The organism is Nitratireductor luteus (assembly GCF_026162365.1).
GTDB lineage: Bacteria > Pseudomonadota > Alphaproteobacteria > Rhizobiales > Rhizobiaceae > Chelativorans > Chelativorans luteus.
The window spans coordinates 111623-462882 of the sequence record NZ_JAOANW010000002.1 but is presented as its reverse complement, the minus strand read 5'-3'; the positions used below and the strand labels follow the sequence as shown (position 1 = coordinate 462882).

Annotated in this window: 336 protein-coding genes, 4 tRNA genes, 1 other RNA gene and 1 pseudogene (1 of these 342 cut by a window edge); 177 read left to right on the top strand and 165 right to left on the bottom strand. The window is 63.0% G+C overall.

Annotated features, from left to right (window positions below; genetic code table 11):
- On the top strand, nucleotides 1-499 hold a 499-nt coding region (locus N1058_RS04815), incomplete at its 5' end, for a lysozyme inhibitor LprI family protein (RefSeq protein WP_265516346.1).
- A gap of 63 nt (nucleotides 500-562) precedes the next feature.
- Here the strand turns inward: N1058_RS04815 and N1058_RS04810 are convergent.
- From N1058_RS04810 to N1058_RS04800, 3 genes are all read right to left on the bottom strand, one after another.
- Entirely contained in the window at nucleotides 563-1642 is a 1080-nt protein-coding gene (locus N1058_RS04810) for a 5-(carboxyamino)imidazole ribonucleotide synthase (RefSeq protein WP_265516345.1), read from the bottom strand.
- Nucleotides 1639-2136 carry a 5-(carboxyamino)imidazole ribonucleotide mutase gene (gene purE, locus N1058_RS04805; RefSeq protein ID WP_265516344.1) on the bottom strand — a complete coding sequence of 166 codons (498 nt, stop codon included), beginning with the start codon at nucleotides 2134-2136 and terminating at the stop codon, nucleotides 1639-1641. The genes N1058_RS04810 and purE overlap by 4 nt, the downstream gene beginning before the upstream one ends.
- 124 nt (nucleotides 2137-2260) lie before the next feature.
- Nucleotides 2261-2470, bottom strand: a complete 210-nt coding sequence (locus tag N1058_RS04800) for a YdcH family protein (protein WP_265516343.1) — start codon at nucleotides 2468-2470, stop codon at nucleotides 2261-2263.
- A 249-nt stretch (nucleotides 2471-2719) separates the two neighbouring features.
- Between N1058_RS04800 and N1058_RS04795 the strand changes: the two genes are divergently transcribed.
- Entirely contained in the window at nucleotides 2720-2899 is a 180-nt protein-coding gene (locus N1058_RS04795) for a YdcH family protein (RefSeq protein WP_265516342.1), read from the top strand.
- Nucleotides 2900-3247: 348 nt separating this feature from the next.
- Here N1058_RS04795 and N1058_RS04790 read toward each other — a convergent pair whose 3' ends face one another.
- Together N1058_RS04790 and N1058_RS04785 are read right to left on the bottom strand one after the other, a co-directional pair.
- Complete coding sequence (locus tag N1058_RS04790; RefSeq protein ID WP_265516341.1) at nucleotides 3248-4510, bottom strand: MFS transporter; 1263 nt, start codon at nucleotides 4508-4510, stop codon at nucleotides 3248-3250.
- Nucleotides 4511-4671: 161 nt separating this feature from the next.
- Nucleotides 4672-4866, bottom strand: coding sequence for a DUF1192 domain-containing protein (locus N1058_RS04785; RefSeq protein ID WP_338040615.1), 195 nt, complete (start codon nucleotides 4864-4866; stop codon nucleotides 4672-4674).
- A gap of 109 nt (nucleotides 4867-4975) precedes the next feature.
- On the opposite strand from N1058_RS04785, the gene N1058_RS04780 reads away from it, so the two are divergent.
- Nucleotides 4976-5983, top strand: a complete 1008-nt coding sequence (locus N1058_RS04780) for an NAD(P)H-quinone oxidoreductase (protein WP_265516339.1) — start codon at nucleotides 4976-4978, stop codon at nucleotides 5981-5983.
- A 73-nt stretch (nucleotides 5984-6056) separates the two neighbouring features.
- Here the strand turns inward: N1058_RS04780 and N1058_RS04775 are convergent, their stop codons facing one another.
- Nucleotides 6057-8258: an esterase-like activity of phytase family protein gene (locus N1058_RS04775; protein WP_265516338.1), complete on the bottom strand. Its 2202-nt coding sequence runs from the start codon at nucleotides 8256-8258 to the stop codon at nucleotides 6057-6059.
- Nucleotides 8259-8511: 253 nt separating this feature from the next.
- On the opposite strand from N1058_RS04775, the gene N1058_RS04770 reads away from it, so the two are divergent.
- Entirely contained in the window at nucleotides 8512-9222 is a 711-nt protein-coding gene (locus tag N1058_RS04770) for a DUF1013 domain-containing protein (protein WP_265516337.1), read from the top strand.
- Between the two features lies 1 nt (nucleotide 9223).
- Here the strand turns inward: N1058_RS04770 and N1058_RS04765 are convergent, their stop codons facing one another.
- Both N1058_RS04765 and N1058_RS04760 read right to left on the bottom strand, forming a co-directional pair.
- The gene (locus tag N1058_RS04765) at nucleotides 9224-9694 is read right to left on the bottom strand and encodes a thermonuclease family protein (protein WP_265516336.1); all 471 of its coding nucleotides are present in this window, start codon (nucleotides 9692-9694) and stop codon (nucleotides 9224-9226) included.
- Nucleotides 9695-9748: 54 nt separating this feature from the next.
- Nucleotides 9749-9961, bottom strand: a complete 213-nt coding sequence (locus N1058_RS04760) for a DUF1674 domain-containing protein (RefSeq protein ID WP_265516335.1) — start codon at nucleotides 9959-9961, stop codon at nucleotides 9749-9751.
- Between the two features lie 123 nt (nucleotides 9962-10084).
- On the opposite strand from N1058_RS04760, the gene htpX reads away from it, so the two are divergent.
- The 4 genes from htpX (at nucleotide 10085) to purH (ending at nucleotide 15954) form a co-directional block, all read left to right on the top strand.
- Complete coding sequence (htpX, locus tag N1058_RS04755) at nucleotides 10085-11059, top strand: zinc metalloprotease HtpX (protein ID WP_265516334.1); 975 nt, start codon at nucleotides 10085-10087, stop codon at nucleotides 11057-11059.
- A gap of 32 nt (nucleotides 11060-11091) precedes the next feature.
- A complete protein-coding gene (locus N1058_RS04750; RefSeq protein ID WP_265516333.1) occupies nucleotides 11092-12426 on the top strand; it encodes an RsmB/NOP family class I SAM-dependent RNA methyltransferase in 1335 nt (444 codons plus the stop codon).
- 86 nt (nucleotides 12427-12512) lie between these two features.
- Nucleotides 12513-14225 (top strand): heparinase II/III family protein, encoded by a 1713-nt coding sequence (locus tag N1058_RS04745; RefSeq protein ID WP_265516332.1) that lies wholly within the window; start codon nucleotides 12513-12515, stop codon nucleotides 14223-14225.
- 115 nt (nucleotides 14226-14340) lie between these two features.
- Nucleotides 14341-15954, top strand: coding sequence for a bifunctional phosphoribosylaminoimidazolecarboxamide formyltransferase/IMP cyclohydrolase (gene purH, locus N1058_RS04740; RefSeq protein WP_265516331.1), 1614 nt, complete (start codon nucleotides 14341-14343; stop codon nucleotides 15952-15954).
- A 155-nt stretch (nucleotides 15955-16109) separates the two neighbouring features.
- Here the strand turns inward: purH and N1058_RS04735 are convergent, their stop codons facing one another.
- Both N1058_RS04735 and N1058_RS04730 read right to left on the bottom strand, forming a co-directional pair.
- Nucleotides 16110-17495: an MFS transporter gene (locus N1058_RS04735; protein WP_265516330.1), complete on the bottom strand. Its 1386-nt coding sequence runs from the start codon at nucleotides 17493-17495 to the stop codon at nucleotides 16110-16112.
- Between the two features lie 270 nt (nucleotides 17496-17765).
- The gene (locus N1058_RS04730) at nucleotides 17766-22544 is read right to left on the bottom strand and encodes an NAD-glutamate dehydrogenase (RefSeq protein WP_265516329.1); all 4779 of its coding nucleotides are present in this window, start codon (nucleotides 22542-22544) and stop codon (nucleotides 17766-17768) included.
- A gap of 122 nt (nucleotides 22545-22666) precedes the next feature.
- On the opposite strand from N1058_RS04730, the gene N1058_RS04725 reads away from it, so the two are divergent.
- A complete protein-coding gene (locus tag N1058_RS04725) occupies nucleotides 22667-23230 on the top strand; it encodes a peroxidase-related enzyme (RefSeq protein ID WP_265516328.1) in 564 nt (187 codons plus the stop codon).
- 33 nt (nucleotides 23231-23263) lie between these two features.
- Here the strand turns inward: N1058_RS04725 and N1058_RS04720 are convergent, their stop codons facing one another.
- Nucleotides 23264-23878, bottom strand: coding sequence for a L,D-transpeptidase family protein (locus N1058_RS04720; protein ID WP_265516327.1), 615 nt, complete (start codon nucleotides 23876-23878; stop codon nucleotides 23264-23266).
- An 85-nt stretch (nucleotides 23879-23963) separates the two neighbouring features.
- Here N1058_RS04720 and N1058_RS04715 point away from each other — a divergent pair, with 85 nt between their 5' ends.
- Both N1058_RS04715 and N1058_RS04710 read left to right on the top strand, forming a co-directional pair.
- A complete protein-coding gene (locus tag N1058_RS04715) occupies nucleotides 23964-24647 on the top strand; it encodes a response regulator transcription factor (protein WP_265516326.1) in 684 nt (227 codons plus the stop codon).
- 53 nt (nucleotides 24648-24700) lie between these two features.
- On the top strand, nucleotides 24701-25156 hold the full coding sequence (locus N1058_RS04710; protein WP_265516325.1) for a Crp/Fnr family transcriptional regulator: 456 nt from the start codon (nucleotides 24701-24703) through the stop codon (nucleotides 25154-25156).
- 36 nt (nucleotides 25157-25192) lie between these two features.
- On the opposite strand, the gene xth is transcribed toward N1058_RS04710, so the two are convergent.
- From xth to tesB, 6 genes are all read right to left on the bottom strand, one after another.
- Nucleotides 25193-25999 carry an exodeoxyribonuclease III gene (xth, locus tag N1058_RS04705; RefSeq protein WP_265516324.1) on the bottom strand — a complete coding sequence of 269 codons (807 nt, stop codon included), beginning with the start codon at nucleotides 25997-25999 and terminating at the stop codon, nucleotides 25193-25195.
- 183 nt (nucleotides 26000-26182) lie between these two features.
- Nucleotides 26183-26818: an outer membrane lipoprotein carrier protein LolA gene (locus N1058_RS04700; RefSeq protein WP_420847939.1), complete on the bottom strand. Its 636-nt coding sequence runs from the start codon at nucleotides 26816-26818 to the stop codon at nucleotides 26183-26185.
- Nucleotides 26819-26918: 100 nt separating this feature from the next.
- Nucleotides 26919-29435 (bottom strand): DNA translocase FtsK, encoded by a 2517-nt coding sequence (locus N1058_RS04695; protein ID WP_265516323.1) that lies wholly within the window; start codon nucleotides 29433-29435, stop codon nucleotides 26919-26921.
- 242 nt (nucleotides 29436-29677) lie between these two features.
- On the bottom strand, nucleotides 29678-31018 hold the full coding sequence (locus tag N1058_RS04690; protein ID WP_265516322.1) for an ammonium transporter: 1341 nt from the start codon (nucleotides 31016-31018) through the stop codon (nucleotides 29678-29680).
- A gap of 29 nt (nucleotides 31019-31047) precedes the next feature.
- Nucleotides 31048-31386: a P-II family nitrogen regulator gene (locus tag N1058_RS04685; protein WP_265516321.1), complete on the bottom strand. Its 339-nt coding sequence runs from the start codon at nucleotides 31384-31386 to the stop codon at nucleotides 31048-31050.
- 220 nt (nucleotides 31387-31606) lie between these two features.
- Nucleotides 31607-32470 carry an acyl-CoA thioesterase II gene (gene tesB, locus N1058_RS04680; RefSeq protein ID WP_265516320.1) on the bottom strand — a complete coding sequence of 288 codons (864 nt, stop codon included), beginning with the start codon at nucleotides 32468-32470 and terminating at the stop codon, nucleotides 31607-31609.
- A gap of 94 nt (nucleotides 32471-32564) precedes the next feature.
- On the opposite strand from tesB, the gene N1058_RS04675 reads away from it, so the two are divergent.
- The 3 genes from N1058_RS04675 (at nucleotide 32565) to N1058_RS04665 (ending at nucleotide 35670) form a co-directional block, all read left to right on the top strand.
- A complete protein-coding gene (locus N1058_RS04675) occupies nucleotides 32565-33848 on the top strand; it encodes a ubiquinone biosynthesis hydroxylase (protein ID WP_265516319.1) in 1284 nt (427 codons plus the stop codon).
- A gap of 79 nt (nucleotides 33849-33927) precedes the next feature.
- On the top strand, nucleotides 33928-34365 hold the full coding sequence (locus N1058_RS04670) for an OsmC family protein (RefSeq protein ID WP_265516318.1): 438 nt from the start codon (nucleotides 33928-33930) through the stop codon (nucleotides 34363-34365).
- A gap of 180 nt (nucleotides 34366-34545) precedes the next feature.
- Nucleotides 34546-35670, top strand: a complete 1125-nt coding sequence (locus N1058_RS04665) for a Leu/Phe/Val dehydrogenase (RefSeq protein ID WP_265516317.1) — start codon at nucleotides 34546-34548, stop codon at nucleotides 35668-35670.
- A 260-nt stretch (nucleotides 35671-35930) separates the two neighbouring features.
- Here N1058_RS04665 and msrA read toward each other — a convergent pair whose 3' ends face one another.
- From msrA to N1058_RS04630, 7 genes are all read right to left on the bottom strand, one after another.
- Nucleotides 35931-36575, bottom strand: a complete 645-nt coding sequence (gene msrA / locus N1058_RS04660; RefSeq protein WP_265516316.1) for a peptide-methionine (S)-S-oxide reductase MsrA — start codon at nucleotides 36573-36575, stop codon at nucleotides 35931-35933.
- A gap of 103 nt (nucleotides 36576-36678) precedes the next feature.
- Entirely contained in the window at nucleotides 36679-37458 is a 780-nt protein-coding gene (locus N1058_RS04655) for a succinate dehydrogenase iron-sulfur subunit (protein ID WP_265516315.1), read from the bottom strand.
- A 12-nt stretch (nucleotides 37459-37470) separates the two neighbouring features.
- Complete coding sequence (gene sdhA, locus N1058_RS04650) at nucleotides 37471-39303, bottom strand: succinate dehydrogenase flavoprotein subunit (RefSeq protein WP_265516314.1); 1833 nt, start codon at nucleotides 39301-39303, stop codon at nucleotides 37471-37473.
- An 8-nt stretch (nucleotides 39304-39311) separates the two neighbouring features.
- Entirely contained in the window at nucleotides 39312-39695 is a 384-nt protein-coding gene (sdhD, locus tag N1058_RS04645; protein ID WP_265516313.1) for a succinate dehydrogenase, hydrophobic membrane anchor protein, read from the bottom strand.
- 1 nt (nucleotide 39696) lies between these two features.
- Nucleotides 39697-40104: a succinate dehydrogenase, cytochrome b556 subunit gene (sdhC, locus tag N1058_RS04640; RefSeq protein WP_265516312.1), complete on the bottom strand. Its 408-nt coding sequence runs from the start codon at nucleotides 40102-40104 to the stop codon at nucleotides 39697-39699.
- 145 nt (nucleotides 40105-40249) lie between these two features.
- Complete coding sequence (locus N1058_RS04635) at nucleotides 40250-40579, bottom strand: hypothetical protein (protein WP_265516311.1); 330 nt, start codon at nucleotides 40577-40579, stop codon at nucleotides 40250-40252.
- Between the two features lie 115 nt (nucleotides 40580-40694).
- On the bottom strand, nucleotides 40695-41156 hold the full coding sequence (locus N1058_RS04630) for a GNAT family N-acetyltransferase (protein WP_265516310.1): 462 nt from the start codon (nucleotides 41154-41156) through the stop codon (nucleotides 40695-40697).
- Nucleotides 41157-41378: 222 nt separating this feature from the next.
- On the opposite strand from N1058_RS04630, the gene N1058_RS04625 reads away from it, so the two are divergent.
- The 4 genes from N1058_RS04625 to N1058_RS04610 all read left to right on the top strand — a co-directional run bounded on the left by N1058_RS04625 (nucleotide 41379) and on the right by N1058_RS04610 (nucleotide 44310).
- Nucleotides 41379-41777 (top strand): hypothetical protein, encoded by a 399-nt coding sequence (locus N1058_RS04625; protein WP_265516309.1) that lies wholly within the window; start codon nucleotides 41379-41381, stop codon nucleotides 41775-41777.
- A 61-nt stretch (nucleotides 41778-41838) separates the two neighbouring features.
- Nucleotides 41839-43134, top strand: a complete 1296-nt coding sequence (locus N1058_RS04620) for a hypothetical protein (protein WP_265516308.1) — start codon at nucleotides 41839-41841, stop codon at nucleotides 43132-43134.
- Entirely contained in the window at nucleotides 43131-43952 is an 822-nt protein-coding gene (locus N1058_RS04615) for a COG3904 family protein (RefSeq protein WP_265516307.1), read from the top strand. The genes N1058_RS04620 and N1058_RS04615 overlap by 4 nt, the downstream gene beginning before the upstream one ends.
- Before the next feature lie 55 nt (nucleotides 43953-44007).
- Complete coding sequence (locus N1058_RS04610; RefSeq protein WP_265516306.1) at nucleotides 44008-44310, top strand: hypothetical protein; 303 nt, start codon at nucleotides 44008-44010, stop codon at nucleotides 44308-44310.
- A 13-nt stretch (nucleotides 44311-44323) separates the two neighbouring features.
- Here N1058_RS04610 and N1058_RS04605 read toward each other — a convergent pair whose 3' ends face one another.
- Both N1058_RS04605 and N1058_RS04600 read right to left on the bottom strand, forming a co-directional pair.
- Nucleotides 44324-44530 carry a helix-turn-helix domain-containing protein gene (locus N1058_RS04605; RefSeq protein ID WP_265516305.1) on the bottom strand — a complete coding sequence of 69 codons (207 nt, stop codon included), beginning with the start codon at nucleotides 44528-44530 and terminating at the stop codon, nucleotides 44324-44326.
- A 3-nt stretch (nucleotides 44531-44533) separates the two neighbouring features.
- Nucleotides 44534-45079: a DUF2975 domain-containing protein gene (locus N1058_RS04600; RefSeq protein WP_265516304.1), complete on the bottom strand. Its 546-nt coding sequence runs from the start codon at nucleotides 45077-45079 to the stop codon at nucleotides 44534-44536.
- An 82-nt stretch (nucleotides 45080-45161) separates the two neighbouring features.
- Here N1058_RS04600 and N1058_RS04595 point away from each other — a divergent pair, with 82 nt between their 5' ends.
- A complete protein-coding gene (locus tag N1058_RS04595; RefSeq protein ID WP_265516303.1) occupies nucleotides 45162-45773 on the top strand; it encodes a hypothetical protein in 612 nt (203 codons plus the stop codon).
- 12 nt (nucleotides 45774-45785) lie between these two features.
- Here the strand turns inward: N1058_RS04595 and leuC are convergent, their stop codons facing one another.
- From leuC to N1058_RS04560, 7 genes are all read right to left on the bottom strand, one after another.
- Complete coding sequence (gene leuC / locus N1058_RS04590; RefSeq protein WP_265516302.1) at nucleotides 45786-47201, bottom strand: 3-isopropylmalate dehydratase large subunit; 1416 nt, start codon at nucleotides 47199-47201, stop codon at nucleotides 45786-45788.
- A 327-nt stretch (nucleotides 47202-47528) separates the two neighbouring features.
- Nucleotides 47529-48047, bottom strand: a complete 519-nt coding sequence (rplS, locus tag N1058_RS04585) for a 50S ribosomal protein L19 (protein WP_265516301.1) — start codon at nucleotides 48045-48047, stop codon at nucleotides 47529-47531.
- Between the two features lie 185 nt (nucleotides 48048-48232).
- Nucleotides 48233-48670 (bottom strand): GFA family protein, encoded by a 438-nt coding sequence (locus N1058_RS04580; protein ID WP_265516300.1) that lies wholly within the window; start codon nucleotides 48668-48670, stop codon nucleotides 48233-48235.
- A 182-nt stretch (nucleotides 48671-48852) separates the two neighbouring features.
- A complete protein-coding gene (gene trmD / locus N1058_RS04575; protein ID WP_265516299.1) occupies nucleotides 48853-49563 on the bottom strand; it encodes a tRNA (guanosine(37)-N1)-methyltransferase TrmD in 711 nt (236 codons plus the stop codon).
- Nucleotides 49560-50162, bottom strand: a complete 603-nt coding sequence (gene rimM, locus N1058_RS04570; RefSeq protein WP_265516298.1) for a ribosome maturation factor RimM — start codon at nucleotides 50160-50162, stop codon at nucleotides 49560-49562. Before rimM ends, trmD begins: the two co-directional genes overlap by 4 nt.
- 28 nt (nucleotides 50163-50190) lie before the next feature.
- Nucleotides 50191-50568, bottom strand: coding sequence for a cell division protein ZapA (locus tag N1058_RS04565; RefSeq protein WP_265516297.1), 378 nt, complete (start codon nucleotides 50566-50568; stop codon nucleotides 50191-50193).
- A gap of 8 nt (nucleotides 50569-50576) precedes the next feature.
- Nucleotides 50577-50861, bottom strand: a complete 285-nt coding sequence (locus N1058_RS04560; RefSeq protein ID WP_265516296.1) for a DUF4164 domain-containing protein — start codon at nucleotides 50859-50861, stop codon at nucleotides 50577-50579.
- Between the two features lie 203 nt (nucleotides 50862-51064).
- On the opposite strand from N1058_RS04560, the gene tkt reads away from it, so the two are divergent.
- The 13 genes from tkt (at nucleotide 51065) to N1058_RS04495 (ending at nucleotide 67391) form a co-directional block, all read left to right on the top strand.
- Nucleotides 51065-53125: a transketolase gene (gene tkt / locus N1058_RS04555; protein ID WP_265516295.1), complete on the top strand. Its 2061-nt coding sequence runs from the start codon at nucleotides 51065-51067 to the stop codon at nucleotides 53123-53125.
- A 306-nt stretch (nucleotides 53126-53431) separates the two neighbouring features.
- On the top strand, nucleotides 53432-54439 hold the full coding sequence (gene gap, locus N1058_RS04550) for a type I glyceraldehyde-3-phosphate dehydrogenase (protein WP_265516294.1): 1008 nt from the start codon (nucleotides 53432-53434) through the stop codon (nucleotides 54437-54439).
- Nucleotides 54440-54561: 122 nt separating this feature from the next.
- Nucleotides 54562-56364, top strand: a complete 1803-nt coding sequence (locus N1058_RS04545; RefSeq protein WP_265516293.1) for a potassium/proton antiporter — start codon at nucleotides 54562-54564, stop codon at nucleotides 56362-56364.
- A gap of 105 nt (nucleotides 56365-56469) precedes the next feature.
- Nucleotides 56470-57666, top strand: a complete 1197-nt coding sequence (locus tag N1058_RS04540) for a phosphoglycerate kinase (RefSeq protein ID WP_265516292.1) — start codon at nucleotides 56470-56472, stop codon at nucleotides 57664-57666.
- A 205-nt stretch (nucleotides 57667-57871) separates the two neighbouring features.
- On the top strand, nucleotides 57872-58897 hold the full coding sequence (locus N1058_RS04535) for a class I fructose-bisphosphate aldolase (RefSeq protein ID WP_265516291.1): 1026 nt from the start codon (nucleotides 57872-57874) through the stop codon (nucleotides 58895-58897).
- A 204-nt stretch (nucleotides 58898-59101) separates the two neighbouring features.
- Nucleotides 59102-59851: an SGNH/GDSL hydrolase family protein gene (locus N1058_RS04530; RefSeq protein ID WP_265516290.1), complete on the top strand. Its 750-nt coding sequence runs from the start codon at nucleotides 59102-59104 to the stop codon at nucleotides 59849-59851.
- A 193-nt stretch (nucleotides 59852-60044) separates the two neighbouring features.
- Nucleotides 60045-61385: an MFS transporter gene (locus N1058_RS04525; RefSeq protein WP_265516289.1), complete on the top strand. Its 1341-nt coding sequence runs from the start codon at nucleotides 60045-60047 to the stop codon at nucleotides 61383-61385.
- Nucleotides 61386-61622: 237 nt separating this feature from the next.
- Complete coding sequence (gene rsfS / locus N1058_RS04520; protein WP_265516288.1) at nucleotides 61623-61997, top strand: ribosome silencing factor; 375 nt, start codon at nucleotides 61623-61625, stop codon at nucleotides 61995-61997.
- 167 nt (nucleotides 61998-62164) lie between these two features.
- Entirely contained in the window at nucleotides 62165-62644 is a 480-nt protein-coding gene (gene rlmH / locus N1058_RS04515; RefSeq protein ID WP_265516373.1) for a 23S rRNA (pseudouridine(1915)-N(3))-methyltransferase RlmH, read from the top strand.
- Between the two features lie 221 nt (nucleotides 62645-62865).
- Entirely contained in the window at nucleotides 62866-64170 is a 1305-nt protein-coding gene (locus N1058_RS04510) for a murein hydrolase activator EnvC family protein (protein WP_265516287.1), read from the top strand.
- Nucleotides 64160-65485, top strand: coding sequence for a S41 family peptidase (locus N1058_RS04505; protein ID WP_265516286.1), 1326 nt, complete (start codon nucleotides 64160-64162; stop codon nucleotides 65483-65485). Before N1058_RS04510 ends, N1058_RS04505 begins: the two co-directional genes overlap by 11 nt.
- Before the next feature lie 218 nt (nucleotides 65486-65703).
- Nucleotides 65704-66861, top strand: coding sequence for a divergent polysaccharide deacetylase family protein (locus N1058_RS04500; RefSeq protein WP_265516285.1), 1158 nt, complete (start codon nucleotides 65704-65706; stop codon nucleotides 66859-66861).
- Nucleotides 66862-66869: 8 nt separating this feature from the next.
- The gene (locus N1058_RS04495; RefSeq protein ID WP_265516284.1) at nucleotides 66870-67391 is read left to right on the top strand and encodes an RNA pyrophosphohydrolase; all 522 of its coding nucleotides are present in this window, start codon (nucleotides 66870-66872) and stop codon (nucleotides 67389-67391) included.
- A gap of 5 nt (nucleotides 67392-67396) precedes the next feature.
- Here N1058_RS04495 and N1058_RS04490 read toward each other — a convergent pair whose 3' ends face one another.
- The 7 genes from N1058_RS04490 to N1058_RS04460 all read right to left on the bottom strand — a co-directional run bounded on the left by N1058_RS04490 (nucleotide 67397) and on the right by N1058_RS04460 (nucleotide 73871).
- A complete protein-coding gene (locus N1058_RS04490) occupies nucleotides 67397-67906 on the bottom strand; it encodes a superoxide dismutase family protein (RefSeq protein ID WP_265516283.1) in 510 nt (169 codons plus the stop codon).
- Nucleotides 67907-68052: 146 nt separating this feature from the next.
- Nucleotides 68053-68460, bottom strand: coding sequence for a F0F1 ATP synthase subunit epsilon (locus tag N1058_RS04485; protein ID WP_265516282.1), 408 nt, complete (start codon nucleotides 68458-68460; stop codon nucleotides 68053-68055).
- A gap of 103 nt (nucleotides 68461-68563) precedes the next feature.
- Entirely contained in the window at nucleotides 68564-70078 is a 1515-nt protein-coding gene (gene atpD, locus N1058_RS04480; RefSeq protein WP_265516281.1) for a F0F1 ATP synthase subunit beta, read from the bottom strand.
- Nucleotides 70079-70160: 82 nt separating this feature from the next.
- Nucleotides 70161-71042 (bottom strand): F0F1 ATP synthase subunit gamma, encoded by an 882-nt coding sequence (locus N1058_RS04475; RefSeq protein WP_265516280.1) that lies wholly within the window; start codon nucleotides 71040-71042, stop codon nucleotides 70161-70163.
- A 12-nt stretch (nucleotides 71043-71054) separates the two neighbouring features.
- On the bottom strand, nucleotides 71055-72584 hold the full coding sequence (gene atpA, locus N1058_RS04470; RefSeq protein ID WP_265516279.1) for a F0F1 ATP synthase subunit alpha: 1530 nt from the start codon (nucleotides 72582-72584) through the stop codon (nucleotides 71055-71057).
- Nucleotides 72584-73144, bottom strand: coding sequence for a F0F1 ATP synthase subunit delta (locus tag N1058_RS04465; protein ID WP_265516278.1), 561 nt, complete (start codon nucleotides 73142-73144; stop codon nucleotides 72584-72586). The genes atpA and N1058_RS04465 overlap by 1 nt, the downstream gene beginning before the upstream one ends.
- Nucleotides 73145-73475: 331 nt before the next feature.
- Nucleotides 73476-73871 (bottom strand): AGROH133_08824 family phage infection protein, encoded by a 396-nt coding sequence (locus tag N1058_RS04460; protein WP_265516277.1) that lies wholly within the window; start codon nucleotides 73869-73871, stop codon nucleotides 73476-73478.
- Between the two features lie 506 nt (nucleotides 73872-74377).
- Here N1058_RS04460 and N1058_RS04455 point away from each other — a divergent pair.
- Entirely contained in the window at nucleotides 74378-74773 is a 396-nt protein-coding gene (locus N1058_RS04455; protein WP_265516276.1) for a hypothetical protein, read from the top strand.
- Between the two features lie 9 nt (nucleotides 74774-74782).
- Here the strand turns inward: N1058_RS04455 and N1058_RS04450 are convergent, their stop codons facing one another.
- Nucleotides 74783-76966, bottom strand: a complete 2184-nt coding sequence (locus N1058_RS04450; RefSeq protein ID WP_265516275.1) for a primosomal protein N' — start codon at nucleotides 76964-76966, stop codon at nucleotides 74783-74785.
- 94 nt (nucleotides 76967-77060) lie between these two features.
- Between N1058_RS04450 and fsa the strand changes: the two genes are divergently transcribed.
- Nucleotides 77061-77714 (top strand): fructose-6-phosphate aldolase, encoded by a 654-nt coding sequence (gene fsa, locus N1058_RS04445; protein ID WP_265516274.1) that lies wholly within the window; start codon nucleotides 77061-77063, stop codon nucleotides 77712-77714.
- A gap of 18 nt (nucleotides 77715-77732) precedes the next feature.
- Here fsa and N1058_RS04440 read toward each other — a convergent pair whose 3' ends face one another.
- From N1058_RS04440 to leuS, 3 genes are all read right to left on the bottom strand, one after another.
- The gene (locus tag N1058_RS04440) at nucleotides 77733-78674 is read right to left on the bottom strand and encodes a 1-acyl-sn-glycerol-3-phosphate acyltransferase (RefSeq protein WP_265516273.1); all 942 of its coding nucleotides are present in this window, start codon (nucleotides 78672-78674) and stop codon (nucleotides 77733-77735) included.
- A gap of 129 nt (nucleotides 78675-78803) precedes the next feature.
- The gene (locus N1058_RS04435; protein ID WP_265516272.1) at nucleotides 78804-79340 is read right to left on the bottom strand and encodes an LPS assembly lipoprotein LptE; all 537 of its coding nucleotides are present in this window, start codon (nucleotides 79338-79340) and stop codon (nucleotides 78804-78806) included.
- A 15-nt stretch (nucleotides 79341-79355) separates the two neighbouring features.
- Nucleotides 79356-81974, bottom strand: a complete 2619-nt coding sequence (leuS, locus tag N1058_RS04430) for a leucine--tRNA ligase (protein WP_265516271.1) — start codon at nucleotides 81972-81974, stop codon at nucleotides 79356-79358.
- 182 nt (nucleotides 81975-82156) lie between these two features.
- Between leuS and N1058_RS04425 the strand changes: the two genes are divergently transcribed.
- The gene (locus tag N1058_RS04425; protein ID WP_265516270.1) at nucleotides 82157-82819 is read left to right on the top strand and encodes a YggS family pyridoxal phosphate-dependent enzyme; all 663 of its coding nucleotides are present in this window, start codon (nucleotides 82157-82159) and stop codon (nucleotides 82817-82819) included.
- A gap of 23 nt (nucleotides 82820-82842) precedes the next feature.
- Here N1058_RS04425 and N1058_RS04420 read toward each other — a convergent pair whose 3' ends face one another.
- Nucleotides 82843-83115 (bottom strand): usg protein, encoded by a 273-nt coding sequence (locus tag N1058_RS04420; RefSeq protein WP_265516269.1) that lies wholly within the window; start codon nucleotides 83113-83115, stop codon nucleotides 82843-82845.
- Between the two features lie 319 nt (nucleotides 83116-83434).
- On the opposite strand from N1058_RS04420, the gene acs reads away from it, so the two are divergent.
- A complete protein-coding gene (gene acs, locus N1058_RS04415) occupies nucleotides 83435-85390 on the top strand; it encodes an acetate--CoA ligase (RefSeq protein ID WP_265516268.1) in 1956 nt (651 codons plus the stop codon).
- Nucleotides 85391-86069: 679 nt separating this feature from the next.
- On the opposite strand, the gene N1058_RS04405 is transcribed toward acs, so the two are convergent.
- The 4 genes from N1058_RS04405 to N1058_RS04390 form a co-directional block, all read right to left on the bottom strand.
- Nucleotides 86070-86777, bottom strand: coding sequence for a helix-turn-helix transcriptional regulator (locus N1058_RS04405; RefSeq protein ID WP_265516266.1), 708 nt, complete (start codon nucleotides 86775-86777; stop codon nucleotides 86070-86072).
- A gap of 12 nt (nucleotides 86778-86789) precedes the next feature.
- Nucleotides 86790-87158, bottom strand: a complete 369-nt coding sequence (locus N1058_RS04400; protein ID WP_265516265.1) for a VOC family protein — start codon at nucleotides 87156-87158, stop codon at nucleotides 86790-86792.
- A gap of 110 nt (nucleotides 87159-87268) precedes the next feature.
- Complete coding sequence (locus tag N1058_RS04395; RefSeq protein WP_265516264.1) at nucleotides 87269-87853, bottom strand: DJ-1/PfpI family protein; 585 nt, start codon at nucleotides 87851-87853, stop codon at nucleotides 87269-87271.
- 334 nt (nucleotides 87854-88187) lie between these two features.
- Nucleotides 88188-88991 (bottom strand): SDR family NAD(P)-dependent oxidoreductase, encoded by an 804-nt coding sequence (locus tag N1058_RS04390; protein ID WP_265516263.1) that lies wholly within the window; start codon nucleotides 88989-88991, stop codon nucleotides 88188-88190.
- A gap of 144 nt (nucleotides 88992-89135) precedes the next feature.
- Here N1058_RS04390 and N1058_RS04385 point away from each other — a divergent pair, with 144 nt between their 5' ends.
- Nucleotides 89136-89294 (top strand): hypothetical protein, encoded by a 159-nt coding sequence (locus N1058_RS04385; protein ID WP_265516262.1) that lies wholly within the window; start codon nucleotides 89136-89138, stop codon nucleotides 89292-89294.
- A gap of 43 nt (nucleotides 89295-89337) precedes the next feature.
- On the opposite strand, the gene N1058_RS04380 is transcribed toward N1058_RS04385, so the two are convergent.
- The 7 genes from N1058_RS04380 to N1058_RS04350 all read right to left on the bottom strand — a co-directional run bounded on the left by N1058_RS04380 (nucleotide 89338) and on the right by N1058_RS04350 (nucleotide 95399).
- Entirely contained in the window at nucleotides 89338-89919 is a 582-nt protein-coding gene (locus tag N1058_RS04380) for a nicotinate-nucleotide adenylyltransferase (protein WP_265516372.1), read from the bottom strand.
- A 59-nt stretch (nucleotides 89920-89978) separates the two neighbouring features.
- Nucleotides 89979-91265 (bottom strand): glutamate-5-semialdehyde dehydrogenase, encoded by a 1287-nt coding sequence (locus tag N1058_RS04375; RefSeq protein WP_265516261.1) that lies wholly within the window; start codon nucleotides 91263-91265, stop codon nucleotides 89979-89981.
- Nucleotides 91266-92420 carry a glutamate 5-kinase gene (gene proB / locus N1058_RS04370; protein ID WP_274709146.1) on the bottom strand — a complete coding sequence of 385 codons (1155 nt, stop codon included), beginning with the start codon at nucleotides 92418-92420 and terminating at the stop codon, nucleotides 91266-91268.
- Nucleotides 92421-92457: 37 nt separating this feature from the next.
- Nucleotides 92458-93495 carry a GTPase ObgE gene (obgE, locus tag N1058_RS04365; RefSeq protein WP_265516260.1) on the bottom strand — a complete coding sequence of 346 codons (1038 nt, stop codon included), beginning with the start codon at nucleotides 93493-93495 and terminating at the stop codon, nucleotides 92458-92460.
- Nucleotides 93496-93698: 203 nt separating this feature from the next.
- A complete protein-coding gene (locus N1058_RS04360) occupies nucleotides 93699-94286 on the bottom strand; it encodes a GNAT family N-acetyltransferase (protein ID WP_265516259.1) in 588 nt (195 codons plus the stop codon).
- Nucleotides 94287-94407: 121 nt separating this feature from the next.
- Entirely contained in the window at nucleotides 94408-94677 is a 270-nt protein-coding gene (gene rpmA / locus N1058_RS04355) for a 50S ribosomal protein L27 (RefSeq protein ID WP_265516258.1), read from the bottom strand.
- Between the two features lie 86 nt (nucleotides 94678-94763).
- A complete protein-coding gene (locus tag N1058_RS04350) occupies nucleotides 94764-95399 on the bottom strand; it encodes a 50S ribosomal protein L21 (RefSeq protein ID WP_265516370.1) in 636 nt (211 codons plus the stop codon).
- Between the two features lie 288 nt (nucleotides 95400-95687).
- On the opposite strand from N1058_RS04350, the gene N1058_RS04345 reads away from it, so the two are divergent.
- Both N1058_RS04345 and N1058_RS04340 read left to right on the top strand, forming a co-directional pair.
- Nucleotides 95688-95777 (top strand) — tRNA-Ser (locus tag N1058_RS04345).
- 142 nt (nucleotides 95778-95919) lie between these two features.
- Entirely contained in the window at nucleotides 95920-96342 is a 423-nt protein-coding gene (locus tag N1058_RS04340; protein WP_265516257.1) for a metallopeptidase family protein, read from the top strand.
- A 33-nt stretch (nucleotides 96343-96375) separates the two neighbouring features.
- Here the strand turns inward: N1058_RS04340 and N1058_RS04335 are convergent, their stop codons facing one another.
- From N1058_RS04335 to N1058_RS04325, 3 genes are all read right to left on the bottom strand, one after another.
- A complete protein-coding gene (locus N1058_RS04335; protein ID WP_265516256.1) occupies nucleotides 96376-96759 on the bottom strand; it encodes a DUF6693 family protein in 384 nt (127 codons plus the stop codon).
- Between the two features lie 77 nt (nucleotides 96760-96836).
- Nucleotides 96837-97043 (bottom strand): DUF1737 domain-containing protein, encoded by a 207-nt coding sequence (locus tag N1058_RS04330; protein ID WP_265516255.1) that lies wholly within the window; start codon nucleotides 97041-97043, stop codon nucleotides 96837-96839.
- Nucleotides 97040-97933, bottom strand: a complete 894-nt coding sequence (locus tag N1058_RS04325) for an HpcH/HpaI aldolase/citrate lyase family protein (protein ID WP_265516254.1) — start codon at nucleotides 97931-97933, stop codon at nucleotides 97040-97042. The genes N1058_RS04330 and N1058_RS04325 overlap by 4 nt, the downstream gene beginning before the upstream one ends.
- A 130-nt stretch (nucleotides 97934-98063) precedes the next feature.
- Between N1058_RS04325 and leuD the strand changes: the two genes are divergently transcribed.
- From leuD to leuB, 3 genes are all read left to right on the top strand, one after another.
- Entirely contained in the window at nucleotides 98064-98669 is a 606-nt protein-coding gene (gene leuD, locus N1058_RS04320) for a 3-isopropylmalate dehydratase small subunit (protein WP_265516253.1), read from the top strand.
- Between the two features lie 31 nt (nucleotides 98670-98700).
- Entirely contained in the window at nucleotides 98701-99084 is a 384-nt protein-coding gene (locus tag N1058_RS04315; RefSeq protein ID WP_265516252.1) for a RidA family protein, read from the top strand.
- A gap of 96 nt (nucleotides 99085-99180) precedes the next feature.
- On the top strand, nucleotides 99181-100305 hold the full coding sequence (gene leuB / locus N1058_RS04310) for a 3-isopropylmalate dehydrogenase (RefSeq protein ID WP_265516251.1): 1125 nt from the start codon (nucleotides 99181-99183) through the stop codon (nucleotides 100303-100305).
- 12 nt (nucleotides 100306-100317) lie between these two features.
- Here leuB and N1058_RS04305 read toward each other — a convergent pair whose 3' ends face one another.
- From N1058_RS04305 to N1058_RS04295, 3 genes are read right to left on the bottom strand one after another with little or no spacing between them, the layout of a single operon-like run.
- Nucleotides 100318-100464 (bottom strand): peptide ABC transporter permease, encoded by a 147-nt coding sequence (locus N1058_RS04305; RefSeq protein WP_265516250.1) that lies wholly within the window; start codon nucleotides 100462-100464, stop codon nucleotides 100318-100320.
- A gap of 51 nt (nucleotides 100465-100515) precedes the next feature.
- Nucleotides 100516-100992, bottom strand: a complete 477-nt coding sequence (locus tag N1058_RS04300) for a DUF2214 domain-containing protein (protein WP_265516249.1) — start codon at nucleotides 100990-100992, stop codon at nucleotides 100516-100518.
- A 12-nt stretch (nucleotides 100993-101004) separates the two neighbouring features.
- Nucleotides 101005-101406, bottom strand: a complete 402-nt coding sequence (locus N1058_RS04295; protein ID WP_265516248.1) for a DUF6152 family protein — start codon at nucleotides 101404-101406, stop codon at nucleotides 101005-101007.
- A 379-nt stretch (nucleotides 101407-101785) separates the two neighbouring features.
- Between N1058_RS04295 and N1058_RS04290 the strand changes: the two genes are divergently transcribed.
- Nucleotides 101786-102820, top strand: a complete 1035-nt coding sequence (locus N1058_RS04290; RefSeq protein WP_265516247.1) for an aspartate-semialdehyde dehydrogenase — start codon at nucleotides 101786-101788, stop codon at nucleotides 102818-102820.
- Between the two features lie 52 nt (nucleotides 102821-102872).
- Here the strand turns inward: N1058_RS04290 and pncA are convergent, their stop codons facing one another.
- Entirely contained in the window at nucleotides 102873-103478 is a 606-nt protein-coding gene (gene pncA / locus N1058_RS04285; protein ID WP_265516246.1) for a bifunctional nicotinamidase/pyrazinamidase, read from the bottom strand.
- A 212-nt stretch (nucleotides 103479-103690) separates the two neighbouring features.
- Here pncA and N1058_RS04280 point away from each other — a divergent pair, with 212 nt between their 5' ends.
- From N1058_RS04280 to N1058_RS04255, 6 genes are read left to right on the top strand one after another with little or no spacing between them, the layout of a single operon-like run.
- Nucleotides 103691-104548: an FAD binding domain-containing protein gene (locus N1058_RS04280; protein ID WP_265516245.1), complete on the top strand. Its 858-nt coding sequence runs from the start codon at nucleotides 103691-103693 to the stop codon at nucleotides 104546-104548.
- Nucleotides 104545-107292: a molybdopterin-dependent oxidoreductase gene (locus tag N1058_RS04275; RefSeq protein ID WP_265516244.1), complete on the top strand. Its 2748-nt coding sequence runs from the start codon at nucleotides 104545-104547 to the stop codon at nucleotides 107290-107292. The genes N1058_RS04280 and N1058_RS04275 overlap by 4 nt, the downstream gene beginning before the upstream one ends.
- A complete protein-coding gene (locus tag N1058_RS04270) occupies nucleotides 107289-108815 on the top strand; it encodes a 6-hydroxynicotinate reductase (protein WP_265516243.1) in 1527 nt (508 codons plus the stop codon). Before N1058_RS04275 ends, N1058_RS04270 begins: the two co-directional genes overlap by 4 nt.
- Nucleotides 108812-109726, top strand: a complete 915-nt coding sequence (locus tag N1058_RS04265; protein WP_265516242.1) for a UPF0280 family protein — start codon at nucleotides 108812-108814, stop codon at nucleotides 109724-109726. Before N1058_RS04270 ends, N1058_RS04265 begins: the two co-directional genes overlap by 4 nt.
- Nucleotides 109719-110303, top strand: a complete 585-nt coding sequence (locus N1058_RS04260; protein ID WP_265516241.1) for an amino acid synthesis family protein — start codon at nucleotides 109719-109721, stop codon at nucleotides 110301-110303. The genes N1058_RS04265 and N1058_RS04260 overlap by 8 nt, the downstream gene beginning before the upstream one ends.
- Complete coding sequence (locus N1058_RS04255; protein WP_265516240.1) at nucleotides 110300-110764, top strand: MarR family winged helix-turn-helix transcriptional regulator; 465 nt, start codon at nucleotides 110300-110302, stop codon at nucleotides 110762-110764. The genes N1058_RS04260 and N1058_RS04255 overlap by 4 nt, the downstream gene beginning before the upstream one ends.
- A 64-nt stretch (nucleotides 110765-110828) precedes the next feature.
- Here the strand turns inward: N1058_RS04255 and N1058_RS04250 are convergent, their stop codons facing one another.
- From N1058_RS04250 to N1058_RS04215, 8 genes are all read right to left on the bottom strand, one after another.
- Nucleotides 110829-111536, bottom strand: a complete 708-nt coding sequence (locus N1058_RS04250) for an ABC transporter ATP-binding protein (protein ID WP_265516239.1) — start codon at nucleotides 111534-111536, stop codon at nucleotides 110829-110831.
- The gene (locus N1058_RS04245) at nucleotides 111533-112270 is read right to left on the bottom strand and encodes an ABC transporter ATP-binding protein (protein ID WP_420847944.1); all 738 of its coding nucleotides are present in this window, start codon (nucleotides 112268-112270) and stop codon (nucleotides 111533-111535) included. The genes N1058_RS04250 and N1058_RS04245 overlap by 4 nt, the downstream gene beginning before the upstream one ends.
- Nucleotides 112267-113232, bottom strand: coding sequence for a branched-chain amino acid ABC transporter permease (locus N1058_RS04240; protein WP_265516237.1), 966 nt, complete (start codon nucleotides 113230-113232; stop codon nucleotides 112267-112269). The genes N1058_RS04245 and N1058_RS04240 overlap by 4 nt, the downstream gene beginning before the upstream one ends.
- Entirely contained in the window at nucleotides 113229-114110 is an 882-nt protein-coding gene (locus N1058_RS04235; RefSeq protein ID WP_265516236.1) for a branched-chain amino acid ABC transporter permease, read from the bottom strand. Before N1058_RS04235 ends, N1058_RS04240 begins: the two co-directional genes overlap by 4 nt.
- Before the next feature lie 322 nt (nucleotides 114111-114432).
- Entirely contained in the window at nucleotides 114433-115737 is a 1305-nt protein-coding gene (locus tag N1058_RS04230) for an ABC transporter substrate-binding protein (RefSeq protein ID WP_265516235.1), read from the bottom strand.
- Between the two features lie 150 nt (nucleotides 115738-115887).
- Nucleotides 115888-117309: a hypothetical protein gene (locus tag N1058_RS04225; RefSeq protein WP_265516234.1), complete on the bottom strand. Its 1422-nt coding sequence runs from the start codon at nucleotides 117307-117309 to the stop codon at nucleotides 115888-115890.
- Between the two features lie 182 nt (nucleotides 117310-117491).
- Nucleotides 117492-117731, bottom strand: coding sequence for a hypothetical protein (locus tag N1058_RS04220; RefSeq protein ID WP_265516233.1), 240 nt, complete (start codon nucleotides 117729-117731; stop codon nucleotides 117492-117494).
- A gap of 236 nt (nucleotides 117732-117967) precedes the next feature.
- Nucleotides 117968-118042: transfer RNA gene (locus N1058_RS04215), tRNA-Gly, on the bottom strand.
- A gap of 192 nt (nucleotides 118043-118234) precedes the next feature.
- Here N1058_RS04215 and N1058_RS04210 point away from each other — a divergent pair.
- The 5 genes from N1058_RS04210 to holA all read left to right on the top strand — a co-directional run bounded on the left by N1058_RS04210 (nucleotide 118235) and on the right by holA (nucleotide 122200).
- Nucleotides 118235-118732: a prolyl-tRNA synthetase associated domain-containing protein gene (locus tag N1058_RS04210; protein ID WP_265516232.1), complete on the top strand. Its 498-nt coding sequence runs from the start codon at nucleotides 118235-118237 to the stop codon at nucleotides 118730-118732.
- A gap of 72 nt (nucleotides 118733-118804) precedes the next feature.
- Entirely contained in the window at nucleotides 118805-119800 is a 996-nt protein-coding gene (gene trxA, locus N1058_RS04205) for a thioredoxin (protein WP_265516231.1), read from the top strand.
- 157 nt (nucleotides 119801-119957) lie between these two features.
- Nucleotides 119958-120641: an LON peptidase substrate-binding domain-containing protein gene (locus N1058_RS04200; protein ID WP_265516230.1), complete on the top strand. Its 684-nt coding sequence runs from the start codon at nucleotides 119958-119960 to the stop codon at nucleotides 120639-120641.
- A gap of 108 nt (nucleotides 120642-120749) precedes the next feature.
- Nucleotides 120750-120962, top strand: coding sequence for a Trm112 family protein (locus N1058_RS04195; RefSeq protein WP_265516229.1), 213 nt, complete (start codon nucleotides 120750-120752; stop codon nucleotides 120960-120962).
- A gap of 170 nt (nucleotides 120963-121132) precedes the next feature.
- The gene (gene holA / locus N1058_RS04190) at nucleotides 121133-122200 is read left to right on the top strand and encodes a DNA polymerase III subunit delta (RefSeq protein ID WP_265516228.1); all 1068 of its coding nucleotides are present in this window, start codon (nucleotides 121133-121135) and stop codon (nucleotides 122198-122200) included.
- A gap of 102 nt (nucleotides 122201-122302) precedes the next feature.
- On the opposite strand, the gene N1058_RS04185 is transcribed toward holA, so the two are convergent.
- From N1058_RS04185 to mnmE, 5 genes are all read right to left on the bottom strand, one after another.
- The gene (locus N1058_RS04185; protein WP_265516227.1) at nucleotides 122303-123172 is read right to left on the bottom strand and encodes a ParB/RepB/Spo0J family partition protein; all 870 of its coding nucleotides are present in this window, start codon (nucleotides 123170-123172) and stop codon (nucleotides 122303-122305) included.
- Nucleotides 123173-123197: 25 nt separating this feature from the next.
- On the bottom strand, nucleotides 123198-123989 hold the full coding sequence (locus N1058_RS04180) for a ParA family protein (RefSeq protein ID WP_265516226.1): 792 nt from the start codon (nucleotides 123987-123989) through the stop codon (nucleotides 123198-123200).
- A 51-nt stretch (nucleotides 123990-124040) separates the two neighbouring features.
- Entirely contained in the window at nucleotides 124041-124673 is a 633-nt protein-coding gene (gene rsmG, locus N1058_RS04175) for a 16S rRNA (guanine(527)-N(7))-methyltransferase RsmG (RefSeq protein ID WP_265516225.1), read from the bottom strand.
- Entirely contained in the window at nucleotides 124670-126541 is a 1872-nt protein-coding gene (mnmG, locus tag N1058_RS04170) for a tRNA uridine-5-carboxymethylaminomethyl(34) synthesis enzyme MnmG (RefSeq protein ID WP_265516224.1), read from the bottom strand. The genes rsmG and mnmG overlap by 4 nt, the downstream gene beginning before the upstream one ends.
- A gap of 189 nt (nucleotides 126542-126730) precedes the next feature.
- Nucleotides 126731-128059 (bottom strand): tRNA uridine-5-carboxymethylaminomethyl(34) synthesis GTPase MnmE, encoded by a 1329-nt coding sequence (mnmE, locus tag N1058_RS04165; RefSeq protein WP_265516223.1) that lies wholly within the window; start codon nucleotides 128057-128059, stop codon nucleotides 126731-126733.
- Nucleotides 128060-128075: 16 nt separating this feature from the next.
- Here mnmE and N1058_RS04160 point away from each other — a divergent pair, with 16 nt between their 5' ends.
- A complete protein-coding gene (locus tag N1058_RS04160; protein ID WP_265516222.1) occupies nucleotides 128076-130121 on the top strand; it encodes a thioredoxin domain-containing protein in 2046 nt (681 codons plus the stop codon).
- A gap of 27 nt (nucleotides 130122-130148) precedes the next feature.
- Here N1058_RS04160 and rho read toward each other — a convergent pair whose 3' ends face one another.
- From rho to hemE, 3 genes are all read right to left on the bottom strand, one after another.
- A complete protein-coding gene (gene rho, locus N1058_RS04155; protein WP_265516221.1) occupies nucleotides 130149-131414 on the bottom strand; it encodes a transcription termination factor Rho in 1266 nt (421 codons plus the stop codon).
- Between the two features lie 172 nt (nucleotides 131415-131586).
- The gene (gene hemJ, locus N1058_RS04150; RefSeq protein WP_265516220.1) at nucleotides 131587-132081 is read right to left on the bottom strand and encodes a protoporphyrinogen oxidase HemJ; all 495 of its coding nucleotides are present in this window, start codon (nucleotides 132079-132081) and stop codon (nucleotides 131587-131589) included.
- Between the two features lie 35 nt (nucleotides 132082-132116).
- Nucleotides 132117-133136 carry a uroporphyrinogen decarboxylase gene (gene hemE, locus N1058_RS04145; protein WP_265516369.1) on the bottom strand — a complete coding sequence of 340 codons (1020 nt, stop codon included), beginning with the start codon at nucleotides 133134-133136 and terminating at the stop codon, nucleotides 132117-132119.
- 406 nt (nucleotides 133137-133542) lie between these two features.
- On the opposite strand from hemE, the gene N1058_RS04140 reads away from it, so the two are divergent.
- The 5 genes from N1058_RS04140 (at nucleotide 133543) to dnaQ (ending at nucleotide 137190) form a co-directional block, all read left to right on the top strand.
- Complete coding sequence (locus N1058_RS04140) at nucleotides 133543-134385, top strand: pyruvate, water dikinase regulatory protein (RefSeq protein WP_265516219.1); 843 nt, start codon at nucleotides 133543-133545, stop codon at nucleotides 134383-134385.
- Nucleotides 134382-134981 (top strand): Maf-like protein, encoded by a 600-nt coding sequence (locus tag N1058_RS04135; protein ID WP_265516218.1) that lies wholly within the window; start codon nucleotides 134382-134384, stop codon nucleotides 134979-134981. The genes N1058_RS04140 and N1058_RS04135 overlap by 4 nt, the downstream gene beginning before the upstream one ends.
- Complete coding sequence (locus N1058_RS04130; protein ID WP_265516217.1) at nucleotides 134974-135816, top strand: shikimate dehydrogenase; 843 nt, start codon at nucleotides 134974-134976, stop codon at nucleotides 135814-135816. Before N1058_RS04135 ends, N1058_RS04130 begins: the two co-directional genes overlap by 8 nt.
- A complete protein-coding gene (coaE, locus tag N1058_RS04125; RefSeq protein WP_265516216.1) occupies nucleotides 135813-136397 on the top strand; it encodes a dephospho-CoA kinase in 585 nt (194 codons plus the stop codon). Before N1058_RS04130 ends, coaE begins: the two co-directional genes overlap by 4 nt.
- Nucleotides 136398-136458: 61 nt before the next feature.
- A complete protein-coding gene (dnaQ, locus tag N1058_RS04120) occupies nucleotides 136459-137190 on the top strand; it encodes a DNA polymerase III subunit epsilon (RefSeq protein WP_265516215.1) in 732 nt (243 codons plus the stop codon).
- A gap of 53 nt (nucleotides 137191-137243) precedes the next feature.
- On the opposite strand, the gene secB is transcribed toward dnaQ, so the two are convergent.
- Nucleotides 137244-137753 (bottom strand): protein-export chaperone SecB, encoded by a 510-nt coding sequence (gene secB, locus N1058_RS04115; RefSeq protein ID WP_265516214.1) that lies wholly within the window; start codon nucleotides 137751-137753, stop codon nucleotides 137244-137246.
- Nucleotides 137754-137859: 106 nt separating this feature from the next.
- Nucleotides 137860-138351: an FxsA family protein gene (locus N1058_RS04110; RefSeq protein WP_265516213.1), complete on the bottom strand. Its 492-nt coding sequence runs from the start codon at nucleotides 138349-138351 to the stop codon at nucleotides 137860-137862.
- Nucleotides 138352-138575: 224 nt separating this feature from the next.
- Here N1058_RS04110 and N1058_RS04105 point away from each other — a divergent pair, with 224 nt between their 5' ends.
- From N1058_RS04105 to N1058_RS04090, 4 genes are read left to right on the top strand one after another with little or no spacing between them, the layout of a single operon-like run.
- Nucleotides 138576-139277 (top strand): Tim44/TimA family putative adaptor protein, encoded by a 702-nt coding sequence (locus N1058_RS04105; RefSeq protein ID WP_265516212.1) that lies wholly within the window; start codon nucleotides 138576-138578, stop codon nucleotides 139275-139277.
- A 56-nt stretch (nucleotides 139278-139333) separates the two neighbouring features.
- Nucleotides 139334-140422: a murein transglycosylase A gene (gene mltA / locus N1058_RS04100; RefSeq protein WP_265516368.1), complete on the top strand. Its 1089-nt coding sequence runs from the start codon at nucleotides 139334-139336 to the stop codon at nucleotides 140420-140422.
- A complete protein-coding gene (locus N1058_RS04095) occupies nucleotides 140419-140970 on the top strand; it encodes a Smr/MutS family protein (protein ID WP_265516211.1) in 552 nt (183 codons plus the stop codon). Before mltA ends, N1058_RS04095 begins: the two co-directional genes overlap by 4 nt.
- Nucleotides 140967-141341 (top strand): helix-turn-helix domain-containing protein, encoded by a 375-nt coding sequence (locus N1058_RS04090; protein WP_265516210.1) that lies wholly within the window; start codon nucleotides 140967-140969, stop codon nucleotides 141339-141341. Before N1058_RS04095 ends, N1058_RS04090 begins: the two co-directional genes overlap by 4 nt.
- 6 nt (nucleotides 141342-141347) lie before the next feature.
- Here N1058_RS04090 and N1058_RS04085 read toward each other — a convergent pair whose 3' ends face one another.
- The 4 genes from N1058_RS04085 to hslV form a co-directional block, all read right to left on the bottom strand.
- Nucleotides 141348-142316, bottom strand: coding sequence for a DUF1402 family protein (locus N1058_RS04085; protein WP_265516209.1), 969 nt, complete (start codon nucleotides 142314-142316; stop codon nucleotides 141348-141350).
- A gap of 108 nt (nucleotides 142317-142424) precedes the next feature.
- Nucleotides 142425-143735, bottom strand: coding sequence for an ATP-dependent protease ATPase subunit HslU (hslU, locus tag N1058_RS04080; protein WP_265516208.1), 1311 nt, complete (start codon nucleotides 143733-143735; stop codon nucleotides 142425-142427).
- Nucleotides 143732-144274 carry a GNAT family N-acetyltransferase gene (locus N1058_RS04075; RefSeq protein WP_265516207.1) on the bottom strand — a complete coding sequence of 181 codons (543 nt, stop codon included), beginning with the start codon at nucleotides 144272-144274 and terminating at the stop codon, nucleotides 143732-143734. Before N1058_RS04075 ends, hslU begins: the two co-directional genes overlap by 4 nt.
- Nucleotides 144264-144812, bottom strand: a complete 549-nt coding sequence (gene hslV / locus N1058_RS04070; protein WP_265516206.1) for an ATP-dependent protease subunit HslV — start codon at nucleotides 144810-144812, stop codon at nucleotides 144264-144266. The genes N1058_RS04075 and hslV overlap by 11 nt, the downstream gene beginning before the upstream one ends.
- 186 nt (nucleotides 144813-144998) lie before the next feature.
- Here hslV and hisB point away from each other — a divergent pair, with 186 nt between their 5' ends.
- The 7 genes from hisB to coaA are packed head-to-tail and all read left to right on the top strand — an operon-like array spanning nucleotide 144999 to nucleotide 149632.
- Complete coding sequence (gene hisB, locus N1058_RS04065; protein ID WP_265516205.1) at nucleotides 144999-145607, top strand: imidazoleglycerol-phosphate dehydratase HisB; 609 nt, start codon at nucleotides 144999-145001, stop codon at nucleotides 145605-145607.
- 25 nt (nucleotides 145608-145632) lie between these two features.
- A complete protein-coding gene (locus N1058_RS04060) occupies nucleotides 145633-146136 on the top strand; it encodes a DUF2628 domain-containing protein (protein ID WP_265516204.1) in 504 nt (167 codons plus the stop codon).
- A gap of 2 nt (nucleotides 146137-146138) precedes the next feature.
- Nucleotides 146139-146789, top strand: coding sequence for an imidazole glycerol phosphate synthase subunit HisH (gene hisH, locus N1058_RS04055; protein ID WP_265516203.1), 651 nt, complete (start codon nucleotides 146139-146141; stop codon nucleotides 146787-146789).
- A complete protein-coding gene (gene hisA, locus N1058_RS04050; protein ID WP_265516202.1) occupies nucleotides 146786-147520 on the top strand; it encodes a 1-(5-phosphoribosyl)-5-[(5-phosphoribosylamino)methylideneamino]imidazole-4-carboxamide isomerase in 735 nt (244 codons plus the stop codon). The genes hisH and hisA overlap by 4 nt, the downstream gene beginning before the upstream one ends.
- Nucleotides 147517-148320 (top strand): imidazole glycerol phosphate synthase subunit HisF, encoded by an 804-nt coding sequence (gene hisF, locus N1058_RS04045; RefSeq protein ID WP_265516201.1) that lies wholly within the window; start codon nucleotides 147517-147519, stop codon nucleotides 148318-148320. Before hisA ends, hisF begins: the two co-directional genes overlap by 4 nt.
- Entirely contained in the window at nucleotides 148317-148640 is a 324-nt protein-coding gene (locus N1058_RS04040; RefSeq protein ID WP_265516200.1) for a phosphoribosyl-ATP diphosphatase, read from the top strand. The genes hisF and N1058_RS04040 overlap by 4 nt, the downstream gene beginning before the upstream one ends.
- Before the next feature lie 32 nt (nucleotides 148641-148672).
- Complete coding sequence (coaA, locus tag N1058_RS04035) at nucleotides 148673-149632, top strand: type I pantothenate kinase (RefSeq protein WP_265516199.1); 960 nt, start codon at nucleotides 148673-148675, stop codon at nucleotides 149630-149632.
- A gap of 99 nt (nucleotides 149633-149731) precedes the next feature.
- Here coaA and N1058_RS04030 read toward each other — a convergent pair whose 3' ends face one another.
- The 4 genes from N1058_RS04030 to N1058_RS04015 form a co-directional block, all read right to left on the bottom strand.
- Complete coding sequence (locus N1058_RS04030; RefSeq protein WP_265516198.1) at nucleotides 149732-150346, bottom strand: alpha-ketoglutarate-dependent dioxygenase AlkB family protein; 615 nt, start codon at nucleotides 150344-150346, stop codon at nucleotides 149732-149734.
- 111 nt (nucleotides 150347-150457) lie between these two features.
- On the bottom strand, nucleotides 150458-150910 hold the full coding sequence (gene lysM, locus N1058_RS04025; protein WP_265516197.1) for a peptidoglycan-binding protein LysM: 453 nt from the start codon (nucleotides 150908-150910) through the stop codon (nucleotides 150458-150460).
- Between the two features lie 99 nt (nucleotides 150911-151009).
- Nucleotides 151010-151444: an alternative ribosome rescue aminoacyl-tRNA hydrolase ArfB gene (arfB, locus tag N1058_RS04020; RefSeq protein ID WP_265516196.1), complete on the bottom strand. Its 435-nt coding sequence runs from the start codon at nucleotides 151442-151444 to the stop codon at nucleotides 151010-151012.
- A gap of 116 nt (nucleotides 151445-151560) precedes the next feature.
- Nucleotides 151561-153171: a phosphoenolpyruvate carboxykinase gene (locus N1058_RS04015; RefSeq protein ID WP_265516195.1), complete on the bottom strand. Its 1611-nt coding sequence runs from the start codon at nucleotides 153169-153171 to the stop codon at nucleotides 151561-151563.
- 330 nt (nucleotides 153172-153501) lie between these two features.
- Here N1058_RS04015 and N1058_RS04010 point away from each other — a divergent pair, with 330 nt between their 5' ends.
- The 12 genes from N1058_RS04010 (at nucleotide 153502) to trxA (N1058_RS03955) (ending at nucleotide 171230) form a co-directional block, all read left to right on the top strand.
- Complete coding sequence (locus N1058_RS04010; RefSeq protein ID WP_265516194.1) at nucleotides 153502-154203, top strand: response regulator transcription factor; 702 nt, start codon at nucleotides 153502-153504, stop codon at nucleotides 154201-154203.
- Between the two features lie 123 nt (nucleotides 154204-154326).
- On the top strand, nucleotides 154327-156105 hold the full coding sequence (locus N1058_RS04005; RefSeq protein WP_420847938.1) for a stimulus-sensing domain-containing protein: 1779 nt from the start codon (nucleotides 154327-154329) through the stop codon (nucleotides 156103-156105).
- A 7-nt stretch (nucleotides 156106-156112) separates the two neighbouring features.
- Nucleotides 156113-156559 (top strand): HPr kinase/phosphorylase, encoded by a 447-nt coding sequence (locus N1058_RS04000; RefSeq protein WP_265516193.1) that lies wholly within the window; start codon nucleotides 156113-156115, stop codon nucleotides 156557-156559.
- A 295-nt stretch (nucleotides 156560-156854) separates the two neighbouring features.
- Complete coding sequence (locus N1058_RS03995) at nucleotides 156855-157256, top strand: PTS sugar transporter subunit IIA (protein ID WP_265516192.1); 402 nt, start codon at nucleotides 156855-156857, stop codon at nucleotides 157254-157256.
- Nucleotides 157257-157258: 2 nt separating this feature from the next.
- Nucleotides 157259-157555: an HPr family phosphocarrier protein gene (locus N1058_RS03990; protein ID WP_265516191.1), complete on the top strand. Its 297-nt coding sequence runs from the start codon at nucleotides 157259-157261 to the stop codon at nucleotides 157553-157555.
- Between the two features lie 225 nt (nucleotides 157556-157780).
- Entirely contained in the window at nucleotides 157781-159178 is a 1398-nt protein-coding gene (gene ahcY / locus N1058_RS03985) for an adenosylhomocysteinase (protein WP_265516190.1), read from the top strand.
- Nucleotides 159179-159377: 199 nt separating this feature from the next.
- Nucleotides 159378-161909, top strand: a complete 2532-nt coding sequence (locus tag N1058_RS03980) for a sensor histidine kinase (protein WP_265516189.1) — start codon at nucleotides 159378-159380, stop codon at nucleotides 161907-161909.
- A gap of 7 nt (nucleotides 161910-161916) precedes the next feature.
- The gene (gene tsaE, locus N1058_RS03975) at nucleotides 161917-163419 is read left to right on the top strand and encodes a tRNA (adenosine(37)-N6)-threonylcarbamoyltransferase complex ATPase subunit type 1 TsaE (protein ID WP_265516188.1); all 1503 of its coding nucleotides are present in this window, start codon (nucleotides 161917-161919) and stop codon (nucleotides 163417-163419) included.
- Nucleotides 163416-164147 carry a nucleotidyltransferase family protein gene (locus N1058_RS03970; RefSeq protein WP_265516187.1) on the top strand — a complete coding sequence of 244 codons (732 nt, stop codon included), beginning with the start codon at nucleotides 163416-163418 and terminating at the stop codon, nucleotides 164145-164147. Before tsaE ends, N1058_RS03970 begins: the two co-directional genes overlap by 4 nt.
- On the top strand, nucleotides 164147-167284 hold the full coding sequence (gene addB / locus N1058_RS03965) for a double-strand break repair protein AddB (RefSeq protein WP_265516186.1): 3138 nt from the start codon (nucleotides 164147-164149) through the stop codon (nucleotides 167282-167284). The genes N1058_RS03970 and addB overlap by 1 nt, the downstream gene beginning before the upstream one ends.
- A complete protein-coding gene (gene addA, locus N1058_RS03960) occupies nucleotides 167281-170805 on the top strand; it encodes a double-strand break repair helicase AddA (RefSeq protein WP_265516185.1) in 3525 nt (1174 codons plus the stop codon). Before addB ends, addA begins: the two co-directional genes overlap by 4 nt.
- Before the next feature lie 101 nt (nucleotides 170806-170906).
- On the top strand, nucleotides 170907-171230 hold the full coding sequence (gene trxA, locus N1058_RS03955) for a thioredoxin (RefSeq protein ID WP_265516184.1): 324 nt from the start codon (nucleotides 170907-170909) through the stop codon (nucleotides 171228-171230).
- A gap of 57 nt (nucleotides 171231-171287) precedes the next feature.
- Here trxA (N1058_RS03955) and N1058_RS03950 read toward each other — a convergent pair whose 3' ends face one another.
- The 8 genes from N1058_RS03950 to N1058_RS03915 all read right to left on the bottom strand — a co-directional run bounded on the left by N1058_RS03950 (nucleotide 171288) and on the right by N1058_RS03915 (nucleotide 178700).
- Nucleotides 171288-172610 (bottom strand): bifunctional folylpolyglutamate synthase/dihydrofolate synthase, encoded by a 1323-nt coding sequence (locus N1058_RS03950; RefSeq protein WP_265516183.1) that lies wholly within the window; start codon nucleotides 172608-172610, stop codon nucleotides 171288-171290.
- A gap of 22 nt (nucleotides 172611-172632) precedes the next feature.
- Nucleotides 172633-173574, bottom strand: a complete 942-nt coding sequence (gene accD / locus N1058_RS03945; protein ID WP_265516182.1) for an acetyl-CoA carboxylase, carboxyltransferase subunit beta — start codon at nucleotides 173572-173574, stop codon at nucleotides 172633-172635.
- 35 nt (nucleotides 173575-173609) lie between these two features.
- On the bottom strand, nucleotides 173610-174500 hold the full coding sequence (gene trpA / locus N1058_RS03940; protein WP_265516181.1) for a tryptophan synthase subunit alpha: 891 nt from the start codon (nucleotides 174498-174500) through the stop codon (nucleotides 173610-173612).
- Between the two features lie 3 nt (nucleotides 174501-174503).
- The gene (trpB, locus tag N1058_RS03935; protein ID WP_265516180.1) at nucleotides 174504-175724 is read right to left on the bottom strand and encodes a tryptophan synthase subunit beta; all 1221 of its coding nucleotides are present in this window, start codon (nucleotides 175722-175724) and stop codon (nucleotides 174504-174506) included.
- Nucleotides 175725-175740: 16 nt separating this feature from the next.
- The gene (locus tag N1058_RS03930; RefSeq protein WP_265516179.1) at nucleotides 175741-176400 is read right to left on the bottom strand and encodes a phosphoribosylanthranilate isomerase; all 660 of its coding nucleotides are present in this window, start codon (nucleotides 176398-176400) and stop codon (nucleotides 175741-175743) included.
- 120 nt (nucleotides 176401-176520) lie between these two features.
- Entirely contained in the window at nucleotides 176521-177279 is a 759-nt protein-coding gene (locus N1058_RS03925) for a M48 family metallopeptidase (RefSeq protein WP_265516178.1), read from the bottom strand.
- Between the two features lie 92 nt (nucleotides 177280-177371).
- Nucleotides 177372-177791 (bottom strand): DUF2852 domain-containing protein, encoded by a 420-nt coding sequence (locus N1058_RS03920; RefSeq protein WP_265516177.1) that lies wholly within the window; start codon nucleotides 177789-177791, stop codon nucleotides 177372-177374.
- A 135-nt stretch (nucleotides 177792-177926) separates the two neighbouring features.
- A complete protein-coding gene (locus N1058_RS03915) occupies nucleotides 177927-178700 on the bottom strand; it encodes an alpha/beta hydrolase (protein ID WP_265516176.1) in 774 nt (257 codons plus the stop codon).
- A 201-nt stretch (nucleotides 178701-178901) separates the two neighbouring features.
- Between N1058_RS03915 and infC the strand changes: the two genes are divergently transcribed.
- From infC to N1058_RS03830, 17 genes are all read left to right on the top strand, one after another.
- The gene (gene infC / locus N1058_RS03910; RefSeq protein WP_265516366.1) at nucleotides 178902-179438 is read left to right on the top strand and encodes a translation initiation factor IF-3; all 537 of its coding nucleotides are present in this window, start codon (nucleotides 178902-178904) and stop codon (nucleotides 179436-179438) included.
- A gap of 244 nt (nucleotides 179439-179682) precedes the next feature.
- Complete coding sequence (gene rpmI / locus N1058_RS03905) at nucleotides 179683-179883, top strand: 50S ribosomal protein L35 (RefSeq protein WP_265516175.1); 201 nt, start codon at nucleotides 179683-179685, stop codon at nucleotides 179881-179883.
- A gap of 26 nt (nucleotides 179884-179909) precedes the next feature.
- Nucleotides 179910-180311 carry a 50S ribosomal protein L20 gene (gene rplT, locus N1058_RS03900; protein WP_265516174.1) on the top strand — a complete coding sequence of 134 codons (402 nt, stop codon included), beginning with the start codon at nucleotides 179910-179912 and terminating at the stop codon, nucleotides 180309-180311.
- A gap of 126 nt (nucleotides 180312-180437) precedes the next feature.
- Nucleotides 180438-181319 carry a BUD32 family EKC/KEOPS complex subunit gene (locus N1058_RS03895; RefSeq protein ID WP_265516173.1) on the top strand — a complete coding sequence of 294 codons (882 nt, stop codon included), beginning with the start codon at nucleotides 180438-180440 and terminating at the stop codon, nucleotides 181317-181319.
- A gap of 10 nt (nucleotides 181320-181329) precedes the next feature.
- Entirely contained in the window at nucleotides 181330-182415 is a 1086-nt protein-coding gene (gene pheS / locus N1058_RS03890; RefSeq protein WP_265516172.1) for a phenylalanine--tRNA ligase subunit alpha, read from the top strand.
- Between the two features lie 16 nt (nucleotides 182416-182431).
- On the top strand, nucleotides 182432-184837 hold the full coding sequence (pheT, locus tag N1058_RS03885) for a phenylalanine--tRNA ligase subunit beta (RefSeq protein ID WP_265516171.1): 2406 nt from the start codon (nucleotides 182432-182434) through the stop codon (nucleotides 184835-184837).
- 53 nt (nucleotides 184838-184890) lie between these two features.
- Nucleotides 184891-185457 carry a cytochrome b gene (locus N1058_RS03880; protein WP_265516170.1) on the top strand — a complete coding sequence of 189 codons (567 nt, stop codon included), beginning with the start codon at nucleotides 184891-184893 and terminating at the stop codon, nucleotides 185455-185457.
- 51 nt (nucleotides 185458-185508) lie between these two features.
- Nucleotides 185509-186087 (top strand): YceI family protein, encoded by a 579-nt coding sequence (locus tag N1058_RS03875; RefSeq protein WP_265516169.1) that lies wholly within the window; start codon nucleotides 185509-185511, stop codon nucleotides 186085-186087.
- A gap of 199 nt (nucleotides 186088-186286) precedes the next feature.
- Nucleotides 186287-187282 (top strand): Gfo/Idh/MocA family protein, encoded by a 996-nt coding sequence (locus N1058_RS03870; RefSeq protein WP_265516168.1) that lies wholly within the window; start codon nucleotides 186287-186289, stop codon nucleotides 187280-187282.
- Nucleotides 187283-187574: 292 nt separating this feature from the next.
- Nucleotides 187575-189491, top strand: a complete 1917-nt coding sequence (gene dnaK / locus N1058_RS03865) for a molecular chaperone DnaK (RefSeq protein WP_265516167.1) — start codon at nucleotides 187575-187577, stop codon at nucleotides 189489-189491.
- 249 nt (nucleotides 189492-189740) lie between these two features.
- Nucleotides 189741-190877 (top strand): molecular chaperone DnaJ, encoded by a 1137-nt coding sequence (gene dnaJ / locus N1058_RS03860; protein ID WP_265516166.1) that lies wholly within the window; start codon nucleotides 189741-189743, stop codon nucleotides 190875-190877.
- A 54-nt stretch (nucleotides 190878-190931) separates the two neighbouring features.
- Complete coding sequence (gene pmtA, locus N1058_RS03855) at nucleotides 190932-191537, top strand: phospholipid N-methyltransferase PmtA (protein WP_265516165.1); 606 nt, start codon at nucleotides 190932-190934, stop codon at nucleotides 191535-191537.
- 23 nt (nucleotides 191538-191560) lie between these two features.
- Nucleotides 191561-192154 (top strand): NADPH-dependent FMN reductase, encoded by a 594-nt coding sequence (locus N1058_RS03850; RefSeq protein ID WP_265516164.1) that lies wholly within the window; start codon nucleotides 191561-191563, stop codon nucleotides 192152-192154.
- A 16-nt stretch (nucleotides 192155-192170) separates the two neighbouring features.
- Complete coding sequence (gene pyrF / locus N1058_RS03845) at nucleotides 192171-192866, top strand: orotidine-5'-phosphate decarboxylase (RefSeq protein WP_420847937.1); 696 nt, start codon at nucleotides 192171-192173, stop codon at nucleotides 192864-192866.
- Nucleotides 192867-192898: 32 nt separating this feature from the next.
- On the top strand, nucleotides 192899-193192 hold the full coding sequence (locus N1058_RS03840; RefSeq protein ID WP_265516162.1) for a DUF1330 domain-containing protein: 294 nt from the start codon (nucleotides 192899-192901) through the stop codon (nucleotides 193190-193192).
- Nucleotides 193193-193317: 125 nt separating this feature from the next.
- The gene (locus N1058_RS03835; protein ID WP_265516161.1) at nucleotides 193318-194601 is read left to right on the top strand and encodes a polyhydroxyalkanoate depolymerase; all 1284 of its coding nucleotides are present in this window, start codon (nucleotides 193318-193320) and stop codon (nucleotides 194599-194601) included.
- A 169-nt stretch (nucleotides 194602-194770) separates the two neighbouring features.
- Nucleotides 194771-195382 carry a transglutaminase-like cysteine peptidase gene (locus N1058_RS03830; RefSeq protein ID WP_420847936.1) on the top strand — a complete coding sequence of 204 codons (612 nt, stop codon included), beginning with the start codon at nucleotides 194771-194773 and terminating at the stop codon, nucleotides 195380-195382.
- Nucleotides 195383-195534: 152 nt separating this feature from the next.
- Here the strand turns inward: N1058_RS03830 and N1058_RS03825 are convergent, their stop codons facing one another.
- Together N1058_RS03825 and gshB are read right to left on the bottom strand one after the other, a co-directional pair.
- On the bottom strand, nucleotides 195535-197067 hold the full coding sequence (locus N1058_RS03825) for a YifB family Mg chelatase-like AAA ATPase (RefSeq protein ID WP_265516160.1): 1533 nt from the start codon (nucleotides 197065-197067) through the stop codon (nucleotides 195535-195537).
- A gap of 206 nt (nucleotides 197068-197273) precedes the next feature.
- On the bottom strand, nucleotides 197274-198221 hold the full coding sequence (gene gshB, locus N1058_RS03820; protein ID WP_265516159.1) for a glutathione synthase: 948 nt from the start codon (nucleotides 198219-198221) through the stop codon (nucleotides 197274-197276).
- 186 nt (nucleotides 198222-198407) lie between these two features.
- On the opposite strand from gshB, the gene N1058_RS03815 reads away from it, so the two are divergent.
- The 3 genes from N1058_RS03815 (at nucleotide 198408) to N1058_RS03805 (ending at nucleotide 201568) form a co-directional block, all read left to right on the top strand.
- Nucleotides 198408-199742 carry a putative bifunctional diguanylate cyclase/phosphodiesterase gene (locus N1058_RS03815; RefSeq protein WP_265516158.1) on the top strand — a complete coding sequence of 445 codons (1335 nt, stop codon included), beginning with the start codon at nucleotides 198408-198410 and terminating at the stop codon, nucleotides 199740-199742.
- Between the two features lie 186 nt (nucleotides 199743-199928).
- Nucleotides 199929-200693 (top strand): SDR family NAD(P)-dependent oxidoreductase, encoded by a 765-nt coding sequence (locus N1058_RS03810; protein WP_265516157.1) that lies wholly within the window; start codon nucleotides 199929-199931, stop codon nucleotides 200691-200693.
- The gene (locus N1058_RS03805; RefSeq protein WP_265516156.1) at nucleotides 200690-201568 is read left to right on the top strand and encodes an SMP-30/gluconolactonase/LRE family protein; all 879 of its coding nucleotides are present in this window, start codon (nucleotides 200690-200692) and stop codon (nucleotides 201566-201568) included. Before N1058_RS03810 ends, N1058_RS03805 begins: the two co-directional genes overlap by 4 nt.
- Here the strand turns inward: N1058_RS03805 and N1058_RS03800 are convergent.
- From N1058_RS03800 to N1058_RS03750, 11 genes are all read right to left on the bottom strand, one after another.
- A complete protein-coding gene (locus tag N1058_RS03800) occupies nucleotides 201565-202323 on the bottom strand; it encodes a molybdopterin-synthase adenylyltransferase MoeB (RefSeq protein WP_265516155.1) in 759 nt (252 codons plus the stop codon). The genes N1058_RS03805 and N1058_RS03800 overlap by 4 nt on opposite strands.
- A gap of 83 nt (nucleotides 202324-202406) precedes the next feature.
- Entirely contained in the window at nucleotides 202407-203585 is a 1179-nt protein-coding gene (gene recF / locus N1058_RS03795) for a DNA replication/repair protein RecF (RefSeq protein WP_265516364.1), read from the bottom strand.
- Between the two features lie 11 nt (nucleotides 203586-203596).
- Nucleotides 203597-204715 carry a DNA polymerase III subunit beta gene (dnaN, locus tag N1058_RS03790; protein WP_265516154.1) on the bottom strand — a complete coding sequence of 373 codons (1119 nt, stop codon included), beginning with the start codon at nucleotides 204713-204715 and terminating at the stop codon, nucleotides 203597-203599.
- A 191-nt stretch (nucleotides 204716-204906) separates the two neighbouring features.
- Nucleotides 204907-206445 (bottom strand): chromosomal replication initiator protein DnaA, encoded by a 1539-nt coding sequence (gene dnaA / locus N1058_RS03785; RefSeq protein ID WP_265516153.1) that lies wholly within the window; start codon nucleotides 206443-206445, stop codon nucleotides 204907-204909.
- Nucleotides 206446-207260: 815 nt separating this feature from the next.
- Nucleotides 207261-207527, bottom strand: coding sequence for a 30S ribosomal protein S20 (gene rpsT, locus N1058_RS03780; RefSeq protein ID WP_265516152.1), 267 nt, complete (start codon nucleotides 207525-207527; stop codon nucleotides 207261-207263).
- A gap of 161 nt (nucleotides 207528-207688) precedes the next feature.
- Nucleotides 207689-208462, bottom strand: coding sequence for an enoyl-CoA hydratase (locus N1058_RS03775; RefSeq protein ID WP_265516151.1), 774 nt, complete (start codon nucleotides 208460-208462; stop codon nucleotides 207689-207691).
- A gap of 44 nt (nucleotides 208463-208506) precedes the next feature.
- Nucleotides 208507-209412: a bifunctional DNA-formamidopyrimidine glycosylase/DNA-(apurinic or apyrimidinic site) lyase gene (gene mutM / locus N1058_RS03770; RefSeq protein WP_265516150.1), complete on the bottom strand. Its 906-nt coding sequence runs from the start codon at nucleotides 209410-209412 to the stop codon at nucleotides 208507-208509.
- Nucleotides 209405-210640 (bottom strand): phosphopentomutase, encoded by a 1236-nt coding sequence (locus tag N1058_RS03765; protein ID WP_265516149.1) that lies wholly within the window; start codon nucleotides 210638-210640, stop codon nucleotides 209405-209407. The genes mutM and N1058_RS03765 overlap by 8 nt, the downstream gene beginning before the upstream one ends.
- A gap of 114 nt (nucleotides 210641-210754) precedes the next feature.
- On the bottom strand, nucleotides 210755-211408 hold the full coding sequence (locus tag N1058_RS03760; RefSeq protein WP_265516148.1) for a TadE/TadG family type IV pilus assembly protein: 654 nt from the start codon (nucleotides 211406-211408) through the stop codon (nucleotides 210755-210757).
- Nucleotides 211401-212090: a TadE/TadG family type IV pilus assembly protein gene (locus N1058_RS03755; RefSeq protein ID WP_265516147.1), complete on the bottom strand. Its 690-nt coding sequence runs from the start codon at nucleotides 212088-212090 to the stop codon at nucleotides 211401-211403. The genes N1058_RS03760 and N1058_RS03755 overlap by 8 nt, the downstream gene beginning before the upstream one ends.
- Nucleotides 212090-212515 carry a pilus assembly protein N-terminal domain-containing protein gene (locus N1058_RS03750; RefSeq protein WP_265516146.1) on the bottom strand — a complete coding sequence of 142 codons (426 nt, stop codon included), beginning with the start codon at nucleotides 212513-212515 and terminating at the stop codon, nucleotides 212090-212092. The genes N1058_RS03755 and N1058_RS03750 overlap by 1 nt, the downstream gene beginning before the upstream one ends.
- Before the next feature lie 285 nt (nucleotides 212516-212800).
- Here N1058_RS03750 and N1058_RS03745 point away from each other — a divergent pair, with 285 nt between their 5' ends.
- Nucleotides 212801-212980 carry a Flp family type IVb pilin gene (locus N1058_RS03745; RefSeq protein WP_265516145.1) on the top strand — a complete coding sequence of 60 codons (180 nt, stop codon included), beginning with the start codon at nucleotides 212801-212803 and terminating at the stop codon, nucleotides 212978-212980.
- Nucleotides 212981-213124: 144 nt separating this feature from the next.
- Nucleotides 213125-213646 (top strand): A24 family peptidase, encoded by a 522-nt coding sequence (locus N1058_RS03740; RefSeq protein WP_265516144.1) that lies wholly within the window; start codon nucleotides 213125-213127, stop codon nucleotides 213644-213646.
- 79 nt (nucleotides 213647-213725) lie between these two features.
- Here the strand turns inward: N1058_RS03740 and N1058_RS03735 are convergent, their stop codons facing one another.
- The 6 genes from N1058_RS03735 to ffs form a co-directional block, all read right to left on the bottom strand.
- Nucleotides 213726-213974 (bottom strand): Kazal-type serine protease inhibitor family protein, encoded by a 249-nt coding sequence (locus tag N1058_RS03735; protein ID WP_265516143.1) that lies wholly within the window; start codon nucleotides 213972-213974, stop codon nucleotides 213726-213728.
- A gap of 159 nt (nucleotides 213975-214133) precedes the next feature.
- The gene (locus N1058_RS03730; RefSeq protein WP_265516142.1) at nucleotides 214134-215357 is read right to left on the bottom strand and encodes a lytic murein transglycosylase; all 1224 of its coding nucleotides are present in this window, start codon (nucleotides 215355-215357) and stop codon (nucleotides 214134-214136) included.
- Between the two features lie 30 nt (nucleotides 215358-215387).
- Nucleotides 215388-215996: a recombination mediator RecR gene (gene recR, locus N1058_RS03725; RefSeq protein WP_265516141.1), complete on the bottom strand. Its 609-nt coding sequence runs from the start codon at nucleotides 215994-215996 to the stop codon at nucleotides 215388-215390.
- Nucleotides 215997-216113: 117 nt separating this feature from the next.
- Complete coding sequence (locus N1058_RS03720) at nucleotides 216114-216437, bottom strand: YbaB/EbfC family nucleoid-associated protein (RefSeq protein WP_265516140.1); 324 nt, start codon at nucleotides 216435-216437, stop codon at nucleotides 216114-216116.
- A gap of 37 nt (nucleotides 216438-216474) precedes the next feature.
- Nucleotides 216475-218304 (bottom strand): DNA polymerase III subunit gamma/tau, encoded by a 1830-nt coding sequence (locus tag N1058_RS03715; protein ID WP_265516139.1) that lies wholly within the window; start codon nucleotides 218302-218304, stop codon nucleotides 216475-216477.
- Between the two features lie 115 nt (nucleotides 218305-218419).
- Nucleotides 218420-218516: signal recognition particle sRNA small type (ffs, locus tag N1058_RS03710), an RNA gene on the bottom strand.
- Between the two features lie 114 nt (nucleotides 218517-218630).
- Here ffs and N1058_RS03705 point away from each other — a divergent pair.
- Nucleotides 218631-219050, top strand: a complete 420-nt coding sequence (locus N1058_RS03705; protein WP_265516138.1) for an HIT family protein — start codon at nucleotides 218631-218633, stop codon at nucleotides 219048-219050.
- Between the two features lie 35 nt (nucleotides 219051-219085).
- Nucleotides 219086-220027, top strand: coding sequence for an NAD(+) diphosphatase (nudC, locus tag N1058_RS03700; RefSeq protein WP_265516137.1), 942 nt, complete (start codon nucleotides 219086-219088; stop codon nucleotides 220025-220027).
- Between the two features lie 45 nt (nucleotides 220028-220072).
- On the opposite strand, the gene N1058_RS03695 is transcribed toward nudC, so the two are convergent.
- A complete protein-coding gene (locus N1058_RS03695) occupies nucleotides 220073-220945 on the bottom strand; it encodes a prephenate dehydratase (protein ID WP_265516136.1) in 873 nt (290 codons plus the stop codon).
- 4 nt (nucleotides 220946-220949) lie between these two features.
- Nucleotides 220950-221696: a 3-deoxy-manno-octulosonate cytidylyltransferase gene (locus tag N1058_RS03690; protein ID WP_265516135.1), complete on the bottom strand. Its 747-nt coding sequence runs from the start codon at nucleotides 221694-221696 to the stop codon at nucleotides 220950-220952.
- A gap of 187 nt (nucleotides 221697-221883) precedes the next feature.
- Between N1058_RS03690 and N1058_RS03685 the strand changes: the two genes are divergently transcribed.
- The 6 genes from N1058_RS03685 to N1058_RS03660 all read left to right on the top strand — a co-directional run bounded on the left by N1058_RS03685 (nucleotide 221884) and on the right by N1058_RS03660 (nucleotide 230603).
- A complete protein-coding gene (locus tag N1058_RS03685; protein WP_265516134.1) occupies nucleotides 221884-222612 on the top strand; it encodes a c-type cytochrome in 729 nt (242 codons plus the stop codon).
- Nucleotides 222613-222846: 234 nt separating this feature from the next.
- Nucleotides 222847-224751, top strand: a complete 1905-nt coding sequence (locus N1058_RS03680; RefSeq protein ID WP_265516133.1) for an extracellular solute-binding protein — start codon at nucleotides 222847-222849, stop codon at nucleotides 224749-224751.
- A 24-nt stretch (nucleotides 224752-224775) separates the two neighbouring features.
- Nucleotides 224776-226653 carry an extracellular solute-binding protein gene (locus N1058_RS03675; protein WP_265516132.1) on the top strand — a complete coding sequence of 626 codons (1878 nt, stop codon included), beginning with the start codon at nucleotides 224776-224778 and terminating at the stop codon, nucleotides 226651-226653.
- A 69-nt stretch (nucleotides 226654-226722) separates the two neighbouring features.
- Nucleotides 226723-227826 (top strand): microcin C ABC transporter permease YejB, encoded by a 1104-nt coding sequence (locus N1058_RS03670; RefSeq protein ID WP_265516131.1) that lies wholly within the window; start codon nucleotides 226723-226725, stop codon nucleotides 227824-227826.
- Nucleotides 227827-228978 carry an ABC transporter permease gene (locus N1058_RS03665; RefSeq protein WP_265516130.1) on the top strand — a complete coding sequence of 384 codons (1152 nt, stop codon included), beginning with the start codon at nucleotides 227827-227829 and terminating at the stop codon, nucleotides 228976-228978.
- Nucleotides 228975-230603, top strand: coding sequence for an ABC transporter ATP-binding protein (locus N1058_RS03660; RefSeq protein ID WP_265516129.1), 1629 nt, complete (start codon nucleotides 228975-228977; stop codon nucleotides 230601-230603). The genes N1058_RS03665 and N1058_RS03660 overlap by 4 nt, the downstream gene beginning before the upstream one ends.
- A 42-nt stretch (nucleotides 230604-230645) precedes the next feature.
- On the opposite strand, the gene N1058_RS03655 is transcribed toward N1058_RS03660, so the two are convergent.
- Nucleotides 230646-231806, bottom strand: coding sequence for an iron-containing alcohol dehydrogenase (locus tag N1058_RS03655; protein WP_265516363.1), 1161 nt, complete (start codon nucleotides 231804-231806; stop codon nucleotides 230646-230648).
- A 134-nt stretch (nucleotides 231807-231940) separates the two neighbouring features.
- On the opposite strand from N1058_RS03655, the gene N1058_RS03650 reads away from it, so the two are divergent.
- From N1058_RS03650 to deoA, 6 genes are read left to right on the top strand one after another with little or no spacing between them, the layout of a single operon-like run.
- Nucleotides 231941-233473 (top strand): ABC transporter ATP-binding protein, encoded by a 1533-nt coding sequence (locus tag N1058_RS03650; protein ID WP_265516128.1) that lies wholly within the window; start codon nucleotides 231941-231943, stop codon nucleotides 233471-233473.
- Nucleotides 233470-234609 carry an ABC transporter permease gene (locus N1058_RS03645; RefSeq protein WP_265516127.1) on the top strand — a complete coding sequence of 380 codons (1140 nt, stop codon included), beginning with the start codon at nucleotides 233470-233472 and terminating at the stop codon, nucleotides 234607-234609. The genes N1058_RS03650 and N1058_RS03645 overlap by 4 nt, the downstream gene beginning before the upstream one ends.
- A complete protein-coding gene (locus tag N1058_RS03640; RefSeq protein WP_265516126.1) occupies nucleotides 234609-235580 on the top strand; it encodes an ABC transporter permease in 972 nt (323 codons plus the stop codon). Before N1058_RS03645 ends, N1058_RS03640 begins: the two co-directional genes overlap by 1 nt.
- Nucleotides 235581-235582: 2 nt before the next feature.
- Nucleotides 235583-235978: a cytidine deaminase gene (locus tag N1058_RS03635; protein ID WP_265516125.1), complete on the top strand. Its 396-nt coding sequence runs from the start codon at nucleotides 235583-235585 to the stop codon at nucleotides 235976-235978.
- A complete protein-coding gene (locus N1058_RS03630) occupies nucleotides 235975-236781 on the top strand; it encodes a purine-nucleoside phosphorylase (RefSeq protein ID WP_265516124.1) in 807 nt (268 codons plus the stop codon). Before N1058_RS03635 ends, N1058_RS03630 begins: the two co-directional genes overlap by 4 nt.
- A gap of 5 nt (nucleotides 236782-236786) precedes the next feature.
- A complete protein-coding gene (gene deoA / locus N1058_RS03625; RefSeq protein ID WP_265516123.1) occupies nucleotides 236787-238112 on the top strand; it encodes a thymidine phosphorylase in 1326 nt (441 codons plus the stop codon).
- On the opposite strand, the gene gyrB is transcribed toward deoA, so the two are convergent.
- Nucleotides 238109-240556, bottom strand: a complete 2448-nt coding sequence (gyrB, locus tag N1058_RS03620) for a DNA topoisomerase (ATP-hydrolyzing) subunit B (protein ID WP_265516122.1) — start codon at nucleotides 240554-240556, stop codon at nucleotides 238109-238111. The two genes, deoA and gyrB, sit on opposite strands and share 4 nt — an antisense overlap.
- A 221-nt stretch (nucleotides 240557-240777) precedes the next feature.
- On the opposite strand from gyrB, the gene N1058_RS03615 reads away from it, so the two are divergent.
- On the top strand, nucleotides 240778-241749 hold the full coding sequence (locus N1058_RS03615) for a complex I NDUFA9 subunit family protein (RefSeq protein ID WP_265516121.1): 972 nt from the start codon (nucleotides 240778-240780) through the stop codon (nucleotides 241747-241749).
- Nucleotides 241750-241809: 60 nt separating this feature from the next.
- Nucleotides 241810-242577 (top strand): sulfite exporter TauE/SafE family protein, encoded by a 768-nt coding sequence (locus N1058_RS03610; RefSeq protein WP_265516120.1) that lies wholly within the window; start codon nucleotides 241810-241812, stop codon nucleotides 242575-242577.
- A 14-nt stretch (nucleotides 242578-242591) separates the two neighbouring features.
- Here the strand turns inward: N1058_RS03610 and N1058_RS03605 are convergent, their stop codons facing one another.
- Nucleotides 242592-243398 (bottom strand): undecaprenyl-diphosphate phosphatase, encoded by an 807-nt coding sequence (locus N1058_RS03605; protein WP_265516119.1) that lies wholly within the window; start codon nucleotides 243396-243398, stop codon nucleotides 242592-242594.
- 139 nt (nucleotides 243399-243537) lie between these two features.
- Here N1058_RS03605 and N1058_RS03600 point away from each other — a divergent pair, with 139 nt between their 5' ends.
- From N1058_RS03600 to N1058_RS03540, 13 genes are all read left to right on the top strand, one after another.
- A complete protein-coding gene (locus N1058_RS03600; protein ID WP_265516118.1) occupies nucleotides 243538-244230 on the top strand; it encodes a glutathione S-transferase family protein in 693 nt (230 codons plus the stop codon).
- A 2-nt stretch (nucleotides 244231-244232) separates the two neighbouring features.
- Nucleotides 244233-245378 (top strand): tRNA epoxyqueuosine(34) reductase QueG, encoded by a 1146-nt coding sequence (gene queG, locus N1058_RS03595; protein ID WP_265516117.1) that lies wholly within the window; start codon nucleotides 244233-244235, stop codon nucleotides 245376-245378.
- Nucleotides 245375-246244 (top strand): SDR family oxidoreductase, encoded by an 870-nt coding sequence (locus tag N1058_RS03590; RefSeq protein ID WP_265516116.1) that lies wholly within the window; start codon nucleotides 245375-245377, stop codon nucleotides 246242-246244. Before queG ends, N1058_RS03590 begins: the two co-directional genes overlap by 4 nt.
- A gap of 252 nt (nucleotides 246245-246496) precedes the next feature.
- Nucleotides 246497-246706, top strand: a complete 210-nt coding sequence (locus N1058_RS03585) for a cold-shock protein (RefSeq protein WP_265516115.1) — start codon at nucleotides 246497-246499, stop codon at nucleotides 246704-246706.
- Between the two features lie 311 nt (nucleotides 246707-247017).
- Entirely contained in the window at nucleotides 247018-247269 is a 252-nt protein-coding gene (locus N1058_RS03580) for a hypothetical protein (protein ID WP_265516114.1), read from the top strand.
- A 101-nt stretch (nucleotides 247270-247370) separates the two neighbouring features.
- Nucleotides 247371-248399, top strand: a complete 1029-nt coding sequence (gene mepA, locus N1058_RS03575) for a penicillin-insensitive murein endopeptidase (protein WP_420847935.1) — start codon at nucleotides 247371-247373, stop codon at nucleotides 248397-248399.
- Nucleotides 248400-248482: 83 nt separating this feature from the next.
- Nucleotides 248483-248887 carry a methylglyoxal synthase gene (locus N1058_RS03570; protein ID WP_265516113.1) on the top strand — a complete coding sequence of 135 codons (405 nt, stop codon included), beginning with the start codon at nucleotides 248483-248485 and terminating at the stop codon, nucleotides 248885-248887.
- 72 nt (nucleotides 248888-248959) lie between these two features.
- A complete protein-coding gene (locus N1058_RS03565) occupies nucleotides 248960-249988 on the top strand; it encodes a glucokinase (RefSeq protein WP_265516112.1) in 1029 nt (342 codons plus the stop codon).
- Between the two features lie 213 nt (nucleotides 249989-250201).
- A complete protein-coding gene (locus N1058_RS03560) occupies nucleotides 250202-252052 on the top strand; it encodes an ABC transporter ATP-binding protein (protein WP_265516111.1) in 1851 nt (616 codons plus the stop codon).
- A complete protein-coding gene (dapB, locus tag N1058_RS03555) occupies nucleotides 252049-252864 on the top strand; it encodes a 4-hydroxy-tetrahydrodipicolinate reductase (protein WP_265516110.1) in 816 nt (271 codons plus the stop codon). The genes N1058_RS03560 and dapB overlap by 4 nt, the downstream gene beginning before the upstream one ends.
- A 33-nt stretch (nucleotides 252865-252897) precedes the next feature.
- On the top strand, nucleotides 252898-253518 hold the full coding sequence (locus N1058_RS03550; RefSeq protein ID WP_265516109.1) for a 2,3-bisphosphoglycerate-dependent phosphoglycerate mutase: 621 nt from the start codon (nucleotides 252898-252900) through the stop codon (nucleotides 253516-253518).
- A 140-nt stretch (nucleotides 253519-253658) separates the two neighbouring features.
- A tRNA-Leu gene (locus tag N1058_RS03545) sits at nucleotides 253659-253743 on the top strand.
- 154 nt (nucleotides 253744-253897) lie between these two features.
- On the top strand, nucleotides 253898-254257 hold the full coding sequence (locus N1058_RS03540) for a septal ring lytic transglycosylase RlpA family protein (protein WP_265516108.1): 360 nt from the start codon (nucleotides 253898-253900) through the stop codon (nucleotides 254255-254257).
- Between the two features lie 29 nt (nucleotides 254258-254286).
- Here N1058_RS03540 and N1058_RS03535 read toward each other — a convergent pair whose 3' ends face one another.
- Complete coding sequence (locus tag N1058_RS03535) at nucleotides 254287-255288, bottom strand: AraC family transcriptional regulator (RefSeq protein WP_265516107.1); 1002 nt, start codon at nucleotides 255286-255288, stop codon at nucleotides 254287-254289.
- 122 nt (nucleotides 255289-255410) lie between these two features.
- Between N1058_RS03535 and N1058_RS03530 the strand changes: the two genes are divergently transcribed.
- Nucleotides 255411-256571 carry an MFS transporter gene (locus tag N1058_RS03530; RefSeq protein ID WP_265516106.1) on the top strand — a complete coding sequence of 387 codons (1161 nt, stop codon included), beginning with the start codon at nucleotides 255411-255413 and terminating at the stop codon, nucleotides 256569-256571.
- A 63-nt stretch (nucleotides 256572-256634) separates the two neighbouring features.
- Here N1058_RS03530 and N1058_RS03525 read toward each other — a convergent pair whose 3' ends face one another.
- Entirely contained in the window at nucleotides 256635-257636 is a 1002-nt protein-coding gene (locus N1058_RS03525; protein ID WP_265516105.1) for a 2-hydroxyacid dehydrogenase, read from the bottom strand.
- A 181-nt stretch (nucleotides 257637-257817) separates the two neighbouring features.
- Here N1058_RS03525 and N1058_RS03520 point away from each other — a divergent pair, with 181 nt between their 5' ends.
- Nucleotides 257818-258375 (top strand): SH3 domain-containing protein, encoded by a 558-nt coding sequence (locus N1058_RS03520; protein ID WP_265516104.1) that lies wholly within the window; start codon nucleotides 257818-257820, stop codon nucleotides 258373-258375.
- A 50-nt stretch (nucleotides 258376-258425) separates the two neighbouring features.
- Here the strand turns inward: N1058_RS03520 and irrA are convergent, their stop codons facing one another.
- The gene (gene irrA / locus N1058_RS03515) at nucleotides 258426-258836 is read right to left on the bottom strand and encodes an iron response transcriptional regulator IrrA (RefSeq protein ID WP_265516361.1); all 411 of its coding nucleotides are present in this window, start codon (nucleotides 258834-258836) and stop codon (nucleotides 258426-258428) included.
- Nucleotides 258837-259121: 285 nt separating this feature from the next.
- Here irrA and fabA point away from each other — a divergent pair, with 285 nt between their 5' ends.
- From fabA to fabI, 3 genes are read left to right on the top strand one after another with little or no spacing between them, the layout of a single operon-like run.
- Entirely contained in the window at nucleotides 259122-259634 is a 513-nt protein-coding gene (gene fabA / locus N1058_RS03510) for a 3-hydroxyacyl-[acyl-carrier-protein] dehydratase FabA (protein ID WP_265516103.1), read from the top strand.
- A 60-nt stretch (nucleotides 259635-259694) separates the two neighbouring features.
- Entirely contained in the window at nucleotides 259695-260915 is a 1221-nt protein-coding gene (fabB, locus tag N1058_RS03505; protein WP_265516102.1) for a beta-ketoacyl-ACP synthase I, read from the top strand.
- Nucleotides 260916-260925: 10 nt separating this feature from the next.
- Nucleotides 260926-261756, top strand: coding sequence for an enoyl-ACP reductase FabI (gene fabI, locus N1058_RS03500; RefSeq protein WP_265516101.1), 831 nt, complete (start codon nucleotides 260926-260928; stop codon nucleotides 261754-261756).
- Nucleotides 261757-261767: 11 nt separating this feature from the next.
- Here the strand turns inward: fabI and N1058_RS03495 are convergent, their stop codons facing one another.
- The 10 genes from N1058_RS03495 to rimP form a co-directional block, all read right to left on the bottom strand.
- Nucleotides 261768-262775: a class I SAM-dependent methyltransferase gene (locus N1058_RS03495; protein WP_265516100.1), complete on the bottom strand. Its 1008-nt coding sequence runs from the start codon at nucleotides 262773-262775 to the stop codon at nucleotides 261768-261770.
- A 103-nt stretch (nucleotides 262776-262878) separates the two neighbouring features.
- Nucleotides 262879-265026, bottom strand: coding sequence for a polyribonucleotide nucleotidyltransferase (gene pnp / locus N1058_RS03490; protein WP_265516099.1), 2148 nt, complete (start codon nucleotides 265024-265026; stop codon nucleotides 262879-262881).
- A gap of 278 nt (nucleotides 265027-265304) precedes the next feature.
- Nucleotides 265305-265574 (bottom strand): 30S ribosomal protein S15, encoded by a 270-nt coding sequence (rpsO, locus tag N1058_RS03485; RefSeq protein ID WP_265516098.1) that lies wholly within the window; start codon nucleotides 265572-265574, stop codon nucleotides 265305-265307.
- A 142-nt stretch (nucleotides 265575-265716) separates the two neighbouring features.
- A complete protein-coding gene (locus N1058_RS03480; RefSeq protein ID WP_265516097.1) occupies nucleotides 265717-267435 on the bottom strand; it encodes a sensor histidine kinase in 1719 nt (572 codons plus the stop codon).
- 86 nt (nucleotides 267436-267521) lie between these two features.
- Nucleotides 267522-268469 (bottom strand): tRNA pseudouridine(55) synthase TruB, encoded by a 948-nt coding sequence (gene truB, locus N1058_RS03475; RefSeq protein WP_265516096.1) that lies wholly within the window; start codon nucleotides 268467-268469, stop codon nucleotides 267522-267524.
- Nucleotides 268470-268514: 45 nt separating this feature from the next.
- Nucleotides 268515-268916 (bottom strand): 30S ribosome-binding factor RbfA, encoded by a 402-nt coding sequence (gene rbfA, locus N1058_RS03470; RefSeq protein ID WP_265516095.1) that lies wholly within the window; start codon nucleotides 268914-268916, stop codon nucleotides 268515-268517.
- A 210-nt stretch (nucleotides 268917-269126) separates the two neighbouring features.
- Complete coding sequence (gene infB / locus N1058_RS03465) at nucleotides 269127-271697, bottom strand: translation initiation factor IF-2 (RefSeq protein ID WP_265516094.1); 2571 nt, start codon at nucleotides 271695-271697, stop codon at nucleotides 269127-269129.
- Nucleotides 271694-272329 (bottom strand): RNA-binding protein, encoded by a 636-nt coding sequence (locus N1058_RS03460; RefSeq protein WP_265516093.1) that lies wholly within the window; start codon nucleotides 272327-272329, stop codon nucleotides 271694-271696. Before N1058_RS03460 ends, infB begins: the two co-directional genes overlap by 4 nt.
- A gap of 29 nt (nucleotides 272330-272358) precedes the next feature.
- Nucleotides 272359-273984: a transcription termination factor NusA gene (gene nusA / locus N1058_RS03455; RefSeq protein WP_265516092.1), complete on the bottom strand. Its 1626-nt coding sequence runs from the start codon at nucleotides 273982-273984 to the stop codon at nucleotides 272359-272361.
- 53 nt (nucleotides 273985-274037) lie between these two features.
- Entirely contained in the window at nucleotides 274038-274649 is a 612-nt protein-coding gene (rimP, locus tag N1058_RS03450) for a ribosome maturation factor RimP (RefSeq protein ID WP_420847934.1), read from the bottom strand.
- A gap of 283 nt (nucleotides 274650-274932) precedes the next feature.
- Here rimP and N1058_RS03445 point away from each other — a divergent pair, with 283 nt between their 5' ends.
- A complete protein-coding gene (locus tag N1058_RS03445; protein WP_265516090.1) occupies nucleotides 274933-275097 on the top strand; it encodes a hypothetical protein in 165 nt (54 codons plus the stop codon).
- Between the two features lie 70 nt (nucleotides 275098-275167).
- Here N1058_RS03445 and trmB read toward each other — a convergent pair whose 3' ends face one another.
- The 13 genes from trmB to N1058_RS03380 all read right to left on the bottom strand — a co-directional run bounded on the left by trmB (nucleotide 275168) and on the right by N1058_RS03380 (nucleotide 290188).
- Nucleotides 275168-275866: a tRNA (guanine(46)-N(7))-methyltransferase TrmB gene (trmB, locus tag N1058_RS03440; protein ID WP_265516089.1), complete on the bottom strand. Its 699-nt coding sequence runs from the start codon at nucleotides 275864-275866 to the stop codon at nucleotides 275168-275170.
- Nucleotides 275867-275888: 22 nt separating this feature from the next.
- Nucleotides 275889-277166 (bottom strand): methionine adenosyltransferase, encoded by a 1278-nt coding sequence (gene metK, locus N1058_RS03435; RefSeq protein WP_265516088.1) that lies wholly within the window; start codon nucleotides 277164-277166, stop codon nucleotides 275889-275891.
- A gap of 189 nt (nucleotides 277167-277355) precedes the next feature.
- Entirely contained in the window at nucleotides 277356-277781 is a 426-nt protein-coding gene (locus N1058_RS03430) for a helix-turn-helix domain-containing protein (RefSeq protein ID WP_265516087.1), read from the bottom strand.
- Between the two features lie 121 nt (nucleotides 277782-277902).
- Nucleotides 277903-279468 carry an apolipoprotein N-acyltransferase gene (gene lnt / locus N1058_RS03425; protein WP_265516086.1) on the bottom strand — a complete coding sequence of 522 codons (1566 nt, stop codon included), beginning with the start codon at nucleotides 279466-279468 and terminating at the stop codon, nucleotides 277903-277905.
- Between the two features lie 265 nt (nucleotides 279469-279733).
- Nucleotides 279734-280792: a hemolysin family protein gene (locus N1058_RS03420; protein WP_265516085.1), complete on the bottom strand. Its 1059-nt coding sequence runs from the start codon at nucleotides 280790-280792 to the stop codon at nucleotides 279734-279736.
- A gap of 27 nt (nucleotides 280793-280819) precedes the next feature.
- Nucleotides 280820-281308: an rRNA maturation RNase YbeY gene (gene ybeY / locus N1058_RS03415; RefSeq protein ID WP_265516084.1), complete on the bottom strand. Its 489-nt coding sequence runs from the start codon at nucleotides 281306-281308 to the stop codon at nucleotides 280820-280822.
- Complete coding sequence (locus tag N1058_RS03410) at nucleotides 281301-282296, bottom strand: PhoH family protein (RefSeq protein ID WP_265516360.1); 996 nt, start codon at nucleotides 282294-282296, stop codon at nucleotides 281301-281303. Before N1058_RS03410 ends, ybeY begins: the two co-directional genes overlap by 8 nt.
- 44 nt (nucleotides 282297-282340) lie before the next feature.
- A complete protein-coding gene (gene miaB / locus N1058_RS03405; RefSeq protein WP_420847943.1) occupies nucleotides 282341-283810 on the bottom strand; it encodes a tRNA (N6-isopentenyl adenosine(37)-C2)-methylthiotransferase MiaB in 1470 nt (489 codons plus the stop codon).
- Between the two features lie 79 nt (nucleotides 283811-283889).
- Nucleotides 283890-284684, bottom strand: a complete 795-nt coding sequence (gene olsA / locus N1058_RS03400) for a lyso-ornithine lipid O-acyltransferase (RefSeq protein ID WP_265516083.1) — start codon at nucleotides 284682-284684, stop codon at nucleotides 283890-283892.
- Entirely contained in the window at nucleotides 284685-285191 is a 507-nt protein-coding gene (gene rimI, locus N1058_RS03395) for a ribosomal protein S18-alanine N-acetyltransferase (protein ID WP_265516358.1), read from the bottom strand.
- Nucleotides 285191-285859 (bottom strand): tRNA (adenosine(37)-N6)-threonylcarbamoyltransferase complex dimerization subunit type 1 TsaB, encoded by a 669-nt coding sequence (tsaB, locus tag N1058_RS03390; RefSeq protein ID WP_265516082.1) that lies wholly within the window; start codon nucleotides 285857-285859, stop codon nucleotides 285191-285193. Before tsaB ends, rimI begins: the two co-directional genes overlap by 1 nt.
- 27 nt (nucleotides 285860-285886) lie before the next feature.
- On the bottom strand, nucleotides 285887-288061 hold the full coding sequence (locus tag N1058_RS03385; RefSeq protein ID WP_265516081.1) for a malate synthase G: 2175 nt from the start codon (nucleotides 288059-288061) through the stop codon (nucleotides 285887-285889).
- A 111-nt stretch (nucleotides 288062-288172) separates the two neighbouring features.
- Nucleotides 288173-290188 carry a hydantoinase/oxoprolinase family protein gene (locus tag N1058_RS03380; RefSeq protein WP_265516080.1) on the bottom strand — a complete coding sequence of 672 codons (2016 nt, stop codon included), beginning with the start codon at nucleotides 290186-290188 and terminating at the stop codon, nucleotides 288173-288175.
- A gap of 409 nt (nucleotides 290189-290597) precedes the next feature.
- On the opposite strand from N1058_RS03380, the gene N1058_RS03375 reads away from it, so the two are divergent.
- Both N1058_RS03375 and N1058_RS03370 read left to right on the top strand, forming a co-directional pair.
- Nucleotides 290598-290674, top strand: a tRNA-Arg gene (locus N1058_RS03375).
- A gap of 443 nt (nucleotides 290675-291117) precedes the next feature.
- Nucleotides 291118-291303, top strand: a pseudogene (locus N1058_RS03370) (transposase); the annotation flags it as partial.
- A 249-nt stretch (nucleotides 291304-291552) separates the two neighbouring features.
- Here N1058_RS03370 and N1058_RS03365 read toward each other — a convergent pair.
- Together N1058_RS03365 and N1058_RS03360 are read right to left on the bottom strand one after the other, a co-directional pair.
- Entirely contained in the window at nucleotides 291553-292038 is a 486-nt protein-coding gene (locus N1058_RS03365; protein ID WP_265516079.1) for a hypothetical protein, read from the bottom strand.
- 11 nt (nucleotides 292039-292049) lie between these two features.
- Nucleotides 292050-292883, bottom strand: a complete 834-nt coding sequence (locus N1058_RS03360; protein ID WP_265516078.1) for a helix-turn-helix transcriptional regulator — start codon at nucleotides 292881-292883, stop codon at nucleotides 292050-292052.
- Nucleotides 292884-293555: 672 nt separating this feature from the next.
- On the opposite strand from N1058_RS03360, the gene N1058_RS03355 reads away from it, so the two are divergent.
- The 4 genes from N1058_RS03355 to N1058_RS03340 all read left to right on the top strand — a co-directional run bounded on the left by N1058_RS03355 (nucleotide 293556) and on the right by N1058_RS03340 (nucleotide 301188).
- Nucleotides 293556-295343: a hypothetical protein gene (locus N1058_RS03355; protein WP_265516077.1), complete on the top strand. Its 1788-nt coding sequence runs from the start codon at nucleotides 293556-293558 to the stop codon at nucleotides 295341-295343.
- 112 nt (nucleotides 295344-295455) lie between these two features.
- Nucleotides 295456-297444: a hypothetical protein gene (locus tag N1058_RS03350; RefSeq protein WP_265516076.1), complete on the top strand. Its 1989-nt coding sequence runs from the start codon at nucleotides 295456-295458 to the stop codon at nucleotides 297442-297444.
- Nucleotides 297445-297603: 159 nt separating this feature from the next.
- Entirely contained in the window at nucleotides 297604-299838 is a 2235-nt protein-coding gene (locus N1058_RS03345; RefSeq protein ID WP_420847942.1) for a type I secretion system permease/ATPase, read from the top strand.
- A gap of 12 nt (nucleotides 299839-299850) precedes the next feature.
- Nucleotides 299851-301188, top strand: coding sequence for an HlyD family type I secretion periplasmic adaptor subunit (locus N1058_RS03340; protein ID WP_265516074.1), 1338 nt, complete (start codon nucleotides 299851-299853; stop codon nucleotides 301186-301188).
- Nucleotides 301189-301307: 119 nt separating this feature from the next.
- On the opposite strand, the gene N1058_RS03335 is transcribed toward N1058_RS03340, so the two are convergent.
- Together N1058_RS03335 and N1058_RS03330 are read right to left on the bottom strand one after the other, a co-directional pair.
- On the bottom strand, nucleotides 301308-301745 hold the full coding sequence (locus N1058_RS03335) for a hypothetical protein (protein ID WP_265516073.1): 438 nt from the start codon (nucleotides 301743-301745) through the stop codon (nucleotides 301308-301310).
- Nucleotides 301746-301961: 216 nt separating this feature from the next.
- Entirely contained in the window at nucleotides 301962-302747 is a 786-nt protein-coding gene (locus N1058_RS03330; RefSeq protein WP_338040610.1) for a tetratricopeptide repeat protein, read from the bottom strand.
- Between the two features lie 144 nt (nucleotides 302748-302891).
- Between N1058_RS03330 and N1058_RS03325 the strand changes: the two genes are divergently transcribed.
- The 3 genes from N1058_RS03325 to N1058_RS03315 all read left to right on the top strand — a co-directional run bounded on the left by N1058_RS03325 (nucleotide 302892) and on the right by N1058_RS03315 (nucleotide 305547).
- On the top strand, nucleotides 302892-304256 hold the full coding sequence (locus tag N1058_RS03325; protein WP_265516071.1) for a leucyl aminopeptidase family protein: 1365 nt from the start codon (nucleotides 302892-302894) through the stop codon (nucleotides 304254-304256).
- A gap of 80 nt (nucleotides 304257-304336) precedes the next feature.
- Nucleotides 304337-304687 carry a MarR family transcriptional regulator gene (locus N1058_RS03320; protein WP_265516357.1) on the top strand — a complete coding sequence of 117 codons (351 nt, stop codon included), beginning with the start codon at nucleotides 304337-304339 and terminating at the stop codon, nucleotides 304685-304687.
- Between the two features lie 11 nt (nucleotides 304688-304698).
- On the top strand, nucleotides 304699-305547 hold the full coding sequence (locus N1058_RS03315; protein ID WP_265516356.1) for a C40 family peptidase: 849 nt from the start codon (nucleotides 304699-304701) through the stop codon (nucleotides 305545-305547).
- Here N1058_RS03315 and N1058_RS03310 read toward each other — a convergent pair.
- From N1058_RS03310 to N1058_RS03260, 11 genes are all read right to left on the bottom strand, one after another.
- Entirely contained in the window at nucleotides 305544-306560 is a 1017-nt protein-coding gene (locus tag N1058_RS03310) for a DUF1513 domain-containing protein (RefSeq protein WP_265516070.1), read from the bottom strand. The two genes, N1058_RS03315 and N1058_RS03310, sit on opposite strands and share 4 nt — an antisense overlap.
- 67 nt (nucleotides 306561-306627) lie before the next feature.
- Nucleotides 306628-307704, bottom strand: coding sequence for an imelysin family protein (locus tag N1058_RS03305; RefSeq protein ID WP_265516069.1), 1077 nt, complete (start codon nucleotides 307702-307704; stop codon nucleotides 306628-306630).
- Nucleotides 307704-309209: a di-heme oxidoreductase family protein gene (locus tag N1058_RS03300; protein WP_265516068.1), complete on the bottom strand. Its 1506-nt coding sequence runs from the start codon at nucleotides 309207-309209 to the stop codon at nucleotides 307704-307706. The genes N1058_RS03305 and N1058_RS03300 overlap by 1 nt, the downstream gene beginning before the upstream one ends.
- Nucleotides 309210-309265: 56 nt before the next feature.
- Nucleotides 309266-310516 (bottom strand): imelysin family protein, encoded by a 1251-nt coding sequence (locus N1058_RS03295; RefSeq protein ID WP_265516067.1) that lies wholly within the window; start codon nucleotides 310514-310516, stop codon nucleotides 309266-309268.
- 149 nt (nucleotides 310517-310665) lie between these two features.
- Entirely contained in the window at nucleotides 310666-311886 is a 1221-nt protein-coding gene (locus N1058_RS03290; RefSeq protein WP_265516066.1) for a beta-ketoacyl-[acyl-carrier-protein] synthase family protein, read from the bottom strand.
- A gap of 2 nt (nucleotides 311887-311888) precedes the next feature.
- On the bottom strand, nucleotides 311889-312161 hold the full coding sequence (locus N1058_RS03285) for an acyl carrier protein (protein ID WP_265516065.1): 273 nt from the start codon (nucleotides 312159-312161) through the stop codon (nucleotides 311889-311891).
- 200 nt (nucleotides 312162-312361) lie between these two features.
- Nucleotides 312362-312856, bottom strand: coding sequence for a hypothetical protein (locus N1058_RS03280; protein WP_265516064.1), 495 nt, complete (start codon nucleotides 312854-312856; stop codon nucleotides 312362-312364).
- Between the two features lie 80 nt (nucleotides 312857-312936).
- Entirely contained in the window at nucleotides 312937-313557 is a 621-nt protein-coding gene (locus tag N1058_RS03275; RefSeq protein WP_265516063.1) for a nucleoside triphosphate hydrolase, read from the bottom strand.
- Nucleotides 313558-313568: 11 nt separating this feature from the next.
- Complete coding sequence (locus N1058_RS03270) at nucleotides 313569-314255, bottom strand: D-lyxose/D-mannose family sugar isomerase (protein WP_265516062.1); 687 nt, start codon at nucleotides 314253-314255, stop codon at nucleotides 313569-313571.
- Nucleotides 314256-314331: 76 nt separating this feature from the next.
- Entirely contained in the window at nucleotides 314332-314568 is a 237-nt protein-coding gene (locus N1058_RS03265; RefSeq protein WP_265516061.1) for an Lrp/AsnC ligand binding domain-containing protein, read from the bottom strand.
- A 37-nt stretch (nucleotides 314569-314605) separates the two neighbouring features.
- Nucleotides 314606-315445 (bottom strand): alpha/beta hydrolase, encoded by an 840-nt coding sequence (locus tag N1058_RS03260; RefSeq protein WP_265516060.1) that lies wholly within the window; start codon nucleotides 315443-315445, stop codon nucleotides 314606-314608.
- Between the two features lie 162 nt (nucleotides 315446-315607).
- On the opposite strand from N1058_RS03260, the gene N1058_RS03255 reads away from it, so the two are divergent.
- From N1058_RS03255 to polA, 17 genes are all read left to right on the top strand, one after another.
- The gene (locus tag N1058_RS03255) at nucleotides 315608-317899 is read left to right on the top strand and encodes a bifunctional salicylyl-CoA 5-hydroxylase/oxidoreductase (protein ID WP_265516059.1); all 2292 of its coding nucleotides are present in this window, start codon (nucleotides 315608-315610) and stop codon (nucleotides 317897-317899) included.
- The gene (locus tag N1058_RS03250; protein ID WP_265516058.1) at nucleotides 317899-318657 is read left to right on the top strand and encodes an SDR family NAD(P)-dependent oxidoreductase; all 759 of its coding nucleotides are present in this window, start codon (nucleotides 317899-317901) and stop codon (nucleotides 318655-318657) included. The genes N1058_RS03255 and N1058_RS03250 overlap by 1 nt, the downstream gene beginning before the upstream one ends.
- Nucleotides 318651-319121: a MarR family winged helix-turn-helix transcriptional regulator gene (locus tag N1058_RS03245; protein ID WP_265516057.1), complete on the top strand. Its 471-nt coding sequence runs from the start codon at nucleotides 318651-318653 to the stop codon at nucleotides 319119-319121. Before N1058_RS03250 ends, N1058_RS03245 begins: the two co-directional genes overlap by 7 nt.
- Nucleotides 319122-319123: 2 nt before the next feature.
- Nucleotides 319124-319936: an enoyl-CoA hydratase family protein gene (locus N1058_RS03240; protein WP_265516056.1), complete on the top strand. Its 813-nt coding sequence runs from the start codon at nucleotides 319124-319126 to the stop codon at nucleotides 319934-319936.
- A complete protein-coding gene (locus N1058_RS03235) occupies nucleotides 319936-321078 on the top strand; it encodes an acyl-CoA dehydrogenase family protein (RefSeq protein WP_265516055.1) in 1143 nt (380 codons plus the stop codon). The genes N1058_RS03240 and N1058_RS03235 overlap by 1 nt, the downstream gene beginning before the upstream one ends.
- A 12-nt stretch (nucleotides 321079-321090) precedes the next feature.
- Nucleotides 321091-322716, top strand: coding sequence for an AMP-binding protein (locus N1058_RS03230; RefSeq protein WP_265516054.1), 1626 nt, complete (start codon nucleotides 321091-321093; stop codon nucleotides 322714-322716).
- Nucleotides 322713-323912, top strand: a complete 1200-nt coding sequence (gene kynU / locus N1058_RS03225; RefSeq protein WP_265516053.1) for a kynureninase — start codon at nucleotides 322713-322715, stop codon at nucleotides 323910-323912. The genes N1058_RS03230 and kynU overlap by 4 nt, the downstream gene beginning before the upstream one ends.
- Nucleotides 323909-324742 carry a tryptophan 2,3-dioxygenase gene (gene kynA / locus N1058_RS03220; protein ID WP_265516052.1) on the top strand — a complete coding sequence of 278 codons (834 nt, stop codon included), beginning with the start codon at nucleotides 323909-323911 and terminating at the stop codon, nucleotides 324740-324742. Before kynU ends, kynA begins: the two co-directional genes overlap by 4 nt.
- Nucleotides 324743-324807: 65 nt before the next feature.
- The gene (locus N1058_RS03215) at nucleotides 324808-325953 is read left to right on the top strand and encodes an ABC transporter substrate-binding protein (protein WP_265516051.1); all 1146 of its coding nucleotides are present in this window, start codon (nucleotides 324808-324810) and stop codon (nucleotides 325951-325953) included.
- Nucleotides 325954-326153: 200 nt separating this feature from the next.
- Complete coding sequence (locus N1058_RS03210; RefSeq protein ID WP_265516050.1) at nucleotides 326154-327074, top strand: branched-chain amino acid ABC transporter permease; 921 nt, start codon at nucleotides 326154-326156, stop codon at nucleotides 327072-327074.
- Between the two features lie 8 nt (nucleotides 327075-327082).
- Nucleotides 327083-328054 carry a branched-chain amino acid ABC transporter permease gene (locus N1058_RS03205; RefSeq protein ID WP_265516049.1) on the top strand — a complete coding sequence of 324 codons (972 nt, stop codon included), beginning with the start codon at nucleotides 327083-327085 and terminating at the stop codon, nucleotides 328052-328054.
- A complete protein-coding gene (locus N1058_RS03200; RefSeq protein WP_265516048.1) occupies nucleotides 328047-328796 on the top strand; it encodes an ABC transporter ATP-binding protein in 750 nt (249 codons plus the stop codon). Before N1058_RS03205 ends, N1058_RS03200 begins: the two co-directional genes overlap by 8 nt.
- Nucleotides 328793-329479 carry an ABC transporter ATP-binding protein gene (locus N1058_RS03195; protein ID WP_265516047.1) on the top strand — a complete coding sequence of 229 codons (687 nt, stop codon included), beginning with the start codon at nucleotides 328793-328795 and terminating at the stop codon, nucleotides 329477-329479. The genes N1058_RS03200 and N1058_RS03195 overlap by 4 nt, the downstream gene beginning before the upstream one ends.
- A 40-nt stretch (nucleotides 329480-329519) precedes the next feature.
- A complete protein-coding gene (locus N1058_RS03190) occupies nucleotides 329520-329933 on the top strand; it encodes a RidA family protein (protein WP_265516046.1) in 414 nt (137 codons plus the stop codon).
- 102 nt (nucleotides 329934-330035) lie between these two features.
- Nucleotides 330036-330467 carry a Fur family transcriptional regulator gene (locus N1058_RS03185; RefSeq protein ID WP_265516045.1) on the top strand — a complete coding sequence of 144 codons (432 nt, stop codon included), beginning with the start codon at nucleotides 330036-330038 and terminating at the stop codon, nucleotides 330465-330467.
- Nucleotides 330468-330494: 27 nt separating this feature from the next.
- Nucleotides 330495-331913, top strand: a complete 1419-nt coding sequence (gene gndA / locus N1058_RS03180; protein WP_265516044.1) for an NADP-dependent phosphogluconate dehydrogenase — start codon at nucleotides 330495-330497, stop codon at nucleotides 331911-331913.
- 363 nt (nucleotides 331914-332276) lie between these two features.
- Nucleotides 332277-335225: a DNA polymerase I gene (gene polA, locus N1058_RS03175; protein ID WP_265516043.1), complete on the top strand. Its 2949-nt coding sequence runs from the start codon at nucleotides 332277-332279 to the stop codon at nucleotides 335223-335225.
- A 15-nt stretch (nucleotides 335226-335240) separates the two neighbouring features.
- Here polA and rpe read toward each other — a convergent pair whose 3' ends face one another.
- The 3 genes from rpe to N1058_RS03160 form a co-directional block, all read right to left on the bottom strand.
- Nucleotides 335241-335903, bottom strand: a complete 663-nt coding sequence (gene rpe, locus N1058_RS03170; protein WP_265516042.1) for a ribulose-phosphate 3-epimerase — start codon at nucleotides 335901-335903, stop codon at nucleotides 335241-335243.
- A gap of 93 nt (nucleotides 335904-335996) precedes the next feature.
- Nucleotides 335997-336686, bottom strand: a complete 690-nt coding sequence (locus N1058_RS03165) for a GntR family transcriptional regulator (protein ID WP_265516041.1) — start codon at nucleotides 336684-336686, stop codon at nucleotides 335997-335999.
- 2 nt (nucleotides 336687-336688) lie between these two features.
- A complete protein-coding gene (locus tag N1058_RS03160; RefSeq protein WP_265516040.1) occupies nucleotides 336689-338053 on the bottom strand; it encodes a formimidoylglutamate deiminase in 1365 nt (454 codons plus the stop codon).
- A gap of 76 nt (nucleotides 338054-338129) precedes the next feature.
- Here N1058_RS03160 and hutI point away from each other — a divergent pair, with 76 nt between their 5' ends.
- The 11 genes from hutI to phnE (N1058_RS03105) form a co-directional block, all read left to right on the top strand.
- Nucleotides 338130-339338 (top strand): imidazolonepropionase, encoded by a 1209-nt coding sequence (hutI, locus tag N1058_RS03155; protein ID WP_265516039.1) that lies wholly within the window; start codon nucleotides 338130-338132, stop codon nucleotides 339336-339338.
- Nucleotides 339335-340876, top strand: coding sequence for a histidine ammonia-lyase (hutH, locus tag N1058_RS03150; RefSeq protein WP_265516038.1), 1542 nt, complete (start codon nucleotides 339335-339337; stop codon nucleotides 340874-340876). Before hutI ends, hutH begins: the two co-directional genes overlap by 4 nt.
- Nucleotides 340877-340922: 46 nt before the next feature.
- Nucleotides 340923-341732 carry an N-formylglutamate deformylase gene (gene hutG / locus N1058_RS03145; protein ID WP_265516037.1) on the top strand — a complete coding sequence of 270 codons (810 nt, stop codon included), beginning with the start codon at nucleotides 340923-340925 and terminating at the stop codon, nucleotides 341730-341732.
- Nucleotides 341729-343402: a urocanate hydratase gene (gene hutU / locus N1058_RS03140; protein ID WP_265516036.1), complete on the top strand. Its 1674-nt coding sequence runs from the start codon at nucleotides 341729-341731 to the stop codon at nucleotides 343400-343402. Before hutG ends, hutU begins: the two co-directional genes overlap by 4 nt.
- Nucleotides 343403-343470: 68 nt before the next feature.
- Nucleotides 343471-344562, top strand: coding sequence for a TRAP transporter substrate-binding protein (locus tag N1058_RS03135; protein ID WP_265516035.1), 1092 nt, complete (start codon nucleotides 343471-343473; stop codon nucleotides 344560-344562).
- An 89-nt stretch (nucleotides 344563-344651) separates the two neighbouring features.
- Nucleotides 344652-345161, top strand: a complete 510-nt coding sequence (locus N1058_RS03130) for a TRAP transporter small permease subunit (RefSeq protein WP_265516034.1) — start codon at nucleotides 344652-344654, stop codon at nucleotides 345159-345161.
- Nucleotides 345158-346708 carry a TRAP transporter large permease gene (locus N1058_RS03125; RefSeq protein ID WP_265516033.1) on the top strand — a complete coding sequence of 517 codons (1551 nt, stop codon included), beginning with the start codon at nucleotides 345158-345160 and terminating at the stop codon, nucleotides 346706-346708. The genes N1058_RS03130 and N1058_RS03125 overlap by 4 nt, the downstream gene beginning before the upstream one ends.
- A 137-nt stretch (nucleotides 346709-346845) precedes the next feature.
- The gene (gene phnC, locus N1058_RS03120; protein ID WP_265516032.1) at nucleotides 346846-347679 is read left to right on the top strand and encodes a phosphonate ABC transporter ATP-binding protein; all 834 of its coding nucleotides are present in this window, start codon (nucleotides 346846-346848) and stop codon (nucleotides 347677-347679) included.
- A gap of 94 nt (nucleotides 347680-347773) precedes the next feature.
- A complete protein-coding gene (phnD, locus tag N1058_RS03115; RefSeq protein ID WP_265516031.1) occupies nucleotides 347774-348682 on the top strand; it encodes a phosphonate ABC transporter substrate-binding protein in 909 nt (302 codons plus the stop codon).
- Nucleotides 348683-348790: 108 nt separating this feature from the next.
- Nucleotides 348791-349759 carry a phosphonate ABC transporter, permease protein PhnE gene (gene phnE, locus N1058_RS03110; RefSeq protein WP_265516030.1) on the top strand — a complete coding sequence of 323 codons (969 nt, stop codon included), beginning with the start codon at nucleotides 348791-348793 and terminating at the stop codon, nucleotides 349757-349759.
- 1 nt (nucleotide 349760) lies between these two features.
- Nucleotides 349761-351260 carry the 5' portion of a phosphonate ABC transporter, permease protein PhnE gene (gene phnE, locus N1058_RS03105; protein WP_265516029.1) on the top strand. The gene runs 45 nt beyond the window's last position, so only the first 1500 of its 1545 coding nucleotides appear in the window; it begins with the start codon at nucleotides 349761-349763; its stop codon lies beyond the right edge, outside the window.

The window sequence follows — 351260 nt, the reverse complement described above, 5'->3', positions numbered from 1 at the left end:
CGACATAGGCTGCAAAACGCGATTCACTCGTTTCGATTCCATCCTGGCGATCCATAGCTCCCTCCATTTGAAGCGCGAATCGCCATTGTCGCAATCAATCGTTAACGAAACTTATGACACAGTAAGACTAGCTGCCCTTTTTATCGGGCACCCCGCCAGTGCCCAGGACTGTAACGAACCCACGACACAGGTCGAAATGAACCTGTGCGCCGGGAAACAGGCGGCGACGGCGGACGCGGAGCTGAATGCCGTCTACAAGGATGTCATGTCGCGCCTGGACGATCGGCCCGAGGCGAAAAAGGCACTGCGGGAAGCCCAACGCGCCTGGATCAGGTTCCGCGATGCCGAATGCGCGTTCCGCACCGTGGACAGCCGCACGGGCTCGATCTACCCGACCCTTCTTGCCAACTGTACGGCCGACATCACGCAGAGCCGCGCGGACGCACTGAAATCGCTGACCGAATGCGAGGAAGGCGACATTTCCTGCCCACTTCCCTGATGTATTCCATCCAGCGCGATTCCGCCCGCGGCCGGAAATCGGTTTGCCGAAAGAATTCCGGAATCAGCTGCGGATCAGGCGTGTGAAATGGCCCATCTTGCGGCCGGGCCGGCTCTCCGTCTTGCCGTAGAGATGCACGACGACGTCCTTTTCCGCCAAGAGCTGTGGCGCAGTATCCTGCTCATCGCCCAAAAGGTTTTGCATCACGCAGTCGGCCAGGCGGTCGGTGCCGCCGAGCGGCAGTCCGGCAACGGCCCGGATATGCTGTTCGAACTGCGAGCAGGCGCACGCGGCTTCGGTCCAGTGACCAGAATTGTGCACGCGCGGCGCCATCTCGTTTGCAACGATCGCGCCATTGCCAAGCACGAAAAACTCGACGGCGATGACACCGACATAGTGAAGCTCTTCCAGAATCTGAAAAGTGGCGTCGCGCGCGGCCCTGGCGGTGGCAGCGGGGATGCGGGCCGGCACCAGCGTTTGACGCAAAATGCCTTCATGATGCTCGTTCTCGGCCGCATCGTAGGCGACCACGGCACCGTCTCTCCCGCGTGCCGCGATGACGGAGATTTCGCGCTCGAACGGCACGAGACCCTCGAGGATCAGCGGCACTCCGCCCAATGCCGCATGAACGCCAGCGGCCTGTCGTGGGAGCGCGTTGCGAAAAACACGCTGTCCCTTCCCGTCATAGCCCAGGCGTCTTGTCTTGAGCACGCCGCTGCCGCCGAAGCGCGCGAGCCCTTGGGCCAGATTCTCGTCGCTATCCACAGAAACGAACGGGGCCGTGGATATCCCTGTGGAATTCAGAAATATCTTCTCTGTGAGCCTGTCCTGCGCCGCCTCCAGCGCTTCGGTCGGCGGGAAAAGCGAAGTCCGTTCGGCCACCGCTCGCGCCGCCACGACAGGCACATTCTCGAATTCGTAGGTGATCACGTCGCTCGCCTCGGCAAGCTGCTGCAGCGCCTTGCCGTCGTCGTAGGCCCCGACGATCTGGCTGTTTGCGACTTGCGCCGCCGGGCAATGAGGGTCCGGCTCCAGCACCACGATGCGGAAGCCCAGCCTTGCTGCGGCCATGGCCAGCATCCGGCCCAGCTGTCCGCCGCCGATGATGCCGACCGTTTGCCCCGGCGAAAGCGGCCGGCTCATGCTTCATCCACCGGTTTTTGGGCGACCTTTTCAGCTTGCTCGGCCCGCCAGGCATCCAGCCGCTTGGCCAGGTCCGCGTCACGCAGCGCCAGGACGGCGGCGGCAAGCAGCGCCGCGTTGACCGCTCCGGCCCGGCCGATTGCGAGGGTGCCGACCGGAATGCCCGCCGGCATCTGCACGATGGAAAGAAGCGAATCCTGCCCCGAAAGCGCGTGCGATTCGACCGGGACGCCGAATACCGGCAGCGGGGTCAGCGCCGCGGTCATGCCGGGCAGGTGGGCGGCCCCGCCGGCACCCGCGATGACGACCTGAAACCCCGCACCCTTCGCGCCCTTGGCGAAATCGTAGAGCCTGTCAGGTGTGCGGTGGGCGGAAACGATCAGCGCCTCATGGCCGATACCAAGCGCCTCGAGCGTTTCGGCCGCATGACGCATGGTCGCCCAATCCGACTGGCTGCCCATGATGATGGCGACGTCGGCGCGTTTGCTGTCCATGTCATGTCCCGCGAGATTTCAAGCCAGATTCAAGATGGCTCGTCAGATTCAAGATGGAATGAAGCTGCTCTATTCCAAGCGGCAACGCGCCGCAAGGCGGGCCCGATCCATTTTTAAAGGGTTCTCAGGCGATAATGTCGGGAATGATTCGGTCTTCCAGCTCTTGCAGACGGTCCTTGAGCGCGAGTTTTTTCTTCTTCATCCGCTGGATCCGCAAGGGGTCGCATCCGGTGGCTATCATCGCGTTGATGGCCGCGTCGAAGTCGGCATGATCCTGTTTCAGGCGCGCGAATTCAAGGCGGATATCCGCCTTATCCTGGTCCGATCTGTTCACGATCCGATGTCACTCCGCCGCATATGCACCATCTCCTGGATCGCTTCCGGCGGTTGCCGGAAGCCGACGGCAGCCAGCCCGTTTCGTCTCCCGCAACGGCGCCGCCTAATATCACATTTTGCACCCCGGCGAAATCCTACCACGGGCCATTCGACAAGCTGCCACAAGGATGGCACAGTGTCATCGTACCGTCACCAATAGGGCGGGTGGTGTTTCATACGGACCACGAGGAACCGAAGGGAGCATACCATGTCGCTTGAGTCCCATCTTGCCGAATTGCAGCGCAAACATGGCGATCTTGAACGTGAAATCGATGATGCATTGTTGCATCCGTCAACCGATGCTCTGCAGATCGCCCAGCTGAAAAGACGCAAGCTGGCCATCAAGGACGAGATAGAAAAGATACGGGTCGGCGCTACGCGACATTAGAGCGCCGGGCGTCCATTCGGACGCTGCGCAAGGACGCTCTAGCTCTTCGAGCCTACGCATCGTGCTTTCCGGAAATCGATTCCGATTTTCGGGCAGATGCTGTCGGGCACGATGGTTGTGCAGAGCCTCTCTTCCTTGGTCGTCCTGGAAGCCCAAAGGGCTGTCCGGGACCTGTTGGAAGAACGGCATAGAGCACGGCCCCAGTCCTTGCCCCAGCGCACTTCAGAACCGGCAGCCCCTTCTGCGGGGCCTGGATCGCCGTGCGGTGGCCGGGACGATGGAGCTACGGCACTTGCATTCCCGAAGGCTCGCATGGGCCTTCGGGAAGTAGTTGTGTGAAGTTGAGAATCAAGCAGGCGGCGACCCCGGCTCGTCCTCCGAATCGGCGCGCGGATCGAGCATGAGAGCCTGCGGCGTGACAGCCCTTTCGGCCGGCAGGACATTGAACGCCTCCCTCTTCTCGACCGGGACCGGAGCACGGCGGGAAACGCGCAGCATGGCATAGCCGGCCACGCCCAGATGAGCCGCCCCGGTGACCAGGAAAAGGCTTTCCGGCCGCAGCCCCTGCATGAGCACGCCGGCGAGAATGGGCCCGGCCATCGTGCCGAAACCGTAGAGCAGGAGAAGGCCGCTCGACACCTTCACGAAATCCGTGGACGCAGCGTGGTCGTTGGCATGGGCGACGGCCAGCGAATAGAGCGTATAGGCCATCAGGCCATAGACGGCTGTCATGGCGATGATGATCCAGCCCGATCGCGGCGCCATCAGAAAGATGGCGATGGCCACCAGCGCCGAGCCGAATGCCGCGCCCGCCATCACATAGCGCCTGTCGGTCCGGTCGGAAAGCCGCCCCGCCGGCATCTGGCCGATTGCGCCGGCCAGAACGGCAATGCTCATCATCACCGCGATCTGCACCGTCGTGATGCCGATTTCCGCGCCGTAGACGGCGCCGAGCGTGCCCCATGCTCCGTTGGCCACGCCGACGAGCACACAGGCGATCGCCGCCACCGGTGAGTTCTGATACAGCCCCTTGACGTCGAGGGACACCTCGGCGAGCGGCGCGGGCGTTACCGCCGACGAGATGGCCGTCGGAATGAGCGCCAGGCAGAACAGGATACCCGTAAGCATGAACAGCATAGCCGTCGAGACATCGGCCGAGGTGACGACGAGCTGTCCGGCCATCAGCGACGAATGGGTTACCATCATATAGAAGCCGAAGATCGTGCCGCGCGATTCATTGGTCGAGCGCTCGTTGAGCCAGCTCTCGATGACCATGAAGGCCCCGGCCATGGTGAAGCCGGTGAAAATGCGCAATATGATCCACCCGACCGAATCCACCCACATGCCGGACAAGAGGGCGACGATCGCAGCGGTCGCGGCAAAGGCGCTGAAGGCACGCACATGGCCCGCCCGGCGCACCAGGCGCGGCGCAAGGAAACAGCCGCCGATGAACCCGACGGCCCAGGCAGTGCCCAGAAGACCGAGAGAGGCTGTCGAGAACCCCTCGAATTGCCCCCGCAGCGGCAGCAGCAGGCTGTGCAGCCCGGAGCCCGCCAGCAGAAATGCCGTGCCCAGAAGCAGGGCAATGATGGAGCCGAAGGATGAAAGCATGAATGCCCCTCTTTAGATCGGGATAATTTTTCGGAGAACCGTCATCCCGATTAATCCCCTTGTTGGAGCATGATCTTTTCCAAAAACCTGTCCCCACTTTTCGGAATCATGCCTGACGTCGCATGCCGGCGCACCCGGCTCGTTCGACGGTCTTCGGCCTGTCAACCGCCCTTGAATACTGCCTCGGCCGCGGCCTTGGTCGAATCCTTGGCTGCTATCTCCTGTTCGATCCGCGCAATCTCCTTTTGCAGCAGGTCGATACTGCGCTTCAACTCCTCGACCGACAGCGTGGACAGGTCCTGGCCAAGCGTGAACTGGGGATTTCCCTTTACCGCGTCTTCGTCTTCAGTGCCCATAACCGACATCCGTTGCCACATACGATTCGCAGAATACATAAGATGGTATTCGGTGGGCAATTCAATGACCCGCCTGTGTTTCCTCCGGCAATATGAAAGGTTTGGGATCATGTCGCCACTCGATCTCCCAGGAATGATGACGGTAATTGCGATCACCGAGCCCGGCGGGCCGATGGTGTTGAAGCCGCAGATGCGTCCGCTGCCCAAACCGAAGGAAGGCGAAATTCTCATTCGCGTGCGCGCCGCCGGCGTCAACAGGCCGGACGTCGCCCAGCGCAAGGGAACATACCCGCCTCCGCCCGGCGCGTCCGACCTGCCGGGGCTGGAAGTAGCCGGCGAAGTGGTGGCCACCGGCGACGGCGTCATGCGCTGGCGCAAGGGCGACCATGTGACGGCGCTGACGCCCGGCGGCGGCTATGCCGAATACTGCACCGTGCATGGAACCAATGCGCTGGCCATTCCGCACGGCTTCACCTTCACCGAGGCAGCAGCCCTGCCTGAAACCTTCTTCACCGTCTGGCACAACGTGTTCCAGCGCGGCGGCTTGAAGCCCGGCGAAACGCTGCTGGTCCATGGCGGATCCTCCGGCATCGGCACCGCCGCGATCCAGCTCGGCACAGCGTTCGGCTCGACGGTGCTGGCGACCGCCGGCACCGAGGTCAAATGCGCCGCCTGCACGGATCTCGGCGCCGCGCGGGCCATCAACTATCGCGAGGAGGACTTCGTCGAGAGAGTGCAGGAGTTGACCGACGGGCGCGGGGCGGACGTCATTCTCGACATGGTCGGCGGCGATTATATCGACCGCAATTATGAGGCGGCGGCGATGGATGGGCGTATCGTCCAGATCGCATTTCTGAGCGGCATCAAGGCGACGGTCAATTTCTCGAAGCTGATGATGAAGCGCCTTACCCATACGGGTTCGACGCTCCGCCCCCGCTCGACCGCCTTCAAGGGACAGATCGCTACGGAGCTCGAAGCCCATGTCTGGCCCCTGCTCGCCGCCCGCAAGATTGCCCCGGTCATGGACATGATTTTCCCGCTCGCTGACGCTTGGCGGGCGCATGAACGCATGGAGGAAGGCGACCACATCGGAAAGATCGTGCTGGACGTGGCATAGCGTCATGAAAATGCCCCGGCGCAAGTCCGGGGCATCTCAAGAGCGTTCGGTCGCAGGCGCGGCGGCGACCCGTTCAGTTCATCGCCTTCAACTGCCCCAGATTGACGAAGATCGTCTCGCCGGAGGAATCGTCGATGCCGTCATTGTCCGTGACGAAGAAGGCGTTGCCCGCCGCGTCGATGGTGAACCCCTCGATCTTGTCGACCACGAAGCCGTTGGTGGCCCGGCGCATGTCCTCGATCAGATCGCGCTCCAGGGTCTTTTCCACCAGCGGCAGCTCGCCGCCCAGTGCAGCCGGCGCGAAGCCGTCAAGAGCTACGCTGTAGAGCTTCTTGATCCTGGCCGCAGAGCCGATCTGGTTGTCGCGCTCGACGATGTAGAGCTTGCCGTCATGGGCGGTGATCTCCGACAGGCCCACCCAGCCGGCCTCGCCCTTGTCGAGCGGATATCGCACGGCGGACCATTCGCCGCTCGCCGGCTTGTAGGCGACCAGCTTCACCTGGCCGGCGGGATCGTCCTTCCATTCGCGCTGCATCGCCATGACCAGCATCTGATCGTCGCCCTCGCCCACCAGCGTGACGCCTTCCATGCCGAAGCGGATCTCATGCGCGAGGAGTTCTGCGGGGAACGCGACTTCTTTCCGGATCTCACCCTTGCCATTGACGTAATAGAGCGCGTGCGGCGTGAGCCGGTCGCTGCGGCCTTCGGAGGCCAGCCAGAACCCGCCTTCGCCGTCGCTCACGATGCCTTCAAGGTCAAGCTTCTGCGCCGGAGCGCCGTCCCGCGTGACGAGGATACGGTCAGTGATCTCGGCCGGCTCCCCGGCCGCGTCTATCGTGAAAATCGCCGGCTGCGAACGGTAGAAGGAGTCGGAAACGGCGTAGAGCCTGCCGGCCTTTGAAGGATCGGCGGCAAGGCCCGATAACGCGCCCCAGCCAATCGGCGCGCCGTCCTTCATGACCGAGCGGATCGTCGGATAGGCGGCACGGTCCTCGCTGAGCTCGTAGACCATCACATGCGACCGCGCGCCGCCGTCTTCGACCAAATCCGCCTCATTGGCCGTCACCAGCAGGTTGCGGCCGGGGATCGCAACCAGCCCTTCCGGTCCGATGCCCGAGGGCAGAACCTGCACGAATTCCGGCGCATCGCCGGTATCGCGGTAGACCGCGATCAGCGAGGCACGTTCCAGCGCCACGAAGATATATTGCGTGTCGCCGAAGCGCTTGACCTCAAGCCCTTCCGGTTCGGCGCCCTTGGCGTCGGAGCGCTTGTCCGGATAGTGGCCGGCCATCGCCGCGCGGTGCTCAAGCTCCGCGCCCGAATCGAACAGCACTTCGCCCTGTTTCGAGAAAATCGTGAAGCCGCGCGAGCCGCCTTCGTAGTCGCCCTCATTGGCGGTCACGAGACGATCATTGTCGAGCCACTTCACCGCGTCCGGTTCACGCCGCAGATCGCTCGCCTGCTCGGTGAAGTCGAGCGCGCCATTGTCGGAAAGGTCGATCCCGGCGGCGGACGCCGAGCCCGCAGAGAAGTGGCTGACGACCTCGCCGCTTTCGGCCGAGACAATGGCGATATGGTTGTTTTCCTGGAGCGTGACGACGATCTCGCCCGCATCGTTGAAGTCCACGAACTCGGGCTCGGGATCTTCGCCGGCGATCTCGGCGATACCGGTCAGATCCACAGTTTTGACCGTATCGCAAACCGGCTCGCCGGCATCCAGCGCGAATACCTGCAGGTTCCCCGCCGGCAATTGCGGGATGACACCGTCGTTCAGATCCTCGTCGCGCTCGTTTTCGATGGCGACGGCCAGATATTGCCCGTCCCTGCTGACGGCCACGGAATCGGGCTGTCCGGCAAGCGTGCAGGAGGCGGTTCCGGCCCCGGTTTGGAGGTCGATGACCATGAGGTTACCGGAAGGCTCGGCATAGCTCGCCGATGTGTTGATCCCGGCAATGACCTTGCCGCGCGAAATAACCACGGAAGTGGGCTCGCCGTCGATCTTGAGGATGCCGCCGGCCTTCGGCGCGCGGACATCGGAAATATCGATGAACCCGACCGCACCCAGCGGACTGTCGGAGTAGGCCAGGAGGTTTCCGTCTTCGCTGACCGCGACGATCTCAGAAGATGTCTCGGTAGCGGCATCGATATCGGCCGGAAGGTTCATGGCCACCGGGAATGTCGCCACGCGGTTGAAGGCCATGTCGGCGAATGCCGGTATGGCCGTTGTGACCGAAAGCGCGGCAGCGAACGCGCCCGGAACCATATATCTTCTCATTATTGTCTCCCTCGCCTGAATGGAATGAGGCTTATTGGAGGATGACCGTTTCAGGCGCGTGACGGGTGGATGACGGTTCTGTAACGGAGCTGTGGACGGCGAACGGTCGCCTGCCGGCGCCAATAAAAGACAGTGTTCCAAGCGCATTGCGATCACGGGAAAATGCCGTTATATGTGCCCGTGATTTACCCAAATTGGTGGCTTTGACCACCGCCCGCCCCTGGGAGGCGGGCGAAGAAAAGGATTCTATGCCATGGCCAACGCACTACTCATGCCCAAGGCAACCGCCGTCTGGCTGGTGGACAATACCGCACTGACATTCGAGCAGATTGCCGATTTCTGCAGGCTGCACCCGCTGGAAGTAGGCGCCATCGCCGATGGTGACGCGGCACAGGGCATCAAGGGAATGGACCCCGTGATGACCGGTCAGCTCACCCGCGACGAAATCGCCAAGGGCGAGGCCAATCCGGAATACCGCCTGAAGCTTTCCGAGCCCAAGGTGCGCGTTCCCGAGTCCAAGCGCAAGGGCCCGCGCTACACGCCGCTCTCCAAGCGTCAGGACCGGCCCAACGCCATCCTCTGGCTGGTGCGCAACCACCCGGAACTGAAGGACGCACAGGTTTCGCGCCTCGTCGGCACGACCAAATCGACCATCGAGCAGATCCGCAACCGCACGCACTGGAACTCCGCCAACCTCGTGCCGATGGACCCGGTGACGCTTGGCCTGTGCTCGCAGATCGACCTCGATATGGAAGTCCATCGCGCCGCCCGTTACGCACCCCCGGCCGAAGCTGCGGGCGACACACTGCTGCCGGCGTCCGAGACCGAGGGCCTAGATGTCGGCGACAATGCCGCCGAACAGGCACCCGAGGACAAGGAGCTGGACGCCGACGCCGTGTTCGCGAAACTGTCCTCCCTGAAGGGTCGCAACGAAGAAGAAGAAGGCGACGACAACAAGGAATAGGCTACCTGCCATCCTCGTTCAGCGCGAGCGCTTCGCAGTTGCGTTCGCGCCTGCCGCCGTCATAAGCCTGCACAAGCCGCTGTCGCAGCAGGGTCTCGGCAATGTCGAGACCATCGGCTGTATGGGCGTCGGCCATCACCCGGCCGTAATACTTGCCGCCGCCGATATTGCTGATGGTAACGCCCTGCCGGCCGAGCAAGGTGGCGAGCGCCTCCCGTGCCGCGATCCCCGCCGCCTTTTCCGCCAGGCATCGGCTCCTGATCTCCGGCGCATCGATGCCGCGCAGGCGCACGCTGACCGTTATCTTTTGCCTCGGCCAGATCAGCGCTTCGGCGACGAATGTGTCGCCATCGAGGACACGCAGAACCTCCGCAGCCACCGGCCCGCCGACCACCGCATCGTTCGCATGCGCGAAACCGCCGGAGAAGGCAGGCACAGCGACCAACAGGACGAGTGTGAAGAATCGGAACATTAAAGGAAGATATTCCTATATCAATTCTTCCGCAACCCTGCCCCCGGGCCCTGATCAGAAGTCCGTGGCGATGCCCTTTACTTCCCAATCTCCATAGCGGGCCGGATCCGGCCCCTTGCGTCCGCCGATCTCACGTGGCGGCTCGTCCGCTTTCGCCGCCTGCCGCCGGGCTTCCGCCTCGGCCAACGCCCGGCGCGCCGCGGCGGGCAGGTCGCTCCGGCCATGCGCCGGTTTTTCCTGATCGTTCGATGTGGGTTTTGTGTTCAATTTGCCGCTCCGGGATAGATGAGGCCATTATTGAATATGCAATTCCGCCTTCCCATCATATAGCCCAGTAAAGTTCGTTCTGCGACCGCTCTGAGAACCTGACTCTGGCAGGGAAAGAAGACGATGAACATGATCCGCACGGCCATGCTTTTGGCCTTGATGACAGCGCTCTTCATGGGCGTGGGCTACATGCTCGGCGGTGCCGGCGGCATGATGATCGCATTTGTCATCGCTGCAGGCATGAACCTTTTCAGCTATTGGAACGCCGACAAGCTGGTGCTCCGCATGCACCACGCGGTCGAGGTGGATGAACGCAACGCGCCCGAATATTACGGCATCGTGCGCAGTCTCGCCGCCAATGCCGGGCTGCCCATGCCGCGTGTCTATCTTATCCAGAACCCCCAGCCAAACGCCTTCGCCACCGGGCGCAACCCGCAAAACGCGGCGGTCGCCGCGACGACCGGGCTTTTGGAGCGGCTTTCGCCGGAAGAGGTTGCCGGCGTGATGGCGCACGAACTGGCTCATGTGCAGAACCGTGACACGCTGACGATGACCATCACCGCCACGCTGGCCGGCGCGATCTCCATGCTCGGCAATTTCGCGCTGTTTTTCGGCGGCGGGCGCAGCAACAACAATCCCTTTGGCTTCATCGGCATCCTGGTCGCGATGATCGTGGCGCCCTTCGCCGCCATGCTGGTGCAGATGGCCATCAGCCGCACCCGCGAATATTCGGCGGACCGGCGCGGCGCCGAAATCTGCGGCAACCCGCTCTGGCTGGCCTCCGCGCTGAGCAAGATCGCCCGGAGCGCGAAACAGGTGGTCAACCCGGATGCGGAGCGCAATCCGGCGACGGCGCATATGTTCATCATCAACCCGCTGTCGGGGCGGAACATGGATGGTCTGTTCTCCACCCATCCGGACACCGGCAACCGCATCGCCGCCCTTGAGGCGATGGCGGCCGAGTTCTCTGCCGCGCCGGCAAGCCAACCTTCAGCGGATCAGGGGTCATGGGGCTCCCGGCCGGAGCGCAAGCCGCAATCGCCCGCACCCTGGGGCCGCGCAGGCGCGGACCGAGGACGTAAAGGCCCGTGGTCGTGAGGCCGAAGACCGGGTCCAAACCGGATAAGAGAATGCCGACGACGGATAACGACAAGCCGGGTCTGGCCGCCCGAAAGACGGCGGCCAGGCTCCTGTCGGCAGTGATCGATACCCGCACCTCGCTCGACGCCCTGACCGACAACGAACACGGCCACCCGCAATATCTGGCGCTGGAGCCGCGCGACCGTGCCCTGGTGCGAGCCATCCTGGTCAGCGCCCTGCGGCACCGCAACACCATCGCGAGCCTTATAGAAAGCCGGCTGGAGCGGCCGCTGCCCGCCAATGCCCACGCGCTGTCGCATGTCCTGCATGTCGGCGCGACGCAAATATTGTTTCTCGACGTGCCCGACAGCGCCGCCGTCGACCTGGCCGTCGCGCAGGCCAAGGACGATCCGCGCACCCGCCGGTTTTCCGCCCTGGTGAACGGGGTACTGCGCAATCTTGCCCGCCGCAAGGAAAGGTCGCTGCCGGCCGCCCTTGCCGCAACGCGCGACGCGCCGGAGTGGTTTGCCGGCCGGCTGGAAAGCGCCTACGGCGCCGAGCGAGCAGGCGCCATTCTGACCGCGCATCGGCTGGAAGCGCCGGTCGATTTCACCGTCAAATCCGATCCGGGAAAATGGGCCGGATTGTTCGGCGGCAGCGTGCTGCCCGGTGGCTCCGTGCGCCTCGACAAGCTGTCCGACGCGGTGACGGCGCTACCCGGCTTCGAGAAGGGCGAATGGTGGGTGCAGGACGCCGCCGCCGCCCTTCCCGCCCGCTTGTTGGGCAATATCGAAGGCCTGGACGTGGCCGATCTGTGCGCGGCGCCCGGCGGCAAGACGGCGCAGCTTGCCCATGCCGGCGCAAGGGTCACCGCCGTCGATCAGTCGGCGAACCGTCTCAAGCGGCTTGCCGGCAATCTCGAGCGCCTCGGGCTGACGGCGGAGATCGTGCAGGCCGATCTTCTGAAGTGGCAGCCGCCGCACCTTTTCGACGCCATCCTGCTCGACGCTCCCTGCTCTTCCACCGGCACCGTGCGGCGTCACCCCGACGTTCCCTGGACCAAGACGCCGGAAGACATCGCCCGGCTCGTCGAACTCCAGCGGCGCCTTGCCGAGCAGGCGGCCGGATGGGTGAAGCCTGGCGGCACCCTTGTCTTTTCCAACTGTTCGCTCGACCCCGCCGAGGGCGAAGAACTCGTCGCCGCCCTGCTCGCGGCGCGGCAGGACCTCGTCCTGTCGCCGATCGCGCCGGAGGAAATCCCGGGGGCGGAGCGTTTCGTCACCGCTGAAGGCTATTTGCGCACCACGCCGGAAACCAGCGGCGAGGACGCCAAGTGCCTTTATGATGTGGACGGTTTCTTCGCGGCCCGCCTCAAGCGCCTCTGATCCATACATTTGTCCTTCGCACAAATGCTTGAATCATTTAGAGTCTTCGCCGGGCGAGGGGCAAATCGAAACAACAGGTGCAGTCAGTGGAAGGTATCGGGGGTCAAGCTCCTCTGCTTTGGGGTCTTGCGGCGCGCCAAGCTTGGCGGCGCCTGCGCAGGCGGTTGCGCGCCGGCCCCGCCTATCGCTGGCGCTATTCCGGCCGCACACCCGAGCGCCTGCTGATCGCACCGCCAGACCTGCGTCTGGCCGACCCCGAAATTGCCCGTGAAATCTATCATGGCAGGTTCCTGCTTTCGGGCCATCTTGTTGAAACCGGCGGTCAGTCGCCGTTCAACCTGCAGATACGCCATCAGGGCTGGCTCGAGGGTCTGCACGGCTTTCGCTGGCTGCGTCATCTCAATGCCGCCCACTCGGAGCTGGCTTCGGCCAATGCCCGTGCCCTCGTGGCCGACTGGATCGCCGCCCACGGCAAGCGCATCTCGGGCTATGCCTGGACACCCCGCGTCACGGCGCGCCGCATCATCGCCTGGCTGCAGCATTCGGCGGTGGTGCTCCAGGGGGCGGACCTTGCGTTCTACCGGCAGTATCTCAAGATGCTCGCGGTCCAGGTGCGCTATCTGCGCTCGGTGGCGGCGGAAATGCCGGACGGCGAGGAAAAGCTGCGCGCCCGCGTGGCGCTCGCCTTCGCCGCGCTCTCCCTGCCCACTTCGGTCTCCGTCCTGCGCAGCGCCACCCGCCAGCTTAGTATCGAGCTGGAACGCCAGGTCCTGCCCGACGGCGGCCACATCTCGCGCAACCCACGCGCCGTGATGGAGCTCCTTGCCGACCTGCTGCCGCTGCGCCAGACCTACGCAAATCAGGCGGAGCCGCCGCCCGATCAGCTGGTCGGCGCCGTCGAGCGCATGCTGCCCGCTTTGCGCTTCTTCCGCCATCAGGACGGAAGCCTGGCGCGCTTTAACGGCATGGGAGTCACCGTCCACGACCGCGTCGCCGCCATCCTGCGCCACGACGATACCGGCGGCGCGGCCCTGCTGCATGCGCCGCACTCGGGCTATGACCGCCTTGCGCTGGGCGATACGACGGTGCTGGCCGACACGGCGGCACCTCCCGTGCCGGAATTGTCCAACATGGCCCATGCCGGCTGCCTCTCCTTCGAGATGTCGTCAGGGCGGCACCAGTTCATCGTCAATTGCGGGGTCGACAGTTTCGGCGCGGAGGCGTTCCGCCCGCTCGCGCGCGCCACGGCCGCCCACTCGACGGCAACGGTTAACGATACTTCTCAGGCCCGGTTCGCACTGCCGCCCGGCTGGGACGACTGGGTGGGCACGCCGTTGATCGCCGGTCCGCGCAACGTTCAGTGCCGCCGCAGCGACGCCGGGGGCGTGCATGCGTTCGTCGCCGTCCATGACGGCTATGTCGGCCGTTTCGGCATCCTCCACGAGAGGGAGCTGGCGCTGTTGCAGAACGGCAATCTGCTGCAGGGCGCGGACCGCTTCCATCGCCCCGACGGCTCGGCCGCCGCCCCCGGGCACACGGCCGCGCTGCGCTTCCACATACACCCCGACATCGAGATCTACCGGGACGATGAGGACCGGCTCATTCTCGCCGGCGACAACACCGACACCTGGGTCTTTTCGTGCGAGAACCGCGAGGCCGTGGTCGAGGAATCGATCTTCTTCGCGGCCATCGCGGGCCCGTGCCGCAGCCGCCAGATCGTCCTGCATATCCAGCTCGCCGAAACCCCGGAGCTCCGCTGGCAGTTCCTGCGCGCCAACGCGGTTGCCGGCGCGGCCTGAACCAAGCCGCTTTTGCCAGATTTGGCAGACCCCCGTGCGTGCCCGGTTGAGCGCGGACGAAAAGCACCGTAAAGACGGGCCGCATATAGCCGCCTGCCACGGAGTAGCCCTTTCCATGACCGTTTCGTCGAAGAAAATTCCCGCCCCCGATCTCGTGCCGGTGCGCCGCGCGCTGCTGTCGGTTTCCGACAAGGCAGGCATCGTCGATTTCGCGCGGGCGCTGGCGGCCAAAGGGGTCGAGCTCGTTTCCACCGGCGGCACCTCGGCGGCTATCGCAGGCGCTGGCCTTGCCGTCCGCGACGTCTCCGACCTGACGGGCTTTCCCGAGATCATGGACGGCCGGGTCAAGACCCTGCACCCTTCCGTGCATGGCGGCCTGCTGGCGATACGCGATGACGAAGAGCACCAGGCGGCGATGGAAGCACACGACATCAGGCCCATCGACCTCGTCGTCATCAATCTCTATCCGTTCGAGGAGGTCCGGTTCGGCGGCGGCGATTATCTCTCGACCGTGGAGAATATCGACATCGGCGGGCCGGCCATGCTGCGGGCGGCGGCCAAGAACCATGCCTATGTGGCCGTCGTCACCGACCCCGGCGACTATGCCACGGTGCTGGCCGCGCTGGACGAGAACGACGGCGGCCTGACCTACCGCCTGCGCCAGGAGCTGGCGGCCAAGGCCTATGCCCGCACATCCGTCTATGATGCGGCTATCTCGCAATGGTTTGCCGAGAGCCTCGATCTCGCCCAGCCGGACTGGCGCGGTTTCGGCGGCAGGCTCAAGGAGGTGATGCGCTATGGCGAGAACCCGCACCAGACGGCCGGCTTCTACGTCACCGGCGACAAGCGGCCGGGCGTGGCCAATGCCCGGCAGGTCCAGGGCAAGCAGCTTTCCTACAACAACATCAACGACACCGATGCCGCCTTCGAGCTCGTCAGCGAGTTCGACCCGGCGAAAAGCGCCGCGGTCGCCATCATCAAGCATGCCAACCCGTGCGGCGTGGCCGAGGGCGGCGATCTGGCCGATGCCTATCGCCGGGCGCTTGCCTGCGACCCCGTCTCGGCCTTCGGCGGCATCATCGCCCTGAACCGGACGCTGGACGCGGATGCGGCGGCGGAAATGGTCAAGATTTTCACCGAGGTCATCATCGCGCCGGATGCCAGCGAGGAAGCGCTGGCGCTGATCGCCGCCAAGAAGAACCTGCGCCTGCTCCTGACCGGCAGCGTTGCCGATCCGCGCGCGCCCGGCCTCACCGCCAAGACGGTTGCCGGCGGCCTGCTCGTCCAGTCCCGCGACAGCGGCGTGGTGGACGATCTCGAACTGAAGGTGGTGACGAAACGGGCGCCTTCCGACCGCGAAATGGCCGATCTGCGCTTTGCCTTCCGCGTGGCCAAGCACGTCAAGTCCAACGCCATCGTCTATGCCCGCGATCTCGCGACGGTCGGCATCGGCGCCGGACAGATGAGCCGGGTCGATTCGGCCCGCATCGCCGCCCGCAAGGCGGAAGATGCTGCCGCCCAGGCCGGCGGCGAACCGCTGACCAAAGGCTCCGTCGTCGCCTCCGATGCCTTCTTCCCCTTCGCCGATGGCCTGCTGTCGGCGGTCGAGGCCGGCGCAACGGCGGTCATCCAGCCCGGCGGTTCGATGCGCGACGACGAAGTGATCGCCGCCGCCGACGAGAACGACATCGCCATGGTCGTGACAGGCATGCGTCACTTCCGGCACTGACGGGGCTGCTTCGGGGAGCGCACCAATGATCCTCATCCCGGCCGACCGCAGGGAGAGCCGGGATGACGCTGGGCACCTCACGCTCCCCAATCCACACCGACAAACTTTCTCAGAGTCGATGACGGGGGTGGAGCGCCACTTCCAGCTTGTGATCCTCAGCCCGGCGCCACCTTGTATTGCCGGCTGCTGACGAAAGGCAGGAGCACCAGGCCGATGGCGAAGAGCACAAGGATCGGCGTTACACCCAGGCGCTGCGCATCCTCGGGGGCCAGCGAAAAGGCCGCGGATGAGAAATAGGCCGTCGCGGCCGCCACGGCGAACGGGCCGATGAAGGTCGTTGCCTTGCCCGACAGGGCGTAGAGCCCGAAGGCTTCCGTCACCCGCTCGCGCGCCACCTGGTCGACCAGCAAGGTGCGTGAGGCGGCCTGGATCGCCCCACCGGCGGCGCCGATGAACCCGCCTGCCACGAAGAAGGCGATGTCAGGCACGGAGGAGCCGGCCCCGCCCAGCGGAATGAAGAACACCTCCGTGCGGGTGGTCGAGATCACCAGCAGGCAACACGCCGAAAGGACCAGGATCGCCAGCGTCACCACGGCTTTCGGGCCGAAGGCCTGGTCCATGCGACCGCCCGCCCACGCGCCCAGCGCGCCGGTGACACTGGCCAATATGCCGAACAGGCCGATCAGCGTGATCGACCAGCCGAGCACGCCGGCGGCATAGATGCCGCCGAAGGCATAGAGCGCGTTGAGCGCATCGCGATAGAACATTGAGGAAAGGAGGAAACTGAAATAGCTGCGCTCGGAGGGAAGCCGCCGCATGGTTTGCGCGAGCCGGCCAAGGCCCTCGCGTACGGCGCCCGTGACCGCCTTGCGGCGCGGCTGGTCCGGCGTGAAGAACAGCATCGGCAGGACGAAGACGGCGTACCAGAGGGCGGTCAGCGGGCCGGCGGCGCGGTCGCCTTCACGCGCGGCGGCATCGAGGTCGAAGACCGGCTCCAGGCCGAGCAATGTACGTCCGGTTTCCGGCGAGGCCGACATGAAGCCCAGCACCAGAACGAGCGAAGCCAGCCCGCCGAGATAGCCCAGGCCCCAGGCCGAGCCGGACAGCCGCCCAAGCTCGGCGCGGGGCACCAGATTGGGCATCATCGCATTGTTGAAGACAGCGGCATATTCCATGCCGAACACGGCGAGCGCGATGAGGATGAGCACAGGCCCCATCGTGTCCATTCCCGGGACGGCGAACCACAGGCCGGCGCAGGCCAGCACCCCGATGAGCGAGAAGGCCAGGATCCACGGCTTGCGCGGCCCGGTCGCGTCCGCGATGGCGCCCAGCACAGGCGAGGAAAGCGCGATGGCCAGCCCGCCGGCGCCCGTGGCCAGACCCCATAATTCCTGCCCCCGCGCCGCATCCGGCGCGACCGCGGCCGCGAAATAGGGGGCGAAGACGAAGGTGATGATGAGCGTATGGAAAGGCTGCTGCGCCCAATCGAAAAGCATCCAGCCCCAGATACCGCGGCGCGGAACCGCCACGTGCTCAACCATTGTCATTGCTCGTTCGCCTTTCTCAGTACACAACACAGGTGGGCTCTGTGAGTGGTCTGTAGGCGTTTTCGCCGCAGGCCCACGCATGCAGAGAAGATGGCCGCACAATCGTCGACCGTTACGGCATGGAACCTCGGGTCGGGGCCCGACGATGACGAATCGTATGGAGGGATAGCGCCAATCGCCGACCTCGACGATTTACAACAGCGCCTCAACTTTCGTCATCCTCGGCCTTGAGCCGAGGATCCATGCCGTAACCGTGAGAATATATCACCCGGCCAAGTCGGCCATCAGGCCCGACGCCACAGTCAACCGTGAAATCGTGATGTCGCTGCCCTCGGTCAATGTGTGCAGCCGCTCGCGCACCCGTACGACGCGTTCGCCGCCGGCCTCGACCCAAAGCTCGGCCGGATCGTCGGCGTCCCGGTACGCGGTCATCGCCGAGACGGCCATCGAGCGCCGCGCCGTGTCGATCATGTCGAGCGCGCGTTGCAGCGCCAACCCGTCATAATAGTCCGAAGGCGTAATGGCATGGGCTGCGTCCTCGATCCGGCTGATGCGGAAGGCCTCGCTGACGCCGAAAAAGGCCCTTGCGGCCTTGGGCAGTTGCGCGCCCGCAAGGCCTGCCGCCGCCACGATGTCGGGTACCAACTCGGAGATGCCGAGGAACGAAAGCCGCCGGGCCAGATCCTCCGGCGCGCCGTCGTTGACGAACCGGGTGGTGCGCTCGGCAATGCGCCCGCTGAGAAAGGCCGGCAGAATACCGCCAAGTTCCGGCTCCAGCGTCTTGCGCGCCTGCGAGAGCTGCTCGATGCGAGAACCGACGCCGACCGTGGCGTCGCCGTTCTTGAGCTGCCAGGCGGTGGCGGAGTGGATGAGGCGCCAGACCTGCTGGTAAAGGCGAAGCTGCACCATGCCGTCGATCTTGTTGTCCAGCGCATCGATGGCCGCGAACAGCGAGCGAAGGTCGAAGCCGTCGCGCACCACCACATAGGCCGCCACGATCTCATGCGCCGGCCGGCCCGTCATATCCTGCAGGCGCGTAACGAAAGTGGGCCCGCCACGGTCGATGACGTCATTGGCAAGCTCGGTTGCAATGATCTCCCTGCGCAGGCGATGCCCGCGGATTTCGGCAGCGTATTTCCCGCGCATGCGTTCGGGGAAATAGGCGAACAGATCCTCCTCGAAATGCGGCTCATCGGGTAGGCGGCTCGCCACAAGCTCGTCGAAAAGCACGATCTTGGCATAGGCGAGCAGCACGCCGATTTCGGCGCGCGTCAATGCCTCGCCACGCGCTTCCCGGTCGGCCAGGGCCTGCGGACCGGGCAAATGCTCCACCGCGCGGTCGAGCAGGCCCGCATTTTCGAACACTGTCATCATCCGCGCCTGGTGCGGCAGGTCGGAAAGGCCCCGCTGCTCCACCAGCGAGATCGCCAGCGTCTGCCGGTAATTGTTTTCCAGAACCAGGCCCGCGACCTCCTCGGTCATCTCGGCCAGCAGCTTGTTGCGGGCCTTGCGGGTGAGGGCGTCGCTGCGCATGGCGGCGGCGAGCGCGATCTTGATGTTCACCTCGAGGTCGGACGAGTTGACGCCGCCCGAATTGTCGATGGCGTCCGAATTGGAGCGGCCACCATACATGTTGTATTCAATGCGGCCCTTCTGGGTGACGCCGAGATTGGCGCCCTCGCCGATGACCTTGGCACCAACTTCAGGCGCCGTGATGCGGATCGCATCATTGGCGCGATCGCCCACATCCTGGTTCGATTCGGTGGTGGCCCGCACATAGGTGCCGATGCCGCCGAACCACAGAAGGTCCACCTTGGACTTGAGGATGGCCTGCATGATCTCAGCCGGCGAACCGGTCCTCTTGTCCATGCCGATCGCCTCGGCCGCTTCCTTGCTGAGCGCGATCTGCTTTTGCGAGCGCGGAACGATCATGCCGCCCTTCGACAGCTTGGATTTGTCGTAGTCCTGCCACGAGGAGCGGCCCAGGTCGAAAAGCCGCTTGCGCTCGGCGAAGGTCACGGTCGGGTCCGGATCGGGATCGATGAAGATGTCGCGGTGGTCGAAGGCGGCGATCAGGCGCGTGGCGGGCGAAAGCAGCATGCCGTTGCCGAACACGTCGCCGGACATGTCGCCCACTCCGACAACAGTGAAGGGTTCGCTCTGTATGTCGCGGTTCATCTCGCGGAAATGCCGCTTGACCGCTTCCCAGGCGCCGCGCGCGGTGATGCCCATCTCCTTGTGGTCGTAGCCGGCCGAACCGCCCGAGGCGAAGGCATCGTCCAGCCAGAAGTTGTGTTTCTGGCTTATCTCGTTGGCCGTGTCGGAAAAAGTTGCCGTGCCCTTGTCGGCCGCCACCACGAAATAGGGATCGTTGACATCGTGGCGCACGACATTTTCGGGCGGCACGACTTCGTCGCCGTCCAGATTGTCGGTGATGGAAAGCAGGCTCGAGATGAAATTTACATAGGCCGCGCGCCCGGCCTCGAACACCTCCTGCCGATTGCCGCCGTTCGGCAGGCGGCGCGGATAGAAGCCGCCCTTGGCGCCCACGGGCACGATCACGCCGTTCTTGACCTGCTGAGCCTTCACGAGACCGAGCACCTCGGTGCGGTAATCCTGCGCCCGGTCGGACCAGCGCAGCCCGCCCCGCGCCACCGGACCGAATCGCAGATGCACGCCTTCGACTTCCGGACCGTAGACGAATATCTCGCGCCAAGGTCGCGGTTGCGGCAGACCCTCGACCGCATGGGAATCGAATTTCAGCGCCAGCGAGTAATTGCCCTTCAGCTGCGCGAACCAGTTGGTCCTGAGCGTCGATTTGATCAGGTTCTGCATGCGGCGGATGATCGTGTCGTCGTCGAGGCTAGGGACCTCGTCGAGCGCCGCCTCGATCGCGCTTTCGATCTTCGCCGTCCGGCCGCGGCTGTTTTCGTCCTTCGCCGCCTCGGGCGAGAAACGCGCTGTGAAGAGGTGAAACAGATCCGCTGCGATGGCCGGGTAGCGGTTGAGCGTCGCCGAGATGAAATCCTGGCTTTGCGGAATGCTCGCCTGGTGCAGGAAGCGGCTATAGGCGCGCAACACCGCGATTTCAGAGACGCGCAACCGCGCCGTCTGCGCCAGCGCGTTGAAGCCGTCATTGTCGTATTCCAGCCGCCAGACGGCGAGGAACACCTCCTCGAAAAGGGCGCCGTTGTCGGAAAGGTCGATGGCGCCGGCGTAGGCGTTTTCCAGCTCCATGTCGTGGAGGAATATCTGGTCCTCGTCGGGCTCTCCGATCTCGAACGTGCGCTCGCTGATGACGCGGAAGCCCATATTCTCCAGAAGCGGAACGCGCCGGCTGAGCGCCACCGGCTCGCCATAGTGATAGATCTTCAGCGCCGCCTGGTTCTCCTCCTGGTCTTCATGCTGGTGGAAGTCGATAGCAATCGGATTCTGCGCTGATAAGCCGGCTATGCACCGCGCGTCGGCAATCGCCGTTCGTGCTTCGAAACTGTTGCGGTAGCTGTCGGGAAAGCGCGCTGCCAGTTGCGCGGTGGCGTCGTCGGTTTCCGTGTCCTCCACGGCCTCGGTCAGCGCATCGTCCCAGGTTCGGACGATTTCACGGATCCCGGCCTCGAGGTCGCCGGGGTTCACCCTCGGCGTCTTGCCGCCCGACCGCCCGATGATGAAATGCACGCGCGCCAGCGTGCCCTCCGGAAAAGCCGGATAATAGGCCGACACGTGGCCCTCGAACGTGGTCTTCAGATAATCGCCGATTTCGGCGCGCACGCGCGAATCGTAGCGATCGCGCGGCACGAACACGATGACCGAGACGAAGCGGTCAAACTGGTCGATGCGGTAGAGAGCGCGGACGCGCGGACGCTCGCCCAGCGCCAGGATGGCCTCGGCGTGCTTGCGCAGCGTCGGCACGGATATCTGGAAAAACTCGTCGCGCGGATAGGATTCCAGGACGTTGATCAACGCCTTTCCCGAGTGATCCGTCGGCGCGAATCCCATTCTGGCGATCACGGCTTCCGCCTTCGAACGCAGATACGGGATCTTCATGACCTGGCGCGTATAGGCCGTCGAGGTGAACAGACCGACGATACGCAACTCGCCCGTCAGCTTGCCGTCCTCATCGAATGTCTTGACTCCGATATAGTCGAGATAGGCGCGCCGGTGCACCACCGACCGGGCATTGGCCTTGGTGACGATCATCGGCTCCGGCCCATGCAGGAAAGCACGGATTTCCGGCGTCGTGGACACCGCTTCCGAGCCACGCCTCAGGACCAGCACCTTGGGATCGGCGAGGATGCCAAGACCGCGTTTGTCGGCGCGTTCCAGCGTGCCGCTTTTCTCGCCGCCCGAATAGAGGAACTCACGCATGCCCAGGAAAGTGAAATTGTCGTCGCGCAGCCATTCGAGAAAGGCGATCGCCTCATCTATGGCCTGGCGGTCGAGCGGAATGGGCGCATAGCGCAGCTGCGTTATTTCCTGGTCGAGCCGGGCAAGCATCGGCTTCCAGTCATGGACTGCCGCCTGCACCTGGGAAAGGATATTCTCCAGCGCTGCGCGCAGCGTCTCGCAGCGCTCCGGCGAAATGCGCGGCAGATGCACATGGATGAGGCTGACCTGTTCGGCGTCGCGCACCGACTTCGAAGCGGCGTCGCCAAGGATTTCGGTTATTCCCTTTTCGTCGTGCCGCACCAGCAGAACAGGATGCAGGACCAGCGTCGGTTCCACCGAAAGGTCGGCCAGTTCGCCCAGCACCGAATCGAACAGGAACGGCATGTTATCGTTGACCACCGTCACGGTCGTGATCGACCGCTCGGAAAGCTGAATGCCGGAAGCGCATTCGATCTGGACGATGCTCTCGCCCGCTTTCTGGGCGCGCAGGGCCTGCATGGCGATCTCGACGGATCGGTCGATGTCGGCCCTGTCGTAGCGTTCCAGATCTTCCGCCGGGGCACGCGAAACCATGATCTCGCGCAAACGCTCGGCGCCCCCACCCTCTCCCGCTTTTTGCTGTGTAAGCTTGCGTGCGGACTTCGGCTTGGTGGTCATGCGGGATTTCCCCTCCCTGGCGCAATTCGATGTATCGTATTCATAAGTGCCCTGTTTGACGACCCTATGTCGGCTTTCAGGGCGGCAATGAACCCCTAATCGGCTCAAAAGGTGTAACAATCATGACGAGCGGTGTCACGGCATTGAACATTCCCGTTTCCGAGCTTTCCGACGAAACCCGTTCCTATTTCGACAAATGCCGCGAGAAGCTGGGCCTGGTGCCCAACGTGCTGACGGCATACACATTCGACGAAAAGAAGCTGCGCGCCTTCACGGACATGTACAACGATCTGATGCTGGGCGATCCAGCGCTTTCAAAGCTGGAACGCGAGATGATCGCCGTAGCCGTTTCCAGCGTGAACCACTGCTATTACTGCCTTGCAGCCCATGGCGCCGCCGTGAGGCAATTGTCCGGCGATCCCATGCTGGGCGAGATGATCGCGATGAACTATCGCGCCGCCGGCTTGGAGCCGCGCCGGAAAGCCATGCTCGATTTCGCCGTCAAGCTGACCGAGCATCCCGACAAGATCGAGGAAGCAGATCGGCAGGCCCTGCGCGAGGTGGGATTCAGCGACCGCGACATATGGGACATCGCCTCGGTGGCGGGCTTCTTCAACATGTCCAACCGCGTTGCCGCCGCCGTCGACATGCGGCCGAACGACGAGTACCACGCGATGGCGCGCTGAGGACAAACAGCGGTTGGCCCGATCCGCATAATTCTAGCGATGTACCGTAATCCGCGTCCGCGGGCCAAGCAGCGGCAGCAACCGCGTCATGACGCCCTGGGTCACCGCGATGCAGCCTTCGGTCGGCTGGAAGCCCGGCCGGGCGATGTGCAGGAAGATTGCGCTGCCGGCGCCGCGCTTTCGCGGGCGGACATTCCAGTCGAGCACGACGACCGTATCGTAGAGATGGTCTTCGCGCAGCATCTTCTCGTGGCTTGCCGCGAAGGGCAGCGGCACCTGCCTGTTGTAATTCGCATCCGCGACGGCGTCGCACCAGCCCATGTCGCCGCGAATGGCGAACACCGGCAATCGCGCCCTCGCCAAGCCGGAACTGCGGCGGTCACGGCGGTAGTAAATTTCCAGCGGACGCATCGTGGCGAACGGCGTGGCGCCATCGCCCTCGCGCTTGAAGGCGCTGATGCCGCCACGCCCCAGGGCGCAGCGAAAGATAAGGCCATCGACGCGGAGCAGGCCCCGGCGGGGATTGCCGGGCGTCGGACGGACGTGCAGCGAAAGGACTTTCCGCGGTCGCCCGTAGTCTGTACTGTGCTGTTTTCGTTCCTGGATTATAAGCGCACCGTCGAACAAATATTTGTTATTGCCTTCCAAGCCTGTAAGAATCCGCCTACACGGAGGGATCCGCAGCTTGGGGGCTTGGTCAACCATACCATATAATACATTAACGGATTGAAACATGACGCCACGCACCATCCTTATCGTCGACGATGACGAAGACCTGCGGACGACGCTCGTCGAGCAGCTGGCGCTCTATGAGGAATTCGACATTCTTCAGGAACCGACGGCAACCAAGGGCATCCATGCCGCACGCAATGCGATGGTTGACCTCATCATCATGGACGTCGGTCTGCCGGACATGGATGGCCGCGAGGCGGTGAAGCTCCTGCGCAAGGGCGGCTATCGCGCGCCCATCATCATGCTGACGGCGCAGGACACCGATTCCGACACGATCCTGGGGCTGGAGGCCGGTGCCAACGATTATGTGACCAAGCCGTTCCGCTTCGCCGTTCTGCTGGCCCGCATCCGCGCGCAGCTTCGCCAGCACGAGCAGAGCGAGGATGCCAAGTTCACCGTCGGCCCCTACACTTTCAAACCCAGCCAGAAGCTCCTGATCGATGAGCGCGGCGGCAAGATCCGGCTGACGGAAAAGGAAGCCGCCATCATCAAGTACCTCTATCGCGCCGAGCAGAAGGTCGTGACCCGCGACGTATTGCTCGAAGAGGTCTGGGGTTACAATTCGGGCGTCACGACCCATACGCTGGAAACGCATGTTTACCGGCTGAGACAAAAGATCGAGCGCGATCCTTCCAAAGCCGAAATTCTTGTGACAGAAAGCGGCGGATACAAGCTCGTGCCCTGATCCTGTAGGTTCGGGGAGGCCGGTGATTCGGGCATCGAGCTGGGGACGACCGCATGGCGCTGGACGATGACATCCGCGTGCTGTCCGGCGTGGCACTCTTTTCAGGGTTCACGCGCGAGCAGCTACGCCTTATGGCTTTTGGCGCCGAGACCATCGCTCTCGCTGCCGGACGCAAGCTGTATTCGGAAGGCACACCCGCCGACAGCGCTTTCGTCATCGTCTCGGGCACCGTGGCGCTCTACCGGGAATATGAAGGTAGAAACCATGTGTTCTCGCTGGAGGGGCCGGGCGCCATTCTCGGCGACCTGGCCCTGATCGCCGATACCGAACGCATGACCAGCGCCTTTGCCGAGACGGATGTCAAACTCATCCGTCTCAGCCGCTCGATGTTCCGGCGTATCCTGGAGGAGTTTCCGGAAACCGCCGAAACTCTGCATGGACGCATATCGATGCGACTGCAGGAGATGCTCAAGCGAATGGAAGAACTGGCCTCACGGCTCGCGCGATAACAAGCGATACCGAAGGCGCGTACGATCGCGGCGGCTTCAACCGAATGCGAATTCGGCGATCACCGGCACATGGTCGGAGGGGCGTTCCCAGCCCCGTGCCTCGCGCAGCACCTCGATCTTGCCGAGCGCCGGAGCGAGATCGCCGGACGACCAGACATGGTCGAGCCTGCGGCCCCGGTCGGAGATATCCCACTCCTTGGCGCGATAGCTCCACCAGGTGAACAGTTTTTCCTCCGGCGGAATGTGCTGGCGCATCAGGTCCACCCACGCGCCGCGCTTCAAGAGCTGCGTGAGCCCCTCGGTTTCCACGGGTGTATGGCTTACCACCTTCAGAAGCTGCTTGTGGGACCACACATCCGTTTCCAGCGGCGCGATATTGAGATCGCCCACCAGTATCGTTCCCGTGTCGGCTTCGAGCGAGGGACGCACATCATGCATCTCCTCGATGAAATCCAGCTTGTGGCGGAATTTCGGATTGATATCGGGATCCGGCTCGTCTCCGCCCGCCGGCACATAGAAATTGTGCAGCAGGATTTGCCGGCTTCCCAGATCGAGCGATGTCGCGATATGCCGGCAATCGCCTATGCCGCAGAAGGTGCGGGCCTCCACTGTCCGCATCGGTCGCCGCGAAACGGTGGCCACGCCGTGATAGCCCTTCTGCCCATGGATGGACACATGTTCATAGCCGAGCTTTCGGAAGGCGGCGGTCGGGAACTGGTCGTTCGGACACTTGGTTTCCTGAAGGCACAGGACGTCCGGCTGATGAGTTTCCAGGAACTGCTGCACGAGCGGCAACCGCAAGCGCACGGAATTGATGTTCCAGGTAGCAATCTTCAGCGACATGACCGGCCCCGCCTTTGTGATCGGGCGAAATTGCCTGTACACGGCCCCGAACACAAGCAAACGGCACCGCGTGGGAACACGGCGCCGTCTTGTCCACAACTCTATGGCATTCTGCGGTCAGGTGGAATCGCCTGACGTCCGCATCAATGCGGAAAAGCAAGAAGATGGAGCGACCTTACCGCCTCAGTTCTTTCGGTTGATCTGGTTCACCCGGCGATAGTCGATGGCGAAGACACTGGGATCGAAAGTCACGCCCTGCTGGACATTGAAGATCATGACCGTCGTGTCCTTGCCCTGGGCGTCGGTTATGGTCCACTGGCGCAGTTCGTAGGACTGGCTGTCGAACATCATGGTGATCGTGGAGTTGCCGAATACCGACTTGTCCTCCAGCTTGATCGTCGTCAGGTCAGGCTCTTCCGTCACGCCAGCAACCTTGTTGCCGGAAAGGTCGATCCGCTCGCCGAGCAGCAGGCTCAACGGCGTTTTGGAAAGCGGGTATATGTCGGCGGTGTTGAGCTTCTTGTTCTCGATGACAACGGATGTGCCATCGGACGTGACCTTGAAACCCGACTTCGTGTCGTAATCGAAGCGAATCTTGCCGGGGCGCTCGATATAGAACTTGCCGCCGGTCTGCTCGCCGCGCGGCCCGAACTGGACGAACTCACCCGTCATCGTGCGTACGCTCGAAAAATGCTGGGCGATCTGTTCCGCCGCGGCGGAGGCGGCACTGGCGCCGGGCGCGGCGAGCGCGCAGGCGCCGGCGAACGCCATGGCCATGGCGAAGCGCCGCAATGTGTAGGTTCTGGAGGTCGGCCTCATATCAATCCTGACTTTACGAAACTGTTCGTTCGATCCTGACTAAATCCTCAACGGGGCCGAATTTTGACCCGCGCGTACAGCACCTCGAACGGCTCGCTTACTACATATCGTCCTGTTCGGTCGGAACAAGTATCTCGCGCTTGCCGGCGTGATTGGCCGGGCCGACGACACCCTCCTGCTCCATGCGCTCGATGATCGAGGCGGCGCGGTTGTAGCCGATGCCGAGCCGGCGCTGAATGTAGCTGGTGGAAGCCTTGCCGTCGCGCAGCACCACGGCCACCGCCTGGTCATAGGGATCTTCCGAATCGCTCCAGTTTCCGCCGGAACCGCCCGAGCCCGAGCCGCCGCCATCATCGTCGCTGCCGTCGTCTTCGGTGACCGCCTCGAGGTAGTCTGGGGCGCCCTGCATCTTCAGATGCGCGACCACTTCCTCGACCTCGCCGTCGGAAACGAACGGCCCGTGCACGCGCTGAATGCGCCCGCCGCCGGCCATGTAGAGCATGTCGCCCATGCCGAGGAGCTGTTCCGCGCCCTGCTCGCCCAAAATGGTGCGGCTGTCGATCTTCGACGTGACCTGGAAGGAGATGCGGGTCGGGAAGTTCGCCTTGATCGTGCCGGTGATGACGTCGACCGAGGGGCGCTGCGTGGCCATGATCACGTGGATACCGGCAGCGCGCGCCATTTGCGCCAGGCGCTGCACCGCGCCCTCGATGTCCTTGCCGGCCACCATCATCAGGTCGGCCATCTCATCGATAATGACGACGATGAAGGGCATCGGATCGAGATCGAGTTCCTCCGTCTCGTAGATGGCCTCGCCGGTTTCCCGGTCGAAACCGGTCTGCACCGTGCGGTTGATCGTCTCGCCCTTCTTCCGGGCGGCGGCCACGCGCTGATTGAAGCCCTCGATGTTGCGCACGCCGACCTTGGACATCTTGCGGTAGCGGTCTTCCATCTCCCGCACGGTCCATTTCAGCGCCACCACGGCCTTCTTCGGGTCGGTCACAACCGGGGTAAGCAGATGCGGGATCCCGTCATAGACGGAGAGCTCCAGCATCTTGGGGTCGATCATGATCAGGCGGCACTGGTCCGGCGTCATGCGATAGAGCAGCGACAGGATCATGGTGTTGATCGCCACCGACTTGCCCGAGCCGGTGGTGCCGGCGACCAGCAGATGCGGCATCTTGGCGATGTCGGCGATCACCGCCTCGCCATTGATGGTCTTGCCCAGCGCCAGGGCCAGCCGGGTCTTTGTAGTCTCGAATTCGCGGCTGGCCAGAAGCTCGCGCAGATAAACCGTCTCGCGGCTGGAATTGGGCAGTTCGATGCCGATGGCATTGCGCCCGGGAACCACGGCAACGCGGGCGGCGATCGCGCTCATGGAGCGGGCGATGTCGTCGGCAAGGCCAATGACGCGGGACGACTTGATGCCAGGTGCCGGCTCCAGCTCGTAAAGCGTGACGACCGGACCGGGGCGCACATGGATGATCTCGCCCTTGACGCCGAAGTCCTCCAGCACGCCTTCGAGCAGGCGCGCATTCTGCTCCAGCGCGTCCCTGGAAAGGCTTGGATCCTTGGTCGATGCCTTGGGCTCGGTGAGCATGTGAAGTTGAGGCAATTCGAAGCTGTCCGAGCCAAGCAGCGACGGCTGGGCTTCGCGACGCACCCGGGCTCCCGGCGTCGGACGTGGCGCCGGATTCTCAACCCGAGCAGGAGCGGGCCGGGCCAAAGCGGCATTGTCTGCCCACGGCGCCCGGTCATCGTCATTATCGAAATCGTCGAAATCATCCAGCGACGGCTCGAAGCCGCCATCGAATCCCGGTTCGATGCGCCCGGCCCCGCGCGGCGCGGCCGGCTGCACCGGAATATCGTATTCTTCCGGCAATTCCGCTCCGCGCACGGAAAAACGGCGGCGTATCAGGGCGCGCAGGCTCAGCCACCAGTGGACCAGCCAGCCCAGCGCGACGAATGCATCGCCGTCGTCATCGGCATCATAATCCTCGAAAGGTTCGGTTTCCTCGGGAAGGAAATCCTCCTCGACGGGCGCCCGCCCCAATACGGACGAGGCAAACAGCGTCAGCCAGATGGCCGGGCCGATCAAAAGGCCGCCGACGACGAAGCCCATGAAGCCGCTCGGATAGCTGCCCGTCACGAGCTTCGGCGCAACCAGCACCATATCGCCGAACACGCCGCCGAGCCCGGTGGGCAGCGGCCAGGTCTGCGGCGGGGCAATGCATCCGGCCACGCCGGCGGCCAGCAATGCACCGCCGAGCCATGCCGCAATGCGGCGCCCCGGACGGTCGACGCCCTGCGCGCTTGCCAGCATGGCGCCCCAGAACACCGCCGGCACCAGGCCGGCGACCGACGCCAGCCCAAAAAACTGCATGGCGATATCGGCGAACACCGCGCCCGGATAGCCCATGGCATTGGTTACGGCATTGTCGGTGGCGTGGCTGAAACTGGGGTCCGCGACATTCCATGTTGCGAGGCTGGCAAGGCAGAAGGCGACGAACGCCAACAGCGCCAGGCCGAAGGCGCGCGCCGCCTGACGGCGCAAGAACGCCTGAAAGCCGAACCCGCCCTCATGCATCGCAAATGTCGCGGAAGAACCGGAACTCATACGCATTTTCCCGTCCGTGCGTCATTGACGGCGCACGGGCGATCCCCGCGCGCCTACCTACGGGCACCCTAGGCAGCGAAGGTTAAGGCTGCATTAACCATGCAAGGGAAGTGGAGCGGAACGACCGCGGCGATAAAAAAAGAGGCCCGGATCGCTCCGGGCCTGAGTTTACAGCGGTCAAGTTGCTGCGACGGGATTTTCCAAGTCAGGGCCTTGTGGCCCCGCGTTCACCCTTTCAGCGCCTAGCGCACGCGCGAGGCGATGAACTCCGGATAGGCTTCGACGCCGACTTCAGCGACATCGAGGCCGCTGAGTTCTTCCTCGGCGCTGACCCGCAGGCCAATCACGGCCTTGATGATCATCCACACGACCAGCGAGACGACGAAGGTGAACACGCCATAGGCGACGATGCCGATGAACTGGACGCCGAAGCTTGTGTCCGGATTGGTCAGCGGAACGGCGATGGTGCCCCATATGCCGGCGATCAGGTGGACCGGGATGGCGCCGACGACATCGTCGATCTTGAGCTTGTCGAGCAGCGGAACGGTGAACACAACGATGACGCCGCCAATCGCGCCGATGACGATGGCCATGAACGGGCTCGGCATCAGCGGCTCGGCCGTGATCGAGACGAGACCAGCCAAGGCACCGTTGAGCACGAAGGTGATGTCGACCTTCTTGTAGACGATCTGCGTGAGGATCAGCGCCGCGATCACGCCGCCGGCAGCAGCCAGGTTTGTGTTGGCGAAGATGCGGCTCACATCGGAAACGTCCGAATTGGTGCCCATGGCGAGCTGCGAGGCGCCGTTGAAGCCAAACCAGCCAAGCCACAGGATGAAGGTGCCGAGCGTGGCGAGTGCCATGTTGGAGCCGGGGATAGGCTGTACCTGGCCCTTCGGCCCGTATTTATCGGTACGCGCGCCGAGCAGGAGTGCGCCGGCAAGGGCCGCCCAGCCGCCGACCGAATGCACCAGCGTCGAACCGGCGAAATCGGAGAAGCCCATTTCGGACAGCCAGCCGCCGCCCCACTGCCAGGAACCGGCAATCGGGTAGATGAAGCCGGTGAGCACGACGACGAAGACGAGGAAAGGCCACAGCTTGATGCGCTCGGCCAGCGTTCCCGAAACGATCGAGGCGGCGGTCGCCACGAACACCATCTGGAAGAACCAGTCGGAGGCGACGGCATAGTCGCCCTCGTTGGCCGTGCCGGCGGCCGGCCAGCTATAGGGCCAGAACGTACCGAAATAGCCGTTCACATTGACATACATCAGCGAGTAGCCGACCGCCCAGTACATGAGGCCGGCGATGGAATAGAGCGCGATGTTCTTCAAGAGCTGCATGGAGACGTTCTTGGAGCGCACCATGCCGGCTTCCAGCATGGCAAAGCCTGCGGCCATCCACATGACCAGGAAGCCGCCCATGAGGAACAGTAGCGTGTTGAAGATGAAGGCGGGGTCGCCGGCGGCGGCCTCGGCCGCAGGCTCTGCCGCATCCTGGGCATAGGCCGGCAGGGCGGCGAAGCCCATGAGGGCGATGGCGCCGAGCGACGCGCGGCCCGAGGTGAAAAGGCTAGGAAATTTCATATTACTCTCCCTGAAAAACCGGATGCCCATCAAAGCGCGTCGGTGTCGGTCTCGCCGGTGCGGATACGCACGGCCTTGTCGATGCTGTGGACGAAGATTTTGCCGTCGCCGATCTGGCCCGTCTTGGCCGCGGTGGCGATCGCTTCGACAACCTTGTCGGCCATGTCCGAATCGACGGCGACTTCAACCTTGACCTTGGGCAGAAAGCTCACGGCGTATTCGGCGCCGCGATAGATTTCCGTATGTCCCTTCTGCCGGCCGAAGCCTTTGACCTCGGTGACGGTCAGGCCCTGAATGCCGAGCTCGGTCAGCGCTTCGCGCACCGCCTCCAGCTTGAACGGCTTTATGATTGCCATCACGAATTTCATCAGGTTCACCCTTACTGTTGCGGACAAGCCGCGTTGCAGTGCCGCCGACGCCCCCCGGGGCAGCCAGCAATGCCAAAGGTGATTCAAGACCCGTGCCAACTGCACGAGACGCAGCGTAGATGACTGAATTTTCTATGGAATCTGCGGCGCGTCGTTCGCGATCACAATCATTTCAATTCTGTTAATGAACAATAATTGTGCAAATTTTAAATTGTGCACATTATTTGCGCAGCCGTACGAGCCCTTCCTGGGCCACCGAGGCGACAAGCACACCGGCGCGCGAATAAAGGGATCCACGCGAGAAACCGCGCGCACCCTGGGCGGAAGGGCTGTCCTGCGTATAGAGCAGCCAGTCACCGAGCGGGTCAGGCCGGTGGAACCACATCGCGTGGTCGAGACTGGCCATCTGCAACTGCGGATCGAATACCGAGCGCCCATGGGCGAATGTAGAGGTATCGAGCAGCGTCATATCCGACAGATAGGCGAGAACCGCCGCCTGCAGGGCGCGGTCCTGCGGCACCGGGCCGGTGGTGCGCAGCCAGACATTCTGGAAGGGCGGCAGCTTGTTGCGCGTCGTGTAGTGCTCGACATTGACCGGCCGGATTTCGAGAGGCCTCTCGCGCTCCCAGTAGCGGCGGATATTCTCCGGCACGCTGTCGCCAAAAGCGGCCAGGAATTCGCGCTGCGACCGGAGCTTTTCAGGCGGCGGAACATCCATCGGCATCGGCAGTTGGTGCTCCAGCCCTTCCTCGTCGATCTGGAAAGAGGCCGAAAGGGAAAAGATGGCATGGCCGTGCTGGATCGCCACCACCCGGCGCGTGGTGAAGCTGCCGCCGTCACGAATGCGGTCCACGTTGTAGATGATGGGCACTTGCGGATCACCGGGCCGCATGAAGTAGCAATGCAGCGAATGCACATGGCGGTCGGCGCCGACGGTGCGCTGGGCGGCGACGAGCGCCTGGCCGATCACCTGCCCGCCGAAAACGCGCTGCCAGCCAACCTGCGGGCTGCGACCGCGAAACAGGTTGTGTTCCAGCGGCTCGAGATTAAGTATGTCGAGTAGCTCCTGCATGGCTGTCGACATAGATCGTCCCCTCTGGCAGCGTGAATGTCATGCAGTGTGAAATCGAAGGCCGGCCCCGAAGTCAAGGCGGCTTCAATGCGCGAAAGGCGAACCCATGAGCGAACGAACGCCAAACGCCAGAACAAGAAGGAAGTCCGGCACCGATACGGAAGCGCAATCGGCGGATCGGTTCGATGTCCTGATTGCGGGCGCCGGCTATGTGGGCCTGGCGCTGGCCGTCTCCATCGCCGAAGCGCGGCCGGGCATGCGCGTCATGATCGTCGACGCCGCGCCGGAAGGCGTGTGGGAGAAGGATGGCCGCGCCTCGGCAATCGCGGCGGCTGCCTCGCGCATGCTCGCTCAGCTCGGCTGCTGGGAGGAAATCGCCGGCAATGCCCAGCCGATAACCGACATGATCATCACCGATTCGCGCACCTCCGATCCCGTGCGCCCGGTCTTCCTGACCTTTGGCGGCGAGGCCGCGCCCGGCGAGCCGTTCGCCCATATGGTGATGAACCGCGACCTCAACACGGCCCTGCGCCGCCGCGCGGAAGAGCTCGGCGTCGACATCGTGCAGGGCGTCGGCGTCGATGGCTTCGAAGTCGAGGGCGCCACCGTTTCCGTGCGCCTGAGCGACGGCATGCAGGCGCGCACGCGTCTTCTCGTCGCCGCCGACGGCGTGCGCTCGCGCCTGCGCGATATGGCCGGTATCAAGACGTTACATTGGGATTACGGCCAGTCCGGCATCGTCTGCACCGTTGCCCATGAGCGCCCCCATAACGGACGCGCGGAAGAACATTTCCTCCCCGCCGGCCCCTTCGCCACGCTGCCGCTGATGGGCAACCGCTCGTCGATCGTCTGGACGGAGCGCACCGGCGACGCCGAAAGGCTGGTGGCCGAAGACGATTTCATCTTTGAACAGGAGCTGGAGCTGCGGTTCGGCCTGAAGCTCGGCGAGATCCACGTCGAGGGGCCACGGCGCGCCTGGCCGCTCGGCCTCACGCTGGCCCGCGATTTCGTCAAGCCGCGGTTCGCGCTCGCCGGTGATGCCGCCCACGGCATTCACCCCATCGCCGGTCAGGGTCTCAATCTCGGATTCAAGGACGCCGCAGCACTGGCACAGGTGCTGGTCGAGGCCGATCGGCTGGGCGAGGATATCGGTGCGATCGACGTTCTCCAGCGCTACGAGCGTTGGCGCCGCTTCGACACGGTCCAGATGGGCGTAACCACCGATGTGCTGAACCGGCTTTTCTCCAACGATCTCGGGCCGCTGCGCGCCGTGCGCGACATTGGCCTGGGGCTGGTCGACCGCATGCCTGGCATGAAGAGCTTCTTCGTGCGCCAGGCCGCCGGCATGGACCGTTCCGCCCCGCGCCTCCTGCAGGGCGAGGCGATCTGACCAAAAGCAGTGCTACACGGGCCGCGGCTCCCGTGCCGCGGCCGAGCCGAAACCACCAACCACATAACCGGAGCACGAAATGAAGCGCCACGCGAACGCCATCTGGAAAGGTTCTCTCACGCAAGGGTCCGGCCGGGTCGACACCCAAAGCCAGGCCATCGGCGACCTGCCCCTGACCTTCAAGGCTCGTTTCGAGGACGAGACCGGCAAGGCCGGCACTAACCCCGAAGAGCTGATCGCCGCCGCGCATGCCGGCTGCATCGCCATGCAGCTTGCGCATATGTTGGCGGAGAGCGGCACGCCCGCCGAATCGCTCTATTCCAAGGCCGAGATCGATCTTGAGCCTGCCGAAGGCGGCGGCTTCGAAATCCGCTCCAGCACGCTCACCATGATCGGCAAGGTGCCCGGGCTCGAAGAGGAAGAATTCAAGAAGATCGCCGCCAAGGCCAAGGAGACATGTCCCGTCTCCAAGGCGCTGGCGGCCATCGACATTAAACTCGACGCCCGTTACGCCTGAACTTTCGGGTCCAAGTCCATTTATGACGCTTTCTGCCCCGCGAACGTAACGGAAAGTCGCGGGGCAGCCCTACTTCGCAACCAAAAATCCGCTCCGCGCCCTACATTCATATGCAGATGGAACGATCTGGAAAGGGATGGTACCCCCGCCAGTTCGCAGGAAAATTCCGGGAGGAATGCCATGCTGCATGTTCGAGAACCGGGGACGCTGAAGAAGCAGACCGCCGGATCGACATTGGAGATCACCGACATAACGCCCGATGCCGCCCGGCGGCAGGCCTATGACGACCATGAGCGGGTTTGGCTCGGCCGCGACGACGAACGTGGCCTGCAGGCCATCGTGTCCATTCACAACACGGTGCTGGGGCCGGCGCTCGGCGGCACCCGCGTCTGGCCTCACGAAACGTTCGAGGCCGCGCTGACCGACGCGTTGCGCCTGTCGCGCGGCATGACTTATAAATCAGCTATCGCCCACATGCCGTTCGGCGGCGGCAAGGCCGTCATCATCGCCGATTCGAAAACGCAGAAGACCCCCGCCCTGCTGGAAGCCTATGCCGAGATGCTGGCCGCGCTCGAAGGCCAGTTCTACACGGGCGAGGATGTGGGGCTGACCGTTGCCGACGCGGATTTCCTGCGCGAGCGCACGCCCAACGTCACAGGCACCACCAAAGGCGGCAGCGGCAATCCCTCACCGGTCACCGCCCATGGCTGCTTTCTCGGCCTCAAGGCAGCGCTGGCCCATCGCCGGGGCACGAATACGCTCGCCGGCGTGCGTGTCGCCGTGCAGGGCCTGGGCTCGGTCGGCTGGGCGCTGTGCGAGGAGCTTCACCACGAGGGCGCGCTGCTCACCGTGACGGATATCAACGCTGCGGTAATGGACAAGGCCAAGGCCGTGTTTGGCGCCACCGCGGTCGGCCCTGACGAAATCCTCTCGGCCAAGGCCGATATACTCGCGCCCTGCGCGCTGGGCGGCGTCATATCCGGCGAAACGATCCCCGCGCTCGATGTCGAGATCGTTGCGGGCTCGGCCAACAACCAGCTTGCCCATCACGAGGATGCCCGGCTGCTCCTCGAGCGCGGCATCCTTTATGCGCCCGACTACGTGATCAATGCCGGCGGCCTGATCAATGTCGGCGCCGAACTCGCTCCCGGCGGCTACGATCGCGCGGCCGCCATGAAGAAGGTGGAGAAGATCCCCACCACGCTCACCGACATCTTCCAGCGTGCAGAGGCGCAGAATCGCCCGACCAACGACGTGGCGGCGGAGATCGTCCATGAACGGATCGCCGCGGCACGGCAGGGCTGATGCCTCCAACTCGTCAACTCTGAGGAAGCTCTTGATGCGTTTGGCGGGCCAAGCTACCCGGTTCCCCCTGCGGTCGGTCCCCGTAGAAGGTGCGGCTGGCGCTGGATTGCGCCGGAACGAGGGGTCGGTCGGGCTCTATGATTTTCCAATAGGGTCCCGGATAGCCCTCCGGCTTCCGGGATGACGAAGCTGGGGCGCCGCACGCTCCCCCAAGCCGCATCGGCAAACGAGCTCGGAGGCGAAGATGGAATCCCAGCACCCTACTTGTAGATGCCCGTGAAAGCCGCCTCGCCCCACAACTGCCTGATCCGCGCATCGCGGCCGCAGCCTTCGCGATAGCCTTTATAGGCCTTGGCCTTGGTGATATAGCCGAAGCGGGTCAGGATGCGGTCGTTGCTGCGGTAGTAGTTCTGGTGGTAGTCCTCGGCGGCCCAGAATTTGGCCGCGGGCAGGATGGGCGTGACGACGGGCTGTCCGAGCTCCTTGGCCGCCTCCTGTTTCGCCGCCTCCGCCGCTTTTTTCTGCGCAGCGTCCAGCGCATAGACAGCGGTCGAATAGCTTTTGCCCCGGTCGCAGAATTGCCCGCCGGCATCGGTGGGATCGACGGAACGGAAGAATATCTCCAGAAGCCGCTCGTAGCTCACGCGACTGTCGTCATAGTCGATCTTCACCACCTCACGATGACCGCCGGAAGCATAGTTGCGGTAGGTGGGATTGGCCGTGCGCCCTCCCGCATAACCCGACACGGTCGAGATCACACCGGTCACCTTGTCGAAATCGGCTTCCACGCACCAGAAACAGCCACCGGCGAAGAGGGCGGTCCGGGTCGCGGCCGCCGCGCCCGTGGTGCCCGTTCCGAATGCGGCGACGGCAAGCGCCAGCGCTGCGATGATGTGACGTTTCATGGGATCGCTCCTGTTTTCCAGGAAAGACCTATCGCACCCGCCAGCCGGATCAAATCAATCCGCTACACGCTTGCGTGAGCGGATTGGGCGTGAGCGGGTCGGCTCACACCCGCCGCTCCACCATCATCTTCTTGATATTGGCGATCGCCTTGGCGGGGTTAAGGCCCTTGGGGCAGGCCTGGGTGCAGTTCATGATCGTGTGGCAGCGATAGAGCCGGAACGGATCTTCCAGATTGTCGAGCCTTTCGCCGGTCTTCTCGTCGCGGCTGTCGATCAGCCAGCGATAGGCCTGCAGCAACACCGCCGGCCCCAGATAACGCTCGCCGTTCCACCAATAGCTGGGACACGAAGTCTGGCAGCAGAAGCACAGGATGCATTCGTAAAGGCCGTCGAGCTTGGCCCGGTCCTCGTGGCTTTGCTGCCACTCCTTGGCCGGCTCCGGCGTCACTGTCTGCAGCCACGGCTCAATGGAGGAAAGCTGCGCATAGGGAATGGAAAGGTCGGGCACCAGGTCCTTGACCACCGGCATATGCGGCAGCGGGTAAATCTTCACCGCCGCGCTGATCTCGTCCGCGCCCTTGGTGCAGGCCAGCGTATTGGTGCCGTCGATATTCATCGCGCATGACCCGCAAATGCCTTCGCGGCAAGAGCGGCGGAAGGTCAGCGTCGGGTCGATCTTGTTCTTGATCCAGATGAGCCCATCGAGCACCATCGGGCCGCAATCGTCCATGTCGACGTAATAAGTGTCGACGCGCGGATTATCGCCATCGTCCGGCGACCAGCGATAGACCTTGTACTCGCGAAGATTGGTCGCGCCCTCGGGCTTCGGCCAGACCTTGCCCTGATGGACCTTCGAGTTCTTGGGAAGGGTGATTTCAACCATGATGTCCTCGCCTCAATAGACCCGCGCCTTGGGCGCGATCTTGGCCAGTTCTATGCCGCCATTCTCTTCCTTGAGCAGGGGCTCCGTGTGCACCGGCCGGTAGTCCAGCGTGACCTTGCCCGCCTCGTCCACCCAGGACAGCGTGTGATGGCGCCAGTTCTTGTCGTCGCGCTCGGAGAAATCCTCGCGCGCATGCGCGCCGCGGCTCTCCTTGCGCGCCTCGGCGGCGTAGACCGTGGTGATGGCGTTGGCCATCAGGTTCTCCAGCTCCAGCGTTTCCATCAGGTCGGAGTTCCAGATCATCGAACGGTCAGAGACCTTGACGTCCGGCAGCTCGTCCCAGACCGCCGAAATGCGCCTGCAGCCCTGCTCCAGGGTTTCCTGCGTGCGGAAGACCGCTGCGTCTTCCTGCATGGCGCGCTGCATGGTCTCGCGGATCGCCGCGGTGGGCTTGGAGCCGTTGGCGTGGCGCAGCCGGTCGAAGCGGTCCATGATCTTCTCGCACGCACCTTCATCGATGGCCGGGATAGAGGCCTCGCGGTCGACCGTCTGCCCGGCGCGGATGGCGGCGGCGCGGCCGAACACCACGAGGTCGATCAGCGAGTTCGAGCCGAGGCGGTTGGCCCCGTGCACGGAGGCGCAGGCTGCCTCCCCCACCGCCATCAGGCCGGGCGCCACGGCGTCCGGATTATCCCTGGTCGGGTTCAGCACCTCGCCCCAGTAATTGGTGGGAATGCCGCCCATATTGTAGTGCACCGTCGGCAGCACCGGGATCGGCTCGCGCGTCACGTCGACGCCGGCGAAGATGCGCGCCGATTCGGCGATGCCCGGCAGCCGCTCGTGGATCACGGCGGGGTCGAGATGGTCGAGATGCAGGTAGATATGGTCCTTGTTCTTGCCGACGCCGCGCCCCTCGCGGATTTCGACGGTCATGCAGCGCGAGACCACGTCGCGCGAGGCAAGATCCTTGGCCGAGGGCGCATAGCGCTCCATGAAGCGCTCGCCTTCCGAGTTGACCAGATAGCCGCCCTCGCCGCGCACGCCCTCGGTGATGAGGCAGCCGGCGCCGTAGATGCCGGTCGGATGGAACTGCACGAATTCCATGTCCTGAAGCGGCAGGCCGGCCCGCGCGATCATGCCGTTGCCGTCGCCCGTGCAGGTGTGGGCGGAGGTGCAGGAGAAATAGGCCCGGCCGTAGCCGCCGGTGGCCAGCACCACCATCTTCGCCGCGAAACGGTGGATCGTGCCGTCCTCGAGGTTCCAGGCGACCACGCCTGTGCACACCCCGTCGGTCATGATCAGGTCGAGGGCGAAATACTCGACGAAGAACTGGGCGTGATGCTTCACCGACTGGCCGTAAAGCGTGTGCAGGATGGCATGGCCGGTGCGGTCTGCCGCCGCACAGGTGCGCTGCACGGGCGGGCCGTCGCCGAAATTCTGCATATGGCCGCCGAAGGGACGCTGGTAGATCTTGCCTTCCTCGGTGCGCGAGAAGGGCACGCCATAATGCTCGAGCTCATAGACGGCGGCCGGCGCCTCGCGCGCCAGATATTCCATGGCATCGACGTCGCCGAGCCAGTCGGATCCCTTCACCGTGTCGTAAAGGTGCCACTGCCAGTGATCGGGTCCCATGTTCTGCAGCGAGGCGGCGATGCCGCCCTGGGCCGCCACCGTGTGCGAGCGCGTCGGGAAAACCTTGGTGATGCAGGCCGTCTTCAGCCCCTGCTCGGCCATGCCGAGCGTGGCGCGAAGCCCGGCGCCGCCCGCGCCGACGACCACGACATCGAATTTATGATCGACATAGGTATAGGCGTTGGCCGCCTTCTTCTGTGTTGCCTGTGCCATTTCCGCAATCAGCCTCCAAGCGCGATCTTGATAAGGGCGTAGAGCGCGCTCACGCCGAGAATGATCGGAAAGAATGTGTTGAGCACCAAGAGCGCGATCTTCGCGCCTTCTCCGTGAACGTAATCCTCGATGATGACCTGCATGCCGATCCGCATGTGGTAGAGGATGGAAATCAGCGTCAGCGCGATGACCAGCGCCACGAAGGGATTGGCCAGCGCGCCGCGCACCTCCTCATAGGAGGCGCCGTTGTAGAGCACCACGAAACCGATGAAGAAGATGACCAGCGGCAGGTTGGAGATGGCAGTCAGGCGCTGGCGCCAGAAATGCTCGGTTCCCTCCTTGGCCGATCCGAGCCCGCGAACGCGATTCAAGGGTGTGCGCATATCGCTCATGTCAGGCTCCTCCGCCGAATGCATAGCCGGCGATCCAGACCAGAAGCGTCAGGCTTATCGAGCCGGCGAGCGTCGCCCATGCCATCCTCGTCGCGGTTTCCTTGCCGAGCCCGCGGCCGGTATCCCAAATGAGGTGCCTTATGCCGCCCAGCATGTGATGCAGCAGCGCCCAGGTATAGCCGAACAGGACGAGACGCCCGAGGAAGGAGCCGAACAGCCGGCTGACCGCGTCGAACGCTTCGGGACCGGCCGCCGCAGCGCCAATCCAGATCACCAGCAGGACCGTGCCGAAATAAAGCGCCGCGCCCGTGATCCGGTGCACGATCGACATCAGCATGGTCGGGATAAGGCGGTAAACTTGCAGGTGGGGCGAGATGGGTCTCGCGTGGGTGGCTGGTGACTTGCTCATGGCTTCCCCGTTTCATCGCCGGAAGGACAGGCCGCGTATACGGGCCCGCCGCCAGCATCCGGCAGTGGCTTTCTAATGCTCTTTTTGCAGTGCGTCAAAGCCGCATGAACGACCTTTTCAGCTTGAACCGATTGAACGGCATCAATCACCGCTTGCAGGCGATGGGCGACTTGCCATTGACCATCCACAGAGCCTCGGCATCATCCACGACCAGCGAATAAGGCGGCTCTTGGAACCGGCTCTGCTGACCGGGTGGCGATGGAGGCAGCACGACTTCCACCCCTCGCGGGCTCACGATTTGCAGGCTTTCGCCGGCCCCCAGGATCGTCATTTCCCGGTCCGCGTCGCAAACGAAACGGGTAGGCGAAGCAAATGGCGACGCCTCCGATGGCGCCGCCTCGCCCTGCGGCACGGCGCAGCCGCTGGCCAGCGCCACCAGCCCGAAAATCAGGCAGGTTTCGGAAAAGTGTCCCACGGTTTTCCAGCCAGAACCTGCGGTGAACAAACGAATCCATGCAGGCATTTGTCGGGCGGTCCACGAGCGCTTACTTGCGAGTGAAGCGGCGCCCTTTCCGGCAGAGCCGGCAATGTCAGCCTGCATCGAAGCGAATCACGTGGGAAGACCAGTCGGCGGGGACCGCGATCTGCTCGTAAAGGCGCCGGCCCTCGGGCGGCTGGCGCGGGGCGTTGAGCGTCAGCCGGCACCAGCCGCGCTCCTCCGCCTGGTCGGCCATGAGATCGACGAGCGCCTTGGCGATGCCCTTGCCGCGGTGAAGATGGTGCACGTAGAGATGCTCGGCCAGCCCATAGCGGAGGCCGGTAAGAGGGTCCGGCAGGTCGTAGAAGATGGCAAAACCCAGCAGCGTTCCATCGACCCGTGCTCCCAGGACTTCGGCCACCCGGTCCTGCAGCAGGGTTTCGGCGTAGAATTCGTCGGGCCTGCGCGGCGCGCCACGCTTCAGCGATTGCGTGTAGGCCGCCAGGAGCGGCGCCAGCTCATGGGCGTCCTTCAGCCGCAGCAAGGCTATCTCGGTATTGTGGTTTTCGCTCATTTCCGCGATCCCGGCCGCTGTTCCTTCATCAGGCGGACATCAATCGGCGAAATTAACCACGCCTGTCAATTGCCCCGCCTTACTTCCGTCAAGCGGATGACAAAGGTTAAGAAAGCGTTAAATTCGGGCTACGGAGGCCGCGGCACGGCAGCATTTTGCAGTCAGGTGGAATCACCTGGCATCCGCACAAATGCGGAAGAGGCAATGAAGGAGCCAGGGCACATGTTTTCACGTCACCCGTTTCACATGGCATGCGCGCTCGCCGCAATGGCATTGGCGATCGTGGTCGCAGCCCCCGCATTCGCGGGCAATACGGCCGGCGAGCACGTCTATGAGGACGAATACGGCAATCTCGTCATCCACCACCAGGCCGGTTTCAAGAGCATCGTGGTCGGCAAGGGTTACCTGGCGGAGGAAATCGCGCCCGGTGCCCCCGGCAAGCCCAGGGTCGTCTATGGCGTGCCGCGCGAGACCAGGGTCGTGCATCTGGAGGATGAAGGCACCCTCTATCTCCGCCCGAAGCGGTCCGACTGCCGCTACGGCGCGCTGCTGCACGGCCGCAGCTACATGTACGGCCTGCCCGAAAATGTCGTGCCCGTGCCCGTGGTGACATGCCGCTGATACCGAGGATCATGCGGAAGACGAAGACGCCGCCGGGCGAAACCGGAACGAGGTGCCCCGAATGAGCCATGCCCGCGCCGCGCGCCAGCTGCGCTCTCACATAGACAGCCTGCAGACCATGACCCGCTTCGTGCTGGCGACGCTGGCGCTGGCCAGCGGCGTCTACACATATCTGGGCGTGCGCAGCCTGCTCGACGGCACGGCGACGCTCGTCTTCCTGGCGGCGGTGATCTATTCCGCCGCCGTTTCGGTGGGCATCTACGGCTTCTGGACCTATCTCATCCGTTTCCTGCCCGAAATGCGCGACGGCGCCTCGCGCATGGCGCTGTTCGCGGTCATGGCGGTGGGCTCGCTGATGATCGTCGCCATGTCATCATGGCTGAATGCGGCCGCCCTTGCAGGGTCCGCCGCCGTCGAGCAGCATCTGGCCGAGACGCTGGAGGACTACACCGCCGACCTCGACCAGGCCCATTCCAACGCGCTGGGGGCGCTGTCGCTCCTGCCCGACATCCAGCGCGCCTCCGTGCGCTTTTCGCGGCTCGCCGAAAACGAACGCAGTTCCGGCGCGCTGACCGGCACCTCCGGCTCGGGCAGCGTGGTGCAACTGCTCACCCAGATGTCGGCGCAGATGAATGAGCTGGAAGGCACGATCCAGCGCTCGCGCGAAACCGTCACCAACCTCTTCAGCCAAGGTCAGGAACGGCTGGCCGCCATGCGCGCACTGGTTTCCGGCGCGGGCTCCGTCGAGCCGCGCTCCGACCGCTTCGCCGAAGAGGCCGTCTCGCTTGCCGGTGTGATCGCCGCGCTGGAGCAGACCTCCATCGCGCCCTCCGTGGCGCGCGCGGCGGCTGATCTTTCCGCCGGCTTCATCGCCCCGGTGGCCGATGGCGGCAACGCCGATCTGGCCGGGCGGCAGGATGCCGTGATGGCCACCGTGCGCGAGTCCGTCGCCGCGCAATCGGCCGCGCTGAGCGGGGCCGCCGAGGAGATCATGGCGCAGCCGAAGGTGGCCGAGCGACGCTATGTGCCGCTTTCTTCCGCCGAAGCGGTTCTGCTCTATGCCGGCAGCTTCCTGCCGAGCTGGGCCGGGGCGATCTCCATCGATCTCCTGCCGGGAGTTCTTGTCGCCATGCTCGCGGTGGTCTTCGCGGCCATCCGCCGCGGCGAGGAAGACATGAGCGAAGCCGAACGCATGTCCGCCGCGGACATGATGCGCGCGCTCGAAATGCGCCAAGCCATGATGGCGCGCGAGAGCGGCGAGCCTCCGGATGCGCCCGCCGACGCCGAATCTGCGCAATCGCGCCCCGAAAACGTCACCGCCCTTTCCCTCACTGAACGCAAGCGGCAAGAGCCATGACCCACAGCACCTTCGATACCCGGCCCCGCAGGAGCGCCCTCATACGCTATCTCGAACGCTTCGACGACGGCACGCTGGTACGCTGGGCCTTTGTCGGCGTGTTGATCGGCTCGGCAACCGTGCTCGGCATGGATCTGCGCGAGCTGGTCGACCGCAATGGCGGGCTGTGGCCCGAGCAGTCTGCCCTGCAGCGCACGGTGACCGTGTTGCCGCCTGTCGTCGAAACCGACAGCCAGGAAAGCGCGGGCGTAGACCCCCGCAAAAACATCACTACCGACGAGGACCTGCTGCGCCAGCCGCTCGCCTTCTCGCTGCAGCCGGGCGGCGTGCTGCAGGTGACGGGCAGCATCGAGCCTGGCGCGGCGCGGCGGCTGGGCGAGGAACTTGAAGCACGCGGCGAATATGTGACCACCGTCAGCCTGAACTCGCCCGGCGGCTCGCTGGACGACGCCATCGCCATGGCCCGCACGATACGCGAGCGCGAACTGGCGACCCGCGTGGACGACGGCGCCGTCTGCGCCTCGTCCTGCCCGCTCATGCTGGCCGGCGGCGTAACGCGCCATATCGGCGAGGAAGCCGCAATCGGCGTGCACCAGTTCTACGCCGCCGCCGGCACTCAGATAGCGCCCGAACAGGCGATGGCCGACGCACAGACGACGACGGCCCGCATTTCGCGGCATCTGGACGAGATGGGCGTCGATCCGGCCCTTTGGCTGCATGCCCTCGTCACCCCCCCGCGCGCGCTCTACTATCTCAGCCGCGAGGAGATGCTGGCCTACGGCCTTGCCACCGAGCCGCAAAAGCTCGCGCTGAACTGATCGGAACCAGCACCGAGGCCGCAACGTTGGGTTCGGCAACCGATGGAGCTGCCCGATGGCCGAAACGAAAACGCTGACCGACCACGACGATATCCGCAACTGGGCGGCAGCCCGCGCCGGCAAACCCGCCCTCAGCGACCCGGCGCCCGGCATGACCGGCGAAGAGCCGGTGCTGCGGATCACATTCGGCCAGCACGCCTACCTGGATACCGACGAGGGCGCCGACCAGATCGGCGGGCTGCAGCTTATCGAGTGGGACGAGTGGTTCCGCCTGTTCGACGAGCGGGAACTGGCCCTGGTCGTCAGCGAAGACGTGCCCGGCCAGCGCGACGAGTTCCACGAGATCGTCCGGCGCTGAGAGCTTCTACCGGCTACTCATCTCTGTACTCCAGGATATCTCCGGGCTGACATTCAAGGGCGCGGCAGATTTTCTCAAGCGTTTCAAACCGCACGCCCCGCACCTTTCCCGATTTCAGGAGCGACACATTCTGCTCGGTGATGCCGATCTGCTCGGCGAGATCCTTCGAACGCATCTTGCGCCGCGCCAGCATGACGTCGAGATTGACCACGATCGGCATCGTTTACACGAAGTCCCGCTGTTCGGCCCGAACCTCGGCAGCCACAGCCAGAACCCGGCCGGTCATGTACATGATGGCGGCGATCAGTAGAGCCATGCCCTGGGAGCTGCCGAAGCTGACGGAAAGAACCTTCTGCCCGGCCGGATTGCCCAGCGTCAACGCGAGCACGATCACGGTCTGCAGGACGATGCTTCCCGCCACCGTCAGAACGAACGCGATGCTGGCACGATGCATCCAGGTAGCCGCTTCTACCGACAGCGGCTCCTCTCCACCGAACGCGCCGAACATTTGCCAGACGCAGTAAAGCGCCAGGAAGACAAGGCCGAACTGCAGGGAGGCGAGCACGGCCGTCAAGGCTACCGCCGGCGGGGTGAGCGCCAACGGCCCCTGCAGGGAATAAGCCTGACGGATGGCCGTCTCGAACTCCCTCGCATCGCCGATCCAGCTCGTCAGGAACCACAGAGCTCCGAAGCCGATGAAGCAGGCGAAGGCAAGCACGGCAAACTGCATCATACGGCTGAGACGCCGCAAGCGCACCGATTCAGACAATGGATCATCCTCCGTATTGAATAATTATCGTATTGCGATAAATAATTACCGTTTCCAATAGATTCATGCAAGAGGTTTCGCCATGTTTCGCACGTACTCCGCCCGCCGCGCCGCCTGCGCAGTTCTTATCCTGGCACTGAGCCTGCCGGCAGGCGCCTGCATGGCGCCCGGTCCCCAAAGCCCGCTCGAACTGAGCCGGTTCGATCCATTTGCTGCCGATCCGGCAGCGGTATCGGCGGCCATCGTCCTGGATCGGGCGCTCCATCTGCGGCGTGGCGACATCGTCATGCGCGTTTCACTGGATTCGCGCGAGCCCGGATTGTCCTTCGACGAGACCTTTGTCCTGGCTCTCAACGGTCATGCTGCCGGGGAATTGCCGGGCCTCGCGGTGGCGCCGAACCAGCATGTGCAGATCGCCGCGATCGCCAAGGAGGATCACGCTCGTTTTCAACAGGTGCAGCAGAAGGCGCGCCTTGCGCAACAGCAAACAGCGCCGGCGGGAAAAGGATCCCTAAGCATCACCATCTCCGGCGCCTGCCGCACGGGACCGATCGGGCATACGGCCACAGCGCACGCCTATCTGCGCACTGCAGCCACAAGCCGTTACGTGCCGCTCACCGACCAGATCGAGCTGGGCCGGGTGCTGGATGGCACCGCCCGAGGCAGCATCGCGCGCTGCGGCGCTGGCAGATGACGTGCCCGGCGCTCAGCCTCGCGGCCATTCGCGGATGTCGACGAAATGGCCGGCGATCGCCGCCGCCGCCGCCATGGCCGGCGAGACGAGGTGCGTGCGGCCCTTGAAGCCCTGGCGGCCCTCGAAATTGCGGTTCGAGGTCGATGCGCAGCGCTCGCCGGGTTTCAGGCGATCGTCGTTCATCGCCAGGCACATGGAGCAGCCCGGCTCGCGCCAGTCGAAACCGGCTGCCTTGAAGATCTTGTCGAGGCCCTCGGCCTCGGCCTGCGCCTTCACCAGGCCCGAGCCCGGCACGATCATCGCGTCGATGCCTTCCTTGACCTTTTTGCCCTCGGCGACCTTGGCGGCCTCGCGCAGATCCTCGATGCGGCCATTGGTGCAGGAGCCGATGAAGACGCGATCCAGTGCGATATCGGTGATCTTCGTTCCGGGCTCAAGGCCCATATATTGCAGCGCCCGCTTCTTGGACTGGCGCTTGTTCTCGTCGGGAATATCGTCCGGGTTCGGCACGACGCCGGTGATCGAGACCACGTCCTCTGGCGAAGAGCCCCAGGTGACGATCGGCGGCAGGTTGGCGGCATCGAGCTTTACCACGCGGTCGAAATGCGCGCCGTCGTCTGTGAGGAGGTCTTCCCAATAGGCCCGCGCCTTGTCCCAGGCCTCGCCCTTGGGCGCCCGGGGGCGGTCCTTGATGTAGGCATAGGTTGTCTCGTCCGGCGCGATCATGCCGGCGCGCGCGCCGCCCTCGATTGACATGTTGCAGACCGTCATGCGGCCTTCCATGGACAGCGCCCGGATCGCCTCGCCGGCATATTCCATCACATGGCCGGTGCCGCCCGCCGTGCCGATCTCGCCGATGATGGCGAGGATGATGTCCTTGGCGGTGACGCCGCGGGGCAGCACCCCATCCACCTGGATCAACATGTTCTTGGCGCGCCGCTGGATCAGCGTCTGGGTGGCCAGCACATGCTCAACCTCGGAGGTGCCGATGCCATGGGCGAGCGCGCCGAACGCGCCGTGGGTCGAGGTGTGGCTGTCGCCGCACACGATCGTCATTCCCGGCAGGGTGAAGCCCTGCTCCGGCCCGACAATGTGGACGATGCCCTGGCGGGTATCTGCCTCGTTGTAATATTCGATATTGAACTCGGCCGCGTTCTTGGCGAGCGCCTCGACCTGGATGCGGCTTTCTTCGTTCTTGATGCCGAACTTGCGGTCGGGCGAGGTCGGCACGTTGTGGTCGACGACGGCGAGCGTCTTTTCCGGGTGACGCACAGTGCGGCTTGCCATGCGCAGTCCCTCGAAGGCCTGCGGGCTGGTCACTTCATGCACCAGATGGCGGTCGATATAGAGCAGGCAGGTACCGTCGTCCTGGCTGTCGACCAGATGATCGTCGAAAACCTTGTCGTAGAGCGTGCGGGGCTTGGTCATCTTCTTCTTCCCTAGCGGAACTCGTTGGAAATGGCTGGCCGGCCTCGGTCCGAGGGCCGGTCTGGCTGATCCGCTCAGGCTATAGACGGCACAGTAGCGCGCCGGAAATCCGCGCGAAAAAGCGGCCGGGCAGGCGTTTCACGTCCTGCAGCACGACTTTCTCATAGGCCGGATGTCCAATCAGCTTTTCCATACAGGCGCTAATACCAGCGTTTCGCGCGGGGGGCAATTGAGTAGCATATCGCGCCCGACCCCCAACGAGCTTGGGCCTTTAACGAAAAAGAGCGCCGTGCGGCGCTCTTTTCGATCTGTTGGAGAGCCTGGGGCCTATTCGCCCTTGGCCTCGGTATCGGCCTGCGCCTCGGCAGCCTCGGCCGCCGCCTTTTCCGCGGCCAGGGCCTGGGCCGCAGCCACCTTTTCAGCCTCGAGACGGGCCTTTTCTTCGACCACCACCTGGCGCGCCTCATCGTTCAGCTTGCGGGCGCGGGCATTGGTGTTTTCGGTGATGCGGGCGGACTTGCCGCGACGGTCGCGCAGATAATAGAGCTTGGCGCGGCGAACCTTGCCGCGGCGCACGACTTCAACGCCCTCGACCAGCGGCGAGAACACCGGGAACACGCGCTCCACACCCTCGCCATAGGAGATCTTGCGGACGGTGAAATTTTCCTGGAAGCCGGAGCCAGAACGCGCGATGCAAACGCCTTCATAGGCCTGCACGCGGGTGCGCGTTCCCTCGGTGACGCGCACCAGGACACGCACGGTGTCGCCCGGCGAAAAATCTGGAAGGGTGCGCTGCGCGGTAATCTTTTCGACCTGCTCGGCCTCGAGCTGACGGATGAGGTCCATCGTTCATGTCCTTTGTTCTTCGCGAAGCGTCAGAGCGCTCGTCTCGCCGGCAGTTCCTTGACCGCCTGATGAGTGCCCTTCGATGGAAGGACAGGAGCGAATTCACGTTCATTGATTAATGCACGGCCATGGACCTTCCATGGCAGCGGATGCGCGCACATACAACAGGCGTCGGGGGAAATCAACTATCGAGGACGCATCGGGACGAACTTCAGGGTCCCGACGACCTCAGATCCCGCCTCGCGCCCGCCATCGGAAGCGTGCCTGATACCGTCCGTCACGAGCACTTCCTCGAAATCGAATGGGCTGATGCCTTCGAGACAGGCGACGTTGACGCCATATTCATTCGGGTTCGACCGTCTCTGGTGATGCGTATAGATGCCGCATCTGGAGCAGAAATAGTGCCTCGCGGTATTCGTATTGAATTGATACAGCGAAAGGACGTCCTGGCCCTCCACGACCGTGAGATCGTCCAGATTCGCCGAAACGGCGACCGCACCGCGCATACGGCAGTATGAGCATGTGCAACGGCGCGCGCTATGCAGCCCGGCGCTGAGCTTCACCCGGAACTTCACCGCCCCGCAATGGCAGGCGCCCGCTGCATGTTCCAGGTCGTAGTTCATTGCTCGTTCCTCTGCCTTGCTAACCGCCGATACGGCCCAGATGCGTGTCCTTGAAACCGCTGGCTCTCTTCAAGCCGTAGCCAAGCGCGCGGTACCCGCAGCCCGGCAAGATAGTAGCCGAGCGCGATAGTAGCCGAGCGCGACAAGCGCCAATGCCGCGCCTTCCAAGCGCAGGAGCGCGCTCACGGCTTTTCCCCGCCTCGCGCGCGATAGGCCTGCCATAAATCCGGCCGGCGCTCCGCCGTCAGCCTTTCGGCCTGTTCATGCCGCCACGCGGCGATCTTGGCGTGGTTGCCCGAAGTCAGCACCTCGGGGATCTCCCTGCCCTCGAACTCCTTCGGCCGTGTGTAATGGGGGTGCTCCAGAAGGCCGCTTTCGAAGCTTTCCTCGTCGCCAGAGACGACATTGCCCATCACGCCCGGCAAAAGCCGCACCACGGCATCCAGCAGCACGATTGCCGCCGGCTCGCCGCCCGACAGGATATAGTCCCCGATGGAGACCTCCTCCAGTCCGCGCGCATCGATCAGCCGCTGGTCGACGCCCTCGAAACGCCCGCACAGGATCACGGCGCCGGGACCGGCCGCGAGTTCGCGCACACGCTCCTGCGTGAGTTGCCTGCCGCGCGGGCTCATGATGAGGCGCGGGCGCGGGTCGCCGGGTGGCACTGAACGATCCAGCGCGCGCGCCAGAATGTCGGCGCGCATCACCATGCCGGCGCCGCCGCCGGCCGGCGTATCGTCGACGCTGCGATGCTTGTCGGTGGCGAAATCGCGTATTTGCACGGTTTCGAGTGACCATGTGCCGTCCTCGCGCGCGCGCCCGGCAAGCGAAACGTCGAGCGGCCCCGGGAACATCTCCGGATAAAGCGTCAGAACGGTCGCACGGAAACTCACCGATTGCCCCCGGCCGATTTCGGGCCGCGTGGGCGTGCGGAAGGATCTGGAGACTCGCCGGACGCCTCCTCGGAGTCCTCCCCGAGCCCCGCCGCCAGGCTGTCGAGCCTTACGATCCCTTCCTCCATATCGATCTCGGGCACGGCTTCCCGTGTGAACGGCACCATTACGCTGGGGGCCGAATCTGGCCGGATTTCCAGCATGTCGCCCGCACCGAAATTATGAATGGCGAGCACCTTGCCCACTTTTTCGCCGGTCTCGTCGAAGGCCGGCAGGCCGATCAGGTCGGCGTGGTAGAACTCCTCCTCTTCCAGCTGGTCCGGCAGAGCCAAGCGGTCGACATAAAGCGCCTGCCCCGTCAGCGCCTCCGCAGCGCTGCGGTCGCTCACACCCTCGAAGCGGACGATGACGACATTCTTGGCGGGACGCACATCCTTCACCTTGAGCGCCCTGCCGCTCTCGGTGTGAAGGGGGCCGTACTGGCCGAGCGCCAGCGGGTCCTCCGCGAAGCTTTTCACCCGCACCTCGCCCTTGATCCCATGCGCCGCGCCAACCACCGCGAGTTGAACGGGGTTCTCGAGCTTTACCGTCTTGGCCATATTTTCTCCGATGGCGAAATTCCGCCGGTCAACCTTGGCGTGGCGGCTCGCTGGCGGAAAGCCGCGCGGCCACTGCCTCGATGCGCTCGGCGAGTTCGGCAAGGCCGCCGGTCAAGGCGGCGTCGTTCTTGTCGGCCTTCAAGAGCGCGTCGTCACGCGTCTTGCGCAAGGTGGCGATCTCGCCTTCCATGCCGCGCACCCGCTTCTGCAACTCCGCCAATTCGTCCATCACCATGATGCCGGCCATCACGGTGATACGCTGATCGCCGATTTCACCGAAGGAATCCTTCAGATGCTGGACGTAGCGGTCGAATCGCTCCGCCAGGTCGATCAGGTGCTCTTCCTGCCCCTCGTCGCAGGCCATGCGATAGGTCTTGCCGTCGATGGATACCGTAACTTGAGCCATGACTGGGCCTACCGGTCGAGCACGGCGCGGATGGTCTCCATCGCCGTCACCAGCCGCCGCGACACCTCGCGATTGACCTCGGCCAACCGCTCCGCGCGCGCCTCCGCCTTGTCGATTTCCTGGGCAAGCCGCGCCCTGTCCGCGCCCATGCGTTGCACCTCCGCTTCAGCCTCGGCGTAATCCTGCTCCTTTTCGAGACGGCCGTCGGCCGCCGCTTCCAGCATGCCGACAGCCTTTGCAAGGCGGCCGATAGCCTCCTTCAAAGTAGTATCGCCAGAACGTTGGGTGTTCATCGCCACCATTCCCAGCCCGCCCGCCTGCGAAATGCGCACGATCCTAAGCTTTTAACTCCGAAAGATTACGCGGCAGGTGAAGCACGCGTCAACAAGATCCCCACGCTATCCCCTACAATGCGGACCCTATCAAGGCGCGCGGAGACCGCAGGCTCGATACCAAGAGCCTTGGGTTTTATTGACTTAGGGACGCCACCTGCTATGTGTCCCCTGCATTTTCGGGCCACGATGCGCCAACCGTTCAATCTCCTGCCGATCTGCGAGCAAACATGATCCCACGCGACAAACATGACCGGATGGCGAACGCAATCCGTTTCCTCTCCATGGACGCCGTCGAGAAGGCCAAGTCCGGCCACCCCGGCCTGCCGATGGGGACGGCCGACATTGCCACTGTCCTGTTCACCCGTTTCATGACGCACGACCCGAAGAAGCCCCACTGGGCCGATCGGGACCGCTTCGTCCTGTCGGCGGGCCACGGTTCGATGCTGCTCTATTCCCTGCTCTACCTGCTCGGCTACGAAGACATCGACATCGACGAGATCAAGAATTTCCGCCAGTTGGGCTCGCGCACGGCCGGCCATCCCGAATACGGCCATGCGGCAGGGATCGAGACGACCACCGGGCCGCTCGGCCAGGGTCTCGCCAATTCGGTCGGCATGGCGCTGGCGGAACGTCTGCTCAACGCGCGCTACGGCGACGAGCTTGTCGACCACTATACCTATGTGCTGGCCGGCGACGGCTGCCTGATGGAGGGCATCAGCCAGGAGGCCATCGCATTTGCCGGCCACCTTCGGCTCAACAAGCTCATCGTCATGTGGGACGACAACCGGATCTCCATCGACGGCCCGGTCTCGCTCGCCGATTCCACCGACCAGTGTGAGCGCTTCGCGGCGTCGGGCTGGCATACGCTGCGCGCCGACGGCCATGACCCGGAGGCCATCGCCTCGGCCATCGAGACCGCCCGCGCCTCCGACCGCCCGACGCTGATCGCCTTCCGCACCACAATCGGCCACGGCGCGCCGACCAAATCCGGCACCGCGAAGGTACATGGCTCGCCGCTCGGCGCCGAGGAGATCGCAGGCGCCCGCGAGGCGCTCGGCTGGGACGCGGAGCCCTTCGTCGTGCCTTCCGACATTCTCGACGACTGGCGGTTGGCCGGCCTGCGCTCTGCCAAGGAGCGCAAGGAATGGGAAAAACGCCTGGCGGCAGCCGACGCCGACACCCGCGCCGAGTTCGAGCGCCGCATGCGCGGCGACCTGCCCGAAGCCTTCCCCGACGTTATCGACGACTATAAGAAGAAGCTGGCCAAGGAAAACCCGAAGGTTGCCACCCGTAACGCTTCGGAAATGGTATTGGAAGTCATCAATGACTGTCTGTCGGAAACGATCGGCGGCTCGGCCGACCTGACCGGCTCCAACAATACCCGCACCAGTCAGCTTGACACCGTGAAGCCGGGCGATTTTTCCGGTCGCTACGTCCATTACGGTATCCGTGAGCACGGGATGGCCGCGGCCATGAACGGGATGGCGCTGCATGGCGGCGTCATTCCGTATGGCGGCACCTTCCTGACCTTTTCCGACTATGCGCGCCCGGCCATGCGGCTGGCTTCGCTGATGGGCATCCGCTCCATCTTCGTGATGACCCATGACTCCATCGGCCTTGGCGAAGACGGCCCGACCCACCAGCCGGTCGAGCACTTGGCCGCGCTGCGTGCCATCCCCAACCACTACGTCCTGCGCCCCGCCGACACAGTGGAAACCGCCGAGTGCTGGCAGATCGCGCTGGAAAGCCGCAAAGTGCCCTCCACCATCGCCCTGACCCGCCAGAAGCTGGAGCCGGTGCGCATCAGCTATGATGACGAAAACCTCTGCGCCCGCGGTGCCTACGAGCTGGCGCCGGCGGGCGACGATGCGGTTGTCACCATCTTCGCAAGCGGCTCCGAGGTCGAGATCGCGGTCGCAGCCAAAAAGCAGCTCGACGAGCGCGGCCATCCGACGCGGGTCGTTTCGGTGCCGTGTTTCGAGCTGTTCGAGGCGCAGCCGGAGGACTATCGCGAGGCTATCCTCGGAGAGACGCCGGTACGCATCGCCATCGAAGCCGGTATCCGCCAAGGATGGGACCGTTTCATCGGGCCCGATGGCGTTTTCATCGGCATGACCGGCTTCGGCGCCAGCGCGCCGGCACCCGATCTCTACAAGCATTTCGGCATCACCGCCGAAGCTGCCGTGCAGGCGGCCGAGGCACGTCTTGGAGAAACGCAGTAAGACCGGCTGAAAGGATCCGGGGCGGCGCCTTGCCTTCTGGCACAGTCATCGTCCCGGCCTATGGCTGGATTCTTTATCGCGGCCGCATTAAGAGTCCACCCGAACGCTCGGCGGCCTAGGGCTGGTGAGGGATTTTTGGCTCTGGGAAGCGGGGAGGATGAAACCAATGTCGGGAATAACGGCCAATCCGCCACGCTTCCCAGCGCCAAAAGGATCCGGCAGACCTACCCGTCCGGGTTTCGATTGGGCTAAGTAACTCCCGTCTTTTCGCCATGTAGCCATGGCCTCACGCTCCGGAGGAAATTCATGACTGTCAAAGTCGCCATCAACGGATTTGGCCGCATCGGCCGCAACATCGTTCGCGCCATCTACGAATCGGGCCGCAAGGACATCGATGTCGTGGCCATCAACGATCTGGGTCCGGTCGAAACCAACGCCCACCTGCTGCGCTACGACAGCGTGCATGGCCGCTTCCCCTCGGAAGTGAAGGTCGAGGGCGACGCGATCAATATCGGCAGCGACAGCTTCAAGGTTTTTGCCGAGCGCGATCCGGCCAAGCTGCCATGGGGCGAGCTCGGCGTGGACATCGTGATGGAATGTACCGGCATCTTCACTTCCAAGGAGAAGGCCTCGCTTCACCTCGAAGCCGGCGCCAAGCGCGTGCTCGTCTCCGCCCCCGCTTCCGGTGCCGACCTGACGGTCGTCTATGGCGTGAACCACGACAAGATCTCGTCGGAGCACAAGATCGTTTCCAACGCTTCCTGCACTACCAACTGCCTGGCCCCGGTGGCCAAGGTGCTGCACGACGCTTTCGGCATCGAAAAGGGGTTCATGACCACAATTCACGCCTATACGGGCGACCAGCCGACGCTGGATACGATGCACAAGGACCTTTATCGCGCCCGCGCCGCGGCCATGTCGATGATCCCGACCTCCACGGGTGCGGCCAAGGCCGTCGGCCTGGTGCTGCCCGAGCTCAACGGCAAGCTCGACGGCGTATCCATCCGCGTGCCCACCCCCAACGTCTCGGTCATCGACTTCAAGTTCGTGCCGAAGAGGAAGGTCACGGTGGAGGAGGTCAATAAGGCGCTGGTCGACGCCGCCGACGGTTCGCTCAAGGGCATCCTCGCCTATACGGACGAGCCGCTGGTCTCCATCGATCTCAACCACAATCCCGCCTCCTCAACCTTCGCGCTCGACCAGACCAAGGTGATCGAAGGCGATCTCGTGCGCGTCATGTCGTGGTACGATAACGAATGGGGCTTCTCCAATCGGATGGCCGACACGGCGGTAGCTTTCGGCAAGACGATCTGACGCCGACGACGATAAATGCGACGATACGCCCGGCCTTCGTGCCGGGCGTTTTTTTCTTCCGGTGCTTGCGGTTCCGCGCGTTTGGCCGCACTGTTGGCCAAATCCGGGAAGTAGAGAGGGCGATGGATCAAGGCATCTACGTCATAACGCTCGTCGGCACCGTTCTGGTGCTGATCGCCGCCTTTTCCAGCCTGATCGCCTTCCGCTTCGGTGCTCCCCTCCTCCTCATCTTCCTTGGAATAGGCCTGGCCGCGGGCACCGACGGGCTGGGGCTGGATTTCGACAATGCGTCAGCAGCCTATTTCGTGGGATCGCTGGCGCTGGCCGTCATCCTGTTCGATTCCGGATTCGGCACGCCAATATCCGCCTTCCGCTCCGCGGCCGCGCCGGCGGTCGCGCTCGCTACGCTGGGCGTGGTGCTCACTGCCGGCCTTGTCGGCCTTGCCGCGCATTTCCTGACGGATTTCGATTGGCTGCAATCCTTCCTGCTCGGCGCCACCGTCGCTTCGACCGACGCGGCCGCGGTGTTCTTCCTGCTGCGGGTCGGAAACATCTCCGTGCGCGAGCGCGTCCGCTCGACGCTGGAGGTGGAATCGGGATCCAACGACCCGATCGCCATCTTCCTGACGCTCTCTCTCGTCGCATTGATCGCCACCGGCGCGCCGCTGGAGCCTGGCAAGCTCGCGGGCGAGGTGGCGCTTGGTTTCCTCCAGCAGATGGGCATCGGTCTTCTGGCCGGCATCGCCGGCGGCTATGTGATCGTGCGGCTGGTCGTTCGCCTGAACCTGGACCAGGGCCTTATCCCGATATTCGTGCTGGCCCTGTCGCTGCTCGTCTTCGCGCTCACCGGTGCCCTCGGCGGTTCGGGTTTCCTCGCCGTCTACGTGGCCGGTCTCGTGGCAGGCAACGGCCAGTTGCGCTCGCCCGCCTCAATCAAGCGCTTCCAGGATGGCGTGACATGGCTGGCGCAGATCATCATGTTCCTGGTGCTCGGGCTGTTCGCCACGCCTTCGCAGTTCGCCGAGATCGCCTTGCCGGCGCTGCTGCTCGGCCTCTTCCTCATCTTCATCGCCCGCCCGGTCGCGGTGACGCTGTGCCTACTGCCTTTTCGCTTCTCCCGCGCGGAGACGGCCTTCATCTCCTGGGTGGGCCTGCGCGGAGCCGTATCCATTCTCCTGGCCATCACGCCGCTCATAGACCAATTGCAAGGCGGTCGGGCGCTGTTCAACATCGTCTTCATCATCGTGCTCGTCTCGCTGATGGTGCAAGGATGGACCGTCGGTCCGCTCGCCCGACGGCTGAGCATGGTGGTGCCGCCCCGGCTGGGCCCGCTCAACAAGGTGGAACTGGAACTGCCAGGCTCGGCGCATCATGAACTATTGGCATATCGCGTGGTGCCGGGCAGCCCTGTCGAGCGCGGGCAGCGCATTCCGCGCTGGGCGCGCCCGGCGCTGGTGGTCCGCGATGGGCGCTCGATGACCTATCAGTATGCAGGCCGCCTGATGGCGGGCGACCATGTCTACATCTTCGTTCCCGACCGCTACCCGCGCCTGCTCGACCGTCTCTTCGCAAGTCCCGCCGAGATGGACCCGGAGGACGCGGATTTCTTCGGCGCCTTCAGCGTCGACCCGACCCGGCCCGCCGCCGATATCGAGGCGGCCTATGCGCCGGGATTGAGCGACAAGGAACAGGCGATGACAATCGCCGAATTCATGCGCAAGCGCCTGGGCGGACGCGCCGAATATGGCGATCGGGTCACGCTAGGAAGTATCGAACTGATCGTTCGCGATGTCGACGAGAAGGGCGAAATTGCGGCGGTGGGCCTGTCGGTCGACCCGCCCGCAAGTCCACCGCGCGTGCCTGTTTTCCTGAGCATCGGCGAGGCGGCGAGCCGCCTGTGGACCATGCTGAAAGGCCGACGCTAGCGCATCGGCGAAAAGCCTCGCGGCATCTTGCCAGCGCGGCTCTGCACTGTATGTTCCGGGCCGCATCCGACAATCGCAGCCTGCTGAACGAGGAGCAAGGGGACCATGGCCGATTTCAGGACTCTCGACGATCTGGGCGATATCGCCGGCAAGCGCGTTCTCGTGCGCGTCGATCTCAACGTGCCGATGAAGGACGGCGTGGTGACCGATGCGACCCGCATCGAGCGCATTGCGCCCACGCTTGCCGAATTGTCGGGAAAGGGGGCCAAAGTCATCCTGCTCGCACATTTCGGCCGGCCCAAGGGCAAGCGCGATCCTGAAGCCTCGCTCGGCCCCGTGGCCTATGCCGTCGAGACGGCACTGGATCAGCGCATACATTTTGCCTCCGACTGCATCGGCGAGACCGCTGCGGAGGCGGTCGGCGAGATGGCCGATGGCGATATGCTACTCCTTGAGAACACCCGTTTCCACCCGGGCGAAGAGAAGAACGATCCCGACTTTGCCGCCGCGCTTGCCGAAAACGGCGACATATATGTCAACGATGCCTTCTCCGCCGCCCATCGCGCCCATGCCTCCACCGAGGGTCTCGCCCGGCTGCTGCCGGCCTATGCCGGTCGCACCATGCAGGCCGAGCTGGAGGCTCTGGAAAAGGGGCTTGGCGATCCGGCACGCCCGGTGCTTGCCATTGTGGGCGGGGCAAAGGTCTCGACCAAGATCGACCTGCTGCTCAACCTGGTGAAGAAGGTCGACGCGCTGGTCATCGGCGGCGGCATGGCCAATACCTTCCTGGCCGCGCGCGGTACCGATGTGGGAAAATCGCTGTGCGAGCACGACTTGGCCGATACCGCCAGGCAGATCATGATCGATGCCGCCTCGGCCGGCTGCGCCATCGTGCTCCCATCGGACGCGGTGGTGGCCCGCGAGTTCAAGGGGGGTGCTGAAAGCCGGGTTGTCGAGGTCGACGCCGTGCCTGCGGACATGATGATCCTGGACGTCGGCCCGAAGACGGTCGAGAAGATCAAGGAATGGCTCGACCGTGCCGATACGGTCGTCTGGAACGGCCCTCTCGGCGCCTTCGAGATCGAGCCCTTCGACAAGGCGACGATGGCGGCTGCCCGATATGCGGCCGAGCGAACCCGTGAAGGACTGCTCGTGTCGGTGGCCGGCGGCGGCGACACGGTCGCGGCGCTGAACCAGGCTGGCGTCGCCGACGATTTCACCTATGTCTCGACCGCCGGCGGCGCTTTTCTGGAATGGATGGAAGGCAAACCGCTGCCCGGCGTGCTGGCATTAACGAAGTAGGCGAACTTCGTTTTCTTTCAATCGATTAGGAACCAAGCCACCGCATTCCGTTTTCTGCTGTCATCTGCTAATCGCGTTGCATGGCACGACTAGAGCGCCGTGCGTCCATTCGGACGCACAAAGGACGCTCTATCTTTTTGTTTCCGCATTTATGCGGACGTCAGGTGGTCCCACCTGAGTGCAAAATGCTAAAGGAGGCACAGGAATGAGCGAACGTCTTGAAGATATCGCCGCCCGCATGTTGGCAAGCGGCAAGGGAATTCTGGCCGCCGACGAAAGCACCGGCACCATCAAGAAGCGGCTGGATTCCATCGGTGTGGAATCGACCGAGGACACAAGGCGCGACTATCGCGAGATGCTGTTCCGCGCCGAAGAGGGAATGAAGAACCACATCTCCGGCGTCATCCTATATGACGAGACCCTGCGCCAGAAAGCTGGCGACGGCACGCCGCTGGCGAAGGTCATCGCCGATAGCGGCGCGGTGCCCGGCATCAAGGTCGACAAAGGCGCCAAGCCCCTGGCCGGTTTCGCGGGCGAGACCATCACCGAGGGCCTCGACGGACTGCGCGAACGCCTCGCCGAATATTACGATCTCGGCGCGCGCTTCGCGAAATGGCGCGGCGTGATCTCCATTTCCAACGATCTTCCAAGCTGGGGAGCCGTCAAGCAGAACGCGCAAGCGCTGGCTCGCTATGCGGCACTCTGCCAGGAGGCCGGCATCGTTCCCATCGTCGAACCGGAAGTGTTGATGGACGGCAAGCCGGGCGACCATTCCATCGACCGCTGCTACGACGTCACCGAATGGGTTCTGAAGACGGTCTTCGCCGAGCTTTACGATGCCCGCGTGCTGCTCGAAGGCATGGTATTGAAGCCCAACATGGTCATCGACGGCAAGAATGCCCGCAAGGCCAGCCGCGAGGAAGTGGCGGAAAAAACCGTGCGCTGCCTCAAGGCGACCGTACCCGCCGCCGTTCCGGGCATCGCATTCCTGTCGGGCGGCCAGTCGGACGAGGAAGCCACGGCGCATCTGTCGGCCATGAATGCCGGCCACGACACGCCGTGGACGTTGACGTTCTCCTATGGCCGCGCCCTGCAGGCAGCGGCCCTGAAGGCGTGGGGTGGCAAACAGGAGAATGTCGCCGCCGGCCAGCGGGCCTTTGCCCACCGTGCCCGGATGAACGGTCTCGCCGCCCGCGGCGACTGGAAGGAAGCGCTCGAAAAGGCGGCTTGACTGCCGCTCCCTTCGCATCCTCCTCCACCCCTGCCGGACATCTCCCCCTCGAGGGGAGGTCGGCTGTCAGGGCCGGAGGGCGAGGGGGTGCGCAGGGCGCAACGATGAATTGCTGCTGTAGTGTTAGCTCCAGGTCGCGTAGCGGATACAGCCCCGCCGGAATTATCGGTTCCACCCCCGATTGTCCTTTGCTAAACCTTTTCCATGAACCCGCTCAAGGCCGCGCTTTCCTGGCTTGCCTTCCCGGTCTATGCCTGGCAGGGCATCGGGGTGCGGCTGCGCACGCCGCGTATGCTACCGCCGCAGGGGCGGGTGCGTCATCGCATCGACGGGGCCGAGCCGGCAGTGCGCCTGCTGGTGATCGGCGATTCGTCCGTCGCCGGTGTCGGCATCGCCGATACGAGCCACGGCCTGCCGTCGCAGCTCGCCCGCCTTGTCGCCCTGCGCCACGAACGCGCGGTCGTGTGGCGGGCGGCCGGCTTCAATTCCGCAACTGCGGGACAGGTTCGCGACTTCGTGGTACCCAATCTGGCCGACGAGCACTGGACCCATATCGTGATCGCGGTGGGGACCAACGACGCCAAGAATTTTCACAGGGTAAAACGTTTCAAGCGGGAGTTCGGCGGTCTTCTCTACGCCCTACGCGCCAAATGGCCGGAGGCCCTGATCGTGTGGTCGCCTGTAGTGGACATGCGCCGCATGCCTGCTCTTCCGCCGGCTCTCGGCCGTATACTGGAAATCCGCGCATCGCTGATCAACCACATGGGAACGCAGCTTTGCGAGGAGCGCGGCGTGGTGCCGGCGACGCGGCTGCCCATAGACGATCCGGATGCCGGCTTTTCCGATGACGGCTTCCATGCCTCCGCGGACGGATACCGCGCCTGGGCCGAGCATCTTCTTTACTACATGCAGGAAGACCGGTTGATCGAACGCCCCGGCCGGCTGGTCGCCTGAAGCAGAATCGCCCGCTTCGTCTTTTCCATTTCATTCCACGTCGCATACTGCATAGCCGCCCGGCCAGCAAAGGCATAGAGCAGCGGCATTGGGCGAGCCGGTGGAACCCGCCCGGCCTTCATCTTATTTGCACAGAACCCGGCTACTTGCGCATGCCGGCATGTAGCTATTTTCGACCCGTGGAAGATCCGCCATGACCGCAGAAGCGGCAGCAACCGAGCAGCAGATTCCCGACTACGGCAGCGAGAACCTGCCGACGCCGGCGATCGCCGTCACATCGATCATCCTGTCCGTCGGGCTTGTCGCCGTCGGCAACGGGCTGATGTTCGCCTTCATTCCGCTGCGCTTGGCGGCCGAGGGTTTCAGCCCGGCCTGGGCAGGCACCATCCTCACCGCGCTGGCGGCGGGCGGCATGGCCGGCTGCTTCATGACCGGTCACATGGTGCGCCGCGTCGGCCATGCCCGCGTCTTCATGACGCTGACGGCCATCGTGATCCTCTCCAACGCCTTTATCGGCATGATGACGGACCCCTATTTCTGGCTCGGCTCGCGCGTCCTCTACGGCTTCGCCATGAACGGGCTTTTTATCGTGGCCCAGAGCTGGCTCAACGACGTGCTCGAGAACAATATCCGCGGTCGGGTGATGGCGATATTCTACGTTACCTACGTGGTGGCACTCGGGCTCGGCTCCTTCTCCGTGCGCTTCATCGACATCGCCGCCAACACGGCGCCCGTGATCGGCGTCGTTTTCGCCGCCGTGTCGATCATCCCCGTCGGGCTGACGCGCCTGCGTCCGCCTCCGCCCCCGGAAACCGCCTCAATCGCGCTGAAACTCGCCTGGGAGGTTTCGCCGGTGGGCCTTGCCGGCATGCTAGCCGTCGGCGGGTTGTCGATGATGGTGGCGGGCTTCGCGCCAATCCATGCCACCGCGGCGGGCCTGAGCCAGCAGGACGTCGCGCTTTTGATGTTCGCCATGCCGGTCGGGACGATCCTGATCCAGATTCCCGCCGGATGGATTTCCGATCGCATGGACCGCCGCTATGTCCTCGTCGCCGCCTCGCTGCTCGTCATCGTTGGCGGCGTGCTGGCTACGCACGTCGACGGCGGCGCCATGATCTGGATGCTGGGCGTCTACATGATATGGAGCGGCGCAACGGAGGCGATCTATTCCATTTCCAGCGCCCATGCGGGGGACCGCGCCCAAAAGGGCGATCTCGTGGCCCTGTCGAGTACGATGCTGTTTGCCTGGTCGCTGTCGGGCTTCCTCATCCCGGGCGGCACGACATTGCTTACGGCGGTTTTCGGCACCGAGGCCTTCATGTATGTCGCGATCGTGGTGGCGGTCGCCTTTTGCGCATTCGTCCTCTGGCGGATCAAGCTCGTCGAAGCGCCTTCGGCAGACGAGACAACCGATTTCACGCCGCTGCCGGCCCAGGCGCCGTTGCCGGCGGAATTGGCCTTTTATCCCGACGAAGCGGCCGAGCAACCGGAGCCAGAGGACAAATCGAAAGAAAGACAGGCGGGCCTGTCTTGAAACTGACAAGCTTGTCTGCCTATCTATTAGATGCCTGAACCATCCACCGGATGGCGGAAATGCGGCAGACTAACCCGCCCGCAGGCGACGAGCTGACGACCGGCTTTGCCGTTTTCGCTTTTCCAGAATCGGATTTTGGTTCAAGCTTACGGTGCACGATAGAATGTCGTGCAGCCTGGTTGTTCTTATTGGAAAGGAAAGACACTGAGAACAGCACTGCAGAAGAAGGCTGAAATCATGCCTTCACCGGCCGGGGCAAGCGGCGACAGCCTGTCTCGCGCCATCCAGACCGCGCTGACGAGCCTGGAAGGCTCCAAGGCGGAAAACATCGTTTCCATCGACATTCAGGGCAAATCACCGCTGGCCGACCACATGATCGTGGCGTCCGGACGGTCGCATCGCCATGTAGCGGCGGTTGCGGACCATTTGCTCCGGGCTCTCAAGGAGGAAGGTCTCGGTGCGGCACGCGTCGAAGGTCTTGCCGGCGCCGACTGGGTGTTGATCGATTCGGGCGATATCATCGTTCACGTGTTCCGGCCCGAAGTCCGGGAGTTCTACAACATCGAAAAGATGTGGGCGACTCCCGACCTGGACGACGAAACGCTGCACTGAAAGCATGTCCCGAAGAGCGGGAGCCGTTTTTCGGGAGAAGAACATGCTGGAAGCAAATGACGGATCGTCGTGACGGACGAGGGAACGCCGTTGCGGTCTGAAATATGCCGCCTGGAACGGCGCCGTACTGCGCCGTGCGTCCTTTTGGACGCATAAAGGAGGCTGACATCCGCATTCTGATTCATGCCGTCGGCCGGATGAAGGTCGGCCCCGAACGCGAATTGGCCGACCGCTTTCTCGATCGATTACAGAAGAGCGGCCCGGCCGTTGGCATCGAGTTTTCGGGTGTGATCGAATGCGCCGAGAGCCGAGCGCAGTCGCCCAATGAGCGCAAGCGCGAGGAAGGCCGAAAGCTGAACGAACTGGCCGAGGCTGGCGTGACGATCCTGCTTGACGAGCGTGGAAAGAACATTTCCTCGCGCGCCCTGGCCGAAATGATTGCCCGCTACCGCAACGAGGGCGTGAAGCAGGTGACATTCGCCATCGGCGGGCCGGACGGGCACGACGACGAGGCACGCGCCACGGCCGAGCTCGCCATATCCTTCGGTGCGCAGACCTGGCCGCACCAACTCATGCGCATCATGCTGGCCGAGCAGCTTTACCGCTCGGTGACAATCCTCGCCGGTCACCCCTATCACCGCGATTGACGGCGTGGCGCACAGCGGAAAGACTGATATTCGATATTACAGATCGCCTGCCGGTTGTCGTTTCGGCAACCATGGTTGATGCTTCCTTAACGAAGCCGCACTAATGTGCTGCGAAGAGCGTTGCGGCGTGTCGCCGGGCGTTCAACGAAAGTGCCGGGCGATCAGTCGCCCCCTGTTTCCAGCAGCATATCGGTTTTCGAACCGCAAGCAGAAGGCATGCGATGAACATGCGGAAGTTCAATTGCAGAATGGGGATCCGGGGGCTCGCCGCCGCCTCTTTCCTTGCCTGCGCCGTTCTTCCGGCCGCCGCTCAGACCGTCGATACGTTGGAGATCGAACAGAACAAGAGCCAGGAGGAGTTCGACCGGGTCGCCCGCGAGATGGAACTTTCGCAGCAGCGGCAGGAAGAACTTGCCGCTGAACTCGCGCAGGTGAAGAACGACAATGCGGCGCTGACGGCCGCGCTCATCCAGGCGGTGAAGACCGAACGCAAGCTGAGCGAGGACATCCAGGCCATCGAAGGCAGGCTGGAAAACCTGACGGAGCGGGAAAATGAGCTGAAAACCTCGCTCCGCGCCCGGCGGGGGACCCTGGCCGAGGTCCTAGGCGCCCTGCAGCGCATGGGGCTCAACCCTCCGCCGGCCATATTGGTGCGTCCCGAGGATGCGCTGGCCTCGGTCCGCAGCGCCATCCTGCTCGGCGCCGTCGTCCCCGAACTGCGGGAGGAGACCGCAATCCTCGTGGCAGACCTCCAGGAACTGGCGCGGATCGTCGCCTCCATTCGTTCGGAACGGCAAAGTCTTGAGGAGAAGGTCGCCGAACAGGCCCATGAGAAGCAGCGCCTGACCGCCCTTTTAACCGAAAAGCGCCGCCTTCAGACCGAAGCCGAAGCCCTGATGGAAGAAGAGCTGGCGAAGGCGCAGGATCTGGCCCTGCGTGCCGATAGCCTGCAAGGGCTGATCGTTTCGCTGCAGACCGAGATCGAGAGCCTTCGTGCCGCGCTGGAGGAAAGGCGCGCCCGCCAGGAGCGCGATACGGAGGATGCGCGCCAGGAAAACCGGCTGACCGAGGTGTTGCCTTTTGCCCGCCGCGCGGGCCTTCTGCCCTTGCCCGTTTCAGGCGAATTCGCCTCTCATTATGGCGAGGATGACGGCACCGGAAGCACCCTGAAGGGTGACATTCTAAGGACACAATCGGGCGCAATCGTAACTGCACCGGTCGATGGTACGGTGCTTTATGCGGGACCGTTTCGTTCATACGGTCAGCTATTGATACTGGACCCCGGCGACGGTTATCATGTCGTATTGGCTGGCATGGACCGGCTGCATGTCTCACTGGGACAAACCGTACTGGCGGGCGAGCCGATAGGCATGATGGGCGAGGCAAGACTGGCAAGTATCTCCACAGCTGCTGCTGGCAGCGCTACTCCCGAACTCTATGTGGAGTTCAGGAAAGATGGGAAACCGGTCGATCCGAAGCTCTGGTGGGCTCGGGAATTATCTGGAAGGACGGGAAATGATACGTAAGTTGTCCCTATTGCTTGCCGGTGCGTTGATGGGCGCATCCGCCGTCAGCCTTGTTCATGGAACAAGCGGATCGGCTGCGGTTGCGGCAGGCACGGAGACTTATCGCCAGCTGGCGATCTTTGGTGACATCTTCGAGCGCGTGCGCGCTCAGTATGTTACGGAACCGGACGATCAGAAGCTGGTGGAGAGCGCCATCAACGGCATGCTCACCTCGCTCGATCCGCATTCGTCCTTCCTGAATGCCGACGCCGCCAAGGACATGCGAGTGCAGACCAAGGGGGAGTTCGGCGGCCTCGGCATCGAAGTCACGATGGAAAACGAGCTGGTCAAGGTGGTATCTCCCATCGACGACACCCCGGCCGCCCGCGCCGGCATTCTGCCCGGAGACCTGATCGAAAAGATCGACGGCGAAGAAGTGCGCGGCATGTCGCTCAACGACGCCGTGGACAAGATGCGCGGCCTGGTGAACACGCCGATCGAGCTGTCGATCCTGCGCGAGGGCCAGGTTCAGCCGCTCAAGATCACCATCGTTCGCGACATCATCAAGGTGAAGGCCGTCAAGCACCGCGTCGAAGGTGACATCGGCTACATGAAGATCACCTCGTTTACGGAAAAGACGATGGACGATTTGCGTGCGGCTATCGACGCGATCAAGAGCGAAGTCCCCGACGACAAACTGAAGGGCTATGTGCTCGATCTGCGGCTGAACCCCGGCGGTCTCCTCGACCAGGCGGTCAATGTCTCCGATGCGTTCCTCGACCGCGGAGAGATCGTCTCCACACGCGGACGCCAGCCGAATGACATCTCCCGCTTCGGTTCGCGGCCTGGCGACCTGACCGACGGCAAGCCGGTGGTCGTGCTGATCAATGGCGGCTCGGCCAGCGCTTCCGAAATCGTCGCGGGTGCTCTGCAGGACCATCGCCGGGCGACCATCCTCGGCACCCAGTCCTTCGGCAAGGGCTCCGTGCAGACGATCATCCCGCTGGGCGAGAACGGCGCACTGCGCCTGACCACGGCGCTCTATTACACGCCATCCGGCCAGTCCATTCAGGGCAAGGGTATTACGCCCGACATCAAGGTGGAGCAGCCCCTGCCCGAAGAACTCGCCGGACGCGACCTCTCGCGGGGCGAATCGGATCTGCGCGGCCATATCCAGGGTGAGCTGGAGAGCACCGAAGGTTCAGGCTCCATCGCCTATGTTCCGCCGGAACCGGAGGATGACGTGCAGCTGAACTACGCGCTCGAGCTGCTGCGCGGCGAGAAGTCCGACCCGGCCTTTCCGCCGAACCCCGACAAGGCGGTCATGAACCAGTAGAATGCCGAACGCACGCCGCCAGACTGGGCGGCGTGCGTTCGCGCCCGTTCCACACTTTCACACCGCTCACGATGTGAGGCGGAAGAGTTCCGGCTATCAAATTCAAACTCATTCAACTGCGCTATCATCCACCGGTTGGTGATTCGCGGCCGCTGGCCGCGCGGCATTTGGGCATGCGATAGGGGCTGCACGAACGCATGGAACCGGGGCGCGACGATATGAACAGGCCGCTCGGCCAGGCAAAGCCAGGCCGCGACCGCGCCGCAACACGCATAAGCATGAAGGCCGTGGCCGGCGTGGCCGCAGCCGTTGTGCTGATTGGCGGATCCGCCTTTCTGTCGCTTCGTGACGACCCCCTGCGCTCCCCCTCGCCCATGGCCGTTTCCGAGCCGGAAATGACGACGGCGCCGGCGAAGGGCCAAGCCAAGGTGGAGACGGCAGATGCCGAACGGGAAGCATTATCACCCCGCCAAGGAGCACCGGGCGCCTCCATCATTCGTGTGAATCCGGAAGATCAGCGGGCCGACGACGAAATTATCGTCATTCACGATCCCGCCGCGATCGGCCAGAACCCGCGCGTCGCACACCTGCCCGACCGGAGTCTTATCGAGGCGTCCGAGATGGGGCCGCTCCCCGTGCGCAATGCCGCCGGTCTGCGGCCGTTCGATGTCTATGCCCGCCCCTGGTCCGGCGCGCGTGGCGCGCGGATTGCGCTGATGATCGGCGGGCTCGGCATCTCGCAGACGGGCACGCAGCGCGCCATAGAACGCCTCCCCTCCGAAATCACGCTCGCCTTTGCCTCGCAAGGCAACAGCCTGTCACGCTGGATGCAGACAGCCCGGCGTGAAGGCCACGAGATCATGATCCAGCTTCCGCTGGAGCCGTTCGACTACCCCGCCGTCAATCCTGGCCCGAGAACGCTTCTGGTCCGCACACCGTGGAGCGAGAACGTGCAGAACCTCCATTGGGCACTGTCGCGCATGACGAATTACACCGGCGTCATAAATTATATGGGCGCACGCTTTACGGCCGATCCTGACGCAATGGGCCAGCTGATGGAGGAGCTGGGACAGCGCGGACTGGCCTACGTCGACGATGGGACCTCCGCGCGCAGCCTGGCTGAAACGCTGGCGCCCCGAAAGGGCGTTCCCTTCGCCGCCGGGGATACGGTGATCGATGCCGCGCCGGAAAGAGGCGCGATACTGAAAAAGCTCGACGAATTGGAGCGTATAGCCCGCGCGCGCGGTTACGCGGTCGGCACCGGCTCCGCACTTGATATGACCGTGGAAACCGTTGCCACCTGGAGCGCCGAGGTGCGTACGCGCGGCATCGAGCTCGTGCCGGTTTCGGCGGTTGCGTTGGATCCGGAGGGATAGTGGACAATATGGCGACAGACAAGAAATCAAGGGCGAGCAAGCTGCCTTACCGTCCATGCGTCGGTATCATGGTGCTGAACGACACCGGCGCCGTGTGGGCGGGCCGGCGCATCATCGAGCCTGAAGGCGAAATGGAAGGGGCCACGATGCTCTGGCAGATGCCGCAGGGTGGCATCGACAGGGGAGAGGATCCATTCGAAGCCGCCAAGCGCGAACTCTACGAGGAGACAGGCATGAAAAGCGTCTCTCTGCTCGCCGAGGCACCAGAATGGATCGACTACGACCTGCCGGAGCATCTCGTCGGCATCGCGCTGAAGGGAAAATTCGGGGGCCAGACCCAGAAATGGTTCGCCTTCCGCTTCGAGGGCGATGAAAGCGAGATCGCCATAAACCCGCCGCCGGGCGGCCACGAGCCCGAATTCGATGCGTGGGCATGGAAGCCCATGGACGAGTTGCCGGATCTCATCGTCCCCTTCAAGCGCCGTGTCTATGAGGATGTGATAGCCGCATTCAGGCACCTTGCGCCCTGACGCTCCTACTCGATGACGCCGCACGCAATGCGGTCACCCGCCTCACCGGAAGGCTGGCTGCGATAGTCATCCGCTTCCGCGTGCAGGACAACGGCGGAGCCATCCTGATCGCGCAGGGAATTTTCGCCCTCTTCCAAAGGCAAATCTTCCGCGAAGAACTCGACCTTGAGGATGCCATCCTGACCGACATTCACATTCGGCAGGTCACCTGGATGCGGCCCTTCCGGATCTTCGATCCCGTGCGCCTTTCCACCGGCGAGGTGGCCTCCGGCTGATTTGAACTCGTCGGCCGGGTCGCATTCGCCGGTCTCATGTACGTGGAACCCATGCGGTCCCGGCGGCAGATCCGTCATCTCCACGACAATATGAGTCACGCCCGATGGCGTTGCGTTGAAGGTCACCCTCCCGACCGAGGCTTCGTCGCCATCGATCATACTGGCGGTTGCCTGGTCTTGTGCCTGCGCGGAGCCGAGGGAGAGAGCGCCTGCGGCCAGAACGAGTGTCAGTAGTCTCATATGCAGCTCCCGTGTTTGGATGGAAAGATGTGCCGTCCCTTCCTCCTCCAACACGGAAGCGCCCGGTTTGTTTCCATTCCCACAACTGAAGCTCAACAAAAAAAGCCGGCGTCTCCGCCGGCTTTCTCGCAATAGCATATCGTCTATCAGGCCGGCAGGATCGCGCCTTCGAGCGTGGTGAGCTGACTGAGGAATTCCTCGGCCTTCGTGCGCGTCACATCGTCCTTGGCGTCGTCCACGTCTTCGCGCGCTTCCTGGATGCGGCGGGCCAGATCCTCGCGGTCGATATCGTCGACGTGAACCGCCGATTCGGCCAGCAACGTGCAGCCTTCCGGCAGGATATCGGCGAAGCCGCCAAACACCACGTAGCGGTCCTGTTTGTCGGCAGCGCTGGAAACGGTGATGACGCCGGGCTTGATGCCGGTCATGGTCGGCGCGTGATTGGCCATCACGGTCATTTCGCCTTCCGTTCCCGGAATCACGACCTGGACGACCTCCTCGGAAACGAGAAGCCGCTCGGGCGAAACCAGTTCGAATTTGAAGGATTGAGCCATGCTTCTTTAGCGAATAGCGAATAGCGAATAGCGAATAGAAATTCGCAACCTGCCGCTTTCACAATCCCTATTCGCTACTCCCCTATTCCCTATTCGCTCTGGATCAGGCTGCTTCCGCAGCCAGCTTTTCCGCCTTCTCGATGGCGTCCTCGATGGTGCCGACCATGTAGAAGGCAGCCTCCGGCAGGTGATCGTATTCGCCGGCGACAAGGCCCTTGAAGCCCTTGATGGTGTCGGCGAGATCGACCAGCTTGCCCGGCGTGCCGGTGAACACTTCGGCCACGAAGAAAGGCTGCGACAGGAAGCGCTCGATCTTGCGGGCGCGGGCGACCGTCAGCTTGTCCTCTTCGGAAAGCTCGTCCATGCCCAGGATCGCAATGATGTCCTGCAGCGACTTGTACCGCTGCAGCGTCTGCTGCACGTCGCGCGCCACCTCGTAGTGCTCCTCGCCGACGATCATCGGGTCGAGCATGCGCGAGGTCGAATCGAGGGGATCCACGGCCGGGTAGATGCCCTTTTCCGAGATCGCGCGATTGAGCACGGTCGTGGCGTCCAGATGGGCGAAGGAGGTTGCCGGCGCCGGGTCGGTCAGATCGTCGGCGGGCACGTAGATGGCCTGCACCGAGGTGATCGAGCCCTTGTTGGTCGTCGTGATGCGCTCCTGGAGCGCGCCCATGTCGGTCGCCAGCGTCGGCTGGTAGCCAACGGCCGAAGGAATACGACCGAGAAGCGCTGACACTTCCGAACCCGCCTGGGTGAAGCGGAAGATGTTGTCGACGAAGAAGAGCACGTCCTGGCCCTGGTCGCGGAAATACTCGGCAACCGTGAGGCCCGTCAGGCCAACGCGGGCACGGGCGCCGGGCGGCTCGTTCATCTGGCCGTAAACGAGCGCGGCCTTGGAGCCTTCGCCGCCGCCCTTCTTGTTGACGCCCGAATCGATGAACTCATGATAAAGATCGTTGCCTTCGCGGGTACGCTCGCCCACGCCGGCGAACACCGAATAGCCGCCATGCGCCTTGGCGACGTTGTTGATCAGTTCCTGGATCAGAACGGTCTTGCCGACGCCGGCGCCGCCAAACAGGCCAATCTTGCCGCCCTTGGCGTAAGGTGCGAGCAGGTCGAGAACCTTGATGCCGGTGACCAGGATCTCGGCTTCCGTAGACTGATCGACATATTCCGGCGCGGGCGCGTGAATGGGACGCATCTCCGTCGCCGTGACAGGACCTTCCTCGTCGATCGGCTCGCCGATAACGTTGATGATGCGGCCCAGCATTTCAGGACCGACAGGCACGGTGATCGGGGAGCCAGTGTCGGTCACATCCTGCCCACGCACCAGACCTTCGGTCGAGTCCATGGCGATGCAGCGAACGGTGTTCTCGCCCAGATGCTGCGCCACCTCGAGCACTAGGCGGTTGCCCTGGTTGTCCGTCTCCAGCGCGTTCATGATCGCCGGCAGATGATCGGTGAAGTGCACGTCGACGACGGCGCCGATGACCTGGCGAACGGTGCCCTTGGCTCCGGAGGACGCCGCGGGTGTCTTCTTTGCCGGCGCCCGCTTGGCGGGCGCGGCCTTATTGGCGGTCGCCGAAGTCGTTTTCGGTGTCGCTGCTCTAGCCATAATCAATAACCTCTTCGGTCCGTTGAGCAATTCCAGGAAAAGTGGAAACCGGTTTTCCGTCCGGAATTGCGAATACAGGAGTTTAGAGCGCTTCCGCGCCCGAAATAATCTCGATCAGTTCCTTGGTGATCTGCGCCTGGCGCTGGCGGTTGTAGGTGATCGACAGTTTGTCGATCATCTCGCCCGCATTGCGCGTCGCGTTGTCCATCGCGGTCATCTTCGCACCCATCTCGCCGGCGGCATTCTCCAGAAGGGCCCGGAAAACCTGGACGGAGATATTGCGCGGGATGAGATCGGCCAAGATACTCGCCGCATCCGGCTCATACTCGTACGCCGCGTCGGAGTCCTGGTTTTCAACCGCGCCATCAGCCGGTGCCTGTGCCGGGATCACCTGCAACGCCGTCGGTATCTGGCTGATGACCGACTTGAACTCGGAATAGAACAGGGTGCAGACGTCGAATTGTCCATTCTCGAACAAGCCGATGATCTTCTTGGCGATCTCATCGGCATTGGCGAAGCCGATCCTCTTCACCTCCCGCAGGTCGACGCGATCGATGATGTGCTGGCCGTATTCGCGACGAAGGATGTCGTAACCCTTCTTGCCGACGCAAAGGATCTTGACCGTCTTGCCTTCCGACAGAAGCTTGCGCACGTGATCGCGCGCATGGCGTGCGATCTGGCTGTTGAACCCGCCGCACAGGCCGCGCTCGGCGGTTGCCACAACCAGCAGATGGGTGTCGTCCTTGCCGGTGCCCGTCATCAGCGGTGGCGCATCACTGCCCGAAACCGTCGAGGCGACATTGGCCAGAACCGTGCCCATGCGCTGGGCGTAAGGCCGCGCGGCTTCCGCGGCCTCCTGCGCGCGACGCAGCTTCGCCGCGGCGACCATCTGCATCGCCTTGGTGATTTTCTGCGTCGCCTTGACCGAGGCGATCCGATTGCGAAGGTCCTTGAGGGAAGCCATGCGTCACAAACCTCAGGCGAAGTTCTTGGCGAAGGCGTCGATCTCTGCCTTGAGCTTGCCGCGCAGATCGTCTGACAGGGCCTTTTCCTTGCGGATCGCCTCCAGCACTTCCTTGCCTTCGCTGCGCATATGCGTCAGCAGAGCCTGCTCGAAGCGGGTCACGTCCTTGAGAGCCAGCTTGTCGAGATATCCCTGCACGCCGGCAAAGATGACGGCGACCTGCTCTTCCGTCTTCAACGGCGAGAACTGCGGCTGCTTCAATAGCTCCGTCAGGCGCGCGCCGCGGTTGAGCATGCGCTGCGTGGCGGCGTCGAGGTCCGAGCCGAACTGGGCGAAGGCCGCCATCTCGCGATACTGGGCAAGCTCGCCCTTGATCGAACCGGCCACTTGCTTCATCGCCTTAACCTGTGCGGCGGAACCGACGCGGGACACCGAAAGGCCGACATTCACCGCGGGGCGAATACCCTGGAAGAACAGGTTGGTCTCAAGGAAGATCTGCCCGTCCGTGATCGAGATCACGTTGGTCGGAATGTAGGCCGACACGTCGTTGGCCTGCGTCTCGATGATCGGCAGCGCCGTCAGCGAGCCCGAGCCATTGTCCTCGTTCAGCTTCGCCGCGCGCTCGAGAAGGCGGGAGTGCAGATAGAACACGTCCCCCGGATAGGCTTCACGGCCGGGCGGGCGGCGCAGCAGCAGCGACATCTGGCGATAGGCCACGGCCTGCTTGGAAAGATCGTCATAGCCGATAACGGCGTGCTTGCCGTTGTCGCGGAAATATTCGCCCATGGCGCAGCCGGCGAACGGGGCCAGGAACTGCATCGGCGCCGGGTCCGAAGCCGTGGCGGCGACGATGATGGAATATTCGAGCGCGCCGCGCTCTTCGAGCACCTTCACGAACTGCGCGACGGTCGAGCGCTTCTGGCCGACGGCGACATAGACGCAGTAAAGCTTCTGGCTCTCGTCATCGCCGTCATTGAGCGCCTTCTGGTTGAGGAAGGTGTCGAGAACGATGGCCGTCTTGCCGGTCTGGCGGTCGCCGATGATCAGCTCGCGCTGGCCGCGGCCGACCGGGATCAGCGCATCGATGGCCTTGAGGCCGGTCGACATCGGCTCATGCACGGATTTGCGGGGAATGATGCCCGGCGCCTTGACGTCGACGCGGCGGCGCTCCTTGGACTTGATCGGGCCCTTGCCGTCGATCGGGTTGCCGAGGCCGTCGACCACGCGGCCGAGAAGCTCGGGGCCAACCGGCACGTCCACGATGGTCCCGGTGCGCTTGACGGTGTCGCCTTCCTTGATGTCGCGGTCGGCGCCGAAGATGACCACGCCGACATTGTCGACTTCGAGGTTCAGCGCCATGCCGCGAATGCCGCCGGGAAACTCGACCATCTCGCCGGCCTGGACATTGTCGAGGCCATAGACACGGGCAATACCGTCACCAACGGACAAGACCTGACCGACCTCCGAAACTTCGGCCTCTTTGCCGAAATTCTTGATCTGGTCCTTGAGAATTGCGGAAATTTCCGCTGCGCGGATATCCATCAGCCGACCTCTTTCAGTGCAAGCTTGAGCGAATTGAGTTTGGTTTTAAGCGAAGTATCGATCTGGCGCGATCCGAGCTTGACGACAAGTCCGCCGAGAAGGGAGGGATCGACCGTCACGTCCATGGTGACGTCCTTGCCGGCGACATCCTTGAGGGCCGCCTTGAGCTCTTTTTCCTGCGCCGCCGTCATCTTGTGCGCCACCGACACTTCGGCGGTAACCTCGCCCCGTGCCTGCGCGGCGATCTGGCGAAAGGCGCGTATCATCTGCGGCACGGCGAAGAGACGCCGGTTGCGCGCGGTCACGCGAAGGAAATTGCCGACCAGCCCAGTGATGCCGGCCTTGTCGAGCACTGCGCCGACGGCCCTGAATTGTTCTTCGGCTGAAAAGACCGGGCTCTTGATCAGGCGCTGAAGATCGTCGCTGCCCTTGAGCATCTCCTCGAAGCGGGAAAGGTCGCTTTCAGCGGCTGGAACGGCCTTCGCCTCATTGGCGAGTTCGAACAGCGACTGCGCATAGCGTCCTGCCACTCCGGAGATCATCGAGCCAGATTCTGCCACGGGATGGTCTCTTCTCACAGCTGAGGGTCGCGAGATTTGACGCTGGAGTGCGAAGACTCGGGCTAAATCCCTGACCTTGTTGATATTATTTCAACACAGGAGAACGCGTGCCACCGTCCCCCGGCCGAAAGCCGCTTGCCGTCTAGCACAGGCTTTCCGGACTCGCAACACGCCGCAACACAACGAAAGGGGAGGTTTTGTCGCAGCCGCCCCGCGGCCACAGCGCCGTGCGTCTTTCTGAACGCCCGAAGGACGCTGTAGATTATTGAATCTATGCATCGTGCTTCCCGAAAATCAATCCGATCTTCGGGCCGATGCTGTAGCCGCAACGTCAGCCTATGAAGCCAAACGTAAAAGCCAGCGGCAACGCAGAAAGCGCGATGGTGACGATGAGGCAAAGCCAGTTGTAGAGCGTGTTGGCGCCGTCCGACATCATGGAAACCAGACGCCCGAAAGCCGCCAGCGCCCACGCGAAACCGAGCACCATATAGACCAGCGGCTGGGCGAACAGGATGGCGCCGAGGCCGATGCCCAGATAGAACCCGCCCAACTGCGCGCGCACAGATGAAACACCCGAAGGCCGCGACGGCTCGCTCTCCAATCGCAGCGCCCGCAACATCAGCCGTGGCGCGAAAAGCGCGCAGGCCCCTAGCAGCAGGGTAAAGGCCGCCACGCTCCAGGCCAGCCACTCACCCTGGCTGTAGGGCCAGGGAAACGCGAAATCCATGGTCCGTTCCTCTTGGATATTCCAGTCGCTGCACGCGATAGTACGATTCTGGACTCAGCACCAACTTCAATCGTAGAGTGTAGAATTGGGCGAAGCAAATGTGGACGTGTGTCTCTTGAGAAGAAGCGAGCTTCAAACCCTGGCCGAGGCAAAACTTGAGGACGCGCAACTGCTGCTTCTGCACAAGCGCGCCTCAATGCATATTATTTGGCAGGTTATGCAGTGGAATTCGCCTTAAAAGCCTGCATAGCCAAACAGATCAGCGCTGACACAATTCCAGACAGGAACTTCATACGGAACGTATATTCACATGAGTTCTCACAGCTGGTCGGATTGGCGGGGTTATCCGGCGAGCTGAAGCGCGAACTTTCGAACAATTCATCATTTGCGGTCAATTGGGCGATTTCCAGCGAATGGCTTCCCGACGCCCGTTATCGCTCCTATACTATGTTTGAGGCCCAAACGCTGTTTGAAACGACGGAGAACTCGGAGAGCGGAGTCATCCAATGGATCAGACGTTTCTGGTAACGAAGGGGCAGAGACTCATCGAGCTGTTGGATCTCACGCTCGCGAAGCCACAAGCTGCAATGTGGGTCCACTATCCCGATAGCGATGTATGGAAGCTTTGGATCGTCCCTGACAGCGCGGTGCAGGATAAGCGAGAATTCTACAGAATTGTAGCCGAAGTCATCTCGGATCAGGAAACTCTTGCCGGATTGGACGTAAGCGCCACAGAATTTATCCGTGAAGACCATCCTGCTATTCGAGGAATGCAAAGGGTGCTGCGTATGCCGGGCGTTGGTGATGCCCATTTCACAGGCAACACATTTAACGGATATTACCTTCCAGATGGCATTGTAATACGCATGGACGTAGCGCGGAAAAATCCAGCAGCCGCGTGAGCCGGATTCTCACAGAAAACTCTGCGGATCGATATCGACCTGCACGCGGACCGAGCCGCGCGGGCGCGGCGCGGCTTCTATCATGGCGCGCAGATAGGCCTGTATGTCGGCGCGCCGCCCGCCCTGGACAAGCAGGCGGAAGCGGTGGCGTCCGGCGATCAGCGATAGCGGCGCCTCGGCGGGGCCGAGCGCCATCAGATCGTCGGCTGCGGGAGCTGCCCGGCGAAGCGCACGGGCGTGGCCTTCCGCCTCGGGCCGGCTTGCCGCGCTGACAATGATCGCCGCCAGCCTGCCGAAGGGCGGCAGCCCTGCCCGCTCGCGCTCGGCAATCTCTCTTTCGTAGAACGCCTCTGCATCGCCGGAAACGAGCGCCTTCATGACCGGATGCTCGGGTTGATATGTCTGTATCAGCCCATGGCTCTTCCGCCCGGAACGGCCGGCCCGACCCGTCACCTGGCTGAGAAGCTGGAAAGTGCGTTCGGCCGCGCGCGGATCGCCATTGGCAAGACCCAAATCCGCGTCGACCACGCCGACCAGTGTCATGCCGGGAAAATTGTGCCCCTTGGCCACAAGCTGCGTTCCCACGACAATGTCGGCCTGGCCCTCGGCAATCGCCTCCAGCTCCAGCCGCAGCCGCTTCACTCCGCCCATCATATCGGAGGAAAGCAGGATGGTGCGGGCCTCGGGGAAGTGGCGGTCGACCTCCTCGGCGATGCGCTCCACCCCCGGTCCGCAGGCAGCCAGATGGTCGAGCGTGCCGCATTCGGGACAGGCTTCGGGCTGCGGCTCGTTGTGCCCGCAATGATGGCATACGAGCTGGCGGCGAAAGCGGTGCTCCACCAGCCAGCTCGAACAGTCCGGACACTGAAACCGATGCCCGCACACCCGGCACAGCGTGAGGGGAGCGTAACCCCGCCGGTTGAGAAAGAGTAGCGACTGTTCGTTGCGCTCCAGCGTCTTGCCGATGGCCTCGATAAGGACCGGAGACAGGAAGCCGCCCCGCTCAGGGGGCGCTTTGCGCATATCCACCGCGCTCAGCTCCGGCAGCGCCGCATCGGCAAAGCGCGCCGGCAGCTTTATGCGTTCATAGCGGCCCTGGTCGGCGTTGACGCGGCTTTCCAGCGAGGGCGTGGCCGAGGCGAGCACGACCGGAAATCCTCCGATATGCCCGCGCACCACGGCCATGTCGCGCGCGTTGTAGAAGACCCGGTCCTCCTGCTTGTAGGCGGGGTCGTGCTCCTCGTCGACTACGATCAGCCCCAGTTCGTCGAAGGGCAGAAACAGTGCCGAGCGCGCGCCGGCGACGACGCGCACCTGACCCTCCGCCACCTGACGCCAGACGCGCTCGCGCTTTCGCGGCGCCAGATCAGAGTGCCATTCCGCCGGCTTGGCCCCGAACCGGTCGTGAAACCGTTCCAGAAATGCCTGCGTCAGAGCGATCTCGGGAATGAGGATCAGAACCTGCTTGCCCTTTTCGAGCGCGGCGGCGACGGCTTCGAAATAGACCTCCGTCTTGCCCGAGCCGGTGACGCCATCGAGAAGCCCGACGGAAAACGCATCGGCCCGGGCCAGACGCCGCAGCCTGTCCGCCGCTTCCGCCTGGGCGGGGGAAAGTTCCGCCTTGGCAAAATCTGGATCGGGCGCCGGCACGATGGGACGGGGAGGAATTTCGACCCTATCGAAAACGCCCTGCGCGCTCAGCCCGTCGACGACGCCGAGCGAGACACCGGCCGCATGCGCCAGCCCGGATCGCGTCCATGCCTGGCCGTCGCCGGCAAGTGCCAGCACGCGCTCGCGCGCCGCCGTCATGCGGTCGGGCCGCCGCTCAGCCAGGCGCAGGCCCTGGATGGGAGCTTCGGGATCGAACGCGGCCGGCGCGCGCAGAAGCATGCGTGCCACCATACCCGGCGGGGACAACGTATAGGTGGCGATCCACTCGACGAAACGGCGCGTCCGCGCATCCACGGGCGGACAGTCGAACACATGGGCGATCGGCCGCAGCTTCTTCGCATCGACCGGACCGCCATCGCCGTCCCAGGCGATGCCCGCAACCTCCCGCGGACCCAGCGGCACCCGCACGATGGAACCCGGAACCACCCACATCCCCGCCGGCACGGCGTAGGAATAGGGTCTGTCCGCCGGCATGGGCACCATGACCGGAATCACGCGTCTTGTCGCCGAATCTTGTTCCATGAGGCGTGACCTTGCCGTTTTCTTGGATTAGAGCAAGGCCGAGTGTAGATAAGAGGCTGCACCGTCCGCGCCAGCGCCACCCAAGGAGTAGACCATGAAATTTTTCGTCGATACGGCCGATGTGAACGATATCCGCGAGCTCAACGATCTGGGCCTGCTGGACGGCGTGACAACCAACCCTTCGCTGATCATGAAATCCGGCCGCGACATCCAGGAGGTGACCAAGGAAATCTGTTCCATGGTCGAAGGTCCGGTGTCGGCCGAGGTGACAGCTACCGATTTCAGCGGCATGATGAAGGAAGCTGACATCCTGTCGAAGATCGCAGACAATATCTGCATCAAGGTGCCACTTACCCTCGACGGCCTGAAGGCCTGCAAGGAGATCACCGGCAGCGGCCGTCTGGTCAATGTGACACTGTGCTTTTCGGCCAACCAGGCGCTGCTGGCGGCGAAGGCGGGCGCCACCTTCATCTCGCCGTTCATCGGGCGTCTGGACGATCTGGGGATCGACGGGATGGAACTCATAGCCGAGATCCGCACGATTTACGAGAATTACGACTTCTCCACGGAAATCCTCGCCGCCTCGATCCGCACCGTCAACCACGTGAAGCAGGCCGCCCTCATCGGCGCCGACGTGGCAACCGTCCCGCCCGCAACGTTGAAGGCCCTGGTCAAACACCCTCTGACCGACAAGGGACTGGAAGCCTTCCTCGCCGACTGGGCCAAAACCGGCCAGAAGATCGGCTAACAGCTGACGCGCCGCCGTTCAGCCACGCTGGGCGGCGGCGCTCCATCCGACGGACGTGAACTCGGCGTCGGGCTCATCCAATAGCCTGCCGACCGCATGTTCCTGCAGTTTCCCGGCCACTTCCGACGGCTCCCCGTCCAGAAGACCCGGCGGAATGGGGCGGCCGATCGTCATCTGGATCGCGCGCCCCTTCTTGTTCAGGAGCTCGTGGAACAGCGTCATGTCGCGCAATTCGCTCGAATATTTGGATAAAAGATAAAACAGGCCAGAATTGCGGGCGGTTATGTTGACCGGGATAACCGGCACCTCGTAGCGCCGGGCAAGCGCGACCACCGAAGGCTGCCAGGGCCGCTCTGTCAGCTTGTCGTCGTTCCAGTAGGCGATGCGCCCCGCGGGAAACAGCACGACCGCCTTGTTGGACGCAAAGGCTTTGGCCGTCATTTCCAGCGTATCGCGGCTCTTGGCATGCGACTTCTCGTTCTGCCGCCACTCCACCGGGATTATCAGGTCGCGGAAGCGCGGATTGACACGAAGCGCGTCGCGGTTGGCGAAGATCGCCAAGTCCGGCCGAACCTTCTTCATCAGGTCGAAAACGGCGATGCCGTCGGCGATCCCCGTCGGGTGCGTCGGCGCGAGAATGAACCCGCCATCAGCCGGGATATGCTCGATGCCCCGAGCCGAAACGTTCAGAAGCAGCAGCTGACTGATATAGGTGAAGGCGTCCCATCCTGAAAGCTGAGCCACCGTGTCGGCCATGACGACCGCCTGCCGATAATGGAAATAGCGGTAGAGCAGCGGCTTTGCCACCGGCCAGAGCGGGTGCCGGGACAAATGCGTCGTGCGCTCGGCGATCAGCTGATCGACGACGTGGGAAGGCTCGCCGGCGCCAAGCGCCTCGCGCTTCAGCACGCGGCTTCCAAGCACCCCGGCCACCGATGAGAGCGTCGTGTGAATATCCATGAGCGAAGCACTCCATTGGTGGCTGTTTCACCGAAATCTGTGACGTCGCAATGACAACACGCTTCAATTACCGCCCGCACGAAGTTCCCCCGAGAGGATATGATTCTACATTGTTATAATAGGTTCCGGTCAGCGCTTGTCGAGGCGCGCCATGTCCTGCGCCACGGCAAGGCGAAGGGACTCGGCCAGTTCCCGGGCAGCGCGGTTCTCGGCGTCGCGCTCGGCCCGCAGCACGGCATACTCCTGCCGTGGCCTATCGAAGGAGGATGACACGTTGCGCCTGCCATTGGCGACGACGGAACCCGTAGCCGTATCCTTGAGACGGTAGATGCCGGTCATCGTTACCGTACCGGCCGTCGGCTCGTTCTCGCTGCCGGACTGGACCTGCACGGACGACGTCGTACTGCGCGTGACCGTAAGATCGAGCGCATAGCGCGGCGAGGCAGGCTCGCCAGCCCCCCCGGACAGCAGGAATATGAGATGATTGCGCACTTCCTGCGCGTAGCGCGTGGAGACGGGGTCAATTGCGACGCTCGACAGATCGACCGCAGGCGCGCCCAGACCGGTTCTCTCCGGGCTGCTGTCGTAAAGCGGCTGAACCGTGCAGCCAGCGGCAAGCGCCAGTATCAGGCCGAGGCCGGCCCCGGCCAATGTGCGAATCTTCACCTTTACCGCTCCAGCTTAAGCCACGACGTTGACGATGCGCTGCGGCACGACAATCACCTTGCGCGGCGCGGCGCCGTCCAGCGCCTTCTGCACGAAGTCGAGCTTCAGGACCGCATCTTCAACCGCAGATTTGTCCGCGTCGCGCGCAATTGTCAAATCCCCGCGCTTCTTGCCGTTGATCTGTACCGGCAGCACAATCTCGTTGTCGACCACCAGCGCCGGGTCGAATGCAGGCCAGGCGCTGGCAGCAACCAGCCCGGTGCCGCCGATCGCGGCCCAGCACTCTTCCGCCAGATGCGGCATGAACGGTGCTATGAGGTGCACGAGAATTTCCACCGCCTCACGCGCTGCAGCCTTTGCTTCCGGGGAAGCGTTGGCGTCAAGGCCGGCGAAGCCTGCGCTCAGATCGTTCACCAACTCGTGCGTGCGGGCAATGGCGCGATTGAAGGCCAACCTCTCGATGTCTTCGCCGACAGCCTTCAAGGCCTTGTGCGCCGGCTTCGAGATAGCGGCTGCCCCGCCATCTGCCGCGGCCTGCGGGCTGATGCCCGCCACAACAGGCGCAATGTCACCCACCAGACGCCAAATGCGCTGCACGAAGCGGTGCGCACCCGCCGCGCCGTCATCCGTCCATTCGACGTCGCGCTCGGGCGGCGAATCGGACAGCATGAACCAGCGTGCGGTGTCCGCACCGAAGGATTCGGTGATCTCCTCGGGGCTCACCGTGTTCTTCTTCGACTTCGACATCTTTTCGAGCGCGCCGATGGAAGCAGATCTTCCGGTGGCCATCTCGATGGCCTTGCGGTCGGCGCCCGATCCCTCGATGCGCACTTCGGCCGGCGACAGCCAGCGGCCGTCCACTGCCCGGTAGGTCTCGTGAACCACCATGCCCTGGGTGAACAGGCCCTTGAAAGGCTCATCCAGATCGAGGTGTTCCGTCGCCTTCATGGCGCGCGTGAAGAAGCGCGAGTAAAGCAGATGCAGGATCGCATGCTCGACGCCGCCGATATACTGGTCCACCGGCAGCCAGCGATTGGCGGTTTCGCGGTCCGTGGGTGTCTCAGCGCGGGGGCTCGTGAAGCGTACGAAATACCAGGAGGAATCGACGAAAGTGTCCATCGTGTCGGTCTCGCGCCGCGCGTCGGCGCCGCATCGCGGGCACTTCACGTGCCGCCAGGTCGGATGGCGGTCGAGCGGATTACCCGGCTTCTCGAAGTCGACGTCGTCGGGCAGCTTGACCGGCAGCTCTTCCTTGGGCACCGGCACGACGCCACAGCTTTCGCAATGGATCATGGGGATTGGACAACCCCAATAGCGCTGTCGCGAAATGCCCCAGTCGCGCAGACGGAAATTCACCTTGCGGGTTCCGGCCGGCTCACCAGCGAGCATCGCCTTTTCCAGACGCCGGGCGACCTCGTCAAAAGCCTCATCCGGTTTCATGCCGTCGAGAAAGCGTGAATTGATCATCACACCGTCATCGGTGAAGGCTTCCTCGGTGATCTGGAAAGTCGCCGCATCGGCCCCTTCCGGCATCACGACGGGGGTGACCGGCAGGCCGTATTTATTGGCGAAATCCAAGTCGCGTTGATCGCCCGACGGACAGCCGAAAATGGCGCCGGTGCCATATTCCATCAGCACGAAATTCGCGACATAGACGGGCAGCGTCCAATCGGGGTCGAAGGGATGCTTAACGCGAATTCCGGTGTCGAAACCCTTCTTTTCCGCAGTTTCGAGCGCAGCGGCCGAAGTGCCCATGCGGCGACACTCCTCGCGGAACCGGGCAAGCTCGGGATTTGCGGCGGCAGCCTTCCTGGCCAGCGGGTGGTCGGCTGCGACAGCCATGAAGGAGGCGCCGAAGATGGTGTCCGGCCGGGTCGTGTAGACTTCCAGCACCTGCTCGCCCTCGGGGGCGGTATCTTCCGCCAGCTCCCAGCGAATGGAAAGGCCCTCCGAGCGGCCGATCCAGTTGCGCTGCATCAGGCGCACCTTCTCCGGCCACTGGTCGAGACCGTCGATCGCCTGCAACAGCTCTTCGGAATAGTCGGTGATCTTGAAGATCCACTGCGCCAGCTCGCGCTGCTCCACCTCGGCTCCCGAGCGCCAGCCGCGGCCGTCGATCACCTGCTCATTGGCGAGCACCGTCTGGTCCACCGGATCCCAATTGACCTTGGAGATCTTGCGCCCGACCAGGCCCTTCTCGAAGAAATCGACGAAGAGCATCTGCTGGCGGTGGTAGTAGTCCACGTCGCAGGTTGCAAATTCACGGCTCCAGTCGAGTGACAGGCCGAAGGTCTTGAGCTGGTCGCGCATCACCGCGATGTTCTGGTAGGTCCATTCCTTGGGATGCACCTTGTTCTGCATCGCTGCGTTTTCCGCCGGCATTCCGAAGGCATCCCACCCCATAGGATGCAGCACGTTGAAGCCCTTCGCGCGCTTGTAGCGGGCAACCACATCGCCCATCGTATAGTTGCGCGTGTGGCCGATATGGATGCGCCCGGAAGGATACGGAAACATCTCCAGCACATAATATGTGGGCCGCCCATCATCGTCGCGGCTCTCGAATAGCTTCGCCTCGTCCCAGGCCTTCTGCCAGCGGGGTTCGGAAATACGCGGATTGTAACGTTCGGTTGCCATGCCCGGATTTTCACAGATAGAAGCTGATTGTCGGGCGGACCTTCACCATGCTTTGTGACGACCGTCAACTGCAAGGCCCTGATTCCGCCCGAAGCAATTCCTGGGAAAGTGGATACAGGTTTCCGTTGGGAATTGCCTGGAAGCAAAAACAGATGGACCATGGAAGGCTGGAGCGACAGACGATGAATGATGCCACCGACAATCTGCGGAACGTCAGGAACCGGATTGCGCAAGCCGCGCGCGAGGCGGGGCGTCCGACGGATTCGGTCTCGCTCGTTGCCGTTTCCAAGACCTTCGAGGCTACCGATATCCGGCCTGTGCTGGAAGCCGGCCAGCGCATTTTCGGCGAAAATCGTGTGCAGGAAGCCCAGGGCAAATGGCCGGAGCTGAGGCGGGAATTCCCCGACATCGAGCTGCATCTCATAGGACCCCTGCAGTCCAACAAGGCGAAGGAGGCCGTCGCCCTTTTCGATGTCATCGAAACGGTCGACCGGGAAAAGATCGCCAAGGCACTGGCCGACGAGATGCGAAAGCAGGAAAGGCAGCTGCCTGTTTACGTCCAGGTCAATACCGGCTTGGAGGAACAGAAGGCGGGTGTCGACCCGCGCGCAGCGGTCGATTTCGTCGGCCGCTGCCGACATGTTCACGGCCTCACAGTCGCAGGCCTCATGTGCATCCCTCCCTTCGAAGAGAATCCCGGCCCGCACTTCGCACTCCTCGAGAAGCTCGCCGGAGAGGCGGGCGTCGGCAAACTTTCCATGGGAATGTCGGGCGATTACGAGACCGCAATTGCCTTCGGCGCGACCAGCGTGCGGATAGGCTCGGCGATTTTCGGCGCACGTTAAACTCCGCCGCCGCCCCTTCGCACCTAGTGCAGCACGACCTCGCCCGTCACGTTGCGCCATTCGCTGGACGCAACCAGATGGCAGTGCGTGTAGGTTACCGAATGCAGCGGTCCTTCCAGCTTCTCGTTCCAGAAATCGATGAAGCGGAAGAGCTCAGGGAAATCCGGTGCGATGTCGTATTGCTGCCAGATGAAACTTTGCAGCAGACGCGGATGATCCGGCAGATGGTAGAGAAACTCCGCTGTCGTCAGGCCGTAGCCCTTCAGCATCATCTCCATGTCGGCATGTGGGCGCATCGATTCCCTTTCCGATTCGTTGACTACAACCATATTGTGTCCTCGCATGACTTGACCGTCCAGAACCAAAATGCTCCAAGCCGGTAAAAGTTTCATGAAAGCAATACGTTAGCAGCATAGCCAACTCACTGCTAACAATCGGCTCATTGCGGTGTCCGGCCCAGTGCCTGTGCGTCCCCACCCTGGCCCTGTCCCGGCCCCCTACCCCAGCCATTGTCTAATGTTGTGGTCACAGCCAGAATGTTAATAATGCGCGCGAAAGCGGGCGCCTCTTGCGCCCGCGATGGCTTATGCCGCGTAATTGTCTGGAGGAGGTATCATGTCCGAAGTGCACGTTCATCGGGTCAAGCAGGAGTGGAAGAAAGACGCTCTGATCGACAAGGACACCTATGAAAAATGGTACAAGGACAGCATCGAAGACCCCGAGGCCTTCTGGTCGGAGCACGGCAAGCGCATCGACTGGTTCACTCCTTTCACGAAGGTGAAGAACACCTCCTTCGAAGGCGACGTCTCCATTAAATGGTTCGAGGACGGCACCACCAATGCCTCCTACAACTGCATCGACCGCCACCTGGAAGAGCGCGGGAACCAGACTGCGATCCTGTGGGAAGGGGACGACCCGGCCGAAGACAAGAAGATTACCTATCGCGAGCTTCATGAGCGCGTATGCCGGCTCGCCAATGTGATGAAATCGAACGGCGTGAAGAAGGGCGACCGCGTCACGATCTACATGCCGATGATACCGGAGGCCGCTTATGCGATGCTTGCCTGCGCCCGCATCGGCGCGGTCCATTCCGTCGTGTTCGGCGGCTTCTCGCCCGATTCGCTGGCGGGCCGCATCGACGACTGCAGGTCCGATTTTGTCATCACCGCCGATGAAGGCCTGCGCGGCGGCAAGAAGGTCCCCCTCAAGGCAAATACGGACAAGGCCATCGAGATCGCCGAGAAGGCCGGCGCCAAGGTGCGCAACGTCCTGGTCGTGCGCCGCACCGGCACCGACGTGAACTGGGTCGACGGCCGCGACCTGTCCTATGACGACGAGACCTCGAAGGCGTCGACGGATTGCGAACCGGAGAAGATGAACGCGGAGGATCCGCTCTTCATCCTCTATACCTCCGGCTCCACCGGCAAGCCCAAGGGCGTGCTGCATACCACCGGCGGCTATCTCGTTTATACGTCGTTGACGCACCAATATGTCTTCGACTACCACGACGGCGATATCTACTGGTGCACCGCGGATGTCGGCTGGGTGACCGGCCACAGCTATATCGTCTACGGCCCGCTGGCCAATGGCGCGCAAACGCTGATGTTCGAGGGCGTGCCCAACTATCCCGACGCCTCGCGTTTCTGGCAGGTCATCGACAAGCACAAGGTCAACATCTTCTACACCGCGCCCACCGCCATCCGGGCGCTGATGGGCGCCGGCGACGATCATGTGAAGAAGACCTCGCGCAAGTCGCTGCGCGTCCTCGGCACGGTCGGCGAGCCGATCAATCCGGAAGCCTGGGAATGGTACTACAAGGTCGTCGGCGACGAGCGCTCGCCCATCGTCGACACATGGTGGCAGACGGAGACCGGCGGCATTCTCATCTCGCCGCTGCCGGGTGCAACGGACCTCAAGGCGGGTTCGGCCACCCGCCCCTTCTTCGGCGTCAGACCGCAGCTTGTCGACGGCGATGGCAATGTTCTGGAGGGGGCGGCCAGCGGCAATCTGTGCATTGCCGATTCCTGGCCCGGGCAGATGCGCACCGTCTATGGCGACCATGAGCGCTTCATCCAGACCTATTTCTCGACCTACAAGGGCAAGTACTTCACCGGTGACGGCTGCCGCTGCGACGAGGACGGCTATTACTGGATCACCGGCCGCGTCGACGATGTGATCAACGTCTCCGGCCACCGCATGGGCACGGCCGAGGTGGAGTCCGCGCTCGTCTCTCACCCGAAGGTCTCCGAGGCTGCGGTTGTGGGCTATCCTCACGATTTGAAGGGCCAGGGCATCTATTGCTACGTCACGCTGATGGCCGGCGAGGAGGGATCCGAAGAACTGAAAAAGGAACTGGTTGGCCATGTGCGCAGCGAGATCGGGCCGATCGCTTCGCCCGACAAGATCCAGTTCGCGCCCGGTCTGCCCAAGACCCGCTCCGGCAAGATCATGCGCCGCATCCTGCGCAAGATCGCCGAGGACGACTATACGGCGCTCGGCGACACCTCGACGCTGGCCGACCCGGCCGTCGTCGAGGACCTCGTGGAGAACCGTCAGAACAAGCGCGGGTGAAGACAGGTTCCGCGTTGCGAGCCGGAGGCGCCGGGCGCCTCCGGTTCTACAGCCCGTTCCTGTCGCCAAGTAGATCGTGCCCGGTCAGCATCCGATCTCACGACGTATCTGGTCGACCAGCCTCTTGTCCGGACACACATTCTCGCAAGGTATCCCGTCGCCATCTCCGTCGGCACGCCGGTAACCATTGCACCACATGACAACTGCTTCACGGCAGGAGCTTACCGCCTTGCAGCTTGCCTGTGCTTGAACGACGTCCGAGGGCGTTGAAACGCGCAACTCTGGAGGAGCTGCCATTAAGGGACCTCCCGCGACGAACATCGTCAGGAAGACCGTCATAGAGATCATCTTGGCGCCCCGTCCCATAGGGCAACCTGCTCTCTATTCGGCCCGAATGCAAGGAATCGACATCCTGCGGGATCCGCCTCTTGCAGATGACGGCGTTAGGCTCCACATTGCGTCCATCAGCAACGAAACGAAAGGAGGTGATCCAATGTCGAGTGATTTCCGTTCAAGCGTGGTCTCGATGGATTGCCTTTGCGGGGAGCAGTCTTTCCGCTGAAGCGCATGAAGCGCGGACGGGCCTGTTGAGGCCTGCCAGGGCCGCGTGAGAATACGAAAACACGAGGGCTGTCCGTAAGGACAGCCCTTTTGTTATCCAGCGCCGAGGTAGCTGGGATCACCTGTCGTGGCCGTTGCCGGAGCCCTCCCGCAGCTCCAGCCGGCGGTAGAAATCGCCAAGCTGTTTGCCGCGTTCGGGCTTGAAAGTGCGCCCGGCTTCGCTCATCACCGCGATGCGGTCGATGCGGAAGGCACGGAAATCGCCGCGCAGCTCACACCAGCCGACCAGCGTCCACACCTTGCCCCAGAACCACAGTCCAAGCGGGCGCACCTCCCGCAGCGTGCCGCGGCCGGCCTCGTCGCGATAGTCGAGCCGCAGCACCCGCCGCTGCTCGATCGCTTTTTCCAGTTCGTCGATGATGAGGCGCTCGGCATCCGAGATCACCCAGTCGGGCGTGTGGATCTCGGTTCGTGAAATACGCTCGCGCTCGGCTTCGGGCAGCACGGTGCCGATCTTGACCAGCGCCTCCTCGGCCGCCCGGGCCATGGCCGCGCCGCCGAAGGCGCGCACCATGCGGGCTCCTGCCACCAATGCCACGATCTCGTCGCGCGTAAACATCAGCGGCGGCAGCTCAAAGCCTTCGCGCATGAGATAGCCCACGCCCGCCTCTCCGTCGATCGGAACGCCGGTCGACTGAAGATCGGCGATGTCGCGGTATATCGTGCGTTCCGAAACTTCCAGCCGCTCGGAGAGTATACGGGCCGTAACGAGCCTGCCTCCCCGCAGATGCTGGACGATCTGGAACAGCCTGTCCGCTCGTCGCATGAGGGACAATCCTTAGTTGAACAAGCCAAAGCTATTGCCGTCGGGGTCGAGACAATACACGAATCGTCCCGCGGGTATAGGCACGATGGGGGAGACCACCTTGCCGCCATTTTCCTCGACGCGCGCCATCGCGTCCTCGAGCGGAGCCGCGACCGATAGGTGAATCGTGATGCCCGTTCCCTCGGCAGCCGGCTTGCCGGGATAGATATGCCCGGCGACCGCCTGGTCATCCTTCGCCGCGAACCGTGCCATCGGATTGGGTCCGTCCATGTCCGTAAGGGTGTTTTGAAGAACGGCGCCGTAAAAGGCACGGGCCCGGGCCATATCGGTTACCGGTATCTCGAACCAGACGGCTGCATTGTCCGGGCTGTATTCGCTCATGGCACCTCTCCATATCCTCGTTTCCGGCCTTATCGCACACCCATCCTGACAACATACCGTCAGGAGGGGTGTCACAGCCGGTAGAAGAAGCAGGCCGCCCCTAGCAGGCTCTACGCGTGCTCGCGCGACATGAAGCTCTGCATCTCCTGCACCACCGGCTCCTGATCCGGAAACACAAGGCGCAGGAAGTTCGCCGCGAAGGTGACGGGTGCCGTTCCCGCCGCGCTGACGATACGACCATCCGCGACGGCCTTGGGCGTATCGATGTAATTGGCCGCACCGGCATAGCCAGGTACATGTTCGTTGATCCACTCGCGGCCATTGCTCGTGTGCTTCGCATCGGCGAACAGACCCGCTTTGGCAAGCGGCAGCGTTGCCCCGCAGATCCCGCCTATGACGCCACCGCGCCCGGCCACGCTCTTCAGAAGCGGTGCAACGTCGGGTGCGTCCGCCGAGGCCCAACAATCAGAGCCAATAAGGGCAAGGGCATCCAGATCTTCATTTTGCGCGGGGTCAAAGTCGCGATCCGCACTCACCTGAAAACCCGCCGTCGAACGAACCGGATCGCCCTCAGGTGTCAGAGCCACCACGCGCGCGCCGAGCCATTCGACCGCCGAGGCCGCTAGCAATCCATATTCCCAGTCGGCCAAGTGGTCTATGAAGACTATGCCGATCGTCTTTTGCTGCTGTGCCATTGGGTTCTCCTGCGCAGGAATGCGACACCAAGCACGCCGAAGAGACAATAGATCACAGCGCGGATCGACGAAACACGATCTAGCGCCGCCGATTCCGCGTCGGTGGCTCCCAACCTATGTCGTCCTGGAGACGACGTGGAAGGTCCTTCATGATTCGCTCGCCGATGCGGCGACGGCGGCGCTGCCGCCAGTCACGGGCCCAGCCCGCAAGGGAAGACAGACCGGGATTCTTGAACATAGGCATCTCGCATCCTCCTCGATGATGTGATTGCCCGTATCGCACACCCGTCATGACAACATTCTGTCAGGACAGAAGCGGGACCGTCCTGCCGTCCTATGCGCCGTCTTCCCCGTCATCCTTTACCGCCACGGTGTAGTTCAGGGGCAGCCGGCCGCCATCGGCGTATATGGTCTGGCCCGTGATATAGCTAGCGTCGTCGGACACCAGAAACGCGGCGACGGATGCGATCTCCTGCGGGTCGCCGATGCGGCCCATCGGTGTGCGGGAGAGGATGCGGTTCTTGGCCGCAGGGTCGCCATTCACGCTCGCCAGCATGTCTGTCATGATCGAACCCGGACCGATGGCGTTGACGCGGATGCCGTATGGCGCGAGTGACAGCGCCATCACCTTGGTCAGCTGATTCACGCCGCCCTTGGAAACCGAATAAGGCACCTGATTGGCTATGGCGAAGACCGCGTTCACCGACGACATGTTGACGATGACGCCCGGCACGCCGCCGCCCTCCACCTTGTCGGCCATGTAGCGGGCCACCGCCTGCCCCACCAGGAAGGTGCCTTTCAGATTGACCTTCAGGACACGGTCGAAATCCTCTTCCTTGATGTCGAGGAAGTCCGCACCATGCACGATGCCGGCATTGTTGACGAGGATGTCGATATCGCCCAACGCGTCGATCGTCGAGGCGACGAGATTGTGCACGTCGAGGCTCTTGCCGACATCCGCCTTGACGAAGCGCACTTCGCCGAACTGCTCCAGATCCCCGACCGCGCGAGCGCCCTTTTCCGTATCTATGTCGGCGATGACCACGCGCACGCCCTCCCGCAGCAGCCGCTCCGCAATCGCATAACCGATACCGCCTGCTGCGCCCGTGACGATTGCCGCCTTGCCGTCCAGTGCCATTGTCCCACCTCATCTTTTCACATGCGCGGAAAACTGATCCGTCGAGCAGCCAAGGTCAAGCCGGGCGCCCACATATGTCGTGATGCTTTTGACATTGTTCTGGTCCGCGTGCACAACGGCCGCGAACCTTTTCCGGGACCCCGCATGACCAAAATCCTCTCTCTGCTGATCGTGGCGATGATGGCTCTGCACCTCATCCGCCCGCTCGGCCTGCCGGGATTGAGAAAACGCCGGGATTTCTGGAAACTGGCGGTGCTCGCACTGGCGGCAATGATGGTCACCGTGGCGCTGAGTCACACTTAGAGCCTGTTCCGAAAGTCGCGATGGCGGCCTGCAAAACAGGCTCTCAGATCATTTCACGCAATTGCGTCGACGACAGCGACGACCGCGGGCCGTGGACAAAGGTCCAGGCGGGCGGCGACAGGCGGGCCAGCAGCGGCGCGTCGTCCTCATCGATGCGTGCGTAGTCGAACACCTTGGCCATTTTCGACGACAGGAAGGAAAGCGTCGCGCCCGGCCGGTCGAAGACGGCGATGGGCACCGAGCGGGCAACTTTGCGCCAGCGCTCCCAGCGGTGGAAATCGCGCAGGCTGTCGGCTCCCATCAGCCAGACGAAATTGACGCCGGGATTGCGCGCGAGCACCAGTTCGATCGTATCGGCGGTATAGCGGATCTTGTGCGCCGCCTCGAAGGCGGTGACCTTGATGCGCGGGTCCTTCGAGCATTCCCGCGACAGGGCGATGCGTTCGGAAAGCGGGGCGAGCGCCCTTCTGTCCTTGAGCGGGTTGCCCGGCGTGACCATCCACCAGAGTTGATCGAGACGCAGCCGGCGCAGCGCCGTTTCCGCCACCAGCGCATGGCCGGCATGGGGCGGATTGAACGATCCGCCGAACAGGCCGACGGCCATGCCTTTTTCCACATGGGGCATACGCAGGCACGAGGCCGGAACGCCGGACAATTCACCCGCCGCGACTTCTCGACGGGAACTCACGGGCGGGTCTGGCCGGCGCCGCGGACGCGGTACTTGAAGGAAGTGAGTTGCTCCACACCGACGGGGCCGCGCGCATGCATCTTGCCCGTGGCGATTCCGATCTCGGCTCCCATGCCGAATTCGCCGCCATCGGCGAATTGCGTGGAGGCGTTGTGCAGGAGAATGGCCGAATCGATCTCGTTGAAGAAGCGCTCGACCGCAGCAGCGTCCTCGGCGACAATGCCTTCCGTATGATGCGACGACCAGGTTTCGATGTGATCGATCGCGCCCGCCACGCCGTCCACCAGTTTCACGGATATGACCGCGTCGAGATACTCCGTCGCCCAATCTTCCTCGCTCGCCTCGCCGGCTTCGGGGAACAGGGCCCGGACTTCGTCCGTCGCCCGGATTTCACAGCCGGCGGCAGCCAGTGCGGCAAGCACGGGAACCAGATGCGTGTCCGCCGCGGCCCGGTCCACGAGCAAGGTCTCGGCGGCACCGCAAATGCCCGTTCGGCGCATCTTGGCGTTGACAGCGATGTCTACCGCCATTTCCCGGCTGGCGGACCTGTCGATATAGAGGTGGCACAGCCCCTCCAGATGGGCGAATACCGGCACCCGCGCATCGCTCTGCACGCGCTCGACCAGGCTGCGCCCGCCGCGGGGCACGATCACGTCGAGATTGCCGTCGAGCCCCTTGAGCATTTCCCCGACCGCCGCCCGGTCCGTCACCGGCACGCGCTGTATGGCGTCCTCAGGCAGGCCGGCCGACTTCAGCCCCTCGACCAGTGCGGCATGGATCGCCGCCGAGGAATGGACCGAATCCGAACCGCCGCGCAATATGACCGGATTGCCCGCCTTCAGGCACAGCGCGCCGGCATCCGCCGTCACGTTGGGCCGGCTTTCATAGATCACGCCGATCACGCCCAGCGGCGTGCGCACGCGCTCGATCCTGAGGCCGTTGGGGCGCTCCCAGGCATCCATGACATCGCCGACGGGATCTTTCAGCGCGGCAATGGCGCGGACGCCTTCGGCCATCGACCTGATGCGCTCCTCGTCGAGCAGCAGCCGGTCCATGATTGCAGCGGACAGGCCGGACTGGCGCCCTTGCTCCATGTCGCGCGCATTGGCCTCCAAAATGGCCGGCGCCCGAGCCGTCAGCGCCTCCGCCATCGCCTGCAGGGCCTCGTTCTTCGCTTCCGTGGACGCGGTGAAGAGCGGCCGGGCCGCCGCCCGCGCCCGCGTCCCGATCTCGCGCATCATCTCGGCGATGTCCTCGCCGCCCTTGTCGACCGGGTTCAGCATCTATTCCTCCGCTTTCACCGTCTCGCCGCGCCTCACGGGCACGGCCAGCACGAGATCGTCGCGATGCACCATCGCGGCGCGGGCCTCGTAGCCGAGCACGTCGGCAATGGCGCTCGTCTTGAGTCCCGCGATCTTGCGGGCGTCCTCGGCATCATACGCGACAAGGCCGCGGCCGGCCTCGCGACCGTCGGGCCCGAGGATAGCCACCGTGTCGCCGCGTGAAAAGCGACCCGAGACCGACTTCACCCCCGCCGGCAGCAAGGATTTTCCGGCTGCGAGCGCATGGAGGGCACCCTGATCCACCCCGATCGCGCCCGCAGGCTCGAGTTGCCCGGCGATCCACGTCTTGTAGGCGCGCACGGGGGTTCCGCTGGGCTTGAACAGTGTGGCGCGGCCGCCTTCCTCGATGGCCCGCAACGGATGCATCGTGTGGCCCGAGGCGATCACCATGGCCGTTCCTGCGGCGGTCGCGATCTTGCCGGCGTCGAGCTTGGTGCGCATGCCGCCGCGCGAAAGCTCCGACGCTGCATCGCCCGCCATCGCCTCGATCTCCGGTGTGATGGCATCGACGACCGGAATGAACGTGGCGCCCGCATCGCGCGCGGGCGGCGCGGTGTAAAGCCCGTCGATGTCCGACAGCAATATCAGGAGGTCCGATCCCATCATCGTCGCCACGCGCGCAGCCAGCCGGTCGTTGTCGCCATAGCGGATCTCGCTGGTCGCCACCGTGTCGTTCTCATTGATGATCGGCACCGCTTTCATCTTGAGCAGGGTGGAGATGGTCGCGCGCGCATTGAGATAGCGCCTGCGCTCTTCCGTATCGCCGAGCGTGACGAGAACCTGGCCCGAAACGAGCCCCTGCCGGCCAAACTCCTTGGCCCAGGCGCTTGAAAGCGCGATCTGGCCGACCGAGGCCGCCGCCTGCGCCTCCTCCAGCGGCAGCCGCCGCCGCTCCAGCCCGAGCACCGTGCGCCCCAGCGCAATTGCACCCGATGAGACCACCAGCACATCCGTTCCGGAAGCCGCCAGCCGGGCAATGTCCTCCACCAGCGCCTCGAGCCACGCTTCGCGTAAACCCTTGTTCCGGTCCACCAGAAGCGCCGACCCGATCTTGACGGTGATGCGGCGGTAGGCAGTAAGAGCCGGGATGCTCATAGCGACAATTCCAGAAGGTGCAGCATCGTTCCGACCATCACTTTTGCCAGCGATCATCCACGATCTCGGCACCAGCCTCCTCCGTCCGAGCTTCCTCGATGAAGCGCATCAAGGCGCGAAGAACCCCTTCGACACCCTCCTTCGTCGCCGCCGACAGAAGCAACGGCTGGGTGCCGGAAGCTTCCCGCAAGGCGGCAAGCTTTTCGGTCCGCTCGTCCTCGTCCAGCAGATCTGCCTGGCTGAGCGCCAGCACCTCCGGCTTTTCGTCAAGTCCATGGCCGTAGGCTTCAAGCTCGCCCCGAACGGTGCGATAGGCCGCCGCCACGTCTTCCTCCCGCGACGAGACGAGATGCAGAAGCACCCGCGTGCGCTCGACATGGCCTAAAAACCGGTCGCCGATCCCCACGCCCATATGGGCGCCTTCGATGAGGCCGGGAATATCTGCAAGCACGAATTCGCGCGCATTCACACGCACCACGCCCAGATTGGGGTGCAGTGTCGTGAACGGGTAGTCCGCGATCTTGGGCTTAGCCGCCGTCACAGAGGCGAGGAAGGTTGATTTACCCGCATTGGGCAGGCCGACAAGCCCGGCATCGGCAATAAGTTTCAGGCGCAGCCATACCCACGCTTCCTCGCCCGGCAGACCGGGATTGGCGCGACGCGGGGCTCGATTGGTAGAGGATTTGAAGTGCTGGTTGCCGAAGCCGCCATTGCCGCCGGCGGCCAAGCGAAAGCGCTGACCCACCTCGGTCAGATCGCAGATCAGCGTTTCATTGTCTTCCTCGAAGACCTGCGTGCCAACGGGCACCTTGAGCACGACATCCGCGCCCTTGGCACCGGTGCGGTTGCGCCCCATGCCATGGACGCCTGTCTGCGCCTTGAAATGCTGCTGATAGCGATAGTCGATCAGCGTATTGAGGCCGTCAACCGCCTCGAGCCAGACATCGCCGCCACGCCCGCCGTCGCCGCCATCGGGACCGCCGAATTCGATGTATTTTTCGCGATGGAACGAAACCGCGCCCGCCCCGCCATCGCCGGAGCGGATGTAGACTTTTGCTTGGTCGAGAAATTTCATGGCGCCGCGTATCTTTCCGTTTGTCGTCCCGTCTACAGCATCGGCCCGAAAATCGAAATCGATTTTCGGAAAGCACCGATGCGCAGATTCAATAACTTGCAGCGTCCCAAGTACATCCGGAAGGACGCGCGGCGCTGCAGCCAATTGAAAGCGCGAGAGGCGCTCCCGCATTCGCGAAACGCCTCCCGACTGTTTCCCTCAGCTCATGCGCCCCAGCTCCTGAGGCTGACCCAGGTCCTGCGATCGAGCTGGTAGCGCTCGATGGGCACGCGTCCCGCGACCACCGAATCCATCATGCCCTGCCCCACATACTGGAACCCGCATTTGTGGATCACCCGGCGCGAGGCCGCGTTGATGACCCGGCACGACACGTTCAGCCGGTCGGCATCGGTCGCCCGGAACGCCAGATCGACCAGCGCATGCGCCACCTCCGTCGCATAGCCGCGGCCCCAGTAAGGTTCTCCGATCCAGTAGCCGAGCTCCAGGCCGTGCTCGCGGTTGTCGAGCCCGGCGCAGCCGATGAAGGCGCCGCTGTCGGACAGGGCCACCGCATAGTTGCAACCGCCATTGCTACGGGTCTTGCTGCCGCGAATGAAGGTCACTGCGTCCGCGGCGCTATAGGGATAGGGCATGCGCGAGAGCATCTCGGCCACCCGCTTGTCGTTGGCCAGCTCGACCAGCTCGTCCGCATCGTCTTCATGCGGCGGCCGCAATACCAGCCGCTCGGTCACCAGGACCGGGCACTCTATACTGTAACTTTCGCTCTCAACCTCTTCACTGTCGGCAACCATCGTTTTTCCTCCGGGCAAAAAGAAAGGGGAGATGGCGACCCATCTCCCCTGAACCTTTTTCCGGATTTCATCCGACACCGGGTCCCAAGATGGGTCGCCGGTGTTCTTGGTGCGGAACCGGCTACTCCGCTGCTTCGAGAATTGGGTTTACGGACACGTAGGTTCGGCCGTTGGCCTTCTTGGCGAAGGACACATTGCCGGCGTCGAGCGCAAACAGCGTGTGGTCTTTGCCCATGCCGACATTCGAGCCGGGATGCCACTTCGTGCCGCGCTGACGAATGATGATGTTGCCGGCAACGACCTTCTCGCCGCCGAATTTCTTCACGCCAAGGCGCTTGGATTCGGAATCGCGACCGTTGCGCGACGAACCGCCAGCTTTTTTGTGTGCCATGGTGTTACTCCTTTGCGTCCTGCGAACGCCTGGTTGTTCTTATGAACGCCTTCGCGTCCAAATTCAATTCTGTTTTCGAACTGGCCCTACTTTGCCAGTTCCTTGGCCTGCTCGCGCCAGTCCTTGATCTGATCGGCGCTGAAAGGCATGGCTTCGTCGATCCGCGCGACATCGTCGTCGGAAAGTCCGGCGATCTGCGCGTAGGTGGCGATGCCCTGCTCCTGGAGCTGGCCCGCCGCTACCGGACCGATGCCCTTGATCTTGGTCAGATCGTCGAGCTCGCCCGCCGGCGCCGTGAACAGCGGAGCCGCGGTTGCCTCGGCCTTGGCTTCGGCCTTCTTCGGCGCGGCCTTCTCGCCGTCCTTCTTGGCCTCGGCCTTTGCCGCCGCCTTCTTGGAAGGCTTGGCGCCACCCGTCAGGATCTCCGAGATGCGCACGGTGGTCAGAAGCTGGCGATGGCCGCGCTTGCGGCGCGAATTCTGCCGGCGGCGCTTCTTGAAGGCGATCACCTTCTTGCCGCGCCCCTGCTCCACCACCTCGGCCGCCACGCTGGCGCCGTCCACGAACGGCACGCCGAGAGTTACGTCCTCGCCCTCGCCGACGATGAGCACATCGCCGAACTGGATGATGTCGCCGGGCTCGCCGGAAACTTTTTCGACCTCAAGGAGGTCGTTTGCGGAAACGCGATACTGCTTTCCGCCGGTCTTGATGACTGCGAACATCATTCTAGCCTTTCGGTGTCCGGTCCGGCTTGGGCCGCGCGCACGCTGCCTGCCGTCTTTTTATCAGTCTGATTTAATAGGCCCGAAGGCCTCACGAAATAAGCGGCGCAGAGAACGCTCCACGCCGCAATAGGCGGGTCCATAATTCAAGCGGGCCGCAAGGTCAAGTCCGCCACCGCCGATCATGAGAGTCCGGGACCGGATTTGGCACAGATTTAGCCTTGTATCAAAAGCGGTTCGCCGCTATCTAAGCGCCCGCACAGGGCTTTGCCCGGCACCGGCGACCGCGGAGAGGTGGCTGAGTGGTTGAAAGCACCGCACTCGAAATGCGGCATACTCGCAAGGGTATCGGGGGTTCGAATCCCTCCCTCTCCGCCATTTCCTATTAAAATCTAATGGATTAGGGATCAGGTTGCCGGGCCATTATGCCGTATGGCGTCCGGGGCGTGAGAGGGGTCGATATGCGTGCTCTCGAAAGTTGGAAAGGAAACCGCTATATGCGCTCCCACAAGGACAGGAAATGGCACGCATCTATCAGACCCGCGCCTGGCAGGACCAGCTTTCGCCCTCGCTACCCGAGCTCGAACTCCTCGCGCTTGAGACCTATGCCACATTGCCCCAGGATTTCCGCGAGCTAACGGGCGAGATCATCATCCAGATCGCGGAATTCCCTACCGAGGAGATCATGGACGATCTGGCGCTGGAAACGCCTTTCGACCTGCTGGGGCTTTTCGAGGGACGCGGTATTGCGGAACGCTGGAACCCGGCGACGGGCGAAGGTCCCAACCGAGTGACGCTGTATCGCCGGGCCATCCTCGACTATTGGGCAGAGAACGAGGAAACGCTGGGCGACATCGTTGCCCATGTGCTCATCCACGAGATCGGCCATCATTTCGGCCTTTCGGACGACGACATGGTGCGCATCGAAGAAGCCGTCGCCTGATCGTTGCCCGGCGTTCGACGAGGGCTGCAGCTGTCAGAGCCTCATCACCCGCGTCTTGTTCATGCATAGCCGCAGGGTTCTGAAGACATAGAAGAGCAGGCCGATCCCCAGCGTCACTATCGTGATGATGATCCACAGGACCACGTGACCAATCACCTCTGCCAGATTGATCTCGCATTCCAGCCTCGCAACCTGATGCCCCTCGCGATTGAGGAGATAGGTCTTGTTGATGATGGTCTTGTAGAAATAGTAGATCGCAAAGAACGCTCCGACCCCGAGCGTTGCGATCGACACGATGGCCCATATGATGAGATAGCCGATCGCTTCCATGATCGAATATTCGCATCGCAGCTTCATACCGCCGCCGGACGAAGCCTGCGCCTGGCCACCATCACTTATAACGTTGATCGTCGTCATCCTTGATCCCCCTGCCCGTCAGTTATTCAACCACACGGATCAAGGGTCGCAATCAAAAATTGCATGACGGCAAGAAATTACCACTCGCCGAGCTTGGTATCGGCCGTGTAGTCGACGCCCTCGACTTCCTTGTAGACGGCCTGCCCGCAGCGCATGGTCCGGGCTTCCGCATCATAGGCATAGATTGGCGAACCGTGCAGGAGCCAGCCCTTATTCAGCGCCGCCGTCACCTTGTGGCAGAAGCCTGAATCGTCTGGCCCGGTCAAGAACCGGTACAGCCTCATTCCTCGCTGTCCTCCAATTCCTCGATGGCCTGGGCCCGTCTTATCAGTGCTCTTGCCTGTTCGAGGTGCAGCCGCTCCATCATGCGCCCATTCAGCGCGACGACGTTCTTTTCCCGGTTCTCGGGCCTTGAGAAGGCCTCCACGATTCCTCGCGCCTCAGCGAGCTCTTCGGATGAAGGAGCGAAGATGGCGTTGGCGGGGTATATCTGGGCCGGGTGGATGAGCGTTTTTCCGTCGAAGCCCATAGAGCGCGCGTCCGAGCAATCCTTCGCGAAAACTTCCATGTCGCGAAAGTTGTTAGTGACGCCGGCAAGAACATCGATGCCGGCGGCGCGCCCGGCAAGAACGATCTGCAAGAGCCAGGGCCGCAGGTTCTCCCGCAGCGGCGCGATACGCGTTTCCTTGACGAGGTCATTGATGCCAGCCACCAGGCAGGCGAGCCGGGCGGCGGGATTGCAGGCAAGCTCGGCGATGGCGGCGGCATTGACGATGGAACGCGACGTTTCCATCATGGCCCAGAGCTTCACCGAAGGCGGCGCATCTGCTTCCTCCAGCGCCTCGTCGGCGGCGAGGATATCCTTCGGCCCCTCCACCTTGGGAAGCAGTATGCCGTCCGGTCGCATGGCGCGGGCAGCCAACAGATCTTCCGTGCCCCATTCGCTGCAAAGGGGGTTGATGCGGATGATGATCTCGCAGGATGGACGCGCCTGGGAAGAGAGCAACTCGCGCAGGCGTTCCCTGGCGGCTCCCTTTTCTTCCGGCGCAGCGGAATCCTCGAGATCGAAAATGACCGCGTCGCAGGACAGGCTCTTGGCCTTGGCCAAGGCCTTCGCATTGCTCGCGGGGACATAGAGCGCGGAACGGCGCAGCCTGATAGGCGAATCATTCATAAGCAATTCTTTGCTCAGCTCTTACGTTCACGCAAGATGCCTTGGCATCGCGTCGGGCTTGTGCAAACAAAACTCCTATGCAAAACAGGGCATCCAGCCGCCAATACCAAGGACCACAGGTCTTACGCTCATGGAAAAGTTCACCACGCTCACCGGCGTCGCCGCTCCCCTTCCGATCGTCAATGTCGATACAGACATGATCATACCCAAGGATTATCTCAAGACGATCAAACGTACGGGGCTGGGAACCGGGCTGTTTGCCGAAATGCGTTATAATGAAAACGGCTCGGAAAATCCTGATTTCGTGCTCAACCAGCCGGCCTATCGCAATGCCAAGGTATTGGTGGCCGGCGACAATTTCGGCTGCGGTTCCAGCCGTGAGCATGCGCCATGGGCTCTGCTTGACTTCGGCATTCGCTGCGTAATCGCCACCAGCTTTGCGGATATTTTCTACAACAACTGCTTCAAGAACGGCATCCTGCCCATCAAGGTGAGCGAGGAAGAGCTGGAGAAGCTGATGGACGACGCCGAGCGCGGCTCCAACGCCACGCTGACGGTCGATCTCCAGGAGCAGGAGATTCGCGGACCCGACGGCGGCGTCATCAAGTTCGAGATCGACGCCTTCAAGCGGCATTGCCTGCTGAACGGTCTCGACGACATCGGGTTGACGCTGGAAAAAGCAGCCGCCATCGACAGCTTCGAGGGCAAATACAGCCAGGCCCGTCCTTGGGCTTGAGGTTTGGCCGTCAGCGCTTTGGTAGCATGAGATGCGACGTCTGATCTCGACCGGTTCGCCCTTTGAAAAGATCGCCGGCTACAGCCGGGCCCTGGTCGATGGCGAGTGGTGTTTCGTCTCCGGCACGACCGGCTATGACTATGCATCTATGGCGATGCCGGACAGCGTGGAAGAGCAGACGCGCAACTGCATCGCCACGATCCGCGCCGCGCTCGCGGAAGCCGACTTCGCGCTCGAGGACGTCGTTCGCGCCCATTATTATGTAACCGAGGCGGCCTACGCCGACCGGGTTTTCCCGATCCTCGGCGAAGCTTTCGGCGGCATTCGACCCGCGGCCACCATGGTCGTGTGCGATCTCATCAAGCCGGAAATGAAGATCGAGATCGAGGTGACGGCGCGGCGGCGCGGTGGCTGAACTTCGCGGCGCCGTACCGGAGCAGGGCGCATGCGCCTTGCGCGCCGGTTTTCCGTGCCGTAGCAAGGCATCGACTTTTTTTCCTGAGAGGCTCCCATGGCAACGAAAAAGCTCCTTCTTCTTCCAGGCGACGGCATCGGCCCCGAGGCAATGGCCGAAGTCGCCAAGCTCGTCGACATGATGAACACCGAGCTTGGGGCCGGCTTTGAGACGGAGGAAGGGCTTGTGGGCGGCTCGGCATATGACGCGCATGGCCAGGCCATTTCCGACGCCGATATGGCCAAGGCGCTGGCAGCCGACGCAGTGCTTTTCGGCGCGGTGGGCGGGCCGAAATGGGACGGCGTTCCCTATGAGGTTCGCCCCGAGGCCGGCCTTCTGCGGCTGCGCAAGGAGATGGAGCTTTTCGCCAATCTGCGCCCCGCCATCTGCTATCCCGCCCTTGCCGCTTCCTCCTCGCTGAAGCAGGAGGTGGTCGAGGGCCTCGACATTCTCATCATTCGCGAGCTGACGGGCGGCGTCTATTTCGGCGAGCCCAAGGAGATCATCGATCTCGGCAACGGCCAGAAGCGCGGCATCGACACGCAGGTCTACGACACGTTCGAGATCGAGCGCATCTCGGGCGTGGCCTTCGAGCTGGCACGCACGCGCCGCAACAAGGTCTGCTCGATGGAAAAGCGCAACGTCATGAAGTCGGGCGTGCTGTGGAACGAGGTGGTGACGGCCACGCACAAGGAAAAATATTCCGATGTCGAGCTCACCCATATGCTGGCCGATGCCGGCGGCATGCAGCTCGTGCGGTGGCCCAAGCAGTTCGACGTGATCGTTACCGACAATCTGTTCGGCGACATGCTGTCGGACGTGGCGGCGATGCTGACCGGCTCGCTCGGGATGCTGCCGTCCGCCTCGCTCGGCGCGCCGGATCCGAAAACGGGCAGCCGCAAGGCGCTCTACGAGCCTGTGCACGGCTCCGCACCGGACATCGCCGGGCAGGGCATCGCCAATCCGATCGCCATGATCGCCTCCTTCGCCATGTGCCTGCGCTATTCTTTCAACATGGTGGAGGAAGCGGACCATCTGGAGAAGGCGATTTCCGCCGTTCTTGACGAGGGTTACCGCACAAGGGACGTCATGTCGGAAGGCATGACCGAGCTGGGCACCGGCGTCATGGGGGAAGCCATCGTGGAGAAATTCAGGTCGCTTTTATCGGATCAGGCAGCCTGACCGGATTTTCCCTCACAGAAAGCTCAGCATCAAGGCCAGCAGGACGAAGCCGACAAGCCCGGCGATGAAGATCGTCTTGCGCAGGAGCGTGCGCAAGATGATGTCGCCCTGGCGCGTGTCGCGGGCGCGGTAGGTCTTTTGCTCTTTCTGCTCGTTCATGGCGGCCTCCGTGTTCCTGCAACGGCCGGCCAACTGCATTTGTTCCGGCATTCAGATGAAGGCGATCCAGCGTCCGGCGAACAGTGCCGCCACCCATATGGCCAGCGACAGCAAGGCGCCGAGCCGCAGGCCGGAGCCTGTGGCCCCGCCCGCCGAAGCCCTTCGCCAAGCCACACTCGTGCGGACGACGATCGCGTTGGCGATGCCCAACGCAACCAGGGAGATCTTGGTCAGGAAGGCCGCGTTGGCGGCATATTCCAGCGGCTGAACCGAAAACAGCAGAAAGCCGGTGGCCACGGCCAGCACCAGCCCCGTGGCTGAGATTGCCGTCATCAGCCGCAGAAAGGGCTCGGCCGCCAATTTCGGGAAAAGGCCGAGTATCTTGAGGTCGGCCGGCAGGATGGTGCCAACAAGCAGCGTCAGCGCGAATATATGCGTCGCGTTGAGCAGCGGATAGGCATAGACGGAGCGGCGAAAGAACGCCGCCAGCGGCCAGTCATGCAGTGCCTGGAGCCATTCGGCGAGCATGGACCGCGCCTGTCAGGCGTCGGGGACGCGGTTTGGATAGACGTCGTAGGTCGCGCCGTTCACCGTCACCCGAGCCGCTTTCATGGTCCTTTCCGCCGGATCGCTGGAGCGGAAGCCGAGGCAGGTCACCATATCGCCGACGCTGGCGGCGTCCTCGTCGAAACCGGCACGCAAGGTCCGCGCGAGCGGGGCGAGGTCGACATGCCAGGTGCCGTCTTCGGCCCTCACCGTCAAGGTGACATGCGGATTGCCGATATAGATCTCCTCGATCGTCCCGTTCAGCTCGAAAGGCTCGTTGTCGGTCCAGGCCCAGCCATGGTGGGCAAAGGCTGGGGCGGCGAGGCCGAAAAACACGAGGGCCGCGATAAACAGGGCGGGCAGCGGCAGGGGTGAAATCGTCCGGTTCGTCCGCATGATCGTTTCCTGCATTCGTTAGACGCTCCCGGCCAGAGTATGGCGCGGCGGCTGTCGGTCAAGTCACGTTTCGGCGAACCATGCCCGATGCACCACGTTGACTCCGCGCCAATTCAGCGTAAAACAACGCGCGTAAACGGAGCTGACTTTCATGCGCGATCCCATCGCGATGCATTTTTCGGGCCTTTCGCCCCGCACCGCCGGGAATGTCGGCGCGGGCCTCCGCTTCACCACCACGACGGCCAAAAAAACGACCGCCAAGACGGTCTGATTTCCCTTGGCCCGCTCGCGCTCTCCCCGGGTCCGGCCCGGGGAAGAGAAACCCGCAGGTCGGCGGGCATCTTCCAAAGCAAGCGGAGAGGGACAGGAGTTCAAAATCATGGGTTTCAAGATAGCCGTAGCCGGCGCTACTGGAAATGTCGGCCGCGAAATGCTCAACATCCTCGAAGAACGCGGCTTCCCCGCCGATGAGGTGGTGGCGCTTGCCTCGCGCCGGTCGGTGGGGCAGGAGGCCTCCTACGGCGACAAGACGCTGAAAGTGAAGGCGCTGGAAAATTACGATTTCTCCGACACCGACATCTGCCTGATGTCGGCGGGTGGCGGCGTTTCCCAGGAATATTCGCCGAGGATCGGCAAGCAAGGCTGCGTCGTCATCGATAATTCGTCGGCCTTTCGCTACGACCAGGACGTGCCGCTGATCGTGCCGGAGGTCAATCCGGATGCGGTTGAAGGCTTCCGAAAGAAGAACATCATCGCCAATCCCAACTGCTCCACGGCCCAGCTCGTCGTAGCGCTGAAGCCGCTGCACGATGCGGCAACCATCAGGCGCGTCGTCGTGTCCACCTACCAGTCGGTCTCCGGCGCGGGCAAGGAGGGCATGGACGAACTGTTCGAGCAGACGCGCGCCGTCTTCGTCGCCGATCCCATCTCCACCAAGAAGTTCACCAAGCGCATCGCCTTCAACGTGATCCCGCATATCGACGTCTTCATGGACGACGGCTTCACCAAGGAAGAATGGAAGATGGTGGCCGAGACCAAGAAGATGCTCGACCCCAAGATAAAGCTGACGGCAACCTGCGTCCGCGTGCCGGTCTTCATCGGCCATGCCGAAGCGGTGAACATTGAGTTCGAAAAGCCGATCACCGCCGACGAAGCGCGCGAGATCCTGCGCGAGGCACCGGGCTGCCAGGTCATCGACAAGCGCGAGGACGGCGGCTACATCACGCCCTATGAGAGCGCCGGCGAGGACGCCACCTATATCAGCCGGTTGCGCGAAGATTCGACCATCGACAATGGCCTGGCCATGTGGATCGTCTCCGACAATCTGCGCAAGGGCGCGGCGCTGAATACGGTCCAGATCGCCGAATTGCTGGTCGCAAAGGGGCTGATCCAGCCCAAAAAGCAGGCAGCTTAGGCCCTTTTTCGCCTGAAAACAGCGACGGCGCGGAGCGTTTCGCGCCGTTTTTTCACGTTTGGGCCAGCGCCACACCCGCCTCGCGCATCCTTTTCTCCATCGCCGCCATTGATCCGCCGAGGTCGATGCCACGGCAGGCGTCGAGCAGGACGGTCGCCTCGAAGCCTTGTCTGCGCGCGTCCAGCGCCGAATAGGCCACGCAGTAATCGGTGGCGAGCCCGGCTAGCGTGACCCTTGTGATGCCGCGCTCGCGCAGATAGCCCGAAAGGCCCGTCGGGGTTATGTGGTCGTTCTCGAAGAAGGCCGAATAGCTGTCGATTTCCCTGCGGAAACCCTTCCTGATCACCAGCTCCGCCTTCGTCCATTCCAGGTCATCGTGAAACTCCGCCCCGTGCGTGCCCTGCACGCAATGGTCCGGCCACAGTGTCTGTTCGCCATAGGGCATGGCGATGGTTTCGAAGGGCTGTTTCCCGGCATGGCGGGACGCGAAACTCGAATGCCCGGCGGGATGCCAGTCCTGAGTCAGCACTACATGGTCGAACCGCTGGATCAGCCGGTTGATGAGCGGCACCACCTGGTCACCCTCGTTCACGGCGAGTGCCCCGCCCGGGCAGAAATCATTCTGGACGTCGATGACGATCAGCGCCTCATCGGCCATGCCTTGCCTCCGCATATGTGAGTGATCGGTGCAAGGGTGGACCGGATGTTCCCCTTTGACAAGCAGGCGCATCGGCGTATCATTCGTATACAAACGAGTTTGCGCCGCAGACCAACAAGAATGGCGCTGGGACAGGAGCGTGCCGCCCGGTTCGACACTGATCGAAGGCAGCGGCGGTGCGCGGCGTGCAAGACGAGGCAGGCAGGCAAGCCATGGACTATGCCAGACCGACCGAACTCGAGGAGGCGCTGCTTCTGCTGAAGCAGAAGCCATGGACCGTGCTTGCGGGCGGCACCGATTTCTACCCGGCACTGGGTGCCGGGCCCCTCAAACAAGACGTGCTCGACATCAACGGACTGCCGGAGCTCGCCGGCATCACCGAGACGGATGACCATGTCGTCATCGGCGCGCGGACGAGCTGGACCGAGATCATGCGCCATCCCCTGCCGCCGGCCTTCGACATGCTCAAGCAGGCCGCGCGCGAGGTGGGTTCCATCCAGATCCAGAACCGTGGGACGGTGGCCGGCAATCTGTGCAACGCTTCTCCCGCCGCCGATGGGATGCCGCCTCTCTTGGCGCTGGACGCGCGCGTTGAGCTACGTTCTGCCGATGAAGGCCAGCGTCTGGTCCGGCTGTCCGAATTCGTTCTCGGCAACCGCAAAACGGCGCTTCGGCCCGGCGAGCTCGTAACGGCGGTGCATGTGCCCAGGCACGCGACGGCCGGCCGGTCCAGCTTCGTGAAGCTCGGTGCGCGGCGCTACCTCATCATATCCATCGCCATGGCTGCGGCGCGCATCGCGCTGGAAGGAGAGCGAATCGTGGAGGCGGCGGTCGCCGTCGGCTCCTGCTCGGCAGTGGCGCAGCGGATCGAGGGATTGGAGCAAGCGCTGATCGGTAGATATATCAGTAATATATCAGAACTTGTCGTAGATTATCCACTTTCGGAATTGTCCCCCATCGACGACGTTCGCGGCAGTGCCGAATATCGCAGGCTGGGGGCGCGAGAGATCGTTGAAAGGGCGCTGCTCCAAGCCGCTTTCACCGACGCAGAGCGAGGCGTTGCGGCATGAGCGGTGGAAGCATTTCCCTATCGTTTGAGGTCAACGGGCGGCCGATCGTCGTCGAAACTGCTCCGGTTCAGCGGCTTTCCGCGCTTCTGCGCGATAAGGTCGGGTTGACGGGAACCAAGGTCGGCTGCGACGCCGGCGATTGCGGCGCGTGCTCGGTGCTGGTCGACGGCGAGGTCGTTTGCGCCTGCCTCGTTCCCGCGTCGGACGTTGCGGGCCGGCGGGTGCGCACGGTGGAAGGGCTCTCCAACGGCCGCCTTTCGGCTCTTCAGCAGTCCTTTCTTCGCCATGGCGCGGCACAGTGCGGCATCTGCACGCCGGGCCTGCTGGTGACGGCAAGCGCGCTTCTGGATGAGAACCCGGCACCCTCGGAGGCCGAGGTCCAGGATGCGCTGGGCGGTGTCCTGTGTCGCTGCACGGGCTACCGCAAGATCGTGCAGGCGGTGATGAACGCAAACAGGCCAGTTGCCGTCGAAAGCGGAACCATCGCCCCGCGCGCGGCCGTCGGCGCTTCGCCCATCCGCCTTGACGGCGAGCGCAAGGTAACGGGGCGGGAGATCTTCGGCGCCGACGAGCGGCCGTCCGATGCGCTTTCGGTGCTGGTGGTGCGTTCGCCTTTTTGGCACGCGACCTTCGAGATCGGCGATAGGGAAGCTTTTATCGCGGCGCATCCGGGCATCGTCGGCGTCTTCACGGCGGCGGATATCCCCGGTGAAAACCGCTTCGGCGTCATTCCGCCCTTTGCCGATCAGCCGGCTTTGGCGGAAGGGCGTGCCCGGTTCCGGGGCGAAGCGGTTGCGCTGATCGCAGGGGAACGCGACGCCATCGAGGCGCTCGATCCGGCCAGTTTTCCGATCGCCTGGACCGAACTGCCGTATTGCCTGACGACGGAAGAGGCCAGAACCCCCGGCGCAAAGCTGGTTCATGAGGGCCGCCCGGACAACATCCTGACGCAGGGGCTCGTTGAAAGCGGCGTCCCCGAGGCCGGTCTCGCCCGCGCCAAGGCCATAGTCGAGGGCTCGATGGAGACCTCTTATGTGGAGCATGCCTATATCGAGCCGGAAGCCGGCTATGCCATGGTCGATGGCGACACGCTGGTCATAAAAGCCTGCACCCAGGCCCCTTTCATGGATCGCGACGACACGGCCAAGGTGTTGGGCCTGCCGCCGGAAAAGGTGCGGATCGTGCCGCTGGCGACGGGCGGCGGGTTCGGGTCCAAGCTCGACGTCTCGCTTCAACCGCTCATCGGCCTCGTGGCGCTTAAAACCGGCAGGCCGGCGGCTCTCGTCTATAGCCGCGGCGATTCCATGCGGTCGACCACCAAGCGCCACCCCGCCAGAATGCAGGCCCGCATCGGCGCCGATGCACAAGGCCGGATCACCGGCATGATCTTCGAGGGTGACTTCAACACAGGCGCTTACGCAAGCTGGGGTCCGACGGTGGCCAATCGCGTGCCGGTGCACGCGTCGGGCCCATACAGGACGCCGAATTACCGCGCGGTCGGCCGCGCGATCCATACCAACGGGCCGATCTCCGGTGCCTTTCGCGGCTTCGGCGTGCCGCAGGCGACCATCATGCAGGAGACGCTCTACGACCGCCTGGCCGGGAAGCTGGGGATGGACCGACTGGAATTCCGGCTGGTCAATGCGCTGTCGGACGGCGACCGGACGACCTGCGGCCAGGAACTTCATGGCGTCGGCATCCGCCAATGTCTGGAGCAACTGCGGCCGCACTGGGAGCGCGCGCTGGCTGATGCGGAAAGCTTCAACAAGGAGAGCTTCAAGACGCGGCGGGGGATTGGCGTCGCCTCTTGCTGGTATGGCTGCGGAAACACGGCGCTGCCCAATCCCTCGACGATCAGGGTCGGAATTTCGCGTGACGGCGCCGTCGTCCTGCATCAGGGCGCCGTCGATATCGGCCAGGGATCGAACACGGTGATCGCGCAGATATGCGCCGACGCCAGCGGCCTGCCGCTGTCGGCCTTCACGCTGCTTGGCGGCGATACCGGCATCACGCCCGACGCGGGCAAGACATCCGCCTCCCGCCAGACCTTCATTTCGGGAAAGGCGGCGGAGAAGGCGGGGCGCGCGCTGCGTGAGACGATCCTGCGTTTCGCGAACGTGTCGGACGCGGCGGAAATATCGCTGGAGGGCACGGTGCTGGTCATTCGCGAAGGGCAGGCGGTGCGCCATGTGTCACTCGATAATCTTCCAGCCGATGCGCATGGCTATGCTTTCTCGGCCGAGGAGACCTACGATCCGCCGACCACCGCGCTCGACGGGAAGGGCCAGGGCAAGCCCTATGCCGTCTATGGCTATGGCGCCCAGATCGTAGAGCTGGAGGTGGACATGAGGCTGGGCACGGTGAGACTGTTGAAGATCACTGCCGCCCACGATGTCGGCCGGGCCATCAATCCGATCCTGGCCGAAGGGCAGATCGAGGGCGGCATCGCCCAGGGGATCGGCCTTGCGCTGATGGAGGAGTATGTGCCGGGCCGCACGGAAAACCTGCACGACTACCTCATCCCCACAATCGGCGATGTGCCGCCGATCGAGACGATCCTGGTGGAGGTGCCGGACCCTGAAGGCCCCTTTGGCGCAAAGGGGCTGGGCGAGCACGTGCTCATTCCGACGGCGCCGGCCATCCTCAACGCCATCCGCCATGCCAGCGGCGCCGAGATCGAAAAGGTGCCGGCAACGCCGTCGCGCGTTCTGGCGGCCATTCAGGCAGCGGGGCGGAAGCCATGAACGAGCTTTCCGAACGTTTCGAGGCGGAGCCGCCGAAGAAGGCCCAGAAAGAAAAGCTGCGCTGCGACGCCTGCCCCGTCATGTGCTACATCGCCGAAGGCCGCACCGGCGCCTGCGACCGCTACGGCAATTTCGGCGGGCGGATCACGCGCTGCGATCCGGTGACCGTATTGGAGCATGCGGCGGAGGATGGCACGGCGCTGGTGCCGTTCGAGGACGAGCGCTCCTGGGATGGCGGGCTGGTCAATACCAGACGCCGGTTCGTCAGCGCCATAGGCGCCGGCACGACCTATCCGGACTATAAGCCGGCACCCTTTATCGTGAGTCAGGATGTCGAGGGCGTCGATCTCGTCACCGTAGTGACCGAGGCGATCTTCTCCTATTGCGGTGTCAAGGTGAAGATCGACACCGACCGGCATCTTGGCCCGGAAACAGCTGCCGTGCGGGCCGAGGGAGAGGTGATAGGCCATGTCACCACCGCCGAATACGGAAGCCAGATGCTCTCGCTGGGTGGTGTGCAGCACCTGACCGGGGGCTCCAAGTCCGAAGGCCGCGTGACCTGCCGGGCGCTCATGGATCTGTGCAACAAGAAGCCCGTCGAGCTTTCCATTGACGGCGGCGCGACGGTCATCGTGGAAGCCGGCAAGGCACCGGTGATCGACGGCCAGCGCGAAGCGCGCATGCGGGTCGGTTGCGGGTCGGCCACCATCGGCATGTTCGCGACCCAATGGAAAGGGCTGGTGGACGAGGTGGTCGTGGTGGACGACCACATAACCGGTGTCGTGTCCGAGCATCAGGCCGGCAAGGTGATCGGCTGGGAGGATACCGGGATCAGGATCGTCGGCCGCAAATCGACGCCCGGCCGCTATTTCAAGGTCTCCGAGCCGGGGCTCGGCTGGGGCGGGACCACCATCGACGACCCGCTGGAGATTCTGGGCGACTTCAACGCAAAGAAAGGCGCCCGGCCGGGGCTCTCGCTGCTGATGGTATCGACCACCGGAGAGCAGTTCGCCTATTACGAGCTCGACGAGGATCTGAAGCCGGTGGAGAAGGCCTTTCCCGAGCGGCTGCGCAAATCCGTCGACCTGATTGAGGAGAATTGCGAGCCCGCGCTTTGCACCGTGCTTTTCATGGGCGGGGCGGGCGGCAGCCTGCGCGCCGGCGTGACCGAAAACCCGGTCAACCTCACTCGCTCCGTGCAGGGGCTGAAGACTTATGTCACCTGCGGTGGCGCGCCGGTCTATGTCTGGCCGGGCGGGGGCATCACCATCATGGTGGACGTCTCGCGCACGCCGGACAATGCCTTCGGCTATGTGCCGACGCCGGCGCTGGTCGCGCCTATCGAGTTCACCATGCGCCGCGACGATTATATCCGTCTCGGCGGCTATGAGGCCGAGATCCGTTCGCTGGAGGACGTGCTGGAGCGGGGCGGCGAGTATTTCAACGAGCGGCGGCAGGAAGCAGCCCCGCCAGGCAGCCCTTGGCCGCCGCTGGCACAATTGCGGCGGGAGCCCCGGAAATGATGGGCCCGACCGTGCATTGGCTGCCCGACAAGCGGCGGCTGCATATGAACCACGGGCCGATCGACCTGATCGTCGAAGCTTTCGGCCCGGAGAACGAGGTGAGGCAGGCCTATGCGCAGGCGGCCGCCCGGTTCCGGAGCATTCTGGAAGAGCTCGTGAGCGAGTTGCCCGCGCTACGCCGCCCGGTCGGGCTGCGGGCGCGCCGTTTCCGCCACTCGACCGCGCGCCGGATGGAAGCGGCCAGCGCCCGGCACCATCCGGCCTTTGTGACTCCGATGGCGGCGGTTGCCGGGGGCGTCGCCGATGAGATGCTGGCTGCTATGGTCGACGGCCGGCGGCTCCGGCGCGCCTATGTCAACAATGGCGGCGATACCGCGCTGCACCTTGCCGCAGGCACTGAGACGACGGTGGCGATCGCCGGCACCGGCCATGGGTTTTCCGATCGGCTGACGATCCGCGCCGCCGACCCGGTGCGCGGGCTCGCCACCAGCGGCTGGCGTGGGCGCAGCCATTCGCTGGGCATCGCGGACGCCGTGACGGTGCTGGCGACAAGCGCGGCGCAGGCCGATGTGGCGGCAACGCTGATCGCCAACGCCGTCAATCTGCCGAGCCATGGCGGCGTAGAACGATTGCCGGCTAATGAATTGTCGCCGGACAGCGATCTCGGTGACCAGATGGTGACGGTGGCGGTTGGGCCTTTGTCGGGGAAAGAAGCATCGACAGCACTCGACGCAGGGCTTGCGGTGGCGCAAGACATGCGGGACCGTGGCCTGATTGCGGACGCGGCGCTTTTCCTGCAGGGCCGGCATCGTCTGGTGGGCGGCTCTCGGTCTTGCTTCGGCGAAGCGCCGCGGCAACGTCCCATTCCATTCAATGAAATGCTTCTACTTGAGGAAACGAGCCATGCCTGAGTTTTCCGTCCGAAAGATCACGTTGCTTACCGAGGAGATATTTCACGAGGGCGGGCCGGTACGCGAGACGCCGCGCCGCCGGGCGGCGGCCATGGCTCTGGTGGCCAATCCCTTTGCCGGGCGCTATGTCCCCGAGCTCGAAAGCGCGATGGACGATCTGAGACCGCTGGGGCTGGAGCTCTCCGACCGGCTGATCGCTGCCTTGGGCGGCGACACGTCGGTGATCGACGGTTTCGGCAAGGGGGCCATCGTGGGCGTGGCGGGCGAGCTGGAGCACGGCGCGCTCTGGCATGTGCCGGGCGGCTATGCCATGCGGGAGCGGCTCGGCGATTCCCGGGCCATCGTGCCCTCGGCCAAGAAGGTGGGCGCCTTCGGCGCGCGCATCGACGTACCGCTCGGCCATATCAACGCCGCCTATGTGCGCAGCCATTTCGACGCCATGGAAGTCGGGATGGCCGACGGGCCGCGTCCCGATGAAATCCTGTTCGTGCTCGCCATGACCTGCGGACCCCGCGTCCATGCGCGCATGGGCGGTCTTCGTGCCGAAGACATCAAGGGCCAGGACGGGCTGCGATGAACGTGGCCGACAAGCTGCCGCCGGTGCACGACGACCTGGAAGCGGGCGGCGAATACCGCCTGCACGAGCAGGTAGGATTCGTCCTGCGTAAGGCGAACCAGCGTCATCTTTCGATCTTCGCAGCGCATGTGGGCGACCTGACGCCGCCCCAATTCGCCGCGCTGGCGCGGCTTCATGAGGTCGGCGAAACATCGCAGAACCAGCTCGGCCAGCTCATCGCCATGGATGCGGCGACCATCAAGGGCGTGATCGACCGGCTGAAGAAGCGGGGACTTGTGACACTGAAGCCGCATACCCTGGACCGGCGGCGGCTGGTGGTGGGGCTTTCGGAGGAGGGGCGCGTGCTCGTCGAGAGGCTGTTGCCGGTGGCGATGCGGATCACGGCCGAAACGCTGAAGCCGCTGAACGCGCGCGAGGCAGAGATTTTTCTGAAGCTCCTGGGAAAGATCGCGGACGGATAGGCGCGCTGGATCATTCCACGCAGTCCCTGACAGAAACCGGCTTCCACTTTTCCTGGGGTTGCTCTTATCCCACGCCCACATAGCGATGCACCATGCCCGGGTCGGCCCGGAGTTGCGCGATGTCCACCGTTTCGCGGTTGCGCCCGTTTTCAATGAAGGAAACGCGGTCGGCGACCGGCAGCACGGCGTCGACGCGCTGTTCCACCAGAATGGTGGAAACGCCGCGTTCGCGCAGGGAAGCGACCGTTTCCCGGATGCGGGCGATCATCGAGGGCATCAGCCCTTCGGTCGGCTCGTCGAGCAGCAGCACCTTCGGCTCGATGCAAAGCGCCCGGGCCATCGCCAGCATCTGCTGCTCGCCGCCGGAGAGCGTGCCCGACCGCTGCTTCAGCCGCTCGCGCAGCACCGGAAACAGATCCAGTACGCTGTCGCGGGTCTCGCCGCCCTTGCCGCGCGTCATCAGGCCGACCTCGATGTTCTCGCCGACGGTCAGTTCCGAAAAGAGCCGGCGGCCTTGCGGCACGTAGGCGATGCCCGCGCGCGGGACTTCATGGGCGGGCAGGCCGGAGATCGTCATGCCGTCCAGCACGATCTTCCCCACCGAGACGGGCAGCAGTCCCATAATCGCCTTGAGGGTCGTGGTCTTGCCGGCGCCGTTGCGGCCGAGCAGGCAATGCACCTCGCCCGGCCTCAGGTCGAGCGACAGGCCGCGCAGCACCTGCACCTTGCCGTAGCCGCTATCGACGGCGTCGAGGGTAAGTATTGCGTTCACGCATCGCCTCCGAGATAGGCTTGCTGCACAGCCTTGTTCGCGCGGATTTCGTCCGGCGTGCCTTCGGCCAGGATGCGCCCCTGTTCCATGACCGTGATGCGCTCGGCCAGCGCCATGACCACGTCCATATTGTGCTCGATGAGAAGCACGGTCGCCTCGCTGGCGATCTCGCGGACAAGCGCGATGAAGCTTTCGATTTCGCCGTCCGACAGTCCCTGCGTGGGCTCGTCGAGGATCAGCAGGCGCGGCTTGAGCGCCAGCCCCATCGCCACTTCCAGCAGGCGCTGATGGCCATAGGCGAGGTTACCCGCCAGCGCTTCCGCACGGTCCCCAAGCCCGACCCTTTCCAGCGCATCGAGGCCGTGTTTCAGCAGCAGGCGGCTGGAGAGCCCGTGCTGCCTGTCGCCGAGCAGTCGCCGCTGGACGGCAAGGGCCACATTGTCGAACACCGTAAGGTTGGCGAAGATGGAGGTGATCTGAAACGTGTAGGCGATGCCGGCGCGCACGCGCCGGTGGGCAGGCATCCGCGAGATGTCGCTTCCGTCGAAGACCACGGTGCCCGAACTGGGTGCAACGCGGCCGCAGACGAGGCTGACGAAGGTGGTCTTTCCGGCACCATTGGGCCCGATGATGGCGCGGGTCTGGCCCTGAGGCAGCGAAAAATCCACTTTCTCGACGGCCTTCAGTCCGCCGAAGGAGCGGCTGAGCGCGTTGGTGGAAAGAAGGGGGTTCACGGCAGCCATGGCGCCCACCTTTCTCGTATCGTGCCGACGATGCCCTTCGGGAAGTAAAGGATGAGACCGATCAGGACGAGGCCGACGACCAGCAGATGCGCCGTCGTGTGGCTGGAGGCAAGGTCGATCACATAGAACATGAGCAGCGTGCCGATCAGGGGTCCGAGCGTCGTCGCCGCGCCGCCTAGAAGCACCCAGAGCAGCGGCAGTATCGAATACTGGATCGCCGCGAAACCGGATCCGACATAGCCGAACAGCACTGCATAGGCCGCGCCCGAGGCCGCGCAGACGAGGCCCGAAAGAGCGACGGACAGAAGTTTGTTGGCAAAGACGTCATAGCCCAGCATGCGCATGCGCTCCTCGTTCTCCTTTATGGCCACCAGCGAACGGCCGAACGGCGCACGGACCAGAAACAGCACGGCGCCGAGAACGAGGGTGAAGAGCGTGAGCGCGACCAGATAGCGTGTCGAGGGGTCGGAGAGATCGAGCGCGCCGCCGGGAAACGCAAGAACGCGGGCTTGCTGCCGCAGGACCAGCCCTTCCTCGCCGCGCGTATAGGTCGTGAAATAAAGGGTGGTGAGGTAGAAGACCTGAGCGAACATCAGTGTCACGATCATGAAGGCGACGCCGGTCGTCCGCAGCGCCAGCGCGCCCACCAGAAGCGCCAGCGCGAGGCCGGCCGCAAGCCCCATAGCAAAAGCGGGCCAGACGCCCCAGTCCAGATGATAGATAGTCAGCCCCGCGCCGTAGAGACCGGCGGCGAAGAACATGGCGTGGCCGAGGCTGAGCAGGCCCGTATAGCCGAATGCGATGTTGTAGCCCATGGCGAATACGGCAAGCACCAGCACGCGCGAGAAGACGCCGCGGTGATATTCGGGAAGGATGAAATTGAGCGCGAGCAGCGCTAGGACGATGCCGATATGCAGAACCAGCGTCTTGCCGCGCGGGAGAAGGGAGATCATCGCGCGGCCGCTCCGAACAGACCCTGCGGGCGGAAGACGAGGACCATGGCGACGAGGAACGTCGCAAGCATCTTGGCGAGCGTCGGCGAAAAGAACATGGAGACGATGCCGTCCGACAGGCCAATGAGAATGGCGGCGACGACCGTGCCGCGCAGCGAGCCAAGCCCGCCGATGATGACGACGATGAAGGACAGAAGCAGCGGATCGTGGCCCATCAGGTAGTGAGCCTGCTGGATCGGCACGATGAGGACGGCGGCAAACGCGGCCAGCGCCGCGCCCAGCGCGAAGACGCCAGCATAAACCTTGCCAACCGGAATGCCGAACGCCTGTGCCGTCTCGCGGTCATATTGCGTGGCACGCATGACGAGGCCGATCTTGGTTCGTGTAAGCACGAACCATGTGCCGATCATCATCAAAGCAGAAGCGGCGATGACGGCGAGCTTGTAGGCAGAATAGCCGAACCAGGGCAACTGGATGCGATAGCTGAACGGCGCTTCCACCGGGCGGGCATCCGCGCCGTAAAAGCTGAGCGCGAGCTGCTGGATGATGTAGAGCAGGCCAATCGTGGCGACGATGGTGGCCTCCGGCTCATAGTTGAGCCGGCTAAGGACGAGGCGCTCGGCGACGAAGGCGACGGCGGCGACGACGAGCGGGCTTAGCACCAGCGCAAGCAGAAAGCCGACGGCCGGATGGCCGCCCAGCATGGTCGAGAACCACCAGGCCAGCACTGCGCCCAGCATGTAGAACTCGCCATGGGCGACGTTGACGACGCGCATGACGCCGAAGACCAGCGAGAGGCCCAGCGCCATGAGCGACAGCACCGCCGCCGTCACAAGGCCTTCAAGCGTGGCGAGGAGAAGATAGGGTCCGAAGGCCATGGGTTAGCGGCAAACTCCTGGAAGCAACGGGACAGATTGTGAGGTCAGTACTCGATACAGCGGGCGTCATCCCGGCCGACTGCAAGGAGGGCCGAGACCAATTGAAAGGAGCGGCCGGTCTCTGTAGAAGGGCCGCTGGGTGCTGGTGCGCGGCAGGGACGGGGACCCGACCCTGATCTACGTTCAGCTTCCAATGGGTCCCGGAAGTGCTTCGCCTTCCGGGATGATGATCTGCTAGGCACCTCGCGCCCTCCAAAACGCACCCACGAGTTTCCTCGGCGGTGATGGCGCTGGTACGAGCACTTGAGCGCCCGGTGCCGGATCAGAACAACATCGTCGTATAGTCGGCTTCCGGCTCGTAGTGGCCGTCTTCGATCGAGGTGCGATGCACGACATTGAGCCTGCCATCCTCGACCCTGGAGATATTCTGTTCGCCAAACACCTGGTGGATCTTGCCGTTGAAGCGCTTCTTGCCCTGTGGGTGTTCGCGGCCCGCTTCCATGTCGGTCATGGCTTCGGTCGCCTCGATCAGCTTGGTGCGGTCTCCGGGGCCGGCATAGCCGGAGGCTTCCATCGCGGTCTTGATGATGTGCAACGTTTCCCAGCAGCCGAACATATGGGCGGCGGTGGAGACATCCGTCGGATCGCCGACACTGGCGCCGTTCTCATCAATGCCGACCGTATCGCGGTAGAAAGACACATACTCAGGCTCGTCAGGCTGGGCGTAGCGCGGCATGCCTTCCCAGAAATGGCTTCCGTCCAGAAACTCCAGGCCGGGGCTGTTGATGTCGACGGCTTCAAGGGAATCGATGAAGCCGAAAAGTTGCGGACCGGAATTGCCGAAAAACTCGCCGAGTTCCTTGACGAAGGTGAGGACGGCGGGACCGACCATGACGTGGTAAATCACATCGGTGTCGGAAGGGATCTGCGGCAGGTAGCGGGTGAACGACGTCTCCGTCGGCGGTATCGGCACCTTGGCGACCACCTGTCCGCCCTGGGCCTGGATGGCTGGCTCGAAGAAATCGCGGTGATCATGACCGAACGCGTAGTCGGGATAGACCAGCGTGATCTTCTTCCCGAGATTGTTGGCGATCCAGGGCGCGACCGAGCGCACCTGCGCCTTCACGTCGGTGATGCCCGGCTGCACGCAGTAGCGGTTCATCTTGCCGGAAGCGACGTGATAGCCCTCGCTGACCACATAGTAGGGCATCTTCAGCTCGCCCGCGGCCGGCGCGGAGCCGACGACCACGTGGCTGAACAGCGTGCCGTATACCAGGTCGACCTTGTGCTGGTTAGCGAATTTCTCGACCACTTCGGCGCCGCGCTTGGGATCGGTGCCATCGTCCTCGATGATGATTTCAAGCGGACGGCCGTTGATGCCGCCGGCTTCGTTTATCAGCTTGGCGGCGGCTGTCGTGGTGCGCTCGTACCAGCGGCCGTAGGCGGCGCCGATGCCAGTGCGATGGCACTGAAATCCGATCCTGATGGGTTCGGAGGTTTGGGCTTGCCCATAGCGGACGAAGCCCGGCGCGGCCATGAGGCCGGCGGCGACGCCAAGGCCCTTGAGCGCACTTCGGCGCGTCAGGCCGTGCGGCGTGAGAATGGTGGATTTGCGATTTTCAGTCATGCCGGTTCCCCTCTGTTCAAGACAGTCCAACCGGGCGGTGGGGCGCTTTTTTTGTGCCCTCTCTCGCCACAAAAATCACTTGTGTACAAACTAAATCACCAATCCCGGCCATTGGCAATACAACATGACGCAGCGTTATGCGAGGGCATGTCAGCCCGCGGTCGGGGTGGACAGCAACCACAGGCCGAAAACCGTGTAGAATATCATCAGGACGGCCATCGGGATCTGGCTCAACGCCGCGCGCCGCGCGCTGCCGTAAAGCCCGTAGGCAGTGGCGTGCGCGAGGATGATGGCCAGCACATGGCCACCGACGATCGCCGCCGCCTGCGCATTCCAGATGGCCCAGGCGGCATCGGCGCCCAGCGTCAGGCCGGCGCGGATGGGCATATCGGCCGTGCCGAAAAGGTTCCAACCGCGCGCCAGCGGGTCCGAAGCTGCGGCCAGAGCATATTGTCCATTCACCAGCATGACGACGAGATAGTGGGAAAAGTGGTAGGCGAGCGCGATGGGCACGAACGACCACACGAGAGCGCCAGCTGCGCGCGCGGTTCCCTTTCCACCGGCCAGCTTTTCGCCCGCCAGGATCGCCGCGAGAAAAAGCACCGCGAAAAGAGTCACCATTCCGGCAAGCCCAAGCGTGTTCTGGAGTATGACTGCGGAGCGGCCTGGAAATTCAAGCGGATTGACGCCGATGATCTGGAGCCAGGCGAAGGTGCGCATCAGCCCGTCGAAGGAAATATAAGCCAGCGCCAGGAGCACGAAGGCGACCCCGCTTGCCGGCAGGACCGGCGCGTGCCGCAGCTTCGCTCCCGGCAGAACCAGCCAGAGGTATCCGGCGCGAACAGCGAAAACTGCAAGATGGGAGACCAGACGGAAGAAGACAGAGAAGAACTCGCCTCTCGCCATCCATGTCCCGTAACCGAAGAGGACGATGCAGGCGAAGGTGAAAAGCCAATAGGCCACGACGACCCCGGCGAGATTGCCGGGATCGTCGGGCGCGAGCGAGACTAGCTCGAACCATGCGAAGGCGAAGAGAATGGCAAAGGCTGGCCATCTTCCCACCCGATTCGGCAGAATTAGAAAGGGGTTATCTTCGCGGGCCGTTTGGCCAGTCACTGCGGTCCAGATACGCCACGGTCCGTACCAAGGGTTCAGCCACGGCCACCAGAACCCGAAAATGCCCTGGGCAAGCGTCAGGCAGAGCCAGAGCACGGTCCAAACGGTCAAGGGCAGCAGATTAGCCAGCGGATCGCGGCTGCCGGCCCAGCCCACATGGAGCAGGAAGGCAAATGCGGCGAAGGAGAATGTGCTGGCGGCGAACTTTCCGAAGGGCCGGTAGCGGCAAAGCCGCAACCGCCAGGCGCCTGCTTGCAACAAGGCGCCCGGCGGCATGAAGGCCAGAACGACGAAGCTGAACACGACCGCCATCGCGCCGCCCATCAGGTAATAGCTTGTAGGCAGAAGCAGCACATGCCCCCGCTCCGAAGCATGGGCAAAAGCGGCAACGGTGCCTGCCAGGAGGGCAAAGCAGGCGATGGCGTATCCAGCGATGCGGGGGAGCTTCAGGCGCATGAACACACCCTGGCCCAAGGTCGTACAAATGGAAAGACCGTTACAGCATCCTTCAAGCATCCAAAAAACGCGCAGCGTTGTAGCACCGCTTCGCAGAGGGATACTCACCATGATCAGAGATCAAAAGAAATCGGGCCGGCGCGCGAACCGGCCCGACTTGTCAAAAGTTCCTTTGAGTCCGATTACATTTCGAGCAGGGCCTTGGCTTCGTCGAGCGTTGCCAGCGACGCGTCATGGTCACCGGCCAGATGCTCAGCCTCGCCACGGGCGCGAAGCTCCATCACCTGAGCTCTCTCATCATCGCTAAGGTTCGCCGTTTCCAAGGCGGCATCGATCTCGGCCATGACGGACGGGCACATATTAGCCAAAGCGGAAGCCGGAAACGCGAAAAGCGCGACGGCAAGCAATAGAATTCGCAACATGAAAGCCTCCCTGGCCGGGGTTCGATGGCAACGAACGGCGCCAATCCGGCCAATAAGATCATATCCGCGTCTCATCGGAACGCAAAGTGCGCGGATTTCAAATTGTCGCGAGGGGCGAGACTTGTTGTGAGATGCGGGAGCAACCCCAACTGCGACGATCCCGCCGCGCCCCCCGCCTCCAAACAGCAAAAAGGCCCGGATACCCGAGCCCTAAGCAATTCAAAAATAAGAAATTTTGGAGCGGGCGAAGGGATTCGAACCCTCGACCCCAACCTTGGCAAGGTTGTGCTCTACCCCTGAGCTACACCCGCTCGCGCGGCGAAAGCCGCAAGCGGCGCCTATATGGCTGAACTGGACGGCGATTGCAACAGGGAATTCGCATGTTCGGTGTATTGGACGCATTTCGCCAGCGCCCCTTCTCAGCGCGCATAGGAGCATCTTGCAACCGGTAACGCCTCCACATAAACGAAAGCCATCGGGAAATCCGTGAGGACGGGATGGATATGGCAAAGACGGCGGACGAGTTATTCACATTCTTGCGCGAGCTCGGCATCGACACAGCAACCAGAGAGCATCCGCCGCTCTTTACGGTCGACGAATCCCAATCCCTGCGAGGCAGCATTCCGGGCGCCCACACCAAGAACCTCTTCCTGAAGGACAAGAAGGGGCGCTATTTCCTGGTGACCGTCGAGGAACGCGCCGTCGTCGACCTGAAGACGATACATCACACGATAGGCGCCTCGGGACGGGTCTCGTTCGGCAAGGAAGATGCGCTGATGGAATTGCTCGGCGTGACACCGGGATCGGTAACCCTTTTCGGCCTGGTCAACGATCTGGATCGGAAAGTCACGTTCGTCCTCGACGAACCGCTGACGGAAGAGCAAATCATCAATGGCCATCCGCTGCACAATGCGGCGACGACATCGATCGGCAAGGACGATCTCTTTCGTTTTCTTGAGGCCACCGGGCATGAGCCGCTCGTCTTGAAAGTCTCGATTTGATGGCCACATCTGGCACAGACATCTTATACTGATCGGAATTTCGGCTTCGGCCGGCGCAACACGGGGGTCCAAATGAGCACGCGCGACAATCCTTATAAGGCTGCCGGTATGACGACGGCCAGCGTCGACTTCGGTACGCCTGAACATAACAAGTCGCAGGCGCAGCCATCCGTGCTGAATTTGGACGGCAATACCACGGCCGGCGAGTTGATCAAAGAAACGTCCACGGCCTCCTTCAGTGCGGATGTCATTCAGGAATCGCGGCGCCAGCCCGTATTGGTCGATTTCTGGGCGCCGTGGTGCGGGCCCTGCAAGCAGCTTACACCCCTTTTGGAACAAGCGGTGAGGCAGGCCGGCGGCAAGGTACGGCTGGTGAAAATGAACATAGACGAACACCCTGCTATTGCCGGGCAGCTTGGTATCCAGTCGATCCCCGCCGTCATCGCCTTCAAGGATGGTCAGCCTGTGGACGGATTCATGGGTGCCGTCCCTGAAAGCCAGATCAAGCAATTCATAGACAAGCTGGGCGGCGACGGGGGCGACCGGATAGGCGAAGCTCTGGAGGCGGCGAAGGCAGCAATAAGCGAAGGCGACAGCCAGACGGGCGCCCATATATACTCCGCCATCCTCCAGGAAGAACCTGAACAGGTCGATGCATTGGCCGGGCTTGCCGGGCTGCTTTTCGACGCCGGGCAGACCGATAAGGCGGCAGCGCTGCTCGACCGCGTGCCTGCGGCAAAGAGCGATGCGTCGGCGGTCGCAGCGATTCGTGCGCGCATGGCTCTCGCCGAACAGGTGGCGGCCCTGGGCGACCCGGAGGCACTGGCGGCCCGTCTCGAAGCCAACCCCGCCGATCATCAGGCGCGGTTCGATCTGGCCCTGATCGCCAATGCACGGGGACGGCGCGAGGAGGCTGCCGAACGTCTTCTGCACATCATACGCACCGATCGCAGCTGGAACGATGACGGCGCGAGAGCAAAACTGCTCGAGCTCTTCGACGCCTGGGGACCTGCCGATCCCGCAACGCTGTCGGCGCGCAGACGTCTTTCATCCCTGCTTTTCTCCTGAGCGCCTCCCCCGCTGCGAAAAGCTCAGAAAAGTAGCTGCGCATTGAGTTTTAAGACCTGCGCCACATATTTGCAGGTGATATGGAGCAAACGACAACAGACTGCCTGACGAGGCTCGCGCCGTGCGGCACGAATGTTGGCTCGATGGAGGTAAACGTTTGAAGGCGGGAAATGCCGAATATTCCGATACCGCCGATCTGCCGCAGGTGGTGCCGGTATTCCCTCTCGCCGGCGCTTTGCTCTTGCCGGGTGGACGGCTCCCGTTAAACATCTTCGAACCCCGCTATGTCGCCATGACCGATCACGCTCTTGCCGATCAGCGATTGATCGGAATGATCCAGCCCAGCCTTGAACGACCCGGTAAAATGGTCGCGGCGCGCGCGGGCGAGCCCCCGCTCTGCACCGTAGGCTGCCTGGGACGGCTGGTTTCGCTTTCGGAAACGGGAGATGGCCGGTATCTCGTTTCGCTTCAGGGCATCTGCCGGTTCACCTGCGTCGAGGAGATAGCGACGGACCGGCCGTTCCGGCTCTGCCGCATCGAACCCTTCGCCCGGGATCTGCGAAAGGACACCACCGCCGAAGCCATCGACCGCAAGGGCCTGATCGATGCACTCCGCGCCTATCTTGCCGCCCACGACCTCGAAGCGGACTGGCAAAGCGTAAGCAGGGCGGAGAATGGCCCGCTCGTCAACGCTTTGTCCATGATGGCGCCTTACGGCCCTGCTGAAAAACAGGCACTGCTCGAGGCCCCGGATGTGAAGGCGCGCGCGGAAACGCTCGTCGCGCTGACGGAAATGGTGACCGCCCGGCATGCTGGCGACAATGGCCGGAATTTGCAGTAGTGTCGGTGTGCCTGGTGGATGCAGGGAAACTCCCGTTCCTTTACCGGCATCTGCCTGCGCTTGCTCACTTCCCGAGCATCGCGGGCGATTCACTTTGGGGGGGCGCCGATGAGACGGAATCAGGACGACAATGTCGACGTGAAGATGCTGGAACTGTTGATCTGCCCCATCAGCAAGGCGCCACTGAAGTGGGATCGGGAGCGAAGCGAGCTGGTTTCGCGCGCCGCCGGCCTTGCTTACCCAGTGCGCGACGGCATTCCGGTCATGCTGCCTTCGGAGGCGCGACCGCTCTCCGACGACATCCCCGGCCGACCCGCCTGAAAATCCGATCCCGTCTACCCCTTCGATAGCATTTTTGCAGTCAGGTGAACTCACCTGACGTCCGCGCAAACGCCGACCGACAAGAAGATTGCTCATCTTTATGCGTCCGAATCGACGCATGCCGCTCCCGGCGGCTTTCCAACCGCCGGATCGATGCATAATGTGGTCACATGGCACAAAAGAAAGCACATGAAGTCGACGGTTGGCTCTCAAGGCCCGATCCAATTTTCTGGATCGTGCTGATCTACGGACCCGATCGCGGACTGGTCTCGGAGAGGGCACGGCGCTTTGCCATTGCGAGCGGCCTGCCACTCGACGATCCCTTCACAGTCATCAAGCTGGACGCCGGCGAAGCTGAGCAGCAGCCTGGGCGGCTGCTCGATGAGGTGCAGACCGTGCCGATGTTCGCTGAGCGGCGGTTGATCTGGCTGCGCGGCGCAGGAGGACAGGCCGGGCTCGCCCGCGATATCAGCCGGCTTATTCAAGAGCCTTCCGGAGATTGCACGATACTCATCGAAGCCGGCGACTTGAAGAAGGGAGCCGCCCTGCGCAGCGCAATCGAGCGCGGCGAGGGTTCGATGGCCCTGCCGTGCTACGCCGATGACGGCCGTAGCCTCGACACGATCATCGACGAGGTGCTCTCAGCAAACGGGCTGTCCCTCGATCTCGAAGCCCGCCAGTTGCTCAAGGCAAATCTCGGAGGAGATCGTATGGCCACGCGAGGGGAGCTTGAAAAGCTCGCGCTCTATTGCGCCGGCGGTAAGTCGGTTCAGGCCGCCGATATTCGCGAACTGGTCGGCGATGTTGCAAAATCCAGTGCGGACGATACAGTCGACGCCGTTCTGTGTGGCCGCATAGCCGAATTCGACACGCTGTTTTCGCGGCACCTTGCGACGGGAAGCCCCGCTTTCCTCGTTCTGTCGGCGGCGTTGCGCCAGGTGCATCAGCTTCAAATCCTGCGCAATCAGGTCGAGCGGGAGGGAAAGACACCCGCTGGCGCCGTCAGCGCGGCTCGCCCCCCGGTCTTCTTCGCGCGCCGCCGTGCCGTCGAGATGGCCTTGCAGCGCTGGGATCTTGGCAGGCTTTCAGCAGCAGCGGAGCGTCTGCATGGCGCGGTCCTGCGCACCAGACAGCACCCGGCCGGCGCGGATGCCGCTAGCCGCCAGGCGCTGCTGGCTCTGGCCATAGAAAGCGCCCGCGCAGGCCGCCGACAATGGCCGGCATCAAGTTTGAAATGAAAGACGGCCCGTGTGGGCATTAATAGCCGGCTCACTTATTTTGAGCATGTGCCGAAAATCGCTATAATGCGCCATCTGCGCGTCCCAATGGGGAGCCGTGGCCTAGCGCTGGAGAAGCCGGCAAAGCTCATCGAGCTGCTCGAGCGACCGATAGGCGATTTTCAGTTCCCCGCCCTTGCTCTTGTGGTTGATCGTTACCTTCATTCCGGTATTATCGCTCAGGAGCTTCTCCAGGGACAAGGTGTCCGCATCCTTTTCCTTGGGCCGGGAGCTGCTGGCTGCCGGGGTGGAGTGGTCCGGCGCGCTTGCCAGCGCTTCTGCCTGACGCACGGACAGCCCCTCCTCAACGATCCGCCTGGCCAGGGCGGCTGGATCGTTTGCGCTGACCAGCGTGCGGGCGTGGCCTGCGGTGAGCGAGCCGTCGACGATCAGGTCACTGACCGCAGGCGGCAGCTTCAACAGGCGCAATGTGTTGGCCACGTGACTGCGGCTCTTGCCGATCACTTGGCCGAGATCCGCTTGGGTGTAATGGTGCTCATCCATAAGCTGCTGATAGCCACGCGCTTCTTCGAGCGCATTGAGATCGGCGCGCTGCACATTTTCGATGATGGCCAGTTCCAGCGCCGCCTTGTCATCGACATCGCGCACGATCACCGGAACTTCGGTCAGACCGGCGCGCTGGGCCGCGCGCCACCGCCGCTCGCCGGCGATAATCTCGTAACGCCCTTGAGCCGCCGGCCGCACCACGACCGGCTGAACGATGCCGTGCTCGCGGATGGACTGGGTGAGATCGGCCAAATCCGCTTCGCCGAAATTTCGTCGCGGGTTACGCGGATTGGGCGATACGAATTCTATGGGAACGAAGCGATCGGCGCGAAACGTTTCCGCCTCGCTTGCAGATGGCTTGTCCATTTCGCCGATCAGCGCTGCCAAGCCACGGCCGAGACGTTTACGGGAAGGATCTTCGTTCATTTTACATCCACATTCTCAATGATTTTCAAGCCGCCCGCAAGCGGCGCTCACGCCGGATGACTTCGGAGGCAAGCTGCAAATAGGCTTGGCTTCCGGAACATTTCAGATCGTATAGAATCGCCGGCTTCCCATAAGATGGCGCTTCCGAGACCCGGACGTTACGCGGGATCACGGTTTCGTAGACAGCATCGCCCATATACGCCCGCACATCCTCGACCACCTGATTGGCAAGGTTGTTGCGCCGGTCGAACATGGTCAGCACGATGCCCTGTATGGTTAAGTTCGGGTTAATGGAGCCTCTGATCTGCTCCACAGTCTCAAGAAGCTGACTGAGACCTTCCAGTGCGAAGAATTCGCATTGCAGCGGCACAAGTACCGAATCAGCGGCGGCCATGGCGTTGAGCGTGAGCAGGTTAAGCGATGGAGGGCAATCGACAAGCACATAGGAATAAGGGGCGTTCTCCGCCTCCCGCAGTGCCCGTCGGAGTTTCAGAACGCGGTCTGTTGCTTCAGAAATCTCCATCTCGATGCCCAGAAGGTCGAGGGTGGAGGGGATAATCGAAAGCCCCGGAACCGCCGTTTCCATTGCCGCATCGGAAACGGTGGAGCGTCCTGTCAGGACATCATAGGATGACACGAGCCGCGCCTGCCGGTCGATGCCGAGCCCCGTGCTGGCATTTCCCTGGGGATCCAGATCAACAATAAGCACCTGCTCACCGATAGCAGCCAAAGCTGTGGCGAGGTTGATGGCTGTGGTCGTTTTCCCTACGCCACCCTTCTGGTTGGCAACCGTGATGATGCGTGTGCGCTTGCTCATGGCCCCTTGCCGCCCGTCTATCCGTTCCAGAAGCATTGCAGCCCTCGATTTTCAACGGCGCTGGAGGTTGCTGATCTCCAGAATCACGCCTTCACCTGCAATCAAGTCGCCATGTTCTACCAGATCGTATTTCCAAGCGGCACCGCTTTCTGCGATTTCCTGATGATAATCCCGGCCTTTATGAAAAAGAGCCGTTGCTCCGCCCGATAGCCAGGGTTCCGCCAGCTCCAGCAGCATTCCCAGCGGCGCCAGCGCGCGCGCGGTGACGATTTCCGGAACGTCCAGCACGCCGTGGCACGCCTCTATACGCTTCGCATGCACTTTCGCCGGGCATCGGAGGCCGGAAAGGGTCGTCTGCAGGAACGACGCCTTTTTGCGATTGCTCTCCACCAGATCGATGTGCGCAGAGGAGCGCTCGCATGCGAGTATGGCAATTACTGCGCCGGGAAACCCGCCCCCGGACCCCAGATCCAGCCAGTGAAGCGCGTCGGGCGCCAATCTCCACACTTGTGCGCTATCAAGAATATGGCGTTCCCACAACGACGGGAGTGTCGAGGGAGCCGCCAGATTGATATGCGCTGCCCAGCGCTTGAACGCAGTCTCAAAACTCTCCATTTTTGCGAATGTTTCACGTGAAACCGGTCCAGCCGCCGCACACAGACTTTCAAAGCGTTGACTGGTCACGCAGCGCCCCGCGCCTCGCGTGCATATTGCCGGGATGCCATGAGGACAAGCGCGAGCGCTGCCGGCGTCATTCCGTCAATGTGTCGCGCTTCGGCCAGGGTTGCCGGTCTTCGTAGCCGCAGCTTTCCTTTCAGCTCATTCGAGAGGCCGACAATGGCATCGAAATCGAGGTCAGCCGGAATAAGCGCTGTATCCTCCCGGCGCAACTGCTCTGCGTCGGCCGTCTGGCGGTCGAGATAGACCGCGTAGCGTGCCTCAGTCGCCAGAAGTCGTGCCGCATCCGAATCAATTTGTGACAACTCAGGCCAGATCGCGGTCAAACGCGGTATATCCATGTCGGGATAGGACAGAAGATCATAGGCCGTCCGCCGGAGGCCGTCCCGATTGAGCTGAATATCCTTCGCCGCCGCTTCGCTGGGCGTGATCGTTAGCGATCGCGACAGTTCTCGCGCCCGGTCGAACCGGCGTTGCAGGCCGCGGTAACGCGCAACACGCTCCCCTCCCGCTATGCCCCAGGCTTCCGCCATCGGGGTCAGCCTTAGATCCGCGTTGTCTGCACGCAGGGAAAGCCTGAACTCGGCCCGAGAGGTGAACATGCGATAGGGCTCACTGACGCCCCGGGTCACTAGGTCGTCAATCATAACGCCGATATAGGCGTCCGCGCGGCTAAGGTGGACGACATCCTGTCCGCCCGCCCTGCGCGCGGCGTTCAGCCCCGCGACCAGGCCTTGGGCCGCCGCTTCCTCATAGCCTGTGGTCCCGTTGATCTGGCCCGCCAGGAAGAGTCCGCCAATTCGCCGCGCTTCCAGCGAACTTGTAAGCTCTCTCGGATCCACATGATCGTATTCGATCGCGTAGCCTGGCTGAAGGATGATCGCCTTTTCGAGTCCCGGTATGCTTGCCAGCAGCGCACGCTGTACGTCCTCCGGGAGTGACGTGGAGATGCCGTTCGGATAGACGGTGTCGTCCTCAAGGCCCTCCGGCTCCAGGAATATCTGGTGGCCCTCGCGATCGCCGAATTTTACAATCTTATCCTCGATCGACGGGCAGTAGCGCGGCCCCACCCCTTCGATCGCGCCCGAGTACATAGCAGAGCGGTGCAGATTTGCGCGAATGATGTCGTGGGTATGAGATGTGGTCCGTGTTATCCCGCAGTCGATTTGGCGGGTTGTGATACGATCGGTCATGAGCGAAAATGGTATGGGTTCCGCGTCCGCCGACTGCATGCACAGTGACGCCCAGTCGATCGTTCGCCCATCCAGCCTAGGTGGTGTGCCGGTCTTCAGCCGCCCCAACCGGAACCCGGCCTGCTCGAGCGAAGCCGACAGGCGCTTGGCGGCGGGTTCGCCCACCCGGCCGGCGACAATCGTTTTCTCACCGATATGGATAAGCCCCCGCAGGAATGTTCCCGTCGTCAACACCACTGCACCACAGTCTATGCGCCGCTCTCCGGAAATGATGACTTGCTTGACCTTGCAATCCTCGATGCCGATCTCCCAGGCCTCGGCCTCGATCACATCCAGGAACTCCTGAGCGCCAATGGCCTCTTGGATCGCTGCCTTGTAAAGCGCGCGATCTGCCTGGGTTCGAGGACCACGCACAGCCGGCCCCTTGCGTCGGTTGAGCATCCGGAACTGAATGCCTGCGGCATCGGCGGCTCGGCCCATCAGGCCATCCAGTGCATCGACCTCCCGCACGAGCTGCCCCTTGCCGATCCCACCGATCGCGGGGTTGCAGGACATAACGCCGATGGTCTCCCTGTTCAGGGTCACAAGGGCCGTATTCGCTCCCGCGCGCGCCGAAGCGGCCGCGGCTTCACACCCGGCATGCCCTCCGCCTATTACGACGACATCGTACTTCATCTTCATTCCCTGCGATAACTGTGCCTGGATGCGGATTTCGAGGCTCCGCGTCAAGCAACTTCGAAAAGTTTCACGTGAAACTTGTCGGTCAGCAAGTGTACGAATGTTTCACGTGAGTCATCCCGACTCCGCTGACCTGCTGAATGTTTCACGTGAATCGCCGCTCACACGGAATCCCAGGATGTTTCACGTGAGTCATTTTCCGATGCAGAAGCTCGAGAATATTTCGCCCAACACTTCTTCGGTACCGATGTCGCCGCAGATCCGGCCCAAAGCATCCGCGGCCCGCCGGAGGTCTTCGGCCCTCAGTTCAAGGTCCATAGAGATACTTTCGACGGCAGCTTCCAGGCATTCAGCGGCCGTCCGCAGCTCTTCGATGTGCCGGCTTCGGAACGGCAGTATCTCTCCCGTTGACTCCTGCAGAGGCCGGCAGAGTTTCTCGATCTCCTCGAGTAGCTCAACCAAACCGGAGCCGTTGACGGTCGATACGAGACGGTCCCATTTCTCATGATGCGGGTTTGCCAGCAGGTCGGCTTTCGTTCCCACCCGTAAGATGGGAGCCATGTCGGGCAGGGGTACCGATTTCGGGTTCGTCGCATCCTGAAGATAGAGTATGAGATCCGCCTCGCCGGCTCTCTTCAGCGCCCGTTCGATGCCAATGGCCTCGACTTTCGCGGCCCTCTCTCGAATGCCGGCCGTATCCACAAGATTCACTTTCATGCCTGCTATGTCGAGGCTTATCTCCAGCAGATCCCTGGTGGTTCCGGCTTCGTCCGTAACGATGGCCACATCGCGTTTGGCCAACGCGTTGAGCAAGCTCGACTTGCCGGAATTGGGGGCGCCGAGAATGACGATGCTCAGCCCTTCGCGCACGATCTCCGCGCGGTGGTAGCCGGATGCATGGGTCCGGATCGCGCTCAGAAGCTTGGCCAGATCGGTCCAGACCCTGTCCGAAACGGAGCCTGGAACATCCCCTTCGTCCGAGAAATCCAGCTCGGCCTCCAGAAGAGCCCGCGCCTCCAGAAGAATGCGGCGCCAGCCGGAGTAAAGCTGCCGGTGGGCGTCGCTGTTGTTGGCGATCGCAAAAAGTCGTTGCGCCTCAGTCTCCGCATCGATCAGATCCGCCAGCGCCTCGGCGGCTGTCAGATCCATCTTGCCGTTCAGGAAGGAGCGCTGCGTGAAGGCACCGGCCTCCGCCGCGCGCGTCCCCCGGAAGGAAGAGATCAGCTCCAGCATCGCCCTGACGACCGCACGTCCGCCATGCAAATGGAATTCAGCACAATCCTCCCCCGTGAAACTCGCCGGGCCCGGAAAGAAGATGCAAAGACCTGTATCGATCACCCCGCCTTCCCTGTTCTGGAACCGGACCAATTTCGCCTGGCGCGGTGGTGGAACCGATCCGGCAATCTGTTCGACTACCGACCTTGTATGCGGACCTGATAAACGGACCACCGCAATGCCGGACGGGAGGCCGCCACTCGACAATGCGTAGATCGTCTCGCCATACGGAGTTTGATTGATCATTCCCGGCGCTCTACCTATGGGCAAGTCGACTGAAGCCATGGAGGCCACATTGCCGTTGCCCGCGAAGAACTTGCTTTCGGCTGAAACCAGCCCCTATCTCAAACAGCATCAGTCGAACCCCGTTCATTGGCGGCCGTGGAGTGAAGCGGCGCTGTCGGAAGCACGGGAGTTGGATAGGCCCATTCTTCTCTCCATAGGGTACGCCGCATGCCACTGGTGCCATGTCATGGCGCATGAGAGTTTCGAAGACCATGACATCGCCGATCTCATGAACCGACTCTTTGTGAATATCAAGGTCGACCGAGAAGAGCGACCGGACATCGACCAGATCTACATGGCCGCCCTGACGGCAACGGGCGAACAGGGCGGTTGGCCGCTGACAATGTTCCTGACACCGGAAGCAAAACCGTTCTGGGGCGGAACCTATTTTCCTCCGATCCAGCGCTTCGGCAGGCCCGGTTTCCGGGATCTTCTCGTAGCCGTGCATCAGGCCTGGACGGAGAGGAACGACGATCTGACGCGCAGTGCGGAAGCGCTGAATGCCCATGTGGAGGCACGGCTTGCGCCCGAAGGCGACGACACCCCAGGGGCCGCGCCTCCGCTGGAGCAGCTTGCCCTGCGCATTCATTCCATGATCGACGGTGAGCAGGGTGGTCTGCGCGGGGCGCCGAAATTCCCGAACACGCCCTTTATGAACATTCTTTGGCTGAACTGGCTGGAGAGGGCGAACGAGGGCCATAGGGATGCGGTGATCTTCAGCCTTCGGAAAATGCTTTCCGGCGGGATCTATGACCATATCGGCGGCGGGCTTGCGCGCTATGCCACCGACGCACGATGGCTCGTGCCCCATTTCGAGAAGATGCTTTACGACAATGCACAGCTGATCAGCCTGACCTCACAGGCCTTTGCCGCAACGGGCGATCCGCTTTTCCGGACCCGCATCGAGGAGACAATCAACTGGCTCCTGCGCGATATGCGCACCGAGGCTGGCGCTTTCGCCTCTAGCCTCGATGCCGACTCGGAAGGCGAAGAAGGAAAGTACTATCTCTGGACCGAACAACAGATAAGGGAGGTGCTTGGACCGGACACCGAAAGGTTTCTGGAAGTCTACGAGCTCGCAAGGCCGGAAGGATGGGAGGGAGAACCCATTCTGCATCGCAGCTACTACAGTTCCATCGATCTGGAGGACGAGCCATGGCTGGCCGAACAACGGGCAAAACTCCTTGCCGCCCGCCAGCGCCGGTTGGCGCCGAGCCGTGACGACAAGGTTTTGGTGGACTGGAATGGCATGGCTATTGCGGCAATCGCTCACGCCGGCCGGCAGTTACAGCGTGCCGACTGGGTGGGAGCAGCCACAGCGGCATTTCATTTCATATCCGAATCGACTGTCGAAGGTCGCCTGCCACACAGTATCGGTGCCGAGAAGAGCCAGTTTCCGGCCCTTTCCAGCGACTATGCAGCAATGATCCACGCCGCCGTCGCAGTTTATCAGGCGACCGGCGACCCCGATATGATCGCGCATGGTGTGGAGTGGTATGAGGCGCTTCAGAAATGGCATGCTGCGCCTGGCGGACGCGGTCACTTTCTCACCGCTTCCGATGCGTCCGACGTGCCGATCCGGGTCCGGGGCGATATCGACGAGGCAACACCCTCTGCCACGGCCCAGATCATAGAGGCTCTCGCCCAGCTCTCGATGGCGACAGGCAATCAGTCCATCTATGATGCCGTTGCCGTTGCCGCTCGTCATGCATTGTCACGCATCAGCCAACAGGCCTATGGGCAGGCGGGCATCGTCTATGCTGCCAGCCTCGCGCGCGAACCGATGAAACTGCTCGTCGTCGACGATGAGGAAGGTACCTTCTCACGGCTTGCCGCCGCCCACCCCGATCCCCGCCGCGTCGACATTTTGCTCTCGGATCAGCCGCACCCGTCTGAAACAGCCAGCGATATTGCGATAGACCGGACACGGCCGGGGGCCTGGTTGTGCATCGGGACCCGCTGCCTTCCCTCGGTCCGCAGCCCTAAAGAACTGGAAGCGCTGTTGCCAAAGCATATCGCTTGATGATTAGCCGGCGTATTAAAAGATGGATCAGGTATTCATCGAATCGAAGAATTCGGCATTGCTCTTGGTCTGCTTGAGCTTGTCGATGAGGAACTCGACTGCATCGGTCGTGCCCATCGGAGCAAGGATGCGACGCAGGACGAATATCTTCTGCAGGTCCTGGCGTGCGATGAGCAGGTCTTCCTTGCGCGTGCCCGACTTGAGGATGTCGATCGCGGGGAATATCCGCTTGTCAGCAACCTTCCGGTCGAGGACGATTTCCGAGTTGCCAGTGCCCTTGAATTCTTCGAAGATGACTTCGTCCATGCGGCTGCCCGTATCGATCAGCGCCGTGGCGATGATCGTCAACGATCCGCCCTCTTCGATATTGCGTGCTGCGCCGAAGAAGCGCTTGGGCCGCTGGAGTGCATTGGCATCCACGCCGCCCGTCAGCACCTTGCCGGAAGACGGAACCACGGTGTTGTAGGCGCGACCGAGCCGGGTGATCGAATCGAGCAGGATCACGACGTCGCGCCCGTGCTCCACCAGCCGTTTGGCCTTCTCGATCACCATCTCAGCCACCTGAACATGACGCGTGGCCGGCTCGTCGAAGGTCGACGACACGACCTCTCCCTTCACCGAACGCTGCATGTCCGTCACTTCCTCCGGCCGCTCGTCGATCAGCAGAACGATGAGATAGCATTCGGGATGGTTCGATGTGACCGAATGCGCGATATTCTGCAGGATCACGGTCTTGCCTGTGCGGGGCGGCGCCACGATGAGGCCGCGCTGGCCCTTGCCCAGCGGTGCGACCAGGTCGATTACGCGTGGGGTATTGTCCTTGGTGGTCGGGTTCTCGATCTCCATCCGCAGACGCTCGTCCGGATAGAGCGGCGTGAGGTTGTCGAAGTGGATCTTGTGACGGATCTTCTCCGGATCCTCGAAATTGATCGTGTTGACCTTCAGGAGCGCGAAATAGCGTTCGCCTTCCTTCGGGCTGCGGATCGGCCCTTCGACCGTATCGCCCGTTTTCAGCGAAAAACGGCGAATCTGGGAGGGAGAAATGTAGATGTCATCCGGGCCCGGAAGATAATTTGCCGATGCCGAACGCAAAAAACCGAAACCGTCTTGCAGAACCTCAACGACCCCCTCGCCGATGATCTCGAACTCCTGGATCGCGAGCTTTTTCAAGATAGCGAACATGAGCTCCTGCTTGCGCATGATGCTCGCATTCTCCACCTCGAGAGATTCGGCGAACGCGATGAGATCGGTCGGCGATTTGCTCTTGAGCTCTTGAAGTTTCATTTCCTGCATGGTGCGGACTCTGGATCGATCATGGGAATTTGGGATGCGGCACGCCCCGGAGCGCTTGAAGCGTCCCGAAATCCGGAAGGAAACAACGCCGGACGTGCAAAGGAAGGAACGCTCTTTTATCGTCCTGCCCCGGAAAGAGCAAGGCGCGTTTTAAATCCTTCGCCGAAAACCGTCAGAACGGCTTCACGATGACGAGAATAACGATAGCGATCATCAGCAATGTAGGTATCTCATTGACGATGCGCCAGTGCCGCGCCGGCTTTTCGTTGCGGTCAGCGGCAAACATCCGCACGCCCTTGGCCAGATAGCCGTGCACGCCAGAAAGCAGCACCACTGCCGCGATTTTGGCGTGAAGCCATCCGCCGGAAAAGCCGAATCCCTTCCATGCGAGCCAGAGTCCGAATACCCACGTGGCCATCATCGCGGGATTGATGATGAAGCGCAGAAGCCGGTATTCCATCACCTTGAAGGTTTCACTCTGCGACGTGCCGGCGGCGGTTTCGGAATGGTAGACGAAAAGCCGTGGCAGATAGAGCATCCCAGCCATCCAGGAGATCACGGATATAACGTGGAACGCCTTGATCCAATTATAGAGTCCGTCCGGCGCCGCCAAAAACAGAAGGAGTACCAGAACGACAAGGATGACGAGCGCGACGATGGCTCTCATGCCGGCTTTCCTGCCGCTGACCTCACCGCTCGCGGTCATCGGCTTGCCCCGCGCACACTCTGCACCATCGCCTCCACATGGGCGATCGGCGTTTCCGGCGTGATGCCATGACCGAGGTTGAACACGAGAGGGCCATCTCCCAGAGCCTCCAGGATTCGATCGACCCCCTCCTCCAACGCTTTGCCGCCGGCCCTGAGCCGCATCGGGTCGAGATTGCCTTGCACCGGACCGAGCGCCTGCAAACGACGCGCCTGGGGCAAAGGCACCGACCAGTCGAGGCCGAGCGCCGTTATGCCTGTTTTCGCGCGATAGCTGTCGTAAAGCATGCCTGCCCCTTTCGGGAACCCGACGATCGGCACCTCCGGATGCTTCTCCCGCACGCGCCTGACCATCTCGGCAACCGGCTTCACGCACCAGGCCTCATAACTCGCCTCGTCCAGGACCCCTGCCCAGGAATCGAAAATCTGCACAGCGTCGGCGCCGGCGTCTATCTGCCGGATGAGATATTCCGCCGATTGTGCGGCAAGCTTCGCGAGCAGGGCCTCCATGGCCTCCGGGTGGGAAAATCCGAACAGTCGTCCAGGCGCCTGATCCGGCGTTCCATGACCGGCGATCATATAGGTCGCCACGGTCCAGGGCGCACCGCAAAAGCCGATCAGCGCCGTTTCCGGCGGCAATTCACGCCGCAACCGCCGTACGGTCTCATAGACCGGCTCGAGATTCACGTGAAACAACAACCCATCCAGCGCATCGACGTCCTGCGCCTTGATGGGCGTCATCATCGGTCCGCGGCCCTCCACGAAACGCAGGTCGCGGCCAAGCGCGTGGGGCACCACCAGAATATCGGAAAAAAGTATCGATGCGTCGAAGCCGAAACGGCGGATCGGCTGCAGTGTCACCTCTACAGACATATCGGGGTCATAACAGAGATCGAGAAAGCTTCCCGCGCGTTTCCGGGTTTCCCTATATTCCGGCAGATACCGGCCAGCCTGGCGCATCATCCAGATGGGAGGAGGGAACACCGTTCTCCCTCGCATGACCTCCAGGAATTTCATTTCCGCCAAGGTGACGCCTCCGTTTAGGAATTAATTAAGAATCTATCGATTAGTCTTCTTTTGATTCTAAGAGTCTGTTTGGAACGTGGATTAAATCCTGTCCACCGATCCGGCTAGGCAGGCATTGCGCATATTGCCGCGTCCTTGACCCATACATGTGGGAAAAGGCCGTGGACAGTCATGATTCAGCAATCTGAATCAAACAACTAACCGGCAAGGCTCGATATGCGAAATATCGAGTCTCTGTGGATGGTTTCGCTCATCCACATTCTTTTGCACATGGGTAGTTCGCATCCTCCTGTGCGGTGAATTGTGGATTTCCATCCGTCTTTTCCCCTGCCCATGGTCTCGTCAGGAACTATCCCACGCGCTATCAACACTTCTCCACAGAGAGTGAGCGTGCGGTGTGCATAAACCTCAAAGCTTCTTCCATCTGCATCTGATTTCGGACGCAACCGGCGAAACATTGCTGGCGGCGGGCAGGGCGGCGGCCGCTCAGTACAAGAATGCGCGCGCCATCGAACATATCTACCCGCTCATCCGCACCGACAAGCAGCTTGCAAAGGTCTTCGCCGAGATCGACGAGGAGCCGGGCATCGTCCTCTACACGATCGTCGATCAGTCCCTTGCCCGTCAGATCGACGAGCGATGCGCGGCAATGGGCCTACCCTGCGTTTCGGTTCTGGAACCGGTCCTGACCGTTTTCCAATCCTATCTGGGAACGCCGGCCGGCCGCCGCGTCGGCGCCCAGCATGTGCTCGATGCGGAATATTTCCGCCGCATCGACGCGCTGAACTTCACCATGGAGCATGATGATGGCCAGCTACCCAATGACGTTGATGAAGCCGAGATCATTCTCATCGGTGTTTCGCGTACCTCCAAGACGCCGACCAGCATCTACCTGGCCAATCGCGGGATCAAGACCGCCAACGTCCCCATAGTCCTTGACGTGCCACCGCCTGCGAGCCTTGCGCGAGCGGAAAAGCCGCTGATCGTCGGCCTCATCGCCTCGGCCGAGCGCATCGCCCAGATCCGGCAGAACCGCATCCTTGGCACGCCGGGAACGGACAATTTCGACACCTATACCGACCGCAGCACGATCGCGCGCGAACTCGCCTATGCCCGTCAGCTCTGTGCGCGCCATGGCTGGCCGGTAATCGATGTCACACGGCGCTCCATCGAGGAAACCGCTGCAGCCATCATGGCGTTGCGGTCAAAACCGCAAAGATCCCAAGGGGAATCGCTATGACAGAGAAAATCATCCTGGCTTCCACGAGCCCGTTTCGCCGCCAGTTGCTGGAAAATGCAGGCGTTTCCGTGGAGGCTGTTGCCCCGGAAGTCGATGAGCGCGTTGTCGAGGCGCCTTTGGAAAACGCCGGCGTAAGTCCGGAAGACGTCGCGCTCATTCTGGCCGAGGCCAAGGCGGTGGACGTCTCGAAGCGTCATCCCCATGCCCTCGTCATCGGCTGCGACCAGACGCTCTCCCTCGGCGACCGGGTTTTTCACAAGCCCAAGGATATGGAGAGCGCGCGCAGACATCTCCTCGATCTGTCCGGCAAGACGCACCAGCTCAACAGTGCGATCGTGCTGGCGCGCGCGGGCCAGCCCATCTGGCGGCACGTTTCCCAGGCCAATCTGACCATGCGCAAGCTTGATCCGGGCTTCATTGGCCGGCATCTCTCGCAAGTCGGCAAAAATGCGCTTTCCAGCGTCGGCGCCTACCAGATCGAGGGGTCAGGCATCCAGCTCTTCGAGAAGATCGAGGGGGACTATTTCACCATCGTCGGCCTGCCCCTCCTTCCCCTTCTCGGAAAACTGCGCGAGGAAGGAGCCATCGATGGCTGAAACCCTGCCGCGCGCCTTTGTCTGCGGCCATCCCATCGCGCATTCCCGCTCGCCGATGATCCACGGATACTGGTTGCAGCACTATGGGATCGAGGGAGCCTATGAGCGTTTGGACGTGCCGCCGGAAGCCTTCGGGGCGTTCCTTCGGGACCTGCCCGGTTCGGTTTATGTCGGCGGCAATGTCACGATCCCTCACAAGGAAAGCACCTGTCGGTCGGTGGACCACCTTGATGATGCAGCCACTCGCATCGGCGCCGTCAACACGCTGTGGATGGAGGGGGGCCTTCTGCACGGCGGCAACACCGATGCCTACGGCTTCGCCGCCAATCTGGATGCCGAGACGCCCGGCTGGAGCCAGAGCGGCGTCGCCACGATCCTGGGTGCGGGCGGTGCGGCCCGAGCCATCGTCCACGCCCTCCAGGAGCGGGCATTCCGCCAGATCCGCATTGTCAACAGAACCTCCTCCCGCGCACAGGCCTTGGCCGCGCATTTCGGCGGAGCCGCCAGTGCCCACGCTTGGGATGCTCTGCCGGAGCTGCTTACCGAGACCGGTCTGCTGGTCAACACAACTTCGCTTGGCATGGACGGTGGGCCGGGTCCGGAACTGGACCTTTCACCGCTGCCTTCCACGGTCATTGTCAGCGACATCGTCTACGCCCCTCTCCTCACGCCACTGCTGGCGATGGCGCGGGACCGTGGGTTGCGGACGGTGGATGGCCTCGGGATGCTGCTGCATCAAGCCGTCCCAGGTTTCGAAAAGTGGTTCGGCCGCCGCCCCGAAGTGACGCCCGAACTGCGCGCGCTCATCATTGCCGATCTGGAGTTGCACCAATGATCGTTTTGGGCCTGACCGGCTCCATCGGCATGGGCAAATCCGCCACGGCGAAGATGTTTGCCGAAGCGGGCGTGCCGGTGCACGATTCGGATGCCGCCGTGCATCGCCTGTATGAGGGCGCCGCCGCGCCGGAGGTGGAAAAGCTGTTTCCAGGCACCACTTCAAGGGGCAAGGTCGACCGCGACAGGCTGGCCAAGGCGGTCGTCGGAAATCCGCAAGCACTGAAAAAGCTTGAAGCGCTCATTCACCCTATGGTCCGGCAGGACGCCGACACGTTCGTTGCCGAGCATCGTGCCCGCGGCACACCTCTCGTCCTCCTCGATATTCCGCTTCTGTTCGAGACCGGCGGCACCGACCGGGTCGACAAGGTCGTGGTCGTCACGGCGCCGGCCGAGGTGCAACGAAGGCGCGTCCTGGCACGGCCGGGCATGTCGGAGGACAAGTTCAAGGCCATGCTGGACCGGCAGGTGCCCGATGCCGAAAAGCGCGCCCGCGCCGACTTCATCATCGACACGAGCCAGGGCATGGATGCGGCACGCGCCGAAGTGGGCCGTATCGTCGAGAGCCTTCAACAGGATTGAGTGGTTCTCCGTCTTGCCCGGCCCGGCTTCCCACGTGCATGCTGCGCCCAGGAGCGAATCGATGCGTGAGATAATTTTCGACACAGAGACGACGGGATTGGATCCGCGTGAGGACCGCGTTATCGAGCTTGGTTGCGTCGAGCTCGACAACCGCTTCCCCACCGGCCGGAGCCTGCATAAATTCATCAATCCGCAAGGTCGCCAGGTGCATCCCGATGCTCAGGCGGTCCACGGCATTTCCGACAGCGATCTCGCTGGCAAACCGGTCTTCGGTGAGATTCTTGAAGAATTCCTGGAGTTCATCGACGGCGCAAAGCTGGTCGCTCATAATGCCAATTTCGACATGGGGTTTATCAACGCGGAGTTCGGGCGTCTTGGTCAGCCTTTCGCTGACCCTTCGCGTGTGGTCGACACGCTGGCCATTGCCCGTCGCAAGCACCCCATGGGCCCCAATTCGCTCGACGCGCTGTGCCGGCGATACGGCATCGACAATTCACGCCGCACTAAGCACGGCGCTCTGCTTGACGCAGAACTTCTGGCCGAGGTCTATATCGAGCTGGTCGGCGGCAAGCAGGCAGCTTTTGGCCTGGAGGTCGTGGATGAATCGGCGCGATCCGAGGGCCCGTCGCTCCAGGTGCAGGTCGTCCTGCCCACGCGTCCGAGAGCGCTTCCCAGCCGACTTACTCCGGCAGAGCACGAAGCGCACAAGGCCATGGTTTCGGGGCTTGGCGACAATGCTATCTGGCTGAAGTTGGCGGCCGGCAGCAACCCGCTGCCTAAGCCCGGAGAATAAAAAAGCCAGGACGGCTGGCCGTCCCGGCTGGAAATTCGGCAACTCCAAAAGGATCAGGTCGTCTGAACCTTGGCCTTCGTCTGTTCTTCGGCCATGCGCTGCTGGAACATGCGGGCGAAGTCGATCGGGTCGATCATCAGGGGCGGGAAACCGCCGTTGCGTGTGGCGTCGGCGATGATCTGCCGGGCAAAGGGGAAAAGCAAGCGCGGGCACTCGATGAAGAGCAGCGGCAGCATGTGCTCCTGCGGAAAGCCTTCGATGCGGAATACGCCGCCATAGATCAATTCGACATTGAAGAGGACATTCTTGTCCGCCTCGGCCCGCGCGTTCAGCGTGAGAACGACGTCGTAGTCTGCGCCGCTGATCGGGTTGGCGTTCACATTGACATTGATATTGATCGCCGGGGCCTTGTCGCGGCCGCGCAGGGACTGCGGAGCACCCGGGCTTTCGAAGGAAAGATCCTTCACATACTGCGTAAGCACGTTCAGGCTGGGCTGTTTGCCGTTCCCGCTCTGTGCCGCGGCCCCCTGCGCTTCCTTATTGTCCTGCGGTTCTTTGGCCATCCGCCTTGTCCTCGTCCTTTGCTGTGCGCTCTCAAGCGCGGTTCTGGAAAATCGAGCGTTCGCTACCATGCGGACTCGTTCAAGACAAGTTTAAGCAGGGTGGGGATCAATCGTTGCGCCGACCGGGCTCCCTCCAAGGCGAGTGCTCGTTTTTTCCCCTTGTGTAGTCGTCCATGTCGAGGTCGATCGTCTTGTCGTCCTTCTTTGGGTGCTGACCACCGCCCGCCGCGCCGGCGCTGACCACGACAATCCTGTCTCGCAGCAAGCGCCAGCCGATATCGCGAATGGCGGGCACGAACAGCAGAAAGCCGAGCGTGTCGGTCACGAAGCCCGGCGTCAGCAGCAAAACACCCGCTATCATGATCATGACACCATGCACCAGGTCGCGGCCGGGCATCCGCCCCTCATCAAGCGTATGGCGAACGCGCGCAAGGAGCCCGAACCCCTGAATGCGCAGCAGGATCGAGCCGGCCACCGCCGTCAAAAGAACCAGCCCAAGAGTCGGCAGTACACCGATCTGACTGCCAACGACCACAAAAACGGCAATTTCCAGGAGCGGTATCGCCAACAGGAGAAATGGGACAATAGAGAAAGGCACGTTCTTGTCTAACCTTGTTCAAGTCGTGGGAGAAAAGCCGGCCGAGGGCCCGCTGCGACATTGCCTGACGGCACTCCGATACAATGAGATAGTAGCGCGCGGACAGGATTTGAATGATAGGCTTGTGCGTTCTATATGAAATCAGGTTGCGGTGGATCGGTTTCACCGCTGTTTGCCCTGGATTGCGAGGGCGATGCGACAAAGGCGGCTAGCGGCTGAACGATATGGAATTTTTTGATTTCGGCACAATTTTCTTCCTGGTCGCGGCGGTCGTGATCTTCTTTCAGCTGCGAAACGTCCTCGGACGTCGCACGGGCAACGAGCGTCCGCCCTTCGACCCCTATACGGCCTCCCGCCGCAAGGCTGCCGACAAAAGCGCTGAGGACAATGTGGTTTCCCTGCCGCGACGCAAGGATGCTCCGGAAGCTGCGGAGACCTACGCGACGATCGACGCGATCGCCAAGCCGGGCACCAGCGTGAACAAGGGCCTGCGCGCGATCAAGGATGCGGACCCATCTTTTGACCCGTCCGGTTTCGTGGAGGGCGCGAAGATGGCATACGAGATGATCGTCATGGCCTTTGCCGATGGCGACCGGAAGACCTTGAAGAACCTTCTTTCGCGGGATGTGTACGAGGGCTTCGTCTCTGCGATCGACGAGCGCGAGAAGCGGTCGGAGAAGATCGAATCGTCCTTTGTCGGTATCGACAAGGCCGCGATTGTTGGCGCCGAGATGAAGGGGACCGAGGCCCATGTCACGCTGCGCATCGTCAGCGAACTGATTTCGGCCACGCGCGACAATGCGGGCAGCGTGATCGATGGCGATCCGGAGACCGTCGCCGAAGTCAAGGACGTCTGGACCTTCGCCCGTGACACGCGCTCCGGCGATCCGAACTGGAAGCTGGTGGCCACCGAAGCAGAGGAATAGGCCAGGTGGCTGAGACGGTCCGGCAGCCGGAACCTTCGAGGGGGCTGCCCCCGGTCATGCGGCCAACTGCCTTCGCCGATATTCCGGGCTGGATCTCCGACGATTTGGTGGCGGCCTTTGCTGCTTTCCGACGTAGCGCGGAATACGCCAGAACCGTAAAGCCGTATCGAACCGGCAGCCTGGGCATCTCCGCCGCATCCTTTGACGAGGCATTTGAAGCAGCACTGTCGGCCGGAGAAGATGTCGGCCCGACCGACGCACGCGCCTTTTTCGAGCGCTTCTTTAGTCCGTATCGCGTTTTGCCCGACTCTGGGGCGCCCGGTTTCGTCACAGGCTATTACGAACCCGAAGCGGAAGCATCTCTCGTACGGACCGAGCGCTTTCAGGTCCCGATATATGGCAGGCCTCTCGACCTGTTGGAAATCTCGCCCGATGACCCGCCCTCCGGCATAGAACTGGGCTATGCGTTTGCCAGGCGCGAGGGCGAGCGCCTGATCCCTTATTTCGATCGCCGGGCCATCGACACCGGTGCGCTGGAGGGAAGGGGGCTCGAGCTGTTCTGGCTGGCCGATCGGGTCGACGCCTTCTTCATACACGTTCAAGGTGCTGCGCGTCTGCATGTGCCGGATGGCCGCGTGCGGCGGATCACCTACGCGGGCAAGACCGGCCATCCCTTCACCGGCATCGGCCGTGTTTTGGCCGAGTTGGGCGAGATTCCGCTGCGTCAGGTCACGATGCAGTCCATTCGTGCCTGGCTTGCCGCCAATCCGGACCGCATGGACGAAATTTTCTGGCGCAACCGGTCATATGTTTTCTTTCGCGAGACCGAACCGGGCGAGGCCAGGCTCGGTCCCGTCGCCGCGGCCAAAGTTCAACTTACGCCTGGCCGCTCGATGGCTGTCGATCGTCTGCTGCACACTTTCGCGACACCCTTCTTTGTCCATGCGCCGACGCTTGATGCCGAGAGAAGCCCGTTTCAGCGGCTGATGATCGCCCAGGATACCGGGTCGGCAATCACCGGCCCAGCGCGCGGCGATCTGTTCATGGGCACGGGAAAAGATGCCGGCGAAACCGCCGGTGTCATCCGGCATCCCGCCGATTTTCATATGCTCGCCCCACGGGCACTGGACGGGTTGCGGGGATGAAACGGACGGCTCGCAAGCACCTCACCCGTGAGGACCGCGTCCTGTGGACCAGGGTGGCGCGGACCGCAAAGCCGCTGCCCGGAAAAGCCTTTCCCGAAGAAGATGAGGCCGAGACACCGGTAGAGCCGCCGCGCACAAAGGCGGCGACGGACAAGATACTGTCCAGCCCGGCCCCTGGCCCAGGAATAGTGTCGCCAAGGAAGAGCGCTCCACCCAAGCTCGATGCACCCACCCGCGATAAGATCGCACGCGGCCGGGTGGCGATCACGGGGCGGGTAGACCTGCACGGCTTGCGGCAGGAGGAAGCGCATATGCTCCTGTTGTCATTTCTGCGCCGGGCCTATGAGGCGGACCGTCGCTATCTGCTTGTCATCACGGGCAAGGGCTCCTCGCCCTCAAGCGAGGGCGTATTGCGGCGCGCGGTCCCGCAATGGTTTGCCACTGCCCCCTTCCGGCAGTTCGTGAGCGGATACGAGGAAGCGTCGCGTCAGCATGGCGGTGAGGGGGCTATCTATGTGCGCCTGCGCCGCAGGGAGCAGGTCAGGTGACACCGTTTGGAGAACGCATCCGGCAGCTTCGCCGGTCCCGGGGCGCCAGCCAAAAGGAGATGGCGGCGGCCCTTAATGTCAGCCCCGCTTATCTGTCAGCGCTGGAGCACGGCCGACGCAGTCCGCCCAACTGGGCGATGGTGCAGAAGATCATAGGTTACTTCAATGTGATCTGGGACGAGGCGGACGAGCTTCAACGTCTTGCCGAAATGTCCAACCCGCGCGTTGTTGTGGATACGGCAGGACTTCCCGACAGGGCGACGGCGCTTGCCAACCTGCTTGCGCGCAATATCGCCACCTTGGAGGATACGCAGATCGAAGAACTTTATCGGCGCCTTGAAGCGATGTTGGAGGGTGCATGCGAGCCCTAGGCCCTGTCATGACGCCGGGATAAGCGCCTGCAGTTCTTCCAGCCGGTCGTTGACCAGCCAGCCGTAGTAGTTTTCTTCCGGAAGCTTTGTTGTCTGGCCCTTTTTGCGGCGCAACCGGTTCTCGGCTGCTAGTCGGGTCGCCCGCGCTTCCGGGTTTCCGACATTGTACAACGTTGCGGTAATTCCTGGATTCCTGGAAATGTCGAACCCCGCGATCTCGCGATAGGCATCGATGGATTTCCTGATCGTCGCAGATATGTAGGCCAGCGTGATATCGGGATCCATGATGGTCTGGTAGACCTTCTGGGGGTCGCGGTGATCGATCTTCTCGTAACCGGAAACGCGGTTGACGATGTCCGTCATCTGCAGCGCCGTCAACGGATTGAGCTGCCCGATGCCGAAGGTCTGGCCTGCATAGAGCGGCTGGAAGAAAACCGCGCTGAACCGGTCGTCAGGAAAGCGCTTTCCGTCCACCCTCCTGCCACGGAAAGCCTTGTCCCAAACCGCTTCCCGGCAACTCCACAAGGTGTAGCTGCCCTTCCTGTCTTCGCACTCGGCAAATTCCGGACGCTCGATGAAATCGGCGATGCTCTCGCCGTCATAGGAGAAGGTGAATTCGCTTTTCAGGTATGAGACAGCCTTCACATAATAGGTTTGCAGCCGGTCGTAGACATCTACATTGTAGGTGTGCTCGCCGACAATGGCGCCAATGATATGTGTCGGGTCGATCCCGTAATCATCGGCTGTTGCGCGGATCTTCTCGCGCAGCGCCACGTCGCTCTTCAGAAGCTGGTAGACCCTCTGATACTTGGCGTCGTATGTCGTGTTGCCGGCATTCGTGCGCGAGGCGGATGCACCCGGCACGGCCGGCTGCTTTTCATGACTGTTGCCGGGCGGCACGAGGCTGGCGGCTTGCACGGCGTTCGCCGCCAAACCCAACAAAAGCCCTGCCAGGATGCTGTGCCTCAGCGCCATGCGCCGCCCCGCCGTCATATTTTCTGATTGCGCGCAACCTATGGAAACCCGCGCACCGAGTCGAGCCCAAATATTAGGGGCCTCAAACGTTGTGGGAAAGACGCAACGCTACAGGATGAAGCGCGAAAGGTCGGTGTTCTTTGCCAGGTCGCCGACATTCGTGTCGACATAACCGGCATCGATCGTGATCTTGGAGCCGGACCGGTCGGGTGCGTTATAGGAGATATCGTCCAGGACGCGCTCCATCACGGTCTGCAGCCTGCGGGCCCCGATATTCTCCACGCTGGCGTTGAGATCGACGGCGATCGCGGCCAGCCGGTCGATGGCATCGTCAGTGAACTCGAGCTCGACGCCTTCGGTGTCCATCAGTGCTATATACTGCTTGATGAGGCTTGCCTCGGTCTCGGTCAGGATGCGCCTGAAATCGTCCTTCTCCAGCGCCCGCAATTCGACTCTGATCGGCAGGCGGCCCTGCAGCTCCGGCAGGAGATCGGACGGCTTCGATACGTGGAACGCGCCGGAGGCGATGAACAGGATATGATCGGTTTTGACGGGGCCGTACTTCGTGGCCACGGTCGTTCCTTCCACCAGCGGCAGCAGGTCGCGCTGCACGCCTTCGCGGGAGACGCCGGCACCCATGCCGCCTTCCCGGGATGCGATCTTGTCGATCTCGTCGAGAAAGACGATGCCGTCGTTCTGCGCCGACGACAATGCGGTCTGTATGACGGCGTCTTGGTCGAGCAGCTTGTCGGACTCGTCGTCGATGAGGTGCCCGTAGGACTCCTTCACTGTGGTCTTGCGCACTTTTGTGCGGCTGCCGCCCATGGCCTTCTGCAACATGTCGTTGATGTTCAGAACACCGATATTTGCGCCCGGCATGCCCGGAATCTCGAAGCCCGGCATGCCGCCGCCGGTGTCGGACACCTCGATCTCGATTTCCTTGTCGTCGAGCTCGCCGCTGCGCAGTTTCTTGCGAAAGCTCTCTTTCGTGGCCGGGCTCGCCGTCTTGCCCACCAGCGCGTCCAGCACGCGCTCCTCGGCCGCCACATGGGCTCGGGCCTTCACCTCCTCGCGCATCTTCTCACGGGTCAGCCCGATAGCGACTTCCACGAGATCGCGGATGATCTGCTCGACATCGCGGCCGACATAGCCGACCTCCGTGAATTTCGTAGCCTCCACCTTCATGAAAGGCGCGCCCGCCAGCCTGGCCAGCCGCCGCGAGATTTCCGTCTTGCCGACGCCGGTGGGGCCGATCATGAGGATGTTCTTGGGCATCACCTCTTCGCGCAACCCCTCCTCGAGCTGCTGACGGCGCCAGCGATTGCGCAGCGCGATGGCGACCGCCCGCTTGGCGTCCTTCTGGCCGATGATGAAGCGGTCGAGCTCCGAAACGATCTCGCGCGGGGAAAAATTCGTCATATGTTGGTCTCGCTTGCGTGTCGGTCGTATTGCATGATGAGCGCGTCGCCGGTGCGCCCTTCAAGGTGCGGAACAGGGCGGAACCCGACTTTGGCATAGGCGCGTATGGCGCGCGCGTTACCGCGATCCGGATCGATGATGATGCTCCCGTGCCCTTCCTCGATCAACCGGCGAACGAATGCGGCAAGTGCGGCGGAGCCGATACCCTTGGACAAAAAGTCGGGATCGCCGATGGAAAGGTCGACGCCGACCGTTTCGGAAGGAAGCTCCATCAGCCAGGGATGATCCTTCACCCATTGCTCGTTCTGGTGGTGGCCGATGAACCAGTTCTGGATGTAGCCTACCGGCTGGTCGGCGAGTACGATGAGGAACGGCCGCGTGGAATCGCGCCCCGAGATCATGTCGCGGATGAAGCCCAGCTCCTCTTCAGGCTCACCCCACCATTCCCGCATGTGAGGGGTGCTGAGCCACTGCGCGAGCATCGGCAGATGGGCCTCCATCACCGGCTTGAAGCGGATGTTTGAGCCGTCATTCTTCATCCAGGGATTCCAGAACGACGTTGTCGTTGGTGTAGATGCAGATGCCTGCCGCGATGGCCATCGCCTTGCGTGCCACTTCCTCGGCGTCCTTGTCCGTATCCAGCAGCGCGCGGGCGGCCGCCAGCGCAAAATTTCCGCCCGATCCGATCGCCATCACACCCTGTTCAGGTTCCAGTACGTCACCATTTCCGGTAAGCGCCAGCGTGATCGATTTATCGGCGACCAGCATCATCGCCTCCAGCCGGCGCAGATAGCGGTCGGTGCGCCAGTCCTTGGCGAGCTCCACGCAGGCGCGCATCAGCTGATCGGGATACTGTTCCAGCTTGCTTTCCAGCCTCTCCAGCAGCGTGAACGCATCCGCCGTGGCACCGGCAAAGCCGGCGATCACATTGCCCTTGCCGATGCGGCGCACCTTGCGGGCATTGCCCTTCATCACCGTCTGGCCGAGGCTGACCTGCCCGTCGCCGGCGATCACCACCTTGCCGCCCTTGCGTACGGTGACGATGGTGGTGGCGTGCATGGAAGGGGCTTCACTCATGGCGGGTCCTTTCGGGCGGCGGGTATCTTCAGAGCGGTTATGTAAGCGGCCCGCTGGCAATTGCAAACGGCGCGCATTGCCGATCGCCGCCTTCAGCCCTGCCTATGCCCGCGATGCCGGCTGCCGCTGGCGTTCCGGCAGACATGCTGCTAGAAGGCTGGCCTTCTGATCGCCAAGAGGACCGCCATGGCTCAAGGGACGGCGCGCAAAGCCGAAATCAGTCGCAAGACCAACGAGACGGAGATCGCCGTTTCGGTCGATCTGGATGGGGAAGGACGTTTCGACATCGCTTCCGGCGTCGGGTTTTTCGACCATATGCTCGAGCAGCTTTCCCGCCATAGCCTGATCGATATTACGCTGAACGCCAAAGGCGATCTGCATATTGACGACCACCACACGGTGGAGGATTGCGGCATCGCCATCGGCCAGGCCATCGCGAAGGCGCTCGGCGAGCGGCGCGGCATCATGCGCTATGCCTCCCTCGATCTCGCCATGGACGAATGTCTGACACGGGCGGCTGTCGACGTTTCGGGACGGCCGTTCCTCGTCTGGAATGTCGTGTTCCCGACCGCCAAAATAGGCACTTTCGACACCGAACTGGTGCGCGAGTTCTTCCAGGCCTTTGCGCAGAATGCGGGTATCACGCTGCATGTCGCCAACCATTACGGCGCGAACAACCACCACATCGCCGAGACTTGTTTCAAAGCCGTGGCGCGGGTGCTGCGCGCCGCGCTTGAAGCGGATTCCCGTCAGCCAAACGCTGTTCCCTCTACCAAGGGAACGCTGAACGGTTGAAAGCCTGCACGAGGCGAAGAATTGAATGGCAAGTTATCTCGTAGTCGAACCTGAAACCGAAACAGGCGATGCCGCGGAAAAGGCTGTGGTGTTGCGCGACGGCTTCTCCTTTCTCGCCTTTCTGGTGCCCTTCATCTGGTTCCTCGTCCACCGCATGTGGTGGGAGGCGCTGACCGCACTTGCATTGGGGCTGGCACTGGCAGGACTGGGGACGGTTGCCGGGTATTCGGCCGTGGCCTCCGTCGTCTCCTTATGCCTCTCATTCCTGATAGGCATGGAAGCACAGAGCTGGCGGGCAGCGGCCCTGCAGCGCAAAGGCTGGTGGGTCTGGGGCGTCGTGGAGGCGGGTTCCAGGGGCGAGGCGGAAGTCCGTTACGCGACCGAATCGACTTCCGGCCCAACATATGCCCGCATGACCGAACGGCCTGCAGCAGCGCCCCCGGCAATGCCCTGGAAATCCGCCAGGGCTCCCGCCGGTGAGCGCCGCCACTCCACCTTCGGCCTGATCGACTATCCCCGGAAAACCTGAACATGCGCGTTGCAATCATCGACTATGGCTCCGGCAATCTCCGTTCAGCCACCAAGGCCTTCGAGCGTGCTGCCCGCGAGGCCGGCATTTCTGCAGAGATCGAACTGACGGCCGATGCTGGCCGCGTGCGCACTGCGGATCGGATCGTTCTGCCTGGTGTCGGCGCCTATGCGGCCTGTCGGGCGGGCCTTGATTCGGTGCCTGGCATGGTCGAGGCGATCGGCGAAACGGCGATTGACAAGTCGCGACCCTTCCTGGGCATTTGTGTCGGCTTGCAGCTCATGTCCCAGCGCGGGCTGGAGAAGACGGTTACGGAAGGCTTTGGCTGGATCAAGGGCGACGTGAAGGAAATGACGCCCTCCGACTCGAGCTTGAAAATTCCCCAGATCGGCTGGAACACGATTCACGTGAAACATGACCACCCGTTGTTTACCGGCATCCCCACCGGACCGGACGGCCTGCACGCCTATTTCGTGCATTCGTATCATCTCGATGCGGAACAGGAGGAGGACGTGCTGGCACAGACCGATTACGGCGGTCCCGTCACCGCGGCAGTGGCGCGCGACAATCTGGCCGGCACCCAGTTTCATCCCGAAAAGAGCCAGCGGCTTGGCCTAGCGCTCATTGCCAATTTCCTGAAGTGGAAGCCATGATCCTTTTCCCCGCCATCGACCTTAAGCAAGGCCAGTGCGTGCGCCTGAAGCTCGGCGAGATGAGCCAGGCGACCGTCTACAATGCCGACCCCGCTGCCCAGGCAAAAGCCTTCGAGGAGCAGGGGTTTAAATGGCTGCATGTGGTCGACCTCGACGGCGCCTTCGCCGGCACGAGCGTCAACGGTGCGGCGGTCGAGGCGATCCTGGCGGCGACGAAGAACCCGGTGCAGCTCGGCGGCGGCATCCGCACACTCGAGCAGATCGAGGCATGGCTGGACAAGGGTCTCGCCCGCGTCATCCTCGGCACCGTGGCGGTGCGCGACCCTGAGCTGGTGCGTGAAGCCTGCCGCCGGTTTCCAGGAAGGATCGCCGTGGGCATAGACGCGCGCGGTGGTCACGTCGCGGTTGAAGGCTGGGCCGAGACGTCAGAGCTTTCGGCAGTGGAACTGGCAGAACGTTTTGAAGGAGCCGGTGTGGCCGCGATCATCTACACCGATATCGACCGCGACGGCGTCCTGGCTGGCATCAACTGGGACGCGACTATAGACCTTGCTGGAGCCGTCGATATACCCATCATCGCTTCCGGCGGGCTCGCCTCCATCACCGATATCGTGCGCATGACCATGCCTGACGCGGCCAAGCTGGAAGGCGCGATATCGGGCCGCGCTCTCTATGACGGGCGCATCAATCCGGCCGAGGCGCTGCGGCTCCTGCGCGAGGCGCAATCATGACGCTCAAATCCCGTGTCATCCCCTGCCTGGACGTCAAGGACGGACGTGTAGTCAAGGGCGTGAACTTTGTCGATCTGATCGATGCCGGTGATCCGGTTGAAGCGGCCAAGGCCTATGACGCAGCCGGCGCGGACGAACTGTGCTTTCTCGACATCACCGCCTCCAGCGACAATCGCGAGACAATCTTCGATGTCGTGGCGCGCACGGCCGAACAGTGCTTCATGCCGCTGACCGTGGGTGGCGGCGTTCGCGAGGTGGCGGATATCCGCAAGCTGCTGCTTGCCGGCGCCGACAAGGTGTCTATCAACACGGCGGCGGTAAAGAATCCGGATTTCGTTGCCCGCGCGGCTGACAGATTCGGTGACCAGTGCATTGTCGTCGCCATCGACGCCAAGAAGGTGTCCGGGAAGGGTGCAATCGCCCGCTGGGAAATCTTCACCCATGGCGGACGCAACGCCACCGGCATGGACGCCGTCGAGTTCGCCCGCCGCGTTGTCGATCTCGGTGCTGGGGAAATCCTGCTGACCTCCATGGATCGCGACGGTACCAAGGCCGGCTACGACATAGGGCTGACGCGTGCGGTGGCTGATGCGGTGCGTGTGCCGGTGATCGCCTCGGGCGGTGTCGGCACGCTCGATCATCTGGTCGACGGTGTTAAGCAGGGCCATGCCGCCGCTGTGTTGGCGGCATCGATTTTCCACTTTGGCACCTATACAATCGGCGAAGCGAAACGCTTCATGGCCGATCACGGCTTGGCCATGCGGCTCGACCCGACACAAGGCGAGGCAGCGACAAGATGAGCACTTTCGATCTGGCGCGACTGGAGGCCATCGTCGCCGAGCGCGCCCGCTCTGGCGACGCCAATTCCTGGACGGCCAAGCTCTATGCCGCAGGCATGGAAAAAGCCGCCCAAAAGCTTGGCGAGGAGGCCGTCGAGACGGTTATCGCTGCAGTGGGCGGGAATCGTAAGGGGGTCGTTTCCGAAAGCGCTGATCTTCTATATCATTGGCTGGTTGTCCTGGCCCTGGCCGAAGTGCCGTTGGACGAGGTGATGGCCGAATTGGAAAGCCGTACGTCGCGCACGGGCATTGCCGAGAAGGCCGCCCGCCGAGCGAAATGAACCGGCCGGAGGCGGAAAGGGGATCACGGCGCATGGATCAACTGGTTGCGGGGGAACGCTACTCTCCTTACCGCTTCTTTTCCGCCGAGCGCTGGGCAAAATTTCGCGCCGACACGCCGCTCACCCTGTCCGAAGACGAGGTTCGCCGGCTTCGATCGTTGAACGACCCCGTCGACCTGGACGAAGTGCGCCGCATTTACCTGTCCATGTCGCGGCTCCTTTCGGCGCATGTCGAAGCCAGCCAGCTTCTATTTCGCCAGCGCCAAGTCTTCTTCGACGTCGACGACGCGGTCAAGGCTCCATTTATCATCGGCATCGCCGGTTCGGTCGCGGTCGGCAAGTCCACCACGGCGCGTGTGCTGAAGGAACTTCTGGCCCGCTGGCCGTCGAGCCCCAAGGTCGACCTCGTCACTACCGACGGCTTTCTCTATCCGAATGAGGTGCTGCGGCGGGAAGGCCTGATGGACCGCAAGGGCTTTCCCGACAGCTATGACGTCGGCGCCATTTTGCGCTTCCTGTCGGGCATAAAGGCGGGGCTGCCCAATATGCGGGCGCCGCTCTATTCGCATCTGACCTATGACGTATTGCCCGGCGAGTTCGTCACCATAGACCGGCCCGACATTCTCATTTTCGAGGGCATCAATGTGTTACAGACACGTGAGTTGCCCGTGGACGGCAAAGCGGTGCCGGTGGTTTCCGACTTTTTCGATTTCTCGATCTATATCGACGCGCCGGAAGAACTGATCCATCAATGGTATGTCGATCGCTTCATGCGGCTGCGCGATACCGCCTTCAGGGACCCGCAATCCTTCTTCCATCGCTATTCAGGGCTTTCAGCCGATGCCGCACATACCATCGCGGAGCAGCTCTGGAACAACATCAATTTGAAGAACCTGAAAGAAAACATCCTGCCCACCCGCCCCCGCGCCGATCTCATCCTGCGCAAAGGCGCCAATCATCTGGTGGAGGAAGTGGCGCTGCGGAAGCTTTAGGGGAACGATCCCGAAAAGTGGGTACCGGTTTTCGGAAAAGATCGCGCTACAACAAGGAGATAGACCAAGACGGCGGTTCAACGAAATCGCCATCTTGATCTAGGGCTTAGTTACCCGGCGCAAGGTCAGATTGATGCGCCCGGCGCCTTTGAGAATGGTCGACGTCTCGGGATAGATGCGGTCGACGCCGTGGTAGCAGAGCCTTCCCTCGCCAGCGAGCAGCACCACATCTCCGCTCTCCAGCCGCAGTGACATGGTGGCGTCCGCGCGCTTCGTTCCGCCCACGCGAAACAGGCAGGCGTCCCCTAGCGATACAGAAACGACCGGAGCGTCGAAATCCTCCTCGTCCCGGTCCTGGTGAAGGCCCATCCTGGCACGGGGGTCATAGAAATTCACTAGGCAGGCTTCGGGCGGATGCGGGTATCTGGAAAAGTCGTCCCATAGCCGCAAAAGCCCGGGCGGGATCGGCGGCCAGTGCCTGCCGGTTACCGGATGCGTTGCCTGATAGCGGTAGCCCCGCTCCTTGTCGGTAACCCAACCCAGCGCGCCGCAATTGGTCATCCGCACGCGCATCGGTTTGCCGGTCCGCGGCATGGCGGGCACGTAGAGCGGCGCATCGGCCACGACTCTTCTAATCTCGTCGACCAGCAACCGTTGCGCATCCATGTCAAGATGGCCGGGGATATGACGTATGCCTGGCGGCAGCTGAATCATGGCAGGGTCCCGAAAAATGCAAAAACCCCGGACGTTCCGGCGTCCGGGGTATCATGATGCCAGCTTGAGGTTTGGTGCGCCACCCGATCCTTGTCGAAGCGCGTCCAGCGCTTACAACGCGGGAATGCGCAGCACCTGGCCTGGGTAGATCTTGTCCGGATGGGTCAGCATGGGCTTGTTTGCCTCGAAGATGATTGTGTACTTCGCACCATTGCTCTTGCCGTAATTGGCCTCCGCGATCTTCCAGAGATTGTCGCCCTTCTTGACCGTGTAGAATACCGGGTCCCTGACTTCGCCGCCCGCCTCGGCCACCTTCAGCTCGCCTGCCTCGACCTTGGAAACGCCGAGCGTATTGCCGACGGCGATGACGGCCTTTTCGAAGGCCGATTGATCGGCGACCTCGCCCTTGAGCACGACCTTGTCGCCCTGGACCTCGATGTCGACCTTGTCGGTGCCGAGCTTGTGCGAATCGAGCTCTTTCTTGAGTTCGCTGGCTTCCGGTGCCTCGTCGTCGACGACGCCCAGCTTCTTGCCGACCGACTTCACAAAATCAAAAATGCCCATTGCAATATGCTCCCGTTTGAACTGCACGCCATTTGACGTGTAACGCCAAAATATTTCAACCGGAAAACGGTCCTTCGGATCGGGCATGTGGCAGGCCGATCATTCAGGCTTTATCCGGCCCCGCATCTTTTTCACCTGTGAGCGGCCGGCCTTGGCCTTGAGGCGGCGCTCGACCGCCCCGCGGGAGGGCTTGGTCTTCTTGCGTGGTTTGGGCGGCGGCTCGGCGGCGCGCTTGAGCAGCTCCATGAGACGGTCGCGCGCATCGGCCCGGTTCAACTCCTGTGTCCGGTAGCGCCCTGCCTCAATCAGTATCTCGCCGTCCTTGGTCGCCCGGCTGCCGGCAAGTTGTAGCGCCCGCTGCCTGATACGCTCGGGCAGGTTGCGGGCATTGGCAGCGTCGAACCGCAATTGAACCGCCGTCGCCACCTTGTTGACGTTCTGGCCGCCGGGGCCGGAAGACCGGATGAACTGTTCGTCCAACTCATCTTCGTCGACGAAGATGCCAGGCCGGATGATGAGAGCTGGTTCGGGCATGCGTGTCGGCCTGGCTTCCTGTTGCCAAACGAAAATGGCCCGGTTGGACGGGGCCATTAACATGTATCAAAGCCGCCGGCGCGGGCAACCCCTGTTCGGTTGGCCTGTCGACTGGCCTATTCGGCTGCCTGCCGGATTTGCGGCGAAGCGTTCAGCACGTCGGCGTCGACATGGGCCTGGAACGCTTCAAAATTGTCCACGAACATGCCGACCAGCCTCTCGGCCTGCGCGTCATAGGCTGCCTTGTCCGCCCAGGTCGAGCGTGGGTCGAGTATCGTACTGTCGATGCCGGGAACTTCCACCGGGACCTCAAAGCCGAAGTGCGGATCGATCCGGAATTGCGCGTCGACCAGCGATCCGTCGAGCGCAGCTGAGAGCAGCGCCCTCGTGGCCTTGATCGGCATGCGCTGTCCCACGCCATAGGCACCGCCGGTCCAGCCGGTGTTCACCAGCCAACAATTGACCCCGTGGCTCGCGATAAGCTCGCGCAGAAGATTACCGTAGACTGACGGGTGGCGGGGCATGAAAGGCGCGCCGAAGCAGGTCGAGAACGTTGCCTCCGGCTCGGTGACGCCGCGTTCTGTGCCGGCCACCTTAGCCGTGTAGCCCGAAAGGAAATGATACATAGCCTGCGCCGGCGTCATCCGGGCAATGGGCGGCAGCACGCCGAAAGCGTCCGCCGTCAGCATGATGATGTTCTTCGGCTGGCCCGCTCGTCCGCTTGCGCTGGCATTCGGGATGAAATCGAGCGGATAGGCGCAGCGCGTGTTCTCGGTGAGGCTGCCGTCGTCGAAATCGGGAACCCGGCCTTCGTCGAGGACCACGTTCTCCAGCACGGTGCCGAAACGCCGCGTTGTGGCGAATATTTCGGGCTCCGCCTCCTCTGACAAACGAATAGTCTTGGCGTAGCAGCCGCCCTCAAAATTGAAAACGCCGTCCTCACCCCAGCCATGTTCGTCATCGCCGATCAGTGTCCGGGACGAATCGGCCGAAAGGGTTGTCTTGCCGGTGCCCGACAGGCCGAAGAAGACGGCCACGTCGCCCGCGGGCCCGGCATTTGCCGAACAATGCATCGGCATGACGCCTTTTTCAGGCAGGATATAGTTGAGCGCGGTGAAGACGGATTTCTTCATTTCGCCGGCATAGGCCGTTCCGCCGACCAGCACGATCATGCGCGACAGGTCGATGGCGATCACAGTTTCGCTGCGGCATCCGTGACGTGCCGGGTCGGCCTTGAAGGACGGAAGGTCGATCACCGTCATCTGCGGTATGAAACGCGCAAGCGCATCGCGCGCCGGGCGGATGAGCAGGTTGCGGATGAACAGCGAATGCCAGGCGAACTCCGTCACCACACGCACCGGCAGACTGTTCTGCGGATCGGCGCCGCCCACCAGATCCTGCACGAAAAGATCGCGATCGGCTGCCTGAGCGCGGAAATCGGCGTAGATGGCCTCGAACTGATCGCGCGTGATCGGCTGGTTGTTGCCCCACCACACCGGCTCTTCGCTGTCTGCGTCGCGCACGACGAATCTGTCCTTTGGCGAGCGGCCCGTATGCTGCCCCGTGCGCGCCACCAGCGCGCCATGCGCTGTCAGCTGGGCTTCGCCGCGGCGGATAGCCTCCTCACAAAGATCGGGCACGGTAAGGTTATAGAAGACGTTGCCAGTGGTCTTCAGGCGGGTTTTCTCAATTCCGCAATCTGGGTTGCGAGGTCCGGTTTCTTTCATCGGGGCGCACCTGGTTCCTGTTGCTTCTTGTGCCAGCCAGCAACAGGGCAGCAACCCCTATCGGCAGGCAGGCGATGTCTGAAACAGAAAAGCCAAGTGATTTCAAATCATTAATCGATTTAAATATTTAAATTCCGAGTTTAATCGGTTTTATTCCGCTGAAATTCCGTGGGCGCGCACCCAATTGCCGTGGTCAATTCCGTCACAGGCGCCGCCCGGGTGCGGCGAAGTGACTTTGGCCGGTGAATGTGCCACATTTTGTACCTAATTTGTCCTGCAACTGCGCCCAACGCAGCAGAAGGGACACTGCACATGAGGGAGCCGCTAGAGATGGCAACGATCGCGCTAGTCGACGATGATCGCAATATTCTGACGTCGGTTTCGATCGCGCTGGAATCCGAGGGCTATCGCGTCGAGACCTATACGGATGGCGCATCGGCGCTGGAAGGGTTGACCGCCCGCCCGCCCAATCTGGCCATCTTGGATATCAAGATGCCGCGCATGGACGGGATGGAGCTCCTGCGCCGGCTGCGCCAGAAGAGCGACATTCCAGTGATCTTCCTGACATCGAAGGATGACGAGATCGACGAGCTCTTCGGACTGAAAATGGGCGCGGACGATTTCGTGCGCAAACCCTTTTCGCAGCGGCTTCTCGTCGAGCGGGTCCGGGCGGTGCTGCGCCGGGGCAGTGCCCGCGAGGGGATGGCCAAATCGGGCGAGAAACAGTCGCGCTCGCTGGAGCGGGGCCACCTTGTCATGGACCAGGAGCGGCACACCTGTACCTGGAAGGGCGAAGCCGTCACGCTGACGGTGACCGAGTTCCTGATCCTGCATTCGCTCGCGCAGCGTCCCGGCGTGGTCAAGAGCCGGGATTCGCTCATGGATTCGGCCTATGACGAGCAGGTCTATGTGGACGACCGCACCATCGACAGTCATATCAAGAGGCTGCGCAAGAAGTTCAAATCGGTTGACGTTGAATTCGACATGATCGAAACGCTCTACGGCGTCGGATATCGGTTCCGCGAGGCCTGATCGCTTCCCACTCTGGATTGAAGTTCGGCAAGCGCGACGGGCTGGTCTAGTATATTAGAGCGTTGCCGTGCACCGCGGGATGCATGTACGACGCAAGGTGGCGGCTGAAGCGACTGAAAGAGTATGGTGGCAGACACGGAAAACAGGAAGACCCGGGCTCAGGGCAAGTCCGGCCGGTCAGGTACCAGATACCTTGGGTGGGTTGCGGTCCTGCTTCGCCGGATGCTGGGGCACTATCTGTTTTCAAGTCTCACGCGCCGCATTCTCATCCTCAACTTTGCCGCCATCGGTGTTCTGGTCGTCGGTGTCCTCTACATCAACCAGAACAGCGACGGCCTCATCGAGGCGCATATCGACAGCCTTACGACGCAGGGTGAGATCGTTGCCGGCGCCATTGCGGCATCGGCGACGGTGGAGATGGACACGCTCAAGCTGACACCGGAAAAACTGCTCGAGCTGCAAGCCGGCGAAAGCATGCAGCCGGGCGTCGACCATCTCGACAATCTCGACTTTCCCATCAATCCCGAGACGGTGGCACCCCTGTTGCGGCGGCTGATCTCCAATCCCCGCACCAGGGCTCGTGTCTATGGCCCGCAGGGCGACCATATTCTAGATTCCAAACCCCTCTATGCCAGCGGGCAGGTGCTCCGATACGATCTGCCGCCGCTGGAGGAGGAGAGAGAGAATCCGCTGTGGCGGATCTACAAGCGCGTCGCGGCATTCTTCGCTCGCGACAATCTTCCGCGGTACGAGGAAGTGCCGGGCGGCAGCGGCGTCATCTATGAGGAGGTGGTGAGCGCGCTTACCACGGGCAAGCCCAGCTATAAGGTGCGCCAGACCGCCGAAGGGAAGTATATCATCTCGGTCGCCGTCCCGATTCAGCGGTTTCGCGCGGTTTTGGGCGCCTTGCAGTTGACCCGCGAAGGCGACATAGACGAGATCAACGCCGAGCAGCGCAATGCCATACTCGGCGTCTTCGGCGTTGCAGCCTTCGTGACGGCAGTGCTGTCGCTTCTTCTGGCATCGACGATCGCCAACCCGTTGCGGAGGCTTTCGGCAGCAGCCATAAGGGTGCGGCGGGGCGTGAGAAGCCGCGAGGAGATTCCCGATTTTTCCCACAGGCAGGATGAGATCGGCAATCTTTCGATCGCGCTTCGCGATATGACCAAGGCGCTCTATGCGCGTATCGATGCCATCGAAAGTTTTGCCGCCGACGTGGCCCATGAACTCAAGAACCCGCTGACTTCGCTTGGCAGCGCGGTCGAAACCTTGCCGCTGGCCAAGGACCAGCGCTCACGAGATCGGCTCATGGAAATCATCCAGCACGACGTTCGCCGGCTCGATCGGCTGATTTCGGATATTTCCGACGCGTCCCGCCTCGATGCCGAAATGGTACGCGAGGATGCCGAGCGTATCGATTTCCGGCAATTCGTCTCGGACCTGGTGGGAGCGGCCCGCGATGTGGGACGCAACAAGAAGAAGGTCGATATCACCTTCACGGTCGCCGAGAAGGAGCAGAACAAGAATTACTTCGTTGCCGGCCACGACTTGCGGCTAAGCCAGGTCATCACCAACCTCATCGAAAACGCCCGTTCCTTCGTACCCGACGATGGCGGCCGTATTAACTTGCGCATGGGGCGCTCGGCCAAGCGCATTGTCCTGACGGTGGAAGACAATGGGCCAGGCATCCGCGCCGACGATATCGAGCGCGTGTTCGAGCGCTTCTATACGGACCGCCCCTCCGGCGAGGCCTTCGGCCAGAACTCCGGTCTCGGCCTTTCGATCAGCCGACAGATCATCGAAGCCCATGGCGGCACGCTGACGGCTGAAAACATCGCCGGCGCCAAGCCCGGCGATATCCGCGGCGCGCGCTTCGTCATAGCCCTGCCTGCGGACGAATAGGCCGGCGATGGCGGCACAGAACCATCATGGCGTGCTGCTGGTTTTGGGCCGCAATGGCGTTTTCATCCTTGGTCCTTCCGGCTCCGGTAAAACCCGGCTCATGCTGACCCTCCTTTCCCATTGCCGTGCCCTGGGCATTTTCGCCCGCCAGGTTAGCGACGATCAGGTGCTGCTCGAGCGGAAGGGGGACCGGCTGATCGGTACCTCTCCAGCCGCGATCGCGGGCTTGGCCGAAGCCTATGGTCATGGACCGGCGGCGATCGGACATGAGCCGAGGGCGGTCATAGACCTCGTCATACGGTTGGTCGAACCCGTTGAGGCACCACGCTTCGCGGAGGAAGATGCGGTCAGGATCGAAAGCGTCGACCTGCCGTGCCTGGTGCTGGCGGCCGGCGATGCGGCCGGCGCGAACCTTGCCATCTGCGCACGTCTCGGCCTGCCGCCATTTGGCTGACCTGCCAGACATCGCGAATTTTTGGACGAATCGCCGCAGATTGGACTTGTCAACGGCTTCGCCGTTGACAAGATACCCCTTCTGTCGTGAGGCAGCTTTGTAATCCGTTCGCACCGTTGGATGGAACGGCGGTAAATAATGGTTGCCGAATGGGAACAGATGTTTGAACGTCGGAGCAGAAAGTGCCAATCGGACGGAGCGTCGCCTTGACCGATCTGACTTATGGTGAAGGAATAGCGGTCGCATTCCGCCGCGTCGCCATTGCCGGACCCTGTAACGGAAGGGTTTCTGTTCGATGATAGGTGTCGTTCTCGTCACCCATGGCCGGCTGGCCGAAGAATTTCGCCATGCTGTCGAGCATGTAGTCGGGCCGCAGGAAAACTTCGGAACGGTGTCGATAGGCGCCGAGGACGATATGGAGCAACGTCGCCGCGACATTGTGGAGGCCGTGGCCCGCGCCGACACGGGCGCAGGCGTCATCATCCTGACCGACATGTTTGGCGGCACGCCTTCCAACCTGGCGATTTCCGTCATGGAGGCCGGCCGCATCGAGGTCGTTGCCGGCATGAACCTGCCCATGCTCATCAAGCTGTCGAGCGCGCGCGCCGGCAACGACATGGCGGCAGCGCTTGATGAGGCGCAGACTGCAGGCCGCAAGTACATCAACGTGGCAAGCCAGGTGCTCAGCGGAAAATGAGCATGGCACTGACCACGGTAGGTAACGGCCCGATCGAACGCGAATTTGCCATCGTCAATCAGCGTGGGCTGCATGCGCGCGCATCGGCCAAGTTCGTGCAACTGGTTGGCGCGTTTGATGCCAACGTGACCGTCGAGAAGGATGGCATCACGGTCGGCGGGACATCCATAATGGGTCTGATGATGCTGGCCGCCAGCCCCGGCTGCTGCATCAAGGTGACGGCGGAAGGCCCGCAGGCTAAGGAAGTCATGCATGCTCTGGCCGAATTGGTTGCCGCCCGCTTCGGCGAGGAAACCTGAAAAATTGTTGGCTTATTCCTGTCACATGCAGGAATAAAGATTTCTTTATATCGTTGTCCGAAGCGCTGCAATCTGGTAGCAAAGCGCCTGATCGCTCTACAGCGCATCGTCCTTCGGACGCACAAGGATGCTGTAGGTTATTGAATCTGCGCATCGTGTTTCCGAAATGGATTCTCATTTTCGGACCCGATACCGCGCCCCGTTGTCCAACTGGAGCTAAAATCCATGGCCGCCAATGACTACCTCGTCGCCGATATCTCGCTTGCTTCCTGGGGGCGCAAGGAAATCGAAATAGCAGAAACGGAAATGCCGGGTCTGATGGCGTGCCGTGAGGAGTTCGGCAAGGAAAAGCCGCTGAAGGGCGCCCGCATCTCCGGCTCGTTGCACATGACGATCCAGACTGCAGTGTTGATCGAAACGCTCAAGGCCCTGGGCGCGGATGTGCGCTGGGCTTCCTGCAACATCTTTTCCACGCAGGATCACGCCGCCGCCGCGATCGCGGAAACGGGCACGCCGGTCTATGCCGTCAAGGGCGAGACGCTTGAGGAATACTGGACCTATACGGACCGCATTTTCCAGTGGAGTGACGGCCAGCCTTCCAACATGATCCTGGACGATGGCGGCGACGCGACAATGTATATTCTCCTGGGCGCGCGCGCCGAGGCTGGAGAGGACGTGCTCACCAATCCGGGCAATGAGGAGGAGGAAATCCTCTTCGCGCAGATCAGGAAGCGCATGGCCGAGACGCCAGGTTTCTTCACCCGCCAGCGCGACGCGATAAAGGGCGTGACCGAAGAGACGACCACCGGCGTCAACCGGCTTTACCAGCTTCAGAAAAAGGGACTGCTTCCCTTTGCGGCGATCAACGTCAATGATTCGGTCACCAAATCGAAGTTCGACAACAAATATGGCTGCAAGGAATCGCTGGTCGACGGTATTCGCCGTGCCACCGACGTGATGATGGCCGGCAAGGTCGCGGTCGTGTGTGGCTATGGCGACGTGGGTAAGGGCTCGGCCCAGTCGCTTTCGGGCGCCGGCGCGCGCGTGAAGGTGACCGAGGTCGATCCGATCTGCGCCCTGCAGGCAGCCATGGACGGCTTCGAGGTCGTGACCCTGGAGGACGCCGCGCCGACCGCCGACATCGTGGTGACGACCACCGGCAACAAGGACGTGATCACCCTCGATATCATGCGCAAGATGAAGGACATGGCCATCCTGGGCAATATTGGCCATTTCGACAACGAGATTCAGGTCTCGGCGTTGCGCAATCTGAAATGGACCAATGTGAAGCCACAGGTGGACATGATCGAGTTCCCCGACGGCAAGCGCCTCATTCTCCTTTCGGAAGGACGCCTGCTCAATCTGGGCAATGCCACAGGTCACCCCAGCTTCGTCATGTCCGCTTCCTTCACCAACCAGGTGCTGGCCCAGATCGAGCTTTGGACGCGTACAAGCCAGTACGAAAACAAGGTCTATGTGCTGCCCAAGCATCTAGATGAAAAAGTCGCGCGGTTGCATCTCGACAAGCTGGGCGCGAAGCTTTCGGAACTCTCGCCCGAACAGGCGGCTTATATCGGCGTGAATGTTCAGGGCCCCTTCAAGCCGGACCACTACAGGTATTGATCCAGCTGGATATACCACACAACATATTGATGCTGGCCTCTTGACAAAGAGGCCAGCATTATTTTTGTCGCGGCTCCTTCTTCACGCCGATTCGCTCAACGGCTACAGTGCGGTGATTCGAGGGCGCCACCGGTATTGAGTTCAGCGCAGCGCGGACCGGGGGCGGTCTTGACGATCATGCGGCGGAGAGGAACAGGACATGCCGGGGCTGGACCCGCTGTGCGGCGGGGCTGCAGGGCCGCAGGGCCATAGGAAAACGCGGCTGCGCAGGGCTCGCGGCTTGATGCGCTTGGCGTTGCCCGCCCTCGGCTGCACGGCGCTCACCGGCAATCCGGCCATGGCGCAAGACGCCTCGAACCTGCTTCCAGCCGGACTCACGGTCGGCACAGTCGAAGTCATCCAACTTTCCATATTGGCCGGCGTCATGGGAGCGGCGCTACTTTCGGCGATCTGGCTGATACGCCAGCGCGCCCGTATCGCAGCGGAAAATGTCGCACTGCGCACGCGCGTGGCAGAACTTTCCGGCGCCCTTGCCCGTTCCGAGGCGCTCCTCAATCTCAAGGATCAGCGGCTCGTCGTCTGGCCGGGTGAAGGTGGCCGCCCCAATGTCGTGGGTGAACTGCCTGCCGAAAGCGGCGCCCCATTGGAGCGCAGCACCTTCTTGGCATTCGGGCGCTGGCTCATGCCGCGTTCGGCTTCCGCGTTGGACAGAGCGGTGGCCGGGCTCCGCGACAAGGGCGTGGCCTTCGACCTGGTCGCCGAAACGCGCGACGGCGTGTTGCTTGAGGTGGAGGGGCGTAAGTCGGCCCTGCATGCGGTCGTTCGTTTCCTATCGCTGTCATCCACCCAGTCCGCGAACGCGCGCTTGAAGCTGGAGCAGCAGCGGCTCGCCGGCGACCATCAAAACCTGCTGGGTCTGATCAACGCGCTCGACATGCCGTTCTGGCTGCGCGACCAGGCCGGCCGGCTCAAATGGGTCAACGAGGCCTATTCCCGGGCAGTGGAAGCCGAAAGCCCCGGCGCGGCTGTGCGCGAAGGCCTGGAATTTCTCCCCACGCCCGCACGAGACAGCCTGGCACAGCAGCATCTGAGCGACACGATCTTTCGTGAGCAGGTAACGACCGTTGTCGGCGGCGACAGGCGGGTCTACTCGGTAACCGATTTCGCCCGAACGGAAGGGAGCGCCGGCATAGCCCTGGACACGAGCGATCTGGATGGATTGAAGCGGGAGTTCGAGAGCACCGTCCGCAGCCACGCCGACACGCTCGACCAGCTTACCACGGCCGTAGCGATCTTCGACGCGGAGCAGAAGCTCAAATTCTACAATCAGGCCTTTCAGAAACTCTGGAACCTTGATTCCGGCTTTCTCAACGGCTCCCCGGAAAACGCGCTTCTGCTCGACCGGCTGCGCAGCGGCGGCAAGCTCGCCGAACAGCCCGAGTGGCGGCGCTGGAAGGAACAGCTCCTTTCCGCCTATCGCTCGGTTGAGCCGGAGGAGCACTGGTGGCATCTGCCGGACGGCCGCACCGTCCGGGTGATTGCCAATCCCCAGCCACGGGGCGGCGTGACGTGGGTCTTCGAGAACCTGACCGAGAAGATCGATTTGGAAAGCCGCTACAACGCCGTCGTCCAAGTACAAAGCGAGACGCTGGACAATCTGGCCGAGGGCGTCGCCGTGTTCGGCTCGGACGGGCGCTTGCGCCTTTCTAACCCCGCTTTCCGGACGCTTTGGCGTATTCCTGAGAAGCTGGCCGACGGCGATGTGCATATCTCCATTCTCAAGGCCGCCTGCGATTCCGTCGCGAAGGAGAGCCCATGGAGTGACTTTGTGGCCGCTGTCACCGGCTTTGATGACGAACGCCGTGACAGCCATGGCCGCACCGAACTGACCGACGGTGCCATCCTGTCCTACGCCATCATTCACCTGCCCAACGGCCAGGTGATGATGACCTTCGTGGATGAGACGGACAGCGTGAATGTGGAGCGCGCGCTGAAGGAGAAGAACGAGGCGCTGGAGAAGGCCGACAAGCTGAAGAACGATTTCGTCCAGCATGTTTCCTACGAACTGCGCTCGCCTTTGACCAATATCATCGGCTTTACCGAATTGCTGGCCCTGGAAACGACCGGACCGCTCAGCCAGCGCCAGCGCGAATATGTCGACCATATAGGCTCATCCTCGTCGCTGCTTCTGACCGTGGTGAACGATATTCTCGATCTGGCTACCGTCGATGCGGGCATCATGGAGCTGGATATCGGAGAGGTTGAGATCAGGCCGATCGTTACCTCAGCCGCCGAACTGATCTCCGAACGGGTCAAGGAACACGGTATAAAGCTTGAAATCGCCGTCGATGACGCGCCCTTCTCCTTCCATGCGGATGAAAGCCGCATTCGCCAGATTCTCTACAATCTGCTCAGCAACGCTGCCAACTACGCGCCGGAAGACAGCCTTATCACCCTGTCCGCGCGCCAGAGCGAGGATGGCGTCGAGTTTCGGGTGCATGACGACGGCCCTGGCATGTCGCAGGAAGTGCTCCGCTCCATCTTTCGCCGTTTCGAACCGCGTACCAACGGCGGCCGCCGGCGCGGTGCCGGCCTCGGCCTTTCCATCGTGAAGAGCTTTGTCGAACTGCACGGCGGGACGGTGGATATTGAGACCGGCGAAGGCCGGGGAACCTCCGTCATCTGCCGTTTTCCCATTGCGCCGCGGGGCATGCGTGCGGCTGCCGAATAGGCCCGCCATGACGCCGTCATTCCTGTCCCTTCATCTGGCCGACGAGGACGCGACCGAGCGGTTTGGCGAGGACCTGGCGATCGCGCTCCGGCCCGGCGCTCTCGTCGCACTCCAGGGCGATCTGGGAATGGGCAAGACGGCGCTTGCCCGCGCCGTCATTCGCGCGCTGGCCAACGATCCTGCGCTGGAAGTGCCGAGCCCCACCTTCACGCTTGTGCAGTCCTATGCGCTGCGCATCCCCGTGCACCACTTCGATCTCTACCGCTTGTCGGCGCCCGAGGAGCTGGAGGAGTTGGGCCTGCCCGAGGCGCTCGCCGAAGGCGTCGCGCTGGTGGAATGGCCCGAACGGGCCGAGCAGGCCATGGCTGGCGCCATTCGTCTGCGGCTGACCGAGAAGGGCGAGGGGCGTGACGTGCGCATCGAAGGACCCGATGACGCACTGGCGTGCATCCGCCATTCCCTTGCCGTGCGCGCCTTCATCGACGGAGCCGGCTTTGCCGGCGCCCGCCGGACCTTCCTCCTCGGCGATGCCTCCATTCGCGCCTATGAAACGGTCGCGCCGCCTTCCGGCTCGCCGCTGATCCTGATGGACGCGCCCGAGCGTCATGACGAGCCGGCCGTCCGCGACGGTCTGCCCTATAGCCGGATCGCCCATCTGGCGCAGAACGTGACCGCCTTCGTCGGGGTGGCGAACGCCCTTCGCGCGGAAGGGTTTTGCGCGCCGCGCGTCCACGCCCAGGCGCTCGACGCCGGTCTTCTCCTGATCGAGCATCTGGGCAGCGGCCGCTTCCTGGGGGACAGTGATCGGCCGGTGGCGGCGCGCTACGAGGCGGCATCGCGCCTGCTGGCCGCACTCCATGAGAGGCATTGGCCGAGCACCTTTCCGGTCGACGATCACCGTACATATGAGCCGCCGGCCTATGACCGCGAGGCGCTGAGCATCGAAACCGACCTATGTCTCGACTGGTATATGCCCTTCGCCCTCGGCAGGCCCGCGGACGCAGGGCAGGTGGCGGAGTTCAAGGATATCTGGTCCGCTCTCTTCAACCGGCTCTCCGCCGCTGAACAAAGCCTCGTGCTGCGCGACTTTCATTCGCCCAACATCGTCTGGCGGGAAGATCGCGACGGGTTTGACCGTTTGGGTCTGATCGATGTGCAGGATGCCGTTTTCGGCCCCGCTGCCTATGACGTCGCGGCGCTGGCCTTCGACGCTCGCGTCTCGATCCCGCCCGACATACGGGAGCTTGTGGTCGAGACCTATTGCGCAGCTCGTGGACCCGGTTTCGACCGGGGCGCCTTTGAGGAGGCGTACGCAATCACCGGCGCGCAGCGCAACACCAAGCTTCTGGGCACTTTCACGAGGCTTGCCCATCGCGACGGCAAGCCCCGCTACCTGAGCCACCTGCCGCGTATCCGGGGCTATCTGGAGCAGGTGATGCAACATCCCGGCCTTGCCCGTCTGCATCAATTCTACGAGGATCACCGCCTGCTTGAAGGAGAAGCCGAATGAGCGGGCTCGTACCCTCGAAGGCAATGGTGCTGGCGGCGGGCCTCGGCAAGCGCATGCGGCCGATCACCGACACGATCCCAAAGCCGATGGTCGTCGTCGGCGGTAGGCCGCTGATCGACTGGAGCCTCGACGCCCTCACCCGCGCCAGCGTCGCGGAGGCGGTCGTCAATGTGCACTACCTACCCGAACTGCTGGAGGTTCATCTGGAGGCGTGGAAGAACCCGCAGATCCGGATTTCCGATGAGCGGGACGTGTTGCTGGATTCGGCCGGCGGCATCGTCAGGGCGCTGCCCATGCTGGGGAAGGAACCCTTCTTCATCGTCAACGCTGATACATTCTGGATCGATCGCGATAGGCCAAACCTTTTGCGGCTTGCCGATGCGTGGGACGCATCGTGCATGGACATGCTTCTGCTTCTGGCCGACCCGGCGGCAGCTACGGGTCATTCGGGAAAGACCGACTTTCTGGCGGACGCAGACGGCCGGTTGCGCCGTGCGGGCGCCGAGGCGGCGGGCTGTATCTATGCCGGCGCGGCAATCATCCATCCGCGCATCTTCGCGCCGCCGCTAAGGGAAGGCCCTCATTCGCTCAATCTTTATTTCGACGCGGCGATCGAACGCGGCCGCCTGTTCGGCCTGCCGCTGGAAGGCCACTGGCTCACGGTCGGCACGCCCGATGCGATTGCGCTAGCGGAGGCCGTCCTGTCGCGGGCGGGTGCCACGGCGTGATGACCGGACATCGTCACCCCCGGGTCTTTTCCATCCCACCCGGCGTGCGCTTCCTCCCGGCGCTGGCCGATGCGCTTCTGGAAGGGCGGCTTGTGCCGGGTTTCCGCTACGAGGCGGAACCGCTGGCGCTGGCCGACGCAACCATTTACCTGCCGACGCGCCGTGCCGCGCGCGAACTGCGCAACGTCTTCGTGGACCGCCTCGGCGGCGCCTCTGCGATCCTGCCCACCATTCGTCCGCTTGGCGAGTTCGAGGCGGAGCTGGCCGATCTGGAGACCGAAGGCGGAGCGGCCATGCTCGATCACGCGCCCCCCGTGGGACAGCTCGACCGATTGCTGCTTCTGGCGCCGCTGGTCCAGGCGTGGAAGGCGCGCGTGCCCGCCGAAATCGCCGCCCGCTTCGACGAAGGACTTGTCGTGCCGGCCTCGGTGAGCGACAGCCTGTGGCTGGCGCGCGATCTGGCTGCGCTCATGGATGAAGTCGAGACCGAGGAGGCCGACTGGGCAAGGCTTGGCGCCCTGGTGCCGCAGGAACTCGCCGGCTGGTGGCAGGTCACGCTCGATTTCCTGACCATCGTCACCACCCACTGGCCGCATATCCTTGGGGCGATGGACCGCTCCAATCCCGCAGCGCATCGTAACGCGATGCTGACTGCGGAGGCTGAAAGGCTGAAGCGCAATCCCGGCCGCGGCCCGGTGATCGCCGCTGGCTCGACCGGCTCGATCCCCGCCACCGCACGCCTGCTTTCCACGATCAGCCGGCTGGACAATGGCGCGGTGGTGCTGCCGGGTTTCGACAGGGGCCTCGACGAGGACGCATGGGAGGCCATCGGCGCACTCGATAAGCCTTCGGCCTTCGGCCACCCGCAGCATGGCCTCAAGAAGCTGGTTGCATCCATCGCTCTCCCGCGCGGCGATGTCGAAAACCTGGCCGAGCCGGCGCGCGAGCTGGAGATAAGGCGCCGTCTGGTCGCCGAGGCGCTGCGTCTTGCTGAAACGACAGAGCGCTGGGCCGGCAATCGCGATCTCGTCGAGAGCGCAAGGGTGACCGGGGCGATGGAGGGCATCAGCCTCATAGAGGCCGCTAACGAACGCGAGGAAGCGCATGCGGTCACCGTGGCGCTGCGCCATGCCATTTCCCGTGAGGGGACGACGGCGGCGCTGGTGACACCCGATCGCGCACTGGCCCGCCGCGTTGCGGTGGAGCTGCGCAAATTCGGCATCCAGGCCGACGATTCGGGCGGCAGCCCGCTTGCCGACTCCATACCCGCCACCTTGTTGCGGATGATGCTGGAAGCCGTCTTCCGCCCCGGCGAGCCCGTCGCCATCGTCAGCCTCCTGAAACATCCGCTTCTGCGCCTCGGCATGAAGCGCGAGGCGGTGCGCCGCGCGGCCGAATGGATAGAGCTCATAGCCTTGCGCGGCGATACGGGGCGCCCGGATGTGGCCGGGCTCTCCAACGATTTCGATGCCCGGCTTTCAGCCCTGGCCAGGGCCGCGCGCAAGCCGTTCTGGCTGTCGCGCCTCGGCGAGACTGCAAAGGGCGAGGCACGAGCAGTGCTTGCCGCGCTCGACGCCGCGCTCGCCCCGCTGACCGCGCTTCGCGGTGGTACCGTCGATCTGGTCACGGCGGTGCGCGCTTCCGTCGATGCGTTCGAGGCCCTCGGACGAAGCGACGACGGCGCGTTGGCAAAGCTTTACGACGGCGAGGCGGGAGAGGTGCTTGCCGGCTTCCTGCGCGATCTCGTCGGTACCCGTTCCTCCCTCGCTTTCGATGCTTCCGACTGGCCCGATATCTTCGTGGCCCTGATCGCCGGAAAGACGGTGAACCCCACGGCCGGTGCCGACCAGCGCGTTGCCATTTGGGGCACCCTCGAGGCGCGGCTGCAGAGCGTCGACGTGCTGGTGCTTGGCGGTCTCAATGAGGGCACATGGCCTCAGCTTCCTTCCTCCGATCGCTTCATGTCGCGACTGATGAAGGCCGAGCTTGACCTTGAGCCGCCGGAGCGGCGCATCGGCCTTGCCGCTCATGATTTCATGATGGCTTTGGGGGCGCCGGAAATCGTGCTGTCGCGGGCTGCCCGCGCAGGCGATGCGCCGGCCGTCGCCTCACGCTGGCTCCAGCGGCTTTTAGCCTTTGTCGGCGATGAAGAGGCCGATGCCCTGCGCGGGCGCGGCCGCCGTTTCATACGCTGGGCCGACGTGCTTGAAGCGCGGCAGGATCAGCCTTTCGCGCCGCGACCCTGCCCGAAACCGCCGCTGGAGGCGCGCCCGCAACGCTTCTCGATCACGGAGATTGAGACGCTTCGGCGCGATCCCTATGCTGTCTATGCACGGCGGGTGTTGGGCCTGTCGCCGGTCGAACCGCTCATCCGCGATCCGGGTGCGGCCGAGCGCGGATCGCTCTTTCACGATATATTGGAGCACTTCATCAAATCGGGCGTCGACCCATGCGCCGGGGACGCGCTCGACCGGCTGCTCGATTCAGGCCGGGCGCTCTTTGCCGAAGTGGCCCTTCCCGCCGACGTGGAGGCTGTCTGGTGGCCGCGCTTCAAGCGCACCGCCGAAAGCTTCATCGACTGGGAGCGCGGGCGCGGCGAACACGTTGCCAGCCGCCTGGCCGAAATCCGTGCCGACGCGCTTGCCGTTGGCGCGACGGGCAAGACGCTGTCGGGCCGGGCCGACCGCATCGACCTCCTGGCAGATGGTCGTGCCCACATCATCGATTACAAGACCGGCGCACGGCCTTCGCGGGTCCAGGCACACAGGCTGTTGGCTCCGCAGCTCGCGCTCGAAGCGGCCCTTCTGGCGCGCGGCGCATTCGCCGGACCGGGCGCCCGCACGCCCGCCGAACTCAGCTATGTGCGGCTGAAGGCCAATGGCGATGTGGAGGAAGAATCAATCCTTGAGGTCAAGGGTCGCAACAAGAGCGAGAAGACCGCGACGGGGATCGCCGACGAGGCCTGGCGGCGGCTGGAGGAGCTTCTGGCCCACTACGACCGGATCGAAGCGGGCTATCTGTCCCGCGCCCTTCCCTTCAAGGAAGGGGATGTGGATGGCGACTACGACCATCTGGCGCGCGTCCTCGAATGGTCGGCAGGCGGCGATGCGGGCGAAGGCGAGGGCGGGGCCGCATGAACACGGGCCTGCGTATTCCTTCTGAAACGCTGAGGGCGCAGGCGCTGGCCTCCGATCCGGCACTGTCTGCCTGGGTGTCGGCCAATGCCGGTTCGGGCAAGACCCACGTGCTGGCAAGCCGCGTGATCCGGCTTCTGCTCAAGGGCGTCGACCCCTCGCGCATTCTCTGCCTCACCTATACACGCGCCGCCGCCGCCAACATGGCCAACCGCGTCTTCGGTAATCTCGCGGGCTGGAGTCTGCTTTCGGACGAGAAGCTCTCCGTCGAGATAGAAAAACTCGAAGGCCGGAAGCCTAATGCCGAAAAGCTGCGCCGGGCAAGACGCCTCTTTGCCCGGGCGCTGGAAACGCCGGGCGGGCTGAAGATCCAGACGATCCACGCATTCTGCGAGGCCATTCTGCACCAGTTTCCGCTGGAGGCAAACATTGCCGGACATTTCCAGTTGCTGGACAGCCAGATGGAGGAGGCGCTGGTCGCCGAGGCGAGGCGTGATCTGTTGACCGGCGTGGCGGCGGAAGAGGACGGGCCGCTGGCGGAGGCCTTTGCCCATGTGCTGGCGCTGGGCGGCGAGAGTGGCCTTCAATCGCTTCTTTCCGACATCGTTGCCAAGCGCGACCGGCTGCGCCGGCTGATCGAGGCGATCGGCCACGCGCCGGAACCCTATGCGGAGTTGTTCGAGGAGTTCGGCTTCCGGGCCGGCGACAGGCCCGAAACGCTGGCCGCTGCCATCTGGCCGCTGCCAGGTTTCGACGCGTCGCAGTTTCGCCAGCTTGCCAATGCCGCCGACGAAACCGAGGCCAAGGATGTGCAGAAGCACATCCTGCCGGAGGCCGAAAAGGCGTTCGCGGAGGTAAGTCCGCTCGCACGTCTCCACCATCTGCGCAAGGCGTTCCTGAAGGCCGACGGCGCGATCTATGGCGAACGAACCTTCAAGGCGGTGCTGAGGGCCCGGCTGCCCGACATTTTCGAGCGTTACGAGCAGGCCGCCGCCATCATATCGGAAACCTGCGACAGGCTCGCGCTCCTGCAGATGCTGGAAGCCAGCCGCGCCGCGCTTATCGTGGCCGATGCGCTGATCGCCCGCTATGAGCGCTTGAAACGGGCGCGCGGCTTCCTCGACTTTTCCGACTTGATCATGCGCACGGTGACATTGCTGTCGCGGCCGGATGTGGGGCCCTGGGTTCAGTTCAAGCTCGACCGGGGCATCGACCACGTGCTGATCGACGAGGCGCAGGACACCAGCCCCGAGCAATGGCGCATCGTCCAGCTTTTGACCGACGAATTCTTCGCCGGTGAGAGTGCGCGGGAAGGCGTCGAGCGCACCATCTTTGCCGTGGGCGACGAAAAGCAGTCGATTTACTCCTTCCAGGGCGCCGAGCCTGCCGCTTTCGCCGAGAGCGGCGCGGCATTCCATCTTCGTGTTCCGCAGGCGGGCGGCCGCTTCGAGAAGGTGCGGCTCACCCATTCTTTCCGCTCGACCGACGACGTCTTGAGCGCAGTCGATCTGGTTTTCAGGCGGGAGGAAGCGCGCCGCGGACTGACCCAAGATCCCGAGGGCCCGCCCGAGCACAAGGCGATCCGTGACAACGCACCGGGCTATGTCGAGGTATGGTCGCCACTCAGGCCGGAAACCGTGGACGAGCCCGAGGATTGGACGGAATCGGTCGACCACGCCTCGGCTCCCGCCGCCCGGCTCGCGGAAATCATGGCCGACCGCATCGCCCGCTGGCTCGAACAGGGCGAAATGCTGGAAGGCCAGGGCCGCAAGCTTCGGCCCGGCGACATCATGGTGCTGGTCCGCAAGCGCGACCGCTTCGTGCATGCGCTATCGCGCAGCTTGAAGAACCGCAGGATCAATGTCGCCGGCGCCGACCGCCTGCGGCTGACCGCACATATCGCGGTCAAGGATTTGCTGGCCCTCGGGCGGTTCCTACTGCAACCCCACGACGACCTTTCGCTGGCCGCCATCCTGAAGAGTCCGATCTTCGGACTGGATGAGGAGGCTCTTTTCAGCCTCGCCTGGGCGCGCGGCGAAAGCACTTCGCTCTATGCTGCCCTGCGCTCTGCGGCACATGATGGTAGGCACCTTGCGGAAATCCTCGAAACGCTCGAATCATGGCGTAGCGACGCCGCTTTCAAGCCGGTCTATGAGTTTTATGCCGGCGTTCTGGCCGGCGTTCCAGGCAGACAGGGCGCGCGCGGCCAGTTCATCGCACGGCTCGGGCAGGAGGCGAGCGACGTTCTGGACGAGTTCCTCTCATTCTGCCTGGCCGCGGAGCGGACGGGACTGCCTGGGCTTGAGTCCCTTTTGGCGACGCTCGACGGCTCCGCGCCGGAGATCAAGCGGGAAATGGACCAGTCCCGCGACGAGATCCGCATTATGACGGTGCACGCGGCCAAGGGGCTCGAAGCGCCGGTGGTGTTCCTCGTCGACCCCGGCAGCGCGGCGGCAAGCCACAGTCATCTGCCGACGCTCATGCCCTTTCCGATGAAGCAGAGCCCGCACCTCACCGGCTATCTGTGGCGCGCCGGCAAGGATCTCGCCAACGGCCGCTCCCGACAGTTCGAGCAGGCGGCCAAGGACAAGGCGGAAGAGGAGTATCGCCGCCTGCTCTATGTGGGCATGACGCGTGCGGAGGACCGGCTGATCGTTTGCGGCTATCATGGCATGCGGCCGGCGGAGGGTACCTGGCACGGCCTCGTGCGCGCGGCTTTCGAGGATGCGGCGGGCGTCGAGGAGCAGGCCGACCCCCAGGACTGCGCGCCCGTCCTGCGCTATAGGGTGACGCCATTGGGCGGAGCGGGCGAAACGGGCAAGGCGTCCGCGCCGGCAGCATCCCTTCCCCCGCTGCCACCCTCGCTTGGCGCGCCTCTTCCTCCGCCCCCTGCCTTGCCACGGCCGCTTGCGCCCTCGGGCGCATCGGCGCTGATCGAAGGCGGCTATGAGGCCGTCGCCTCGGCGCGGTCTCCCGTGCTCGATGACGAACGGCCGGCTGGTTTTGCACTGGAGCGGGGCAATGTGGTTCACCGGCTGCTCCAGGTCCTGCCGGGCATGGAGCCGGAGGCGCGCGGACGCGCCGCTCGGCGCTATCTTGAACGGGTCGGCGCGTCCTGGCCGGTGGAAGAGCGGGAGACTGTGCTTTCGTCGGTCATCTCCATCCTGGCAGAGCCGTCTTTCGCCGCCGTCTTTGCACCGGGTTCGCGGGCCGAAGTTTCGGTGATGGGCAAGCTCACGATCGCCGGTGCGCAACGTGCCGTTAGCGGAAAGATCGATCGTCTCGCGGTGACGGACGAGGCGGTGCTGATCGTCGACTACAAGACCAACCGCCCCGCGCCCGAAGAACTGGAGGCGGTGCCGCCGGCTTATATCGCCCAGCTCGCCCTTTATGCGGAGCTCTTGCGTCCGTTATACCCCGGCAAGGAAATTTGTTCCGCGCTTCTGTTCACGGAAGGACCACACCTTCTCCATTTGCCGCGTAGCGCGATGGAAGCTGCCCTTGCCCGACTCACGCGAGCGTGAGAAAACCGAGCTTGAACGGCAGGGTGTGCATGCCCACATGCCCAGTCAACATACCCGGTCAGCGGACCAGTCAACTGGATTGACGATAAGGAGAGGCTCATATGGCCACCGTCAAGGTAGACAATAACAATTTCCAATCCGACGTCCTTCAGGCGACTGAGCCGGTTGTCGTCGATTTCTGGGCCGAATGGTGCGGCCCCTGCAAGATGATCGCCCCGGCACTTGAGGAAATTGCCGCCGAGCTCGGCGGCAAGGTCAAGGTGGCCAAACTGAACATCGATGAGAATCCCGAACTTGCAGCTCAGTTTGGCGTACGCTCCATCCCGACGCTTATGATCTTCAAGAACGGCGAAGTCGCCGACATGAAGGTCGGTGCTGCTCCCAAGACCGCGCTTTCGGCCTGGATCGGCGGCGCTGTCGCCTGACGGGCTTTCACACGATGTGAGATGGAGAACCCGGCCTTTGCGCCGGGTTTTCTTTGATTATTGCGGCGGCGTGCCGTTGGCCGCCAGCACTTCGCCTACCAGATAGAGCGATCCACAGATCAGAATGCGTGGCGGCGGCTCGTCGCCCCAGGTTTCCGCCAGAAGTTTCAACGCGTTTTCCACCGAGGCCACGGGCTCGGCCGAAAGCCCCACTTCCGCCGCTCGCGCGGCGAGCGCGTCGTTGGGCACCCCCGCATCGCTGCCGTTCACCGGCACCGTGTAGACGTGGCGGGCCATGCCGGCGAAGGCCGCGAAATAGCCTGCCTGATCCTTGGTGTCGATCATGCCGGAAATGAGAAAAAGCGGACGCGGGCGTTTTTCCTCCTCGCCGGCCATGGCCTCGGCGATCGCCGTGCCGGCGCCCGGATTGTGTCCGCCATCCAGCCAGATTTCAGCATCTTGGGGCGCAAGCGCGAGAAGCCTGCCTTCGGTCAGCCTCTGCAGGCGGCCAGGCCAAGAGACGTTCTGCATGGCCTTGTCGGCGATCTTGTCTGATACGGCGAAGCCGGCTGCCTTGACAGCGGCAACTGCAGCCGCGGCATTGGCAAGCTGGTGCCGGCCCGGCAGCCTTGGCGGCGTCAGGTCGAACAGGCCATCTTCGTCCTGATGGACCATCCGTCCGTGCTCCTCGAACGCGATGAAGTCTTGCCCATAAACGGCCAGCGGCGATCCGATCCGCTCCGCCGTTTCGATCAGCACTTCCCGCGCCGCATCCCAATCCTGCTGTCCGATGATCACCGGGCGGCCTGGCTTCATGATGCCGGCCTTCTCGATTGCGATCAGCTCGACGCGGTCGCCGAGATAAGCCTGGTGATCGAGCGAGACCGGCATGATGAGCGAGACCGCCGGCTGCGCGATGACATTGGTGGCATCGAAGCGCCCGCCCAATCCCACCTCGACAATGGCGGCATCGGCGGGATGTTCGGAGAACAGGACGAACATGACCGCGGTGAGTATCTCGAAGACAGTGATGGTCTCGCCGCGATTGGCTTCCGCGACGCGCTCGACGGCTTCGGCCAAAACGCCATCTTCCACCAGCCGCCCGCCGCCTGCCGCGCCCATGCGGTAGCGCTCGTGCCAGCGAACGAGGTGAGGCGAGGTGTGCACGTGCACGGCGTGGCCGCCGGCCTCCAGCAAAGCGCGGGCAAAGGCTGCCGCCGAACCCTTGCCGTTAGTCCCGGCGATGTGGATCACTGGCGGCATCCGCTCCTGCGGATCGCCCAGGCGTGCCAGAAGCCTGCGAATGCGGTCGAGCGAGAGATCGAAGCCCTTGGGGTGAAGCGACAACAGCCGCTCGATGGCGCTTTCGGCGGCACTCATTGATTTCACCCAAAAGACATGGTCAGTTTGACGCGGCGTTGGCTTCCGCGCTTTCAGGGCTTTTAGCAGGCGCCACGTCGTTCTTGGCCGTCACTTCCTCGATCCGGTCTTCAAGCGGTGACTTGAGCAGGATGTTGATCAGCCGCGCCACCGTCTCCTTCATCTCGAGACGCGAGACGACCAAGTCGACCATGCCGTGCTCCATCAGATACTCCGCCCGCTGAAACCCCTCGGGCAGCTTCTCGCGGATGGTCTGCTCGATCACGCGGGGACCGGCAAAGCCGATCAGCGCGCCGGGCTCGGCAATGTGGACATCGCCCAGCATGGCGTAGGAGGCCGTCACTCCGCCCGTCGTCGGATTGGTCAGCACCACAATATAAGGCAGGCCGGCTTCCTTAAGCCGGTCAAGGGCCACGGTGGTGCGTGGCAGCTGCATGAGGGACAGGATGCCCTCCTGCATGCGCGCCCCGCCGGAAGCAGCGAACAGCACCAGCGGCAGCTCACGTTCAACGGCGGTCTCGAACGCCTTGACTATGGCCTCGCCCGCTGCCATGCCGAGCGACCCGCCCATGAAGGAGAAATCCTGCACCGTCGCCACGATTTCACGGCCTTCGATGGTGCCCACCCCGTTTACGATGGCGTCTTCCATGCCCGTCTTCGATTTGGCATCGCGAAGCCGGTCCGTGTAGCGGCGCTCGTCGCGAAACTTCAGCGGATCGACGGGAGCTTTGGGGTTCTCCAGCGTTTCAAACTTGCCGTTGTCGAAAAAGAACTTCAGCCGCTCCCGCGCGGAAATGCGCATATGGTGCCCGGAAGCCGGGATTACCCACTGGTTATCCTCGAGATCCTTGTGGAAGACCATTTCTCCAGTCTCGGGGCACTTGATCCAGAGGTTTTCCGGCATGTCGCGCCGGCCGAGCATCGAGTTGATCTTCGGCCGGACGTAGTTCGTGATCCAGTTCATGGCCGCAGCCTTCCTTCGTTTCTCTTCCGGAGCGATTAGCGTCTCTCTTCGGGCCGCGATCCGCTCGGATTATTCCCGCGCCAACTCTGCTCGGCAGCGGCGAGCCGTGCTTCGCGCACGCCGTCTGCCAGCCCGCGAACCAGCGTCGCCACGGCTTCGGCCGGGTCGGCGGTCGTCTTGCCGTCGGGGCCGAGGACATTGGCCACCGCGTTGACGATCGCCGTTCCCACCACCACGCCGTCGGCCGCGGCACCTATGGCGCGCGCCTGGTCCGCCGTCTTCACACCGAAGCCCACGCAGACCGGCAAGTCGGTGTGGCTCTTGATCCTTGCAACCGCCGCGCCGACCTTGGGAACGTCGGTCAATGCCGAGCCCGTGATCCCCGTCATTGAGACGTAATAGACGAAGCCGGAAGTGTTCTCGAGCACCTTGGGCAGCCGCTTGTCGTCCGTGGTGGGCGTTGCAAGCCTTATGAAATTGAGCCCACCCTTCAGCGCCGGCAGGCAGAGTTCCTCGTCCATCTCCGGCGGCAGGTCCACGATGATCAGCCCGTCTATGCCGGCAGCCTTGGCATCCGCGACGAAGCGCTCCACCCCATAGATATAGATGGGGTTGTAGTAACCCATCATCACGACGGGAGTCGCGTCGTCGCCCTCGCGGAAGGTGCGCGCCATCTCCAGCGTACGCTTCAGCGTCTGCCCGCCCTTGAGCGCGCGCAGGCCCGCTGCCTGGATCGCCGGGCCATCCGCCATCGGATCGGAGAACGGCATGCCGAGTTCGATGATGTCGGCGCCAGCCTTGGGCAGCGCCTTCATGACGGAGAGCGAGGTGTCGTAGTCGGGGTCGCCGCCCATGAAATAGGTGACGAGCGCAGGGCGGTTCTCGGATCGCAGCTTCTCGAAAAGCGCATCAATGCGGTTAGCCATCGCCTACGCCTCCATGCCGAGATGCTTGGCGACGGAAAAGATGTCCTTATCGCCGCGTCCGCACAAATTCATCACGATGACCTTGTCTCTGCCCATCTTCGGCGCGCGCTTGATGACTTCGGCCAGGGCATGGGCGGGCTCCAGCGCGGGAATGATGCCCTCCAGCCGGGTCAGAAGCTGGAAAGCCTCCAGCGCTTCCGTGTCCATGATCGGCACATACTCGACGCGGCCCGATTCCTTGAGCCAGGAATGCTCGGGGCCGATGCCGGGATAGTCAAGGCCGGCCGAGATCGAATGGCCATCCTTGATCTGCCCGTCCTCGTTCTGCAGCAGATAGGTCCGGTTGCCGTGCAGCACGCCGGGTGCGCCCGCCGTCAGCGAGGCGCAATGCTCGTCGCCTTCAAGGCCCCTGCCACCCGCTTCCACGCCCACCATCTGCACACCACGGTCGTCGAGGAAAGGATGGAACAGGCCGATAGCGTTCGAGCCTCCGCCGACGGCAGCTACAAGCATGTCGGGCAGGCGGCCTTCGGCCTCCAGCATTTGTTCCTTGGCCTCCTGGCCGATGACCGACTGGAAATCGCGCACCAGCTCCGGATAGGGATGCGGCCCGGCGGCGGTGCCGATCAGGTAATAGGTGTCGTCCACATTCGTCACCCAGTCGCGCAGCGCCTCGTTCATCGCGTCCTTGAGTGTGCCATGACCTGAGGAAACGGGCTTCACCTCTGCGCCCAGAAGCTTCATGCGGAAAACGTTAGGCGCTTGCCGCTCGACGTCGGTGGCGCCCATATAGACAACGCAGGGCAGGCCGAAGCGCGCGGCGACGGTGGCCGAGGCTACGCCATGCTGACCGGCGCCCGTCTCGGCGATGATGCGTGTCTTGCCCATGCGGCGGGCGAGCAGGATCTGCCCCAGGCAGTTATTGATCTTGTGGCTGCCCGTGTGGTTCAGCTCATCGCGCTTGAAATAGATCTTTGCACCACCCAGGTGCTCGGTCAGGCGCTCGGCGAAATAGAGCGGTGAAGGCCGGCCCGTATAATGCTTGCCCAGCTGGTCGAGCTCGGCCTTGAAAGCCGGGTCTTTCTTGGCCGCGTCCCAGTGCGCCTCGAGGTCGAGGATCAGCGGCATCAGCGTCTCGGCGACGAAACGGCCGCCGAAAATGCCGAACATTCCCTGTTCGTCGGGTCCGGTGCGGAAGGAATTTGGCTCAGCCGGCTGGTTCAATACCGTCTCCTCGTCGTCAGGCGGTGCCTTCCGTGCGCGCCGCCCGGACGGCACGGAAGAAATCGCGGATAAGCTGCGGGCTCTTTTCGCCCGGCGCGGTTTCCACGCCGGAGGAAATATCGATGCCGCGCGGCCGCGTTGCCGCGATCGCTTCACCGATATTGCCTGCGTTCAGGCCACCCGAAAGCATGTAATCGACCGTGCCGTCAAGCGAAGCCAGCAAGCGCCAATCGAAGGCAATACCGTTGCCGCCCGGCAGTTCCGATCCGGCGGGAGGCTTAGCGTCGAACAAAAAGCGGTCGGCGACGCCATAATAGGGCTGCACGGCATCGAAATCGGCCGCTTCGCGGATCGGGAAGGCCTTCATCACCGGCAGTCTGTAACGCGCCTTGACTTCGGCGACCCGTTCCGGGCTCTCCTTGCCGTGAAGCTGCAGCATATCGGGCTCCATGGCCGCGACGATGGCATCAAGCGTCGCCTCATCGGCATCGACGGTCACCGCGACCGCCTTGGCCCGCTCGCGCACGGCTTGCCGAAGTCGTCCTGCCTCGACCTTGCCCACGTTGCGCGGGCTTTTCCCGAGGAAGATGAAGCCCACATGGCTCGCGCCGCAATCCAGCGCCGCTGCCAGTGCGTCGTCCGTTTTCAGGCCACAGATCTTGATATCGAGGGTCATGGAAGAGGGAGTGACATGAAATTTTGGCGGAGTCGAGGTTGGTTTAGGGCCGTGGAGCAATGAGGGAGTAGGCAGTAGGGCAAAAAGACCAGGGGTCATACTGCCTTATTGCCCTATCCCTTAGCCGTCCTCGAACCGTATCGCCTGCAGCGCTGTTCCGTTGCGTTTCAGCCATGCCTTCGCTTCATCGGTGCGCGGACACAGTTCTCTGCACAGCTTCCAGAAACGGGGGCCGTGATTCATTTCCTTCAGATGCGCCACCTCGTGGGCAACCAGATAATTTATGACCGCCGGAGGCGCCATCATGATCCGCCAGGAGAAGGACAGGACACCGTCGGAGGTGCAGGAGCCCCAACGGCTGCTCGTGTCGCGGTAGCGGACGGCCTTTGCCTTGCGGCCGACCGCATCCGTGTGCTTTGCCACCAGCATTTCCAGGTCGCGCTTCGCCTCCCGCTTCAGGAAATCGCCGACCCGTCGAGGCAGGTGCCGCCGGTCGCCGCTGACGATTAGGGCTGGCTCACCGTCGATCTCGTCGACAACAACGCCGCCGCGTCGTCCCGGCTCGTGCACGATGATATGGGGCACGCCACGCAGCGGCACCTTGATGCCCGGCCGCACGGCCGGGCGTTCCGGTAATCTGACGATGCGCTCTTCCAGCCAGCCCTGATGCCGGCCGATAAAGCGCTGGACTTCCGACGCCGATATTCCCGGCGGGACCGTGACCCGCAAGCCACCGCCGCCCGGTTCTATCCTGAGCGTCAGCCGCCGCGCCCGTGCGTTCTCGACAACGCGCAGCGGCAGTGTTCGCCCCGCCACTTCGTGGCTCAGTTCGGGTGTGGGCACCTTGAGCCTCGCCGTCTTGAAGGGATTGAAGATCATCAGCAAAGAATAAGCGATTCGGCAGGCGCGGTCAGATACAAAACGGCGCCCGAAGGCGCCGCAGGGGGAGAGATCATGAAAGAATTCCGCGCTCAGTCTTTGCCGTTTACACCCGGAACGCTGGGATTGTGACCGGACTTCCGCTCGTTCATGAAGCGGTCGAACTCTTCCTTGTCCTTGGCGCGGCGCAGTTCGCGTACATAGTTGTCGAACTCGTCGCGCATGGCTTCAAGCTTGCGCCGCTCTTCGGCCAGACGCTCAAGTTCCTGTTCGCGCCATTCGTCGAACGCGATATTGCCGGTGCGCGCATGGCTGCGCCGGGCTTGACGGCAATTGGCGAACATGCCGTCGGTCGCGCGGTTTATGTCGCGTTTGAATTCCCCGAGGCGGTCTCCCCACAGAATGTAGGCGAGCATGGCGAGGCCGAGGGGCCAGAACAACATGAAGCCGATCACCATCAGGGCGATGGTCGCGGGAGTCCATGCCGGTCGGATAAGGGCTGTATTGGTCATCGTTACCATATCCTCATCGGTTGAAGTGCAGGGGCTGCGGCCGCTTCAAACGAGATGGGGACAGATCGCCGCCGATTCAAGAAAGGGCCGGAGGGAATCGGTCATGCCTTTGAAAAACATGGAAATTTTCAGGCCTCAGGCAGCCCTTTCAACCAGCGCTTCCGCCACGCGCAGGATCATCTCGATGTCTTGCGGACGCGACAACCTGTGGTCGCCGTCACGAACGAGCGACAGCGTCACGTCGTCGGCCGGCAGATGTTCGACCAGCCGCATGGCGTGGGCATAGGGCACGTCGGGATCGGCCATCCCTTGAATAATGTGCACCGGGCAATGGGTATCGATGACGCCTTCCAGCACCAGATTCCTGCGCCCGTCATCGAAGAGCTTCTTTGTATAGATATTGGGTTCGTCGGAATATTCCGAGGGCTCCTCGATCAAGCCCTGCCGCTCCAGATCCCGCCGATGGGCATCCGTCAACTCGGGCTCCATGAGCTCCTTGGTGAAATCCGGTGCCGGCGCGAGCAGCAGCAGCCCACCCAGGCGACTACCCTCTCCTGCGCGGTTCAGTTCCTGGACCATCCTGAGCGCAATCCACGCACCCATGGACGAGCCCACGAGCACCTGCGGCCCTTCGGTGAAGTGGCGGAAGACGGCGAGACTTTCCTCCAGCCAGCGCGAGATGGTGCCGTCCGCGAAGGCGCCACCCGATTCGCCGTGGCCGGAATAATCATGGCGCGTCATCGCCCGCCCATGCGCCGCGGCCCACTCGGCCAGCGCCACGGCCTTGGTTCCCATCATGTCGGACCTGTAACCGCCGAGCCAGACGAGGCCGGGAGGGCTTCCGGGCTGATGGCGCACCGCTATGGCGTTTCCGTCGACTTCGATTTGTGTTGCCGAGCTCTGGTTCATGAATATCCTCCGGTGGCAACCTTTTTGGCGCCGGCGCCGTTTTCGTCAAGCCGAAGGCTGGCGCAAAGCAGTCGCGGCATGTTCTTGCAGGTGATTCTTTGTGCCACCTATGCTATTGACACAACGCCCGACAAGCGCACATAGCGCATGCCTGTCGCCAGGGCTCAGCCGTTCCGTCAATGATTTGAGGAGACAACGACCATTCGCAGACCATTCAAAGCGCCGCCTACAGTCAAGGAAGGCCCACGCGCCAATCGTGAGATTCGGGCCGTCCGGGTTCAGCTCATCGACGACGAGGGCAACAACCGCGGCATCCAGCCGATCGATGAAGCCCTGAGGATCGCCGAAGATGCCGGTCTCGATCTCGTCGAGGTTTCACCCAACGCCGATCCGCCTGTCTGCAAGATCACCGACCTCGGCAAGCTGAAATATCAGAGCCAGAAGAAGGCCGCGGAAGCGCGCCGAAAGCAGAAGACGGTAGAGATCAAAGAAATCAAGATGCGGCCGAACATCGACACGCATGACTACGAGACCAAGATGAAGGCTGTGCGCCGCTTCTTCGAAGAAGGCGACAAGGTCAAGCTGACACTTCGTTTCCGTGGCCGCGAGATGGCTCACCTGGAGCTCGGTATGCAATTGCTGAACCGTGTGAAGGAAGAGGTTGAACCGATCGCCAAGGTTGAGGCCGAGCCGAAGCTTGAAGGACGGCAGATGATGATGGTGCTGGCGCCGCGCTGAGCGGTGGTCCACGCCGTTCCATTGATATTGGAAGGTTGGCCGTTCGCGGCCGGCCTTCATCCGTCAAAACCGGTTGCGCGCAAAGCGCTTCGCCGCTATAACGCCGCGTCTCGAACCGGCCGGCAGGGCATGCCGTGTCGGTTCCTAATGCTGAAAACAGCTCGGAAACAGGCCAGCGAATCCTTCCGGGATCGCGGCATCGAAGCGCCAAGGCCCTTCGACGAGCCAATAACGGAGTAGCAAAATGCCCAAGATGAAGACCAAGTCTTCTGCCAAGAAGCGGTTCAAGGTGACCGCCACCGGCAAGGTGAAAGTCGCCGCCGCAGGCAAGCGCCACGGCATGATCAAGCGTTCCAACAAGTTCATCCGCGACGCGCGGGGCACGATGGTTCTTTCCGATCCCGATACCAAGATCGTGAAGAAGTTCATGCCCTACGCATTTTAAGCGGACGAGATTAAGGAGATCATGTTATGGCACGCGTAAAGAGGGGCGTTACGTCCCACGCAAAGCACAAGAAGGTCCTGAAAGCCGCGAAAGGCTTCTATGGACGTCGCAAGAACACCATTCGCATCGCGAAGCAGGCAGTCGAAAAGTCGCTGCAATACGCCTATCGCGATCGCAAGAACCGCAAGCGCAATTTCCGCGCTCTGTGGATCCAGCGCATCAATGCCGCCACCCGCGAACACGGCCTGACCTATGGCCGCTTCATCGACGGCCTCAACAAGGCCGGTATCGAGGTCGATCGTAAGGTCCTGGCCGATATGGCGGTGCACGAGCCGCAGGCTTTCGCCGTTCTGGTGAAGAAGTCGAAGGCGGCTCTGGAATACCTTAAAGAAACCACACCGAATGCGTTTGAAAGCGCTGTCGCCTAAGGCCAGCGCTCCCGGTACGCATCCGCACAATTCGGGAAACCCGCGCTGGCAAGCCTGGCGCGGGTTTTTCGTTGTTACTGTTTTGGAAGATTGCTGTTTTGAAAGATTTTATTGTGGATATGAAAAATGAAGATGAACCAAGGCCATTTCGACGAACACACCGAAAACATGAGCGGGCTCTCGCCTCAGGCACTGGAGGACCTGCTACGCCTGCTTGTGCTCGGCCAGCGGCAGCGCGTTTCCAGCGCTGATCTGGATGGCCGGAAGGTCTGGATCAAGCGCCACGATGCCGAGCCGACTCCACTCTCCGGCCGGCTTCATGCGGTGCTGTCGCCGCTCATTCCCGTTCATGCTCTGCGGGCCTCGCCAAAGGCGAGTACGGCACAGATGGTCGAGCGTGAAATCCGCAAGATGCAAGCCTTTCGCGAGGCTGGTTTCGAAACACCCCAGGTCCTGCACAGTGCCGCCGCGATCATGGTGCTTTCGGACCAGGCGAGGATCGTCCAGCAGGAGCTCGATCGGCTCAGGCCGGTGGATGCCTCGCGTCATGACCAGTTGCTGATCGAGGCCGCAGCCGTGCTCGGTCGTGCCCACTGCCGTGGCCTCTGTCACGGCCGTCCCCATCCGCGCGACATGTTCATTGCCGAAGGCGGGTGGGGCTTTGTCGACTTCGAGGAAGAGCCGGAAGCCTCGATGCCGCTGTGCGCCGCGCAGGCACGGGACGTCTGGCTTTTATTCCTGCAGATTTCCACCCAGGCCCTTCAGCCGGAGACCGAGGACAGGGCGCTGGCCGCCTATCGCGCCGAAGCGCCCTCGGGCTCGCTGATCGGCCTCAAATCCATCATCAATGTGCTTTCGCCCTTGCTTCCTGTCCTCTCCCTGGTTGAAAAGGTGTCGCTGCTCGGCAGCGACGGGCGAAGGCTGCTCTCGGCGACCCGCTTCCTGAAAGGGACGCTGGCCGCAACAGGAGCCGAAACCGAAACGTCAAAGCCGGTAGCGGCAGGCTGAAGGAAGGACCATGACCGATCTGGACCAACTCGAACGTTCGATCCTAGAAGACATCGCCTCTGCTTCCGACGAGCAGGCGATCGAGGCGGTGCGCGTCACCGCGCTGGGCAAGAAGGGGACGATCTCCGAGAAGTTGAAGACGCTTGGCGCCATGACCCCGGAAGAGCGGCAGGTGATGGGGCCGGCGATAAACGGGCTGAAGGACCGCGTCGCCGAAGCGCTTGCCGGGCGCCGGGCGATCCTGCGCGACGCGGCCATCGCCGCCCGCCTGGAGCGCGAAAAGGTGGACGTCACCCTGCCGGTCGTTCGCCCTCCCGCCGAGCGCGGCCGCATCCATCCGATCAGCCAGGTCATTGACGAGATTTCCGCGATCTTCGGCGATCTGGGATTCGCCATCGCCGAAGGCCCGGACATCGAAACCGACTATTACAATTTCACGGCGCTGAACTTCCCCGAAGGCCACCCCGCCCGCGAAATGCACGACACGTTCTTCTTCCCCCCCGACGAAAAGGGCGAGCAGAAGCTCCTGCGCACCCATACGTCGCCGGTCCAGATCCACACGATGGAGGCGCAGAAGCCGCCAATCCGCATTGTCATTCCGGGTAAAACCTACCGGCAGGACTCGGACGCGACCCACACGCCCATGTTCCACCAGCTCGAAGGTCTGGTCGTCGATAAGACGTCCACTGTCGGGCACCTGAAATGGGTGCTGGAAGAGTTCTGCAAGGCCTTTTTCGAAGTGCCCGCGGTCAATATGCGCTTCCGCCCGTCCTTCTTCCCCTTCACCGAGCCGAGTCTCGAACTGGACATCCAGTGCGACCGCTCGACGCCGGGCGAGGTTCGTATCGGCCAGGGCTCCGACTGGCTGGAGATCCTCGGCTGCGGCATGGTGCACCCCAATGTCCTGCGTATGTCGGGAATCGATCCCGACGAGTATCAGGGCTTCGCCTGGGGCATGGGCATCGACCGCATCGCAATGCTGAAATACGGCATGCCGGATCTACGCGCCTTCTTCGACGCCGACGTTCGCTGGATCGACCATTATGGCTTCCGCCCGCTCGACATGCCGACATTGTTCGGCGGACTGAGCAGCTAGGGGAGAACGAATACCAATGAAGTTCACGCTTTCCTGGCTCAAGGATCACCTTGAGACCGACGCCACGCTCGGCGAGATCGTCGACAGGCTCACCATGATCGGGCTTGAGGTCGAGTCCGTGGACGACAAGGCGGCGCTGAAACCCTTCGTGATCGCGAAGGTTCTGAGCGCCCAAAGGCATCCCGACGCCGATCGGCTGCAGGTGCTTTCCGTCGATACGGGCGACGGGAAGCCGGTGCAGGTCGTCTGCGGCGCACCCAATGCGCGCGCCGGTCTCGTCGGCGCGTTTGCCGCACCTGGTGCCTATGTGCCGGGCATCGATACCACCCTGTCGGTCGGCAAGATCCGTGGCGTCGAAAGCCACGGCATGATGTGCTCCGAGCGCGAGCTCATGCTTTCCGACGAGCATGAAGGCATCATCGACCTGCCCGAGGATGCCCCGGTCGGCACCCCGTTCGCGAGCTGGGCCAGCCTCGACGATCCGGTCATCGAGATCGGATTGACACCCAACCGGCCGGACTGCACCGGCGTCCTCGGCATCGCACGCGACCTGGCGGCAGCCGGGCTCGGCCGGCTGAAAAGTCCGGCGGTGGAGCCCGTTGCCGGCAAAGGGCCAAGCCCCGTGGCCGTGTCCATCGCGGCGCCCGATCTGTGCCCCGGCTTTGCCCTGCGCGCGGTGAAGGGCGTGAAAAACGTCCCGTCGCCTAAATGGATGCAGCAGAGGCTGATCGCGATCGGTCTGCGGCCCATCAACGCGCTGGTCGACATCACCAACTACGTCACCTTCGACCGGGGCCGCCCGCTGCACGTCTTCGACGCCTCCAAGGTGAAGGGCAATCTCACGGTCCGTCGCGCGCGCGACGGTGAGAAGGTGCTGGCGCTCGATGAGCGCGAATACGAGTTGACGTCCGATATGTGCGTCATCGCCGATGAGGAGGGTGTGGAATCCATCGGCGGCATCATGGGCGGCGAACATTCGGGCTGTGACGAAAACACCACCGACGTGCTCATCGAATCGGCCCTGTGGAATCCCGCTAATATCGCCCGCACAGGCCGTAGTCTCGGCATCATCACCGATGCGCGATACCGCTTCGAGCGCGGCGCTGACCCGAAAATGATGGTCCCGGGCCTCGAACTGGCCACCCGCCTTGTACAGCAAATCTGCGGCGGCGAAGCGACCGAGGCGCAGGTGGAAGGCTATGCCGGCTACCGGCCGCGCACCGTCAGCTTCCCTTACAGCGAGGTCAAGCGCCTGACCGGCCTGGATGTGACCGCCGACGAGAGCGCCGGCATTCTCACGCGGCTGGGCTTCGGCGTCGAGGGAAGCGGTGAGACGGCCCTCGTCTCCATCCCCTCCTGGCGTCCGGACGTGGACGGCAAGGCCGATCTCGTCGAAGAGGTTATGCGCATCCACGGCGTTAACGAGATCGCGCCGCAGCCGCTTTCCGCCTCGGGCACGGTCAGCAAGCGCATCCTCACCACGCTGCAGGTCCGCACGAGACTCGCCCGGCGGGCGCTCGCGGTGCGCGGCATGATGGAAGCCGTCACCTGGACCTTCATCCCGCATGACCATGCAGCTATCTTCGGAGGCGGCGCCAAGGCCTTGCAACTGGCGAACCCGATCGCCGCCGACATGTCGGACATGCGCCCTTCGCTGCTGCCCGGCCTTTTAGCAGCCGCCCAGCGCAATGCCGACCGGGGCTATGGCGACGTTGCACTCTTCGAAGTGTCCAGCATCTATGAGGGCGACGAGGCGGGCGATCAGCGCCGCGTGGCGGGCGGCGTGCGCCGCGGCACCGCCCGTATGGAAGCGCATGGGCGCCACTGGTCGGGCAACGCCCCGGCGGTCGGTGTCTTCGACGCCAAAAGCGACGCCCTGGCCGTGCTGGATGCCTGCGGCGCACCCGTGGATAGGCTGCAGATCACCGCCGGTGGGCCGGACTGGTATCACCCCGGCCGCTCCGGCACGATCAGGCTCGGCCCGAAGGTCGTGCTCGCCACCTTCGGCGAGTTCCATCCAAGAACGCTGGAAATCCTCGATGTCTCGGGGCCACTCTGCGGGTTCGAGGTATTCGTCGATGCCATTCCGGAACCGAAAGCCCGCGCCACGCGCACCAAGCCGAGGCTCGACCTGTCGCCCTTCCAGGCGGTAAGGCGCGACTTCGCCTTCGTCGTCGACAAGGCGGTCGAAGCTGCCAGCATCACCCGCGCCGCCGCTGCTGCCGACAAGAAGCTCATCACCGGCGTGCGTGTGTTCGACGTCTTCGAGGGCGCGGCACTCGGGGAGGATCGGAAGTCGGTGGCGATCGAGGTCTCGATCCAGCCTGTCGACAGGACCCTGACCGACGAGGATTTCGAGACGCTGGCCGCAAGGGTGGTCGAAAACGTCAAGAAGCAGACCGGCGGCGAGCTGCGCGGCTGACCCTACATGACACTGCTCCCGTGCCGGGCTAACCTGCCGGCATGGGACGCGTCATGATCCGCAACACGAGGGCTGGCTACGGCCTGCTCGCGATCGCCCTGCACTGGACGATCGCGGCTCTCGTCGTTGGTCAGATCAGTCTCGGGTTGGTCATGCTGCGGGTGACTGACCAGCGCCTCGCCTTTGATCTCATCCAGTGGCACAAATCCATCGGGCTTCTGATTCTGGCGCTTATCGTGATCCGGCTTGCCTGGCGGATGGCCAATCCGCAACCCCGGCCTTTGGCCTCGCTGCGGCGCTGGGAAAAGACGGCCTCGCAGGCGGTCCATCGATTACTCTACGCGCTTCTGATTGCCTTACCGCTGACGGGCTGGGCGCTGGTTTCGGCATCCGTACTCGGCATCCCGACACTTGTCTTCGGCCTGTTCCTGTTTCCGCATCTACCGGTCGGCGTCTCCGAAGGCGGCGAGGATTTCTGGCGCCTGCTCCATGGTTCCCTGGGTTTTACGGCGCTGGCCCTCGTCGTGATCCATATCGCTGCGGCCCTGCGCCATCACTTCATCCTTCACGACGGCGTTCTGAGGAGGATGCTGCGCCCCGTCCGTCGCACGAAAGCGTGAGTGGAACGTGCTTGAAGCGTATTGGATAGTGAACCACCCGGGGGAACGAGGATGGTTGAGCGATTTCCCGCGATAGCGGTTCTGCTTTTTCTTGCCGCATCTGTGCAGGCTGCGGCGGCGCCCTCCCTGTCGGCTGTGGTGGGCCGCTATTCGATCATGACGCCGGGATCAAGCCTCTTCTTCGCCGTGCCCGCGGTCGGCGGACCGGGAATCACGGGGAGGTTCGACAGATTTGACGGCAGGATCGACATTCCGGCATCGAGTGTCGAGCACGCCCGCGTGGAGATCATTATATATCCCGATAGCGTGGCGACCGGCCAGAAACGCGTCGACGATTTCCTCAAATCCAACGCCGTCTTCGATACAGCGAACGAGCGGACCATCGTCTTCCGTTCGACCCATGTCCAGCGGACCGGCGAGGACACGGCAACCATCGTAGGTAGCCTGACCGCCCGCGGCCGCACTTTCCGCGAGACATTCCATGTCAGGCTTGCCGAATCCGGGCGGGGCGCGCTTCGCTTCCATGTCGAGGGCAGGGTCCTGCGCTCCCGTTATGGCATGGATGTTGGGACACCCATCTACTCCAACGTCGTCGATTTCGATATGAACCTCGCTTTCCGTCGCCGGTAGAGCACCGTTCCACCTTCCCGTATTCACCCGGACCTCGGGTGGTTCCACCTGTCTGCAAAATGTTATACTGAGCCGAGCGCCCTCCCGAATGCGCAGGGCGTGCACAAATTTATTGATCTACGTGTCGTGCTTTCCGGAAATCGATGCTGGTTCTCGGGGCCGATACTGTAGTGTCACGACACTGGTAGGGGAGGTTTTCATGTTCCGCTGGGGTATTCTGTCGACGGCCAAGATCGGCCGCGAATTCGTCATTCCGCAGCTTCAGGATGCGGAGAACGGCGTGGTTACGGCTATTGCCAGTCGCGATGGAGCGCGGGCAAAGGCTGTTGCGGCCCGCTTCGGCATTCCGTACACCTTCTCCTCCTACCAGGCGCTGCTCGCTTCACCGGAAATCGACGGCGTCTATATTCCCCTGCCCACCTCGCAGCATGTGGAATGGGCGGTGAAAGCGGCCGATGCCGGCAAGCACGTGCTGGTCGAAAAGCCACTGGCGCTGGATGCGAAGGACATCGCGCCTGTGATCGAGGCGCGGGACCGCAACAAGGTCGTGATCGCCGAAGCCTTCATGGTCACTTATCATCCCCAATGGATAAAGGCGCGCGAACTGGTCGCCGAAGGCGCCATCGGCCGCCTGCGCCATGTGCAGGGAGCCTTCACCTATCATAATGTCGATCCCGACAACATGCGCAACCGACCGGAACTGGGCGGCGGCGGTCTGCCCGACATCGGCGTCTATCCGACCGTCGGCACCCGCTTCGTCACCGGAAAGGAGCCTCGGCGCATCCAGGCCATGGTGGAGCGCGACAAGGCCTTCGGCACGGATATATATGCCAGCGTGAAGGCCGATTTCGCCGACTTCGAGATGAGCTTCTATGTCTCCACCCAGATGGCGGCACGCCAGATGATGGTGTTTCACGGCGATGAAGGCTTCATCGAGATCGAAACACCGTTCAACTCACGCGTCTATGGCGACGATCGCCTCATCCTGCACAACGCCGATCATGCACTGTCGACCGTGTACCGGTTCGGCGACATCCGGCAGTACCGGCTTCAGGCCGAAGCCTTCGCCCGTGCGGCGAGCGGCGAAAAGGCCGATCTGTTCTCGCTCGAGGATTCGGTGAAGAACCAGAAAGTCATAGACGCGATCTTCCGTGCCTCGAACCATGAAGGCTGGGAAGCGGTGGAAGGGACTTGAAGCGCGGGCCACTGCATTGGCCCGAAAATCGGAATTGGTTTCCGGAAAAGCACGATGTGTAGGCTCGAACGGACACAGGGCGCTGTAGTATACCGGCCCGCTGGAAAACATCCTGCCGCGCCAACAAGATCGCCCGGAAACTGCCTTGCGTGATAAAACGGGGGTTCTTATATACGCCGCAACGTCGCGGAGCAGCATTTGCAACTCTGCAATGCGGCATTTTCTTGAGAACAGGGGCTGTTGCACGGAACGCCTCAGTGGGTCCTGGCAGTCTGCTTAGCGGAGAGAATAAATGGCAAAAGTAATCGGTATCGACCTCGGAACGACAAATTCCTGTGTCTCCGTCATGGACGGCAAGGATGCGAAGGTAATCGAGAACGCCGAGGGCTCGCGTACGACCCCTTCGATCGTGGCGTTCACGGATTCGGATGAGCGACTGGTCGGCCAGCCGGCAAAACGGCAGGCGGTGACCAATCCCGAAAACACGCTGTTCGCGATCAAGCGTCTCATTGGTCGCCGCTTCGAGGATCCCACGGTCGAGAAGGACAAGAAGCTCGTCCCCTACAAGATCGTGAAGGCCGATTCCGGGGATGCCTGGGTCGAAGCCCAGGGCAAGCAGTATTCGCCCTCGCAGATCTCGGCCATGATCCTTCAGAAGATGAAGGAAACCGCTGAATCCTATCTCGGTGAGAAGGTGGAGAAGGCGGTCATCACCGTTCCTGCCTACTTCAACGACGCTCAGCGCCAGGCCACCAAGGACGCGGGCAAGATCGCCGGCCTCGAGGTGCTGCGCATCATCAACGAGCCGACTGCGGCAGCGCTCGCCTATGGCCTCGACAAGAAGGAAGGCAAGACCATCGCTGTCTACGACCTTGGCGGCGGTACCTTCGATATCTCCATCCTGGAGATCGGCGACGGCGTGTTCGAGGTGAAGTCGACCAATGGCGACACCTTCCTCGGCGGTGAAGACTTCGACATGCGTCTGGTCAACTATCTCGCCGATGAGTTCAAGAAGGAGCAGGGCATCGACCTGAAGAACGACAAGCTCGCTCTCCAGCGCCTGAAAGAGGCTGCGGAGAAGGCCAAGATCGAGCTGTCGTCCTCCTCACAGACGGAGGTCAATCTGCCCTTCATCACGGCCGATCAGTCCGGTCCGAAGCACCTTGCGATCAAGCTTACGCGCGCCAAGTTCGAGAACCTGGTCGAAGACCTCATCAAGCGCACCGTCGAGCCCTGCAAGGCAGCTCTCAAGGATGCCGGCATCAATGCAGGCGAGATCGACGAAGTGGTTCTGGTCGGCGGCATGACCCGCATGCCCAAGGTCCAGGAGACGGTGAAGAACTTTTTCGGCAAGGAACCGCACAAGGGCGTCAACCCGGATGAAGTGGTCGCCATGGGTGCTGCCATCCAGGCCGGCGTTCTGCAGGGCGATGTCAAGGACGTGCTGCTGCTCGACGTGACGCCGCTTTCGCTCGGCATCGAGACGCTGGGTGGCGTCTTTACGCGCCTTATCGACCGCAACACGACGATCCCGACCAAGAAGAGCCAGGTTTTCTCGACCGCCGAGGACAATCAGAACGCCGTCACGATCCGCGTCTTCCAGGGCGAACGCGAGATGGCGGCCGACAACAAGATGCTTGGCCAGTTCGATCTGGTGGGCATTCCCCCGGCACCGCGCGGCGTACCGCAGGTGGAGGTCACCTTCGACATCGATGCCAACGGCATCGTCAATGTCTCGGCCAAGGACAAGGGCACAGGCAAGGAGCAGCAGATCCGCATCCAGGCCTCCGGTGGCCTCTCCGACGACGAGATCGAAAAGATGGTCAAGGACGCCGAGGCCAATGCCGAGGCCGACAAGAAGCGCCGCGAAACCGTCGAGGTGAAGAACCAGGGCGAGGCGCTGGTCCATTCCTCGGAGAAGTCGCTCAAGGATTATGGCGAGAAGGTTTCCGAAGATGATCGCAAGGCCATCGAGGACGCCATCGCCGGTTTGAAAACGGCGCTCGAGGGCGACGACGTCGAGGATATCAAGGCCAAGACGACGGCGCTTGCCGAAGCTTCCATGAAGCTCGGCCAGGCCATGTATGAAGCGCAGCAGACCGACAGCGGCGACGGTGAAGGCGGTGGTGAAGCCTCCGCCAAGTCCGACGACGATGTCGTGGACGCGGACTTTGAGGAAATCGACGAGGACGACAAGAAGTCGGCCTGATTCCATGGTGCCAGCAGACCAGGGGTAGGGCTCGGGTGGTTTGCACCCGGGCCTTTTCTGCACCGTAAAGCGCGCCCGTGGGCAAATGCTGCCGCCGGCGCCGAGGACAGGATCCCCATCCGGTGCCGGCCCCGCGCATCAATCTGGCAAAATCCCGCAGACTATGGCATTTGACCGCCTCAGCACCTAAATTTCGAAAACCGAACGGAATGCGAAAGCCGCTCCGGCCAACAAGCGAGTCGTGAATTCATGAAGGCAGATTTTTACGAGACGCTCAGCGTGTCGAGAAACGCCGACGAAAAAGAACTCAAGAGCGCCTTCCGCAAGCTCGCCATGCGCTATCACCCGGACAAGAATCCAGGCGATGGCGAAGCCGAGAAGAAGTTTAAGGAAATCAACGAGGCCTACGAGACCCTGCGCGACCCGCAAAAGCGCGCGGCCTACGATCGTTTCGGCCACGCCGCTTTCGAGAATGGCGGCATGGGCAGCCGCGGCTTCGGCCAGCAAGGATTTGGCGGCGGCGGTTTCGCCGACATCTTCGAGGATATTTTCGGCGACATGATGGGTAGCGGCGGGCGTCGCCGCTCCGGCGGGCGCGACCGCGGCGCGGACCTTCGCTACAATATGGAAATCACGCTCGAGGAGGCATTCACCGGCAAGACGGCGCAGATCCATGTGCCCACATCGGTTACCTGCGACGACTGCTCGGGCTCCGGCGCAAAGCCCGGTACGTCCCCTGTTCAATGCTCCATGTGCCACGGCGCCGGGCGCGTGCGCGCCGCCCAAGGCTTCTTCTCGATCGAGCGCACCTGCCCGCAGTGCCAGGGGCGCGGCCAGACCATTCAGGATCCCTGCGCCAAATGCTCCGGCCAGGGGCGTATCACCGAGGAGCGCTCTCTCTCGGTGAACATTCCCGCCGGCATCGAGGACGGCACGCGAATCAGGCTTGCCAGCGAAGGCGAAGCAGGGTTGCGCGGCGGTCCCTCTGGTGATCTCTACATCTTCCTTTCGGTCAAGCCGCACGAGTTTTTCCAGCGCGACGGCGCGGACCTTTACTGCAAAGTGCCGATCTCCATGACCACGGCCGCCCTCGGCGGCGCCTTCGAAGTCGCGACCCTCGACGGCACCCAGACGCGCGTGAAAGTGCCAGAAGGCACCCAGAACGGCCGCCAATTCCGCTTGCGCGGCAAGGGCATGCCGGTTCTGCGGCAACCGCAGATCGGCGATCTCTATATACAAGTCGCAGTGGAAACCCCGCAGAACCTGACGAGGAAGCAGCGGGAGTTGTTGGAGGAGTTCGAAACCATTTCCTCCAACGAAAACAGCCCGCAGTCTGCAGGATTCTTCACCCGGATGAAGGATATCTTCGAGTCCTTCGGCGAGTGATGCTTGCGATGCCGAGCCAAACCGGGCGATAGTCCCGCCCCAAGGAGAAGCACTATGGGCAAGGGTCTGGACATGCGTAGAGCACTCGCCGAAAGGTTCGACGAGGAGCTGCGCTTTTTCAAGGGCTGGATCGACAAGCCCAAGGCCGTGGGCTCCATTATTCCGACCAGCGGCATCACGGCCCGGCGCATGGCCTCCGTTGTCCGGCCCGAATCCGACGATGCCGTTCTGGAGCTCGGCCCCGGCACCGGCGTCATCACGCGCGCCATACTGGAACGCGGCGTCAAGCCTGAAAACCTGATCTCGATCGAGTATTCCGCCGAGTTCGTGACGCGGCTGCGCGCCGATTATCCCGACGTCAACTTCGTCCATGGCAGCGCCTTCGATCTCGATCAGGCCTTGGCGCCCTGGAAAGGCCGCCGCTTCGACTGTGTGGTTTCCGCGATCCCGCTGCTGAATTTCCCTTTGCCGGAGCGGGTCGCCTTGGTGGAGCGGTTGCTGGACCTGCTGCCGCTGGGCCGCCCGATCGTACAGATCACCTATGGCGCACTGTCGCCCGTGCCTGCAGGCAAGGGCAGCTATACCGTCAAGCACTTCGACTTCGTCGTGCGCAACATACCGCCGGCGCAATTGTGGATATATCGGCGCTCGGAACAGTAGAACGGCCTGGAAGGAAATTGCTCATGACGCCGCGTATCCTGGTCTTTGCGGGCTCGACCCGCAGCGGAGCCTTGAGCGGGAAGACTGCAGATGCGGCGATGAAGGAACTGGCCCTCCTGGGCGCCGATGTAACGCGCATTTCGCTTGCCGATTACCCTCTGCCTCTCATGGACCAGGACCTGGAGCGCGAGAAGGGCATCCCCGAAAGCGCCGTGAAGCTGGCCCATATGATCAGCGCCCACGACGGCATTCTGATCGCCACACCCGAATATAACTCGTCTCTCCCGCCGCTGCTGAAGAACGCCATCGACTGGGTGAGCCGTGTCAAGGCCGACCCGCAGGGCCGCTCGATGCGCGCCTTCAGCGGCAAGACTGTCGCCCTTTGCTCGTCGTCCAATGGAAATTTCGCAGGCATACGCTCCATCAACCATCTGCGCGCGGTGCTGGTGCACTGCCAGGCGGAAGTACTCACGTCCCAATGTTCCGTGCCGCGCGCGCAGGAGGCCTTCGACGAGAAGGGGGATTTCATCGAGGACCGTTTGAAGAACGCGATGACGAAGACCTGTCGCGCGCTCATTGAACATGCGCGCATCTTTTCCACCCGCGCAGAGGTCTGAGACAATGGACGAGAACATGCGCAACCGTTTGATCGTTGGCCTCGATCTGCCGAACATCGGCGAGGCCGAGAAAGCAGTCGCCGAACTTGGCGACGCCGCTTCCTTCTACAAGATCGGCTACCAGCTCGCCTTTGCCGGCGGCCTCGATTTCGCCAGCGAGCTAGCCCAATCCGGCAAGAACGTCTTCCTAGACATGAAGCTGCTCGACATCGACAACACGGTGGCCAAGGGTGTGGAAAACATCGCCCGCACGGGCGTGACCATGCTGACGCTGCATGCTTATCCCAAGGCGATGCGCGCCGCGGTTGAGGCCGCGCGGGGCTCCGGCCTGTGCCTGCTTGGTGTCACCGTGCTGACATCGATGGACGAGGCCGATCTGGTCGAAGCGGGTTATGAATACGATCCGCATAGTCTGGTCTTGCGCCGCGCCGAGCAGGTGCGCGACGCCGGCATGGGCGGCATAGTCTGCTCCGCAGCGGAGGCGCAGGGGGTGCGCGCAATAGTTGGGCCGGAAATGGCGGTCGTCACTCCCGGCATCCGGCCCGCGGGTGCGGCTGCCGGCGATCAGAAACGCGTGCTGACGCCGGCGGATGCCATCCGCGCCGGCGCGAGCCATCTAGTGGTTGCCCGCCCCATCGTCGGCGCGCCCGATCGCCGGGCCGCCGCCCTTGCCATTCTTGAAGAAATGGACGGGGCTGCAACAAAGGCCTGACTTGCTATCGGGATATGGGGAGGATTGAATAAATGCCCAAAGCCTACTGGATCGCCCATGTCGATGTGCGCGACGCCGAGCGCTACAAGGACTATGTCTCCACCGCCAAGCCGGCATTCGAGCGCTACGGTGCGAAGTTCCTGGCGCGTGGCGGAGCCTATGAAGCGTTGGAAGGCCGGTGCCGCGGACGTAATGTCGTCATAGAGTTTCCATCCCTACAGGCTGCGAAAGATTGCTACAACTCGGTCGAGTACCAGGCGGCCAAGGCAATTCGGCAGGAGGTGGCGGATGCCGAAATGATTCTCGTCCAGGGTTACGAGGGCTGAGGGCCAGATCGTTTGTACACTGCCTATGTGTTGCATTGCAGCAAAGGCATGGTACTCTCCACTTGAGGTCGCAGTGAATGCGCATGCCGCGTTCCGCCCGGTGGCCGTGGAAAATTGATCAGGCAATGTATTATCAGCTATATGAATTCCATCATGCGGCGATCCAGCCCGCCCGCGCCTACGCAGATGCCATAAGGCTGTTTTACTCGAATCCCTTCAATCCCGCCGCCAGCACAGCCTGGGGCCGCTCCATCGCGGCCACGGCCGAGATGTTCGAACGCACCACGCGTCGTTACGCCAAGCCGAAATTCGGCATCGAGGAGACGACTGTCGACGGCAGGCAGGTTGGGGTTCACGAGCATGTCGTGTGGCAAAAGCCGTTCTGCCGGCTCATCCGCTTCGAGCGCGACCTGCCAGCGGGCTCGAACCCGGGTCCTAAACTTCTTGTCGTTGCGCCGATGTCGGGCCACTACGCCACTTTGCTGCGCGGCACCGTCGAGGCGATGTTGCCGAATGCCGACGTCTATATCACTGACTGGACCGACGCCCGCATGGTGCCGCTATCCGACGGTCGGTTCGATCTCGATGACTATATCGACTACATCATCGACATGTTTGCCGTGCTGGGCCCCCAGGCCAGCGTTATGGCCGTCTGCCAACCGTCGGTGCCGGTGCTGGCGGCGATTGCGCTGATGGAAGGCCGAGGTGACCGGAACCTTCCCGCTTCGATGATCCTGATGGGGGGCCCCATCGACACCCGCCGCAACCCCACAGCGGTGAACGAGCTGGCCGAGGAACGAGGCATCGACTGGTTCCGCGAGAATGTCATCATGCAGGTGCCATGGCCCAATCCGGGCTTCATGCGTGAGGTCTATCCCGGCTTCCTGCAGCTTTCGGGTTTCATGAGCATGAACCTCGATCGGCACATCATCGCGCACAAGGAGTTCTTCATGCACCTTGTGGAGAACGACGGCGATTCGGCCGAGAAGCACCGCGATTTCTACGACGAGTACTTGGCGGTGATGGACCTCACCGCCGAGTTCTACCTGCAGACGGTGGATACGGTTTTTGTCAAACACGCGCTGCCCAAGGGCGAGATGATGCACCGGAACGAGCGGGTCGAGCCGGCCGCCATCTCCAGGGTCGCGCTTTTGACGATCGAGGGCGAAAAGGACGACATTTCCGGGCTTGGCCAGACCGAGGCCGCGCACGATCTATGTGTCAACATTCCGCAATCGCGCCGCAGCCATTATGTCCAGCCATCCGTCGGACACTACGGAGTGTTCAATGGCTCGCGCTTCCGGGCGCAGATCGTGCCCCGCATTGTTGAATTCATATCGGCGAGCACCACGGCCGGGGCGAATCAGCGCAAAACGCCGGCTCGCCCGCGGCGTGCCAAGTCGAGGTAGGCCCAGGGCTGACCGAACGCCCCCAGCTATAGCAATCGTGCAACATGCGCGGCGAAATGTGAGCCTTTCAAGAAGGTTCGGGTGCATGCTTTCAAAAAGAAATTGACAGCCCCCTCCCCTGCTTCGTTAACATCGCGTTAATGAAAAGAAATAAACGGGGAGCGGCATAATGGCTGCTGGGCGGGCGGTTCTTGGAACCGCAGTGGGATTGTTCGTGGTCATCAGCCTGACCGTAGGCCAGGTGGGGGCGATGGGGCTGATGGCGACGGGCGGCTACACCTCCCAGCCCATCGGACACTATGAGTTCTGCAAGAAGACACCTCGCGAATGCGCCCAGAGACCGCGCGATAACGGGCCGGAACGGATGAGCGAGGGCCTCATGCGCCGGCTTGCCTCCGTCAATCGCTCGGTCAATAATTCCATCAAGCCCTTGAATGACATCGATATCTACGGCGTCGACGAGGTCTGGACCTATCCTTCGAAAGGGGCCGGGGACTGCGAGGATTTCGTTCTCGAGAAGCGCCGGCAGCTCAGCGCCAAGGGTATTTCATTGGCCAATCTTCTCATAACCGTTGTGCGCAAGCGCGACGGAGAAGGCCATGCCGTCCTGACCGTGAGGACCGACGAGGGCGATTATATCCTCGACAATCTGCGCAATGACGTGAAGCTGTGGAGTCATACCGGCTACCGATACCTCAAGCGTCAGGCAAGCAACCACACCGGCCGCTGGGTAACACTGCGCGATGAAAACAACCTTCTGGTCGGTGCGGTGAGCCAGTAAAGCCGTTCCTATGGGTGCTCCAACTCCTTGAATCTACGCGTCGTGCTTTCGAAATCGATTCCGATTTTCGGGTTATGCGGTGGCGTTGCGCAATCAGATATTCTCGCCCGACTTCGGCATAAATGCGGAAAAAATACAGGCTGCGTACGGTCTCAGGCAGCCCTGGCCAGCCGCTGGCCGGCCATACGATACGAGATGGCTTCGGCAAGGTGAATCCGGCCCACATGCTCGGCTCCCTCGAGGTCGGCCAGCGTTCGCGCAACTTTGAGGACGCGATGGTAGGCGCGGGCCGACAGGGCGAGTTTCTCGCTGACTTCCTGCAAAAGCGCGGCGCCGGCATCGTCCGGCCTGGCGATATCCTCAATCATGGCCGCTGAGCAGCGGGCGTTTGTCGTCCAGGTTGGCAGTCCGAGCGCAGTGAAGCGCTCCCGTTGTGCATCGCGCGCCGCAGCCACACGCTGGGCAACCGTCGCGCTGTCTTCAGCCTTCTCGTGACGGATCAGATCGCCGGCGCTGACGGCCGGCACTTCGATTCGCAGGTCGATCCGGTCGAGCAGCGGCCCGGAGATGCGCGCCTGGTAATCGGTCTGGCAGCGCGGCCCGCGAGCACAGTTGTGTCCCGGTTCTCCCGCCATCCCGCAGCGGCAGGGGTTCATTGCGGCCACGAGTTGTATCTGTGCAGGATAGCTGATCCGGTGATTGGCACGGGCAATCACGCATTCACCGCTTTCGAGCGGCTGCCGCAGGGAATCCAGCACCTGCGGCGTGAACTCCGGCAGCTCATCGAGAAACAGAACGCCATGATGGGACAACGACGCCTCGCCGGGCCTCGCCCGCAGGCCGCCGCCCACCATTGCCGCCATGGAGGCCGAATGATGCGGCGCGCGGAACGGCCTGCGATCGGAAAGCCGCCCGTCCGCCAACTCGCCAGCGATAGAGGATACCATGGAGACTTCCAGGAGTTCCTTGGGTGAAAGCGGCGGCAGGATCGACGGCAGCCGTTGTGCAAGCATCGACTTGCCCGCGCCGGGAGGTCCAATCATGAGTAGATTGTGGCCGCCGGCCGCGGCCACCTCGAGCGCACGTTTGGCGCTTTCCTGGCCCTTGATGTCGGCGAGGTCCGGCAGATTGACCAATGCGGGCCGCATGGCGGTTTCGGGACGGCTCATGACCTGCGTGCCGCGAAAATGATTGGCGAGCGCAATCAGGCTCCGTGGCGCGAGAATGTCGATCTCCGCGCCGGCCCACGCCGCCTCCGCGCCGCAATCATGCGGGCAGATCAGCCCCCGCCCCATCGCGTTTGCGCCGATCGCCGCGGGCAGGACGCCAGCCACGCGGGCGACGGTACCGTCGAGCCCCAATTCGCCCAATACGACATAGCCGCTCAAGGCATCGCCGGGCACTGCCCCAAGCGCAGCCATCAGCCCAAGCGCGATAGGAAGATCATAATGGCTTCCTTCCTTGGGCAGATCGGCTGGCGCCAGATTGACTGTCACCTTCTTGGGCGGCATCGAAAGTCCAGAGGCATGGAGCGCCGCCTGCACTCGTTCGCGGCTTTCCGCCACCGCCTTGTCGCCCAGCCCCACGATATGCATGCCCATCTTGCCGGGCGCCACCATCACCTGAACGTCCACGGGCACCGCCTCGATCCCCTGGAACGCAATCGTCCGCACGCGCGAAACCATGATCTGCTACCCCCTACCCCGCAGATAGACGCACCGGCCCCCTCACGCCTGCCCTGAGATCCACGGCGTGCGCCAGCTTTGAAATACAAGCACAGATTGCAGGGCACATCAAGAACATTAAGGGAACGAGATGCACCGCAAGATTGTGGCGCAGTTGCGGCAGGTTGCAGGAGCGGAACATCCCCTTGCTGCTCCGCCGATGGCCTCTACACCGCTTTGCGCCGCGCCTCCACCGCATCCCAGAAGAGTGCTGCCACGTCGGCACCGCCGAATCTTTGCACCTCGCGCACGCCCGTGGGGGAGGTCACGTTGATCTCCGTGAGATAACCTCCGATGACATCGATGCCGACGAGCACGAAGCCGCGCTCGCGCAGCGCCGGGCCGATACGCGCGCATATCTCGCGCTCACGGTCGGTAATGTCGGTCGCTTCCGCACGCCCGCCCACATGCATGTTGGAGCGGGAATCATGCTCGGCGGGCACCCGGTTGATGGCGCCCACCGGCTCACCCTCGATGAGCAGGATGCGCTTGTCCCCGCCACGCACTTCCTTCAAGTAGCGCTGCACGATAAACGGCTCACGGAAGGTCTGGGTGAACAACTCAAGTAAGGCCGCCAGGTTACGGTCCGCTTCCTGCAGGTGAAAGATGCCAGCGCCGCCATTGCCATAGAGCGGCTTTACGATGATGTCGCCGTGCTTTTTGCGAAAGGCGTCAACTTCTCTTGGATCGCGGGTGATCAGCGTATCCGGCATCAGGTCGCAGAACTCGGTGACAAAGATCTTTTCCGGGCTGTTGCGCACCCAGGCGGGGTCGTTGACCACGAGCGTTCCGGGGTGCACGCGGTCCAGGATATGCGTGGAGGTGATGTAGTGCATATCAAAGGGCGGGTCCTGGCGCAGCAGCACGACATCCATCTCGGAAAGGTCGGTGCGTACTGCATCGCCCAGGGTGAAATGGTTGCCTGCCTCGTCGCGCACCTGAAGCGGCTCCAGGATTGCGAATGCCTTGTCACCCAGCTGCGAGAGCCGGTCCGGCGTGTAGTGGAAAAGCTGGTGCCCGCGCTTCTGCGCCTCCAGCGCCAGCGCGAATGTCGTGTCGCCGGCGATCGAGACACTTGCGATATGGTCCATCTGGAAGGCGGTTTTCAGCGGCATCGGCTGGAGTACTCCATGCGCGTTGGGGAAGGCCGGCAGATGACGCCGGGCTCGTGCGCCTGTCAAGCGGACATCATTCTCGATGCTGGCGGCGTTGTGCACACGAAAATGTTGTTTTCGATACTCTTCCTAAACATTTGGTCTTCATCCTCCGCCCCAATGACCTTGAAATCACAGGGAAATAACATGAAGGCCCCGCTGGGACACGGGTTGACGGCAGGCTTTTCGGGCGAAGGGATGAGCCTGACCGACCCTCTGACGGGGCTGGGCAACACGCATCGCTTTTTCGACAAGGTCAATCGCCTGATTGCCGATCGCGCCGACGACCCGGCGCCTTTCGCCATCGGCGTGCTCGACCTCGACGGCTTCAAGCCTATCAACGATCTCTTCGGGCGCACCGCCGGTGACGAGATTTTGCAGCAGGTGGCCATGCGCCTGCGCGCCGCGATGGACGATCATTCGACGGTCACACGCATCGGCGCCGATGAGTTCGCATTTCTCTACCCTATGGTTTTCAGCGAGGAAGCGGCCGCGGATCGGGCGAAGATGTTGATCGAGATTCTCTCGGCGCCGTACGATGTGGGCCACCGCACGGCCAGGCTCTCCGCTTCGGCCGGCTGCTCGCTTTTCTATACGGAGGAGGAGACGACCGAGCTTCTCCTGTCGAAGGCCGAGACGGCCCTTTACCAGGCCAAGCGCTCCGGCCGTGGCGCGGTGGTCGTCTATACCCGCGAAATGGAAGAGGCGGCCAAGCGGGTAACACGCATAGAACAGGCGCTGAGACGCGCAGTGGCGGCCGGCGAGGTGGAAGCTCATTTCCAGCCTATCGTCGACCTGGAAACCCGTCGAACCGTCGGGTTCGAGACGCTGGCACGCTGGACCGATCACGATCTGGGCTTCATCTCGCCGGTGACATTCATTCCGATCGCGGAGGAACGCGGCATTATCGGACCGCTTTCCCAGCTTCTGCTGCGCAAGGCAACCGAGGCAGCGCGCGACTGGCCGGAAGATCTGTTCCTGTCCTTCAACCTGTCACCGTCGCAATTGGTGGATCACAATACCGGCCTGCAGATTCTTGCGATATTGGAGCGCACCGGTTTCGATCCAAGCCGGTTGGAGATCGAAATCACGGAGACCGGGCTGATGTCCGATCCGGCGTCGGCGGAAAAGATCGTCGAGGATCTGCGGCGCATGGGCATCCGCATTTCCCTGGACGATTTCGGCACCGGGCAATCCAGTCTCGGCCGCCTGCGTGACGTCAAGTTTGACAAACTCAAGATCGACCGCGCCTTCGTCTCGTCCATTCTCAACGACCGGCCTTCCGAACACATCATTCGTGCCATTCTCGCCATGTGCGAAGGACTTGGCATGGAAGTCGTGGCTGAAGGCATCGAGGAGGAGGCGCAGGCCGAAAGGCTGATCCAGTTCGGCTGCACGGGCGGGCAGGGCTATCTGTTCGGCAAGCCCAAGAACGCCGAGGCGACGCTCGGCTATCTGCGGTCGCGCCCTGCGACGCAATAGCCCAAGGTGGCCGTCTGAAAGGCGATCCACTGGCGGCGGGCCGTCGGTTGGATCGCTATCGCCTTTGACTATGTCTGATAGAGCCCGGTTATCGGTTTTGGCTTTCCATGCCCGCACATTGCGCTAGATATCGGACTTGCCGCCACCCGGCGCGGCAACAGTATTTCATTCAGGGAGTTGTCATACATGAGTCATGGCCGATTTGGAGATCTTGAAGGCGCGTCGGTGTTGATCACCGGCGGAGGCTCAGGTATCGGCGCCGCGTTGACGGAAGGATTTGTCGCCCAGGGCGCCAGAACCGCTTTCATCGATATTAATGCGGAGGCCGGCCAAAGCCTGGTGGATCGGCTGGGCGCGGACCATGACGACGCGCCGCTGTTCCTGCGCGCAGATCTGCGTGACATAGAAGCGCTGCGTGCGGCCGTCGCCGAGGCGGTGGAGAAGCATGGTCCGATCTCCGTCCTCGTCAACAATGCCGCCTGGGACGACCGGCATCAGATCGAGGATGTCACGCCCGAATATTGGGACAAGAACCAGTCGATCAATCTCCGCCACCAGTTCTTCGCCGTACAGGCAGTGACGCCGGGCATGAAAAAGGCCGGCCGCGGCTCGATCGTCAATTTCACCTCAACATCCTACATGATGAATCTCGGAACCCTGCCGGCCTACACGGCGGCCAAGGGCGGGGTTGTCGGGCTTACCAAGGGGCTCGCGGGCGCGCTCGGCCCTCACGGTATCCGCGTCAACGCCATTGCGCCGGGCTGGGTGATGACCGAGCGTCAGAAGCAGCTTTGGGTAACGGACGAGGGTTTGCAGGATACACTGCAGCAGCAATGCCTCAAGCGACTCCTGCAGCCTGAAGACATGGTTGGACCCTGCCTGTTCCTGGCCTCCGAGGCATCCGCTGGCATGACGGCGCAGACCATGATCGTCGATGGAGGCATTCAATGAGCAGCACCGGCGTTTCCGTCCTTTGCGATATCGCCTGTGAGCTCGGCGAGGGACCTGCCTACGATCCAGCGGCCGATACGCTTTTCTGGTTCGACATTCTCGGCCGGAAGCTGATCGAGTTGCCGCTGGCCACGGGCAAGACCGACCAGCACGAGCTGCCCGTCATGGCCAGCGCACTCGCCATGGTCGACCATGCCCGCCAGCTCCTGGTGACGGAAACGGGACTCCAGCTGCGTGACCGCAACAGCGGTGAACTGACGATGCTGCAGGAAGTGGAGGCAGACCGGCCAGACATGCGCTCCAACGACGCCCGCGTGCATCCCTGTGGCGCGCTGTGGTTCGGCACGATGGGCAAGATGGCGGCGGAGGGGGCCGGTGCCATCTACTGGTTCTACAAGGGCGAGCTGCGCTGCCTCTTCCCGCGCATCACCATTCCCAACTCGATCTGCTTTTCGCCGGATGGCGCGATCGCGTTCTTTGCCGACACCCATGAAAACCGCCTTTATCGCGTCGCCTGCGATCCCGAACTCGGCCTGCCGGTCGATGATCCGATCCTGACGGTCGAAGGCAACGAGATGGCGGGCGGTATCGACGGTTCGGTCGTCGACGCGGAAGGCACGCTCTGGAACGCGCGCTGGGGCGGCGGGCGCATCGATGCCTGGTCCTCGGCGGGCGAGTTCATCCGCAGCATCGAGATGCCCGCCAGCCGGATGACGTGCCCGGTCTTCATCGGCCCTGACGCCGGCCGCATGGCCGTGACGAGCGCCCGTGAAGGTTTGAGCCGCGAGGAACTCGAGGCTGACCCTGACGCCGGCCGGACCTTCGTTCTTGAGCAGTCATTCAACGGCCGCTTCGATCCCCCGGTAGCGCTTTAGCTCGCGCGATAGCGGATAGTTTCGAAACGGGTCGAAAGGGCATCGTATATGAGGAGGCGGCCGATCAGAGGCTCGCCTGTGCCGGTGATCAGTTTGATCGCCTCCATGGCCTGTAGCGAACCCATGACACCGGTGAGGGCGCCGACAATGCCGGCCTCGGCGCAAGATGGCACCATGCCCGGCGGCGGGGCTTCGGGGAAAAGATCGCGGAAGGAGGGCAGGCGCACACCATCCTTGTCACGGGCGAAGGGCTTAAGCACGGTGACGGTGCCGTCGAAGCGGCCGACGGCGGCAGTCACCAGCGGCTTTTCAGCTGCTGCGCAGGCGTCGGCCAGTGCGTAGCGGGCCTCGAAATTGTCGGAGCCGTCGACCGCCAGATCATATTGCGCGACCAGTAGTTGGGCGTTGCCGGCATCGAGGCGCATCTCATGCGCTTCGACATTTACATGCGGGTTGAGGCGACCGATAGCCTGGCGCGCGCTGCGAGTCTTGAGCGTGCCGATGGTGTCTGCGCCGTGGATGACCTGGCGCTGCAGGTTGGAAAGCGACACGGTGTCGTCGTCGACGATACCCAGGGTGCCCACGCCTGCGGCTGCCAGATATTGTAGCACCGGGGCGCCGAGGCCGCCTGCGCCCAGCACCAGGACACGCGCCTTTTTCAGCCTCTGCTGGCCCGCACCGCCTATTTCTGGCAGCACGATGTGCCGCGCGTAGCGCTCCAGTTCTTCGTCGCTCAGCTTGGTTCGATCATTCATGGCGGGCACAATAGGGCAATTTGGCGAAAGGGGGAGCGGGTTTTCCGCTCGCAATTGCTTCAAGCGCCGGCATGATCTGCTCGTCAGTTCTCATCGGTGGGACGAACCGTGCCGGCCGAGACGGTCCAGAAGCTCGCCCTGCTCCGAAGGCTCTCGAATAGCTGCGGCTCGGTGCCTGTCATGAAGGCCTGACAGTTGAGCTCTTCCAGTATGTCGAACAGCCCGGCGCGCCGCTCGGCATCGAAATGCGCGGCGATCTCGTCGAGAAGGAGCACCGGCGCTGTGCCGGAAAGCTCCGCGGTCAGCCTTGCATGAGCCAGTACAAGTCCCAGGAGGAGCGCCTTCTGCTCACCCGTGGAACAGCTTGCCGCCGGCATGTCCTTGGGCGCGTGGTGCACCAGGAGCTCGGTGCGGTGCGGACCTTCCAGCGCACGTCCGGCAGCGCGGTCGCGGCCGCGCTCAGCGGCCAGACGCAGACGGAAGTCTTCCTCGATGTCGACAGCGGGGCGCGATCCCATCTGCGCATCCACCGTGCCGTCGAGCGCGATCCTGGCCTTGGGAAAGGGCCCCTCGGCCGGCAGCCGCTCGATCATCGCGGCGAGGAGGCGGACCATCTCGTGGCGGGCAGCGGCGATGGCGACACCGGTTTCGGCCATCTGCGTTTCGATGGCGGCGAACCATGCCTCGTCGCGCATGTCGTCTGCAAAAAGCCTGTTGCGGGCACGCATGGCCTTTTCGTAGTCGAGCGCCCGTCGACCATGGGCTGGGTCGATTGCCAGAACCAGCCTGTCGAGGAAGCGGCGGCGGTCGGCAGCCGGTCCGGTGAAGAGCTGGTCCATGGCCGGCGTGACCCATATCACCCGCAGCCATTCCAGCATCGCATCGGCGCTGCGAATCGTCTCGCCATTGATACGCACGCGCCGGGCGGCGGTTTCTCCGGCCGGAGTTACGGCACCCGCCGTACCCGTGCCGATGCTGCATTCGCCGAAAGGTCCCCCGACCTGCGCATGGACGGCAAAGCCGGCATCGGAGCCCGCACGGGCAACGTCTTCAAGCGTCGCACGGCGCAACCCGCGTCCGGGAGAAAGAAAGGAGACTGCTTCCAGAAGATTGGTCTTGCCGGCGCCGTTTTCGCCGGTCAGCACGATTGGGCCGGGCGTCAGCTCCAGCGAGAGCGCGCGATAATTGCGGAAGTCAGTCAGGGAAAGCTTCGTGAGATAAACCCGGGCCGGACGGCGTGCCTCGTTCTCCGGCTGCGTCATGGCGGCAGCGGTCACACCCGCATCGGCATCAGGACATAGAGCGTGTGCATGTCGGACGTATCCTGGATGACTGTCGGGGAGCCTGCATCGGCCAGCATGAAGCGTGCTTCCGTGCCGGAGAGCTGGGCGGCGACATCCAGAAGATAGCGCGCGTTGAACCCGATCTCGATGGGGTCGGAATCATAGGACGCTGCCAGTTCTTCGGTGGCGCTGCCCGAATCCGGATTGTTGACGGTAAGCGTGACCTGTCCTTCCGAGATGGCAAGCTTCACCGCGCGCCCGCGCTCGGAGGAAACCGTCGAAACACGATCGACGGCAGCCGAGAAGCTCTGGCGGTCGATGATCAGCTCCTTGTCATTGCCGGTGGGGATCACGCGCTGATAGTCCGGGAAAGTGCCATCGATGAGCTTGGACGTCAGAACCACACTGCCGATTGTGAAGCGGATCTTGGTATCGGAAAGCTCCACCGTCACCGCCACGTCCGGATCATCGACCAGCTTCTGCAATTCGCCCACGGTCTTGCGCGGGATGATGATGCCGGGCATGCCTTCCGAGCCGGCAGGCGCTTCGAATTCCGCCCGCGCCAGCCGGTGGCCGTCCGTGGCCACGGAGCGCAGCTTCAAGGCGCCGTCGGCCTCCACCGTGTGGAGGTAGATGCCGTTGAGATAATAGCGCGTTTCCTCCGTGGAGATGGCGAACTGAGTCTTTTCGATAAGCCCGCGCAGCGCGGCCGCGTCCATGCGGAATATATGCGAGAACTGGCCGGCGGTGAGCGCCGGAAAATCCCCCTGCGGCAGGCACTGCAGGCGAAAATTCGAACGGCCCGATATGACCGCCATCGCCGTGCCGTTGTCGTCGGTCTTCAGCATCACCTCGGAGCCGTCGGGCAGCTTGCGTACGATGTCGTAGAGAAGATGCGCAGGCACGGTGGTCGCACCGCCCTGCTCGACGGTTGCCTGGGCCGCTTCCGTCACTTCCAGGTCGAGATCGGTCGCCTTCAACTCCAGGCTGGCGCCATCGGCAGCAAGCAGCACGTTCGACAGGATCGGTATTGTGTTGCGCCGCTCCACCACGCGATGAACGTGGCTCAGAGACTTCAGTAGATTTGAGCGTTCCAGAATTACGCGCATGACCTGTCAATCTCGCCCGGAATGAAAACTATCGGCGGAGCAGGGGTGCGCCACCGGCAATCCCATGAAACAGGGATTGGATTCGCTGCAAAGTGACAGGAAATGCAGGAAAAACGCAAGCCCGCGGAATGGCATCGGCCGATTTCCGCGGGCTTTCTGGGGATAACGCCCGCACCTGCGGTCACATCCCGTCAGGCCTGGTCGCTGATTAGCCTCTTGAGCAGTTCTATCTCTTGGGAAAGCTGTCGATCGTCGCCGGACAAGCCTTCGATCTTGCGCACTGCATGGAGCACCGTGGTGTGGTCCCGCCCACCGAAACGCCTACCGATTTCCGGCAGGGAGCGCGGCGTCAGCACCTTGGAAAGATACATGGCCACCTGGCGCGGCTTGACGATGGTCCGGGTACGGCGGTTGGATAGAAGCTCGGTCTTCGACACGTTGTAGTGCCGCGCCACGATGCGCTGGATGTCTTCTATGCGCACCCGCTTGGGCTCGCCCGTGCGGCAGACAGGTCCCAGAATTTCGTCGATGCGCTCCAGCGTGATATGCGGCTCGAACGACTGGCGGAAGACGAGCTGGTTGAACGCACCTTCCAACTCGCGGCCGCTGCCGGTCACGGTGCGCGCCACGTGTTCCAGGATCTCCACTGGAATATCGAGCGTACCGTCCTCGGTCCTTGCAGAGGCAAGGCGCTGCTTGAGCATGGCAAGGCGCAGATCATAGTCAGGCGCCGCTATTTCCAGCGAAACACCGCCATTTAGGCGCGATTTCACGCGCGGCTCCAGTGATTCCAGCTCGGATGGCGGGCGATCTGCCGCCACGACGACCTGGCGAGCGCTGTCGAGCAGCATGTTCAGCAGGTGGCAGAACTCGTTCTGGATCGATTTGCCCTGCAGGAACTGCATGTCGTCGATGATCAGCAGGTCGATGTCGCGAAGCTGTTCTTTCAGTGTCAGCGCGTTGTTGTCGCGGATAGCGGTGGCGAACCGCCACATGAAATATTCAGCCGTCAGGTAGACGACACGGGACTGCGGCTTGCGCTTCAGGGAGGCCGCAGCGATCGCCTGGAGAAGATGCGTTTTGCCAAGCCCGACGGAGGCATGGAGGAAAAGGGGATTAAAGCGGATCGAGTTGGAATCGGATTCGGCAACTGTGCGCGCCGCGGCGCAGGCCACGCGGTTGGAGCCGCCTTCGATGAAGGAATCGAACGTATAGCGGCTGTCGAGCGGCGAACCAAAAATGTTGGGCCGTCCGTTCTGTTGCGGCCGCGTCGTCGGCGGACCGCCTGGCCGCTCGTTGCGGGCACCGGTGAGGACGCCGGAGGAAAGTGCCGTTTGCGGCTGGTGCGAGACCTTACGTGCGGCGGGCTTCACCTCGCTGCGCGCCGCGGTGCCGCGTGTCGCCGTGCGGACGACGATCTCCACTTTGAGGATCGACTGATCCTCGCGTTTCCAGAGTTCGGCTATGAGGTCGATATAGTGCCCATTGATCCAGGCCCGCAAAAAGGCCGTCGGCACGGAAATGCGCACCACGCCCTTGGAGGCTTCCGCAAGCTTCATCCGGCCAAACCAGCTGGAATAGACCTCCGTGCCCAAGCGGGCTTTCAACTGTGCCTGAACGCGCTCGAATACCGCATTGGAGCTGCTGGAGCCGTCCACGTTCTCTTCTTGAACCGCTGGATTCTGAAAGGAGAAATCTCCCTCAACTTCCCTCTCGACGCCGCTTTGCATCCTCGTTTCCCTGTTAAAATTTTTTCTGATCTTAGATACGGGCCGTCTAGACAAAAGGCGTCAGTACGGCCTTCAATTGCCCGTCCCCATGCCCTGCCCGGTCAATGCAGCCGGGAAGTGCCCCTTTTTGTATTTCCACGTCTCCCATCCCCCAAGCCGATGTCACGCTGCAGCCAAAGCAATAGCGCTTCCGGCCACGGGCCAGAACCGATTTCCACCTTCAAAACAGTGACGAATCTGCCCGACTCTACATATCGCTCGAGCAAAAACCTCCCGGCACGCGGAAAACTCCGCGCTGCTGCTACTGCCCATTTCGGCTAGTTTTCCCGGGCTGCTCGACTGCCCTTGCGATGGGCTGACAATACCGAAATCCGTGTGGAAAGAGCAAGTGCGCGGATAACGCTTTTTTCACGAATCCCGCCGGTGCAACCTCCGCGACAGGGCGGCGGAACCATTACAAAACGGATAAAGCTTTTTGATTCCAGAGCCTTTTCGAGAAGCTTCCAGTCACGCCTCGCAATAGAAAAAAAATCGAAAAATTCTGCTTGACATTAAGGCCCGCAGGGTGGCGGCTCCGTGACGGGTGCAGCCTGTGGATAACATTCCATAACTATATGATTACAATAGACAAATAGATTTCACTGCCAAGCACGGTACGGCCTTATATGACAGTATTCCTAATGGTTTGAAACAAAACGCCGGCAAACGAAGATGCGCTCGCCTCGAGCAAGGAAATAACCATCTCCTGCAAGCTGCTACCCGGCAAAGAAAAACCCGGCTCAAAAGGCCGGGTTCTTACAGCTACCGATGCAGGTTCAGGCGCTGAGCGTTTTCACGCGTTGCGCGAGGCGCGAGACCTTCCGAGAGGCCGTGTTCTTATGAACGACGCCCTTGCCGGCGGCGCGCATCAGTTCGGGCTGCGCGGCCTTGAAGGCCTCTTCCGCTGCCGTCTTGTCGCCGGCGGCGAGTGCCTCCTCGACCTTGCGGACGAAGCTGCGAACACGCGAGCGGCGGCTCTTGTTCACTGCGGTACGGCGGGCGATCTTTCGAACCGCCTTCTTGGCCGAAGTGGTGTTGGCCATATTTCCTCTCTCGTTTTCAACTGTCGCTGCCGCGAGGCGAGCCTGCACGACGCAGGGACCCTTGGGCACAAAATAAAAGGGCAGCCGTAGGGCCACCTCAGTTGGGCCGGCTTATAATCCAGCTTCCCAGGCGCGTCAATGCATTTTGGCGCGCGTTTCGCTCAGCGGTTCTTGAACTGGGCGGAGCGCTTCTCGGTAAATGCCCTCATGCCTTCCTTCTGGTCGTCGAGCGCGAACATGGAATGGAAGACCCGTCGTTCGAACCGGAGGCCTTCGCCGAGCGTCGTCTCGTAGGAGCGGTTGACCGCTTCCTTCACCATCATGACTGCCGGCAGCGAGAATTCGGCGATCTTGCCGGCCACCTTCAGCGCTTCCTCGAGCAGTTCGCCAGCCGGCACGACCCGCGACACCAGGCCCGAACGCTCCGCCTCCTCCGCGTCCATCATGCGGCCGGTCAGGCACATCTCCATGGCCTTGGACTTGCCGACGAAGCGCGTCAGCCGCTGCGATCCGCCCATGCCCGGCATTACGCCCAGCGTGATCTCGGGCTGGCCGAACTTGGCGTTATCGGCGGCCAGGATGAAGTCGCACATCATGGCAAGCTCGCAGCCGCCGCCCAGCGCATAGCCGGCCACCGCCGCGATGACCGGCTTGCGCACCCGCGTGAGGCGCTCCCATCCGGCGAAGAAATCCTCCATATAGGCTTCGATATAGCTTTTCGGCTGCATCTCCTTGATGTCGGCGCCGGCCGCGAAGGCCTTCTCCGAACCGGTGATGACGATGGCTCCGATCTTGCCGTTGCCGTCGAAGGCCTCGGCCGCCGCCACCAGTTCCTCCAGTACCTTGGAGTTCAGCGCATTGAGCGCCTTGGGGCGGTTGAGCGTGATGAGGCCGACGCGGCCGCGCGTCTCCACTAGAATAGTCTCGTAAGCCATGAAAACCCTCCTGATATGTGTTTGACGTTTACCCTATGCTGGCCCTACCGCTGGCATGCAGGACAGTAGAATGTGGATCGGCCCGATTGCACGATGCGCCGTATGGTGCCGTCGCAGCCTGGTTTGTGGCAGGCTTCGCCCTCTCGGTCATAGGCATTGAAGGAATGCTGGAAATAGCCGAGCGATCCGTCGGCTCGCATGTGGTCGCGCAACGATGAGCCGCCGGCGGCGATGGCCTCGGCAATGACGGCGCGCACCGCCTTGGCAAGTCGTTCGGTCCTGGCCGTAGCCCCGTTTCCTGTTGCTCTACCCTCGCCGACGATGGACCCCGCCCGGCGGCGGGGCGACAGGCCGGCGCGCCATAGCGCCTCGCAGACATAGATATTGCCCAGCCCGGCGACGATGCGCTGATCCAGCAAAGCTGCCTTCAACGGGGCCTGCCGGCCCCTGAGCAGCGCGGCCAGCAGAGCGCCGTCGAGCGTATTTCCGGTCGGCTCCACTCCCAGGCCCGCCAGCAGTGGGTGCGCGTCCAGTTCGGCTGCCTCGGCAAGCAGCATGAAACCGAAACGCCGCGGATCGTTGTAGGTCACCAGCGCCGCCTCGCCCTTCGGCCCTTGCAGCGAGAAGCGTACGTGATCGTGCTTCGCATCCCTCGGGCGGGCATGGTGGAAGGAGCCCGGAACATCCGCTGCGAACTCCCGTTCGATGCGAAAAGATCCGGACATGCCCAAGTGGCAGATCAGCACCGCGCCGCTATCCAGATGGATGAGCAGATATTTGGCACGCCTTGCAAGGGCTGTGACGCGTCGTCCGGCTACTCTTGCGGCAAAGTCGTCCGGAAAGGGAAACCGGAGATCAGGCCGGCGCTGGTCCAGCGCGACGATGCGGGCACCCTCCATCACCGGTTCGAGACCCCGGCGCACCGTTTCGACCTCGGGAAGCTCAGGCATCGGGCGATGATCCGGGCAGGAAGGGTGTGCCATGCGTGCCTGGGGGCAGGCCAAGATGGGCGGCTACGGTCTCGCCCATATCGGCGAAGGTCCTGCGCACGCCTATCGATCCTGCGCTCAACTCGGGCCCGATGCCGAGGATGGGAACGCGCTCGCGCGTGTGGTCCGTCCCCTTCCAGGTCGGGTCGCAGCCGTGATCGGCGGTCAGGATCAGGATATCGCCGCGCTTCAGCTTCGCCAGTGCTTCCGGCAGTCGGCGATCGAACGCCTCCAGCGCGGCCGCATAGCCAGCAACGTCGCGCCGGTGGCCATAAAGAGAGTCAAAATCGACGAAATTGGTGAACACGAGATCACCGTCCTCGGCGTCGTCCATGGCGCCGAGCGTGGCGTCGAAAAGCGTCATGTTGCCCGCCGCCTTGCGCACTTCCCCGACGCCTTGATGGGCGAAGATGTCGCCGATCTTGCCGACGGCGATGACACGCCCGCCCGCCGCCGTCACCCGGTCCAGCACAGTGGGCTCGGGTGGCGGCACGGCGTAGTCGCGACGGTTGGCGGTCCGTTCGAAGGTCACGGCGGTCTCGCCGACGAAGGGACGGGCGATGACGCGGCCGATATTGTAGGGGTCGACCAGCCGGCGGGCCGTCTCGCAAAGCGCATAGAGACGGTCGAGGCCGAAATGCTCTTCATGCGCGGCGATCTGATAGACGGAATCGGCCGAGGTGTAGCAGATAGGCTTTCCGGTCCTTATGTGCTCCTCACCGAGCCGGGCGATGATCTCGGTTCCCGAGGCGTGGCAATCGCCAAGGATGCCCGGAAGCCCCGCTTCGTCAATGATCCTCCGGGTGAGATCTGGGGGGAAGGTCGGGACGGTTTGCGGGAAATAACCCCATTCGAAGGGAACCGGCACGCCGGCGATCTCCCAATGGCCCGAAGGCGTATCCTTGCCCTTTGAAACCTCGTCGGCTGCACCGTAAAGCGCATCCGGCAAGGCCCGAGCGCTCTCGCCCGGCTTGCCGGCGGCCAGCGCATGGGCGGCATCGAGGCCCAGCCGCCGCATATTGGGCACATGGAGAGGGCCGGAACGCAGGCCCGCCCTGTCCGCCGCGCCGGTGTCGCAGGCCTCCACGATATGGCCGTACGTGTCCGCCCCACGGTCGCCGAAGCCGGCGGCGTCCGCAGCATGGCCGATGCCGAAGGAATCGAGGACGAAAAGAAATGCGCGGGCCATGCATGGTGCTCCGTGGGTGGAGCACCAGAGATAGTCAGGGGCCGCAATATTGGCAATGCCGCCAACACCGTCATGTTGACAGATGGAAGTCAGGCCGGTTGCGATGAAGCAGGGTCAGCAATCGCTGCAGGGTATCGTCGTGCTCACCCGGGGCCGAAGATGGTAGCGCCCGCCCATCGTCATGTTGAGCGCGTCGAACGCGCCGCCGAAGCCAAAGTGGTTGCCTTCATCCGTCGACCGTGAGCCGAATGGCTGGTAATCGAGTGTGGTGTGGGCGCGAATGAGAAACGATCCGGGGACCATGAGATCCCCGGGCACTGTCGTCTCCGTTCCCGGTGTCGTATCGGGACTTCCAGCGCCGGCAACCATTTTCCGCGACCAGACGACCTTGGCTTTGGGCTCTGGGTCATCGGTGATTTCGATAGCGGTCACGGTAATCACCGGCTGCGAGCGCTCATAGGGCTGCAGGACGGATTCGCCGATCTCCATGATGGCGTCCACCTCGGACCTGGTGATCGTCTGCTGCTGGGTGATCAGATCGCCAACCTGGCTGGCCGAGCGCTCCACATTCGAGCTGGTCACGACCGCGAGCGAATATTCCAGGGCAAGGAAATAAACCCCGATGAGAAGCGGCGCGATGAACGCGAATTCGACTGCGGCCACGCCACGTCGGTCACGAAGGAGCGCTATCGCTCTCCCGGCAAGTCCGCGATTGGCGGCCGGTGTTGCAAGACGGGCGACAAGTGCGTTTTGCTTCAGGTCAGTCATCGAAGGGCTCATTTTGCCAGGTGACGGCGGCGAAGAGTGAGCTCGTCCCGTCGTTCAGATTGAACAGCCTGCTCTTCATGAAACCGGTCAGCGTCGACCATTTATAGACGATGCGCATCTTGTTCTTGGATTGGGACGGTCCGGGATCGAATCCGCGGTTCTCGATCACCACTTCGCCATCCCTGACGCGCATTTTCGCAGCGGCGGCCAGCGCGAACGTATCGTACTGCTTGAGGTCAACGATCAGGCCGGGGCAATCGCTGCTGACGAGGAACAGCATTCGGTCACAGATCATCTCGCGAAACTCTGCTTCGTCCAGATCTGCCGCCTTCACCTGCCCGGTTCGCAGGACGCGGGCAACGTCGTCGGCGGCATTGTTCAACAACTGCCAGGTGGCAACCGAAATGCAAAGCTCGACGATGGCAAAGAAGAGTATGAAGAATGGCGCGGCCAGCATCGCGAATTCAAGCGCCGCCACGCCCTTCCTGTCGCGCATGAACAGGCCGAACAGCCCTTTGCGCCTCATATTCGCTTCCATTGCCTTCATCACTCCGCCCCACGGAACTACAGGAACTGCCAGGATACTAGCAGCAAGGGGTTGAGCTTCGGTTTTGCCGATGAGTAAGAACGGAGGCTTCCTGTTAAACCGGCGGCAACCAATCCAGCCGGGGCCGCCCGGCATTACTGACCCGCCATCTCCATTTCCGACATTCTTTCGGCTTCGGTCTTGTATGAGCCTTCGCAATAGGGCGTGCAGGACAGTGTCTGGATGCTCGAACGGCGGTAGATGCGTACTGATTCCGCGGCCTGCCGCGATACAGTGATCTGTTCGTCGACAATGGGCTGGCCCTCTATGTCCAGCACGACGATGTTGGTAACGCCGAAGCCCTTGCCTGTGAGCACGATGGTCGTGGAATCCTGCACCGCCGCGTCGGCGATTTCGGGATTGCCAATGACGACGGTGTCGGCCGGCCGCGCTAGCTTGACGATCTTGGCCTGGTTCATCACTACCTTGATGCCGGCATCGGCCAGGGCGGCAGCTGGTGACAGCACCAGGCCGGCCACCAATGCAAAACCTACGCTATATATATAGGACCTCACGGCCATTTCGGTTCTCCCGCCACATAAGCTGACCAAAGATGAACGAAACTGGTGAATTGAGTATTAATGCTAGGAAGACCCGTACTTGGGCGGACGCAGGCGTCAGTCGAAATGCTATCGAAATTGTTGTGACAGCATTAACCAGTCGGACGACATGCACCTCGTAAGGTTTCGGTAATATTGTTTGTTAAGCGCATTGAAACAGCTCCGGCCTACATTCCCGTCCATCCGATCGACGCACAAGAACAGTTGACGGAAGTGCTGTAGAAAACCGGAGTAAGGAGTTCTCCCATGACTAAGCTGTTTGCACGTTTCGCCAAGGACGAGTCCGGCGCGACCGCTATCGAATACGGCCTGATCGCCGCCCTCATCGCCGTTGGCATCATCGCGGGCGCCGGCGCGCTCAGCGACAGCATCGGCACCACGCTGACCGGCCTGGGCACGACTATGGAAAATCCTCCGGCTAACTAACCATGCCGGAATGATCGGAAGGGCCGCTTGCCGCGAGGCTGGCGGCCTTTTCATTGTGCCGAAAGCATATACCGCTGGCCCCTTCACCAAGCCTTAAAGCCCGCATGCCCATAATCGCTTCGTTTCCTCATCCAGGTGAAGCCGATGCTTGAAGCCGCCATCTTCGTCATATTCCCCTTCTGCATGGCCTATGCCGCCGTGTCCGACATGGTGTCGATGACTATCGCCAACCGGGTGTCGCTGCTGCTGATCGCCGCCTTTGCGCTGATCGCGCCCTTCACCGGTATGGAATGGGCCGTCTACGGCATGCATTTCGCCGCCGGTGCGGCGGTGCTCGTGGTGACTTTCGGCCTGTTCGCCCTCGGCGGCATGGGCGGCGGCGATGCCAAACTGCTTGCCGCCACTTCCGTCTGGTTCGGCTTCAACACAGGTCTCCTGGAATACCTCCTCCTGTCGACCGTGGCCGGTGGCGCGCTGACCCTGGCGCTCATCGCCTATCGCAATTCCCCCATCTCCGCCCTGACAGGCGCCAATGTGCTGTTGCGGCATTTTTCCGACCAGAAGGCGGGTATCCCGTACGGCGTCGCCCTCGGCGTGGGCGGGCTGCTCACCTATTCCCAAACGCCGCTGATGCAGTGGGCGATGGCGCGGATGACGGCTCCCTGAGCATTTTTGTAGGTTCGATTGCCAAACAAAAGGCCGCGGCGTTCGACGCCGCGGCCTTTCTTAGTCGTAGTGCCGCAACTCAGCAGCTTCCCGGATGGATCACCCTGTAATCCTCGACCCGTGCGGTGCAGGCGTTGGGAAAGGTACGGATCCGGTCGCCGCGCCTTGCGCAGACGGGATTATATTCCTTGGTGCACATTTGCGGGCGGTCCGGCCTTGGCGGGCGCGGGCGATCGGGACCTTCGTCGACGACAACCGTGCAACTCGACAGGATAACCGCCGCGCAGGCCATCGCGCCGAGTTTGATCAATGGATTAAAGAGATGCATGAACCCCTCCTGTTGCAACCGGACAAGGCTCAACGCCGTTGTGTCCGCCGCGTTCCCTACAGCATCGGCCCGAAAATCGGAATCGATTTTCGGAAAGCACGATGCGTAGATTCAAACTGTTAGAGCGTCCTTTGTGCGTCCGAAAGGACGCACGGCGCTCTAGCGGAGCTGGCGCGCCAGTTCCGCATCGGGGAAGCAGGTCGCGATCTTGCCTTCTCTTTCTTGCCAATTCCCTATTGAACGCCGCGTCTTGAAGCCCGCCAGCCCATCGGCGCCGCCGACATCGTATCCCATTCCCTCCAGCGCCCGCTGCATGGCGGCAATTTCGGACCGGCCGATGCCGCTGACCGCCCGCCATTCCGCCTGGAAGGAAATGTCGCCATACATGATCCGGTCGCCGGCATGGCCGACAAAGAGGGCGTAGAGATCGCTCTCATTGTAGTCCTTGAGCCGATAGAAATTGGGCGTGACGACGAAGGCGGGGCCATAGCGGCCGGCCGGCATCATCAAATAGCCCTCGCCGCTCAACTCATGGGCTGGAAAATCCTTTCCGCCCACACGCCTGATGCCCATGGCGGCCCAGTCTGCGATGCGGCGACCCTGGTCGGGACCTTCCAGCGCACATGAGATCTCTTGCGGAACGACGACCTCGAAACCCCAGTCGCGCCCGCGCACCCAGCCGTGCTGGGCAAGGTAGTTGGCGATGGAGGCCAAAGTGTCGGCTTCCGAGTTCCAGATGTCGGCGCGCCCGTCGCCATCGCCGTCCACGGCGTATTTCAGGTAGGAGCTGGGCAGGAACTGCGGCTGGCCCATTGCTCCGGCCCAGGAGGAGCGCATGGCGCGTGGATCGATTCCACGCTCTTCTACCATATCGAGCGCAGCCAGCACCTCCTCGCGGAACATGTCCTTGCGGGTCGACAGGAAGGCCTTCGTCGCCAGCACTTCAAAGGCGTCGTGGGGGATATTGGCGCGCCCGAAGCCGGACTCCCGCCCCCAGATCGCCAGGACAATGCCGCGCGGCACGCCGAAGCGCTGCTCGATGGTCGTCAATACCGATGCAAGTTGTGGTGCACGGCTGCGCCCGCCGGAGACCACGCCGCCCACATGTTGGAAATAGGCCGATGGCGCCCGGAATTCGGCCTGGTGCTGTTGGCGTTGCGAAGACGCACTCTGACCCGGCAGGACGAGGTCGGGCAGCTTGAGATTGGGAGAGGTCGCGCCGAGCGCCTGGTTGAAGGTCGTCTGGGAGATGCCGCGCGCCTGGGCGGCCGGCCACAGGTCGCGTGCCACCCAGCCGCGATACTGCTCCTCTATCGAGGCCGCGCGCGCGGCAATGGCGGCAAGGAGAATGGCGGCCAGCGCCAGCACGATCTTTCCCATCATTCCTCTCAAGGCGTCGTCCCCTTGCTGCGGTCAGTCGAAAGCGGTGCGTGATTTCAACGCGGCGGCAAGCGTGCCTTCGTCGAGATAGTCCAATTCGCCCCCGACAGGCACGCCATGGGCAAGCCGGGTGACCTTGACGCCCATATCGCCCATCTGGTCGGTGATGTAGTGGGCGGTGGTCTGACCTTCGACGGTGGCGTTGACGGCAAGGATGATCTCGGAAATGCCGCCCTCCGCCACGCGGCTCACCAGGCCCGAAATGTTGAGATCGTCAGGGCCTATGCCGTCGAGCGGCGAAAGCGTGCCGCCGAGCACGTGATAGCGCACATTCATCGCCGCCGCCCGCTCCAGCGCCCAGAGATCCGCCACGTCCTCCACCACGATCAAGGTGGCAGCATCGCGGCGCGGGTCGATGCAGATGGTGCAGGGATCGATCGTGTCGACATTGCCGCAGACGGAGCACACCCGGACCTTCTCCACCGCTTCGGCCATGGCGGCGGTCAGCGGCTCGAAGAGCTGCTCCTTCTTCTTGATGAGATACAGCGCCGCCCGCCGCGCCGAGCGCGGCCCCAGCCCCGGCACCTTTGCCAGGAGCTGTATCAGGCGCTCAATCTCGGGGCCGGCGATGGATTTGGACATGGGACTTCGATTGGTTGAGGCGGCAGGAATAGGGCAACAAGGCGGTAGGGCAGTAGGGAGACAGGGGCACTCCTGCCGAATCGCCCCACTACCTCACTGCCCTATTCCCCTAATCCCTTAGAACGGCAGCTTCATTCCCGGCGGGATGGGCAGGCCGGCCGTCATCTCCTGGGATTTTTCCTGCATGGCCGCCTCGACTTTCGTTTTGGCGTCGTTATGGGCGGCCAGGATGAGGTCTTCGAGGATTTCCACGTCGTCTTCCTTGAAGAGAGACGGGTCGATCTCCAGCTTCTTCATCTCGAACTTGCCGGTCAGCGTCACCTTCACGGCTCCGCCGACGGCCTGTCCGGTGACCTCCATCTGGGCCATCTCTTCCTGCATGGCCTGAAACTTGGCCTGCATTTCCTTCGCCTTGCCCATAAGACCCATCAGGTCGCGCATAGCGGTCTCCAATTCCTGTTAGATTTCCCGGTTTCTGTTAGATTTCATTGTCATCGTCATCCGTCTCGGGCGCAGTCGGGAGCTCGTCGTCGTCCGCAACCGCGTCCGGTATGCGGATATCGAGGATGCGCGCGCCCGGAAATTTCTTCAAAATGGCGGCAACTGCGGGATCCGCCTTCGCGTCGGCGATAGCCGATTCACGCTTGCCCTGTTCGGCCTCGGCCAAGGTCGGCGAGCCACCCTCGCGCGACAGCGAAACAACCCAGCGCCGGCCCGTCCATTCCATCAGACGCGTTGTGAGGTCGTTCAAAAGCGTCTTCGGCGCTTCCTCCGTCAGGTTCACCGCAAGCCTACCCGGCTCGATCTGCACGAGCCGCACGCAGTTCTTGAACTGCACCTTGAAGGCGATATCGCGGCGTGCGTCGGCCAGATCGGCGATGTCGGCTAGCGAACCGAGCGGAACTTCCTCAATGGCGGGCTCGGCCACAGGCGTCGGGCTGGGCTCGGCAGCCGGCGGCGCCACCGCCTCGGCCTGCACCAACCTCATGGTCTGCCCGCCTCCCGAAGCTGACACGCGGCCCGTGGCAATCGCATGGGCGCCGCCGTTTCCGCCATGGGTGGCGGGCACGCCGCCCCCGTTTCCATGCGGCTGCGGCACGGGGCTGGGAGTCGCCCCGCTCTCCAGCGATTTCAGCGCTTCGTCGAGTGTCGGCAAATGCGCCGCATGGGCGATGCGGATGAGCACCATTTCGGCGGCTGCCACCGGGCGGTTGGAATGCTGCACTTCCTGAATGCCCTTGATGAGCATCTGCCAGGCGCGCGAGAGAACTCGGACCGAAAGCTTGCCCGCGAAGGCTGCCCCGCGTGTGCGCTCGTCTTCGTTGAGCGAGGCGTCGCCGGCCGCCTGCTCTACGAATTTGAGGCGGGTGACGAGATGATTGAACTCGGCGAGATCGGTCAGCACCGTGGCCGGATCGGCGCCCGAATCGTATTGCGCACGGAATTCGCCGAGAGCGGCGGCGACATCGCCCTTCATCAGATGTTCGAACAGGTCGATCACGCGGGCGCGGTCGGCAAGGCCCAGCATGTCGCGCACGGTCTGCGCGGTGACCTGCGCCGCCGAATGCGCAATGGCCTGGTCCAGGATGGAGAGCGAATCGCGCACCGAACCTTCGGCCGCCCGCGCGATCATCGCCAGCGCGTCATCCTCGACGGCCACGCCCTCATGGCCGGCGATCTCGCGCAGATGGGCGGTCAGCACACCGGCATCGACCCGGCGCAGGTCGAAACGCTGGCAGCGCGACAGGACGGTGATCGGAACCTTGCGGATTTCCGTGGTGGCGAAGATGAATTTCACATGCGGCGGCGGCTCTTCCAGCGTCTTCAGCAGGCCGTTGAAGGCCTGGTTGGAGAGCATGTGAACCTCGTCGATGATGTAGACCTTGTACCGGGCCGAAACGGGCGCGTAGCGCACCTGCTCGATGATGTCGCGTATGTCGTCGATACCCGTATGGGATGCCGCATCCATCTCGACCACGTCGACATGCCGGCCTTCCATAATGGCTTCGCAGTGCTCACCCGGCGCCTCCAGCGCGATGGTGGGCTGGTCGATCTCGGCGGTCTTGTAATTGAGCGCCCGCGCCAGGATGCGCGCCGTCGTCGTCTTGCCGACACCGCGCACGCCGGTCAGCATCCAGGCCTGCGCGATGCGTCCGGTGGCGAAGGCATTGGTCAGTGTGCGAACCATCGGCTCCTGGCCGATCAGGGCGGAAAAATCGCGCGGGCGGTATTTGCGCGCCAGAACGCGATAGGCGCCGGCCTTGCCTTTGTCCGCTCCGCCCTTGCCAGCCTGTCCGGCGTCGTCCATCAGATTGTCGCGCTCCCGTGGTCGGCATTCCGCAACGGTCAGTTTCCCTTGCCGTGCAGTCGCGCGTCAAGCGCTCATCCGGGCAAGAGGTAAAGGCGGGCGGATGAAAGATAAGGTGGGAGGCTGGCACGGCGACCCGTGCCTGGCTCGTTAGGGCTGCTTCCTTCCGGACCTGACCCGGTTGGCGAGTGGCGCGTCCACCACCAACCTCCCAACCCCCATATCGTCAATTGCGGGGGCAAATGCAAGTGCGTCGGAACGCTGCCCGAAAATCGATTCCGATTTGAAGGCCGATGCTGTAGCTTGTTTGGAAAGAGGAAACGTCAATGCTGCCCGGCAAGAAAAAGGGTTTCGAACTCGATCCACGACTGGAGAGCGAGAGCCAGCAGATCATGTGGCTCGGCCTGTGCGAGCTGCGTATCCGCGACGACCGTCGCTGGCCATGGCTTCTGCTTATTCCGCAGCGGCCGGGCATTGAGGAAATCCATGACCTGACGCCGCTCGATCAGGCGATGCTGAGCTTCGAGACCAATATGGTTTCGCAGGCGCTGAAGGACATGACCGGCTGCACCAAGATCAACAGCGCCGCGCTCGGCAACATCGTGCGGCAGCTCCATGTCCATGTCATCGCCCGCACTGAGGGCGATGCCGGCTGGCCCGGTCCGGTCTGGGGCTATGGCCAGCGCGAGCCCTATCGCCGGGAAGACCTTCACCAACTTGCCGAGAACATCAAGCGCAAGCTGTGAGGCTTCCCATCGATCAATCGAAGCATGAGGACGGAATGGACACGAGCGTGAAGCCGCGCGCCGGCGATTCGGCTCTGGATGCGATCGCATTCACGGGCAATATCATCGATCCCCAATCTGAGAATCGCGCGGACGACGCGGCCGCAAATGCACTGGGGGAGCCGGAAGCCCGTCTTATGCTGATACGGGAAGGGCGGCTTTGCCTGAAGGTTCAGGAGAAGGGGTTACACGCCTATTTCACGGCAGAAGATGCCGCGCCTTTAAGGGCCAGACTGGCCGACGCGGTGTTGCTGGGGCGTGCGCCGGAAAGTCCGGTACTGGCCGCGCCTTTCGATCTCGACCCGGAAGCGCTGCCCGCCGACATCAAGGCCATCGATCTTCGGTCGATCTATGTGCAGGGTCTGCTGGACCCGGCGACGCTGGGTGCGCTGGCGCAAGGTGCGGCGCTTCTCGCCTGGAACGCCAATCACCGGTTCTGCGGGAAGTGCGGCCGGGAAACCGAGATGCGGGCCGGTGGCTACCGCCGGCACTGCACGGATTGCGAGCGCGATCACTTTCCGCGAACGGACCCCGTGGCCATCATGCTGGCAGTGCGCGGCGACAAATGCCTTCTTGGCCGCAGCCCGCATTTCACGCCCGGCATGTATTCCTGCCTGGCCGGCTTTATCGAGCCGGGCGAGACAATCGAACAGGCGGTGCGGCGCGAAACCTTCGAGGAATCGGGCGTGAGGGTGGGAAAGGTGACTTATCTGGCCAGCCAGCCCTGGCCCTTTCCTTATTCGCTGATGATCGGCTGCATAGGCGCGGCGGAAACCGAGACCGTCGATCCCGACACGGCCGAACTGGAGGATTGCCGCTGGTTCTCGCGCGAGGAGGTACTGGCCATGCTGGCGGGCGCTCACTCCGATAGGCTGGGCGTTCCCCCACGCGGTGCGATCGCCCGCCATATCATAGCGTTCTGGGCGGAGGCTGGCTGAACCCTCCTGACCGCTTCATCTGTCCCGGCGGCGTTCCGGAAGCGGTTACTCTTCGTCCTCGCTCTGGCTGGCACGAAAGGGGTGCGCCTCGTAGACACCCAGTATCCGCACCTCGCGCGAGAAGAAGCGCAGCTCCTCGAGGGCCAGCGCGAGGTTGCGATCCTCCGGATGACCTTCCACGTCGGCATAAAAGAGTGTGGAGAAGAACTTGCCGCCGAGCTGGTAGCTTTCCAGCTTGGTCATGTTGACGCCGTTGGTGGCGAAACCGCCCATTGCCTTGTAGAGCGCGGCCGGCAGGTTGCGCACTCGGAAGATGAAGGTCGTTACCATCGCTTGTTCGCCGGTTTTGCGCGGCGCCCATGTCTTCTCCTTGGACAGGACGACGAAACGAGTGACGTTGTTGTTGGTGTCCTCGACATTCTCGGCAACGATATCCAGCCCGTAGAGGTCGGCGGCCAGGCGCGGAGCGAGTGCGGCGCTCGTATGGTCGTTTTCGGCGGCCACCTGTTTTGCCGCACCCGCCGTATCGCCGGCGACCATCGGCTTCCAGCGGTGCTTGCGAATGATCTTCCGGCATTGGCCGAGTGCATGGATGTGGCTGTAGACTGTCTTGATCTCCGATATGTCCACGCCCGGCAGCACCATGAGCTGAAAATGGATCGGCAGGAAGTACTCGCCGACGATGTGCAGCTTGGATTCGGGCAACAGGTAATGGATGTCGGCAACCCGCCCGGCAATGGTATTTTCGATGGGGATCATGGCAAGGTCGGCCTTGCCGTTCTCAACGGCGGCGAAGGCGTCCTCGAATGTCGGGCAGGGCAGCGGCTCCATATCGGGAAACATGTCCCGGCAGGCCGTGTCGGAGTTGGCCCCGGGCTCTCCCTGAAATGCTATCCGGTTGGTTTTTCTTGCCGCCATGATCTCAACCTTGCCTGTCTTTCAGAATATCGCGTGCCCGCTCGAGATCTTCCGGCGTATCGACGCCGAGCGGCAACGAGTCCACCAGCCCCACATCGATGCACATCCCCGCCTCCAGCGCCCGCAGCTGCTCCAGCCGCTCGCGCAATTCCAGCGGCGAGGGCGGCAGCGCCACGAAACGCTCGAGCGCGCCGCGCCGATAGGCATAGATGCCGATATGGTGGTAGAGCGGTCCCTCGCCCCACGGCGCTGTGGCGCGGGTAAAATAAAGCGCGCGCAGCCGCTTCAGATCGCCGCCGCCCTTCGGCGTGCCGATGATCTTGACGACGCTCGGATTGGTCTTCTCCGCCTCGTCGCGGATTTCCACGCCCAGGGTGCCGATATCTGTCTCCGGCGCTTCCAGAAGCTTGGCGGCGGCAATGATGTCCGCAGCCGGGATCGCTGGGAGGTCGCCCTGCAGGTTGATGACGATATCGGCCTCGCCGTTCGGATCCACGCGGTTCAGCGCCTCGAAGATGCGGTCGGACCCGGATTGGTGATCGCTGCGCGTCATCACCGATTCCACGCCGTCGGCCTCAGCCGCCGCCGCGATCTCGCGCGTATCGGTGGCGACGACGACGCGGCCAAGGCCCGCCTCTCTTGCTCGCTCGGCCACGTGCAGGATCATCGCTTTCCCGCCGATATCGGCCAACGGCTTGCCGGGCAGGCGGGTAGAGGCCATGCGCGCTGGAATAAGGACAATGGCTTTCATGAAAGGACCGGGGTTGAAAGTGGCAAAAGGTCTCAGCGGAAACAGCCTTATATGTGTTGCATGCCCGAAGCAAAAGACCTAGTTTCCGCGCGATTTTACCGGCATCGGCCGAACGCGGGGGACACGAGAGCGGCACTTTCAGGCTACCGCCTCGCCGCGGCGTCCGGAAAAGGGAGCCTCAGGGCGAATGGACTCGTTCGAAATTAACAAGATCATCGGTGCGCTTCTTGGCGTGATATTTGTCATGTTCTCGGTCAGTATCGTTTCCGAGGCTCTCTTCCACGCCGAAGGGCTCGAAACGCCCGGCTACCTCGTCGAGGTGCCGGAAAGCGATCAGGGTGGCGATCAACAGCAGGAAGCGGCGCCCGAATCGGTTCTGCCGCTGCTTGCCGACGCGGATCCCTCCGCCGGTGAAGGCATCTTCAAGCGCTGCCAGGCTTGCCATACGGCGGAACAGGGCGGAGCCAATAAGGTCGGCCCCAATCTCTGGAACATCGTCGAGCGGCCGGTCGCTAGCCATGAAGGCTTCAGCTATTCGGCGGCCATGCAGGAATTCGCCCAGGGCGGCGAAACCGTGTGGGACTATGAAAATCTCGATCATTTCCTGATTAGCCCCAAGGGGCTCGTTCCCGGAACGGCGATGGCTTTCGCCGGGCTGAAGAAGATCGAGGATCGCGCCGATCTCATCGCCTATCTCCGCACGCTTTCGGACAACCCCACTCCGCTGCCGGAAGCAGGTAGCGAGGGCGCGAACGAGGAAGGCGATGCGGCCGCCGGCGACCAGGGCGCTGCAACCGAACAGCCGGCTGCTGATGCAGAGCAAGCGCCCGAGGCTGAAGGTGATGCGACCCAGGGGAAAGATGCCGCAGCTGAGGTACCGTCGGATGAAATCAAGCCGGCTGTACAGGCGCAGTAGACCCGATCTTTGCCGTTCAGAAGAAGAAAAGGCGGGCCTGTCACGCCTTTTCGTTATATTCTCGCTCTCAAGCAACGTAGGGTGTCGGATCCATGCGTGGTCCGCCCGCTTGCATGAAGCAATGGCAAAGCCAGCGCCCAAGGATTCCAGCATCGTCATTGGCGCCCACGCCATTGTTTTGCTCCGAGGATGGTCTACCCTTCCTGTTGTGTGACATAACAGGTGTGCTGACCAATGAATCCAAACACTGCGATTTCCGCGATTTCCCGCAAGATCCGCGGGTTGATCGTTTGGCTTGCCCCATTGCTTCTCCTGACGGCCACGGGCGCGAGCGCGCAGGAGCCGGAATGGCGTACAACGACCTCGCTCATCGATGAAGCCGTCGAGACGCAGCCTTTCGAGGGCTACGACTATGTGAACCCCGACGCCCCCAAGGGCGGAACGCTGAACTCGGCGGTCACCGGCACGTTCGACAGCTTCAATCCCTTTGTAGTGCGCGGTACGCCGGCGGCCGGGTTCACGAATTTCGGCGGCCTTCTGTGGGACACGCTGATGCAGCAGTCGCTTGCAGAGCCCAGCACCAGTCATCCGCTGATCGCGGAGGCATTCAAATATCCCGACGACTTTTCTTTCGCCACCTACCGCATCAACCCGCAAGCACGCTGGCACGACGGCGAGCCTATCACGGCGGAAGATGTGGTCTGGTCACTGGAGCAACTCAAGCAACACAGCCCCATGCACAACCGCTACTTCGCCAACGTGACGGAGGCGGTGGCGCTGTCGGACCGCGAGGTTCAGTTCAGGTTCGACCAGAAGGGGAATCGCGAGTTGCCGCATATCATGGGCGACCTGCCCGTATTGCCCAAGCACTGGTTCGAGGGCACCGATGCGAAGGGCAACAAGCGCAACGTCGCCGAACCGACGCTCGAACCGCCATTGGGCAGCGGTCCCTACAAGATCCAAAGCTTCGATCCCGGCTCGAAAATCACCTGGAGCCGAGCCGAGGATTATTGGGCCGCGGACCTGCCGGTGAACCGTGGACGTTACAATTTCGACCGTCGCGTCTACACCTATTTTCAAGATGAGAATGCAGCCTGGCTTGCCTTTACCAAGGGAGGATTGGAGGACATCCAGCTTGAGAACAGTTCGCGGCGATGGGTCACGGGATACGATTTCCCCGCCGTTCATGCCGGCGATGTCATCAAGCGCGAATTCCCCGATGGCGGCGTGCAGCCCATGCAGGCCTACGTGCTCAATTTGCGCAAGCCGCGCTTTCAGGATCGTCGTGTCCGCCAGGCTCTGACGCTCGCCTACGATTTCGAGCAGATGAACAGGACCCAGTTCTTCGGCCAGAACACGCGCACCACCAGCTATTTCCACGGCAGCGAGCTTGCCGCCACGGGCCTGCCGGAGGGGCGTGAACTGGAGATCCTCCAAGAGTTCCGCGACCGGTTGCCGCCGGAGGTCTTCACGGAGGAATTTAGCCTTCCCGTCTACGACAACGCCAATGCCGAGCGGCAATATCTGCGCGAAGCCGTCCGCCTGTTCAACGAAGCGGGCTGGGTCATCCGCAACGGACGCATGGTAAATGCAGATACCGGGCAGCCATTCAGGATCGAATTCCTTGGCCGGGGCCCCACCGACGAGATCATCTTCGGCGGCTATATCTCCGCGCTGCGGAAGATCGGCATCGACGCCTCGCTGCGCATCATCGATACTTCGCAATATATAAGCCGGGTCAATGCCTTCGATTTCGACGCGGTGACGGGCCTGTTTCCGCAATCGCTGTCGCCCGGCAATGAGCAGCGGGAATATTGGAGTTCCGAGGCGGCCGAGTTGGAGGGTTCGCGCAATCTGGCCGGCATAAGCGATCCTGTCGTCGACGCGCTGGTCGAAAAGATCATCTATGCTGAAGACCGAGACGATCTGGTCGCCGCTACCCGGGCGCTCGATCGGGTTCTTTTGTGGAACTATTTCATGGTGCCGCAATACCATCGTCCGGTCACGTGGGTGGCCTATTGGAACAAGTTCGGCATTCCCGAAGACCAACCCGAATACGCCAGCGTCGACATCGAATCCTGGTGGATCGACTCGGAACGCGAGGAAGCCCTTGCACGGAAATACAGAAGCCAGCAATAATCTGATTTTTAAGGGATTTTTGTAATGGCTAATAGCGGAATTACCCGTCGCGCCATGTTGGCCGGACTTGGTGGCGCCTCCTTGTCGCAGTTCTTGCCAGTATCTGCATGGTCTGCCGTTCCGGCTGGAAAGCCTCTGCATGGTCTCTCCACCTTCGGCGAACTCAAATACGGCCCGGACTTCACCCATTTCGACTACGCCAATCCGGATGCGCCCAAAGGTGGCACCTGCAACTTCGCGCCCAGTTACTGGTACTTCAATCAGAATGTGCTGACCTTCAACACGCTGAACAGTTTCGTGCGAATGGGCGACGCCCCGCCACGCATGGAGGATTGCTTCGACACGCTGATGGTCTGGGCCTGGGACGAGCCGGATGCCCGCTACGGGCTTCTGGCGGAAAGCGTGACATTGTCCGAAGACCGCAACACGCTGACATTCAAGCTGCGGCCGGAGGCACGCTTCCATGACGGCTCGCCGGTAACGGCCGAGGATGTGGCCTACAGTTACAACCTCATCAAGGAGAAGGGCCACCCGCAACTCTCGCTGATGCTGACGGAGATGACCGAAGCGGTGGCGCAGGATGCGGCGACCTTTCGTCTGACATTCTCCGGCAACCAGTCGGTCGGCACCACGCTCAGCGCCATTTCCGACATCCGAATCCTGTCAAGGGCTTCCGTCGAGAAGAACGGCTTTGACAGCTCCAAGATGCGTCCACTTTTGGGTTCCGGCCCCTACAAGGTGGGCCGGGTCTCCGCCGGTCGCTACATCGAGTATGACCGGGTGACGGATTATTGGGCGCGCGACCTCCCCGTGAAGCGCGGCCTCCACCATTTTGATACGATCCGCATCGATTTCTACCGCGACCGGAACGCCGGGTTTGAAGCGTTCAAGAAGGGTGACATATTTTTCCGGCAGGAATCCACCGCGCGCAGTTGGGCCACGCAGTATGATTTCCCCGCCGCGCGCGAGGGCAAGGTCGTGAAGCGCGAGATTCCCGCGCCCTTGGTTCCCCAATATCAAATATGGGCGATCAACCAGCGGCGCGAACGCTTTCGCGACCGGCGCGTAAGGCAGGCGATCGAGCTCTGCTTCGACTTCGAATGGACCCGGCGCAATATTTTCTACGGGGCCTATGAGCGCGCGGATTCGATGTTCGAGAATTCTCCCTACAAGGCCGAAGGCTTGCCGTCCGAGGAAGTTCTGGCGCTTCTGAAAAGCCTTCCGGGCAATGTGCCGGAGGAAGCTTTCGGCGAGGCGGTGAAATCACCGGACGCCGACGGTTCGGGCAAGGACCGCCAAGCGCTGCGCAGAGCGCGCCAGCTCATGATGGAGGCCGGCTGGAAGCTCGACAGCCAACTCCTGAGGAACGAAAAGGGCGAGGCATTCACGCTGGAGTTTCTCGACCGCGATATCGTGTGGGAGCGCATCCTATCTCCTTTCATCGAGAACTTGCGGTCCATCGGCATCGATGCCTCCCTGCGCATCGTCGATCCGGCGCAATATCAGGCGAGGGTCGTCAGCTATGATTTCGATCTGGTGTCACGGGCTCTACGGTTCGAACCGACGCCGACCGAGTCCTCACTGGAGCAGCATTTTCACTCCTCGATCAGCAATGTCGAGGGCAGCTACAACCTGCCGGGAGCCACCGATCCTTCCCTGGATGCGCTGGTGGAAGCAGTCGGCAGGGCGCAAAGCCGCGAAGAACTGACCATAGCGATGCGCGCGCTCGACCGCGTCGTCCGCGCTCGGCGCGATTGGATCCCGACATGGGGATCGAACACCAGCCGCATCGCCTATTGGGATATGTTCGGCTATAGCGAATCAGTGCCCGACTACTTTTTTGCGGTCGAGGTGCTGTGGTGGCATGACACGGAGAAGGCGCAAGCGATTGGCAAGGCATGACGGATCTATGAACATGACCGACGGCAGATTTTCCTTCGCTTCATGGTATCCCGGCGGAGCCGCCTGCTGATGGGCGCCTATATCCTCCGACGCCTGCTGCTGATGATCCCCACGTTGCTCGGCATCATGGCGATATCTTTCATTGTCGTTCAGTTCGCGCCGGGCGGTCCCGTCGAGCAGGTGATCGCCCAGGTGACCGGCCAGGCCGGAGGCGCGGATGCGCGTATTTCAGGCGGCGGATCGGATTTTGGCGGCGGCCAGGAATTCGAGGCCTCCGGCGGCGGCTCTTCGAAATACCGGGGCGCGCAGGGGCTGGATCCGGAGTTCATCGCGCAGCTCGAAAAGCAGTTCGGCTTCGACAAGCCGGCGTATGAGCGCTTTTTCCTGATGCTGTGGAACTATGCCCGCTTCGATTTCGGCGAAAGTTATTTCCGCGACATCTCGGTCGTAGACCTGATCCTGGAGAAGATGCCGGTCTCCATCTCGCTCGGCCTGTGGATCACGCTGATCTCCTACTGTATCTCCATCCCGCTCGGCATCCGCAAGGCGGTCAAGGACGGCTCGCCCTTCGACGTCTGGACCAGCGGGGTCGTCATCATCGCCTACGCTGTTCCAGGCTTCCTGTTCGCTATCCTTCTCATGGTGTTTTTCGCCGGCGGATCGTTTTTCGACTGGTTCCCGCTGCGTGGCCTGACATCGGACAATTGGGAGCAGCTTTCCTGGCCAGCGCGCATCGTCGATTATTTCTGGCACCTGACCCTGCCGCTGACGGCCATGGTGCTTTCGGCATTCGCCACGACGACACTGCTTACCAAGAACTCGTTTCTGGACGAGATCCGCAAGCAATATGTCATCACCGCCCGCGCCAAGGGGCTGTCGGAACGGCAGGTGCTTTATGGCCATGTGTTCCGCAACGCGATGCTGATCATCATCGCCGGCTTTCCCGGCGCCTTCATCTCGTCCTTCTTCACAGGCGCCTTGCTGATCGAGAGCATTTTCTCGCTGGATGGCCTCGGCCTGCTCGGCTTCCGCTCGGTGATCGACCGTGATTATCCTGTCGTCTTCGCCAACCTCTATATTTTCTCGCTGATAGGCCTGTTCATCAGCCTGCTTTCCGATCTCACCTACACGCTCATCGATCCGCGCATCGATTTCGAGCGGAGGGACGTGTAGATGTCGGAATTCCAGGCTGAGACGCAGGTTGAGCGTGTGAGTCGGCCCGCCCGCCGGCCGTGGCTTTCGCCGATTAACAAGCGGCGCTGGCAGAACTTCAAGGCGAACCGCCGCGGCTACTGGTCGCTTTGGATATTCCTCCTCCTTTTCATCCTGTCGCTGTTCGCCGAGTTCCTGGCCAACGACAAGCCGGTGCTCGCCTCCTACAAGGGCGAGATCCTGTTTCCGGTCTTGGTGGATTATCCGGAGGAAAAATTCGGCGGGTTTCTGGCCGTTACCGACTACCGCGACCCTTTCATCCAGGACGAGATCGAGGCCAATGGCTGGATGATCTGGCCGCCCGTCCGCTATTCCTACCGCACGGTGAACAGCGAAATTCCGCAGGCGGCGCCCGCAAAGCCGTCATGGATGTATGAGAAGGAAGTGCGCTGTCAGCGCTATGCTCAGGGGGCGGCCGATCCGCGCTGCACTATGGGCAACTGGAACTGGCTCGGCACGGACGACCAGGCGCGGGATGTGCTGGCGCGCGTCATATACGGGTTCCGCATATCGGTCCTGTTCGGGCTGATCCTCACGGCCGCCTCGGCGCTGATCGGTGTGTCGGCCGGCGCCGTTCAGGGCTATTTCGGTGGTTGGACCGACCTCATTTTCCAACGGTTCATCGAGATATGGTCGTCGATACCGGTGCTTTATCTCATCCTGATCATCGCGGCCGTCCTGCCGCCGGGCTTCTGGATTCTGCTGGGCATCATGTTGCTCTTTTCGTGGGTGGCTTTCGTCGGCGTGGTGCGGGCAGAATTTCTGCGGGCGCGCAATTTTGAATATGTGAGCGCGGCGCGGGCGCTGGGCGTCCCCAACCGCACCATCATGTTCCGCCACCTCCTACCCAACGCGATGGTGGCGACGCTGACGTTCCTGCCCTTCATCCTCAACGGCTCGATCACGACCCTGACATCGCTCGATTTCCTGGGCTTCGGCCTGCCGCCGGGCTCGCCCTCGCTGGGCGAGCTCCTGCGCCAGGGCCAGCGCAACCTCAACGCGCCCTGGCTCGGCATCACCGGCTTCCTGAGCCTTTCCATCATGCTGTCGCTGCTGATCTTCATCGGCGAGGCAGTGCGCGACGCATTCGACCCCCGGAAGACGTTCAAATGAACGGACCGCTCCTTTCCATCCGCGATCTCTCTGTTTCCTTCACTCAAGGTCAGCAGGAGACGTTGGCCGTGGATCGCATCTCGTTCGACATCGGGCGCGGCGAGACCGTGGCGCTGGTGGGCGAATCGGGATCGGGAAAATCCGTGACGGCGCTGTCGGTTCTCAAGCTTCTGCCCTACCCGGCCGCCAGCCACCCTTCCGGCCAGATAATCTATGGCGGCAAGGATTTGCTGTCGGCAAGCGAGAACGAGTTGCGCAAGGCGCGCGGCAACGAGATCAGCATGATCTTCCAGGAGCCGATGACCTCGCTCAATCCGCTGCACAACATTGAAAAGCAGATCGGCGAGGTGCTGAAGCTGCACCGCGGCATGAGCGATCAAGCCGCCCGGGCACGCACGCTGGAACTGATGGATCAGGTCGGCATCCGCGACGCCGAAACGCGGCTTGCCTCATTCCCGCACCAGCTCTCGGGCGGGCAACGTCAGCGCGTGATGATTGCCATGGCGCTCGCCAACGAGCCAAGCCTCCTGATCGCCGACGAGCCCACCACCGCGCTCGATGTGACCGTTCAGGCGCAGATTCTCGAGCTTCTGGCCCGGTTGCGCCGGGAAAACGACATGTCGATGCTTTTCATCACCCATGATCTGGGCATCGTGCGCAAGGTGGCCGATCGGGTTTGCGTCATGACCGGCGGCAAGATCGTGGAAACCGGTCCGACCGCGGAGATATTCGACAATCCGCAGCACGAATACACGCGTCATCTCCTGGCGGCCGAACCGAAGGGCGAGCCCCCCGCTGCCGACCTTTCGGCGGACAAGGTGATCGAAGGCTCCGATATCAGGGTCTGGTTCCCGGTAAAGAAGGGCTTCCTGCGCCGGACGGTGGACCACATCAAGGGGGTGGACGGCGTCGATGTCACGGTGCGCGCGGGGCAGACTCTGGGCGTCGTGGGCGAATCGGGATCGGGCAAGACGACGCTGGGGCTGGCCCTGTCGCGGATGATTTCGTCACAGGGGGAAATCCGTTACGCGGGCGCGCGCATCGACGCGCGTTCGTTCCGCCAGATGCGGCCGCTGCGCCGCGAGATGCAGATCGTCTTCCAGGACCCGTTCGGCTCCCTCAGTCCGCGCATGTCGGTAGCCGAGATTATCCAGGAAGGGCTCAGGATACACGAGCCGGGCCTTTCGGAGGACGAGCGGGATGCCATGGTGGTGGACGTGCTCCGGGAGGTCGATTTGAGCCCGGAAAGCCGGTTCCGTTACCCGCACGAGTTTTCCGGCGGCCAGCGCCAGCGCATCGCCATTGCCCGCGCGATGGTGCTGAAGCCGAAATTCGTGATGCTGGACGAGCCGACATCGGCGCTGGACATGAGCGTGCAGGCGCAGGTGGTGGATCTCCTGCGCGACCTGCAGGAGCGGCACAATCTGGCCTATCTCTTCATCAGCCATGATCTGAAGGTGGTGAAGGCTCTCGCCAATGAGGTGATGGTCATGCGCGCCGGCAAAGTCGTGGAGGCAGGCACCTCCGAACAGATATTCACCGCCCCCAAGACCGACTATACCCGCGCCCTGATCGCGGCTGCCTTCGACATCGAGGCGGTGCCGGGCGGCGTGGTGAGCGAATAGGACTGCCCGTTTCTTCGCCGCCTCCTGGTTTTCCCGCCGCCCTCACCATGCGGCCCGGTAGATCGCCAGTGCGTCCGCCTCGCTCACCTCGCGCGGATTGTTCACCAACAGCCGTGTCTGCTTCATCGCGTCCGCCGCCATCTTCGCCAGATGCTCCTCGCCGATACCGACCTCTCGCAGGCGGGTTTGCATGCCGAGCCTTTGTGCGAGGGCGGCAAGCTCTTCGATAAAGGCTGCACATATCGCCTGGCTGCCCTCGCCGCGGTCGAGGCGCGGAAACGCGTCACAGGCAATCTCGGCATAGATGTGCGCGGCCTCCGGCGCGTTGAAGCGCAGGACATGGGGCAGCACCAGCGCATTTGAAAGCCCGTGCGGCACATGGAACGTTCCGCCGATGGGATAGGCAAGCGCATGGATGGCGGCGACCGGCGAATTGGCGAAGGCCTGCCCCGCCAGCATCGAGCCAAGCAGCATTGCGCTGCGCGCCGCCACGTTCTTCCCGTCGAACACGGCCATCTCGATATTCGCGCCCAGCAATTGCAAGGCCTGCCGGGCGAGCATCCTGGAAAGCGGATTGTTGTTGGCGGATTTGGATGCGTATGCCTCGATGGCGTGCACCATGGCGTCGACGCCGGTGGCTGCCGTGATGGCCGGCGGCAGGCCGATGGTCAGTTCCGGGTCCAGCACCGCGATGTCGGGCAGGTTGAGCGGACTGGAGACGCCGCGCTTCTCCTCCTCGCCAACGGTGATGATGGAAACGGGCGTCACCTCCGATCCGGTGCCGGCTGTGGTGGGCACGAGAACCAGCGGTAGGCGCGGTCCTTTTGCATTGCCCACGCCCCAAGCCTCGTCGAGATCCTCTCCCGACCCCAATAGCAGAGCGGCCAGCTTGGCGACGTCAAGCGAGGAGCCGCCGCCGAAGCCCAGTACACCGGTGGCCCTTGCATGCCGCCCTGCCTCGACAGCCTTCATCAACGTCGCCAGCGAAGGGTCGGCCTCGACTTCGTCGAAGATCGTCACTTCCACGCCCGCCCGCCGCAGGGCCCCGGCAGCTGGGTCGCACAGGCCGAGCCGGCGCAACCCGGGGTCGGTGACGAAAAGCACGGTTTTTCCAAGCCTTTTTACAGCGATTTCATCCAACCGGCGACTCGCTCTGCTTTCAAAAACGATGGCGGGTGGCGTATGAAACACGAAGGGCGTAATGAGATTGTTCATTTCCGAAAATTGACAACTAGCAATGCATTTGTCGAGAGTGCATATGCCGGCCGGTTGGCAGCGGCAAAGGCCCGTGGTACGAATTTGACCAAACGATAAAAAACGGGGAAGTGAGCCCGCGCATGGCGGAAGCTGCAATCGAACTCGCCGGCATCAACAAGCGCTTCGGCGCGGTGCATGCGAACCGGGACATCGATCTGAAGATCGAAGCCGGCACCATCCACGGCATCATTGGCGAGAACGGGGCCGGGAAGTCGACCCTGATGTCGATCATCTACGGCTTCTACCAGGCCGACAGCGGCGAAATCCGCGTCGGCGGCAACTCTGTCCAGATCCAGTCCTCCAGCGACGCGATCGCGCTCGGCATCGGCATGGTGCACCAGCATTTCATGCTGGTGCACAATTTCACGGTGCTGGAGAACGTCATCCTGGGCGCAGAGAGCGCGCCGCTTCTGGGCACATCCATTGCCAGGGCCCGCAGCGAGCTGGAGCGGCTGGAACGCGAATACGGGCTGGAGGTCGATCCGGAAGCTATTGTCGAGGAATTGCCGGTGGGCCTGCAGCAGCGGGTGGAAATCCTCAAGGCGCTCTATCGGGGGGCCGACATTCTCATACTTGACGAGCCCACCGGTGTGCTGACGCCGTCCGAGGCAGATCATCTCTTCCGCATCCTGCGCCAACTCAAGGACGAGGGGAAAACCATCGTCCTCATCACGCACAAGCTGCGCGAGATCATGGCTGTCACCGACAATGTATCGGTAATGCGCCAGGGCGCGATGGTGGCGACGCGCAAGACCGCCGAAACGGCGGTGGAAGAGCTGGCCGAGCTGATGGTCGGCCGCCGCGTGCTCTTGCGGGTGGAAAAGGGCGAGGCCAAGCCGGGTGGCTTCCTGCTGTCGGTGCACAACCTGACGGTCAGGGACTCGCGAGGCGTCACCATGGTCGACAACGTCTCCTTTGATGTGCGGGCCGGCGAGATCGTCGGCATTGCCGGCGTTGCCGGAAACGGTCAGTCGGAACTGCTCGAAACTATTACCGGCATCCGCAAAGCGGTGTCCGGAAGCGTTACGCTGGACGGTGAGCCGGTAGACCTGACCGGCGAGGCCGACCCCGCCGACCTGCGCCGGCGCGGCATGGCCCACGTGCCCGAGGACCGGCACCACATGGGGTTGGTGCTTCCCTTCGAGGAAGGGGAGAACGCCATGCTCGGCTATCATCGGCAGGAAAAATATCTCAAAGGCCCCTTCCTCGATATCGAGGCCATACGCGCCGACGCGCGAGACAAGATCGAGAAATACGACATCCGTCCCACTGACTGCCGCTTGAAGACGGCCAATTTTTCCGGTGGGAACCAGCAGAAGATCGTGCTCGCGCGGGAAATGGAGCAGGACCCCAAGGTCCTGATCGTGGGCCAGCCGACACGTGGTGTGGATGTGGGGGCGATCGAGTTTATCCACAAGCGCCTGATCGACATGCGCGACCAGGGCAAGGCAGTGCTGCTCGTTTCCGTCGAGCTCGATGAAATCCGCTCGCTCTCCGACCGCATCCTGGTGATGTTCGCCGGCCGCATCGTCGGTGAGCGCGGACCGGAGGCAAGCGAGGGCGAGCTGGGCCTGCTGATGGCCGGCGTCGAGGAGAAGGAGGCGGCTGAATGAGCGCACCCTATGCGAAGCTGCCGGCCTGGGCCGACTACGGGCTGATCCCTCTGATCAATCTGACCGTGGCATTTCTCGTGGCGGGGCTGGTGGTGCTGCTGGTAGGCGAGAATCCGTTCCGCGCGGCTGCGATTCTGATCGACGGCGCGCTGGGGCGCGGGCAGGGCATCGCCTACACGCTCTATTATGCGACAAGCTTCATTTTCACCGGGCTTGCCGTGGCGGTCGCCTTTCATTGCAGCCTGTTCAATATCGGCGGCGAAGGGCAGGCCTATGTGGGTGGGCTGGGCGTGGCGCTGGTGGCGCTGACCTTCGACCAGATACTGCCTTGGTGGCTGACTTTTCCGCTGGCGATCATAGGCGCGGCGGTTTTCGGCGCGGCGTGGGCATTCATCCCCGCCTATCTCCAGGCCAAGCGCGGCTCCCATATCGTGATCACCACGATCATGTTCAATTTCATCGCCGCCAGCCTGATGATCTATCTCCTGGTCAACGTACTCAAGCCCGCTACCAGCCAAGCGCCGCAGACACGCACCTTCCTCGAAGGCGCCCACCTGCCCAAGCTCAACTGGATACTCGAAGCGGTGGGGCTCTCGGTGCGTTCGGCCCCCTTCAACCTGACCTTCCTGCTGGCTCTGGTGGCCGCGTTTCTGGTCTGGGTTCTCATCTGGCGCACCAAGCTCGGCTATGAGATCCGCATGCGCGGGCATAGCCCGAAGGCCGCCCGCTATGCGGGCGTGAGCGAGACACGCATCATCATCGTCACCATGCTCGTTTCCGGCGGGCTGGCGGGCATGATGGCGCTAAACCCGATCATGGGCGACCAGTATCGCCTGCATGTCGACTTCGTCACCGGCGCGGGGTTTGTCGGCATTGCCGTCGCACTCATGGGCCGCTCGCATCCAGCCGGCATCGTGCCCGCCGCGATCCTGTTCGGCATGCTCTACCAGGGCGGCGCGGAGCTCGCCTTCGAGATGCCGGGCATCTCGCGCGACATGATTGTCATTATCCAGGGGCTGGTAATCATGTTCGCCGGCGCGCTCGAGCACATGTTCCGGCCGAGCCTGCAAACCCTGTTCGCCAGCTTCAGCCCGCGCTCGGTGGGCGCGCAACCGAGTGAAGAGGGCCGCGCCTGATGGAAGCATTCGACACGCTCATCGCCGTTCTCGATTCAACGGTGCGCCTTTCCGTACCTCTGCTCTTCGCCGCATTGGCGGGGCTCTATTCCGAGCGCTCCGGCGTCTTCGACATCGGGCTCGAAGGCAAGATGCTGGCGGGCGCGTTCGCGGCAGGTGCCGCGGCTGCGGTCACCGGTTCCGCCTGGGCCGGTCTAGCGGCGGCCGTCGTCGTCTCCGTCTTCTTCGCTCTGGCCCACGGCTTCGCCTCGATCACGCATCGCGGCAACCAGATCGTCTCGGGCGTCGCCATCAATTTCATTGCCGCTGGCTCGACCATCATTCTCGGTCAAGCCTGGTTCAGCCAGGGCGGACGCACGCCGCTTCTTAGCGCCGAAGGGCGTTTCAACGCGCTTCATCTGCCCTTTGCCGATGCGATGCGCGATATCCCCATCGTGGGGCCGATCTATTCGGAGCTCCTGTCGGGCCATTCGCTGCTGGTCTATCTCGCCTTCCTGCTGGTGCCGTTCACCTGGTGGGCGCTGTTTCGCACGCGCTTCGGTCTCCGGCTCCGCGCCGTGGGTGAAAACCCGGCAGCGGTCGATACCGCCGGCATTTCCGTCGCGTGGCTGCGCTATCGCGCGGTCATCTGCACCGGTGTCTTGACCGGCCTCGCCGGAACCTATCTGGCGCTGGCGCAGAATGCGGGCTTCGTGAAGGACATGACCGCCGGCCGCGGCTTCATTGCGCTTGCGGCGCTGATCTTCGCCAAGTGGAAGCCGGTGCCGGTGATGTTCGCCTGTCTGCTGTTCGGCTTCCTCGACGCTTTCGCCATTCGCATCCAGGGAACGCCGCTGCCGGTTATCGGCCGCGTTCCCGTGCAGCTCATGCAGGCGCTTCCCTATATCCTGACGGTGGTCCTGCTGGCAGGATTCATCGGCAGGGCCATTCCGCCGCGTGCGGGCGGCGTGCCCTATGTGAAGGAGCGGTGACGATGAAGGCGGACGAGCTTTTCCAGGCGGCCAGGGCGGCGATGTCCAAAGCCTACGCGCCCTACTCGCGCTTCCCAGTGGGTGCCGCCCTCGCAACTGACAGCGGAGCGGTGCATGCCGGCTGCAATATCGAGAATGCATCCTACCCGGAAGGCTGGTGCGCTGAAACCACGGCGCTCGGTCATATGGTGATGGCCGGCGGTGGCAGGATTGCCGAGATTGCCGTGGTGGCGGAGAAGATGGATCGCATCATGCCCTGCGGCGGATGCCGCCAGCGCCTCTCCGAATTCGTGGCGGATGATGCGCTACTGCACCTTTGCGATGCCCGTGGCGTGGTCGAGACCGTATCTTTCTCAGCAATGTTCCCGCGCAGTTTCGATCTGGAGCAGAACCGTTGAAGGAGGCCGTGGATCGCCTGACGGAACGTCTGGGGGGACTTGTGCCGCGCACGGCGCTGGTGCTTGGCTCCGGACTCGGCGGCCTTGTGGAAGAGGTCACGGACCCGATACGCATTCCCTATGCCGACCTGCCGGGCTTTCCCCAAAGCGGCGTGACCGGCCATGCCGGCGAGATCGTCGCCGGCAGGCTTGCGGGACAGCCGGTGCTGATGCTGGCCGGGCGGGCGCACTACTACGAGAACGGCGATGCGGCGGCGATGCGGCCAGCACTGGAGGTGCTGTGGGGCCTCGGCATACGGCAGTTGATCCTGACAAACGCCGCCGGTTCGCTGCACGCGGATATGCCGCCCGGTTCCGTCATGCTGATCGAGGACCACATCAATTTCTCCGGCACCAATCCGCTCATCGGCGAGACCGGCGAGCGCCGTTTCGTCGGCATGAGCGAAGCCTATGACCGCGACCTTCGCGATGCGCTGGAGAAGGCGGCGGCAAGCGCCGGTGTGACCCTGCACAAGGGGGTCTATATGTGGTTCTCCGGCCCCACTTTCGAAACGCCGGCCGAAATACGCATGGCCCGGGTACTCGGCGCGGATGCGGTGGGCATGTCCACCGTGCCCGAGGTCATCTTCGCCCGCTACCTGGGGCTCAAGGTTGCTGCCTGCTCGGTGATCACCAACCTTGGAGCCGGAATGGCGGCAGGTGAGCTGTCGCACCAGGAGACGAAGGACATGGCGCCCGTGGGAGGCGCGAGGCTCGCTGCAGTGCTGAGGGCCTGTTTTCAGTCCGCTCGCGCGAGCGAATAGCGGCGATGCTCCCCCAGGAGATCATCCGCCGAAAGCGCGATCGGGTGGAGCTTACACCCGAGGAGATCGCCGACTTCGCCGCCGGCCTTGCTACCGATTCATGGAGCGAGGGGCAGGTGGCGGCGCTTGCCATGGCGATCTGCCTCAACGGGATGAGCCGCGAGGAAGCCGTGGCGCTGACGCTGGCGATGCGCGATTCCGGCGACGTGCTGGACTGGCGGTTCCTCGACGGACCGGTGACTGACAAGCACTCCACCGGCGGCGTAGGCGACAATGTCTCGCTGATGCTGGCGCCCATTGTAGCCGCCTGCGGCGCCTATGTGCCAATGATATCGGGCCGCGGGCTGGGGCATACAGGCGGTACGCTGGACAAGATGGATTCCATCCCCGGCTATCGTAGCCAGCCGGGTTTGGATGCCTTCCGGCGGACAGTAAGGGAGGCCGGCTACGCCATCATAGGCCAAACGGGTGACCTGGCGCCGGCGGACAAGCGCTTCTATGCGGTGCGCGATGTTACCGGCACGGTCGAATCCGTTCCGCTCATTACCGCCTCCATCCTGTCGAAGAAGCTCGCAGCCGGGCTCCAGTCGCTGGTCCTCGACGTCAAATGCGGCAATGGCGCCTTCATGGCGACCGCCGGAAAGGCGCGCAGGCTGGCGGAAAGCCTCGTTGCCGTGGCCAATGGCGCGGGCCTTCCCGCCACGGCTCTCATCACCGACATGAATGAGCCGCTGGCATCTGCCGCCGGCAATGCCGTCGAGGTTTTGAACGCGGTCGACTTCCTGACCGGCCGGACGCGCGACAGGCGGCTGGAGGAGGTGACGCTGGCACTGGCCGGCGAAATGCTGCTTGCCTCGGGCCTGGCGGCGACGGCGCGGGTAGCCGCCGATCTGTCGCAAGATGCGCTGTCCAGTGGGCGTGCAGCCGAGGTTTTCGGCAGGATGGTCGCGGAACTTGGCGGCCCGGCGGATTTTATCGAGAATGCGCGCCGGCATCTAGGCAGGGCCGAGATTGTTCTGGAGGCAAAGGCCAAGCGAGACGGTTTTGTCGGCTCGATCGACGCCCGCGCGCTGGGAGTCGCTGTTATCGAACTGGGCGGCGGGCGGCGTAGGCCCGAAGACGCAATCGACCACGCGGTCGGATTTACCGGGCTCATGCCGGTCGGTGCCGAGATAAGCGCCGGCGAGCCTCTCGCCATCGTTCACGCGCGTTCGCAAGATGCGGCTGAGGCGGCCGCGCGCGTTCTGCTAGCCGCCTACAAAATCTCCGACAAGCGACCGCGTCGTGCCGACGCCGTGCGAAGAAAGATCGACGCGGGACAGGCCGGCTAAACGTCCAGGTTTGCCACCGAAAGCGCGTTGTCCTGGATGAACTCGCGGCGCGGTTCCACTTCGTCGCCCATGAGGCGCGAGAACAGGGAATCGGCGTCCGTGGCATCCATGACCCGGACCTGAAGCAGCGAGCGGGCATCGGGATCGAGCGTGGTTTCCCAGAGTTGCTCGGCGTTCATCTCACCAAGACCCTTGTAACGTTGCATGGTGAGGCCCTTCCGGCCGGTGGCGAAGATGGCGTCAAGAAGTGCCATCGGGCCGGAAACGATCTCCGACTTGTCGTTGCGGAGCAGCTTCGGCTGCTTTTCGTAGATCTCCTGGAGGCGCGGCGTATACCGGTCGATGGCGCGGGCATCGGCGGAGCCCACCAGCGCCGCGTCGAGAACGAGTGCATCCTTGACGCCTCGCACCGTGCGCTCGAACAGATAGCCGCCTGTGCCGTCATTGGACGGATTGATCCGCCCTTGCCAGCCTTGCTCCGTCTCCTCCGAAATCATGTCGAGACGCTGCGCGACATGCTCGGCCGCCTCCTGGGCGCGCCCGGGATCGGCGAGAACGGCGGCATTCATGGCGCCGCCGATGGCCGCCTGCTCTACCACCGAGCGGTCGTAGCGGGTATGCAGCCCGTTGATCAGCGCGCGGATGGCGCGCGCATCGTCGATGACCTGCTTCAGATCCTGGCCGGAACGGACCTCGCCGGTCGACAGTTCCAGCGATGCTTCGTGCAGCCCCTGGTCGATGAGGAACTCTTCGAAAGCGACCTCGTCTTTGATATACTGCACCGACTTGCCGCGGGTGACCTTGTAGAGCGGCGGCTGGGCGATATAAAGGTGCCCGCGCTCGATCAGGTCCGGCATCTGCCGGAAGAAGAACGTCAGCAGAAGCGTGCGGATATGGGCGCCGTCGACATCGGCGTCGGTCATGATGATGACCTTGTGGTAGCGCAGCTTGTCGAGATTGAACTCGTCCTTGCCGATGCCGGTGCCGAGCGCGGTGATCAGCGTGCCGATCATGTCGGATGACAGCATGCGGTCGAAGCGGGCGCGCTCGACATTGAGGATCTTGCCGCGCAGCGGCAGGATGGCTTGGTTCTTGCGGGAACGGCCGCTCTTGGCCGAGCCGCCAGCCGAGTCGCCCTCGACGATGAAGATTTCGGACTTGGCGGGATCGCGCTCCTGGCAATCGGCGAGTTTTCCGGGCAGCGAAGAGATTTCAAGCGCGCCCTTGCGCCGGGTCAATTCGCGGGCCCTGCGCGCGGCCTCGCGGGCAGCGGCGGCTTCCACCACTTTGCCGATCAGGATCTTGGCTTCGGATGGATGCTCTTCCAGCCATGTGCCGAGCGCCTCGTTGACCAGGCTTTCCACCACCGGGCGGACCTCGGAGGAGACCAGCTTGTCCTTCGTCTGCGACGAGAATTTCGGGTCCGGCACCTTGACCGAAAGGACGGCGGTCAGGCCTTCGCGGCAGTCGTCGCCCGTCAGCGAGACCTTTTCCTTCTTGGTCAGGCCGGAATTTTCGGCATAGGACGTGACCTGCCGCGTCAGCGCGCCGCGGAAGCCGGCCATATGCGTGCCGCCGTCGCGCTGGGGGATGTTGTTGGTGAAGGCCAGCACATTCTCGTGGTAGGAATCATTCCACCACATGGCCACTTCCACGGTGATGCCGTCTTTCTCGGCGCTGATGGCGATCGGAGCCTGGATGAGCGGCTTCTTGGCGCGGTCGAGATATTTGACGAACTCCTCGAGCCCGCCTTCATAAAGCAGCTCCTGCTGCTTGATGTCGGCATGGCGCTTGTCCGTCAGCAGAATGCGCACGCCGGAATTCAGGAAGGCGAGCTCGCGCAGCCGGTGCTCCAGCGTCCCATAGTCGAAATCCGTCATCGTGAATGTGTCTACGGAAGGCAGGAAGCTGACTTCCGTGCCTGTCTCGCCACCCGCATCCCCGGTCGCCACCAGTGGCGAATCCGGAACGCCATGGGTGAAGCTCATCTCGTAGATCTGGCCCTTGCGCCGGATCTTCAGTTTCAGCCAGGACGACAGCGCGTTGACCACCGAAACGCCGACGCCGTGAAGACCGCCCGAGACCTTGTAGGAATTCTGGTCGAACTTACCACCGGCATGGAGCTGCGTCATAATGACTTCGGCCGCCGAAACCCCCTCGCCCGTGTGCATGTCGGTCGGAATGCCGCGGCCGTTGTCGGTCACCGTGCACGAACCATCGGGGTTTAGCGTCACCGTCACCAGCGTGGCATGGCCCGCCAGGGCCTCGTCGATGGCGTTATCGACGACCTCGTAGACCATGTGATGCAGGCCGGAGCCATCGTCCGTGTCGCCGATATACATGCCGGGACGTTTGCGCACGGCATCCAGGCCCTTGAGAACCTTGATGGATTCAGCGCCGTATTCAGCCTGTTCGCCGGGGAGTGTTTCGGGCGTATCGCTCATCAAAAACTTTCAATCTGGAAGCGCCGCAATAGGGCACGAAGAAGGCCTGCGAATCAGCAGGGTGCAACTGCCAAATATATAGGCGCTTCAAGCGCTTTTTCCAAGTTTTGCCCGCCAATCGGGCTGGGGATTAAGCGGGGCGAAAGAGGCAGTACAAGCCTTTGCCTTTTGCCGCAAACCGATTATGTAGCTCGGTAACAGTTGAAAGAGACAGAGGCACCATGGCGACGATCAGCCAGAAACCCAAGCTCGTCACCGTTTTCGGCGGTTCCGGCTTTGTCGGAACCCATGTGGTGCAGGCGCTCACGCGCCGGGGCTACCGCGTGCGCGTGGCCTGCCGCAGGCCCAACGCGGCCAACCATGTGCAGGTGCTGGGCAATATGGGCCAGGTTCACGCCATCCAGGCGAACCTTCGCAACCGCGCATCGATAGACCGCGCGGTGGAAGGCGCCGACCATGTGATCAACCTGGTCGGCATCCTGCACGAATCCGGCCGCCAGCGCTTCGATGCGGTGCAGAGCTTCGGCGCACGCGCCGTCGCAGAAGCCGCGCTGGCAGCGGGCGCCGGGCTGACACAGGGGTCGGCCATCGGCGCGGACCTCAACTCGCCCTCCCTCTACGGCCGCACCAAGGCAGAAGGGGAACAGGCGGTTCTGGACACCGTCAAGGATGCCATCGTCATCCGCCCGTCCATCGTCTTCGGGCCGGAAGACAGCTTCTTCAACCGCTTTGCCAACATGGCGCGCTTCACCCCGGCGCTGCCGCTTATCGGCGGCGGCCACACACGTTTCCAACCGGTCTATGTGGGCGATGTCGCGGAGGCTCACGCCCGTGCAGTGGACGGCGCATTGAAGGGCGGCGCGATCTATGAGCTCGGTGGGCCACAGGTGCTGACCTTCCGTCAATGCATGGAAGAGATGCTCGAAATCATCGGCCGCACGCGGATGCTGGTTTCCCTGCCGTGGCCGATCGCCCGTCTTCAGGCGCGCATCCTCGGCATGCTGCCCAACCCGCTGCTTACGCTTGATCAAGTCAAGCTCCTGGAGGTCGATAATGTCGTCTCCGAGGAGGCCAAGGAAGCCGGTCGCACTCTGGAAGGGCTGGGCATACCTCAGCATTCCATCAGCGCAATCCTGCCCACTTACCTCTGGACATACCGGCCGCACGGCCAGTTCACTCAGCCGCTATACTAAGCATGATTTCGGAAAGCGGATACCGGTAAGGATCATGCGCCAACAAGGAGGCCCGCGCCCTTGCAGGCCGTAGCTGCGCTTCTTCCCGACGGCCTCGGCCTGCTGCCCAGCCTTGTCCTCATCGTCGCGAGTTTCTTCACCTCGGCGCTCACCGCCGCCTTCGGCGTAGGCGGCGGCGTAGCCATGCTGGCGCTGCTCGGTCTCTTCATTCCCGTATCGGGGCTCATTCCGGTTCATGGGGCGGTGCAGCTCGGCTCCAATACAGGGCGGGCGTGGCACCAGCGCGCCCATATCCGCCATTCCATAGCCGCGCCCTTCATACTCGGGTCGCTGGCCGGAGCGGCGGCGGGCGCCTATGTCGTCGTGCAATTGCCGGATGCCGTGCTGAAACTGGTTCTGGGGGCCTTCGTCATCGCAGTGACCTGGAGCAAAATCCCGGGTGCGGCGCGGCTGAGCCGGGCCGGCTTGGCGCTGGGCAGCGCCGTGCTCGCGCTGACCACCATGTTCGTCGGAGCGACGGGACCTTTGCTGTCGGCCTTTTTCGGACAGATCATCCCCGATGACCGCAAGGCCCTGGTCGCCACGCACGCGGCCGGCATGACCCTTCAACATGCGCTCAAGGTTGCCGCCTTCGCCCTGGCAGGTTTCGTCTTCGCCCGCTGGCTGCCCCTGATCGCGGTGATGGTGGCGTCGGGCTATCTCGGTACGATCTACGGCACCAAACTACTTGAAAAGCTGCCCGAGGAGATTTTCCGCCGCTGGTTCAAGATTGGCCTGACGCTACTTGCGCTCGACCTTATACGGCGGGGGCTGATCGGACTGATTTAGGCGATTGTCCCGCATCAGCCCCAAAACAGCAGTGCCGCCAGGCCAAGGCTGCCGATCAGCAATCGCCACCAGCCGAACAGCGCATACCCGTGGCGTGAGACATAGCCGAGCAGCCAGCGCACGACCAGGACACCCGCGGCGAAGGCCGCGACAAAGCCCACACCGATGATCTCGACGTCGGCCGCCGACAACAGATCGTAGTTTTTATAGAGGTCATAGGCGAAGGCGCCGGCCATGGTCGGCATGGCGAGGAAGAAGGAAAATTCGGCAGCCGAACGCTTGTCGGCGCCAAGGAGCAATCCGCCCACGATGGTCGCGCCCGACCGCGAGGTGCCGGGGATCATCGACAGGCACTGAAAAAGCCCGATTTTGAGATACATGGAAAGCGGAAAAGTCGTGATGTCGGTGTAGCGCGGCTTCCTCGCCCAGCGGTCGACCCACAAGAGCACGAGGCCGCCGAGGATGAGCATCACGCATATCAGCATCGGCGTCTCGAACAGCACCGTCTTGATGATCTTGTAGCTGAGCACGCCGATGACGACTGCCGGCAGGAAAGCAAGCAGGATGCCGGCGACGAAGCGCCGCGTAGCAGGATCGCGCGGCAAGAGAAGCAACATCTCCCACAGGCGCGCGGCGTAGACGGAGAGGATGGCCAGTATGGCGCCCAGCTGAATGAGCACCTCGAAAGCCTTACCTGTCGATTTGAAGCCGAGAAAATGGCCCGCCAGCAAAATGTGGCCGGTAGAGGAGACGGGAATGAATTCGGTCAGGCCCTCGAGGACGCCTAGTAGAAGCGCCTGCGCAATCGTTTGGTCCGGCACTCAATCCCCTCGCGTCGGCTTGCTTGTCAGGGCCTGAATCTCCCCCTATAGCTCGGGAAAAGAACCCTCGGAATCAGACGCGCCGAGGTTTAGCGTCACGGTCATGAAATGGCCAGAGGTTTTGAATAGTGCTTATCGCATGCTGACCCTTTTCCATCATCCGCTGTATGCCTCCTGCCGGTATGTGCGCATTGCATTCGGCGAGTACGGAGAAGAACTCGCCCTCATCGAGGAGCGTCCGTGGCAGCGGCGCAAGGAGTTTCTGTCCCTCAATCCAGCCGGCACCATCCCCGTGCTTTTGGCGGAGGGTGACCATGCGATCACAGGCGCCACGGTGATCGGCGAATATCTCGATGAAACGCGCGGTGCGTTCCAGCGATCAAGGCGGCTTATGGCGGAAGATCCCATCCAACGCGCCGAAATCCGCCGGCTGGTCGACTGGTACCTGGTCAAGACGGACGGTGACGTGACACGGCATCTGGTGCGCGAGCGCGCGCTCAAGCCGCTGATGGCCGGCGCGCAGGGCGGCGGCTCACCCGATTCAGCCGCCATTCGCGCGGCGCGGGCCAATGTGCGCCAGCACCTCAAATATACGAACTGGCTGGCGGCGACTCGCGACTGGCTGGCCGGGTCTCGCCTTTCCTATGCCGATGCGGCAGCCGCGGCATCCCTGTCGATCCTCGACTATCTGGGCGAAATCGAATGGCGTGAATACGAGGCAGCGCGCGACTGGTATAGCCGCATGAAGTCGCGCCCCTCCTTCCGTTCGCTGCTTTCGGACCGGGTTCGCGGACTTTCGCCGGCCTCGCACTACGCGGATCTGGATTTCTGATCATGACCGCGCTGGCCACAACCCGCCGGCTTCGCGCGTTCGTTGAGGAAAAGGCGCACGCCGCCGGCTTCGACAAGGTCGCCGTCACCACGCCCGACGCCGTGCCGGAAGCGCCGGCGCGGCTGCGGCATTTTATCGAGGAAGGCCGCCACGGCTCAATGGCGTGGATGGCGGAGACGGCCGAGCGGCGCGAGCGCCCCCAAAACCTGTGGCCGCAGGTGCGCTCCATCATCATGCTGGGCATGAATTACGGCCCGGATGAAAATCCGCTGGCGCTCCTCGAAAGGAAAGATCGGGCGATCATCTCGGTCTATGCCCGCAACCGCGACTATCACGACGTCATCAAGGGCAGGCTGAAGCAGCTTGCCGGCCAGCTTGCCGCAAGGGCGGGCGAGGACGTGAAGGTCTTCGTGGATACGGCCCCTGTGATGGAAAAGCCACTGGCCGCCGCCGCCGGGCTGGGCTGGCAGGGAAAGCATACCAATCTGGTGAGCCGCGAACTCGGCTCATGGCTGTTCCTGGGCTCGATCTTCACCACGGCGGAACTGGAGCCCGACCTGCCGGAGGAAGATCATTGCGGCTCCTGCCGGGCCTGTCTCGACGTCTGCCCGACGGATGCCTTTCCTGCGCCCTATCAGCTCGATGCCCGCCGCTGCATTTCCTACCTCACCATCGAGCACAAGGGGCCGATACCGCACGAATTTCGCGAGGCGATGGCCAACCGCATTTATGGCTGCGACGACTGTCTGGCCGTTTGCCCCTGGAACAAGTTCGCGCGGGATGCAGCCGAAATCAAGCTCAAGGCCCGTGACGACCTGAAGGAGCCGGCCCTGGAAACCCTGCTCGAGCTGGACGATGCTGCCTTCCGCGAGATGTTTTCGGGATCGCCGATCAAGCGCATCGGGCGCGATCGGTTCATACGCAACGTCCTGATAGCAGCGGGTAATTCCGGTCAAGACAGCATGGTGCCCGCCTGCCACAAGCTTTCGGCCGACACCTCGCCACTGGTGCGCGGCGCCGCGGTCTGGGCGTTATCGCGCTTGCTCGACGGCAAGGAATTTAGCCGGCTTGCAGAAATGGCGCAGGCTGATGAGATGGATGAGGATGTGCGTCAGGAATGGCATCTCGCTCCGGGGCGGACGCCATGAGCGGGGAACGTATCTTCATCTTCGGTGCGGGCTACTCCGCGCGCACCTTCGCCCGCCAGGTCGCCGCCGGCGCTGCCAGTATCCACGGGACGACCCGCAGCACCGAAAGGTTCGAAGCCCTTGCCGCGGACGCCGTGGTCCCGCTCGTCTATGGCGGCGACGGCTTCGGCGAGCCATTGCTGCCGCCGCTGCGCGCGGCCACGCATCTTCTGGTTTCCTTAGCCCCCGGCGAGGCTGGCGACCCGGTGCTCGACGATCTCGCGCGAGCGCGCCTGGAGATGCCGGCGCTGCGGTGGATCGGCTATCTTTCGACCGTCGGGGTCTATGGCGATCATGGCGGCGCCTGGGTGGACGAGGAGACCGTCTGCCGCCCTTCGTCGGACCGCTCGCGCTGGCGATTGGCGGCGGAGCAAGGGTGGACCTCCCTCGCCGAAAGGCTGGGTGTCCCGATTGCCATCCTGCGCCTGTCGGGCATCTACGGCCCCGGGCGCAACGCCTTCGTGAACCTGGAAAAAGGCACGGCCAGGCGGGTCGTCAAGCCGGGCCAGGTCTTCAATCGCGTCCACGTCGAGGATGTGGCGGGGGCGGCCCGGCATCTGATGGGCGCGGGAGCAGGCGGCATCTACAACGTCACCGATGACGAGCCGGCCCCGCCGCAGGACGTGGTAACGTATGCAGCCGAGCTCATGGGCATCGAACCGCCACCGCCGATACCCTTCGATGAGGCCGGGATGGGGCCGATGGCCCGGTCGTTCTATTCCGAATGCAAGCGGGTATCGAACGCGAAGCTCAAATCGGCAGGCTACGTTCTCCGGTTCCCGAATTATCGGATCGCGCTGGAATCATTGTGGAGCGCCAGGCAGTAGGGAATTTTTTCCGCCATTGGGGCCGTTCCTATCCTGCGTTGAAAAATATTTCCGACCACCCTTGTATTCAACACAAAACTCTTCTATTTGTACGAAGTCGATATTTGTTGCTGAACTTTGTTTCGGCGCTCCTTTTGCGCACAAGCGCTCTAGAGCGCATCTGACGATCTTCCTATCAAAATCGATCTGCAACCGTTGTCGGGTATGTTGTCCGGCAGCTAATCTTTCGTGACCGATTGAAAGGAATTCGTCATGACTACTGGAACAGTTAAGTTCTTCAACACCACCAAGGGCTTCGGCTTCATTCAGCCTGACGACGGCGCATCGGATGTGTTCGTTCACATCTCTGCAGTCGAGCGCGCTGGTATGCGTTCTATCGTCGAAGGCCAGAAGCTGAGCTTCGACATTGTCCAGGACCAGCGTTCGGGCAAAAGCGCCGCAGAAAACCTGCAGGCCGCATAATTTATTCTCGAACCTGTGACCACGGATGTACTGGCACGGGAACGGGATGTGGGAAAGGTCGGGCCACGCCCGGCCTTTTTTGTTTAGCGCAATTCCAGGAACCGGATACCGGTTTTCCGTCCGGAATTGCTTACAGTCAGAAGTTTGGATCGTCGCATCGTTTTCGTGAAACGATGAAATGATCTAGCGTGTTTCCTGCAGCAAAGTGCGATCCTTTGGAACGCTTCGAGGACGCTGCAGGTTAGTCGAATCCACGCATCGCGCTTTCCGGAAAATCGGCCGGGCCGATGCCGCAAGGGAGCAGAGCAACCATGAGCACCCTCAACCAGACCACCCTGTTCAAGCCCGCGCGCCCATCAGCGACAAGCAAGGCAGAAACGACAACGAGCGTAGCGCGCGGCATCATCGATGCCGAGGCCAAGGCGCGTGAGGCCAAATCAGCGCGCCTACGCGAGGCCCGGCTGGCGCAGGAAGCCGCCGAGGCGGCGAATCCGCCCGCTGAACCAGCCAAGAAGAAGACCGTTAGAAAGAAGCCGGTAGCGCGTAAGGCCAAGACCGCCTGAGACGGAACGGCCCGCCGCCGCTCCCCAGAGCGCGACGGTCTTTGCCATGCAGGCGGCGAGTCGGCTATGGTGGCGCAAATCGACTGATTTGCGAGCACTCCATGCCGGTTTCGTTCCCGCGCCTTTTCCTGCCGACAATTCTCCTGTGGTGCATGGCCGCTTTGCCTGCCATGGCTGAACCCTTGGCCAAGGACCTTTTCGGCGCCCAAGATTTGCCGGCCGCGACAGCGCCTGCCGTCCACGGCTTCTACTCGAAAGGGTGTTTTGCCGGCGGCATCGCTATTTCGCCGGACGGGCCGACATGGCAGGCAATGCGCCTTTCGCGCAATCGGCGCTGGGGCCATCCCGACATGATCACGCTGATCGAGAAGCTCTCGCGCGATGCCGCCCAGAGCGGCTGGCCCGGCCTGCTCGTCGGCGACATTTCCCAGCCGCGCGGCGGACCGATGCTGAGCGGCCACGCCTCGCACCAGATCGGCCTCGACGCCGATATCTGGTTCACCCCTATGCCCGACAGGCGCATGAGCCCAGCGGAGCGCGAGAAGGTGAGCGCGGTCTCCATGCTGAAGGACGACACGCTCTATGTCGATGACCGCAAGTGGACGCCAGTTCACGAGGCGGTGTTGCGTCATGCGGCGAAATATCCGCAGGTCGAGCGCATCTTGGTTCACCCCGGTATCAAGAAGAAGCTGTGCGACACGGTGAAGGGCGATCGGCGCTGGCTATCCAAGATTCGGCCGTTCTGGGGGCATCATTATCATTTTCATATCCGCATCGGCTGCCCCGAGGGATCGCCCGGCTGTAAGCCGCAGGCGCCGGTGACGGGGGGTGAAGGCTGCGGCAATACGCTGGCCTGGTGGTTCACCGATGAACCATGGAAGCCGGCGGAAGGTCCGGCAAAGCCAAAGGCGCGTGACGTGATGACAATGGCCAACTTGCCAGCCGCCTGCCGCGCGGTGCTCAACGCTCCGTCGCCTCCCTCCGAGGCTGCGGTCACGCTGGCCGGGCCGGAAGGGGTGCTCTCATTCGCCGCATCGTCCCCGGCAGTGGCGCAAAGCCCTTCATCACTCCTCAACGCGCTGCGCCCGGCCGACATACCGCTGCCCTCGCCCAGGCCGTACCGGCAATAAAGTTTCCTTTCGCGGCGGCTTTTCATCCCCCGTCCGCTCGCTTATAGGTTCAAACGATTTAGTCAGCGGATTTGAGGACGGGCTTGACCGGGCGACAACGCGTTGCGCTGATTGCGCATGATCAGAAGAAGGACGATTTGGTCTCCTTCGCGAAGGCGCACGAAGTCTTTCTGGCGAATGCCGGCATCGTCGCCACGGGCACAACCGGGGCGCGCATCGCCGAAGCCTGCCCGAGCCTTGATGTGAAACGTCTGAAGAGCGGGCCGCTTGGCGGCGATCAGCAGATCGGCGCGCTGATCGCCGAAGGCGCCGTCGATCTGATCATTTTCTTCGTGGACCCGCTCACGCCGATGCCGCACGATGTGGACGTGAAGGCGTTGATGCGGCTCGCGATCGTGTACGATATTCCCATGGCCCTCAACGCCGCCACGGCCGAGGCCCTCTTACTGCACGCGGAAGCGAGCCTAAAGCATGGCCCCGAAAAGTGAACATCGGTTTTTCGGAAGATCATGCTCCGGCACGGAGCGGCCCGACAAGACAACTAGGAGAACCACCGCGAGATGGCGCACCCCAGCATCCAAGACACCGTACTCGATTTCCCGATCCTGATCGGCGACATCGGCGGCACGAACGCCCGCTTCGCCATCGTGGTGGATTCTTATGCAGAGCCGCGTGAGTTTCCGGTGGTACAGACGGCCGATTTCGCCACGATCGATGAAGCCATACAGACGACCATACTCGACCAGACCAATATCATGCCGCGCTCCGCGGTGCTGGCTGTGGCGGGGCCGGTCGATGGCGACGAGATCGACCTGACCAATTGCGACTGGGTTGTGCGGCCGAAGCAGATGATGGCCGAGCTCGGCTTTTCCGATGTCGTGGTGCTGAACGATTTCGAGGCGCAGGCCCTTGCCGTCGTTGCTCTGGGTGAGGAGCATCTGGAGAAGATCGGCGGCGGCGTGGCCGAAACGACCGGAAGTCGTGTCGTTCTTGGCCCTGGCACGGGGCTCGGTGTGGCCGGCCTTGTCCATGCGCGCCACACCTGGATCCCGGTTCCGGGCGAGGGCGGGCACGTGGATATCGGCCCCCGCACGGAACGCGATCTGGAGATATTTCCGCATGTGGAGCGAATCGACGGCCGGGTCTCGGCCGAGCAGCTTCTTTGCGGGCGGGGCCTCGTCAACCTCTACCGTGCCATCGGAAAGGCTGATGGCAAGGATGCCAAACTGGCGACACCCGCCGAGATAACGGGGGCGGCACTGGAACGGCGCGACGATATCGCCATGGAAGCGCTCGACCTCTTTGTCACCTATCTTGGCCGGCTGGCGGGTGATCTGGGATTGGTTTTCATGAGCCGGGGCGGTGTTTTCCTGACCGGCGGCATCGCTCAGAAGATTGTGCCCGCGCTGCAGAACGGTAAGTTCCGCGCCGCTTTCGAGGACAAGGCGCCGCACAGCGCGCTTCTGGCGGACATGCCGGTCTTCGTGATCACCCACCCGATGGCCGCCCTTTCGGGCATTGCGGCCTTTGCCCGTACGCCGGCTCGCTTCGGCGTCGAGACCTCGGGCAGGCGCTGGCGGTCGCGCTGAAATCCGCCCGAAGATGCGAAGCGGAGGCGATTGCATATGGGGACGCGATAAGGCATAGCCCTGCCGAGGGCAAACGCTGCAATGCCGGGGTGGCCGCCGCCTGGAGCGCGGTGCGTGCTTTTGGACGCATAAGGGACGCTCCATCTTGTTTTTCCGCATTTGTGCGGGCGTCAGGCGGACGACCTGACTGCAAATGCATAGCGAGTCAAAATATTGTTCGGCAGAAAAAAGAAGAACAACCAGCATATCGAGCCCGGCGATGTCGTGGCCATTGTCCGCCGCGTGATCTCTGAAAACGGTCGCGACTATATCGGCCTCTACACGAAGGCCATCCTGTGCATGCTGGCATTGGCCGCCACCACCGCGTTCAGCGCCTGGATCATGCGCTATATCGTCGATGATCTGTTCTACAAGCAGCGCTGGGACCTGGTGCCATGGATTTGCGGCGGCATCGTCTTGGCTTTCACGGTGCGCGGCTTTGCCACCTATGGGCAGGCCGTCCTGCTCGCGCGTGTGGGCAACAATATCGTGGCACGCTACCAGCAGCGGCTGTTCGGCCACCTGCTGAAGCTTGGAATGCCATTCTTTACCGCCACCCGCTCCGGCCAGCTCTCCGCCCAAATCAGCCAGAATGTCACCGGCATCCGCGACTTGCTCAACATGACGGTGGCAGCGATCGCGCGCGACGCGGTCACGCTGATCGGCCTGGTTGCCGTCATGCTGTGGCAAGACTGGCTCCTTTCGGTGATGGCTTTCGTCATCGGCCCGCCGATCATTATCGCCGTCAACTACATCATGCGCCGTCTGCGCCGCGTGACGCGCGAATCCGTTGAAATCAACTCGCACCTTTTGGGTGCAATGCAGGAGTCGGTGCAGGGCATCGCCATAGTCAAGGCCTTCACGATGGAGAATGTCCTGTCGCGCAAGATCGGGCAACTCGTCTACCAGGCGGAGGAACGCAACAACAAGATCGCCCGCGTGTCCGAGCGCATGTCGCCGATCACCGAGACGCTGGCGGGCGTGGCCATCGCGGGGGTCATCGGCTATGCGGCATGGCGCGCCTCGGTCAGCGCAGAGCCGCCCGGCGCCGTCATGTCCTTTATCACGGCGCTTTTGCTGGCCTACGATCCAGTCCGGCGGCTGGCCCGTGTGCAGGTCAATCTGGAGCGCGCGCTGGTCAATGCCCGGATGATCTACGAGATCCTCGACCTGGAGCCTCAGCAGGGCGATGCTCCTGGTGCCGGCAGCCTCAAGGTAACCAAGGGCGAAGTGCGCTTCGACAGGGTGCGTTTCGCCTATGCGGAGAACCTGCCCGTCCTGCACGGTGTGAGTTTTACGGCCAAGGCAGGCAGGACGACGGCGATCGTCGGTCCCTCCGGCGCCGGCAAATCGACCCTCTTCGCCCTGCTGCAACGCTTCTACGATGTCGAAGGCGGGGCGATCACCGTTGATGGGCGGAACATTGCGGAAGTCACCAAGGCCTCCCTGCGCTCTTCCATCGCTTATGTCTCACAGCACCCCTATCTTTTCGAGGGCAGCATCCGGGACAACATACGCTATGGCCGGCCCGACGCCACGGACGTTGAAGTAGAAGAGGCGGCCCGGCTTGCCAATGCTGAAGAGTTTATAAAGCTGCAGCCCGAGGGCTACGATACGCTGGTGGGCGAGAACGGGGTGACGCTATCGGGCGGCCAGCGTCAACGTGTCTCCATCGCCCGCGCCATTGTGCGCAACGCGCCTATCCTGCTGCTCGACGAGGCGACATCGGCGCTCGACAATGAATCGGAGGCGCGGGTCCAGGAAGCGCTGGAGCGCATCATGAAGGACCGCACGACGCTGGTCATCGCGCATCGGCTCTCCACCGTGGTCGATGCCGATCACATCGTGGTCCTGGAAGAGGGCCTACTGGCGGAGGAAGGGACGCACCGCGCGCTGATCAGGAAGCCGCAGGGCGTCTATGCCCGCTTCCACCGCATGCAGCAGGAAAAGGCGGAAAACCTTCTCGAAGGCGCCGCCGGGCTCCCGGCGGAAATGGCCGAAGACACGACGGAGACCAGCGGATGAGCGAAATGGGGCTTGTAGTCGTGGGCGCGGCCGGGCGAATGGGGCAGACGCTGATCCGCGTCATCCATCAGATGGACGGGGCACGGCTGGCGGGCGCGGTGGAGCGCGCGGGCTCTCCTCATCTCGGTAAGGACGCTGGCGAGCTGGCCGGCATTGGCATTCTCAACATCCCGATCATCGAGGATGCCGGTGAAGCTTTTGCTGATGCTGATGGCGTGCTCGATTTCACCTCTCCGGGCGCCTCGGTGGCTTTTGCCAGGCAGGCCGCGGAGGCCGGCATCGTCCACGTCGTGGGAACGACAGGCATCCAGTCCGATCAGGAAAGCGCCTTTGTCGAGGCTGCGCGCCGGACGCCGATCGTGAAATCGGGCAATATGAGCCTTGGCGTCAACCTTTTGTCGGTCCTGGTCAAGCAGGCTGCAAGGGCGTTGCCGGCCGCCGATTTCGATATCGAGGTGGTCGAAATGCATCATCGCCACAAGGTAGATGCGCCGTCCGGCACCGCTCTTCTTTTGGGCAAGGCTGCGGCGGAGGGCCGCGGCATCGACCTCGATGGAAACAGCGTGCGCTCGCGCGACGGGCATACCGGCGCACGCGAGACCGGCACCATCGGCTTCGCGACGTTGCGCGGCGGTTCGGTCGTCGGAGAACATTCGGTTATCCTGGCCGGCACGGGCGAGCGCATCACGCTTTCGCATCAGGCGGATGACCGCACCATTTTCGCGCGCGGTGCCGTTACGGCGGCGTTATGGGCGCGCGGCAGGAAGGCTGGCCTCTACTCCATGCTGGATGTGCTGGGGCTGGCGGAATAGATTCATCGATACAACGAGCGAGGGGAACTGCGCATGTCCGGAACGCTGATCCTGGTCCGTCATGGCCAGAGCGAATGGAACCTGAAGAACCTTTTCACCGGCTGGCGCGACCCTGGCCTGACCGAAAAGGGGCACGAAGAGGCAAAGTCCGCCGGGCGCAAGATCAAGGCGCTCGGTCTCAAGCCCGACATCGCCTTCACCTCTGTGCTTTCCCGCGCCGATGTCACCAATGACCATATCCTGGCCGAGCTTGGCCAGGAAGGGCTGGAGACCGTTCGCGATCAGGCGCTTAACGAGCGCGACTACGGGGATCTTTCCGGTCTCAACAAGGACGACGCCCGCGCCAAATGGGGCGAGGAACAGGTGCATGTCTGGCGCCGCTCCTACGATGTGCAGCCGCCCGGCGGAGAGAGCCTAAAGGACACGGGCGCGCGCGTATGGCCCTATTATCTGCACACGATGCAGCCCCACGTGCTGCGCGGCAGTACGGTGCTTGTCTCGGCCCACGGCAATTCGCTGCGCGCGTTGGTGATGGCGCTGGACGGGCTCTCGGGCGAGGAGATCGTCAAGATGGAAATCGCCACAGGCGTTCCCATCATCTATCGCCTCAATGCCGATTCCACCGTCGCCTCGAAAGAGGTTCTGGAAGACTGAGACGGGAGGGCTCCACCTCCCAACTCATGCTTTGCCGGCTTATTCGCGGCATATTCTGCAGCTTTGCAAAAATCGCCAAGGGAATCGGCGAATCCGCGTTGACAGCGAAAGGCAGGCCGCTTACATCGGCTGCGCACCTTGCCCAGGTGGCGGAATTGGTAGACGCGCACGGTTCAGGTCCGTGTGCCGCGAGGCGTGGAGGTTCGAGTCCTCTCCTGGGCACCATCGCTCTCCCAAGCGATGTGCGATGCTTCAGCCTCATTACAATCCTTAACCGTATTTGATCCCGGCTTTTGGAGCTTTGGCGAGTCTGCTGCCTGCGTGCCCCATTTGCAGTTTAGACGCGGGCAAGCATCATGGACAAGGGGGCCGCCACGGCATGAATCCCATCATATTGAGGCGCATCGCGCCCGTTTTCATCGCGCTTTTTCTGGCGCCTTTCCTTCCCACAGCCAGCTTCGCCCAGTGTGGCAGCGCCTCCTGGTATGCGCTCACCTCCAAGACCGCGTCGGGCGAGCGCATGAATCCGGCTGCGATGACAGCCGCTCATCGCAGCCTGCCTTTCGGAACCAAGCTGAAAGTGGTCAACAGGCGCAACGGCAAGGCCGTCGTCGTGCGCATCAATGATCGCGGCCCTTTCGTGGGCGGGCGCATACTCGACCTGTCGAAGGCGGCTGCGGCAAAGCTCGATTTCATCCGAGCTGGACATACGAAGGTCTGCCTCGAGCAGATGAAATAGGCTGGGCCCTGCGCACTGGCGCGTCCGGATCACAGCGCCGCCGGCGGCACTTCCTGCGGTCGGGGGCGTAACGTGGCCGACCGGGCCTTTCCCGGTGAACGGCCGGTGGCGCGCTTGAACGCGCGGGCAAAAGCTGCCTGCGAGCCGTAGCCGAGGCGTCTTGCCACCGTGTCGATCGGCATCCGGTCGCGCCCGATCCACTGCGCCGCCAGCCGCATGCGGAGGGCCGTGACGTAGCGTAGTGGCGTCGTGCCGGTGACCGCCACGAAGCGCTCGGCGAAGACCGAGCGTGAACTGCCCATCTCCGCGGCCATCTCGGCCACGGTCCAGTCGCGGCCGGGGTCGCGGTGCAGCGCGGCGATAACGCGGCCGAGCCGCGGATCGCGCAGGGCCTCGACCCAACCCGTCGCGTCGCCGCAGCCGCATTCCACCCAACCCCGCACGATCGTCGCCGCGGCAACATCGGCAAGCCTCGCGAGGATACCGGCCGAGCCGGCGCGGTTCGTCGCCATCTCGCGCTCCATCGCCGCCAGCAGCGGCAGAATTTCCGGCTGCCGGGCAAGCAGCGCCCCGACCGACATGACCTGCGGCATGAGGCCGATCAGCGGATGCAACGTGTCCAGCTCGAATTCCATGCGGCCGGTGAAGATCAGTGCATCTTTGGTGCGGCAGGTCTCTTCCGGGCAGTCGCTGACGGCGCAGATGTTCTCGCAAAGCGGTACCGCTTCGAAACTCTCGACTGCACGCACCGGCATGCCGGGGGCGGAGACGAGGGAGTGGGTATCTCCGCGCGGCAGCAAAACGGCGTCGCCGCCTGTGAGCTCCCGCACCTCGCCACCCGGTAGCTGAAGGTACACGCGGCCTGCCGCGACGAAGTGGAAGCGCGCCTCGGCGGCGGCGGGGAAGCCGATCCCGAACGGCGGGGCGAGGCGCAACTTGCCGTAGCTCGCGCCGAGAAGGCGCATGCCCATGAGCAACTCGCTCACCGGATCGGCGGCTTCTTGCCATCTTTCGGAGTTTCGATCAAGCATACCGGAGAATATGGCATGGATCGTCCGCCTCCGCCACCCATCTACAGTCGACCGACTTCGTCAATGAGAGGGTTTTGCGAATGCGCGATGCAACGATTGCGGAAAGTGGGAGCAACTCCGAAATGGCTCCGGCCTGGGGGGCCGTGATCTCCATGAGCCTTGGTGTGTTCGGGCTGGTCGGCGCGGAGTTTCTGCCTGCCAGCCTGCTGACTCCCATAGCTGCCGAGCTCGGCGTGACCGAGGGGATGGCGGGCCAGGCGGTAACGGCAACGGCAGCGGTGGCGCTCGTCACCAGCCTGCTCATCACCGCGGGGACCCGGCATATCGATCGCCGCCTCGTTCTCCTGGGCCTTTCCGTTTTGCTCATACTGTCGAACCTGCTGGTGGCCATCGCTCCCAACCTGCCCCTGCTGCTCACCGGGCGGATTCTGCTCGGAGTGGCCCTTGGCGGCTTCTGGACGCTATCGGCGGCGACCATGATGCGGCTTGTGCCCGAGCGTCATGTTCCCAAGGCGCTGTCCATATTGTTCTCGGGCGTCTCGGCCGCGACCATCTTTGCCGCCCCGGTCGGCAGCTATCTGGGCGCCATCGCCGGGTGGCGGACGGTCTTCCTGGCGGCTGCGGGACTTGGCGCGCTGGTGCTTGTGGTGCAGCTGGCGACGCTTCCCAGTCTGCCGCCGCGCGGCCTGTCGCGGCTGCGCACCATGGTCGAGGTGCTTTCACGGCGCGCGGTAGGCCTCGCCATGGCCGCCATACTGCTGGTCTTCACCGGCCATTTCGCCTTCTTCACCTACATACGCCCGTTCCTGGAAACGGTGACCGGTGCCGGCGTGACCGCCGTCTCCGGCATCCTTCTCAGCTTCGGCATCGCCAATCTCATCGGTAATTATCTCGGTGCGTTCCTTCTGGAGCGGTCGATGCGGCTGACGCTCGCCTTGATGCCCCTCGTCATGGGCACTCTGGCACTGGCGCTCGCCGGGACCGGCGGCAATATCGCCGCCGACGCGGCGATGGTGGCGCTCTGGGGCGTCGCCTTCGGCGCGGTACCTGTCGCCTGGTCCACCTGGATCACGCGCGCGGTGCCCGATGAGGCCGAAAGCGCGGGGGGCTTGTTCGTGGCGGCGATCAATTTCGCCATCGCCACCGGAGCCGCTGCCGGCGGCTTCATCTTCGATGCCAGCGGTGTCGGCAACGTCTTCATGGCAAGCGGCATCGTGCTCATCGCCGCGGCGGTGATGATCGTGACGGGTGTTGAGACGCGGGCCGCGGTCAAGGCGGCCTGAAGACAGGACGTAAGAGCGCCATACACGCACCGCCGCCCGGCGGTGCGTGTTGCGCCTGCGACACTACGCCTTGCGCGGCAGCACCCGGTCGGGGGGACGATGGCCGTCGAAGAAGGTGCGGATGTTGATGATGACCTTGTCGCCCATGTCGATGCGGCCTTCGATCGTCGCCGAGCCCATATGCGGCAGGATGACGACCTTGCCCTTGTCGGCCAGCTTGACGAGCTTGGGGTTGACCGCCGGCTCATGCTCGAAGACATCCAGGCCCGCGCCGGCAAGCTTGCCGTCTTCGATCATCGCGATCAGAGCATCCTCGTCGACGATATCGCCCCGCGCCGTATTGACGATGTAGGCGGTGGGCTGCAGGAGGGCCAGGCGCCGGGCCGACAGCAAGTGGAAGGTGGCCGGCGTCGACGGGCAATTGACCGAGATGATGTCCATGCGCGCCAGCATCTGGTCGAGACTGTCCCAATAGGTAGCCTCCAGCTCGTCCTCGATCAGCGGCGCGGCGCGGTGGCGGTTGTGGTAGTGGATCGACAGGCCGAAGGCTTTGGCGCGTCGGGCGACGGCAGTGCCGATGCGCCCCATGCCGACAATGCCGAGCCTCTTGCCCCATATACGGTGGCCCAGCATCCATGTCGGCGACCAGCCTGGCCATTTCCCAGCGCCAGTCAAAACCTGGGCCCCCTGGGTCAGCCGCCGCGGCACGGACAGCATCAGCGCCATCGTCATGTCGGCTGTGTCCTCGTTCAGAACATTGGGCGTGTTCGTAACGGCGATGTTGCGCTCCGCCGCCGCCGCCACGTCGATATTGTCGACGCCGTTGCCGTAATTGGCGATCATCTTGAGTCTCTCGCCCGCTTGGGCGATCAGCGCGGCATCGATCCGATCGGTGATCGTGGGCACCAGAACGTCGGCCTCCTTGACGGCGGCCACCAACTCGGGCTGGGTCATCGGCCTGTCATCGACATTCAGCCTCGCATCGAAAAGCTCGCGCATGCGCGTTTCCACCTGATCCGGCAGTTTGCGCGTTATGACGACGAGTGGCTTTTTCCTGCCGTTCATGGATACCTCGATGCGCCCTTGTTGAGACCTCTTTAACCAAGTCGGGCGACACTGGAAACATGCCCGCCCGCTGGTCCACCATGGGGTAGATGTCTACCAAGCGGGCGCGGCGAAGACAAAGAAAAAGGTTCCGCAGGGCAAGCCACGGGCAGTGGGCGGACCCTGTCGGCAGGAGAGTGGAATGCCGTCTTTCGCGCCGCGTCGTGCGTTTCTATCAGTTATCCTTCTGGGCGTGGCCCTCATTCTTTTAATCCCGGCCGAGCAAGCCGAAGCTCAAGCCGCCGATACCGTCAAACGCGGGCCGAGCGGCCTCCCGCTGCCCCGCTTCGTCAGCCTCAAGTCCGGCCGGGTGAACATGCGTGTCGGCCCCGGCGTCAACTATGCCGTCGACTGGATGTATCTGAAGCCGGGCCTGCCGATGGAGATTATCCAGGAATACGACAATTGGCGCCGGGTGCGCGATGCCGAGGGGGCGGAAGGCTGGATCAACCAGGCGCTTCTGTCGGGACGTCGTACCGGCATTGCTGCCCCCTGGTTCGCGGGTAAGCAGGCCACAATCCCTTTATACGTCAGGGCAGAGGAAGGTGCCCGCCGGGTTGCCGAAATCGAGCCCGGCGCCCTTGGAAACGTCGAACAGTGCAACGGTTCCTGGTGCCGCATGAACTTCGACGGCCATCAGGGCTGGATCTCCCAGGCTTCCGTATGGGGTGTCTACCCTGGAGAAACCGTCGAGGATTGAGGAGATTGTCGTCCGCATCCAGCAGGCGGCTGGGGGTGACGCAAGCCGGGCTACCGGCGTTTGGCCCGCAACCGCACCACAATATCGACATGGACGATTTCCGTGCCCTCGGGCGGCTCCGGCAGGTCCGACACCCTGACCGGCCCCGAGGGGATGTCGAAGACACGATTGTCGTCTTCTAGGAAAAAGTGATGGTGGTCGGATGTGTTCGTGTCGAAATAGGTGCGCGTGCCCTCGACCTGAACGATGCGCAGGAGACCTGCCTCGGTGAACTGGTGCAGCGTGTTGTAGACTGTGGCGAGCGATACGGGAACGCCGGATTTTTCGGCCTCCTCATGCAGTTGCTCGGCGGAGATATGGCGATCCCCGGCTGCAAACAGCAGTTCGGCCAGCGCTACGCGCTGGCGCGTGGGGCGAAGTCCCGCTTCGCGCACCCGCTTTTCCAGCGGTTGGTTGTCCATATAGGTCGTCACATTTGCCACAGCTGGGCTTTTGTCCTTGCGATCGGGCGTTTCACGAGACCGGTAATACAGCCGAAATGCTGCAATCTCATTGTTCACATATATTCGGTGACGCAAATGCGATCAATAGCGGCACGATGTCTTCGCCCGATCCACCTGTCGGCGGACAGAAATTGTCGCCGCTGCCGGCGGCCAGGTGGTTTCCCACCGCAAACAAGCTGTGGTAGGGAATCCGAACAACAACAACGGCGCACCGACATTGCGCCGCAGACGAGAACGGGATACATGGCGCAACAGAAATCCAGCTACGATTATGACGAACTCCTGGCATGCAGCCGCGGCGAACTATTTGGCCCGGGCAATGCCCAGCTTCCCGCACCGCCCATGCTGATGTTCGACCGCATCACCGATATCCGCGATGAAGGCGGTGAATTCGGCAAGGGGTATGTGCGGGCGGATTTCGAGATCAAGCCGGATCACTGGTTCTTTCCCTGTCATTTCCCCGGCAACCCTGTCATGCCCGGCTGCCTGGGCCTCGACGCCATGTGGCAGCTTACCGGCTTCTTCCTCGGCTGGCTGGGCGAGCCCGGCAAGGGCATGGCCCTGTCTACAGGCGAAGTTAAGTTCAAGGGCATGGTCACGCCCGACGTGAAGAAGGTCGAGTATGGCGTCGATTTCAAGCGCGTGATGCGCGGCCGCCTCGTGCTCGGCATCGCCGATGGCTGGCTGAAGGCTGACGGTGAGCAGATCTACAAGGCCACCGACCTGCGTGTCGGCCTGGCCAAACAGGAAGCCTGATTGCAATCACATGCGGGATAACCGCAGCACAGACACGCCCCACAATCCAGGGAGAGCGACATGAGACGTGTAGTCGTTACCGGCCTCGGTATCGTATCGTCGATCGGAAACAATGCCGAGGAGGTGACCGCCTCGCTGCGCGATGCCAGATCCGGCATCAGCTTTTCCGAGGACTTCGCCGAACACGGCTTTCGCTGCCAGGTATGGGGTGCGCCGACGCTTGACCCCAGCGAGGTGGTCGACCGCCGTGCCATGCGCTTCCTGTCCAAGGGCGGCGCGTGGAACCACGTCGCCATGGAACAGGCCATCGCCGATGCCGGATTGGACGAGACCAACATCACCAATGAGCGCACGGGCATCATCATGGGCTCGGGCGGCCCTTCCACCCGCACCATCTTCGAGGCGGCGCAGACCACGCTGAAGAACACTTCGCCGAAGCGCATCGGTCCCTTCGCCGTTCCCAAGGCCATGTCGTCGACTGCGTCGGCGACGCTCGCCACCTGGTTCAAGATACACGGCGTGAACTACTCCATCTCGTCGGCCTGCTCCACCTCGGCCCATTGCATCGGCAATGCGGCAGAGCTCATCCAGTGGGGCAAGCAGGACATGATGTTCGCCGGCGGCCATGAGGATCTCGACTGGACCATGTCGAACCTTTTCGATGCGATGGGCGCCATGTCCTCCAAGTTCAATGATACGCCGGCCACGGCCTCGCGTGCCTACGACGTCAGCCGCGACGGCTTCGTCATCGCCGGCGGCGCCGGCGTTCTGGTGCTGGAAGAACTGGAGCATGCAAAAGCGCGCGGCGCCAAGATCTACGGCGAGATCGTCGGCTATGGCGCCACGTCGGACGGCTTCGACATGGTTGCGCCCTCGGGCGAGGGTGCGGTGCGCTGCATGCGCCAGGCGCTGGCCACGGTGAAGGGCAGGGTCGACTACATCAACACCCACGGCACCGCCACGCCGGTCGGCGATTCGCGCGAAGTGGGCGCCATCCGCGAGGTCTTCGGCGCGGACATGCCGCACATTGCCTCTACCAAGTCGCTGACCGGTCATTCGCTTGGCGGCGCCGGCGCGCAGGAATCGATCTACGCGCTCTTGATGATGCAGGCAGGGTTCATCGGAAAGAGCGCCCATATCGAGGAGCTCGACCCCGAATTTGAAGGTATTCCGATCGTGCGCGAGCGCATCGACGATGCCGAATTCGACATCGCGCTTTCCAATTCATTCGGCTTTGGCGGCACCAATGCCACGCTGGTTTTCCAGCGCTACAGGGACTGAGGATTACGCCATGGAAGGCCTGATGAAAGGCAAGCGCGGGCTCATCATGGGCGTTGCCAACGATCACTCGATCGCCTGGGGCATCGCCCGCAAGCTCGCCGAGCATGGCGCGGATCTCGCCTTCACTTATCAGGGCGAAGCCTTCGGCCGCCGCGTCAAGCCGCTCGCCGAGAAGGCCGGCTCCAAACTCCTGCTGCCCTGCGATGTGGAAGACAGCGTCTCCATCGAGAAGGTCTTCGATACGCTCAAGAGCGAATGGGGCACGTTTGACTTTCTGGTTCACGCGATCGGCTTTTCCGACCGTAGCGAGCTCAAAGGTCTCTACGCCAACACCACGCGGGAAAACTTCATCCGCACGATGGTGATCTCCTGCTATTCCTTCACCGAAGTCTCCCGCCACGCGGCGGCGATGATGGAAAATGGCGGCAGCTTGCTGACGCTCACCTATGCCGGCTCCGTGCGCGTCATGCCGAACTACAATGTCATGGGCGTGGCCAAAGCCGGCCTAGAGGCGAGCGTGCGCTATCTGGCCAATGATTTCGGCCCCCGCGCCATCCGCGTGAACGCGATCTCGGCGGGTCCGGTGCGCACACTGGCCGGGGCCGGTATCTCGGACGCTCGCCACATGTTCACCTATCAAAGCCGCAACTCGCCGCTCCGTCGCACGGTGGACATCAACGAGATCGGCGGCTCGGCTCTCTATCTCCTGTCCGACCTGTCGTCGGGCGTGACCGGCGAAATCCACTATGTGGACTCAGGCTACAATATCGTTTCGATGCCGGTGCTGGAGGAATTGAAGCAGTCCGGCGAGATCGCCGAGCAGGCAGAAACCGAGAAGTAGCAGGCTTACGCCTACCGCTTTCCCCAAAGCACCTTGAACGCGCTATCGCGGCAAATCTCGCCGTGCCGCGAGAAGCAGGCCTCCATCGCACCTTCATAGGGCAACGGCCGGTTGGCGACGAGGAACAGGCGTCCACCCGGCTTCAGTGCTTTCGCCGCCTTGGCGATCAATGTCTTGCCGATATCCGGCTCGGCAGCGCGACCGGTGTGGAAGGGCGGGTTCATCACGATTGCGTCGTAGCGCATCTCGGTCGGCTCGCTTGCCAGATCGCGCCAGAACAAGCGGCACGGCATGCCTGCAGCCATCCGCGCCATGTTGTGCCGGGCGGCCTCCAGCGAGCCGTGATGGGCCTCGTAGAGGTCGATTTGCGTCACGGAACAGAGCTTTGCAACCGCCACCGACAGATAACCCCAGCCGGCGCCGAAATCGGCCACATGGCCTTTGATGTCGCCGGGCAGGTTGTCGGCCAGGAGTTGCGAGCCCCGGTCGATGCCGTCGTCGGAAAAGCCGCCAAGCGCTGTCTGAAACCCGTCGGCCGCAGGCGACTGGGGCTGTAGCGCGGCGACGATTTCCTCGGCGATGGCGTCCGGCCGGGTGAGCCAGAAGACCACACCATGATACTTGGACGCATGGTCGGTGATCGGCAGCAGCGTCTCGATCCGCTTGCGAAAGCTCCCCGCGCCATCCTTCTTGGTTCCCGCCGCGACGATCAGGCCTCCCGGCCTGACGCGCATCAACGCCTCCATCAGGCGCGCCTCGTTCTCGCGCCGATGGCGGCCGAGAAAGACCAGAGCGTTGTCGTAGTTTTCGCCGGTGGCCTCGGCCGTGACCTCGAAGCCGGCATTTGCCAGTGCCAGATGGTCCGGCCGGAACCCCTGAACGAGCGCCAGCGTCCCGCCGAATTCGCCGGGCAGGCGGAAACCTGCGTCCGGACCAAGCGCCAGGCTGCGGCCGTCGGCCGGGGTATCGAGCACACCGCGCTCAAAGGGAAAGAGAAGAGTGCGAAGGGTTTCGTTCATGGCTCTCTGTGTCGCGGCAAGAGATAGCGGCCTTTCAACCGGCCCTACGAAAACGGGCGCAGCCGGTGGCCGCGCCCGCTTCGATAACCGGTTAGAACCGGAATCAGCCTTCGGCTTCTTCCTTCTCGTCCTTCTTCTCGCGCGCGATCTCCTGACCGGTCTCCTGGTCGACGACCTTCATCGACAGGCGCACCTTGCCGCGCTCGTCGAAACCCATGAGCTTGACGAAGACCTTGTCGCCTTCCTTGACCACGTCGGTGGTCTTGGCGACGCGCTCGGCGGCCAGCTGCGAGATGTGGACGAGGCCGTCCTTGGGACCGAAGAAGTTGACGAACGCGCCGAAGTCGGCGGTCTTGACGACCGTGCCTTCGTAGATCTCACCCACTTCCGGCTCGGCCGTGATGGAGTGGATCCATTTCCTGGCCGCCTCGATCTCCTTGGCGTTCGACGATGCGATCTTCACCGTACCGTCGTCGTCGATGTTGATCTTGGCGCCGGTCTTCTCGACGATCTCGCGGATCACCTTGCCGCCTGTGCCGATCACGTCGCGGATCTTGTCGGTCGGGATGTTCATGACCTCGATGCGCGGGGCGAATTCGCCCAGTTCGCCACGGCTTTCCGAGAGCGCCTTGGCCATCTCGCCGAGAATATGCAGGCGGCCGCCCTTGGCCTGGTCGAGCGCGACCTGCATGATCTCCTCGGTGATGCCCTGGATCTTGATGTCCATTTGCAGCGAGGTGATGCCCTCGTTGGTGCCGGCCACCTTGAAGTCCATGTCGCCGAGGTGATCCTCGTCGCCGAGGATATCGGACAGGACCGCAAAACGCTCGTCTTCCTTGATCAGGCCCATGGCGATGCCGGCGACCGGCTTGGCAAGCGGAACGCCCGCATCCATCAGTGCCAGCGAGGTTCCGCAGACGGTGGCCATGGAGGACGAACCGTTGGACTCGGTGATCTCCGAGACCACGCGGATCGTGTAGGGAAACTGATCGGCGCCCGGCAGAACCGGATGGAGCGCGCGCCAGGCAAGCTTTCCATGGCCAATTTCGCGGCGGCCCGGCGATCCCATGCGACCCGTCTCACCCACCGAGTAGGGCGGGAAATTGTAGTGCAGCATGAAGGATTCTTTGTAGGTGCCGGTCAGCGAATCGACGAACTGCTCGTCCTCCCCTGTCCCCAGCGTGGCAACGACCAGCGCCTGGGTCTCACCGCGGGTGAATACGGCGGAACCATGGGTGCGCGGCAGGACGCCGACTTCCGAGACGATCGGGCGAACCGTCTTCAGGTCACGGCCGTCGATGCGGCTGCCGGTGTCGAGAATGTTCCAGCGCACGATCTTGGCCTGCAGCGCCTTGAACACGGTGCCGACCTGCTCGGGCGACCATTTGCGCTCCTCCTCGGCCTCAGGGAGGAAAGTCTCCTTCACCTTTGCCTTGGCAGCGTCCACGGCGGCGTAGCGATCCTGCTTGTCGATGATCTTGTAGGCGGCGCGCAGATCGTCCTCGACGATCTTGAGCATTTCGCCTTCCAGCGCCGAAAGGTCTTCCGGCAGGAACTCGCGCGGCTCCTTGGCGGCGACTTCCGCCAGCTTGATGATGGCGTCGATGACGGGCTGGAACTGCTTGTGGCCGAACATGACCGCGCCCAGCATGACGTCCTCGGGTAGCTCCTTGGCTTCCGATTCCACCATCAGAACGGCGTCGTGGGTGCCCGCGACGATCAGGTCGAGCTTGGTCTCTTCCATCTCGTCGACATGCGGATTGAGAATGTACTCACCGCCGATATAGCCGACGCGCGCAGCACCGATCGGTCCCATGAACGGAACGCCGGAGAGTGTGAGCGCGGCGGAGGCGGCGACCATGGCGACGACGTCGGGATCGTTCTCCAGATCGTGCTGGAGGACCGTCAGGACGACCTGGGTATCATTCTTGTAGCCGTTGACGAAGAGTGGGCGGATCGGCCGGTCGATAAGGCGCGAGGTGAGCGTTTCCTTCTCGCTCGGGCGCCCTTCGCGCTTGAAAAAGCCGCCGGGAATCTTGCCGGCGGCGAAGGTCTTTTCCTGGTAGTTTACGGTGAGCGGGAAGAAGTCGAGACCTGGCTTCGGCTCTTTTGCCGAAACGACGGTGGCCAGAACGACGGTCTCGCCATAAGTGGCGAGCACTGCGCCGTCTGCCTGGCGGGCGATCTTGCCCGTTTCAAGGGTAAGCGGGCGGCCACCCCATTCGATTTCCACTTTGTGATGTTTGAACATGACTTGTCCTTTTCGGCGAGGCCGGCACTTGCTGCCGGGTTGCCTCGCTCTCTTCCTTCGTTGAGGACGAGCCATGGGCAAGACAACGGGAGGCTTTTGTCTGCGCCGTCGATCCGGCGTTGCAAGCATCCTGCAATCCTGCCCCATGACCTGTCCGTCTGCGGCAGTCTCCTTGTTTCCCTCCCTGCTGGAGGAAGGGCCGGAGACGGCCCTTTGCCCTTGCGTCCTGACGCCTGGGCATATGGAGGCGGACGGCCATGGCCGCCCGCCATCCACTATTAGCGACGCAGTCCGAGCCGCTCGATCAGCGTCTGGTAGCGGCCTTGGTCCTTCCCCTTCACATAGTCGAGGAGGCGGCGGCGCTGCGAGACAAGCTTGAGCAGACCACGGCGGGAATGGTTATCCTTCTTGTGGTCCTTGAAATGCTCGGTCAGGTTCTTGATGCGCTCGGTCAGGATGGCAACCTGGACCTCCGGTGAGCCGGTGTCGCCCGAAACGGTACCGAATTCCTTGAGAAGTTCCTGCTTGCGCTCGGCAGTAATCGACATCGAATTTTCCTTTCTGAATTGGAGGAATGTGACGCCCGAAGCCGGGATGTCGTCCAGCAAGGGCCATTTACATGGCGTATTCACGCGATGTCGCCGCGCATATAGGGCAAAAAGCGGCGGATTGCCAGCGAAAAGCGGATTGCTAGTATTGGACCGGCGAAACGGGCGCGCGCTCGGGCACCAGGCGTTCGACGGGGATGCGGAAGACGCACTCGAGCCCGTCCCGATGAAAGATGCGGGAAATCGTGGCATCGAGGGTTCCACCGACCATCCTCTCGATGATCTCCGTACCGAAGCCGCGTTTCACAGGTTTGCGGCGCAGACGCGCCACATATTCCCGCCAGGTGATCACCAGCATGTCGTCCTCCCGATGCCAAGAAAGCACCAATCGGCCTGTCGAACTGGCAAAAGCGCCATATTTCGAGGCATTGGTCGCCAGTTCGTGTATGGCAAGCCCGACCGTCTGGGCCGCCTGGTTGGAAAGGCGGAAAGGAGGGCCGGAAACCTCCAGCCGCCTTTCGGCCTCCGGACGGAAAGGCTCGATCTGAATCAGAAGCAGCTCGCGCAATTCAACGCCGCCCGCGCCACCCGCGATGAGAAGGTCCGTGGACCGCGCCAGCCCATAGACACGTTTCTGGAAGGAATCCTGGAACGTTGTAAGTGAGCGGGCGCTGCGCGCCGTTTGCTTGGCCATCGAAGCGACGACGGTGAGCTGGTTCTTGGCTCGGTGAGCGACTTCCCGCATAAGCAGGCGGATGTCGTTTTCAGCCTTCTTGCGGTCGAGCGAAGCCTGGGCCAGGGCGTATGACACCGTCGTCACCTCTGCAATGGGATAATTGATCGCCTCCACCGGATCGCCCGCCCCCAGGCGCCGCGCGTCTTGGGCGAGCCTGCGCACAGGCTTGGCAATCTGCCGGCCAAGTATCCAGGCAGCGCCCGTGCCGATGGCGATGATGACGAGGCTGCCGATGACGAGCATGTGCAGCGAGCGGCGCATGGGCTGTTCTACCGAAGACGACGACGCCCAGACGACCACCTTCCAGCCGCTGTAGTTGGATTCATCCACCACAGCCACGTAGTCCTTGTCTTCAAGCGGGTCGCGGGCGGTGACGGCGGTCGGCCCGCCGTCTTGCGCGCCGAGTTCGAGGAAGAATGGCTTGCCCACGTGGGACGACATGAAGGAGGAAGCGATGACAGTGCCGTCGCGATCCAGAAGCGTGGCGTTCCATCCGCCACGAAGCAACTGCTGGGACAGTGTATCGGCCAGGGTTTCGGCGTTGCGCGTCATGATGAGGAGGCGGGGAGGGCCCGTTTCCGGCAGGAAGGGCACAATGACGTTGAAGACCCATCTCTGCGATGTCTTGCCGGCGAACACCCCGGAGATCGTGGCAGCCCGCGCCTCTAGTGCAGCGCGCGCGGAGCCCGGGTCGGAAGTGGGCCCGAGTTCGGTGCCGTAGGGCACCCGGGTATTCAGGAGTTGCATCATGTTCTCATCGAGCAGGATGAGATATGAGCCGGTTCCCATCAGCGCCGATCTTGCCCTGTCGTAAAAGTCGCTGAACTGGTCATTCGCCAGCGATGGCGTCGTGGAAAGCACCCGTAGAGTGGTCATCATGCCGCTGATTTCGCGGTCGACCGCCTCCGCCATGGACCCGGCCATAGCCTCGGCCAGCGTATGGACGACTTCGCGCTGGGCCTCGTCGTTGCGCTTTAAAAGTATCGCGGAAACGGCGATCGCCGGCACGATGGTCGCTGCGATCAGCAGGAAAAGACAGAATCCTATCGGCAGCGGTCCGATACGCCGAAATGGCCAGCGCCGCTCAGGTTCGGTCGTATGGGGGTCGTTGTTCTGCTTCTGCACCTTGCCCCTGCTGTGCTCTATGCCACACCCACCCCTATCAATGCGGAACTCGGCAAAGCGTTGCAAGCATGGCCTGGACCAGGCTGTCAGTTAGGCGCGATGCCGAAAACCCGTTTCGGCTTGAACATGCCGGCCTCGACGGTGCCCAGCGCCACCAGCTTGCCCCGCGCGCTCGCCCACGCTTCGGGCGCCTCCACTGGCGCATCGCGCCCACGCACGATAACCGGGTTGCCAAGCCGGATGCGCGTTGCAGCGTCGTCGCTCAGTGCCACTTCCGGAAGCCCGCCCAGGGCGGCGGCGATATCCATGATGAAGGGATCGATGGCTGCAAGGCGCTCCTCCTCCGTCTCGGCCGCGTCGGCCGCTGCCTCGAGTGCGGCCAGTTCCACCATATGAGAAGCTTCGAAAGGGTAGACCTCCACGCGCCGCAATTCGGCGATATGCCCGTAGCATCCCAGATCCCGCCCGAGATCGCGGGCGATGGAACGAACATAGGTGCCCTTGCCGCACTCGATTTCGAAAAGCGCGGAGTTTTCATCCGGCAGCGCGACGAGGTCGAGGCGCCCCACTTCAACCTCGCGTGCAGCGATCTCGACGGTTTCACCCTCGCGGGCCAAATCATAGGCGCGCTCCCCGCCGATCTTGATGGCCGAGAACTGCGGCGGCGTTTGCATGATGAGGCCTGTATAGTTCGGCAGCAATGCACGGATGTCGGCCTCGCTGGGCCGGATATCAGAGGTCTTCGCGACGGGTCCTTCAAGGTCGTCGGTCGTCCGCTCTTCGCCCCAGGTCACGGTGAATCGGTAAACCTTGGCGCCTTCCATCACATAGGGCACCGTCTTGGTCGCCTCACCCAGCGCGATAGGCAGCATGCCGGAGGCCAGCGGATCGAGCGTGCCGGCATGGCCGGCCTTCTGCGCCTTGAACAGCCATTTGATCTTAGCGACGGCATCGGTGGAGCCCATGCCCGCCGGCTTGTCCAGCACGATCCAGCCGGAGACGGGCCGGCCTTTTTTCTTTCCTCGACGAGCCATCAGGCTTCATTCCTTTGTTGTTTTCCCGACAGACCGTGTTGCAGCTCACTCACCGTTGTCATCGCCCTCTTCGAGGTCGCGGGAGACCTCCGGCGATTTCAGAAGACGATCGATCTTCTCAAAATTCTCAAAACTCGTGTCGATACGGAACCGCAACTCCGGCATGTATTTCATCTGCCTGAGCGAAGGAGTCACTTTTCCGCGGATGAAGCGGGCATTGCGGTTGAGCGCGGTCACGACCTCATCCTTGTCCCCGGCGCCAAGCGGCGAGACATAAGCTGTCGCGACCTTCAGATCGGTCGACATGCGGACCTCGGTCACGGAAATCACGGCGCTCGCCAACTGCGGGTCGTTCACCTCGCCGCGCTGAAGAACTTCGGACAGGGCATGGCGCACTTGCTCGCCGACACGGAGCTGACGCTGGGAGGGACCAGTGGAGGACGGCATGGGGCACCTTGCTAAGGAGAATGTTCCAATATCCGGGTTCAAATGACGTGAGCTGCTCGCGTATCATCACCCCGGAAGCCCGTGGGCTGTCCGGGGTCGATCGACTGATGCGCCGCACATCCTTGCGAATGCGCGAGGGGCCTCGTCCTTGGCGTCTTGCCGGGCTGTGTTCCCACGCCGGGCAAGCATGGCCTGACAAGCATGGCCTGATCAGAGCGTGCGCGTCACCATCTCGACGCGGTAGGCTTCGATCACGTCGCCGGCGCGGATGTCCTCGTAATTCTCGAAGGCCATGCCGCATTCCTGGCCCGCCGGCACCTCGGACACTTCATCCTTGAACCGCTTGAGGGTCTTCAGCTTGCCTTCGTGGATCACCACGTTGTCGCGGATCAGACGCACGCCCGCTCCACGCTCGACCTTGCCTTCGGTCACGCGGCAACCCGCCACTTTGCCGGTCTTGGTGATGTTGAAGACCTCGAGGATCTCCGCATTGCCAAGGAAGGTCTCGCGACGCTCCGGCGAAAGCAGGCCGGACATGGCCGCTTTGATGTCGTCCACCAGATCGTAGATGATGTTGTAATAACGGATTTCGATGCCCGACTGCTCGGCCGCATCGCGCGCCTGCTTGTTGGCGCGCACGTTGAAGCCGATGATCGCGGCCTCGGACGTCTCGGCAAGCGAGATATCGCTCTCGGTGATGGCGCCGGCGCCCGAATGGACGACGCGCGCCCGCACCTCGTCGGTGCCCAGCTTGTCGAGCGCCGTCACGATGGCTTCGATCGAGCCTTGAACGTCGCCCTTGATGATAAGCGGGAATTCCTTCAGGCCACTGGTCTGAAGCTGCGACATCATCTGCTCGAGCGAGCCCCGCTGGCCGGCCTGGCGGGCCACCGCCTTTTCGCGGGCAAGGCGCTGGCGGTATTCGGAAATCTCGCGCGCCTGCGCTTCGTTCTCCACAACCGCGAAACGGTCGCCCGCTTGCGGTGTGCCCTGAAGGCCCAGAACCTCGACCGGCGTGGAAGGTGCCGCTTCCTTGAGCTGCTGGCCACGCTCGTTGACGAGCGCGCGCACGCGGCCCCATTCATTGCCGGCGACCAGGATGTCGCCCGGCTTCAGCGTGCCGGCCTGCACCAGGACTGTCGCTACCGAGCCGCGGCCGCGGTCGAGCTTCGCCTCGATCACGACACCCTCGGCCGTACGGTCCGGATTAGCCTTCAATTCGAGGATTTCGGCCTGCAGGACGATGGCTTCCAGGAGCTTATCGAGATTGAGGCCCTTGATGGCCGAAACTTCGACGTCCTGCACTTCGCCGCCCATGGATTCCACGAAAACTTCATGCTGCAAGAGCTCGGTCCGCACCTTCTGCGCATTGGCTTCCGGCTTGTCGATCTTATTGATGGCGACGATGATGGGCACACCGGCAGCCTTGGCATGGTTGATGGATTCGATCGTCTGCGGCATCACGCTGTCGTCCGCTGCCACCACCAGAATGGCGATATCGGTGGCCTGTGCGCCGCGGGCGCGCATGGCGGTGAAGGCGGCGTGGCCGGGCGTATCGATGAAGGTAATGGTCTGGCCATCCTGCTCCACCTGGTAGGCGCCGATATGCTGGGTGATGCCACCAGCCTCGCCGGAGACCACATTTGCCTTGCGGATGGCGTCGAGCAGGGAGGTCTTTCCGTGGTCGACATGGCCCATGATGGTGACCACCGGCGGACGCGACTTCATGTCTTCCGCCTTGTCCTCGACGTTGAACAGACCCTCCTCGACGTCGGATTCGGCGACACGCTTGACCGTATGGCCGAATTCCTCGGCCACCAGTTCCGCTGTGTCTGCGTCGATAACGTCGCCGGGCTTCATCATCTGGCCCTGCTTCATGAAATATTTCACGACGTCCACGGCGCGCTCGGCCATACGCTGGGCGAGTTCCTGGATTGTAATCGTTTCCGGCAGCACCACCTCGCGCGCGATCTTCTCGCGCGGTTCCTGAGACTGGGCGCGCTTGAATTTTTCCTGGCGGCGGCGCATCGAGGACAGTGAGCGTCCGCGGCTGTCGCCATCGTCTGAAAGGGCTTTGTTGAGCGTCAGCTTGCCGCGCCGACGCTGGTCCTCGACGCGCGGCTTGGCGGGGCGGGGCGCTTCGGCTGCAACCTTTGGCGGCACGCCGCGTTTTGCGGCAAGCGCGCCGCGGCCTTTCCCTTCATCGTCGAGGCTGCCGTCCGGAATGACGACCTGAGGCTCGGGCGCACGGCGTTCGGCTTCTTCCTCGGCGCGCTTGCGCGCTTCGGCTTCGGCCTTCAGGCGTGCTTCTTCCTCGGCCTGGCGGCGTGCGGATTCTTCGCGTTCCTGCTGGCGGCGCGCCTCTTCCTCGGCCCGGCGCTTGGCGTCTTCTTCGGCGCGCTTGCGCTCTTCCGCCTCACGCACCTTGGAATCCTGCAGCGCACGGCGGCGGGCTTCCATCTCGTTGGTCGAAAGCTCGTTCAGGACCACGCCGGAGCGGCTGCTTGGCTGCGGCCTGGGTGCCGGACTTGGCGCCGGTGCCGGCGCGGGCGCCGTTGGCGTGGCGGCAGCCGGTTTAGGTGTGGCGACAGGCGCCGGCTCCGGCCGCTCGTCCGGGCGCGAGAATTTGCGCTTTTTGGTTTCGACAACGACAGCCTTGGTCCGCCCATGCGAAAAATTCTGACGCACCGTGCCCTGCTCGACGCCTGGGCGCTTCAGTGTCAGTGTCTTCTTCGGGTTGACGCTCAGCGTCTTGTCGTCACCGGATTTCGTATCAGTCATTCCATATCCTCTGCGGCGCCCGCTGCGCCTGACACGGCGAAATCGGGTTCGATGTCCCTGTATTTCGCCAGTGCCCTGATGCGCTTCAGCGCTGCCTCGCCCGGCCCCTGGCCGAGCACGGCAGCATGTATCACATTTGTCGCTCCGAAAGCCAAACTCAATTCGGCTTCGCTAAAGAGCCTGAACGCCGGCATGTTCTGCCCGCCGGCATGGGCTAGAGATCGTCGCGCCGAAGCAATCTTTCGAATGCCGTCCTCCGATGCCTCGGCGGCATGCAGTACGCCCGCGGCTTTCCCGTTGCGCACGCTTGCTTCCACTTTCGCAGCACCCAATGCCACGGCTCCGGCCTTTCGCGCAAGGCCAAGCGTGCCGAGAGCGTGCGAGACATAGAGCATTTCGACACGTTCGGCCAAGTCGGGCGGCACTTCGACCGCCATCTTCAGCGCACGGGAAAACAGGTTTTTCGCCGCCGCCTTCTCGACCAGAGAACGCTCAGCGCCGACCCAGCAGCCGCGCCCTGGCAGCTTTCGCTTGAGATCGGGAACGACCGAGCCGTCCGGGCCGGCGACGAAGCGTATCAGCTCGTCGGCTTCCCGCGCTTGGCGTGTCACAATACATGTGCGGTCGTTCATCGCGTTCCACAAGTCCCCGCGTCGGCATTTCAGCTTTCCGCGGTCTCGGTTTCCCCGGAGGCTTCTGCATCGGCGGCTTCGTCGCCTTCTGCGTCGGCCTGAAGGTCTTCTTCCGTGATCCAGCCCACTTTCATGCGGGCGGCGACGACCATCTGCTCGGCTTCGGCGCGCGACACATCGAAGTTGGAAAGCACGCCCTCCATGAACTTCGTCTCGCCTTCGGCGCGTTCCTTCCAGCCGACCAGGTCATCCACGGCGTAACCGGCGAAATCCTCGACCGTTTTCACGCCGTCTTCGCCGAAGGCGACCATCATGGCCGTCGTCACACCCGGAATTTCACGCAACTCGTCCGCGACACCCAGTTCCTTGCGCTTCGCATCGTGCTCGGCCTCGATACGTTCGAGATATTCGCGCGCACGCGCCTGGATTTCCTCCGCCGTATCCCCGTCGAAGCCTTCGATAGAGGCGATTTCGTCAGCCTCCACATAGGCCAGTTCCTCCACGCTGGTGAAGCCCTCGGAGGCGAGCACCTGGCCGACCATCTCGTCAACATTCAGAGCGTCCATGAACAGCGTCGAGCGTTCGACGAATTCCTTCTGGCGGCGCGAGGATTCCTCTTCCTCGGTCAGGATATCGATGTCCCAGCCGGTAAGCTGCGAGGCAAGCCGCACGTTCTGGCCGCGCCGGCCGATGGCCAGAGAAAGCTGGTCGTCCGGTACCACCACCTCGATGCGCTCTGCATCTTCGTCCAGCACCACCTTGGCGACTTCCGCCGGCTGCAGCGCATTGACGATGAAGCTCGCGGCGTTGTCGTTCCAGGGAATGATGTCGATTTTCTCGCCCTGCAGCTCGCCGACGACGGCCTGCACACGGCTGCCGCGCATACCGACGCACGCGCCGACCGGGTCGATCGAGGAATCGTGGCTGATCACGGCGATCTTGGCACGCGAGCCGGGGTCGCGGGCAACCGACTTGATCTCAATGATGCCGTCGTAGATTTCCGGCACTTCCATCGTGAAGAGCTTCACCATGAACTGCGGATGGGTGCGCGACAGGAATATCTGCGGCCCCCGCTGCTCGCGGCGCACGTCGTAGACGAAGGCACGCACGCGGTCGCCATATTTGAAGATCTCGCGGGGGATGAGCTCGTCTCTGCGGATGATGGCTTCGCCACGTCCCAGATCGACGATCACATTGCCGTATTCGACGCGCTTGACGGTGCCATTGACGATCTCGCCGATGCGGTCCTTATATTCCTCATACTGGCGGTCGCGCTCGGCCTCGCGCACCTTCTGCACGATCACCTGCTTCGCCGATTGGGCGGCGATGCGGCCGAAATCCATCGGCGGAAGCTGTTCGGCAATGAAGTCGCCCACCTGCGCGTCGGGGTTGCGGGCGCGTGCGTCCTTGAGGGAGATCTCGCGAGCCGGTTCCTCCAGTGTTTCGACCACTTCCATCAGCCGCTGCAGCTTCATTTCGCCGGTCTGCGGATTGATGTCGGCGCGGATGTTGGTCTCCTGGCCATAGCGCGAGCGCGCCGCCTTCTGGATGGCGTCGGCCATTGCGGCGATGACGATCTGCTTGTCGATCGATTTTTCGCGCGCCACGGCGTCGGCGATCTGCAAGAGCTCCAGCCTGTTTGCACTGACTGCCATTTCGGTCTCCCTAAGCATGCGGGCGGGCGTCTGGGCCTGCCGGCAAGAAAATTCTATTCGTCGGTCTCGATTCCGGCGTCATCGCCCTTCCGCCGCGCCTTCTTGCGCTGGCGGCGCTCTTCCTTGTCCTTCTTCAGCGCCTCGCGGACGAGTGCGTCGGTCAGGACCAGCTTTGCCTCGGCGATGGCGTCGAGCGGGATGACCGCGCGCGCTTCCTCGCCTTCGCCAACCTTGTCGCGATCGATCGTCAGCTTTTCCGCATCGCAGGCGATGATCTGACCCCGAAAGCGCTTGCGTCCGGCTACCAGAACGGCGGTTTCTACCTTGGCCAGATGCCCGATTGCCGCCTGGAAGTCGCTCAGCCGCACGAGAGGACGGTCGATGCCTGGTGAGGATACTTCGAGCTGGTAGGCGCTGTCGATGGGATCTTCCACGTCCAGCGCCGGCGATACGGCGCGGCTCACTTCCTCGCAGTCCTCTACGGTCATGGAACCGTCGGGCCGTTCGGCCATGATCTGCAGCGTCAAATCGTCCTGGGCAAGCAGCCGCACTCGTACCAAGCGATAACCCACCGCCTCGACAACGGGCCGAACGATGGCGGCGACGCGTGCATCGACGCCGCTCTCGCGGATAATGCGGTCGTCCTGCATCGTGCTGTCCTGCATCAAGCCTCAGTCGCTCTTCTGTCTCGAAGGCCTTGCGGCTAACAAAAAAGAGCGGGACCGGTCGGACCCACTCTTCGCCACTAAGACCAAGAATTTGACGTTCATATAGCCGAGCGGGACCGATTATTCAAGCACCATGGCCATCCCGGCTCTTTTTAGGCGCTGTGGGAGGGGGAGTGCATGCTGCAATGCACACAGCGCATGGTTGCCTTGTCGAAAGAGCGCTACCGGTCGGGTCCGGAAAGGCCTATCTGTATTGCAGCGCAACATATGGAGAATCCAGATGAAAACCCGCAAATTCGTGACCGGCGTCGGCGAATTCTTTGATTTCATGGGCAGCGCCATGGCAGTGTCTGCCGCCGTACGCAACCGCCAGCCCGCGCGCACGACCGACCTGCAGCGCCTCGGCATCGATCCGGAGCAGTTCTCCCGGCTTCGCCGATACTGATCAGGTCTTTCCTGACTTGATTTAGCAATTCCGGACGGAAACCAGGTTTTCCGTTTTTTCCGGAAGTGCTCTACCTGCGCATGAAGGTGAGATAGGCAGGCCTGCGCCCTTCGCGCAACGCTTTCGCCTCATAGCGCGTGCCGGGCCATCCCTCATAGGGGGTATGCCAGTCCTCTGCGCTCTCCGCCTGCCATTCGAAATCGGTGTGTGCCCGGCAGTGCTGGAGCGTCCAGTTGACATAGGTGTCGATGTCGGAGGCGAAGCGGAACCGTGCTCCGGGCCGCATGACGCGGGCAAACCGTTCGAGATTCGCTGGGCTGACGAACCGCCGCTTCCAGTGCTTCTTCTTTGGCCATGGATCTGGATACAGAAGGTCGATCCCGGCGATCGATCCTGCCGGCAGCCAATCCAGCAGCCGTGTGGCGTCATCGTCGTAAAGGCGGATGTTGCCCGGCTCCTGCCCGTCGAGCTGCGCTGCCAGTTTCGCCATGCCGTTGACGAAGGGCTCGACGCCGATAAACCCGGTCCGCTCGAGCCTGGTCGCCTCATGGAGAAAATGTTCTCCCCCGCCGAAACCGATCTCCAAGCGCACACTATCCACCGCTTCGGAAAACAGCGACGCGAGATCCCTTGGCGCCGGCGGGCCAAGGTCAAGGCGAAGCGCTTCGAGCGCTTTTTCGAGTGCGGCCAGTTGCTGCGGTCGCAGCCGCTTTCCGCGGCGGCGACCGAAGAAGGCTTCGCTCGCCCGCTCGGGATGATCGGCTGTCATTGGTATTACCCGGCTTAGCCCTTCAAGCTGCCTTGGCGAGTGCCTGCCTGAGCGCCTTGGCGAGGTCGGTCCGCTCCCACGAGAACGATCCGTCGCGCCCCGCCTTGCGGCCGAAATGGCCATAGGCGGCGGTCTTGGCATAGACCGGCTTGTTGAGGTCGAGATGGCGGCGGATGCCGGAGGGTGAGAGATCCATCACTTCCCGAATGGCGATCTCGACCTCTTCCTCGGTTACCCGGCCCGTGCCGTGCAGGTTGACATAGACCGAGAGCGGCTGGGCGACGCCGATCGCATAGGAAAGCTGAATCGTACAGCGGTCGGCAAGCCCGGCCGCCACGACGTTCTTGGCAAGGTAGCGCGCCGCATAAGCCGCCGACCGGTCGACCTTGGTCGTGTCCTTGCCGGAGAAAGCGCCGCCGCCATGGGGTGCTGCGCCACCATAGGTGTCGACGATGATCTTGCGGCCGGTCAGTCCGGCATCCCCGTCCGGTCCGCCGATGACGAATTTGCCGGTCGGGTTGATGTACCAGTTGCAATCGTCGGCAATGGCAAGTCCGCCGCTGGAAAGCGCTTCGCGGATATAGGGCTCGACGACCTGGCGCACCTTCTTGTTGTCCCAGCTGGCATCCAGATGCTGGGTGGAAAGTACGATCTGCGTGGCTTCCTTCGGCTTGCCGTCGGCGTAATGCACGGTCACCTGGCTCTTGGCGTCGGGACCGAGCTTTGCGGCATCGCCGATACCGGATTTGCGGGCATCGGCGAGAAGCTGGAGGATGCGGTGGGCGTAGTAGATCGGCGCCGGCATCAGGTCGGGCGTTTCGCGGCAGGCATAGCCGAACATGATGCCCTGGTCGCCCGCGCCTTCCTCGCCTTGCCGGTCGGCGGCGCTGTCGACGCCTTGGCCGATGTCGGAAGATTGGCCGTGCAGCAGCACGTCGATCTTGACCGTCTTCCAGTGGAAGCCTTCCTGCTCATAGCCGATGGCCTTGATTGCGCGTCGGGCGGCGGAGCGGAATTTCGACGGGTTCACGGCCGGGTTGCCGCTCTTGTCGAGCACGGTATTGCCGTCCTTGTCCTTCTTCAGGAGGCTCTGCGGAACGCGCACCTCGCCGGCTATGACCACTCGGTTCGTGGTGGCCAGCGTTTCGCATGCGACGCGCACCTTCCAGGGGTCCATGCACTCCTTCTTGGCTTCGCGATAGACAAGGTCCACGATTTCATCGGAAATCCGGTCACAAACCTTGTCCGGATGCCCTTCGGAGACGGATTCACTTGTGAAGAGATAGTTCTGGCGCGCCACGGGTAACCCCTCTGAGAAAAAACGCCGGCACGGCGCCGGCCACTGGCGGCACCTTGTTACTCAATGGCAGATGAAGAGGTCAAGAATTATGGCACGCCGGAGAGCCGTCAAACGCATTATGTATCATCGCCGTCACATCCAAAATGCGGCAGCCGATGCGGCAAAACGGTCTTGTCTGCGGCGCGCGTCCTATTCGGGACTTGCTGCCGTATCCGCGGCGAGAGCCTTGACCAGATCCAGTACCTTGCGGCGCACCTTCGGATCAGCGATCTTCACGAATGCGCGGTTAAGCTGGATGCCCTCGGAACTGTTGAGGAAATCGGCGACATAGGCCGTTCCATCTTCGGCCATGCCGGGGGCAGGTGTTCCGTCTTCGCCCGGCGCACCTTCGAAAAAGAACGAGACGGGCGCGTTCAGGATGGACGCGATCGCCTGCAGGCGGCTTGCGCCGACCCTGTTGGTGCCCTTTTCGTATTTCTGGATCTGCTGGAACGTAATGCCCAAGCTATCGCCAAGTTTTTCCTGACTGACACCCAGCATGTTACGGCGAAGCCTGATTCTGCTCCCAACATGTATATCAATCGGATTAGGCTTCTTCTTGTTGTTCTTATTCATTTATCCCTCGCCGAACTACCGGCATATCGTCCGACTCTCAACCGCTCTTCCCAGTTTTGGCCACCAGAACCAGCGCGTGAATAGTCGGCTTATCCACTATGTGTAGCAGGAAAGCACAATGTCAAATTGAGCGCCCCCGCTTGCTTAATAGCAGCGCAAAAATGGCAAAAACAGCGATAAATGAAAGCCCTTCTGTCCCAAAAACAGCAAATTTCGGGCATTTTGCACGCATGACAGGAAACTCGACGTCCGCGATACCGTTGGCGTTGTCGACAAGGCCGTCAAGGATGCGTCCATGGGGATCGATGGCGGCCGAAATACCCCCGTCGCTCGCCCGCACCATGCTCAAACATGCCTCAGCGGCGCGATATTGCGCCTGCCGCAGGTGCTGGTAGGGCTGCGGCGTACCCGCATAGACACCATCGCTGGCCAGCGCGACGATGATGTTCGCGTCTTCCCCAGTGTCCCGCGCGGCGAAAGTGTCCCGCGCGGCGAACGGGATCACCGTTTCGTTTCCCAGCAGAGGAAGTGCGGCAAGTCCCTCGCTTATGCGAAAAAGACGGCGTGACGCGCCTGGCGTGTATCCTGAAGCAAGGCCGGTCCACTCGAAACCCAGACGGCGGAGGTGATCGGCAAGAGGTACGTAGTCGGCAAAAGGAAGCATTCGTGTCTGATCCGCCGCATCGGCAATCTCGCCGGCACTGTTGATCTGAATGGCGGCGTTGTAGATTCGGCGGTCCGCATTGCCCGCCCCGGATTCGGCGCGCAAGGCACCCGCGATCAACGTCTGGTCCCGCCCGATAGCCTCGCCCAGCGCGTCCAGCACCTCGGCCCGCTCCGACAGCACGAAGGGCAGCGCCCGCTCGGGCCAGACTATGAGCTCGGGCGCGCGCCCCTCCCACATCGGCGGCGTCCGTGAAAGCCCGATGAAGCTTTCGGCATCGTTCTCTCTCGCCGGTCCCCCGATCTGTACCAGGCGGATAGGGATGGAGTGCTCGGCATCGGTCGTCTGGGACATGCGGAAGAAGCCATAGCCGACCGTCGCGACGACGATGGCCAGGGCGACCGCCAGACCGCTGCGGATATGCTTCCGCCCGCCCAGAAGGGTAGGCGCTGCGAACACGAACACCGCGATGGCGCTCATACCGGCCGGCCCGGCGAAGGGCAGAAGCTGCATGAACAGAGGCGAAGGCATGGCCGTGTAGCCTATCGCGTTCCAGGCGAACCCGGATAAGGTCAATGCCCGCAGCCATTCGGCAAAACCGAACCCAAAGGCAAGACCGGCGATGCGGCCCAGCCCGTTATCCCAGAAAGGTCGCGCAAAAAGGGCAGCGAGACCGTAAGTGACCGCCAGCAGTGCAGGCAGGCCGACGGTCACGACAGGCAGGGCCCAGGCCTGCTCGCCCCCGTTGGAAAGCAACGGTACACCTACCCACCACATGCCGGCGAGGAAATAGCCGAAGCCGAACCACCAGCCGGTCGAAAAGAAGGGAAAGGTCCGGCCAAGGAAGCCCCCTCGGCCTACTGAGCCATCCAGCAGCCAGACCAACACGGGAAAGGCGATGAAGCCGGCGGCTGGAAAATCGACGGGCGCGAGCGCCAGCGCGGCCACCGCACCGGCGACGAGACCGCAAAGCCTGCGCGGCCAGCCCCAGAGCAAGATCACCCAGCCCGCGAGACTTTCCATGGTCTGGTTTATGCCCCCGAATCAAAGACCGGAATCTAGCAGTTCGGCATGCAGCCTTAAACCATGGCAGAGCGGCGTCTTGGCTGGAATTTTGCATTGCGGCCTACAAGGGGCATCCCCCAGGCGTTTGGCGGGACATCGAGCAATTGGCCGGAGCCTGAGTTGATCCTTGTGTCGTCGGTGCAGCTTCGCTGACATCAGGTATGAAAAGGATCTTCTGCCATCCACGGCCAAGACCCGACCTGACACATTGCCCAGGCGTCGATCACTCCTCCGCAGACTTTGCCGGCCGGCGTCTGCGGTCGGTTGCGCGGCCCTGGACAATACGCACGCGCTTCACGCGCCGGGGATCGGCGTCGATGACGTGGAATTCGAAGCCGGGTATGGCCTGCACGACTTCGCCGCGCGCCGGAACCCGGCCCAGCGCATTGAAGATCATGCCCCCGATCGTGTCGACTTCCTCGGCATGTTCGCCTGCGTTGAAGCCCGCGCCGATGGCCTCCGCCACATCCTCAATCTCGGCCTTGGCATCGACGATGAACACGCCGTCGCCCTTCTGCTCGATCAGCGGCTCGTCTTCATCGTGCTCGTCCTCGATGTCGCCGACGACCATCTCGACGATGTCCTCGAGCGAAACGAGACCGTCGGTGCCGCCATATTCGTCGATGACGAGCGCCATCTGAATGCGGCCAGCCTGCATCTTGGCCATGAGATCGGAAGCCAGCATGGACGGCGGCACGAAAAGCAGCGGCCGCATGATGCTGAGTTCGCCAATCGTCTTCGTGAGGTCGATGCTGCCGAGATCCAGGGGCGGAGACTGCACGGCCGCCTTCGCGGTCCGTCCGCGGCCTTTTTTCTGGCGGGAAGAGCGGATGAGATGCCCCACGACATCGCGGATGTGCACCATACCGCGTGGATCGTCCAGCGTTTCGCCGCAGACCGGCATGCGCGAGTGGGCGCAACGCTCGAAAGTGGTCAGAAGCTCGCCGAGCGTCGTGTTCAGGTCCACCGCCTCGATGTCGGCGCGGGGCACCATCACATCCTCTACCCGCAATTCCCGCAGGCGAAGAATGTTCTTCAGCATTGCGCGTTCGCCGGGCGAGAAAGACGCTCTGCCGTGGTGTTGCTCGTCCAGCGCATCCGCCAAGTCGTCGCGCAACGAATTGCCGTTGCGCACGCCCAGATAACCCACTATGCGCTGCATCAAGGGCGCGCGGTGCTGGATGTGTTCTCGGGGTCTACTAGATCCCTCTTCGCCCTCGGAAGGCTGCTCGGCATGGCTGGAAGGCGCATCGCCGACTGTGGTCGCGGAAGTTTCGGTCATCGTCCTTCGATCGTTCAAAACACACAATTATGCATAGGGGTCGCTGATCGCAAGTCCCTCGAGCACCCGTCGTTCCATCGTTTCCATTTCTTCGGCTTCTTCCGGGGTTTCGTGATCATACCCCAGAAGGTGAAGAAAACCGTGAATGATCAAATGGGTCAAATGATGATCGAAGGTCTTTCCCTCCGCTTCCGCCTCGCGCGCAACAGTCTGCCGGGCGACGGCTATATCGCCGATATAGGAATCGTCCTCGCTTCCTGGAACGGCGGCCGCGGGAAATGACAGCACATTGGTGGCCTTGTCCTTGCCGCGAAAGCGGGCGTTCAGATCGCGTATGCTTTCATCGTCGGTAAACATGACCGTCAGACCGATGGGCCGGCTCGCGCCGGCTTCTTGCACAGCTGCTTCGATCGCGCCGAGGGCGAGGTCGCGCAAGCTCTCCTCCCTTGGCCAGCCATCGGCCTCGATGACGCATTCTACGGAGATGATAGGCTGGCTCGTGTTGTTCTCAGCCATTGTCTTCCGGTCGGGGCGTCGGCTGGCGCGACGTGCGGTCGTATGCCTCCACTATGGCCGCCACCAGAGGATGGCGCACGACGTCCTTCTCATCGAACTTGACAGTGACGATGCCCGGCACGTCCTTCAATACGCGCAGCGCTTCGATCAATCCCGATTTGGTGTTGGGCGGCAGATCGATCTGGCTTGGATCTCCGGTCACGATCATGCGCCCGTTCTCGCCGAGCCGGGTAAGGAACATCTTCATCTGCATGGGCGTGGTGTTCTGCGCCTCGTCGAGGATGACGACGGCGTTGCCCAGCGTCCGACCGCGCATGAAGGCCAGCGGCGCCACTTCGATGACGTCGGCGGCCAGAGCGCGTTCCACCTTGTCAGCCGGGATCATATCGTAAAGCGCGTCGTAAAGCGGCCGCAGATAGGGATCGACCTTCTCGCGCATGTCGCCGGGTAGAAAGCCCAGCCGTTCGCCGGCTTCCACCGCGGGGCGCGACAGCACGATTCGGTCGACCATGCCGCGCTCCAGCAGCATCGCCGCATAGGCAACGGCCAGGAATGTCTTTCCGGTGCCGGCCGGGCCGATGCCGAAGACGAGTTCCGAGCGCTCCAGCGCACGCATATAGGCGTCCTGATTCGCCGAGCGGGCATAGACTGTGCGTTTGCGGGTCGATATCTGCGCCGCAGCCAGCTTGCCCCTGCCTTCCATCGTTGGCAGGCTCAGCTGGTCTTCGGCGGCCAGCGACAGACGCACCGCACCGTCGACCTCCGACGTGTTCAGCTCGGTTCCGCCCTGTACGAGCGTATAGAGATAATCCAGCGCCCGGCGCGCCTGCTCGGCCGCCACCGGCTCGCCCTTTATGGCGATCTGATTGCCCTTGGAGTGGATGTCGACACCCAGCTTCTGTTCGATCCGGGCCAGATTCTCGTCAAATGGCCCGTAAAGCGCGCCTGCAAACTTGTTGTCGTCGAAAGTCAGTACGATATGCGCCATGTCCGACGCCCCGGAAGGCGTATTCTTCAGCTCGCTGCTGGCGGTCAAACGCTTACCCCCATCTGGGCTTCCTCCTGAGCCGGAGCCCTTTTTGCTTCGACGGCCCTGCTTGGGCTATCGGTCGAACCGGCAAACAGGCTGTTGGTTCCCGCACTGCTGATTCGTACCGTGATAATGTCGCCGATTTCGCCGGCGCTTTCATCAACAATCACTGGCTGCAGCCAGGGTGAGCGCCCGACAAGCTGTCCCGGATGGCGGCCCGGCTTCTCAAGGAGCAGATCCATCGTCCGCCCGACCAGGCTTTGGGTGAAGGCCCGCTGCTGCTCGCCGAGCAGGGCCTGCAGCTTCTGCAGCCTTTCATCCTTCACCGCCTCCTCGACATGGTCGACCATGTCGGCACCCGGCGTGCCCGGCCGTGGCGAATATTTAAACGAGAAGGCCTGGGCATAGCCGACCTCGCGCACGATGCGCATCGTTTCCTCGAAATCGGCGTCCGTCTCGCCGGGAAAGCCGACGATGAAGTCGCCCGACATGGCGATATCGGGCCGCGCGGTACGAATGCGCTCGATCAGCCGCAGATAGTCGTCATGGGTGTGCTTGCGGTTCATCGCCTTGAGGATACGGTCGGAGCCCGACTGGACCGGCAGGTGCAGGTAGGGCATCAGCTTGTCGAGGTCGCGATGCGCCGCGATCAGCGCGTCATCCATGTCGCGGGGATGGCTGGTCGTGTAGCGCAGCCGGTCGAGACCCGGTATCTCGGCCAGACGAAACAGCAGTTCGCCCAGTCCCCATTCGCGGCCGTCTCCGCCGTCCCCATGCCAGGCATTCACGTTCTGGCCCAGAAGCGTGACCTCGCGCACGCCGCCCTCGGCCAGCCGCTCGGCCTCCGCCACGATCTGCGCCACCGGCCGCGAGACTTCCGCGCCGCGCGTATAGGGTACCACGCAGAAGGTGCAGAACTTGTCGCAGCCCTCCTGCACCGTCAGGAATGCCGTCACGCCGCGCTTGCGCACTTCCTGGCGCCGCGGCTGGGGTAGGTGCTCGAATTTGTCTTCGAGCGCATATTCGGTTTCGACGATCTTCTCGCCGCCCCTGGCCCTGCCGACGACCTGCGGCAGGCGATGATAGGTCTGCGGACCGATGACGAGATCGACCACCGGCGCCCTGCGCAGGATCTCGCGTCCTTCCGCCTGGGCGACGCAGCCGGCGACGCCCACGACCGTCTCCAGCCCCTGCCGGGCGCGCTCTTCCTTGAGCTGCCTTATGCGGCCAAGCTCGGAATAGACCTTCTCCGCCGCCTTCTCGCGAATGTGGCAGGTATTGAGAAGAACGAGGTCGGCGTCCTCTATCGTTTCCGTCGGCCCATAGCCGTCCGCGGCAAGCGCGTCGGCCATGCGCTGGGAATCGTAGACATTCATCTGGCAGCCATAGGTCTTCACGAAGACCTTTTTCGTGGCCGCTGGATGAGCTTCCTGCATTCCGGCCGGGTCGGCGAATGGCCCAGCGATTGGCATAGTGTTGTGTTCCATGCCGGTTTCCTAACGTTTTTGCGTGTCAAAAAACAGACGGTTTTTGCCCTTGGAGGCGCTCAAATCAAGATTCGCGCCCGCGCAGCGCCGTGATGAGCAGGTGGCGCACCGCCTCTTCGGTCTGCCGCGCGATCTTCTTGCGGCTGCCGTCGGCCGCAAAGGCGAAGGGCTCGCCAAAGCGAACCTCCACGTCGAGCGCGCCGCCCTGGAGAATCTCCCGGAGATGCGGAAACAGGTCCATATCGCCGATCCAGGCTATGCGCCCGCGCTCGCGGCGGTCGAGCGGCAGTCCGGCCTTGCGCGTATAGGCGATGGCCACCGGCTGCACGTGCACCTGGACTTCCTCAAGAGCCGAAAGCGCAAGCTGCGCTGCCCCGAAAAGCGTGCTCTTGAAAGGCAGCACCCGGTTTCCGTCGCTCGTCGTGCCCTCGGCAAACAGCACCATGGGATCGCCATCGGCCAGCCGCGCGGCAATTTCGCGCGCTTGCTCGGGCGAGGTGCCGCGCTTTTCCCGCTCGACGAACACCGAACGCTGAAGCCGGGCAAACGTGCCCAGCACCGGCCAGGACTGCATTTCGGATTTGGCGATGAAATGCACGCCGGAAAGCGAGCCGAGCACCAATATGTCGGTCCAGGAAACATGATTCGCGACGATCATGAGCGGACCGTTGCGCGCCAGCTTCCCCTGCCGCCGTACTCTTATGCCAAGCACCCGCAGCGTCAGCCAATGCCACAGGCGCGGAGCGATGCGCTCGTCGGGCCAGCCGGTCCGCAGCGCCAGCCATTGCGCCCCCATCAGCGGCAGTGTGTAGACGGCGACGAGCAGGAGCGCGCCGTAAAGGCGGATCGCATGATACATCTATGCTCGCCGCTCGCGCATTCCGCGCCGCATGATCAGGGCGCTCGTTCTCCGCGCCGCCTCGTCGCGATAATAGTCCGGGCGCGAGCCCACCTGCTGAAACCCGAGCCGCCGGTAAAGCGCGATTGCCCCGATATTCGTCTCGTCCACTTCCAGAAACAGCGCCTCGGCACGCTCGGCGTGCAGATGGCGAAGGACTGCGTCCATAAGATTATATCCCAATCCACGGCGGCGCAGCGCGCGCGACACGGCGATGGTCAGAATCTCGGCTTCGCCGGCGGCCAGGCGGGCCAGCACGAAACCCTGCGGCTTCGCGCGCGCTCGGCCTTCCTCGATGGCGGCAAAGCCGAACACCGTCTCCTGCGCAATCAGCGCGGCGAATTCCTCGTCGGACCACGGGCGGGCGAAGCTCTCCTCATGCAGCGCGGCCATCGCGTCGCAATCGTCGCGTTCGAGCGGGCGTATGATGAAATTGCGGCGCCGGAAGCGCCCGATAGACAGCGCCATCATGCGTCCTTCAAAGGCAGGGCAAAGGCCGTCTGCGGCTTCGCGTCCGGCCCGCGCAGGTAGAGCGGAACGGGTTTCGGACGGTCAGCATTTTGCGCCGCAAGCCGCGCATAGAACACGATGTCCGCGGTGGCCGAAGCCAAGACGGCATCGACAGAGGCCGAACCGGCAACCTTGTCGCCGGCATCGCCGGCAAGAATCGGATCGCCCGTCAGCCGTTTTGCGATATCCGCCGCGGTTTCGAGCAGCGGGCCTTCCACAAGCCCGCCCGCGGCATCGTAGCGCGCGTAGGCAAGGCTTTCGCCGCGATTGCCGGTGACGACCACGACGTCGCGGCCGGGATGCGCCTCGCGCACCTGCGCCGCGAGCGCTTCGAGTGCATTGATTCCGATGGCGGGGATGCCCAGCGCCAGTGCCAGCCCCCGCGCTGCCGAAACACCTACGCGCACGCCGGTGAACGAACCGGGTCCCACATTCACCGCCACCGCCTCCACCGCCTCGAAACCGAGCCCGGCATCGTGCAGCGCCTCTTCGATGACCGGCATGACATGTTCGGCATGCCCCTTGCCAAGGTCCAGCACCGCGCGGCCGAGTTCCGCCTGCTTGCCCGCGTCATAAACGCAGGCGGCGCATAGCGAGGCGGCGGTGTCGATGGCGAGGACGATCATGGGAGATGCATTCCGTTTGACCAGCAGTTATGCAATCCGGCCGGCCGCCTTCAGCTCCAGCCGCCGCCTGTGGAGCACCGGCTCAGTGTAGCCGTTGGGCTGTTCGCGGCCCTTGAAGACGAGATCGCAGGCCGCCTGGAAGGCTGTGGATCCGTCGAAATCCCGCGCCATCGGACGATAGTTCGGATCGCCCGCGTTCTGCCGGTCGACCACCGCGGCCATGCGCTTCATCGTCTCCATGATCTGTTCCTTGCTGGCGATGCCGTGGTGCAGCCAGTTCGCCATATGTTGCGCCGAGATACGCAGCGTCGCGCGGTCTTCCATCAGACCGACATCGTTTATGTCCGGTACCTTCGAACAGCCGATCCCCTGGTCGACCCAGCGCACGACGTAACCGAGGATCCCTTGGGCGTTATTATCCAGTTCCTGCTGGATTTCCTCCGGCGCCCAGTTCGGCCGGGTGGCGACTGGCACGGAAAGGATATCCGAGAGCTTGGCGCGCGGCCGGCTTTTGAGGCTCTCCTGCACCTCTTTCACATCCACCTGGTGATAATGGGTGGCGTGCAGTGTGGCCGCGGTGGGCGAGGGCACCCAGGCGGTGTTGGCGCCGGCCTCGGGATGGCCGATCTTCTGCTCCAGCATGGCCGCCATCAGGTCGGGCATGGCCCACATGCCCTTGCCGATCTGCGCATGGCCTGAAAGCCCGCATGCAAGGCCCACATCCACGTTCCAGTCTTCGTAGGCTTTGATCCAGGTGGCCTGCTTCATGTCGCCCTTGCGGATCATCGGGCCGGCTTCCATCGAAGTATGGATCTCGTCGCCGGTGCGGTCGAGGAAGCCGGTATTGATGAACACCACGCGCTCCGATGCGGCCCGGATGCATTCCTTGAGATTGACCGTCGTGCGCCGTTCCTCGTCCATGATGCCCATCTTCATCGTGTTGGGCTTCATGCCAAGCGCATCCTCGACCCGGTCGAAGAGCTCGACCGCGAAGGCCACTTCCTCAGGGCCGTGCATCTTCGGCTTGACGATATACATCGAGCCTTCGCGGCTGTTCAGGTGCCTGCCGCCGGGACCGATGTCGTGCAGCGCGATGAGCGCGGTGAACATCGCGTCCATGATGCCTTCCGGCACCTCCTTGCCTTCCCGGTCCAGGACCGCCGGATTGGTCATCAGGTGGCCAACATTGCGCACCAGCATCAGCGAGCGGCCCTTGAGGCTGCGCTCGGAACCGTCTGGACCGTTGAAGGTCCGGTCGGGGTTGAGCCTGCGCGTGAAGGTTTCGCCGCCCTTCGTGACCTCTTCCTCCAGGTCGCCCTTCATCAGGCCGAGCCAGTTGCGATAGACGAGGACCTTGTCCTCGGCGTCGACGGCGGCCACCGAATCCTCGCAATCCATGATTGTCGTGAGCGCCGATTCCAGAACGACGTCGGCAATGCCCGCTCTATCGGTTTTGCCGATGGGGTGCTCGCGGTCTATGACGATCTCGGCATGCAGGCCATTCTTCTCGACCACGATGGCGCGCGGCGAGGCAGGTTCCCCTTCATAACCGAAGAACTGTACGCTCTCCTTGAGGCGCGCCTGGCCTTGCTCCGTCTTCACGAAGAGTTGGCCATCCTCGATGGCAAACCCGGTAGCATCCGCCCAGCTTGCGTCGCCGAGCGGCACACTTTTGTCCAGGAAATCCCGCGCCCAGGCAATCACCTTCTCGCCGCGCCTGGGATTGTAGCCCTTGCCCTTTTCCGCCCCGCCATCTTCGGAAATGGCGTCGGTGCCGTAAAGCGCGTCGTAGAGCGATCCCCAGCGGGCATTGGCCGCGTTCAGCGCGTAGCGCGCATTCGTCACGGGAACGACGAGCTGGGGGCCGGCGATCTGCGATATTTCGGGATCGATATTCTCGGTCGTCACCTGAAAATCGGGTCCCTCCGGCAGCAGATACCCGATGTCGCGCAGGAAGGCTTCGTAGGCATCAAGGTCCGAAGGCGCACCGTTCTCCCTGTACCATGAGTCGATCTCCGCCTGCAGTGCGTCGCGCCGGGCCAAAAGGGCGCGGTTTTTGGGCGCCATCGCATGAACGATGTCCGAAAGCGCCCGCCAGAAAGTCTCCGCGTCGACACCGGTGCCCGGCAAGGCCTCGTCGACGGCAAAATCAAGCAGCTCCCGCGCGATCTTCAAGCCGTCGGTTTCAACGCGTTCAACCATTTCCACTTCTCCGTAAGCACTGCTTTTCCAATTCTGCCGGCGTTTTGATCACGCTGCGCACGCGCGGTCAATTCACTCGGATTCCGACGCCCTGTTCACCGTGCGGGTCCCTCATGCGGCAATGCGCGGCCGGCCCGAAGCCCGCGCCGTCACCTTGGCCTCGATGAAGATGCGCTGTCCGTCGACCTCGGTGGCCGAGATGTCGCGGCCGACGGTGATCACGCTGGTTTCCGCGCCGGCTTCCGCCGCCCGCAGCGCCGCCAGCCCGCGCGCCTGCTCTTCCGCAAACCCAATGGCGGCCGCCTCGTCGGCGAAATCGCGGATCGAAGCGCCGGCGCTCACCCGAAACGAGCCTTCGCCGAGCCTGCTGACCCTGGCCTTCGCGACGGCGGAAACCCGCCCCGCAACCGCGCCCACCGCATTGGCGACGTCCATATGCTCCGGCAGCACGCATTCGGTCCCCAGCAACGTTCCCAGCCCCGCATAGTGCAAGGCCGCTGACGCACCGAGACCGACCACCGGCCGGTCGAGCGACAGCGCGATGCGCGTGATGCCCTGGGCGCCGTCGAGCGCGCGCTGGATGACGGTGTTGCGCGCCGTCATGGCGCTGTCGAACCCGTCTTCGGCCAGCGTCGTGTCGAGGATGGCCTCGGCCGAAAGCCGGGTCAGACGCGCCAGCACGCGCCGGCTGATTTCCACGCCGTCCCTGGCGATCGGCTGCCCGCGACCATCCCGACGCCGCGCGAAAAGGGCCGCGCCCGCCCTTGCAGCGTCGCTGTTCCATGTGGCCTGCCGCCCCGCCGCATGGGCCGCGTCGGACGGCGTGAAGCCGCAGATCAGCGCCAGGCCGCGCCCCACCAGGCGCTGAAGGACCGCCTGTTCCATTCCGCCGCTGATCAGCCGGTCGAGCGCCTGCGGTCGCTCCGACAACCGCTCGTAAAGCCGCCTTTCAGCCTCGGTCAGCCCGGCGGCGAAACGCGCCGGCAGCCCGGCCGTGAACGCGAACCGGCCGTCCAGCCTGCCGGGCTGTATCTGGTTCAACTGCCGCTCCAATTCGGGCAGCACCACGCCCGGATGCAGCGTTTCGGCAAGCGACAGCGGGGTCAGCCGGCGGGGACCGAGCCTTAGCACGGGCTCCAGCGCACCTTCTTCCAGGCTTACCTCCGAATCGCCGCCGAGCCCGTAGGTGCGCATGGCGACCGCCTCGACCATGGTGCGGTAGCCGCCCACCATGGCGCCTTCGGGGTCCAGCCTCGGCTGGCCTCCCGCCAGAAGTGCTATATCGGTCGTCGTTCCGCCGATATCCGAGACGATGGCGTTGTCGATGCCGGTGAGGCAGTGCGCGCCGACGAGGCTCGCCGCCGGGCCCGACAGAATGGTCTCGATCGGCCTGTCGTGGGCAAAGCTTGCCGAAACGAGCGCCCCGTCGCCGCGCACCACCATCAGCGGAGCCTCAATGCCGCGCGCCGAAAGGAATCGCTTGGTCGAGAGGATAAGGCGGTCGATGAGACCGATGAGGCGCGCGTTGAGAAGCGTGGTCAGCGCCCGCCGGGGTCCGCCCAACCTGGCCGAGAGCTCGTGGCTGGCCGTCACCGGCAGCCCCATCCGCGCCCGCAGCATTTCGCACATCGTGATCTCGTGGGCAGGATTGCGGACCGCGAAATAGGCGCAGACGGCAAAGGCCGTCACATGGGCGCCATGCGCATTCAGCCAGGGTTCCAGCCCCGTCATCTCGAAGAGGTTTTCATTGCCGTGCACGTCGTGCCCGCCCGGCACGAAGACGACGGGATCACCGCCGAGAGCCGCGCGCAACCCCGCACGGTCGAGGTCGGCGTCACCGAATCCGATCATGACCAGCCCGACCCGTCCGCCCTGACCTTCGACCAGCGCATTGGTGGCGAGTGTCGTCGACATGGAGACGAGGCCGATCGCGTCCGCTTCGAACCCGCCTTTTTCCAGCACGGCATTGACGGCGCCGCCAATACCGAGCGTCAGGTCGTGCCGTGTCGTCAGTGCCTTGGCCTTGGCCAGCACGCCGCGCGTTTCGCAATAGATCACGGCGTCGGTGTAGGTCCCGCCCGTATCTATCCCCAAAAGAAGCGCCTCGCGCCTGTCACCCTGGTGCATGCCTGGAAGTCCGACCTTGTCATCAACTCCGGGCTTTAGCCGAATGCGAGGGCTTGCGAAAGCCCGCCCGGCCACGACGGAGGCAACCCTGCGATGTGCGAAACAGCATTCTGGAGGTCGGTCGGTTTTGGCGGACTAAAGGGCCGTCTGGAATCTGGGCGCGGCAGGCTGCGCTGGTCGCCGGAGCCGGAAGCCGGCCTTGCCGGTGGTGCTCACACTGGAGGTCGCGACCAAGCAGTCGACGGCAGGATCTCCGACCGGCGGCGAAGGTCCCGTGCTGTGGAATTAACCTCCCTCACGTGAAATATGCCCAAACTTCTTTGCCAACCCCATGGAATTCGCCGTTGATGCCGGCCAGACCATCGGTTATGAAAGCCCTCGCAACGCGTCGCGTTCGCCCTTACCCGGGGCACCCGTAGCTCAGCTGGATAGAGCGCTGCCCTCCGAAGGCAGAGGTCACAGGTTCGAATCCTGTCGGGTGCGCCAGTCTTCTTTCAATGACTTGGAAGGTTATGGCGTTCCGCCGAAGTGCTCCGGGTAGCACCGGGATAGCACGCTATGCTGGAACTTCGCGCCGTTTTTTGATTGTAACAAAATCCGCCGCTTTCCGCCAATTTTCCTCGGAGCCGCCTTCGCACAAAGCGAAGGAAGGCGGGGCCGAGGGAGGCAAACGGCGCTTTCCTTGGTGAGCAAGAGCAACGTCTAGAGCATTTTGCACTCAGGTGGAATCACCTGACGTCGCACAAATGCGGTAAAAACAAGTAGATAGAGCAGAACAGCGTTTCAGTGAAACGATGATCTGCTCTAAAGCGTTGCGCAAACGGGCTACAATCGGAAAATCTTCCTCAAACTCTGCTGATCTAGGCCGCAAACTCATAAACTGACTATCAGTTTGTGACACGTTCTGATTCAAGGCTTCTTTTGGCGGCCTGAATGCGTCGATACGATTGAGCGACTTCGAATGGAGTGTGATTGAACCCCGTCTGCCCAACAAGGTTCGCGGTGTGCCGCGCGGTGATGACCGCAAGGTTCTCAACGGCATCCTGTGGCGTTTCCAGACCGGATCGCCCTGGGCCGATGTGCCGGAACGCTATGGCCCCTTTCCCATGCAATGCAGTCGATCACCGGCAACAATTACGGGGCGAAGTTGTGGCGCCGCTCGGACGACAGTCTGCGGCTGGGGATCGTGATTGCGCTCGCCTATTGCCTCATCGCCGATGATCTTGATGGGCGTGCCCATTTTTTCACAGACTTGATGGAACTGGCATTTTTTCAGGGAATTGCTCTGGGCACCACGGCACGGATAAAATCAGTTGTCGCCGCGAAATCCATTGAGGGCAAGCACGACATCGCAATTGCGGTCGTCAGGAAGCCGGAAAGCTGTACTTTTTGGAGATGGCCCAGATGGTCTTGTTTATCTCGACGAGAGAAGAGATGCTCTTCTTTATCCTCTCCATCTCTGTTTCGTCCAGGCTCTCCACCTTGCCGTATCTGATCTCGTCCTTGCTCTCGACGATGCGCATGAGCTGTGTGATCCCGCGTCCGCTTTCCGGATCGAACGAATAGATGCAGTGGTTGAATTTGTTGCGCAGGCTTGCTTCCTTGGAGAGCTGCCTGGTGACGTTGAGTATCTCGGACCGGCAGTCACTCGGCGTCTTGTGCATTTTCGCAAGACGTTCCACCAGGTCGATCCTGGCCCGCGGCGTGTTCAGCGTCAGGAAGATGACGATCGCGGTTTCCTTGTCGGTCCCCGCAAGCCCCGCGATCAGATAGATCAACAGGCTCTCAGTATTCGTCCAAGTGTAGTTCAGTTGCCCGACGAGCAGAAGAATCTCCTGGAGCTTTGGCATCGGGGCGGTTTTCAAAGGTCGTCCGCGTTGTTGCGCGGTACGGGCGCGTCCTGGCCTGATCCGTTGTCACCATCATCAACATTCTCACGGCGGCTTGTGTAGTCGAAATACATGGCCGCAGCTTCCGTCCTGTTGTGGACGCCCAGCTTTCTGATGATGTTGTGCAGATGAATTTTTACCGTGTGTTCGGAGAGGTTGAGATCGGCAGCGATGATCTTGTTCTGATACCCGCGAGCCACCATCGCAAGCACTTCCAGTTCGCGCATGGTGAGATCGTCCATCGTTTCGCTCCATTGCTCGTGACCGGTCAAGCGGTGCGGACGTCCCTCTGCCCGTAGACCGGGACCTGCCGAACTGGCTTGCTGTGCCTGTGGGAGCCGTGCGGATGGAAAGTATGCCCCTCCTTTCAGCATGATGCGAATGATTGAGAGCCAGATATCCAGGTTCACATCCATGGGCAGAATGCCGCGTGCCGCTTGGAAATCCTTGATCTGCGTCAAGCTCGTGGAACGATGATCCTGTGCGGTCATCATCACTGCCGCCGCGGCATGGGGATGCATGCCGGCGAGTTCGCTCCAGCTGTTTCGGAATGCCTCAAGTTGGCTGACATCGACCAGAATGAGCTGAACCTCTGAATCAAAACGGGCGCAGGCCAGGCCCGGTTCCAGTACGTGAGCAACGGAAATCCAGGAGAACTCCCTCTCAACGGCCGCAATCAGAGCGTCGGAAACGCAGCCTGGCGGTGCGACAAAAAGAAGTTTTCGGTGGTAGGTGTTTTTGATCGTAGTAGGAAAGGCCAAGGTTACTTGACTGGCTGCGGACGCACCACTCATACGCTGCATCATTGGAGACGCCTCCCGCCCCTCGACGGATACTCGACCGTCCGGGCTGTCTCTCCGTTAAACGTAAAAAACTATAGACCAAATTTTTGACTCTCGGAATAGCTCGATAGAGGTATGCAGCACGTTAAGTCCCTAGTTACATAGGGCTCATGAGCAATTCATTGTGCTGAACAAGGTAGCCATAAAGTACATTTCGAGGATTATTAAGAGACACCGAATGGATTGCCGAACAATATCGTGAAAATAGCGCGAAATGTTCTCATAATTACATGGACCATGTTTTAATTATCCATAATATACTCTTTTAATAGTTTTTATTAACCATAAAGTTCTTATAGCTCCATCGGGCTAAATCGAAGTGGCATCTTCCTGTCTGTCCTCTGCTCGCCTCACACTGCTCGGATCAAGCCGGGAACGGAAGCCGTCCGGGCGGGTGACTGTCAGCATCAAGTTCATGCGTTGCACCAGTTCCCTCGCCTGAGAAACGCGCCGTCTCCCGAACAGGAAAGGGAGGGCCCGCATCACCGAAAACTGAACCAGAGCCAGGCGTCCGTCCGCGTCGATGCGCGTCCGAGCGCCGAATTTCCAAACATCAATGCAACGTACTACGCGGTGAAGGCCCTACGGAGATGAATAGCGGTCAAGCTGTCGTGGTCCTGAATTGAGGACACTACAATGGCGTACAAACACAAGCCCTGGGACTGGGAAAACCTGATCAAGGATCCCAGCAGCGAATCCGAATCCAGTTCCGAGAGCGAATCCAAGAGCGAGGCCGAATCCGAGAGTGAGTCGGAATCCGAAAGTGAGTCGAAGTCCGAAAGCGAAGCTGAATCCGAGAGCGAGTCTGAATCGGAGGCGAAGTCGGAGAGCGAGTCGGAGTCCGAATCCAAGGCAGAATCGGAATCCCAAAGTGAAGCCGACGCCGACGCCGATGCGGACGCTGAAGCGAAGATCGATGCCGAGCTGAAGGCTCGGATCGACAATGAGAACGACAACGAGAACGAGAACAAGAACGTCAACGTCAACGTCAACAAGAATGAAACGGATGTCGACGTCGATGTTGCGGTCGATTTCGCTCTCGATGGCTTCAAGCCCAGTGATGACGACTTTGCCGATATCGACATGGCCGGCAACGCCCAGATCGAAGGCATGTTCAACATCAACTTTGAAGACATCCTCTCGGACGCGCTCGACGGAGCCGGCAACGATGTCGGTAACGCGATCAGCCAGGTCGCCAACATTTCCGACGACGATGTTCTGCACGATGCCGAAGTCAAGAACGACGACTACTTCAAGCAGAATATCAACGCCAATGGCGGCGATGCCCACGCTGACGACGGCATCAATGCAGGCGGCAGCGGCGGCGAAGGCGGCTCAAAGGCTAAGGCCAATGGCGGCGATGGCGACGATGGCGGCGATGCCACCGGCGGCGAAGGCGACGGCGGCAAGGGCGAAGGCGGTCTCGCAGTCAGCCTGGCATCCGGAGGCGAAGGCGACGGTGGCGAAGCCGACGGCGGCAAGGGCGAGGGCGGCAACGCCGATAGCGGTAAGGCCGACGGCGGCAAGGGCGAGGGCGCAAAGGGCGGCGACGGCGCAGCAGGCGTCGGCCTTGGCCTTGGTCTCGGCCTTGGTCTGGGTATCGGCGCAGCTTTGGCCGGTGACGGCGACGACGGCGGCGACAACAAGGCCGGCGACGGCGACGACGGCGGCAATGGCGGCAATGCCACCGGTGGCGATGCCGAGAATGCCGGTGACGGCGGCGATGCCGAAGGCGGTGACGGAGTTGATGCCTTCTACGCCAAGGTTCCGATCCTGAACTTCGGCGGTGATGCCGATGACGCAGGTGACGGTGGCGACAACAAGGCTGGGAACGGTGAAGGCGCCGGAAATGGCGGCGACGGCGGCGATGGCGGTTTCGCCAAGGACGCCGGCGACGGCGGTGACGGTGGCGATGCGGCCGCGGCAGGCGCCGGAGCGGGTGCCGGTACGGGTGTCGGTCTCGGCGTCGGTGGCAGCGGCGGCGATGGCGGCTACGGCGTCGGCGGTGCAGCCCAAAGCGGCTGGGCCAACGGCGGTGACGGTGAAGGCGGACATGCCTTGGCCGGCGGCGGCAACGGCGGCGCTGCTCTGAGCGGTGCATGGGCCGACGGCACGGGTGGCAACGGCCTCGGCGGTTGGGCGGCCAGCGGCAATGGCGGCGACGGCGGCAACGGCGGCTGGGCCTTCAACGGAGACGGCGGCGGCGGCGGCAGCGGCGGCGTGTGGGGTTCCAACAATGGTGATGACGGCTTTGTCACCGGAACCAGCACAGCCACGGCCGACGCGATCGTCAACACCAGCGCGTTCAACCAGGAGATCGTGATGGGTGCGAACCTCCAGCAGAATGCGGTCGACATGACCGTGGTCGGAGGAAATCTCAACAGCTCGACCGTGGGCGAAGATTCCGACGATCTCGACGCTTGAGGTCATTGCCACCACTGACAAGAACGGGCTGCGCGGACATTCCGCGCAGCTCACAGATCATGATCGGTGTGGTTGATTCGCCGATCTCAACGGGGAGGTGCGCACCGTGCACATGGACAGGATCACCGAGGCGATAGCCCACTTCATCGGCCTGTTCGAGGTTACCGTCGAGGAGGCACGGCAAAGAGACGCCTACGACAAGTTCAACGCCCAGGCGACCGATGCGCCGAACCTCCCGGGCCTCCCGAATTCCACAACTCCGTTTGCCGCGCCCTTCGAATTCTTGGGGTACGACCCCGGTCTGATGTACCGTCCACCTGCTCCCGACTGGGTCCTCGTCCATCCCTGGACGTCGACCGAATACGGCCCGCTGCAGGTGTCTCACGGCGATCCGAGCGCCTTGCCGGCCCATGGTTACGGATCCCCGCGGCTGGATCTCGCCTACAACCTGTCCCCATTCAAGGTCATCTTGCCCGAGGTGGAGACGCTGGGCTCGGTGGCGAACTACATAAGCCAGGCCATCGGCCTCTCCGACAACGATTATATCGGCGTCGGCGGCCACGGGTTGCGCTTCACCCCATCGCCTGTCGGTGACGATGCGGTCCTCGCGCTGGCTGGTGCGGCTGCGCGGCAGTCCCCGATCATGGACGTCGAGATGCCAGGCTCCGCGGAGGAGCTCGCCTCGTTCGTTGCCGCTGCCTCGGAACTTCTCGCCGGGTTTTCCGGCGATCCAAGTCCCGGCACAAGCGTCTTCGTCGAGAAATCGCAAACGCTCGAGGGCGTTTTCGCCAACGGCAAGAGGGTCGAAGAGGCTCCGAAGCTGGAAGACTATTTCACGCCCGACGACGTGCTGGTGGACGATGACGACGAGGTCCACCCGACCAATGCCCGCATCACCGAAACAGGCATCGACATCGATGCCTCGGTGAAACTGGAGTCCGGGGAAAATACGCTCGTCAACAATGCCGTTCTCAAGAACTTCTGGACGGCTGCGCCTGTCACGGCGGTCGTGGGAAAGCACATCGAGCTGAACGCCATTATCCAGATAAACGCCTGGTACGACGAGGACTACGTCTCCTCCGCGCTCGACGGGTGGACCAAGGATCCGGCGCTGACACAAGCGTTCAACGTGGCGGAATTCCAGCGTTACACACACGACGAAGAAGATGGCGAACGGGACACGCCTGGCAGCTTCCCGAAACACTGGGTGGTGAAGGAAGTCGACGGCGACCTGATGATCGTGAACTGGCTGCAGCAATTCACCTTCATGAGCGACAATGACATCGGCATCCTGTCGTCGTCCGGCGTGACCACGCGAGTCTATTCCGGCGACAATCTCGCCTACAACGACATTTCCATTTACGAGCTCGGCTTTGCCTACGATCTCATCATCATCGGAGGCAATGTCTACGACGCCAACATCATTCACCAGATGAACGTCCTGCTCGACAACGACACGATCGGGGCTGTGAACGGTTTTCAGACCACCGGTGAAGGCTTTGTCTCGACATCCGGAAACCTGCTCTGGAACCAGGGCTATATCCACAATGTCGGCGGTGCCGACCGTTTCGAAACGCTGCCGGAGCACTATCTTGAAGCGGCCCTCAGGCTCACTGGCGGCGAGGACCACCTGAGCGACGGTGTCCTTTCGGACGCCGCCTTCGCGGGGCTTGGTTTTCTGCGCGTGCTGCACGTCAAGGGCGACCTTCACAATGTGCAGTACGTCAAGCAAACCAACATCTTGGGCGACAGCGACCATGTCGCCGTGGCGATGCACGCGATCAACGAAAATCCGGGTGCAGAATGGGAGATCACGACAGGTGGCAACGCATTGCTGAACAATGCCGCCATTGTTGATCTCGATTCTCTCGGCAAAACCTATGTGGGCAACGGCCACTACTCTAACGAAATCCTGGTACAGGCCGACATCATTTCAACTGAACCGGATCTGGGCGGACAGAATCCCGATGTTCTCGTCAACGAGGCGGTGGCCTTCCTCGACGAGGATGTGGGCGGTACCGGCGATACGGAATACGGAAATTCAGGAAACTTCGACGCCGACAGTTCGCAAGCAGACGGTTTGCAAACTCTGATCGGCTGATTTGTGGGGGGTTTGATGGGTGATCACGGAGACCGTGCCGGGAGCTCTGGCGGCAGCGCTTCTGGAGGTGATATTCGTCAGCACCGGCCTGTGGAAGGGAAACAGGCGCCGTGCGCCCGTGAAAATCTTTCGGATGTCCTGCGCGGGCAGAAGGACGCGATCAAAGAAAAATTCGCGGACATCGATCAGGCGGTGGAGGATCTCCTGAAGGCTGCCGCCATTGAAGAGGCGAGTACAGCCGCCCGCCGTGGACCGGCGTATCCCATCGCAGAAGCGAAAAGGCACAGGCCTGCGGTTGTGGATGCGGCAACCCCCGCGAAGAGCCAGTACGCCAAGCCGGAGGCTGGATTCGCGCGACCGGATCAGCAACGCGCTCAAGATGCCCCGAACGGCGCATCGGCAACCCCACGGCCCAACGGCGCCCGCGAATTTCCGACCGCGGCAGCCCCAACGAGAGAGCAGGCCCGGTCCGAATCCACGCGCCCGCAGCACCCTCGGGAGGCGCCCAAGCCCATCGTTGGGGAGAAACCCAACGCTGAAGGCATGGTCACCATCGACGGCAATCGTGGTCCCATCGCAGCGCGCGAGCGCCCGCTCAACAAGTCGGCGGATGCGACTGGCGGCAAAGGACCGGTCGGCAAGGGGCCAGGCGGCAGTGTTTTCCATAAGCGGCTCGGCCCCGTCGACTTCGGCGCCAGCCTCAAGGCCGGCCTCACCGCCGTGCGGAGAAACCTCGCGGTCGTCATGGTCTTCACCGTGGCAAGCAACGCGCTGGTGCTGGCAATTCCCATCTATCTCTTCCAGATTTCCGACCGCATCCTCACCAGCCGGTCGATCGATACGCTGATCATGCTGACCCTCGTCATCGTCGGCGCTGTCATACTGCAGTCGATGTTCGACGCGATCCGCCGCTTCATTCTGATGCGCACCGCCGTGGAGTTCGCCACGCAACTCGGTTCACCCGTCCTCAGCGCGGCGGCCCGTGCCTCGCTGCACGGAAACGGGCGGGAGTACCAGACACTGGGCGACCTGCAGCAGGTCCGCTCCTTCCTCGTCTCGCGGACGCTTTTGTCCTTCCTCGACGCGCCGATTGCGCCGTTGTTCGTGCTGGCGGTTTTTCTCATTCACCCGCATCTCGGCTTCATCGTCGTCTCCACCGCGCTGTTGCTGCTCGCGCTGACGCTGCTCAACCAGCGCGTGACGGCGACCCCCTTCGGCGAAGCGAACACGGCTCAGGTCAAGGCCAATCTTCACCTCGAGTCCATGTCGCGCAATTCCCAGATCATTAATGCCCTGGCGATGATCCCGGAGGCCGTGCATATCTGGGGCCGGGATACGGCGAGTTCGCTCAAGTCCCAGGTTATCGCCCAGGACCGCAACATCGTCTTCGCGGCAATGTCGAAAGGCTCACGGCTCCTCACGCAGGTGGCCATGCTCGGCTGGGGTGCCTACCTGGCGATCGAGGGGGAAATCACCGGCGGCATGGTGATCGCGGCCTCCATCATCGCGGGTCGGGCGCTCGCGCCGATCGAAGGCGCCATCGAAGGCTGGAACCAGTACAGCCAGTCGCGCGCCTCCTATGGCAGGATTGCTGGCCTGCTCAAGTCCTCGCCGTTCAATTTCGAGCGCCTGCAACTGCCGCGTCCGGAAGGGCGGCTGGATGTCGAGAGGCTGCTTTACGTCCCGCAAGGGACCAAGCGTGTCGTCCTCAACGGAATCTCGTTCGCGCTGTCCCCCGGCGATTCCCTTGCCGTCATCGGCAACTCCGGAGCGGGCAAGACGACGCTGGGGAAAATGCTCGTCGGCTCCATCCTGCCGACCTCGGGAAATGTCAGGCTCGACCTGATGGACCTCAGGAACTGGGACCAGCGGCAATTCGGCGAGAACATCGGTTACCTGCCTCAGGACGTGCAGCTCTTTCCCGGAACCATCAAGGCGAATATCGCGCGCATGCGGGACGATGCCACCGATGCGCAAATCTATGAAGCGGCCATGCTCGCCGATGTGCACGAGATGATCGCGACGCTGCCGCATGGCTACGAGACCGTCGTCGCCGCTGACGGTTCGCCCTTGTCGGGAGGGCAGAAACAACGCATCGCGCTCGCCCGCGCCTTCTTCGGCAATCCGCGCATGGTAGTGCTCGACGAGCCGAACTCCAACCTGGACAGCGCCGGAGATACCGCCCTCCAGCGCGCGCTGCAGCATGCGAAGAAAAACCGGATCACCGTAATCACCATTACGCAAAGGCCGGCGCTGCTGGGCAGCGTCGACAAGATCCTCCTCCTCGTGAACGGAACGGTGGCGCTGTTCGGCGTGCGCAAGGACGTGTTGCAGGCGCTGGCGGCCCGGGGCGTAAGCATCGAGAGCGGTTCGTTCGGTCATCAGATCCAGTAGAGGCAGCCTGCAATGTCCAACATCGCAAAAGTTCACGACATGGAATGGTACGCGGACGTTCCCCGTTCGATCTGGAAACAGACGACGGTAGGGCTGATCCTGCTCGCTCTGACCTTCGGCGGTTTCGGCGGTTGGGCGGTCACAGCCCCGCTTGCGGCCGCCGTGATTGCGCAAGGTAGCTTCGTCGCCACCGGCCGGAACAAGATCGTCCAGCATTTCGAGGGCGGAATCATAAAGGAAATTCTGGTCAACGAAGGCGACTTCGTGCAGCTCGATCAACCGCTGATCCGGCTCGACGAGACCGCTGCCCTTGCCAGGGAACGGCAGCTTTTCCTGCGACGCTTCAGGCTCGAGGCCATCGCCGCACGCCTCAATTCCCAGATTCGCGGAACAGATGAGATAGAGCTTACTCCCTTTATCGCCGACAATCGGGACGCTCCCGATGTCGTGCCGATATTGGAGGGGCAGCGGCTCAACTTCGATGCTTGGCAGGACAATTTGAACAGCGACATTGGCTTGCTCAGGCAGAACATCGAGGCACTCGGGTTTCGTGCCGAAGGATATGCCGAGCAGCGGCAGGCAATGATGCTTCAGCTCGAACTGCTGCGCGAGGAAGCCGTGGGCAAGGAGATACTGCTCAAGAAGGGCCTGATGCGAAAAAACGAAATATCCGCCATTCAGCGGGCGATTGCGGAGGCTACCGGTCAGATCGGGCGACTGTCCGCGGAAATCGCCGAGACGCGTTCGCAGATCGTCAAGCAGGAACAGGAAATACAGCAGACCCGGAATGCGTATCGGGAAACCGCGCTCGACGAGCTGGAAGGGATCCAGGGGGAGCTGGACGCGGTGCGCGAGCAGTTTCGGGAGGCCCAGAACATCTTGCAGCGCGTTACGATCAACGCGCCGGTGGCGGGCACGGTAGTACGGATGAACTACCACACGCCCGGCGGTGTCATCGAAAGCGGCAAGGGCATTCTGGAAATCCTGCCGGCGGACGTACCGCTGATCATCGAGACGCAGGTGCCGCGAACCGAGATTGACAATGTGAAGACGGGTCAGACGGCGGCGGTTCGGCTGATAGCGCTCAACCAGCGCACGACGCCGGTTCTCGAGGGCAAGGTATATTACGTTTCTGCCGATGCGCTCCCGGGAGAGAAAACCGCGCAGGACCAGGAGGTCTATCTGGCGCGCATTCATCTTTCCCCCAGCGAGCTTGCAAGGGTGAGGGGATTTTCACCGACGCCGGGAATGCCGGCGGAGATCCTCATTCAGACGGCTGAACGGACATTCTTCAGCTATCTGACGAAACCGATCGTCGACAGCATGTCGCGCGCCTTCTCCGAACGCTGATAGCGGCCCGCCGGATGGCGAGCCGCCCTTTTGAGCGCTGGGCGCTGCAAGCTGACGAATCCTGCAGCGTGCTGCCCGAAAATCGATTCGGATCTTTCCGGCCGGTGCTGTAGCAGGCCCTAGCCGATGATGACATTACGCAGCCGAGCGACCATTCCGGGGCGTCTGGAACCGATTGCAGACCGGACATGGCGGGCAGCACTCCCAGCAGTGACCGTCTCGCCGAAATGGCAGTAGCAGACGATTTCGTGCAACTGCCAGTCGGAGATCTCGAAGAACCGCTTGGCTTCGCCATAGCTGTCATCCTTCAGGCCCTCGTCGCGAAGCACGGGGTCCTCGAAGGCGACGGTGATCGGCGAGCCGGCGCTGCGCATGGTCTCCCGGATCCGAACGGCATAGTATTCCGTTCCGTGAAGCGTCGCTAGCCGCCGTTCCGGCCTCTGTTCAAGAAGCTCGGCCCAGCGTTGGAGACGCTCGCTCCGCGTCATGGCCGGACGGGTCTTGTCGCGATCCACCGCGGCGACGGTTTTGAGATTTTCGAGCGTTTGATGGTGCATGATGGCCTCCTTGTTCAGTAAGATGGCCCGAGCCCCTTCACCCTCTCCAATGTGACTCCGCCGCGCGGCCAAGTCCAATCACAATAGCTGGTCCGGCGTTCGATTCCGGGCTTCGACGGTGCAATCGTCTCCGCTGAATGATCCTAAAGCAAGCGCCGCCGGCCCATGCATGACACGGGAGCGCCGTGCGACAAGGGCGCAGCGGTCGCTGCTGGTCTAGTTGCGCTTCTTGTCTTCGCTGGCAATCTGAGCCCACGAATTGTTCTGGGCGAGCATGGAGCGCAGATAGGCGACATTGGCTTCGGCCTGGTCGGGCGAAAGCTCCTGACGCGCGATTTTCTCGGCATCGGAGAAGCGGCCTTGCAGACCGACCACCAGGGCCAGGTTCTGGCGGACGCGGCTGTCGGCACCGGGGGCGGCAGCCGCCTGGCCCATATATTTCTCAGCGGTCTTGAGGTCGCCCTCGAGCAGGTAAGACATGCCCATATTGGACAGGATCGAGGGCTCGTTGGGTTTCATGCCGAGTGCGCGCTGATAGAGGTCGCGTGCCGCTTGCGCCTGGCCGAGCTGGTCGAGGATGGCGCCTTCGGCCGAAAGCAGCCGCCAGTCGGGATATTCCGGCGTCTGGGCGCGGCGGACGGCGTCGAGCGCCGGCTCCAACTCGCCGGCGGCGGCGAGTGCCTTTCCGTAGGCTGCGAGCACGTCGCGGTCCTTGGGGTAATCGATCGCCAGCTTGCGCATGACCGCGAGCGACTGGTCGGTGTAGCCGCTCATCTGGAGAATCGAGGCATAGCGGAGCGCGACCGGCTTGTCCTTCGGGTTCTGCGCGTAGCGTTTGCCGAGGCTGGATGCGGCCTGCTGGAGTTCGGATGCGGACATGGTATCGACCTGCCGCTCGGCCATGCGCCCGATCGAGCCGGTGGTTATCTGGCTGACTTTGCGGCTCGCCGCGCACCCGACGACGCTGAAAGCTATCACGAGCGTCGCCGCTACCGTCGCCATTCGCCTGGCGTTTGCCCCCGAAGCCCTTATAGCCATCCCCGCCGGCCCTCCTGAACTGAACCATTCACACGCATACGTATTCCGTTAACCCTAATGGAATGTTAATCACCGCACCTCGCTGCCACAGTTCAAGGATACCGCTTCATGCCTCTGACCCTTGCAAGCGCCAGAGAAGCGCATTCGCGCCCCGTCTACCTGGTCACGGACGAAAAGATGGAGGAAAGCGGCGCCGGCGAGAGCGCCCGCGCATGGGCACGTGCAAACGGCTTTGCCGGAAGAGAAGGCGAATTGCTCTCCATTCCGGGGAACGACGGAGCTCTGGCCGGCGTCTTCTTCGGCCTGGGCAAGGCGCCTGCCCCGCTGGCGCTGGGCCGTCTGGCGCGGCTGCTGCCGGAAGGCGCGTGGCATTTCGCCACTGCACCGGAAGACCCGGACCTGGCAGCCCTGGCGCTCTTGCTGGGCAGCTACGCCTTCACCCGCTACGGCAAGAAGCCCACACGCGACGTGCGCTTTGCCGCGCCTGATGGCGCCGATGTCGAGGCGGCGGTGCGTCTTGCTGAAGGCGTGTTCCTTGCGCGCGACCTCATCAACACGCCGGCCAACGACATGGGGCCGGACGCACTGGAAGAAGCGGTGCGCCGGCTTGGCCAGGCATTCAACGCCCAGGTCAGCGCCGTGCGCGGCGACGAGCTGCTGGCGAACAATTTTCCCATGATCCATGCCGTCGGGCGGGCGGCCGAACAGGCTCCCCGTCTGATCGACCTCCAATGGGGTCAGGAAGATGCGCCGAAGGTGACGCTGGTGGGCAAGGGCGTTTGTTTCGATACGGGCGGGCTCGACATCAAGCCGGCCAGCGGCATGCTGCTCATGAAGAAGGACATGGGCGGGGCCGCAAATGTGCTGGGCCTCGCCCGGATTATCATGGCGGCGCGCCTGCCGATAAGGCTGCGCGTGCTCATTCCGGCGGTGGAGAATGCCATTTCCGGAAACGCCTTTCGTCCGAGCGACATTCTGACGAGCCGCAAGGGTCTGACCATTGAGATCGGCAACACCGATGCGGAAGGTAGGCTCGTGCTGGCAGACGCGTTGGCACTGGGCGATGAGGAAGCACCACAGATCATGATCGACATGGCGACGCTGACTGGTGCGGCTCGGGTTGCGCTCGGTCCCGACCTGCCGCCCTTCTATACGCACGACGAAGCCCTTGCGGCGGCATTGAACGGTGCGGGCGAAGCTGTGGCGGATCCCATGTGGCGCATGCCCCTGTGGCGCCCTTACGCCGAAAAGCTCAATTCCCGCGTGGCGGACTTGAACAATGTCACTTCAGACGGCTTCGCAGGATCGGTAACGGCGGCGCTGTTTCTCGAGCGCTTCGTGGAAAAAGCGAAAAGCTGGGCGCATTTCGACATCTATGGCTGGAACCCGAACGAAAAACCGGCTGCGCCCGTGGGCGGCGAGGCCCAGGCCATCCGCGCCATCGAGCGCGCGCTGCGGGAGCGCTTCGGCTGAGGCTCCCTCGGGCAACTGCTTGCCAAGGTTGCGATTCACCGGCAAACTGATACGCATCCGAAACGATGCGGACGAATTCCATGCCGGTGCCGCTCAGGCCGAGCCAAGCCCTCAGATTGTGGCAGCAGGTGTGCCTGGCGGAGGTGACGGCACACATGCCCGACCTCACCCAGCGGCAGATGGCGATCCTGCTGACGGTCTATCTCGATCCGCCGCCGCACACGGTGCGCGGGCTGGCGGAAAAGCTGAAGGTGACGAAACCGGTGATCACGCGGGCACTCGATACGATGGGCAGTCTCAAATTCGTCTCACGCCATCGCGACGAGCGCGATCGCCGCAGCGTTCTGGTGAAGCGGACGGTGGAGGGTGCATTGTTCGTCGAACGGTTCGGCGACCAGATCATCGCCAAGGCAGCGGAGCTGCCGACATGAACGCGACCGGCATGCCCGCGCTGGACCGCAGGCTTCACGCCTATCGTCCGGACCTGGCCGACGAAAATCTGCGCGGGAAGGTTCCGGCGCAACGCTATATCGCTGGCCGTCCGGCGCGTGTTGCGCAACCGGTGGCCGACCTTCGCTCCGCCCCGCGCTTCGACGCGGGGATCGATACCCAGCTTCTTTGCGGAGACGATGTGCTGGTTTTCGAGGAGCGGGAGGGTTGGGCGTGGGTCCAGTCCCGGCGCGATTCCTATGTGGGCTACGTGCCTGCCGAGGCGTTGGGACCCGAAGGCAAAGCGCCGACTCATATCGTGACCGTCCCCCGCAGCTTCGTCTATCCCGCGCCGGAGTTGAAAATGCCTCCCGTCCGCGCTCATTCGATGGGCGCGCGCCTGTGTGTCGTGGGCAGGGAGGAAAGGCGCGGCACACGCTACGCCCTGCTCGCCTCCGGCGAGGCGATGATAGCCGGACATTTGCGGCCGGTGCCGGAGGCGGAGGCGGACTACGTCGCGGTCGCCGAGCAGTTCCTGCACACGCCCTATCTCTGGGGCGGCGCAAGCGGCTTCGGCATCGATTGCTCGGGACTGGTGCAGCTGAGCCTCTTCATGGCGGGGCGGAACGTCGTGCGCGATACCGACATGCAAGCGGCATCGCTGGGCGAACCGGTCGATCCGGACACCTTGCGACGGGGCGATCTGGTGTTTTGGAACGGCCATGTGGCGATCATGACCGACACACGGAACGTGATCCATGCCAACGGCCACACGATGACCGTGGCCCATGAGCGGCTCGATGAAGCGATAACCCGCATTGCGCGGCTTTATGGGCAGCCGACGGGCTATCGCCGGCCTTAGAGCCGCCGCAGATGATTGTCCCAGGATGGCTTGTCCGCGCCGGGCGTGCGCAGCGGAGAGACGATATCCGGCCCGGCTTTCACGACCGCGCCGCGTCCGCTGGTGGCCAGCACCGAGCCCCGGTCGAATGGCGCGACGCCGCAGCCATCTGCGAGTTCGCGCTGGCAGAGGTATTTGCCCGTCGCTGTATCCCAGAAAGCGACCAGCCCGCCATGAGGGCTCGATGTGGCAAGCACGTCGCCCGACGCATCGACCGCTAGCGAGCCGACATAATTGCGCATACGGCGCTGCGTCTCGGAAGGCGCGAGGAAAAGTTCGATCTCCCGGCCGCGCCGATGACGGCCGACCAAGGGCGGCTGCTCCGCAGCCTCGCCCTGGTACTGGCACCCGAACCAGACATTACCAGCCCCGTCCACCGCCATGTGGCGGATGGAAAGCTGATGCAGTTCCGGGGCGAGTTCGGCCTTGTCGATCACCCCGCCGGAAGCGATCTCGATATAGGTCAGGCTCGGCCTCATGGTCGCGAGGTTGAGCTTGGAGCGCCCATAGTCGGGATGGGTGAGGATGCCGCCATTGGCGACGCACAGCGTCTTGCCATCGCCCGCCAGCACCACCTCATGCGGGCCGATGCCATCGGTCGCAAATTCCCCGATGCGGCGAAAGCGGTCGGTCGCATCATAGATGCCGGCGACGCCGCGGCCGGCATCATAGTCGTTCTCGGTGGCCAGCATCAGCCGGCCGTCGGGCGTGAATATGCCATGGCCGAAGAAATGCCGGTTGTCGGCGGCGGCAATGGCCACGGGCTCGCTGTCTGCCATGCCGAATGCCACCGCGAAACGCCCCGGCGAGCGCGCGAAGGCGACGGCGCGGCGGCGCGGGGCATCGATGGCGAAGGAGTGGCCGCGCGCCTCGAGCGGCAGCACGAGGATGTCGCGCGCCTTCTCGTCGATGACCGCCGCCTCGTAGCGCCCGTCGTTCAGGCGCGCACCGAGGAACAGGGCTCCGTCGCCCATATCGGCGTCCGCAAATGCTCGCGGCGCTGCCGCGGCGGAGCCCGCGAGCGTCAGAAACGTGCGCCTGTCAATCGCCGTCGAGCGCATTGAATCCCATCGTCAATCCGATTGCCGCCGAGAAGCGCTCGCTTACCGTCGCATTCGCACCTTGGAGGGCAGTTGCCGCATAGGCGATGCGCCCGCGATCCTGCTCGTCGGCGAAGGCCGCCTCGGCGGGTGCCTCGATTTCTTCCAGCGCCCCAAGAGTATGTTCCAGGTCGAAACGGAGGGCGTCGAGGATGGCCTGGCGTTCCTCGTCCAACGCCTCGCCGAAGCCGGCCACATCGATCAGGGCGAGCATGCCCTGGATCTGGGTGCCAACAAGGTCGAATGTCAGATCGGAACGCCACAGCGGCGCGCGCTTGCCGTTGGCCTTGGAAGGCGTCTCGCCCAGGGCTGGCAGAAGTTCGGCATCGCGGGCAAACTGCAGGCTGGTGCCCAGCGCCTTGACCACTTCACCGGCGACTTCCAGGGGCGAGCGGTAAAGCGCGTTGCCCTCGCCGGGATGCGCGAAATCGTCGTGGAAGGCAGCGCGCGGCGACCAGGCCTCGATAAGCTCTCTCGCGCGCGCGGCGGCATTGCCGGCAATCGCCGCGCCGTAGCGGCAGCGGAAATCCTCTTCGCCGGTGCCGATCGCGTCAGACCCGGTTCCGAACAGCACATATTCGAGCGCCGGCAGGCCCTGCAGGGCAACGCTCTTGCCTGCAAGGCCTTCGACGTTCGCCGTCTCGGGTTCCTTTTCGGCCAGAACGCCCTGCACCTGGCGGAGCGTCACGCCGCGTGGGTCGGGCCAGAAGAAAATGCGCTCGAAATGGTTTTCCGCCACCAGCGGACCGAAGCGCAGTACGGAGACCGGTCCCCACGCGCGCACTGTGTCGGCGAAGGCGGCGCGTATGTCGTCGAGCCCTTCCCGCGTGGGCTCCGCGCAAACGGCCTCAAGGCCGGCGTGGAGCCGGGCGGTTGCGCCGGCGAAGGCTTCAAGGCTGACACGCGCATAGCCGTCCGCGACATTGGCGCCGATCCCTTCCGGCACACGCCGTTCCTGGGCGGCGGCTGCGCCCGCGAATAGGAGGACGGCTGCGCAAAGAATCGAACGTATGGGCATCAAAGCGACTCCAGGAAACGGATCAGATTGTCCCGCTCGGTTTTTTCCATTTCAACCACACGCCGGCGGGCGGGTTCGGCTTCCCCGCCATGCCAGAGAATGGCTTCCAGCAAACTGCGCGCCCTGCCGTCGTGGAGAAAGGTGGCGTCCTTGCTGACAGCCCCGGTGAGACCTATGCCCCACAGCGGCGGCGTGCGCCATTCCCGACCGGTTGCCGTCCCCTCCGGTCGATCATCGGCCAAGTCTTCGCCCATATCGTGCAGAAGCAGGTCGGAATGGGGCCAGATGAGCTGGAAAGCGAGTTCTTCCTGCGGCGCATCGCGGCGGGTGACGAATTTCGGGGTGTGGCAGGAGACGCAACCGGTTTCGTAGAAGACCTGCTTGCCGGCCAGCACATCCGGATCGTCGATATTGCGGCGGGCAGGCACTGCGAGGTTGCGGGCATAGAAGGCGACAAGCTTCAGCAGGTCACCGGGCACTTCCTGCTCGCCTAGATGAGGCTGTGCGCCATGCGGCAGCACGCGGCAATCGCCCTGAGCTTCGGTGCAGTCCCCCCAATGATCGGGCCGCAGCGGCGTCGATAGGCCCATATCGCCGAAGAAGGCATCCGCCGTCTGCTGCACGACGCTGGCCGCATTGCCCTTCCAGCCGAAACGCCCCAGCGCCTGTTCGCCTTCCTCGTCGAGCACGAAGCGGGCGCGGCCGGAAATGCCGTCCCCATCGGCATCGCCAGGGTCTGCGCCGGCCAGGATATCCTCGGCCGCAATGGATTCTAGAAGGCCAAGGCCGATCATGGGATTGGCCACGCGCGCCGACATCATCACGTCCGGGTGCATCTTGCCGAAACCGGGATTCTCGATGCTGAGCGCCGGCTTGCGGAGCGTGACGGTCTCGCCATTGAGCTGCACCGGCACATCCTCATAGTCGACGCGCACGCGGCCTTCGGCTGGAAGGCCTGCCACGGCGAAATCCTGAAGCTGACCGCCATAGACGGGCTCGTTCACACTCGACAGGAAACCTGCAAGAATCTCTTCCTCCTGTTCCCGGGTCGGCGGGATCGACAGGCGAACGAGCATGGAGACGGCGGAATCGTTAGCCGACGCAGGCGCATGGCCCCGTCCGTCCTTGATATGGCACGACTGGCAGGCGCGGGCGTTGAACAGGGGCCCAAGCCCGTCGGAAGCCTGCGTGGAGGATGGAGACGAGACCCAGTCCTTGCGAAAAAGGCCATTGCCCAGAAGAAAGCGCTGCTGTTCCTCGAAGCCCAGATTGGCCGAAGGGTGAGAGAAGATGTCGGCATTGATCAGCTTGTCGGTGGTTGCCGCCCCGGCCTGCATGCGCTCGAAGCGCTCGGGTTTGGAGAAATCGGTCGCCGGGCGGGTGACGTCTTCGACGCGCGAGCGATCCTCCGGCGAAAGGTCGGGGCGTGCGCTTTCGGCATGAACGGAACAAGTGGCCCCGGCCAGCGCGAAAGCAAACGCATAACTTGAGATGACGATTCTCATCTTCCAGAACCAAAGCCGGGCCGCGCGCCAAAGGGGAGGCGCGGCCCGTAATCGGTCTACTGGAAAACCGCGTCGGGCGCGTCAAGGCTGTCCGATCCCTCGATGGTCACGCCGGAAAGGTCGAGCGACGCGATGACGCGCTCCAGCGAGCGGGTCTGGTCGACAAGGCCGTCGATCACGGCCTGGACGACCGCATTGCCTTCCGCATTGCCTTCGCCGATCATCTGATCGTAGGCCTCGGTCTCCTCGGCGCGCGCCTTCAGGGCCTCGGCGGCGGCCAGCGTGGCGTCGAGCTTGGCCTCGACTTCGTCGGCAAGCGCGGGATCCTTTTCGCGGACGAGTTCGGCAAGGCTGGCACCTTCGACTTTCTCGCCGCCGACGCGCTCATACTCGCCGAAATAGACGTTCCGGATCCCCACAATGTCGTAGTAATGGCTGTTGTGAGTGTTGTCGGAGAAGCAGTCATGCTCTTCTTCCGGATCGTTAAGGAGAAGGCCGAGCTTCATGCGCTCGCCGGCCAGCTCACCATAGGAAAGAGAGCCGAGACCGGTCAGCATGGCCGTCAGGCCCGCCTGCGGGTCGCCTTCGGTCAGGCCGGTGCGCGCCTCGCCGCCTTCTTCCCAGTTGGCGACCATTTCCTCGAGATCCGCGATCAGCAGTTGAGAGGCGGACGACAGATACTGGGCACGACGCTCGCAATTGGCGCCGGTGCAGTTGGCCGTATCGTAGTCGGTATAGGGGCGCTCGCCCGCGCCGGCCTCGGTGCCGTTGAGGTCCTGCCCCCAAAGCAGGAACTCGATGGCATGATAGCCGGTAGCCACGTTCGATTCGATGCCGCCGGCCTCGTGCAGCGATTGGAGGACCTCCGGCGTGATGGTGGAAGCGTCGATCTTTTCGCCGCCGACGGTGATCTTATCATTGGCGATCACGTTGACCGTATAGAAGTTGTTCGCATCCGACTCCGTGCCGTAGCTGGCGTCGACATAGTCGATCAGGCCCTCGTCGAGCGGCCAGGCGTTAACGCGGCCTTCCCAATCATCGACGATCGGGTTGCCGAAGCGATAGGCCTCGGTCTGCTGATAGGGAACGCGCGCCGCAAGCCAGGCCTGCCGGGCAGCCTCCAGTGTTTCCTCGGACGGATCGGCGACGAGCATCTTGATCTTTTCGTCCAGGGCCCGCGCGGTCACAAGGCTGTCTTCGTAGCCGGCCAGGGCGATGTCCGCATAGGTTGTCAGGGCATCTGCCGGTTCGGCCGCCTGGGCGGCCGTTACGGCTAGACCCGAGAACAGGGCGAGTGCGATCCTCATTTGAATTCCTCCGGAGCAGGGTTGGAGCCAATGCATGCCGACGGGCATGCGGCATTGTTGATGGTTTTCCTGAATTGCCTGATCAGGAAAACCATCTCGGCCGACCTTTAGAGGGAATCGGTTACACCATCAATAGTTGAGTTTAGCTATCAGGTATTGGGGGAAGATTTGACCGCGAGCACGGCATTGGTTCCGCCAAAGGCGAAACTGTTGCTGATTGCCACGCCGACAGGCCGCGCGCGCGCTTCGTTCGGCGTCACGTCGAGATCGCAGTCGGGGTCGGCTTGGCGGAAGCCCGCCGTGGGCGGCACCACATTCTCGCGCAGTGCATTGATGCAGGCGATCAGTTCAATGGCGCCGGAGGCTCCGAGGCAATGGCCGTGCATCGACTTGGTGGAGGATATGGACAGGGTACGCGCATGGCCGCCGAAGACCTGCTTGATCGCCTCCGTCTCGATGCGGTCATTGGCTTTCGTGCCAGTGCCGTGAGCATTGATATAGTCTACCTCTTCCGGCGCGATGCCGGCCTCCGCAAGGCATGCCTGCATGGCCCGCACCGGCCCTTCCACGGTGGGGGCGACGATGTCGGAAGCATCGGCCGACATGCCCGTTCCAGCAAGTTCGGCCAGGATGGTTGCGCCCCGGGCAAGCGCGTGCTCCAGCGTCTCCAGCACGACTATCCCCGCGCCTTCGCCCAGCACCAGCCCCTGCCGGTCGGCGGAGAAAGGCCGGCAGGTGTCGGTCGCCAGCACGCGCAGGGCTTCCCAGCCCTTCATGACGCCATAGACCAGCGGGGCGTCCGCGCCGCCCGCCAGCATGACGTCGGCGCGCCCCAGGCGCAATTGGTCGGCGGCCGCGGCGATGGCGTGGTTCGACGAGGAACAGGCGGATGTGGCGCCGAAGACGGGGCCCTTGAGGCCATGCACCATAGACACTTGGCCAGCCGCCGCGCCCGGCATGACGCGCGGCACGCTGAAAATGCTTGCCCGGCTTTTGCCCTCGAGCAGGATCGCGCGATAGTTTTCCTCAATGGAATGCCAGCCGCATATGCCGACGCCGACGACCGCGCCGACGCGGTGACGGTCGTCTTCGCTGATATGGAGGCATGACTGGTTCAGCGCCTCGCCTGCGGCGATTGCGGCCAGCAGGCTGAATCGGTCCATGGTTGCGATCCGCTTGCGTTCGATCCCGTGGTCGGGCAGCGCCTTGATCTCTGCACCGATCCTTATCTTGACCTCATGCAGGTCTTCGTTTTCCACGGGCCCGATCGCCGCGCGGCCCGCGCGCATCGACTGCCAGATCGCCGGGGCATCCGTGCCGAGCGCGCAGATCCCGCCGACGCCGGTGATGACGATACGCTTTTCGGGCATGTTCAAGCTTTGTCGTTGACCAGTTTGCGCACCGATTCAACAATGTCGCGCACAGTGCTGAGATGCTCCCATGCTTCCGCCGTGTTCATCTCGACCTCTATGCCGAATTCCTCCTCGAGATCGAAGATGATTTCCGTCAGCTCCAGCGAGTGGATGCCAAGGTCGGTCAACGGGGTCGACAGGGTGACGTTCGTGTCGCCCTCGGCATGGGCCTTGATCTTGGCGAGAATATTCTCGCCAATCACATCGGTATGCTGCTGACCGTCAACGCCCATTTCAGGCCCCTCCATAAGTGTATCGGTTCCGTGCCTGCTGCCTGGCCTGGTCACGGGGACGTCCCTCCATTGCATATGACCCCAATCCATGGCGGGCGGCAAGCCTTGCGGGAGGTTATACCAAGGGAGGTGGGCGTTGACCGATCTGACCGGAGGTATCACGCGTCGTGGCAAGGCGCGTCTCCCTTGGTATCGAGAGCCTAACTCTCCTTGCCGTGCACAAATATGGTCACGCTGTTGTCGTCGGCAAACTCGACCGCGATGATATTCCGAAGCATGATCGAGCGGGAATCGACGGCGTGATAAAACATGGCGCTGCCCTCTATGGCCTGGCGCAGGGCTTCGATTTCTTCTTCATGTTCGGAAACGGCATCTTCGACCCGCCCAGCCAATTCGGGGACGAACACGATCTCGAGCGTATCTAGGCTGAAAGCCTTGCGCACCTCCTGGGTGCTTTCCATAGCGTTCTCGACCGCGGTCACGACTCGATCCACCTGGGCTTCCTTGCCCGATTCGGCGGTTTTCACATCCGAACCGACAATCGCGTCGATCGCCTCCTCGCTGTCGAGCCCTTGGGCAAACCCAGGTAGATTGGCGATGGGCGCCACCAGAATGAGCAACGCCATAAGTATCGGCAATGCGCGGCAGGCAGTCTGTTCTCCCGTTCCGGGGGCATATGTCGCCATTGCATCCATGTCCGTCATACTCCTTGAGATTTGTCGGTTGTCCCCGCTAGATGAACGGGGGAACGCCTATGCGGTTCCTGGCCTTGGCTTCACAAGATGATGTCGGGTCGGCGACAATGTGCGATCACCCGGTCGGCATTGGGCAGGTCGTTGGTGGCGACCCATCGCCGCGCATCGTCCTCCGCGCGCCCGTGCCCCCGCCAGCGCTCCAGAAGCCGCCGTTCAAGCTCAGGGCGGGGTACATCCAGATAGCACGAAGCATCGAAGACGCCGGCAAGTTCACGCCACGGCTCTTCATCCAGCAACAGATAATTGCCTTCGACCAATACTATCCGCGTATCGCCGTCCACGGTGGCGGCTGCGGCGCGTGAAAGCTCCATGCTACGGTCGAAAACCGGAATTGCAACCTCTCCGCTTTCTTCCCGCAGGCGGCAAAGCAGTGTGCGCAGTCCCGCGAAATCGAACGTCTCGGGCGCACCCTTGCGCGAGGATAGGCCTTTTTCGCCAAGAACGGCATCGTCATAGTGGAAGCCGTCCATGGGCACGACGGCGCATTTCACGCCTCGCGCGCCGATTTCCTTGCAAAGTTCTGCCGCCATGGTCGACTTCCCCGACCCGGGCGCTCCCGCTATCGCGGCAACGAAGCGGCGTCTGCCTCCGGCCTGGGCAACCAGCCGATCGGCCAGTTCGCCCACGGATGAAAGGCGCATGCTCATTCCGGTCAGGACAGCCATTTGTCGTAGTCGGAGACGAGAAGCCGGTACGGCTCCTCATCCTCTTCGATCTCCGAAAAGCGGTCTATCGGCTCAGCGAAGATATTGTCGGTAAGGTCGTCATTGACGGTGGACACCTCGCCGATCAGCACGTCCGAGCCTTCGCCCCAGAACTCGTGCCAGACGCCAGGCATGAGAGTGACGCTCTCGCCCGGCGAAAGCGATAGCACCTCGCCGGCCTCGAATTCGCGGATGACGCCGTCGGTGGGCACGGCGATGCCTGCGCTGTCGTCGATGGCGCCGTCCGGGGCCGAGGCGTACAGCTTGATGCACAGCGTACCGCCGCCGCGGTTGATGATGTCCTCTGCCTTGATCACATGCCGGTGCATGGGCGAGATCTGGTCCTTGCGGGAGATCATGATCTTTTCGGCATAGAGCATGCCGCGGCCCTGTTGGAGATCGTTGGCATCGCCATTGCGCGCGGTGAAGAGAAAGAGGCCTCGATTATCGAAATCGCCGACACCATAGTCGGTGATGTCCCAGCCGAGCCGCCGCAAGACGATAGCGTCGATCTCGCCACGGCGTGCCTTCATGTCGGCCGGCGTCAGGTTGGCGAAGGGCGGCAGAACGTAGCCGAAGGACCCTATGAACTCTTCCCCCGACCGCAATATCTCGTTCACGCGCGAGCGTTTCATGGTTCTTCCTCATGCAACAGGCCTACCGACCATGGATTTCGTACAGGATCGTAGGCCGCGCGTGAAGGGCTGAGTTTCAGAAGGCTTTGAACGTCAGCGTCGTGAGCGAACGGACGATACCGGGAACGTTGGCGACGTTGTCGTTGATGAATTTGCCCACATCGACCCCGTCGTCGATATAAACCTTCAAAAGGAGGTCGTATTCGCCGCTGGTCGAATAGATTTCGGAGGCGATCTCCCGCTCATAGAGCATGTCGGCGACTTCATAGGTCTTGCCTGGCTGGCAGCGCAGTTGCACGAATACGGGTCTCATCTCTTCCTTCCGAAATTGTCTCGCCGAGGCTCCGCTCTCAGCCCGGATCTGTCAACAGGGCGTCAAGCATCGGGTGATGGGGCGATTTCAAGCCGTCGATAACGTCGAAATGGTGACGGTCCGGCTCCTCGATCGCTACCGTGCGGGCGCCAAGGCCCAACCAGATATTGGCGAGCAATGCGTTCTGGCGGATGAACTCGGCGCGCTCACCAGCGCCGACCCAGCAGATGAGCCGCGTGCCGGGGCGGGGAGTAAGAAGCGCCGGGCTCTCCGTAGCCGCCTCGGCCTCGTCCAAATGCAGTTGCCCGTTCATCCCCGTGCGCATGATCGGGCGCAGGTCATGAACGCCGGAAACCGAAAGGACGGCCTTTACGCGCCGACCGACGCTCTCAGCCAGCGGCGTTGTCTTCGTCACCATGCGGGTGGCCAGATGCCCGCCTGCGGAATGGCCGGAAAGCCAGATAGGCCCGTCAATCCTTCGGGCGGCAGTCTCCACCGCGCGCGCGATTTCCTCCACGATGCCGGCGATGCGGATCTGCGGGCACAGCGTGTAGGAAGGAAGGGCAACCGCCATGCCACGCGCCAGGGCACCTTCGGCCAGATGCGACCAGAAGCTTTTATCGAGCCTCAGCCAGAAGCCGCCATGGATGAAGATGAACAGGCCGCGCGGCGCGTCTTCGGGCGTGAACAGATCGAACCGGTTGCGCGGCCCCTTGCCATAGGCGATGTCGAGTTCCGCACGGCCTGCCGCCAGCATCGCCTCGCGAAAGGGAGATGCCGCGTCGGCCCATGCCTGCGGCCAGCGATCGCCGCCGGGAATGTTGGACGCATTGGCATAGGCGTCGTCCCAATCTGTGATGTATCTTTCAAGCGCCATCGTTCCCCTCCGGTCCCGCTGCTGCATAGCGCCAGGCTCCACCGCTGTCACGCCCGGCGGAAGCCAGAATGCAGCGTTCCGGGAGTTGCTTCAACATTAAAATTTCATACTTGAAATATCTGCGAAGCGGTGCGATGCTTTTCCTGACGAGAGGAGAAGGCGATGAAGATAGCTGTCCTTGGCGGCGGGCCTGCCGGCCTCTACTTCGCAATCTCGATGAAGCTGCGTGGCGCCGATCACGAAGTGACGGTCTTCGAGCGCAACAAGCCGGACGACACCTTCGGCTGGGGCGTCGTCCTTTCCGACGAAACGCTGGATAACCTGGCCGAAAACGACCCGGTGAGCGCGGCCAGCATTCGCGAGCATTTCGCCTATTGGGACGACATCGCCGTCATCCACAAAGGAATGCGCACGGTTTCGACGGGTCATGGCTTCTGCGGCATCGGCCGCATGCGGCTGCTTCTCCTTCTGCAGGAACGTGCCCGCGAACTCGGCGTGGATTTGCGCTTCAGTTCGGAGGTCGACGACCCGCGCCCCCTCATGGCCGAATACGACATGGTGCTGGCCGCCGACGGGTTGAATTCCAAGTCACGAGCGGCGTTCCCGGAAGTGTTCAAACCGGATATCGACGTGCGCAAGTGCAAGTTCGTCTGGCTCGGCACCCATCAGAAATTCGACGATGCCTTCACCTTCATCTTCGAAAAGACCCCGCATGGCTGGGTATGGGCGCATGCCTACCAGTTCGATCCCGATACGGCGACCTTCATCGTCGAGTGCTCTCAGGAGACTTACGACGGGTTCGGCTTTGCCGACATGACGAAGGAAGAGTCCATCGCCGCCTGCGAGGCGATCTTCAAGGATCATCTGGGCGGCCACAGGCTGATGTCGAACGCCAGTCATATTCGCGGCTCGGCGTGGATCAGCTTTCCGCGCGTATTGTGCGAGCGCTGGTCGCACGAGAATCTGGCGCTGATGGGTGATGCCGCGGCCAGCGCGCATTTTTCCATAGGGTCCGGCACCAAGCTGGCGCTGGAAAGCGCCATCGCGCTGGCCGACTACCTGCATTCCGAACCCACGCTGGACGGGGCCTTCGCCAAATATGAGGATGCACGGCGGCTGGAGGTTCTGCGGCTGCAATCGGCCGCGCGCAATTCGCTCGAATGGTTCGAGGAGGTGGAGCGCTACCTCGATCTCGATCCGGTGCAGTTCAACTATTCGCTTCTGACCCGCTCCCAGCGCATCAGCCACGAAAACCTGCGCCTTCGCGATCCCGAATGGCTTGCCGGGGCGGAAGGGTGGTTCCAGCGTCAGGCGGGCGCGGGGAGCAATGTCAGCCGCCCGCCCATGTTCGCTCCGTACCAACTGCGCGGCCTGCGGCTGAAGAACCGCGTCGTCGTATCGCCCATGGCACAGTACAAGGCCGTCGACGGCTGCCCGACCGATTGGCATTTCGTGCATTATTGCGAGCGGGCCAAGGGCGGGGCCGGCCTCGTCCATATCGAGATGACCTGCGTTTCGCCGGAAGGGCGCATCACGCCGGGATGCACCGGCTTCTATAAGCCGGAGCACGAGACCGCGTGGAAGCGCATCGTCGATTTCGTGCATGCCGAGACCGAAGCCAAAATCTGCGCCCAGATCGGCCACTCCGGCCCAAAGGGGTCAACCCAGCTTGGCTGGGAGGAGATGGATGCGCCGCTTTCCGATGGAAACTGGCCGCTTTTGGCCGCATCGCCGGTTTCCTGGTCGGACCGTAACCAGATACCGAAGGAAATGGACCGCGCCGACATGGATAGGGTGCGCGAAGAATTCGTTTCATCGGCGATGATGGCCGAACGCTGCGGTTTCGACATGCTTGAGCTGCATTTCGCCCACGGCTATCTGCTGTCCTCCTTCATCTCGCCGCTGACCAACAAGCGCACCGATGAATATGGCGGCAGCCTGCGAAACCGCATGCGCTACCCGCTGGAAATCTTCGATGCGGTGCGCGCCGTGTGGCCGGACGACAAACCGATCTCGGTGCGCATTTCGGCCAATGACTGGGTTGGCGACGACGGCATAACGCCGGCCGACGCCGTCGAGATCGCACGGATGCTGCAGACGGCCGGCGTCGACATCTGCGATGTCTCGGCAGGGCAGACGTCTAAGCGTGCAAGACCGGTCTATGGGCGCATGTTCCAGACCCCTTTCTCGGATCGCATCCGCAACGAGACCGGCATGGCGACCATGGCGGTGGGCAATATCTACGAGCCGGACCATGTGAACTCGGTCCTGATGGCCGGCCGCGCCGACCTCGTCTGCCTCGCCCGCCCGCATCTGGCGGACCCCTACTGGACGCTTCATGCGGCGGCTCGGCTCCGCGACAAGGGCGTCGCCTGGCCCGATCCATACCTGCCGGGCCGCGATCAGCTTTACCGGCTTTCTGAGAGAGCCGAGCAGATGACGGGAAAGGTGTGATGGCAAGATCGCGCCACGCATTGGTGACGGGCGGCGGCTCCGGAGTGGGCAAGGCCGTCGCCGTTGCGCTGGCCGAAGCAGGCATCGCCGTGACCGCTTGCGGACGGCGGCTGGAGCCCCTCGAGGCGGTCGCGACGGAGCACGAAAACATCCACGCCCTCGTTGCGGACGTAACGGATGAGGCATCCGTGGCAGCGCTGTATGAAAAGGCGGAGGCCGCTCGCGGGCCCTTCGACATCGTTGTCGCCAATGCCGGCACCGCCTCCAGCGCGCCGGCGCACAAGATACCGCTCGACGAGTGGAACCGCATCGTTAACGTCAACCTCACGGGCGCTTTCCTGACCGTAAAGCCAGCCCTGGCCCGGATGAGGGAGCAGGGAGCCGGCAGGATCGTCTTCCTCGCCTCGACCGCCGGCTTGAAAGGCTATGCCTACGTGGCGCCCTATGTGGCCTCCAAGCATGGGCTGGTCGGCCTGATGCGGGCGCTCGCCAGCGAGCTTGCCGCGACGGGCGTCACAGTGAATGCGGTCTGCCCCGGCTTCGTGGAGACGGAAATGCTCGCCGAAACCGTCGCGCGCATCACCGAGAAAACCGGGCGCAGCCGCGAGGAAGCGCGCGCCGGCCTGGCCGCCGTCAACCCCCAGGGCAGGTTCATTCAGCCGGACGAAGTGGCGTCCGCGGTCCAGTGGCTCGTCAGCGACGGCGCGCGCTCCGTGAACGGGCAGACGATTTCGGTTTGCGGAGGGGAAACATGGTGAGCGCTCCACTGACGGCCGAAAGGCCCGGCACGGACAGCAAGGAAAGGCTGCGCCTGTGGATCAGACTGCTCAGGGCATCGCGCTCGATCGAAAGCGAATTGCGTGAGAGGCTGAAGCGGGACTTCGGTTCCACACTGCCGCGCTTCGACGTGATGGCGGCGCTCTACCGGGAGACCGGCGGGATGGCGATGACCGATCTGTCGCGCTTCCTGCTGGTGTCCAACGGCAACGTGACCGGCATCGTGGACCGCCTGGTGGCTGATGGCTATGTGGCCCGCAGCAAGCGCGAAGGCGACCGGCGAACCAGCATCGTGCGGCTGACGGCGGCCGGACGCGAAATTTTCGCGCGGATGGCCGAGGCCCACGAGGCATGGGTGGACGAGTTGCTGGCCGGAGTGGGCGAGATGGAGGCGCGCGAGCTTTCATCCAAGCTCAAGGCGTTCAGAAGCGATTGGGAGGGCTGAACATGACCGCGATGGCAGGGCTGAAGCCCAAACATTTCCTGTGGAGGATGGAGGGCAGCGTGGCCCTCGTCCAACTCGACCGGCCCGACAGGAAGAACCCGCTTACCTTCGATTCCTATGCCGAGTTGCGCGACATGTTTCGCGCGCTGCCCTATGCCGACGATGTCGACGCAGTGGTTTTCCTGCCCAATGGCGGCAATTTCTGCTCGGGCGGCGATGTGCACGACATCATCGGCTCCCTCGTCGGCAAGGACATGAAGGGCCTGCTCGCCTTCACCCGCATGACCGGCGATCTGGTCAAGGCGATGCTGAATTGCCAGAAGCCGATTGTTGCAGCGGTGGACGGCGTGGCCGTGGGGGCCGGCGCGATCATCGCCATGGCCTCCGATATTCGCTTGGCGACGCCGGAGGCGAAGACGGCCTTTCTTTTCACCCGTGTGGGCCTTGCCGGCTGCGACATGGGTGCCTGCGCCATCCTGCCGCGCATTATCGGCCACGGCCGCTCGGCGGAACTGCTTTACACCGGCCGCTCCATGAGCGGCGAGGAGGGCGAGCGCTGGGGCTTCTACAACCGGCTCGTCGAAGCGGGCCAGCTTGAAGCTGAGGCGTTGGCGCTGGCCGCGCGCATTGCCTCCGGCCCTACCTTCGCCCACGGCATCACCAAGACCCAGCTTAACCAGGAATGGTCGATGGGGCTGGAGCAGGCCATCGAGGCCGAGGCGCAGGCGCAAGCGATCTGCATGCAGACCCGCGACTTCGAGCGCGCCTACCGCGCTTTCGTCGAAAAGAAGACACCGGTTTTCGAGGGGGATTGATGCCTGACCGTTCCTTCCTCGACTGGCCTTTCCTGGAACAGCGCCACCGCGAATGGGCGGAGCGGCTGGAGGCCTGGTGTGCCGCCAATCTGCCGGTCGATCATGGCGACGTCGACGCCGCATGCCGCGATCTCGTGGCGAAGCTCGGCAAGGCAGGCATTCTGGAACCGACGGCGCTCGACACGGCAGCCCCCAGCCCCCTTGACGTCCGCGCCTTATGCATCGCCCGCGAGACGCTGGCACGGCACGACGGGCTGGCCGATTTCGCCTTCGCGATGCAGGGGCTGGGCACCGGTGCCATCAGCCTGTTCGGCAGCGACGAACAGCGAAAATGGCTGCGGAAAACCCGCAAGGGCGAGGCGATCTCCGCCTTCGCGCTCTCGGAGCCGCGTTCTGGGTCCGATGTCGCCAATATGGATATGAGCGCCACGCAGGACAACGGTGGCTACGTTCTGTCGGGCGAGAAGACCTGGATCTCCAATGGCGGCATCGCAGACATCTACACCGTCTTCGCGCGCACCGGCGAAGCACCGGGCGCCAAGGGCCTCTCCGCCTTCGTAGTACCGGCCGACACGCCGGGACTGAGGGTCGCCGAGCGCATCGAAGTGATCGCGCCGCATCCGCTCGCGCGGCTGTCCTTCGAGGAGGTGCGCGTTCCGGCCTCCTCCATGATCGGCAAGCCGGGCGAAGGCTTCAAAATCGCTATGTCGGTGCTCGACGTGTTCCGTTCTACGGTAGGCGCGGCAGCGCTCGGTTTTGCCCGCCGGGCGCTGGACGAATCGATCGCGCGGGCGTCAAGCCGCCAACTCTTCGGCGCGCCGCTGTTCGATCTGCAGATGGTGCAGGGGCACCTGGCGGATATGGCTCTGGACGTCGATGCGGCGGCACTGCTCGTCTACCGCGCCGCATGGGCAAAGGATATGGGCGCGCCGCGCGTGACACGCGAAGCGGCCATGGCCAAGCTCTACGCCACCGACCGCGCCCAGGAGGTCATCGACAAGGCCGTGCAGATCCACGGCGGCGACGGCGTTCGGCGCGGACACATCGTCGAGAGCCTTTACCGGGAGATAAGGGCGCTGCGCATCTATGAAGGTGCGTCGGATGTGCAGAAAGTTGTGATCGCGCGACAAATAAAAAAATGAGGGTGAACTCCAATGCTGGGACCATCGGCGCATGTCGATACATTCACGCGGGACAACCTCCCGCCGCCGGATCAATGGCCGGACTTCCTTCTGGAGGGGTTCGATTATCCAGAATATCTGAACGCCGGCGTCGAACTCACCGACCGCATGGTGGAGAAAGGGTTTGGCGACCATGTTGCGCTGATCGGCAATGGCCGCCAGCGTACCTATAAGGAACTGGCCGACTGGACCAGCCGGCTCGCCCATGCGCTGGTCGAGGATTACGGCGTCAAGCCGGGCCATCGGATCCTGATCCGCTCGGCCAACAATCCCGCCATGGTCGCCTGCTGGCTGGCCGCCACCAAGGCTGGGGCGGTGGTCGTCAACACGATGCCGATGCTGCGCGCCGGCGAACTCGGCAAGATCGTCGACAAGGCCGAGGTCGCCTTGGCGCTCTGCGACACCCGCATCAAGGACGAGCTCGTCGCCTGCGCCAAGGGCAGCAGATACTTGAAGCAGGTGGTGGGCTTCGATGGCACCGCCAATTTCGACGCCGAGCTCGACCGCATCGCACTCAACAAGCCGGTGCGGTTCGATGCGGTGAAGACGGGGCGCGACGATGTCGCGTTGCTTGGCTTCACCTCGGGCACCACCGGTGTTCCCAAGGCGACGATGCATTTCCACCGCGACCTGCTGATCATAGCCGACGGCTATGCGAAGGAAGTGCTCCAGGTCACGCCGGACGACGTTTTCGTGGGTTCGCCGCCGCTGGCCTTCACCTTCGGACTTGGCGGGCTGGCAATTTTTCCACTGCGTTTCGGAGCCGCGGCCACGCTCCTGGAAAGCGCGACGCCGCCGAACATGGTGGAGATCATTGAGAAATACCGCGCGACGATCAGCTTCACCGCGCCCACCGCATACCGCGCCATGCTGGCCGCCATGGACGGGGGCGCAGACCTTTCCTCGCTGCGCGCGGCGGTCTCTGCGGGCGAGACGTTGCCGGGCCCCGTCTGCGAGGAATGGCTGCACAAGACGGGCAAGCCCATCCTCGACGGCATCGGTGCGACCGAAATGCTGCACATCTTCATCTCCAACCGCTTTGACGACATGCGCCCGGCTTGCACCGGAAGGCCGGTGACGGGGTATGAGGCGCGTGTCGTCGACGAGGACATGAACGAGGTGCCGCGCGGCGAGATCGGACGCCTGGCCGTGCGCGGTCCCACCGGCTGCCGCTACCTCGCCGACGAGCGGCAGAAGGACTATGTGCGCGACGGCTGGAACCTTACGGGAGATTCCTTCATCCAGGATGAGGAAGGCCGCTTCCACTTCGCCGCGCGCTCGGACGATATGATCGTTTCCGCCGGCTACAATATCGCCGGGCCCGAGGTCGAGGCAGCGCTGCTGGCCCATGCGGATGTGGCCGAATGCGCGGTGATTGGCGCCGAGGATGCCGAGCGGGGCCAGATCGTCCAGGCCCACGTGGTGGTCGCCTCCGGCGTCCCCTGCGACGACGCCACGGTCAAGCGCCTGCAGGACCACGTGAAGGCGGCCATCGCGCCTTATAAATATCCGCGCTCGATCGTTTTCGTGGAAAGCCTGCCAAAGACCGCGACGGGCAAGATACAGCGCTTCCGATTGCGGGAGACACCGACACAATGACAGTGCCCGATCTCTTTCGTGCCACGCGGGCGCTGTTCGAACTGCCGGACGGCGTGATCTATCTCGACGGCAACTCGCTGGGCCCCTTGCCGCGCGCGGCAAGGGAGCGCGTCGCACGCGAGGTGGAGAAGGGGTGGGGGAGTAAGCTCATTCGCGGCTGGAACGAGGCCGGCTGGATCGACCTGCCTGTCACCGTCGGCAACAAGATCGCCCGGCTGATCGGCGCGGACGCGGGAACGGTGGTTGCTGGCGATTCCACCTCGGTGAATCTCTTCAAGGTGCTGACGGCCGCGCTCGCCAAGACAGAGCGTAAGCGTATACTGACGGACAGCGGCAATTTTCCGACCGACATCTATGTCGCCGAACGGGTGGCCGCCGGTCTCGGGCAAGGACATGAGGTGAAGGTGGTCGCGCCGGAGGCGGTCGAGGACGCGATCGGCGCGGACAGTGGCGTCGTCATGCTGACGGAGGTGGACTACCGCACCGGCCGTCTGCACGACATGGCATCGCTGACCAAGAGGGCGCATGCGGAGGGCGCGCTTGTCATCTGGGACCTTGCCCATTCCGCCGGCGCGCTGCCTGTGGATCTGAAGGCGGCCAATGCCGATTTCGCAGTCGGCTGCGGCTACAAATATCTGAACGGCGGGCCGGGCGCCCCTGCCTTCCTTTATGTGCGGCCCGACCATGCCGGGCGCATCGAGCCGTTGCTGGCTGGCTGGATGGGCCACTATGCCCCCTTCGCATTCGAGCAGCATTACCAGCCGGCGGAGGGCATCAACCGCATGCGCGTAGGCACGCCGCCGATCCTCTCCATGGCGTCGCTCGACGCTGCGCTCGACGTTTGGGCCGATGTCGACATGCAGGCGGTGCGCAAACGTTCGACAGAACTTACGGAGCGTTTCATCGCCGAGGTCGAGACACGGTGCCCCGAACTCGAACTCGCCTCGCCGCGCGACCCGGCAAGGCGCGGTTCGCAGGTCTCGTTCCGTTTCGGCGAAGGCTATGCTGCGATGCGAGCCCTAATCGACCGCGGCGTCATCGGCGATTTCAGGGCGCCGGACATCATGCGCTTCGGCTTCACGCCGCTCTATGTAGGCGTCGAGGACGTCATCGAGGCGGCAATGCATCTCGAGGCGGTCATGCGAGGACGGCTTTGGGAGTGGGCGGAATATCAGCGGCGGGAGAAGGTGACATGACGGAGCGCGAACACATGCCGGACGAAGCGGCGGCCGACCTCATGCCCGACATGTCCTATGGCGACTATCTCCGTCTCGACCGGGTCCTCGACGCCCAGAAGCTGCATTCGACGGCGCATGACGAACTGCTCTTCATCATCCAGCACCAGGTTTCCGAACTATGGATGAAGCTCGCCATCCACGAAATCCGCTCCGCCAAGCAGGCAATCGCCGAGGACCGGCTCCGCCCTGCCTTCAAGATGCTGACACGGGTGGCCCGCATCTTCGAGCAGCTCAACAACGCTTGGGACGTCCTGCGCACCATGACGCCCAGCGAATATACGAGCTTCCGCGGCGCCCTTGGGCAGTCCTCCGGCTTCCAGTCCTGGCAGTACCGGGCGGTCGAGTTCCTGGCCGGCAACCGCAACCTCACAATGCTCAAGCAGCATCGCGGTAATCCGCAGGCCATATCCACGCTCGAGGCGATCCTCAGCGAGCCCAGCCTTTACGATGAGGCGCTGCTTCTGCTTGCGCGCCGCGGCTTCGACATCGGCGAGGACGCAAAGCGCAGCGACTGGCGCGACACCCGCAAGCCGAGCGAGAAGGTGCAGGAAGCATGGAAACAGGTCTATCTTGCGCCGGACGATCACTGGGCTCTTTATGAGCTTGCCGAAAAGCTGGTTGATTTCGAGGACTATTTTCGCCGCTGGCGCTTCAACCACGTTACCACCGTGGAGCGCATCATCGGGTTGAAGCGGGGCACGGGGGGAACGCTGGGAGTGTCCTATCTTCGCAGAATGCTTGAAGTCGAGTTGTTCCCGGAGCTCTGGTATCTGCGTACGGAGCTCTAGAACGGCCGGAACCGGCTGGCGAAACGACGAGGAACCAGGAAAGCTAAGACAATGGGAGAAACAGTATGAGAAACATTCTAAAAACCGGCCTCGCGGCATTTGCCGCGGGCACCCTTTCGATTGGTCTCGCTCAGGCCGAGCCGGTCAAGGTCGGCATGATCACCACGCTTTCGGGCGGTGGTGCGGGGTTGGGCGTCGACGTGCGCGACGGCTTCATGCTGGCGGTGAAGCAGGTCGGCAACGACGAGCTTGAAGTGATCGTCGAGGACGACGCGCGGAAACCGGAACTGGCCGTCCAGATCGCAGACAAGATGCTGCAGAGCGACAAGGTGGACATCCTGACCGGCATCATCTGGTCGAACCTGGCGATGGCGGTCGTGCCGAACACGGTGAACCAGGGCACCTTCTATATATCGCCCAATGCCGGCCCGTCGCAGCTTGCCGGCAAGATGTGCAACGAAAACTATTTCAACGTCGCCTGGCAGAACGACAATCTGCACGAGGCCGCCGGCGCCTACGCCAATTCGGCCGGCCACAAGAACGTATTCATCATGGCGCCCAACTACCCGGCGGGCACCGATGCGCTGACCGGCTTCAAGCGCATGTATGAGGGCGAACTGGCGGGCGAGGTCTACACGCAGCTCGGCCAGACCGACTATGCGGGCGAAATCGCCCAGATCCGCGATTCGGGCGCGGACGCCGTCTTCGTCTTCCTGCCCGGCGGCATGGGCATCGCGTTCACCAAGCAGTACGCGCAAGCGGGCGTCGGCGCGCCGCTCATCGGCCCGGCCTTCTCCTTCGGCCAGGACATACTGGGCGCTGTGGGCGATGCGGCGCTGGGCGTCAAAAACACCTCGCAATGGTCCAAGGATATCGACAACGAGACCAACAAGGCCTTCGTCGAAAGCTTTCAGGCCGAATATGGCCGCCTGCCTTCGCTCTATGCCAGCCAGGGCTTCGACACCGCGAACCTCATCCTGTCCGCCATGGAAAAGGCCGACGTGAAGGACAAGGACGCCTTCCGCGCCGCCCTGAAGGAAGCCGATTTCAAGTCGACCCGTGGCGATTTCAAGTTCGGCAACAACAACCACCCGATTCAGGACATCTACGTCCGTGAGGTGGTCAAGGAAGGCGACGTGCTGACCAACAAGATCATCGGCGTCGCGCTGGAGGATCACCAGGACGCCTACGCCGCCGAGTGCGGGATGTAGAAGACTACCAGCCGCCTTCTCCCCGTTCACGGGGTCCGAAGGACGGGTCGAGACCAATGGCTCGACCCGGGCTGGTGCCGGCAGGCGGATGAGGGGCGGCGCCACGGATTGCCAAAGTCGGCGCTGCGCTCAACCTTACCCTCTGCCCGAAGTCGCTATCGACCAGTCCTGATCTTCAAACCGACCAGCGGAACCAGACAGTGTCCACCGCCCTCCTCATCGAGCAAATCCTCAACGGCCTGCAGTTCGGCGTCATGCTGTTCCTGATGGCGGCCGGGCTGACGCTGATATTCGGCGTGATGGGCCTCATCAACCTCGCCCATGGCTCGCTCTTCATGGTCGGCGCGTTCGCATGCGCCGCGGTCGCCGCGGCGACGGGCTCGTTCTGGCTGGGACTTGTGGCGAGCCTGGCGGCCGCCGCTGCCGCCGGGGCGGTCATCGAAATACTGGTCATCCGCCGCCTTTATGACCGCGATCATCTCGACCAGGTGCTTGCCACCTTTGCGCTGATCCTCATCTTTTCGGAGGGAACGCGCTGGGTTTTCGGCTCATTTCCGCTCTATCTCGACATTCCGCCGCTGCTTTCGGGCGCGGTGAGGCTGCCGGGCGGCGCCAGCTATCCGCTCTACCGGCTCGCCGTCATCGGCGTGGGCGTGGCGGTGGCTGTCGGGCTCTATCTGCTGATCTCGCGCACCCGGCTCGGCATGCGCATCCGCGCCGGCGAATCGGACCGCGAGATGATCGCCGCGCTTGGCGTCGACATCCGCACGCTCTATACGCTCGTCTTCGCGCTGGGTGCGGCCCTTGCCGGCCTTGCCGGGGCACTGGTCGGTGCGCTGCAATCGGTGCAGGTGGGGATGGGCGAGCCGGTTCTGATCCTCGCCTTCGTCGTCATCGTCATCGGCGGCATCGGCTCCATCAAAGGGGCATTGATCGGCTCGCTCCTGGTCGGCGTGACCGAGACACTGGGCCGCTTCCTACTGCCGCGCTTCTTCGCCGTTTTCATCGAGCCATCGGACGCCGCTGCGATAGGCGCGGCCATCGCCTCGATGCTGATCTATATCGTGATGGCTCTGGTGCTCGCGGTGCGTCCGCAGGGCCTGTTTTCGGCAAACGGATGAGGCGCGGGATGACGCGAGAAGCTATCGTCACCGCGGTCCTGATCGCCGCGCTCCTGGCGGCACCCTTTGCCGCACAGGCGATCGACGAACCCTTCTACATCACACTGGCCACTCGCATCGCCATCCTGGCGCTGGCCGCGACCGGGCTCAACATCGCGCTGGGGCTCGGCGGACTGGTGTCCTTCGGCCACGCCGCCTTCTTCGGCATTGGCGGCTATGCAGCCGGCATCCTGGCCACCCACGCCTTCAATGGCGAGCCATTGTTCCTCGGCCTGCCTGGCACGAATGATATGATCGTCATCTGGATCGTTGGAGCGCTTGCGGCCGGTGCCGCAGCCTCCCTGATCGGCCTCATCTCGCTGAGGACGTCGGGCGTCTATTTCATCATGATCACACTCGCTTTTGCCCAGATGGTCTACTATTTCGCCATTTCCTGGCCCGCCTATGGCGGCGAGGACGGGCTTTCGATCTATGTGCGAAACGCCTTTCCGGGCGCCAATACGCTGGCGCCGATGCCATTCTTCCTGATCTGCTTCGGCGTTCTGTGTACGGGGCTCGCCGCCTTCCGGAGCCTCATGAATTCCCGCTTCGGCGCTGCTCTCCAGGCCGGACGCCAGAACGAGGTCCGGCTTGCCGCCGTCGGCATCGCGCCGTTCACGATCCGCCTCGCGGCCTTCGTCATCTCGGCGATGCTGACCGCCGTGGCCGGCGCCCTCTTCGCCGACCTCAACCGCTTCGTCAGTCCCTCCATGCTTTCCTGGCACATGTCGGGCGAACTCATTGTCCTCATCATCCTCGGCGGCGTCGGGCGGTTGGGCGGTCCGCTGGCGGGCGCGGCACTGTTCGTGCTGTTCGAATTCGCCCTCGGCGGCATTACCGAGCGCTGGCAATTGTTTCTCGGGCTCGTGCTTCTGGGTGTTGTGCTTTTCGCGCGGGGCGGCGTGATGGGCCTGCTCGCGGGGAGGGCGCGGCATGGCTGAACCCGTGCTCGATATTCGCGGCCTGAAAAAGAGCTTCGGCGCGCTGAAGGCCACCGACGATGTGAACCTCGACCTGAAGCCCGGCGAGATCCACGCGCTCATCGGCCCCAATGGCGCGGGAAAATCCACCCTCATCCACCAGATCGCCGGAACGCTGATGCCGGACAGCGGGGAAGTACGCTTTCTCGGCCGCGACGTCCTGCGGATGGGTGTCGCCGAGCGGGCGTGCCTCGGCCTCGGCCGCACGTTCCAGGTCTCCTCGCTCGCGCCGGAATTTTCCGCGCTGCGCAACGTCATGCTGGCGGTGCAGGCGCGGCAGGGATCGAGCTTCCGCTTCTTTCGTCCGGTGATGAGCGACCGCACTTTGACCGGACCGGCGATGGAAGCGCTGGAACGGGTCGGCCTCCAGGACCGCGCCGCCATTCCGGCGGCCGAGCTTTCCCATGGCGAGCGGCGACAGCTCGAAATCGCGGTCGCCCTGGCGCTGGGTGCGCGGGCTTTCCTTCTGGACGAACCGATGGCCGGCATGGGGCCGGAGGGCTCGCGTGCATTGACCGCCTTCCTGCACGATCTGCGGCACGAAGCGCCGATCCTGCTGGTGGAGCACGACATGGAAGCGGTCTTCGCCCTGGCCGACCGGATTTCCGTCCTCGTTTATGGCCGGGTCATTGCTACCGGGACGGTCGAGGAAATCCGCTCCGATCCGGCGGTGCGCGAAGCCTATCTGGGGGACGCGGCATGAGCCTACTCGAAGTGCAGGCGTTGCAGACCTTCTACGGCAAGTCACAGGCACTCTTCGACGTTCAACTGACCGTGGAAGAGGGCGAGGTGGTGGCGCTGATGGGCCGCAACGGCATGGGCAAGACCACCACCATAAGGTCGATCTGCAATCTCACGCCGGCGCGCTCGGGCAGGGTCCTGTTCGCCGGGCGTCCAACGGTCGGGCTGCCCCCTCATCGGGTGGCGCGGCTTGGCATCGGGCTCGTGCCGGAAGGCCGCCGCTGCTTCGCCAACCTGACCGTTGAAGAGAACCTGCTCGCCGCCGCCCGGCCCGGCAAATGGGACCTGGCGCAGATCCATTGGCTGTTTCCCCGGCTGGCGGAAAGGCGGAGCCAGAGTGCCCGGACGCTTTCGGGTGGCGAGCAGCAGATGCTGGCCATCGGGCGGGCGCTGATGACCAATCCCACGCTGGTCATTCTGGATGAGGCGACCGAAGGTCTGGCGCCAGTGATCCGCAAGGACATCTGGGCCGCCATCCGCACCCTGAAGCAGGAAGGCCAGTCCATCCTGATCGTCGACAAGACCCTGTCGGAACTGCTTCCGGTCGCTGACCGCTGCACTATCCTGGAGCGCGGCCAGACCGTGTGGCAGGGCAACCCTGAAACGATGACCCCCGATATCCAGGAACGGTTTCTCGGCGTTTAGACACGCCAGTACGGTCAGGACAACAGGAAAAGGCACGAAGATGAGCGCCAGCGCTTCACCCCACCAGATACTGAGCCCCTCGGGATGGAAACCCGCCAAGGGCTACTCCAACGGCATCGCCGCCAGCGGCCGCACACTCTATCTGGGTGGCCAGATCGGCTGGACCGCCGACCAGACGTTCGAAACGGACGACTTCGTCGGCCAGGTCCGCCAGACGCTGGAGAATATCGCCGAGCTGCTGCGCGAGGGCGGCGCGGGACCCGAGCATGTGGTCCGGATGACATGGTTCATCACCGACAAAGCCGAATATCTGGCGCGCCTGCGTGATCTGGGCGAGGCCTATCGCGCGGTGATGGGGCGCAATTTCCCGGCGATGAGCGTGGTGGAGGTGGCCGCCCTCATCGAGGACCGGGCGAAGGTGGAGATCGAAGCGACCGCCGTCATTCCCGAATAACGGCGCCATCCGCGGGACGCACGGACCGGGGAACCGGCCCGCTCTTGTGAAGAGCGGGTCTTCGCCTTTGCAACGGCGCGGCAGTTGACGCATATTCCGCCCATGAACGAAACAGCCGGCCCCCAGAAAGACTATGAGCAGGATCTGCGCCGGGCGGGCGTGCGAATCACACGGCCCCGGCAGGTGATCCTGCGCATCCTTTCCAAAACCGACGATCATCCCGATGCCATGGAGATATTCCAGCGTGCGAGCGAGGTGGATCCCAGCATCTCGTTGTCTACGGTCTACCGGACCATGAAGCTGCTGGAGGAAAAAGGCGCCATTCACCGCCATGCCTTCGAAGGCGGGCGGGCGCGTTTCGAACAGGCCGGCGGCGAGCATCACGACCACCTGATCGACATCGACACGGGCGACGTGATCGAGTTCCACTCCACCAGGATCGAAGCACTCCAGGACGAGATCGCCAAATCGCTCGGCTATGACATCGTGCATCACCGGCTCGAGCTTTACGGCAAGAAAAGACGCAAGCGCTGAACCGACAGGCCAAGGGATAGACCAAACATGAGCAAAGCGGATATCGGCTTGATCGGCCTTGGCGTGATGGGCGCGAACCTTGCGCTGAACATTGCCGAGAAGGGATTTCGCGTTGCCGTCCATAACCGTACGGCAGCCCGCATCGGGGCATTTCTGGCCGAAGCGGACACACTTGGTGAGAACATTATCGGCTGCCAGACGCCGGAGGCGCTGGTCGAGGCGATCGAGCGTCCCCGCCCGATCATCCTCATGATAAAGGCCGGCGAGGCGGTCGATGCCCAGATCGAGGCGCTGAAACCGCTCCTTGATCCCCAAGACATCATCATCGATGCCGGCAATGCCAATTTCAGGGACACACAGCGTCGGATGCGGGCGCTGGACGCCGCTGGCCCGGCCTTTGTCGGCATGGGCATATCGGGCGGAGAGGAGGGCGCGCGGCACGGCCCGTCGATCATGGTGGGCGGACCGCGTGCCGCCTATGAGCGCATCCAGCCGATACTGAACGCCATCGCGGCGCGCTACGAGGAAGAAGCCTGCCAGGCCTGGCTCGGCCCGGAAGGCGCGGGCCACTTCGTCAAGACCATCCACAATGGCATCGAATATGCCGATATGCAGATGATCGCCGAGATATACGGCTTCCTGCGCGACAGGCACGGCCTGCCGGCAAAGGATATCGCGGCGATCTTCGCGCGTTGGAACGAAGGGCGGCTCAATTCCTATCTGATCGAGATCACGGCGGCGGTTCTTTCCGCCGGCGATCCGCATAGCGGGAAAGCCCTGGTGGACGTCATCCTAGACAAGGCGGGGCAGAAGGGCACGGGACGCTGGTCCGTCATCGAGGCGCAGACGCTGGGCATCCCCGCAACCGCGATCGAGGCAGCGGTCGCCGCGCGTGGCCTGTCGTCCATGAAGGAGGAACGCGAGGCCGCCGAGAAGCTGTTTCCCCAGGATATCGCCCGGCAAGCGGGGCCGGTCACGCCCGAACTGCTTCATACGCTGGAGCAGGCGCTCATGGCCGGGAAGATCGTCGCCTATGCGCAAGGCTTTTCCGTCATGGCGGCCGCCTCGCGGGAATATGGCTGGAACCTGCCGCTCGACACGGTGGCGCGCATATGGCGCGCCGGCTGCATCATCCGCTCGCAGTTTCTGGGCGAGATCGCGCAGGCCTTCGAGGCCGCACCTGAGATCGATAATCTGCTGGCGACGCCCGCCTTCGTATCGCTGATGCGGGAGGCCCACGGCCATCTGCGGCAGGCTGTGGCGCTCGGCGTGCACGATGGGGTCGGCATGCCGGCTCTTAGCGCTGCACTTGCCCATTTCGACCTCCTGCGGCGCGGGCGCGGCACCGCCAATCTCATCCAGGCTCAGCGCGATTATTTCGGCGCGCACGGCTTCGACCGCATCGACGGGCTGGACATCCATCACGGAGATTGGAAGCAGGAATAGAGCGATTCCAGGAAAGGCAGATACCGGTTTTCGGAAAAGACCACGTACCGATAGACAGACAAAATACCGCCGTGGCGGAGGGGAGGCCACGGCGGTCTTGGTCAAAAATGCGCGGCAGCCCGGAGAGGGGGGGATGAGGCTGCCGCCAGTTGTCCGGGTTAGGCGGGGGACGGGCCTTTGCCCCGGACTTTCGGCTTGAATATTGCCGATGCATGATATGTTGTGCGCTAATATGGCGATTCAAGGGACCTCACATTACAACTTTGTAACATTGACGTTACCAATATCGTCTACGTCAGTAGGGTTGGCCCCAATGGCCATTCGCCATGGACAGACCGAGCCGGGCGCGCTACCCGTTTTTCCATGAAAAAAGGCGATCATCTCTTCCTTGTCGACGGCTCGGGCTACATCTTCCGCGCCTACCACGCACTGCCACCGTTGACCCGTAAATCGGACGGTCTGCCGGTCGGTGCCGTCTCCGGTTTCTGCAACATGCTGTGGAAGCTCCTGCAGAACGCGCGCGATACGGATGTAGGTGTGACGCCGACTCATTTCGCGGTGATCTTCGACTATTCCTCCAAGACGTTCCGCAACGAACTCTACCCCGAATACAAGGCCAACCGCTCCGAACCGCCGGAAGACCTGGTGCCCCAATTCGGGCTTATCCGCGAGGCGACGCGGGCTTTCGACCTGCCCTGCATCGAGATGGAAGGGTTTGAGGCGGACGACCTCATCGCCACCTATGCCAGGCTCGCGGTCGAGGCCGGCGGCGACGCCACCATCATCTCCTCCGACAAGGACCTGATGCAGATCGTCGGCCCTTGCGTCTCCATGTACGACCCGATGAAGGACCGCGAGATCGGCGTGCCCGAAGTCATCGAGAAATGGGGCGTGCCGCCGGAAAAGATGATCGACCTGCAGGCTCTGACGGGCGATTCCATAGACAATGTTCCGGGCGTGCCCGGCATCGGCCCGAAGACCGCGGCGCAGCTTCTGGAAGAGTATGGCGACCTCGACACGCTTCTGGAGCGCGCCGGCGAGATCAAGCAGACTAAGCGCCGCGAAAATCTGATCGAACACGCCGAGAAGGCGCGAATTTCGCGTGAACTGGTGCGGCTGAAGAATGACGTGACCGTCGAGCTCGGGCTGGATGGGCTGACGCTCGATCCACCGGACGGGCCGAAGCTGATTTCCTTTCTCAAGGCAATGGAATTCACCACACTGACCCGGCGCGTCGCCGAAGCCACGGGTGCGGATGCGGCGGCAATCGATGCGGCCGTTCTGGAGGTTGCCGAAAGTGCGGCGGCGCACGGGCCGGATTTGACGGTGCCTTCCTCAGGTACAGACGAGCCCGGCGCCGAAGGCGAAGTGGCGCCCGACCGGACGGACGGAGCAAGAACGCCGCGCAGCCTGGCCAACAAGCTGGCCGAGGAAACCGCCGGCAAACCTATCGATCGGGCCGGCTACCAGTGCATTCGTGACCTGGCCACGCTGGAGGCGTGGATAACGGAGGCGCGCGAAGCCGGGCTGGTGGCCTTCGATACGGAAACCACGTCGCTGGACCCGATGCAGGCCGAATTGTGCGGCTTCTCCCTGGCGACCGCGCCCGGCCGTGCCGTCTATGTGCCCCTGTCGCACAAGAATGGATCCGGGGATTTGCTGGGCGGCGGGCTGCTCGACGGCCAGATCCCCGCCGGGCAGGCGCTCGCCGCGCTCAAGCCGCTGCTGGAGGACCCGGCTGTTCTGAAGATCGGCCAGAACATGAAATATGACTGGCTGCTGCTTTACCGGCAGGGCATCGACATTGCCCCCTACGACGACACGATGCTCATCTCCTATGTGCTGGAGGCCGGCGGCGGTCATGCCAATGGCGGGCACGGCATGGATTCCCTGTCGGAACGGTGGCTTGGCCACGTGCCGATCTCCTACAAGGAATTGACAGGATCAGGCCGCAGCCGGACGACCTTCGACATGGTGGATCTGGAGCGCGCTACCACCTATGCAGCCGAGGATGCCGACATCACCCTGCGCCTGTGGCGCGTTCTCAAGCCACGGCTCGTAGCCGACGGGCTGGTGTCGGTCTATGAGCGGCTCGAGCGGCCGATGATCTCGGTCATCGGCCGTATGGAGCATCGCGGCATCCAGGTGGACCGTCAGATACTGTCGCGCATGTCGGGCGATTTCGCCCAGACGGCAGCCGGCATGGAAGACGAGATCTACCGGCTTGCCGGCGAGCGCTTCACCATCGGTTCGCCCAAGCAACTGGGCGAAATCCTGTTCGGCAAGATGGGCCTGCCCGGCGGCGCGAAGACGAAATCGGGCCAGTGGTCGACCTCGGCGCAGGTGCTTGAAGAATTGGCGGCGACGGGCCACGAATTGCCTCGCAAGATCGTCGACTGGCGGCAGGTTACCAAGCTCAAATCGACCTATACCGATGCGCTGCCGGGCTATATCCACCCGGAGACCAAGCGCGTTCACACGTCTTATTCGCTGGCCTCCACGACGACGGGCCGCCTTTCCTCTTCCGAGCCGAACCTGCAGAACATCCCCGTTCGCACGCCCGAGGGCCGCAAGATACGTACGGCTTTCGTCGCGCCCGAGGGCCGCAAGTTGATTTCGGCGGACTATAGCCAGATCGAGCTTCGCGTGCTGGCTCATGTGGCCGATATTCCGCAGTTGAAGCAGGCCTTCGCCGAAGGCCTCGACATTCACGCCATGACGGCGTCGGAGATGTTCGGCGTGCCGGTCGAAGGCATGCCGGGCGAGGTGCGACGGCGCGCCAAGGCCATCAATTTCGGCATCATCTACGGCATTTCCGCTTTCGGTCTGGCCAACCAGCTCGCCATCCCGCGCGAGGAGGCGGGCGCCTATATCAGGCGCTATTTCGAGCGGTTCCCCGGCATCAAGGACTATATGGACGCGACCAAGGCTTTCGCCCGGGAACGGGGCTATGTCGAGACGATCTTCGGGCGGCGGGCGCACTACCCGGAGATCCGCTCGTCGAACCCATCGCTGCGCGCCTTCAACGAGCGGGCGGCGATCAACGCGCCGATCCAGGGCTCGGCCGCCGACATTATCCGGCGCGCCATGATCCGCATGGACGCCGCGCTCCGTGACGCCGGGCTGGGCGACGTGCAGATGCTGCTGCAGGTGCATGACGAACTGGTCTTTGAGGCACCGGACGAAAGCGTCGACAAGGCCATTCCGGTAATCCGGGAAGTCATGGAGAACGCTGCCTTCCCGGCGCGCGCCCTATCGGTGCCGCTCAAGGTCGACGCCCGTGCGGCAAGCAACTGGGAAGAGGCGCACTAGCGTTGCGCTTTCTCCCTAGATCGATGCCCGGATTGCCTCGATGTTGCGCCGGTAGTCGGCCTCGCCTTCGCCCTTGAATACAGCCGATCCGGCGACGAGCACATTGGCGCCGGCGCTTACTACCTGCGGCGCGGTCTCGGGCGTGACGCCGCCGTCGATCTCGATATCGATGGGACGGTCGCCGATCATCGCCCTCACACGCCTGATCTTGTCGATCACCGAGGGGATGAAGGCCTGCCCTCCGAAGCCGGGATTGACCGTCATGAGAAGCACCAGATCGACCTCATCGAGCACATATTCGATGACGTTTTCCGGTGTCGAGGGATTGAGCGAGACGCCTGCCTTCTTGCCCAGCCGGCGAATGGTCTGCAGCGACCGGTGCAGATGCGGGCCGGCCTCGGCATGTACGGTGATGATGTCGCAGCCTGCCTCTACGAAGGCCTCCAGATAGGGATCGGCCGGCGTGATCATCAAATGGCAGTCGAACACCTTATCCGTGCGGTCGCGGATGGCCTTGATGACCGGCGGGCCGAAAGTGATGTTGGGCACGAAATGCCCGTCCATGACATCGAGATGGATCCAGTCTGCGCCCGCCTTGGCGACAGCCGCGACCTCGTCGCCAAGGCGCGAGAAGTCGGAAGCGAGAATGGAAGGGGCGATCAGGGTGGGGCGGGTCATGGGCTGGTTCCGGACACGGCTGCGATGGCCCTGCCCCTACAGCATTTTGCAGCTTAGTGGAATCACTTGTAGGCGGAAGCCGCCTTCTGCGGGTTACATGCGCGATACCATGCGGTGGCTCGCCGGATGCGTCATACGCACCAGCGTGACCGGCCGGTCGTGCAGCCAGGTGATGCGTTCTCCGACGAAGACCGGGTCGCCTTCCCGCAGATCGAGAAGCGCTGCCTCCTGCCGGTTGGCGGCGGCAGCCAGGAAGGTGAATTCTGCGTCAGTGAAGGGTGAATTGCGCACCAGCCATTCATTGGGGCTGGTCTCGCCAAAATCTGCCTCGCGCGCCGAAGGCACGGCGCCGAGGTTGATCCAGCGATCCTCGAGCTGATAGGCGCTCCCGTCCGAAAGATGCAGACAGCGCACATGCAGGAGCGGCGCGGCAGCGGGCAAGTTCAAGCGCGTGTGAACGGCTCCAGGGGCAGGTTTCTCCTCCACGTCGAGCAAGCGATAGCGGTATTCGCCGCCCCTGGCCTCGATTTCCTGGCGCACCAGCGGGATGACGAAACGCGCCTCCCGCACGGGATGCAGGGCGACCCGCGTTCCAGCCTTGCGCTTGCGCTCGATGAGGCCGGAACGGGCAAGCTCCTGAAGGGCCCGGTTGACTGTGGCGCGTGCCGCGCCGAACTCGCGCGCCAGCTCTTCCTCGCCTGGAATGAGCGCGCCCGGACCCCAGGCGCGCTCGGCAATACGGCGAGCCATCTCATCGCGAATGGCGCGGAAGGAGGCGCGCATGGCTAGAGTTGCCCCATGAGGCGCTTCATCGCGGCTAAATAGCGCCCGGCGATGGCTTCGCGCGCAACATGCCGCCCGCCCTTGACCCGGTGGCGACCGGCCGACCAGAGATCGGTCACCGCATCGTTCGAACCCGTGAAAAGCCAGCCGTCGAGATGGCCGTCATCCTCCTCAAAGCCGGCAAAGGACCTGGGGTCGACGGCCACCATGTCCGCCCAGTTTCCAACGCCCAGAGAGCCGGTCCGCCTGCCGAGCGCCCGCGCGCCGCCGTCGAGCGCCGCGGCATAGAGCGTGCTGCCGCTCGACGCGCCATGATCGGCCAGCACGACGCGGGCGCGGTCGCGCAGGCGCTGCGAATATTCGAGCTGCCGCAATTCCTCGGCAACCGAGATGCGGATATTGGAATCGGTCCCGACGCCGAGGTGTCCTCCGGCAGCCCTATATTCCGGCCCGTTGAAGATGCCGTCGCCGAGATTGGCCTCGGTAACAGGACAAAGCCCGGCAACGGCGCCGGAACGGGCGAGCATATCCGTCTCCTGGCGGGTCATGTGGGTGGCGTGGATCAGGCACCAGCGCTCATCGATCGCGCATGTGTCGAACAGCCACTCCACCGGCCGCCTTCCATAGGCGCGCTCGACCTCCTCGATCTCGGGCTCCTGCTCGGCAATGTGCATGTGGATTGGCCGGCCCGGCAGAAGGCCGCTCACCGCCTCCAGCTCTTCCGGCTGCACGGCGCGGATCGAGTGCGGCGCGACGCCCAGGCCTGCATCCGGCGGCAGGGCGCTGACATGACGTTGGGCACTGGCCAGCAGGCTCTCGAAGGCAGGCAAGTCATTGCCGAAACGCTGCTGTCCCCCGGCGAGCGGCCGCTTGTCGACGCCGCCGTAGCGGTAGAGAACCGGAAGCAGCGTCAGGCCAATGCCCGTCTCCTGCGCCGCCGCGCAAATGCGGCCCGCGAGCGCGCCGATGTCGTCATAGGCTGTGCCGCCCGGCTGATGGTGGACATAGTGAAACTCGGCGCAGGCCGCGAACCCGGCCTCCTGCATCTCCATGAAGGCGAAGGCGGCGATGGCTTCGATATCGTCCGGGGTGAGCAGGTCGAGAAACCGATACATGATCTCGCGCCACGTCCAGAAACTGTCGCGGCCTTTGGGCCCGCGCCGCTCGGCAAGACCCGCCATGGCGCGCTGAAAGGTATGGCTGTGCACGTTCGAGATCGCGGGAAGAAGAACGGGAACGCGATAGGCGCCCTCCGCCCGGCTGCCGATCTCGACCGATGCGATGCGCCCCGTCTCGTCGATGCGCAGCAGAACATTCTGCCGCCAGCCCTCGGCGGTCAGCGCGGCGTCGGCGAATATGGTCTGCATGCTCAAATCCCCGTTGACTTCTTTTGTATATACATAATAGCATCAAGTTCAGGCAAGAACAGGGGCTTTAGCAGCGATGGCGCGTCAAATCATCACCGGCATCCGCCTTGCGGCCATGACGGCCGGCGGCGCGCCCTATGGGCTGGTGGAGGACGCGGCGGTCGCCATCGAGGATGGGCGTATCGTCTTCGCCGGCGAGCGCGCGGCGCTTCCGCAAGGCTGGTCGGACGCGTCGGCGCAGGATTATGGCGGCCGGCTGGCGACGCCTGCGCTGATCGACTGTCATACCCACATCGTCTATGGCGGACACCGCGCCCGCGAATTCGAGATGCGGCTGCAAGGCGCGAGCTATGAGGAGGTGGCGCGCTCCGGCGGCGGCATCGTCTCCACCGTATCGGCAACCCGGGCCTTGAGCGAGGACGCGCTTGTCGCCGGCGCGCTGCCCCGGCTCGACGCCCTCATCGCCGAGGGAGTCGCAACGGTCGAGATCAAATCCGGCTACGGACTGACGGTCGCGGATGAATTGAAGATGCTGCGCGCGGCGCGCCGGCTGGGGCAGTTGCGGCCGGTGCGTGTGAAGACCGCCTATCTGGCCGCCCACGCCCTGCCGCCCGAATACAAGGGCCAAGCGAACGCCTATATCGACGATGTCGTGCTGCCGGGTATGGACGCGGCGCACGAGGAAGGCCTGGTCGACGCCGTGGACGGGTTTTGCGAGGGCATCGCCTTCTCGCGCGACGAGATGGCCCGCGTCTTCGACCACGCGGACAAACTCGGCCTTCCTGTTAAGCTGCACGCCGAGCAGCTTTCCAATCTCGGCGGAGCCCGGCTGGCCGCCTCCCATGGTGCGCTTTCGGCGGATCACCTGGAGTATCTGGACGAGGACGGCATTGCCGCCATGGCGGAAGCGGGTAGTGTCGCCGTGCTCCTGCCCGGCGCGTTCTACACGCTGCGCGAGACGCAACTGCCGCCGGTGGATGCATTGCGCAGAGCCGGCGTGCCCATCGCCGTCGCCACCGATTGCAATCCCGGCTCCTCGCCGCTCGCTTCGCTTCTCCTGACCCTCAACATGGCCTGCACCCTGTTCCGCCTGACGCCGGAGGAGGCGCTTGCGAGCGCAACGCGCGAGGCCGCACGGGCCCTCGGGCTTGCTGGCGAGATCGGCACCATAGAGCCGGGCAAGCGCGCCGAGCTCGCCGTCTGGGACGTCGAGCATCCGGCCGAACTCGCCTACCGCATCGGCTTCAACCCGCTCCATCGCCGCATCGCAGGAGACGCCGCATGATCCTCACGCTCTCCCCAGGCAAGGTCACGATCCGCGATCTCGAACGCATCTGGCGCGAGGGGCTGCCCGTCAGGATCGATCCGGCCTACCACGGGCAGATCGATGCCGCGGCGGCGCGCATCGCACAGATCGCCGGCGGCAACGAGGCCGTCTACGGCGTCAATACCGGCTTCGGTAAACTCGCCAGCGTCAGCATTCCCGCGCAGGACGTGGCCACGCTCCAGCGCAATCTCATACTGTCCCACTGCTGCGGCGTGGGCGCGCCCTTGTCGGCGGAGATCGTCCGGCTCGTCATGGCGCTGAAGCTGATGTCGCTCGGTCGTGGCGCCTCGGGCGTGCGTATAGAGATCGTAGCGCTTCTGGAAGCCATGCTTGAAAAGGATATTCTGCCGGTGGTCCCGGAAAAAGGTTCCGTCGGCGCGTCGGGGGACCTTGCCCCATTGGCCCATCTGGCAGCCGCGATGATAGGCGCGGGCGAAGCTTTCTTTGCCGGCGAAAGAATGCCCGCCGCCGAGGCACTGGCCAAGGCCGGCCTCGCACCGGTGACGCTGGCCGCCAAGGAAGGGCTGGCGCTGATCAACGGCACCCAGGTTTCGACCGCGCTCGCTCTGGCCGGCCTCTTCAAGGCGCATCGGGCGGCAAGGGCAGCCGTCATCACCGGTGCGCTGTCGACCGACGCCGCCATGGGCTCGTCAGCTCCCTTCCACCCCGAGATTCACACGCTGCGCGGTCATCAGGGGCAGATCGACACCGCTGCCGCGCTCTGGGCATTGCTCGAGCGCTCCGAAATCCGCGAGAGCCACCGCGAAGGCGACGAGCGTGTGCAGGACCCTTACTGCATCCGCTGTCAGCCGCAGGTGGACGGGGCTTGCCTGGACGTGCTGCGCCAGGCGGCGCGCACGCTGGAAATCGAGGCCAACGCGGTGACCGACAATCCGCTGGTGCTTTCGGACGGGCAGGTTGTCTCGGGCGGCAATTTCCACGCCGAGCCGGTGGCGCTGGCCGCCGACCAGATCGCACTTGCGGTGTGCGAGATCGGAGCGATCGCGCAGCGGCGTATCGCGCTTCTGGTGGACCCTGCGCTCTCCTTCGGCCTGCCGGCGTTCCTGGCCAAGAAGCCTGGCCTGAACTCGGGCCTGATGATCGCCGAGGTGACCTCCGCCGCACTCATGTCGGAAAACAAGCAGATGGCGCATCCGGCCTCGGTCGATTCCACCCCCACCTCCGCCAATCAGGAGGACCATGTCTCGATGGCCTGCCACGGCGCCCGGCGCCTGCTGGCGATGACCGAGAACCTCTACGGCATCGTCGGCATAGAGGCCGTGACCGCGGCGCAGGGCCTCGACCTGCGCGCTCCATTGAAAACCAGCGCCGAGCTGCAGAAAGCCCATTCCGCCATCCGCACTGTTGTGCCGGAACTCGAAGCGGACCGCTTCATGGCGCCGGACCTTGAAAACGCCATCGAACTGGTGCGCTCCGGCGCCCTCAATGCCAGCATCTCGCCCGGCATCCTGCCGGAATTGAGGAGCGAGCCGTGACGGCCTTTACCTCAATGTCCGGACGCCGCGCCTTGGAGGCCGGCTCATGATCCCTGTAGAAGTGCATCAAGGAACGTCGCCCGTCATTCTTGGTCTGCCGCACACGGGCACCCATGTTCCGAATGAAATCCGCGCCCGCCTCAATCCCCAGGGGTTGAAGCTCACCGATACGGACTGGCACGTCCACCGGCTCTATGACGGACTGCTGGAGGGCCCGACCACGGTGCGCGCGACATTCCACCGCTACGTGATCGACGCCAACCGCGATCCTTCCGGCCAAAGCCTTTATCCCGGCCAGAACACGACCGGCCTGGTGCCGGTGATCGATTTCGACAATCGGCCGATCTGGAGACCGGGCCACGAGCCCACGGAAGCCGATACGGCCGAGCGGCTTGCCACCTTCCATGCCCCCTATCATGCGGCGCTCGCTGCCGAGATAGAGCGGGTGAAAGCTCTGCACGGCCTGGCCATCCTCTACGATTGCCACTCCATACGCTCCCATTGCCCGTTTCTCTTCGAAGGGCGGCTGCCCGATTTCAATATCGGCACCGACCACGGCAGGACATGCGCGCCTGCGATTGAGCGGGCGGTGGTGGATGTCTGTGAGGCGGCCGATGGCCACACCAGCGTGCTCAACGGCCGCTTCGTCGGCGGCTGGACGACGCGTCACTACGGACAGCCGGACAACGGGCAGCACGCCATCCAGATGGAACTCGCGCAGGCGACGCACCTGACGAGTGAGGCCGTGCCATTCGCGCTCGACTTCGCCAAGGCTGAGCGGTTGCGGCCCCATCTGAAGGAAATTCTGGAGCGCATCGAAGAGGCCGCGCTCTCCATGAAGGAAATTGAGCAATGACAAACCCGCGCCACAATATCCGCGACGTGAAAGCCCCGCGCGGGCCGGAACTCAACGCCAGGAGCTGGCTCACGGAAGCGCCGCTGCGCATGCTGATGAACAATCTCGATGCCGAGGTGGCCGAAAACCCCAATGAGCTCGTCGTCTATGGCGGGATCGGCCGGGCGGCGCGCACCTGGGATGATTTCGACCGCATCGTGGCGACGTTGAAAACCCTCGGTGAGGACGAGACGCTGCTGGTGCAGTCGGGCAAGCCGGTCGGCGTGTTCCGCACCCATGCGGATGCGCCGCGCGTGCTCATCGCCAATTCCAACCTCGTGCCGCATTGGGCAAACTGGGACCACTTCAACGAGCTCGATAGGAAGGGCCTCATGATGTACGGCCAGATGACGGCCGGCTCATGGATCTATATCGGCAGCCAGGGCATCGTGCAGGGTACCTACGAGACCTTTGTCGAGGCTGGGCGCCAGCACTACGGCGGCGACCTCAAGGGCCGGTGGATACTGACGGCGGGGCTGGGCGGCATGGGCGGCGCGCAGCCCCTGGCCGCCGTCATGGCCGGCGCCTGTTGCCTGGCGATCGAGTGCGACGAGACCCGCATCGATTTCCGCCGCCGCACCCGTTACGTCGACGAAAAGGCGACCTCGCTCGACGAGGCGCTGGAGATGATCGACCGCTGGACTAAGGCCGGCGAGGCGAAGTCGGTCGGCCTGCTCGGCAACGCTGCCGAGATCGTGCCGGAGATGGTGCGCCGGGGTGTGAAGCCCGACCTGGTGACCGACCAGACCTCGGCCCACGATCCCGTCAACGGCTACCTGCCGAAAGGCTGGACGGTGGCTGAATGGCGCGAGAAGCGGGAGAGCGATCCGAAGGCGGTGGAAAAAGCCGCCCGCGCGTCAATGCGCGAGCATGTGGAAGCCATGGTCGCCTTCTGGGACCGGGGCATCCCGACCCTCGACTACGGCAACAACATCCGGCAGGTGGCGAAGGAAGAAGGCCTGGGGAACGCTTTCGCCTTCCCCGGCTTCGTGCCGGCCTATATCCGCCCACTGTTCTGCCGCGGCATCGGCCCGTTCCGCTGGGCGGCCCTTTCAGGCGACCCGGAAGACATCTACCGCACCGACGAGAAAGTGAAGGAGATACTGCCCGACAACGAGCACCTTCACCGGTGGCTGGACATGGCGCGCGAGCGCATCGCCTTTCAGGGCCTGCCGGCGCGCATCTGCTGGGTTGGCCTTGGCGACAGGCATCGTCTGGGCCTGGCATTCAACGAAATGGTGGCCAAGGGTGAACTGAAGGCGCCGGTGGTCATCGGCCGCGATCATCTGGATTCGGGCTCCGTCGCCTCGCCGAACCGCGAAACGGAGGCGATGAAGGACGGTTCGGACGCCGTCTCCGACTGGCCGCTGCTCAACGCGCTGCTCAACACCGCCTCCGGCGCGACCTGGGTCTCGCTGCACCATGGCGGCGGCGTCGGCATGGGTTTTTCGCAGCATGCGGGCATGGTCGTCTGTGCCGACGGCACCGATGCGGCGGCGGCCCGGCTGGAGCGCGTCTTGTGGAATGACCCGGCGACCGGCGTCATGCGCCATGCCGACGCCGGCTACGAGGAAGCGCTCGACTGGGCGAGAAAACAGGGATTGCGGCTGCCCGCGATCCTGGGAAATTAGAGCATGATCCCGAAAAGGGACTCCGGTTTTCGGCAACCATCCTGATCTAAACGACAAGGGGAACGACAATGAAAAGACGTCAATTTTTGCAGACAGCGGGTATAGCCGGCGTGGCGACGGGGCTGGCCGCACCGGCAATCGCCCAGGACAAGCGCACCTGGAACATGGTCACCGCATGGCCGAAGAACCTGCCCGGTCCCGGCGTTGCCGCGCAAATGCTCGCCGACCGCATCACCGCACTGTCGGGCGGACGGCTGGAAGTCAGGCTCCACGCGGCGGGTGAGCTGGTTCCAGGCAACGGTGTTTTCGACGCCGTCTCGGAAGGCACGGCCGAGCTCTACCACGCGGTGCCTTCCTATTGGGGTTCCAAATCGCGCGGCATTCTCATGTTCGGATCGCAGCCCTTCGGCCTGCGCGCCGACGAGCAGCTTGGCTGGCTGATGCATGGCGGCGGCCAGGAACTTTATGACGAGATGTATGGCCGGTTCGGGCTGAAACCTTTCCTATGCGGCAATTCCGGCCCGCAGTGGCAGGGCTGGTTTCGCAACGAGATAAACTCCGTGGACGATCTCAGGGGCCTGCGCTTCCGCACCACGGGGCTTGCCTCGGAAATGTGTGCCAAGCTGGGCATGGCTGTTCAGGCGATGGGTGGCGGCGACATGTTCCAGGCACTGCAGTCGGGCGCGCTGGATGCGGGCGAATTCATCGGCCCGTGGAGCGATTCGGCTCTCGGCTTTTATCAGGTCGCCAAGAACTACTACTGGCCGGGCGTTGGCGAGCCTTCCTCGGCGGAGGAATGCGCGGTCAACATGGCAGCCTACGAGGAACTGCCGGAAGACCTCCAGCAGGCCGTCGCCTATGCTTGCGAGTCCCTCTACAATCCGGTCTGGACCGAATACTCCACCAAGCACGCCCAGGCGCTCAAGCAACTCGTCTCCGAGCACGGCGTTCAGGTGAAGCAACTGCCCGAGGATGTGATGGTGGCGATGGGCAATGCGGCCGGCGAGGTGATCGCGGAACTGCGCGAGGACGACGACGAACTCGTCAAGCGGATCGTCGAGAGCTTCCTTGCCTACCGCGAGAGCATCGCCGAATATATGGTCTACGCCGACAACGGGCAGATGAACGCCCGCGCGCTGGACTATAACTACGGCGGGTGATCGACTGCTTGCGGTGGGGCACTTCCGTCCCGCCGCAAAACTCCTCCTGAATGAAAACCAACCCGCTTTGCGAAATGGGAAAGCAATCCATGCAGCGCTTGGCAACCGCGCTTGATCAGGTGAACATCGCCGTCGGCGCGACCGTGCGCTGGCTGGCGCTCATCATGGTGCTCGTGCAGTTCGGCACCGTGGTCCTGCGCTATGTTTATGGCGTCAGCTTCATCTTTCTCAGCGAAAGCGTCCTTTATCTGCACGCCGCGCTCTTCATGCTTGGCGCGGGCTATACGCTGCTGGTGGATGCCCATGTGCGCGTCGACATCTTCTACGGTTCGCTCTCCGCGCGCAAAAAGGCGCTCATCGACATATTGGGAGCAACCCTCTTCCTGCTGCCGTCCATGTTGATGATCGCGTGGTTCTCCTGGCCGTCGGTGCGCAATTCATGGGCGGTGATGGAAGGCGCGATCTCCGTCGGCGGCATCCCCGCCTCCTTTCTTCTGAAGTCGCTCATTCCCGCTTTCTGCGGCCTGCTTGTCATTCAGGGGTTGGCCTGCCTCCTGCGCGATCTGGCGCTCTACCGCGACAGGACGAATGCCGCATGAGCCTGCCGCTCGATCTTCTCATGTTCGCCGCCCTCATCGCGGCCATTCTCGTTGGCTATCCCGTTTCCTTCATGATGGCGGGAACCGCCGCCATTTTCGCGCTGATCGGCTGGGTGACCGGGCAATTCCATCCCGCCCTTCTTGGCGCGCTGGGCCAGCGCGTATTCGGGCTTTTGACGAATAACGTGCTGATCGCCATCCCGCTCTTCGTCTTCATGGGCGTCGTGCTGGAGAAAAGCCGCATCGCGGAAGAGCTTCTTGAAACCATGGGCCGGCTCTTCGGCGCCATGCGCGGCGGGCTCGGCGTATCGGTCGTGCTGGTCGGCGCGCTGCTTGCCGCCTCGACGGGTATCGTCGGCGCGACCGTTGTGGCGATGGGCCTGATCGCGCTGCCCACCATGGTGCGCAACGGCTACGACCCGAGGCTGGCCTCGGGCATCGTCTGCACCTCCGGCACGCTCGGCCAGATCATCCCTCCCTCGACACTGCTGATCATACTCGCCGACGTCATGTCGAACGCCTTTCAGCAGGCGCAATACGAACAGGGCAAATTCTCGGTCGAGACCATATCCGTGGGCCAGGTCTTTGCAGCAGCGCTCCTTCCCGGCCTGACACTGGTTGGTGTCTACATCGTCTATCTCTTGATACGCGCAACCCTCACACCCGAGTCCGCCCCAGCGCTGGCGGAAGCCGGAGACCGCCCCTCCGCGCGCCAGGTCATGCGCGCCGTGGTGCCGCCGGTTCTGCTCATCGTGGCTGTCCTGGGCTCCATACTCGGCGGCGTCGCGACACCCAGCGAGGCGGCAAGCGTCGGCGCCGTCGGCGCGCTGCTTCTGGCCGGCGCGCGGGCGGAGAAGAATGCCCGCCTCATCGTCGCCGGCGCGGCCGCCCTCGGCCTCGTCGCCGTCCTGGCCGGCTCCGTGCCGGTGCGCCTGCAGCGCAGCGATACCGATATGGCCGACTGGGCACTCGGCGGATTTCTCACCCTGTTGGTGCTGTTGGGTCTTGCGGCCATCCTGCAATCGGTGTGGCGGGCGCAAAAGAAGGAAATCCTGACCCCCATCGTCACTTCGACCATGACCGTAACGGCGATGATCTTCGCGACTATCCTGACCGCGTCGGTCTTTTCGCTAGTGTTTCGCGGTCTGGGCGGGGACGTGCGGGTGGAAGAGTTCCTCACGCAGATGCCCGGCGGCCCGCAAGGCGCGCTGATCTTCGTGATGGCGCTCATCTTCGTGCTCGGCTTCTTCCTCGATTTCGTCGAGATTTCGGTGATCGTGCTGCCGCTGGTCGCGCCCATCCTCATCCTCATGGGGCACGATCCGCTGTGGCTGGCGGTGCTCATCGCCATCAACCTGCAGACATCGTTCCTCACCCCGCCTTTCGGGTTCTCCTTGTTCTATCTGAGGGCCGCCGCGCCGAAGGAGATCACGACCAGGCAGATCTACCGCGGGGTTGTTCCCTTCATCATGCTGCAGATCGTCGGCATGGCGGTAATCTGGTTCGCGCCGGCCGTTTCGACCTGGCTTCCGCGCATCATATTCTGAAGGCTGCGATACGCCCCGAGCAGCGCGCCGGTGGATTGTCAAGAAACTGACATTCGGCCGACATCGCAGCTTCACGCACGACCGCTAGGCCATGTCGCGAACAAGGACGAAAACGTCCGCGGGACATGGGAGTGGTCATGCTTGAGATACGCGGTGTAACCCGCCGCTTCGGCAAAACGGTTGCGGTGAACAAAGTCGATGTGAAGATCGCCGATGGCGAGATGGTCGGCGTCATCGGCCGGTCGGGCGCCGGAAAGTCCACCCTGCTTCGCATGATCAATCGGCTGATCGAGACGAGCGAAGGCGCCATCACCTTCCGCGACCTCGAAGTCTCGAAACTCCGCGGCACAGCCCTCCGGCGCTGGAACCGCGATTGCGCGATGATCTTCCAGCAGTTCAACCTGGTGCCGCGCCTCGATGTTCTGACCAACGTGCTGCTCGGCCGGCTCAACCATCGCCCGATGGCGATGAACCTGCTCAACATCTATTCCCGCGAGGAGCGCATCCAGGCAATCGCTGCGCTGGAGCGCCTCGACATCGCCCATACCGCCCTGCAGCAGGCGGGGACGCTCTCCGGCGGGCAGCAGCAGCGTGTGGCCATCGCCAGAGCGCTGATGCAGGAGCCGCAGATGATCCTGGCGGACGAGCCCATCGCCTCGCTCGACCCGCTCAATGCCAAGGTGGTGATGGATTCGCTTGCCGACATCAACGCCCGCGACGGCATCACGGTCATCACCAATCTGCACACGCTGGATACGGCGCGACACTATTGCAGCCGCATCATCGGCATGGCGCATGGCGCGGTCGTCTTCGACGGCACGGCCAGCGAGCTGACCGCTGCAGCCGTGCGGGAAATCTACGGCGCCGATGCCGCCGGCGAAGGCGTGTCCGAGGAGATCACCTCAACCAGCATCGAGACGCCGGCAAGGCCGCGGCGCCAGCGGGCGCTTGAGCCCGCGCTGGCAGGTTAGGCCCGGCGAACTGCCCCTCCGGCCGAAAAAACGAAAAGCTACAGCATCACAAATCCATTGCCGGAAGAACCGGCATGCAACAGGAGAGACGGACATGTTGAAGAAAACTCTGTTGGGCGCCGTGGCATTCACGGCCTTGATCGTCGGCGCGGCCCAGGCCGAGGACCTCAAGGAATTCCGCATCGGCATTCTCGGCGGTGAAAACGAAGCCGACCGCATGCGCAAATTCGAGTGCATGACCGAGTTGTTGCCGGAAGTGCTGGGCGTCGAAAAGGTCTCGCTGTTCCCGGCATCGGATTATGACGGCGTCGTCCAGGGTCTGCTCGGCGGCACGCTCGATTATGCCGAACTCGGCGCCTCCGCTTACGCCAAGGTGTATCTGGAAGATCCGGATGCGGTCTATCCGATCCTCACCACCGTCCAGACGGACGGTTCCACCGGCTACCATTCGGTGATGGTGGCGCGCAAGGATTCGGGCATCAGCACGCTCGAAGACCTGAAAGGCAAGAAACTCGGCTTCGCCGATCCCGATTCCACCTCCGGCTATCTCGTTCCGGCCGTCACGCTGCCCAAGGCGCTGGGCATGCCGATCGAGGAGCACGTCGCCGAGACGGGCTTTGGTGGCGGCCACGAAAACCTGGTCCTCGAAGTGGTCAAGGGCACCTTCGACGCAGGCACCACCTGGGCTTCCGGCGTCGGTGATTTTGCCGACGGTTATACGTCCGGCAATCTGCACAAGATGGTGGAGAAGGGCATCCTCGACATGGATGACCTGGTGGAGGTCTGGAAATCCCCGCTGATCCCCAACGGTCCGATCGTCGTTCGCACCTCGATGGACGACAGCATGAAGCAAGCCTTCAAGGATTTCATGATGAAGCTGCCGGAGAGCGACCCGGCGTGCTTCTCCGACATCCAGGGCGGCGACTATAAGGGCTACACGGAGGTCACGCCGGCTTTCTACGAGCCCATCATCGACGCCCGCCGCTCGAAGATCGGTTCTTAAGGCACGATCCATTCAGACGCCGCGCCGCCCTTCATCCGCCTGCCGACAGAGGGCATGGGTGAGGGGCGGCGTAGCGTCGATTGGAAGCCCCGCACACAGAAACGCCCCATGACCACAACCACCCATCGACCGGTTCTCTCCGAAGCCGGCCAGACCGTCGAGCGGCATTTCCGGATGCTGGCCGGGCGCAAGCGTCTCTATACGATCGGCGGCATCCTCTTCATGGTTCTGGCCATGGGCGGTTCCTTATGGTTTGCCAATGAATCGAACGCCGGCAAATTCTTCGACCGGCTGCCCTATCTGTTCGATTTCGTCGGCCAGATGGTGCCGCGCGATGGAATGGAGATCTGGCGGGCGATGTTCGACCTGCCGTCGCCCTATGACGACGGCAGCCTGAAATATAACTACCCGGATGGCCGAATCTATTTCACCCAGTCCCTCTACATGCCCGAGTATTTCTACAAGATGCTGGAGACGATCAACATCGCCCTGGTGGCGACGCTGATCGGCTTCGGCCTTGGCTTCGTGCTGTGTTTTCTGGCCGCCTCCAACCTGATGACGCGGCGCTGGCTGCGCTTTTTCGTGCGGCGCTTCATGGAGATCCTGCGCGCCTTTCCCGAGATCGTGATAGCCGGCTTCTTTCTGGCGATCTTCTCGCTCGGCGCGGTGCCCGCCATTATCGCCGTTGCCGTCCATACGATAGGCGCGCTGGGCAAGATGTTCTTCGAGGTCGTCGAAAACGCGGATCTGAAGGCCGAGGAAGGTCTGCGCGCGGCGGGCGGCAACTGGGTGGAAAGGGTCTGGTTCGGCGTGGTGCCCCAGGTCCTGCCCAACTTCCTGAGCTACGGGTTGCTGCGGCTGGAAATAAACGTGCGCGCCTCCACTATCATCGGCGCGGTGGGCGGCGGCGGCATCGGTGAAACCCTGCGGCTTTCCATCAGCCAGACGCACGAAGCCAAGACCCTCGCGATCATCCTGCTTCTGTTCTGCACCATAGTGGCGGTGGACCAGTTCTCGGCCTGGTTGCGCCGCCGCCTTGTCGGCAACCAGGCATTCGAATTTGGCCGGGGAGCCTGAGATGAGCATCGCTCACGACATTGATGGCATCACAGCCCGCCACCCCGAAATCTTCGCCCGCTCGCTGCGCAAACGGCTGACCGGCTGGCTGGTCGGCGCCGGCATCGTCGCCTATCTGGTTTTCGCCTGGTGGTTCTTCTCGATCGGTGCGGTCCTGTCCGGAGGCAATTGGGGCATAGCCGGCAGCTATCTCGCCGATTGGGTCTCCTATGAAGTTCGACCCGACTTCGACCTCAAGGACAACCATCTGGAAATCTCCTATCCGCGTTTCTCCCCGCTGGGTGCCAATCCCGAGCCCGGCTGGGTTTCCCTGAAATCGCAAACGGTCGAGATACGATCCGAGTCGAAGGCGGTGGACACGGATGGCGCGACGTCCGGGGCAGGCTTCCTCGGCAGTCTCGACGATGGCGGCTCGCAGGACGATACCGACAGCTTTCTCGGCCCGGTCGCAGGCGCCGATAGCGAAGCGCCCCCGCAGACTGAAAGCGAGACCGTCGCATCGAAGCGGGAAGCGGTGGTGGAAGCCTCCGTCGAAGTCGGCGCCGCCGGCCGTGTCGATATCCTGCCCGACCTGGTGCGTGTAACCCGCGACGGCGAGACGATCGTGCTGGAGATCGACCGGGGCACCGGCGTCATCGCGCCCGCCGATCTTCCTTCCTGGGCAAGCCAGCGCGAGCCCGGTGCAAAGGTGATGGCCTATTTCGGCTTCGCCGGCCGCGCTGAAATTCGCGATAACAAGGTCAAGATCAGCCGCCGGTTCCTTGGCTGGGAGAATTTCTTCTTCGACACGCGCTCGCCCTTCTGGGGCAGGCCGGGAAGCGAGGTCGCCAGCCTCCTTCTGTTCGGCCCGCGCCTGCAGCCCGATATTTCCAACGCCGCGCTCGCCTTTGACAATTTCGTCAACAATTCGGAGTGGCAGCACGGGGACGTCTGGCTGAAGCTTTTGCAGACCATCGTCATGGCTTTCGCCGGCACGGTGCTTGCGGTGATCGTGGCTTTTCCGCTGTCTTTCGCCGCCGCGCGCAACATCTATCCGAGCCGCATCGCCAACTTCGCTCTCAAGCGGCTGTTCGACTTCCTGCGCTGCGTCGACATGCTCATCTGGGCGCTGTTCTTCACCCGCGCCTTCGGGCCGGGGCCGCTGGCGGGCATCTCGGCGATCTTCTTCACCGACACCGGCACCTTCGGCAAGCTCTATTCCGAAACGCTGGAGAACATCGACGACAAGCAGCGCGAGGGCGTGCGCTCCGTGGGTGCCTCGCCCGTCGTGGTGCAGCGCTACGGCGTGCTGCCGCAGGTGCTGCCGGTGTTTCTCAGCCAGGCGCTCTACTTCTGGGAATCGAACACCCGCTCGGCCACCATCATCGGCGCCGTGGGCGCGGGCGGCATCGGTCTGAAGCTGTGGGAAGCCATGCGCACCAACTCCGACTGGGAGAACGTGGCCTATATGGTGCTGCTCATCCTCATGGTGGTGTTCGTTTTCGATACTATATCCAACATG

Coding starts and splice junctions, on each gene's coding strand:
- N1058_RS04730 (WP_265516329.1), bottom strand. CDS start 22,544: ATGACCACCAAGCCGAAGTCCGCACGCAAGCTTACACAGCAAAAAGCG.
- hisH (WP_265516203.1), top strand. CDS start 146,139: ATGCGCGTTGCAATCATCGACTATGGCTCCGGCAATCTCCGTTCAGCC.
- coaA (WP_265516199.1), top strand. CDS start 148,673: ATGGATCAACTGGTTGCGGGGGAACGCTACTCTCCTTACCGCTTCTTT.
- recF (WP_265516364.1), bottom strand. CDS start 203,585: ATGACGCAGCCGGAGAACGAGGCACGCCGTCCGGCCCGGGTTTATCTC.
- tsaE (WP_265516188.1), top strand. CDS start 161,917: ATGACGCCGTCATTCCTGTCCCTTCATCTGGCCGACGAGGACGCGACC.
- N1058_RS04220 (WP_265516233.1), bottom strand. CDS start 117,731: ATGTTGCGAATTCTATTGCTTGCCGTCGCGCTTTTCGCGTTTCCGGCT.
- N1058_RS04545 (WP_265516293.1), top strand. CDS start 54,562: ATGGATCAAGGCATCTACGTCATAACGCTCGTCGGCACCGTTCTGGTG.
- N1058_RS03750 (WP_265516146.1), bottom strand. CDS start 212,515: ATGGCCGTGAGGTCCTATATATATAGCGTAGGTTTTGCATTGGTGGCC.
- rsfS (WP_265516288.1), top strand. CDS start 61,623: ATGCCTTCACCGGCCGGGGCAAGCGGCGACAGCCTGTCTCGCGCCATC.
- N1058_RS04315 (WP_265516252.1), top strand. CDS start 98,701: ATGCGACGTCTGATCTCGACCGGTTCGCCCTTTGAAAAGATCGCCGGC.
- rbfA (WP_265516095.1), bottom strand. CDS start 268,916: ATGCCGTCCTCCACTGGTCCCTCCCAGCGTCAGCTCCGTGTCGGCGAG.
- lnt (WP_265516086.1), bottom strand. CDS start 279,468: ATGGAAAGTCTCGCGGGCTGGGTGATCTTGCTCTGGGGCTGGCCGCGC.
- rpmI (WP_265516175.1), top strand. CDS start 179,683: ATGCCCAAGATGAAGACCAAGTCTTCTGCCAAGAAGCGGTTCAAGGTG.
- N1058_RS03300 (WP_265516068.1), bottom strand. CDS start 309,209: ATGAGAATCGTCATCTCAAGTTATGCGTTTGCTTTCGCGCTGGCCGGG.
- rimP (WP_420847934.1), bottom strand. CDS start 274,649: ATGCAGGACAGCACGATGCAGGACGACCGCATTATCCGCGAGAGCGGC.
- N1058_RS03615 (WP_265516121.1), top strand. CDS start 240,778: ATGGCGACGATCAGCCAGAAACCCAAGCTCGTCACCGTTTTCGGCGGT.
- N1058_RS03355 (WP_265516077.1), top strand. CDS start 293,556: ATGGCGTACAAACACAAGCCCTGGGACTGGGAAAACCTGATCAAGGAT.
- msrA (WP_265516316.1), bottom strand. CDS start 36,575: ATGAAACGTCACATCATCGCAGCGCTGGCGCTTGCCGTCGCCGCATTC.
- N1058_RS03410 (WP_265516360.1), bottom strand. CDS start 282,296: ATGGCGCATATCGTACTGACTTTCGACGACAACAAGTTTGCAGGCGCG.
- N1058_RS03825 (WP_265516160.1), bottom strand. CDS start 197,067: ATGGTTTCGCGCGTGCGGACGATTGCGTTCCAGGGGATCGAGGCGGTG.
- acs (WP_265516268.1), top strand. CDS start 83,435: ATGTCCGAAGTGCACGTTCATCGGGTCAAGCAGGAGTGGAAGAAAGAC.
- N1058_RS03285 (WP_265516065.1), bottom strand. CDS start 312,161: ATGGGCGTTGACGGTCAGCAGCATACCGATGTGATTGGCGAGAATATT.
- N1058_RS03835 (WP_265516161.1), top strand. CDS start 193,318: ATGTATTATCAGCTATATGAATTCCATCATGCGGCGATCCAGCCCGCC.
- N1058_RS04485 (WP_265516282.1), bottom strand. CDS start 68,460: ATGGCTCAATCCTTCAAATTCGAACTGGTTTCGCCCGAGCGGCTTCTC.
- sdhA (WP_265516314.1), bottom strand. CDS start 39,303: ATGGCACAGGCAACACAGAAGAAGGCGGCCAACGCCTATACCTATGTC.
- N1058_RS03995 (WP_265516192.1), top strand. CDS start 156,855: ATGATAGGTGTCGTTCTCGTCACCCATGGCCGGCTGGCCGAAGAATTT.
- pyrF (WP_420847937.1), top strand. CDS start 192,171: ATGCGCAACCGTTTGATCGTTGGCCTCGATCTGCCGAACATCGGCGAG.
- N1058_RS04490 (WP_265516283.1), bottom strand. CDS start 67,906: ATGAGACTACTGACACTCGTTCTGGCCGCAGGCGCTCTCTCCCTCGGC.
- N1058_RS03980 (WP_265516189.1), top strand. CDS start 159,378: ATGCCGGGGCTGGACCCGCTGTGCGGCGGGGCTGCAGGGCCGCAGGGC.
- addA (WP_265516185.1), top strand. CDS start 167,281: ATGAACACGGGCCTGCGTATTCCTTCTGAAACGCTGAGGGCGCAGGCG.
- N1058_RS04360 (WP_265516259.1), bottom strand. CDS start 94,286: ATGGTTGCCGACAGTGAAGAGGTTGAGAGCGAAAGTTACAGTATAGAG.
- trxA (WP_265516184.1), top strand. CDS start 170,907: ATGGCCACCGTCAAGGTAGACAATAACAATTTCCAATCCGACGTCCTT.
- N1058_RS04350 (WP_265516370.1), bottom strand. CDS start 95,399: ATGTTCGCAGTCATCAAGACCGGCGGAAAGCAGTATCGCGTTTCCGCA.
- N1058_RS03185 (WP_265516045.1), top strand. CDS start 330,036: ATGAACGAAACAGCCGGCCCCCAGAAAGACTATGAGCAGGATCTGCGC.
- mnmG (WP_265516224.1), bottom strand. CDS start 126,541: ATGAAGATGAAGTACGATGTCGTCGTAATAGGCGGAGGGCATGCCGGG.
- irrA (WP_265516361.1), bottom strand. CDS start 258,836: ATGGACAACCAACCGCTGGAAAAGCGGGTGCGCGAAGCGGGACTTCGC.
- N1058_RS04340 (WP_265516257.1), top strand. CDS start 95,920: ATGGCACGCATCTATCAGACCCGCGCCTGGCAGGACCAGCTTTCGCCC.
- N1058_RS04185 (WP_265516227.1), bottom strand. CDS start 123,172: ATGAACGAAGATCCTTCCCGTAAACGTCTCGGCCGTGGCTTGGCAGCG.
- N1058_RS03135 (WP_265516035.1), top strand. CDS start 343,471: ATGAAAAGACGTCAATTTTTGCAGACAGCGGGTATAGCCGGCGTGGCG.
- N1058_RS04275 (WP_265516244.1), top strand. CDS start 104,545: ATGAGCGGTGGAAGCATTTCCCTATCGTTTGAGGTCAACGGGCGGCCG.
- ybeY (WP_265516084.1), bottom strand. CDS start 281,308: ATGGCTGAGAACAACACGAGCCAGCCTATCATCTCCGTAGAATGCGTC.
- N1058_RS04325 (WP_265516254.1), bottom strand. CDS start 97,933: ATGAATGATTCGCCTATCAGGCTGCGCCGTTCCGCGCTCTATGTCCCC.
- N1058_RS04130 (WP_265516217.1), top strand. CDS start 134,974: ATGGCTGAAACCCTGCCGCGCGCCTTTGTCTGCGGCCATCCCATCGCG.
- rho (WP_265516221.1), bottom strand. CDS start 131,414: ATGCAGGAAATGAAACTTCAAGAGCTCAAGAGCAAATCGCCGACCGAT.
- N1058_RS04725 (WP_265516328.1), top strand. CDS start 22,667: ATGACGAGCGGTGTCACGGCATTGAACATTCCCGTTTCCGAGCTTTCC.
- N1058_RS03755 (WP_265516147.1), bottom strand. CDS start 212,090: ATGCCGGGCGGCCCCGGCTGGATTGGTTGCCGCCGGTTTAACAGGAAG.
- deoA (WP_265516123.1), top strand. CDS start 236,787: ATGCTCCCCCAGGAGATCATCCGCCGAAAGCGCGATCGGGTGGAGCTT.
- nudC (WP_265516137.1), top strand. CDS start 219,086: ATGGACACGAGCGTGAAGCCGCGCGCCGGCGATTCGGCTCTGGATGCG.
- N1058_RS04265 (WP_265516242.1), top strand. CDS start 108,812: ATGATGGGCCCGACCGTGCATTGGCTGCCCGACAAGCGGCGGCTGCAT.
- N1058_RS03970 (WP_265516187.1), top strand. CDS start 163,416: ATGAGCGGGCTCGTACCCTCGAAGGCAATGGTGCTGGCGGCGGGCCTC.
- N1058_RS03650 (WP_265516128.1), top strand. CDS start 231,941: ATGGCGGAAGCTGCAATCGAACTCGCCGGCATCAACAAGCGCTTCGGC.
- N1058_RS03310 (WP_265516070.1), bottom strand. CDS start 306,560: ATGGGCGACGGAGCCCTGTTCCTCGGTGCGCGCCTGAACGACGGGCGC.
- N1058_RS04385 (WP_265516262.1), top strand. CDS start 89,136: ATGACCAAAATCCTCTCTCTGCTGATCGTGGCGATGATGGCTCTGCAC.
- N1058_RS03200 (WP_265516048.1), top strand. CDS start 328,047: ATGGCTGAACCCGTGCTCGATATTCGCGGCCTGAAAAAGAGCTTCGGC.
- N1058_RS04655 (WP_265516315.1), bottom strand. CDS start 37,458: ATGGTTGAAATCACCCTTCCCAAGAACTCGAAGGTCCATCAGGGCAAG.
- N1058_RS03495 (WP_265516100.1), bottom strand. CDS start 262,775: ATGAACGAAACCCTTCGCACTCTTCTCTTTCCCTTTGAGCGCGGTGTG.
- N1058_RS03525 (WP_265516105.1), bottom strand. CDS start 257,636: ATGAACGGCAGGAAAAAGCCACTCGTCGTCATAACGCGCAAACTGCCG.
- N1058_RS03925 (WP_265516178.1), bottom strand. CDS start 177,279: ATGATCTTCAATCCCTTCAAGACGGCGAGGCTCAAGGTGCCCACACCC.
- hemE (WP_265516369.1), bottom strand. CDS start 133,136: ATGAAATTCCTGGAGGTCATGCGAGGGAGAACGGTGTTCCCTCCTCCC.
- N1058_RS03255 (WP_265516059.1), top strand. CDS start 315,608: ATGAAGATAGCTGTCCTTGGCGGCGGGCCTGCCGGCCTCTACTTCGCA.
- N1058_RS03215 (WP_265516051.1), top strand. CDS start 324,808: ATGAGAAACATTCTAAAAACCGGCCTCGCGGCATTTGCCGCGGGCACC.
- N1058_RS04535 (WP_265516291.1), top strand. CDS start 57,872: ATGAGCGAACGTCTTGAAGATATCGCCGCCCGCATGTTGGCAAGCGGC.
- N1058_RS03125 (WP_265516033.1), top strand. CDS start 345,158: ATGAGCCTGCCGCTCGATCTTCTCATGTTCGCCGCCCTCATCGCGGCC.
- pncA (WP_265516246.1), bottom strand. CDS start 103,478: ATGGCCGATGAGGCGCTGATCGTCATCGACGTCCAGAATGATTTCTGC.
- pnp (WP_265516099.1), bottom strand. CDS start 265,026: ATGTTCAAACATCACAAAGTGGAAATCGAATGGGGTGGCCGCCCGCTT.
- N1058_RS04260 (WP_265516241.1), top strand. CDS start 109,719: ATGCCTGAGTTTTCCGTCCGAAAGATCACGTTGCTTACCGAGGAGATA.
- N1058_RS04630 (WP_265516310.1), bottom strand. CDS start 41,156: ATGAGCGAAAACCACAATACCGAGATAGCCTTGCTGCGGCTGAAGGAC.
- N1058_RS03530 (WP_265516106.1), top strand. CDS start 255,411: ATGGCTCCGGCCTGGGGGGCCGTGATCTCCATGAGCCTTGGTGTGTTC.
- N1058_RS03930 (WP_265516179.1), bottom strand. CDS start 176,400: ATGACCCTCGATATCAAGATCTGTGGCCTGAAAACGGACGACGCACTG.
- sdhD (WP_265516313.1), bottom strand. CDS start 39,695: ATGAGCGATATGCGCACACCCTTGAATCGCGTTCGCGGGCTCGGATCG.
- N1058_RS04580 (WP_265516300.1), bottom strand. CDS start 48,670: ATGAACTACGACCTGGAACATGCAGCGGGCGCCTGCCATTGCGGGGCG.
- trmB (WP_265516089.1), bottom strand. CDS start 275,866: ATGACAGCCGATCATCCCGAGCGGGCGAGCGAAGCCTTCTTCGGTCGC.
- N1058_RS03265 (WP_265516061.1), bottom strand. CDS start 314,568: ATGAGACCCGTATTCGTGCAACTGCGCTGCCAGCCAGGCAAGACCTAT.
- trpA (WP_265516181.1), bottom strand. CDS start 174,500: ATGGCTAACCGCATTGATGCGCTTTTCGAGAAGCTGCGATCCGAGAAC.
- N1058_RS04780 (WP_265516339.1), top strand. CDS start 4,976: ATGTCGCCACTCGATCTCCCAGGAATGATGACGGTAATTGCGATCACC.
- N1058_RS04180 (WP_265516226.1), bottom strand. CDS start 123,989: ATGAGCAAGCGCACACGCATCATCACGGTTGCCAACCAGAAGGGTGGC.
- N1058_RS03315 (WP_265516356.1), top strand. CDS start 304,699: ATGCCCGCGCTGGACCGCAGGCTTCACGCCTATCGTCCGGACCTGGCC.
- N1058_RS04750 (WP_265516333.1), top strand. CDS start 11,092: ATGCCGACGACGGATAACGACAAGCCGGGTCTGGCCGCCCGAAAGACG.
- N1058_RS03600 (WP_265516118.1), top strand. CDS start 243,538: ATGCTGACCCTTTTCCATCATCCGCTGTATGCCTCCTGCCGGTATGTG.
- obgE (WP_265516260.1), bottom strand. CDS start 93,495: ATGAAATTTCTCGACCAAGCAAAAGTCTACATCCGCTCCGGCGATGGC.
- N1058_RS03535 (WP_265516107.1), bottom strand. CDS start 255,288: ATGCTTGATCGAAACTCCGAAAGATGGCAAGAAGCCGCCGATCCGGTG.
- N1058_RS03715 (WP_265516139.1), bottom strand. CDS start 218,304: ATGGACGACGCCGGACAGGCTGGCAAGGGCGGAGCGGACAAAGGCAAG.
- N1058_RS03990 (WP_265516191.1), top strand. CDS start 157,259: ATGGCACTGACCACGGTAGGTAACGGCCCGATCGAACGCGAATTTGCC.
- truB (WP_265516096.1), bottom strand. CDS start 268,469: ATGGCTCGTCGAGGAAAGAAAAAAGGCCGGCCCGTCTCCGGCTGGATC.
- N1058_RS04595 (WP_265516303.1), top strand. CDS start 45,162: ATGTTTCGCACGTACTCCGCCCGCCGCGCCGCCTGCGCAGTTCTTATC.
- hutG (WP_265516037.1), top strand. CDS start 340,923: ATGATCCCTGTAGAAGTGCATCAAGGAACGTCGCCCGTCATTCTTGGT.
- N1058_RS03330 (WP_338040610.1), bottom strand. CDS start 302,747: ATGGCGACGGTAGCGGCGACGCTCGTGATAGCTTTCAGCGTCGTCGGG.
- N1058_RS03240 (WP_265516056.1), top strand. CDS start 319,124: ATGACCGCGATGGCAGGGCTGAAGCCCAAACATTTCCTGTGGAGGATG.
- N1058_RS04240 (WP_265516237.1), bottom strand. CDS start 113,232: ATGATCTCCCTTCTCCCGCGCGGCAAGACGCTGGTTCTGCATATCGGC.
- N1058_RS04380 (WP_265516372.1), bottom strand. CDS start 89,919: ATGCCCCATGTGGAAAAAGGCATGGCCGTCGGCCTGTTCGGCGGATCG.
- N1058_RS04010 (WP_265516194.1), top strand. CDS start 153,502: ATGGCAACGATCGCGCTAGTCGACGATGATCGCAATATTCTGACGTCG.
- gyrB (WP_265516122.1), bottom strand. CDS start 240,556: ATGAGCGATACGCCCGAAACACTCCCCGGCGAACAGGCTGAATACGGC.
- kynU (WP_265516053.1), top strand. CDS start 322,713: ATGACAGTGCCCGATCTCTTTCGTGCCACGCGGGCGCTGTTCGAACTG.
- N1058_RS04420 (WP_265516269.1), bottom strand. CDS start 83,115: ATGCGCCCACATGCCGACATGGAGATGATGCTGAAGGGCTACGGCCTG.
- N1058_RS04510 (WP_265516287.1), top strand. CDS start 62,866: ATGAACATGCGGAAGTTCAATTGCAGAATGGGGATCCGGGGGCTCGCC.
- N1058_RS03445 (WP_265516090.1), top strand. CDS start 274,933: ATGAAAACCCGCAAATTCGTGACCGGCGTCGGCGAATTCTTTGATTTC.
- N1058_RS03430 (WP_265516087.1), bottom strand. CDS start 277,781: ATGAATAAGAACAACAAGAAGAAGCCTAATCCGATTGATATACATGTT.
- N1058_RS04230 (WP_265516235.1), bottom strand. CDS start 115,737: ATGACTGAAAATCGCAAATCCACCATTCTCACGCCGCACGGCCTGACG.
- N1058_RS04330 (WP_265516255.1), bottom strand. CDS start 97,043: ATGAGGCTGTACCGGTTCTTGACCGGGCCAGACGATTCAGGCTTCTGC.
- N1058_RS03760 (WP_265516148.1), bottom strand. CDS start 211,408: ATGACTGACCTGAAGCAAAACGCACTTGTCGCCCGTCTTGCAACACCG.
- N1058_RS03290 (WP_265516066.1), bottom strand. CDS start 311,886: ATGCCCGAAAAGCGTATCGTCATCACCGGCGTCGGCGGGATCTGCGCG.
- holA (WP_265516228.1), top strand. CDS start 121,133: ATGGCACAAAAGAAAGCACATGAAGTCGACGGTTGGCTCTCAAGGCCC.
- N1058_RS03805 (WP_265516156.1), top strand. CDS start 200,690: ATGAGCAGCACCGGCGTTTCCGTCCTTTGCGATATCGCCTGTGAGCTC.
- N1058_RS03895 (WP_265516173.1), top strand. CDS start 180,438: ATGAAGATGAACCAAGGCCATTTCGACGAACACACCGAAAACATGAGC.
- rplT (WP_265516174.1), top strand. CDS start 179,910: ATGGCACGCGTAAAGAGGGGCGTTACGTCCCACGCAAAGCACAAGAAG.
- arfB (WP_265516196.1), bottom strand. CDS start 151,444: ATGCCCGAACCAGCTCTCATCATCCGGCCTGGCATCTTCGTCGACGAA.
- N1058_RS04770 (WP_265516337.1), top strand. CDS start 8,512: ATGGCCAACGCACTACTCATGCCCAAGGCAACCGCCGTCTGGCTGGTG.
- N1058_RS04210 (WP_265516232.1), top strand. CDS start 118,235: ATGGCAAAGACGGCGGACGAGTTATTCACATTCTTGCGCGAGCTCGGC.
- N1058_RS03635 (WP_265516125.1), top strand. CDS start 235,583: ATGAAGGCGGACGAGCTTTTCCAGGCGGCCAGGGCGGCGATGTCCAAA.
- N1058_RS03915 (WP_265516176.1), bottom strand. CDS start 178,700: ATGAACCAGAGCTCGGCAACACAAATCGAAGTCGACGGAAACGCCATA.
- hisF (WP_265516201.1), top strand. CDS start 147,517: ATGACGCTCAAATCCCGTGTCATCCCCTGCCTGGACGTCAAGGACGGA.
- N1058_RS04195 (WP_265516229.1), top strand. CDS start 120,750: ATGAGACGGAATCAGGACGACAATGTCGACGTGAAGATGCTGGAACTG.
- N1058_RS04335 (WP_265516256.1), bottom strand. CDS start 96,759: ATGACGACGATCAACGTTATAAGTGATGGTGGCCAGGCGCAGGCTTCG.
- N1058_RS03260 (WP_265516060.1), bottom strand. CDS start 315,445: ATGGCGCTTGAAAGATACATCACAGATTGGGACGACGCCTATGCCAAT.
- N1058_RS03195 (WP_265516047.1), top strand. CDS start 328,793: ATGAGCCTACTCGAAGTGCAGGCGTTGCAGACCTTCTACGGCAAGTCA.
- N1058_RS03745 (WP_265516145.1), top strand. CDS start 212,801: ATGACTAAGCTGTTTGCACGTTTCGCCAAGGACGAGTCCGGCGCGACC.
- N1058_RS03550 (WP_265516109.1), top strand. CDS start 252,898: ATGTCCGGAACGCTGATCCTGGTCCGTCATGGCCAGAGCGAATGGAAC.
- N1058_RS03830 (WP_420847936.1), top strand. CDS start 194,771: ATGGCTGCTGGGCGGGCGGTTCTTGGAACCGCAGTGGGATTGTTCGTG.
- N1058_RS03850 (WP_265516164.1), top strand. CDS start 191,561: ATGACGCCGCGTATCCTGGTCTTTGCGGGCTCGACCCGCAGCGGAGCC.
- tesB (WP_265516320.1), bottom strand. CDS start 32,470: ATGTCGACAGCCATGCAGGAGCTACTCGACATACTTAATCTCGAGCCG.
- proB (WP_274709146.1), bottom strand. CDS start 92,420: ATGAGCATCCCGGCTCTTACTGCCTACCGCCGCATCACCGTCAAGATC.
- N1058_RS04395 (WP_265516264.1), bottom strand. CDS start 87,853: ATGGCACAGCAGCAAAAGACGATCGGCATAGTCTTCATAGACCACTTG.
- kynA (WP_265516052.1), top strand. CDS start 323,909: ATGACGGAGCGCGAACACATGCCGGACGAAGCGGCGGCCGACCTCATG.
- N1058_RS04525 (WP_265516289.1), top strand. CDS start 60,045: ATGACCGCAGAAGCGGCAGCAACCGAGCAGCAGATTCCCGACTACGGC.
- N1058_RS04375 (WP_265516261.1), bottom strand. CDS start 91,265: ATGCTGAACCCGGTCGACAAGGGCGGCGAGGACATCGCCGAGATGATG.
- rimI (WP_265516358.1), bottom strand. CDS start 285,191: ATGGCGCTGTCTATCGGGCGCTTCCGGCGCCGCAATTTCATCATACGC.
- N1058_RS03950 (WP_265516183.1), bottom strand. CDS start 172,610: ATGAGTGCCGCCGAAAGCGCCATCGAGCGGCTGTTGTCGCTTCACCCC.
- infB (WP_265516094.1), bottom strand. CDS start 271,697: ATGACTGATACGAAATCCGGTGACGACAAGACGCTGAGCGTCAACCCG.
- mepA (WP_420847935.1), top strand. CDS start 247,371: ATGCCGGTTTCGTTCCCGCGCCTTTTCCTGCCGACAATTCTCCTGTGG.
- N1058_RS04695 (WP_265516323.1), bottom strand. CDS start 29,435: ATGAGTTCCGGTTCTTCCGCGACATTTGCGATGCATGAGGGCGGGTTC.
- N1058_RS04715 (WP_265516326.1), top strand. CDS start 23,964: ATGACGCCACGCACCATCCTTATCGTCGACGATGACGAAGACCTGCGG.
- htpX (WP_265516334.1), top strand. CDS start 10,085: ATGAACATGATCCGCACGGCCATGCTTTTGGCCTTGATGACAGCGCTC.
- atpA (WP_265516279.1), bottom strand. CDS start 72,584: ATGGATATCCGCGCAGCGGAAATTTCCGCAATTCTCAAGGACCAGATC.
- fabB (WP_265516102.1), top strand. CDS start 259,695: ATGAGACGTGTAGTCGTTACCGGCCTCGGTATCGTATCGTCGATCGGA.
- leuS (WP_265516271.1), bottom strand. CDS start 81,974: ATGGCAACCGAACGTTACAATCCGCGTATTTCCGAACCCCGCTGGCAG.
- rpmA (WP_265516258.1), bottom strand. CDS start 94,677: ATGGCACACAAAAAAGCTGGCGGTTCGTCGCGCAACGGTCGCGATTCC.
- rpe (WP_265516042.1), bottom strand. CDS start 335,903: ATGACCCGCCCCACCCTGATCGCCCCTTCCATTCTCGCTTCCGACTTC.
- N1058_RS04560 (WP_265516296.1), bottom strand. CDS start 50,861: ATGAACACCCAACGTTCTGGCGATACTACTTTGAAGGAGGCTATCGGC.
- N1058_RS04425 (WP_265516270.1), top strand. CDS start 82,157: ATGAATGATGCCACCGACAATCTGCGGAACGTCAGGAACCGGATTGCG.
- leuD (WP_265516253.1), top strand. CDS start 98,064: ATGGAAAAGTTCACCACGCTCACCGGCGTCGCCGCTCCCCTTCCGATC.
- N1058_RS04075 (WP_265516207.1), bottom strand. CDS start 144,274: ATGAAGAATGACGGCTCAAACATCCGCTTCAAGCCGGTGATGGAGGCC.
- N1058_RS03365 (WP_265516079.1), bottom strand. CDS start 292,038: ATGCCAAAGCTCCAGGAGATTCTTCTGCTCGTCGGGCAACTGAACTAC.
- mutM (WP_265516150.1), bottom strand. CDS start 209,412: ATGCCTGAGCTTCCCGAGGTCGAAACGGTGCGCCGGGGTCTCGAACCG.
- N1058_RS04775 (WP_265516338.1), bottom strand. CDS start 8,258: ATGAGAAGATATATGGTTCCGGGCGCGTTCGCTGCCGCGCTTTCGGTC.
- N1058_RS04295 (WP_265516248.1), bottom strand. CDS start 101,406: ATGCGGACGAACCGGACGATTTCACCCCTGCCGCTGCCCGCCCTGTTT.
- leuC (WP_265516302.1), bottom strand. CDS start 47,201: ATGACCAAGCCCCGCACGCTCTACGACAAGGTTTTCGACGATCATCTG.
- N1058_RS03385 (WP_265516081.1), bottom strand. CDS start 288,061: ATGGTTGAACGCGTTGAAACCGACGGCTTGAAGATCGCGCGGGAGCTG.
- N1058_RS03350 (WP_265516076.1), top strand. CDS start 295,456: ATGGACAGGATCACCGAGGCGATAGCCCACTTCATCGGCCTGTTCGAG.
- N1058_RS03460 (WP_265516093.1), bottom strand. CDS start 272,329: ATGAACGACCGCACATGTATTGTGACACGCCAAGCGCGGGAAGCCGAC.
- ahcY (WP_265516190.1), top strand. CDS start 157,781: ATGGCCGCCAATGACTACCTCGTCGCCGATATCTCGCTTGCTTCCTGG.
- hslV (WP_265516206.1), bottom strand. CDS start 144,812: ATGAGTGAAGCCCCTTCCATGCACGCCACCACCATCGTCACCGTACGC.
- hisB (WP_265516205.1), top strand. CDS start 144,999: ATGGCTCAAGGGACGGCGCGCAAAGCCGAAATCAGTCGCAAGACCAAC.
- N1058_RS04810 (WP_265516345.1), bottom strand. CDS start 1,642: ATGAGCCGGCCGCTTTCGCCGGGGCAAACGGTCGGCATCATCGGCGGC.
- N1058_RS03735 (WP_265516143.1), bottom strand. CDS start 213,974: ATGCATCTCTTTAATCCATTGATCAAACTCGGCGCGATGGCCTGCGCG.
- N1058_RS03325 (WP_265516071.1), top strand. CDS start 302,892: ATGCCTCTGACCCTTGCAAGCGCCAGAGAAGCGCATTCGCGCCCCGTC.
- N1058_RS04790 (WP_265516341.1), bottom strand. CDS start 4,510: ATGCTTTCATCCTTCGGCTCCATCATTGCCCTGCTTCTGGGCACGGCA.
- N1058_RS03335 (WP_265516073.1), bottom strand. CDS start 301,745: ATGCACCATCAAACGCTCGAAAATCTCAAAACCGTCGCCGCGGTGGAT.
- sdhC (WP_265516312.1), bottom strand. CDS start 40,104: ATGAGCAAGTCACCAGCCACCCACGCGAGACCCATCTCGCCCCACCTG.
- leuB (WP_265516251.1), top strand. CDS start 99,181: ATGGCAACGAAAAAGCTCCTTCTTCTTCCAGGCGACGGCATCGGCCCC.
- xth (WP_265516324.1), bottom strand. CDS start 25,999: ATGTCGCTGAAGATTGCTACCTGGAACATCAATTCCGTGCGCTTGCGG.
- N1058_RS03580 (WP_265516114.1), top strand. CDS start 247,018: ATGAGCACCCTCAACCAGACCACCCTGTTCAAGCCCGCGCGCCCATCA.
- N1058_RS04390 (WP_265516263.1), bottom strand. CDS start 88,991: ATGGCACTGGACGGCAAGGCGGCAATCGTCACGGGCGCAGCAGGCGGT.
- fabI (WP_265516101.1), top strand. CDS start 260,926: ATGGAAGGCCTGATGAAAGGCAAGCGCGGGCTCATCATGGGCGTTGCC.
- rpsT (WP_265516152.1), bottom strand. CDS start 207,527: ATGGCCAACACCACTTCGGCCAAGAAGGCGGTTCGAAAGATCGCCCGC.
- phnC (WP_265516032.1), top strand. CDS start 346,846: ATGCTTGAGATACGCGGTGTAACCCGCCGCTTCGGCAAAACGGTTGCG.
- N1058_RS04765 (WP_265516336.1), bottom strand. CDS start 9,694: ATGTTCCGATTCTTCACACTCGTCCTGTTGGTCGCTGTGCCTGCCTTC.
- hemJ (WP_265516220.1), bottom strand. CDS start 132,081: ATGAGAGCCATCGTCGCGCTCGTCATCCTTGTCGTTCTGGTACTCCTT.
- N1058_RS04735 (WP_265516330.1), bottom strand. CDS start 17,495: ATGGTTGAGCACGTGGCGGTTCCGCGCCGCGGTATCTGGGGCTGGATG.
- N1058_RS03190 (WP_265516046.1), top strand. CDS start 329,520: ATGAGCGCCAGCGCTTCACCCCACCAGATACTGAGCCCCTCGGGATGG.
- N1058_RS03640 (WP_265516126.1), top strand. CDS start 234,609: ATGGAAGCATTCGACACGCTCATCGCCGTTCTCGATTCAACGGTGCGC.
- N1058_RS04625 (WP_265516309.1), top strand. CDS start 41,379: ATGTTTTCACGTCACCCGTTTCACATGGCATGCGCGCTCGCCGCAATG.
- olsA (WP_265516083.1), bottom strand. CDS start 284,684: ATGTATCATGCGATCCGCCTTTACGGCGCGCTCCTGCTCGTCGCCGTC.
- N1058_RS03205 (WP_265516049.1), top strand. CDS start 327,083: ATGACGCGAGAAGCTATCGTCACCGCGGTCCTGATCGCCGCGCTCCTG.
- addB (WP_265516186.1), top strand. CDS start 164,147: ATGACCGGACATCGTCACCCCCGGGTCTTTTCCATCCCACCCGGCGTG.
- N1058_RS03160 (WP_265516040.1), bottom strand. CDS start 338,053: ATGCAGACCATATTCGCCGACGCCGCGCTGACCGCCGAGGGCTGGCGG.
- N1058_RS03840 (WP_265516162.1), top strand. CDS start 192,899: ATGCCCAAAGCCTACTGGATCGCCCATGTCGATGTGCGCGACGCCGAG.
- rplS (WP_265516301.1), bottom strand. CDS start 48,047: ATGGACCTCATCCGTCAGCTCGAGGCCGAGCAGGTCGAAAAGATTACC.
- N1058_RS03740 (WP_265516144.1), top strand. CDS start 213,125: ATGCTTGAAGCCGCCATCTTCGTCATATTCCCCTTCTGCATGGCCTAT.
- N1058_RS03810 (WP_265516157.1), top strand. CDS start 199,929: ATGAGTCATGGCCGATTTGGAGATCTTGAAGGCGCGTCGGTGTTGATC.
- N1058_RS04270 (WP_265516243.1), top strand. CDS start 107,289: ATGAACGAGCTTTCCGAACGTTTCGAGGCGGAGCCGCCGAAGAAGGCC.
- N1058_RS03680 (WP_265516133.1), top strand. CDS start 222,847: ATGAATCCAAACACTGCGATTTCCGCGATTTCCCGCAAGATCCGCGGG.
- tsaB (WP_265516082.1), bottom strand. CDS start 285,859: ATGATCGTCCTCGCCATCGACACCGCCGCCTCGCTATGCGCCGCCTGC.
- N1058_RS04620 (WP_265516308.1), top strand. CDS start 41,839: ATGAGCCATGCCCGCGCCGCGCGCCAGCTGCGCTCTCACATAGACAGC.
- N1058_RS04030 (WP_265516198.1), bottom strand. CDS start 150,346: ATGATTCAGCTGCCGCCAGGCATACGTCATATCCCCGGCCATCTTGAC.
- N1058_RS03340 (WP_265516074.1), top strand. CDS start 299,851: ATGTCCAACATCGCAAAAGTTCACGACATGGAATGGTACGCGGACGTT.
- secB (WP_265516214.1), bottom strand. CDS start 137,753: ATGGCCAAAGAACCGCAGGACAATAAGGAAGCGCAGGGGGCCGCGGCA.
- dapB (WP_265516110.1), top strand. CDS start 252,049: ATGAGCGAAATGGGGCTTGTAGTCGTGGGCGCGGCCGGGCGAATGGGG.
- pheS (WP_265516172.1), top strand. CDS start 181,330: ATGACCGATCTGGACCAACTCGAACGTTCGATCCTAGAAGACATCGCC.
- N1058_RS03280 (WP_265516064.1), bottom strand. CDS start 312,856: ATGGATGCAATGGCGACATATGCCCCCGGAACGGGAGAACAGACTGCC.
- N1058_RS04675 (WP_265516319.1), top strand. CDS start 32,565: ATGAGCGAACGAACGCCAAACGCCAGAACAAGAAGGAAGTCCGGCACC.
- N1058_RS03665 (WP_265516130.1), top strand. CDS start 227,827: ATGTCGGAATTCCAGGCTGAGACGCAGGTTGAGCGTGTGAGTCGGCCC.
- N1058_RS04785 (WP_338040615.1), bottom strand. CDS start 4,866: ATGGGCACTGAAGACGAAGACGCGGTAAAGGGAAATCCCCAGTTCACG.
- mnmE (WP_265516223.1), bottom strand. CDS start 128,059: ATGATCAATCAAACTCCGTATGGCGAGACGATCTACGCATTGTCGAGT.
- N1058_RS03235 (WP_265516055.1), top strand. CDS start 319,936: ATGCCTGACCGTTCCTTCCTCGACTGGCCTTTCCTGGAACAGCGCCAC.
- dnaK (WP_265516167.1), top strand. CDS start 187,575: ATGGCAAAAGTAATCGGTATCGACCTCGGAACGACAAATTCCTGTGTC.
- N1058_RS03730 (WP_265516142.1), bottom strand. CDS start 215,357: ATGATGGGAAAGATCGTGCTGGCGCTGGCCGCCATTCTCCTTGCCGCC.
- coaE (WP_265516216.1), top strand. CDS start 135,813: ATGATCGTTTTGGGCCTGACCGGCTCCATCGGCATGGGCAAATCCGCC.
- N1058_RS04400 (WP_265516265.1), bottom strand. CDS start 87,158: ATGAGCGAATACAGCCCGGACAATGCAGCCGTCTGGTTCGAGATACCG.
- nusA (WP_265516092.1), bottom strand. CDS start 273,984: ATGGCAGTCAGTGCAAACAGGCTGGAGCTCTTGCAGATCGCCGACGCC.
- fabA (WP_265516103.1), top strand. CDS start 259,122: ATGGCGCAACAGAAATCCAGCTACGATTATGACGAACTCCTGGCATGC.
- N1058_RS04105 (WP_265516212.1), top strand. CDS start 138,576: ATGGAATTTTTTGATTTCGGCACAATTTTCTTCCTGGTCGCGGCGGTC.
- N1058_RS03230 (WP_265516054.1), top strand. CDS start 321,091: ATGCTGGGACCATCGGCGCATGTCGATACATTCACGCGGGACAACCTC.
- N1058_RS04475 (WP_265516280.1), bottom strand. CDS start 71,042: ATGGCTTCCCTCAAGGACCTTCGCAATCGGATCGCCTCGGTCAAGGCG.
- rimM (WP_265516298.1), bottom strand. CDS start 50,162: ATGGCCAAGACGGTAAAGCTCGAGAACCCCGTTCAACTCGCGGTGGTT.
- phnD (WP_265516031.1), top strand. CDS start 347,774: ATGTTGAAGAAAACTCTGTTGGGCGCCGTGGCATTCACGGCCTTGATC.
- N1058_RS03540 (WP_265516108.1), top strand. CDS start 253,898: ATGAATCCCATCATATTGAGGCGCATCGCGCCCGTTTTCATCGCGCTT.
- trxA (WP_265516231.1), top strand. CDS start 118,805: ATGAGCACGCGCGACAATCCTTATAAGGCTGCCGGTATGACGACGGCC.
- mltA (WP_265516368.1), top strand. CDS start 139,334: ATGCGGCCAACTGCCTTCGCCGATATTCCGGGCTGGATCTCCGACGAT.
- gndA (WP_265516044.1), top strand. CDS start 330,495: ATGAGCAAAGCGGATATCGGCTTGATCGGCCTTGGCGTGATGGGCGCG.
- N1058_RS03880 (WP_265516170.1), top strand. CDS start 184,891: ATGATCCGCAACACGAGGGCTGGCTACGGCCTGCTCGCGATCGCCCTG.
- N1058_RS03775 (WP_265516151.1), bottom strand. CDS start 208,462: ATGGCTTACGAGACTATTCTAGTGGAGACGCGCGGCCGCGTCGGCCTC.
- N1058_RS03695 (WP_265516136.1), bottom strand. CDS start 220,945: ATGGCGGCAAGAAAAACCAACCGGATAGCATTTCAGGGAGAGCCCGGG.
- N1058_RS04500 (WP_265516285.1), top strand. CDS start 65,704: ATGAACAGGCCGCTCGGCCAGGCAAAGCCAGGCCGCGACCGCGCCGCA.
- N1058_RS04235 (WP_265516236.1), bottom strand. CDS start 114,110: ATGGCCTTCGGACCCTATCTTCTCCTCGCCACGCTTGAAGGCCTTGTG.
- polA (WP_265516043.1), top strand. CDS start 332,277: ATGAAAAAAGGCGATCATCTCTTCCTTGTCGACGGCTCGGGCTACATC.
- recR (WP_265516141.1), bottom strand. CDS start 215,996: ATGTCCAAATCCATCGCCGGCCCCGAGATTGAGCGCCTGATACAGCTC.
- N1058_RS03380 (WP_265516080.1), bottom strand. CDS start 290,188: ATGCACCAGGGTGACAGGCGCGAGGCGCTTCTTTTGGGGATAGATACG.
- N1058_RS04000 (WP_265516193.1), top strand. CDS start 156,113: ATGGCGGCACAGAACCATCATGGCGTGCTGCTGGTTTTGGGCCGCAAT.
- hslU (WP_265516208.1), bottom strand. CDS start 143,735: ATGACGAATTTTTCCCCGCGCGAGATCGTTTCGGAGCTCGACCGCTTC.
- lysM (WP_265516197.1), bottom strand. CDS start 150,910: ATGGGCATTTTTGATTTTGTGAAGTCGGTCGGCAAGAAGCTGGGCGTC.
- N1058_RS04095 (WP_265516211.1), top strand. CDS start 140,419: ATGAAACGGACGGCTCGCAAGCACCTCACCCGTGAGGACCGCGTCCTG.
- N1058_RS03675 (WP_265516132.1), top strand. CDS start 224,776: ATGGCTAATAGCGGAATTACCCGTCGCGCCATGTTGGCCGGACTTGGT.
- N1058_RS03420 (WP_265516085.1), bottom strand. CDS start 280,792: ATGACCGAAACTTCCGCGACCACAGTCGGCGATGCGCCTTCCAGCCAT.
- miaB (WP_420847943.1), bottom strand. CDS start 283,810: ATGCCAATCGCTGGGCCATTCGCCGACCCGGCCGGAATGCAGGAAGCT.
- N1058_RS04540 (WP_265516292.1), top strand. CDS start 56,470: ATGGCCGATTTCAGGACTCTCGACGATCTGGGCGATATCGCCGGCAAG.
- N1058_RS04225 (WP_265516234.1), bottom strand. CDS start 117,309: ATGCGCCTGAAGCTCCCCCGCATCGCTGGATACGCCATCGCCTGCTTT.
- N1058_RS03585 (WP_265516115.1), top strand. CDS start 246,497: ATGACTACTGGAACAGTTAAGTTCTTCAACACCACCAAGGGCTTCGGC.
- N1058_RS03670 (WP_265516131.1), top strand. CDS start 226,723: ATGGGCGCCTATATCCTCCGACGCCTGCTGCTGATGATCCCCACGTTG.
- N1058_RS03705 (WP_265516138.1), top strand. CDS start 218,631: ATGCTGCCCGGCAAGAAAAAGGGTTTCGAACTCGATCCACGACTGGAG.
- gap (WP_265516294.1), top strand. CDS start 53,432: ATGACTGTCAAAGTCGCCATCAACGGATTTGGCCGCATCGGCCGCAAC.
- N1058_RS04495 (WP_265516284.1), top strand. CDS start 66,870: ATGGCGACAGACAAGAAATCAAGGGCGAGCAAGCTGCCTTACCGTCCA.
- hutU (WP_265516036.1), top strand. CDS start 341,729: ATGACAAACCCGCGCCACAATATCCGCGACGTGAAAGCCCCGCGCGGG.
- rpsO (WP_265516098.1), bottom strand. CDS start 265,574: ATGTCGATTACTGCCGAGCGCAAGCAGGAACTTCTCAAGGAATTCGGT.
- N1058_RS03870 (WP_265516168.1), top strand. CDS start 186,287: ATGTTCCGCTGGGGTATTCTGTCGACGGCCAAGATCGGCCGCGAATTC.
- queG (WP_265516117.1), top strand. CDS start 244,233: ATGACCGCGCTGGCCACAACCCGCCGGCTTCGCGCGTTCGTTGAGGAA.
- N1058_RS04455 (WP_265516276.1), top strand. CDS start 74,378: ATGGATCAGACGTTTCTGGTAACGAAGGGGCAGAGACTCATCGAGCTG.
- dnaA (WP_265516153.1), bottom strand. CDS start 206,445: ATGCAAAGCGGCGTCGAGAGGGAAGTTGAGGGAGATTTCTCCTTTCAG.
- N1058_RS03305 (WP_265516069.1), bottom strand. CDS start 307,704: ATGCCCATACGTTCGATTCTTTGCGCAGCCGTCCTCCTATTCGCGGGC.
- purE (WP_265516344.1), bottom strand. CDS start 2,136: ATGGACAGCAAACGCGCCGACGTCGCCATCATCATGGGCAGCCAGTCG.
- N1058_RS04450 (WP_265516275.1), bottom strand. CDS start 76,966: ATGGAACAAGATTCGGCGACAAGACGCGTGATTCCGGTCATGGTGCCC.
- N1058_RS04005 (WP_420847938.1), top strand. CDS start 154,327: ATGGTGGCAGACACGGAAAACAGGAAGACCCGGGCTCAGGGCAAGTCC.
- N1058_RS04565 (WP_265516297.1), bottom strand. CDS start 50,568: ATGGCTCAAGTTACGGTATCCATCGACGGCAAGACCTATCGCATGGCC.
- N1058_RS04605 (WP_265516305.1), bottom strand. CDS start 44,530: ATGCCGATCGTGGTCAATCTCGACGTCATGCTGGCGCGGCGCAAGATG.
- phnE (WP_265516030.1), top strand. CDS start 348,791: ATGACCACAACCACCCATCGACCGGTTCTCTCCGAAGCCGGCCAGACC.
- N1058_RS04795 (WP_265516342.1), top strand. CDS start 2,720: ATGTCGCTTGAGTCCCATCTTGCCGAATTGCAGCGCAAACATGGCGAT.
- N1058_RS03130 (WP_265516034.1), top strand. CDS start 344,652: ATGCAGCGCTTGGCAACCGCGCTTGATCAGGTGAACATCGCCGTCGGC.
- N1058_RS03250 (WP_265516058.1), top strand. CDS start 317,899: ATGGCAAGATCGCGCCACGCATTGGTGACGGGCGGCGGCTCCGGAGTG.
- dnaQ (WP_265516215.1), top strand. CDS start 136,459: ATGCGTGAGATAATTTTCGACACAGAGACGACGGGATTGGATCCGCGT.
- N1058_RS03720 (WP_265516140.1), bottom strand. CDS start 216,437: ATGCGCGACCTGATGGGTCTTATGGGCAAGGCGAAGGAAATGCAGGCC.
- N1058_RS04280 (WP_265516245.1), top strand. CDS start 103,691: ATGGACTATGCCAGACCGACCGAACTCGAGGAGGCGCTGCTTCTGCTG.
- accD (WP_265516182.1), bottom strand. CDS start 173,574: ATGAACTGGATCACGAACTACGTCCGGCCGAAGATCAACTCGATGCTC.
- N1058_RS04665 (WP_265516317.1), top strand. CDS start 34,546: ATGCTGCATGTTCGAGAACCGGGGACGCTGAAGAAGCAGACCGCCGGA.
- N1058_RS03685 (WP_265516134.1), top strand. CDS start 221,884: ATGGACTCGTTCGAAATTAACAAGATCATCGGTGCGCTTCTTGGCGTG.
- N1058_RS04670 (WP_265516318.1), top strand. CDS start 33,928: ATGAAGCGCCACGCGAACGCCATCTGGAAAGGTTCTCTCACGCAAGGG.
- N1058_RS04700 (WP_420847939.1), bottom strand. CDS start 26,818: ATGAGGCCGACCTCCAGAACCTACACATTGCGGCGCTTCGCCATGGCC.
- dnaJ (WP_265516166.1), top strand. CDS start 189,741: ATGAAGGCAGATTTTTACGAGACGCTCAGCGTGTCGAGAAACGCCGAC.
- N1058_RS03690 (WP_265516135.1), bottom strand. CDS start 221,696: ATGAAAGCCATTGTCCTTATTCCAGCGCGCATGGCCTCTACCCGCCTG.
- N1058_RS03520 (WP_265516104.1), top strand. CDS start 257,818: ATGCCGTCTTTCGCGCCGCGTCGTGCGTTTCTATCAGTTATCCTTCTG.
- N1058_RS04685 (WP_265516321.1), bottom strand. CDS start 31,386: ATGAAATTCGTGATGGCAATCATAAAGCCGTTCAAGCTGGAGGCGGTG.
- N1058_RS03645 (WP_265516127.1), top strand. CDS start 233,470: ATGAGCGCACCCTATGCGAAGCTGCCGGCCTGGGCCGACTACGGGCTG.
- N1058_RS04615 (WP_265516307.1), top strand. CDS start 43,131: ATGACCCACAGCACCTTCGATACCCGGCCCCGCAGGAGCGCCCTCATA.
- dnaN (WP_265516154.1), bottom strand. CDS start 204,715: ATGCGCGTAATTCTGGAACGCTCAAATCTACTGAAGTCTCTGAGCCAC.
- N1058_RS03660 (WP_265516129.1), top strand. CDS start 228,975: ATGAACGGACCGCTCCTTTCCATCCGCGATCTCTCTGTTTCCTTCACT.
- N1058_RS03800 (WP_265516155.1), bottom strand. CDS start 202,323: ATGAATGATCGAACCAAGCTGAGCGACGAAGAACTGGAGCGCTACGCG.
- N1058_RS04160 (WP_265516222.1), top strand. CDS start 128,076: ATGGGCAAGTCGACTGAAGCCATGGAGGCCACATTGCCGTTGCCCGCG.
- N1058_RS04290 (WP_265516247.1), top strand. CDS start 101,786: ATGGGTTTCAAGATAGCCGTAGCCGGCGCTACTGGAAATGTCGGCCGC.
- fsa (WP_265516274.1), top strand. CDS start 77,061: ATGAAATTTTTCGTCGATACGGCCGATGTGAACGATATCCGCGAGCTC.
- N1058_RS03920 (WP_265516177.1), bottom strand. CDS start 177,791: ATGACCAATACAGCCCTTATCCGACCGGCATGGACTCCCGCGACCATC.
- N1058_RS04300 (WP_265516249.1), bottom strand. CDS start 100,992: ATGCTCGCCGAATGGCTCCAGGCACTGCATGACTGGCCGCTGGCGGCG.
- N1058_RS04405 (WP_265516266.1), bottom strand. CDS start 86,777: ATGCGACGAGCGGACAGGCTGTTCCAGATCGTCCAGCATCTGCGGGGA.
- N1058_RS04040 (WP_265516200.1), top strand. CDS start 148,317: ATGAGCACTTTCGATCTGGCGCGACTGGAGGCCATCGTCGCCGAGCGC.
- N1058_RS03295 (WP_265516067.1), bottom strand. CDS start 310,516: ATGAGGATCGCACTCGCCCTGTTCTCGGGTCTAGCCGTAACGGCCGCC.
- N1058_RS03270 (WP_265516062.1), bottom strand. CDS start 314,255: ATGAAACGCTCGCGCGTGAACGAGATATTGCGGTCGGGGGAAGAGTTC.
- N1058_RS03590 (WP_265516116.1), top strand. CDS start 245,375: ATGAGCGGGGAACGTATCTTCATCTTCGGTGCGGGCTACTCCGCGCGC.
- N1058_RS03275 (WP_265516063.1), bottom strand. CDS start 313,557: ATGCGCCTTTCATCCGTGGGCGAACTGGCCGATCGGCTGGTTGCCCAG.
- N1058_RS03765 (WP_265516149.1), bottom strand. CDS start 210,640: ATGGCCCGCGCATTTCTTTTCGTCCTCGATTCCTTCGGCATCGGCCAT.
- hutH (WP_265516038.1), top strand. CDS start 339,335: ATGATCCTCACGCTCTCCCCAGGCAAGGTCACGATCCGCGATCTCGAA.
- gshB (WP_265516159.1), bottom strand. CDS start 198,221: ATGCCGCTGAAAACCGCCTTCCAGATGGACCATATCGCAAGTGTCTCG.
- N1058_RS03165 (WP_265516041.1), bottom strand. CDS start 336,686: ATGCGCGCCTCCTTCCGCGCCATTCGCGATGAGATGGCTCGCCGTATT.
- pheT (WP_265516171.1), top strand. CDS start 182,432: ATGAAGTTCACGCTTTCCTGGCTCAAGGATCACCTTGAGACCGACGCC.
- N1058_RS04255 (WP_265516240.1), top strand. CDS start 110,300: ATGAACGTGGCCGACAAGCTGCCGCCGGTGCACGACGACCTGGAAGCG.
- N1058_RS04015 (WP_265516195.1), bottom strand. CDS start 153,171: ATGAAAGAAACCGGACCTCGCAACCCAGATTGCGGAATTGAGAAAACC.
- N1058_RS03245 (WP_265516057.1), top strand. CDS start 318,651: ATGGTGAGCGCTCCACTGACGGCCGAAAGGCCCGGCACGGACAGCAAG.
- hutI (WP_265516039.1), top strand. CDS start 338,130: ATGGCGCGTCAAATCATCACCGGCATCCGCCTTGCGGCCATGACGGCC.
- N1058_RS04710 (WP_265516325.1), top strand. CDS start 24,701: ATGGCGCTGGACGATGACATCCGCGTGCTGTCCGGCGTGGCACTCTTT.
- N1058_RS03875 (WP_265516169.1), top strand. CDS start 185,509: ATGGTTGAGCGATTTCCCGCGATAGCGGTTCTGCTTTTTCTTGCCGCA.
- N1058_RS03360 (WP_265516078.1), bottom strand. CDS start 292,883: ATGATGCAGCGTATGAGTGGTGCGTCCGCAGCCAGTCAAGTAACCTTG.
- N1058_RS04690 (WP_265516322.1), bottom strand. CDS start 31,018: ATGAAATTTCCTAGCCTTTTCACCTCGGGCCGCGCGTCGCTCGGCGCC.
- N1058_RS04530 (WP_265516290.1), top strand. CDS start 59,102: ATGAACCCGCTCAAGGCCGCGCTTTCCTGGCTTGCCTTCCCGGTCTAT.
- N1058_RS04305 (WP_265516250.1), bottom strand. CDS start 100,464: ATGAACGAGCAGAAAGAGCAAAAGACCTACCGCGCCCGCGACACGCGC.
- N1058_RS03320 (WP_265516357.1), top strand. CDS start 304,337: ATGCCGGTGCCGCTCAGGCCGAGCCAAGCCCTCAGATTGTGGCAGCAG.
- N1058_RS04060 (WP_265516204.1), top strand. CDS start 145,633: ATGGCAAGTTATCTCGTAGTCGAACCTGAAACCGAAACAGGCGATGCC.
- atpD (WP_265516281.1), bottom strand. CDS start 70,078: ATGGCTAGAGCAGCGACACCGAAAACGACTTCGGCGACCGCCAATAAG.
- N1058_RS04610 (WP_265516306.1), top strand. CDS start 44,008: ATGGCCGAAACGAAAACGCTGACCGACCACGACGATATCCGCAACTGG.
- hisA (WP_265516202.1), top strand. CDS start 146,786: ATGATCCTTTTCCCCGCCATCGACCTTAAGCAAGGCCAGTGCGTGCGC.
- N1058_RS04135 (WP_265516218.1), top strand. CDS start 134,382: ATGACAGAGAAAATCATCCTGGCTTCCACGAGCCCGTTTCGCCGCCAG.
- N1058_RS04085 (WP_265516209.1), bottom strand. CDS start 142,316: ATGGCGCTGAGGCACAGCATCCTGGCAGGGCTTTTGTTGGGTTTGGCG.
- N1058_RS04460 (WP_265516277.1), bottom strand. CDS start 73,871: ATGGATTTCGCGTTTCCCTGGCCCTACAGCCAGGGTGAGTGGCTGGCC.
- N1058_RS04505 (WP_265516286.1), top strand. CDS start 64,160: ATGATACGTAAGTTGTCCCTATTGCTTGCCGGTGCGTTGATGGGCGCA.
- N1058_RS03815 (WP_265516158.1), top strand. CDS start 198,408: ATGAAGGCCCCGCTGGGACACGGGTTGACGGCAGGCTTTTCGGGCGAA.
- N1058_RS04440 (WP_265516273.1), bottom strand. CDS start 78,674: ATGGATATTCACACGACGCTCTCATCGGTGGCCGGGGTGCTTGGAAGC.
- N1058_RS03565 (WP_265516112.1), top strand. CDS start 248,960: ATGGCGCACCCCAGCATCCAAGACACCGTACTCGATTTCCCGATCCTG.
- purH (WP_265516331.1), top strand. CDS start 14,341: ATGACCGTTTCGTCGAAGAAAATTCCCGCCCCCGATCTCGTGCCGGTG.
- pmtA (WP_265516165.1), top strand. CDS start 190,932: ATGGGCAAGGGTCTGGACATGCGTAGAGCACTCGCCGAAAGGTTCGAC.